Consider the following 364029-nt stretch of genomic DNA (forward strand, 5'->3'; position numbering starts at 1 on the left):
GATAAAGAGGGAATCTGCCCGTTTGGAAAAATATATTTGTTTATCCAAGGATCAGTACCTTTTTGGGGAACATCATTTCCAATCGTATGCAATAGGAATATTCCTTCATCTTTCATATTTTTAAATGCCGTTTGAAAATATTTATTGTAATTTTTTTCACCGACATGTTCAAACATCCCTATAGAGACAACTTTGTCGTATTTCTCTTGTATATTTCTATAATCCATCAATTTGACTTTTATAGGCAAATCTTTAAAATTTTCATCTATATATTTTTTTTGTTCGGAAGAGACGGTTATACCGTTTACTTTTACTTTATAGTTTTGTGAAGCAAATACTGCAAAACTTCCCCAGCCGCAACCTATTTCAAGAACACTTTCATTTGGTTTGAGTTGAAGTTTTTTGCAAATCAAATCAAGTTTTGCGATTTGTGCTTCATATAAACAAGAAGCATTTTTCCAATATCCGCAAGAGTAACTCATAGTTTTATCTAACATATTTTTATAAAGATCATTTCCTGCGTTATAGTGTTTCTCTCCTACTTGGAAAGAACGCCTTTTTGACTGAAGATTCACAAGTCTTGGAATAAGCCAATTTTTAAGAAAAGTGATATTACCTTTTACCTCCTCTTCCAATTTTGAAGTCAAGACTTTACAAATCATTTCATCAACTCTACAACAATCCCACCAACCCTCCATATAAGCTTCACCTAGACCTAAAGAGCCTTCTCTTATAACTCTTGAATATAGATTTTGATTGTGTATTTTGGGATCACTTTTAGAATCTCCGTCTAAAACTATACCTGCTTTTTCTAACTTTGTTTGCAGCCACAATTTGGCTTTGTTTTCTATTCTGCTGTTCAATTTTAAATCTCCTTTATAATTAAGGATAATATTTATCAACTAAAAAAAGATATTACAACTTAAATTAATTCAAACTTAAAAGACTTTATTTTGAAGCTTCGTATATTATATACCAATTTATAATAAAGTTTAATATTTTATTTATTATAATTACTAAAATTATAAAAGGCAAAGGATGTCCCAAACAGCTACTTTTAGAATAAAAGAGTTAAATTCAATGAAAAAATATCCCGAAAATATTTTTTTTAAAGGTAATTTGGAACTTCTAAAAAAAAGAAAAATTGCAATAGTAGGAAGCCGTCACCCAAATGCTTATGCAAAAAAAATTACCCATAAGATTGCTAATGAACTGGCAAAAAGAGAGATTGTTATCGTAAGCGGTGCAGCAATCGGTACAGACTCAATTGCCCATAAAGCGGCAACTCCTAAAAATACAATCGCCGTTATGGCAAATGGTCTTGATATAAAATACCCTGCTATAAATGCAAAATTGATTGAATCTATTGAAAAAGAGGGATTAACATTAAGTAGTTATAAAGACGGTCAAAAGCCGAGAAACTATACTTTCGTACAAAGAAACGAGATAGTAGTAAGTTTGGCTCAAACTCTTATAGTAACTTATGCCGATGAAAAAAGCGGAACACTTACTTCTATAGATTATGCTCTTAAAATGGGCAAAAAAGTATATACTATCCCTCATCATTTAGATGACAGTTTAGGAACTCAAAAACTTTTGGAAGAAGGTAAAATCCATTTAATTTATAATTTAGAAAAATTTTTAAACAGCTTTGGAGAGATAAAAACAAAAAACGATGATTTGTCCAACTATTTAAAAACTTTTCCTTCTTATGAAGAAGCCGTTAGAAAATATAAAAACCGAATTTTTCAATTAGAATTAGAAGGTGAGATTAAAATTGAAAACGGGTATATAAAACCCGTTTAAATATTACATCTTCTTTTTACTTTTACAAAACGCAAAATCAAATATCCTGCGATTCCTGAAATAAAAGAGCCTACCAAAATAGCTAATTTATCGCTGTAAAAAAAGATATTACTGTTTTCAAAAGCCAAACTGTCAATAAATAGACTCATAGTAAAGCCAATTCCCGTTAAAACCGATACCCCGTAAAGCTGTCCCCAGGAAGAACACTTAGGCAAGGTTGCTATTTTATATTTTATAGCCAAAAAACTAAAAAGGAAAACTCCTATTTGTTTTCCTAAAAAGAGTCCTAAAACTATCCCCGTACTTGTAGGGTTTACTACTTTTTCAAAAGAGATAGAACTTAAATCAACTCCGGCATTAACAAAAGCAAAAAGAGGAAGAATATAAAAAGCTACCCAATAATGAATATGGTGTTCAAGATGTTTTACGGGAGAAACCAGTTTTCTTTTTTCGTTTATTGCATGAAGAGGAATACAAAAAGCTACGATAATACCGGCAAGAGTTGCATGAACTCCCGATTTAAGTACAAAAATCCATAAAAGAGCCCCAACTATCCAATAATATCCAAGTCTAGTTACTTTAAATCTATTTAATAAAAACAGAATCAATATACAAAAACCTGCAAGAATAATTGCATGAAAAGATAAATCAGAAGTATAAAAAAATGCTATTATTAAAATAGCTCCCAAATCATCAAAAATTGCAAGTGCCATCAAAAATATTTTTAAAGAGTTTGAAATTCTTTTTCCAAGTAAAGAGAGGATTCCCAAAGCAAAAGCTATATCTGTTGCAGTAGGAATTGCCCAACCTTGCAAGGCATAATCATCTCCGTAATTGAAAATAAAAAATATTAAAGCAGGAACAATCATTCCTCCTATTGCAGCTATTGCAGGAAGTGCAATCTTTTTTGCACTTGAAAGATGCCCCAAAATCAGCTCTCTTTTTATTTCAAGTCCAATCAAAAGAAAAAATATTGCCATTAATCCGTCATTTATCCACAAAATCAAAGGTTTATCTATATCTAAAATCTGCCCTACTTTAAAAGTGATTTGTGTTTCAAGTACGGAGGTGTAATATTCTGAGAGAAAAGAGTTATTAAGAAGAAGAGCGAATATTGTAGCAATGATTAATAAAATTCCGGAGGTAGACTCTTTTTTTATATATCTTCTTACTAATAGATTCATTCTCTTCTCCTTATAAAAGTTGTATTTTATAAAGTATAAAATACAACTTAACAACTAAAAGAAGTATTAATTTTAAAAAATTATTTTTCTATTTAAAATTAGAAACTCTCCCATTCTTCATCATCTGCGGTATTGCTTTTTATCTCACCGTTAGATGCTTTTGCACTCTGTTTTTTCGGTTTTTCTTCGCTTCTTGATCTTCTTGATTCACTTTTAACGTGAGAGCTTCTTGCTTGTACACTATCTTTACCTATAAACTCTTTTGTTTGTGCATCCGCAACTATCTCTTTTGCAATTGAATCAGTTTGAATTGCAATATCATGTGTTTGTGTTGCAATTTGCGCATTTTGTTGTGTTTGTTGATCAAGTTGATTAACTGCATCGTTTATTTGAGTAATTCCTTGTTCTTGCTCTTTACTCGCATTTGTGATTTCAGTTATTTTCTCTATAGATTTAGTAATATCAACTAATAAATCATCATAACCTTTAATCATTTGAGTACTGATATCTTTCCCCTGGTCAGCTTTTGTTGTTGCATTTTCGACTAAACTTTTAATCTCTTTTGCAGCTTCCGCACTTCTTGCAGCTAGATTTCTAACTTCTTGTGCAACTACTGCAAAACCTTTTCCTGCTTCTCCTGCAGTTGCCGCTTCTACGGCTGCATTTAAAGATAGAATATTTGTTTGGAAAGCTATTTGATCTATAACAGTAATTGCTTCACTAATAGAGTTAACCTGATCCGTAATATCTTCCATTGCTTTTGATGTATTTTGAGCCAGTGTCTGACCTGTTTTTGCAGAAGAACTTACGTTACCTGCATAATCACTCATTAACTGTACATTTTCCGCATTATTAACAATAGTACTTGTAATCTCTTCTAATGCAGCTGCCGTCTCTTCAAGTGAAGCTGCAGCTTCTGTTGAACTTTTATTTAAAGTATCTACATTTGAAATTAACTGATCAGATGATTGATCTAAAGTTAATCCTATAGTATAAGACTGTTTTAACAGTTTTGAAATCTCTTCAGTTAAGAAGTTTACGCTATTGATAAGTGATGCTATATCCCCGTGAACATCCGTATTATCAATTTTACTTGTAAAATTGTAGTTGCTGAACTCTTTTAGAACTCTGTTTATCTCGTCAACTTTTGATTTTACACCGCTTAACATACTATTTAAAGCATTTGTAAGTTGAATTAACTGAGGATTACTTGCCTGGCTTTTTACTAATTCGTTAAGATATCCCTGATTTGCTTTTTCCACGATAGATAATGCTTCTTTTACCGTTTCGTTGTCTTTTGCAAGTCCTTCTTTAGTCTTAACAATGCTCTCATTTACAGCTTGTGCCATTAAAGCAAACTCATCTTTCCCATCAACTTCTAAAAGTTTGCTATCTTCGCTCTCTCTGTTAATATAAGCAAAAAATCCTGACAATCCTTCTTTAAATTTTTCAATAGATGAAACAATAATATTAGAAAGAATTATTGAGAAGATAACAAATAAGATAATTGAAACAATAACGATACCTATTAAAATATAGTTCATTGTAGTTTCAGCTTCATTTCTTAACTCAATTGCACTTTTATTTATCTCATTTAATTTATTTTCTAAATCAGTTCCTGTTTTTGCCATATCGGCAATTAGAGGTTTTAAATCCTCAGACTCTTTTAATATTCCATTTTTATACTCTTCAATTCTTTTTTGAGAAAATTTATCAAAATATTCAACATATTTAGAAGATTCGCTTAAGATCTCTTCACAAAGTTGAACATTCTTTCCTACACTTAATTGAGATTTAAAGAATGAAACATTTTCATCTAATTTTCCAAAATCTTTTATAACAACGTTTGCAGTGTCATTTGAAGGAGCTCTCAAAAATTGATAAACAGAGATTCTTCCTTTCAAAACTTGTTGAATAAAAACATCAGTTTGAGTTGCCGCATCAATTCTAAACTTTACAAGATTGTTATAATAAGAAAATATAATTGCGACAATTGTCACAATTATAACATACACGATTGGAACAAGCATTAATTTAGCTTTAGTACTAAAATTTTTTAGCATGGCCTTTCCCTTCCCTTTATTGACTTTATTATCAACAAATATAACATAAAAATGTTAAAATATAATAAATTATTGTTATAAATATCACATAAAAAACACATAAATTATTAAATTTGTAGAAAAGTAGAAAAAAGGCAATAAATAAATAACTAAAATAATATTTATTAGTTATTTATTAAAATTTACTTTCTTAATTGGTAAGTTATATCTCCTGCTCCGACACCTAAAATAATTCCTTCATCAAAACTGTAAAAAACTTTTTTATCTTTTATAAGTTCTACTTTCCCTTCTGATGTTTTTAAGCTGTCTGCAAAAATAGGATTATATAAAGCAAACTCTTTTTCAAAGTCTATATCAATAATTTGCTCTCCAGGAATTGTCCAAATAGGAAGAATTACAAGTTGGTCACATCTTCTAAAACATCTTTTAAACCCTTCAAGGTTGTCATGGGTTCTAGAGTATTTGTGCGGTTGCCAAATTACGACTCTTTTATTTATATTTGTCAAATTATCGTAAAGTTCAACCGATCTCATGGTTGCTTCAATTTCCGTTGGATGATGGGCATAATCATCTATCAAAGCAAAGTTATCCTTTTTTTGAAGAAGATCAAATCTCTTTTTGATTCCTTTATAATTTGAAAGATTTTTTCTAATAGTTTCAATATCCAACTCATTTAAAGCTGCTAATATTGCCAAAGAGGCATCAACTGCTATATGATAACCAAATCCCCAAACCTCAAAAGAGCCTAAATCTTTTAAATCAAATTTTGTGCAAGGCTCTCCTTTTTTTAAAAGATATGAAAGATTTTTTATATCATGGCTTGGATATAAAAATTCTGCTTCTTTTATACCTAGTTTTTTTATATGTTCATCTTCACCGTTTAAAACTCTTTTTGAAGCTAACTCTATAAACTTTTTATATGCTTCATAAAACTTATCATAATCATAATGATAATACTCCATATGTTCAGGTTCTGCATTTGTCACAATAGAACAGTATGGATTTGATAATAAAAATGAAGCGTCCGATTCATCTGCTTCAAAACTAAGAAGATTATTTACATATCTAAAATTTGAACCGAAATCTTTTGATATAGCTCCTATTAACGCCGAACTTTGTAAGATTGAAGCTAAAATTGCCGTTGTAGTTGATTTTCCGTGAGCTCCTGCTACACAGTAGTTTTTCTTATCACCTAAAACAATGGGCAATGCCTCTTTTCTTGAGAGTGTTCTTATTTGCTTTAATCTTGCTTCTATAAGTTCAGGATTTTCATCCGTAACCGCAGCAGAATAGATAACCAAATCAAAATCATCGCAAATATTTTTTGCATCTTGGGGACAAGATACTTTAATTCCCTCTTTTTCAAGCTCTTTTGTAATAGGTGAGCTTTTCATATCCGAACCGCTTACTTGGTGTCCGTCATAATTCAAAAATCTAGCTAAGGCAGAGAGTCCTATTCCGCCTATTCCAATAAAATGTACTTTCATCAATTTTCCAATAAATGTTTTAAATTTTTATACTCTTTTTCCAAAATATTCATATTGTTTTCTAAATATTTTTCCAAATCATAATTAAAGTTTGTAATAAAATAACCATATTTTTCATCACTGTTTGAACTGCTTAAATCAACCTCTTTTTGGTAAAACGTATCCAAATCAAGATTTTTTGAAAGAGCAATTAGATGAGATTTTAAAGCATTACAAAGAGTTTGATCTTCTATAATATTTGATAATACAAAAATCAGCTCTTTTGCTCCTTGTATATTTTCATAACTCCACTTTTCTATTGCATGTTCGTAAAAAGCTCTTATATAATATAAGTCATCCGTATCAAGTTTCAGTTTTCTTTTTGCAATAATCTCTTCTACGTTTTCAAAAGATATTTGCAAAATATTTTGATAAATATCATTGATTTTTTCTTCATCTAAATCCAAAATCAAAAAAGAGTCTAAAACTTCATATAGTGCTACTATATTTTTTGTATTTATGGCATCAACTCTTGTCTCCTCCAAGTATTTTAAAAAATCAGGGTTTGTTCTTGCATTATGAAGTTGCTCTTTATCCATCAAGAAAACCTTTTAATCTTTTTAAAACCTCTTGCGTTTTTTTCTCATTTTCAACCAAGGCAATTCTTACATAACCTTTTCCCATTCCTTCTCTTCCCAAAAAACTTCCCGGAAGAACTTTTATATTCTTCTCTTTATAAAGTTTTTTTGTAAATTCCAACTCATCGTCTACTTCAAGCCAGATATAAAAAGTTGCTTTAGGTGGATTAATTCCTAAAATCTCTTTTGCCAATTCAAAATTTCTTTTATATGTTTTTCTAAATTTTTCCACATGAGTCGATTCATTCCACGCTACTGTTGCGGCTTTTTGTAAAGGAAGAGGAGAAGCACATCCTATATATGTTCTATATTTCATATACTCTTTTAAAATCTCTTCATCTCCTGCTATAAAACCGCTTCTAAGTCCGGGCGCACTGCTTCTTTTTGAAATTGAGTTCATCACAAGTATATTTTTAAACTTTTCATTTCCTGCTTGGATACTTGCTTCAAGTAAAGAAGAGGGTCTATCTTTTTCATCAAAATATATTTCGGAATAACATTCATCATTTACTAAAATAAAATCAAATTCTAAAGCTTTTTTAACCCAAACTGCCAATTCTTCTTTTGTCATTTCAGCAGAAGTCGGATTGTTAGGATAGTTTAAAATCACTAAATCACATTTTTTTAGTTCTTCATCACTTAAAAAGGCTTTGAAATTATTCTCTTTTGTCAAATTTATATGTATAACTTCTGCCCTGCTTGCTATTGCGGCACCTTCATATATTTGGTAAAAAGGATTCGTAAAAGCAATTACGGGATCTTTTTTATCAAAAAGTGCAAATTGCGGAAAATTAAAAAGCACTTCTCTTGTTCCGAAAGTAGGAATAATTTGATTCATATTTAAAGGAACGTTAAATCTATTTACAACAAAATTTATCATTGCCTCTTTAAGTTCAGGCAATCCCGCACTTGCAGGATATTTTTGAAGTAGTGAAGTTGTTGAAGCTAATTGTCTTTGAATAAAGTCAGGTGTCTCAAATTTCGGTTCGCCGATTGTTAAAACACTTGCTTCAAAATCTTTATTGGGTTCTATATTTTCTAATAATTCATTTAATTTTTCAAAAGGGTATTTTTCAAAATTCATTTTTTTCCTTATTCTTCGATAACTGGTATTAATAGTTGATTAAATTTACTTAAATCAAAAGAGATTAAATCTGAGTTTGTATATAAAAATTTCCAAGATAATCTAGGTTTTAACATACTTTGTTTCAAAGGTAAAATTTGTAAGATATTTTCCTGTTTTTTCAACTCTCTAATAGGATTTTTATCTTCAGATACGATTTCAACTTTTTCATTAAATATTTTTGCTAAGTTTTCAAAATGATCTAAAAGATTAGATTTATCTTGATTCTCACCCAAAGGATCCATATTAAAAATTTTTGTTTTTGTTTTTAGCTGACTTGCCACATCAAAAACAACAGGAGAAATTTGTTCATAAGAGTTTACGTCATTAATCAGCACAACACTTCTTTTGACTCCTAATCCTACTGCTTTTTCACCTATTTTAAAAACAGGAATTCTTAAATCTAAAATATGTCTGATTTTTTTTCTGTTTTTAAACATCTCGGAAGTTAAAATAAGCATTCCTATATCAAAGGCTCTTATATCGCTTTTTAGCAATCTTTCCATTCCTAGATTATGGAAATCCATTTTAATCTCGACAGACTCATTTCCTGCAAAATTCTCTTTTATTGATTCTAAAATGCCAACTGTCGTAGGTCTGGTTATTCTTATAATAAGTTTTCCGTTTTTTAATCTTTTATGTAAAAATTTAACTTCATCAATTACATTTAAAATTCTTTGGTCATCTTGTAAATACATATCAAGATACAGATATAAATTATGACCAAAAGGCATCGGAAATTGTCCTTGAGATTTTCCTATGGCATTGTAAACCTGCATTAAAACGGAAGGTTTTCCTATTACCAAAATTACGTCATTTGGTTTTAAAATCAAAGAAGGTTTTATATTAATTAATCTTTCACCTCTATAAAGTCCAAAGATTTTCCACTCTTTTTGTTCTATTGATCCTATATATCTGTAAGCATAAGAGCTTCCGAAAGGAATCTTGATTTCCATAATTTCACCCTGCTTTAAACCGATATTTTGTGCCATTACAGGGATATTGGGTAATCTTTCTATCATACCGTTTGCTAAAACTTCAATCCCTTTGTAAACATCTACGTAAGGATCTTTCATATTTATTCCCCAATAATCTAAAATAGACATTGGAAGGTTCTTTTTTCTTTTTTTTATATTCTCTATTACATTTAACATCTCATCTTTTGAGTTTAATGCAATCATAACTTGGGTATGTACGTCTTTGTCTAAAACCATTGCGAGTTTTGATTCGGAAGTAGGATCAAATTTATAAAAAGTACAATTTGAAGCTTTTTGCTCAGGAATAATGGCATCATTCATGTAAACAACGTCATAGCTGTTATCTGCCGTATTTGTTTCAACAATTCTTTGCATCAACTTTTTTGCAACAATACCATCTAGAATAACTAATATTTTTTTCATACGGTATTATATCTAAAAGTGCTAAATTTTTTATATCTCTTAATGATTAAAATCGACTAAATATCTTTAAACTCATTATTAGATATAATTACGGTTTTTAAAACAAAGGAATATATTTTATGGAATTTAAAATTGACGGAAAATCTTATAATAAAGCAAGAGCCTGTACTATAAAAACTGCTCACAGTACGATACAAACTCCTGTTTTTATGCCTGTTGGAACACAAGCTACCGTAAAAGCATTAGATGCAAATGATTTATTGGATATGGGCGCAAAAATTATTTTAGGAAATACTTACCATTTATATTTAAGACCCGGAAGCAAACTTATCAAAAAATTCGGAGGACTTCATGGATTTTCAAAATTTCCAAACTCTTTTTTAACTGATAGCGGTGGATTTCAGGCTTTTTCTTTAAGCGACAACTCTAAACCAGATGAAAACGGTATTACTTTTAAATCTCACATAGACGGAAGCAAACACTATTTCACCCCTCAAAGTGTTCTTGATACGCAATATGAATTAGGAAGCGATATTATGATGATTTTGGATGATTTGGTTGCCCTACCAAATACACGTGAGAGAATTAAAAAATCTATTGAAAGGACTACAAAATGGGCAGAAGAAGCCATAAAATACCATAAAGAACAACAGAAAAAAGGTATCGGGGTAAATCAAAATATCTTTGCAATTATACAAGGGGGAACAGACAAAGAGTTTAGAAAACTAAGTGCTACGCAACTTTGTGCCCTTGAAGATTATGACGGATATGCAATCGGCGGATTAAGCGTCGGTGAACCAAATGAAGAGATGTATGAAACGGTTGAATGGACAACTGATTTTATGCCCCAAAATAAACCGAGATATTTAATGGGAGTAGGAACACCTGAAGATTTAATAGAGAATATAGAACGCGGTGTTGATATGTTTGATTGCGTTATGCCTACAAGAAATGCAAGAAACGGTACTCTTTTTACAAGTTTCGGAAGAGTGAATATTAAAAAAGCAACATTTAAAGAAGATCCTTTGCCTATAGATTCCGAATGTGACTGTTATACTTGTAGAAATTTTAGCAGAGCTTATCTAAATCATCTTTTCAGAGCCGGAGAAATCACCTATTACAGACTTAGTTCAATTCATAATATTCATTACTATCTAAATTTAATGAGACAAGCAAGAGAGGCTATTTTAGCAGATAACTGGCTAGAGTTTAAAAAAGAGTTTTACCAAAAAAGAGAGAATACGGGAAAGTAAGATTAACCTCTTTTTGGATATAATCATGCACAAAAGTAAAAAGAAGGAATTATATGACTGTTGATGATAAACTAATTGACAAATTAGCAAAACTTTCAAGCTTGGAAATAGATGATTCAAAAAAGGAAAATCTAAAAAAAGAGCTTGCAGATATTATTAACTTTGTTGAAAATTTAAATGAAATTGATGTATCAAATATTGAAGCAACATTTAATACGGTTGAAGGAGGAACTCCTTTAAGAGAAGATGTGGCAAAACAAGATTTAGAACTTTCAAATCATATCTTAAAACATGCTCCAAAATCGGAAAACGGTTATTTTATAGTTCCAAAAATAATAGAGTAAAAAATGCTTACGGTTTATGGAATTAAAAATTGTGATAGTGTAAAAAAAGCACTGAAATTTTTTAAAGAGCACAATATAGAAACAGAACTTTTCGATTTTAAAAAAGAGACTCCAAGTCCTGAAAAAATTGAAATGTGGGTAAAAAAAGCCGGTATTGACAAAGTTTTCAATAACAGAGGAACAACTTATAGAAATCTAAAATTAAAAGAGCTTAATCTTAACGAAGCTGGTAAAATACAATGGTTATGTAAAGAGTTAATGCTTATAAAAAGACCTGTAATAGAGTATAAAGATATGGTTATCGTAGGTTTTAATGAAGAGATTTATAAAAAGACTTTTTTATAAAAAATAATTAAAACTAAAGAGGAGAAGAACTCCTCTTTTTTATAAAACTACTTTAAGCTCTTGCTTCTTTTAAAGTATCTGCAATCATAAATGCCAGTTCTAAAGCTTGATCGGCATTTAATCTTGGATCACATTGAGTATGGTATCTGCTTGACAAACCTTCGGCTGTAATAGCTGCACTTTCACTTCCTGTACACTCTGTTACGTTTTGTCCCGTCATTTCAAGATGAATTCCACCTGCATAAGTACCTTCTGCTTTATGTATTTGGAAGAACTGTTTTACTTCAGATAAAATCGCTTCAAAATCTCTTGTTTTATATCCATTATCCGTTTTAGTCGTATTTCCGTGCATCGGATCACATGACCAAACAACCTTTTTCCCCTCTTGTTTTACTTTTCTTAAAAGTTTCGGGAAAATATCCGCAACTTTTTCATGTCCCATTCTAACTATCAGATTTAATCTTCCTGCTTCATTTTCGGGATTTAAAGCATCGATTAATTCAATTAATTCATCCTCTTTCATAGAAGGTCCTACTTTACAACCTATTGGATTATGAATTCCCCTGAAATATTCGATATGAGCATCGTTTAAACCTCTGGTTCTGTCCCCAATCCATAACATATGAGCTGAACAGTCATACCAGTCTCCGCTTAAAGAGTCTCTTCTTGTTAAAGCCTCTTCATAATTTAACAATAAAGCTTCATGGGAAGTGTATAAAACTGTTTCTCTTAATTTACTTGTATTTTCACTTGTAATACCGCATGACTCCATAAACTTAAGAGTTTCAGATATTTTATTAGCAAGTTGCTCATACATTTCACCTAAAGTATTATCTTTTACGAAATCCAAATTCCAAGCATGAACTTTATGTAAATCAGCCATTCCGCCTCTTGCAAAAGCTCTCAAAAGATTTAGTGTTGCCGCACTTTGATTATATGCTTTTAAAAGTTTTTTTGCTTTTGGAGTTCTGTCCTTTTGGGTAAAATCCATATTATTTATAATATCTCCTCTATATGAAGGAAGAGATACCCCTTTTATTTCTTCAAAATCAGAACTTCTTGGTTTTGCAAACTGTCCTGCAATTCTTCCCACTTTTACAACAGGACATCCACCTGAAAAAGTCAAAACAACTGCCATTTGCATCATCACTTTAAACAAATCTTTAATATTGTTTGCATTAAAAGCATTAAATGATTCAGCACAATCTCCGCCTTGAAGTAAAAAAGCATTTCCTTCTACTACTTGGGCTAATTGAGACTTTAATCTTCTAGCCTCTTCAGCAAATATTAAAGGAGGATAAGTAGCTAACTCTTTTTCTACTTTTTTAAGTTTTTCTAAATCATTATATGTTGGTTGTTGTTTTATTGGAAAATCTCTCCAACTACCAGGATTCCAATTATTCATAATCTAAGCCTTTAATATTTAAATAGTGCTAGATTTTATCTAAAATTGTCTTAAGTATTAAGGATGCAACTTAAAAAATTACTTTTAAGTTACATAAGTTTTATTAATCTTTTTGTAGTTTTTTAAGTAAATCTTTAAATGAGTTTTTAAAAGCTCCAAGCCCGTCATTTAACAGTTTTGTATAAACCGCTTGAACATCGACTTTACTCTCTTTTAATGTTTTAAAATATTTATCGCATTTCTCTTCACTTGGAATTTCACTCGGTTCTTTTTTTCCGTTTTCAAGCCATTGATCAATAGTTGCAAGAGGTGCCGTATTTATAGAGTTTGGATAAATTAAATTATCAACATAATAACTACCCTCTAAATCGTTACCTTTTACTCCCGTACTTGCAAAAAGAGTTCTTATATTTTTATTTCCTATTTTTTCAACTTCATGATAACATTTTGTAGCATTTATAATTCCTAATTTACCCTTTTTAAGACCTTTTGCAAAGAGTTCGGAATCACACATTCTATCAAGTCTTGAAACAAAAACCGATATAACCGCCTTTGTATCTTTATTAGATAATTTTATTCCCTCATTTAAAGCTTTTGCACACTCTATTGCTTGTTGGGGTGAAAAAATCAATGTTGCATTTACGTTTATTCCTTGTGAAGTCAACTCTTTCATTGCTTCATAACCCGCTTGCGTTGCAGGAACTTTAATCATTACATTTTCCGCACCGATTGTAGAGTTTAGTCTAATTCCCTCTTCAATAGTTCCTTTTGTATCATCACAAAGTTCAGGATCAACTTCAATTGATATAAATCCGTCATTTTGATTTTCTACATATAAATCATTTAAAAGCTCAGCTGCTCTTTTTATATCTGTTAAAGCCAACTCTTCATATATTGTTTTTGCTTCATTTGCCTGAAGCATTTGAAGCTGCTGTCCGTATGCAACAGAGTTTGAGATTGATGATTCAAAAATTGCAGGGTTTGAAGTAGCCCCGTGAATTATCTCATCGTTTATCAAATCTTTAAATCTATTTTCTAAAAAATCTCTTTCAATAAAATCACACCACAGTGAAAAGTTTATGTCCTCTTTTAAACTCATAATTAATCCCTTAAATATACTCTAATATTTTTGTCAAATCTTTTTCTTCAACAATAATATTAGCCTCTTTTTTTATGATATCTCTTCCGCAAAATGCAACTTTTTTTGCTGCATAAGGAAACATCGAAACATCATTTGCTCCGTCACCTGCAACAAGAGTATTCTCTTTTGAAACTCCTAAAAGAGATTGAACTCTTTGAATCATATCCCCTTTGGAGAATCCAAACATCATATCTCCACCCACTAGTCCTGTTAAAATGCCCTCTTTTTCATGTAAAATATTTGAAAAATCCGCATCAAGTCTTAATTTCTCTTTTGCAGGGGTCGTACCTATTCTAAACCCTCCTGAAAAACATACCACTTTATAGCCACTCTCTTTTAGTTTTGAAACTGTTTCAAAAGCTCCTGGCATAAGCGGTAAATCTTTACAAATTTCTACAGCCTTTGAATACTCTAATCCTTTTAATAATGATACTCTTTCGATTAATGATTCAAAAAAATCTAATTCTCCCGCCATTGCTTTTTCAGTAATAGCCGCAACTTTCTCTTCAAGCCCCAAAGGCTTAGCTAAGAAATCAATTGTTTCCCCGTCCATAAGGGTTGAATCAAAATCAAAAACTGCTAATTTCATACTCTATTTTCCTAGTTTTATTCTTTTAAGGCTATAATATTATCCAAATTTAACTAAAGGAAACTGATTGAAAATTGCTTCTCTTGATATTGGTCTTAAAAGAATAGGTATAGCAATATCTCTTCACAAGGAGATAGTAACCCCTCTTCCTGCCGTTCTAAGAAAAAATAGAAATCAAGCTTCAAATGATGTTTTAAAAGTTTTAAAAGAGTGGGAAATTGATAAATTAGTTATAGGGTTTCCAAGTGCAAGTGAAGATATGCAAAAAAGAGTTAAACACTTCACCTCTTTGCTAAATCTTGATATTCCTTATGAGTTTCAAGAAGAAAATATGAGTTCAATCGAAGCAGAAGAGCTTATAAAAGGTGAAATAAAATATAAAAGAGACGGAAGAGTCGACTCAATAGCCGCAAAAATTATTTTAGAAAGATATCTGAACAGATAACTTATTTTTTTATATTATAAACAACTGCTATAGCTAATCCGCTTTCATGAGTTATAGAGAGACAAGACTTTTTAATCTTAAACTTTTTTCTAATCTCTTTTGAATACTTGATTTTAGGGGCTCCTAATTTACTTTTTTTTATTTTTATATCATGAAAAGAGCACTCTTTCCCTATTCCCGTACCTAAAGCTTTGCTCGCCGCTTCTTTCGCCGCCCAAAATCCGGCTGCCGTTTCTGGACGTTTGATTAACTCAATTTCATCCTCGTTTAAAAACCTTTCATATGCCTTGTTTCCAAACTTTTCATACATTTTTTTAATTCTGTCGATTGAAGCTACATCTATACCTATCATTTTTAACCTATGTGCTAGTATAATACGCTCATGAAACTATTTATGAGCAAATTATTATATCTTATTATCATGCTTTTTATAATAAGCTTAATCTCTTTTTTGGCAATTCATTTAGCTCCCAATTCATTTTTTGCAAGCGGACAGCTAAATCCGAATATCACGCCTGAATCAATTGAGCAGTTAAAAGCTGTATATGGATTAGATAAACCTCTGTATATTCAATTTTTCTCATGGATTACTGCACTTTTGCATTTGGATTTCGGTATCTCTTTTGCAAGCGGGCAGATGGTAAAAAATGAGATTTTAAGCAGAGTTCCTATTACTCTTACAATAAATATTATATCAATGTTTTTGATCTTTGTCGTTTCCTTATATTTAGGAATCAAAGCAGCACTGCAAAAGGATTCAAAACTAGATAAAGCAGTAGGACAACTTTCACTTTTAAGTTTTTCGATGCCCTCTTTTTATTTAGCTCTTTTGTTAGTTTTGATTTTTTCGATATATTTTGAAATTCTACCTATTGCAGGACTTCATTCAATTCCAAATGACGGCAGTTTAAACTACTATTTGGATTTTGCATGGCATCTTGTTTTACCGATTTTTATTATAACTTTCAGTGGAATCGGAAGTCTAATTTTATATATTAGATCTTTGACAATTGAGATTTTAAAATCCGATTATATATTTTTTGCAAGAGCAAGAGGGTTAGATAAAAAAAAGATATTAAGATACTATATTTTGCCCAATTTATACCCTCCTGTGATAACTCTTTTAGGACTTTCATTGCCCGGAATTATTGGAGGAAGTGTAATTTTAGAAACAATCTTTTCCATTGATGGAATGGGTTTACTTTTTTATCAAAGTGCTTTAAGTCATGATTATCCCGTTATTATGGGAATTTTGATAATAGGTGCCTTTTTAACTCTGCTTGGAAATATGCTGGCAGATCTGATTTTACTTAAACTCAATCCAAACTATGACGAAAAGTAGTATATCGTAAAAGAGTAATTCGTTACTCTCTTTAGAGTTTGCTTCTTTAAATGAAATTTATTTTCATTGGTAAAAGAAGTTATAAAAGACAAAAGGAAAATTATTGAAAGTTTTAAAAACTATTGAAGAACTGCAAGAAGTTCGAAAAAACACTAAAGGAAGTGTCGGTTTCGTTCCTACAATGGGAGCATTGCATGACGGACATATCTCTTTAATAAAAAAAGCAAGAAGTGAAAACGATACTGTTTTCGTATCAATTTTTGTTAATCCGACACAATTTTTGCCGGGTGAAGATTTAGAAGCTTATCCTAGAAAAGAGCAAGCAGATATTAAAATTTGTGAAATGTGCAAAGCCGATTATCTTTTTATGCCGCAAGCTGATACTATGTATTCGCCTGAAGAGGTTTTAGTAAAAGCTCCAAATAAAAGCTATATACTAGAAGGTAAAACAAGACCGGGACATTTTGACGGAGTTTTACAAGTTGTTTTAAAACTATTTGGATTAACTCAACCTACAAATGCCTATTTCGGTAAAAAAGATGCCCAACAGTTATCTCTTATTCAACAAATGGTAAAAAACTTTTTCTTACCTATTAATATTGTTCCTTGCGATATCGTAAGAGAAAACGACGGTTTGGCAAAAAGTTCAAGAAATGTTTATTTAAGTACTACTCAAAGAAAAGATGCACTTTTAATTTCAAAATCTTTATATAAAGCTGCTTCTCTTGCCGCAAAAAAAGAGAAAGATGTAAAAGTTATAAAAGATAAAATGCTTGAAGTTATGCAAGGACTTGATGTAGAATATGTAGCTTTTGTAGACAGAGAGTTTAATGAAATCAAACAAATCCAATTAGGAAATACAATAATTTTAGTTGTGGCAAGATTTGATAAAACTAGACTTTTAGATAATATTTGGATATAAGTTTTACAATTTTTTTATAATATGATAAAATTCGCGAAAAATTAGAAGAAAGATAAAAATATATATGAAATTTACAGATAAGAAACCTTCAAAATCTTTACACTTAGTTAGTCTTGGCTGCACTAAAAACCTTGTTGACTCGGAAATTATGTTAGGTAGACTCAAAGATTATGAGATTACCGATGATTCCTCAAAAGCCGATGTGATTATTGTTAATACCTGTGGTTTTATCGATAGTGCAAAAGAAGAGAGTATAAATACCATACTAACTTTACATGATGAAAGAAAAAAAGATTCTGTTTTGGTTATGGCAGGATGTTTAAGTGAAAGATATAAAGAAGAACTTCAAAAAGAGTTACCTGAAATAGATATTTTCACGGGAGTTGGAGATTATGACAGAATCGACCGACTTGTAAATGAAAGAAGAAGCTCTTTTACGGAAGAAGTTTTTTTATTAAATGAAGAGAATGACAGAGTTATCACAGGTTCATCTTATCATGCTTATGTAAAATTAAGCGAAGGTTGTAACCAAAGCTGTTCTTTTTGTGCAATTCCGAGTTTCAAAGGGAAACTTCATTCAAGAACATTGGAATCTCTTGTAAAAGAGGTTAAAAATCTTGTAAAAAACGGTTATACCGATTTCTCTTTTGTTTCTCAGGATTCATCATCTTTTTTAAGAGACTTAAATATCAAAAACGGTTTAGAAAGATTAATTGATGAAGTAGAAAAAATAGAAGGAGTAAATAGTGCCAGAATTTTATACCTTTATCCTTCGACTACTACTTTAAGTCTGATTGAAAAAATTCAAAATTCAAAAGTATTTCAAAACTACTTTGATATGCCTCTTCAACATATCTCGTCATCAATGCTTAAAATTATGAAAAGAGGTAAAGGTGTTGAAAAGCTAAAAGAGTTGATGGATGCAATGAGAAAAGTTCCAAACAGCTTTGTAAGAACAACTTTTATTGTAGGACACCCGGGAGAGACTCAAGAAGATTTTGACAAATTATGTGAATATGTAAAAGAGTACGGTTTTGACAGAGCAAACGTATTTGCTTATTCTGATGAAGAGGGAACAGATGCCTATGCAAGAATGGATAAAGTTGAAGAGGATCTTATAAATGAAAGAGCCGAAATTTTAGGTGAAATTATTTCTGAAACTACTCAGCAATCTTTAGAAAAAGAGATAGGAAAAACTTTTGAAGTCTATATTGATTCAGAAAGCTTAGAACATGAATATCTTTTAAGTGCAAGAAAAACTACTTGGGCACCTGATATTGACGGAGAAATTTATATAAACGATAACGAATTATATGATGAAAACAATCCACAAAAACTTCAATTCGGAAAAATTTACAAAGTAAAAGTAACCCAACTTGTCGGAGACAAACTTTTAGCAACCGTAATTAAATAAAATGAAACTACAAATCAATACAATCAACACTTCAAGAAATCTTTTAGCTTTTTCAGGAGGTGTTGATTCTTCTGCTTTGTTTTTTATTCTATTAGAAAACAATATCCCTTTTGACTTGGCGATTGTAAATTATAATGTAAGAGAGCAATCCAAACAAGAAGTTGAATATGCAAAATTTTTGGCAAAAAAATATAATAAAAAAATCTATTTAAAAGATGTGAAATTTGAAGATAATTCAAATTTTGAAAAAAAAGCAAGAGACAGTAGATACTCTTTTTTTGAAAAAATTATAGAAGAGAACAGCTATGAAACTTTGATTACTGCACATCAGTTAAATGATAAATTGGAGTGGTTTTTTATGCAGTTAAGCCGTGGAGCGGGACTTATCGAACTAATCTCTTTTGAAGAGATTACAAAAAAAGAGACTTACCGAATTTACAGACCTCTTTTAAATATTACAAAAGAGGAATTAAAAACTTACCTAAAAGAAAACTCAATTAAATACTTTGTTGATGAAACAAATTTTGATGAGAGATATAGAAGAAACTATTTTAGAAAGAACTTTTCGGATAATTTTTTAAAAGAGTTTAAAGAGGGTGTAAAAAGAAGTTTTGAGTATCTAAAAGAAGATATAAACTCTTTAAATATTGAAGAGAAGGCATTATTAAAAGAAAAAGAGTTAGAAGTTTTTAAAAATCTAAATGATGATAATTTAAATATAAGAAATATAGATTTATCTTTAAAAAAAAGAGGTATACTTTTAACCAAAGCCCAAAGAGATGAGATTTTAAAGCAAAAAGAGTTGGTGATTTCTCATAAAATTTCTATAAATATTACTACAAAATATATTTTTATTTCACCTTATGAAAAAGAGATAATGCCAAAAGATTTTAAAGAGAAGTGTAGAGTTAATAAAATTCCCAAAAATATAAGAGCTTATATTTTCAAAGAAAAAATTAATAAAATATTCGATTTAATGTTTTAGAAACTTTCTTAGTTTTCTATTTTCAACCATATCTTTTCTGGTTTTTTCTTTATGCTCTTTTAAAAAATTAATATTTTTATAAAAGAGTTCGTAAAGCTTTTTGAAACCGTCTTGGTCTAATTCAAAATCGCTTATTTGATTTTCTGCAAGATATTTATTATTCCATCGTACAAGAGCATCAGCCCTTTCATAAGAATCTAAAGTATCAATATAAGTTAACTCTTTAAGAGCATTTATAGACCAGTTTCCTCTTTCCATGCTTCAATTAAACCTTGTACAACTTTCATAACTTGATTTACCGAATTAATATTATCATCTATTCCGGCACTAAATAAAGTTTCAATTTGATAAAGATATAATCCATCTAAATAGTATGAAACATCACCACCTTCAAAATCAAGTACATTTCTAAGCTCATCAAAGATTGAAACCGATTTATTAATGTATTTGAATTTAGCTTCTATATCACCACTTTCCATTGCAGCTTTTACAAAAGATAAATATTTCAGCAATCCTTCATATAGCTTTAGAATTAATAAATATGGATCATCAGACACTGCATTCTGTTGTTGGTATGCTTCTATTCCCATAAAATAACTCCATTAAATCAATATTGAATATAGAGTATATTATATGTATACTTAAAAAAAGTTATATTTAAAAATTTTAAATAAGAATCTTCTAATTATTTTTAACTAGTAATATAAAAAGTTATTTTACTAATTAAAAAGGCCAGAATAATTGGATAATTTTTAATCCCCAAGGTACATGCATAACATCTTGTTCCTCACCGTCTTTTTCATACAGAATTTTTAAATTTGCTATTTGAGAGGAGTCTACTGAATTATCCGAAGTTATATCATAAGGTCTAATAACACCCGTAAGAGTTAAAGACTGTTTTTGTCCGTCAATAAGTATCTCTTTTGTTCCGCTTATGTAGTAGTTTCCGTTTTGATAAGTCTCTTCAATTATTGCAGATACGCTTGTTGAGAACGTTTCATCTAATTTTGTTTTTACTTCACCATCATTTTCTACACTAGAGTTTGATTCAAATCCCAAGTTCGTAACAGGATTTAAACTTTTTGCTATTTTTGAAGCCAATCCGTTATTTTGTCCGGCAGTTACAACACCGCCGCCTAAAGAGCTATTCCTGTCATTTGATAATTCTCTTTTGTTATGGCTATTTGAATATAAAGACTCATCAATTTGAACTTGTATGATATCGCCTATTTGCAAATCTTTTTTATCCGCAAATAAAGATGAACCTTTTACGGCATATAAAGACCCTTTATTTCTTTTTACTATAGGTTGTTCTTTTGGAACTTGTATTTTAGGTTTTGTAAATTTAATTTCAGGATCTTGTCCGCATCCAACAAAAGAGAAGATTAGAAGAAAAGGCAGAAAATATTTAATTCGCATTATATTTACTCTCTATAACATATTTTAAATCAATAGCGATTTTAGTATCTTTTAAACCTTTTTTTATCAATGCCGCACTTCCGTATCTTACTTTCAAAGCATCAAGATTCGTATCAGGATCCACTACAATCAAAACTCTGTTTGAAATTAGTTTTACGTCAATTACTTTTCTTTGCCCTATTAGATCGACTGCCGTTTCAATCTCTCTATATATTATTCTTTCAAGTTTTTTACTTTTTTGTTTCTCTTCTTCAAGTTTTAACTGCTCAAGTTTTTCTTGACTTTCAAGTTTTTCTTGATTTGCATACTCATCGCTCATATGAAAATAATATGCAGTAAACATTACTATTACTGCCCCTATTGAAAGCAGTTTAATAAGAGCTCTTTTTTTACTGTTTGTTTTAACGGCTACTATCATCTTTTTATTTTATAACAAAAGAGGTAAACAATATTTGTTTAACGCAATCTTTTTGAATATCACTATTTGAAGTAACTTCATTTAAAATTGAGTTAATCTCATCTAATAACTCCTCTTTAAGAAGGGCTTTACCGCCGACAGTTAAAAGTTCTTCCGAACTTCTTGAGCTAACTTGGGCAATAACTGCATCTACAATTTCAGGTTTATACTCTTCAACGATTGACTCAATTGTAGGTTCCGTACTTTTTACGGAAAAAGATAGTTTCATAAGTTTTTCTCTACCTTTTGCATTTGTAATATTCAACACCAAATCATTTATGCTTGCTTTAAACATTTCACCCGGATTTGCTTTTTGGCTATCTTGTACTTGTTCTTGATTATTTTGTTGTTGTCCGCTTAATACTCCGCTTGAATACAACATATATCCACCCACTCCTACCGCAACTAATAGAAGTACTACGAGTACTACAAGTACTATTATTAAACCTTTTCCTCCGCCAGATTGATTTGCTTCTTGATTATCAGCCATATTTACCCTTCATTATTGTTATTTTCTTTATAGTCCTGTAACATTTGTGTTAGCATCGAGGCATTCATAGGACTTATATATTTCATTAAAGATGTTACTTTACTATCTTTTAATCTCAAAATTATATCAAAAACATCTTCAATTTTTCCCTCACTAATCATTTGATTGAAAATATTAGCTGCAATTTTCGGTTTCATTTTATTATATATTTTCGCCGTTTTATTTTCAACTTCACCTTTTATATTACTTAAAAGTTCTCTATTTTCATCTCTTAGAGATTGTATTTCATTCTTCTCTTTTTCAATTTTAGATAATAAAGTTTCAAGCTCTTTTTTTCTTGTTTGATACTCTTTCTCTTTTTTATTATAAAAATTATTTAAATCTTTTTTTAACTCTTTTATCTCTATTTTCTGTTTTATTAAAGTTGCACTACTTACTTCTTGTGCTTCTAAATTAAAAATAACAAAAAGAAGAATAATTAATAATCTCATAATTTCATCCTGTTATATATTTGCTTTGTATATATTCGTTTGAGGCCTCTTCTTCACTTAAAAGTATTTTTCTGAACTCCTCTTCTTTTTGCTCTTGTAAAATATATTTATACTGTTCACTCTGTTTTTGAAGTTCAATAATCTCTTTTACTAAAATATCCAACTCTTTATTTAATACGGCTTTTTGTTTTTCTAACTCTTGAATATGGTGAGCCATAGTATTTTTATGCATTTGTAAAATGGAAAAATCGGAAATTGCTCCGAATTTTTGTACACTTGTAGTGTTTATTTTATTTTCCGTAAACATTATTTCATCGTCGATATGTCCTATTTTAGAGACTATCTGACCTTTTTGCATTAATTTTTGATCAGTCTGCATTTTTTTGAGATTATAAAGCTTTTCTATCATATTACTGCCCAAAAGTTAAAATTATATCCCATAAATCTTTGGTATAAGTCTCAATATGATCACCGATCCAAGGTAAAGAGATAAGAACAAATACCGAAACAAATATAATCTTAGGAACAAAAGACAAAGATGCGTCAGAGACCTGAGTTACTGCTTGGAATATAGAAATAATAAGCCCTATTACCATACTTACGATTAATGAAGGTAATCCTAAAATTAGAATGATTTTAACTGTGTTTTCCGCAATACCTATTAAATCCATACTAATCTTTTACTTTTATAGTTATCTCCAATGTTTTATTATTGAGAAGTTGTGATATAAGTTTTGCGATATCATCAGCGCTAGAACTGCCCAAATCCAAATTTTGTTTTTCTTCACTCTTTTTTACCTCTTCAGTAGAGATAGTATTTGAAGCTTTAGTCTCCACAGGTTCACTGTCCGTCATATCTAACGCTGCTAATAAATCTGCTTCATTTAAAGAATCAAACTCTGAAAACTCATCTGCCATCGCTTCTCCTTGCTCACTGCCTTTTTGCTCTAAATTATTCTCATTTTTTTCTTCATTTGTTAAATCAATCTTACCTGAATCTTCTTCAAAACTCAAATCTTTTAATGCCTCTTGATCTTCTTGTAAATTCTCTTCATCCTCATCTACCATACTGCCAAGTTCATTTAATAAAGGATCATTCATCAAAGGATTCTCTTTTTCATCAGAAATAGGTTCAACCTCTTCTTCTAACATTGAAGAGATATCATCAATCTGTTCTACTTGCGCTTGAGGTTCTTCTTCATCTGTACTTCTATGAGAAAGAAGCTCTTTTAATTCATCGTCTAATTGAATATATTCTTTGTCATCATCGCTGTTTTCATATGCATCCTCAACGATTTCAACAATAGAATCCTGAATATTTTCGGATTCCTTTTTATCTACTATGGAATCAAGTTTATTTTTAATATGTTTAGAGAGTTCTTCAATAGAGTTTACCGAAATATCACCAATTCCGTGATCTAATAAAAAATCTTCCTCAATTCCGTCTTTAGGTTTTAAGAATTTAAATTTATCGTTTAATAAAGAATTTTTTTTGATTATTTTCGAGTCATCGATTAGATATATATTTTTAGGATTATCTTCAATAGCATTTTTCAAATCTTCTAGAGTAGAAAGATCTACTACTTCACCATTTTCATCCAATCTAAACTTTATATTAGAATGTTCCAATAGTTCATGTATATCTTTTCTAAAATCATCACTTCCGTAAACATAAATAATCAAAAGATATCCTAATATTATTTTTTTAAAGATTATACCTATATTTTATAAAATTTTAGATAAAATTTACTCAATTATGTCTAAGGTGCAAAATTGAGATTTCTAATACTAATTATTCTAATTGTCAATTCAGTTTTTGCTGTAACAATTAAGGATATATCAAATATTGTGGGAATTAGAGATAACCAACTTATTGGTTATGGTCTAGTAGTAGGTTTAGCAGGGACAGGAGACAAATCCCAGTTTACTATGCAAAGCCTTCAAAACCTGCTTAGAAATTCATATATAAAAATCCCTACCTCATCAATAAAGTCAAAGAATATTGCAGCTGTTATGGTAACGGCAGATTTACCGGCTTTTTCTAGGCAAGGGGATAAAATAAAAATAAAAATATCGGCAATAGGCGATGCAAAATCAATTGACCACGGAGAGCTTCTTCTTACTCAGCTAAAAGCCGTAGACGGACAAGTTTATGCTTTGGCTCAAGGAACTATCGTAGCTGATTCAAAAAACAGTACGACAGGTTTTATTTATGACGGAGCAACAATAGAAAATGAAGTAGAATACTCTTTAAGAGGAGAAGATTCCGTAACATTAAGTCTTCTAAAAAATGATGCCAAACAAGCTTATGAAGTCCAAAAAAGAATAAATGAAAAATTCGGTGAAAGACTTGCCGTAGCTACAGATACAAGAACTGTGGATGTAAGAAAACCTAAAGATATTTCAATTGTTAAATTTATTTCAGACATCCAAAGTATAGAATTGGATTCGGATTTTAAAAAGAAAATTATAATTGATATGCAAAGAGAGACTATTATAGCAGGAGCCGATATTGTTATAGATCCTGTAACTGTTGCAAAAGAGAACTTTACGATTAGAATTAAAAAATCACCTCTTGATGATACGCAGTGGGAGGACAAAGGTTTAAATCCGGGAAGAGATATAGGGGATGATGTAGTTTTAGATAATAAACCTACGGCTGTTAATATCGATAATACTTTGCTAAACAGTAAAAAACAGCCTACGGTTTCAGATTTAGTAAGAGCGATGAAAGTAATGAAAGTGCCGATGACTGACATTATAGAAACCATAAAAATGATAAGAGATCTCGGCGCATTAAACGTAGAAGTGGAGATAAGAGGATAATATGGCTGAGTTTTTAAGTCAAGATGAAATTGATGCCCTGTTAGATATTGCAGAAGCAGGAGAAGAGATTGATCCGGATTCTGAAGAACAGATTATATCTAAAGAGAAAAATTACTCAATTTATGATTTTAAAAAACCTAATAGAATTTCAAATGAGCAGTTTAAGGCCTTTTCTACACTGCATGATAAAATGTTACGGGATTTAATTACAGATCTCTCTGCAATGTTAAGAAAAGTTGTCGATATAAAACTTTATTCAATAGAGCAGATGACTTACGGAGAATTTATTCTTTCAATTCCTCAATTAACTTCATTAAATACTTTATCTATAAAACCTTTAGACGGAAGAATTGTTGTTGAATGTAATCCCGGAATTTCCCATAAAATTATTGCCGAACTTTTAGGTTCGGGGGCAGTTGCTGCTAATGATAATTTAGATAGAGAGTTAACGGAGATAGAAGTAAATATTTTTGAACACTTTTATAAAATGTTTGTTAAACATATGTATAGAGCTTGGGAAGAGGTTACGACTTTAAATTTTAAAATAGAATCAAGAGATACAAATGCAAATGCGATTCAAATTATTTCCGACCATGAAATCGTACTTTTGGTTGTACTTGAAATTACAATTGATGAAGAATCAGGCTTTTTGTCAATTTGCTATCCTATTGCATATATTGAACCCTTATTAAATAAAATCGTCGAAAAAATGTTTAATGAAGGTAAAAATAAAAAAGCAAGTAGAAAGCCTGATATTACCACACTTATTTCCGGTGCGAAAATGAAAGTTGAAGCTATTATGGCAGAGACTGAATTAACAGCAGGGGATCTTTTAAAACTAAAACCTGAAGATATAATAGTATTTAATAAAAATGCAACTTCATCTGCTTCTAAGATATATATAAACGGTACAGAAAAATTTTTAGGAGTATCCGGAATATCTAATAATAGAAAAGCTATTCAGATGCAGACAAATATAGATCATGAGAAACAAGAGACATTAGAAATTTTAAGAAATATGAGAGAAGAGAGAATAAAAAGATCAGAAGAGTCAAATGCAAATATAAAAAGACTTCTTAAAGAGAGAAATGAAGCCTCTTCGGCTAGATCTCACTCATAAAGACTATTCTTCAATACTCCAAGACAGGCTCTGCCCTGCAAACATCGGAACAACAATCTCTTCATTATATCTGTATGCATCAGGAACTATAAACTCTTTTTTTACCAATTTAATAGCTTTTTCTTTTGCTTTGAAGTTATATATTCTTTGAGCATTTAAACTAATAAAACTATTTAAATTTTCCAATTTATTGTTTTTATCAAAAAGTTCGGTTAAAACTTGCAAAGCAATAGGAGAGGTAAAAACTCCTGCAGCACAACCGCAGCACTCTTTTTTATGTTTAGGATGCGGAGCTGAATCACTACCGAACATAAGTTTTGGATGGGCATTTAAAGCAGCTTCCAATAAAGCACTTCTATCTTCAGGTCTTTTTGCAATGGGTTTGCAGAAAAGATGCGGCTTTAACATTCCTCCTGCTAAATCATCAAGTGTTATTAAAAGATGGTGTAAAGTTACAGTCGCGTAAAGATTTTCATATTTATCCAAAAGTTTTACGGCATCTTTTGTGGTAATATGCTCCATTATAATTTTCAAATCAGGAAAAGACGAAGCAATTGACTCATAAATAGGCATAAACTCTTTTTCTCTATCCATAACAAAACCGTTTGTCTCACCATGAATACAAAGAGGAATATTCAGTTTACTCATTGACTCTAACGTAGGTCTTAAACTCTCTACATCCATTGATGAAACACCTGTTTCGGAATTTGTCGTGATTCCTGCAGGATAAAGTTTAAGTGCAATTATTTCATCTTTTATATCTTTTAAAAACTCATAAGAGTAATCATTTTTAAAAAAAAGAGTCATTTTAGGCTCAAAATCATCTTTTTTACAAGCCTCTTTTATTCTTTCTTTATATCCTAAAAGTGCCTCTTTTGTAGTAACGGGAGGCACAAGATTAGGCATAATCAAAGCTGCTGCAAAAGTTTTTGAAGTCAAAGGAGCTACCAGCTTTAACATCTCTTCATCTCTTAAATGAAGATGCATATCCAAAGCTGAATTTATAGTAAATGTCTGCATACTATATTGCGTCCTCGTTCTCTTCTCCTGTTCTGATTCTTACTGTTTTTTCAATTGTCGATACAAATATTTTACCGTCACCTATTTTACCTGTTTTTGCAGAATTTATAATAATATCGATTGTAGAATCAACATCAGAATCTGCAACAACTAATTCAACTTTTATTTTAGGTAAAAAATCAACTACGTATTCAGCACCTCTATAAAGTTCCGAATGACCTTGTTGTCTACCGTATCCTTTTACGTCTGATACAGTCATACCTGTAATTCCAGCTTGTGTTAAGGCATCTTTTACATCTTCTAATTTAAATGGTTTAATTACTGCTTCGATTTTTTTCATAATAATCCTTTTTTTAATTGTTATATTTTAACTAAATAATTTTAAATTATCTTTTTATAACTGATAATTTAAAATTTTAGCAATATTATTGTTTAAAAAGCTCTCTTAAATTCAGGATAAGCTTCAAGTCCACACTCGTCAACATCAAGACCTTCCATCTCTTCATCTTTATTTGCTCTTAAAGGAATCACTTTATTAATTATATATAAAATAATATATGAAGTAACAAATACAAAAATCGCTACAATAATAACACCTTTTATCTGTCCTAATAAGGTTATATCTTCGCCATTGTTTGCAAATATTCCAACTGCAATCGTTCCCCAAATACCGTTTAATAAATGCACGGAAAGAGCACCTACAGGATCATCCAGTCTTAATTTATCAAAAAAACTTACACCAAAAACAACTAAAACTCCACCTATTGCACCGATTAATATAGGAGTATAAATATTATATAAATCAGGACCTGCGGTAATTGCGACTAATCCTCCTAAAGCTCCGTTTAGAATCATTGTAATATCAAATTTTTTATACATCAAATACATTAATATTGCAACAATTATTGCTCCTGATAATCCCGCCGTATTTGTATTTAATATAGTTAAAGCAACCGTATTTGCCGCTTCTTTTGAGGAAATTGTTCCCACAGAACCTCCGTTAAATCCAAACCATCCAATCCATAAAAGAAAAGCACCCAAAGTAACAAGAGGAATATTTGAAGCGGGAATTACTCGAATTCCTCCCTCTTTAGGGTATCTGCCTTTTCTTGCTCCTATTACTAATATTGCAGCAAGAAGTGCCCAACCGCCTGTACTGTGAATTACAGTTGAACCTGCAAGATCATACATAGTAATATCCAAAATAGTTCCTTCAAGCATATCATTTCCCCATGACCAATTAACTACGGTTGGATAAATCAAAGCTCCTATAATAACTGTAAAAACAGCCAATGGAATAATTTTTGCTCTCTCACTGACTCCACCTGACATAATATTAATTACTTTACCGACAAATGCCATTTGAAATAAAAATGCAGCCCACTTTGACATAGTTTCACTACCGAAGTCGCCAAAGGCAAGATGATATCCTATGAGTAAAAAGGCAAGCGATGCTACTGCATAAATCATCGTATTAACCATTAACACCGTTGAAACATTTTTTGTTCTGACAAGCCCTGCTTCTAACATAGCAAAACCCGGAACCATAAATATTATTAATGTCATTGTAAAGATTGTAAAAAAAGTATCAATAACATAATTTATTGATTGTAAATCCATATTTTAATCCTCGCTTAATATAATTGGCGAGCATTATATATTTTTTTGAAAGATTTAAAAAGTAGTATCCTGTATAATATATATACAAGTATATATTATTTATAGAAGTGGAGATAAAATCTCACACTTCCAATAGAAGTTATACAGCTTCAGAACCTCTTTGTTCTGTTCTGATTCTAACAACTTCTTCAACTGGAGTAACGAAGATTTTACCATCACCTATTTTTCCGGTTTTTGCAGCTTCTACAATTACATTAAGTGTAGCATCTACATCTTCATCATTTACGATTACTTCAATTTTAATTTTTGCTAAGAAATCAACTACATACTCAGCCCCTCTGTATAATTCAGAGTGACCTTGTTGTCTACCGTATCCTTTTACATCAGATACAGTCATACCTGCGATTCCGTTTTCTACCAATGCTTCTTTAACATCTTCAAGTTTAAAAGGTTTGATAATTGCTTCTATTTTTTTCATTTTTAATCCTACCTATTTATTAAGCTTTTTTGAACTCTGGGTAACACTCTAATCCAGTTTCGTGGATATCAAGTCCAGTAATTTCAGTCTCTTCATCTACTCTTAATCCCATAATTACATCTAAAATTTTCCATACGATAAAAGATGTGATGAATACAAATGCTCCGATTACAACAACACCTTTGATTTGAGCTAAAATCGTAACATCAGGGTTAAAAATACCAACGGCAATTGTTCCCCAGATTCCTGCTACTAAGTGAACAGATAAAGCACCAACTGGATCATCAATTCTTAATTTATCAAAGAAAGGAACAGCAAATACAACAATAGCACCACCTACTAAACCTTCAATAAATGCAACTAACATACCTAAATCAGGTCCCGCAGTACAAGATACAAGTCCTGCTAAAGCACCGTTTAAAACCATAGTTAAATCAACTTTTTTGTAAAGTAGTTGAGTTAATAAAGCTGCCATAACTGCACCTGCAGCTGCTGCCATATTTGTATCAGCAACTACTAAAGCAATACCTTCAATATCTGCTTTTGAACCTAATGCTAATTGTGAACCACCGTTAAATCCAAACCATCCCATCCATAAAATGAATGTACCAAGTGTAGCAAGTGTTAAGTTTGAACCAGGGATTGGTTTAACTTTACCGTCTTTTGTATATTTACCTTTTCTAGCTCCAAGGATAAGAACACCAGCTAATGCAGCCCATCCACCGACAGAGTGAACAAGTGTAGAACCGGCAAAATCAGAGAAACCTGCAATTAAACCGCCAAGTTCAGTTCCACCCCAAACCCAGTGACCTTGGATTGGATAAATAACACCACTTAAAACAACAACAAAGATTAAAAATGGCCATAATTTCATTCTTTCAGCAATTGATCCTGAAATAACAGATGCAGCAGTAGCTACGAACATAACTTGAAAGAAGAAGTCTGCAGGTACCGGATATGAAGCATCCGCACCAGTTTCCATACTAATAGTAGAGAAACTTCCCATAAAAGAAGAACCTTCTCCATACATTAAGTTGTAACCTATGAAGTAATACATAATACAAGAGATTGCAAACAATGCAATATTTTTAGTTAAAACCGTTGCATTATTTTTTGATCTTGTAAGACCAGACTCAAGCATTGCAAAACCTGCAGCCATCCACATTACTAAGACTCCCATTACAACAAATAAGAATCCGTCAAGAATATATTTTACATCAGCAAAATTTTCCATATTTTTCCTTTACAAAAATGTTATGACGAAATTCTATCAGATAAATAAGTTAATTTTTCATTTAATATGTATATTATTTATACAAAAAAATACCGTTTTTTTGACTTTTAAATAAAAGAAGTCCCTAAACGTCGAACTTTTACAAGTATTACATTTTTGTAGATTATTTGTTACATTTTTTTAATATATGAACAGATTCTTATTTTTTAGATAATTGTTTATATTTTATACATACAATTTATATACAGTATGATATAATATCAGATTAAACAAGGAGTCTTAAATGAAGGAATATTTAGAAGTATATTTCCAAAATCAAGATAAAATTGAAAACTTTTTACAAGAGAGTTTACTGAAACTTGGGGAGTTAAAGGCACTAAGAGAATCAAATTTTAAAGAAATTTTCTCTATGTTTCCCTCTTTAGAATTAGTATATATAATAAACAAAGATACTAAACTACAAATCTCACCAAACTATTTTAAAAACAGAATAGAAAAAAGTGCTCAAAATGTATCAAGAGAGTATTTGCTTTCTAAACTTCACTTCAAAGAACACTGTGTTGCATTTAGTACTCCTTATGTAAGCAATGCAACCAAAAACAGTTGTATTACTATGTCGGTTAAAGAGGGCAATTATATTCTGTTTTTTGATTTTCAAATAGAATCTCTTTTGGAGAGGTTGAGTTTAATTGAATTAAATAAACCTTTTCACACTATAACAAAAGCTTTTTATACTGTTGCGGGATACTCAATGTTTTTGCTCTCCTTGTTTATGGTTTTTTACTCTTTATATGAATTTGTCCACTCTTTTACGGTAAGAGGCATCTTCAATTTAGACACCATATTTAAACCTATTATTGCATTAACTTTGGGAGTTGCAATATTTGATTTGGCAAAAACTATTTTAGAACAGGAAGTATATTTTAAAAGCTACTCTAAAACTGCCAAAGTTGAAACTAAAATGATTACGAAATTTTTAATATCGATTATTATTGCCTTATCTATAGAGGCTTTGATGGTTGTATTTAAAATTGCGATAAATGATTATGATAAGATGATAAATGCACTATATTTAATCACAGGAATATCTCTTATCTTAATTGCGTTATCTATATTTATATATTTAACAAAGAAAAAATAAAGATTTAATATAATTAATTAAGAAGGTAAAAAATGGAAAACTATATAGCAATATCTAAAAACTCAAAAGAGATTTTAAATTCAGCTCATCTTTTACAAAGTGTACAGGTTAATGCTTTAATTTCGGGAGAACCGGGTGTCGGGAAAAAATCTCTTTCTCAATATATAGTGCCCAAAGCGCCTATATTTAAAGCAAAAAATCTGCAACAGGATATAAGTGATAATATAATCAATCTCCAAAATTGTTCTGTAATTATAGATAAAATTGAAAATATCACAAATGTTGATCTGTTTATAAACTGGGTAAACGAGAATGGAATTAGAGTTATTGCTACTACATTAAAAGATGAATTAAACAGTAAACTTTCAGAACTTTTTTCAATAACAATAGAACTTCCTCCTTTAAAAGAGAGAGAAGAGGATGTAAAAGCTTTAACGCAAAAGTTTTCAAAAGAGGCTAGTATTACGCTGGATTTGGATCAGATTATTCCTTCAAAATTGATGATTAATATCTCAAACAATGCCCATAGTCTTAGAAAATCTATCTACTTTTCATATCTGTTTGAAACAATCGGGGAAGATGAAATTTTAATGTTTATGGAAAACTATATGTACGCAAATATGCAAGGTGAGAATTCTTATAAAGATTTTTTATATCTTTTAGAAGTCCCTATTTTAAAAGCTGCAAACAAAAAATATAAATCTCAAGTTCAAATGGCAAAACATTTGGGACTTAATAGAATTACTCTTAGAAAAAAACTTGATATTCATAAGGAATATTTGAATGACTGAACTAAATCTTCAAATTGAAGAGTTGATTTCAAAAAATGCTAAAGATTTCGAAATTTCAAAAGTATTTAGAAATTATTACAAAAACTATTTAAATTCAATAGAAACCGCCTTTGAGACAACAGGCGGAAAAGATTTTTTTGTAAAACATACAAAACATACCGATAAGTTTTTAATCCAACTTTATAAATATATGCAAAGAAAATATTTCGGCAATTATCAACCTATGAGTTCTTCTATTCCCGTAATATTAGTAGCTTTGGGAAGTTACGGAAGAGAACAGCTCTGCGTCTATTCCGATGTTGATTTAATGATTCTTTACAAAGATATAAAAGGTTACAACATAAAACCTTTAATGGAAGAGTTAATTACTCTAGCTTGGGATTGCGGGCTTAAATTAGGTTCCAGAGTTCATGAAATAAAAGAGATTGAAGAGGGTGTAAAAGAGGATATTACGATAAAAACTTCAATCTTGGAATCCAGAATGATTTACGGTTCAAAACAGCTGTGGTTTGAATATCAAACCGTTTTAAGAAATATTAGAAAAACTGCTCAGAAAGAGTTTGTAGTGGAAAAACTTGAAGAACACAAACAAAGACTACTAAAAAATCCTCTAAAAATGGAACCGAATATAAAAGACGGTTACGGAGGAATGAGAGAATCCAATATGGTTTTTTGGATGGCTACTGTTATTTTCGGAGTTTCGGATGTAAAACAACTTATAGGAAAAGAGTTTTCGGAAGATGAATATAAAAAATATCGTTCGGCATTAGAGTATATCTTTCAAGTTAGAAATGCTTTACATAATATTGCAAAAAAGAAACTTGATATAGTAAATTTTGATCTTCTTCCGGAGCTTAGTTCCAAACTAGGGTTTGAACATACTCCAAGAATGACAAAAGAGAGACAATGTATGGCAAAAATTCTTGAATCTCTGCATCGAATACACTTTTTCTCAACAATAATGGTAAAAAAATTTACAAGAAGAGTTATCTTTGAAAAAGAGAATATCCATAAATTAAAAGAGTATAGATATATAAAAAATCTATATATAGTTGATAATAGATTATATACCTCTTTTAATGCAAAACCGAAAACTCTGATAGAACTTTTAAAAGAGTTGATTAATCTGCCAAATGATGTAAAAAGTTTTGATAGATCATATATATATTATGCCAGTAAAAGTATACTTCCAAATAAACAGACTTTAGAATTAAAAAAGATAATCAAACTCCTTTTACAAAAACCGAATCTTTATGCGCTTATGAAACTTATTTATAACAGCAGACTTTTTCAAACTGTGTTGCCTATTACAAAAAAAATAGTAAATCAGCCGCAATTTGACGGATATCACCAACATCCGGTTGATATTCACTCAATAAAAGCTTTAAAACAACTTGAAAATATAAAAGATTCTTATGTAAACTCTTTATATAAAAGTTTAGATGAAAAAGAGAAAGCTCTTGTTAGAATTGTTTCTTTGCTTCATGATGTAGGAAAAGGAAGAGTTACGGACCACCATATTTCAGGAGAAAAGCTTTTTAAGAATATGACAACAGCTTATGATTTTGAGCATGAATATATCCAATTAGGAGCCCTTCTGGTTCGATATCATAATATGATGAGCAAAGTTGCTACAAGTGAAGATATATATTCAGAAAAAGTTATTCTCTCTTTTACGGCATTAATAAAATCTAAAAGAGCTTTAAAAATGCTTTTTGTAGTAACTTATGCCGATATTTCTGCTGTAGGAGACAATATATATAAAAGTGCCACTGCTTCACTTTTAAAACAGCTTTATTTACAATCTTTACCTGCTTTTGAGAATAGTGCTCTTTTAAATGAAAGTGCAAGAAGAAATGCGAAACAAGAGAGAATTAAAAAATCTCAAAAATATAAAGAGCTTCCTAATATCTTGAAAAAGAAAATCTTTTATATCGCTTCAAATCATATTTTCTTAAAACTTAAAGCCGATGAGATAATCAATATTGCAATAAAAGCACAAAAAGTGGAGAGTTTTGATTATGAAATTTTAAACAATACTAATCTAATAATCAGAATTATTAGAAAAGTTCCTTTAAACTTGGGATTTTTATTAGGAAAATTAGAGTTTTTAAATATTTCTACAATGAATATCTTTAAACTATATGATGAAAAAAAATTCTTTGAAATAAGTTTCTCCGAAAAAGTCGATAATGAAGATTTGACCTATATTTCACAAATTATAGAAAGCTCTTTTGATATGAGCAAAAAAACAAAACTTCTTACTCCTATTATAAAAAAAGAGGGGATAGAGATAGATTCAAATCATACAACATATTTGGCTTCAATGAATGTAAGAGCAGAAGATCAAAAAGGACTTTTAGCCTATATAGCAAAAGTTTTTGATGATTACGGTATAGAGATTGAAACAGCCAAATTAAGTTCTATTAAAGGAAAGGCTCAAGATCTTTTTTTAATTGAAAAAAATGGGAATTTTTGTGCAAAACAAGATGAGATTATAAAAGATTTATGTGTAGATGAAAAATAAGTTTTCATCTACTACTTTTTCTTTTTATAAAGGAATCTAAAGAGAAGATAACAAGAGCTATCCAAATTAAAATAAAGGTAATAAGTCTATCTAAATTAAACTCCTCTTTATAAACAAAAACTGCCAATAAAAAAGATACCGTAGGAGCTATATATTGAAAAAATCCCAAAGTTGTAAGTTTTATTCTTGTTGCGGCACTGTTAAAAAAAAGAAGAGGAACAACAGTTACAAGTCCTGCTAAAATAAGCATAAAAGAAGTATATGAAGAACTGTTTTGTATAAAAGCCATATTCCCATTTAAGTATAAATAGATTAAATATCCCAAAGAGAAAGGAAATAGCAATAAAACCTCAACAAAAAGTCCAACTTGGGATCCCACATTTATCTTTTTTCTAAGAAGCCCGTAAATTCCAAAACTAAGAGCCAAAGAAAAAGCAATATAAGGTATATGTCCCAAAGTTACAAGTTGATATAAAACAGCAATAAAAGCTATAAAAATAGCAAGATACTGATATTTGGATACTCTTTCACTAAAAAATAAAAAACCTAAAACTACATTTACCAGAGGATTAATATAGTATCCAAGAGAAGTTTCCAGAATTTTGTTATTTCCTATTGCCCATATAAAAATAAGCCAGTTTAAAGAGACAAAAAAAGTTGAAGCAAAAAGATACTTAACTTTTCTAAAATCTCTTAAAATATAAAAAAGTAACTTAATCTCTTTTTTCAAAAAAAGAAAAGGAAGAAGTGTAAAAACAGAAAAAATAATTCTATACAAAAGAATTTCAAAAGCATCTACACCTGCAACCTCTTTAAAATAGACAGGGGATAAACCTCCCCAAAAAAGAAATGCTAAAGTCGCATAAATATGTCCTAAACGTTCCTCTTTCAAAACTCTACTTTTGGAAATAAGCTTTTATTTCATCCGGCGTTAAAACCTTACCTGTGGATTTAACTTCACCGTTTATAACAAGTCCGGGTGTACTCATAACACCGTATTGCATAATTTTAACCATATCTTCTACTTTTTCAACTTGTGCAAAAATTCCTGCATCGGCAACGGCTTTTTTCACGTTTTGTGTTAAAGCCTCACATTTTGAACAACCTGTCCCCAAAATCTCTATTTTCATCTTTATATCCTTAAAAAAATTCTATTTTATAATATTGTATTGAATATATATCCAATCAAAATTATACCACTTCCTACTATCAAAAAGAATGTAACAATCAATTTTGTATGCAATAATCTTTTTAATATCATAGCCTCAGGTAGGGAAAGTGCAGTAACTGCCATCATAAAAGATAAAGCACTTCCAAGCAGCATACCTTTAGAAGTAAGCACCTCAACCAAAGGCATAACTCCTGCCGCGCTTGCATACATAGGAATACCTAAAACTACAGCAAGAGGAACTGTATACCAAGCATCACCGCCTGTATAACGGGCAATAAAATCAGTAGGAATATAACCGTGGATAAACGCTCCTACGGCTACTCCTATAATTACATAAAGATATATTTTTTTGAATATATCAAAAGTATAATCCCAAGCCTCTTTTACTCTTTGTTTGTTGTTTAATGCAATATTTGGATTTTCACAACACCCTTCCATCGGTTTTACGTCAAGTAAAATATACTTCTGCATATTAAATTTACCTATTACAAATCCGCCTATTATAGCTACGATAAGTCCAAAACCTATATATATAGCAGTAATTTTCCAGCCAAAAAGTGAAAAAAGCATTGCTATTGCAATTTCATTATTAAGTGGAGCCGAGATTAAAAAAGAGAACGTTACTCCAAGAGGAATTCTTGCTTGTAAAAAACCTAAGAAAAGAGGAATTGCGCTACACGTACAAAAAGGTGTTATTATTCCGAAAATACTTGCTAAAACATTTCCAGTAAACTCTGATTTTCCTTGTAAGTAAGCTCTTACTTTTTCTACATTAAACCAAGTTCTAAGATAAGATACTAAAAAGATTATTACTATTAAAAGAATAAATATCTTAACTGTATCAAAAATAAAAAAGTGTAAAGCTTGAGTTAAATGAGACTGCTTATCTAAACCTAAAAGACTAAATACCAAAAAATCTACAAATTTTTCCCATGGCGTAAACATTCTATCCTCCTAATTTTTTTAACTTTTTACAATATTTTTTTCATCATCCAATGAAAAAAGCGCATTTGCTACTTTTGGAAGTAAAACTTCTTCTATCTCTTTATATATATTTTCAAAAGCCTTAAAATCTTTTCCGTCAGGATCTTCAAACCCCACATGAATCTTTTTTACAGGCTTTGGAAACATAGGACAAGTTTCATTTGCATGATCACAAACCGTTACGACTAAATCGTATTCATTGTTTAAAATCTTATCAATAGTTTTACTATGATACTGCTCTTTCCAAATTCCTTTTTGCTCTAAAAGTTTTTTTGCATTTGGATTAACTCTACCGCTGGCTTTTACTCCTGATGAATGGGCTAAAACTTCTTCTAATTTTGCATTTATAAGAGCTTCTGCAATAATACTTCTGCAAGAGTTTCCAGTACATAAAATCAAAACTTTTTTCACTTTTTTTCCTTTTTTAATTTTTTAAACTAATGACAGCAAGACTATAAATAGTACAGGTGGCGTTACCATAAGTCCAAATTTACTATATTGCCAAAAGCTGATTTTGACACCTTTTTTATTTAAAACGTGAAGCCAAAGAAGAGTTGCTAAACTTCCAAAAGGAGTCATTTTAGGTCCCAAATTACACCCTACTATATTTGCATAAGCCAAAGCTTCATTGGGTATATCTTTTAATGAAATATCCATTATCATGACTGTGGGCATATTATTCATAAGGGCACTTAAAAAAGCAGAAATAAACCCTGTTCCCAATACTGCTATAAGATTACTTTTTTGAGCCAACTCATTTAAAACAATACTTAGATAATCCGTAAGTCCAGCATTTTTTAATCCGTATACCACAATATAAAGACCGATACTAAACCATACAACCTGCCAAGGTGCTGTTTTAATTGTAAGCCAGAGCTTTGCACTTTTTGTATAACTTGCAATAATCAAAAAAATAATTGCTCCTCCAAGGGCAAATAAAGAGATTGGCAAATTAAAGATATCGCCTATAAAATATCCAAAGATAAGAAGAGCTAAAAAGAACCAAGAGAATTTAAAAAGTGCTCTGTTTTTTAAAACTTCATCTGCTTTTTTTAACAAAGAGACATCTACTTTTTTGGGAATATCTTTTCTTAAAAATATCCATAAAACAATAATTGAAACTACGGTACTAACAATATAAGGAACTATCATATTTGCCAAATATTGGGCAAAACCTATATTAAAATAGTTTGCCGTAACGATATTTGTTAAATTTGAAAAAACAAAAGGTAAAGAAGCACTGTCACTTATAAATCCACCTGCTAATAAAAATGCCAAAATTGTTTTTGTATTTAATTTTAATACTCTCATTTTTGCAAGCAAAATCGGTGTAAGAATCAAAGCCGCTCCGTCATTTGCAAAAAGTGCAGAGACTAAAGAACCTAAAAGAAGAGAATATATAAACATTTTATTTCCGCTTCCTTTAGAAACTCTTGCCATTTTTATAGCACACCACTCAAAAAAACCAATTTCATCTAATACCATTGAAAGAAGAATAATACCTATAAAAGCAAAAGTTGCATCCCAAACTATTGTTGTTACATCTATTACATCTTTAAAATTAACAACTCCAAATAATAAAGCAGCACTTGCACCTATAACGGCACTTGTTCCTATTTGCAGATTTTTTGGCTGCCATATAACAAAAATGAGTGTAACAATAAAAATTAAACTTGCTAAAAACATCTATTTCCTTTTATTTCAATACATCAAGATATATTGATATATTTTATAAAAAAAAGAGTAATCTTTGATTACTCTTCCAACATCTCTTCAACTTCAGGTTTTAAAGTATATACAAAAGTCTCTACTTCCAACTCATCGTATCTTTCTACTTTAATCGGTGTTCTTTCAAACTCTCTTCCTTCAAACTCATCTAAAAAATCCCAATGATTTATTAGATTACTTGAGTAAAAAAGAAAACCATGAACCGTATCCCCGTTTTCATCAAGTTTCATACCGGGATATCCCATACTGGCACTCCAGCCTGCATCAACTAATTTTCCCTTAACAGTAGCAGGAATAAACTTTCCTACAATATTTTCTAATACATAAGCATTTGGACAATTTGGCATTAGTGTCCCGTAAACAAATAGTGTTTCTCTCATTTTATTTCACAAACCTTTTTTAAATCCGGTAGAGTTACATCTAAAGTCATAATCTCTTTGATGCTTGCTTGTCTAAACTCATCAAGAGGAGTTCTAATAGAATAATAAGCCCATCTGCCTACTCTATCAACTCTTAAAAAGCCTGCCTCTTTTAATATCTTTAAATGTCTTGAAAGCCTTGATTGAATCATATCAAATGAGTTTTCCAAGTCACATACACAACATTTACCGTGAATATTTATAAATTTCAATATCTTTACTCTTGTTTCATCATTTAAAGAAGAGACTGTTTTTAAAAAAATATCCATGATAAACTCCTTAAAAAGTATTATAACAATTTTATATCAATATATCAAGATAAATTGATATATTTTTTTAAAAAAGAAAAAAAGGGGAAGACCTATCCCCTTCCTTCTATAACTCTTTTTTAATTTTTTCTACTAATATTTCAGGAGTAAATCCAAACTCGTTAAACAGTTCTGACGCAGGTCCTGAAGCTCCGAAAGTAACCATACCGTAAACTACGTCCGCAAACTTATAATACTCCAAGCCTCTTGCTGCCTCAACTGCAAAGACTTTTGTATTTGGATCTATAATCGTACTGATATACTCTTTATCTTGCTCCAAAAGAAGATCAAAACAAGGAACAGAAACAACATTTGCTTTAACTCCCTCTTCTTCTAACTTACAAGCAACTTGCAAACTTAAAAATACTTCACTACCGCTTGCCATTATCGTAACTGTAGCACCTTCTCTTTTTTTCAGCAAATAACCGCCGTTTTCAACATTTCCGTATGCTCTTTCGTTTTTCAATACTTGCAGACCTTGTCTTGAACAAACAAATGCCGTAGGTGATTTCATTTTTAAAGCAACTTTCCATGATTCAACATTTTCCGTAGCATCTGCCGGTCTAAATGTATAAAAATTCGGTAAAGCTCTAAATTGACTTAAGTGTTCTATAGGTTGGTGCGTAGGTCCGTCTTCTCCAACGCCGATTGAATCGTGAGTCCAAATAAAGTGTTGTGGAATACTTGCTAAAGCTGCAATTCTTGCACTTGGTTTTAAATAATCGGAAAATACAAAGAATGTTGCAGAAAATACCCTAAATAATCCATAAAGATTCATTGCATTTGTCATTGCTGCCATTGCATGTTCTTTAATTCCAAAGTGGATATTTCTTCCGTTTGGAAAATCACCCAGACCTTTTAATTCTGTTTTATTTGACGGAGCAAGATCGGCACTTCCACCTAAAAAGCCAGGGATTGCTTTTGCGATTGCATTTAAAATCTGATGGTTTGATGCTCTTGTCGCTACAGATGTACCTTCTTCAAATTCAGGATAAACAATAGAATCAAAATCCGGGTTTTGTAGTTTTTTGATTTTTTCTTTTGTTTCTTGGCTTAAAGACTCTTTCCAAGCATTTTCAGCTTCAACACCTTTGATTAATTTATCAAAAGCTCCTTTAATATCATAAGGAACTACAAATTTTTCATCAGGATTAAAACCGGCTTTAATTTTTGATTCTCTAATCTCTTCTTCGCCTAAAGGAGCTCCGTGAGTATGATGGCTTCCTTCCAATGTTGAAGCACCTTTACCTATTGAAGTAGTTGCTATGATAATTACAGGTTTATCACAAGATTTTGCAGTAACTATTGCTTTATCAATTTGATCAAAATTATGACCGTCTATTTCTAAAACTTCAAAATTGGCTGCTTGAAATCTTTTTTTAACATTTTCACTCCAAGAAATAGAAGTATCACCTTCAATAGTAATAGAGTTTGAATCATAAATTAATATTAGATTATCCAAACCTAAGTGCCCTGCCGTTGCACATGCTTCATATGAGATCCCTTCTTGTAAATCTCCATCTCCGCAAAGACAATATACTTTATGAGTGATTACATCTTTTCCTAAAAGGTTTTGTGCATATTTTGCTGCCATTGCAAAACCTACGGCATTTGCAATACCTTGACCTAAAGGTCCCGTTGTTATCTCTACACCGTGAGTATGACCGTATTCAGGGTGTCCGGGTGTTTTTGAGTTAAATTGTCTAAATTCTCTCATATCAGGCAGACTTACGTCAAATCCCCAAAGATGAAGTAATGAATATACTAAAGCCGAAGCATGCCCGCCGCTAAATACCAATCTATCTCTGTTTAACCATTTATCATTTGCGGGATTTAAATTTAAATGAGAGCTTAATACTGTTGCTATATCCGCCATTCCCATTGGTGCACCAGGATGTCCGGAGTTTGCTTTTTGAACCATATCAGCAGCTAAAAATCTTATTGTATCAGCTTGCTTTTGAAGTAGTTGTTTTGACATAATAATCCTATGTTTTGTGATTTGTAATTCTATAAATTTTTGCGATTATAGCTAAAAAGTGTTAAATAGTTTTTGAAGTGTTTAATTATACTAAAATAAATAAACACTTCATATAAATTAGGTTAAAAATCAAGTCCTTGATTAAATGTTTTCCCGACAATCTCTTTACCGTCTAAATCAATATAGGTATAAAGACCGTCTGTTTTTTGAACTTTTGCCAGACCGTTTGAGTAATCTTTTTCAAATTTATATTGGGGAGATACGACTACGTTACACTCATTATCCATAAATCCCCATAAGTTATCTTTTTTGATTCTCATTCTATCTTCGCTTGATAAAAAAATCATATCATAGTCCAAAGATGACACTTCTTCCATATTTTTATTTAAACATCCATATTTAGATTTACTATCTTTTGTATAGTTTTTAACAATAATTGTTCCGTTTAAAGGTGTTCTCACATCATCATAAATCGGTTTTAGCACAACCTCAAAATTTTCATTTATAAGTCCATATTTTTTATCGACTTCAATTTTTGCAAAACCGTTTATAAACTGACCGATTGAGTCATAAACAACTTTTAATTTTAGATTGCCCTCTTCATCAATAATTCCATATTTATTATCGATATTTTTTACAACTGCATATTTTTCACCTGATAAATGCAGCCAATGAAAGTTTAAATAATGAGGATATTTATACTCATTGTTTTCAACAGTCTTAAACTTTGATACTCTTTTATATGTAGGTTTTACTAAAACTTTACCCTCACTGTTTAATATCCCCTCTTTATCTCCCACAGACACAACAGTACTGTTTGTACCGCACCCACTTAATAATGCTATAAAAGCAGCTCCTGCTAAATACTTTTTCATGAAGGATCCTTTATTTTTTATTTATCTTAAACTCAACTCTTCTAGATAAAACTTTATCTTCTATGCCGTTTTCGTCATAAATCAAATTATCATATGACATCCCTTTAAAAGAGTAAACTTTATCTAACCAATCTTTACTGTTTTCAACTATTTTTTTATCAATATTAAAGGTGTAACTATATACTTCACTTGCTCTTTTTTCAGAAAGAATTTTATTTAATTTATATCTCTCTTCATCACTTCTTGCACTTCCGTATTCAGAAGAAGTATGCCCTTCAACTCTTATTTGCGCAATTTGATTTTTATATTTTTCAAGAACTTTCAAATATCTCGGGAAAAAATCATCCAAAATAGTTTTAAATTTTCTATTTATTTCACTGCTTCCTACTTTATATAAAACATTTGGATCTTTGAATCTGAAAATCAAACCGTTCTTATCTAGCTGCGCATTCCAAGGTTTAAAATCTTCGGCAAACTCACTTTCTAAAGCCTCATAAAGCCCTTTGATATACTCATTTTTTACCTCTTTTTTTATTTGTAACTCTTTTAAAGATGCTGTTGCAATAGCTCTATCTATACTATTTGTTCCTACTGCCGTTACTAAATAGTCTGACTCATCTTTTATATTGTTTAATGTTGCACAATATTCACTGCCTTCTATCTGTGCGTTAAAAGGACCTACAGGTTTCATTGAATCAATAGAATCTTTTGATAAGGTTATATCTATATTTGTTGCTACTCCAGTAGGAATTTCTCCGCAGATTTTTTTTGAGCCTTCATCATAACTTTTAAGATTGATTGTCAAATTCTCACACATCTTTGTAATATCATCACTTTGTAGCATCATTGCAATATACAAATCTCTGTTTTTTGAAGCATTATGTAAAGGAGTCATTTTAAATCTATCTTTTACACTCTTTTCTGCCTTATTACAAATTAAAAATCTCGACATTGCATTTGTACCGTTTCTTGTTGAGTCTAAAAGAGGTGTATCACCGTAAATATCCACACTATTTACGCCGGCATTATGTTCAAGCAGTTTTTTTGCAATATCTAATTGATTTAATCTCACGGCCAGATGCATCGGTGTATATCCGTATTTATCTCTTGCATTTACATCAGTTCCTTTTGAGATAAGCTCATCTGCCAGTGCTTTATCCTTTGCTCTAATAGCATCATGAAGAGGTAACTCATTTAAAATATCGCTTCCATTGTTAGTTATCTCTGTTTTTTGACTACACCCTATAAATGTAAATAACGTAATAATTGTAATAAATATAACATTTTTAAATTTTTTCACTTTTAATCCTTAATATGATTATCGTTCGTGTAACGAATTTTGTTTTATCTTAAGTATTGGTTTAAGAATAAAATCCATAATTGATTTTTCTCCCGTAACAATATCCACACTTGCTACCATACCGGGAATAATAGGCAGTTTTTCACCATCTTTTTCCAAATAGTTTTGTTTAGTTTTTACTACGACTTTATAATAACTTTTCCCATCTTTGCTATCTTTATCAATTATACTATCTGCCGAAATTTCAACAATCTGTCCTTCTAATCCGCCGTAAATAGAAAAATCATAAGCAGTAATTTTCACTATTGCTTTTTGTTTAGGATTAATAAAAGCAATATCCCTTGGATCGATTTTTGCCTCAACCAATAAAATTTCACTGTCAGGCACAATATCTATTAGTTCTTGTCCCGGTTGAACAACTCCTCCTATTGTATTTACATATATCTCTTTTATAATACCGTCAACAGGCGATTTCATTACTGTTTTTTGTACTTTATCGCTATCTGAAACTTTTCTGGCTTCTGCTTTATTTAACTCAACTAAAATTTTTTGATACTCTTTTGAAGCCTCTGTCCTAAAAGATCTAATTTTTTCAGATACCTTATTTTCTGCCTCACTTATAGCAAATCTAGATCTAGGAATCGATAATTCGGCAGACTTTAAATCCCCTTTTAATTCTTGATACTCTTTTTCTATATTTATTAAATCTACTTTTGATTTTGCACCTGATTGAACTAGATTTTTAATAGTTTTTCTTTGTAATTGAACTAATTTTAAATTTCTTTCTAATTGTGATTTTTGGGCTTTTATCTCTTCTAATTCTTGTTTTTTTTGATTTAATTGTGCTTTTAAAACTTGAACCGAACTTTTTAATTCTTGAACCCTGTTTTTAAAAAGGGTTGTCTCCGAAGCTATATAATCTCCTGCTATTTTTTTAACATCATCATTATATTTAAGTTCCGGAATAGGTTTGTCAACATCAATATTAGATTCAATTTTCAGCCGTTCTAACATTGCCATCCATTGACTGATTCCTTCTTGATTTTCTTCTAATGTTGCTTGAAATCTTGTTGTATCAATTTTGACCAAAGGCTGCCCTATTTTCACATGCTCACCGTTTTTTACCAAAATTTCTTCAATTTCTCCACCGTCATAAGATTGTATCGTTTGTATTTTATTTGTAGGAATAACTTTCCCTTGACCTCTTGTAAGTTCATCTATTTTTGCAAAATTTGCCCAAATAATTACAAATAGAAAAAATCCCACTATTGTAAAAAAGATTAAATCTATTTTAAATTTTGGTTTTTCATGGGCTTGTCCGTATAAAGAATGAACAAAATTTACATCATTTTCTTTTGTCATCTTATATTCCCGCCTTTTGCAAAAATTTCTTCTTTTTTCCCGTCGGCAATTACTTGACCGTTTTCTAAAACAATTACTCTGTCAACTAAAGATAAAATTGAGACTTTATGAGTAATAAGAATTAATGTTTTATCTTTTATTATTCTAGACATCTTATCAATAAATACTTTTTCCGTTTGTCTATCCATTGAATTAGTCGGTTCATCCAAAATCATTATATTTGGATTAGAGACTAAAGCTCTGGCTAATGCAACAGATTGAATCTCCCCACCGCTTAAACCTTCACCTCTTTCACCTACTATTAAATCATATCCCGATTCATGTTTTGATAAAAAATCATGAACTCCTGCAATCATTGAAGCCCTTAAAACTTCTTCATCCGTCGCAAAAGGTTCCCCTATGGTAATATTATCTTTAATACTACCCATAAAAAGAAAAGGTTCTTGAGGAACAACCCCTATTGCACGTCTTAAATCCACCGGGTCAATCTGTCTTACATCTGTTTGATCCACAAGCACGGAACCGCTTGTAGGGACATAAAGGTTTTGTAATAGTTTAATCAAAGTAGATTTTCCTGAGCCGATTTTTCCTAATATTGCAACTTTTTCACCCTCTTTTATCTTTAAATTAATTCCTTTTAAAGCATTAAAATTTTGTGTTTTATAAGAAAAAACAACATCTTTAAACTCTATATCACCTTTTAAATCAGGTCTGCTTAAATAAGTTTTATTCTCCCTTTCTACTTGCATATTCATAACTTCATCTATATTTCTAAGAGAAAGCATTGTTCTGTCAAATCTTATAATCATTCCTACAACATGTGAAATTGGGGCAATTACTCGTCCGTTTAGAATCATAGAAGCAATTATTCCACCCATTGTCATTTCACCTTCACTTGCCAAATATACTCCGCCTATTACTATAGCTATATTTGAAAACTGAGAAATAAAAGTGGTAAAATATGTGGCAATTTGAGATAGAAATTGAGATTTTTCATTATGATACACTGTTTGATTAATCGATTTATCCCAATGTGTTTTCATACGATTTTGACCTCGTACACTCTTTATAATATCTAAACCTGCAACCGTTTCATTTAAAGTTGTATGCTTTATTTGATCCTCTTTTGTTGAAGCTTCAACGGTTTTTTTAATAGGTTTTTTTATAAACCATGAAAAAATCAGAGTAATAAAAATAGAAGCAATACTAATCCAACCAAGAGCTCCTCCGATGTAAAAAATTATTGCTACAAAAATAAAAATAAAAGGAATATCCACTAAAGTTGTAATAGTGGCTGTAGCAAAAAAATCTCTTATTGATTCAAATGATTGTAAACGGTTTACAAACATTCCCGTTGAAGCAGGTCTCTCCTCAAGCCTTAAATTAAGTAATTGATCAAAAATTTTATTACTCATTACAACATCGGCACGTTTACTGGCTTTTCCAAGATAATAAGACCTAATAAGTTTTAATGCCAAATCAAAAAGCATAACAAAAAGTATACCTATAGCCAAAGCCCATAAGGTATCAATTGCATTATTAGGCAAAACTCTGTCATAAACATTCATTGTAAAAAGAGGAGTTGCTATTACGAACATATTAATAAAAATTGAAGCTAAGGCTGTTTTTAAGTATATATCTTTATTTCTTTTTATTGCATCCCAAAACCATTTTTGGGGTTTTGGAATAATAATACTGTTAGTAACTCTATTTTCAAAATTATATTCAGGTTTTATGATTATGGCTTTACCCACATATTGGTCTTCAAGCTCATCAATTTTCATATTTACCTGCCCTTCACTAAGTCCGGGAACCATAACGATTGCTTCATTTTTTTCTAAGTCATAATCAAGCAGTACCATAGATCTACTCTTATCGGTAATTAAAACTACGGGAAGAGCTAATTTTGAAATATCTTTTATCTTTTCTCTTGAAACAAATTTAGAGATTAGACCGATTTTTTTTGAAGATAAAATAAAAGTGTCTACATCCATTATGCTATTATGTAAAGCCATACCGTAAATCAAAGACTCTTTTGAAGTTGCCCTTTGATAAAACTTTGCTAGGAAAAGCAGACTCTCTAAAAGAGTATCTACTTTTCGTCTTTCTTGAAGAACCTCTACTTTTTCATCAAATTGATCAATCTCTGTATTGGACAAATAATTTCCTTATTTTAATTAATAGTTTTATTTTTTTCTATTAGCTTTCTATGTTTATCTAAATAATCAACATAAACATTTGATTTTATTCCTTTAGCACTTAAAGCTACCATCGCATTATTAGCATCTTTTAAGTTATTATAACTTCCATATAATAACTTTGTATCAGAACCAACATTATAGCTATATAAAGATTTATCGTCTTTTAAATTATATTTTTGTCTAAAACTATTAATATCCTCTTCTTTAGTATCTAAAGTAGCGACATTTATCGTATATTTTCCTTTAGGCAAGATATCTTTTTGGGCTTTTTTATCTGCAAGACTCTCTTTTGGAGGATTATTAATTAAATTATTTATCTCCAAATCTAAATTTGATTCTATTCCCAACTCTTTTAACACATCTTCATCTAAAGGCATATCTTTGTCATTCATATTCGTATCGGGTTTTTTCATCGGATTAACGTACTCTTTATGAACATATGCTTTACACGTTTGATCTTTTGATTTTAAAAGAGCTTCACTTAGAATTCCCATTTTTTCTAATAAATCAAAATATTTTGCATATACGTCCATCTCTTGACTTAAAGTATCAACTTGAGAATTATACAAATCCGATTCAGCATCCAAAATATCAATAAAAGTTCTAGTTCCGTCTTGAAGTTGTTTTAAATATACATCTCTTATATTTCTATTATCTACTACATATCTTCTTAAATTTGCCAATCTTTGTTTTGAGATTGTGTAAGCATTATAAGATGTAGTAATTTCCTCTTTTACTTCATTTACGACATTATCTAAAACTTTTTGCTGCTCTTTTAAGAAGAGTTTTTCTCTTTGAGTTGCGTGATAAGTTTTCCCTCCTTCAAAAATATTCCAATCTAAAAGAAGTCTTGCTCTATGAATATCTTGACTTCCATTCTCTTCATACTCCAAATCATCGTCCCATACGGACTGCCATTGAAACCGTAAGGTAGGTAAATATCTAGATTCTGCTTGTGCTATATTTTCCCTTTGTTCTTTTACTTTTTCAATCTGTTCTAGGATTTTAAAGTTTTTTATATTTGCCACTTCAACCGTTTTTTCCAATGTATTAGGGATCAAAGTTTGATTAATCTCAGGTCTACAAACCTTTCCGTCAGTCGGAGTTTGAGTAAATTTTATATATTTGTTTAGAGCTTCATCTTCTAATTGTTTTTGCTCTAAATATCTATCTGTTATATAATGTTTTTTAGAATTTACTTCATAACTTTCAAGTATCTCTCCACTAATTGACTCTTTCTCTTTTGCAATTACAAGATAATCATCATGTAATTTTAAATTATTCTCCGAAAGATTCATAAGTTCTTCATACATAACTAAATCCATATAACTGTCAATAGCACCTCTGATTATCTCTTCGACTCTTTGGGTACTTCTATACTTATTCCCGTAATATTGATACCTTGCTCCTGCAACTTCACTTGGAGTTCTTCCTCCGTCATAAAGTATCTGCTCTAAGGTTAAAGTGGCATTATATCCATCTTTATCCTGAGTGCTTGGATCATCAGGATAATTATCATCTCTATCAGACCTTGTTTTAGAATCTTCTAGATATCCTGAAAAATCAATTGTCGGATAATAATCACCCTTTTCTTCATCCACATATTTTTTATAGGCATCTTTATTGAACTTCTCTGATAAGATATCAGGGTTTGCTCCTATTGTTTGCTCTACAACATCTTTTACGCTTGTAGCATATAATGTAGAAGTTAAAATAGAAGATACGGCTATACTTATAATATACTTGTTCATAATAACCCTTCTTTTAAGAATATTTATAGATTTTACTTAAAAATTTATAAAAGTTACTTCAAAAAAAGTAGATTCTTTATTATTTTCTTATTTTTATTTAAATAAAATTATATTTATTAACAAAAAGGTATAATTTTATATGACTTCAACATTTTTTTTGAACTTTTTAAAATCGCTGAATATTTTATATATTGAAGATGAAGAAAAAATTCGTAAAAACGTATCAAATACATTAAATCTTATCTCAAATAAAGTTTTTGATCTGCCAAACTGTATTGAGGCACTCAATCTTTTTTCAAAAGAGCATATTGATATAATATTGAGTGATATAAGTATGCCTGAGATGAACGGTATTGAATTTGTAAAAAAAGTTCGTCAAAATAATAAAAGAATACCTATAATCTTGCTTACTGCCCACACTGATACTCCGTTTTTACTTGAAGCAACAAAATTGAAATTAGTAGATTATCTCGTTAAACCTTTGGATTTTAATCAGTTAAAAGAGGCTTTGATAAAAGCTTCTCAAGAAATTTATGAAAATGGAGATTATTGTATATATTTTCCTAACAATACTTGTTACAATATCACCGAAAAGAAACTTTATAAAGATTCAAAAGAGCAAAATATAACAACTAAAGAGATATCTCTGCTTGAACTGTTGTATAAAAATAAGACCCGTGTTGTTCCCACAACAGAGATAAAAAACAGCATTTGGGAAGATAGTTTTGAAGCAACTGATTCTGCACTAAAAGCTGTTTTAAGTAAACTAAGGAAAAAAATAGGGAAAGACTCTATTCGAAATGTTTCAGGAATAGGTTATCAGTTGCAAGATACTTAAAAACTTTTAGGAATAACAATAATAAATTTTGCTCCTTTTGAACTATTTTTTACCAACAATCTTCCATCCATATTATTTTCAACAATTAATTTTGACATAAAAAGTCCTACACCGGTACCGTTTGCCTTATCTTTTGTATAAAAAGGCTCAAAAACTTTATCTATAGGTTCTATTTTTATTCCACCGGCATTATCCTCTATTTCAACTATACTTTTACCCTCTTTTTCTCCTATTTTAAGAGTAATTTTTGGATCTTTTATCTTTCTATTTACAAGCTCATCTTTTGCATTTGATAAAATATTTATAAGAACTTGAGAATACTCATTTTTAAACCCTATAATTGAAGAATTTTTTATAACTATAATTTCAAGTTTTATATTATGTTGCTTTAAAGATGAATTTATCATATTGATTGCAGAACTGATTTGTTCGGTAATTTTAAATTGTACTCTTTTTTTATCTTTTGCAAAAAAGTTCCTAAAATCATCTATAGTTTGAGACATATATTGAATAATATCATTTGATTTTTCTATTGATTCTATTATCTCTTCATTTGTAACTTTTCCTAGAAGCTCAATTTTTGCTTGAAGTTCCATAGTCACAGAAGAGAGTTCCATCAAAGGCTGTCTCCACTGGTGGGCTATATTTCCAAGCATTTCTCCTAAAGATGCCATTTTACTTTGTTTAAAAAGTACTTTGTCATTTTTATGATTTTTCTCAATTTCTTGGGAAATTTCTCTTTTTAACTTTTTAATCTCTTCTTTTAAACGGTAATTCTCTTTTTCTAAATTTTCCAAATATTTACGCCTTTAAAGATATAAAAGAGGAAACCTCTTTTATACCTGAATTATAAATCAGTATTTATATCATCATCTACAAAAATAGAAATATTTGGGTTTGTTGTACTTGTGTACTCGGTAAAAGTACCGTCTTCACCCTCAATTTGTGTTTTATCTATTGCTTTATTCCAATTTTCTGAATCATTAAACTCAATTTCGTCACCGTTGTCTCCTCTGATAATTAATTCATTATCATCACTATCCACTATATCTTTTATATCATCTAAACTTAAATTCAATGTTTGACTACTATCATTTTCCAAATCAATAACTTTGATATTAGAAGCCGTAATATCGGATAAGTCAATAGTATCATTAGGTTCATCAAAAGAGAGAGTAGAAGCAGCACTATCATTAGGAGTTGTATCTACTTTAATAGTTACATCAAAAGATGTTGTATCTCCATCTTCATCTGAAGAGTTTACTTCAAATGATTTTATTGCATTTTCATCAAATTCCGATGATTTTGCACTGTATGAATAAGTTCCATCATCAAAATTAAATTTGAATGTTCCATCTCCGTCTAAAGAGATACCATCTTGAGGGAAATCATCTTTTGTATATGTAACATCATCCACAACAATATTATCAATAGTAATTTCACCGTCTCCACCTTGGATGTTATCTGAAACATCCCCTGTGATTGTTGTATTAACAGTATTTAAAAGTTCATCTCCTAAAGTTGAGTCATCATTTACCATAATAACTTCATCACCGTCTTGAACTTGCACAATTTTTAAATAATCTTCTTCTGCTCCGCTACCTACTCCAATTGCATATAGTTTATCTATATTATCTTCTACATAATCTTTCCAATCTTTTATTGTAGAATCTCTATCACTATTAACATAGTTTTCATGTTCGGTAGGCTCTCCGTCTGATAAGAAATAGGCAACAGTATTATCCGCATCATGACCGTTAAAATTAATTTCCATAGTTTCATCTAAAGCATCTTTATAATCTGTTCCTGAAGAGCTATCTAAATCATCTATATCTTGATTATTATATTGAATTAAATATCCTGATCTACCCCAACCGAAATCGGTATATTTGAAACTTAAATTACTTAAATAAGCTATTGCATCGTCAGCACTCATCCATCCGATATTTTTTGAAGTTGAGTTAAATAAAGTTAGATTAACTTCTGTTTCTCCATTGGTTTTATATGCTTCAATAGTAGATTTTATAGATTCTACAGCAATATCTAATCTAGTTGTCCAGTTACCGTTACTATCTCTTACACTATCATTCATAGAACCTGAAACGTCTAAAGTAAATAATAGATTTGTTGATGATTCACTTAAATTTATAGTATTTATCTCGTTATAAGAGTATGGAATTGCATCACTATTTGTTTCAACTGAAATATCACCGTTTCCTGCTTCTGTTGCTGTTGCTTTAATAGTTAAATTTACATCTTCTGTTCCTGCAGGTACAGTCATTTTAATATCTTGATAATCAATTGATCTTTCACCTTCTGAAATTGTCAATTCCCATACTCCGTTGCCTTTATCAACTAAAACATCTGTATTAAATGTAGCTCCATCCGGTACACCTTCTATTTGCACAGTTAAACTTTCACTACCGTCTAAATCATTTAAAGCAGCATTTAAATCAACATCATATACATCTTCTGTTGAAATTACTTGTTCAGGTTCTTTTCCAATATAACTACCATCACTAAAAACTATAGTTTCCATTTGATTATATTGAATAGTTCCTCCTCCTCTAATATCAGTTATAGATCCTTCTATCATTCCATTATTATTTGTTTGCCAATTAAAGTCATAATCAGATTGATTTCCATCTAAATAAAGGGTGTCTTTTCCATCTCCACCTAGAATATGTGTATTATTTGTAACTATATTATTTATTCTAATTACATCATCTCCACTACCCAAGTCAATGTTATTTGTTCCATTAATTTTTCCATTAATAATAACTTCATCATCACCTTCACCAAGATTAAGACTCACTTGATTAATATCTTTATTTAGAATTAAAGTATCATCTCCTTCTTTTAATTCAACTCTATCATTCATTACTAATTCTTTATTAATTTGAATTATATCATCCTCTGAAGTTCCGATATTATTTATAGAGTCTCCATTTTCAATTTCTACAGCAAAATCATTGTTTGAATCTGCTGTTCCCTCAGCTACCTTAGTTACATTTATACTAGCATCAGGAGTATCTGCCACAGGAGTTATCTCAATGGTTGTCGTATTGCTTTGAGCACTCCAATTTGTCCCATCACTTACTTTAAAATCAAAACTGCTATCTTCATCAGTATCTTCTGTAGGTTCAAATTTTAGTTTACCATCTTCAATATCTCTTATTGATATTTCAGCCGCACTAGAAATTGCTACTCCTGCTAAGAATAAAATTCCGTTTACAGGCAATGTTTCAATTCTAACTTTTGTTATATCATCACTTAAATTACCAAAATCATCTGTTGTCAAAGTATATGTTTGATCTTCATTTATGGTAATACTATCATCCTCAGATTCCGGCAATGCTACAGTTAATTGTAATGAAGCATCATCTAAGTTTACATCTTCAAAATTTCCGTTAACTTCTGTTACTGTTGCAGTTAAACTATCCTCTCCGTTAGAAGGAACTGTTAGTGTACCCGTACCATATTCATTTAATTTTACGGTATAAGTCGAAACATTACCGCTTCCATCTTCAACTTCCACAGTTGCTGTAGGGAAAGTATTTATATAATCATATTTAGAAGGATCCGGAACATTTGATGTTTGAATTGTAAAAGTAACCTCTTCCGTATCATCTGTAATTTCTGTCGAGTCAGATATTACCTCTTTATAGGCTATGTTATGAATTAAGTAATCATGATCTGTATAATTATCATTAATAGCTGCTGAGAATTCAATACTATCAAAAGGCTCACCGTTTGATGGTCTAAAAGTAAGAACATCATCTATTGTATCACTTCCTCCGTGATCATAAATTGTTTCTCCGACTTTTACTCCATCTTTATAAAAATTTATTACGGCTTTTTCGTTAGAATTTTTCCATGCAAAAGATATATCTATACTTAAAAGTTCTTTATCTCCAAAATCGACAACTAATTTTTCACTTTTCCATTCTCCGTGAGAATAAACTGAACCTAATTCACTATCAGCAGCTGATCCACCTTCATTAGATGTATTACTTGAAACACCAAATCCTGAATGGTTAGGATCATAATTTTTAGATACAGAAACTTCATTACCGTTTAAATCATAGGCTTTTATAGTATAACTTCCTTCTTCACCCACATTTGTTACATCAATTGTTGTTGTTTTTGTAATCGTAGCAGAAAGAGATACATCCGTTACATCAGCATCATCTTTTATAATCACTTCATTATTATCATTATTGTAAGAAACTGTTTCGTAATTTCCTCCATCATGATCTACTATTTCTGCTGATATAGTATCATTTTCTTCAAGATATGGATCATCTTCTCTTACATCAACATCAAATGTTGTAGATGTTTGACCATCCGGAATTGTAATATGTATTTCTTCTCCGTTTACCTCTACAGTTACATCTAAATCTCCTTGAGGAGGGTTACTTACTTCTAGAGTATAAGTAACTTTTGTTGAATTTTCATCTACATCGTCAGGAGCAATAAGAGTTAATGTTGTTGTATCTTTTGTATCACTTACTGTTACTGTTGCTGTATCACTTGTATCTAGATCCTCGAAGTTTCCTCCAGTTGTACTTGTTACACTTACATCATAACTCTCACCATCGTTATATACATCATCACCTTGGATATCAAACGCTGTTGATTCTACTACTGTTCCTGCTTCATAATCAGTTCCAAACGTTACTGTTGCTCCGTTTGAAAGTGTTACTGTTAACTCTGTTTCAGGTGTATAATTTAAGCTTGCTCCTATGGTTGCTGTTCCACTTCCTTCATCTACATTTACATCATTTAACGTTAATGTTGTTGTATCTTTTGTATCACTTACTGTTACTGTTGCTGTATCACTTGTATCTAGATCCTCGAAGTTTCCTCCAGTTGTACTTGTTACACTTACATCATAACTCTCACCATCGTTATATACATCATCACCTTGGATATCAAACGCTGTTGATTCTACTACTGTTCCTGCTTCATAATCAGTTCCAAACGTTACTGTTGCTCCGTTTGAAAGTGTTACTGTTAACTCTGTTTCAGGTGTATAATTTAAGCTTGCTCCTATGGTTGCTGTTCCACTTCCTTCATCTACATTTACATCATTTAACGTTAATGTTGTTGTATCTTTTGTATCACTTACTGTTACTGTTGCTGTATCACTTGTATCTAGATCCTCGAAGTTTCCTCCAGTTGTACTTGTTACACTTACATCATAACTCTCACCATCGTTATATACATCATCACCTTGGATATCAAACGCTGTTGATTCTACTACTGTTCCTGCTTCATAATCAGTTCCAAACGTTACTGTTGCTCCGTTTGAAAGTGTTACTGTTAACTCTGTTTCAGGTGTATAATTTAAGCTTGCTCCTATGGTTGCTGTTCCACTTCCTTCATCTACATTTACATCATTTAACGTTAATGTTGTTGTATCTTTTGTATCACTTACTGTTACTGTTGCTGTATCACTTGTATCTAGATCCTCGAAGTTTCCTCCAGTTGTACTTGTTACACTTACATCATAACTCTCACCATCGTTATATACATCATCACCTTGGATATCAAACGCTGTTGATTCTACTACTGTTCCTGCTTCATAATCAGTTCCAAACGTTACTGTTGCTCCGTTTGAAAGTGTTACTGTTAACTCTGTTTCAGGTGTATAATTTAAGCTTGCTCCTATGGTTGCTGTTCCACTTCCTTCATCTACATTTACATCATTTAACGTTAATGTTGTTGTATCTTTTGTATCACTTACTGTTACTGTTGCTGTATCACTTGTATCTAGATCCTCGAAGTTTCCTCCAGTTGTACTTGTTACACTTACATCATAACTCTCACCATCGTTATATACATCATCACCTTGGATATCAAACGCTGTTGATTCTACTACTGTTCCTGCTTCATAATCAGTTCCAAACGTTACTGTTGCTCCGTTTGAAAGTGTTACTGTTAACTCTGTTTCAGGTGTATAATTTAAGCTTGCTCCTATGGTTGCTGTTCCACTTCCTTCATCTACATTTACATCATTTAACGTTAATGTTGTTGTATCTTTTGTATCACTTACTGTTACTGTTGCTGTATCACTTGTATCTAGATCCTCGAAGTTTCCTCCAGTTGTACTTGTTACACTTACATCATAACTCTCACCATCGTTATATACATCATCACCTTGGATATCAAACGCTGTTGATTCTACTACTGTTCCTGCTTCATAATCAGTTCCAAACGTTACTGTTGCTCCGTTTGAAAGTGTTACTGTTAACTCTGTTTCAGGTGTATAATTTAAGCTTGCTCCTATGGTTGCTGTTCCACTTCCTTCATCTACATTTACATCATTTAACGTTAATGTTGTTGTATCTTTTGTATCACTTACTGTTACTGTTGCTGTATCACTTGTATCTAGATCCTCGAAGTTTCCTCCAGTTGTACTTGTTACACTTACATCATAACTCTCACCATCGTTATATACATCATCACCTTGGATATCAAACGCTGTTGATTCTACTACTGTTCCTGCTTCATAATCAGTTCCAAACGTTACTGTTGCTCCGTTTGAAAGTGTTACTGTTAACTCTGTTTCAGGTGTATAATTTAAGCTTGCTCCTATGGTTGCTGTTCCACTTCCTTCATCTACATTTACATCATTTAACGTTAATGTTGTTGTATCTTTTGTATCACTTACTGTTACTGTTGCTGTATCACTTGTATCTAGATCCTCGAAGTTTCCTCCAGTTGTACTTGTTACACTTACATCATAACTCTCACCATCGTTATATACATCATCACCTTGGATATCAAACGCTGTTGATTCTACTACTGTTCCTGCTTCATAATCAGTTCCAAACGTTACTGTTGCTCCGTTTGAAAGTGTTACTGTTAACTCTGTTTCAGGTGTATAATTTAAGCTTGCTCCTATGGTTGCTGTTCCACTTCCTTCATCTACATTTACATCATTTAACGTTAATGTTGTTGTATCTTTTGTATCACTTACTGTTACTGTTGCTGTATCACTTGTATCTAGATCCTCGAAGTTTCCTCCAGTTGTACTTGTTACACTTACATCATAACTCTCACCATCGTTATATACATCATCACCTTGGATATCAAACGCTGTTGATTCTACTACTGTTCCTGCTTCATAATCAGTTCCAAACGTTACTGTTGCTCCGTTTGAAAGTGTTACTGTTAACTCTGTTTCAGGTGTATAATTTAAGCTTGCTCCTATGGTTGCTGTTCCACTTCCTTCATCTACATTTACATCATTTAACGTTAATGTTGTTGTATCTTTTGTATCACTTACTGTTACTGTTGCTGTATCACTTGTATCTAGATCCTCGAAGTTTCCTCCAGTTGTACTTGTTACACTTACATCATAACTCTCACCATCGTTATATACATCATCACCTTGGATATCAAACGCTGTTGATTCTACTACTGTTCCTGCTTCATAATCAGTTCCAAACGTTACTGTTGCTCCGTTTGAAAGTGTTACTGTTAACTCTGTTTCAGGTGTATAATTTAAGCTTGCTCCTATGGTTGCTGTTCCACTTCCTTCATCTACATTTACATCATTTAACGTTAATGTTGTTGTATCTTTTGTATCACTTACTGTTACTGTTGCTGTATCACTTGTATCTAGATCCTCGAAGTTTCCTCCAGTTGTACTTGTTACACTTACATCATAACTCTCACCATCGTTATATACATCATCACCTTGGATATCAAACGCTGTTGATTCTACTACTGTTCCTGCTTCATAATCAGTTCCAAACGTTACTGTTGCTCCGTTTGAAAGTGTTACTGTTAACTCTGTTTCAGGTGTATAATTTAAGCTTGCTCCTATGGTTGCTGTTCCACTTCCTTCATCTACATTTACATCATTTAACGTTAATGTTGTTGTATCTTTTGTATCACTTACTGTTACTGTTGCTGTATCACTTGTATCTAGATCCTCGAAGTTTCCTCCAGTTGTACTTGTTACACTTACATCATAACTCTCACCATCGTTATATACATCATCACCTTGGATATCAAACGCTGTTGATTCTACTACTGTTCCTGCTTCATAATCAGTTCCAAACGTTACTGTTGCTCCGTTTGAAAGTGTTACTGTTAACTCTGTTTCAGGTGTATAATTTAAGCTTGCTCCTATGGTTGCTGTTCCACTTCCTTCATCTACATTTACATCATTTAACGTTAATGTTGTTGTATCTTTTGTATCACTTACTGTTACTGTTGCTGTATCACTTGTATCTAGATCCTCGAAGTTTCCTCCAGTTGTACTTGTTACACTTACATCATAACTCTCACCATCGTTATATACATCATCACCTTGGATATCAAACGCTGTTGATTCTACTACTGTTCCTGCTTCATAATCAGTTCCAAACGTTACTGTTGCTCCGTTTGAAAGTGTTACTGTTAACTCTGTTTCAGGTGTATAATTTAAGCTTGCTCCTATGGTTGCTGTTCCACTTCCTTCATCTACATTTACATCATTTAACGTTAATGTTGTTGTATCTTTTGTATCACTTACTGTTACTGTTGCTGTATCACTTGTATCTAGATCCTCGAAGTTTCCTCCAGTTGTACTTGTTACACTTACATCATAACTCTCACCATCGTTATATACATCATCACCTTGGATATCAAACGCTGTTGATTCTACTACTGTTCCTGCTTCATAATCAGTTCCAAACGTTACTGTTGCTCCGTTTGAAAGTGTTACTGTTAACTCTGTTTCAGGTGTATAATTTAAGCTTGCTCCTATGGTTGCTGTTCCACTTCCTTCATCTACATTTACATCATTTAACGTTAATGTTGTTGTATCTTTTGTATCACTTACTGTTACTGTTGCTGTATCACTTGTATCTAGATCCTCGAAGTTTCCTCCAGTTGTACTTGTTACACTTACATCATAACTCTCACCATCGTTATATACATCATCACCTTGGATATCAAACGCTGTTGATTCTACTACTGTTCCTGCTTCATAATCAGTTCCAAACGTTACTGTTGCTCCGTTTGAAAGTGTTACTGTTAACTCTGTTTCAGGTGTATAATTTAAGCTTGCTCCTATGGTTGCTGTTCCACTTCCTTCATCTACATTTACATCATTTAACGTTAATGTTGTTGTATCTTTTGTATCACTTACTGTTACTGTTGCTGTATCACTTGTATCTAGATCCTCGAAGTTTCCTCCAGTTGTACTTGTTACACTTACATCATAACTCTCACCATCGTTATATACATCATCACCTTGGATATCAAACGCTGTTGATTCTACTACTGTTCCTGCTTCATAATCAGTTCCAAACGTTACTGTTGCTCCGTTTGAAAGTGTTACTGTTAACTCTGTTTCAGGTGTATAATTTAAGCTTGCTCCTATGGTTGCTGTTCCACTTCCTTCATCTACATTTACATCATTTAACGTTAATGTTGTTGTATCTTTTGTATCACTTACTGTTACTGTTGCTGTATCACTTGTATCTAGATCCTCGAAGTTTCCTCCAGTTGTACTTGTTACACTTACATCATAACTCTCACCATCGTTATATACATCATCACCTTGGATATCAAACGCTGTTGATTCTACTACTGTTCCTGCTTCATAATCAGTTCCAAACGTTACTGTTGCTCCGTTTGAAAGTGTTACTGTTAACTCTGTTTCAGGTGTATAATTTAAGCTTGCTCCTATGGTTGCTGTTCCACTTCCTTCATCTACATTTACATCATTTAACGTTAATGTTGTTGTATCTTTTGTATCACTTACTGTTACTGTTGCTGTATCACTTGTATCTAGATCCTCGAAGTTTCCTCCAGTTGTACTTGTTACACTTACATCATAACTCTCACCATCGTTATATACATCATCACCTTGGATATCAAACGCTGTTGATTCTACTACTGTTCCTGCTTCATAATCAGTTCCAAACGTTACTGTTGCTCCGTTTGAAAGTGTTACTGTTAACTCTGTTTCAGGTGTATAATTTAAGCTTGCTCCTATGGTTGCTGTTCCACTTCCTTCATCTACATTTACATCATTTAACGTTAATGTTGTTGTATCTTTTGTATCACTTACTGTTACTGTTGCTGTATCACTTGTATCTAGATCCTCGAAGTTTCCTCCAGTTGTACTTGTTACACTTACATCATAACTCTCACCATCGTTATATACATCATCACCTTGGATATCAAACGCTGTTGATTCTACTACTGTTCCTGCTTCATAATCAGTTCCAAACGTTACTGTTGCTCCGTTTGAAAGTGTTACTGTTAACTCTGTTTCAGGTGTATAATTTAAGCTTGCTCCTATGGTTGCTGTTCCACTTCCTTCATCTACATTTACATCATTTAACGTTAATGTTGTTGTATCTTTTGTATCACTTACTGTTACTGTTGCTGTATCACTTGTATCTAGATCCTCGAAGTTTCCTCCAGTTGTACTTGTTACACTTACATCATAACTCTCACCATCGTTATATACATCATCACCTTGGATATCAAACGCTGTTGATTCTACTACTGTTCCTGCTTCATAATCAGTTCCAAACGTTACTGTTGCTCCGTTTGAAAGTGTTACTGTTAACTCTGTTTCAGGTGTATAATTTAAGCTTGCTCCTATGGTTGCTGTTCCACTTCCTTCATCTACATTTACATCATTTAACGTTAATGTTGTTGTATCTTTTGTATCACTTACTGTTACTGTTGCTGTATCACTTGTATCTAGATCCTCGAAGTTTCCTCCAGTTGTACTTGTTACACTTACATCATAACTCTCACCATCGTTATATACATCATCACCTTGGATATCAAACGCTGTTGATTCTACTACTGTTCCTGCTTCATAATCAGTTCCAAACGTTACTGTTGCTCCGTTTGAAAGTGTTACTGTTAACTCTGTTTCAGGTGTATAATTTAAGCTTGCTCCTATGGTTGCTGTTCCACTTCCTTCATCTACATTTACATCATTTAACGTTAATGTTGTTGTATCTTTTGTATCACTTACTGTTACTGTTGCTGTATCACTTGTATCTAGATCCTCGAAGTTTCCTCCAGTTGTACTTGTTACACTTACATCATAACTCTCACCATCGTTATATACATCATCACCTTGGATATCAAACGCTGTTGATTCTACTACTGTTCCTGCTTCATAATCAGTTCCAAACGTTACTGTTGCTCCGTTTGAAAGTGTTACTGTTAACTCTGTTTCAGGTGTATAATTTAAGCTTGCTCCTATGGTTGCTGTTCCACTTCCTTCATCTACATTTACATCATTTAACGTTAATGTTGTTGTATCTTTTGTATCACTTACTGTTACTGTTGCTGTATCACTTGTATCTAGATCCTCGAAGTTTCCTCCAGTTGTACTTGTTACACTTACATCATAACTCTCACCATCGTTATATACATCATCACCTTGGATATCAAACGCTGTTGATTCTACTACTGTTCCTGCTTCATAATCAGTTCCAAACGTTACTGTTGCTCCGTTTGAAAGTGTTACTGTTAACTCTGTTTCAGGTGTATAATTTAAGCTTGCTCCTATGGTTGCTGTTCCACTTCCTTCATCTACATTTACATCATTTAACGTTAATGTTGTTGTATCTTTTGTATCACTTACTGTTACTGTTGCTGTATCACTTGTATCTAGATCCTCGAAGTTTCCTCCAGTTGTACTTGTTACACTTACATCATAACTCTCACCATCGTTATATACATCATCACCTTGGATATCAAACGCTGTTGATTCTACTACTGTTCCTGCTTCATAATCAGTTCCAAACGTTACTGTTGCTCCGTTTGAAAGTGTTACTGTTAACTCTGTTTCAGGTGTATAATTTAAGCTTGCTCCTATGGTTGCTGTTCCACTTCCTTCATCTACATTTACATCATTTAACGTTAATGTTGTTGTATCTTTTGTATCACTTACTGTTACTGTTGCTGTATCACTTGTATCTAGATCCTCGAAGTTTCCTCCAGTTGTACTTGTTACACTTACATCATAACTCTCACCATCGTTATATACATCATCACCTTGGATATCAAACGCTGTTGATTCTACTACTGTTCCTGCTTCATAATCAGTTCCAAACGTTACTGTTGCTCCGTTTGAAAGTGTTACTGTTAACTCTGTTTCAGGTGTATAATTTAAGCTTGCTCCTATGGTTGCTGTTCCACTTCCTTCATCTACATTTACATCATTTAACGTTAATGTTGTTGTATCTTTTGTATCACTTACTGTTACTGTTGCTGTATCACTTGTATCTAGATCCTCGAAGTTTCCTCCAGTTGTACTTGTTACACTTACATCATAACTCTCACCATCGTTATATACATCATCACCTTGGATATCAAACGCTGTTGATTCTACTACTGTTCCTGCTTCATAATCAGTTCCAAACGTTACTGTTGCTCCGTTTGAAAGTGTTACTGTTAACTCTGTTTCAGGTGTATAATTTAAGCTTGCTCCTATGGTTGCTGTTCCACTTCCTTCATCTACATTTACATCATTTAACGTTAATGTTGTTGTATCTTTTGTATCACTTACTGTTACTGTTGCTGTATCACTTGTATCTAGATCCTCGAAGTTTCCTCCAGTTGTACTTGTTACACTTACATCATAACTCTCACCATCGTTATATACATCATCACCTTGGATATCAAACGCTGTTGATTCTACTACTGTTCCTGCTTCATAATCAGTTCCAAACGTTACTGTTGCTCCGTTTGAAAGTGTTACTGTTAACTCTGTTTCAGGTGTATAATTTAAGCTTGCTCCTATGGTTGCTGTTCCACTTCCTTCATCTACATTTACATCATTTAACGTTAATGTTGTTGTATCTTTTGTATCACTTACTGTTACTGTTGCTGTATCACTTGTATCTAGATCCTCGAAGTTTCCTCCAGTTGTACTTGTTACACTTACATCATAACTCTCACCATCGTTATATACATCATCACCTTGGATATCAAACGCTGTTGATTCTACTACTGTTCCTGCTTCATAATCAGTTCCAAACGTTACTGTTGCTCCGTTTGAAAGTGTTACTGTTAACTCTGTTTCAGGTGTATAATTTAAGCTTGCTCCTATGGTTGCTGTTCCACTTCCTTCATCTACATTTACATCATTTAACGTTAATGTTGTTGTATCTTTTGTATCACTTACTGTTACTGTTGCTGTATCACTTGTATCTAGATCCTCGAAGTTTCCTCCAGTTGTACTTGTTACACTTACATCATAACTCTCACCATCGTTATATACATCATCACCTTGGATATCAAACGCTGTTGATTCTACTACTGTTCCTGCTTCATAATCAGTTCCAAACGTTACTGTTGCTCCGTTTGAAAGTGTTACTGTTAACTCTGTTTCAGGTGTATAATTTAAGCTTGCTCCTATGGTTGCTGTTCCACTTCCTTCATCTACATTTACATCATTTAACGTTAATGTTGTTGTATCTTTTGTATCACTTACTGTTACTGTTGCTGTATCACTTGTATCTAGATCCTCGAAGTTTCCTCCAGTTGTACTTGTTACACTTACATCATAACTCTCACCATCGTTATATACATCATCACCTTGGATATCAAACGCTGTTGATTCTACTACTGTTCCTGCTTCATAATCAGTTCCAAACGTTACTGTTGCTCCGTTTGAAAGTGTTACTGTTAACTCTGTTTCAGGTGTATAATTTAAGCTTGCTCCTATGGTTGCTGTTCCACTTCCTTCATCTACATTTACATCATTTAACGTTAATGTTGTTGTATCTTTTGTATCACTTACTGTTACTGTTGCTGTATCACTTGTATCTAGATCCTCGAAGTTTCCTCCAGTTGTACTTGTTACACTTACATCATAACTCTCACCATCGTTATATACATCATCACCTTGGATATCAAACGCTGTTGATTCTACTACTGTTCCTGCTTCATAATCAGTTCCAAACGTTACTGTTGCTCCGTTTGAAAGTGTTACTGTTAACTCTGTTTCAGGTGTATAATTTAAGCTTGCTCCTATGGTTGCTGTTCCACTTCCTTCATCTACATTTACATCATTTAACGTTAATGTTGTTGTATCTTTTGTATCACTTACTGTTACTGTTGCTGTATCACTTGTATCTAGATCCTCGAAGTTTCCTCCAGTTGTACTTGTTACACTTACATCATAACTCTCACCATCGTTATATACATCATCACCTTGGATATCAAACGCTGTTGATTCTACTACTGTTCCTGCTTCATAATCAGTTCCAAACGTTACTGTTGCTCCGTTTGAAAGTGTTACTGTTAACTCTGTTTCAGGTGTATAATTTAAGCTTGCTCCTATGGTTGCTGTTCCACTTCCTTCATCTACATTTACATCATTTAACGTTAATGTTGTTGTATCTTTTGTATCACTTACTGTTACTGTTGCTGTATCACTTGTATCTAGATCCTCGAAGTTTCCTCCAGTTGTACTTGTTACACTTACATCATAACTCTCACCATCGTTATATACATCATCACCTTGGATATCAAACGCTGTTGATTCTACTACTGTTCCTGCTTCATAATCAGTTCCAAACGTTACTGTTGCTCCGTTTGAAAGTGTTACTGTTAACTCTGTTTCAGGTGTATAATTTAAGCTTGCTCCTATGGTTGCTGTTCCACTTCCTTCATCTACATTTACATCATTTAACGTTAATGTTGTTGTATCTTTTGTATCACTTACTGTTACTGTTGCTGTATCACTTGTATCTAGATCCTCGAAGTTTCCTCCAGTTGTACTTGTTACACTTACATCATAACTCTCACCATCGTTATATACATCATCACCTTGGATATCAAACGCTGTTGATTCTACTACTGTTCCTGCTTCATAATCAGTTCCAAACGTTACTGTTGCTCCGTTTGAAAGTGTTACTGTTAACTCTGTTTCAGGTGTATAATTTAAGCTTGCTCCTATGGTTGCTGTTCCACTTCCTTCATCTACATTTACATCATTTAACGTTAATGTTGTTGTATCTTTTGTATCACTTACTGTTACTGTTGCTGTATCACTTGTATCTAGATCCTCGAAGTTTCCTCCAGTTGTACTTGTTACACTTACATCATAACTCTCACCATCGTTATATACATCATCACCTTGGATATCAAACGCTGTTGATTCTACTACTGTTCCTGCTTCATAATCAGTTCCAAACGTTACTGTTGCTCCGTTTGAAAGTGTTACTGTTAACTCTGTTTCAGGTGTATAATTTAAGCTTGCTCCTATGGTTGCTGTTCCACTTCCTTCATCTACATTTACATCATTTAACGTTAATGTTGTTGTATCTTTTGTATCACTTACTGTTACTGTTGCTGTATCACTTGTATCTAGATCCTCGAAGTTTCCTCCAGTTGTACTTGTTACACTTACATCATAACTCTCACCATCGTTATATACATCATCACCTTGGATATCAAACGCTGTTGATTCTACTACTGTTCCTGCTTCATAATCAGTTCCAAACGTTACTGTTGCTCCGTTTGAAAGTGTTACTGTTAACTCTGTTTCAGGTGTATAATTTAAGCTTGCTCCTATGGTTGCTGTTCCACTTCCTTCATCTACATTTACATCATTTAACGTTAATGTTGTTGTATCTTTTGTATCACTTACTGTTACTGTTGCTGTATCACTTGTATCTAGATCCTCGAAGTTTCCTCCAGTTGTACTTGTTACACTTACATCATAACTCTCACCATCGTTATATACATCATCACCTTGGATATCAAACGCTGTTGATTCTACTACTGTTCCTGCTTCATAATCAGTTCCAAACGTTACTGTTGCTCCGTTTGAAAGTGTTACTGTTAACTCTGTTTCAGGTGTATAATTTAAGCTTGCTCCTATGGTTGCTGTTCCACTTCCTTCATCTACATTTACATCATTTAACGTTAATGTTGTTGTATCTTTTGTATCACTTACTGTTACTGTTGCTGTATCACTTGTATCTAGATCCTCGAAGTTTCCTCCAGTTGTACTTGTTACACTTACATCATAACTCTCACCATCGTTATATACATCATCACCTTGGATATCAAACGCTGTTGATTCTACTACTGTTCCTGCTTCATAATCAGTTCCAAACGTTACTGTTGCTCCGTTTGAAAGTGTTACTGTTAACTCTGTTTCAGGTGTATAATTTAAGCTTGCTCCTATGGTTGCTGTTCCACTTCCTTCATCTACATTTACATCATTTAACGTTAATGTTGTTGTATCTTTTGTATCACTTACTGTTACTGTTGCTGTATCACTTGTATCTAGATCCTCGAAGTTTCCTCCAGTTGTACTTGTTACACTTACATCATAACTCTCACCATCGTTATATACATCATCACCTTGGATATCAAACGCTGTTGATTCTACTACTGTTCCTGCTTCATAATCAGTTCCAAACGTTACTGTTGCTCCGTTTGAAAGTGTTACTGTTAACTCTGTTTCAGGTGTATAATTTAAGCTTGCTCCTATGGTTGCTGTTCCACTTCCTTCATCTACATTTACATCATTTAACGTTAATGTTGTTGTATCTTTTGTATCACTTACTGTTACTGTTGCTGTATCACTTGTATCTAGATCCTCGAAGTTTCCTCCAGTTGTACTTGTTACACTTACATCATAACTCTCACCATCGTTATATACATCATCACCTTGGATATCAAACGCTGTTGATTCTACTACTGTTCCTGCTTCATAATCAGTTCCAAACGTTACTGTTGCTCCGTTTGAAAGTGTTACTGTTAACTCTGTTTCAGGTGTATAATTTAAGCTTGCTCCTATGGTTGCTGTTCCACTTCCTTCATCTACATTTACATCATTTAACGTTAATGTTGTTGTATCTTTTGTATCACTTACTGTTACTGTTGCTGTATCACTTGTATCTAGATCCTCGAAGTTTCCTCCAGTTGTACTTGTTACACTTACATCATAACTCTCACCATCGTTATATACATCATCACCTTGGATATCAAACGCTGTTGATTCTACTACTGTTCCTGCTTCATAATCAGTTCCAAACGTTACTGTTGCTCCGTTTGAAAGTGTTACTGTTAACTCTGTTTCAGGTGTATAATTTAAGCTTGCTCCTATGGTTGCTGTTCCACTTCCTTCATCTACATTTACATCATTTAACGTTAATGTTGTTGTATCTTTTGTATCACTTACTGTTACTGTTGCTGTATCACTTGTATCTAGATCCTCGAAGTTTCCTCCAGTTGTACTTGTTACACTTACATCATAACTCTCACCATCGTTATATACATCATCACCTTGGATATCAAACGCTGTTGATTCTACTACTGTTCCTGCTTCATAATCAGTTCCAAACGTTACTGTTGCTCCGTTTGAAAGTGTTACTGTTAACTCTGTTTCAGGTGTATAATTTAAGCTTGCTCCTATGGTTGCTGTTCCACTTCCTTCATCTACATTTACATCATTTAACGTTAATGTTGTTGTATCTTTTGTATCACTTACTGTTACTGTTGCTGTATCACTTGTATCTAGATCCTCGAAGTTTCCTCCAGTTGTACTTGTTACACTTACATCATAACTCTCACCATCGTTATATACATCATCACCTTGGATATCAAACGCTGTTGATTCTACTACTGTTCCTGCTTCATAATCAGTTCCAAACGTTACTGTTGCTCCGTTTGAAAGTGTTACTGTTAACTCTGTTTCAGGTGTATAATTTAAGCTTGCTCCTATGGTTGCTGTTCCACTTCCTTCATCTACATTTACATCATTTAACGTTAATGTTGTTGTATCTTTTGTATCACTTACTGTTACTGTTGCTGTATCACTTGTATCTAGATCCTCGAAGTTTCCTCCAGTTGTACTTGTTACACTTACATCATAACTCTCACCATCGTTATATACATCATCACCTTGGATATCAAACGCTGTTGATTCTACTACTGTTCCTGCTTCATAATCAGTTCCAAACGTTACTGTTGCTCCGTTTGAAAGTGTTACTGTTAACTCTGTTTCAGGTGTATAATTTAAGCTTGCTCCTATGGTTGCTGTTCCACTTCCTTCATCTACATTTACATCATTTAACGTTAATGTTGTTGTATCTTTTGTATCACTTACTGTTACTGTTGCTGTATCACTTGTATCTAGATCCTCGAAGTTTCCTCCAGTTGTACTTGTTACACTTACATCATAACTCTCACCATCGTTATATACATCATCACCTTGGATATCAAACGCTGTTGATTCTACTACTGTTCCTGCTTCATAATCAGTTCCAAACGTTACTGTTGCTCCGTTTGAAAGTGTTACTGTTAACTCTGTTTCAGGTGTATAATTTAAGCTTGCTCCTATGGTTGCTGTTCCACTTCCTTCATCTACATTTACATCATTTAACGTTAATGTTGTTGTATCTTTTGTATCACTTACTGTTACTGTTGCTGTATCACTTGTATCTAGATCCTCGAAGTTTCCTCCAGTTGTACTTGTTACACTTACATCATAACTCTCACCATCGTTATATACATCATCACCTTGGATATCAAACGCTGTTGATTCTACTACTGTTCCTGCTTCATAATCAGTTCCAAACGTTACTGTTGCTCCGTTTGAAAGTGTTACTGTTAACTCTGTTTCAGGTGTATAATTTAAGCTTGCTCCTATGGTTGCTGTTCCACTTCCTTCATCTACATTTACATCATTTAACGTTAATGTTGTTGTATCTTTTGTATCACTTACTGTTACTGTTGCTGTATCACTTGTATCTAGATCCTCGAAGTTTCCTCCAGTTGTACTTGTTACACTTACATCATAACTCTCACCATCGTTATATACATCATCACCTTGGATATCAAACGCTGTTGATTCTACTACTGTTCCTGCTTCATAATCAGTTCCAAACGTTACTGTTGCTCCGTTTGAAAGTGTTACTGTTAACTCTGTTTCAGGTGTATAATTTAAGCTTGCTCCTATGGTTGCTGTTCCACTTCCTTCATCTACATTTACATCATTTAACGTTAATGTTGTTGTATCTTTTGTATCACTTACTGTTACTGTTGCTGTATCACTTGTATCTAGATTATTATACTCACCTCCACCTGTCATACTTGAAACTGATACATCATAAGATTCTGCATCTTTATATATATCATCTCCTTGTACAGGAAACGGTGTTGATGTTGATGTTGTTTCTCCTATATTAAATGTTATTGTTGAACCGTTGCTTAAAGTAAAAGTTACAGGACCATTGATTGGTGCGTCACTTAGGCTTGCCGTTATTGAAGCAGTTCCACTTCCTTCATAAACTGAAACACTATTTAAAGTTAACGATGCATTATTAATAACAATTTCCGGATTTGGATTTTCTTCAGGATCACTAAGATTAGGACCTGCATCAGTATCCAATCTTTCTCCTCTTGCAGTATCATCAGCAGGAGTTACATCTTGTTCTGAAGTTTCATCTATACTTAAACTTTGATTGCTTATTAGGTCATCACCGGCTGCTGCTGCTTCCATTAGATCTACCAATGCTCCAAAATTATCTATTATTGAACCATCATTATCGGCTAATGAACTTACAGACAGACTCTCTTTTAAAGCATTTATTATCTCTCCACTTTTAAAGTCAGGATTATTTACGGCATCTAATATCTCTTTTTCACCATCTGAAGTAGAAGAAACTCCCAATGCTGTGTTTAAAGCAAAGATATCATCAGGCTTATTATTTTTAATAAGTTCAGCCATATTGTCAAGAGTTATTTCAAATCGTTGTCCCTCTCCTTGTAAGAATAATCGGACAGTCTGCTGTGAATCTGCCAAAGAGAAAGTAAATTTATCTGCTCCTAAAAAGTAGTATTGTTCCCCTTCTTGCGGCTTAAATTCCATTTTATTGGTAACATCTATTTGTTCTAAATCCCCGTTAATGTGTCTGATAATAAGTTTCATAATCTTGCCTTTTTAAGTATAGATTTTTTTATAATTAACTATATAATAATTTAGTTTCTAAAAAGTTTCTTTAATTTTTTTTGATTATTTTTCAATAGATTTGATTATCAAGCTATCTTCTGCTTTGCCTCTTTGCCCCAAAGAGTTTATTGCCATTGCCCAAACGGTATAAGTTCCGTTTGCCAATTTATTTTTTGTTTGAGCGCACCATCTGTTTTTTTGTAATTGTGCTTCAATAACTGTTTTTCCTCTATCAAAAGTTATTTGTACCTGTCTTACATCTAAATCCAATATATTCCCGCATATTTTTGGAGTATTACTCTCTATAACATCATAATTATCCATTGTTATTAAATCATAAAACTCTTTTTTCTGTACTTTTTTTCCTGAGCATACAGCTTCAATATTATTTGATTTAAGAAGTTTTGCTACTGTTACGTCATTTACTTTTAGAGCATATTCAAATGCCGTTACTCCTTTTTTATCTGCTGTATTAACGTCTGCACCGTTACATACTAAAAGTTTAGACATATTTGTATACCCTTTTTTTGTTGAGTCTATCAAAGGTGAATCAAAAAAATTATCTTTTGTATTTACTAAAACATTATGAGATATAAGTTCTTTTGCAATTTTATAATGATTAAATTTTGCAGCAAGATGTAAAGGAGTATATCCGTACTTGTCTTTTTTATTTAAATCAGCTTTTTTTTGAATAAAGGTTTTAACTAAATTTAAGTCATTTACTCTTACTGCTTCGTGTAGAGTTGTCCCAACTGTTTTTTCATTATCGTCGGAAGTAGTAATCATAGATAAGTTTAGCTGCTTCTCATTTTTTGTGCATCCTGTAAAAACCGTTATTAAAAGTATTAAAACAAGAGTTAATATCTTTTTTTGCATTTAAACCCTTTAAATAAAATTTTAAATTATTATACTTTTTAGTAATTAATCTAAGATTAAGTTGAATCAGGATTTTATTATAGCTTTTGTGCTAAATTTACATAAAATTTTACAAAGGTTTGAAAATAAATAGATTAATTAAAATTGTTTTACTTCCTGTAATTCTAGCTTTAGCTCTTGTTACTGCAGCTTCAAATTATCTTCATTATAAGATGAAAGATGAAGTAATCCCTTATTATCTGTTAGTTGATGAATTAAACACTTTAAATGACACGTATGCCCTTTGTTCAGGCTTACTGCTAGCTAATCCAACGCAAATAAATATAAAAAACTGCAACTATATTAATAACAAACTTAATTTAAAACTTGAACAGATAAAAAGACATTGCCCACATATATATTTTTATACTAAATATATAAAATAATTAAATTATATCTTTTAATATAATAATATATTTACAAAAATAATTATTTTTGCTAAAATTAACTATTACCTTGCCAAAACTAGAGTGATTTAGTGACGGAAAGCCGCGAGTCTCAAGTAGATAGTCGGGTTGCATACTATTATTGCATATAAACTTTGAGATTCCAAGAATAGTCTTAGGAGTAGAAAATATGAAGTCTTTAATAAAATTTTTGGGTACTTACTTTTTTATATGGAGTTTGCCTTTTAGCACCATTATACTAAACATGATTTTTGATAGAGAGATATTTAACTTAAGTGTGTTAATAGCATTTATATTAGGGTTAATAATCAATCTTATCTGGGATTTTGCACTTATAAATATACAAAAAAAAGAGTACCATAAGAATTACTTATGATACTCTAATAGATATGCATGAAATTAATCAAGGTAATAATATCGGCATTTGTATAAAATTTGCCTTAATAATAGATAACTTTTACTTATAATATAAAAGTTTTTAAAAACTTAATTTTCCAATTTAAATAAAATCCTTTCATAAAATATACACAAGTAAGTAATATTTTTGAATATAATATAAAGATATAAAATATTTTTATAAAGGATCTATCTTGCTAGCAACTGTACCTAATGATTCCCGATATAAGATGGTTGAAAAAACCATGAAAAAGTTAAACTACGACAGAAGTGCATTGATTGAAACTTTGCATACTGCACAAGAGAGTTTCGGCTATTTGGAAAATGAGACTCTAAAATTCATTGCAAGAAGGTTAAAATTACCCTTTTCGAAAGTTTACGGTGTTGTTACGTTTTACCATTTTTTCAGACTAAAACCAAAAGGCAGACATACAATTGTAGTTTGTACGGGTACAGCTTGTTATATAAAAAATAGTAACAAAATACTTGAACAACTAGAAAAAAAATTCGGTATAAAAGTTGGAGAGACTACGAAAGACAATCTTCTTTCTCTTCTTAGTGCAAGATGTGTCGGTTCATGTTCTTTGGCTCCAATTGCCATTTATGATAATAAAACAGTGGGGCACTTAAGTTTAGAAGAATCGGTAAAAGAAGCACAGGAGTTGATAAAATGTTAGATTCACTGGAAGATTTAAAAAAACTGGCTCTTGAGAAAAGAGATTTAAAAAGAAACTCCCATGAAGAGTTAAGAGTTTGTATAGGTAGCAGTTGTGCTTCTTTAAACTCAGAAGAGTTTTTAAAAGATTTGAAAAAAGAGGTTTCAAACAATAATTTAGAGAAAAGATGTAAAGTCAAAGGTGTAGGATGCAATGGACTTTGCTCTGAAGCTATTATGGTTTCACATTATCACAAAAAAGGAAACAGAGAATCTTTTTACAGCAAAGTTTCCTCTTTAGATACTGCAAAATTTATTGAAACATTAAATAGTGATACTCCTATTGAAGAGAAAAAATGTGATGTTTCCCAACCTTTTTTTACCAGACAAAAAAAGATTGTTTTGGAAAATGCGGGGGTCATAGATCCAGATGATATAGATGATTATATTGCATATGACGGTTATTTGGCTTTATATACAGCTCTCGATGAGATGACGCCGCAAGATGTTTTAAATGAGATAAGCACAAGTGGCTTAAGAGGAAGAGGTGGAGGAGGTTATCCAACGGGGTTAAAATGGGAAGCTGTTTCAAAAGTTGAAGCTGAACAAAAGTATATCGTATGTAACGGAGATGAGGGAGATCCCGGTGCTTTTATGGATAGAGCCATTATGGAAGCAGACCCGCATAAAATAATTGAAGGGATGGCACTTGCAGGTTATGCCTGTGGCGCAACAAAAGGTTATATTTATGTAAGAGCCGAATATCCAATTGCTGTTCAAAAATTAAATAAAGCTATAAAACAGGCAAGATTAAAAGGTATTTTAGGAAATCAAATAGCCGACAGCGGATTTAGTTTTGATGTTGAAGTAAGACTTGGAGGAGGTGCTTTTGTTTGTGGAGAAGCTACAGCCTTAATAGCTTCAATAGAAGGAAACAGAGGAAATCCCCGACAAAAACCTCCTCATCTTAGTGATTATGGTTTATGGAAGTTTCCAACTGTTTTAAACAATGTAGAAACTTTTGCCAATATTGCTCCTATAATCAGAAACGGTGGGAAATGGTTTAAGAATATAGGGACAGAGAATTCCTCCGGAACCAAAGTATTTGCATTAAGCGGACATATAAAAAATACTGGGCTTGTTGAAGTTCCTATGGGGATAACATTAAGGGAACTTATTTTTGATATAGGTGGAGGATTAAGTAACAATGCAAAATTAAAAGCAATACAAACAGGTGGTCCAAGTGGTGGTTGTATTCCTGAAGAGTTACTTGATATCCCTGTTGATTATGAGTCTTTAAAATCTATTGGTTCTATTATGGGAAGCGGCGGTTTGATTGTTATGGATGAGAGTTCAAATATGGTTGAAGTTGCCAGATTTTTTATGGATTTTTGTCAAAGCGAATCTTGCGGGAGATGTGTTCCTTGCAGAGTAGGAACCGTTGAACTAACAGCTTTACTTGATAAATTTGTAAAAAAAGAGGCTTCAAAAAGTGATTTTGAACTTTTAAAACAGCTATGTGAAGTGGTAAAAAATAGCTCCCTTTGCGGCTTGGGACAAACTGCTCCAAATCCGGTATTAAGTACTATTAAATATTTTGAAAATGAGTATTTGGAAGGAATAAAAGATGCTTAAAGACAAAGTTAGAGTAAAAACCTTTAAAATTGATGATATTGATGTAACAGGGCGTTCAGATTCAACTATTTTGGAAGTTGCAAACGAACATGGAATAAAGATTCCAACTTTATGCTATTTAGAAGGATTAAGCAGTGTTGGTTCCTGTAGAATGTGTTTAGTTGAAATAAAAGGGAATAAAAATCTAATTCCGGCTTGTACTTCAAAAATAAAAGAGGGAATGGAAGTTATTACAAACTCTGAAAAACTAAAAACCCACAGAAAAATGGTTTTATCAATGATATTTGCAGAAAGAACTCACACTTGCAGCGTTTGTGTTTCAAACGGGCATTGTGAACTACAAAATCAGGCAATAGAACTCGAACTTGAACATAGTTTTGTTCCCCATATCCACAAACATTTTGAAGTTGATGCTTCCCATAAAGATTATATTTATGATCCAAACAGATGTATTCTTTGCAGCAGATGTGTAAGAGTCTGTGATGAAGTTGAAGGGGCTCACGCTTTGGATATAGCAGGAAGAGGAATTGATTCTAAAATTATTCATGATATGGATGAACCTTGGGCTTTGAGTGAAAGCTGTACAAGCTGTGGAAAATGTGTTCAAGTCTGTCCTACTGGTTCACTTTTTGAAAAAGGATTAAGTGCAACAGAAATGGTTAAAAAGAAAAATATTGTAACAAATCTAATCCAAGCAAGGAGAAACAAATGATAGATTCTCTTTCTAAAACAAAACTAAAAGTTGCAACAATCTGGTTGGACGGTTGTTCCGGATGCCATATGTCTTTTTTGGATATGGATGAAAGAATAATTGAACTTGCAAGATATATCGATATTGTATATAGTCCTTATGTTGATACAAAAGAGATTCCTCAAAATATTGATCTGTTTATAGTTGAGGGAGCAATAAGTACAGACCATGATTTAAAAATCATAAAAGAGATTAGAAAAAATTCTAAAAAAATTTTGGCTTTGGGGGATTGTGCTATTACAGGGAATATCTCTTCTTTAAAGAATCTTGCGGGAACTCAAGCTGTTTTAGAAAAAGGTTATTTTGATTTGGCAGATTTAAACAAAGGACAATATCCTGATAAAATAGTGCCTAAACTGCTTGATAAAGTTATTCCTTTAAATGAAGCTGTAGATATTGATTATTTTGTACCTGGATGTCCAACTCCGGCTGATGCAATTTTTGAAGTTATAAAAGGTTTGATTGAAGGGATTAAAGTTGATGTTAGCAAATATACAAGATTTGGGCTTTAAAAGGATTTTAAGATGAATGAAAAAATTATTATTAGTCCTGTTACAAGAATAGAAGGACATGCCAAGATAACTATTGATTTAAATGAAAAAAAAGAGGTTGAAGATGCAAGAATCCATGTAACCCAATACAGAGGTTTTGAAAAAATCTGCGAAGGCAGACCATACACGGAGATGCCAGCTCTTACAGCTAGAACTTGTGGAATTTGTCCTGTAAGTCATGCCATAGCTTCCTCAAAAGCTTGTGATAATCTCCTTGCAGTTCGTCCGCCAAAAGCAGCTAGAAATTTAAGAAGGATAATAAATCTAGCACAAATAGTTCAATCCCATGCTTTGAATTTTTACCATTTAAGCAGTCCGGATTTTGTATTTGGTTTTGATGCAAAACCCGAAGATAGAAATATTTTTAAACTAATGCAGACAAATCCACAAATGGCAAAAGATGGGATAGATTTAAGAGCTTTTGGGCAAAAGATAATTGAAACTTTAGGTGGCAAAAGGATACATCCAACGTGGATAGTACCTGGAGGGGTTAGCCATGAAATAACAAAAGAGACCAAAGATTCTATTTTAAAACAAATACCCCAAGCTCTTGAAATAGCCCAAAGTGCTTTAAACTTTTTTGTACAAAATCTTCATAAATTTGATAAAGAGATAAACTCTTTTGCAAATTTTCCCTCACTGTTTATGGCACTTGTGAGTAAAAAAGGAAAACTTGAACATTATGACGGTCTTTTAAGCTTTATTGACAGCCAAGGAAAAGTTCTAGAAGATAAAATTGAACCAAAAGATTATAAAAAATTTATCGGTGAAGCAGTTGAAGAGGACAGTTTCCTAAAATCTCCTTATTACAAACCTTTTGGATATAAAGAGGGGATGTATAGAGTAGGAGCCCTTGCAAGATTGAATGTGGCAAAAAAATGCGGAACTGCTTTAGCCGACAAAGAGTTTGAAAGGTTTAAAAATCTAAACAACGGGAAGCCTATACTTCACTCTTTTTACTATCATTATGCAAGACTTATTGAGATTATTTATGCAATTGAGAGAATAGAAGAACTTCTAAATGAAGAAGAGACGTTAAATCCTCAAATAAGAGCCCATGCCCAAATAAACAGAAATCAAGGTGTAGGATGTTCTGAAGCTCCAAGAGGCACTTTGTTTCATGATTACCAAGCAGATAATAACGGGATTATTACAGGGGTTAATCTTATAATTGCAACAGGAAACAATAATCTTGCAATGAACAAAGGGGTAAAACAAGTAGCCCAAGCTTTTATTGACGGGAAAAATATAAAAGATGGGGATTTAAACAGAGTTGAAGCAGTTATCAGATGTTTTGATCCTTGTCTAAGTTGCTCAACTCATGCTTTGGGAATTGTTTCCTCAATAATTGAAATAAGAGATGAAAAAAAAGAAGTAATAAAAGAGATAAAAAGGGGTTAAATTGCAAATAATCATAGGGTTTGGAAATGAATTAAGAGGTGAAGATAGTTTTGGAATTGAGGTTTTAAAAAAACTTCAAAATTCAAATCTTTCTAATACAAAATTTATTTCAACTTTGCAATTAACTCCTGAACTTTGTTTGGAATTAAAAGAAGCAGAGAACATAATTTTTATTGATGCTGCTTACTCTTTGGATGAATCATATACTCTCTCCTGTTCTTTAAAACAGACAAATTTTTCAAACTCTGTTTCTCATCATTTAAGTATAGAAGTGATTTTAACAATGCTTGAAAAACTGTATGATAAAAAAATAGCTTTTGAGATTTTTTCAATGCAAACGAAAAATTTTGATAAAATTGTAAATAAAAAAAGATATGAAGAAGCTGTTAAAAAGACTGTAAATTTTATAAAAACAGCCAACTTTTAAGTTAGCTGTTAAAAGAGTCTTCTACTGCCTGAATTTCCGTTTCAGAACCGAAATATATAGGCGTTTTTTGTTTTATATCTGTGCTTGTGATATCTAAAATTCGCCCTTTTTCACTTATTGCTCTACCACCTGCTTGCTCTATTATATAAGAGATAGGAAAAGCTTCAAAGATAGTTTCCAATTTACCTTCTGGAAACGATTTTGTTGCAGGAGAGCTGTATATTCCGCCTTTTTTAAATAATATTTGGTGAGTATCCAAAGATAAAGAGTCAGAAAATCTAAGTCTGTAGCCTTTGTTAAAAAAGCTGTCGACTAAAGCTCTGTGAGCATCACTCCATTCAGGAACCAATCCTGCTGTTGAGTTTATTTTTCCTTGTTTTTCCAAAGTTAAAGGATCTTGTTCTATAAACTCTCCGTTTTCAAAAGAGAAATAGATTACACCTTCTGTTTTTGAAGCAAATACTAATTGGAAAGTCGGACCATATGTAATATACATCGCAGCTTTTAAGTGAAAAGCATCCATTTGCCCCTCATAAATTCCAAAAATCGAACCAAGTGCAAAATTTACATCTAATAGATCTAAGTTATCTATTGCTACATAACCTATTTTATATTTTCCACCTTCATTTATAGTTGTATATTCTTTTTTGTATTTGCCTATAAATCCATGTACTGATTTAACTTTTTTAAACTCTCTTTGAATAACTTTAGAGCAGTATTCATGGATACTCTCTCTCATTTGTATATCAGTTAAACCACTCTCTAAAAAACTTTGACAATCATCAAATACATTTTTTTCTATATCTTCTGCTATATTTGTGATTGCATTAAAAACCGCTATCATAATAGTTTACCTTAACTTGTAATAAATATTCTAAAATCAATAAAATCAAAAATTGAGTTTTTATACTCTAAGTAATTTACTCTATCAAAATCGATGTTATTGTCGTTTATCATACCAAGTAATTCATTAAAATTCGATATATGCTCTTTTGTTCTATTTACACTGTATTCACTTGCAGTACCTGTTGTCATCAAAAATGCCCAGTCACTACTTTGTGCCAAAAGAAGCTCTCTTAGCATTTGAGTTAAAACTCTTGAGATATTTTTATCGTTTGTATGAAAATACTCTTTTGCTTTCTCTTCCATTACATCTGCCATTTGATGAAGGTGTCTGTAAATCCAATCATTTCCTGAATTTAACCAAACATCATAATAACCTTTATCCCCCCATGAAGAAGGATTTGGATTTACAACCTGATTTTTAGGATACATTCCTAAATACTCCATTGGAGTCACTGCTTTCATAACTTTATGTTTATCTATTTGTCTAAACATATTGCATAAAAATTCAGGACCTTCGAACCACCAATGTCCGAAAAGTTCTGCATCGTAAGGTGAAACTACCATTGGAATTCTATTCATTAAAGTGCCCAAATGATCGAACTGAAGCTCTCTGTGCCAATGAAAATTTTCGGCATGCTCTTTTGTTTTATTTTCCGCAATCCAAGGATCGTAAGCCTCTTTATAATCGCTTGTTCCCGTAATTTTATGATATTTAAATCCCGTAAATACTCTAATACCGTCCGGATTTATATAAGGTTTTATATAATCAAAATCCAAATCATAACCGATATCCCTATAAAAATCTCTATATTCAAAATCTCCGGGATACCCCTCTTTTGAACTCCAAACTTGTTTTGAAGACAAAGCATCTCTGGCAAAAGCGGCAACTCCTGTTGGAGTATAAGTAGGAGTATAAACACCGTTTAACGCAGTAGGTCTTCCGTAAGTTAAAGCATGAGAATCTACAATAAAAAATTTAATACCTTTTTCATTTAAAATTTTATCCAGACCGTCATAATAAGCACATTCAGGAAGCCAAATTCCGTTTGGTTTTTTGCCGAAATGTTTTTCATGAGCTTGAACGGCTATCTCTATTTGAGTTCTAACAGAGTGTTCATTTACGCTTAAAATAGGAAGATAACCGTGAGTTGCCCCGCAAGTAATAACTTCAAGACTTCCGTTATAATAAAAATGTTTATATCCGTTTAATACATTCCCTGCTAAAAAACCTTCAAAAAACTCTTTTGTCTGAACAAACAGATCTCTGTAAAAGTGAGCTAAAGGATGAAAATATTCATCACCTCTTGTTCTTTCTATCTCTTTATTTCCCAATTCAATATGAGTATCTAAATATTTTCTATATTTTTTCATAAGATGTTCATCTGATAACATCTCTGCAAGAGGTGGGGTAACAGAAGTTGTTAGTCTAAAATGAACATTCTCTTCTTCAAGTTTTTTCAGTCTTCTTAAAAGAGGAATATAGCACTCAGTAATTGCTTCAAAAAGCCAATGTTCTTCCAAAAAATTTTCATATTTCGGATGTTTTACAAAGGGTAAATGAGAATGCAGTATAGGTACCCAATACCCTTTAATCATTTTTTTTACCTTTCAAAAAAGATGATGAAGAAACCCCCGCTTTTTCTCCCTCTTGAATAAAGTTTCTTAATCTTTGAAGCTCTTCTATATATTTTGAAGAAGAACCAGCTTGATCAAAATGTTCAATTGTACTTCTTACGATTTCACTCCAGCTATAACCTTTTTTGATTAGAAGATCATATTCGTCTTGACTTGGAAAATTTATTTTTGAAGAGAAAGTATGCACCATATTTGAACTAAAAAGTTCTTTAAATTCTCCATCTTCAACAGTTCCTACTTTTACTACGATATCCATATCTTCAAATTTTGAATTTATATAATAATCCCCTAATGCAAATGATGAATCAAAACTATATAATTCATTTCCGTCAATATCATCAATTTTAAAATAGAGTTTCTCTTTTCCTAAATCAATACTCTTTTCAAAAAGCGTTTCATCACTTACTTCCCAATATACAAAATATTTTTCTGTATTTACAAGGATAATTCTTAGAGTATCTTTGTTATATCTGCTAGGGATTTCATATTCTGTCTCTAAAGGTTTAACTTCTGATGCAAAATTATCTATTGCATGTGAAGCACTAGAAAAATCATTTTCATTTTCCAAACTCTCTTTAATCAAATTTTCTGAATCTGTTTTCATAATTTTTCCTAATATAAATTTATCTTTTTATTATACTTAAAATATTGTTACAATTTTGTAATAAACTGTCTAAATATTGTTAAATATTCCTTTTGCAATCTCTAAAGCCTCTTTTTGAATCTGTTTTAGATGCTCTTCTCCTTTGAAACTCTCTGCATATATTTTATATATATCTTCAGTTCCCGATGGTCTGATTGCAAACCAGCCATTTTGTGTAACAACTTTTAAACCGCCTATTGAAGCACCGTTATCAGCCTTAGTCAAAATATTTTCTATTTTTTCTCCAGCCAAAATTTTTTGTTTGATATCTTCAGGTTTTAAATTTTTCAAAGCCTTTTTTTGTTCTACGTTTGCAGCCGCATCTAATCTTCCGTAAACAGGTTTTCCAAATTTTTCAACCAAAGCATCGTAATACTCACCCGGATCTTTTTTGGTTTTTGCCAAAATCTCAACAGCCAAAAGATTTAAAATAATTCCATCTTTGTCTGTACTCCAAACCTCACCGTTTTTTCTTAGAAAAGAAGCTCCCGCACTCTCCTCACCTCCAAAGAAAATTTTCTTTTCTATAAAAGGTTTTACAAACCATTTAAAACCGACAGGGGTTTCAAAAACCTCTTTTTGATTATCTTGAACAACTCTATTTATCATGGAACTACTAACAAGTGTTTTTCCTACACCTAGTCTACCGAAATCTCTATTTTTTGACAAATAATCAATAACAACAGAGAGATAATGATTAGGATTTAAAAGTCCTTTGCTTTTTGTCACTATACCGTGTCTGTCAAAATCGGTATCATTTCCAAAAGCTATATCAAACTTATCTTTTAGATCAATAAGTCCTGCCATAGCATAAGATGAAGAGCAGTCCATTCTTATCTTTCCGTCTTTATCGCAATGCATAAAAGAGAAAGTAAAATCAGCAGTAGCATTAAAAATTTCCATATTTAAATTATATTTTTTCTTTATAGCTTTGTAATAAGCCATTCCCGAACCACCCATGGCATCAGCACCTATTTTAAGATTGGCTTGTTTGATAATATCCATATCTATTACATTTGACAAATCTTCCACATAAGGAGTTATAAAATCATATTCAGATAAAAACCTACTTTTTAATGCCTCTTTAAAAGATAAAATTTTTACATCTTTTAAACCGTTTTTTAAAATTTCATTCGCTCTTTGTTCTATTATTTTCGTAATAGATTCATCTGCCGGTCCACCGTCACTGAAATTGTATTTAAATCCTCCGTCACTTGGTGGATTGTGTGAAGGTGTTATTACTATCCCGTCAGAATTTTCATGGGTTAAGATAGCATGAGATATAACAGGTGTCGGAGTATATTCAAAATCTTTTGCATAATAAGTCTCTATTTTATTTGCGGCTAATACTTCCAACGTAGTTCGATGAGCAGGAATCGACAAAGCATGAGTATCCATTCCCAAAAAAAGTTTTGATACTCCTTTTTGCAGATGAAATTCCGCTACTGCTTGAGCCATGGCTTTTATATGATTTTCATTAAAACTATTTTTTGAAGCACTTCCTCTATGTCCTGAGGTTCCAAAAGATACCATATGAGAAGGATTATTTATATCAGGAACTTTAAGATAATAATCACTTATCAAGTTTGGTATATTTTCTAAAATCTCTTTAGGTGCTTTTTTGCCTGCAAATTCACTAATGCCCATTTTTACTCCTATTTTAAAATTTATGCATTATACATCAAAGTATAATATTCATGAACCATTCTTCCTGAATCAAAAGCAGGAATTACATCTGAAATAGAATTTTTCTTAATATCTAACCACTCCTTTTTATTGTCGTAATATAGAGGTATAATTTTATTTTCCAAAATATCCATTAAGTTTTTATTATCTAATCTATCTTGCTCTTCTATAGAGAGTCCTCTTCCTTCTGTAGGTATGGTAAAAGAGTTTACTCCTTCTCTGCAAAATTCAGGATGCCAACCGTCGGCAATAGATAAATTAATTGCTCCGTTCATAGCTGCACTCATTCCGCTGGTTCCGCTGGCTTCTCTTGTAACTCTTGGAGTATTCAGCCAAATATCCGCTCCTTTTTTAAGCTTCATAGATAAATCCAATTCATACCCTACTAATACTGCTATATTTTTATGAGATCTTGCCATATGAGTTATCTCATTAAAAATATTAATAGCTTGAGAGTCAAAAGGGTAAGGTTTTCCTGCCCAGATAATCTGAATAGGATATTTTTGATTATTAATTAGATTCTCAAATCTTTGTAAATCATATTTTAAAAGTCCCGGTCTTTTGTATTCGGCAAATCTTCTTGCCCAGACTATTGTTAAGATTTCAGGATCAAACATTTTTCCCGTTTGATTTGCAACCTCATCAAAGAGCATTCTTTTTAAATGTTTTTTTCTGGCTGCTAATTCAAAATCTTCATGCTCGTCTAAAGCTCTTAAAAGTGATTTATCGACCCAATATCTTCTGTTTTGAGCATTTGTAATGGATATTATTTTACATCTGTTTTCTACTTCTTTCCACATATCGTTTGCAACATCCCCATGTATTTTAGATACACCGTTTGCAATTTTTGACATTTTTAATGCTCCTACGGTAAGTGAAAACTTCTCTTTTTTTATTCCCGTTATTTTTCGTACTTCTTCTAAAGGTGTTTGTCCAAAAAATCCCATTTTTGATAAAAAAGTAATTTTATGCTCTTCATTCCCTGCTTTTTCAGGTGTATGAGTTGTAAAAACTACTCTTTTTTTAACTTCATTTATATCTTTAAATTTTTGATAAAGTTCAAATGCCATAGGAAGAGAGTGCCCTTCATTCATATGATAAATTTCAGGATTAATTCCCAACTCCTCTAAAACTCTTGTTCCCCCTACTCCAAGAACAATCTCTTGGGCAACTCTTGTTTCACTGTTTGAATCATAAAGTTTATGAGTAATTGTTCTTGATAAATAGTCGTTTTCAGGAATATCCGTTGATAAAAGAATTAAAGGAGCACAATTAAAAAGTTCGCTAGGAACCAAATATGCTCTAACAAACACTTTTTTCCCGTTTATATCCACACTTACAGTTATATTTAAATCTTCTAAAAAATAGTATCTTTTTCTTCTAAATTCTATTTTTAAGTATCTATCTTCATCTCTACCTTGATCATAATACCCATAACTCCAAAGCATTCCCACACCTATTAGATTTTGTTTTAAGTCATAAGCACTTCTCATATGAGATCCTGCTAAAAATCCCAGTCCTCCTGAATATATTTTCAAAGCTTGATGAATAGCAAACTCCATTGAAAAATATGCAACACTTTTTGAATATAATTTATCAATCTCATATTTATGTAAAAGACTCATCTATTTCCTTTATGATTTATATAGATTTAAATACTCTTTTGCAGAGTTTTTCCATGAATTATCAACACCCATATTGTGTTTTGAAATTTTTTCAAATTTACTTTTGTTTGAATATAGAGCAAATGCTTTTGCAAGTGCATGGTTAAACCAAAAAACATTATACTCGTCAAAAGTTATTCCAAGTCCTAAAGAGCACTCTTCTATTTTGTCAATATCAGTAAAATCTATTACGGTATCTTTAAGTCCTCCTGTTTTTGAAACTATTGGAAGGACTCCGTATTTCATAGATATCATTTGATTTAAACCGCAAGGTTCAAAAATAGAAGGCATTAATAAAAAGTCGGCACTTGCATATAATCTTCTACTAAAAGCTTCATCATAACCTATTTTTATATGAATATTTTCATAAGCTCCTATTAATGTTCCAAAAGCGTGATTATATAGATCCTCTCCGCTTCCTAGAATAACAAAATTAGCTTCATAAGTTTTAAATAAATCAATAGCTTCTAAAAGAATATCTACTCCTTTTTGAGGAGTAAATCTTCCTATAAATATAAATAAAGGTCGTCCTTCCTCTTTGAAATTCAACTCTTTGCATAAAAGCGATTTATTTTCATTTTTTTTCTTATAAGTTTCCAAAGAGAAGTTTTTTTCAATGTACTTATCTTTTTTAGGATCGAAAATCTCTGTACTAATACCGTTTACGATACCTTTTAATTTATAACTATTTATTTGTAAAGTATCATCTAAACGTTCTCCGAATTTCGTAGTTTGAATCTCTTGTGCATAAGTTTTACTTACAGTTGTTACATGATCACTAAAAAATATTCCCGCTTTTAAAAAATTAACATTATCAAAATATTCCAAACCGTTAAATTTAAAACATTTTTCCCAATCTAATTCCAGCTCATTCATAACTTTTTTAGGGAAAATTCCTTGAAAAGCTAAATTATGAATAGTTAAAACGGTTTTTTGAGGCAAACTATATCTAGTTTTCATAAGTAAAGGTATTAATGATGTTTGCCAATCATTTACATGCACAACGTCGATTTTTAGTTTCATTCTTATCATAACTTCTAAAGCAGAATAACAAAATAATCCAAATCGTAAAGCATTATCTCCATAATCACCGAACTGATCATGATATAATCCCCATCTGTTACAAAGAATAGGATTAAAAACAAAAAGTTCATTTTTGTTATTTTCTTTATAAAAAACATCAAATTGATGTCTTACTCCGGCTAGCCAGTATTCAAAAGTCAAACCGCTGTAAATAATCTTGTGTTCATCTCTATCTACGTCATTGTATAAAGGCATAATCGTATATACCTTTTCACCCTCTTGCCTTAAAGCTTCAGGCAGAGCATATGAGACATCGGCTAAACCTCCTGTTTTTGCATATGGGAATATTTCACTTGAAACAAACAGTATATTCATCTATCTTCCTTATAAATTTTAGTAGCTGTTTCAGGTAAAATTACATTTATATTCATATTACTTCCTTGTTCAAATCCTGCTTGTTTAAATATTCTTGGTTTAATCTCTATATTAAATCTATAATAATCTCTTGTTTTATAATTATACTCTTTATACGGAGCATTATTTATAATCATATTAAAAGAAACCTCGCCTAAAGTTGTATAAAATTTTGAGAAATACTCTTTGGTTATATCACATAAAGCACTTAAATCACTTTTGTTAAACTCAATCAAAGAAGAGAGTCTTTTTTTAGAAACAATTTTAGCTTCAAAAGCAAATTGAGAGGCATAAGGACAATATAAAACAAACTCACTGTTTTGGGCAATTATATTTTTTTCATGATTTATCTCTTCATATACCAAATCATCTAAAAGGGCTCTTTGATGTTTTTCAAAATAACTCTTTTTATACTCTATTTCATCACTTATCTTTTTAGGTAAAAAAGGCAATGCCATTATTTGAGAATGGGAGTGAGACATTGACGCACCTGCTGCTTCTCCTTGATTTTTAAAAATCGAGAGATATTCAAGTCTATCATCTTTTTTCAAATTTATTGCTCTTTCTTGTAGAATTGTAAAATAGTTTATCAAATCATTATAGTCATATTCCCAAATCTGTTTATCATGGTTTGGTGTCTCTATTACAACTTCATGAGCTCCGAATCCACTGTGTTTTTCAAAATAACTATCTTTGTTTGAGACAGATGGAATATCTACGGACAAAGCATTATATAAATTAGGAACTACTCTACATTTCCACTTTCCGTCTTGTGAGACTCTTGTAATCTCATTTGGAGTGAACTCCTCTTTCCCCATATCAAAAGGACATTTTTCATGGATTATTTCTCCAAGATATTTCTCTCTTTTATTATCCAAATCTTTAGGTCTTTTCAATCGTTCAGGAGCAAAAAGTGTCCACTCTCTGGTTAACTTACAATATCTAAATTCTGACACGATAACTCCTGTTATATATACCAATTTTTTAAGAAAAGATTTTCAAAATCAAGAACTGCATCATCATATAAAGGGTATTTCTGGACTCTTTTATCCCCTTCATAAAGTTCAAACATAAGGTTTATCTTTTTATCTGTGCAATCATAAAGTTTCAACTCTATTCCTTTATCAAAAGCTATATCAAAATATACACCATTTTGTTCTATACTCTCTTTAGTTTTTCTTATATCAAATATGAATATTCTATTATTTAAAGTCAATTTTAATTCCAAAGAGTTTTTCTCTTCCAACTTTTTACCTTTGAAATATAGGAAAAAGTTTGACTTTCTATCAACTCCGTAATAGAGGTATTCCACAAGTAAAGAAGAAGAATCCATAGTACTGAACTCTTTTTTTATATCAAATCTTCCGCTGTTTAACCATTCAAAAAAGTTACTCATATTTCCGTCAACCGTAGGATAAACAAAATCCGTAGGTTTGATATTTATTAACTTACCTTTATCTTTTTGTACAATCGGTGTTCTTAGTTCACTAGGAATATCTTCTTTCATAAGCCTGTAAATATTCTTCAAATGAGCTCTAAACTGGTCATCAAAATGATGATTCAATTCCGTATAGTGGTCATCACCGTACCACCAAAACCAATCACTTCCTAAAGCTATTAAAAACTCTTTATCTATTTTTTGCAAAGCATATTCGTCTAAGGTCTCTTTTTTCTTATCAAAATCTGATTTTGTCATATCAAGAAGTTCCCATGCTCTGTTTTTTTGAGCACTTCCTATCCAAATATCAAAATTGCCGTTTATCCAACTACCGCTTTGCAATCTGTAAAGAGTGGTATTTTCTAAATCTTCAATCTTATCAACCTCATCAAAAAGCGTAAGCTGGCACCAAGGTTGTTGGCTTAGAAGAGAATATAACTCTTTGAAAAAATCTTTACCGTTATTTGGGTAAAATTCCCAAGCATTTTCCCCGTCTAAGATAACAGGTACAATAACCGATTCTTGTGCATTTAAGTAAATATTCTTTAAATGGGAAACAAAATCAGCAGCAGCCTCTTTTGCACACTTTCTACTATACTCAAAGCCAATTAAATCACTTAAATACTTATCTCTGAAAAAAAGATTTACTTTTCCGTTTTTTGTTGCAAAAGAGTAAGGTTTATATAAAGACTCTTTGTTACTACTGTGCAGAGTTTTAAAAAGAACTTCTTCATCTGAACAAGCCCATTTTACACCGTTTTGGGCTAAAAGTTCAATAGTCTTTTCACTAACACTTCCTTCACTTGGCCAAAAACCGTCCGGTCGTTTCCCGAAATGTTTTTCATAATACTCAACGGCACTGCTTACTTGTAAACTTGCATACTCTTTATAATCAGCACTTTGAGAAGTAGGTAAAACCACATTGGGTTTTGCTTCAATTGCACTGTTTCTATCTAATAATAGAGGCAAAATGGGATGATAAAAAGGTGTTGTTGAAATTGAGATCTGCCCTTTTTTCATCAACTTTTTATAATAAGGAATAATCTCTCTTAAAAAACTAAAAAGAGTCTCAATTAACTCTATTTTTTGATTTTGAGAATAAGAACTTTGCTGTTTTAATAAATTTTTTACAATAACATTGTTTTCTCTTAAATGGTTCCCGCACCAGCTAAGCAAAAAGAGAACTTCCGTCTCAATCAACTCTTGATCTGAAAAGTTTGTCAGAGTATTGTTATTTGCCCTAAACTTTAAAAGAAGTTCATAATATCTGTTTAAAGGTTTTATCATATGGTGTTCATTTGCTAAAAAAAGATACTCTTCTAAAAAAAGTCTCTCTTCGTTATTTAAAGTATAGGGCTCTTTTTTTAATAACTCTATAAATTTATCATTTGCTTCCGTGCTTATATACTCTTCTATCTGGGAAATCAAAGAAGGAACTAGATTAAAAGTTGCCTTAATTTCAGGAAACTCTTCTAAATACCAAGGAATATCATAATAATCTTTGGTTGCATGTAAGAATACCCAAGGCATCAATGTTGATTTTGAGTAATCATCCTTATAATACGGTTGATGCATATGCCATAAAAATGACAAATATAGTTTTTTATTCACTGATCCACTTCTCTATTTTATCTTGATATGAGTAAAAAATCTTTCCTGCACTTTTTTCATCTTCTGCTTGGACATAAAGATTTAAATACTCATTATGTTGGTCCGGAACCATCAAAATCCACTCATCATCGTTCATCCAAATTTTAACCCCGTCAACAGAAGATGTTTTTTTATCTTTTCCGTCTTCAAGGAATTTTCTCATCATTTTACCCTTTAAAGAGCTAGGACAAGGAATGTTCTCACCTTTATAATAAAATTCCGGAATACTTTTATGAAGTTTTGAAAGTTTTTTCCCTGATTTTTTCAGTAATTCCAAAATTTTAAAACTCGTAAAAACGGAATCTCTATTTAAACCAAACTCATTAAAAGCAAAATGACCGTCGCTGTCTGCAATCAGATCATACTCTTTTAACTGTTCTGCTTTAAAATTCGATAATTTTTCCCTTGAAACCTCTATATTATCATAATTTATAAAATCCGGTGCCCATGCAGGCAAAATTACTTTTAATTTTCTTGTCGTTGTAGTGTCTAATAAATCCAAAACTACAAGTAAAAGTTTATAATCATAGATAAGTTCACCTTTATCATCAATAACTTGAAGTTTGTGTCCGTTTGGATAAATCATAAAACCGCAGTCTAAATTCATAGCTCTTACGATATTTTCCATATTTTCTTGACTTTTTACAATATCGTTTGATTTAATCTTTTCACTTCTATAGGCATTTAAGATAATATTATCTATTCCTAATTCATTTGCAATAACGGGATATATATCGGAAATAGAGCCGTTCATAACATCTATTGCAACTTTTAGCTCACTATCCTTAAAGATATTATTATCAAATGAATTTTCAATTGTTTTAATATAAAGATTTCTTAGATTTTTATCTTCACTTATAGAACCTATATCATCATATTTAACTTTTCTGAAATTTTCTCTGAAAAATATTCGTTCAATAGATTGGGCTAATTTGTTATCTACAACCAATCCTTCATTTGTAAAAAAGATTATCTCTGTTTGTGCAGGATTAAATACAGATTGCCTTAAGTGTACTCCTGCTGCTATATCATCTTTTTTACTTAAAGAGTGTCTCATTACGTTTGAAGGAACATTGTTTGGATCGACAATATTTACTCCTGTGGATAAAATACCTGAAACAAAAGCTCTTTTTAGCATAAATGAAGATTTATGATAATCTCTTGAAACATATAATGAACTTCCCACAGGTAAAATTGAACCAAATGCCGCTGCTAGTTTTGTAGTCATTTCACAAGATAGTTCTATATTTGTTCTTCCAAGAACCGCTCCGTCTTCAAAAATCGAAGATTTATATTTATTTCCCCAAATTATATTTGAACTTACTACAGAAGAGCTTTCTAAAACTTTGTCCGGCCACATAATAATATCTTTTTCAAAAGATACTTTTTTGTTAACCAGACATTTCTCAGCCATAATAACTCCAAAAGTGGCTTTTGATTCATCTTTTATAATATTATCATTGCAAATTACCGAATTATTTAGTTTTACTTTAACACCTATTTTTACATTATTCCAAAGAACACTGTCTATTATTTCAGAGTGTTTACTAACTCTACAGTTATCTCCTATAACACAATCTTTTAAAGTAACTCCCTCATCTATAGATACATTTTTACCTAATACTACGGTACCCTCTACTCTTATTTTTTTAGAAAGTTTTACCCCTTTTTGAGCATATACCGTACCTTTGTCTATTTTGCTCTCTTCACCCTTATAAGGCAGTTTTATTTTGCCTGAAAAGATATCTTTATAAACTTCTCTGTAACTTTCAGGATTTCCTACATCTCTCCAATATCCTTTTTGAGAATACCCCCAAAGAGCAATATCTTGTTTCATCATTTTAGGGAAAAGATCTTTTGCAAAATCAAAATTCTCTTTATAAGGAATCAAATCTAAAACCTCAGGCTCAATCATATAAATACCCGTATTTATAGTATCGCTGAAAACTTCTCCCCAACTTGGTTTTTCTAAAAATCTTTCAATCCTGTCCTCTTCATTTGCAATAACAACACCAAACTGTAAAGGGTTTTCAACAGAAGTCAAGGTTATAGTTAACATTGACTCTTTTTTATTATGAAATCTTTTTATTTTTTTAAAATCAAAATCTGTTACCAAATCCCCGCTTACGATAATAAAAGTCTCATCTAAAAACTCTTTTGCAAAAGTAACGGCACCTGCTGTTCCATAATCATCATCCGGCAGAAAATATTGAATTTTTACACCTAAATCAGAACCGTCCTTGAAATAATCTTTTATAATATCAGGCTTAAAATATAGTAAAACTCCAATCTCCGTAATATCAAGTTCATCTCGAAGTTTTATAATAATATGCTCCATCATAGGTCTGTTTAATATTGGAAGCATAGGTTTAGGAACAGAGTTCGTCAAAGGTTGGATTCTTGTCCCGAATCCGCCGGCTAATACAATCGCTTTCATTTTTTTCCCTTCTGTTTTAGATTCTTTAGATTTTTATATTAATTAACCAATCTTTTGGCCAACTCCAATAAATCTTCTCTAATTTCATACTTTTGAGAATTTACATAATCTATTGTCACAAATTCAAATTTACTGTCATTATAGACAATAACACTTCCTCCTTCTTGATCGCTTAAAAGCTTATCTATTGAGTAAGTAACAAACTTTGATGCCATCAATCTATCAAATACGGTTGGATTTCCGCCTCTTTGAACATGTCCTAAAATTGTTGCTCTTGTCTCTATTTTAATATCATTTTCTAACCATTGGACAAGTTGATTTGTACTAGTGCATTTATCTTTATTACACCCTTCAGCAACAATACAAACAACATATTTTCTACCGTTTTTAATCTCCTCTTTAAGCCTTTTCCCAATAGATTCTAAATCATATTCAAGCTCGGGAATAATGCAGACTTCAGCTCCGCAAGTAATTGCAGAAACCAATGCCAGATATCCGCAATCTCTTCCCATAGTTTCAATTACACAAGCTCTTCTAAAAGAAGAAGAAGTATCCCGTACCGCATCGGTTGCACCTCTTATTATATTAAGTGCAGTATCAACACCTAAACAATAACTTGTTCCGAAAATATCATTGTCTATTGTTGCGGGAACTCCTACAAAGTGTACTCCAAAATCTTTGTAAAACTGATTTAATGCTCTAAAAGATCCATCTCCTCCTAAAATCAAAATTTTATCGATTTTATGTTTTTTCAAATTTTCAAAAGCCTGTTTTCTATACTCGTACTCAAAAAATCTTTTTGATCTTGAAGATCTTATTTTAGTTCCACCTTCATGCATAATACCTGCAACATCTTCATATGTTGCAGCTTTTATATTTCCGTCAATAAGCCCTTCTAAACCATCATAAATCAAATACGGCTGAACCTCTTTTGTGTAACAATAATCCACAAAATGTTTAATAGCAGGATTCATTCCTGCACAATCTCCTCCTGAAGTCATTATCGCTATTGCCATAAACAAACACCCTTTTTTTTATTAATATTGACCGACAAACAGCGTCATATCAACCAATCTGCTCGTATATCCCCATTCATTGTCATACCAAGCTAAAACTTTCACCGTTTTATCATCAACAACAGATGTCATATCAGGAACAAATGATGAAGAGTAAGAGCTTCCTATAAAATCACTAGATACTCTTTTATCATTGTCTATTTCAATTAATCCCTCAAAATTTGATTGACTTGCAAGAAGCATTGCTTTGTTTACATCCTCTTTAGTTACTGCTTTTTTTAAATTTACGGTTAAATCCACGATAGATACGTCAGCAGTCGGAACTCTCATTGCATATCCGTTTAATTTTCCTAAAAGATGAGGCATAACTTTACCTATAGCTTTAGCTGCTCCCGTTGTTGTAGGAATCATATTAAGAGCTGCGGCTCTTGCTCTTCTCATATCTTTTTTATGTTTTACGTCTAAAATATTTTGGTCATTTGTATATGAGTGAATTGTCGTCATTAAACCGTTTTCAATACCGAAATTATCATCTAAAACTTTACAAATAGGAGCCAAACAATTTGTTGTACAAGAAGCATTTGAAATAATTTGTTCACCTTTATAATCATCAGTATTTATATTTAAAACAAAAGTCGGCGTATCGTCTTTTGCAGGTGCACTCATTACTACTTTTTCTACACCGCCTTTTAAATATGCCTGACACTTTTCAGTTGTCAAAAATGCTCCCGTGCACTCAATCACAACCTTAGCACCGCAACCTCCGAAATCAATATTATTTGGATCTCTGTCGGAAAAAACTCTAATTTCACAACCGTTAACACTAATATGTTTTTCATCGATAATATGAGCTTCTATACCTAAATGAACGCTGTCATATTTAAGCAGATAAATTAACATTTCTAAATCAGTTGTAGTATTTATTGCAACTAATTCCATATCACTTCTTTGTGCAATAATTTTTGTTGCTATAAGACCAATTCTTCCGGTTCCGTTGATTGCTACTTTTAATGCCATAATTTTTCCTTTTATATTTTTTATATTATAATAGCAGATAAATACATTATAATATATGAAACGAATTACAATATAATTGCAAAAGTATATAATGTAATCAATTTGTAAATGATTGTTACTATTATATTTAAGTAAAATAAAATATTGCTATAAATTATTTGTAAATTATCTTAATTTATAAGGAAATTGATGAAAACAGATCTTCTTTTCGGTATTCACTGCCACCAACCTGTGGATAATTTTGATAAAGTTATTTATGAGATTATCAAAAAATCTTACAAACCTTTTTTTCAAACATTAAAACAGTATCCTCAGTTTAAATGTTCAGTACACTTTAGCGGTTGGCTTTTTCAATTTATAAAAGATAAAGAGCCTGAACTTTTCTCTTTAATAAAAGAGTTAAGCCCTCAAATAGAGTTTTTCACGGGAGGTTTTTACGAACCTATATTAGCCTCTATTCCAAGTTGCGACAGAATAAGTCAAATAAATATGCTCTCAAACTTTATAGAAGAGAACTTTAATCAAAAGCCCAAAGGCTTATGGCTTACGGAAAGAATTTGGGATGACTCGATTATCGATGATTTGAAAAAATGTGATATTGACTATGTTATTGTTGACGATTATCACCTAATAGCTTCAGGATTTAACAAATCAAAACTAAACGGATATTTTTTGACAGAAGATAGTAACAATAAAATTGCACTTTTCCCTATCAATAAAGATTTAAGATATATTATCCCCTTTGCAAGCATTGAAAACAGTATGAACAAATTAAGAGATTTTACAAACGAAGATGGTAAAAATGCCGCAATAATTTTTGATGACGGAGAGAAATTCGGAGTTTGGCCGAAAACTTACGAAAAAGTTTATGAAAAAAAATGGCTGGAAAACTTTTTTCAAAAGTGTATAGAAGATGAAAAGATAAACGTAACAACTTTTTCGGAATTTTATAATAAAAACAAAGCGATCTCTTTAGCTTATATTCCTACAGTCTCTTATCATGAAATGGGAGAGTGGTCAACCCTACCTAATATTTCAAAAGAGTATCTTGAATTAGTACACCAACATATGGATAAAGAGTATCTAATAAGAGGAGGAATCTGGAAAAACTTTTTTATCAAATATGATGAAAGCAACTGGATACACAAAAGAGCCCTTGAACTTTCAAAAACACCTAACCAAAGTGAAGAGTTCAAAGATTATCTTTTTAGAATTCAATGTAATGACGTTCTCTGGCATGGAGTTTTCGGTGGAATTTATCTTCCGAATTTAAGAGATAATGCCTACAAATATATAATCAAATGTGAAAATATTTTGGCAGTTGAAAACGGATATAAGAAATATGATATAAATATAGACTCTTATGATGAGTATAAGTTTTATACTCCTCTTCTTATAGTAATTATTGATCCTAAAACAGGTGGACAAATTGTTGAGTTTGATTTAAGAAAGTCACTTTTTAATTTGCAAAATACTCTTACTAGATACCATGAAAATTATCATGACAAAATAAAAAAAATAGAGAAAAAGGATAGTGATGATATCATTAAAACTTATGAAAAAGCAGATGATGAAATTGCTACAATCCATAATGACGACAATCTTTTATCAACAACGGAAGATATCGAACTTTTTAAAGATTGGTATATAAAAAAATCGGCAATTGATCATATAACAGATAAAAAGTTAAATAAAGAAAACTTTAAATCATGTACATTTAAAGAGTATGGAGATTTTGCAAATCAAGCTTTTGATGTACTTGATGTAACAGATAACAGCATTAAACTTAAAAGAGACGGAGGGATTTATAAAGAGGAGAAAAAGAACACAACTTTAACAAAATATTTCCAATTTGAAAATAGTAAAATCGAATCGGAAATAGAGATTAAAAGTGAAGAAAAATCTATAATGAACTATTTATTAGAGTTTAACTTACACTTTCAAGATTATGATGTATTAACAGTAAATGGACATAATATTGAGGATGCTTTACACTTTGAGAATTCACAACTTACAATTTTGGATCAATCAATAAATAAAACTATATCTTTCCATTTTGACCAATGTTTAGATATATATGTTTATCCGGTTAAGAGTGTAAGTCAAAGTGAATCCGGGGTTGATTATACAATTCAAGGTATAGCATTAGGTTTTGCTAAAGATTTTAGCTCTCAACTTAATTTAAAGTACTACATTGATATTCAATAAAGGAGAATAAGATGAAAATGTACGGGATTAAAACTTGCGCTAGTGTTAAAAAAGCAAAAGCTTTTTTTGATGAGAATAATATCTCTTATGAATTTATAGATTTAAATAAAACTCCTGTTAATAAAGACAAAATTGAGAAATGGCAGAACTTCACGCCTGCAGCTTCTATGTTAAATCCACGAAGCAAATCTTATAGGGATTTGGGACTAAAAGATAAAAAAGTTACAAATAAAAAAGCTGTCTCTTTAATAGAAAATGATAATGGGATTTTAAAAAGACCTGTTATTGAACATGGATTAAACGGTGAAGAAAAATTTACTATCGGTTTTAATGAAAAAGAGTATAACGATACATTTTTAAATTGACCATCTTACGAAGTAGTTTTTTAACTACTTCGATATCTTCTTATCTTCGTATTTTATAATATTATATTTTACTTAAAAAATTTATTTAGTTTAAAAGTTAACTGATAATTAACTAATAATTAACAGCTCATTGATACTATTTCAGACTTAGAACTTCCCATCTTATCATGTTTGGCAACGTAAAGATGAGAAGTTTGGCATATAGACACCGATATAATTATAGTTAATTCTTTCTTTACTATTGTTAACATCGGTGTCTTCTTTATTAGGGGAAGAAATGAAAAAAACAGTACTTTTATCGGCAACTTTGGCAACACTTATTTATGCAACGGAAGATTTGGGTGTAATTAGTATTAACTCTACGACTATTGATGATAAATTCAAATCATTGAACAATGAAGTATCTTCTGTTTCAATAATAGATGATAAAAAAATAGAGCAGATTAATCCACAAAATATAGTTGAAGTATTAAACTCAATTCCCGGTATTACTGCAATGCAAACAGAAGGTGATATAGTTAAACTTCATATTAGAGGAGTCGATAACCAGGTTTATATGGGTGAAAGACCCGGAGTTGCCGTAGTAATAGATGGAGTACCCGTTCAAGAAACTACAGGAAAAATAAATATTGATTTAGACAATATTGAAACAATTAAAGTAATAAAAGGTGCAGCTTCATATCTTTACGGAAATGATGCTCTCTCAGGAGCAGTAGTAATTACTACAAAACGACCCAGAGGAGAGAACTATAATAAAGTAGAAACAGAAACAGGAAGTTTCGGATATAGAAAATATTTAGCTTCGACAACTAAAAGTTTTGAAAACTCTGCACTTCAAATGCAAGCAAGTTATAGAAAAACCGACGGCTATTGGGATAGAGCTTTTAATAAAAACAAATCTTTCAGTGCAAAGTATAATTATTATATAGATGATTCAAGTGACGTAATATTAGGCTTTAGCTACAGTAGAATAAAAAGCGGTGACGGAAGCGGAGTTCATGGAGTAACAGCTGCAAAAGAAGATCCCGAAAGTAAAAGAGAGATTACTTATGCGTCAGATTATGATACAAAACTGACAAAAAGTTTTATCACTTATTCAAAAGACTTTGAAAATGATTCCAACCTAATGTTTAGTACCTATAGATATACCGATGACAAATCTTACGAATCAGCTTATGAAGATATTGACGGTGACGGATATGATGAAGCCCACGATTATAAAAATGATGAGCAATGGGAACAAAGCGGTTTAAAAACAGAATATAGATTCTCTTTTGACAAAGCTGCTTTAATGCTGGGACTAGATATTCAAAGAAACAATGAAAAAGCAAAAAGAACTCCTCTTCCTTGGGGAACGGCATCTTACGGTTCCCTTAGCAAGTCATCTATAGATACGGATGAGGATATAAATGCAGTTTATGCTGAATTTAAATATGAATTAACAGATAAATTAACTTCAACTTTAAATTTTAGATATGATGATATAAATTACGATTTAAAAGATAATTTAGATTCATCTCAAAACGTATCCCCTTCTTTTAATGAGAGTTCTTACAGAGCCGGTCTGAATTATGCTTTAAATCAAAATACCAATATCTATACGAATTTTTCGACGGCTTTTAGAGCCCCTACTGCAAGTCAAATCAGCAGTAACAGTGCTGATGGTTATACAACTAATATTGATCCTGAAAAAGTTTATAATTATGAAATCGGAATAAGAGGGAAAACCGATTATTTTAATTATGAAATGTCTGTATATCAACTTGTAAGAAAAGATTATATAGGTATGAGAGCGGGAAATTATATAAGAAGTTCCGATGAAGACAATTATTATGACAATGTAGCAGATATGAGAAGCAGAGGTTTCGAACTGGCACTTAACGGTAAAATCACAAAAAAACTATCTTTTAATTTAGCCTATACCTATTTAAATGCCGAGTTTACTAAAAATGATTATAAGCAATTGGTTTCAGATGCCGTATATGCTTATCCTATGGGAGTTAGAACGTTGGTAAGTCCGGCTGTTTTTCAAACTTTAGATCTTTCTAATAATCAAGTTCCAAGAACTCCTAGACATACTCTTCATCTAACACTAAACTATAAACCTATAGAAAGACTTACTCTTTCTCCTGAATTAATTGCAAAAAGTAAATATTTTGCCGATGAAACTAATGATTTTGAACAAGCAGGTTATGCTCTTGTTAATCTAAGAAGCTCCTATAAAATAAGTAAAAATCTAGAGCTTTTTGGAAGAGTCGATAATCTTTTAGACAAAGATTATTACCAATTTGTGCATTTAACAAATAGCAGAGCCGATTTGACAATGGAAGATGCGTCAATTATTGTGGGACCTTCCAGAGCCTATTATGCCGGTTTAAGATATAAATTCTAGGATTTTAAAATGATAAAATTAAAAAAAAGAGATAAAAACGATATTTACGGAATTCCTTTCCTTAGTATTTTTTTCAAAAATAGATTTGTTGTTAGAACAATACAGCTTTTGACTCTTATATTATTTGTTTACGGAGTATATTTGGGATTTAAAGAACCTGAAGCCGAAAATAGATTTACCCGTTATCTTTTCTGGGGACTTTTTTGGTCTCTTTTTATGGTTGTTACACTCTCTACTTTCGGAAGAATATTTTGCGGTATTTGTCCCCATGGCTTTTTAGGAAAATATATTACAAAATTCGGTTTGAAAAAAGAGCTTCCTAAATTTTTGCAAAATAGATATATCGGAATTATGATTTTAGTTGTAGGATGGTGGTTTGTATATTACACCTTTCCGGGGTTTTGGAAAAGCTCAGGAAATACGGCTATTATGTTTACACTTCTTACTATATTGGCGGTTTTAATTTTTTATTTTTACAAAGATATGTCTTATTGTAAATTTATCTGTCCGATTGGAACTTTAACAAGAGCTTTTAATAAAATCTCTTTTACTTTTTTAAGTACATATAAAGAAAATTGTAAAGAGTGCAAAACTTTTGATTGTGCAAAAGCCTGTTCTTACAATCTAAAACCTTTTACTTTTGAAAAGAAAAATTCTATGGAAGATTGCTCTTTATGTATGGATTGTTCTAGTGCGTGTGAAGCCGTAAATTTTAAAATAACAAAACCGTCAAGTTCACTTTTTAATAAATTTAAAACAAATAGCGCAGAAGTCTGGACATATATTTTAATAGTGGCTTGTATTCCTATTACAATGTCTTTTCACCACGGATTAAACAGAACAAATATTGCAGACCGATTTATTTGGAGTAAAACTGCAAACTTTTTTGAGCAAACTTTTAATCTTAGTTCAATAGATACAGTAGGTATGTTTTCATTTTTTTATGCTCTTGCTTTTTCTATAGGAATAGTATATTTTGGAATGTTTATTGCCTCAAAACTTTTAAACAGCGATCTAAATAAAACTCTTTATACTTTAGGTTATGCTTTTATTCCTATATTTATAATAGGAGGACTTGCTCATTTATTACACAGTTTTTTTACTCATATTTATGCCGATATTGTAAACGGATTTCTTTATGGATTTGGTATTCAGGATATTAAAGTTGCCAATCTTGCCTCAAGAAAAGAGACTTGGTTGAATATCTTTAATTTTTTTCCTTATCTTGCAGTAGTCTGGGGATATTTAATTTTGGCAAAAAGAGTAAACTTTTTTGATGTTTCAAAGGGTAAAAAAGTATTAGCTTTTATTTTTGCATCATCTTTAATTACATTCTATCTTGGTTTAAATCTATATAGAGTTTATGTATTTAAGACCTATGGAGTTAAACAAACTTCTCACAATCATATAAATAAAACATTAAAAAATAATCCTCAAAAATTTTAAATCTTCAAGTATAAGTAAAAGGGTAATCAGACTACTCTTTTACTTATCTCCTACATAAAAAAATCTAAAACTAAAATTTAATTTAAAATTCCATTTCAGTTTATTTATATAAAATAATTATATATCTATGGTATTATTATTTATAAGGAAATACTTAAAAACGTAAGGAATCTATTATGGATTATTCAATCTCAGCTAAAAAAAATGCCTATCTGTTTATTTTAACAGTCGGTATATTAAACACTATAATTGCACTGTTGATGTATACATATTTCAAAAGTACCCTAACCCAGTCTTTATATGAAAAGAATATTGAATTGGCAAAATTAGAGTTTGAAAAAACAGAAGATGAGATGCAAAGAGAGATAAACCATTATAAACTGATTTTACAAGTTATAAAAAAAAGTCCCCACTTTCAAAAATATATAAGAGATTACTCAAAAGAGAAAGAAGAACTTTTAATTCATGATTTTAAAAATTTTTCAAAAACAAATAAAAATATTTTTCAACTAAGATACTTGGATAAAAAAGGCGAAGAAAAAATAAGAGTAGATAAAATCAATGAAAACATAGTTTTAGCGCAAACTTTGCAAAATAAGAGTCAAAGATACTATTTTACAAAAACTGCTTCTTTAAAAAATAATCAGTTTTATATCTCTGATTTTGATTTAAATATTGAAAATAAAAAAATCGAAATTCCTTACAAACCTACAATCAGAGTATCCACACCAATTTATATAAACAACGATTTTGCAGGGGTTTTGATTATAAACTATAATGCTCAAGAGTTAATTGACTATATATCGAAAAAAAGAACATTTGATGTATATTATATGGATAAAAACGAAAATTTTCTGCTTCATCCAAATAAGAAAAAAAGTTGGAGTTCCCAACTAAATACAAACTATAAAGTTGAAGATGAGATAACAAATATTCATGAATTAATCAAAAATGAATTCAAAGATAAAAACTGGATCTATTATATTGATAAAGTTTCAGTTACAGATAATGATTTTTATATCATCTACTCCATAAAAAAAGAGATATATGAAAAAGAGTTGTCTTCACTGAAAAAAAATATTCTATTAGTTTTTCTCATCATTTTTTTAGTAACTTTACCTATTGTTCTTATAGGCTCTTATCTACAATCTTTTCAAATGAAAATTTTGGAAACTTTAATAGACGGATTGCCTTTCCCCATAGTTTTAAAAAACGGCTCGGGAAAATTTATTTTAGTAAATAAAGCTTTAGTAAAACTATTTGGTTTTTCAAAAAAAGGGGACGTCTTAGGAAAAAACTCTTACGATTTTAGTTCTATGTCTCTTCCTTATACAAACAAACAAAAAGATACGGAAGTTTTATCAAAAGAGCAGATGAAGTTTGAAGACAGTGTTATATTATCTGATAATAGAAAACTCTATTTTGATACAAGGTTAATCAAAATCTCTTTTTTAAATATTTTTAACAAAGATTTTATTTTGGGAATAGCAATTGATATAACAGAATTAAAAGAGTTAAACAATGAATTAGAAAAGAGAGTAAAACTAGAAGTTGAAAATAGAATGAAAGCTGAAAAGCAGCTAGTTCAAAAAGTCAAACTTGCAGAAATAGGAAATCTCATAGACAATATTATTTTACAGTGGGAGCAGCCTTTAAATATCATATCTTTAAGTGTTCAAGCTATTGAATTAGATAGCGAACACGGTAATTTTACAAAAGAGAACACCTTAGAAAGAATGGAGATAATAAAACAAAATACAAACTTTTTATTTAATACGACAGATGACTTTAAAACATTTTTATCTTTAGATAAAGGGATTGAGTTGTTTAATATAGATAAAGTTATTTCAAAAGTCGAAAGAATATTGATCGGTAGAATAAAAAATAACCATATACAACTTGACAAAAGAGTAGATAAAGAGCTAAATTTAAAAGGTTATAAAAATGAATTTTCACAAGTTATTTTAAATCTTATAAATAATGCTTTGGATGAATTTGAATCTCCTAACAAGAAATTTAAAGAAAAAAGTATCTTTATAGAGGCTTTAAAAAAAGAAAATCTTTGCATAATAAGAATAAAAGACAATGCAGGGGGAATTCCAAAAGAGTATCTTGAAAAAATATTTGATACAAAATTTTCTTTAAAACAAAAAGAGACATTGGGAATAGGATTGACCATTTGTAAAAATATTATCGAAAAAAGTTTTAAAGGAGAACTTCAAGCATATAATGAAAATGAAGGTGCTGTTTTAGAGATTAAGATTCCTCTTTAATCTCTAAAAAACACAAGCGTCACAATTTTTGTCACAAAACTTTACTTATTATAAAGAAAAACACTATATTAAACATCTATATTTATATAGATAAAAATTCTTCTTAAGTATAATTTGTACCATAAAACGGCAAGGTAGGCAATGAAAAAAATATTAGTTTTAATCTTCTTTCTTTTTACGACTTTAACTTACGCTTCTTTTATTTCTATAGATAAAAACAGTAAAAATATCGATATCTTATCAAAATCAGAAATCTTTATAGACAAAAGCAGAGAGTTGTCCATTAACGAAGTAAAAAACAAAAAATTTACGGCAAATAATAAAAAAAATCTAGCATTTGGATACTCCCCTGATTTTAATGTTTGGATAAAATTCACTTTATATAATAATTCAGAAGAGACCATAACCAAAATATTAGAGTATGACAATCCTCTTGCCACACATATATATTTTTATAATGAAAAAAACGGATATAAGAAGGAAGAAGGAGGTCTGCTTTCAAAAGCAGAAAAAAAAGTTTGTATAAATCAAATTTTTACTATAAAACTTAATCCAAAAGAGAAAACTATCTGCTATGTGAAAGCATCATCTTACATTACGGCATTGATAATAAAATTAAAACTTTGGGATATAGAGACTTTTTTTGATAAAGAGGTAAAACATCAAATTATATTATCTCTGTTTTTTGGAGCCATGTTAATACTTGGAGTATATAATCTTTTTATCTTTTTCTTTACAAAAGATATAAGCTATTTATATTATGTCCTTTATATTTTCGGTATTCTTTTTCATCAATTAGCTTATGTAGGCTTTGCAAAACTCTATATTTTTGATACGGAAAATATGATAAGAGTTATTAAAAGTGCATCTATTATTGTTGCGGCACCCGTTCTTGCATTAGGTCTATTTACAAAAAATTTTTTAAAAACAAAACAGTATAAAATCCATAATATTATATTAGATATATTTTTAGTTTTAATCCCTGTTTCAATTCTATTTTTTCTTTTAACTGAAAGCTTTGATAAATATAGAAACGTAATAACAATGCTATTTTTGGTATATCTAATGTATATTACTCTTTATGCTGCACTTAAAAAGAATAAACAAGCCTACTTTATACTCTTTGCCTGGACAATCTTTTTAACCACAGGAATGTTAATGTTTTTATCAAGTGCCGGAATATTTGATATTTTTGAACATATACCTTATTTAATAGAGATCTCTTTTGTCTCAGAAGCTCTTGTATTCTCCGTTGCATTGGCAAACAGAATAAACAGTCTTCAAGAAGAGAAAGAGATTGCAAATCAAAAACTTTTAATACAACAACAAAATGAGACACAAAGATTGGCAAAAAAAGTAGATGAGAGAACAAAAGATTTAACAAAAACATTAGAAGAAAAAAGTCTTCTCCTCAAAGAGTTAAATCATAGAGTAAAAAACAATATGCAGACAATCGTTTCATTAATAAGACTTCAAAATGATGAGATGCAAGATGATAAACTGCAAGATGTTTTAATTACAATTCAAAATAGAATTAATTCCATGAGTCATTTGCATGAACTTCTTTACAGAGATGAAGATATTTCTCATATAAATGCTTATGAATATTTTGAAATTTTAATAGAAGAGGTGAAATATAGTTATGAAAGAGATATAGATATACATTTAAACATAAAAACAAATTTAAAAATAGAACAGGCAATTTATTGTGGATTGATTTTAAATGAATTAATCACAAATTCATTTAAATATGCTTTTCCTGACGAGATTGGAAATATATATATAAATTTAGAAAAAAGAGGTAAAAACTATATTTTGGAAGTAAAAGATGATGGAGTCGGATATACTCAAAGTAATAGAGCTACCCACTCTTTAGGTCTAACTCTTGTTAGAACTTTGGCAGTAGAACAATTAGAGGGTAAAATCTCAATCGACTCAAAAAATGGAGTTGATGTTGTAATAAAATGGAAAGATCATGACAAAAGCTAAAATTTTAATTGTTGAAGATGAGAGTATTGTTGCTTTAGATATAAAACATGCTTTACAAACACTTGGGTTCAAAGTAACAGATTGTGTAAGAAATTACACCAGAGCAATAAAAAGCGTAAAAGAGGCAAGACCTGATATTATTTTAATGGATATAAATTTGGATAGAAGCAAAGACGGAATCGAGACAGCCAAAGAGATCCAAAAAATAGAGAATATCCCGATAATCTATTTGACTGCATTTTCCGATGAAAAAACTATACATAGAGCTATAAAAACAAACCCTATTAGTTATTTAATCAAACCTTTTAAACGAGATGAATTAAACTCTTCAATTCTTTTAGGTTTATATAAAATCAACAAATCAAATGAAAAAATAATAAGTTCAAAATGTGTAGAATTAGGTTTTAACTACTATTATGATTTGGAAGATGAAATACTTTTTTACGATAATGTACCTATTAAATTGAGTATAAATGAAAGAAAACTTTTAAGCCAATTAGTTAATGCCAAAGGTTCTATTATAACATTTAGAGAGCTTGAATACCTTATTTGGCCTGATTCACCGGTTTCAGACAGTGCATTAAGAACTCTGATTTATAGGCTAAGAAGCAAATTAGAGTATAGAATTATTGAAACCGTTCCTTCCTTAGGCTGTAAACTAACCCCTCTTTTTTAATTTTACAAATTTTATTTATTATTTTTTCTGTGACGTAAACTGTGACGCCGCTCTTGTAAAGTTGTCCTTAAAAAAGGACAAACAATGGCAAACATCAACAAAAACATATCTTTAAACCAAATGCAGGAGCTTCTACAAAGCAGTTTTCAAAGTAGAGAAGTTTATCATCTTCCCGAAAGTTTTTATGAAGAACAAAAAAGAGCAATAGAGATCTTTAATAAAAGAATTTTTTTAGAAAGCGTAATTGATGAGACTATCTCTTTTAATAAAAAATTAAACTGGGATTATGAAAAAAGCAATCTAAAATTAACAACCACCGCCGAAGAGTTAGTAGAAGTTTTTAAATTAAGAAGTGACGTCTTTTCTGAAATAAACTATCAACATGAATTTCCTGATACTATCGAAGGTTTAAACTTTGATAAATTTGATAAAACTTCTGCTGTTATTTATTATCAACAAAACAAAGAGGTAACTGCATCAATCAGATTAATTTTTGATTCAAAAAACGGACTTCCGTCTGAGGGGAAAGCCAAATTCGATGATATGAGAAAAAAACATAAAACAATCGGAGAGATTTCAAGAAATATAGTGAAATATAGAGGAAAAGGATTAAACCAAGAATTTAAATATCTAATGTGCGGGGTATATAATGTTTTTACCAATAATGATATAGATATGGCACTTTCGGGAATAAAAAAAGAACACCTAAAACTTTTTAAAAAACTTGGAGGAGTAGATATATATAAAGAGATGAATGCCTACGGTTCTTTGAAAGTACCCGTATTAATAATTTCATATAACCCTCAATATGCATCAAAATTTTTTAAAAAAGTCTTTTTAAATGAATAAAAAATTTTCTGCAACGCAAATTGTGACAAGAAGATGTTATGATGAAAAAAAGGATAAAGGTTAAGTATGACAAGATCAAAGATATTAATCGTTGAAGATGAAACTATTGTTGCTCTTGATATAAAAAAGACTTTGGAGAATTTAGATTTTGAAATAACAAATACGGTAACAAACTATAACAGCGCTCTAAACAGCGTAAGAGTCAATAAACCTGATTTAATCTTAATGGATATAAATCTGGGACAGAAATATGATGGGATAGATACTGTAAAAAAAATTCATGCAATAGAGAAGATTCCGGTAATATATGTTACGGCATTTACCGATGAACAAACTATAAAAAGGGCGATTCAGACAAATCCCGTAAGTTATTTGGTTAAACCTTTTAAAAGAGATGAGTTAAAGTCAAATATTCTTCTAGGTCTTTATAAAATTAGTAAAGAGAATAATGATTATAAAAATATAATAGATGTGGATATTGGATTAGGATATTATTATAATTATAAAGAGAACAGACTTCTTTATAAAGAGATGCCTATAAAATTAAGCAACAATGAAAACTTATTACTTAGAATTCTTATTGAAGCAAATAACAAAGTCGTAACTTTTGAGGAGTTAGAAGAGAGAATTTGGCCTAATAACGAGATATCTGATAGTACATTAAGAACACTTGTTTACAGACTAAGAAGTAAACTTGAACACAGATTAATTGAGACTGTGCAAAAAGTAGGATGTAGACTAAATAAAGACAACCCTATGCATGCAGCAAGCAGCTAGAATTTAAAACCTAGATTAAAATATCTTTTTTGGTTATAATAAAAAAGGTATGAAAATTTAATTTAGGTTTTAAATATGAGAAAAAAGCTGTTATATCTAATAATACTGATTTTAATCTCCACCATATTTAGTTATATCATTTTTTCTTTAATCGATAATAGAAAAAAAGAGGATTTAGAATCAGAAAAAGAGTTAATTAAAATAACATATAAAACTGTTATCAAAGCTTTTAAAATACACTCAAATTTAATCTACTTTAATAGAATCAATACTCCGCAGATAAAAAAACTCTTATTAAATATAAATGAAGCCTCTAAAGAGGAAAAAAATATTATTAAAGTTCAACTATATAATGAACTTATTGATATGTATAAAAACATGTCTGATTTCAAATTAAGACAATTGCACTTTCACCTAAAAAACAATGAAAGCTTCTTAAGATTTCACAAACCAGAAAAATTTGGAGACAGTTTAAAAGGTGTTAGATCTACCGTTGAGTATGTAAATAGATACAAAAAAGCTATTTACGGCTTTGAAGAGGGAAAAATATTTAACGGTTACAGATTTGTTTATCCTTTAGAGTATAAAAACAAATATTTAGGCAGTGTAGAAACTTCCGTATCAATGGACTCGATAATCAAGGAGATGAAAGAAGAGTTAAACAGTAACACCGATTTTATTATAAAAAAAGAGATAGTAGAAAAAAAGGTTTTAAAAGAGGAAAAAGCAAAATATATTCAATCTGCAGTTTTAACAGATTTTTATCATGAAAAAACTGTAAGCAACGGGGGCAACCCACTTATAAAAGAGCTTTTAAAAAAATATTTGACATCAAATACAATAGAAAAAAAACTTCAAAAAGGAGAGATATTCAACTTTTTCTGCTCTAATAAAGAACAAACATATATCTTAACTTTCTTCCCCGTAAAAAATGCTATTTCCAAACAAAGTGTTGCTTATATAATATTTGCAAATAAAAACCACGATTTTAAAGAGTATGAAAATCAATATATACTTTTTTTATCTATTCTAATTCTTTTGATAATTACCCTAATGTACTTTATTTATAAAATCGATGAAAAGAAAAACAAACTTATTAATAAAGATAAAATTCTAAAAAAAGTACAAGAGATTGGTAAATTAGGCTATTGGAAATTTGATTTAGTAAAAAATCAACTTATATGGAGTGATGAAGTTTACAATATATTTGAATTACGAAAACATGAGTTTGAGAAAACATACGAAAATTTCTTAAAGTATGTTCATCCTCATGATTTAGAAAAAGTAACTAAAGTATATGAAGAGTCCTTAAAAAACCGAACAAACTATCAAGTTGAACATAGAATTATTACACAAACAGGCAAAATTAAATATGTAGAAGAGGAGTGTCATCACACTTTTGACGAGAAAGGGAATATCGTCCAATCTTTGGGAACAGTACATGATATTACAAATATAAAAATTTACCAAGCGCAGATAGAGAAAGCAAAAAAGCAATTTGAATCCTTGGTTTCACATATTCCCGATATTGTATATCGTTGTGAAATTGATAAAAATTTAACAGTTCTATTTATAAACAATGCTATAGAAACTATTACGGGTTATAAAAAAGAGGAAATACAACAAAACAAGGGAATATCTTTTAGTTCAATTATCCATCCCGAAGATATAAAAAAATTAGACAAAGCTATAACATCACTTATAAAAAAAGATAAAGAGAGTATAGAAATAGAGCATAGAATCATTACAAAAAATAGAAAAATTATCTGGGTTGATAACTTTTTAAAAATGCTTGAGGAGAATAAACATCAATTTATAGAAGGAATAATAAACGATATAACTATTCAAAAAGAGAACTATATAAAACTTCAAAAATTTATTGATACACAAGATAATATCGTGATATTGACAGATTCCGAAAAATTAAACTTTGCAAACAAAAAATTTTTCAGTTTTCTAGGTTATGAAAATCTAGAAAATTTTAAAAAATTCTATAGTTGTATTTGCGAACTATTTATAGAAAATGACAGATTTTTTCACCTAGGAAAAATCAAAAAAGATGAAAATTGGATTGAAGAGATACAAAAAATTCCTTCTTCACAAAGGGTTGTTGCTTTGCTTGGTCAAGATTTTAGTATACACACTTTTTCCGTAACGGTAAATAAATTTGAAAATAATCTATTTATAGTAAGTTTTACTGATATAAGCGAAACTATGACAGAACAAATAGAGTTGGAAGAAAAAACCGTACACGACAAACTAACCTCAGCTTTCAACAGAGAATACTTTGATCTAAACTATAAAAAATTTATAAAAGAGTATACAAAAGAAAAGACACACTTAGCAATCTCTATTTTAGATATAGACTTTTTTAAAAAAGTAAATGATAACTTCGGTCATGATATAGGAGATTATGTCTTAAAAGAGCTGGTATCTGAAATAAACAGATTTTCAAGAAAAGATGATATTCTTATTAGATGGGGAGGAGAAGAGTTTATTTTGATACTAAAAGTTGAGTCAGAAAAAGGGTTATATAAAGCCTTGGAACATATAAGAAAAATCATAGAACTACACTATTTTGAAAAAGTAGAAAAGATAACTTGCAGTTTCGGAGCAAGTATTTATAAAAACAATGAATCTATAGAAACTACTATAAAAAGAGCCGATAATGCACTATATAAAGCCAAAGAAACAGGAAGAAATAGAGTTATAATAGAGTAGAGTTTATGATGATTTAAAAATTATAATAAAACATGCCCCTTTGTATTCTTTATTTTTATATTTAAAAATTTCATTATGAACAGAGATTGAAGCTTTATGTCTGTTTCTAATTATTTTATCAGCCATAGAGAGTCCAAGCCCTGTACCTTGAGACTGATGTTTTGTAGAGAAGTACGGTTCAAAAATTCTATCTATAATTGAATCGTCAATTCCTCCTCCACTATCCAAAATTTTTAATTCCAAACTATTTTCATCAAGTTTTTTTGTCTCTATAAAAAGTAATCTATCATCTTCATCTTTTACATTCTGTTTCAATACATCTTTACTATTGTTAATAATATTTATAAAACCTTCAGTTAGCTCATTTTTATTCCCGTTTATCTCTAAATCATCATTAATTCTTATAACTCTTTTTATATAATTATTATTTAAAGAAGCTTCTAAAAGAATCAAAGTATTTTCCAAGGTCTCTTTTATACTGATTCTTCTGTAAGATTTGTCACCTTTTATAAAATCTCTGAAATTATCTATTGTTTTTGATAAATAATTAGCCTGAGTTACGACACTGTCCGCACACTCGCTAATATCGTTTTTTTCCAAACAATCAAGTTCGGATTTTAGTTTTAATCCGCTTACGCTTGTAGTAATTACACTAAGAGGTTGTCTCCATTGATGAGCAATATTTCCAACCATTTCTCCCATTGATGCCAATCTTGCCTGCTCTTGCATAAGTTTTAAACTGCTAGTATCTTTTGCAACAATTAAAAATCTTTTTTTATCAGGAAGCAAAGAGATACTCATATTAACATAAATTCTTTTATTACTTTCCAGAAGATATGCTTTTTCAAAATTCCTAACAGACCCCTCTTTTAAAACTTCTTTTATAACGGCTAAAGTTCTCTCCTTATCTTCAGCGGCAGTTAAATCTAAAGAAGACTTTTTAAGTAATTCCTCTTTTGAAAATCCCGTCATATTTAAATAAGCTTCATTGAATTTTAAAAATTTTGTTTCTAAATCTAAAATTGCTATTCCGTCTTTAGAATAATTAAAAATCGTTTCAAACTCTTCTTTTTGTTCTTTAATTAATTTTTCACTCTCTTTTCTTTGAGTAATATCTCTAGCAGATGCATAAATAGCATCTTTATTATCAAAAGTGATTTTCACCGCAGAGACTTCCGCAATATATGTAGTCCCGTCTTTTCTTGTATGAATAGTTTCAAAGGTTACGGGGTTGTTTGAAAGTTTTTTCTTTAATATTTTATTTTCATAGGCTGTTAGTTTTTTGTCCCAATCAGTAGTTTTAAGAGTTTTCATCTCTTCTTTTGAATATCCAAGTTTTAAAGGAACCTGTTCACTGTATTCTAAAAGATTTTCATCAAAATCGGTAATAAAAATCATATCAGAAGAGAGATTCATCAGTTTTTGATATTTATTAGAAGTGTTTTGCAGTTTAATATTCAACTCTTCCAAATTTTTTCTTGATGTTCTTATCTCTTTAAGCATTATATTTATAGAGTTTGAGAGCAATGATACTTCTAAAGAGTTAAACTCTACTAAATCTTTAATAGGTATTGCATTTTTATCTTTATTTTTTATTGATCCTATAATATCCGATATTGGTTTTAAAACAAAAGTTCTTAGAATATAATATAGAGCAAGAATTAACAGTAAAGATATTAAAAGAGTTATTACAATACTGTGAACTACAATCTTCTCTAACTTCAAATTTACAAAATGGGTTGAAGAATATATATAGATTTTACCTATTTTTATACCTTTTGAATTTACAATATCCTGACTCTTTGAATAAAAAACCCTTTTAAAAGCTTTTTTGTTCTCTTCTGAAGGTTTGTAATTAATAACTTCCCAATCTTTATTTCTAATTTTTCCCGTAATAAAAAGAGCCTTGTTACCCGTAATTTCAGACATTTTATAATCTTCAATAATAATTGCGAAAATATCTTTATATCCCATATAACTGTTAATTATTTTTTCATATTCCGTAATAGAGTAAGATTCAATAAAAGGCGCTACTACGTTTTTTAATTGGAGGATTGCAGTATCACTATTATATTTTAACTCTTTTATTAGACTACTTTTCGTAACCGTATAATTATATACCGAGTAGATAAACATAATAACAACAATTACAAGAACAATCATAATTGATAATATTTTATAAAGTGAATTTTTTTTATTTATCATCTCAAACTCTATTCTTCAACTATTCCTAATACATTTTTTTTGATAACAGGTAGTTTTTCTTCTATATTATCTTTTGAAATTGCCAGAATCGGCAATTTTTCCTCTTTTTTGACTTCTTTACCCTTTAAATAATTATCTAAAGAGATAACAGCTTTTTGCCCCATTAAATAAGGTTGTTGCATTGCAGAACCCACTAAAATTCCTTTAGGAATCAAATCCAAAAAAATCGGTTCCGCATCAAAACATATAAGAAGAATTTCTCTTTCTTTTTCCATATCTCTTATGGCATCCAAAGCTCCTTTGTATCTATCCGATCCTTGTAGCCACAAAGCCCTTAAATTTGGATTTTTTTCAATAAGCTCTTTACTAAAATCATAAGTCTCTTCATAAGAGAAAGTCACCTGCTGCTTTATTCCCGCTGCTGAAATTTTTGCTTCATTTAATGCTTTTAGAAAACCTTTTGTACGAGCTTTTCCGTTCTCTCTTTTTTGAGGAATTGAAATAATTCCTACTGTTCCATTTTTATTCCAGCCAAGAGAAGCCATTTTTTCAGTCAATCCTTTCCCTATCTTATATGCGCCGTTTTCATTATCAGAAGAGATATAAGAGACATATTCTCCGCTATTTGTTCCTATATCCGATATTACCACAGGTATATTCGCATTTTTTGAAAGTTTTAAAAGAGTAACGGCAGTTGAAGAGTTTATGGGAGAAAGAATCACTCCGTCAACCTTTTTTGAAATTGCTTTTACTATATTTTCCAATTCTCTTTTTTTTAGATTATTTGCACTGTATATATCAATATCATAGCCTAAATCCGAAGCTTCATTTTTTATTCCCCGCGACATTATTTCCCAAAAAGGAATCCTAATATCAGATACTAAATAAGCTAATTTTTTTTCTTCTGCATTAAGAGATAAACAAAAAGCTAAAAATAAAAAAATAATATAATGAATCTTCACTGTTACTCATTCCAATTTTAAATAAATATACTAAATAATAAAATTATGTTACTTTAAAGAGTTTTATAAAAGGATTAAATCATAAAAATTATACTAATAAATTCAATGATTGTGGCAATTAAAACAACTTATTTAAAAAAACTTTTTAAATTATATAAAATAAATAATCTTATTTGTTTTATATAAGTTTCGTTTAATTTTTACTTATATATGATGTTAATTACTCTTAATCAATCCCAAAGGAGAGAAAGGCATGTTAAAAAATTTAAGTATAAAAATGAAACTTATTCTATCATTTTTAATAGTTTCAATATTAGTTGCCCTATTAGCTGCATACAATTTAATAGGCTTAAATAAATCATCCGACGGTTTCTCAAATTACAGAGGATTGGCAAAAGATAGTCTTTTAATAAGTACAGTCCAAGCAAATATGCTTATGATGAGAATAAATGTTTTAGATTATTTAAATAACCAGAATAATCAAAATATAACAGAGTTTAATAAATATCATAAAATTTCAACTGATACTTTAAAAACCGCTTTAGAAGAAATAACCGATTCAAAAAGAGTTACAAAAGTAAAAGAGATTGAAGATTTTCTAAATAAATACAAAGCTACTTTTCAAGATATTATATCTCTTATAAATAAAAGAAATGAAATAGTAGAAAATAATCTAAATATAAACGGAAAAGAGATTGAAAAAAAATTAAGTTCCATAATAGTAAATGAAAAAAATATTGCTGATAAAGATTTGGCAATATCAACCTCTCAATCCATAAGACTGCTTCTTTTAACAAGATTATATGTCGTAAAATTTTTAGACACAAATTTAAAAAACGATATAAACAGAGCCATTGAAGAGTTTTCCAAATTTGAAAATGATATAAGTAGTTTAAAAAATTTAAGTAAAAATGCACAAATAAAAAATGCCATAGATGAAGTATCTACTTTAAGTTCAGAATATAATAACGGACTTAGTGAATTAGTGGAGATAATTGAAAAAAGAAATGATCTGATAAAAAACAACTTAGCCGTATTAGGTTCAAATATTGCTAAACTTGCCCAAGAGGTAAAACTATCAATAAAAGAGGAACAAGACCTTATCGGTCCTATGGTTTCTAAACTTAATAAAAATCTTATTAATACTTCTTTATTGGTTGCCGCAATAATTATTATTGCCGTAATTATTTTTTCTATTACCATCCCACTTAATATTGCATCATCAATAAATAGATTAAATCAAGGAGTATTAAAACTTCTTAATAGCGGAGACGTAAAATCCAGAGTTGAAATCACGTCAAAAGATGAAATAGCAGTCGTATCCCAAAACTTTAATAAATATCTTCAAAATATTGAAGATGGAATACATACTGATTTATTAGTTATTGATGATGTAAAAAGAGTGGTTAATGAGGCTAAAAACGGTATTTTATACAAACAAGTTGAAGTAGATACGAAAAATCAATCTTTACATGAGTTAAGAAATATTTTCAATGAAATGCTTACTCTTATGGCAGATAAAGTTTGTGGAGATATGAATAAAGTTCAGTTAGGTTTAGAAAAGTTCCAAAAACTTGATTTTACACATAGAATCACAGGAACATCAGGAAAAACTTCACAAGGATTAAATTCACTTGCGGAGATTATAAATGATATGTTAAAAGAGAACAAAGCAAATGGTTTGACTTTGGAAAACAGTGCCGATATACTTTTAGAAAATGTAGATATTCTAAGTAACTCTACAAATGAAGCGGCAGCATCCTTAGAAGAGACAGCTGCCGCACTTGAACAAATAACCAGTAATATAGTACAAAATACGGAAAATGTCGTAAGAATGTCGAAATACGCAGAAGAGCTGACAACTTCGGCAAACGGTGGAGAAAAGTTAGCGGCAAAAACAACTTCGGCTATGGATGATATAAATAATCAAGTAAATGCAATAAATGAAGCAATTACGATAATAGACCAAATTGCATTTCAAACAAATATACTTTCACTAAATGCAGCAGTAGAAGCAGCAACGGCAGGTGAAGCAGGAAAAGGTTTTGCTGTAGTAGCCCAAGAAGTAAGAAATCTTGCAAGTAGAAGTGCAGAAGCGGCAAATGAGATAAAATCACTTGTAGAAACTGCAACATCAAAAGCAAATGACGGAAAAACAATATCAGATAAGATGATTCATGGTTATCACACTTTAAATGAGAATATAGCTAAAACAATTCAAATTATAAAAGATATTGAAATGTCTTCAAAAGAGCAGCAAACAGGAATTGAACAAATAAACGATGCGGTAACCGAATTAGATCAGCAAACCCAAGAAAACGCAAGTGTAGCTACACATACAAGAGAAGTTGCTCTTCAAACTCAACATATTGCAAAAACCATAGTAAAAAATGCCGATGAGAAAAAATTTCTAGGAAAAGATGAAGTAAAAGCAAAAGATTTGCACTCTTTAACTTTAGAAAAACCTACAAATGAAAATAAAAAAACAGTACCTAAAAAAGAGACCTTGGCAACTAAGCAAGAAGATGATCAATGGGAAAGTTTTTAGTTTTTATTTAAGATGAATTAAAAAGTGGAGGAGGTAGCCGGACTCGAACCGACGCATACAGGATTTGCAATCCCGGGCATTACCAACTTTGCTATACCTCCATTACAAATCATTTTAACAGTGAAACGAAAATGATTATTAAATGGCAGAGAGCAAGGGATTCGAACCCTCGGAGGCGTGAACCTCGCCGGTTTTCAAAACCGGTGCTTTCGACCAACTCAGCCAACTCTCTACAAGAAATATTAAGGATATCACCTTATAAAAGAGTAAAAACATTTTACTTTTTTATAAGGTTCTAATGGTGCGAATGGTGAGAATCGAACTCACACTCCGAAACCGGAATGGGATTTTAAGTCCCACGCGTCTACCTATTCCGCCACACTCGCACTTAAAGTAGTATTTAAAAAACTGTTTGTTTTTCAAATTGGAGTGGAATTATATTCTAAAAAAATTTATTTGTCAAGAGTTTTAACAATTTTTTTTAAAATTTTTGATATAATTCAAAAAATTAAAAAATTAGGGGTTCTATTATGAGAAGTGATGAAGTAAAAAAAGGTTTTGACAGAACACCGCACAGGTCGCTGTTTAGAGCAACTGGACTAAAAGACGAAGATTTCGATAAACCCTTTATCGGAGTGGCAAACTCTTTTATTGAATTAATTCCCGGACATTTTTTCTTAGATAAAGTAGCAAAAATTATAAAAGATGAGATAAAAGCAAACGGATGTGTACCTTTTGAATTTAATACTATCGGAGTAGATGACGGTATTGCAATGGGACACGACGGAATGTTATTCTCTCTTCCTAGCCGTGAGATAATTGCAAACTCAATTGAAACAGTAATGAATGCACATAAACTTGATGCAATGATTGCTATTCCAAACTGCGACAAAATCGTTCCGGGTATGATTATGGGAGCTTTAAGAGTAAATGTTCCTACTATTTTCGTATCAGGCGGACCAATGGCAAAAGGTCATACAAAAGACGGTAAACCTATTGATTTGGCAACTGCATTTGAAGCCGTAGGGAAACATGAAGCAGGAGAAATGAGTGATGCAGAGTTAAAAGACATTGAATGTAATGCCTGTCCAAGCGGAGGTTCTTGCTCTGGAATGTTTACTGCAAATTCAATGAATACATTAATGGAAGCTATGGGAATTGCATTACCTGGAAATGGAACAATCCTTGCTTTAACACCTCAAAGAGAGGAGTTGTATAGAAAAGCTGCAAGAAGAATTTGTGAAATTGCAAAAGACAAACAAAAAAGAGAAAAATTTAAATTAAGAAATATTTTAAATGAAAATGCAGTAAGAAATGCTTTTGCCGTTGATATGGCAATGGGTGGAAGTTCAAATACGGTTTTACATATGTTAGCTATTGCAAAAGAAGCAGAAGTTAATTTTAATCTTGAAGATATTAACTCTATTTCAAAAAAAGTTTCTCATATTGCAAAAATTTCTCCTTCTCTTTCTACTGTTCATATGGAAGATATAAATAAAGCAGGTGGAGTAAATGCAGTTATGAAAGAGATTACAAAAAGAGGTAATCATGTATTAACTGATAATTTAACAATCTCAGGAGAGACTCTATTTGAAAAAATTGCTGATGCAACTATAAAAGATACGAATATAATCCATACTATAGAAAATCCTTATTCAAAAGTGGGTGGATTAGCTATTCTTTACGGTAACTTGGCAGAACAAGGAGCCGTTATAAAAACAGCAGGTATAACAGGAGATAGAGTATTTACCGGTCGTGCCGTATGTTTTAACGGACAGCCTGAAGCAATAAAAGGAATCATCGGAGGAAAAGTAAAAGCCGGTGATGTTGTTGTTATTAGATATGAAGGACCAAAAGGAGGTCCGGGTATGCAAGAGATGTTATCTCCTACTTCTCTTATTATGGGGATGGGACTTGGAAGTTCTGTTGCACTAATTACAGACGGTAGATTCAGTGGAGCTACAAGAGGAGCCTCAATCGGTCATGTTTCACCTGAAGCGGCAGAAGGTGGAATGATCGGTTTATTAAAAGACGGTGATGAAATTCATATTGATGTTGATAAATATATTTTAAGTGTTAATCTAAGTGATGAAGAGATTGCAAAAAGAAAAGCAGAGTTTAAACCTCTTAAAAAACCTCTTACTTCAAAATGGCTAGGTCAATACAGAAGTTTAGTTACAAATGCAAGTTCAGGTGCAGTTTTAAAAACCGACCTTTAATAATATAGTATAGCTTTTAGGCTATACTATACTTGCATAAATTTTTCAAGAAACCACTTTTTATCAAAATTAGGACAAGTTTTAGAAGAAATTTCATAATGAAATAAAATATTTTCTAAACTCCAATTATACTTTTCCATTAACGATTTTAAAACTTTTGCTAACATTTCAAACTGTTTATTAGTAAAAGAATTAACACCTATCATACATATACCTAAATAGTCATTATAGCCTTTTGCATGGGCTCCTGCCATATCCCAGTCTCTTCCCATTTCAACTTCCCCGTCCATAAAATCTAAATAAGTATTGTTTTCAACTTGTCCATTTAATATAACCAAGTGGTATCCTATATCTTTCCAGCCCCTTTGTTTATGCCAATTTTCTATAATTTGGGCATTTCCAAAACTACTGTCACTACAATGAACTATTACTCCAGGATAATTATTTTTCATCAATAGATCCTCTTTTCTTTATACTTTCTATAAATCCTCCGCCAAAATAAAAAGAAACAATAGAGATCATAATTTCGCCAAGCCACATTTTATCAGCAAAAGTTCTCGCCTCTTGAACATGTTTCATATCAATCCAACCATACAAAGAACCTAAAACTCCATTTATCATAATAAACAAAAAAACAAGTGTAAACATAAAAGCCAAATATCTTTGGGCTATTTTAAAAGGAGCATAAGCAGATATCAAATCAATTTTTGCTTTTGCTTTTGCCTCTATTAGTTTCACTTCATTTTCTGTTTTTTCCTCATCACTGGTCCAAACCTCATCAATAAGGTCAAAACCTCTTTTTATAATATTGCCATTGCCAAAAATTGTTTTAAAAATATCAAACATCTTCTCCTCTTTTATTTTTTTTCAAGATAGGTTAAAACCTTTTCTATGGTTGATTCTAGAGTATCAAATCTTCTATCAATATGTTTTTCAAAAAGCTCAAACTCTTTTCTTCTTAGATAAACATCATCTGCTTTATCTATTGTCAAATATTGTTTCCTTTGGGTTTGAAGCTGGACAATATCTTCAGCATGTTCATCATACTTTTTAAAAAGAGTCTCAATCTGCTTTTTGAATTCTGCATTTTGATATTTGTTTACAGCAAATTGTGCAATAATTCCACATATTACAACAGCTGAAGATATATGCCAACTTTCCATAAAACTTCCTAGTATTTAATGCAATACATCATTGCGATATTTCTCGGTCTTGTTTAAAACCATCCATCAAACTCATAAACCTATTCTTTAAAAGCTTCGATTAGAGTATCTTTTTTATTTAAATACTCCCTAACTAAGCCATCAAAACTTTCATCTTTAGTTTCATAATGGAAAGTATAAGGAATCCATCCAAACTCAGGATGGTTAAGTTCTACATCAACTTGAGTCTCTTTTTTATTTGTAAATTTCGGTTTTTTTATTTCTATTTTCATTTTTTCTCCTTTATTATGCGATTCTTAAAAATAGTGAAAGAGAAGGTGAATATTTGGAATATCCCATTGCTCTCCAACTTCCAGATAAATTATCAGATGATAAATTATAGGATAATACAGTCGGTTTCATACTTCCAGCAAAATCATCACTAGAACCCCATATATATATCCCTGCATAATATAATATACTTCCAGAATAAATAGCTCCTGGATTCTTTATATTACTCTTGCAAGCTAAAAAGGCATAGGTTCCAACAGCTCCCACACTTGCAGCTGCAGTTGCACTCAAAACACTAGAAGTTGTTACGCTGTTACTATTAGCTTTGTTATAAGCACTGTTTGCTCTATCATATGCGGTTTTTACAGCTTTTGAACTTGCACTTGTACTAGAACTTGTACTTGATACGCTATCACTAACCGGTCTCCATGTATTTGTATCCGTATTGGCTTTATTATCCCAAGTATTTATTTGAAAATCTGTAACAAATCTATGAGTACTATCCGAAGTAATAATACTTGCAGGATGTGTAGTAGGATGTACATATCTATTTGCACCTGCTGAAATACCGTTTAACTTTTCAAGCAATGTACTTGTAAAATGTTTAAGAGTAGAAGTCTCAGCAATATTGCTTAAATCTAAATTTTGTAAATCTAATTTATTTTGCTTAATGTAATCAACAATTTCTTGTAACTCATCTAATGTTGTATCGTCACTTGTTAAAATAACTCTTAAAGATTCAATTGTCTCTTGTAAAAGAGCAATTTCTTCATTTAAAACTCTTCCTTGATTTGCACTAAGAGGTGCATCTACTAATGTAGAAGTTAAATTATCTACAATATCTGCAATATTTATTTTTAAATTTAAGGCTTCTTGCAATCCGTTAATTTGCTCCACCGATAGGTTTTCTATCTTTTCTCTGTTTTCTTTGATAAAATCAACTATCTCTTGTAATTGATCTAAAGTAGTATCGTCACTTGTTAGGATTACTCTTAAAGATTCAATTGCCTCTTGTAAAAGAGCAATTTCTTCATTTAAAACTCTTCCTTGATTTGCACTAAGAGGTGCATCTGCTAATGTAGAAGTTAAATTATCTACAATATCTGCAATATTTATTTTTAAATTTAAGGCTTCTTGCAATCCGTTAATTTGCTCCACCGATAGGTTTTCTATCTTTTCTCTGTTTTCTTTGATAAAATCAACTATCTCTTGTAATTGATCTAAAGTAGAATCGTCACTTGATAATAGATTTGTAAAAGATTCAAGTAGACTTTCAAAAGCTGTTTTTTCTGTATCCATAACTTTTCCTTTTATATATTTAAACTGTTAAAGCATTTTGCCCACCTTGTAAAACTCACCTTCTAGAACAGTTTGTTTTACTCGTTCAACAGTCAAATTATAAAAAGAATCTAGTGCATAAAATAGATACTTTTTTTCAAATTTTATTTATAGTTTTAAAAGTAACTCTTCCTCTTCTTCTTTTGTCGCTGCAGCGGTTTTAACCTTTTGAACCAATTTTTTATCTATATAAACTATCTGCTTAGCCAATTCTTTTATATCTCTTTTTTTTCTATTTTTTTTATTTTCTAAGCTCATCTTCCACCTCTTGTATTATTTTATAAATAACTCTTTTACTCAACTGCATCTCCGCACTAAAAAACTTTACAAATTTTGTTTTTCTGTCTTCTTCTTGCAAAAGTTTTAGATGTCTTTTCACTATCTCTTTTATCCTGTAAGTTTTATGGGCTTTTTTAGGTATTTTTAAATCAATACCTGCAAAAGTTTCACATACTTTAAAAGCAATCTCTTCCCCTAGTTCATGAACCAGAAGTTCATAAGTGTTTATTCTAATACACATTTTTAATCCTTTTTAGTTATTTAATTTCTATTTATTAACATATTAGTAATTTAATACCCAAATAAAATAGTAATATAATTTCTATCAAAGTAATCTTAAATAGTATTTTTGTTACTATATATTTTGGTAATATAATTACTAACAAAGGAGTTTTAATGCAGTTTAGTAATAATCTTAAATTTTATAGAAACCAAGCCGGTTTTTCTCAAGGAGTTTTAGCCCAAAAAGTTGAAACAATTACGGGGAAAAAAACAACTTATGAAAATATAAAATCTTGGGAGAATGGAACAAATGTAAAAATAAGCGATATCTATGCCCTTGCTGAAGCTTTAAATATTCCGGAGCAATTACTTTTTGATAATTCGGAAAGAACATTAAAAAAAATATCAAAATATCAAACGATACAAGCAAATAGTGAAGATTTTATATTTTCTAACTCTTTAGATGACGATAGTTATATATTGGAAGTATACAATGGAGCAGTAGGTGCAGGAAGTGAAGGTGTAATAGAAGAGAATAATACGAAAAAAATAAGAGTTAGTAAAGCTTTTGTCCTTGATGCGAATATAAAACCAGATAATCTTATGATGTTTAAAGTAGTGGGAGACAGTATGGAACCTACTATCAGCATGAATGACTGGGTTATTATCGATATGGCAAATGGAAGAGACTTTTATGAAGTTGACGGTATATATCTTGTGAATATTGATGATACAATCCAAATAAAAAGATTACATTTTAGAGGAACTAAAGGTATAGACATAATCTCTGATAATAAAGAGTTTCCAAAATTAAATAGCATAAACGATTGTGATAGAGTAACTGTAATAGGAAAATTATATACTCATATTAAAATCGGGTCGGGATTAGCATTAAAGTAAAGGTAAATGCTAAAAACCCCACAAAAATTCCACGTTGTATTAATTTTTTATTTACGCTTTATTCAAATATAGTTTACATTTTGATATTATAATTCTTTCTATACTCAAAAGAAAAATATAAAGGATTTATAATGAGAAAAAAACTGTTTTTTGTCGCTATAATATTAATAGCAACAAATCTTTTTGCAAATAGTATAGATTTTCAAATGGCGGAAAAAAGTCCTCAAAGAGTGACTCCTAATAACTCAAATCAAATACTCTCTTTTCATAGTACGATAAATAACGCAATGCAGTCTGTCGTAAATATTGCGGCTAAAAGAAGAGTGATTTCAAATGCGGCGAATATACCTTTTCAGATGTTTAATGACCCTTTCCTAAGAAGATTTTTCGGTGATCAATTCGGAGAACAATTCCAACAAAATAGAATCCAGAGATCATTGGGGTCAGGAGTTTTAATCTCAAAAGACGGATATATCGTTACAAATAACCATGTTATTGAAAATGCTGATGAAATCTCCGTTACAATAGGAGATAATCCAAAAGAGTACAGTGCTATTGTAATAGGTAAAGATTCAGATAGTGATTTAGCGGTAATAAAAATAGAAGGAAGCAATTTTCATGCGATTAAATTTGGATATGCAACAGATTTAAAAGTCGGTGATTTGATTTTTGCAATCGGTAATCCTTTTGGTATAGGAACAACAGTAACCCAAGGTATTATTTCTGCACTAAATAAAGATCACGTAGGTATTAACAGATATGAAAACTTTATTCAAACAGATGCTTCAATCAACCCAGGAAACTCAGGAGGTGCTCTTGTAGACAGCAGAGGTGCTTTGATCGGGATTAATAGTGCTATTATTTCCAAATCTGGAGGAAACAACGGTATCGGTTTTGCAATTCCTGTTTCAATGGTAAAAGATGTAGTTAAAAAACTAATTACAGACGGGAAAGTAACAAGAGGTTATTTAGGTGTCGTAATAGACGATCTTAAACCAAATGTTTTAAAACTCTATTCACACAAAAAAGGTGCTCTTATTTTAGACGTGGCAAATGATACTCCGGCATCAAAAGCAGGTCTTAGAAGAGGTGATTTAATCTATATGATTAACAATATTCCTATAAAAGACAGAAAAGCTCTTCAAAATGCTATAGCATCATTTAAACCAAATGAGACTATTTCAATAAAACTAGAAAGAGATAAAAAGAATTTACAGCTGAATATTACTTTGGGAAACAGAGCGGGACTTGTAACTTCTGCTGCAAATAACGGAAAATTTTTGGGTGGACTTCAATTATCGGAATTGAATGCAAACACAATAAAAAGATTTAGACTAAGTGCAAATATCCACGGTGTTCTTATTACATATGTTGAACCAAATTCTGAAGCGGAAAAAGTAGGATTTCAACCCGGTGATGTTATTATTCAAATAGAAGATATCGAAATAAAAAGTTTTGCGGATATACAACAAGCTATTAGAAAGTATAATAATAAAGTAAAAAGAGTTTATGTAAATAGATACGGTCAAACAATTCTGTTTGCATCAAAATAAAGGATTTGCCATAGTTCAAGTATTAATGATAGAAGATGATTTGGAATTAGCCCAAATCATTACTGATTATTTAGCTTCATACGATATTGAAGTAACCAATACGGACAGCCCATACAACGGGCTGTCTATGCTAAGTTTAAAAGACTATAAACTTCTTATTCTGGATTTGACTCTGCCTGAAATTGATGGATTAGAGTTAATACCCAAAATTAGAGCGAAATCCGATATTCCTATTATAATTTCAAGTGCCAGAGATGATATTTTGGACAAAGTTATGGGGCTTGAAAGAGGTGCAGACGATTATCTTCCAAAGCCGTATAATCCAAGAGAGCTGCAAGCTAGGATAAAAGCTATTTTAAAAAGAATTACTCCTAATTCAAAACCAGAAGAGAACGTAAAAAAGTCTAATTTCACACTAAAAGAGGATGATATGCAGATCTATTTTAAAGATCAGCTTTTAAACCTCACTCTTGCGGAATTTGATATTTTAAAACTTATGATTCAAAGAAACGGTGCTGTTATTGCAAGAGAAGATTTTATTTATGCAAGTGACCATATAGAAGATGACAGCAGTTTAAAAAATATTGATGTAATGGTTTCAAGAATCAGATCAAAAATCTCAAAAATCGATAACAGTAGAACTTATATAAAATCGGTTAGAGGAATCGGTTACCAGCTTATATGATACGAAATATTTCAATCTCCGCTTTTATCAATACGATTTTTATTCTAGCTTTAATTGCAATTTCACTTACCTTTGCAATTTTTATAAAGCTTGATAAACAGAGATTTAATATCAGTATGCAAAAAAAATATGAATTGGTTGCGGAAAATCTTTTAAAAACACTAGATACGACTCCTTCAAAAAGCGGAATAAAACTAATCTTAGACCAGTTTAGAATGAGTCGGATAGATGACGATGTTTTTATTCTTCAAATTTTAAATGAGGCAAATCCCGTTTTAATGAGACAAAGTTCTCACGGAATGTATAGAATCTTTAGTTTTGAGGATAATCTCTATACTTATGTGCAAAGAGACGGTTATAATCTGATGATTCAAGATTCACAAAATTACTCTTACAATTTATTGATTATTTCCCTTGCTATTGCACTCTCCTTGGGTACGATTTTCTCTTTATACTATATTTTAAAAAGAAAATTAAAGCCTTTAAGAGATTTAAATAATGAGATAAAAAAGTTTTCAGAAGGTAATTTAAACGTTAAAATAAAATCTTGTAGTTCCGATGAAATAGGAACTATTGCAAAAACTTTTGATGAAGCGCTTACCCATATAAACAACCAAACAAAATCAAAAGAACTCTTTATGCGAAATATGATGCATGAACTTAAAACGCCTATTACAAAAGCAATGTTTATTGCAGAGACTTTAGACGATGAGAAAAAAAGAGAGACCTTGCAAAGAGCCTTTAAAAGAATGGATGATATTATCAAAGAACTTGCAATGGTTGAAAAACTCACATCAAATAATACTTTGGTTTATAAAGAGCTGACATCATTCTTCAAAATTTATAAAAGAACTGTAGAAATTGCTCTTTTAAGTCCTGATAAAATATCTGCAAAAATAAATGATTTTAAACTAAATGCAGATACTGCAATGTTTTCAGTAGCACTTAAAAATTTAATAGACAATGCAATAAAATTTTCACCCAATAAACATGCTCTTATAAAAGCAAACAAACATAGAGTCGATATTATCTCAGAAGGTGAAAAACTAAAACATGATTTGGAGTATTATACTGAACCTTTTTCCCAAGAAGAGAAAAGAAGCGACGGATTCGGTCTTGGACTTTATATTGTAAAAACAATTGCAAATTTACACGGATACAAACTTATTTATACCCATAATGAAGATAAAAACATCTTCTCTATTTTGATAGATTAACCTTTTTCATAATCTCAAACCAATCCCTTTTAAAATGTTTTTTAATATAGTTCTCTTTATGGGGAACTATACAGCCCGAACAGTTTTGATGTATATAATCCTCTCCTTTGTATTGAGTTCCGTCTTTTGAATCAATACTGCAATAAGAGTAAAGAGTTTTGTTCTCTTGCTTTTTTATACCTTTATCGTCAAATCTAAAATTAGGACAGGCACACAAATAGCAGTTTAAATCTTCATATTCATGGCATTTTTTATTTTCTTTGTATAAAGGGCAGAAATCAGGCTCGTTTTTAACCATGTTATCAAATCTAAAATACTCTATAAGCTCATCATCTGAAAGATTTACTAACTTATTTATTATCTTTGCATGTTTATTTCCATGCTCTAAGAACCACTTTTTATATGTCATTTAAACCTCTATATATAAATCATCTTTTTGGTCATTCCACCGTCTATGACAAAATCACTTCCCGTAATAAACCCTCTGTTTTTTAAAAGAAATTTTACCGTATCGACTATATCTTGAGGAACTCCTACTCTTCCGCAAGGGTGTTGGAAATCATCTTGTGGAGTTGGAGTATAACTTTCATCCGTATTTATCCAGCCCGGACTTATTGAATTTACTTTTACTTTTGGCGCTAAAGAGATTGACAAAGCATGGGTTAAGGAACTAATTCCTCCTTTTGAAGCACTATAACTCTCTGTTCCCGCTTCACTCATCAAAGATCTTGTTGAAGAGATATTTATAATATGTCCGTGGGATTTTTTTAAAAGATGGCTAAACTCTTTTGATAAAATATAGGGTGCTTTTAAATTTACGTTTAAAACGCTCTCCCACTCTTCAATACTCTGCTCTTCCAAAGGTTTAAAAATACCAAATCCCGCATTGTTTATAAGTGCATATAAAGAGTCTGTTTCCTCTTTTATTTTTAAAATAGTATTTAGAAGTTCCTCTTTATCTCCTAAATCACATTTATAAAAAGTTATACCTTCAACACTATTCTCTTCTTTATCAATATTTATAATATTGTATTTTTTTCTTAAGCTTTGGGCTATTGCTTTTCCAATACCGTTTGAAGCCCCTGTTATAATTATATTTTTCATATTTAAATTTCCTGTTTCTATAAAATTGTTTAAACTACTTATATTCCAAACTATTTACTACTAACTTCTTATTTTGAAAAGGATCAATAAATGCTTTAATCTCATCAAAGCTGTATCTTAAAGGAAAGCCTATTTTTGAATTTTTTGCAGTACTTTCTAAAATATAAAACGGTCTTTTATTTATATAAAGTGCTTTTTTATTAGGCAAAATAAGATTTAGATGAACTACCACAAAAATATGTTTGGGAACTAATACAAAATAGGCTTCATAACCCCTTGCATGAAGAAGAGAAATCAAAAGATTACTCTTATCATCACAATCTCCGTAATTTTGTTTTATAACATTTTCTCCGCTTCTTGCAACTGAATTATTTATTTTATATGGAATATTTGTTACCAAGTCCAACATACTTTGTACTTCGCAAACTTTTGTATCACATCCGTTTACCAATCTTTTTGCCAGTTTTTGCGTGTAGTCATCACTTCTTACTTGATTTACATATGTTAGCCCGCCTACATCGATAAACTGATTTTTTACTATAAAAAAAGATTTATAAATCATTATAAGCATAAAGATAACTGCAATAACAGAGATAAAGATTGAAAAATAATATACAAATCTATTTTCAAATAACATATAAAACCTCTTCCAATCTCTTAATACTACTCTTCGAGCCTACATATATATTTATAAAACTATCATCTATAAAATCATATTTTAGACAATTATAGGTTTTTATACCTCTTTTTTCAAGTCTGTGTCTAAACTCTTTTGAACTTATATCTTTTAACTTTATCAAAAGTGAGTTGCAGCTACTGTGAAAAAGAAAATCAACAAATTTGCAAGAGGAAAATACTTTTTCAAGTTCTACTCTGTTTTTTATATTTACAGCATTTGAAATGAGTTTAAACTCTTTATCTTTTAAAGACTCTTCTAAATACTTCATATCATAAATTGAAAGCTTATCTTCAGGCTCATATTTTCTTAGAAGTTCAATATTCTCTTCTTTTGAAAATATTGAAGAGAGGTTAAGATTATCATTTGAATAGTAGTTAGAGAAATCTTTTAGGATATAAAGCTTTTCATACTCTTTTAAATAGTGCACTGCCGAAGATTCTTTACAAAAGTCTAAAAGCGTTTCATCAATAATTACGGTAGCATCTTTGCTTTGCCAATACTTAAAAAGATTTTGTAAATCATAATATGTTCCATCCAGATATGAAGGATTTGCAAAAATTACTACACTTCTCTCTTTTACGGGTAGAAAAAGATTTTCAAATCTATTTATCAATCTTACTTCATACTCCAAGTTTGAAGCAGCTTTTTTATACTCCAAACTGCAAGGAGAGTAGATAAAACAATATTTTAATTTCAGAAATTTTAATATTGAGTAGATTGCCGAACTATAACCGTTAAATAACTCTATATTTTTAGCACTTATTTCATATCTCTTTTTTAGAAGCTGCAAAACTTCAATATAATCGCTTTTTGATATATTGTTATAATCAATTTGAATATTCGGCTTTAAAAAGTTTACTCTAGTGCTAAAATCTATCATTTTAAATCACATATTCAAAAAGTTCTTAATACCGGTAAACATTGTTTGTGCAGATAAAGCCGCTAGAAAAAGTCCTGTTATTTTTGATACTACCAATAAACCCTGTTTTCCGACAACATTTCTTATAGTGTGTGAAAAATAGAGCATAAGACCTATTAAACTAACGGCACAAACCAAAGCAAAACTTCCTAAAAAAAGAGTTACGGCAGATTTAAATCCTGCTCCCATAACAAGTAATATACCGATAGTTCCAGGACCTATTGTTATTGGAATAGCCAAAGGAACAACTGCTAGATCCTGAATATTTTCAGCATCTACTTTTTGTCCGTCTTTACTGCCTCGAATCAAATCAACGGCAGTTAAAAAAAGTAAAGCTCCCGCACCTATTCTAAAAGCATCTAAAGTTATACCGAAAACTGCAAAGATGTGTTTTCCGAAAAATAGTAAAATTAAACTTATAATAATCACTGAAAGTGTTACTTTGACTGCTAAAGTCTTTTTCTCTTTTGTTGTAGCATCACTTGTCATTGTTAAAAAAACAGATAATACAAAAAAAGGTGTCATGATAAAGAACATTTTTAAAAATGTTGCAACGAAAAGTTCCATCTAAAACTTCCTAAAATAATATTTTAGGAAGTATACTAAATTATGAATAAATTATTAAAAGTGTTTATTTACAATTTCTAAAAATTGTTCAGGATTTTTATATCCTACTATTTGAGAGGCTTTTATTTCATTACTATTTTTATCCCAAAAAATAAGTGCAGGAGGTCCTACTACACCGAATCTTTTTTGCATAAGTTTATCTTCATCACTGTTTTTAGTAACATCAGCTCTAAGAAGAGTAAAACCTTTTAGTTTTTCTATTACTCTTGGATCTTTAAAAGTAATCTCTTCTAACTCTTTACAAGCAACACACCAAGAAGCTTGAAAATCAAGCATTACAGGTTTGTTTGAAGCATTAACCGCGGCATCAATCTCTTTATTACTTGTTACTAAATTCCAGTTTAACTCTTCACTTATCATTACTCCTGTTTTTGCCGAAGTAAATTTTTCAAGGGGATTTAAAGGATTTGTAGCCTGGCTAACAGCTCCTACAAAAAGTAAAACACCGTAAATCATTATAACTGTTGTTATAAGTTTTACTAAAATATGAGTATAAACTTTTAGATAAATTGCAGTTGCTATTAATAACAATGCCCATAAATACATTATTACAGTTGGATCTAAAACTCTATCTAACATCCAAATTGCAACACCTAACATTATAATACCGAAGATTTTGGTAATCGAATCCATCCAACCTCCAGGTTTAGGCATATATTTTCCTGCACCTAAGCCTATAAGAAGCAACGGAGCTCCCATTCCCAAACTCATTACAAAAAGAGCTGCTCCTCCAAGTAAAGCATCACCTGTTTGTCCTATATAAACTAAAGCTCCCGCTAAAGGCGGAGCCACGCAAGGTCCAACGATAAGTGCAGATAAAAATCCCATAATAGCAATTCCTACAACACCTTGTTTCTCCCTTCCGTCAGTTGTTTTATTTATTCTGTTTTGTAAACTTTGAGGAAGTTCTAACTTAAAGTATCCGAACATAGAAAAAGCCAAAGCAATGAAAATTGCGGCAAAAGCAACCAATACATAAGGATTTTGTAAAGCAACTTGCAGATTTGCTCCGAAAAGTCCGGCTAAAACTCCTGCTATGGTATAAGCAACTGCCATTGATAAAACATAAACCAAAGATAAGAAGAAACCTTTTGATGCTGTTAATTTTCCGCTGTCTCCCGCTTTCACAATTATTGATGAAAGAATAGGAATCATAGGGAAAACACAAGGAGTCAAAGATAATAAAAGACCAAAGCCGAAAAATGTTGCAAGAACTAAAAGTACATTCCCCTCTTTTAAACTTGAAGCTATAATATCTGTTTCATTTTGATTTTCTGCCCCGTTGTCAAGTGCTACAGCAGATTTTTCAATTTTTTGGATATTATCCTTTACTGTTTCCAAAGAGCTTAAGTCTACACTTGCCGTTTTACTCATTGGAGCATAACACAAGCCTTTTTTAGAGCAGCCTTGAAAATCTATTTGAACCTCAACTTTATCACTGTTTGCTCTTTGTTTTAATAAATCGTAAGGAATCTCTATATTTAAATCATGAGTGTGAATCTGCCAAACTTCATATGCTTTGGCTTTAGGAATTATTAAATCTTCTCTAATATCTATTTTCTGCGGTTTTGAAATAAAAAATTTCAATTTATCATCATAAAGATAAATATCTTTTCCCAGTTTTAGGTTGAAAACCAGTTTATCCTCTTTTTTTTCAAAACTTGTTTTAAATGCTTCTTCGGGTTCTAAAAAACTTTGCTCAATGGCAAAAGCATAAAATGAACACAAAAAAAGCAACAATAACTTTTTTATCATCTTTTATTATCCTTACTCGAAGTACTCGGAAGTACTATTTTTCAATTGCTGAATATTTTTCATTCCAATCTCTGTCATAATTAAATCGCCGTCTTCAAAATATGCCAAAGTAGGCAGAGCTCTAACTCCGTATTTCATCGCTAAATCTTTATACTCATCAATATTTACTTTATAAATCTCTACATTTTGAGGTTTTATTTTACCGTATTCAACCAAAGTTTGTGACAAAATCCTACATGGAGGACACCATGGAGCATAGAAATCAACTATAACATTTTTCCCTTTTATTTTTTCATCAAAATTACTTGGAGTTAAATGTTCAAAAGCAAATAAATTTCCCAAAGTTAAAAAAAGCAATGATATAAAAATCTTCTTCATTATATTCCTTCTATTTTTTTCTATTATATTAAAATATTGTAAAGTTATTGTTAACTTATAAGATATAACAAAGTTAGAATTATAATAAAATATTATAAAAAAATTAAACTTTATTTGATAAAATCTCTATTTCAGGTATTAAAGGTTACAAATGAATACATTAATTGATTTAGCTCCTAAGAGTGTAGAGTATATGATAAAAGACAATATTGTTATGATAGATATAAGAAGAGCTGAAGAGTGGGAAGCAACGGGAGTTATAAAAAATGCCCATAAACTGACTTTTTTTGATGCTTACGGAAATCACGATATTTTAACTTGGATGAAAGAGTTTGAAAAACTTGTTACTTCAAAAGATCAAACTTTTGTACTAATTTGCGCCCATGCAAATAGAACAAGAGTAGTAGGAGAGTTTTTAATTCAACAATACGGTTATAAAAACGTAGCTCATTTAAAAGGCGGAATGGCGTTATGGTTACAAGAGGGAAGAGAAGTCGTATTTGATTAAAAAAAAGAGAGAGTTTTTTACTCTTCCTCTTTTTTCTTTTTACTTGCTTCTTGAAGAATTGCTATCACATCATCCAAATTTTCATAAGGAATATGAGATTTCCATTCAATATCTTTCCCATTTAAAGAGATTCCTATACTAACTATATCCGGTGTACCTTTTCCGTAAGGTTCAGAAACATTAGAGATAGAAATTTTTCCTTTTTTTGTTCCACTTAATTGAAGTACTCCTAATTCAGTTATTGCCATAGTAAAATCCTTGTATTAAAATTTTATCTATTTTACAAAAAGTAAGCTTTGTTATCTTATATTTTGCTCTATTAAGTTTTCGGGTTTTCCCAAATAGTAACCTTGAAACTCATCTACTCCTAATTTTTTAACAATCTCATAAACCTCTTTTGAATGAATATACTCTGCAATAACTTTTATTCCCAAAGATTTTGAAAAACTAACTATAGCTTTAACCAATTCATAGGAGTTAAAATCCGTATCAATCTCTTTTATCAAAGAGCCGTCGATTTTTATATAATCAGGTTTGATTTTTAAAATATATGAGAAGTTTGAAAACCCTGTACCGAAATCATCAATTGCTATTCTAATACCTTTTTTTCTATACTCTTGTATAAATTGAGTCAATATTTCATAATCGGTAATATTTTCACTCTCTAAAATTTCAAAAACTATTTTTTTTCTGTTTTTTACATCTAAAGCATCTATTTTTTCTTTTATAAACTGAATAAACTCCATATTCATAATATCGTTAAAACTAATATTTATTGAGATATCTTTATCTATTTTATCTATATATTGAAAAGATTTTTTTATGATTCTTTTACTCAAAGAGAAATACTGTTTTATCTGCATTGCTATATAAAGAAATTGTGCGGGAGAAATATAATAAATTTCATCTTTATCTCTTTTTTCTATTCGCATAAGAACTTCATACTTTATTATCTTCTCTTCTTTATCAAAAATCGGTTGAAACACAGGGATTATTCTATCTTCTTTTAAAGCACTTTTTATTTCATCTTTCCAATAAATACTCTTTTCTATATTCTTTTTTGTATCTATTGTTTGATTATATATCGTAAATTTTTTACCTTTTTTCTTAGCCTCTTTTAAAGCTATATTTGCGCAAGCTAACTGTCTGTCTTGAGAAATTGATGTTCCTACCGTAATATCCGAAGCAATCTTAAGATTTAAAGATTTAATCTCAATCTCTTTTTTTAATAGAGCTTGAATTTCATTTATAATTTTGTCATAAACTATGAAATTCTCTAAATGCAGATCTAAAAGAGCAAAGGTATTAGAACCTGCTCTATATAAAAACAGATTTTTCTTATCCGCAAAGTTTTGTAAGAGCTTAGAAATTTCTACTAAAAGTTTATCTCCTACTTCAAAACCGTAAAGTTCATTTATATTGTCCAAGTCATCAATACTTATTAGATTTAAGGCACTAAATTCATAAGTTTTCAACTCTCTAAGCATAAGAAGTCTGTTCGGTAAACCTGTTAAACTGTCATGATAAAATTTATACTCGATTTCAGCGGTTCTCTCTTTTAGCTTTTTTTCCAAATCTTTTGTATTATTTTCAATGGAATCAAGCATGGTGTTAAACTGTTTTGCCAAAATTCCGAGTTCATCATTGGTCTCAATTTTATTTCTAACTTCTAGATTTCCCTCTCTTGCCGTTACTGCGTTTTTTGTTAAAACGGAAATAGGATCTAATAATCTTTTTAAGAAAATAATTGCTAATAATCCGATAACAAAAATGAATCCCAGAGATATATTTATAACAAAAGAATCAACCTCTTTTGCTCTTTTTTCCAAATCATCTATATATAAAGAAGAAGAGATATACCAGCCGAAAAAACTGTTATAATCTATCCATGCCGTTTTATCGTAAGTGAAATTTTCAAAATCTGCTTTTTTATCCCATTTGTAATTTAGGCTTTTTTTCTCTTTATAAGCCGTTTTCATCTTTTCAAAAAGATTTTGTCTTTTTATCTCATCTCTCATTTTTTTACTATAAATATTTAGATTCGGATGAATTACTAATTGGGCTTTTTTATCCATAATAAAAACATACCCCAACTCTTCTTTCGTAATTGATTGAATTAAAGGATTTAAATCTTTTATAGTCTGCTGTTTTTCCGCATTTAATTCACTCTCTAAGTCATTTGTGGAAATAGATGAAACTATTATCAAATCAAAAGGTTTATAATATAAAGAGTAAGCAATTTTATTAGATTTTTTATCTCCGTTTTCACCCCAGTCGTAATTAAAGAAAAACTCACCTTGTTTTATCGTATCTTCAATAAGTTTTTTAATAAAAAATTTTTCTTTTTTATCTTTTAAATCATATACGTTTTGAAAGAGATACTTTTCTTGCGGATGTAAAAGAACTTTCCCTTTTTTATCTAAGATATAAATATAATCATCTTCATATCCGTATTTAATATTTGAAACTGTAGAAAATGCTTTTTTTTCAGCCTCTTCTTTTGAAAGAAGTTTTTCTTCATAAAGTTTATAATAGCCGTCTAAAAGAACCGAAACGATTTTAGATATGTCTTTTAAACTATCTTTATGCTCAATCTGCTTTGCCGCTCTATAATTTTTTAGATACTCTTCTTTTGATTTTATTACGGCTTCAACTCTTTTTAACTGGGTTTTTGCCTGTTTTTTTTCTAAGTCGATTATATATTCGGAAAGATTTGGAGTTATAACGAAAATTAAAAAAGAGGCATAGACTATGATAAGAGTAAGTATAATCGCACATATTTTAAAAAATATTTTATTTTTCATAGTCTGCTTTTGTATTAGTTATTTAGTCTATTTTATATAAGCAACCCTCTGCCCATATTTAACACTTTGTCCCATTAACTCTTCTAACTGAACAAAATCTTTTTCCCAAACCATAACTACCGTTGATCCCATATGAAAACAACCTAAACACTCACCTTTTTTTATCTTTTTAGGTTCTAAGTATTCATAAACTTTAGCCTGTTTCAGATCTTTGTTTGTTTCAACTCTAGGTTCAAAAGTAAATTCCATTTCTCCTACGTTTAATGCCCCTACAAAAACCATATAAAAAAGTTTTTCTTGGTGGAAACATTCTAAAATTACTCTTTCGTTTTCCACAAACAAATCAATTTGTTTATTTAGATATTTTAAATTAACAGGATAGAGTTTTCCCGGAACATGAATTAATTTTCTTACCTCAAAATCTATAGAAGCATGATATCTGTGATAATCTTTAGGAGAGAGATAAAAATTCATATAATCCCCGTTGTTAACTTTTTCAAAATTGTCTGCACAATCATAAGTTAACATCTCTTCTAAAGAGTATTCCATCCCTTTTATCTGCAAAAGTAAATCTTCTTCTAGTTTTCCGCACTGCGTGACTAAGCTGTCCGTAGGAGAGATAAAAGTTTTTTCATCTTTATCTATTTGTCTTGGAATAGCCAACTCCCGTGTAAACAGATCGTTTAATGATTTATAAAATTTCGGATTTCTAAACTCACTCATATTTAATCCTAAAAATTTTACATAAGCACCGTTTATAACTCTTTGTATAAAAGATGGAAATTCAAATTTTGCAACTTTCCCGAAATATTGAGAAATAAGATTTGTTATATGCATATATACCCTTATAAAAAATAATTACTAATTTAGATTTTATCTAAAATTTTCTTCAATTTTAAAATAGTCACTTAAAGCAAATCTCTAAGAATTTTTAAAATCTATTTTGATAATCTTCCATTTACTATAACATAATAATTTATAAATAAAGAAGGACAGATAAATGCATAAAATTATTGTTGAAAATCAGTGTGGTTGTTTTAGAAGAAGCGAATTAGAAAGCGGAATTTCAATGGCTTCAAAAGATGATGCACTAAGTAAAGCAATACAAATGAAGAATCATATGAATGAAAAATTCTGTAAAAAACATGAATTTCAATTAATAGAAGATTCTGAAAACTTTATTATCTCATTTAGACCGCAACAAGCTTCATCATGCTGTGGAACAGGATGCTGTAGTTAATACTGTAGATTTTCTACAGTATTAAAGCTCTTTTTTCTTCTCTAAAAATCGGGAAATAGCTTCTTTTACAATTTTTTGAGTATCTTCATTTCCTTGTATTCTTTGTAAACACTTTTCAAAGTCTGCTGTGGGATCTATTTTTATAATCTCAAAAATAATATTTAAAAAAGCATGAAAAGGAACGGTATCTCCGCTTTTTGAAAAATGAATCGCTCTTTGCAAAGAGACAAAAGGATTTTGATTTATTCTTGTTATATCGTTATACCTTTTTTTCATATACTCAATAAAAGTCTCTCTTATATCGCTTTGAATAACTTCAACCCTTTTTGTGTTTGTATGAAGTCTGCACTTAAATCCTATTTTGGTTGAATAAAAATCAAAAATATCAATTACGTCTTTTAAATTTTTATTTAAAAACCTTTCTCTGTAAACGCATTGAAAAATATCATCTTCAAATATAAAAGTATGTGAATTATTTCTATATAAAAAATATTTTTCATCTATTCTATCGAGTGCTTTTTCTAACTCCTGCTTTGTTAAAAAGAAGATATCGATATCTCTAAAAGTATCTCTTTTTAAACAAGAACCTGCCAAATAAAAATCTATATACTCTTCATCAAAATGTTTGATAATAACATTTCTAAAAAAATTTTCAATTCTGTCAATAACATTTTTAAGTCTTTTATCCAGAAGAACTGCCAGTTCTTTGTCTATATAATTATATTCATTCCAAAATTTGTAATTCAAAAAATACCTCTTATAAAAAATTTATCTCAAACGTTATTTTATAATATAAAAGCTAATTATTAGGCACTAAAATAGTAAGTTTTCCACTCTCTTTCATTCCTCCGGCATAAAGTTCCGCTTTTTGTCCGTCTCCAAAGAAAAAATCTGCTCTGATTTCTCCTTTAATTGCTCCTCCCGTATCTGCTGCAACCATAAGTCTGTCAATATTTTCTTGCGTAACCGAATTTTTAGTATTTATAAAAACAGGAAGTCCTAAAGGAATATATCTTCTATCCACGGCTAAATTTCTTCCTCCCACAAGTTCACTTCCCAAAGCTCCCGTTGCTCCTTTTAGCTTTTCGGTAAAAAAGATATAACTTCTGTTTTTATATAAAACTTCATCCATTCTTTGGGGATTATCTTCTAAATATGCTTTGATTCCCTGCATTGAAGCACCGTAACCTTTTAATACTCCCTCTTTTAGTAGCATACCGCCGATGCCTTTATATTTATGTCCGTTTTGATTTGCATAACCGACATTGATTATTTCCCCTGTATCTAATTGAATTTTACCTGAACCTTGTATTTGTAAAAAGAAGAGTTCAATTCTATCATCAACAAAACATATAGGTTCTAAATCATCTCTTTGATTAAGCTCTTTTCTATCATCATAAGCAACTATTTTCCCGTCTACTAATTTTCCTCTTAATCTGTATTTTTTTAGTTCGGGGTAAGCATCGCTTAAATCAACAACAAGCATATCTTCAGGAGTTTTATAAACAGGATATTTATATACCGAACTTTCGGTTCTACTTCCCTTTAACAAAGGTTCATAATATCCTGTTATAACTCCTTTGTCTACTCCGCTGCTGCTATAAAGTTCATAAGGAGTAAAGTTTTCCGTAAAAAACTTTGAAGCATCTGTATAGCCTTCTGCTTTTTTACATACCTCTTTAAATAGTTCATATTTTTTTGATCTTCGGCAATCTTTTTTAAAAACTTCAAATGCCAAAGGAAGATTATCTTTATAAAAGCCTTGAATATCCGTAAAATTTATCTTTTTAACTTTGGCTTGTGAAATAGGCAAGGTTTGTAGATTGAGCGGTTCTTTTTGAGAACACCCGCTAAACAGTAAAATAAAAAATATTGTAACAGTAGATAAGATTTTCATTAGAAATTTTTTCCTTTTTAAAATTAAGGAATTTTATCATGTAAAGATTAATAAAAAGTTATATCCCGCAATTAGAAAATGAAGATTGGGAATAGACCTCTTTTAAACCGCACACTTTGCATCTATACTCTATATCATTGACACCTTGGCAGCCGTGATTTTTAAGTATTCTTTTAGAGATAACCTCTTTTTTAAATGTAGTATTTGTATTTTCATCATAAAAAATTTTTGTTTTTGAACCGCAAGAGGGACATTCTCCTGAGTTTAATTTATTTACGCGAGAGTGTCTGTTTTTATAAAAAAGTAAAACTGAGAATATTACTATTAAAAAAAGGAGTAATAAAAAGATTACAGTCTGCATGAAGTAGAGTTTATTACTCTACTTCTGCATCGATAACATCATCGTCATCTTTTTTTGCATTTTGATTTGGTTGAGCTCCGCCTTGTTGCGCTCCACCTTGCTCTTTTTTATACATAGCTTCAGCTAATTTATGAGATTTTTCAGTTAATGCTTTAACTTTTTCTTCAATTTGTTCTTTAGTAGCATTTTCATCTTTTAAAAGTGTTTCTAAATCAGCTGCTGCATCGATAATTGCTTTTTTCTCATCTTCGTTTACTGCACCTTCATTCTCTTCTAGTGTTTTTCTAGTTGAGTGTAACAATGCATCAGCTTGATTTCTTACTTCAATTACCTCTTTTCTTTTTTCATCAGCTTCTTTGTTAGCTTCTGCTTCATTTACCATTTTTTCAATCTCTTCATCACTTAATCCAGACGAACCTGAGATAGTAATTTTATTCTCTTTACCTGTACCTTTATCTTTTGCAGATACATTTAAAACACCGTTTGCATCAATATCAAATGTTACTTCAATTTGAGGAACACCTCTTGGAGCTGCAGGGATATCAGATAATTCAAACATACCTAAAGATTTATTATCTTTTGCAAACTCTCTTTCTCCTTGAACAACATGAATTGATACTGCCGGTTGATTATCTTCAGCAGTTGAGAATGTTTGAGATTTTTTAACAGGAATTGTTGTACCTTTTTCAATTAATTTTGTTGCAACTCCACCTAAAGTTTCAATTCCAAGAGATAAAGGTGTAACGTCAAGTAATAATACATCTTTTACATCACCTCTTAAAACACCTGCTTGAACAGCAGCACCTGCAGCAACAACTTCATCAGGATTTACACCTTTATTTAAATCTTTTCCGAAATACTCTTTTACAACGCTGTTTGCTTTTGGAAGTCTTGTAGACCCACCAACCATAATAATTTCGTTAATGTCACCTTTACTTAATCCTGCATCATCAAGAGCAGTTTTAATATGTTGTAGAGTTTCATTAATTAAATCTTCAGTCATTGACTCAAATTTTGCTCTTGTTAGAGATTTAACCAAGTGTAACGGTCCTGCATTTCCCATAGAGATAAAAGGTAGATTAATTTCTGTTGATTCTGCCGAACTTAACTCTTTTTTAGCATTTTCAGCTGCATCTTTAAGTCTTTGAAGAGCCATTTTGTCATTTTTAAGATCAAATCCGTTTTCGTCTTTGAACTCTTTTGCCAACCAGTCGATAATTCTGTTATCGAAATCATCTCCACCTAGGAATGCATTACCGTCAGTTGAAAGTACTTCAAATGTTCCGTCACCGATTTCAAGAACAGTAACGTCAAATGTACCACCACCTAAATCATATACAAGAACTTTTTCTTCACCTTTTTTATCAAGTCCGTAAGCAAGCGATGCTGCTGTAGGTTCGTTGATAATTCTTAGTACGTTAAGTCCTGCAATCGTACCTGCTTCTTGAGTTGCTTTTCTTTGTGCATCATTAAAGTATGCCGGAACAGTAATAACGGCATCTGTAACAGTATCACCTAAATACTCCTCTGCATCTGCTTTTAATTTTCCAAGAATTTTTGCAGAAATTTCTTGTGGAGTATAAACTTTATCTCCAATCTCAACGGCAGCAGCACCGTTTCTGTTTACGATTTTATATCCAACTTTAGATTGTGCCTCTTTAGCATTCTCTTCATCCATCATCAGACCCATAATTCTTTTAATAGAATAGATAGTCTTTTCAGGGTTTGTAATAGCTTGTCTTTTTGCAGGATCACCCACAAGAACTTCACCTTTATCCGTAAATGCTACAATAGACGGAGTTGTGTTTTTTCCCTCTTTGTTTGGAATAACTTTTGACTCACCGCCTTCGTAAACTGCCATACAAGAGTTTGTTGTACCTAAATCTATACCTAAAACTTTACTCATTTTATTATCCTTATCAATTATCAAATTTTATTTTCTTAAATCAAATAGTTTTATGACTTTGCGGTCAATGACGCTTTGCGTCAATGAAAAAATTTACTTTTTGCAGATTGAGACCATTGCCGGTCTTAATAATCTATCTTTAAATTTATACCCTTTTTGCATTACTTGAACTATTTGTCCGTCTTCATGATCGGCACTGTCAACTTGCATTACGGCATTGTGGTAATTTGGATCAAATTCACCATCTGTATCAACAATCGTAATATCATGTTTATCAAAAGCCGAATAGAAGTTTTTAATAGTTAGTTCTACTCCCTCTTTTAACTTTGACAATAACTCTTCAGAGGGAACCTCTTTTGAAGTCTCTTCTGCTGCTAAAGCCATTTCCAACGTATCAATCGGTGCTAAAAGATCTTTTGCAAACTTTTCACTTGCATAATCAATAGCTTGGTATTTCTCTTTTTCCAATCTTTTTTTAATATTTTCAAAATCTGCATGAACTCTAAAATATTTATCTTCACTCTCTTTTAATTTTGCTTCTAGTTCTGCAATTTTTTCATCAGCAGTCATTTCAGAAGACTCATTTTGTTCAACATTTGATTCTTTCTGAACCTCTTCGTTTTGTACTACTTCTTCATTATTTAATTCTTCTTGTTTATCACTCAAGGTAACTCTCCTAATTCATAGTTATCTTATTATAAAAATATTCATAATCTTTTGACAATTCACCCACGACTAACATTTTAACGTCTTTTTTTCCTACTTTGCAGTTATGACATATTCCTATGTAGCCTTTGGGAACTATATTATCAAAATATAGATCTTCATCAATAGAGTCTAAAATTCTACCTTTTAAAAAAGAGTTAATACTCTCTTCATCAAGGTTATATTTAAGTGCCAAAGAGAAAAATTCTTTCGTATTGTAAATATGAAAATTTTTATTTTGCATATATTGACTGACTTTTTCATAAATTTCATAAGCTCCGACTTGTTTAGAGATATTTACTATATGAATCAACTCCAAACCGACCATATCGCTTAAAAATCTGAATAATGCATCTGTAAATTTTACGGTAATTGAAAATGTTGAAAACTCCAAAATCATATATCTGTTTTCCACATTTAAAATATTTTTCAATATATCAGATTTTTGATCTTGAATAAAGACCGTTAATCCAATATCTTTTGAAAGATACGCAATTGCTTTTTCATCAACAAAATCAAGTTTAAAATTAAGTTTATCACTCCAATAATATTTTAAAGCTTCTGTTGTAGGAGTTCTTCCGCTACTTACATGTTCTTGAGCCAAGAAACCCTCTTCACCGAGCTTTTTAAAATAACCTCTAATTGTCGCCGGTGAATATGTAATATCATACATATTTTTAAGTTGTGTAGAACCAATAGGCTCTAAATGCTCAATATATGCTCTAATAATTGAATGTAATAAAAACTCTTTTTTGTCAATCATTCTATATTCACTTCCTCTTTTTAGCACTTAAATTCTTAAACTGCTAAAATAATTATACTATATGAGTGAGTAAATGTCAAGTTGTTTCTGGCAAAAGATAAACAAACCTGCTAAATTTTAAATAATTAATATTTTATATAGCTTTTTTTATCTTTTTTCAACTTTTTTCATTATAATAAAAAGAAAAAGAGCTTTTCAATGATAAAAACCATTTTTCTCCTATTTCTTTTAAATACTTTTCTTCTTAGTTCCGAGTTTATTACAATCGGTACGGGAAGCGTTACAGGAACTTATTATCCAACAGGCGGAGCTATTTGCAAGATTGTAAATAAATATAAAAAAGAGACGAAAATCAGATGTTCGGTAGAAGCAACGGATGCTTCCGTTTATAATATTAAAGCTATTGACGAAGGTGACTTGGATTTCGGTATTGCCCAATCAGATACGGTTTATCAGGCAGTTCACGGAATAAAAAAATTTAAAAACCATCCAATAAAAAAACTGCGGGCAGTAATGTCTATATACACGGAACTTTTCTCCCTTGTTACAAGAAACGATGCAAATATTAGAAGTATTGAAGATATAAAAGGAAAAAGAATAAATATCGGTAATGCAGGTTCGGGAAACGAGGCAACGACAATGACACTGCTAAACGAATTGGGAATTAAACTTTCGGACTTTTCATATGTAGGAAGATTAAAAGCGGGAGAAGCCCCCGATGCGCTAAAAAATAATTTAATAGACGGATATTTTTATATGGTAGGTCACCCAACTGCAAATATTAAAGATGCTTCAATTAATACGGATATTTATTTAACACCTTTAAAAGGTAAAGTTATAAATAACTTTATAAAAAGAAATCCCTATTATATAAAAGATATTATTCCCGGACATCTTTATAAAGGAGTAGATAAACCTGTTCCAACTTTTGGCGCAAAAGCTGTACTTATTACAAGTTCTGATGCAAGTTCAAAAGCTGTTTACACTTTGGTTAAGGCTATTTTGGAAGATTTTGAAGAGTTTAAAAAACTACATCCCGTATATAAATATATTACGAAAAAATCTCTGCTTGAAGGATTAAGCGCACCGCTTCATGAAGGGGCAGCTAAATACTTCAAAGAGAATAACTTTATAAAATAAATCTATTTTTTTAAAGGTTTTTCAATAATATAACCGTAACCTTTGTGAGAGATAATAAAATCATTGTCTTTAACTTTATCTTTTAATCTTTTCATAACTGTTCTAAAAGCAGAATCGTTTGTATTTATATCATTCCAAACAAGCTCTTTAAATTTAGGTACGGGAACTACATCCCCTAAATTATCTATTAATACTTTTAGAATATCCAGCTCTTTTTTTGAAAGTTTTACTATACTCTCTTCACTATAAAGTTTGTCATTTACTTTATCATAAGTATATTGTTTATTTAGCGTTATTAATTTGCTTTTTCCGTTATGACTGTTATCTGCTAAAACTTCCTCTTTGGCTTTTTTCAGCATTTCCATCATATTATCAATATTTAAAGGTTTAACAAAATATCCCAAAACTCTTAAGTTTATAAGTTTTAGCAAATCATCCTCATTTTTATGGGCACTTACAATTATAAATCTTTGATTAGGTACAAGTTCTCGCATATCATCAATCATTGAAATACCGTCTTTATTAGGCATTTTCAAATCTGTTAAAACTAAATCAAACCGTTTTTTCTGTTCAAAGTTTTTTTTGAAAATAGAAGCGCCTTCTTCTCCGTCTTTGGCAACGACAACTTCATCAAAAATCGTATTTAAATAAAAAGAGAGCGTTTTTCTTGCAACATCTTCATCTTCTACTAATAAAACTCTCGTAGAGTAGCTCTTCATAGACAAGTCCTAAAAATATTATTTGCGTTTATTATATCAAAAAATAATTTTAAATGGGTAAAACTATTGTAAAAACAACACCCTCTTTAATATTATGTACAAAAATCTTACCGTTCATATTTTTTTCGATAATTGTTTTCGCCATAAAAAGTCCTATTCCCGTACCTTGGTTTTCAAACTTCGTAGTAAAATAAGGTTCAAAGATTCTATCAATAATTTTTTTAGGTATTTCACCGCAGTTATTAGAGATAGTTATCTCTACTTCTTCTTTTTTCTTCTTTACTGAAATCCTAATCCAAGGAGAAAAATCTGTTTTATCTTTTTTTACGATAACAGCATCATTTGCATTATTTAAAATATTTAAAATAACCTGTTCAAACTCATTTTTATAGTTAAAGATAGAGATATTTTGAGCATCCATACTTATGGCAACGCCATATTTTTCAAATTGTGTTTCAACTATATTTAAACACTCGATTATCGCTTCTTTTATATCAAATTTGATTTTATCTTTATTTGGTTGATAAAAATTTCTAAAATCATCTATTGTTTGAGACATATACTCTATTTGAACATCGGCATCGTTTATCGTTTCATCTAACTCTTTTTTTGAAAGAGTTCCGTAACTGTCTTTTATATAATGAATTAGAAGATTTATATTATTTAAAGGTTGTCTCCATTGATGGGCAATATTCCCCAGCATTTCTCCCATTGCCGCAAGTTTACTTTGATGAACCAACATTCTGTCCATCTCTATATTTTTTGCTACTTCCTCTTTTACTTTTTGTTTTAATTGTTCTTGTGTCAATTTCATTCTGGTTATATCATTTATATATCCGTATAAATGTGTTACGTTTCCAAAATCATCTTTTAAAAAAATTGTTCTGTTAAATATCCATCTTATTTCTCTGTTTTTATCTCTTACTCTATAGATTTTGGTAAAAGATTTGTCATCTCTTTTTATAGCCTCAAAAAGACCTTTTTTTACCTTTTCAACATCATCTTCATGAACAAAATCAAAAAATTTAACCCTTTTGCTCTCAAAATCTTCAACGATATATCCATATGAACTTATTGATTTAGAGAGATATTCTATAGTTAAATTTTCATCATTTTTCCATTTAAAGATTACGATTCTTCCGTATTCAACCAATAAATCTACATATTTTAACTCTTTTGTAAGTTTTTTTCTCTGTTCAATATCCATAGACATCATAAGCATTCTTTTATGATGTTTATCTTCAAAAGCTTTACCTCTTACGAAAATCCATTTAAATCTGTTTTTTTTATCTTTAATTCTATATTCACAAATAAAGTGTTCACTCTGCCCTTTTAAATGAGTTTCAAGTTTTTGTCTAACTGTTGAGACATCATCTTTATGAATAAGATTAAACCACTCATCCAAAGTATTGATATCTCCGTCTTTATAACAAAACATATCTAACCATTTTTTAGAAAAATAGATATGATTGGTTTTTAAATCAATATCCCATAAACCGTCATTTGAAGCGATAATGGCAAGTTCATACCTCTCTTTCCACTTTTTATACATTATGTTTTTTGTCTCTAATCTTTTATTATATCTGTGAAAAATTTTATTGGTAAACTTTGCAAAAAGATAAGAAGCAATAATCAAAAAAAGCGAAATAAGCGAAATAATTGCAATAGAGATTGAAAGGTTAGAGTTATATTCATACTTTATTTTAGATATTTCCCGGGCTAAAAAATCACTTCTAATAGAGACTAGAAAATTGTATTTTCTAAAATTGTAAGTATCGCTACTTTTTGAATCTTCTATCTTTTTTGTATCTTTTTTTAGAATAATATTGGAACTATATAAAATATCTCTGTCTAAAATAGACTTTGCTTCTATTTTCTGCCCTCTGTTATAATAGTTAAAAACATACCCTTTATCATAATCATAAAACCAAAAATAGCTGTTTTTATAATATTTGCTCTTTTGTACAATAGAGTTTTGAATAACTTTTCTTGTACTGTCTTTCATATCATCGATTTTTGAAAAAGCCCCTAAATACAAACCTTTTTTATCTAAAAATTTAAAATAGCTTAATCTTATTTTTCTTTTTTGCTTATCAATCCAATAAATAAGACTGTCTACTCCTATATATGATATATTTCTTAACATATGGTGTCTGAAATTTTCTATTTCTAAACTTGAACCTGTGATTGTTTTTAGATAATCAATTATATTTTGTCCGTACAAAATTTCATTAGAGTCTTTGTTAAACAAAACAAAATCAAAACCGCTTCGTTGTTCTAACTCCTCTATCTTTTCTCTAATCTCTTCTACTTTTATATTTTCATCAAAAAAATTTATAAAACCGTATAAAGAGATTACAGCCTCTCTTAAAGAGATCTCTTCACTGTCAAAAGAGGCACTTGCATTAAATTTAATATCATCTATAAAAGTATTTAAAATCTTCTCTTTTTGAAACTTGTCTTCTTGAAGAACAAGGGAGATTTCATTGTTTTTTTTAAACTCTAAAATAAAAGTAGTAACAATTATAGATACTATTGCACTAATAAAAACAAAAATTAAGGGAGTAAAAACCAGATGTTTTTTTATATCCGAAAGATTATAAAATTTTCTTTTTTTAAACATCAGTAATATACCTTTGTCAGGTACAAACCGTAAGGTGATGCAGGAATTCTAAAAATATGTTTTTTCTTATTAAGTTGGGCTTCTAAATCTTCTATTAAAAGTTTGCCCTCTCCGACTTTTATTAAAAATCCGACCATAAGTCTGATTTGGGAACGTAAATATGAGTTGGCACAAAATTTAAAAACATATATATCCCTGTATTTATAAAATTCTGCTTCATAAACTTCTCTTACGGTATTATCTTTATCACTGCCTTTTTTATGGAAATATTCAAAATCATGAACCCCTTCAAAAAGTTTTATTGCTTTTTTTATCTTTTCTTCATCAAACTTTTTTATATGAGAGATATATTTTGAATTAAATACGGTTGTCTCTTTTTTTGAGACTAAATATCTGTATACCCTTTTTTTAGCATGAAACCTTGAGTGAAAATCGTTTTTAACTATTTTTATATCTTTTATTTTTATAGAGGAAGGAAGATGTCTGTTTAAAACATCTTTTAGCTTTTGTAAATTTTCCCAGTAAGAGGGTATTTTACAGTTAAAAACCTGCCCTGTTGCATGAACATCTTTATCTGTTCTTCCGCTTAAAGTGATTTTTGTATTAATATTTAACTGCTTAAAAACTTTTTGAATACTATCTTCTACACTTAAGCCGTTTGGCTGGGTTTGACTTCCTTGAAAACAAGTACCGTCATAACTGATAGTAAATTTTGCATTCATATTAATACTGCTTTTTAACACTTCTTGTATATAAAAAATAACTCCAGCTTATCCACAATACAGGTATTATATATAAAGAGTGAAGATAGACTTGTTTTGTCAAAAAGCTAATTAAAGAGTAGTAAATTACTATATAAAAAGCACACCATTGAACGGCTTTACTCTTTTCATAACGAGGATTATAATATCCGTAATTAACGGCAATAAGTAAAGATAGAAGAGGGAAAAGAGACAAAAGAATATAATATGCAAATTTTTGCGTTTCCGAGTCATCATCTAACAAATAGTGTTTCCAATAGTTATAAGAATCTATAAAAGTATAACCTGAGTGGTTGTTTCTAATATTATTGAAAATAGTCATATTCGAATAATCGATTTGATTAAACTCTTCATCTTGAATATGAAAAGATTTTCCTTCAAAGAGTTTAAAACTAAGTTCCCCTTCATCATTATTTAAAGTTGCATTTTTTGCAATAATAAACTGATCTTGATTATTTTGAGTTTTAAAAAGTTTAACATTGTGATAAAATTTTTCATCTTTTCTTTCAATAAAAATAAGCCACTTACCCAAGTTTTGACCAAATTCGGAGGCTTTTATATTAAAATTTGCTTCTGTCTGTTTCTTATCCATAAAAACTTCTCTTTCATACTTTGTTTTAGGAATAAGACCCAAAGATACAACCATCAAAGACAAAGAGATAAAAATTGTTATAGGCAGAAAAATTTTTAAGATTTTTAAAGGATTTAATCCAAAAGAAGTTACAACAATAAGTTCATACTCATTTGAAAGTTTTGACAAAGTAATAGCAACGGAAATAAAAAAAGATACGGGAAGCGTATAAAAGATTATTGAAGGCATCATAAAACCGTAAAGTTTGATTAACTCAAAAAAGTTAATAGTAATAACTGAAGTTAAAGATGCAATCTTAACTAAAAAAATAATTGATGTAATAAAATATAAGCCCAAAAAGATAGGGAAAAAAGTTAAAGCTAACTGGTTAAATAAATATTGTCTTAATTTCAATTAAAAACCTTTGATATATCTAAAAAATATTCAATAATAAATCCAATAACAAGATAAGGAATAAACGGTGTTTGAATATCTTTTTTCTTAAAATTATAATAAATAGAGGGTATTATAGCAAAAAGTGCCGCTAAAAATACAGCTGCTAATGCACCTTTTAAACCTAAAACCACTCCTATTGCAGCTAAAACGGGGATATCACCCTCACCTAAAGCTTCTTGTGTTTTTAAACTTTCATCTTTTAATATTTTGGATTTTATATTTTGAATATAAAAGCTTATTAAAAAGTTTAACAAAACAAAAGCTCCTGAAATAATAAAAGCATTGTTTAAAGACTCTATTAAAGAAAAGTCACTCACAAAAAAACTAAAAATCAAACTTAGCAATAAAAGATAATCGGGAACGGCTTTGTATTTAAAATCAATAAAAGATAATACAATTAAAAGATAAAAAAACAAAACTGCATATAAAAATTCTAAAGAGAGTGAAAATTTTAAATATAAAGCAAGAGTCAAAATTGCACTTAAAAGTTCTACGATAAAATATAAAATAGAGATTTTTTCATTGCAATAAGCACACTTTCCTCTTAAAAAAAGATATGAAAGAAGTGGAATATTGTAGTACCAAGCAATAATATGATTACAATTCATACAAGAACTTCTTGGAAAAACTACAGATTTTTTTTGGGGTAATCTTATTATTAATACATTTAAAAATGATCCGAAAACAGCCCCGAAGATAAAACTAAACAGCTCCAAATCTTCTCTCTCGTAAATTAAAATCACTAATTAAATCATCTAACTCATTTGTTGTAAACTCAGGCCAATAAGTTTCGGTAAAAAAGAGTTCTGCATAAGCATTCTGCCATAAAAGATAGTTTGATAATCGTATCTCTCCGCTTGTTCTGATAAGCATATCAACAGAAGGAATGTTTGCCGTATCCAAGCAGTTTTCAAAATTTTCTTTAGTAACTTCAAGATTTTTTTCATTCAGTTTTTTTATTGCTCTTAAAATCTCATCTTGAGAGCCGTAATTTAAAGCTAAAATTTGAGTAAGTCTTTTTCCTTTTGCCGTTTTTTCTTCAACCTCTTTTATAATATTTTGTAAAGATTTTGAAAATTTTGATAAATCTCCTATTGCTTTAAACTTTATACTGTTTTCTAAATATACGGGAAGCTCTTTTTTTAAATGCTTTTCCAAAAGTTTCATCAAAAAATCGACTTCAAGTTTAGGTCTGCTCCAATTTTCGGTGGAAAAAGCATATAACGTTAAATACTTAACCCCTATTTGAGCGCAATGTTCCGTAATCTCTCTTACGGTTTTAGCACCTCTTTCATGTCCTGCCGTTCTTTTTAAGCCTCTCTCTTTTGCCCATCTTCCGTTACCGTCCATAATTATGGCAATATGTTCGGGTATTTTATTATTATTCATTATAAAACAAACTCTTTTTCTAATCTTTGTAAAATATCTAAAGAGATATCAAGTTTTTCTCCACTGAAATTATATGAACTCTCATTTAATATAAGTTCGATAGAGTTTGTAGAACTTCCAAAGGAGTTTGAGTTTTCTAAAAGATTTAAACAGACTGCATCCACACCTTTTTTCTCTATCATAGATTTTGCATTTTCAAAAGCAACGGTATCATCAAGTTCCGCTTTAAAACCTATTGTATAAATTCCACTTTTATCTAAAGATGAAAGAATATCCGTATTTTGGGCTAAATCCAATTTCCAATTTGTGCCTAAAACCTCTTTTTTTAGTTTTCCCTCTTGAGGGAATTTAGGAGTATAATCACTAACTGCCGCAACCATAAAAAGATAAGGTTTTTTTTGAATTAAGCTTGGTTTAGAATCATCCATTAAAGTAGTTTTGCTCATTTTACCTTTTTTAGCAACTCTTATTGCATCAACTAAATATTCATACATCTCATCACTTGATTTTACACCTATTGTATGAATCTGTTTTGGAAGGTTTTCATATCCTCTTGTGCTTACTAAACATACGTCCGCACCTTTTAAAAATAGAGCTAAAGCCAAAGAAGAAGCCATTTTACCCGATGAAAAATTAGAAATATATCTTACCTCATCAATTTTTTCAATTGTTCCGCCGCCGCTTAAAACAACTTTTCTATTACTCCAATACTCCTCTTTTAAAAGTTCTCTTGCCGTTGCATAAAAAATCTCTTGAGGTTCAGCCATTGCTCCGTCACCTACATCTTTACACGCAAGCTCTTTTACAACAGAAGAGATTATCTCAAAATTGCAGAGTTTTAACATTTTTAAACTTGCATGGGTTATTGGGTTTTTAAGCATATTCGTATTTGCAGCAGGAGCTAAGAGTTTAACTCTTGGATAAGCCAAAGCTGTTTGGGTTAAAAGATTATCGGCAATCCCGTTTGAGAGTTTGTTTATCGTATTTGCAGTACAAGGAGCAAGAACAAAAATATCTGCCCATTTTCCCATATCAATATGGTTATAATCTTGATTTTTTTCCCAATTTTCCGTCTCTTCACATAAAACTCTGTTTTGAGAAATTGCTTCAAAAGTCAAAGGAGTAATAAACTTTTGTGAAGCTTTTGTCATAATAACTTTTACATTTGCTCCTGCTTTTACATATAGTCTTATCAACTCTAAACTTTTATATATAGCAATTGAACTTGTAACCCCTAAGAGTATGTTTTTATCTTTTAAAAGCATTATTTTTTTCCAAAAAATCTGTAATAGAAATCTTTAATAAATTTCATTGGAGCTCTGTTTATTGCCAAATTACCTTTTGAAATATCTTTTGTAACACAAGTTCCCGCAGCAATCATTACATCATCTTCTATTGTCACAGGTGCAACCATTTGACAATCAGAACCTATAAATACGTTTTTACCTATTATTGTTTTATGTTTATTTATTCCATCATAATTACAAGTGATACAGCCTGCTCCTACATTTGTACCTTCATCTATACTACAATCTCCCAAATATGAAAGATGCCCTGCTTTAACTCCCGTTAAAATCGCTTTTTTTGTTTCTACAAAATTTCCAAGATGGGTATTTTTCAAATTGCTTCCAGGTCTTACTCTTGCCATAGGACCGATATCGGAATCTTCTAAAACAGAATCCTCAACAACACAGTTTGTTTTTACATGAGAGTTTTTTATAACTGTATCTCCAAGTAAACTAACTCCGTTTTCAATTATAGATTCACCCTCAATTTGAACCCCCTCTTCTATATAAATAGTATCAGGCAATCTTAAAATAACACCCTCTTTTAAAAATTGGTTTTTTATTCTTTTTTGATGAATAACTTCGGCATCGGCTAATTCAACTTTTGAGTTTACCCCTTTAAAGTTCTCTTCACTTACGATAATCGGTTTTAAAACTTTTTTTTGTGTTATTGCCATTTCGACTAAATCTGTTATGTAATACTCTTTTTGAGCATTGTTATTGTTCAGTTTTGGCAGATTTTCAAGTAAAAATTGTGTATCAAACTGATAAACTCCCGCATTAGCCGTTGTTATTTTTAGTTCTTCTTCTGTGGCATCTTTTTGCTCAACTACTCTTTTTACATTTTCATTTTCAATTATAACTCTTCCGTAACCTTGTGCACTTTTTAAATTTAAAACAGACATTACAATTGTCCCCTCTAAATCAAATTTTTCTAACTCATTTGCTTGAATCAAAGGCATATCCGCATTTAAAACCAGAGTTTTGTCATATTTTGGAGATATTCCCATAACAGCGCCGCCTGTTCCCGGATAATTTTTATGATCTTGTATTACGAAATTTATCTCTTCTTTAAAAAATTGTTTTATCTCTTCTTTAATTTTTTGTGCTTGATGGTAAAGTACGACTGTTATATCATCACTGATTTTCAATGCCTCTTTTATTGAGTAGTATAACATTGGTTTACCTGATATTTTATGCAACACTTTAGGTAGAGACGATTTCATTCTTGTCCCTTGACCTGCTGCTAAAATAATAATTGATTTTTTATTCATATAATTTAATCCTCTAATGCTTCATCTATCTCTTTTTTAAGATTTTCTATAACCTCTTCTATAGCTCTTCTCATTTTTTCATCTGTTATATTTGCATTTAACAGTTTGTCCAAATTTTTTTCTCTCTCTTTAAAAAACTTTGCAACTGCTTTGCTTTTTTTACGATGGTTATACATTAACACCCCGGAGAGTATTAAAACGACAACCAGTTTGGTATGACCTAATATTGCGGCATAATTTAAAATTGTAAATCCTGCATAATCGGCATCATTGATATCAGCCCCTGCTGATATAATAAGTCTTGCAATTTTATAATTCCCTCTCCATTGAGTATGATGCAAAGCCGTTCTTCCTTGCTTGTCTTTAATATTTAAATCAACTTTTTTTGCCAAAAGTTTTTCTACAACATCTATATTATCGGCAAGAACTGCTTTATGCAGAATAGTTCTTCCCTCTTTATCTATAGTATTTACATCAACTCTATATTTTAAAATAAAAACTAATCTCTCTAAAAAATTATCTTTCTCTTTTTGATTTATTATCTCAAGACCTTTATCTATCATGTAAGATAAAGGAGTATTGCTCTCATTGTCGACTATGTTTAAATCAACTCCCGCATTTATCAAAACTTTTATAAGCTCCAAATTATTTTGTGTTATTACATCAAAAATAACCGTTCTTCCGTCTGCTTTTGGAACATTAAGTCTTGGTTTAAAAAGAAGCATTTTTTTAAGCATAGGAATATAGTTTTCATACTCATCAATATCAAAAAATCTTCTTGAACTAGGTTTTTTGTTATTTGCAGTAATTAATACTGCTTCACATAAATCATCAATTACGGTTCGTTCGTTATAATCTTTATGATCTACATTCGCACCGTGAGAAACAAGATAATCAATCATTGCCATATTTCTGGAACCTTTTAAAACAGCATCAAAAAGAACTGTTCTTCCTTCATTGTCTTGGGCGTTTATATTTGCTCCTGAAGCTATCAAAAACTCTATAGTATCAAAGTTATTTCTCTCTACCTCTTTGTAAAGAACTGTTTTCCCGTTTTCATCTACCCTGTCTATTGCAAGTCCCAAATCAATCAATATTCCCGTAAGTTTCAGATAGTTTCTTTCTTCATTAACTAATTTATATTTACCCTCAACTTTTTCACCTGGATCTTTTACAATTTCTAAAATTTTAAGTATTTCATCCAAAAGGGTTTTATCTGCATAATCTTTAATATTCAGTTTTGCACCCTTATCTAAAAGAAGCTCAATAGTATGAAGGTTTTGTGCCCCTAAAATAACTGCGTTAAAAAGGGCATTTTGTCTTTTTTTATCTAAAATATTTACATCAATTCCGTTTGTAATTAAAAACTTTGCAATTTCGGGATTCTCTTTTAAAACTGCATGAAAAAGTGCCGTTTGACCATTATTATCAACAACATTTATATCATCGGTATTATTTATGATTTCTCTTATAATCTCTAAGCTTCCGCCTTCAACGGCATCAAACAAAGCAGTTCTTCCATAATGATCGGTAATTGTTAAATCGGGATTTTGGGTCATTAAAATTTTAAAAACTTTTTCATTCTCTTCTAATGCCGTATCATGCATAATAGTTCTTCCCGAAGAGTTTACATAATTTACGGAAGCTCCATGCTCTATAAGGAATCTAATCATCATTCCATCTGCTCTGTCGGCAGCCTCTTCTAAAGCAGTTCTTCCGTAATCATCTTCGGCATTTATATCAATACCGTTTCTAATAAGAATTTTAATAGATTCTATTCTTCTTTTTGCGGCTAAATCAAACAGCATAGTTCTGCCTTTGGCATCTCTTCTATTTATATTTACACCGCTGTCAATTAGAGACTGTATTTTATCTTCATCAATATAATTTTTCATAAGCTCTTTTTGAAGAGCTTCAGCCCCGTCACTTTTAAACATGCTCAACATCAAAATCCCCTAAGACCGTAAATCATAAGATTATACCAAAAAAAAAGTTAATTAACCTCTTCTTCCAAATCTTCGTTTAGGCTTAAAAAAATCATTATTTTTTTTAGTTGGTCTTTCAAGTTTTAGATTCAATTTCAAAGAGTTTTCAATAAAAGAGTTAAAACTGTTTCTCAAAATAACGGCTTTTTCATAATCAGGAAAAATCTCCGGAAATTTATATGAAAGCCAAAGATATAAAGATATTTTTTTTACTTCATCTTCTACAAGCAGCAAATCTTTTTGGGTAACTGCTTTTTTTGGAAGAGTGATTGAAGGTTTATAGTGACAAACTCTTTTTTTAATAACTGCTGCAATATAGGCTTCAAAAGCTTGTAAAATAATAGTTGATTTGGTTGTAATAGGAGCTTGAGAGAGTAGATATTTCTCTTCTAAAGTAAGTTTGTCTCTTTTATCCACAATAGTCGAAGCTTCAATCATAGAAGAGATATTTGCAGCTTTAAAAGGACCGTCAAATTTCATATTTTTATTAAAAAATTTTAAAATTTTTGTTAAAGAGTTTGTTTTTATATGAGAAGCTAGATCTAATAACTGTTCATTATTTATTTTAACTCTGTAAGGGGGTTTTATGGTTTTTACAGGCTCTTCATACTCTTTTTTTATATATTCCAAAACATCTCTTCTAGTTGCACCTAAAAATCCGACTTCATGATGTCCATATCTTCCTGCGCGACCTGCTATTTGAACTATTTCATTTACTGTTAATTTTCTTCTGCTTTTTCCGTCAAATTTAGTATCTGTCGTAAAAAGCAGATTTTTAATAGGAAGATTAAGCCCCATAGCAATTGCATCCGTTGCAATTAAAATTTCACTCTTTTTTTCTCTAAATCTTTTTGCCTCGTCACGTCTTACTTCAGGAGATAAGTTCCCGTAAATAACCGAAACTTTATATTTTTTTTGAAGTCTTTGTTTTAATTTTAGAACATCGCTTCGTGAAAAAGCAATAAGTGCCGTTGCCGCTTCCAAATTATCCAAAGAGGTATATCTTGCCATAACTTTCAGCGGAGTTTTTCTCTGGTATTTTACGATTTCTAACTCTTCACCCAAATATTTTGTAATCTTTTTCACTGCATCCAAGGCATTTACACTTCCCGTCATAATAACCGTATTAGCAGGAACACCGATAATAGCATTTACCCAAGCCCAACCTCTGTCTTCATCTTCTAACATCTGAATTTCATCAATTACTGCTAAATCCACATCAAGATTAAAATCCAGCATTTCAATAGTAGAACAGACATGGGAAGCATCTTCGTTTATTATCTGCTCTTCCCCCGTTATCAAAGAGGCATCAATACTGTTTTGTTTTAAATCCTCATAACCTTCTAAAGCCAAAAGTCTTAAAGGAGCCAAATATAATCCACTGTTTGAAGCTTTTAGCTCTTGCATTGCATTATAAGTTTTTCCGGAATTTGTAGGACCTACAAAAAATTTCAATTTTCTTTTCATACTTCGTGCTAAAGGGAAAAGTGATTTTAAATCGCAGTTAAGCAAAGACTGCAGCTGTTGTTGGAAAGTTTCATTCATAAAGGTATTATAGTAAATAGAATATAATATTAGATTAAATTTAAGAACAAATAGGACTTTTTATGCAATGTGAACATTTTGGAAAATGTGGAAGCTGTACTTTATATGAAAAAAATTATGAAGAGCAATTAAATTTTAAAATAGCAAGAGAAAAAGAGAGATTTTCGGATTTTATAGATTTTGATTTTGAAATTATAAAAAGTAGAGAACAAAACTTTAGAAACAGAGCTGAATTTAGAATTTGGAAAGAGTTTGACGAAAATAAAAACCCGACTCTATCTTATGCAATGACAAGTTTTGATAAAAAAATATTGCCCATAAACAGCTGCCAGATAGTAACAAACCACATAAAAGAGATTATGCCCAAACTCTTAAAAGAGTTACAAGAAGATGAAACTTTAAGATTTAAGATATATGCGGTTGAATTTTTGAACTCAACATCAAATGATATGTTAGTAACCCTTATTTATCATAAAAAACTGGATGAAAACTGGATACAAAGAGCAAAAGAAATTGAGAAAAAACTTGCTGTAAAAATCATAGGAAGAAGTCGAGGACAAAAAATTATTTTAAGTGAAGAGTATATAAACGAAAACTTAGAAATAGCCGGGAAAAATTTTAAATTTTTATATCAAGAAGGTGGCTTCACCCAGCCAAACAGCGGCGTAAATATCAAAATGATAGAGTGGGTTTTAGAAAAACAAAAAAAAGAGAATAGAGATTTGTGCGAACTATATTGCGGCGGTGGAAATTTTACAATTCCTTTAAGTCAAAAATTCAGAAAAGTATTGGCAACGGAAATATCAAAAACATCTATAAAATCAGCCCTTGAGAATTGTAAATTAAACAATATAGAAAATATAGATTTTATAAGAATGAGTGCCGAAGATTTTGTTGAAGCATTGGAAAAAAAAAGAGAGTTTAGAAGATTAAAAGATATTAACCTAAAATCATATAATTTCAGTACCATTTTTGTTGATCCGCCAAGAGCAGGATTGGATGATACGACAAGAGACTTGGTCAAAAATTTTGAAAAAATTATTTATATCTCATGTAATCCCCAAACACTTCATCGAGACCTAAAAATTTTAACAAAAACACATAAAATAATGAATTTTGCACTTTTTGACCAGTTTGCATACACAGAACATATAGAATCCGGCGTTTTCTTAAACAAAATTTAAACTTCGCTTAGATAATATATAAAAATATTAAAAAAAAGGAACAAACATGAGAATTAATACTAATGTTTCTTCTCTTACTGCACAAGAAGCAGCTACGAATGTAAATAATGCTTTAAGTGCTTCATTAGAAAAGTTAAGTTCAGGTTTAAGAATCAATAAAGCAGCAGACGATGCTTCTGGTCTTGCAATTGCAGATAAATTAAGAACACAAGCAACTTCTATTAATCAGGCAGTTGACAACGGGAACTCGGCAGTCTCGCTTCTTCAAATTGCTGATAAATCAATGTCTGAACAATCAAATATTTTGGATACTGTTAAAGCTAAACTAATCCAAGCAAATACTGATACTACATCTGAAGAAGGTAGAGAATCTATTAGAAAAGATATTAATAGATTATTGGAACAATTAGATAATATCTCTATGTCAACAAATTATAACGGTACTCAATTAATTGGAGATACAAATGGAATAGGTTCTACAACATCATTAAGCTTTCAACTTGGAGAGAATGCTGATGCAGGTGGGACTATCAATCTTGGTTCAATCACTGCAAATACAACAGGCCTTTCGTTAACAGGTTTAAAAAATGCAACAACACTTACAAAAAGTCTTGCAAAATCAATGCAAACGACTATAAATACTGCAATCACTAAACTTAATACATTTAGAGCAGATATCGGTTCTACTCAAAATCAAATTGAAAGTGCCGTTAGAAACTTAATGACTCAAGCTACAAATATTACTGCTGCCGAATCTATTATTAGAGATGTTGATTATGCTCAAGAATCTGCAAACTTTAATAAACAAAATATTATTGCACAAGCTGGTTCGTACGCTATTTCTCAAGCTAATAATGTGCAACAAAATGTTCTTAAATTATTACAATAATTAAAAAATAAATACAATCGATATTATGATGAAGAGGAGTTCTTCCTCCTCTTTACTTTTTCCCTCATTTTTTGCTTCTCTTTAAATTTTATTCTCAATGTAATATTTATTTTCCATATTGGAGCATATTTAAACTAAATTTAAGAATTGGTGTGTCATACTTTTAACATAAATATAGGGATCAATGGATTCCGAGAAGTTTTAAACTTCATGCTTGATAAAACAAGAATGTTTTTAAGGCTGTAAATTTTAAAAAGATTTACAATGTGTCATAATATCAAAAGGATTTATTATGAGAATTAATACAAACGTATCGTCTCTTAATGCACAAGAGTCAACAACTGCTACAAACAATGCTTTAAGCAGTTCATTAGAAAAATTAAGTTCTGGTCTAAAAATTAACAAAGCAGCAGATGATGCATCTGGTCTTGCTATTGCAGATAAACTTAGAACACAGGTTACATCAATTAATCAAGCAGTTGACAATGGTAACTCAGCAGTATCACTACTTCAAATTGCTGATAAATCAATGGCTGAACAATCAAATATTCTTGATACAATCAAAGCGAAATTAATTCAAGCAAATACTGATACTACTTCAACTGATGGTAGAGACTCAATTGCAAAAGATATTGATAAATTGTTAGAACAATTAGATAATATTTCAAAATCTACAAACTACAATGGTACACAATTAATTGGAGATACTGCAGGTACTGGTTCTTCAACAACATTAACATTCCAAGTTGGTGAAGATGCAGATACTGGTGGAACAATTACATTAGGATCAATTACAGCAAATACTACAGGTCTTTCTTTAACTGGGTTATCTGGGTTAGGTGCAGGTGCACTTACAAAAACTCTTGCAAAATCTATGCAAGCAAAAGTTGATAGTGCTATCACTTCACTAAATGAATTTAGAGCAGATATCGGTTCTACTCAAAATCAAGTTGAAAGTGCCGTTACAAACTTAATGACACAATCAACTAACCTTTCATCAGCAGAGTCTGTAATTAGAGATGTTGATTATGCTAAAGAATCTGCAAACTTTAATAAACAAAACATTATTGCACAAGCAGGGTCTTATGCAATTTCTCAAGCAAATACAGTACAACAAAACGTACTTAAATTACTTCAATAAGTAATTGACAAAGAGTAGTAGCTTTATGCTACTACTCTTTGTATCTTCTAAAAGCATATTAAATATTTTTTACTATTTCAGTATATTTTAAATAATTTTTTATCAAATTATTTATCTGTTTTTCTAAGACCTCTAAAGTTTCATTAATCTTTTGATTCTCTTTTTTTATACTCTTATCATTTAAACAATAATCAATATATAATAAATGTGTATTTAAATAAGTAAGCAAAAATCCTTTTGATGCAACCATTTTGTATATATTTTCATTAAAATTATCATATAAACTATTTATATATTTTTCAAATTCTTTATAATCAAGTTTTTTCTTTTCACTATTATTTAAAAAATATAAAAAGTTTTTTAGATATTCAACTTCCATTTCCAAACTTTGTTTATTATCATCAGATAAAAATTTTGTTGATATTTTTATTAGATTCTTTTTCATCTTATCTATATTTTTATTTATATCTTTTAATTTTATATCATCACTTGTAGAAGGAATAGTGTTATTAATAAAAGCACCATTTTTTGATAAATTATAAACTTTTTGTTCATCTACTAATAACTTTTTAATAATGTTATTCATTTCAATTAAAGAGAGCATAAAAAGTCTTGTTGTTTTTACTTTTTTAAAAAAGTTACCTTTCACTTCTACGGTATCTTCACGAGTTGAAAAATTTCCCTTATCTACAAAAAAAGTATCGTCAGACAAAATTAATTTTTTTGAAGAAACATGTTCTGACATGTGAGTTTCTCCTGTTTTTTGATTTAAAGCAAGATCTACACCTAAAAGATAAATTTCTTTACAATTAAGAGATAAAAGCCAGCTTAATGTAATTTCCCCAATACTATACCCATTATGATAAATAGAATCTGTAAAAAAACTACTCATGACATCAAAAATAAAAACATTCTCTTTTTTAAAATTTGCCAATATATTGTAAGAAGTCATAGAAGAAGCAAATATTATTTTATCTTTTATATATTCTATATTATTATCTAAATCAAATTGATCTAAAACAACTTTTTCTCCACTATCCGCTGTTGCTATAATATCAGGAATTATCTTATTAGGAATTATCTTCTTTAATGCGGCTGCCATTGAAATAATTATGAATTTATTTTGATTTTTACTTATCCACTCAATTTCATCTTCCAAAGAGGGACCTGCACCAATAAAAAGGATAGGCTTATCTGTTAAGACACCTGTAGCAGCCTGAAGTTTTACTCTATTATACGTGCCAATAATTTTACTATTATTATTTAATAAATTATATAACAAAGAGATATAGTTATAATTAAAAGGATTATTAGAAGAAAAACTATTTGCAATATTATCAAATAAGCTTGATACATTATAGTCTGTTGTAAAAAACTTTAGACAATAATTTTTATACGGTTTATATAACATAAAAAGAGAACATTTTTTATCAAAAAGATTATCATCATCCATTATTGAAAAGATTATAGCTCCTCCATCTCTTACTAATTCTGTATAATCAAAAACAAATAAAGATAATCTAAAAATCTCTAAATTTGATTCACAAATAAAATATAATTCAGGATTAAATTTTTTATGTATATTTAATAAATGCCTACTAAGTAAAGTTCCTATAATAATAAATTTTTCAAAACTTTTAAATCGCTTATTTTCATAAGTTCCTATTTTATCGCTAAAAACGTCTACATAATCAGAAACATCATTTAAAATCATTCTAAATGAATTATCTAAAGAGATTGGCTCATTTAAATCAAAATTAATTTCTTCTCTTTCTCCAGAATAAAGACCTCTTTTTAAATCTGAGAAACTTCCTTTCGAAGTGAAATCTAAATTTTTAGCTTTGTTCTTTAATTTTTTAGGATTTTGGTCATAAACATATCTATTTTCTTTTTTATCATAAATATCAAATTCACCTTCTTTTTCTAAAAATTCTAAAAAAAATCTCTCTTCATAAATGCCCTCATCTATAGCTTGAGACAAATTATCAATCCTAAGATATAAATCTTTGTCATATTCACTCAAAAAGGCAAGATTTGCTAAAAATGTAGTTGTTAATGCATTTTGCAACTGAAGTTCTGCTTCTGTCATTACTTTTCCTTATTTATTATATTTTAAATTAAAAAAACTATGAAAATTTAATTTTATATCGTAATCTAAATAAAAAATTATCATTTCTTTTTTCTAATGTATCATCCAACTCTTGTAAACTAAAATATACTCTTGTTAAATAACCAAATTTATCTTTATTATTTTGTAACATTATAAAAGGATAAGAGATCTCTTGATTAACTTTTATTTTAAAAGAAAAATCATCATTTTCAAATTTCATAACTCCATTTGTACATCCAATTCCGGATATAGAACTTTGAGTTAAAGATTTAGGAATATGTTGATTTATTTCATTGTTTTTTAAATTTATTTTTTCATAATATTTATTACCATTTTTTACTTTTATACTTCCATTTTTTAAAGCGAATGTTTTATCAAGAGTGAGAATACCAACTCGGATACTTCCTCTTATAAAAATTGGACAATTTAAAACTAAATCAAAAATTATTGAGTTGTCTTTTTCATCTATAATCCATGATTTTAGCTCATTTATTCCACTTTTCATTTTAAGAGAAGACTCTATTATATATATATCTTTATCTAACTCATAATAATTTACATCTTCCACTTCTATTAAATCACTTATCTTTTTAGTTTCAGATGATTCAATAATAGTTGTTCCTGTAAAAAAATCAGCTCCATGTTTTATAAGATCCAATTCTCCATGCTTTATTGTACAAATAGGAAATTTTTTATTATCAATGAATATTGAATCTAATGTTAAGCCTTTCTTTTTATCAAATAAAATTTTCAAATTATTCTTTTCATAAATAATTGAATTATTCTTTTCATAAAAATTATGATTTGATTTTTTTAATATTTGCGTATTATTGCTTCCTGATATCGCCAAATTTTCTAAATCATTTATAGCTTTTTCCCATTTATCTTCCGTTATATGAGTACGATAATCACTACCCCAATATTTCAATAAAGTTTTCCATTGCGATATATCACCAATATTTTTAATTCTCTGAAAATATCTATAACATAGGGTATTAATATAATTTGCACCTCGTCCACAAGCAGCCCATCTACTCAACGAATATTTATCTTGTTTTTTTACTATTATTGGATTTAAAGATGTTGTCAAAGATATTTTTTTATTTTTATTTAAGCTCATTTCTAAAACTTTTGACGGCAACTGAAATTCACAAAATTGCTTTAAATTTTCAACTATTTCAGCTATTATTTTCCATTCATTATTTTTTATTAACTGTTCCGTTTCAAATCTTCCAGGACGAAAATTAAATATTTCCAAATCAGAACTATAAACAGGAGTAGCCTCATACTCTTTTGTATATTGTTTTAGAAAATTTATATAAAAGTTCATATCTCTTTCACCATGAACTGTTCTTTGAAACTTTTGAAAAAGTATTGAATCACTCCAAAGTAACGGCAACTCTTTATTAATACCCTTTACAATAATTGGTGAATATGCAAAATCTTTTTTTATTTTTTCATTTAAAGAATATGCATTATTCCATTCCATAATCAAAGCTTCATATCCAACTTTATAATATAGATCCACTAAAGATTTTGAGAAAGTTTGTTCATTGACAAAAGCTAATTTTGGAACAATTTCTAGAACATTCATATATGTTTCTAATCCAATTTTTTGATTTTGTAAATTTACTTTATAAGGGACTAAAGGACCAATAACTTGCATATATCCACATCCAATTAATTCAATTAAACCTTTTTTATAAATCTCTTTAAATTTTATTATCCAATGGGGTCTTACTTCTTCTATAATTTCTAAAGAGTATCCTGATATTTCTAACCCTATTTTTGTTTCCGTTTTTTCAACAAATTCTAATAATGAAAAATAACATTTATCTATAACCTCTTCTAATTTCTCTTCAGGAATAGCTGAAAAGGCAAGATTTGCATGATAAACTTTGTAACAGATTTTATTCAAACACTATCTCCAAATTTTGTAAATATTCATTAGCTTTATTTATAGCTTCATCTCTTGAACTGCCTCGTGTTATAACACTTGCTATTCTATTTGCATGATTCTCTGTTTTATTCGATTTTATCTCATCACCAATCTTAATAAATAATGAACTAGATATATTATTTACCTCAGGTAGATTTATATTTTTTATTTTCCCTTTTTTTATATCTTCCAAAAATTTATATCGTAAAGATATAAAATCATTTTTTTCTATCTTTAATTCGGTTTCATCTATTTTTAGATTCATATGTAATTTTATGGCTACTTGTAAAAAATCTACACCTGTAGATTCCGGAATTTCTATAGTTGACAAATTACCTCCGGACAATCTTAATGCTAATTCTATAATATATAATTCATCCTTATATATTATAATATCACCTTTTATAACTCCATTTCTTATATTTAATTCTTTTGAAATGATTTTTAAATACTTCTCTAATTGAAATTTATGCTTTTCTTTCATGTATATAGATGGCAAATCACCGCCATTTTCTATGATATTAGGCATAAACTTGTCCATATCTTCATAGTTTCTATCTGCGAAACCTATATTAAAAACTTTACTGTTTACAATAAAGGATTCCGTGCTTATTTGAAAACCATCTAAATATTTTTCAACCATTATTTGATTACAAGAGCTTTGAGAAATTGCATATTCATAATATTTATTTATATTTTCTAGATTATGAAGTAGACTTATTCCTCTTGAAGCTGAATTATCAACAGGTTTTAATACAAAAGGAAAACCATAAATATCCACAAATTTCTTTATGTCATCTACTGAATTTACAAGTGAATAAGCAGGAATATTTATATTGTATTTGTGCATAAACTCTTTAGAATAAAACTTGTTTTCACTTAACTTTGCAGATTGAAGGGGGATTGTATAATTTATTTTTAATCTATTAGCAACATAAGCAATAATATAAGGGATATCAACTCCAAAAGCGATTACTCCATCAATTTTTTTTGAATAATTATCCAAAAACTCATCAATTTGTTCAATATGTTTTATACTGACAGTATAAAACTCGTCAGAATATTTTTTACAATAAGCTTCACTATTTCCATCTAACACAATGGTATAAATACCCATCTCTTGTGCTTTTAAAACTCCAGGTAACTGATCTGCTCCTCCACCTAAGATTAGAAGTACTTTAGCCAAAATACATCCCTCCATTGATATTAACAGTTTGCCCAGTCATAGTAGTATTTTTTTCTGACAATAAAAATAAAACTAAGTTCGCTATCTCTTCTGGTTCTGTTATTTTCCCAACTGGAATAGTTTTTAATTTTTCTTTTCCAGCATCAGAATCAAGTTCTTTTTCAATCATTTTAGTGTTTACTAACCCTGGCGCTATACAATTAGTTAATACATTATACTTAGAATAAATTTTTGCCATTGATTTTGAAAAAGAGATTAATCCAGCTTTAGTTGTTGCATAATGAACAGCTAAGTTACCTCCAACTTGACCACCAATTGAAGATATATTTACTATCCTTCCAAAATTGTTTTTTTTCATATCTACAATAAGTTCTTGAACTATTTGAAAAACTCCAGTCAAATTAGTATTTAAAACTAAATCCCACTCCTCATCACTAATAGTCTCAAAATCCTTTTGAATTAAAATTGCAGCATTATTTACAAGGTAAGAGGGAAACTGACCAAATCGTTTTTCAATATCAAGTAACAATCTCTTTACATTATCTCTTTTCCCTAATGTAAATTGAAAAGCTTCAACCTCTTTATCACCGATTTCATCTAAAAAAGCTAAAGCTTCATCTTTGTTAGAATTATAAGTGAAAGCTACTTTGTAACCTGCATTTATAGCCTCTAAAACTATTGCTTTACCAATCCCTTGGCTTCCACCAGTTATTAATAATAATTTATCCTTCATATTGCCACATTTCATTTAGTTTTTGTCCACCTAAAAGCATCGGAGAGATAGGTGCATCATGTTTAACTTTTACATGTAATAAAGCTGCTTTTTCACTGTTTAACCATTGAGAGATGATAGTTTCATCATATTCTTTTATATAGTATGCTTCAAGTTTATACGCTTTTGCAATCTCCACAAAATCTGGATTCAAAAAATCACCTGTTGTTGGGTCTTTACCAAATGTAATATTTTGAAATTGAGAAACAATTCCTAGTCTACTGTTGTCCATTACCAATATTTTTAGATTTAGATTTAATTCATTAATAAGTGCTAATTCTTGAATATTTATTTGAAAGGAACCATCCCCATCAATACAAATTACTCTTGAGTCTCTTTCTAAATAATTTAAACCCAAAGCAGTAGGCAGACCAAACCCCATAGTTCCATGACCAGCAGAGGTAAAGATTTTTTTCATCTTATTATCAAAATTTATATATCTTGAAGTCCAATGTTGATGTGAACCAACACCAGTTGAAAATAGTGTCATTTTATCATTTGTATTTTTATCAATATATTTTAAGACATCAGAAGGGTTAACTCCATTGGCAACCCCGGCATCATCTTGCATCAAAGTTGAAAATTTGATTTCATCTACCCTACTTAACCACTCTAAGTTTGTAAACTTGTTTACCTTTGAATCAATTAGATTTAAATATTCAAGTATTGGTACATTTATTTTTATTGTATTTTTAACTCTACACTCTTTTAACTCATTACTATCAATATCAACATGGATAACTTTTTTTTCATCTAATGTTTTTGTTTCTGAACCAGTTTGCCTAACATCTAATCTACTACCTAAAACAAGTACACAATCAGCTTCAAATAATATTTTATTTGCCCATGGTGTCCCTGTATGACCTATCCATCCATAAGATTTTAAACCATTAAAGACCCCTAAACCTCTTAAACTTGAGATTACAGGAATATTAGTTTTTTCTAAAATTGTTCTAATATCTTGCCACTCTTCTTGTGCCCCTCCACCAATTAATACAAGTGGTTTTTGTGCATTATTTAAAACATCAATTGTTTTAGAAATTGTATTTTGATCTATTTCACCTTTTACTTTTTTTTCTACAGTTAAGGTATCTAATTTTAGTAAACTACCTAGCTTTTTATTATCTATCTCTTGTAGTTGAATATTCATTGGTAAGTCGATTAAAACAGGCCCTTTTCTTCCCTCATTTGAGATAATATATGCGTTATGGATAGCATCTGAAAGCTCTTCAATTGTTCTAGGTTGAAAAACCTCTTTAGTAATCTCTTTTACCATATTTACAATAGGTACTTCTTGAAAACCTCTTTGTCTAATCTCAGAACTTCTTTCTAAATCAGGAGTTCCAACTTGTCCAGTTATGGCAATTAAAGGGACACTATCATAATAAGCATCTGCCAAAGGTGTTATAATATTTGTTGCCCCAGGACCACTAGTTACAGCTGCAAAAGAGGGTTTATGATTAAGCTGTGCTTCTGCAATAGCCATATAACCTGCACCTTGTTCATTTTTAGAAACAACTAAATTAACACCAATATTCTTACACTCTTGTAACAAAGGAGCAATTGTTCCCCCTGGATAAAGGAATAGATTTCCACTAAATTCTTTTATAACTTTTGCTATTACTGCCGTTGAAAACATTAATTCTCCTATTTTATTACATACTATTTAAATATAATTTTTTATACTACTTTGATGAGAAAAAGTTTTATTAACTAAACTCTCTATCATTTTTATATCTGTTTCTTTTTTTATAATTACATAATCAAAGAGATCACTATCTATAATCTTTTTATCATACGTTCCTGCTAATAATATAACTTCTTTAAAATTTAAAAGATTTCCACCATTTTTATAATCAGCAAATCCTGACTTAATACAATACTTTGAGCAGAAACATTCTACATCCAATTTTAGTTTATTTTTAAATTTTTTTAAACTATCAGGAATATTATTTTCAATAATATTTGTTTTTAAATCATAAAATAAAACACTCATATATTTTAACATTCTATTATTTGATGTCATACCAGAAGAAATATTATATCCAATAAGCCTTTTTCTTATATATCCAATAGGGCCTAAACTATTCAACTTTAAAGTAAGATGCATATCAGAAGCAGGTCCAAACTTTGTACTAAGAAAACCCACTTCTTCTAGTTTTTTGAAATTAATTAATAATTGACAAGGTGCTGTGTGAAAACCTAAAATATTTAGTAAAAAAGCTTCATCTCTATCAACTAATTTTGTTTCATCTCTAAAAAACTCAATATCTATTCTTTTCCCATTTACAATATTATATCTATCTGAATATATGTAACTTAACGTTTCATTTGATTTTTTATATAAAGATATACATTCTTCAAAATACTCTTTCTCTAAAATATCATCAGCAGATAAAATATTTATGAAATCACAATTTTTAACAGATCTTAACAATTTATTCCAATTTTCTGCCATACTTAAATGATACTCATTTTTTAAAACAATTATATTTTTAAATTTTGAAGAATAATTATTAATTATATTCATGGAATTGTCAGTTGAACAATTATCTAAAATATAAATCTCTACATTTTTATAAGTTTGACCAAGGGCACTTAGAATTGTATTTTCTAGAGTCTCTTCCATATTATAATTTGGGATACATACTGCAACTTTATATTCATTCATGATAATACTCACCTATTTTTCTTTGAGTTAATTTATATACAGGTTCACACCAATCCTTATCATAACTTGAGTATCTAATTTTTTTCTCTTCCCTATTTTTATTTAAAATTTTTGCTCTTAACTCATTTGCAATATCAAACACCTCTTTAATATCATCAGCTCTATAATTTTCATATGAGATTGTTGAAAATTTAGCTCCATCAAACTTACCACTCTCTACAATCCATTTATTTTCTTTTGCAATTGAGTAAAATGGTGTGCCAGGCATAGGTGTATTAATCGAGACTTGAAACTCTTGAATATAATCATTATCATATAAAAGCTCTAACTGTTTTAATGAATCTAAATCTTTTTCTTTTGATGAACCAACAGCACCAATACTCATGGTAACATATATTTTAATATCTAATTCTTTTGCTATTTTTAATATATCCATCAATTTTTCATGATTTGATTTAATTTTTGTTTTTGTAATTAATGCACTTACATCCGAATCTAAAGATTCTATTCCAATCCTAACTTTATAATAACCAGCTTTCTTCATAAGATTTAAAAGATCTAAATCTAAAGTATCATAATTAGTCATGCAATTATATTTTATATCAGTTAAGCCCAATCTAATTATTTCCAAACAAAGTTCTCTTATAAAACTTTTATTAGATGTATGAGACTCTTCATTAAAAAATATACCTTCTAAATCAGGTATAGAACTTTTTAAGTATTTAATCTCCTCAATTACAGAACTTACTTTTCTTACTCTAAAAGATGGTTTACCGCCATAAACATTTGCAACAACGCAAAAGTTACACATATGAGGGCACCCTCTAGTTGAAAAAACTTCAACTTCATTATATTCAGAAGCATAATACCTACAATAATTTCTACGTTTAATATCTTCATCTTCTGGAAAAGGTAACATATCTAAATCAATCAATTCTTCTCTTTGATTTGGATATATTCCAAAAGTTTTTTCATCAAAACCACTTTTAATTAAATTCAATATTGATAATTCAAACTCTCCAATTGCAACATAACTTGCTCCTGAATCCAAAAAAATGTTAGGATTACTAGAAGGACTTGGTCCACACACTATTATTCGCAAAAGAGTATTGAACTCTTTTAAAATTTTAATTATTGCCAACATCTTTTTTTCAATTATTGAATCTATTTCTATAATTAAAATGTTTGGGTCATATTTTTTCACATAATCAACATATTCATCTGAATCAACACCATAATAATTGGCATCAAAAAATTTTATAGTATGTTTGGTTTTTAATTTTAAAAAAGTACTTAAATATGCTAGATTAAAAGGATAAAAAGTCGTACTTTTAAACATTCCTGTACTACCACTCCATCTTGAGGGGAAGTAGTCAATATACTCACCAGATGGACTCCTGCCTACAGGAGTCATAATCAAAATCTTTTCACGTCTCATAAGTTAACCTTTTAAATATGTTTTTTTTAGAGCCTCTACTAACTCATACTTTTGTTGCCAACCAGGAATAACATCATGGCATATCATAGGATTCATAACTTCCCTTACTCGATAAGGTTTAGCTCCCCATTTTATATTTAGTTTTTTATTAAGTGTAGTTTCATAAACCTTTGCAAGTTCTTTCAAACTCATTCTATTTTTAGAAGTAACTATATAAGTTTTACCATTTGTTGCACCTTCATTTGATAAATGCTCAATTAATAAATAATAGGCATTAACTACATCTTCAATATAATTCATATCTATAATCTGTTCTCCTCTTGACATCTCAAGAGTATCCCCACTTTTAGATATTTTATCCCAGTAATAAAGAATCTTTTTTCTTTTATCATTTGCTCCAAAGGTATCATTTAACTTAATTGTATTAAAAATAAATTCTGATGTTTCATAATAATATTTAGCTATTTTTTCAAACGCTTCTTTTGATGCAGCATATAAATTTGTGGGGTTATAATCACAACTTTCATAGTTTTGCCAAAAAGTTCCTGTATTTATGAACCATTTTATATTTGCTTTTTTAGAGGCTTCTAAAACTTCCGTACCAAAACTAATATTACTACTCAAAATATCTCCTATCTCCTCACTTTTATGTTCAGAAATAACCATTGATGCTAAATGAATTACACCCTCTATTTTATTTATATTAAAAAAGTTTATTAAATTTGATACATTTCCATCATAAACAAATATTTTAATATTTTTATTTAAAGTTGATAAATCGCTACTTTCTCTAACAATTGCTGTTAGATTAAAACCTTTTTCTATCAGAAAATTTGATAAATTATTTCCCAAAAAACCAGTTGCACCTGTGATTAAAATATTCATTTCAACACATTCTCTATTTTTTTGTTGCTTCTATTATTTTGTCAATCATATAATCTAACATCTCATTAGATAAACCAGGATAAACACCTACCCAAAATGTATTTTTCATTACTAAATCTGTGTTAGCAAGTATTTTTACATCCTCTTCAACTAATGTATTTGCAGCTTTAACTTCTCCTGATTCTATTTTTATTTTTACATCTGATTGAGTCAAAGCAGGCTGTCTTAAGATATTCCCAGCAAAAACAGTTCTCGTCTGAATATTACAAGATTCTAAAAACTCCACTATTTTATCTCTAGAATTTATTTTTTCATCTTTGATTGTTAAAGCAAATCCAAATGGTGAAGGAACAGCACTCTCTGAAACTATAGGAAGGATAAAGAAATCTTTTAATGTTTCTAATTTTTGATTTAAATATTTCCAATTAGCATACCTTTTTTCTGCAAAACCTTGAACTCTATCCATTTGGGCAACTCCAATTGCAGCTTGCATATCCGTGATTTTCAGATTATAACCAATATGACTATATGTATATTTATGATCATACCCTTTAGGCAATAACCCCAATTGCCATTTAAATCTACTTTTACAAGTATTATCTCTTCCTGGTGAGCACCAACAATCTCTTCCCCAATCTCTAAAAGATAAAGCTATTTTATAAATCTCTAAACTATCAGTATATACAGCTCCACCCTCTCCCATTGTAATTTGGTGAGCAGGATAGAAACTTGATGTACCGATATGCCCTATTGTTCCAGTTTTAGCAGTACCAGAAACTTTTTTATTATTTATTAAACTATACTCTCTCTTTAAACTATAAGTAGCTCCTAAAGCATCGCAGTTATCTTCAATAACCCATAAATTATATTTTTCTGCAATTTCTAGAATCTTATCTAAATCAAAGGGAATTCCTAATGTATGCGCAATCATTATAGCTTTTGTTTTAGAGGTAATACTTTTTTCAATTTTTGAAGTATCGATATTATAACTACCTAATTCGACATCTATAAAAACTGGTATTAACTTGTTTTGAATAATTGGAGAAATTGATGTAGGAAAACCAGCTGCAACACAAATTACCTCATCATTTTCTTTTAAACACAACTCTCCTAACTTAGGTGAAGTTAAACTTGAAATGGCAATAAGGTTGGCAGATGAACCTGAGTTTACAGTTAAAACATTTACTTTATTTATATTTTCACTTTGTAAATATTTAGATATTTTTTCACAAAAGATATTATCATATCTACCTGCTGTTAAATAAAATTCTAATGAAGAGTCTATTAATGTTTCAATCTCTTCAGACCCATAAACTCTTCCCGCATAATTAACTCTACTTTTTCCGGGGGAAAAAGGTTCATTATTTTTTACTTTATGAATTGCATTATAATAGCTCTTTGCATTAATCAGAACTCTTTTTTTCATGACTTTTTCAAAATATGTACTATTTACATTTCCTAAAACATCTAAAATTTGTTTTTCACTAACCAATAATTGTTCATTAAAATTAATATCAAAGCATTTATCTATAGACCCATTTTGAAGTGATAAGTTATCTAACTTAAAATTAGTTATCTTATCTTCTGATTCACATGGTCTTAAGTAAAGTGCTATAAAAACATCTTCTAACTTTTCCAATAATAGAACTATAAACTCTTTTTTTTCTTTATCTATTTTTACTATATTCCCACAATTAAACATTCAATTCCTCCAATTTTATGATTTTTCTAAAAAGTAACGAAAATCAAATAACTTTTTTTCAAATATCAACTCTTTTTTAATTTTAAATTCTTCCCATGCAGTTAATAAAATATTGCAATCTGTTTTAGAGATTAGCTCTTCTAAAGTATCCACATATAAGATAGAATACTTATATACTTTTTGAAACTGTTTATTAGATAATGGATCATAAGCAATAATATTTGAATACCCTTTTTCTAATAATAATTGAATTATATATTTTGCAGGAGTATCTCGCACATCATCTGAATTTGGTTTAAAGGATAAACCTAAAATCCCAATTGTCTTATTTACAGGAACCTCTTTCTCTACTGTATTTACTAAAAAACTTTTTATTTTTTCATTTATATTCAGTACATTTTTTAATCCAAGTGCTTCAAACCCTTTATTTTTAGACTCTTTATATAAAGCTTCTGTATCTTTAGGAAGACAATAACCTCCAAAACCACAACCTGGATAAACATAACTTGACATTTTAGCAGGTTGTCCTAACCATCTTTTATCTTCATGTAATATTGAAAAAGATTTTGAGATATCAATATTTCCTATAGTTTTAGCAATCATTGACATTTCATTTGAATAACTAATTAATGTTGATAATAAAGTGTTTGAAAGATACTTAATAAATTCACCTGTATTAAAAGAAACTATATGTATATCTGCATTAAATGGTTTATAATATTTTTCTAATGTTTGTGAAGATTTTTTGTCATTTACACCAATTACAATTCTATCTGGATTCATAAAATCATCCCAAGCAAAACCTTCTCTAAGAAATTCAGGATTGTTTGCAAGTCCAAGATTAGAACCAACTTTATAACCTTTTGATTCAATATAAGGAGAAATAATCTCTTCTGTTGTTGAAGGGGGTACAGTAGATTTTATTACAAGAACTTTATACTCACTAAATATTTGTGAAGATAGTGTTTCATCAATTGCATTATATAGATAAGTTAAATCAGCCCCACCACTTTCTTTAGTAGGTGTCCCTACACAATAAAATATAATTTCTGACTTAGATACTACTTCTAATAGCGATTCTTCTATAAAGAAATTTTTGTCTAAATTTTTATCAAGAACCTCTGGTAAACCTGGTTCATGAAAAGGAACTTTTTTCTTTTTTAAATGGTCAGTTTTCCCTCTATCAATATCGTATCCATATACTTTATAACCTTTTTCAGAAAAACCTAATGCAGTGGTTAGACCAACAAAACCTAAACCTATAACTCCAATCATAAAATTCCTTTATTATATTTTATAAATTTTAAAAATCTTTCTACTCCCTCTTCAACACTAATTTCAGGATTATAATTTAATAGCTTAACAGCTTTATTAATTTTAGGACATCTTCTATTAGGATTGTTAGTTAAATAATCTTTTTCAGGTGCAGGAGAAAATAACACTTTTACTTCTGTATCAAATATTTCTTTTGATTTATCAGCATAAATTTTTGCTAAATCAATCATACTAATTTCTGGACTATCTTGTCCAATATTAAAGTAATCAAATCTTGAATAAAGTAAAACTTTTAAATATCCAGCAATGGCATCGGTTATATAACAAAATGTACGAGTAGGAGTTCCATCTGAATAGATTTCTATATTTTTACCTTCAAATACTGCTTTTGCAAAATCTGCAGGAACCCTTTTATCTTCAAGACTCATACCTGGGCCAAAATTATTAAAGGGTCTTGCTATTCTAACTGGTATATTATATTGTTGAGAAAAGAGATAACACATAGTTTCTCCAAACCGTTTAGACTCGTCATAACATGCTCTAGGTCCAATACAAGATACATTTCCATTGTATTCTTCATCTGTTGGAATATTGTCTTTATCAGGGTCACCATAGATTTCACTACTCGAAAAGAATAAAAACCCTTTTAAATATTTGTCTTTATAAAAGTCAAATAATCTTCTCATCCCCCAAATGTTTGCATCTAGAGTTTCTATTGGATACTTTCTATAAAATGTAGGAGAGGCAATTGAAGCCATATGAATCACAATATCTACTTTATCAGAATCTAAAATTTCATTAATATCAGAAGTAATGATATCGAATTTATAAATCTCTAAGATTTTGCATTTATCTTCTAATTGTTTTAACCAAAGAGGTTCTCTAATCATAAAATTATCTAAGCCTATTATTCTTTTTAGTCCTAGTTCTTCCGCATAATTAACAAAGTAATGTAGAAAATAATAACCTAAAAACCCTGCACAACCAGTAATTAAAATAGTAGAGTTCTCTAGTTTTTTTATTTCACTTTCTGATAACTTTTTATGAATATACTCCATATCTTCTATTAATATTTTATTTTCATACATAATTAATCCCTCCAAACTTTCCATGGGGCACTATTACTTTCCCATATTTTATTAAGTTGTAACTTATCTCTTAATGTATCCATAGGTTTCCAAAACCCATTATGATTATAAGTAAACATCTCTCCATCTTTAGCTAAATTTATCAAAGGTTCTTGTTCAAAAACTATACTAGTATCTTCTGAAATATAATCAAAAACTTTTGGTTCACAAACAAAAAATCCTGCATTTATCCAATTGCCATCACCTTTTGGTTTTTCTTGAAACTTAAGTACCTTGTTATCTTCGCCAATATCCAATGCCCCAAACCTTCCATCAGGTTGTACAGATGTGATTGTGATTGATTTTCCATGGGACCTATGAAACGCTAAAAGTTCATTAATATTAATATCACTAACTCCATCTCCATAAGTTAGCATAAAAGGTTCATCCCCTATAAAATCTTGAGCTTTTTTTATTCTAGCCCCTGTCATACTATCAATACCTGTATCTAATAAAGTGACATTCCACGGTTCTGAATTATTGTTATGCACCTTCATATCTCCAGTTTTCATATTAAAAGTTATGTCACTTTGATGTAGATAATAATTTGCAAAATACTCTTTTATATAATACCCCTTGTACCCAAGCAATATCACAAAGTCATTAAAACCATAATAGGAATAAGTTTTCATAATATGCCATAAAATTGGTTTTCCTCCAATCTCTACCATAGGTTTTGGTCTTATACCTGTTTCTTCTGATAATCTTGTACCATATCCACCTGCTAATATTACAACTTTCATCAATATACCTTTAAATAATCATATAGTTTTATAACCTCAACATCATCTCTTTTATCTTTTATATATTTTTCTATCCTATATTGAGACCCGTAGCTTGATACAACGATAGAACTGTTTTTTTCTAACTCCTCTAAAAATTCAGGAGGGTAAATATGAATTCCTCGCCAAGTTTTATTATATTTATTTTTATCACTATCAATGATTATAAAGTCTTTATCTCTTTTAAACAGTGAAGTTGTTTGATACAAAAACTCTAAATGCATCCCTGCTCCCCAAATTACATATCTTTTCTTTTCAAGTTTTATGATTTTATTTTCTACATCTTCTAAAGATTTATACCAGTTAGACAAATATTTGTATAGATTGATTAATTCATTATCTGATTCGATATTGGCAAAATCTAATTTAAGCCCTTTTTGGGCCAAAACTCTGCAACCATTATAATCTTTTTGTTCTTGCCATTCTACAATCTCCCAGCCACTTAATTGCAGAATATTTTTAAAACTATTTCTACTAAAATGGGTTAAATGTTGTACACTAAAAAATCCATTAATATCATTTGTTAATCCATTTTCAATTATTGGCACTTCTATTAGTAACTTAGTATTTTCATTTGATAAATCATTCAATCTTATAAGCACTTCTTTTGGATTTGATAAATGTTCTAACACATGATACATTGTGATTAAATCTATATCTTCTTGATAATTTAAATCTTCAAAAGAGGAGCAAATAAACTCTATGTTTTCATATTTTTCTTTTGCTAAATCAATAGAGGTTTTATCAATGTCTACACCCACTTTTGCCACATCAAGAGGTAAACATGATAAAAAGTTTCCACTTCCACAACCTATATCTAAAACTCTTACTTCTTTATTTAATAGCTTACGATTTTTTAACCAAGTAACTTGTTCATTTGGTCTTCCTTCTGAAGAACCATAAGACATCCCTGCCTCTTCAAATAATATAGGAAAACCTTTTTTTGAATAACATGGATTCATAAATACAGCTAAACAGTTATCACATTGGACATTGTTTATATCAACTTGTTTACTAATATTTGAATCTGAAAAAAATTGAAAATTTTCTATTTTAAAAAAGGATTTGTAAGTTTTATTTCCACAAATAGGACATTTTCTAACTTCTACCAACTCCTGATTATTGTTTTTAACACTATCTATTTTTTTCCACTCAATTCCCATTATTCACCTCTTTTATTAACTCAAATATTTTACACTTAAACCTTAACTGAAAAAACAATATAAATAATTTGTCTATATTAATGTTTTCCATATCATTTACAATAGCATAATTGTTATTTATAAAATAGTTATGTGTAGTAGAAATCTCTTTTTCATGTTGAATATAAATTGAAGGAATATTTTTGATTAGATACTCATAAGCAACACTACCAAATAAACTTATTGCAAAATCAATCTTATTTAAAAAAGATGACATATCTTTTACTTCATTATAAACTTTAATTTGATGCTTTGATGTTTCAACAAATTTATTTAATTGGTTTATATCTTTGTGCTTGTCTGATAATATCACACTTATCTCAAATTTTTTATCATTTTTATCAATTTGTTTTATTATTGGAAGAGTTAGGTTAAAGGTATCTGTTCCACCCATCATTACTAAAATATTTGGTATATTGTTTTTCTTTTTTTCAAACTCTTTATAAAATTCAGGTCTTAGTATAACATACTCTAAACCTTTATAAACCTTACCTTTATATAAAGATTCATCAATATTTGCATGGGGAGGATAAAAACATAAAGCACACTCTTTAGCATATTCACTTGGTTCATCAATTGCTATTGTTAATATATTTTTATTTTTCATATATGTAATTAAATCTATTGGAAAACCATCTCTAATATCTCCAATAAATAAATTAATTTTTTTTTGTTCAACTATATTTTTTATCCAATTAAAATAGTCAAACTCTTTTTCATTTGCAAGTAAGATATCAAATTTTTGTTCTATAAGTTTTTCTTTTGCAATACCATAATCTTTTATAGCAAAAAATACTTTATAGCCTTCATCTCTAAAATGATTGGCCAAGACTAAACACCTTGTAATATGTCCAAGTCCTATATCTTTTGAAGCATCGCAACGAATTAAAACTTTTTTTTGCATTAAAACTCTTCTCTTACCTCTTTAAAAGGTCTTAATCCATCACTTGGATCAGCCCTCCATAATCTATCAGCTTTTTCACTTGGAGCTGGTACTTTTCCCCCTGTTCCATCAGCTAAAAGTCCATTTTTAATACCTTCAATAGTCTCTTTCATTTGATTTGGCAACCAGCAGTGTCCTGATTTATATTCAGCACCATTTTCATCCAAATCAAGATGAAACTCTATCATTGAAGCATCCCATTTATAAATTGCTCTAGTTATAACATCTTTTGATACACTGTGATCTGATAATCCAACATCTAAATTAAAATTATCTCTTAATGTTTTTATCGCTTTTAAATTTGCTTCATTCACAGGCGTTGGATAACCTGAAATTGCATGTAGTAATGTCAATTTTGAATTAGAGTGCATCTTAAATACTTCTACTGCATGTTCAATCTCATCAAGTGTTGCCATCCCTGTTGATAAAACTAAATCTTTTTTTGTTTTTGCACACTCTATTATTAAATCATCCCACAATAACTCATAAGAAGCAATTTTGTAAAAATCAACATATGGTTCAAGCTCTTTTACAGCTTTTAAATAAAAAGGTGTGCAAGAAAACTTCATATTTAATTTATGAGTGTAAGAAGAGAGTTCAGGCAAAAAATCTACAGGAAGTTCCCACTGCTTTCTATCTCTATGAGTCTTACTTTTAGCCAGTATTTCAGGGGAAAACAACTTATCAATTTTAAAAAGTTGGAATTTCACTGCTTGACATCCAATTAAAGAAGAGACTTTTATAAACTCTTTGGCTCTATTCAAATCTTGGGAATGATTACTTGACACTTCTGCCACAAAGATAGGAAAGTTATTATTCATTTTTTTTCCTTAAACATAATCTAAATAATACTATACTTTTCTTAAAATTAGTTTATAGATTGATATATTACCTCTGCTCTTTTCCAATCTTCAAGGGTATCAATATCGTGAACCAAGTATCTTGGAAGAATTATAGGAATAGAGTCTTTCCCAAAAGTTATCTCTTCTGATTCTATATTTAAATTTGTCCAATAAAACTGACCAGCATCTTGATAAGCTTCTTCTAAATCTTGACTTCTTTTCATAAAGTTTTCTGGCCAAAACATCTCACATCTTCCATTTGGTGTAATTTTAAAAGTTCTTTGGATTGGGAAAGGCATTGAAGTACAAGAAAATGCATGTTTTGCTTTTGAGTTTTTTAGTTGGTCAAAACCTTCTATTAGATATTTTTCTTGTAAAAATGGAGCTGTTGCATAGATTGTACAACAAAATTCATAACATTCTCCTCTTTGTTTTAAAAAGTTTAAAGCATGTTCTATAACTTGACCTGTTCCCGTATAATCATCACTTAACTCTTTAGGTCTTAAAAAAGGAACTTCTGCACCGTATTTTTTAGCTGTTTTAGCTATCTCTTCATCATCTGTACTTACGATAATTTTATCAAAGAGTTCACTTCTTAAAGCAGCTTCAATAGAGTATGCAATAAGCGGTTTCCCATGAAAAAGTTTAATATTTTTTCTAGGAACTCTTTTGCTCCCGCCACGTGCCGGAATTATTGCTACACATTTAGTCATTTAATACCTCAAATAAACTTTTTATAACATATTTTTGTTCTTTGTTTTTCAATCCGGGATACATAGGAATAGAAAAAACCTCTTTATAATATTTATCCGTATTTGGAGTATTTTCCTTTCTATAACCCAATTTTTTATAAAAAGGTTGTTTATTTATAGGAATATAATGTACTTGCAAACCTATACCTTTTTCTCTCATTTTCATAAAAAACTCTTCTTTAGAAATTTTCAATTTATCAAATTTTACTTTTACTACATAAAGATGATATGAAGATTCTTCATCAAAAGGGTATAAAGCAGTTACAAGAGTGTTTGTCTCCTTAAAAGCTTTATCATACTCTTTTGCGATTTTTCTTCTTTTTTTTAAAAATTTATCTAATCTTTTTATCTGATTTAAGCCCAAAGCACAAGAAATATCGGTAAGTCTATAATTAAAACCTAACTCTCTCATTTCATATTCCCAAGGTTTCATTGAAGAGTCTTTTACCATGCCATGGTTTCTTAATAGTAATAATTTTTCATAAAGTTTTTTACTATTTGTAGTAATAGCTCCACCCTCACCTGTTGTTATATGTTTAACAGGATGAAAAGAAAAAGTCGAGATATTACTGTAAGTACAGCTACCTGCTTTGATTCCTTTAAAACTAGCTCCTAAAGAGTGTGCACAATCCTCAACTATTTTTATATCGTATTTCTCTTTTAATTTTTTCAATTTTTTTTGATCTACAGACTTACCTGAAAAGTGAACAGCATATATTGCTTCAATAGTAGGATCTTTTTTTAACTCTTTTTCACAAAGATCTAAATCTATATTCCCGTCTTCACCGATATCTACAAAAATCGGTTTTGCACCTGCATAAAGTATTGAATTTGAAGTTGCCAAAAAAGAGTTTGGAGTAGTTAAAACTTTATCATTTTTATCTAAAAGTGCTAAAGAAGCCAAATGAAGTGCGGCTGTTCCGTTTGAAACTGCAACACAATATTTTGCACCCGTATATTCACACAGTTTATATTCAAACTCTTTTACTTTTGGTCCTGTTGTTAAAAAATCAGATTTTAAAGTTTTAATAACTGCTTTTATATCTTTTTTATTGATATTCTGTTTTCCGTAAGGAATAAAATCCATTAAATATCCTTAATAAACTTTAATAGCTCATCTTCTTTAAGCCATTGGGAATTATTTCCGGAATTATACTCAAACCCTTGATGAACTTTTTTACCTTTTTCTTTCAAATTGTTTAAACTATAATCCCTTTTTCTGGCAAAACTAATTGTGGGTTGAATTACAAAATGGTCTTCAAACTCCAATGTTAAATGAGAATCATCCGCAGGGCACATTATTTCATGAAGTTTTTCCCCGGGTCTTATACCGATAATCTCTCTTGAAAGATTTGGAGCCAAAGCATGGGCTAGATCAATAATTTTCATAGAAGGAATTTTAGGAACAAAAATCTCTCCTCCTTGCATCCTTTCAAAGTTTTTTAATACAAAATTAACACCTTGTTCAAGAGTAATTAAAAACCTTGTCATCTTTTCATCCGTAATAGGCAAAGACTCGACACCGTTTCTTATCAGCTTTTGAAAATAAGGAACTACGGAACCTCTACTTCCAATTACATTTCCGTATCTTACGACAGAAAACTCAATATCTTGATCACCTACTAAATTATTTGCAGCAACAAAAAGTTTATCAGAAGCTAATTTTGTAGCTCCATAGAGATTTACAGGATTTGCCGCTTTATCTGTTGATAAAGCGATTGTTTTTCTAACTCCGCACTCCAATGCCGCATCAATTACATTTTGAGCTCCGTTAATATTTGTTTTAATACACTCCATGGGATTATACTCTGCAATTGGAACATGCTTAAGTGCCGCTGCATGAATTACATAATCAATATCTTTCATAGCTTTTTTTAATCTTGAAGAGTCTCTAACATCACCTATAAAATACCTCATACACTTATCATTGTACTCTTGAGCCATTTCATACTGTTTAAGCTCATCCCTTGAGTAAATAATAATTTTTTTCGGTTTATACTTTTTTAGTAAAATCTTGGTATATTTTTTACCGAAACTTCCAGTTCCGCCAGTGATTAAAATATTTTTCCCATCAAACATTTGATGCCTTCTTAGTTAATTAAAAAATTTATAGATAATATAATATCTAATAATTTATTTAACTTTAATTTTAAGAGTATATATGTAATAATCTAAAACAAATATATTTAGTAGGTAAAGATGGCAGAAAATATTCCGGATAATATTATAAAAATACAAAAAAAGCTGGCAACTTTTGAAAAAGATTCCAGAAATTACAAAAAATATACTAAAATCCTTGCTAAACATATTAAAAGGTTTAATATGAAGAAAAGGGTAAATTCCCATATTAAAACTATTGAAAATATTGAAAAAATTCATAAAGAGAATGGTTCTGATAAAGATTCATAAAAAACTATTGCAAATTGCAATATAACTATTTACTTTAAAAAAAATTAGCTAAAATTCCAACATAATAAAAAAGACATTAGGAAAAAAGATGGATGATAATCAAAAAAAATCATTAGAGTTAGCGATCAAGCAAATTGATAAAACTTTCGGTAAGGGTACTCTTATCAGACTTGGAGATAAAGAGGTTATTCCTACAGAATCCATATCAACAGGATCTTTGGGTCTTGATTTGGCTTTAGGTGTAGGAGGTCTGCCAAAAGGAAGAGTTATCGAAATCTACGGACCTGAAAGTTCAGGGAAAACTACTCTTACTCTTCATGCTATTGCAGAGTGTCAGAAAGCAGGCGGTGTTTGTGCTTTTATTGATGCTGAACATGCTTTAGATACTATATATGCAAGAAATCTAGGTGTTGATATTGATAATTTACTTGTATCTCAACCTGATTACGGAGAGCAGGCATTAGAAATTTTGGAAACCGTTATTAGAAGCGGTGCCGTTGATTTAGTTGTTATCGACTCGGTTGCAGCTTTAACTCCTAAAGTTGAAATTGACGGAGATATGGATGATCAACAAGTGGGTGTGCAAGCAAGACTTATGAGTAAAGCTCTTAGAAAGATAACAGGTCTTTTAAATAAAATGAACTGTACCGTAATTTTCATCAACCAAATTAGAATGAAAATAGGTATGACAGGTTATGGAAGTCCTGAAACAACTACGGGAGGTAATGCACTTAAATTTTACTCTTCTGTTAGACTTGATATTAGAAGAATCGCAACTCTTAAACAAGGAGAAAACTCTATAGGAAACAGAGTAAAAGTTAAGGTCGTAAAAAACAAAGTTGCGCCTCCGTTTAAACAAGCTGAATTTGATATTATGTTTGGAGAAGGTATCTCTAAAACAGGAGAATTAATAGATTACGGAGTTAAACTTGATATTGTAGATAAAGCAGGTGCTTGGTTTAGTTACGGTGACAGTAAAATCGGTCAAGGTAAAGAAAATTCTAAAGTATTCTTAAAAGACAATCCTGAAATTGCAAAAGAGATAGAACATAAAATATTAGTTGCAATGGGTATAGATGACGAATTAATTCAAGGTGAACCTGAACCTGACCAAGAGTAACAAAGAAGAGAGTCTTTCTCTCTTCTGCTTCACACTCTTTCTTAAACTTTTTTTATATTTTTCCAAATTATTTCAAAAACTCTTGATAAAAGCAATTACCAATATTTTTTTATGTATAATAATAAGATTTAATCAAAAATAGGAGACCTGAGATGGTATTTATTGATAATATTTATGCGGATGAAGTTTTAGACTCAAGAGGTAATCCAACAGTTAGAGCAACTGTTATTTTAAGTGATGGTACAAAAGCAAGTGCTATAGTTCCAAGCGGAGCAAGTACCGGGAAAAGAGAAGCTTTAGAGTTAAGGGACGGTGATGATAGATTTTTAGGTAAAGGTGTTTTAAAAGCTGTTGAAAATGTGAATACGACTATTGCAGACGAGTTATTGGGACTAAGTCCTTATAATCAAGCTGAAATTGATGCAACAATGAAAGATATTGACGGTACGGACAACTACTCAAATCTTGGAGCAAATGCAGTTCTTGGTGTATCAATGGCAGTTGCACGAGCGGCAGCAGCTTCACTTGATATTCCTTTATATAGATATCTAGGCGGTGCAAACTCTATGACAATGCCTGTTCCGATGTTTAATATTATCAATGGTGGAGAGCATGCAAATAACTCTGTTGATTTTCAAGAGTATATGGTAATGCCCGTTGGATTTGACAACTTTAATGATGGATTAAGAGCTGTTTGCGAAATCTATCAAAATCTTAAAAAAATCATTGACTCTATGGGTGAATCTACAGCTGTAGGTGATGAAGGTGGATTTGCTCCAAACCTAGGTTCAAATGAGGAACCTATTCAAGTTATTTTAGAAGCAGTTGAAAAAGCAGGATATAAAGCAGGTGAACAAATTTGTATTGCTCTAGATGTTGCAGCATCGGAACTTGTAGACCAAAACGGTAATTATGCCCTAAAAGGTGAAGGAAGAAGTTTAACTGCTGATGAGATGGTTTCTTATTATGAAGAGTTATGTAACAAATATCCTATTATCTCTATTGAAGACGGGTTAAGCGAAGATGACTGGGACGGATGGAAAATCATGACCGAAAGACTTGGTTCAAAAATCCAATTAGTCGGAGACGACCTTTATGTAACAAATGCAAATATTTTGGCTCAAGGTATCCAAAAAGGTATTGCAAACTCGATTTTAATTAAACCGAATCAAATAGGAAGTGTTAGTGAAACAATGCTTACAATCAGACTTGCACAAAGAAATAACTATAACTGCGTAATGTCTCACAGATCAGGTGAATCTGAAGATTCATTTATTGCAGATTTTGCAGTTGCTTTAAATTGCGGTCAAATAAAAACAGGAAGTACGGCAAGAAGCGATAGAATCGCAAAATACAACAGACTTCTTGAAATTGGTGCAGAAATAGGTTATGCTGAATATTTAGGGAAACAACCTTTTTCTAAATAATTTATGAAAGAAAAAAAACATACGATTAAGAAATTTTCGTTAATAGCAATACTCTCCGTTGCTATTACGATTTTTCTTGGTTACCATGTTTCAAATATTCTTTTTGGAGATAACTCTTTAGAAGTTTACAACTCTTTAAAACATAAAAAAGAGTACCTTCAAGATGAAATAAAAAGATTGCAGAAAGATAATGCTTATCTACAAAAAGAGTATTTTGAACTTAAAAATTTGGAGCCTGAAGAATGAAAACACTATTTTTTACGTTACTACTTATCTTAACAACAAGTGCAGTTGCAAGAGAAAATCCTTTTGAAGCAACAAACGCTTATGAAGAAGAAAAAGCAAGAATAATTGAAATGAATGAAACTGAAGAGGATTATGCAGTAGAGTATCAACAAGAGCAGCAGTATGTAAACGAAATGTATGAAAAAATGAATAAACCTCAAAAAGAAGAACCTAAAAAGCCTAAAAAACCTGCTGTTACTGAAGAAAAAGTAAAAAAAATGATACAAAAAGCTCAAAAAGAAGTTGAGAAAAAAGCAAAAGATATTGCACAAGAAGTTGTAAAAAAACAACCCAAAGAGGTTGAACAGGTTGTATATGTAAAACCAAGGTTAGACGTAGTAAACGAAAAAGAGCTTCTTCCTTTTGTTAAAGTTGAATATGACAATGACAAAATTGATATTATCTCTAAATATAAAGTTAGTAAAAAGATAACTCTTCCCGGTGAGAAAAAAATGGTTCTTGATTTTAACGCAAATGAAAACTTTTATACAGTAAGACAGAGTTTAGATTCTACAAATTTCCCTAAAGTTACCGTAGGGAATCATAAAAAAGATAAATTTTTTAGAGTAGTTGTAGAACTTGCAAGTACACCTGATGATTATGAAGTTACATATGATGACCAAAAAGTTAGTATTGTAAAACTATATGAATAAACCCTTATAGATTATTGTCATTTAATTTTACAAAATATGACAATAATCTAATTGCCACCATAACTACTAAAACCTCAATAATAGAAGCTAAAATAAAAGCATAATAATAAAACTGCGTAATTGATTGATTATGATATGCCAAGGTAGCAACGGCGATTAACAAAGTTAAAGGCATAGAGTGAGAAAGTCCTATCATATAAAATCTATTCCATCCCATATCTTTTATAAATAGCGTTGAAGCTATGATTCTTATTAAAATCATAGCACTTGCAATTAAAACGGCATGAAGAACCAAACCGTCATGAAAGATTGAATCTAATTCAAAAGAAGAACCTACATAAATAAAAAAGATAGGAACTAACCATCCAAATCCAAAATGCTCCAATTTATGAGGCAGTTGTTTATTATGTTCTTCAAAAAACGTTGTAATAAAAGTTCCTGCTATAAAAGCACCTAAGGCAACTTCTAAATGAAGATACAGCATTACAGTAATCATTAAAAAGAATATAGTCATAGATACTCTAATATCCTGTTCTTGATTATCAACTTCGGGCATAAGTAACGCTTTTATCTCAGGATACCACCAAATAAGATTATGAAAAAGTTTATATACAAAAAGCATTGAGATTATAAAAATTGAAAATAGAATCATTGTTTTATAAAACTCAAAATTAAGCCCAAACTCTAAAGCTGCCGAAACCGTAGTAAGAGCAACGATTGATACGATTTCACCTATTAATCCGACCGTAATTGAAAGACGTATCCAATGAACATCTCCATACTCTTTTTTTAAAGCAGCCAAAAGTCCTATGGAAATAAGAGGCAGAACAACAATAAAAATTTTACTTAAATCAAAATATAGAGTTATTGCCGTTGCCAATGTAAAAAGTATTACATTATATAAAATAGCTTTTCTAAGCAGAGTTCCCGATATATTTACAAGCTTTTTTAAATCAACTTCAAGTCCGGCTAAAAACATCAGATAAAGAAATCCCAGCTCTGCAACAAGCTCTAAAATAGAGTGTTCTACAATAAAAGCAAAATAGGCTGCAAATGCTCCTAAAATAATCTCAACAGTAATCGTAGGCAGACGTAAAGCTCTTGAAAGCAACGGGGAGATAAATATGATTAATGAGATAGTGATTATTATTAAAATTTCTTCACCCATTGCCGTTCCTGTTTTTAAGCTCTCTCTCTTTTAATTTTAAAACCTAATTTTTCAAGTTCATCAATATCTTCTTGGGCAGATTTTCCTTCTGTTGTCAAATAATTCCCGATTACAAAAGCATTCGCTCCTTTATCGAAAATTTTATATTGTTCCTCACCGAACATCAGCTCTCTTCCTCCTGCAATCATAATTTTTTTTGCATTAGGAATCATTTTTCTTGCTAAAGTGATTAATTCAAAGGCTTCTTCTCTTTTAATCGTACTTGCTTCAATAGGCAAAGCTTTATTTGGAATAAAAAAGTTCAAAGGCACATTCATAGGTTCTAAAGAAGCAATCGATTCTAACATAGAGACTCTTTGTTCTTGAGTCTCACCCAAACCGAAAATTCCTCCGCATACAAGTCTTAAACCTACCTCTTTTACGTTTTTACAGGTTTGATATCTTTCATCCCAAGAGTGAGTCGTAACAATTTCAGGGTAAAAATCCCTTGAAGTCTCTAAATTGTGATTATAAGCATCAACTCCCGCCTCTTTTAGTTTTTCCAACTGCTCTACGCTAGCCGTACCGTTACAGGCAATTAAGATTAAGCCTAAATTCTCTTTTTTAACTGCCTTTGCTGCTTCACAGACAAAAGCAAGTCTTTTATCGGTTAGCCCTTTCCCTGCCGTTACAAGGCAAAAACCGTTGGCACTGTTTTTTCTTGCCATTTTTGCCTCTTCGACAATTTGTTCTATCTCTTTTTGTTTATATCTTTGAATATCTGCTTTATATTTTACACTTTGAGTACAAAACTTACAGTCTTCATTACAAGTACCACTCTCAATATTACAAATGGCACATAAAAATATATCTTTTGTTTGATTAATTTTTGCGTTCATATCTAATCTCTTTTTCTTTAAAATTTTTTTTATTTGTTTCTTTTGAGTAATAGCGGATTATATACTCATTTTCATTAATTTCTAACAATACCGATTCGATCAAAGGTTTCTCTCTTGCACACACTTCTCCGGGATTTATAAACAACGTTTTGTTTTTATACTCACTTTCAAAAATATGTGTATGCCCGAAAATTACCACATCAGTATCCCCTACTAAATAAAAAGGCAGATGCATAAGTTTAAAACTTATATCTTTTATTTTAAAATAGTAAGGCTCTTTTTTTATATTATACGTTGAAGAAAATCCTAACAAAGAGGAGTCGTTGTTTCCAAAAACACAAACATATGTAAGTTCTGACTCTTTTAAAAGTTTAAGATTCTCTTCACGGCATAAGTCCCCTGCATGAATCAAATATCGGGCACCTTTTTCTTTTAAAAGATTTATAACCTCTTTTGTATAGTCGATTTTATAATGACTATCTGATAAGATGCCTATTTTCATCTATTTCTTTGTGGTTTTTGAAGCTGTTTTCTTAGCTGTTGTTTTTTTAGCGGTACTTTTTTTCGTACTGCTTCTTTTTTTTGCCGTTGTTTTAGATTTCGGATCTTTTGCAATTATTTCCAAAGTCTCTTCAAGAGTTAAATTCTCGGCTTCTACACTTTTTGGTATTTTAAAGTTTTTTCTTCCTTGTTTTATATAAGGACCGTATTGTCCTATTAAAATTTGGATTTTTTCCTCGGGAAACTCTTTGATTCTAGCTTTTGCTTTTGCTTCATCAATCTGTTTTATAACCTCTAAAGCTCTTGGAAGTTCTATTGTATAAGGATCATCCTCTTTTAGTGAATAAAATTTTGTTTTAACTTGTAAATAGGGACCGAATCTTCCGATATTTGCTTTAATATCCTCTCCTGCTTCATTTTGTCCTACAACTCTTGGAAGAGTAAATAAAAACAGAGCCTCATCAAGAGTTATCGTATCCATATTCAAATGTTCGGGAATTGCCACGAATTTCGGTTTTTCTTCATCATCTTTTGTTCCTATTTGAATAAAAGGACCGAATCTTCCAACTCTTGCACTAACAGGTTTACCCGATTTTGGATCAATTCCAAGCTCTCTTACTTGCAGATAATCCTCTTTATTTACTGTTTTCTCTTTTTCATTAATACTTTTTTTGAAATCTCCGTAAAAGTGCTGCATTACTTTTTGCCATGCGATTTTCCCTTCTGCGATTTCATCAAAATCCTCTTCAACTTTTGCAGTAAATCCTAAATCAACGATTTCAGGGAAATGATCGACTAAAAAGCTGTTTACAATCTCTCCTGTCGGAGTGGGTGCTAGTTTTTTATCTTCTGTTTTTACCACATACTCTCTTTGTTGAATTGTTGAAATTGTAGGCGCATAAGTTGACGGTCTTCCTATACCTTCACTCTCTAATTTTTTAACTAAACTAGCTTCTGTGTATCTTGAAGGCGGTTTTGTAAAGTTTTGTTCTAAATCCAGTTTTTCTAAATTTAGAGTTGTTCCTACTTTTATAGTAGGAAGTATTTTTTCATTGCTGTCTAAAGCTGCTTCAGGATTATCGCTTCCTTCAGTATAGGCTTTCATAAAACCTGGGAATATTATTCTTTGACCTTTTGATTGAAACTCAAACTCTTCATTTTTCCCTGCACTTATTTTATATGTTGTATTTGCAATTTTAGCTGTTGCCATTTGTGTTGCAAGAGTTCTTTTCCAAATAAGACTGTAAAGTCTATATTGGGCATTTTCGACATAAGGTTTAATATCGCTTGGTTTTAAAGCCATATTAACGGGACGAATTGCTTCGTGAGCCTCTTGCGCACCTTTTGATTTTGCTTTGTAAACTCTTGGTTTGCTTAAAGAGTACTCTTTCCCGTACTCTCTTTCAATAACTTCTTTAGCGGCACTTGTAGCAACTTTTGAAAGATTTAAAGAGTCAGTTCTCATATAAGTTATCAAACCACCCGTATGGTTAGGGATACTTCCCACATTTCCTTCATAAAGCTGCTGTGCTATTACCATTGTCTGTTTTACGGATAAACCTATTTTTCTACTTGCTTCTTGTTGCAAGGTTGAAGTGGTAAAAGGTGCGGCAGGATTTCTAGTGCTTTGCTTCTCTTCAATATCAAAAAGTTTAAATACTCCTTGATTTATCGAAGCTTCTATGGCTTTTGCCTCTTCTTCATTTTTTATTTTTTTTGCTTTGCCCTCAATTTTTGCCAATTCCGCTTTTAATTCGGGATTTATAAAATTTGCTTTTATTTTCCAAAACTCTTCAGGAACAAAAGCTCTTATCTCATTTTCTCTGTCAACAATTATTCTAACGGCAACGCTTTGCACTCTTCCTGCGCTAAGACCGTATCTTACTTTTTTCCAAAGAAGAGGAGAGAGTTCATAACCTACGGCTCTATCTAAAATCCTTCTTGCTTGTTGAGCATCAACTAATTTTTGATTTACTTCTCTTGGGTTGTTTATTGCTTCTAAAATTGCATCTTTTGTAATTTCGTGAAAAACTATTCTTTTTATAGGGTTTTTTTCTATTTTTAGTGCAGGGATTAAGTGCCAGGCAATAGCTTCTCCCTCTCTATCCTCATCGGCTGCTAGGTATATAGTGGTATCTTTGCTTATCTCTTTTTTCAGATCGCTGATAACTCTTTTTTTATCGCTGGATATTAAATACTTAGGTTCAAAATTATTGTCCGGATCAAACCCTAATTTTGACTTTGGCAAATCTCTTACATGCCCCATTGAAGCCATAACTCTATAATCTTTGCCTAAAAACTTTGAAATTGTTTTTGCTTTTGCCGGTGACTCTACTATTACTAAATTTTTCACTAAACTAAACCCTTACTTTTTTAAATCTCGAATTCTATCATAAATAATTTAAAACTAAAAAATCATAATCTCTTCTTCTAATTCTATATTAAATTTATCTTTTACTCTTTTTTTTGCTTCATTTATAAGATATATTGCATCTTCATAAGTCCCTTTTCCCAGATTAACCAAAAAATTTGAGTGAACTTCACTAAATGCCATATCTCCTTTTCTAAAACCTTTTAATCCTACCTCTTCAATTAAACGTCCTGCAAAATCACCTTTTGGATTTTTAAAGCAGCTGCCCGCACTTGGTTTTTGAGGTTGATTATCTCTCATTTTATTAAAATCTTTTAACTTCTCTTTGCAAAAACCATACTCTATATCAAAAACAACTTCATAAACTATTGTATCGATTTTCGTATTTCTGTATTCGTAAGTTATATCCTCTTTTTTTATATATCCGTCTTTTGTTTTTATTTTATTTATATAATTAAAGATTTCCCAACTTTTTAAACCTGCATTCATTTTAACAAGTCCTCCCAAGTTTCCTGGGAGTTTGGCTAAAAACTCCAAATTTGCAATATTGTTTTTTCTACAAAAACTCAAAAGTTTTCCCGAACTTGTAGCGCAACCTACATAAAGTTTATTATCATTTTGCTTTATATAATCGAAAGTTTCACCTAAAATTGCAAATTTTGCAGGATTGTTAGAGATTAGAAGATTATTTGCTTTTCCTATTATTTGGCAATCTTTATACTCCCCTATTTCATTTATAACCAATATTTCAGCTATGGGACCTATATGAATAGAAGAGTATCTTGAAAAATCTACTTCTTTGAAATAATTTTTTGCTTCTTTTTCACTTTTATTAACTATTTCTTAACTCCTGATATTCAGATGGAATCAAAAAATCTTTTGAACGAATCAAATTTTCATAAAAGCCATGTTTATAACCCAACTCGTAAAGTTTGTCCAAAGCTTCATACTGAACTTCGCTTAACATAACGGAATTATCATTTGCATAAAGATCCAAATAATTGTCTAAAGTACCTGCATCAACTCGAATAAGACCTTTTTCAAGTAACATTGGAGCTAATACTTTTCTGTTTTTATTTGCAACATCTACAGCTTTTATTAAAGTATTTTCGTAATCAATCGCATTATGAAGAGGGATTGAACGTCTTAAACACATTCCTCCTAAAGGAAGAGGCAGATCACCTCCGCTTAGTTCAACCCAAATATCCCAAATCTCACGCTCAACTTCTAATTCATCACTATAATTTAATATTGACTCATGAATTAAAACTCCAGCGTCTACTTCACCTTTTAAAACAGCATTTTCAATATCTAAAAAATTCATATAAGTAATTCTGGCTTCAGGATATGCAATTCTAAAAAGAAGTGCATTTGTAGTATATTCTCCGCTTAATGCAACTTTGAAGTTTCTTTTTAATTTTGTTCCTTTTCTTTTTATAAGTTTAGGTCCATATCCTTCTCCGAAAGATACGGCAGTTTTTAATAAAGCATAATCATCTTTAACAAAAGGGTACAAAGCAAAAGAGATGGCACAAATATCATATTCTCCTTTTAATGTAGCTTGATTTAAAGTCTCTATATCATCGGCAATGTTTTCAAATACGGCGTCTGTAGGAGTAACCCAGCCGAATTTAATAGCATAATACATAAAGATATCATCGGCATCAGGAGAGTGTGCAACACTAATAGTTTTCAAAATATATCCTTAATTTTTTTTCTAGAAGGATTGTATCAAGAACTAAATTACTTTTTGATTTAATAAAGTTGAAAATAGACTCCCTTTTTATCAAATAAAATTCGATATAATAGAGCAAATATCTTGCGTCCAAAAGGAAAAATAATGAAAAACAAAACTGAATTAGAAGCTGAATTAAAAAAAACCAGATTAATAATAGATGCCCAACCTAATATCGTAATTGTAACAAACGGTGAAAAATTGGTTGATGCAAATCAAGCTTTTTTAGAATTTTTCGGTGTTGAAACAGTTGATGAGTTTTTAGAAAAAACAGATTGTATTTGTGATTTTTTTATGAATGACGGCTCAAATAAATATTTGCAGAAAGTTTACCCTGACGGAACAAGATGGGCAGATTTATTAATTCAAGAACCTGATGTTCTACATAAAGCTATGATTTTGAATACAAATGCGGAAAAGACTATTTTTGAGGTAAAAGCCAATAAACTTATATCAAAAGAGGGAATTGATTACGGTCAAGACGTAGTTGTATTTTCGGATATTACTACAATGGAAAACCAAGCAACTCTTATTGCAGAGATGGAAATACCTATTTTGGAGATAAATCAAAATACTACATTAATACCTCTAATAGGAATATTGGATTCCGTAAAATCTCAAACTCTAATGGAAAACATATTAATCTCAATTAAAGAAAAAACTACAAATGTAGCAATTGTAGATATTGAAGGTATTATTATAGTCGACAGTGCAGTTGCAGCACACTTAATAAAAATAACAAAAGCTACAAAACTGATGGGTTGTACGACTATTCTTTCAGGAATAGCTCCTGAAGTTGCACAAACAATAGTAAACTTAGGTATAAATTTAGATGGGATATACACAACATCCACATTAAAAGATGCAATTACTCTTTCAAAAACACTTGAAAATGAAAAGTAATTATTTAATAAGCAATAATATTGCCATCTTTACGCTAAATCCTGAGGATAAACATTTAGATGATATGGGCGTAAAAATTTTACAAACAGCAAAAAAAGAGTTTGTACATTCTACTATTTTTGATTTAGCTCTTTTTGATGTTATCTCAAGTGAAGACATTGCTTTTATAGAAAAGCTGGTTCAAATATTAAAACTTCATAATATAGAGGTAATTGTTTGTAATTTTAACGTATATAGTGCATCAATACTATTTCACTTTGTTGAGAATATCTCTTTTAAAACAGAACTTAATGTACAAAAGGCAATGGATGCTATTAAGAGTAACAAAAAAAAGTGATGTAGCAGTTTTATTAACAAATGTTCGGCAGTTTTTAAAAGAGCACGATATTTCAAACAAAGGTTTACTTTTGGAGATAAAAACAATAGTATCCGAGCTTATATACAATATTCAAAAATATACTCCAAAAGGCTCTGTTAATTTGGAATTTCAAGATAAACATAATTTAAAAATAGAAGCAATAGATCAAGGAAGCGGAATTGAAAACTTCAATTTGGCAATACAAGACGGATATAGTACAAGCGGAACTTTGGGATTGGGTTTTGCTTCAATTTTCAGACTTAGCGATGAAGTTGAAGTTCAAACAAGTGAACAAGGAACAATAATAAATATAAAAAAAAGAGTCTAACGTGTTGAAAATAAATGCTCAGATTAAACCATATACAACTCCAAATGAATGTGGAGATTTTTATGATTTTATTGAACTTGATAAATATTTTTTATTAGTTATAGGAGATATAGGAGGACACGGTAGTCCCAGAGTCTATAATATTGCAACAAAAATAAGAGAGTTAATAGAAAAAAACAAAAAAGAGAGCCTAAAAGAGTTATTAACCTTGATACACTCTCAAGATTATTTAAAAACCAACGGTATGGCCATTTTTTTGGCTCAAGTCTATAAAGAACTTCCAATAATGAGTTATTGTGCTATAGGAAATACAAAATCTTTTCTTTATAGAGAGAAAAACTTTATTCACCTTAAATCTCAAAGCGGAATTTTAGGTTATGATATACCAAGAACTATTAAAACAAATCTGATAAAGCTTTTAAAAAACGATACGCTTATAATATCTACAGACGGTGTAAGTTTGCATGATTCGCAAATAGAACCTCTTTTAAGAAGTGTAAAAGATATAAACATTCTTCCAAAAAAAATTGTAGCTAACTACGGGAAAAAAGATGATGACAGCCTTTGCTTTATAATAAAATTCGAAAATCTAAAAAATAAAAACTTTTCTGCAAAATTTCAAGAAGAGAACTTACAGATAAATAGTCTTAGAGGAAATAAAAGAGCTATAAAAAACTTTAATAAACACTCCCTTGACAAAACATATAAAAATGCAATTATAAAAGAGAAAAAAAGCAGTAATATCCATAATATAAAACTTTTAGACAATGATAACCTGATAGTTGAAAATCTTCAAAAAAAACTTCTGAATTTTAGTATTGACAAACTTGATTCAATAGTTAATTTCGGAGAAAAAAGTAAAGTAAAAATAAAAACATTTTTAACGGAAGCTTTAAATTATTCAAGCGTTGATATATATTTAGATGAAAACCTGCTTCAATTATATATACACAATATCAAACCCTTGGCAAAAACTTTAGACTTCTTATTTAACAATTTTTATATTTTCAAAGATAATAGCTGCATAATACATATAAGATTTAACGGGCATTTAAATAGTCAAAATATTGATATCCTCGTTTTAAAAGAGATGTTGGAACTTGGTTTAAATGATGAAGATTATCGTAAATTAAAACAAACTCAAGAGAACTTAGATAAACTGGCAAAACAGTCAAAACTGGCATCAATGGGAGAAATGATCGGTAATATTGCCCACCAATGGAGACAGCCTTTAAGTGTAATCTCAACAATTGCAACAGGAATAGAGGTAAAGAAAAAATTTGATACCCTTGATGATACGGATCTTGAAAAAGAGATGGACTCCATAATGAAACAGGTAAATTATCTATCTCATACTATAGATGATTTTAAAAACTTTATTAAAGGAGACAGAGAGTTTCTTCCTATTAGTATAAAACAGGTACTTGAAGACACTATTTCATTAGTAGAAGCTAGTCTTAAAAACAACTATATAACTCTTATAACCGATATATCCCATGATATTAAAATTGAAGGGAATAAAAACGAACTAGAGCAGGCTTTAATAAATATTATAAATAACTCAAAAGATGTGTTAAAAGAGTCTTCAAAAGAGGATAAGTATATTTTCATCTCTGCAAAAAAAATAGAAGATGACAATTTGGAAATTAAGATTTTAGATAACGGTGGAGGGATAGACGAAAACATAATAGGAAGAATTTTTGAACCCTATTTTACGACAAAACACCAATCTGTTGGAACAGGTTTAGGTCTTTCTATGGCAGAAAAAATTTTAAGAGAAAGATATAATGCCTCAATAGAAGCCAATAATGAAGAGTTTGTTTATAAAAAAGCTAAATACAAAGGAGCTTGTTTTACAATAATTTTTCCAGTAAATTCTTAATTTTTAGAAAATTATATATTTAATTTATAATTTTTACGATAAAATCCTTCTTTCTTTTAAAGACAGGTGCTTGAGCGGTCGAAAAGGTACGCCTGGAACGCGTATGTAGTGAAAACTACCGAGGGTTCGAATCCCTTCTTGTCTGCCAGAAAATTTAGCTACTAGGAAAATCCTAGTAACCTGAAATTTGTACGTAATACGAAATTATATTTAATAAAGGTTCTACAAAGAAAATTGAAAATATAGTTACGATTGCACAAAATCCTATCAAAGTCTTAACAGCAGTTGTACTATTTGCCATATATTCTATATTGTTGTTTTCTACTGGCTCTTTTAAAAACATATAAACTATCGGTTTTAAGTAATAGTATGCAGCAATTGCAGAGTTTATAGCCATAATCAAAGCTAAAATAATATATCCGGCATTTACGGCACTTCCGATTAAATACATTTTCCCCCAGAAAAGTGCAAAAGGAGGAACTCCTGCTAATGATAAGAAAAAAAGTCCCATCATTGAAGCTGTAAAAGGTGAGACTTTTATAAGACCTGAATATTTTTCCAAAGAGTGGTCACTGCTTAACTCCTTTGATTTATCTCTATTAAGCCAAAGCATTGTAAATGCCCCTAAATTTGTAATGAAAAACATAATCCAATACAAAAACAAAGAGTTCGTAGCTTGTGTAGTTCCTATTAAAACAGCCCCCATTGCAAAACCTGCATTAGAGATAGATGAATAAGCCAACATTCTTTTTATATCAGTTTGAAGAAGTGCTATAATATTAGGAATAGTCATTGTTAAAACAACTGTTGCATAAAGAATAATCTCTACATATATATCACCGCTTGCTAAAAAAATCTCAAAAAATCTTAAAGCTACCACAAATCCCGCTATTTTCGGAACAACTGATAAAAATCCCGCCAAAGTTGCAGTTGAGCCTTCATATACATCTGCAACCCAAGTGTGATAAGGAACTAAAGAAAGCTTAAATCCTATAGCACCTAAAAGAAACACCACTCCAAGTAAAATTACGGGGTAATTTTCGAAATTCGAATTTGTAAGTATTTCTGAAATTTGTCCAAGTTCAACTGTGCCCGTAACTGCATAAAAAAGAGTAGAACCAAAAGCAAAAAATGCTGTAGCTAAAGCTCCCATAGTAAAATATTTGATTGCAGCTTCTATTGCATTTTTTCTGTTATGCATAGCAATCAAGGTGTATAAAGCCATTGAAGCAGTCTCTAATCCCACAAAAATCAAAATCAAAGAATCAGAACTTACCATAAATTGAAATCCTGCAACTACAAATAAATAAAGAGCAAAATATTCAGGATATCTAAACTCTTGAAATCTTAATTTACTCATAGTTGTAAAAATAAACAATATTGAGGCAAATACCATAATAGCTTGAGAAAGTATTGAAATACCGTCAACCAGCATTAAATCAAAGAAACCTCTTACATCTCCTGAATATCCTATTAAAGTACCTAAATCTACTAATAAAAAAAGTATTGTCAGCATAATATATAAAGATTTATCAAGATTTCTATTTACCAAATCTACACATAAAATTACAAGGGCACCTATTATTGCCATAAGCATTGGTACGATTGTCGCAAAATTTAAACTAGCAAAATCAATTACTACAGATGGAATACTAGTCATTTTTCACCTCCCCAATGCTGTTTGACTCTAAGAGTCTGACCTTTGTTGATTGATTAACAGCTTTTATCTGCATAACTTCAACAAGTTGTGAGACTGATTTATCTACAGGCTTAAGTATAGGTTTCGGATAAACCCCCAAAATAATCACAACTGCAATAAGAGGAACCAAAGCTGCTATTTCACGTCCTTTTATATCTTGAAGTTTTCTATTCTCTTCATTTGTAATAGGACCGAAAAAAGATTTTTTATAAAGAACAAGCATATAAACTGCCCCTAAAATAATTGTAAGACCTGCAATAACAGTAAGTACAGGTGAGACTTTGAAAAATCCTATTAATGATAAGAACTCACCTACAAATCCGATAGTCAAAGGAAGTCCGATTGAAGCCATCAGCATAATTCCGAAAATAGTTGCATATTTAGGCATTACCAAAGCAAGTCCTCCAAAATCTTTCATCATCTTAGTATGACGTCTGTCATAAATAACACCGACTAACATAAACAATCCTCCCGATACTACCCCGTGAGAAATCATTAGAAAAATTGAACCGCCGATACCTTCAACATTTAGTGCAAAAATCCCTAAAATTATTACACCCATATGTGAAACCGATGAGTAAGCGATTACTTGTTTCATATCTTCTTGTGCATAAGCAACCATTGCCGTATAAATAATAGCAATCAAAGCTAAAATTGCCATCGGTATTGTAAAATAGACAGAAGCATCAGGAAAAAGAGGTAATGAAAATCTTACGAATCCGTAAGTACCCATTTTAAGTAAAACTGCCGCAAGTATTACAGAACCTATTGTTGGTGCCTGACCGTGTGCATAAGGAAGCCAGGTATGAAAAGGAAACATTGGAACTTTGATTGCAAAACCTGCAAAAAAAGCAACAAATAACCAAAGTTGCATATCAAAAGGAAGTACAAGCATATTCCAATCTAAAATACTAAAACTCCAGTTTCCTGTTGTCTGATAATAAACATATCCAAGATACAACATACCCACAAGCATTACTAAAGAACCAAAGAATGTATATAAGAAGAATTTAATTGCCGCATAAATTCTAAGCTGACCACCCCAAGCTCCTATGATATAAAGCATCGGTACAAGCGACAATTCCCAGAAAAGATAGAAAATAATAGCATCTAAAGCAACAAAAACTCCGACCATTGTCATTTCTAAAAACAGAATCGTAATAATAAGATGTTTTAGATTTCTTTTTTCGGTTAATCCTATTACAGATATCATTGTCATAAAAGTAGTCATAATAACCAAAAATAAAGAGATACCGTCAATTCCCACTAAATAGTTTATTCCGTATGACTCGATTATAGGAATTATTTCGGTAAACTGCATATCAGCTATACTGCTGTCAAAGTTTGTCCACATAAAAACTGTCAATACAAACTCAATTGCAGTTACCAAAATTGCATACATTCTAATAGAATCATTTTTTACTAAAAATCCTATCAAAGCTGCAAATGCTGGGAAAAATATTAAAATTGATAAAATATGTTCCATCTACTTAACCCCTTACTTCGCAATTCCAAGTGCTACAAGAAGGACTAATAACACTGTAATACCTAAAACCATCAATCTCAATGAAGTTGATAAATTACCACTTTGCATAACTCTACTTTTATCTCCGCTTTTATAAATAACTTTTGCAATACCGTCAACAATTGCATCAACAATCTTAAGATCAATTTTTTTCCATGAAAATCTAGAGAGTGCCAAATAAGGTCTGTTTATAACATATGCTATAAAATGCGGCATAAAATATTGATTTGCCAATATTTTATAACAAGGTCTGTTTTTAAGTTTTTCACTAAAAAAGGTTCCGTCTTTTTTAAACTTAAATACGGCAAAAGCAATACCGCTTAATGCAATTCCCAAAGTTACGACCAATAAAACCCAAAAAGTTCCGTTTGATACATGAATATGAAGTTCAGGAAGAAGTTTTGTCGCCATTTCAATAAACGGTTCTTTAAAAAATCCTGCAACAACCGCTAAAATAGCAAGAGGTGTCATTGCTGCAATTACATAAGATTGAGCCTCATGAGGATGATTGCCTTTTTCATGAAAATTCTCTTTTCCGTGAAATACATACATAATAAGTCTAAATGAATAAAAAGCAGTTAATCCGGCAGTTATCCAAAGAATAGCCCATAAAATATATGAATGGGTTCCAAAAGCAACTTCCAAAATCAAATCTTTTGAAAAGAATCCTGAAAAAGGAAAGATTCCCGCAAGTGCTATTGATGCAAGCGTCATAATAATAGAAGTTCCTTTCATATATTTATGAAGTCCACCCATCTTTTTAATATTTATTTCATCATTAAGTGCATGCATAACATTTCCTGCACCTAAGAAAAGAACTGATTTGAAAAAAGCGTGAGTAGCAAGATGAAAAAGTGCCACCCAGTAAGCACCCAAACCTGCTGCTACAAACATATACCCAAGTTGAGACAGGGTTGAAAAAGCAATGATTTTTTTAATATTTGTTGCAACTAATGCCATTAAAGCTGCTCCAATAGCAACAGCTGCTCCAAGGGTTGCTATAAAATATCCGACTTCAGGAACTATAGTATAAATCTCATTTGCCCTAATTACTAAATAAACTCCTGCCGTTACCATTGTTGCTGCGTGAATAAGTGCAGATACGGGAGTCGGTCCTTCCATTGCATTTGCAAGCCATTGATTAAGAGGAAATTGTGCAGATTTACCCATAGCACCTATAAAAAGGAAAATTCCTATGGCTACGATTACACTACTGTCAAGATTACTTATATTTGCAAAAACCTCATCATATTGTAAAGAGCCTAGATTCCAATAAATAAGAAAAATTCCAACTAACATTCCAAGGTCACCCACTCTGTTTGAAATAAATGCCTCATTTGCCGCATAAGCAGGAGAAATTGAAGAGAAAGGAGATAATGTTGAAAACGGTGAGTTATAGATATCTTTTGTTAAAGGTTTATCTTCTCTATGGTACCAAAATCCAATTAACAGCCAAGAACAAAGTCCAACACCTTCCCAACCTATAAATAATCCTGCAAAGTTATCAGACATAACCAATATCATCATTGAGAAAACAAATGCCGAAAGGTAAGAGAAATATCTGTTATATGAATTATCGTGAACCATATATCCCATAGAGTGAATATGAACCATTGTTGAAACAATAGTAACTACTACCATCATGGTAACGCTTACTTGGTCAACAACAAAACCAAAAGGAATACTCATATTACCGATTGCAATCCAATCTAAAAGTTTTACATGAACTATAGAGTCCGTCGTATAAATATATTGCAGCAATATCAAAGATGCCACCATTGATACGCCTAAAAGAAGTGAAGTAATAATTCCCGTGAAAACCATTTTAGGTCTCATTGCAAGACTTCCAGCAATCAAAGAACCTAAAAGAGGGGCAAAAAGTGCTATATATAAATATTTTTCCATTATTACCCTTTCATACTTTGTAGATTGTCAAGATCAATTGTTCCTCTTTTTTTATAAAGCAGAATCAATAAACCAAGTCCTACCGCAACTTCACTTGCAGCTATTGCAATTATAAAAAACGCAAACATCTGTCCTGTTAAATCTCCGTAAAATTTTGATATAGCGGCAAGAGCTACATTTACTGCATTTAACATTATTTCCGTAGAAAAGAAAAGCATAAGCAGATTTTTTCTTCTGATTACACCTACCATTCCCAATAAAAATAGAATTGCAGATAAAATTAAATAGGCATTTAAACTCATTTATTATCCTTTTTTAGAGTTTGTGACTCTAAGGCATCAATCTCTTCTTCAGTAAGTTCAGAATATGAAATATCCATTTTTTTCCCTGCTAAAATAATTCCACCTATCATAGCAACAAGTAACATTACTGCCGCAACTTCAAAAGGTATTAAATATTTAGTAAATAAAACAACTCCGACATCTTGTGCATTTCCCCATTCAGGATGAACAGGATATTGAGCCTCTATATTTGAGTTTACTATAGGAGCTACGAAAATCAATACAATAACAAGCGCAGAAATTCCGCTTAACAAAAACATAAGTTTCGGATTGTTTATTCTCTCTTTTACTACAGATAAAGCATCAAAAAACATCATACCAAAAGCATACAGTGCCATTACGGCTCCCGTATAAACTACTATCTGTACAGCTCCTAGAAAATCAGCATCAAGCAAAAAGAAGAAAGCTGAAATAAAGATCATTCCCGCGGCTAATGAACTTAAGGCATATAATGAATTATTAGTAAAGACTGTTATACCAAACATAACAATCGTCAAAATTGAAAATAGATAAAAAGCAACTATTTCAAACATCTCTTCTCCTTAATAAGATAATGGAGTTTTCTTGATTTTTTCATCTGCATCAGGCGATACAGCACCAAAACCAGGATACTCTTTTTGCTCTTTTAATTTATCAAGAGGAGTTAATAAATCCTCTTTTAATACAAAATGGGCTCTTTGTTCACTTGCATTTTCATATCTTCCTGCGTGAACAATCGCAAGTTCGGGACAAACTTCGGCACAATATCCGCAAAAAATACATCTTCCCAGATTTATTGAATACTCCATTACCTCTTTTCTAGAGTTTTCATCAATTTTTGTCTCCATTCGAATACAGTTTGAAATACAGATTTTTTCACATAAACCACAACCGATACATCTGTTTTCCCCTGATTCCAAAAGAGCTAAAAGTTTGTGAACTGCCCTATATCTAGGTCCTATTGGAAGTTTTTCGGCAGGATATTGCACAGTATGCATTTCACCTTTGAAAAGGGCTCCTGTCATCATATTCCACACAATTTTAAGACCTACGAAAAGTTCGCCTTTTACAGATCTTTTTACAATCTGTTTAAACTCTTCCCATCCGGTTTTAGGATATTCGTCTTCCAAAACATTAATATATTCCCCCATACTAATATTTCTATCTTTTAATTTGTCTAATCCCATTTATAACTCCTAAAACATCATTACAAAACCTGTAATCAAAATATTGATTACGGCTAAAGGCATTAAAATTTTCCAGCACAGCCACATAAGTTGGTCGGGTCTAATATGAGGCCAAGCAGCTCTAGTCCATAAAAAGAAGAAAATCAATACCATTACTTTTAATATAATTGCTAAACCGCCGGGGATAAACCATAAGTCATTGAAACCTCCAAGAAAGATTAGAGAGACTATAAAACTTATTGTAAAAAGGTTTGCATATTCACCTATAAAAAACATACCCCATCTCATACCTGAATATTCCGTTGCATAACCTGCAACGATTTCAGCTTCATGTTCAAGCAAATCAAAAGGTGTTCTGTTTGTTTCTGCAAAACCTGCAATCAGAAAAAGAACGAAAGCCAAAGGTTGAGACCAGATTAACCAATCTGAGAAACCTCCTGCTTGATAAGCATTTATATCAATTAACGATAAAGAACCTACTAACATAAGAGGTGCTAAAAGAGCAAGACCTGAAACTACTTCATAAGACAAAAGTTGAATAGCTGTTCTAGCCCCACCTAATAAAGACCATTTATTTGCACTACTCATACCTCCTAAAAGAGGTCCGTAAAGTCCAACCGAAGCAACTCCCATTACAAAAAGAATCCCTACGTTAATATCTGATAAAATAGGTCTTACGGTATACCCGAAAAGTTCAAATTCAGGAAAGAAAGGAACTGCCGACATTGCAATAAATGCAGTTGAAGCTGTAATCAAAGGTGCAATTTTAAATACAGGTCTAGCCGCATTTTGAGGGACAAAGTCCTCTTTCATAAAAAGTTTTATACCATCTGCTGCTATTTGTAAAACCCCTTGAGGACCTACATTCATAGGTCCGAGTCTTCTTTGCATAAATGCTAAAATTTTTCTCTCTATATATGTAGTAAATCCGGCAATTGCCGAAAATACCGCTAATATAACTATAGCTTTTATAATAGTCTCAATAATAAATCCTGTTTCCATTACTACGCCTTTTTAATTACAGCTTTTGAGAATCTGTACTCATCAAACAGTGCTTTTGTATCTAAATCTTTTTGGAAAGTTGAAATATATGCAACTTCCCCTGCAATTTGTTCGTCACAATACGCATTTAATTCCAACTCAAGCTCTTTTGAAAAAACTTTAACCTTATTGCCTTTTTCCAATCCGAGTTTTTCAAACAACTCTTTTGAAGCAAAAAGTCCCGACTCTAAATCTTTTGCAAATTCATGAGCTATTGCCGTAAATTCATTGAATTGATTAATAGGATTCGCTCTATAAATCAAAGTTTCATTTTCTAATAATTCAATTTTTTCTAAACTTGCAGGCTCAGCTTCTGTTATAACATCACTGCTTTTTGAAGAGAGATCATAACCTCTGTATTCAATCCTGTCATTTCCGAAATAGTTTGGTAATTTATCAAACTCTATCTCTTTAAAACCTGCATTTAAAGGAAGTTTTTCCGTATATTCTATTGTATACTCTATGTCATCTTCTAAAACGGCATTTGCAATATCGTTTAAAACATACCCTTTATATCCGATTGCCACATTTGTAGGGATTACTTTTTTATCTACATTTGTAAAAGTCCCTTCTTGCTGATTAAGTGCAGGCATATCCAAATCTCCGTCGCCTAAAGCACTAAGTTGGAAATCTGCTTTTTCATTGTAACCTACGCAAAAACCACTGTGTTCATCTGTTATATCGCAAATCAAACTTACACCTAAAGTATTTGTTTGAGAAGGGATAATCACAATATCAAAATCGGTATATTTATCAATCAAACCGCAAAGTTTTCCTAAATTTTCACTTTTTGGATGAGTATATAAATCTTCTCCTACCATTAAAGAGAATTTATCTTTTTTAGCTAATAAAGCTTCCAAAGTATCAAGAAGTTTTTCATCGGCACCTATTTCATCAAGAAGTTTTGTATATTCAAACTCTACTTCTTTAGGAACTTTTTTGCTGACTACTTTTTTAACCTCTTTTTCTTCTCCGCTCTCTTCATCTTTTACTGTTTCAACAACTGTCTCTTTTACTATTTCGGTTACTGTTTTTACTCTTGTCTCTTTTAACGAGTTTAAATACTCTTGAATATTTTCAGGCAAATCTTTTCCGAATTTATCCAAAATAAAATATAAAACATACTCTTCTTTCAAAGGTTCATACTGAATAAACTCTGTTGTTTTTCCTTTTTTCCCTATTTTTTCCATCACAGAATCAGAAATTGGATGGAAATATATTGCAGAACCTTTGTTTATTACTACTGAATTATTTAAAGCATATCTTGCATTGGGTAGATCTGATTTTAGATAACTTCCCACTGAAATTACAAAATTTGAATTATGCACCTCTTTCAAAGTTGAAGAGTAGAGGTTACTTCCCGATGTTAAACTATAGGCATTTAAAAATTTTTTATAATTGAAAGCATCTTTGTTTACAAGTTTTGCACCTGTTTTCTCTGAAATTTTTTGTAAAATAAGAGCCTCTTCATTTGTAATAAAAGAGTTAAATTTGATTGAATCTGCTTTTTTGAAAGCTTCAACTGCATTTTTAAAAGCCTCTTCATCTTTTCCTTGAACTCTGTTCTCAAAATCATATGCAAATCTTGCAGCACCGTTTAGGGTTGAATAATGAGCTTCATTTGTGACTCTGTAAATTTTAGGCTCAGCATTTTCAAGGGATTCATGTTTTGTTTCATAATACATAAAAGCACAATCTGCCGAGTGAGGATTAGCCGCAGGAACTCTATTTAGTTCCCAAGCATTTGATTTATATTGAAAATCTGTTGAAACCAAGGCACCAACAGGACAAACCGAAATACATTCACCGCAATCCGTACAAGCATCTTCGTCAAAACCTATAAGCGATTTATTAAGTTTGTTCCACATTGCATAAGCATCTTTAGGCATTGACGTTTTAAAAGTTTTATCTAAAGCATCGGCTCCTCTTTTTACCGTACTTAAAGCACTTGAACCAATCATATCTTTACATACTGTTACGCACTTTTCACATACAATACATAAACCAGGGTCGTATTTCATAACTCCCCAAACAGCCGCAGGTCTATGAACATCTTTTGTAGTATAACTTTGAGAATCAACTTTCATATACAAAGAGTAGTTTTGTAATTCACACTCTCCGCTTTGATCACAAACTCCACATTGTAAAGGGTGGTTTACATCATAAACCTCCATAATCGCACGTCTCTCTTTTGCAATATTAGGAGTATTTGTTGAAATTTCCATACCCTCTTTTGCTTTTGTATTACAAGAATAGACCTGCTTCCCGTCAGCTTCAACCAAACACAATCTACATGCAAGAGTAGGAGAACATCTTGTAAGATAGCAAACAGCAGGAATAAAGATATCGTTTGCACGAGCTACATTTAAAATATACTCTCCCTCTTTTGCCTGAACACTTTTCCCGTCAATCGTTAATGTAATTAAATCACTCATTATGCATCAACCTTTTCAATCTTTACTTGTTTATACCGATAACCTTGAGATAAACAGCTAGAATCATCTCTACTCATCGGACAAAGGGCAACTGTACCCATTAAATCTTTATCAATTTTAAATTTTCTTTCAATTTTTTGACCTTCACAGTTGATGAATATTTCGTCCAAGTTACTAATTTTTGCAACTCTTGCAAAAGATTCACTTCCTATTAAAGTAGAAGTGTCATCCTCTTCATAAACTCTATAAATAACAGTTCCGTTATAAGAGTGCAAATCGGCAATCTCTTCTAAATTGTCGTTTGCCGCTTCATCTAATATATTTTGAAATTTAGGTTCTAAAGAGATTATGTTTAGATCAGAGTATTTTTTAATAACTGAAAGAATTTTTGTTATATTTTCTACTCTTTCATGAGAAAAAATATCTCTTCCTATAATAAGAGTTTTCTCTTTTTTGTTTTCAGCTTTATGTAAAGCCTCTTCAAACTCCTCTTCCCCTGCTGAACTTTCAGCTGAGATATACCCTATATCCAAATCATTGATATAAGCTTGAATATTCTCATCCGATTGTTTTACAAAAGTCTCTAAAAGCAAAGAAGCAATACCCTCTTCACTTCCCACTTCATATTTAATAAACTGCGTGTAATACATCTTTAAATCAATATTATCAATAGGATGCATATAAACAAACTGCGCATCATTTTTAGCAATTGCCTGGATAATCGCTTCTTGAATCTCTACATTATCTCTTGCTAAAAAAGTACCGAATGTAACAATATAATCACTTTTTGCAATAACTTCTTTAATATCCATCTCTACTCTTCTTCACTTTGGGGTTCTTCTTTTGGTTCTGGTTTTACTTTTTTTACTACTATTGTCCAATCTACTTCATTGAACTTTAGAGAGTTCATTAAAGTATATCCTGCTTCATAAATTACATCGGCACTTTTTTGAATAGCGGAAAAATCTCCTATTTCAAAAAGGAAAATTGCATTTTCACCCTCTTTTATATCTTTTTGCATAAGTTCTAACATTCTGTCGTAGAAATTATCTTTTAAAGGTCTTAAATCAAATCTTTTCACAGCATTACCTCCATGGCTTCACTTCGTTCCGACCATTTCGGTTCCGAAGCTAAAAAATTAAAATTGTTTACTTTTTTCACGCTTCTCATCTGTCAATTTCACCGAATACTTCATTTAAACTACCGATGATGGTTACAACATCTGCTAATTGATGTCCAGGCAGTAAATCCTCGAAAATACCCGTATGCCAAAAAGACGGAGCTCTTAATTTCATTTTATATGCGTATGGACTTCCGTCACTTACAATCATAAATCCCAACTCACCTTTTGGAGATTCCGTTGCCACATAAACTTCTCCTTTAGGAGGTCTCATTCCTTGAGTTACTAAAACAAAGTGTTGCATTAAAGAGTAGTTTTGAGTCATAATATCTTCTTTTGATGCAGAGATATATTCAGGAGCATGAGCCATAAGTTGAGACTCACTTTCATGATACATAGGAATTAATTGTCTTAAAATTTTTGCACACTCTCTCATCTCTTGCATATAACAAAGATATCTTCCGTAGCTGTCTCCCGTTGAAGCAACAGGAACATCAAATTCTAATTCAGGATAAAGTCCGTAAGGCATCTCACGTCTAAGATCCCATTTTATCCCCGAGCCTCTTAAGGTAACTCCTGAGCACGCCCAAGATTTTGCCATTTCAGGAGATATTGTTCCTACATTTTCAAGTCTCATTCTCCAAATTCTATTTTGAGTTAAAAGACCTTCATATTTATCAACTTCAACATCTAAAATTTTTAAGAATTTTTCTAAATCTTCACACCAACCATCAGGTAAATCCAAAGGAACGCCGCCTATTCTTATGGTACTGTGGGTTAATCTTGCTCCGCAATAATCTTCAATAAGATCCATTGCGAACTCTCTTTCTCTAAAAGTATAAAGAAATACCGACATCGCTCCTACGTCTAAAGCATGGGTAGCCAGCCAGAAAAGGTGGGCAATAATCCTATTTAGCTCAATAAGCATTGTTCTTATTATCTCCGCCCGTCTTGGAACTTCAATACCTAAAAGTTTTTCTACAGCATGAGCATATCCGTAGTTGTTTGAAGCTGCTGCAATATAATCCATTCTGTCCGTTGTAGGTAAAAACTCGTTATAAATCATATTTTCACCCATTTTTTCCATACCTCTGTGAAGATATCCGACATCAGGTCTGGCTTTTACTATCTCTTCTCCTTGAAGTTCGAGTATAAGTCTCATTTGACCGTGAGAAGAGGGGTGTTGAGGACCAAAGTTGATAACCATAGTGTTATCCTCTTTTTCGAAATGAATATTTTCAAAAAAAGGTTTTAATCTATTTACTGATTGTTTCATATTCTACTTTCTCTCTTTTAGTGTAACGCTGTTTTCTTCATTTAGTTTTTTAATAAGCACAACTCCACCCTCTTCTTGATAACCAAGAGGTGTATGTTCTGGTTCTTTCCCATCAGTAATATCTGTTCCGAAAGGCACTTCATGTCCAAGTCTTGCAAATCTTTGAGTATCGTATCTATCAACATTTGCACCGTCTCTAATTTCAGGTCCTATCTCTTCTCTTGCTTCTTTTCCGAAGATTTTGTCTACTTCGTACCATTGGGCTGCTTCATCTCCGTGAAGAGGATAAGTTTTTCTTAAAGGATGACCGTACCAATCATCAGGCATAAGAATTCTTTTCATATTAGGGTGATTTGTAATTTTAACCCCGTACATATCATACATCTCTCTTTCTGCCCAGTTTGCCATTTTGAAAAGAGAATATACTGATTCTATAGACTCTTTTTCTTTAATAAAAGTCTTCACTCTTACTCTTTTTCTTTTTGTTAATGAAAGCATTTCATAAAAAATATCAAAACCACCCTTGTCGGCTATATAATCAATCGCGGAGAGTTCCATCAGCATCTCATATTCAAGTTCATCTCTTAAAAATTTTAAAACCGAAACATTATCTCTGCTGCTTATAAAAATCACAAGTTCATCAATCTCTATATAAGAGTTTGAAACTTCAAATTTTGAACTTAAGGCTTCAATATCCGCTGCATAAATTTCATCTTCGCTTGCAGGTTTTTTAGGAGTTTGAGGAGTTACGTAAAATCTATCACTGAAATATGATTTTTTTTGGACATCATTTTTTGCTTTGTATTCTCTCATTACACTAGCCTCTTTTTCTTTATTGATCTAAAAATAGACTCTCTTCTTATCTTTTTTTGTAGCATCATAAGAGCATATTGAAGAGTTTCAGGTCTTGGAGCACATCCAGGAAGGTAAATATCCACGGGAATTACTCTGTCTACACCTTGTACTGTTGCGTAGGTATTAAACATTCCTCCGGTATTTGCACAAGATCCCATAGATATAACCCATTTAGGTTCAGGCATTTGATCATACAATCTTCTCATAAACTCGGCATGCTTTTTTGTAAGAGTTCCTGCAACTATGATACAATCCGATTGTCTGGGACTTGCTCTAAAAATTGTACCGAATCTGTCAAAGTCATATCTTGAAGCTCCTGTTGCCATCATTTCAATAGCACAACAGGCAAGTCCGTAAGTCATAGGCCAAATTGAGTTTGATCTTCCCCAGTTTACCAATTTGTCTACAGTTGTAAGTGCAATAGGTGCACCGCCGTCTTGTAAATAGTTTACTTTATGTTGTGCCATTCAAGCGCTCCTTTTTTCCATGCGTAGATAAAACCGATTGTAAGTAAAAGGATAAAAAGAATCATTTCTACAAACCCGAACCATCCCAATACTTTGAAATCTATTGCCCAAGGAAACATAAAAATAATCTCTATATCAAAAAGAATAAATAAAAGTGCCATCAAATAAAACTGCACAGATACACTGCTTGGCTGTTTGGTAACTTCAGGTCCACACTCATAAAGCGTAGCTTTCAATTTTTCAGTATCAAGTCTAGCCACTTTACGGCTTAATAATCTAGCCAGATAAACCGTTGCGATAAAGGCACCAAATGTCAACAAAAACATAAAAAATGCACCAAAATACGGATGTGAAAACTCCATATGTGTCATCTTTAATCCTTCTTAAATTTTATCATTAATGTTAGATAATATCCAATCTCTTATAAAGCCAGTCTTATAAGAGCTTGTTATGTTCTAACTATTTCATTCTTTTATAACTAAAAGTATCAAACAAAAAAAATTATTAAGTAACTATTAATTTTTTTAAAGTGGTCTAACTAAAAAAACCTACTTTGTTTTCAGAATCAAAGTTACCTTTTTTCTCTTTTTGAATCTGCTCTTCAAAAGCTTTTACGGTAAAAAGAGGCTCATCATCAACTGCTATTTTAAATGCAGTATTTTTTATAACCATCTCTATTTGCCCACCTGTAAGTTCATGCTCTGCTAGTTTATTTATATCAAACCCCTCTTCCAAGGGAAGATTTTCAGGTAAAAGTTTATTCCATAATTGAACTCTTTGATTCAATGTCGGTTTTGTAAATTCAATTTTGTAATTGAATCTTCTAGAAAAGGCTTTGTCAAGTGATTCTAATAGATTTGTCGTTGCAATAAGTATTCCGTCGAACCTTTCAATCTGTTCTAAAAATATATTTTGCATCTGATTGTGCATTTTTTCACTACCGCTTGTACTTGTTGTAGTTCTTGCACTTAAAAATTGGTCTGCTTCATTTAAAAGAAGAACAGGCTCTGTTTTACTTCTATCTCTTATTTCATAATATTTATCGAAAATTGCTCTTACGTTTTTCTCACTCTCACCCACATACATCGATAAAATCTTAGAACAGTCAAAACTTAAAATCTGTTTTTTCAAAGATTTGGCAAAAGCAAGTGCAGTCAAAGTTTTACCTGTTCCAGCGACTCCATAGAAGATAATTCTTGCTTCTATTCCTCTTCTTTTATCTTTTATTCCCCACTCTTTTAAACGGTTAAATACCTCTTTATCCATTTGCTTTAAAAGTGAATTTAAAATATCTCTTGTTTTATCATTTAAGATTACGTCATCTAAAGATTTGTTTGTTGATACCAGTTCAAACATATCCTGATCTTTTATCAAGGTATCTAACTTTACTTTTCTGTTTGAACTTTTCTTTTTTGTAGGATGAGAGATCTTATATAAAATATCATCGGGAATATAAAAACTTCTGTTTATTCCTCCAAAAGGAGTTAAAACCTCATCATAATCAACCAAACCGTTTGAGATAAGAGTTGAGCCGTCTTCAAGCAGACTTCTGTTTTTTATCTTTTCATAATCATCGCTTGATATCAAATCAATTAAAGAGTTCATATCTCTAATTGTTCCGTCTCCTCCTGCATATTCCTCTTTTAGCAGAGCCAAAAAGAGCATTTGTTCATGTTCGTTTAGATTATTACTTTTAAAAAAATCTTCAAGCAAAATTTGACTGGTTGTCTCTTTCACTCTATCTTTTATTCTATTTTCCAAAAGCGTAAGTTTTGTTTTCAATCTATTTATATTTGGAGAATTTTCATCAAAATTTCTTTTTACTAGATTTAACTGTTGAGCCAAATCTATTTTAAAAAACTGATCTTGCAGATATTCCAAATGATCGCCGTAACTTTTTATCTCAGGCAATACAAAATCTAAAGAGCCTCTTTCTAAAAATTTTAAATATGCAGGAGATAGAGTTACGGGTGAATTTAAAAGTTCCAGTTGGGACATTTCACTTAATTTCATATGGTCAAATCCATTTTGAACAAGCCAACCAAGTCCTAAAAGGGACTTTATTTCATGAATGTGATTTAAATGTTCATAATTTTTCACATCATAAAACTCAGCTAAAATATCAATTACAATTAAAGTATCTCTTCCGCTTATATACTCTTTTGTAATATATTGTAAAATTTTTGCTTCCTCTTTTGAACATTTAAGATGTTTAAAAAAGTTTGTTTTTTCAACATTTTTAGACTTGATATAATCTATAATCTCATTCATTGATTTAATTTTTCCTTTAAATTTTTATAGAAGAGTTCTTTATTTTTTTTATCTTTAAACTCTATCTCATAATCATCATTTATAATAATTGTTAAAGCTCTGTCATCTATTTTTTTTATATCTTTTAATTTTATTACTTTTTTATCATCTTTCAAATTTACTTCAAAACCGTTGTCTATTTCCATAACTTGATCGTTGCAAATTCCTTTGTAACTTCCCTTTGAATAAACTATATTTTTACAGTTTTTATCTTTAAAATGGTTTTCAATTTTTTCTAGATTAGAATTATCAATCATATTTAAAGTTATTACGATAATGGCTACTATTGCTACTAAAACTAAAAAAATCATATAAGAGACTCCAAGGATTTAAAATATTAATATCTTACTACAATTATGTTAAAGGTAATCTATCAAAATATATAATCTATAACTAGTTTTCTAGTTAAGATATTGAAGGAAACCTAAAATAAATGATACGGTAAATAGTGAAAATAGTGTTTCAAAAGTAATAATTGATGCCATCAATTTTGTATCTCCGCCTAATTGTCTTGCTAAAATAAAAGATGAAGAGGCAGTAGGCATTGCCCCGAAAATAATTAAAATAGTCAATAGAAACGGTTCTAAAGAGAACAGTTTTCCTATAACAAACATAGTTAAAGGCATAATTACAAGTTTTAAAATTGATGATACTATTAATTCTGTTTTTGCCTCTTTTATAGAACTTAAATCAAGGGCAAAACCAATAGACAAAAGTCCTAAAGGAAGTGCAGAGGCACTTAATATTTCTATAAATTTAACTGCAATTATAGGAGTATAAATATCAAAATAGTTTATACTTCCTCCAAGTAAGCATGCCAAAATCAAAGGGTTTTTAATAATTGATTTAATCATTCCCAAAAAGGTTGCTTTTGTATCATTTACATAAAAAGCAAAAACCGTAATACATATTACATTTATTGCAGGAATCGCAAAAGTTATAAGTAAAGCTGCAAGAGCAATACCTTTGTCTCCCAAAATAGCAGATACAAGTCCTAAAAAAACATACGTATTAAATCTAATCGCCCCTTGAACGACAGAACTAAAAGGGGCTCCTTGAGTATTCATTTTAAATTTTAAAACAATAGATAAAATTAAAACAAAAACCAATGCCAAAAGTCCCGTTAATACGAAATCAAAGGCTTCAAGATTTTCTAAATTTGCTGTTGAAAGCTTATAAACAAGTAAAGAAGGCATTAATACAAAGTATGTCAGTTTATCTGCATTTTTCCAAAATTCGGCAGAGGGGAAGTCTATCTTTTTAAAAGAGAACCCTGTTAAAATAAGTAAAAAGATTGGAATAAGTGCAGTCAGGATATGTTCCATAGAACCTTCTATTTTTAATTGTAAATGATATTATATCTCATTTTTTGAAAAATCTATTGAAAACTTTCAAAGATTATATCTCTGAAAGTTTTCCAAGTTGAGAAATCATATTGTTTGCACTCTCTTCATTTAGAGGTTTGTCGTAACTTGTTAAAATTTCTCTTGCCAAAATATTCGCACCTAAGTGTTGAAACTGAATTCTCATTGCTTGAAGAACTTTTGTTCCTCCGCCGCCGCTGTGCGTTGCTAATCCTACAAACTTTTCGTTAAAAGCATCTCTCCAGTCTTCTGTTGCTCTTGATGTCCAAGCTATTGCATTGTTTAAGACAGAAGGCATAACTCCGTTGTATTCAGGAGCAATCACGATAAAAGCTTTTAAATCAACTATTTTTTTTGATAAATCTTTTGCCGCTTGAGGAATCCCGTTTTTTTCCTCTTCAATAGTATTATATAAAGGTAGATTCAAACTTACCAAATCAATAAGTTCAGTCTCTATGTTTTGCTCTTTTGCAAGCTCTACAAACTTTTTACCAAGCTTTAAATTATTGTTTGAGCTTGCAACTAAAATACCTATTTTTGCCATAAAAATATCCTTCATTTTAATTAATCGTGAGGCATTTTATAACTTTTACTTTATGTAAAAATTAAATTAATTTCATAACTACTTAATTCAAGGAATATAATTTGTATATAACATCAAAGCAAAGGAAAAAAAATGAAAAAAGAGAAAAAAGCATTTAATCCAGACGATTTTTTTACAACAACAACCGTAAAAGATATTGTTCCTAAATTTGAGCATCTGTATCAAATGAATTTTAAAGAAATAAGCCTAAATAATGAGCTTGTTAAGTTAAATTATGAAATTATCTCAAAAGAGTATAAAGATTTTATGTCAAGCTCTTTAGCTGATTATTATGATTTTGAAGTAGATGAAATAGTTTAATTTAAAAAAACTCTTTGATATCTACATCTAATGCTTTTGAAATCTTGTATAGCTGTTCAATATTATAGTGTTTATTCTCAAGTCCGGCTTCAATCTTGCCTAACATACTAACGGATTTGTGTCCAATTCGAAGTGCTAACTCTGTTTGAGAGATATTTTTTTCTTTTCTGATTCTTTTAATATTACAGGCAATTTTTTTATGAAAATTCTCTATTTCTTCATCGTCAATATCTAAATGAAGTAGCATATTATTCCCTATAGTGAAAGTTTTTTGTAAGTTTAATAGAGTTAGAATTTCTTTTTTATTCCCTATAGGGAATCAATAATATTTTTACAAATTTATGATTTTTTCTATCTCAAGGTCAAATATGAAACAACTTCTTACACTTCTTGAAAACCAAAACTTACCTTTAAATCGATGTTATAACAACTATGAAGTATATGATAATTTTATTCTAATTAGGAAGTCAAAAGAGCTAATTTCGTCTGCAATAGGAACAAAAGAGATGTTGCGGTTATATGAAGTATTTGCAGATTTAAAAAATGTTGAGTTTTTATTACTTGAAAATGAGGATATTAGTATTAAATTAAAAGAAGAATAAAATTATTTAAAAAATTCTGACATATCAACATCTAAAACATAAGCAATCTTTGCTAAATGTTCTAAATTAAAATGACACCCTTTATGAAAAATTTCTGCATTTGATATGATACTTACACTCTTGTGTCCTATTGCATGAGAAAGAGCTAATTGACTAAGACCTTTTTCTTTTCTGAGTCTCTTTACATTTTCACCTATTTTTTTATGAAATTGTTCTATATCAAACTTGTCTATATCCCTCACGCCTTACTTTACCTTGTTATAATAAGTTAAAATTAAATTTTATAACGATAAAATCTTTTAAACAACTTGTTATAACAAGGTAATTAAACTTTAGGAATAAAAATGGAATATTTAATTTCTTTATTAGAAAAAGAAAATTTACAATTTAATATATGTTATAAAGAATATAAAATTGAAAAAAATAAAATACTAATAAAAAAATCAAAAGCAATGTACTCTTCTTTTATAGAAACAAGAGAGCTTTTAAAACTATATAATATTTTTGGGCATTTAAAAAATGTTGAGTTTTTATTACTTGAAAACGAGGATATCAGTATTAAATTAAAAGAAGAAGATCACTAAAAAAACTTTTTACCTCTAAATAAAGATAAAAAAGCTTTTTTAAACGGGAGTGTTAAAAATTCTGTGTCAATCTGATAAAATAATATCAAGGATTGACAATGAAAAAAGAAACAGAGTTTGATTTTAATGAAGCAGTTCAACAACTTTTAGCTGGTAAAAAAATAAGTGGGAAAGATGGTGTACTTGCTCCCTTAGTAAAACAATTAGTGGAAGCTGCATTAGAAGCAGAAGTAGAATCTCATATAAAAGATGATGTATTATCAGGAAATAAGAATAGGAAAAATGGTAAAACATCTAAAACAATAAAATCAACAGATGGAACATTTGAACTAAATACACCAAGAGATAGAGCAGGATCTTTTGAACCACAACTAGTAAAGAAAAATCAAACAACAATTTCAAATGAAATAGAAGAAAGAATAATTTCAATGTATGGCTTAGGATTAAGCTATAGAGATATAATTAAACATATTGAAGAGATATATAGAGTAGAATTATCAACTGCAACAATAAGTGCAATTACGGATAAGATTATTGATAAAGTAAAAGCATGGCAAAGTAGACCATTAGAAACAATTTATCCTTTTGTATGGTTAGATGCAATCCATTATAAAATCAAGGATGGTGGTAAATATGTGTCAAAAGCAGTTTATACTGTTTTAGGACTTCGTTTAGATGGTAAAAAAGAGATACTTGGACTTTATCTAAGTGAGAGTGAAGGTGCAAACTTCTGGCTTAGTGTTTTAAGTGATTTAAACAACAGAGGATTGCAAGATATACTTATTGCAAGTGTAGATGGTTTAAAAGGCTTCCCTGAAGCAATAAAAACAATATTTCCAAAAACAGAAGTACAACTATGTATTATTCATCAAATTAGAAATTCAATGAAATATGTTGCTTCTAAAAACCATAAAGAATTTATGAAAGATTTAAAACCTGTTTATCAAGCAGTATCAAAAGAGATAGCAGAAGACGAACTTCTAAAACTTGATGAGAAATGGGGTAAAAAATATCCTATTGTACTTCAATCTTGGCATAATAAATGGGAAAATCTATCTGTTTATTTTAAGTATCCACCTGAAATTAGAAAAGTGATTTATACGACCAATATTATTGAGTCTGTTCATAGACAATTTAGGAAACTAACAAAAACAAAAGGAGCATTTCCAAATGAAAATTCTTTATTAAAATTATTATATATGGGGATACAAAATGCAAGTGAAAAATGGACAATGCCAGTTAGAAACTGGAATCTAACTCTCTCTCAGTTAGCAATATTTTTCGAGGGAAGGTTAGATGATTTTTTAGAGGTGTAACTTTAGTTACAATTAGTTACTTGACACAGATTTTTAAACAGTCTCTTTTAAACTAATTATTTTTCTACCAAATCATATAAGCCTTTAATTTCTTGTGCCCAAATTGTTTCATCAATAGTTTCTAAAATCAAAGGAATATCATCCATTCTTTCATCATTCATTATAAATTTAAAAGCATCCCAGCCTATTTTCCCTTTTCCTAAAGAGTCGTGTCTATCAACTTTACTTCCTAATTCAGGTTTTGAGTCATTTAAGTGCATTCCCATTAAATACTCTCTTCCTACTATTTCATCAAACTCTTTCCAAGTTTTATCGTAAGCTTCACGTGTTCTTATATCATATCCGGCTGTAAACATATGACAGGTATCTATACAAACGCCTACTCTGCTTTTATCTTCTATTTTATCTATAAGATAAGCTAAATGTTCAAATTTATATCCAAGGTTACTTCCCTGTCCTGCGGTATTTTCTATCACAAGTTTTACATCCTTTGTGGCGTCAATCGCCTGATTCATTGATAAAGCAATTCTGTCAAGGCACTGCTCTTCGCTTATTTTTCTTAAATGACTTCCTGGATGGAAGTTTAATCTATCTAATTTTAAAATTTCACAACGTTGTAATTCATGGATAAAGCCATCTAAAGATTTTTCTCTTTTCTCCTCTTCGGGATGTCCTAAATTTATCAGATAACTATCATGTGGCAAAATATGTTTAGCTTGAATTTTACTTTTTTCCAGTTCTTCAAACCATTTGTCTATAGTTTTACTGTCTAACTCTTTTGCTTTCCATTGTCTTTGATTTTTCGTAAACAAAGCAAAAGCTTTTGCTCCTATTGCTACAGCATTTATCGGGGCATTATAAACTCCACCGCTTGCGCTTACATGTGCTCCTACATATTTCATTATTTCTTTTCCTCATTTTTTTCGCTATTTTACTAAAAAAGTCTGTAGTTAATTTTAAACTTCCGTTAATGTGTTATTTATCTACACAAAATTTCTAAATGTGAAACAATTATACAATTTTGTCATTCACTATTTGGCAAAGGTATGTTATATGTAAATAAAAACTAATAAATTATAGATATGTAGAAGGATGTTACGATGGAAAAAGTCGTTATTATTGGTGGGGGCTATGCAGGTCTCTATGCTTTAAGAGAATTAGTTAAAAATAAAAACATAAAAATTACGTTAATAGATAAACACACTTTTCACAATTTACAACCCGAAGTTTATGATTTAATTGCAAACAAATCTACAATCGCTGATGTTACAGTCGATTTAACCACGCTTTGTTTGGGATTAAACCATCCATACTTAGAGTATAAGAATTTAAAAGTTCGGAAAATCGACCAACAAGAGAAAAAAATATACACAGAAGAGAAAGAGATAGTTGATTTTGATTATTTGATTCTAGCAGCAGGTACGAGAACATATTTCCCTTCTGCCATTGCGGGGCTTAATAATGCAGATGATATCAAAAAACTTCATAGAGCTATGTATTTTAAACAGAGTTTTGAAAATGAACTTTTCAAAAAAATAAAAGACGAAGCTAAGCAGTGTGAAGATACTCATATAGTAGTTGTAGGTGCAGGTCTTTCGGGAGTTGAAATTGCAGCAGAGATGGCATACAATTCAAGAAAATTTTTCAAAAGAGGCAATTTTAGCTGCGATAATATGAAAATTTCGATTATTAGCAGTCCCGATACTATTTTACCCGGATTATCTCCTGAGTTAATCAGAATTTCAAATAACAGATTAAAAGAGCTTGGAATTAACGTAATCACAAATACAAAACTTCAAAAATGCGAAGAGGGTTTTGCTTATCTTACAAACGGAACAAAAATAAAATACTCTTTTTTAATTTTTACAGGTGGAGTAGAAGCTTCAAAAATAACAGAAGAGCTTAATGTAGAAAAAAACAATAAAGGTCAGATTGTAGTAAACGAGTTTATGCAAACGGACAAATATGAAAATATTTTTGCTATAGGAGATATGGCAGAGATAAGAAACAGTGCAGGAGAAATTATGCCTCCTAATGTAACAATTGCAAGAATCAGCGGAACAAATGCAGGTAAAAATATTTTGAATCTTATCAAAAATAAAAAACTTATAACTTGCAAACCGAAACTTGAAGGGGTACTTATAGCTCTTGGAGGTAAATATGCAGCAGGAAATATATATAATTTATTTCATGTAAAAGGAAGATTGGCTTATGAAATTAAAAAATATGTATTTAAATCATATAGAGCGCCTCTTCTTAAACTTATTAAAGCAGGATATGCAAAACTAAAACAAAGAAAAATCTAGTCTCTTATAATTTTAATTAAGATTCTATTTTTTTCATCCCTAAAAAGAGTCTTCTTTTCTCTTTTTTCAAAAAGTTCTTTTATAAAAGTATCTTTATACTCACTACTTAAGAACTCTTTATTAAAAGAGCTGAAAGTCTGGCATTCAAAAGTATCTCTGCAAATTCTGTCTTTATACATTTTTAGTCTTAAAATTGTTGTTCCCGCACTTAAAATCTCTACTTGGGTATAGTTATTGTATATAGAGATAAAACCCCTGTCATAATATTTTAGATTTGGAGTTTTTATCAAAATAGTTGCACTGGATACAACTTTGGGTTGATTAAAAGAGCAAGCAGAAAAAGACAATAAAATAGTTATAAAAAAGAGTAATTTTTTTATCTCTTATCCTTTGTTTTAAAAAATTTCACTATAATACTGAAAAACGATAAAATATATAATTAAAGGTTATAATTGTTAGTTCATATCTGTTGCGCGGTAGATTCTCACTATTTTTTAATGAGGATTCAAGAAGAGTTTCCTAATGAAGAGATTGTAGGTTTCTTTTATGATCCCAATATTCATCCTTATAATGAATATAGACTAAGATACCATGATGTCGAATATTCATGTAAAAAACTTGGAATCAAATTATTAGAAGGTCCTTATAATCTTGAAGAGTGGCTAAAAAAAGTAAAAGGTTTGGAAAATGAACCTGAAAAAGGTGACAGATGTACGGTCTGTTTTGATGACAGATTAGAAACAAGTGTGAAAAAAGCAGTAGAGCTTGGTCATGACAAATTTACGTCAACACTATTAATCTCACCGAAAAAATCTCAGGATAAGTTAGAAAGAATAGGAAAAGAGTTAGAACAGAAATATAACTGTCAATTTATTTTTAGAGATTATAGAAGCGCAAACGGAACTCAAAAACAAGGAGAACTTGTAAAAGAGAACTCTTTATATAGACAAAATTATTGTGGTTGTCTTTTTGGATTAACTGCACAAAGGGAGCAACAAAAAAAGATTATGGATGAGATGTTTTCACCTATTTCAAATCAGATTCTGCCCGAATCAATAGAGAGTCGTTTGGAACTCTATAAAAAAAGAGATGAGTTAGAAGAAAAAGGTATACCTTTTAAAATCATAAAACAGAGATTTTTAAATTATAGACTTTTAAGCGGTACGACAAAAATCGATAAAAAAATCGTTCCTTCATATTTTTTATGTTATTCGACTTTGGCAAAAAAAAGAATGAACGGTAGAATAGTTTATGAAAAAGATGAAATTCACTATTTAAACAGAGATGAAGTAAAAATACTAAGTCTTAGCATTTTTAACGAGATAGGAAACAGCTCATACAAATGCGTGAAAGATTTAATCTTTCATCCGCCTACATTTGAATCTGAATTAAATATCAGAGACAATATTACAAAAAACCCTTACGGTCTTTCTACAATAGTCGTTGTAGACGAAGTAATAGACGGGAAATACGAAATAGAACTGGATTCTACCGTTTATGAGGATGTAAAAGAGGTTATTGTATGAAGCTTTTAGTCTGTGCTATGGAGACTTCATCTAATATACATCTAAAAGAGCTTATTAAACATTTAAATAAAGATATCCAATTAGTAGGTGTTTTTGACAAAGAATTGGGAACTCCTGCTTATGATCTTACGAAACTTGCGATTATGGGTTTTGTAGATGCACTAAAAAAACTGAGATTTTTCTTTCAATTAAGAGATGAGATGGTTAAACTTGCAAAAGAGTGCGACAAAGTTTTACTTATGGACAGTTCAGGTTTTAATCTTCCTTTGGCAAAAAAAATAAAAGAGACTTACCCTGAAAAAGAGATTATTTATTATATTTTACCCCAAGCTTGGGCATGGAAGAAAAAAAGAGTTTTAAAGTTGGAAAAGTATTGTGATAAGCTTTGTTCAATTTTGCCTTTTGAGAGTGAAATTTATAATGACAAAAATAAAATAACTTATGTAGGACATCCTTTATTAGATGAGATAAAAGAGTATAAAACAACTCTTGAAAAAAGCGACAAAATCGTTTATATGCCAGGAAGCAGAAAAACCGAAATAATAAACCATATGCCTGTTTTCAGGGAACTTAGCAAAAAAATCACTGATAAAAAACATATTCTTGTAGTTCCTTCAAAGTTTGAAGAAGAGTATATAAAAAAAATATACGGAGATATCTCTAACTTTGAAATTTCAAAAGATGCCCACAAAAGTTTAAAAGAGGCAGAATTCGGTTTTATCTGCTCAGGAACTGCCACTTTGGAAGCTGCAATTATAGGAACTCCTTTTGTATTAAGTTATATAGCAAAAAAACTTGATTATTTTATAGGAAGAAAATTTGTAAAATTGCCTTATATCGGATTAGCAAATATTTTCTTTGAAAAAATGGGTAAAAAAGCTATTCACAAAGAGTTTTTACAAGAAGATGTAACTGTAGAAAATCTTTTAACTGAGTATAATAATATGAACAGAGAAAACTATCTAAAAAATTCACAAATACTAAGAGAGTATTTAAAAAACGGCAGTTCCGAAAATGTAGCGGAAATAATCCAAAACTAATAAATTTTTAGATAAAATGTATGATTTTTAAAATATATAGAAGAATATAAAGATATAGGATACAAAGAATGTTAGATATAACGGAAATTCAAGAAATTTTACCCCATAGATACCCTTTCCTTTTGGTAGATAGAGTTACTGAAATGGAAAAAGGCAAAAATATTATCGGGTATAAAAATATTTCTATTAGTGAACCTGCATTTATGGGTCACTTTCCAGGTCATCCAATATATCCGGGAGTATTAATTTTAGAAGGTATGGCTCAAGCAGGAGGAGTATTAGCATTAAAAAGCAATGACCTTACAAATGAAGAGTTAAAACATAAAGTAATCTATTTTATGAGTATTGATAAAGCAAAATTTAGAAACCCCGTAAAACCAGGTGACAAATTAGAATATAGAATTGATGTAAAAAAATTAAGAGGAACACTTATTGTACTTGACGGTAAAGCTTACGTAGATGATTCATTAGTCGCAGAAGCAGAACTTAAAGCTATGATTGTTGATAAATAATATAGGTAAAAAATGAATAATATTCACAAAACAGCAATAATAGAAGATGGTGCAAAGCTAGGTGATAATATAACAATTGGTGCCTATACGGTAATAGGTAAAAACGTAAAGATAGGTAACGGTACGACAATCGGTTCTCATACTTTGATTGAAGGGAAAACAACTATCGGAGAAAAAAATGAAATTTTCTCACATGCTACAATAGGAAGTATCCCACAAGATTTAAAATTCAGTGGAGAAGATGTTGAACTGATTATAGGAAACAGCAATAAAATAAGAGAGTATACGCTTTTTAATCCAGGAACAAAAGGTGGCGGAAGTATCACTAAAATAGGAGACAACAACCTTTTTATGGGATATACCCATGTTGCCCATGACGTAATGGTAGGAAACAACTGTATATTTGCAAACGTTGCAACACTTGCAGGTCATGTGGAAATAGCAGATAATGTTGTAGTAGGCGGATTAACCCCTATACACCAATTTTGCAAAGTTGGTTCAAATGTTATGATTGCAGGAGGTTCCGTATTAACTCAGGATATTCCTCCTTTCTGCCTTGCAGAAGGTAACAGAGCAGTTTTAAGAGGACTAAACTTAACAGGACTTAGAAGAAGATTTAAAAACAGAGAAGATATAGATGAAATAAAAAGAGCTTATAAAGCAATTTTTGAATCCGGAAATGCAATAGCAGACGTAGCAAAAGAACTACTTGAGACAAACAACAATAAGTATGTTCATGAACTTGCAGATTTTGTTATTTCAACAAAAAGAGGAATACCTTTTAACAGAAAATAGGAGAATATATTTTTATGAGTCGACTTGAATGTGATTTTTGTGGAGCGCCAGACACTCCTGAGAACCCGATAATATCCGGGGACAATGCTTGTATTTGCAAAGCTTGCGTAAATGCTGCCCATGAGATAATGAGTGGAGCAAAAGAAGAGCAAGATAAAGAAGAAAACCAAGAAGTAAAAAAAGAGAAACCCTCTTTTGAGCTGAAAACTCCGGCTCAATTAAAAGAGATTTTAGATGATTACGTAATAGGACAAAACAGAGCTAAGAAAGTTCTTTCAGTTGCGGTTTATAACCATTATAAAAGAATTTTTAGAAAAGACGAATTAGAAGATGATATTGAAATTAACAAATCAAACGTACTTCTAATAGGACCTACAGGTTCAGGGAAAACTCTTTTAGCTCAAACAATTGCAAAATATCTTGATGTACCTTTAGCAATTGCCGATGCGACTTCACTTACTGAAGCAGGTTATGTGGGAGATGATGTAGAGAATGTAGTAACAAGACTTCTTCAAGCTGCAAACGGTGATGTGGAAAAAGCTCAATCGGGAATTATCTTTATCGATGAAGTAGATAAAGTAGCAAGAATGAGCGAAAACAGATCTATCACAAGAGATGTTTCAGGAGAAGGAGTACAACAAGCCTTGCTTAAAATTGTTGAAGGTTCTGTTGTAAACGTTCCTCCAAAAGGGGGAAGAAAACATCCGGGACAAGATGCGATTCAAGTAGATACTACAAATATTTTATTTATCTGCGGTGGAGCTTTTGACGGACTAGAAGAGATAATAAAAAAGAAAAAAGGCGGAAACGTTTTAGGTTTCAATCAAGAGAAAAAAAGTAAAAATGATGAGACCTTAATTTCTGACGTAGATGCACATGACTTAGTTAAATATGGACTTATTCCCGAACTTATAGGAAGACTTCATATGATAGCTACTTTAAATGAAATTAGTGAAGATGATATGGTTCATATACTAACTGAACCTAAAAATGCTCTTGTAAAACAGTATATTCAACTTTTCAAACTTGACGGTGTGGAATTAGAGTTTGAAAAAGCTGCTTTAAAAGAGATTGCAAAACTTGCTATTGAGAGAAAAACAGGAGCAAGAGGATTAAGATCGATTTTAGAAGATATTATGTTAGATATTATGTACGATTTACCTAAGTTCAAGAATAAAAAAGTGATTATTACAAAAGAAGTTGTAACTAAAGAGAAAGAGCCAAAAATAGCTTAAAGAAGGGATATAAATGTTATTAGACAAGTTAATTGGAATGTTTTCAAATGATATGGCAATAGACCTGGGAACTGCAAATACTGTTGTCTCAACAAGAGGGAAAGGGATTATTATAAATGAACCTTCTGTTGTGGCAGTACAAAACGATAGATATGGAAAAGATAAAATATTGGCTGTGGGACAAGAAGCCAAACAAATGATTGGTAAAACTCCGCTAAATATTACGGCTGTAAGACCGATGAAAGACGGAGTTATAGCAGACTTTGAAATGACAGAGAGAATGATTCGATATTTTATTGAAAAAGCTCACTCTAGAAAATCTTTTATAAGACCGAGAATCATCATCTGTATTCCTTACGGAATTACACAAGTTGAGAAAAAAGCGGTAAAAGAGTCGGCTCTAAGTGCAGGAGCTAGAGAAGTATTTCTTGTAGAAGAACCTATGGCTGCGGCAATCGGAGCAGGTATTCCTGTTTCAGATCCGTCAGGATATGTTGTTGTTGATATAGGTGGAGGTACTACAGAAATCGGAGTTACCTCTTTGGGAGGACTTGTTTTATGTCGATCAATAAAAGTTGCGGGTGATAGATTCGATAAAGCTATTATGGAATATGTAAGACAAAACTATAATCTTTATATCGGTGAAAGAACTGCAGAAAATATCAAAATAGAGATTGGTTCTGCAATTAAACAAGAACAAGAACTTAAAATCAAAGTAAAAGGTAGAGACAACTCAGGTCTTCTTTCAACTATCGAATTAGGTAGTGAAGGTGTTAGAACTGCTATAAAAGAGCCTTTAAGAGAGATTGTATCTGCCGTAAGAGCGGTACTTGAAGAGATGCCGCCTGATTTGGCAAGTGATATTGTAGATAACGGTGTAATTTTAACAGGTGGAGGAGCTTTAATCAGAGGTTTAGACAAATATTTAGCAGATATTATCAAACTTCCCGTAAGTGTTGCCGATGAACCTTTATTAGCAGTTGCTTACGGTACAAGCAATGTATTAGATCAGGATGCATTATTAAAATTAATTTCTAATGAATAAATTTATATTCTTCATTCTTTTCTTGGCAATCTCTCTTGGATACCTCTTTGAGGTAGATGAGATGATTGCAAGAACTTTCAATCCTTTTGACAAAATCAAAAAAACATATATAAATATAATTGTTTCTCTGCAAGAGACTACTGAAAAATATTTTAAACAAGTTACGACAATACAAGAGTTACAAGAAGAGAATAAAGAGTTAAGACCGTATAAAATTCTTTATGAATCAACAAGTAATGAACTTGATTCAATTCTAAAAACAGTAAATAATCCAAACTCTACGACAGACCAAGTAAAATTTGTAAAGGTTTTATCATATATTGATTTTGATAATTTTACAAAAGTTTGGCTAGATATGAAAAAAGAGGACGACTCTATTTTAGGTCTTATTTCACAAGGATACGCGGCGGGTATCGTAGTAAATCAAAAAGGAAGAGCAAAAGCACTTTTAAACGGAAATGAAAAGTGCAATTATGCAATTTTTATAGGAGATAAAAAGGCTCCCGGAATAATTCATCCCTCAAAAAACGGACATAAACTAATAGCAAAATATGTTCCAATTTGGTTTGATATAAAAAAAGGGGATGAAGTAATAACTTCAGGTATGGATAATATATTTTTTGAAGGTTTAAAAGTAGGGAAAGTCGAATCAATCAAAAAAATCCAAGATATTCAAGAAGCTACAATTATTCCTTATGCAAATGTATTAAAACAGAAATCTTTTTTTGTATATAAACAAGTAAAAGAGCCTAAAGAAGAAAAAAGCCCTAAAAAATGAATAAATTAGAAGAGCTTCTAAAAGAACAAGCTGTTTTAATCGTAGACGGGGCACTTGGAACAAGACTTCAAACAAAAGGCTTAAATATAAATGATTCTCTCTGGTCTGCAAAACTTTTAGATGAAAACCCAAATGCAATAAAAGCCGTACATAAAGAGTATTTAGACTCAGGAGCAGATTTAATAATAACTTCAAGCTATCAAGCAAGCATAGAAGGTTTTGAGAAAAAAGGCTTTAGCAGACAAAAAGCCAAAGAACTTATCTGTCTCTCTATAGAACTTGCAAGAAAGGCAAGAGATGAATTTTGGGAAGAAAAGAAAAATAAAAAAAAGAGAATAAAACCTTTAGTTGCAGCTTCAATCGGTCCTTACGGTGCTTTTTTAGCAAATGGAGCCGAATATACGGGAAAATATAATATCTCAAAAGAACAATTAAAAAATTTTCATAAAAGAAGAGTTGAAATAATAGCTTCAACAAATCCCGATATTTTTGCAATAGAGACAATCCCATCTTTTGAAGAAGCAAAAATATTAGCCGAAATTTTAAAAGAGTATAAAAATATCCCTTCATGGATCTGTTTTAGTGCAAAAGATAATCTTCATATAAATGACGGAACAAAAATAAAAGAGTGTGCAAAATATTTAGATACAAAAGAGCAAATAAGTGCAATAGGAATAAACTGTACTTCACCTAAATATATCTCTTCTTTGATCAAAGAGATAAAAAGCGTAAGCAATAAACCTATAGTAGTCTATCCAAACGGCGGTTTTAAATATAATCCTCTAACAAAAAATTGGGAAGATGCAAAAACAGATGAAAAAGAGTTTGCAAAAATGGCACATCTTTGGAAAACGCAAGGTGCAAAACTTATAGGCGGCTGCTGTCAAACCGAACCAAAAGAGATAGAAGAGCTTAGAAGAGTTTTATTATCTTAATATGTAGCCATTATCCTGTCAACTTTATCCCAAGTTAAGTCCTCTTTTGAATCTGAGGGTTTAAACATATTATAAATATATCTTGCAAACATATCAGTCTCCAAATTTACTTTTGAACCTATTTTATAGCTTTCAAAAAGCGTATTTTTTATAGTATGGGGAATAATTGTTAATCTAAAAGCATCTTTTAAAACCTCATTTACAGTCAAAGAGACACCGTCTATTGTTATACTTCCTTTGGGAATAATATATTTTGAATATTCACTTGGAAGAGAAATTATAAAATCTGTTGAATTTCCGTTTTTATTTATACTCTTAATCGTACCTAAACAATCCACATGACCTTGGACGATATGACCTTCAAATCTATCACCCATCATCATAGCAGGTTCAATATGAACTCTGTTTCTGTAGTTTTCCATTGCTAAAATACTTTGTGTCTCAGGAGATAACTCAACAGCAAAAGTATCGCTTGAAACTCTAACAACCGTAAGACATGCTCCGTTTACTGCAATAGAATCACCAATCTTTGCTTTATATTTTGCTTTTAGTGTTAAAAAACTGTTTTTTAAGCTGATAACCTCAGCCATTTCACGAATTAAACCTGTAAACAAAAAAAATCCTTCAAAATAGTTTGGAAAATCTAAAATATTTGGTATAATACCGAAAAATTATTGAGAAGCCAATTTTTACACTTTCTAACAAAAAATCAAACTAAACTTTTCAATATTAAATAAAGACTAAAGAGTAGTTTAATATTTTAGTGATATAAAACAAAATATAAATTAATAGAAAATAAAAAAGTTTTATAGTAAATGACACCCACCTTTGCAATATTATAAATACAATAATCATTTACAGAAAAACTTTTCCTAAGGAAAAATATGGAATATGACGTAATAGTAGTAGGAGGAGGTCATGCAGGTATTGAAGCCTCTTTGGTAGCTGCTAGAATGGGTAAAAAAACTCTGCTTATTACAATGCTTGTTGAACAAATAGGAGCTGCCAGCTGTAATCCCGCAATCGGCGGACTGGCAAAAGGACATTTAGTAAGAGAACTGGATGCTATTGGTGGAGAGATGGGACTTTGTACCGATAATGCAGGTATTCAGTTTAGAATTTTGAATGCTTCAAAAGGTGCTGCAGTACAAGGAAGCAGAGCCCAAATAGATATGGACAAATATAGAACATATATGAGAAAAGTTTGTCACAATACACCTAATCTTGAAGTCTACCAAGATGAAGTAACGCAGCTTTTAGTAAAAGACAACAACGTTTACGGAGTAAAAACAAAACTAACAGAAGAGTTCAAAGCAAAAAAAGTAATCCTTACAACAGGAACTTTTATGAGAGGACTTATTCACATAGGTGAGAACAAATATGAAGCAGGAAGAGCTTGGGAACTTCCATCTTCAACTCTGTCAATACAATTAAAAGAGTTAGGATTAAAAGTAGGAAGACTAAAAACAGGAACACCTTCAAGAGTAGATGCAAACTCTATAAACTTTGATGAAATGCAAAAACACGGAGGAGATGAAAAACCGACACCTTTTTCATTTAGAACAGATAAAAAAAGTTTTAACCCTACTCAACTTCCGTGTTATATCACATATACAAATTTAAGTACCCACGATACCATAACAAGTAATTTTCACAGAGCTCCTCTTTTTACCGGTCAAATTGAGGGATTAGGACCTAGATACTGTCCAAGTATAGAAGACAAAGTAAACAGATTTAGCGAAAGAGAGAGACATCAACTATTTTTAGAGCCTCAAACTGAAATGCGTACGGAATACTATATAAACGGTCTTTCAAGTTCTCTTCCAATAGATGTTCAAAAAGAGATGATTCACTCAATCAAAGGGCTTGAAAATGCAAGAATCATCAGATACGGATATGCTATTGAGTATGATTATGTAGATCCAACCGAGTTAAAACATACCCTTGAAACGAAAAAGATAAATAACCTTTACCATGCAGGACAAATAAATGCAACCACAGGTTATGAAGAAGCAGCTTCTCAAGGACTTATGGCAGGAATCAACGCAGCACTTGCTATTGATAATAAAGAGCCTTTTATACTTAGACGTGATGAAGCATATATCGGTGTTTTAATTGATGATTTAGTTACAAAAGGGACAAATGAACCTTATAGAATGTTTACAAGCCGAGCCGAATACAGACTTCTTTTAAGAGAAGAGAGTGCTGATTTAAGACTTTCTCAATACGGATATAACTTTGGCTTAATCTCAGACGAGCAGATGGAAAAAGTAGAACATAAAAGAAAAACTATAAATGATGCCGTTGAATTTATGTCAAATGAATGGTTCACTTCAAAAAAAGAGAATCTTGAACTGCTTGAAAGTTTAGGAGAAGAGAGAATCAAAGATAGAGCTCTTCTAATAGATATTGTAGGAAGAAACACTATTGACTCTGCAAAATTTGATAAATTGGTTCGAAGTTTAGCAGACGTTGAAGATTATTTAAAAGAACAAATAATCATAGAAGCAAAATATTACAGATACGTAGCAAAACAGAAAAAACAGATAGAAAAAATGAAAAAAATGCTTCAAATGACGATACCTGAAGAGTTTGACTATAAAACAATCCCCGGATTATCAAATGAAGTAGTTGAAAAACTTATCAAGTTTAATCCACCTACATTGTTCAATGCAAGTAATATTTCAGGAGTTACACCAGCTGCTATTGATATTTTACATATGTATATAAATGTGAGATGTCAGAAGCAATAAAAAATGATAATAGGAAATAAAAAGTGATAATATGTAAAATAAACTTTGATAATGGAAGTTTAATTTAATATGTCTAAAGGTAAAAGTATCATTCCAGATTTTATGTCAGATAATCCAGATGATACTTTTAAATTTTTATTTCCTTTAAAACTAATACTTGATGAAGATAAGTTTGGGAACAGTCATTATGAAGTTGTAGTAAAAAACATGTCTAAAAGTGAAGTTTTCACTTATCAAGTATCTCCAGAACTTTTATTTACCCATTTTCCTCTTTATAAATCTTTTAAAAATGGTGAAAAAACAGAATCTAATCCAAGTAAAGAAATCTTTGAAAAGATTTTTACCATTGATTCCTCTTTAATAAATAATTCAATAGAAAAAAAACTCAATGAGTTATTAGATAAAAAAACTATTGGAACTTTATTAGGATGGAATTACAAATACTTAGATACTGCAAGGTTTATTAACTGTTATTTAATTGAACAAGATAATATAAAAATCATCATTCCTCACTATGCCATAGGAATTTATTATTATTTTAGATTCTCTGAAATGAGAGAGGCTGCTTTAGATTGTAATATTGAAAGTTTATATGTTATGTGTAATGATAATAGAGCTGATGCAAAAATTGTTTTACCAACTCCAAGAACAGATGAAGATGCAGCGTTTATTCATAGATATGCCTGTCAACCAATGGCACAGAATGAATTTGAGAATATAAGTAAATATATTCATCACTATTTAAAGTATATGAGAGAGCATGATTTAGATGAAGAAATTGATGGAGTTCATTTAAAAATAAATTTTCCTGTAAAAGAGAAGTTTAAAATAGAGACAAGAGTAAGCCTTGTTACTAATAAAGAAACAAAGGAAGAGTACTATTTTATACATGAAATCACTAATGATAATTCTGATATAGGATTTGATAAATTCACAAAAATAGTTGAACAAAATAAAATAATAACAGACCTTGAGGATTTAGAAAACTTATCAAAAGTTGATAGAGAAATTCCAGAAGAAACGACAGAGATACTAAAAGTAAAAGATGCAAATAAAAAACACACTAGTACACAGCATCGAAAAGATAGAAAAAAAAGCTGTGGAAGTTTACTAAATATTGAAATAGAACATGAAACACAAACAAAAGATATTATAAAAGATTTACTAAAGATATACCAAGAGCAAGATAACAATGATAAGGTAGATCAAAGTCTTACTGAATCTTCTTCAAAAGGAGACAAGGCTACTAGACGAGTTATAATCTCAAGTGAATTTGACAAGGAAGAAAATAGACCTTTAAATGAGATAGATAATTTTGTTGTATTTAGACAATATATGGAATTTTTAAAACAACAATCTACTATTAAAAACTTTACGTTAAGTGAAGTAAAAAACTTACCTGAATTTTTAATCGAAAAGGCTGGAGAGAAAAAAATAAATCCTAAATGTAAAATGAACAAAAGAACTAGACAATATTTAACTGCAACATTTAAGTATGAGAAGTTTTATGTCGGATTATTAGAATTAGAAAATTACCCCTCTTCAGCTGCCTCTTCTTGGGTAATAATCTCTGATTCAGTTATTACAAATAATACCTTTGACTTTTTTATAAATTTATATTTTAAAGATAATAACTCTATCCCAGATATTGTAATGAATTATAAAAAAGCTAATCCAAAATTTACTAAAAAAAATCATGAAAGGAATGAAAACTTAGATGAGATCCAACTAGCTAAATGGTATGCTGGATTATTAGGAAAGATTAATCTGTAGACTTCTATTTCAATTAACATATTCTCTCATAAAATATTTATCGATTTTATTCCTTTATCTAACTTTAAAATCTATAAAATTTATAGATAGAAATATCTATATAAATGATATCTGTTAAAAAAATAGATACATATATCTATAAATTTCACAGATTAATATCTTTGTTTTTTTGGCAAAATATTATTTATTGTGTATTTTTTATAAATTTTTACAAAACCTTTATGAATTGAAAAATGGCATCCAACTATTTCTGCAACACTAATTTGATTGACAACATTACCTTGATTCTTAAGATATTTAATAGCCCCTAATACTTCACTTTCACTTATTTCTCTTCCAATTTTATTTTGCATAGGTATAAGCTCATCTATCATCTCTTTATACCAAAAAGGTATATTTCTAAAGCCATGAAAAAACTCCCTATGTGTCAAATGATTATCTCTTGAAAAAGCCACAAGGTTTTTAGGATAGTTTTGAAAAAGATAATAAACCATAGAGGTTAAAATAAACTCTTTTTTTATAGATAAAGTTTTTTTTGAATTGTATCTATCAAGTTTTTTACAAATAGTTTTATACTCTTCTAATAAAGGGAATTTTTCTAAATTTAACTTTTCTTTGCTATCAAGTAAAAATCTAAGATAAGTTAAACTTTCAAAAACAAATACTGATTTTATTTTTTGTTTATTTATCACAAAAAAACCTCTACTCAATCCTTTTTCAAACCACTTGATAGCTTTCAATCCATATTCATAATTTGAATGAATAGGCATAGTAACACTTTCTCTTAAATCCTTTTCACAGTTGTAACAAATACAAAGTTCTTTTTTATGTTTTATTTTTGGCAAACTAATTTTATTATAACATCGCCAACATCTATCTGTTAAAAATATTTTATGTTTTGGGCAAGCATTATAAAAGTTATATCTCCATTTTTTTCTAAAATAAGGTATTTTATCTTCTGCCAGACATTTAGGACAATACATTAACCCATTGTGAGTTCTTTTGTCTGTTAGTTTTCTAATTTGCAAAGGTGGATATAAAGTATTTTCATCACATAAAAATAAATGACCTTCTTCACTATGTAAGGAAAGACTAAATATTTCTTTTTTCGAGAGCTGACTTTTTTGAGCTAAGTGATTAAATAGCTTTTCATCATATAAAAAATCTAAATCTGTCCTTGATATAGCACTGCCCTCATGCCGAATAAATAAAGAAATAAATTCAGATAAACTTCTTCTATGATCTATTGCCATACGTGTCAACCAAGAACTAAGTAATTCATCTTTTAATGGTCTTGGTATAATTAAAAAGAAATAGTCTTGAACCCAGTCTCTATTTCTTTTTTGTTTTTTCATTTTATAACTTTGGTAAGTAACCTATATCTTCAACCTTTATATATTCACGCTTAGATTTAATAGCTTTTACAGCAGCTTTTTTCAGCAGATTTACTGTCATACCTATAAGTCCTTCAGACTGATGAAAAAGTGCATTCATAATTTCTGGATTATCTGCCATATTTGAAGCTTCTTTTAAAGGTAAACATCTCTCATATGTTGCCACAAAAGAACGATATTTTCTATCATTGTTCCATCTAGGAAGTTCAATTGATGGAAATCTTGTGGCTGTTTCTTCTCCTATAGATAAAGCAGAATGCGCAGTTCTTGTACCTGCTAAAACAATGGTTAAGGACAAACTATTACTTAGTTGTTTTAAATCATCTATGAAAGTACGTTGTTTGTTTAAATTTCCTGTTAAAGCACTATGTATTTCATCGACTAAAATCATTTTTGTTCCTAGTTTTTTCAAATAATGCTTTGCAAGTTTTTCTTTTACTGCAACTTTATCAACTGCTTTATGAGGAACACATAATTCATTTAAAATACGAGTGTATAACTTACTCTCATCGGGAGTTGTAGGGGCTTGAAAATAAATAATAGGGATATCATAAGTAATTCCATTTTCATTCTCAATAGGTTCCAAGGTACTTTTATGTAAATCATACATTTTTTTTAAAATTGCTGTTTTACCATTTATAGAATCACCATAAATTAAGACTCCCTCATGTCTTATTTGTGGTGGGTCTTCAAACTTATCTTCTAAAAATTCAAGAAGCTTAACCGCTGCACCATATCCAATCCATTTATCTTTTTTACAGTATAAGATTCTCTCTTCATCACTTTTATCTAAGTAGTTAAAGGCTTCTTGTGTTAAGTTACGTTCATTCATTTGTTAACCTATTGGATAAATATCATAACCATCATCATCTTCCTCTTTAACAGAAGAATCTAAATGTATGGGTTGAGTTTGTGTTTCTTTATAATCTATTTGCTCTTTTTCCATTTTTAAAGTTTTCTCTTGATGTCTTTTTGAACTTTTTTTACGTCTTACAGATTTTTTCTCTCTTTTTGCTGCTTCAACTTTTTGTCTAAGTCTCTCTTTTGCTTCAAAAATATCATGTGGTTCAAGTTCTCTTCCGGTAACCTGTCTTTTTGCTTCAGATATTGCTTCTCTTAATTCTGATAAATTCATTTGAGGTTTTCTTATATCTGCATATGGAATAGTTATGTATTCATTAATATCTTCATCATATACATATATTTTACTAATATCTCTTGGGTCACGTCTGCAGATAACCTCATTTTTTAGCTCGGGTTTTAATTTTTTATATTGAGAAGGGATAATCCACTTTCTAAGTGATTCTGAAAAGTAAGTAATGTAATCAATTGTAATACCATTTTTCTGAACGGTACGTTTTATTTGAGGTAGTAATGCCATTCTAAGTTTTAAAGTATTTGTTGGAACTGTTGGTAAAAATGGGATTGATTTTTCTTTACCCACCCCATATAAACCTTGATAAAATTTTTCTTCAGGTGTCATGAATATTGAGCTATGTTCAGTTTTATGATAAACATTTATTACAAAATCTAAATACCATTCTTCAAGTTCATCTATAGTCATGGCAGCTTCTGCTTCAGAATCATAACTTCCTTTTTTAAAGATATTAGATCTAGTAGTACCTGGTAAGACATGCATTTTTTTCATATATGTACCCAAAACTCTTTCAACTGCACCACCAAACTCTGGTCTAGCAACTGGACGATACCTATCTTCTATTCTAAATTCTTGACAAAAATTACGTAAACTAATCGATGTAAAGTCCTTACCATTGTCCATATGAACCTTTCTAGGTAATCCATAAACAGGGTATTCTCCCTCAACTTTATATTTTGCTAATAATTCATCCTTTGGTAAAATTGCATTTAATAAACATTGCCCTACACTAAAATAACTAGGTGCTTCTAAAGAGATATAAAAGCCATACATCATCCTACTATATACATCAATTGCAACAGTAATAAAAGGTCTTCCAATGGGTTCTCTATTTTCTTCATCAACTAAGATAACATCAACTTTAGTATGATCAATTTGAATAATATCCAAAGGCATTTTCACATCTGGGAATTTATTTGGCATTCCTCTAGTTTCATTTACTCTTATTCCATTTCTATATTTTGCAATAATTTTTGGATGTAGAGCATTTATTCTATTTCTTATAGTATTTTTTGCGGGTGCTTTTAGTTCTATATTCTGACATTTATAGACAATTTGCTCATAAATATCTTGTAAAGGATATTGTTGTTTATGTAGATACATCTCTTCAATTACACTATTGATTATTGTATTAACAGATTCATCTAATCTACTTTTTCCTTTTCCTCCACAAAATTCTCTTCTAGAGGCTAGTGAACTTATTGTCTTATATTGTTCATAAGTATTAAGCCATCTATATATTGTAGCAATGCCTTTTTTATTTTTCTTAGCAACTTTTTGAACATCATTCGCTGTTCTATTTTCAATGTCTAATAAGGGTTCAATAATTTTAAATCGTTCACTTGCCTTATTTAATTCCTTTTGTTCAGTATCAACTAATTCTTTTGTTCTTTTTTTTATATTTTTAGGGTCACTAATTAAATCATTAACTTTAACAATTTTTTCATTATATGGTTTATTTAATTTCTTGAGAAGCACCTCACTTAAAGAAGGATAACCTTTTATAACATACTCTACATCTTGGTAAAAAATTTTACTATCAATATCAAAGGAAATTACATTAGCCATTGTTCAACTCCACTAAAGACTCCATTGTAAGTTCATCACTAAATAAATCTGATTTTAATTTACCATTTGAAACCAATGACCAAATATTATTAGAAACTATTGCATACTCTTTTGGATTAGATGTAATTTTTTGCACTAAATCAAATGCAGCTAGTTTTATTGTCTCTTTAAGAACATCTAATATTTCTTTTTCATATTTATGTTCAATTGGATTTTCTTTATACCTATATAAAAAGTCTAAATTTTCTATATATTCTTTACTATATGAAAGTTCAGTAAATACATCAAATTCTAAATCATTTTCTTTAGCAAACACTTTTGTAGCTTCAAATTTTTCTGCAAAGTATTCTTTATTTTTTTCAAGTTCATTTGAATATTTTACTTCAACAATCGTATCTTTTAAACCTGTTTCTTTGGCCCTTTGAATGTAACAATCTAAACTATATGTCAAATGTCTATTTCTAAAATCAATTTCAATTTGAGGCTGTTCATAATACGCAAAAACACTTTCATCAAATTCTAATGATAAATAGCAGGCTCTTTCTAATAAGGATTCATAAATAATTGATTTACCATTTTTTATGCTAGGGAAATGCCCAATGACGGAACGATAGCTCTTTTTTATTTTACGTTGTGGAAATTTAATATAATCTTCTAGCATAATTATTTTCCATTAAATTTAGTTATTTTTAAATTGTATAGCAAAGAAGCTTTAATCTATATTTAGAAATTATTCTGCGTATTATCATTTAATAAATATTTATTGTATTCTATGATAACTTTAATAAAAATTCTTCTACAATAATCAAAAATAAAAGTTGATAAAATGCATTATAATAAATATGAACTAACCGAACTTGCAATTGACCTAGAAAAGAAGCTAAAACTTTATGAGAACAAAGATCTAGTTTCACAAGAGGAATATATATTTAAAGACTCAAAAAATCTTGATTTTGTTAATATTTTATTAAATTTAACCTCCGATAATATAAAACATAAAATTGAAAACTTTAATAAAAAATATATTACAGAACAAGAATACTATGGCATTTCTATTAAAAATGAAAAGTTAATCTATCCAGCTTATGAAATCACAGAAATTTCTAGTGAATTATTTGATAATTTATTTCATTCTAATAGGGACACTTCTTTTAAGGAATTTGCTAATATCTTAATAAATAAAACTGCTCAGTCTGACAATAAACAACATTGGTTTGGGATATCATTTAAAAATGAAAATATAAAAGATTATTTTCTAAATGAAGCAACAAAATACATTATAGAAAATCAATCTAACCATCAAAAAGTTTTTCAGGAACTTACAAATATAAATACTAAAGAAGATACTATGTTCCCCCAATTTATATCTTTGGACAAAAAAAAGATTCCTGAAAAGTTTAATGATATATTTGAAATGTATCAATGGCTTACTATAGAAGAAGCAAATAATTATTTACATAATTTTGGTTCAAATTTTACTAAAAGTCTACTTCATATTATTATTGAAAATGAAAAATTCAACTTAAACAAAGAGCATTCTCCCAATAGAATTATTGAAATCTTAGAAAAATGTCAAAACGATTCTATTATAATAAATGAGCTTTTAAATAATTTTAATATTAAATTAAATGTTTATTTATTAACCCATCCTATATATTCTCAATTTGGTTTATTGAACTTAATTGAGAAAAATATAAAGTCAAATACTAATCTTAATAAACATAACTATATCCAAAAATGTCAAGAATCAATTATAAAACAAATTATTGATTTATATTTTAGCCACTATAATCATACTAGTTTTGAAAAAGAATCTATTTTTAATATTTTAAATTATTTGGCTTTTTATGCATTTAAATATGAATCAGAAAACCAATACATATTAGTATTAGAGTATATATTAAGTAAACTTGAATTTTTTTATATTCAATGGCAATATGAGCAAGAATTTTATTTTGATAAAGTAATTGGTAACTTAATTCATAAACAAGAGTCACTACTTAAATCAAGCGATACTCTGATCATTAAAGATTATTTTTTAATGTCTTGGTATTTAGAGAAATTGGTTCTAAAAGAAAAAATATTTGATAAAAAGTACAATGATTTAATTTCAATAGTAACAAGTGCAGTAGAATTGAATTTAAAAAGACATTTTACTAATTGCTTAAATGAAAAAAGTTTTTATTTAAAAGATGTATATCTATCAAAAATAAACTTTTCTCTATTCTATCATCTAAGTAATTCTAAATCAATTTGGTTAAATTTACTTAATATCAAAGAGATTCAATCCATGATTAATAAAGACACAAGGAGTCATATACTTAAAGTAGTCGAATATTATTTCACCATTCTTTTAAATATATATCTGCAAAATGTGAATGATAAGTACTTACAGGAATATATTATCAACTTATCAATATCCTTTGGAATAAAAGAAAAATACGGTATTTTTCATTCTTTTCACAATAATACTCTACAATCTCAATTTTTCAGAAGTTTAAATTTTATTCAGGATGGGTTATTTGATAAATTTATAAATACTTTTTTTAATTGCTCAGAAATAAAACAAATTTTACAACTTTATACTTATACATTTATTGAAACTAGAAAACATAAAATTTATGATAGATTTAAACCTTTACTAAATAATCGGCATAGTTTTTTTTGGCTACCAGATATTGAAGAAACGATACTTTTAGCTTTTAATCATAATTTAGATTCATTTGCTCATCAATTAATTGAAACATATGAAGAATACCTATCTACAAAAAATGAAAAGAATAAAAACCAAGCAGGATTGAAATATGTCAAATGCAAGAAAAATCTTTTAGCAATATATCGAAATCAAAAACTATCCCAACAAAAAAAATTGACAGAAATAAATAAATTAGAGACTCAAAAAATTTTTAATACAGACTATTATGAAGAACGTTCAAAACTTCAACAATTTCGAGAATATACAATGTTTATTAAAGCATTAGTTTTTTTTGAGCAGGAACCAATCAAAACATATAAACTTTTAAGAACTTTATTTACGAATACCAACAATCCTCTATATCTCTTTAATATGTTAAGTTCCTATTTTAAAGCATATGAACAAGATCAATATAAAGTTGAAAAATTCACTTATATCTTAAATGATTTTCAGAGAGAAATTGATAAATTCATACAACAAGAGATAGATATATTTCATTATCAAGTCTTATTCTATGGTTACAATCAAATACATTATTATTCTAAAGTAGATGAATTATTTTCTATCATACCAAATTATTATAAAGAGACATTAAAAAAAGAATTACCAAGTACACTTACTTTATTTGACAAACCAGTATATTTAAGGAATAAACTTTTGATTTGTGTAGAAGGAAGAACGGATATAAGTTTTTTAAAAAACATCAATAAAAATATACCTGAACTAAAAAATATTATTGATATAGAAAGAAGCCCAAATATAGATTTTATTGATTTGGTTGGAGGTAACTTAATTAAATTTGTAGAGGAACATAATCTATCTGGGACTAATATTGTTGAACTACATATATATGACAGTGATAAAGGTTCAGGAAAAGACGAAAACAAGTATCTAAAACAATGTCAACAAGTTAAAAGTCGAGATGATAAATCATTTTGTTTTATGACACAAAAAAGAGAATTAGAAAATTATGTTCATAAAGATCTCATAGAACATGAATTTAATATAGATATTTCTAATATAAAGGATAAAGAATGGGATACATTAGACATTGCTAATTTAATTAAAAATAAAATTGAAAATATAAAAGATGAAAAAGCAATAAAAAGTATTTTGAGTGGAAAAATATCTAAAAAAATATCAAAACAACATTTAGATGAATTAAATGCTTTTAATGAAATAAAACAGTGGTTTGAAAAGATAAAAGAACTCTCAAGTTTTTAAAGAAATATTTAACATCTATAAATAATAGTTTTAACTTTTATAATTTGCTATAAAAAGTTTTATGAATTATAAATTTCATATAATTCTTCTTCAGTAATAGGAATTTTATACTTTTGTAAAAAATCTTTTCTCTTATTAAAAAGGTGTAGAAGTATCTTCTTTTTCTCGTTAAAAGAAGCAAAATGAATTAACCTATGACAATTAGGACATAAAGAAACTATATTAGCAGGGACATCTAGACTATAAAGAAAATCATCTTGAAACTTTAAAGGTATAAAATGATGAGCTTCTACATACTGTTTTTGTGAAGAGTTTGAAATAAAACTTTTGTGATCTTGATTAATTTCACATTTATAGGCAGCCCTTTCTATAGCTGCTTTTGCGTATCCTAAGTTTCTTGGGAAGATTCTTCTACCATTTTGTTCTATGGGGTTTTTAGCAAATATTGGTTTAGTAGAAGGAATTGCAACAATATCATTTAAAGTATGTTGGAACCTCTCATCTGCTCCAATATCATCTAGATAAACTTCTTGTTCTACTAAATTAATATATTTAAATATTCTATCACTTTTTTCTTTTTCTAACAGCTCATAGTGTCTAAATATACCTTGTTTATGTTCTGAATATTCAATTATTTTATCGTATTCAATATAATCAACTAATCGCAAATCATAATAATAATCAAGTGGATACTCATCATCGTCACTTACTGCAAGCTTTGTAATCAACCCTTTGGCAAAAACTTTTTTATCTTTTGTAAATAAAACTGTAGAATGTAATGACTGTAACCATTTTTTTTGATATTCTCTACTTTCTGCCCATCGTTCAGAATTATTAGTGATGAAACCTTTAATAGTATTAGTTTTCCCAATTGGTTGAACTATTATATACTTATGAATAGTGTCCATATCAATATAATATTCATAAGGTTGCTTACTTTTATCTAGTTTAATATTTTTATGTAAACTATTTCTAACTATTTCAGCATTAATAGTACCTCTTATTTTAGACTTAGAAGAGGTCTTTGTTTTAGTATAAGCTTCATCATAATCAGGAAACATCTCAATATACTTATCTACAATATTACCTTCAGAGGCTCTTCCACCTAACTCCTGTAAAATCAAATATACTTTTTCATAAACTTTCATTCTAAGCCCTATTTAAATCTAGCTATTTCACCATTTTTTTGAAGCACCTTGACATACTCTAGAAATTTATCTTTATCATAGTCAACCATTTCATAGAGATGCGAATATTCAACAAATATATTATTATTAAAAATACCTGGGTCGTCACTTGCTAATGTAATAAGAGGCATATTATGTTTTTTATCTAACCATTTTCTTATATGATGTTGTTTATATTTATCATAGAAACAAATTCTTACATTGCTCGATATCATTGATTCAATAATTACATCTTTATGCGCCATTTCTCTTAAAATCATTTTTTGTAAACTAGAAATATATTGATCAAACTTTTCTTCTAATGTAACGTCTATATATTTATCATAAGTATTATACGTCTCATACAAATACATATAATAAATTTTTAAAGCCTTTGCCTTCTTATCTTTATCAATTTTGAGTACAACTTCATTGTTTTTAATTTCTACATATCTATATTTTCTAAAAGAATATGCTAAAAATCCAATCTCTAATATTTCTTCAATTTTAAAATTAGAAAAATCAGAATATACGTTTTCCCAAAGTTCTTTTATTTTCTTTAGAACAATGTCATCTGTAGTTTTCGTTTTTACTGCAAAAAATATTAAGTTATCTAACCATTCACCTTGTTTCATTCTTATTCTATTATTTAACTTTTTTCTCCATACTTTAGAGTCTAAGCCCAATGCATTAGCATGACCTACCCTATCTCCAGGTTCATAATCTAGAAACTCATATACTTCATAGATATATCGAATACCAGAAATTAAATGTACAAAGTCTTCTCCTGCATGAAAAGTGATACCAATTTTTTTATTATATTCCTCTAATCTATTTCGGAATAATCTAAAATAATAAGCAAATGCTTCAGGAGGTGCATACATCTCATTACCTGCTGCATCAATTCCTACAAAATATTTTGAAAAATCATATTCTAATTCGACAGTTGTATTTAATAAAGATGTTACTTCACCTAAAAGTTGTAGCATATTTTTTTCTGTAAAAGCTTTTGTTTTAGCATATCTTTCAATATTTACATAGGTCTCTTTTTTATAATATGCATCTTCTTCTAATTTTATAAAATGACAAACTACAGATACTTTAAAGTTATCTTTATTAATTTCAGCAATTTCAGAATCTGTGGGAGTAGTTAATTGGTTATAAGCATTTATGATTGACTCAAATTTTTTACTAAACCCTTTAGGGGTAATTCTTATTTCTAAATTAATTCTTTTTCCATCATTGAAATGCTTTAATTGTCTAAACCTATCTTTATATCCTTCATCTTCATAGCTATCCCTTATATTATTATCGCTGATATATAGAAATTGTCTAAATCCATTTTGTTTTGTTTGTTGAATTAAGATTCTTTCAAATTGAGATTGTGCAAGTAAATAAAAATGCAGTAGTCTTTTAAATTCACCTGTTACATATTTTTCATCTATATTAAAAATTTCAAACCACATGATTAATTCATTATAATAACCCTTATTATTAATATCATCATCACTTATTAAGTGTTTATTTTTATAAATGGATTCCTTAAAATTATTAAATTCTATATTTATTTCTTTCAAGTTATTTTTTAAAATATATTTAATAAGACCTCTAACATACTTCGATAACTCTAACATGATAAAAAATTCATCTATACTTACATTATCTTGCAACAAAAGTTTTTCTAAACTGTTATTTCTTTTAGTGGTATAAGAATCAATGAACTGCTTAGGATTTGATAAAGCTTTTTCCCAACTATAGAAACTCTCTGATGTACCATTAATATGTATATGTAAGTCTACAATATTTGATAAGTTTTCAATACATTTATCATCAATGACTTGAGAGATAGGTAATATAGAATAAATATTAATTAGTTTTGAATTATCAAAGGATTCTTTATTGTTAAAGTATATTTTTGCAACAAAAGGAATTGCACTACACATACTAATAAAAGCTTGCCACTCTTCCATCATATCCTTCTTTACTACTACTTTCTGGTTAAGAGTATCAAAGTCTAAAAAATTCTCCGAAATCTTTTTAATAATAATTGAAAGACTACTTTCATCTTTGAAACTATGCAAATAAGGTTCATATACATACTCTGGTAAAAAAGAAAAACATTCCCGCACACTATTTATAAAGTCCTTGTTTTCTTCATCAAAATACTCATTATATATATAGTTTTGCCAAAACCGATTATAAGATATATACTTAATATGAGGAATAAGATTTCTATTCTTCAGTATCTTGAACATTTTGATTTTCTATTTTTGAAAATTTTTGAATTGCATTTTTTAATTCTTCCAATTTTTTACCTCTAAAACTTATGGTACTACTATAATAGTTCCTTATTATAGATTTATATTGATTTAAATATTCATCACTTATTTCATCAGAATCAACAGTATATTTTTTAAGTTTTTCTTCATTCTCTAATATTAATTTTAAATAAGTCTCTGAATCATGTTCTAATGATTTATTAAAGTTACTATTCTCTTCAGTATTTAAAATTATATCTTCATCAGGATCTGTATTAGATTGTTTTATTTTATGTGCTTTTAATCCTTTTAATAATTCTAAAAATTTATTATCTACTTCTTGATATATTACTTCTTCTTTATCATCTTCATCATCTTCTTCCATAAGAGCAAAAAGACTTTGAGAAGTAATTCCTTGATTTCTTGTAGGTTTTTGTTCTACTTCTTTATTATAAAATCTACTATTAGAATGTAATTTTATTAAAAACTCCCATATAGGACAAATATAAAAAAATTCAAATAAACTTAAATTTTCTAAATCAAATTTAAGTTTATATTTATTTATATTATCATCTAAAATTCTTTTAGCTGAATCTACTTTATTTATTCTTTTTACAACAGTACTTTTCATATTATACTTTTGCATATTTTTTACTTCTGCATTTAGCAAAGAATTCAAAAAATAAAATATTTGAAGAGTAATATAATCTCCAAAATTTTCAACTACATCCATTTTATCATCTTGATAAAAGAATTCTTTCATAGTATTATTTAGTGTCTCTATTGGAAATGATTTTACAATATCTAATTTAGATAACCATGCCTCTAAAGAATTAACTAATTGAGATTTTTCTAATCCATTTTCAAAAGGATAATTTGCATCAATTATATCATGAATATTATTATCCGCATAAGGTCTAATCATACTCAATCCTATTTGATTTTTTAAAGTATCTTTAACACTTTTATGTAGCTTTGTACCCTTAATTAATTCTCCTATAAAAGCAATTATAAAATAGATACTCCCATATAAATCTGATTGAGAGTTTCTTTTTAAATTTATACTGTTAAACATTATAGAAGATAGTATTAAATAACTATCTTTATCTTCTAATTCACTAACTTTGCCTAAAAAATATTGATAACTTTTTTCTTTCTTTTTACTTTTATCTTTATAAACCTTAATGAAGCCAGGAACATAATCTACTCTATTGTCCTTTTTCTCTAAGTCTTGATAATTTAAAAATCCATTTAGTCTTATCATAAATTCATATAAATTTGTTTGTACACCATGTCCTAAATAGTTTAAATTATCCATGATATAATCTTTTTTCTTTTTCAATGGTTTATTAAATTCATAGAATTCTTCATCTGCATTTCTAACTAGATTAAAAAGCTCTACTTTAAACATCCATTCTAAGGCTATATCGATTCTTTTATTTATTAATATGCTGATAAAACTTCTTAAAATAAAAAATAATATATTTCTATCAGTATCTTCTATAGGTTTTAAATTTGAAAGATTAAAAAAAAGATTTATATCAAGTTCAGGATTATTTGAAACTATTTCTAATGATTTTTTAATATAATAATATACAGCTGTGTCTTCTTTAAATTCCCAGAAATCACTAAACGTTACATCATATCTTGATAATTGTGTTAAATATTGTTTTCCTACTTCATCAACAAATTCATCATTTATATTTTCTGTTTTTTCTTTTGATTTAAAATAAGTAAATAGTAATTGAATATTAGATCTTAATGGTAATGTTAGAAATAGCTTTATAAAATTATCAGATATATCTGTTTTCTCTGTTTTTAATAATTCTTTAATCATATCTTTGTATATATTTATTAATAAACTATTATTTTTTAATTCTTTTTGATTTAAAGAGTTTTTGTCTTCAATAACATAAATATTTGTATTTCTACATATAGAATCTAATCCTTGTAACATTATCCTATTTTCTGGTTTTAATATTTTTGTTAAATATTGTTCTTCCAAAATTTCTATTGTTTTTAAGTATTTTTGTTTATCTTCAATTTTATTAATCCCATTTAAGTTTTTGAATTGTTTAACTCTAACTAATGTACTAAATAAATTCCAGTCACCAGATACTACAACTTGTAATCTAAGAGATGTGAGATATTTTCTTATCACTTCTAATACTGGCCATCCTTTTTCTATATTTGTATCTATATCATCAAAAATTAATACAATCATTTCTTTTTTAATATATTTTAATGTCATTTCAATAAATTCTTTAAAATCTTCCTCAAATTCTATTCCACTTTTTGATGATTTAATACCCTTATTAAAATTAATTCTTGAATCTTCCCATATTGATTTATGACTTACCTCAGAATCAACGCCATCAAGTAAATGAATACCTTCAGCTAGATTATTTAATGAATTTTTATAATTATCAAATAAAGCTTCTTCTACCTCTTTTTTTTCTTTTAGTTCTTCTACTTTTTTAATGATAATAGAAATAATTGTGAGTAAAACATGCTGTTTTGATTCAAATAATGTAGGATCAAGTATTTTTAGAAAAGAAGTTTTATCTGATATTTTTTTATCCAAATAATTTTCTAAATTTAATAGAAAACTTGTTTTACCACTTCCTCTTGCTCCTAAAACAGTTATAGATTCATGAAATCTTTCTTTGCAAGTATAGTCATTTTTTTCTAATGTGTTCAAACTTCTTTCTATTAAGTGCTCAATTTTAATATAAGACTTTTTTTGAATTAAGTTATTTTTTTCAAAACTACTATTAGCATTAGTTGAATCATATATGGGAATTATTATCTTATTATTGAATTCTTCACTTGACATTATTATATACTCCTAAATATACTTAGTACATATATTCTAAAATTATATAACTTAAAGTCAAGTAATATATTAGTAAATTATTTATTTAAATAATCAATTATATTGTAATCTTTTATATCTTTTTTTATTGTCTTTAGTTTTTTCCACTCTTTTCTTATATGCTTTTCTATATCTTTCGTAGGGAAAAATTTATTAGTTATTTTTTCTTTATTTATAATATGTTGAATAGCAAATCTTTTTAGTGTAAGTATTGCAAAAATATCTCTTAATTCTTTTTTATTTAAATAATTATTATAAAATTCTAATGCACTTCTTCTATTTTTTAAAAGTTCTTTTTTCATTGAATGAGTTATATCAAATCCAAATTTTCTTGCAAGTTTAAATGCCTTTAATTCTAAATCTCCTTCATATAACCATCTTTCTTGAATTAATTTTATTTCATTTAATGTAATTATTTCATATGACAATTTTGCATTTAATTTTAATAATTCTTCAAAAAACCTCATACGAATTTTAAGCATTACACCTTTTGGTTTCGTCATTCCAACTCTTTCAGGCTTATCTTCAAAAAACTCACGTTGTTGAGTTCTATGAGAATATACATCCCTTGTGTTTTCCCAACCTTTTTGAGAAAAATTCCAATAAAGTTCTCTATAATCTTTATATAAATCCATATCAGAATAACCACTTTTAAGTAATCCATCTAAACTTTTGTCATTATCTCTAACAACATAGCATTGCCAACAACCAAACCTAGACTGCCCACAACCTATTTTACCTTCATCTATATGCTTCCCTCCAGCACCAACGAAAGAACACTCATGTGCATTTTTACTACTTGCATCACTATATAATGACCATAAAAAATTTGTATCAATAATTTCACTATCTTGATCTAAAATATATTCCCAAATATTTTTTGTATTCCAAAACTCTATAGGGTATAAATTATCTGCATTTGTAAATCTATCATTAATTTTAAGATGAGAATTTACTTTTGATTGTCTAATAATCCTTTTTTTTCTATCTGAACTTTCATCTCTTCTTGAACCTACAACTGAAATGAATTTACCATCAGGGAAAAGCTCTTTAAGTTTTTTTTCAATTGGCCAAACTTTTAATTTTGTAGTACACCATCTAAAGTTCATTGAGGGAGGAGGCATTCCTACTCCAAGTAACTGTACATTTAATGTATGTTTATCTTCAGGGACTACTTCATGTACTTTAATATTTAAATTTTTAGTATTTGCATATGTTTGAATCGATTTTAATGAGGTTTCTAAATGTTCTAACAAAGGTGGCAACTCTGCTAGTGTATTTGAATTTACTATATGAGTCGTCTTCTCTAATTTATTTTCTTTTTGTAACTCTAATAAAAGACTTATCATAAGAAAGACCAACGCTGTACTATCCTTACCTCCACTAAATGCCACACATAAAGGTCGTGAGTCATTTATATAATATTCTCTTAGAATAGATTTTGTATCTTCAATTTTAGTTTTTAAGTCTACATTTTGATATGCACTATCATATATAAAGTTTGAAATTTTGTTCATTTTATCCTCTTTGGGTATTATACTAAATTAATTTTAAAGCAAGAAAATTTTTAATAAACTATTTTCTTAATTTAATAAACCTAAATCTCATTATCATTTTTTATTTACTATATTTAATTAATTAAAAAAATCAAATTATGAACTATCATATACTATATGGGGATTTAAATGTAGTTTTGTTATTATCATTTTTTTTTGATTATGACATGAGATGTAAAACACACTAATTAATGAGAATATACATTAGTTAGTGAGAATTTAAATGCCTACTTCAACTAGAAATTTGACCCTTGATTTTATGCAAACTTTAAAAGGTCAATTTTCTAGTTTTAAATTAAATGCTATTCTTAGATTAAGATACAATGTTAAATTTTAATTGCTATATTTTCAATAGATTTGGAAAAGTAAAACACTTTACTATTACTGATAAAAATATTCAAAACTATTTTGATTAATTGTTTTTGTTGCTTTAGCATACTCAAAAAACAATATATCACTCCATCCTTTATTCCACTCTGCTTCCCCGCCATAATAAATAGAATACTCATTCTCTTTTCTAGAGCCACAAGTTAAATTTATAAATTCTATCACATTATGTTTTTCTGATGACATAGAATCGAGATATTTAGTTAAAAAATCTGAAAATTTCAGATTTTTTAAATTATTAATATGCTCACAATTTTTTATAGATATTTTACTACTACTTAGTTCTATTAGTTTTTTTATTATGACTCTTTTATCTCAACGTGAGATATAAGTAATAAAAAAATTCACACTCAAGAGTATTAATAATAGAAATAGTATCAACAACCAAAAAGGTATTGTAAAATCGAACTTTTGGGTTAAAATACTTATAATCGCTCCAAGAGATAAAAAGCCTCCCATAACAAATAAAACATTGACAATTGTCTTTAAAAGTTTTGTAACTATAGGTAATGTATAAAAATATCCATCTATATTGATTTTCTCTTTGAAAGTTAAAGCTAATGTATACTTTATTTTTTCATTCATTGATTTTTTCTTTTACTTCAACTAATGGCGAGAAATAAACAATTAAAAAATTAATTAACAATGCAATAAAAATAGTTAAGGGAACAACTATCCATAAGTTTGGTTTTATATTTAAAGATTGAAAAAACATACTAATTGAACCACCAACCATTAAAAATCCCCCCATTCCATAAATAAAGTTTAATAATTCTTTAGGGATTTTTATATAATAAGGTAGCCTATATTTTTTATTATCGATAATAATATATCTTTGAAAAATTAAAGCAAGTGTATTTTTAAATGTTTTTTTTTCATTTTTATTTCCCCAATATAATATTTCTTGCAAATTGATCAATCTCTTTTGCTGAAAAAGTAATTTGACCAACAATTGATGTATAAGGTATTATTCTTGTACCAGTTAATTTGGTAATTCCATAACCAGTTAAAAATCTACTAGTAACATATTCTGGATTTTTTTCGATATATTTTTTAACAGATTTAGCAAATATTTCAAAAGAATCATTCTCATTAGAAAGGATATACTTTATAAGTTTTAAAGTATATTTTGTTTCATCTGTAGCAATGTCTTGTTCTATGTCGTCAATATTATCTAATTGCCAATCTCTAAAACCTGAAATTCTAGCTGCCCAATCTCCAAATCCATATAATCCAGCAAAGATTGAACCTGATCCTTGAATCATTGGATGTTGATTTTGTAAAGCTCTAGTTATAGGATTCCTTTTTTGTATTTTATATTTTTTTATATCTTTTTCTGTAAGAAGGTGAATTTTTTGTAAGTCATCTCTAATAATTAAACCAACAAATTTATCATCTACTTTTACCGTTTCCTTCTTAGTTTCTTTTTCTACAATTGGTTCATAAATTTCTTCAACTACTTTTTTAATCTGAACTCTTGGCACAGGAGCTGTAGTAGGTCTAAGTGATTGAATAAGCCATTCTAAACTTCTATTAAAAAAATGATTATTTGAACGAATAATCTTATAACCATCATTTGTATAAGTTAAGGCTGGATGTCTAGTATTATATTTAAGAATAAATATATTTCCATATTCATATTCTTTTAGCCAATATTCTTTAGTGTAATGACTATTTTCATTTAATTTATATGATACTTCTTCAGATGAATGAATATTTAAAAAATATTCTAAATCACTTTTACCAAAAATTGAGATACTATATTTTCTAAATCATTATAGCTGATATCACTTGCTTTTTTTATTTTAAAATCTTCAAACATTTAAATCCACTTTTAGATTATTTCTTTAAAATATAATACCAATAATATACTTAATTATTATTTTAATGAGTTAGAGATAAAATAATAATCTCAAAAATATAAAACATCCTCATTAACTAATGTATCTTATAACAGTCCAAACGGTACCTCTAAACTTTCAATTAAATTCACCCCTTTTTTATTAAACATATATTATTATTTCTTATATCATGTAAATTATTCTCTAAAAAAAAGGTGAGTTTTGATTGCAAATAGCTTAATTATATATATTGTTTTATCTTCTTTAATACTTTTTACACTATTTAATTTAATATTAAAAATAGTCTATAAAAGTGAAAAAGCTATTAACTTTTTTCTGTATTTTTGTATCTGTTATTTTATAGGCTTAGCCTTGACAACTTTAAGAAATGAGATTTCAGATTTTTTATCAATTGTTATAGGAGTTACGATTCTTGTTTTAGGGTATATATTTTTATATATTGGAGCGCGTGCTCTTTTAGGATTAAGCTGCAAATGGAGGAATCGTTATTTAATCCCTATTTTTCTGGTTCTTTTCGGTTTCTATATATTCAGTTATATCTATTATGATTTACAAATGAGAATAATAATTTTCTCTCTATTTTCAATATCTTATTCTATTGCTTTAAGCTATATTTTTTGGATAGATAGTTTAAAAAAACTTAAAACTATCAATACGATTGCATCCATCTATTTTATAATAGTCTCTATAGTTTTTTTACTAAGGGCATTAAATGCTTCAACAATGGCTTATGCAATTGAGTTTTTATATTCTACGAAATTTATGGTTTTATCTCCTTATATAGCCCTCTTTTGCACTCTTTTTATATTTATGTTTATAATATCTGCCCATCTTAGGTATAAAAGACAAAATTAAATGAGAGTTCTATTTTTAGTTTTATTCTTTTATATATACGGTTTTTCAAATAATTTAAATCTCACTCTATCAAAAGATGAGTCAAAGTACCTCAGCTCTTTAAATAAAATAAAAGTGTGTGTTAGTTCCCAATGGATTAAAGATAAAGAAATAAAAAGTATGACAAAAGAGTATCTAAATCTTTTTTTTAAAAAAATAGATTTGCCTTTTAGCATAATAAAAATAGATACCAAAAAAGAGATCTACGATAGTATAAAAAACAAAAGATGTGATATAGTGGCTTTTATTCAAAGAAGTGTTGAGTCCGAACAATTTTTAAAACATACTTCTCCTTACTTATCTGAATCTTTAGTTCTTTTACAAAAAGCTTCTAACAAGGAAAATCCTTTGGATATTTTCTCTATTAATAAACCCTTTGCCATTATTAAAAATCATTTTACGGAAGATGTCTTACAAGAGAATATCGCAAAGCTAAATATCACGAAACTTGACTCTATCTCCGAAGCTTTTGATAGAATCAATAAAAATGAGATATTTGGATTAATAGATACCCAAAGTATTATTTCACATAATGTAAAAAAAAGAAACTTCCAATACCTAAGTACAAGTAAAGAGCTTCCTTTTAAAATTAAGTATTCCCTTGGGGTAGATAAAAACAATGAAATACTGTTTTCTATCATTCAAAAAGTTATTTTATCTATCAGTCCAAAAGACATTGAAAATATTTACAATAAATATAATACTAAAAAGAGTAATAAAGATTATAAACTTCTAATTCAATTTTTATTTTTCTCTCTTGCTTTAGTTGCTATTTTTTTCTATTTTAATCTATATTTAAAAGAGGAAAATAAAAAGAGATTAAAAAAGCAAGTTTTATTATTACGTCAAAATCGTTTTGCCCAAATGGGAGAGATGATTGAAAATATTGCCCATCAATGGAAACAGCCCTTGGCACAAATTAACTCAAGCGTTTTAATGATTGATATTCGATGTACCCAATTAGATATTGATGATGAAAATATAGCTAATAAACTTAATGAAATAGAGACTATGACAACTTATATGGGAAATGTAATTAATGATTTTCAAAACTTTTTCAATCCCAAAAAAGAGAGAGTGATAATAGATATAAATGAAGTTGTTATCCAATCTTTCAACATCGTAAAAAGTCACTTTATTTTACATAAAATTGAATTCAACCATAAAATAAAATCTGATCTGATGATTGAAACTTTTGTAAGAGAATTAGAGCATGTTATTGTGATTATTTTAAATAATGCAAAAGATGCACTTATTAAAAATAGTATAAAAAATCCCGGCGTAAAAATAGAAATAATAGAAAAAGAGCAAACCGTTCTTTTAAATATATGTGACAATGCCTTGGGAATTGATCCAAAATTGACAGAAACTATTTTTGAGCCCTATTTTACTACAAAAGATAAATCACAAGGTGTTGGATTAGGCTTATATATGGCAAAATCTATAACCGAAGAAGTTTTAAATGGAAAACTAAGAGCTTTTAATCATAAAGATGGAGCTACTTTTCAGATTGAACTGCCCAAAGGAAATAAAGATGGATCAAAATAAATACCCTTATACTATTTTATTTATTGATGATGAAGATATAATAAGAGAGAACTATTTATCATATTTGAAACTTTTATTTAAAGAGGTATATTCGGCAAAAGACTCTTATGAAGGATATAAAATTTATAATGATAAGAAACCCGATATTATGATTGTAGATATAAAACTACCTCATATAAGCGGCTTAGAATTAGTTAAAAAAATCAGAGAAAAAGATTTCCAAACAAAAGTTATTATGCTTACTGCCCATAGTGATAAAAACTATTTGTTGGAAGCTACTGAACTAAAACTATCTCAATATTTAATCAAACCCGTTACAAGAGCACAACTGCAAAAAACACTACAAAAAACAATAGATGAACTACTGCTTTATTCTGTGGAACCCCTTAAAATAATCGATTTATCAAATAACTATTATTGGGATATAAAAAAAGAGAAACTAATGTATTTTAGTACAGAAGTCTATCTTACAACAAAAGAAAAAGAGTTTATCTCTTTATTATCATCCTCTTTAGACAGAGTTTTTACTTATGATGAAATTATAGAAAATATTTGGAGTTGCGATGAAAATGTTTCCATAGAAAGTATTAAAACTTTAGTAAAAAAAATCAGAAAGAAACTGCCCTTTGAAGCCATTGAAAATGTATTCTCGCAAGGTTATAAATTAAAACAAAGAAATTAGAGGTTCACTACTTAGTCACTAGTTTATATTATTATTTTAGGCAATTTATTTTTTAAGGCTAAAGTAATGGTAAAATTGAATTTTAATGCAAAGAAAAAGATATCTCTTAAAACAACCGTTCTCTCCATTTTCTTTTTAATTACAATTATTATGGGGATTATCTTTATTATCCAGATTTTATATTTTGCAAAAAAACTCTCTTATGAAAGTATTAATATAAAACTTGAAGGTCTAAGCAGTGATATAAATAGATCTATAAAAAGTATGGATAAAATCAATGAAAATATAATACTTTTACTAAATAATATAAGTGAACCTAGTTTAAAACTTTATAAAGATATTTTAGAGAATAACTCAAATTTATATGCAGTATATTCAGGTTTTAAAAATAACGGTTTTTATGAATTGATTAATTTAGATATACATAATACCCTAAGAGATCTCTATAATGCAAAAGTCACTGATAAATGGCTTTTTATAAGAATTGATTCTAAAGACTCTGCCTTAAAAAAAATTGTTCTGCTTAACAAAGATTTAGAAGAGACAAAAAGTTATTTTGAAAAAACAGATTATAAATCAAATACTAGACCTTGGTATAAAAAAGCACTGGTAAGTAACAATATTATCAAAACTGATCCCTATAAATTCTCTAATATTCCATCAAAGGGGATAACTTATGCAAAAAGAGTTGCAAAGAGCAGTACAGTTGTAGGAATAGATGTACTTATCTATGATATACGCAAGCTTTTTGAAAAACATATTAAAAACAGTTACAGCAATGCATTTTTACTTGATAAGAATATGAACATCATATCTTCTTTAAAAAAAAGTGAAAAATTAGAAAAGTTTTTATCAGAAATTGAAAACAAAGAGAGTCTTTTTAAGCCTACAACTGTAAATATAGACGGGATAAAATATGTAGTTCAAATAAATACTGTTAACAAAAATGAATATTTAGCTTTCTTTTCCCAATATGAGCAGTTAATCTCTTTTTATAAAAAACAGACATATGAAATAATGATAATTTTTTTATTAAGTATTCTCTTCTTAATTCCTTTGGTAATCTACTCATCAAGAATTATTGTTAAACCTATTGATATTCTTACAAAACAAAGTAGAAAAGTAGAGAAAAGAGAGTTTAAAGATATAAAAATAGTCGAAACATCGGTACTGGAAGTAGCAGAGCTCTCAAATTCAATGTATGAAATGTCCCAAGCTATACACTCTTACCAACACTCGCTAGAAAAGAAAGTAATAGAGAGAACAAAACAGTTAAAGAAAAAAAATGAAGAACTTTTAAAACTTTCAATTACCGATAAATTAACAAGCTTATATAATAGAGTTAAAATAGATAAGGTTTTAAAAGAGCAATATGAATTGGCAAAAAGGTACAATACGCCTTTTTCTCTAATTTTAATGGATATTGATTTTTTTAAAAAAGTAAATGATAACTATGGACATAAAATCGGCGATGATGTTTTAATTGAAACTTCAAAAGTTTTAAAAAAGACTATAAGAAAGACTGATATTTTAGGAAGATGGGGAGGAGAAGAGTTTATGGTAATAACTCCCCATACAACTCAAGACGGTGCTGTATCATTAGCAAAAGAGTTAAATAAAGCAGTAGCAAACCATCAATACAGCACTTATGAAAAAAGAGTTACTATTAGTTTGGGTGTTTGCAGTTTCGAAGAAAAATTTGATATAGATAAAATGACCATCAAAGCAGATGAAGCACTCTATAGGGCAAAAGAAAACGGAAGAAATAGAGTGGAAGTTTATAGTTAAGAGACTGTTTAAAAATCTGTGTCAAGTAACTAATTGTAACTAAAGTTACACCTCTAAAAAATCATCTAACCTTCCCTCGAAAAATATTGCTAACTGAGAGAGAGTTAGATTCCAGTTTCTAACTGGCATTGTCCATTTTTCACTTGCATTTTGTATCCCCATATATAATAATTTTAATAAAGAATTTTCATTTGGAAATGCTCCTTTTGTTTTTGTTAGTTTCCTAAATTGTCTATGAACAGACTCAATAATATTGGTCGTATAAATCACTTTTCTAATTTCAGGTGGATACTTAAAATAAACAGATAGATTTTCCCATTTATTATGCCAAGATTGAAGTACAATAGGATATTTTTTACCCCATTTCTCATCAAGTTTTAGAAGTTCGTCTTCTGCTATCTCTTTTGATACTGCTTGATAAACAGGTTTTAAATCTTTCATAAATTCTTTATGGTTTTTAGAAGCAACATATTTCATTGAATTTCTAATTTGATGAATAATACATAGTTGTACTTCTGTTTTTGGAAATATTGTTTTTATTGCTTCAGGGAAGCCTTTTAAACCATCTACACTTGCAATAAGTATATCTTGCAATCCTCTGTTGTTTAAATCACTTAAAACACTAAGCCAGAAGTTTGCACCTTCACTCTCACTTAGATAAAGTCCAAGTATCTCTTTTTTACCATCTAAACGAAGTCCTAAAACAGTATAAACTGCTTTTGACACATATTTACCACCATCCTTGATTTTATAATGGATTGCATCTAACCATACAAAAGGATAAATTGTTTCTAATGGTCTACTTTGCCATGCTTTTACTTTATCAATAATCTTATCCGTAATTGCACTTATTGTTGCAGTTGATAATTCTACTCTATATATCTCTTCAATATGTTTAATTATATCTCTATAGCTTAATCCTAAGCCATACATTGAAATTATTCTTTCTTCTATTTCATTTGAAATTGTTGTTTGATTTTTCTTTACTAGTTGTGGTTCAAAAGATCCTGCTCTATCTCTTGGTGTATTTAGTTCAAATGTTCCATCTGTTGATTTTATTGTTTTAGATGTTTTACCATTTTTCCTATTCTTATTTCCTGATAATACATCATCTTTTATATGAGATTCTACTTCTGCTTCTAATGCAGCTTCCACTAATTGTTTTACTAAGGGAGCAAGTACACCATCTTTCCCACTTATTTTTTTACCAGCTAAAAGTTGTTGAACTGCTTCATTAAAATCAAACTCTGTTTCTTTTTTCATTGTCAATCCTTGATATTATTTTATCAGATTGACACAGAATTTTTAACACTCCCTAATAACTTACTCAATATTCCTTTGAGTAAAAACTTTCATACTAGGAAACTCCAAAGCACATAATCTTGGATTAGGGATTTTATCTTTGTTATAACATCCTAAATCTATATCGGCATAATAATCCGCAATATCAGGCTCTGAGACTATTGTATGACCATATACGTTAAATATATCTTTATTATCAAAATTCATATATCTGCTCCATAACACATGATTCTCAAAAGCTTCTATTTCCTCTTTATTTTTGCTATCTCTAAGCTTCCAAACTTTTCCCACGCAAGAGTGAGAAACAACCAAGTATCTTCCATCTTGGGTTTTTATATCCTTATACTCTTTATACAGAGGCAGACTTTTAATAAACTCAAGTTGAGAATAAAACTCTTCTTCGTTTTTATACGATTTTATAGTTTCTTCTCCGCCATTTTTAAACAACCATTGGGCTAGAGCTCTATTTTGTCTATCATTTTTTAATAAAGGAGCATATTTTAGAAACATCAATTCATGATTTCCCAAAACACAATCTAAATTGTTATCCATAATATATTTTATAACCAAGAAGGAGTCACTGCCTCTATCAACTAAATCTCCCACAAAACATATTTTAGAGTTCTCTTTATCAGGCAGTTTATCTATTAAAGCTAATAGAGTTTTATAACTTCCGTGAACATCGCTGATTATGTAAATACTTTTCATCTTTTTCCTCTATTTTATAGTTATATTATTTTAATAGAGTTTTCATAATATTTTATAAAAAATAAGTTTTATATCATAAAGCTAAAAGAGTATCTCTTTTAGCTTTGCTGTTTAAAAGGTTTTTTTGTTAAATCCCTTAATTTATTTTTACTGTAAGGATCCCCAATATATACGGAATATTGATAGAAATTTTTATTGATTATACTTTTTGAAGCATCAAAATCATCAAAATAGATTCCCGCCAAATCTGAAAAAGTATAAATCAGATTTGAAGAAGAGTATAATCTATGGTTTGCATTTTTAGCTATATTATTTCCGATTGTACTTTTCCACTTTTCATTTTGGTATACCATAAAAGGAATTGTATACATTGCTTTTGTAGGATTATTTTCATTTCTTCCCAACCTTTTTTCAAAAACATTATCAAAAACCTCTTCTCCGTGGTCAGATAAATATAGCATTGCTATATTACTTTCATTGTGATTTTTAATTGTTTCTATCAGTTTTGAAACTACATAATCATTATAATAAACTGCATTGTCATACTCATTATAAAGGGTTTTCTGTTCAGAATTTAAGCCTTCTAACCCACCTTTATTATCAAAAATAGCAAACTCTTTGGGGTATCTATATTTATATCTATTATGAGTTCCTAAAAGATGAACTACAATAAATCTTTTTTTATGCATATCATTATTTAATACATCTTCAAAAGGTTTTAAAACAGCACCGTCATATGCCGCACTGTTTTGTTTTCTATTATTGTTAAGATAAACTTGATGATCGCACATTTGAGAAAAAGTAGTAAGCATAGTATTTCTTTTTGTCTGTGTTTGCTGATTTGTTATCCAAAAAGTTTCGTAACCTGCTTGTTTCATTATATTAATCAAATTCGGTTTATCTAAGTACAAATCGGGATTTTCTTCATCTGCAAACGTTAAAGCCTGTTGCAAAACTTCGATTGTATAAGGTCTTGGAGAGTATACGTTATCAAAAAGAACTAAATCTTTTTTTAACTTTTGTAATTGAGGAGTGGTATCCCTTTTATATCCGTAAAGACTCATTCTATTTCTGTTTGTAGATTCTCCTATAACTAAAACCAGTGTTGTATCTTCATCTTTATATTTATCTTTTAAATTCTTTAAAGGTTTTAAATTTGTATTTGCATGTATAAGTCTTTCCATATTTGCCAAATCAATTCTATATGTAACGTAACTAAAAGCTATATTCCAAGGTGTTGCCGTTTCCATTCTTTTCATTTGAATATAACTTGAATCAGTTAAAGACTTATTTCCGACTATATAATTATCTATAAATTTATGAAAAGGTATAGCAGTAAAAAGAAGTACGAAAATTAATTTTTTATAAATCTTTATATCTAACCCATCATCTAACTTTTTCCACAAATAAAAAGCAATAAAAGAGTAAATAAGCACCATAGGAATAAGCCACCATACAAAATAAGTTTCTAAGAACTCACTGCTTTCCGTAAGATTTGATTCAAAGATTATAAAAATAACACTTTGAGAAAACTCTTGTCCGTAAAGAGCAAAATACCCCAAACTAAACAAAGAACCAAGCCATAAAACAATACCTATAAAAGCGGCTACTTTTTTTGCTTTATTATTAAAAAGCAGAACCAAAGTCATCCAAAGAAAACTCATATAAAAACTCTCTCTTAAACCTACCGTACCCGTTATCTTAAAGATTATACATAAAAGATGATAAACCGCAGAAAAGTAGAAGAAAAAGAGGAAATATTTAAAAAAAGAGACAAATCTTTTTAAAGAAAAATCAACCATACAAACTCCTGAAAATTTTAAGAAGTTTACAAAGGATAAATGAACTTCATATGAATGGAATATGAAAAAAAATTCATCAATATATTTTAGATTTATTCATAAATCCAAACTTTAATCTAGTTTATTATAAAATTCGCGAAATTGGATAATCAAAATAAAATTTAAGTTTAGGGAAAATAGTTAATGAAAGTATATCTTTATGCAAAAAGCGGACATGCAATAGGTTTAGATGCAACAAGAAGATGCGCGGCAATAGCAAAACTTCTTCAAGAAAAAGATTGTGATCCAATCCTTTGTACCTGTGATTTTAGAGCAGGAGTTTATGCAAAAGAAGAACTTGGTATTAAAAAATATGTGTCAGTGGATGTTTTATCAAATCTTCCAAATATCATGCAAAGAGGAGATATCTTAATCTACGATACGGATGAAGCAAGCGATTTTATGCAAACACATATGAAAGATTTTTGTACACTTTTATACAAAATTCCTGAAGATATTCCATATACTATTACCCATAACGATTTTTTTAAAAAGCAGGAAAAACATACTATTGAAAAACTGTTTTTCTTTGGTGATGACGATTATGACAATAGACTTCTTAAATTATGTGAAAATTCTGAAAAACAAAATATTTCTTTATTATGGGGGCACTATTTTTTCTTGGGTAATGAAGAAAAATTAGTTCAATATTTTAATGAAATTTTAAATGAAGAGAGTTATATTGACTCTATAAGAAGTACGAAATACCTCCTTTCAGGATCGTTAAATGCCTGTATAGAATCAATCAAATGCGGAGGTAGTCCCGTATTATTAAGAAGAGACGACAAAGAGTATGATGAGAACTTAATTAAAAAATTAAAATTACCGACAGTAAAAGCCGATTCTTTTGAAGATATGATTAAAAAGTTTGAAACAATCATTGAAGAGTATCCAAAAATCAACTTCATCGATAACTTTGATATAAACCTCATCATAAATGAAATTTTTGTAAAACTTGAAGCTTATAAAAAGCTAACAAATAATATATAATTCATTCTTATAATAATTTATGTTAATTATAAGTTAGATTTATATACAATTAAGAAAAACTTTAGGATAAAAAGATGGAAGGAAAAACAGCAACTTTAAAAAAAACCCCTTATCGGATAAAAAGATATTACGGTTATGCTATTGCAACAATAGTATCATTGGCAATACCTTTTATTACGATTAACGGGAATCATATTTTTTTATTATCATTTGATAAAAAACAACTTCACTTGTTAGGTGTTGCATTTGATATGCAAGAACTTTATTTAATGCCATTTTTATTAATGCTCTTATTTTTAGGGATTTTTGCAATTACTGCAATAGGAGGGAGAGCTTGGTGTGGATGGTCATGTCCCCAAACAATTTTTAGGGTTATATACAGAGATTTAATCGAAACTAAACTTTTAGGTTTAAGAAGAATTAAAAACAAACAAAAAGAGCCTGACTGGAAAAAACCGGAAAATGCTTCAAAAAGAGTTATAGCTATTATTATTTGGTCACTTCTTGCAATAATTGCGGCAGCTGACTTTATGTGGTATTTTGTTCCTCCGGAAGATTTTTTCGCATATTTACAAAATCCTGCTGAACACTGGTTTTTAATCGGTTTTGTTTTAATTATTGCGGCGTTTTTAGTATATGACGTAATCTTTATGAAAGAGAACTTCTGTGTTTATGTTTGCCCTTATTCAAGAGTTCAATCAGTTCTTTATGATAACGACACATATCAAGCAATCTACTCTACAAAAAGAGGAGGTCATATATATGACGACCATAAAGAAAAAATTATCTTCAAACAAAAAGATTTACCTGATCCTACAAACGAATGTACTGCATGTGAATCATGTGTAACAGTTTGTCCTACACATATCGATATCAGAAAAGGTATGCAACTTGAGTGTATTAACTGTTTAGAGTGTGTTGATGCATGTACTACGGTTATGGGAAAATTAGGAAAAGAGTCTTTAGTTCAATGGACAAGTACAAGATCTATAGAAAAAGATGAACCTACAAAAGTATTCAGAAAATCAACTATTATGTATACTGTTGCACTTGTAGTTGTTTTAGCACTTCTTTTTGTAATGGGTGGAGAAAAAGAGCATATGTTGTTAAACGTAAATAAAACAACGCAGCTTTATAAAATAAAAGAGGGAAATGTAGTTACAAACAACTTCTTATTCCTTTTCCAAAATACAGACTCTAAAACACACACTTATGCCTTAGAGATTGTAGATCATCCTGATATTAAAATCAAAAGATTTAAACCGTTTAAATTAGACCCTAAAAAAATGTCTAAAAAAGTGGTAATTTTACAAACAGATAAAATTCTTGTAAATGATGTTACAAAAGATACACCAATAACAGTTACTATTAGAGCTTATGCTATAGACGAACCTCAAAAAGTATCTGTTTTAAGAAAAGCGGTGTTTATCTACCCAAGAGCAGATAAACTAAAAAAATAGAGTAAGAAGGAGTTTATAAATACTCCTTTTACTTTAACTCAATATTTACTTCTAATAAGTTATAATCGCGAAATATTTTTACAATTTTTAATCAATTTTTACGGAGTTCCATATAATGACTAAATTCATATTTGTTACAGGTGGGGTATTAAGCTCACTAGGGAAAGGTATAACTTCAGCTTCTATTGCAACTATTTTAAAACAATCAGGTTTTAAAGTATCAATGCTGAAAATTGACCCTTATTTAAATGTTGACCCGGGGACAATGAGCCCTTTAGAACACGGTGAAGTTTTTGTTACGGCAGACGGAGCTGAAACAGATTTGGATTTAGGAAACTATGAACGATTTATTGATACAACACTTACTGCTAAAAACTCTTTTACTACAGGACAAGTTTACCAAAGCGTAATTAGAAGAGAGAGAAAAGGCGGTTATTTAGGAAAAACTATTCAAGTAATCCCTCATGTTGTAGATGAAATCAAAGATAGAATCTATGCAGCAGCAGATGATAAAGATTTCTTAATTGTTGAATTAGGTGGTACGGTAGGAGATATAGAAGGTCTGCCTTTTATGGAAGCAATAAGAGCAATGAGACATGAACTCCCAAAAACAAATATTATGAATATTCATGTAAGTTTAGTTCCTTACGTAAAAGCTGCGGGAGAACTAAAAACAAAACCGACACAACACTCAGTTCAAGAGTTAAGAAGAATAGGTATAACTCCGCATATGCTTGTATGCAGAACAGAAAAACCTCTTCCTAAAAATTTAAAAGATAAACTAGCATTTTCATGTGATATTGAAAGAAATGCCGTTATAGAAGCAGATGATGCACAATCTATTTACCAAGTTCCTCTTCATTTTATAAAAGAGGGAATTTTAACCCCTCTTTCAGAACACTTCTGTATAAAATTAAAACCGAATATGGAAAAATGGGATACTTTGGTAAAAAATATTCTTATTCCCCAAGATGAAGTTACAATCGCATTTGTAGGTAAATATCTTGATTTAAAAGAGTCTTACAAATCTTTGATTGAAGCTTTGATTCATGCAGGAGCTCATCTAAATACAAAAATCAATATCCACTGGTGTGATTCACAAAGAATTGAAGATGAAGGAGCCTATGAAGTAATAGGAAATTCAGACGGAATTTTAGTTGCAGGCGGTTTTGGACCAAGAGGGGTTGACGGTAAACTTGCTGCAATAAAATATGCAAGAGAAAATAAAATTCCTTTCCTTGGAATCTGTCTTGGTATGCAATTAGCTATCGTAGAATACGCAAGAAACGTATTAGGAATCGAAAATGCAAACTCTGTAGAGTTTGATCCTGAAACAAAAGAACCTGTAATATACCTAATTGATGAATTTATCGACCAAAGCGGAAATAAACAAGTAAGAACAAAAAAATCTCCAATGGGCGGAACAATGAGATTGGGAGAATATCCGTTTGAACCCCTAAAAGGAAGTAACCTTCAAAAAGCTTATGGAAAAGAAGAAGTCTATTATGAAAGACATAGACACAGATATGAAGCAAATCCTGCATATAAAGAGAAACTGGAAAATGCAGGTATGATAATTTCAGGACAATCAAACGGTTTAATTGAAGCAGTTGAAATCAAAGATCACCCTTGGTTTGTAGGTGTTCAATTCCACCCTGAATTTACTTCTCACTTAGAAACACCAAACCCGATTATTTTAGAGTTTGTAAAACAGGCTAATGCCGCTAATTAATGCTAAAGATTACGAAAAAAGAACTTTTTAATATACTAAAAGCAAGACATGAGAATGACAAATATTCTCGTCTTGCTCAAATGCCAAAACCCGACAGTTTTAAAGATATTCAAAAAGCAACAACAAGAATCAAAGATGCCGTTTTAAAAAATGAAAAAATCACAATAGTCGGAGATTATGATGTTGACGGAGTTGTTTCTACAACTATAGTAGTGGATTTTTTTCAAAAAATCGGTATTCAAGTAGATTATATTATCCCTAATAGATTTGAACACGGATACGGACTTTCACCGAAAATTGTCGATATGATTGATGAAGGTTTGGTTATAACAGTAGACAACGGAATTTCAGCAAATCAAGCCGCAAAAAAATTAAAAGAAAAAGCTATTGATTTAATTATTACGGATCATCACACCGTAGGAGAGGAACTTCCCGAGGCTTTTGCCATAATAAATCCGAAACAAAAAGAGTGTAATTTCCCTTTTAAAGAGATTTGCGGAGCCCAAGTAGCATGGTATCTTTGTGCTGCAATAAAACAAGAACTAAAAAAAGAGGTAAATCTACAAGACTTTTTCGACCTTTTATGTATTGCAATAATTGCAGATATAATGCCAATGACAAGTCTAAACTATATTATGGTCAAACATGGACTTAAATCTATAAAAAATTCAAAAAGACCCGCTTTTATAAAATTAAATGAAGTAATGCAAAAACAGCTTTTTGTCTCTGATGATGTAGGTTTTACTATAGCTCCTAAAATAAACAGTGCTGGAAGAATGGATGATGCGTCCATTGCCTTGTCTTTTCTTCTATCTCAAAATCTTTATGAAGCAAATGATTCACTTCAAATGTTAGAAGAGCTAAACTGTTATAGAAAAACCTTACAAGAAGAGATTTCAAAAAAAGCAGTGCAAGCAATGAGCAATCAAGATAATGCCGTAATAGTCTGGGGAGAAGATTGGCATGAAGGAGTTATCGGAATTGTTGCGTCAAAACTCTCAAATGCCTATAAAAAACCTGCTTTTATATTTTCTATTAAAAACGGAATAGCAAAAGGTAGTGCAAGAGCAAATGCAAATATAAATCTACACACAATTATTTCCGAAACTTCAGACCTTCTTCTTGGTTTTGGAGGTCATAAAAATGCTGCCGGGTTATCAATGGAAGCAAAAAATCTAGAAGAGTTTAAAAAAAGAATAAATGAACTTTTAAATATAGAAGCAAAAGATTTATATATAGAACATGATGTATTAGGAGAACTTGACGTATCTTCCGTGGATATTGAATTTTTGGATATTATTGAAAAGTTTGAGCCTTACGGTTTAAATAATCATCGCCCTATTTTTAAAATATCAAATTCAAAAATTATAAAAACCCAACTATTTGGAAAAGATAAAAATCATTTAAAACTAACCTTAAACAACAACGGTTATGTTTTTGAAGCTTTACAATTTCATGCAGAAAACAGAGATTTGGAAGATTCTATAAATTTAGTAGTTTCAATAAATAAAAATGAGTTTAGAGGAGAGATAAGTCCTCAATTTCTAATCCAAGATATACTATAAAACCATAGGGGCTCTAATATTAGGTTGAATAGTATTTCTTTCTAAATCGAATATCTCATCATCAACCAAAGTTTCACTAGAAGCTGAGCTTAAAATATTTCCTGTCGAAAGATCGACAAGTTTTGTAAAAATAATCAAACTCTCTGTAGTAACGCTATATGTTCCAACAAAAGCATATCTAGTGCTTAACTCTTTATTTTTGATATCTTTTTGTATTCTAGTTAAAACATTAAAGCCATGTACTCCTAATTGGAAATCTCTGCTTAATTCTACGGCTTTTACTATAACTCCTTTATTTAACAAAGAGTTTTTTAGCTGTTCAGAGAGTAGAAATCCAAGTTTTGAACGATTTCTTAATCTATCGACATTTACGAAATCAGGAACTAAAACCGCTTCTTGGGAATCAATATACTCTTTGATTTTTGGTTCCTGTTTTTCAACCAACTCTTCGACTAAAGAGTCAAAGTTAGTTGAACCGGTTAAATACTTGTGATTTGTAGGGGATTTACTAGCAACTGTTTTTGCTATATTTGTTGAACATGAAGTAAAAAAAAGTATTAAAAATATTGAAGCTGAAAAATAGTTCAATATTTTTATAATATTTTTGTTCATTTAAACTATTTTTCTTCTATTATTTTTATTGTTCTTGCAGGTTTACAATCTTTAAATAAAATACAGTCATTTCTTTTATTATGTTGATAAGTAGCTCTTGCACTTGAAATTATTTTACCTGTTATATTATCCATAACTCTTGCATTTAACATAACTTTCCCGTACTGTCTAGAGTAAGTTCCTACCACAACATAGGTATTTGGTATTTTTTCTTTTAGTTTATGAGGATTTCTGCTAATAAAATATTCACCTTTTTCATTTATAGAAACAGCCATTTGCCCTCTATATTCTATAATATTAAAACCTCTGTTTGACATCTCGTTTATTAAACTTTCACTTACAATTCTACCAAATTCCGTAGTCTTTTTAAAATTGCTTAAACTAACAAAAGATGTTATAAGAAGCGGTTTGCTGGTACTCATTTTTTGATTCTGCATCATTTGTGTAGCAAGCGAGTTTATAGTATCTTCTATAGTATATTGAGTTGTTACGTTTTTTTGTCTGTCATTGGCAACTTGAATATGCTGTTTTGTAATCTGAACTTTTTTGTCTTCTTTCTCTACTGAACTATCTTTATAACTTACAAAAGGACTATTTGCAGTACATCCCGAAAATAGAGATACCGCTGTTACAAGCAAGCAAGATTTAGTGAAAATTTTAAACATAAATTCCCCTTATATTAATTGCTTAGATTTTATTTAAAAATAGCTTATAAATTCTTGAAAACTTTATCTTTAAAAACAGTTTAAAACCCCTTTTCTTCATAATTCTGTGATAAAATAAAAATAAAATTTTATACAGGAGTTTATCATGTCTAAAGTATTAGTTATTCTTTCCACAGGATTTGAAGAAGTTGAAGCAGTCTCAATTATAGATATTTTAAGAAGAGCCCAAGTTGACGTAACAATTTCGACAATAAATGAAAAAACAACAAAAGGAGCTCATAATATATTAATTGAAGCAGATGAAAAATTAGAAGATATTTCAAATCTTGAAGATTTTGATATGGTAGTTTTACCAGGAGGTGCAGAAAACACCTTTAATCTTGCAAAATCGGAATTAGTAAAAAAAACTCTACAAAAAATGAAATCTTCAAATAAATACGTAGCGGCAATATGCGCAGCACCTTATGCTTTACATGAAGCAAAAGTTTTAAATAAAAGATATACTTGTTATCCAAGCTTTGAAGAAAAAATCGATCCAGCAACATATATTTCAGATGAAAAAGTCGTAACAGACGGAAAAGTTATAACTTCTCAAGGACCTGCAACGGCAATGCAGTTCGCTTTGGAACTTGTTAAAACAATAAAAGGTGAAGAAGTTTATAAGGAAGTGAAAAACGGACTTTTAGTATCAAGCTTTTAATCTTGAGAGAATCTCTTCATTCTTCTGCCAAAAATCCAAAAAACTGTGAGAGATAGACTTATCTCTCATATATTCATAAGCTTTTTTACTTTTTTGATAATATTTTTCATCCTTTTTTGACAACTCTTCTAATGCCTTTTTTACCTCATCAAAACTATTTATATCTAAAATATATCCGAATTTTTCAGTTACAAAAGTTTTTGGTCCCCCTTTGTTTGTAACTATTGCAGGCAAGCCCGAGCTTAATGCTTCCATTACTACTTGTCCCAAAGTATCGGTAGTCGAAGGGAAAATAAAACAATCGCTTGAAGCATATATTTTAGATAACTCTTCACCTCTTCTTTTTCCCAAATAGGTAATTGTAGGATCTGATATCTGCTCTTTTAACTCTTTGTCTCCTACTAAAATCAGTTGAGAATTTTTAAGTTCCGCTTTTTGCCAAAAAGCCAATAGTTTATGTACGTTTTTTTCCAAAGAGACTCTTCCTACATATAAAACCTTAAATCTGCTTTTATCTACTTTATATTTTTCCCAGATTGAATTATCTTTAAAAGAGCTGTCAAAACTTTTTATATCAATTCCCGCTTTTAAAAGATATAACTCTTCATCTTCAAAATTCAACTGCTCTTTTAATGTTTTAAAATACTCTTCGGAACGGCAAAACAAAGCTTTATATGGACTATAAAAAAATTTTAGAAATTTTATTGTTCCTTTTTTTACAAAACTCTTTTTCGTATTTTTATAAAGATAAGCGGGAAAATCCGTATGATAAATTCCTACAACAGGAATTTTTAAAAGTTTGGCACAAATTAAAGCGGACAAGCCGACGGTTCCCGGAGTTGAAATATGCAGTAAATCGGGATTTAATCTTTTTATCTCCTCTTTGATTTTAAAAAAATTGGGAAAAACCAAATCCAAAGATTTATAAAAAGGCATTTTCATTCTAAAAATCGGATTTATATTAATTATATTTTCAAACTCTTCTTCTGGCACTTTTTTAGTAGAAGTTAAAACTACAAAATCTTTTTCAAATTTTAAAGCCTGCTTTGAAAAGTCTTGAATAAATCGCGATACACCGTTTATATCAAAAACCGTATCACTTACCAAACATATTTTTATATTTTTCATTTAAAAATTTTATTACAGCTAAATTACAAAAGTATTACATGTTATTAAGTTGTAACCATCGTGTAATAGAATCCCAAAATGAAATATAAAAGCATATTTATATCAGATGTTCATCTTGGAACAAAATTTTCAAACACAAAACAATTGTTGGATTTTTTCAAACAAAATGAGTGTGAGAACCTATTTTTAGTGGGGGATATAATAGACGGCTGGTCAATAAAAAGGAAATTTATTTGGCCTCAATCACACTCTGACGTAATACAAAAAATCTTAAAAAGAGCAAGAAAAGGCTGCAATGTTACTTTTATAACAGGTAACCATGATGAATTTTTACGCCCCTTTGTTCCTCTTATTTTAGGTCACTCTTTAGAAGTAAAAAATGAGACTGAATATATTGCTTTAAACGGCAAAAAATATTTAATCACTCACGGAGATTTTTTTGATTCTATTACAATGACGAAAAAATGGCTTGCGGTTTTGGGAGATTACGGTTATGATCTTCTTTTAAACGTAAATCAAATATTAAATATAATAAGAACAAGAGTCGGTATAAAATCAAGATGGTCTTTGTCAAAATACGTTAAAGACAATGTAAAATCTTCTGTCTCTTTTATAACAGACTTTGAGGCTACATTGGCAGAACATGCAAAATATAAAGGATATAATGGCATAATATGCGGACATATCCACAAAGCCGAAACAAAAATGATTGATTCAATAGAGTATTTAAACTGTGGAGATTGGGTAGAGTCTTGTACAGCTGTTGTAGAAACCTTTGAAGGGGAATTTAAAATTATAAACTGGTTACATAAATGAGTGATAAAAAATTTGCCGTTGCTTTAGGTGGAGGTGCCGCAAAAGGCGCTTTTCATTTAGGAATTTTACATTTTATGGAAGAGAGTCGCATAGAAATAGATGCCTACAGCGGAAGTTCAATCGGAGCTATTATTTCAGCTTCCCATGCAAGCGGAGTAAAAGCAAAAGAACAGCTAAAAATATTCTCTTCACAAGAACTCAAAGATATTTTGAAATTTAACTATTTTAGAAACGGTTTAATACGAATACAAAGAGAAGCCAAACTTTTAGATCATCTTCTACCTATTAAACAATTAGAAAAAATCCCTAAAAAAGTCTATGTATGTGCATATGATTTAAAAAAAAGGAAATTACACTATTTTGATAAAGGTGATACTCAAATTTTATGTATGGCATCAAGTGCCTTAGTTCCGCTTTTTGAACCTGTAAACTATAAAAATATGTATTTAATAGACGGCGGACTTTTTGACTCTGTTCCTATAAAACCTCTAAACAAAGAGATTTACGAAATACTGGCTATCGATCTTTTTCCAAGCAGCAATATTTTGGATAAAAAAAAGATGAACCCTTTTAAAATATTAAAGAAAAAGTTTTTCACTCAGCTTTACGAAAATCATATCTTTACCATTAAAAATACGGATCAATACCTAACTACGCTAAAATTAAAAGATTTTTCAATGTTTACTTTCAAACAATTAGACGAATGTTTTAACCTTGGATATAAAGAGGCAAAAAAGCACTTTTTAAAAGCCTCATAAACTTATTCTTAAATATAAAATTACCTCTTATACTTCCTAAAGTTTTTTATCTGCTATTGGATATAATTGCCTTCAATAAAAAAGAAAGAATAGAAGAAAAAAATCATGTCACAAACTCCTGAATTTACACATTTACATCTACATACCGAATACTCTTTGCTTGATGGAGCAAATAAGATTACACCTTTGGCAAAAAAGGTGAAAGAATTAGGAATGAAAAGTGTTGCTATGACAGACCATGGAAACATGTTTGGAGCAATCTATTTCTATAATGCCATGAGAAAAGAGGGAATAAAGCCGATTATAGGAATGGAAGCCTATATCCACAACTCGGAAGAAATATCCGATAAAACTACAAGGCAAAGATTCCACCTCTGTCTTTATGCAAAAAACGACACAGGATATAAAAACTTAATGTATCTAAGCTCACAAGCATATATGCACGGTTTTTATTATTATCCAAGAATCAACAAAAAAATATTAAGAGAAAATTCCGAAGGTTTGGTTTGCAGTGCTGCCTGCCTTCAAGGAGAAGTAAACTGGCACCTAAATACAAATAATGAAAGAAACGTAAAATTTGGGGCAAAAGGTTATGAAAGAGCAAAAGAGATAGCCTTAGAGTATAAAGAAATTTTCGGAGATGATTTTTATTTGGAAATAATGAGACACGGTATTGCCGACCAACTCTTTATTGATGATATGATTTTAAAAATTTCAAAAGAGACGGGGATAAAAGTAGTTGCCACAAACGACACCCACTATTTGGAGCAAAAAGATGCCCTAGCACATGAAGCTTTTATGTGTATTGCAATGAATAAACTTTATGATGATCCAAACAGATTAAGACACAGTGTTCATGAATTTTATCTAAAATCTCCGGAACAAATAGCAAAACTCTATGCAGATATTCCTGAAGCAATTGCAACAACGCAAGAGATTGCAGATAAATGTAACTTAGAGATAAAATTAGGAAATCCTACACCGCCGAATTTTAAATTTACAAGACAAAAACTTACGGAACTAGGACTTGAAATACCTGAACCTGAAGAAGAGTATTCACTAGAAAACGATACCGCTTTATTTGTACACGTATCAAGAGAAGGTTTGGAAAAAAGACTTAAAATAGTTCCAAAAGAGAAACATGAGGAATATAGACAAAGGCTTCAAAAAGAGATAGATATCATAACAGGTATGAAATTCCCGGGATATATGCTTATCGTTTGGGATTTCGTAAGAGCTGCAAAAGAGATGAAAATCCCTGTTGGTCCGGGAAGAGGAAGTGCCGCAGGAAGTTTGGTTGCTTTTAGTATGGAAATTACCGATATCGATCCTATGCCTTACGGACTTCTTTTTGAGAGATTTCTAAATCCTGAAAGGGTATCAATGCCGGATATCGATATGGACTTCTGCCAAAGTAGAAGGGGTGAAATTATTGATTATGTTGTAAAACAGTACGGTAGAAACAATGTTGCCCAGATTATCACGTTCGGTAAACTTCTTGCAAAAGGGGTTATAAGAGATGTTGCAAGAGTTCTTGATATGCCTTATTCAAAAGCAGATGCTATGGCAAAACTTATTCCCGATGAACTTGGGATTGATTTAAAATCTTCTTGGGAAAAAGAACCGAAAATAAAAGAGCTGTATGACAGTGATCCTCAAGCAAAAAGAGTATGGGATTTTGCTTTAGCTTTAGAAGGTTTAAATAGAAATGCAGGTACGCATGCAGCAGGTGTTGTTATCTCAAATGATCCTTTATGGAAAAAAACACCTTTGTTTAAACCCTCTGGAATGGAAACAATAGCAACCCAATATAACGGTAAATTCGTCGAAGATGTCGACTTAATTAAATTCGACTTCTTGGGACTTAAAACTTTAACAGTAATTGATGAGGCAAATAAACTTGTTGAAAAAAGACACGGCAAAAAAATTGATTTTATCCAAATAGATGTAAATGACAAGGGAGTCTACGACTTAGTTCAATCAGGAGATACAATCGGATTATTCCAGATAGAATCGGCAGGAATGCAAGATTTGTGTAAAAGATTAAAACCTTCAAGCTTTGAGGACCTTGTCGCGATACTTGCTTTGTATAGACCGGGACCTATGGAGTCAGGAATGCTTGATGACTTTATTGACAGAAAACACGGACGTGCAAAAATTGACTACTTCCATGATGAACTCGAACCTGCACTAAAACCTATTTTGGAAAATACTTACGGGGTAATTGTTTACCAAGAACAGGTTATGCAGATTGTACAAAGCGTCGGTGGCTTTTCACTTGGAGGTGCAGACTTAGTTAGACGGGCAATGGGTAAAAAAATTAAAGCTGAAATGGACAGACTAAAAGGTGAATTTGCAGACGGAGCAGAGAAAAAAGGTTTTACAAGAGCTTATGCTGAAGAGCTTTTCGACCTTATTGTAAAATTTGCCGGTTATGGATTTAATAAATCCCACTCGGCTGCTTATGCTCTGGTTACTTTTTATACTTGTTATTTAAAATGCTACTATCCAACTGAATTTATGGCAGCTTTACTTACTTTGGAAAAAGATAATACGGACAAAGTTGTTAAATATGTAGATGAAGTAAAAAGATTGGATATTGAGTTATTTCCGCCTGATATAAATAAATCCGATCTTGTTTTCTCTGCAACAAAAATTGATGATAAAGAAGTAGTAATGTTTGGTATGGGTGCCATTAAAGGTGCCGGTGATGTGGCTATTAACTCAATTTTAAAAGAGAGAAATAAAAACGGCATTTTCAAAGATTTAGCAGATTTTGTTTCAAGAATCGACGGGTCTAAAGTAAATAAAAGAGTAATCGAATCTTTGGCAAAAGCAGGTGCTTTGGATTGTTTTGAGTATTCAAGAAGAGCATTACTTGAACAAATAGAACTAATAGGTGAAGCCGTAGGAAAAGCAATGCAGCTGAAAAAACAGACTACATCTTCACTTTTCGGGGATGATAAAGAGATGTTAACAGTAGATATAGATCTTGAACATCTTCCTGAATTTGACCAAAAAGAGATATTAGAGTTTGAAAAAGCCTCTTTAGGATTTTACGTATCCGGTCACCCTCTTGATTCTTATAGAGAAGAGCTAGATAAAATCTCATACACATTAAGTTCGGAGCTTGATGAAGTTGCAGACGGTTCCCAAGCTCTTATTATAGGAAAAATTGAAGAGATAACCGAAAAAATCTCTAAAAAAGGTAATAAATTCGGTATTGCAAATATTCTTGACCTTCACGGAAATATCGAAGTAATGCTCTTTGAAAACAGATTAAAAGAGATAAGAGAAGAGTTTGATATCAATGAACCTATTGCCTTTAAAGTAAAAGTTTCAAGAGACGGAGATTTTACAAGACTTAGTATTCTTAAAATTGAAAGCCTGAAAGATGCACAAAAAGAGAAAGTAAAAACAAAACATAAAGAGAAAGAAGAGCCGCCTCTTACCGTTGCTGTTCCTTATATAGAAAAAGAGGACACTATGTATAAACTTTTTGATTTGATTGCTCATAATCAAGGAAGAAGAGAATTAAAAGTTATTATAAAAACAAAACTTGCAGATATAGAACTTGAAACGGATTTTAGGGTAACTTCAAATATGGAAGAGTATATAAAACAGATTGAAGGAGCACATGTAGTAGCATGAGACAAATACTTTTAACCAATGATGACGGTTTTGATGCAATTGGATTAAAAGCTTTAATTGAAGCTTTAGCACCTTTAGCAAAAATTTTGGTTGTAGCTCCTGTAAAAAACAAATCTGCGTGCGGACACTCATTAACGCTGGACAAACCTTTAAAAATGGATAATGTAAGTGATGATTACTACAGAATAGATGACGGAACGCCTACAGATTGTGTATTTATTTCATTAAATAATCTTTTCAAAGAGGGTTTTAAACCTGATTTAGTAATAAGCGGAATAAATGTGGGGGCAAATATGGGTGAAGATATAACCTACAGCGGAACAGCAGCAGGAGCAATGGAAGCAGTGCTGCAAGGAGTTCCCGCAATATCTATTTCACAAGTTTGTAAAGATAGATGTCAAGAGATAAAAGAGGCTTCTTGGGATTTTGCATTGGCTAAAAAAACAATTGCAGATATTGTAAAAAAAATATTTGAAAATAAATTCCCTTTAGAACAAAGAAGATTTCTAAATATAAATATTCCCCCAATTTCAGTTGAAGAGTGCAAAGGAATCAAAATTACAAAAGCAGGATATAGAGAGTATGGAAATGATACTCACAGACACTATAACCCAAGAGGGGAAGAATTTTATTGGATTGGACTTCATCCTCTAATCTGGCAGGAAAGCATTGATAAAAGTTGTGATTTTGAAGCAATAAAAGCAAACTATGTATCAATAACACCCGTAAAATTAGACTTAACATCATATGAAGATATTGATAAATTAAATATTTGGATAAATAAAGGAGAAAAATAATTGAATTTTACAAAATCACTACAATTTAATATCGACAAATTAGTAGGTACGCTAAAAGAAGAAGAGGAACTAAAAGAGGTTCTAAAAAGAAAATTCACGAAAAAAGAGTTTAAAGTATTTGTTTCAAAAGAAGAAGGTAAAAAAGAAGAAGAGATTGCAGAACAAATAAACGATACTCAAGAGAGAGTTTGCGAATTATATAAATCTGCTTGTAAAAAACTAAATCAAGAAAAAATAAAAAAAGAGCTTGTAAACTTATAAAAAACTACAAACTTAATGTAGTTTTTTTAAGTTTTTTAAGAGCTACGGCATCTGTAGCTCTTTTAGCTTTACTTTTGTCAAAATTTACCAAAATCATACCCGCAAATTTTTTCCCTTTGTAAAACTCTATTCTATATAAATTCCCTTTTTTATCTATTGAAAATCTTTTTATAAATTTATCTTTATTCACCGAAATTCCACTTTCATTTTCAACTCCGTTTTTTACAAAACCGATTACATTTACCCTTACACCCTCTAAAGGTTCAACTTGAAAACTTGTATCAACATCTATAATAGAACCCATTTTTAGATTTTTTCTTTCTCCGTCGATTAGCATACTAACACTTTTGATTGAATTATCAATCTCTCTGTATTCAGGTTTTAAGTTTGCTAATTTTCTATTTCCGTAATGAATAACAAACTGTCCGTTTTTTTTGATTACGGTTAAAAGAGGATTTGAGGGAGTAAATTCTAAAGTACCGTCTTTTCTTATGGGAAAATATCTTAAAATAGTTCTTATTTGACTTAAAGGAAGCTGGATTCTATCATCATAAAAAGAGATATAAATATCATCATCTATTACATCTTTAACGCTTTTTGAATCTAAATCAAATTCTCTTTCAAACTCTATTCCCATAATATTCATATATTTTTCAAGTGCCAAAAGATGATAATATGTTCTTTCATGAAGAGGTAAATTTTTACTAGCTTCATTTCCAAAAGCAGCCTTACCGTTATTTATTGCATAATAAGTAAGGCTTTTTTCCATCTCTTTGTCACCTTGTCTAGTGTGAGTATTTTTTGTATGATATAAATCCCTTTGTCTAAGTAGATTTTCATTTACATGTTCACACACTCTTTTTGAAATTTCTTCTAAATTTCCATAAGATCGTACACTTAAATTTGACTGATCTATAATTGAACTTTGTCCCCATCTATTTGGAGAAAAATTCCAGTCTTTATGCTCTTCTCTGTAAAACCCGCTACCGTCATGAAGATTTAAAACAACTCTTACTTCAGGGGAAGTTATATACTCTTTGATTCTTTGTACCGTATTATAATCAGGATCAGTAGGTGAAATATGTGCAAATTTTCTATTCATATCACCGTAAGGTCCCCTCGATCTTTTAATTATCGAATAAAAATTTAAATTAGGAACAACCCAAACAGAACCTTTTTTTATTTTATAATGAGTCGTAATAATTGAGGCAGCCATGAATGCACCGGGTTCATCCCCTTGAATTCCACCGATTATTAAAAGAGTATTGTCATCTTGTTGACCTTTTTTAATAAAATCAAAATCTATATTTTTTATATCTGTACTTGCAGACACATTTTGTATAAAAAAAGTTATTAATAAAAGACTAAATAACTTTAACATGCCAAGGTTCATATCTAACTCCATCCTTATTATTAATTGTATATCTCATATCTATATATTTTAATCTTCTCATTTTAAAAAACTCTTGGGTAAGAGCAAATCTCGGAGAAAAGTTTGCATGACCGAAGCCTTTTTTACCTACATCAAAATCTGCGACAGAATGATAAGTAAAAGCAGGAGGAGCCAAAGACTTCGAAGCTGTTGTAATATTTCCGTCAACACTATATATTTTGTCCAAAAATAGTTTTGTCTGCTTTACGATACTTCTTACACCGGAAGTTAAAATTAAACTATCCCCTACATCTTTCAACATTCTAAAATAGACACTATAAGGTTCACCCTTAAAAAGATAATGTCCTGTTCCTGAAATCTTAACAACATCAGATTTATTAATTTTATCGGTAATTTTATTAGAAACTTTTTCACCGAAAAAACCATGAATTCTTGGATCATAATAAAAAATACTCTCTAAAAAATCTAACTCTTTTTGGGAAAAAGAATTAATACTTTCAACTCTTTTCGCAATTTTTAACATTTCATCAAAACTGATAATATTAAAATTTCCATATCCTACATAGTTTTGTATTTGTCGTAATTTCTTTCTTACACTAACAAACTCTTTTTCATACTCTTGATCAACATATAAACTCTTTTTCACTTCTGTTTTTTTATTATTCTCAATAGTTGAAATATCCGATTTTAAATTATCTTCAAAAAGTTTTTGAGTATCAATACTATGAAAGTAGTTTGGCAAAAAAGAAGCTAAATCTTTTTTACCGCTTCCAAAAAGATTTGATGTTGAAAAAGCTAAAGGAAGTGCCGCAGCTTTAAAGAAATCACGTCTTAACATCTATATTTACTAAAGTACCATTTTGATATCTTTATGGGCACCTAAAAGTCTATGTAATTCATTTCTGTCATCATCATTATGAACAATAAGTTCAATAGTATAACTTTTAAATTTTCCTTTTTTGCTTACATTCGACTCTTTCACATCATGTTCTCTGCCTGAAAATATATCTTTAGAAATATTTTTTACATTTATGCTTTCTAACATCACAATTTTATATTTCCAAGAGCATGGATAAGTTAATTCAAGTTTATGTTTACTTAGATCTACCATAAAAACCTCTCTATTTTTCCCCTCTTATAAAATTACCGCTTTTGCCGCCGCTTTTACTCTCTAGTTGTATTTGAGAAAGCACCATAGATTTATCTATAGCTTTAACCATATCATATATAGTTAACAAACCTACAGAGACTCCAGTTAGAGCTTCCATTTCAACTCCTGTTTGTCCGCAAAGTTTGGCAGTAACATACAGTTTAAATCCGGGAAGTTCAGGTAACTCTTCTATATCGCAATTAATTGAGCTTAAAAGCAAAGGATGACACATAGGTATTAACTCACTTGTTTTTTTCGTACCCATAATAGCTGCAACAACAGCTGTTTGTAATACGGGACCTTTTTTAGTGTTGTTATTTACAATTGCATCAAAAGCACTTTGACTCATAGAAATTTTTCCTGATGCAACAGCAACTCTAGTTGTATCTTTTTTTTCAGAAACATCAACCATTTTAGGTCTGTTTTTTTCATCTAAATGTGTTAAGCTCAAAATAGTTACCTTTTTTAAAAATACTAAATTATATCTTTTCTTTAGTTAAATTGAAATTAAGTTAATTTTAAATATAATGTTTCCTCAAAATTTAAAAGAAAGAGGGTGATTTTAGTGCCAGGCATTAAAGTTAAAGATAGCGAATCTTTTGACGAAGCATACAGAAGGTTTAAGAAACAATGTGATAGAAATCTAATTGTTACTGAAACTAGAGCTAGAAGATTTTTTGAACCAATGACTGAAAAAAGAAAAAAACAAAAAATTAACGCTAGAAAAAAAATGCTTAAAAGATTATACATGCTTAGAAGATACGAATCTAGGCTGTAATTAAAGATTTGTTCAAGGTGGGGTTCCTCCCACCTTTTTTTATTCCCAAATTTATCTCCTTACATACCTTTAGAAATATAACTCTACATACATTTTCCATCCATAAAAGACTAAGCTAATAGGGATATTATATTCAAATAAGATTATAGGACAGAGAAGGGCAAAGAAAGAGGGATATAAAAGCTCTAAGCTGTTAAAAACTAAGATAAAACAATAATAAGCAAGAAGATTAAAAGAGAAAGACTAAAAAGGCATTGGAGGGAGAAAAAAAGGCTAAAAAAAAAGCCTTGTCTTAGACAACTAAAAAAAGTTGAGAAAGATAAGGCTTAAAAATAAACTCAAGAGCTGGCAGCGGCTTACGTTTCCACTCCCGTAGGGAGCAGTATTATCAGCGCAGAGGTGCTTGACTTCCGGGTTCGGAATGGAGCCGGGTATTTCCACCTCGCTAAAACCACCAGCAATATGAGTAAAGAAACTATTTTTAATAATATATCTCTTTACTCACATCTTCTGAGTTCTTTAAATTAATGTTAAGTCTTTTGACACTCTTTTGAGTTTAACTCAATAAGATAGTAAACCAAGAAATTTATAAAAAAAGCCAAACGATCTATTAGTACTGGTCAGCTAAATGAATTACTTCACTTACACATCCAGCCTATCAACCAGCTAGTCTTGCTGGGATCTTCAGGGAAAGTTCATCTTAGAGTTGGCTTCGTGCTTAGATGCTTTCAGCGCTTATCTCATCCGTACGTAGCTACCCAACGATGCCCTTGGCAGAACAATTGGTACACTAGTGGTACGTTCATCCCGGTCCTCTCGTACTAGGGACAAATCTCTTCAACTTTCCTACGCCCACGGAAGATAGGGACCGAACTGTCTCACGACGTTCTGAACCCAGCTCGCGTACCGCTTTAAATGGCGAACAGCCATACCCTTGGGACCTGCTCCAGCCCCAGGATGCGATGAGCCGACATCGAGGTGCCAAACCTCCCCGTCGATGTGAGCTCTTGGGGGAGATCAGCCTGTTATCCCCGGCGTACCTTTTATCCTTTGAGCGATGGCCCTTCCACACAGAACCACCGGATCACTATGACCGACTTTCGTCTCTGTTCGACTTGTATGTCTCACAGTCAAGCTAGTTTTTGCCATTATACTCAACTGGCGATTTCCATCCGCCATGAACTAACCTTTGTAAGCCTCCGTTACTTTTTAGGAGGCGACCGCCCCAGTCAAACTACCCACCAGACATTGTCCTGAAGAAGGTTAACTTCTCGCAGTTAGTAACTCAAATATTCAGGGGTGGTATCTCAAGGTTGGCTCCACGTCTACTGGCGTCTACGTTTCTAAGCCTCCCACCTATCCTGCACATGAATATCCAAGCTACAGTGTCAAGCTGTAGTAAAGGTGCACGGGGTCTTTCCGTCTTTCCGCGGGTAGGAGGAATTTTCACCTCCACTACAATTTCACTGGATCCCTGGTTGAGACAGCTCCCATCTCGTTACGCCATTCATGCAGGTCGGTATTTAACCGACAAGGAATTTCGCTACCTTAGGACCGTTATAGTTACGGCCGCCGTTTACTCGGGCTTCAATCAAACGCTTCGCTAATGCTAACGTCATCAGTTAACCTTCGAGCACCGGGCAGGCGTCACACCTTATACATCCACTTACGTGTTAGCAAAGTGCTGTGTTTTTGGTAAACAGTCGGGAGGGACTCTTTGTTGCAACCTCTTTAGCTTTCGAGAGTAAATCTCTATACCAAAGTAGGCACACCTTATACCGAAGATACGGTGCTAGTTTGCAGAGTTCCTTAACCAGGGTTCTTCCACGCGCCTTAGAATACTCATCCCACCCACCTGTGTCGGTTTACGGTACGGGCAATATATAATATACTTAGTGGCTTTTCTTGGCACGACAGTATCATCGATTCTGAATCTCCTCCGAAGAGTGTCATCAGCCTGTAAGATCTCGGTCTATCGTAATCCGGATTTTCCTAAATTACAACCTACTTCCTTCGAGCCACTATTCCATCAGTGACCTCGACTAACTCTATGCGTCCCCACATCGCGCTTATATATTGGTATTGGAATATTAACCAATTTCCCATCGTCTACCCCTCTCGGACTCGACTTAGGACCCGACTAACCCTACGATGACGAGCATCGCGTAGGAAACCTTGGGTTTTCGGCGTTAAGGATTCTCACCTTAATTCTCGCTACTCATGCCTGCATGCTCACTTCTATCCGCTCCACCACTCCTTACCGGTATGGCTTCAACGCTGAATAGAACGCTCTCCTACCACTCGTGAAAAATCACGAATCTAAAGCTTCGGTGTACATCTTAGCCCCGTTATATTTTCCGCGCAGAATCACTAGACCAGTGAGCTGTTACGCTTTCTTTAAAGGGTGGCTGCTTCTAAGCCAACCTCCTGGTTGTCACAGTAACTCCACATCGTTTTCCACTTAGATGTAACTTTGGGACCTTAGCTGTTAGTCTGGGTTGTTCCCCTCTCGACGGTGGATTTTATCACCCATCGCCTGACTCCTATGATTACGCATATAGTATTCGAAGTTTGATAGGGTTTGGTACCGCGGTAAGCAGCCCTAGCCCATTCAGTGCTCTACCCCTATATGTTACTACATAAGGCTATACCTAAATATATTTCGGAGAGAACCAGCTATCACGAAGTTTGATTGGCCTTTCACCCCTATCCACAAGTCATCCGAAGACTTTTCAACGCCTACCGGTTCGGTCCTCCACTAGCTCTTACACCAGCTTCAACCTGCTCATGGATAGATCACTTCGTTTCGGGTCTGCAGCATCTGACTAATTCGCCCTATTAAGACTCGCTTTCGCTACGGCTTCACACTTGGCTTAACCTTGCCAGATACCACAACTCGCAGGCTCATTATGCAAAAGGCAGTCCGTCACCCTGATAAATCATAGGGCTCCGAATGATTGTAAGCTAATGGTTTCAGGTTCTATTTCACTCCCCTCACTGGGGTACTTTTCACCTTTCCCTCACGGTACTTGTTCACTATCGATCTGTAAGTAGTATTTAGGGTTGGAGGGTGGTCCCCCCATCTTCAGTCAAAATATCACGTGTTCCGACCTACTCGTTCCTTAGTCTAGTACCACATTCAAGATTTCGTATACAGGAGTTTCACCTTCTATGCTATATCTTTCCAGATATTTCTACTATCTTAAATATTATCACTAAGTGCCCTAATCCCATTTCGCTCGCCGCTACTTTGGGAATCTCATTTGATTTCTCTTCCTCTGGCTACTGAGATGTTTCACTTCACCAGGTTCGCTTCCTTTAAAAGGATAGTATGCATAACATACTGGGTTGTCCCATTCGGAAATCACTGGATCAATGCCTCTTGACGGCTCCCCAATGCTTATCGCAGTCTAGTACGTCCTTCATCGCCTCTTACAGTCTAGGCATCCACCATTAGCCCTTTATAGCTTTTTAATCTCCTTTAAAAATTTTCATTTTTAAAGGGACCAATTTGAGAATAAAATAACTTTCGTTATTCTACCTTTTTTGAATAATTATTCCTTGGCTACTATCTTATTGAATTAACTTCAATAATATAGTTGTGTCTATCATGTTTTTACTATTTCTAGTAAATTTTAGATATGAAATTTTTTTGTTTTTTAAATCATCTTTATACGAAAGATATTGATTTAAACGAAAAAATTAAAGACTTTAACATTATGTTTTTAAATATCACTTTGACTTTAAAAGTCAAATATAAATTCAACTTTTTTATTGAACTTATATTTGATTTTTATTTCAAAACTCTTTTTCTTGATTTGTTATAGATGGTGGAGATAAGCGGGATCGAACCGCTGACCTCCTGCGTGCAAGGCAGGCGCTCTCCCAGCTGAGCTATATCCCCATCTACTGGATAATCCTTCTATCAGATTATTTAATAATGGTGGGCCTACCAGGACTTGAACCTGGGACCTCACGATTATCAGTCGAGCGCTCTAGCCAGCTGAGCTATAGGCCCATTCTCACCTATTTGTCTTAAATAACCTTTATAAACCGAATATGATAATTAATGCAATCTTTGATTGCTTTGGAGACTTAAAACGAATTAAGTCTCTCTTCTCTGAAAGGAGGTGATCCAACCGCAGGTTCTCCTACGGTTACCTTGTTACGACTTCACCCCAGTCGCTGAATCCACTGTGGAGGGTAGCTAGTTTAGCATCCCCGCTTCGAATGAGTTCAACTCCCATGGTGTGACGGGCGGTGAGTACAAGACCCGGGAACGTATTCACCGTAGCATTGCTGATCTACGATTACTAGCGATTCCAACTTCAAGTAGTCGAGTTGCAGACTACTATCCGAACTGGGAAGTATTTTTAAGATTTGCTCCACCTCACGGTATTGCTGCTCTTTGTATACTCCATTGTAGCACGTGTGTAGCCCTGGACGTAAGGGCCATGATGACTTGACGTCGTCCACACCTTCCTCCTACTTGCGTAGGCAGTCTCATTAGAGTTCTCACCCGAAGTGTTAGCAACTAATGACGTGGGTTGCGCTCGTTGCGGGACTTAACCCAACATCTCACGACACGAGCTGACGACAGCCGTGCAGCACCTGTATATAAGTTTCTGCAAGCAGACACCCATCTATCTCTAAATGGTTCTTACTATGTCAAGTCCAGGTAAGGTTCTTCGCGTATCGTCGAATTAAACCACATGCTCCACCGCTTGTGCGGGTCCCCGTCTATTCCTTTGAGTTTTAATCTTGCGACCGTACTCCCCAGGCGGTGCACTTAATGTGTTTACTGCATTACTGCAATGTCTAGCATCGCAACAACTAGTGCACATCGTTTAGGGCGTGGACTACCAGGGTATCTAATCCTGTTTGCTCCCCACGCTTTCGCGTCTCAGCGTCAGTAATGTTCCAGTAGATCGCCTTCGCAATCGGTATTCCTTCTGATCTCTACGGATTTTACCCCTACACCAGAAATTCCATCTACCTCTCCCATACTCTAGATAGACAGTTTCAAAAGCAGTTCAATAGTTGAGCTATTGGATTTCACTTCTGACTTATCTATCCGCCTACACGCTCTTTACGCCCAGTGATTCCGAGTAACGCTTGCACCCTCCGTATTACCGCGGCTGCTGGCACGGAGTTAGCCGGTGCTTATTCATATAGTACCGTCATTATCTTCCTATATAAAAGGAGTTTACGCTCCGAAAAGTGTCATCCTCCACGCGGCGTTGCTGCATCAGAGTTTCCTCCATTGTGCAATATTCCCCACTGCTGCCTCCCGTAGGAGTCTGGACCGTGTCTCAGTTCCAGTGTGACTGATCATCCTCTCAAACCAGTTATGCGTCATTGTCTTGGTGAGCCATTACCTCACCAACTAACTGATACAATACAGTCCCATCCTAGAGCTATAAATATTTCCCTTGCAAACTTTTGTTTTAAAGGCATATGAGGTCTTAGCAGACGTTTCCATCTGTTATCCCTCTCTCTAGGGCAGGTTAACTATACATTACTCACCCGTGCGCCACTTAGCTGACAATTAAAGCAAGCTTTAATCCGTTCTCGTTCGACTTGCATGTGTTAGGCACGCCGCCAGCGTTCACTCTGAGCCAGGATCAAACTCTCCATAAAAAAAGTTTAATCTGACTTTGATTTATAATATCTTTCAATTACAAATTAAATCTCATTGTGTTATAGACAAGGATATATGTTTTACATTTATCCTGTTTCTTTATTCTTGTTTATCATATTCGGTTTATAAAGATTACTTTCCTCTTAACAAACCTTCGTTTTTAAAGATCTTAATCTCTTTAGAACTTTGTGTCGTTCCTCTGAAATTGGACGGGAATTATAATAGATTTTTTCCCCCTTGTCAAGAACTTTTCCTAAAATCTCGCTTAAATTTTTAAAATTGTCGCATTTGGGCTACTTAAATAGTCCAAAAGTCCATAAAATAGACTTTTTCTTATTTAGATTAATACTTTAATTTCCAAGTTTAATGTTGTTTTCATCTAATTGAAAGTTTAATATATATACAAATAAGTTAAATATTGTAATTAAAGGGACTTAAATATTAGTTATATTCAACAAATCATAATTTTAAACTCATATATTGTTTTGAACATCCCCAAAGAAAATCAGAACTCAAGAAACTACTTTATATTGTAAAAATTATAACCACTATTTGTAAGCATCAAATCATTGTTATGTTGTACAAAATCTTTTCTTATATTTCTATGTATAGAGTCATCTGATCGTTGAATAAGATTTTGTTCTAATAGTAAGTTCCAATGGAATAAAAATTCATCAAAAATTTTTTCTATCAAAGGATTAAATACTTGAGTATTAAGAAAATATGTTTCATCCTCCACAAATTTAGCCAAGATTTCTTTTAGATAATCAGTTTTGATTGTTGCCATTGTATCTCCTTACATACCTTTAGAAATATAACTCTACATACATTTTCCATCCATAAAAGACTAAGCTAATAGGGATATTATATTCAAATAAGATTATAGGACAGAGAAGGGCAAAGAAAGAGGGATATAAAAGCTCTAAGCTGTTAAAAACTAAGATAAAACAATAATAAGCAAGAAGATTAAAAGAGAAAGACTAAAAAGGCATTGGAGGGAGAAAAAAAGGCTAAAAAAAAAGCCTTGTCTTAGACAACTAAAAAAAGTTGAGAAAGATAAGGCTTAAAAATAAACTCAAGAGCTGGCAGCGGCTTACGTTTCCACTCCCGTAGGGAGCAGTATTATCAGCGCAGAGGTGCTTGACTTCCGGGTTCGGAATGGAGCCGGGTATTTCCACCTCGCTAAAACCACCAGCAATATGAGTAAAGAAACTATTTTTAATAATATATCTCTTTACTCACATCTTCTGAGTTCTTTAAATTAATGTTAAGTCTTTTGACACTCTTTTGAGTTTAACTCAATAAGATAGTAAACCAAGAAATTTATAAAAAAAGCCAAACGATCTATTAGTACTGGTCAGCTAAATGAATTACTTCACTTACACATCCAGCCTATCAACCAGCTAGTCTTGCTGGGATCTTCAGGGAAAGTTCATCTTAGAGTTGGCTTCGTGCTTAGATGCTTTCAGCGCTTATCTCATCCGTACGTAGCTACCCAACGATGCCCTTGGCAGAACAATTGGTACACTAGTGGTACGTTCATCCCGGTCCTCTCGTACTAGGGACAAATCTCTTCAACTTTCCTACGCCCACGGAAGATAGGGACCGAACTGTCTCACGACGTTCTGAACCCAGCTCGCGTACCGCTTTAAATGGCGAACAGCCATACCCTTGGGACCTGCTCCAGCCCCAGGATGCGATGAGCCGACATCGAGGTGCCAAACCTCCCCGTCGATGTGAGCTCTTGGGGGAGATCAGCCTGTTATCCCCGGCGTACCTTTTATCCTTTGAGCGATGGCCCTTCCACACAGAACCACCGGATCACTATGACCGACTTTCGTCTCTGTTCGACTTGTATGTCTCACAGTCAAGCTAGTTTTTGCCATTATACTCAACTGGCGATTTCCATCCGCCATGAACTAACCTTTGTAAGCCTCCGTTACTTTTTAGGAGGCGACCGCCCCAGTCAAACTACCCACCAGACATTGTCCTGAAGAAGGTTAACTTCTCGCAGTTAGTAACTCAAATATTCAGGGGTGGTATCTCAAGGTTGGCTCCACGTCTACTGGCGTCTACGTTTCTAAGCCTCCCACCTATCCTGCACATGAATATCCAAGCTACAGTGTCAAGCTGTAGTAAAGGTGCACGGGGTCTTTCCGTCTTTCCGCGGGTAGGAGGAATTTTCACCTCCACTACAATTTCACTGGATCCCTGGTTGAGACAGCTCCCATCTCGTTACGCCATTCATGCAGGTCGGTATTTAACCGACAAGGAATTTCGCTACCTTAGGACCGTTATAGTTACGGCCGCCGTTTACTCGGGCTTCAATCAAACGCTTCGCTAATGCTAACGTCATCAGTTAACCTTCGAGCACCGGGCAGGCGTCACACCTTATACATCCACTTACGTGTTAGCAAAGTGCTGTGTTTTTGGTAAACAGTCGGGAGGGACTCTTTGTTGCAACCTCTTTAGCTTTCGAGAGTAAATCTCTATACCAAAGTAGGCACACCTTATACCGAAGATACGGTGCTAGTTTGCAGAGTTCCTTAACCAGGGTTCTTCCACGCGCCTTAGAATACTCATCCCACCCACCTGTGTCGGTTTACGGTACGGGCAATATATAATATACTTAGTGGCTTTTCTTGGCACGACAGTATCATCGATTCTGAATCTCCTCCGAAGAGTGTCATCAGCCTGTAAGATCTCGGTCTATCGTAATCCGGATTTTCCTAAATTACAACCTACTTCCTTCGAGCCACTATTCCATCAGTGACCTCGACTAACTCTATGCGTCCCCACATCGCGCTTATATATTGGTATTGGAATATTAACCAATTTCCCATCGTCTACCCCTCTCGGACTCGACTTAGGACCCGACTAACCCTACGATGACGAGCATCGCGTAGGAAACCTTGGGTTTTCGGCGTTAAGGATTCTCACCTTAATTCTCGCTACTCATGCCTGCATGCTCACTTCTATCCGCTCCACCACTCCTTACCGGTATGGCTTCAACGCTGAATAGAACGCTCTCCTACCACTCGTGAAAAATCACGAATCTAAAGCTTCGGTGTACATCTTAGCCCCGTTATATTTTCCGCGCAGAATCACTAGACCAGTGAGCTGTTACGCTTTCTTTAAAGGGTGGCTGCTTCTAAGCCAACCTCCTGGTTGTCACAGTAACTCCACATCGTTTTCCACTTAGATGTAACTTTGGGACCTTAGCTGTTAGTCTGGGTTGTTCCCCTCTCGACGGTGGATTTTATCACCCATCGCCTGACTCCTATGATTACGCATATAGTATTCGAAGTTTGATAGGGTTTGGTACCGCGGTAAGCAGCCCTAGCCCATTCAGTGCTCTACCCCTATATGTTACTACATAAGGCTATACCTAAATATATTTCGGAGAGAACCAGCTATCACGAAGTTTGATTGGCCTTTCACCCCTATCCACAAGTCATCCGAAGACTTTTCAACGCCTACCGGTTCGGTCCTCCACTAGCTCTTACACCAGCTTCAACCTGCTCATGGATAGATCACTTCGTTTCGGGTCTGCAGCATCTGACTAATTCGCCCTATTAAGACTCGCTTTCGCTACGGCTTCACACTTGGCTTAACCTTGCCAGATACCACAACTCGCAGGCTCATTATGCAAAAGGCAGTCCGTCACCCTGATAAATCATAGGGCTCCGAATGATTGTAAGCTAATGGTTTCAGGTTCTATTTCACTCCCCTCACTGGGGTACTTTTCACCTTTCCCTCACGGTACTTGTTCACTATCGATCTGTAAGTAGTATTTAGGGTTGGAGGGTGGTCCCCCCATCTTCAGTCAAAATATCACGTGTTCCGACCTACTCGTTCCTTAGTCTAGTACCACATTCAAGATTTCGTATACAGGAGTTTCACCTTCTATGCTATATCTTTCCAGATATTTCTACTATCTTAAATATTATCACTAAGTGCCCTAATCCCATTTCGCTCGCCGCTACTTTGGGAATCTCATTTGATTTCTCTTCCTCTGGCTACTGAGATGTTTCACTTCACCAGGTTCGCTTCCTTTAAAAGGATAGTATGCATAACATACTGGGTTGTCCCATTCGGAAATCACTGGATCAATGCCTCTTGACGGCTCCCCAATGCTTATCGCAGTCTAGTACGTCCTTCATCGCCTCTTACAGTCTAGGCATCCACCATTAGCCCTTTATAGCTTTTTAATCTCCTTTAAAAATTTTCATTTTTAAAGGGACCAATTTGAGAATAAAATAACTTTCGTTATTCTACCTTTTTTGAATAATTATTCCTTGGCTACTATCTTATTGAATTAACTTCAATAATATAGTTGTGTCTATCATGTTTTTACTATTTCTAGTAAATTTTAGATATGAAATTTTTTTGTTTTTTAAATCATCTTTATACGAAAGATATTGATTTAAACGAAAAAATTAAAGACTTTAACATTATGTTTTTAAATATCACTTTGACTTTAAAAGTCAAATATAAATTCAACTTTTTTATTGAACTTATATTTGATTTTTATTTCAAAACTCTTTTTCTTGATTTGTTATAGATGGTGGAGATAAGCGGGATCGAACCGCTGACCTCCTGCGTGCAAGGCAGGCGCTCTCCCAGCTGAGCTATATCCCCATCTACTGGATAATCCTTCTATCAGATTATTTAATAATGGTGGGCCTACCAGGACTTGAACCTGGGACCTCACGATTATCAGTCGAGCGCTCTAGCCAGCTGAGCTATAGGCCCATTCTCACCTATTTGTCTTAAATAACCTTTATAAACCGAATATGATAATTAATGCAATCTTTGATTGCTTTGGAGACTTAAAACGAATTAAGTCTCTCTTCTCTGAAAGGAGGTGATCCAACCGCAGGTTCTCCTACGGTTACCTTGTTACGACTTCACCCCAGTCGCTGAATCCACTGTGGAGGGTAGCTAGTTTAGCATCCCCGCTTCGAATGAGTTCAACTCCCATGGTGTGACGGGCGGTGAGTACAAGACCCGGGAACGTATTCACCGTAGCATTGCTGATCTACGATTACTAGCGATTCCAACTTCAAGTAGTCGAGTTGCAGACTACTATCCGAACTGGGAAGTATTTTTAAGATTTGCTCCACCTCACGGTATTGCTGCTCTTTGTATACTCCATTGTAGCACGTGTGTAGCCCTGGACGTAAGGGCCATGATGACTTGACGTCGTCCACACCTTCCTCCTACTTGCGTAGGCAGTCTCATTAGAGTTCTCACCCGAAGTGTTAGCAACTAATGACGTGGGTTGCGCTCGTTGCGGGACTTAACCCAACATCTCACGACACGAGCTGACGACAGCCGTGCAGCACCTGTATATAAGTTTCTGCAAGCAGACACCCATCTATCTCTAAATGGTTCTTACTATGTCAAGTCCAGGTAAGGTTCTTCGCGTATCGTCGAATTAAACCACATGCTCCACCGCTTGTGCGGGTCCCCGTCTATTCCTTTGAGTTTTAATCTTGCGACCGTACTCCCCAGGCGGTGCACTTAATGTGTTTACTGCATTACTGCAATGTCTAGCATCGCAACAACTAGTGCACATCGTTTAGGGCGTGGACTACCAGGGTATCTAATCCTGTTTGCTCCCCACGCTTTCGCGTCTCAGCGTCAGTAATGTTCCAGTAGATCGCCTTCGCAATCGGTATTCCTTCTGATCTCTACGGATTTTACCCCTACACCAGAAATTCCATCTACCTCTCCCATACTCTAGATAGACAGTTTCAAAAGCAGTTCAATAGTTGAGCTATTGGATTTCACTTCTGACTTATCTATCCGCCTACACGCTCTTTACGCCCAGTGATTCCGAGTAACGCTTGCACCCTCCGTATTACCGCGGCTGCTGGCACGGAGTTAGCCGGTGCTTATTCATATAGTACCGTCATTATCTTCCTATATAAAAGGAGTTTACGCTCCGAAAAGTGTCATCCTCCACGCGGCGTTGCTGCATCAGAGTTTCCTCCATTGTGCAATATTCCCCACTGCTGCCTCCCGTAGGAGTCTGGACCGTGTCTCAGTTCCAGTGTGACTGATCATCCTCTCAAACCAGTTATGCGTCATTGTCTTGGTGAGCCATTACCTCACCAACTAACTGATACAATACAGTCCCATCCTAGAGCTATAAATATTTCCCTTGCAAACTTTTGTTTTAAAGGCATATGAGGTCTTAGCAGACGTTTCCATCTGTTATCCCTCTCTCTAGGGCAGGTTAACTATACATTACTCACCCGTGCGCCACTTAGCTGACAATTAAAGCAAGCTTTAATCCGTTCTCGTTCGACTTGCATGTGTTAGGCACGCCGCCAGCGTTCACTCTGAGCCAGGATCAAACTCTCCATAAAAAAAGTTTAATCTGACTTTGATTTATAATATCTTTCAATTACAAATTAAATCTCATTGTGTTATAGACAAGGATATATGTTTTACATTTATCCTGTTTCTTTATTCTTGTTTATCATATTCGGTTTATAAAGATTACTTTCCTCTTAACAAACCTTCGTTTTTAAAGATCTTAATCTCTTTAGAACTTTGTGTCGTTCCTCTGAAATTGGACGGGAATTATAATAGATTTTTTCCCCCTTGTCAAGAACTTTTCCTAAAATCTCGCTTAAATTTTTAAATTCTTTCGGCTCCCTCTTATATTCTTCTTTTTATAAGGGTTTTCTTATTTTTAACAATATTATTATACTCTAGTATTTAATCTATAATCTAATTTATAATTTTAAAGTAAATATTAAGAGTAACATAATAAAATGTTACAAAAATTTGAAAGGATTAAAATGTATAACAGAGATTATCTTTCGCAAGAAACATCTCAATACAAAACTTCTGTTGACTCTTCAAGATCTGAGTTAATGAGCTTTTTAAAAGCGACTTATCAATTGTTTGCAGGCTCATTATTGGCTGCAACAGCTGGGGCTTATATTGGTCTTGATATGGTTTCAACTATTGCAAGTTGGTATTGGGGATTAGTAATATTGGAGTTTGTTCTATTATTTGCATTATACGCAGTAAAAAACAAACCTGGAATTAATTTAGCTGTATTATTTGGATTTACATTCCTTACAGGATTAACAATTACTCCACTTTTAAGCACTATATTAGCAATGCCGGCAGGTGCTTCAATCGTAGCTCAAGCATTTCTAATGACTTCTGTTGCTTTTGGTGGTATCTCAATGTTTGCAATGACAACAAAAAAAGATTTTTCTGCAATGGGTAAAATGCTATTTATTGCGCTTATCATTTTAATTGTCGGTTCTATTTCAAACATTTTCTTCCAATCACCTCTTTTACAACTAGCGATTGCAGGTGTTGGAGCATTGTTATTCTCTGCATTTATACTTTATGATACACAACAAATTATAAGAGGTGGATTTCAAACTCCAATTGAAGCGGCTATTGCTTTATATTTGGATTTCTTTAACCTTTTTGTATCATTATTACAAATTTTCGGTATTCTAAATAGCGATGAATAAAATAGCTTCCTTTGGGAAGCTATTTAACTAACAAAAATGACTGATAAAAAAAATCTTAGAATTATTGATGCAAATTTAAATCGATTAAGAGAAGGTATCCGTGTAGTCGAAGATATTTTCAGATACGTTTATGATGATAAACCTATAGCATCAAAATTAAAATCTCTCAGACACTTAGCAAGAATCGATGAATATACGACAATTCTCAGTACAAGAGATGTAGAAAATGATGTATTAAGAGAATCTATTAAAAGTGAACAAAATAGAACTGATTTATTCTCTATTTTGATTGCAAATTTTAAAAGAGCACAGGAAAGTGCGAGAGTTTTGGAAGAGTTGTCTAAATTAATATCTATAAAAGCAAGTGAAAATTTTAAATATATTAGATATGAACTTTACAGCTTAGAAACTGCATTAACAAAAATCACTTCAAACTCTAAATAGTTTAATTTATACTCTTTATAAAGTTTTTTTGCATTTTTAAAATCCAAACTAGCTTTATTACCGCTAACACCTGATTTTTTTATGTAGTCAAAAAGATCTTTTTTATTATCAAACTCTAAATTATAGTTATGTACTTCAAAATCACATTTAAAGTATTTATTAAAGGCTTCTTTAATCTCTTCACTACAAAGAATCGGGGATTTTGTTCCAGTAATATTTTGAATTGATTTAAAAGTATTTGATGTAAAAAGTACAGCATCAATTTTTTTTGTAGTTTTACTTAGATTTTCTAAAAGTTTAGGAAGATCTTTTGACCATTGCATTGCAGATGAGGAAAAGATATTATCAAAATGTTTTCCCTCTAAAAAACTAAAAAACTCTTCAGAATCAAAATCAAAACAATAAACTTCCAGATTTTGATTTTTTGGATGTAAGTTACACATATTAGAAGAAAAATCTACGGCAATATATTTTTCAAAGTGCCAATTTACATATTTAAAAACCTGCCCTGAACCACAACCAATTTCAAGTATTGTTTGAGGAGTGTTTTTAACATCCCTTACTAAGGCTTTTGCCGCTAATTGTTGAATAATATTAAAATTGTTATAATCTTTCGCATATTGTGAAAATTGGTTTTCTACAGACATAAAGTAGATTTTAACTTTATTTTAATAAATTTTAGATAAACTATGTACCATTTTTTAAAAGGAAAATTAAGATGACATCAACGCTATTGATAGTACAATTTGTTTTAGCAATTATAATTACAATTACTGTTTTATTACAAAAGAGTTCAAGCATCGGACTTGGTGCATATAGTGGAAGCAATGACTCTTTGTTTGGAGCAAAAGGACCGGGTAACTTTTTAACAAAAGCAACTATGGTTTTAGGACTTCTATTTGTTATAAATACAATTACATTGGGATATATTTACAATCAAAACAAATTAGAGAGTGCTGTTGACAAAGTAAAAACAGAAACACTAATTCCAACAACACCTAAAGAAGAAACCGCACCGGCAGCTCCTGTTGCACCTGCTGCACCGGCAATTCCTGCTGAACAGAGCAAATAACGCTTTGAATTTATATGAAGTATTTACAAATACTTCTTATACTAAATTTTATTTATGGTATGCAAAAAATGTTTACCGTAAATAAAACTCTATTTTTTTCAATAAAAAAATTTTTCATAAATGTTTATAATGGTATAATTTTTTTCAATTTAAAAGCTACAAAACTTAATACAAGGAGAATACATGTTAAATGAAATCTATTCAGAAACAAAAGAGAATATGGATAAATCTCTAGAATCATTAAAAAGAGATTATAAAACATTAAGAACAGGAAAAGTAAGTACAACTATTTTAGACGGTATAAAAGTTGATTATTACGGAACACCGACTGATTTGAATCAAGTTGGTTCGGTATTAGCTTCAGATGCAACGACTATTGTTGTTAATCCTTGGGAAAAAAATCTTTTAAGTGATATAGAACAAGCTATTAATGCGGCAAATATAGGAGTTAATCCAAATAACGACGGAGAAACGATAAAACTATTTTTCCCTCCTATGACTGTAGAGCAAAGACAAGAGAGTGCAAAACATGCAAAAGGGATGACTGATAATGCTAAAGTTGCAATCAGAAACGTAAGAAAACATTCAAATGACAGAGTAAAAACTTTACATAAAGATAAAGAGATTACTGATGATGAAAATAAAAAAGCTTTAGATGAAATTCAAAAAATCACAGACTCATATGTTGCAAAAGCTGATGAGATTTTAAAAGCTAAAGAGAAAGAGATATTAACGGTATAATCATGAATATAGAACAAATATACAAAGATGCAGATGCTTTATTAGAGGGGCATTTTAAATTAAGTTCAGGTAATCACTCTAGATTTTATTTACAATCGGCAAAAGTTTTGGAAGATCCGAAAACTGCAAAACTTTTGGCTGAAGAATTAGCAAAACAGATTAAAGCATCAGGATTAAAAGTTGATGCTGTATGTTCCCCTGCATTAGGTGGTCTTATTGCTGGTTTTGCTTTGGCAACAGCATTAGATGTAAGATTTATTTTTGCAGAAAGAGTTGAAGGAGAAATGACTATTAGAAGAGGTTTTGAAGTTCAAGAAAAAGAAAACTATATTATCTGTGAAGATATTATTACAACAGGCGGTTCTGCTCTTGAAGCTGCAAAACAAGTTGAAAAGGCAGGTGGGAATATTGTTGCTTATGCTGCACTGGCAAATAGAGGTTTTTGTAGTAGAGAGGGAAGCGACATTAAAGCAAAACCCAATTGTAAACTTCCATTTGATAAACCGCTTTTTGCATTAGAAGATTTTACTTTTGAAATGTATTCTCCCGAAGATTGTCCTATGTGCAAAGAAGGAAGTGTAGCTTATAAACCGGGAAGTAGAGGTAACTAAACCCTAATGAGCAGATGGAGAGAGATAAAACAAGGGCATCTTAAAGAAAAAAAAACTCTTAAGGAAGAGCTTGATAAAAACTCTTTAAAATCTGCTCCCATTGTTCCTAGAATCAAAGCTTTTATTGTAGATATGTTTATGATTATGATGCCCATAATGTATGTAACTACATATCTTATAATGGATGGGAAAGAAGATTTTCAAGGAAGCAGTGATGCAAGGTGGCTTACCGCTTTGGCATTTGGATTAATTATCATCTTTTTTTGGATTGTAAAAGCCCAAACCCCGGGATACAAAGCTTATAGTCTGAAACTTTTAGATAATAAAACAAAAAACAAAATCTCTTTATCAAAAGCAGTTTTTAGATATCTTATTTTTTTGATATCTGCAACAACAATAGTTCTGGCATTTATTCCATTTTTTAGAAAAGATAGAAAAACTTTACAAGATATTTTAAGCTCTAGCACCGTTATAGAAGAAAAATAATGCTTTTTTTCAAACTCTCGGCTTTCTATTTTTTCTATTTTGCCGCAGTTGGAGTATATGTAATTTTTTTACCCAAGGTTCTTCATGATATAGGGTATGATGCCGTCCAGATAGGTTTTATCTTTGCTCTTGCTCCTTTAATGAGATTTCTAACTCCTTTTCTTTTTTTAAAACATATTAAACTTAATCAAGAAGTATTTAAAAGTGCCCTGTTTTTATCGGTTGTTTGTTCTTTGTGTTTTTATCTTACTATAAACAACTTTTATGCTTTTATGATTAATAATGCAATTTTGGGAGCTTCTTTATCTCTTATTTTACCGTATTTGGAAGTTACTGCTATAAAAATATTAGGAAAAGGTAAATACGGGAAATCAAGACTCTTCGGTTCTATCGGGTTTACTCTTATTTCATTGATATTAGGACAATTTTTAACAAATCCTTATGTTGCACTACACTACTATTTAGCAGTAAATGTTTTAACGGTATTTTTTGCTCTACTGCTTTTAAAATATGATGATATAAAACATGATGACAGTGTATCTGATGAGCCTTTCTCTTTTTTTAAATATTGGCCTTTTTGGATTAGTATTTTCTTTATGCAGTTAAGTTTCGGAGGCTTTTACAACTTTTTCACCATTTATGAGACTCAACACGGAGTATCATTGGAAGTGACTTCATATATGTGGTCTTTTGGAGTTATCTGTGAGATTCTGCTTTTTTATTTTCAAGCTCCTTTGTTAAAGAAGAATCTTCTTATTATTATCAAATTTTCTTTGGCAATGACTATTCTTAGGTGGTTTTTGCTTTTTGCCTTCCCTGATAATGTCACTATTGCATTTTTAACCCAAAGTATTCACGCCTTTTCTTTTGGTTTATATCACAGTGCGACAATTATGTTTTTATATACTCTTTATTCAAATAAAAAACTAGCACAACAGTTTATGTATGGGGTTGCCTACGGTCTTGGAGGTTTTATGGGAGCTTTGATTGCAGGTTGGACTTACGGTGATTATCTCTTTTTATACAGTGCCCTGTTCTCTTTTTTCGCACTTATATTTTTATTTAATAAAAAATTACCTAATGAGGCAAAAGAGTAAAATTTAATTTTACTCTTTTAATGTATCTTCTAAGATTTCTGAAAACCTTCTCCATGAACTTTTATCTGCACTCTCATAATATTTTTTTGTACCAAATACAGTAAAAGCATGAGGAGCACCGCTGTAAGATGTCATTTCATGTTTTATTCCAGCTTTTTCAAGTTCTTGTGCCAAAGTTGCAAACTCTTGCATACTTACGACTTTGTCTGCACTTCCATGAAATACGACGATATCTCCTTTTGTTTTTGAATAGTCTTCACCTTTTGGAGTCTTAAGTCCCCCGTGAAAAGAAACAAACTTTTTAAGCTCAGCTCCTGCTCTTGCAAACTCTAAAATTGCAGCACCTCCGAAGCAGTAACCTATTCCTAAAGAGTTTTTCACGTTTAATCCTTGATCTTTTGCCTCATTTAAACCGGCAAAAAGCAAAGTTTTCATCTTCTCCCTGTCTTTATATAGCTGCGTTGTTAATCTTTTTTTATCTTCAAGTTTTTCAGGTCTAACGCCTTTTCCGTATAAATCTACGGCAAAAGTTGCATATCCCATTTTATTTAACATCTTTGCTCTTTTAACTTCATAATCGGTTAAACCGTCCCAATCATGCACTAAAAAAACAAGAGGGGCATTTTTTGAAGGAGAACTAATATAAGCTTCGTACTCTTTTGCATCAACCTTATAAGTTACAAAACCTTCTTTTGAAAACAAAACCGAAGAAAAAAAAACTAAAGAGAGTAAAATCTTTTTCATAAAGTCTCCTTTAAAGATAATATTTTAATAGATAAATATTATCTTTATAAGCTTAGAAATCTCTAATTCTAATAAACTAGTTTATTCAATTTCCATAATAAGAAGTTTTATATTTTTTTTCTCTTGAATTTCATTTAATCTAAGATTAGGAAGGGGCATAGCCATAAATTCGCTAAGATTTGATATTTTATTTTTTGCTATTTCTTGAAGAAGTTTTCCTCTGTAAAACTTTGCCCAGTGACTTACTACTTTTCCCTCTTTTATAAATTTAAACGTCAAAGTATTTGCTTTTTTGACTTTATAAAACTTTTCATAAAATCCTGCTCTTAAATCAATCACTTCATCTTCCACAAACTCATCCAAGCTTTTGGTAAAATTATCCATATAAAATTTTTCAACACTAATATCAGGCAATTTAGCACCTTGTTTATACTTATATTCAGGGATTTTATCTTTTGCAAGCAAAGGACCGAAAAGATTTGAAAAAAGAATTACATTCTCATCAATATATTTTTGTACATCTTTATTTAAACTGTTGTAATCAAGTGCATCAAAAGCAACACCGTTATATCTTTGTATAGCTTTCATCGTAGGTTTATTTATTAAACTCTCTTTATATTTTTCAACTTCATCAAGTTTTTTTAATCCAAACCATTTTGATAACTCTTCTAAAGTAGAACTTTTCACAAAATCTTCATAACGATTAAAAATTTCTTCTCTTTTTTCAAACAAATTATCAAAAGAGAAATTCTCTTTACAAAAAGCTTTTCCTTCTCCGCCACTGTTTTTTGTCTCAGCAGGAGCCAAAAGTATTTTCATATTAACCTCTTTTTCTATATCTAAAAATCAATGCAACAATTACTATTACAAAAACAAGTATCCAAATAAATCGAATATCAAACATTGCTAGGAAATCAACAATTTCTTGTAAAAACATACCCCAAATGGTAATAGAGATTATAGTTGCACAAAAAACAATAAATATAACAGTAAAATGTTTAATTCCAATTAAAAATCCGATTATTGAACCTACAACAGGTCCTGTCATCCAAAAAGGAATAAAAACAAAAATAAAGAGTCCAAAACGCCCGTATTTTACAAAAACCTTTTCATGTTTCTCTTTTCTTTTTGAAACTTTATTAAAAAAGTTTTCCAACTGTTTTATTTTTACTACTCCTTTATAACTAAAAACAAAAAGTGAATAAATAAGAGTAACTAAAATCATTTCAGCCAGAATATTAAATGAAATAACCGTAAAATGGGATAAGTTGGAAGCATATCCGAAAGACAGAGCAGGAACTCTACCTATAAAAACATTTGTGAAAATCATAGTTGCCACTTTACTTGAAAAATTAGAATCAAAAAAATAGTATATGATTAAAAATATCCCTGTTGCCAAGATAAGAAGTAAAGAGAGAAGAAAGATTAATCCCTCTTGAGTACTGAAAATTTTTTTTACAAATTCTTTATTCAATAATTTCACCGCTGTGGTAAAGCCAAAGATCATGAACTTTTACAAACTTACTTTTCTCTGTAAAAGAGACATCAATTGCTCCTTGAAAAAGTGAGGCTTTAAAAGTCACATAAGCTGTATCTTCTCCCTCTTCAAAATTTAAAATCTCTAAACCTTTAAATTCGGTATGACCTACAAAATCATGAATCGACTCTTTCCACTTTTGCTCATCGGAAGTATAATCTTTGTTATCTCTGTGTGTAGTTTTAATTATATAATCTGAATCATTGGCAGCATATGCACTATATCTTGATTTCATCAGTTCAAGAGCATTACCCGGATTTTCTCCGTAGTGAAAAACTCTACAACATTTTTTAAATTTTTTTTGGCTCCCACAGGGGCAAAATGAATTACCGGATATTTTCATAACAAGACCCTAATATAGTAGTTTTATTTTATTATAGCAAAAAATTTGCAGAAAATGATGTTTAGTTTTATTTTCTAAACATCATTTAAGTTTTATTTAGATTTTATCTGAGAATTTTTGATTTTTGAGATTAAGTTTTGACCGAAACCTTTTATAGGAAGGAGATCCTCCACACTGTTTATTTTATTGGATTTTCTATACTCAATAATTGCATCGGCTTTTTTTGCCCCTATTCCTTTGAGTTCCATAAGTTCCTCTTTGGATGCTTTGTTAAAATTAATTGCACCAAACATAAATGTCATAAACATCAACATCACACCAACATATTTTCTAATCATATCAACTCCTTTTAAAATAATGTTTTAAATTATACTAAAATAATCTTTAGATATATTTATACTATATAATTTTTTTGTTATTTAATTCTAATATCTTTTATTATAGAATTTATAAAATCTATCAAAAGGCAGAATATGCAAAATATAGCAGTCCTAGCTGAACTTGTTTCTAATATGTTTTCTATTTTGATTTTATTAGCAATTTTTTATAAATATTATTTATATAAAAAAAGACTTGATGTTATAAAAGGTTTAAATGATTTAAAAAATAAAAACCGTTTAACCCTAGAAGATAAAGAGTTTATCGATAAAAATTATAAAGAGTATAAACTCTATTTAGAAAAAGATGAAGAAAAAATAAAGTTAATATATCCTGTTTTTATTCTAATTGCCGGAATTCTTCTCTTCTTTTTTCCTTTTACGGATGCCTTGATTTATCTAAACGTAATTATTGTTGCATATATTTATCTTCAAATAAATAAAATACACAACAAAAATTTTGTCGGTTTTTTAAAAGAGTTAAAAGATTAAATAATTTGATTTAATCTTTTGCCTTTATCATCTTTAATAATTTCAAAATCACATTTATACAAATTATTTGATTTTAAAAAATCTATGGAGTCATATACCGTTTGTTCGGGATCTTTACAGTAAAGATAAAACTGCATTGTACCTTCACATATATCAACTGCCAAAAGAGCAACCTTATTCTCCTCTTCCAAACTCTCTAAATGGTTATTTTCAAAAGCTGTAAAAAAAGCTATACAAGCAGGATCCGGGAACATAATATCATCAGCAACATGATATTCACATTTTATTAATACCAAATGAGGAAATTCCTTTATGGTTTGAGGAAGATCTATATCGTCTCTAACTCTTAAAATCTGATTTAAATTTCCCGTGTTTTCTAAATACCACTTCTCTTCCATCTTTTCTCCTACCAGTTAATGGGTTCTTTACCTATATTTTTTAATATCTCATTTGCTTTTATAAAATGATTACACCCGAAAAATCCTCTGTATGCAGATAAAGGACTTGGGTGGGGAGCAGTTAAAATATAGTGTTTTGATTTGTCAATTAATTTACTTTTTGCAATAGCGGGACTTCCCCACAAAAGGAAAATTATTCCTTCACAATTCTCGGAAATATATTTGATTATATTGTCCGTAAAGATTTCCCAACCTAAATTGTGATGTGATTTTGCTTTTCCCTCTTCTACCGTTAAAATGGCATTTATCAAAAGAACTCCTTGTTTTGCCCAAGGTGTTAAATCCCCGTCCACACAAAGTGAAGGTTTTTTAAACTCTTCATAAATCTCTTTTAAAATATTCTGCATTGAGGGAGGATTTTTTATCTCTTTTGGAGTAGAAAAAGCCAAACCTTGTGCTTGTCCTCTTCCGTGGTAAGGGTCTTGTCCCAAAATAACAACTTTTAAATTCTCTAACGATGTTTTTGAAAAAGCATTGTAAATTTTATTTTTAGGAGGGAATACGGTCGTTGTTTCGTATCTTCTGTCAATTTCACTTTTTAAATTTTTATAATACTCTTTGCTTTTCTCAATATTGATTACATTTTCCCAAGAACTCATTATACTCCTTAAAAACAGTATTCATTATTTATTAATTAAAATTTCAATACTATACCATAAATCAAAAAAACAAAGGTTTAAGATGAGAGCATTTCTTATAGGTATCGGTATAATTATTTTAGCTTTTTTAGCTCTTGTAACGGCAAATATAAACAATGTCCCAAAACTTGATGAAAATGTAAAAGCCTCTTGGTCACAAGTCCAAAACCAATATAAAAGAAGAGCAGATTTAATCCCTAATTTAGTATCTACTGTTAAAGGTTATGCAGAACATGAAAAATCGACTTTGGAAGAGGTCACCAAAGCAAGAGCAAGTGTGGGTAAAATAAATTTAACTCCCCAAATGTTGACAAACAAAACACTGTTTCAGCAGTTTCAAAAAGCACAAGATGCTTTGAGTTCAGCACTTTCAAGATTGATGGTAGTAGTAGAAAAATATCCTGATTTAAAAGCAAATAAAAACTTTTTGGCTTTACAATCACAATTAGAAGGAACTGAAAACAGAATCTCTGTTGCAAGAAGAGATTATATCCAAGCAGTAAAACTTTACAATACTGAGTTAAGAACTTATCCGGGAAGAATAATTGCCGCAATTTTCTACCCCGAAGCCAAAGTAAAAGAGAGTTTTACGGCAACACCTAAAGAGCAAGAGGCTCCAAAAGTTCAATTCTAAAATGAAAAAGTTCCTGTATATATTTTTAAGCCTTTTTCTTTTTCAAAATATTCTATTTGCACAGCCAAGCTTTCCTGAACTAACAGGAAGAGTGGTTGACAAAGCGGAACTATTTTCCCAAAATCAAAAAAATGAACTAAACTCTTTATTAGAAAATCATGAAAAACAGACTTCAAATCAAATTGTTATCGTAACTTTGAACTCTTTAAAGGGTTATGATATAGCAGATTACGGTTATCAGTTAGGAAGATATTGGAAAATCGGGCAAGAGAAAAAGAACAACGGCGTATTATTAATCGTCTCAAAGAAAGAGAGAAAAATACGAATAGAAGTTGGTTATGGTTTAGAAGGGGCTTTAACCGATAAAATTTCCCATGAGATTATTGAATATATAATCAAACCCAAATTTAGACAAGCAGACTATTATCAAGGTATTTATCAAGGAGCAAAGGCTGTTATTGATACCATAAAAGGGGAATACAAACCTGAAAATTATAATATTCCCAAAGAAGAGACCATGAACTGGTTTTTCTTATATTTTGTAATAATATTTTTATCCCCTGTTTTAGCCTCATTCGGAAAAGCTTTTAAAAGTAATACTCTCTTTAAAATTTTTCATTCAAGTATGTTAGGGGGATTTGCAGGGGCTTTTGCAATAGCTTTTTTTAATAGTTTTATTCTTTCTGCATTGGCATTTTTTATTATATCAATTATAATTTTCTTTACTACAAAAAAAGTCTCTTATGATTCATATACAAGTTCACACTCAACACATACAGGTGGTTTCGGTGGTTTTTCAGGAAGAAGTTCAGGCGGTTTTTCAGGTGGATTCGGAGGCTTCAGCGGCGGTGGCGGAAGTTTTGGCGGAGGTGGAGCCAGTGGAGGTTGGTAATGTATTTAAATAAAGAACAAAAAGAGATAATCTCAAAAGAGATTGAAGAGTTTGAAAAAAGAAGTTCGGCAGAGTTAGTTGCCGTAATTACACAAATATCATCCTCTTATAGGTTTGAAATTTTAGTATTATCTTTACTTTTAAGCGCTGTGGTATCGATTATTTCTTTATATTTTAGTATAGATGCGGTTAAACTTTTTGAAATAGAGGTTTTATCTTTTCTCTTTTTTTATCTTCTGATAAATAGATTTAAAAAAATTGTTTTACTCTTTTTGCCCAAAGCATACAAATATGAAAAAGCCTCTTTTAATGCAAAACAAGAGTTTTCCAATCTTGGATTAAGACAGACCGAAAATAGACAAGCTATTATGTTTTTTGTTTCAATTGATGAAAAATATGTAGAAATAATCACAGATAAAGAGATAAAAGAAAAAATAGATAATAGTTTCTGGCAAAATATCGTTAAAGAGTTTATAAAAGATGTAAAAAACAAAAAATTTACTCAAGGATATCTAAAAGCAATTAGAGCTTGCAGTGAAGTTTTAATAAAAAACTTCCCTATACAAAAAGATGATAAAAATGAATTAAGCAATGAGGTAATAGAGTTATGATAAATGAAAAAGCAGTTATATTTGATATGGATGGAACTTTACTTAATTCACTAAAAGATATAGCTATTTGTTCAAATATAGTTTTGGATGAATTTAATCTTCCAGTACACCAACTAGAAGATTATAAAAATTTTGTGGGTGGAGGGATTCAGGTTTTAATAGAAAATTGCACTCCTAAAGATATTTCAGAAGAACTCTTTTTTAAAATTCTTGAAAGATTTAAAGAGGTTTATGAAATGGGTGTACAAAATGAAACTAAACCCTATGAAGGTATATACGACCTTCTCAAACAGTTACATGAAAAAGAGATAAAAATGGGGATTTTATCAAATAAAATCCATGAATTTACCGTTAAATATTATGAAAAATTTTTCCATGATATAAATATGCAGGAAGTTCACGGTCAAAAAAAGAATATTCCTAAAAAACCCGATCCCACAGCAGCGAAACTAATTGCAAAAAATTTTGACATTTCTTGCGACAATATTCTGTTTGTAGGAGACAGCGATGTGGATATTAAAACCGCAAAAAATGCAGGAATGATCGCAGTTGGCGTTTCATGGGGATTTAGAGGAACAAAAGAACTTATAGAAAATGGTGCCGATTATATTGTAAAAACACCTCAAGATATACTAAAGCTTTTGGAGTAAGTTTTACCTTACTCCTATTTTTTATAACCTAATTTTATCATTACATCCATCGGACTTAAATCATATTTTTCAGTTACACTCCTAAACTTTTCATCTGCTTTTGCTTCTATTCCCAAACTTTTCAGCTGATTTATAAATTGCTCCGTAGAGATTTTCAAAGTGTTTGCAACTTCTTGAACCGTTTTTCTTCCAAGTCCTGTTAATTCAATGGTTGCACTTCCCTCTTTTTGAAAATTTTTCTTTAAAAGTTGATATATAAATTGAGGACTGACTCCATTTGAGTCTGCAATTTGAGTCAAACTTTGAGATGTTTTGTATTTTAGATTATTCTGTTTTAAAATCTCTTCACTTTTTTGCAAGTCATAACCTAATCTTCTTGAAAACATTTTAAGAGAAGAGAGTTCTGCATGGGAATAAGGAGCAGTTCCGTACTCTTTCTCCCATGAATTTTTAACTCCGTCTCCAAGATTTAAAAAATTTGAAAAGGGAGAAAGGTTAAAAAGAGTTCCAAGAAGAAAAACCAAAGTCAATACAAGTGCTACAATCATATCTTTTGTAAAAAAGACAAACTCTCTTGCTTTGTTTTTCATATAACTTGTTATTGGTTTGAAATTATAAAAAATATGAAAAAGAGTCATAAAAATAAAAAGAGCCATAAATGTACTGTGAATATTTGCATATTCATCTTTTGTTAAGCCGAAAATCTCCCAATTTGACCAATGCGCAATCCTTCCGGGAGGAGCAATAAATAAAACTATTCCCGTATATGTCATCACTAACATTACGAAAAACATCGTTAAAGAAGTAATTTTCTTAAAATTCATAACACAGCCTTTATTAGAATATATTTCCCTAATTCTAGCCTTTTTTCATATAAAAGAAGAAATCATAAAAAGAAGTAAAAATAAAAAAGTGAACTATTAAACCTCTAATTCAAAAAATTCTTCATTGATTTTTTGATATTCTGCTACAGAACAAGTTATTTTAACGGCATTATCATAATCTTTAAAATATTCCAAAAAGAGCTTTTTCAACTCATTTACATTTGCCGTTCTAAAAATAAAATAGCCTAAAATACTTTTGTTTCTTGAACCTGATTTTTCTATACCGAAACTGTCAAACTTCCACTCTACACCTCTTGAGTAGAAGAAAACCTCCTCTATTCTATGTAAAAGTTCATCTCTAACACTATTGTTATACTCTTTTAAATGAACATAAAAAGCAACATTTACATTGTATTTTTCTTGAACAAGTTTTTTTTCAAATTTTGATTTTGGTTCTTCTATTATACTATTCATTGAAATTCCTATAAAAGTTTGATTTCGTAATTATATAAAATCTCTTTGAAGTAGAGATAAAAATGCTCTTTGAATCTAAAAAAAATTTGATATATATCTCTTATTATATAACTTAAACTTATATTTTATATAGTCAAATTATAAGATATTCTTAAGTTTCTACTAATAAGCTTTGATTATAATAAATTCGACAATTTATGAAGGAGACTATATGAAGATTAAGGCTATTGGCTTAGGAATTTTATTAGCAGCAGCAACTTCACTTTTGGCTAGTGATTTTGTTGATTATCATGCTTTGACTAAAAACCTAAAAGCAGAAAATAAAAAAGCGGGAAATTACGCAACTACAAAAGAGGTGAAAGATGCTCTTAAATCAAAAGATTGGATTGTTGCAGATGTTAGAACAATGGAAGAGTGGTCAGGGGCACATATAAAAGGAAGTGTAAGAGTCGGAAGACAAGCACCTGAAAAAGCCCTTGCATTATATGCTTTAGACGATGATGAGAATTTTGTAAAACAAAATCTAATCGTAATTTGTAACTCTGCTGCAAGAGCTTCAATTGAAGCACAAACTTTTAGACAAATGGGATTTAAAAAAGTAAAAGTTTATGATTTATACTCATGGATTGACGAGTGTAATCCTGTTGTTACAAAATATACCGTTAAAAAAGATAAAGAAGGAACCGGGCTTAAATTCGGTAACTTTTACGCAGAACATTGTAAAAAATAGTTCTTTCGTATAAAAAGGAAAAGAAGGGTTTCCTTTTTATACTTTTAATTTTTGGGCACGATGTTTTAACATTTTTGCTCTGGCAACTTCTCTCATATTTACATTTGAATCCAACTCATCAACTATTTCAATTCCAAGAAGTGTTTCAACGGCATCTTCCAAAGTTACAACACCTTCAGTTTGCCCGTAATTGTCTGAAACAATAAAAAGATGTTCTTTTTTTGCCAAAAACATATCAATAAGTTTTGAGACAGGAACATTTTCATTTACACTGCTAACGGGTTTTATAATCTTCTCTTTATGCTCCAATTTGTTTTCAATCATTTCATGAAAAAGCTCTTTAGAGATAACTATTCCTCTTATATCATCAATATTATCTCCATAAACGGGAACTCTTGAATACTCTTTAAACTTTTCCATTTTTAAAAGATTTTCTCCTTTGAAACTTTGAAGAAGGTCATCTTTTTTCACACAAAACATTACACTTCTAGGTGTTAAAATATCTTTTACTCTTATACTATGAAGTTTTAACAGATTTTCTATAATCGAACTCTCGGTTTCTCTTAAAATCCCTTTCTCTTCAGCTATATTTGCAGTTGCTATTATCTCCTCTTTTGTAATGCTCTCTTTTTCCTGGGGAGCTATCAAAATAGTAATTTTATTCATAACTACCAATAAAGGATAAGTAATTACCGTTAAAAATTTAATAACTCTTGTGGAAAAACCTGCAAGTTTTTTCCAATAAAAAGCTCCTAATGTTTTTGGAATTATTTCTGAAAATACTAAAATCAAAATAGTAAGAAGAGCGGAGATATAAAACATATACTCTTCTCCAAAAAGTTTTGCAGCTTCGGCACCGACTCCTGCCGCACCTAAGGTATGGGCAAAAGTATTTAAAGTCAAAATTGCTGCTATTGAAAAATCTATATTATTCTTCTGAGATTCCATCAAAAGTCCCAGCCTTTTATTATTCTCCTTTACAATCTCTATGTGAGAAGCAGTAATAGATAAAAGTACGGCTTCAAGAATTGAACATAAAAAAGAGATCCCCACTGCAATAAAAAAATACAATAACATTAACATCTTCTATCCTGTAAAAATATTTAGCTATATTATAATAGTTAATTTTCAAATATACTTAAAATTTTTCAGCTTTGTTCTAAAAATACATAAGTTGCCACTTTTTTTATTTCCGTCTTAAATGATTATTATTACTATTAGAGACAAAATTAAACACTCACCTATAAGGAAACATTATGAATAAGTATATTTGTACTATTTTACTATCTAATAGTTTACTTCTTTGTTCAGAACTAGCACCCGTTACTATTACAGGAACTGCCATAGATTCTTTGACTATGCAAGATATAGACCCTTTAAAAGAAAAAAACGAAATAAGCAGCAAAGGTATAGAACTATTTGGAGATAAATCAAAAAGTTCGGTTTATAAAACTTTGGACATAGACCCTTCACTTGTTATTGAATCTCAAGATGCCTATGGTTTGGCTCCGACAAAAGCAAGAAGCAGGGGTGTAGACAGCAACTTTATGGCAATGACTTTAGAGGGAGTGCCTAACTACTCTATTAGACCAATAGGACCTAGACAAAATATTTATGACCTTGAAAATCTTGAAACTATAGAATACTATACGGGAGCTCTTACTCCAAATACGGGAAACAGTGTAGGAAGTAAAGCGGGACTTATAAATCTAATTTTTAAAAGACCTACAAATATACCTCAAGGAACAATATCCCTAACTACGGGAGAAGATGATTTTTACAAAGCCTTCGTAAGAGCCGACAGCGGTTTAATAAACAAATATTATAAGTTTTTTATCTCAATGAGTAGAGCAGATGCTCAAAAATGGAAAGGAAAAGGGGATTTAGGACCAAAGAAAAACTTTGTTTTGGGAGTAACTTCTTCAAACGAGAATTTCCCTTTTGAAATTTTTTATACTCATAATGAACAAAAAAGACACGATTTTAAAGGGCTCACTTATGAGCAAACAAAAGATTTGGATAAATACTACAATGAAGATTATCAAAGTAGCGATCCAAATTCAAAAGACTATTATGACTATTGGAAAGATGACTCAGAATACAATGATCTGCAATTTTCTCTAAGAAAAGGCTGTTTTAGTGCCGATTGTCTACTAAAACTCTACGGTTCTAAATATGAAGAGACAAGTGAAGAAGGTGACGGGATAGGAGAAGTAGATGCAAAAAGAGTAGGAATACTATTTTCAACAAACTATAAAATAGATAAACTAAATATCGAAAACGGTATCTGGATGGAGAGAGGCTGGCTTGAAAAACATGTAGAAAAAGTCAGTACGACAAAACAAAGAGATCATTTAGGTTGGAAATGGCTTAATGAAAATCACGGTCCTTCAGAAATGGTATCACCTTATCTTATGGCAAAAACTAATTTCGGGGATTTAAAAGTCGAAGCAGGTTTAAAATATTTTTACTATAAAGAGGCTGCAAATGACACATATTTAGGCAATAATAGTTATTCGAACTATGATGATGCCGTTTCAAACGGAACAATAGCTCCCGGAGGAGAAATAGGAGAGAATAGGTACAGAGCATGGTTGCCTACGTTAGGATTAAAATATAAAATCAATGATACCTTAGAAGCTTTTGCAAAATGGGGAAAAGGTTATCAAAGACCTTACAGATACTCTTTTGCGGCACAATATGCGGCAAATAAAAACGGATTAAGAGATAAACTTTTAGCACAAGGAAAATCTTTAAAATCTGTTGTTGAGTCTTGGGAAATGGAGACATCTAATATGTTTGATATAGGTATTAGAAAATATTTTGATAATGCAGAAGTAACTACAAGCTTTTTTTACAATATCCATGATAATCTTTTAAGTTCGGCATATGATCCCCAACTAGGAGTGGATTATCTACAAAATATAGGAAAAGCAGTTATCTACGGTATGCAAATTCAAAGTAATATTGAACCCACAGAAAACTTATCTCTTTTTATAAATCCGGCAATTACATACAGCGAAGTAAAAGAGGATATTAATTATTCAGATACAAAATATAGTTTAAAAGGCAACGAAGTTCCTGAAACACCTAGATTTACTCTAAAAATGGGTGCGGCATATCAACTAAACAAACATATCTTTTCAGTAAAAGGAAGATATATAGGTGAAAGATATGCAGATATAGAAAATGAAGAGAAAATAGACGATTATACTACTGTTGATTTAACATATGGATATAATTTCAAAAATGTACTGTTTGCAAAAGAGTTATCGTTTCAACTCTCATTTTTAAATATTTTTGATGAAAAATATATCTCTAGTATAGGAAGTGTCGATATTCTTGAAGATACTACAAGTTATTATGTAGGAGCCCCAAGAAGTATCACTTTTAATATAAAAGGAGTTTTTTAAAAATAGATTTTTTTAAATCTATTTTTACTTCTTATCTATATAACTTCTGCAATCTATGCAATATTTTGCATAAGGTTTAACTCTTAATCTTTTCATCCCGATTTCAGAATCACACATTTCACAAAGTCCGGTGTATGTACCTTTTTCGATTTTTGACAAAGCATGGTCTATAAGCGCTAACTCTTCAACTTGCTGTTTCTTAATATGAATATCATTGTTATAGTCTCTGCTAGCTGCTGCAAAGTCACCGTCATCATTTAAGTCCATATTACTTAAATCGTTATGAGAATCAGATATTGTATTCAATGTAGATTCTATATTTTTTTTACTTTCCAATAATAAATTGTGAATCTCTTCAACTTGTTTTTGATTTAACTCTCTAGGCATAATCTTTTCCTGAATTTTTTTGGATGAAATATTAGCATACCGCAACTTAGTCGCGTTTTAATTTTGAGATTTTTTCTTAATTTTATGTTAGAAATTCTTAAAAATAATGATTTTTATCTGGATTAATTATTATATAAATACTCTAAAGAGGTAAAATAAAACCTCTTTAGAATGATTGTTTAAACTTTATGCTATATTCTGATGATAAAGTTTATCTTTTATAAATAATCCTAAACTATAAAGTAGTATTGCACTTGCAACTAAAAAGAGAATACCCTCTACACTATATACCATTCCTATAGAAGCCCCTGTTAATAAACTTACTGCCGTAAAAATGCCGTAAAGAGCAAACAGGCCTATAAGTCCTATATTAATAGCCTTTTGTGCAATTGATAACTCAACTCTTTTTTTATAATGAGTTGCAAAAAACCCTATAGCTAAACTAATTAATAAAAAGATTACTCCACCTAATAGCATATTATTTGAACTCAAAATACTTTGAACAGCTTGATATCCTAAAGTACCAAGAAAAAGTATCAAAGTAAGATATACACCATTTCTCATGACTTATCCTTTCATTTAATTTAGAATTCTATTTATTCTCTTAAGTAATTTTAATACCAATTATTAAAATTATAAATAAGCCCTGACTTTATACAGAAGAATTAAGTTTAGATTTAGTTTGACAAAAATTTCTACTTAGAAAATCTATTTTTGAGAAAGTGCTTTACCCGCCAAAAATCCGCTTGCCCAAGCAAATTGAAGATTATATCCTCCGCGATTTCCTACAATATCCAGAATCTCTCCTGCAAAATACAAGCCTTCACATTTTTTACTTTCAAAAGTTTTATTATCTACTTCTTCTGTTCTAATACCCCCGCCGCTGGCTTCTGCATGTTTAAACCCTTGAGTATCGGTAATTTTAAATCTCCAGTTTATAAGGGTATTTAAAATTGCTCTAATTTGTTTGGCATTTATATCTTCTGCTTTACTTTGTTTATCTATTTTACAGATTTCAAATATTACAGGAGCTAGTTTATTTGAGATTATTCCCGTTAAAAGCTGCATTGCATTTTGTTTGGGCAGAGTTTTAAAAAGAGATTCAACCATTCCTAAAACCTCATTTCTACTAAAGTTTGGAAAAAGATTTATTGCTATTTGTACATTTTGATATAAACTTAAAGGATATGCAGCATATTGAGAGATATCAAGAATTGCAAAGCCCGATACTCCGTATTTTGTAAAAAGCAGATCTCCTTTTATCTCTTTTTCTTTCTGCCCGTCTATAAAAAGTGTTACCAAAGACTCTTTTTTAACTCCTTGGATTTTGCTTTTTTGTTCAAAATCGGTGTGAAGTCCGACTAAAGAAGGGTAAGTCGGATTAAAAGTATGCCCCAAAACAGAGCCTAAAGTTAATCCCTCTTCTGTAGCATTTAATTGAGGTGCAGCTTTTAGCCCTGAGCTTATTAAAACTTTATCATACTGCTTAAACTCTCTATTTTCTGCTTTTAAATTAAACTTTTTATTCTCTTTTTCTATTCCTGTTATTTTTGTTTCCAAAATCAGATTTATATGCAAATCTTCCAAAGAGTTTTGAAGCAGATTTACAACTGATTTTGCTTCATTTGACAAAGGATAAACTTTACCGTCTTTTTTTATATCAAGCAGCAAACCTATACTTTTGCAAAATTTTTTAAAAGAGTTAAAATCAAACTGTTTTAAAGCAAATTCTGTGAAATTTGGATCTTCTCCGATATAATTTTCAACCTTACAATCTATATTTGAGATATTACATCTTCCGTTTCCGCTTGCAAGAATTTTTTTACCTATTGCATTGTTTATGTCAAAAAGATCTATTTTTAAAGAGTTATTCTCTCTTTTTGCTATTATACTTGCAATTATTCCGGCAGCTCCGGCTCCAATTATCGCTATTTTCATTTCACCTCATTTTTTATAAAAGTGAATTTTAGCCAATTTGGTATGCTTTTTGCAAATAAAAAACAAATCAAAAAAAGGCTAATAATGAATCCTCAAAGCGCAAAAAGAGCAATAGATCATCTAACAAAAAGAAAAGTTCCAATCTTTTTATGGGGACCTCCGGGTATTGGAAAATCCTCTATTGTTTCGCAAATAGCAAAAGAACAAGGTATTGAGTGTATAGATTTAAGACTCTCGCTTTTAGATCCAACCGATTTAAGAGGAATCCCTTTTTTTAATCAAGATGATAACAGTGCCGTTTGGGCTCCAGCTTCTTTTCTTCCTGACGGTTCAAAGAAAAAAGGAATTCTTTTTTTAGATGAGTTAAATACGGCAGCTCCCATGGTTCAAGCCTCGGCTTATCAGCTTATTTTAGATAGAAAAATAGGAGAATATACCCTGCCCGAAGATTGGGCAATTGTTGCAGCAGGAAATAGAGAGAGTGACAGAGGTGTAGTTTTTCGTATGGCTTCTCCTTTGGCAAACAGATTTGTTCACTTAGAGATGGAACCAAATGTAGAGGACTGGAAAATTTGGGCTAAAAGTGCAAATATTGAGACCTCTATAATAGCTTTTATCTCATATAGACCCGATGCTCTGTTTGCTTTTAATACAAATGATGATAACAAATCTTTTGCCACCCCTAGAACTTGGGAATATGTTGATGAAATCTTAAAATCAAAACCTGATGAAGATTTACTTCTAACCATGATTAGCGGAGCCATAGGTGAAGAGCTGGCAGCTTCATTCTTAGGCTTTAAAGAGGTTGAAAGCAAACTGCCGAATATGGATGAAATTTTAAGAGGTTCAGTAAAACAAGAAGTACCGCAGGAGACTTCAGCTTTACATATTTTATGTACTTCGCTTACAATGCGAGTCGATGATGAAAGTTCAAGCGAAACGTTAGATAATCTATTAAAATATACTCTGAATCTTCCCGGAGAGTTCGCCGTTATGATAGTTCAGGATTTAAGAGAAAGAGAGATTAGTCTTGATTATCTAAAGAGTTGGCCTTTATGGATTAAAAACTTCAATTCTCTTTTACACTGATTATGATTGATGCAAACAGACTTTTAATAAAAGCAAAAAGCCAACTAACTTCAAAACATCCATATTTTGGGATGTTGGCTTCAAGGCTTAGACATGAAGAGGATAAAGATATCAGCTTCTATGCAAGTAACGGAAAAAGGTTTAAATATAACCCTGAGTTTATACAAAACTGTTCAAAAGATGAACTTATTTTTATTCTTACTAACTGCGTTATGCACCATATTTTATCCCATCAGCAAAGAAAGTTAAACAGAAAAGGAAATCTTTGGCAGCTTGCAACGGATTTTGCAATAAACTCTATGCTTAAAAAAAATGGACTGAAAATTCCCAAAGGTGCAAACTATAATAAAGAGTTTAAAAATATGTATGCAGAAGAGATTTATAAAGTTTTGTTAGAACAAAACAATTTTGAAGGAACAAACGCTTTTGATGATAAAACTGATAAATCAAACAACACTTTAGTTGATACTAAAGAGGAAACAAGAGAATCAATCTTTGCAAATATTGATAATATCCAAGAGATAGATGATGAAAAAGATGAAGAGCAATGGGAGTATGCGGCAACTTTGGCAAAAGAAGTAGCTCAAAGAAAATCTTTAATGCCAAGCGGTTTTGAGAGATTTGCAAAAAAAATGAAAGCAAAAAATATTGATTGGAGATTTGAACTTTATAATGCGATAAATCGCCATATGAGAAACAATTATGCTTTTATGCCCCCAAATAAAAAACATATCTACAGAGGAATTGCTCTTCCGAGTTTGGCAAGTGATACATTAAGTCTTGTTGTGGCAATCGATACTTCAGGAAGTATAAAAGATGAACTTTTAGGAGCATTCATAGAAGAGTTTAAATCTATTATGCAGAACTTTCCTTCTGTTGCAATAGAGCTTATAATTGCCGATGCAAAAGTTCAAGGTCACTACTCTTTTCAAGGAGGAGATGAATTAAAGTTTTCACTAAAAGGAGGTGGAGGGACTGATTACAGACCTGTATTTGAGTATATAGAAGCAAATCTTCCTATGAGTTCTATGCTTCTGTATTTTACGGACGGAGAAGGAATTTTTCCTAAAATTCCTCCTCCTTACGAAGTTTTATGGGCTTTGTCAAATAAAAAAAACAAAATCCCTTTTGGACGCTCTTTGGTTATATTTTAATTGAGTCCTAAAACCTCAAATTGAAAATACCAAATAGCTATTGATACACAATAACCAAGTAAAATCGTCCAAGCATATTTCATATGAGAACTAAAAGTATAAATTCCTTTTAGTTTTCCCATTACTCCAACACCTGCGGCACTACCAAAAGAGATTAAAGAACCTCCGATACCTGCTGTTAGAGTTACTAACATCCAGTTTGAAAGATCCATATCCGGATTTGCTTTTAAAATTGCAGACATAACAGGAACGTTATCTACAACAGCGGATAAAAATCCAACAGCTATATTAGACATTGTAGGTCCTAAATGCTGCGGTTCGTAAACTATTGAAGCAAGTGTTAGCCAACCTACAAAATATAAAGCCCCAACGGCAGCTAGGATACCGAAGAAAAACATTAAAGTATTGTTTTCTATTTTTGCCATTGAAGCAAAAACATTAAAGTGATCTTTACCGAACTTTTTACTAAGTTTAAATGAATGCACTTTAAGAAGTACGAGCCCAAACATCATACCCCACATTGCAGGGAAATCTAAAACTTGATGAGATAAAACGGCACAAGCAATTGTAACAACACCTAAAACTATTACTTCTTTTGCTCCCTCTTTCATTTTTGGTTTTAACTCTTTTTTAGCATCAAATTCAGGTTTGCTTCTTGGAACAAATCTTGATAATAAAAAGGCTGTTACAAGATACCCTAAAATTGAAGAAGGGAAAAGAAATAGGAAATCAACAAAATGTCCTTTTCCTGCTGTCCAAGCCATAAGTGTAGTAATATCTCCAAAAGGTGACCAAGCCCCGCCTGCATTTGCTGCAACAACAATATTTATTGCCCCCGGAACTAAAAACTCTTTTTTATTTTTATCAATTGTGATTAAAACTGTTGATAAAATAAGAGCCGTAGTTAAGTTATCTGCAATAGGTGAGATAAAAAATGCCAGAAATCCCGTTGCCCAGAAAAGTTTTCTATAAGTATAACCTTTTGAAATAAGACTATATTTTAAACTGTCGAAAACTCCCATATCAATTAAGGATTCAATATAAGTCATAGCAACAAAAAGGAAAAAGAAAATTTCTGCAATTTCTAAGATAACTCTTTCCGCTTCATTGTGTACCAAATGAATATCTAAATCATTCAAACCGTAATAAACGGCAATCATTAAAAAAGTAAAAATACCTATAAAAAGTGCAGGTACTGATTTGTCAATATGATATTTCTCTTCATTTGCAATAAAATAATACCCTACAACGAATATTAACAAGGTAGCCAGACCAACCCAAGAAGTAGTTAAATCCGGATTCTCAAACTCATTGGCAAAACAGGCAGTGCCTAGTAATCCCAAAAAAGATAAAATTTTGATCATAAATTCTCCTATTATTTATAAGTTCTTATAATTAAAAAAGCAATTATTGAAATAAGTGTTATACTAACTCCTATTGCTAAAAAAGAGTTAGAGTGAAAAACAAGTGCAATTGAAGATATAATTGCCCCTAAACCAAACTGTAAAACTCCCACTACTCCCGAAGCTACTCCCGCATTTTGGGAGAAGTGTTCAAGAGCAAGTGCCATACAGTTACCGAAAACAAAAGCCATCATACTCATGTAAGTTGCCATTAAAATCATTATTATCGTTAATGAAGGCTCATTATAATTTATTATCCATACAACTCCTGTAATAATTTGAATAAGAAGACTATACTTAACCAAATCGATTGGATTAAATTTTTTTAAAAACTCTATATTTACTTTTATCATTCCTATTAAAATTATAAAATTAAATCCAAAAAACAAAGGAAAATAATCAGTCGAGATTTTAAAATATTCTATATATATAAAAGAGGATTTTGCAATAAAAATAAAGAACCCCGAAAAGCCCAAAGCCAAAGTTAACATAGCTTTCATTGCCGTTTTATGGGTTAATACCATTTTATATGATTGATAAATACTCTGCTTTACGTAAGTATAACTCTCATCTAAATCTTTATATATTAAAAATGCCGTAAACAAAGCATATAAAGTAAGATATAAAAATACAGCCTGCCATGAAAAAAAGTGTATTATTAAAGAGCCTATTGCAGGAGCTATAAGAGGAGCAATACTTCTAATAGTTCCAATCAAAGAGAATACTTTGGCTGCTTCCGTTCCGTGAAATTTGTCCCTTACTACTGCCATTGCATTTACGACTACAATTCCGCCGAAGATTGCTTCAAAAAATCTATATAACCACAACTCATAAATAGTTGAACTAAAAATCATTATAAAACTAAAAAAAGCAAAACCCATAAGTCCGAAAAGTGAGCTTTTTCTTCTTCCTATTCTGTCTGAAATGGGACCGCCGAATATTTGTCCTATTGAAAATCCAATTAAAAATATAGATAAAGTTAATTCAATTTTTTCAATAGTTACATTAAAATCACTTGCTATTTCGGGAATTGAGGGTATGTAAGTATCTGTTGCAATGGGTGCAACCGAAGAGAGAATCGATAATAATACTATAAGATAAATATGATTTACTGCTTTTTTCATCTACTCTTCTTTTAATGAACTTAAAAGCTTGTTTAAGAGTTTAAAGAGTTGTTCTTCTTCCTCTTTAGAGAGTTTAGAAGACAAACTCTCTCTAAAAGATTTTACGGTATAAGAACTCTTTTCTAAAACTTCTTCTCCCAAAGCTGTTAATTTTATCAAATTTGTTCTTTTATCCAGGCTTTTTTCATCTCTTTTTATATAACCTTTTGATTCTAAAGCTCTAAGAGTTCTACTTATTGTTGTTTTATCTTTTGCCAAAACTTTTGCTATTTTTGTCTGATTTACGCTTTTTCTGTTTTTTATAAATTCTAAAGTGATTCTTTGTTCGATTGCAATATCAAAGGGTTGTAAAACTTGATTAAAAGAACTATTTAATAAATTTGCTGTTTGATTTACTTTAAATAAAATTGATTTATCTAACTCTGCTCTCATTCATTCCCTTTATTGTATATACAACTATTGCATACACAACCTTATTTTTTCATAAATATTTTATACTAAAAAGTCGATTTTTCATATTTTTTACCCTACAAAACTAATCTAAAGTATTTTACTATAGATTATATATAGCCCTTATAATAAGGCTTTTTATAAAATATTATTAAACTACTTGACATTATAAGAAAATTAGTATACAATTTCACTCAATTAGATATATGAAATTAATCAAAAGGAAAAATTTATGCAAAAAGAGACTATTGCAGTACATGGAGGATATAACAATAAAGAGGGATGGGGGACAATGAATGTTCCTATTGCTCAAACTACTGCATTTGCATTTAGAGATGCTGAACATGCTGCAAATCTATTTGCTCTAAAAGAGTTGGGGTCTATTTATTCAAGATTAACAAACCCGACAACAGATATTTTAGAACAAAGATTTGCCCAATTAGAAGGCGGTGCCGGAGCACTTTGCGTAGCAAGCGGTCAAGCGGCAATTTTTTATGCGATTGCAAATGTGGCTCAAGCAGGAGATAATGTCTTAATTTCCGATAAACTTTACGGCGGAGCAGTTACACTTTTAACTCACTCTTTAAAAAGATTTGGAATAAGTGCAAAAATATTTAAAAGCGAAGATGCTTCTAATTTGGAGGAGCAAATTGATGAAAATACAAAAGCAATCTTTTTTGAATCTTTATCAAATCCGCAAATAGCTGTAGCAGATGTGGAAAAAATTGTAGAGATTGCAAAAAGAAACGGTGTTTTAACAATTTGTGACAATACAGTTGCAAGTGCTTGGCTTTTTAATCCTATTAAATGGGGAGTTGATATTGTTGTTCACTCAACTTCAAAATATACAAACGGTCAAGGAAGTGCAATCGGGGGAGTTATTATAGAAAGAGACGGCTTGGCTGATTTTTTCAAACAAAACAGCAAAAGATACCCTCATTTTAATGAACCTGATGAGTCATACCACGGTCTGGTTTATACGGAAGTTCCTCTTCCAAACTTTACTTTAAGAGCAAGACTTGCTTTATTAAGAGATTTTGGAGCAGCACAATCTCCACATAATTCATGGTTACTCTTGCAAACAATCGAGACATTGGATATTAGAATGGATAAACATTCAAACTCTGCTTTAGAAGTTGCTAAATTTTTAGAAACACACCCTAAAGTAAAATCGGTAAATTATCCGGGATTAGAATCAAGTGTTTACCATGAAAAAGCACAAAAATATTTCAAAGACGGAAAAGCTTCAGGGTTAATCTCTTTTGAAGTAGAAGATTTTGATGCAGCAAAAAAAGTTATTGACAGTGCAAAACTGTTTAGTGTAGTCGTAAATATAGGAGACAGTAAGTCTTTAATAGTACACCCTGCTTCTACAACCCATTCTCAAATGAATGAAAAAGAGTTAAAAGAAGCAGGAATAAATCCTACAACAATCAGACTCTCAATAGGTTTGGAAAATCCTATTGATTTGGTTGAGGATTTAAAACAAGCTTTAGAATAAGGAGTAAAATGCCGTTAATTTCCACAAAAGGTGCATACGGTTTAACAGCCATGTATGAGTTAAGTAAGCATAAAGAGGATACTCCTTTACAAATAAAAGAGATATCTTCAAATGCAAATATTCCTCAAAACTACCTAGAACAGCTTCTAAGTAAACTTAGACGTGCAGGTTTGGTAGAGAGTATTAGAGGAGCAAAAGGCGGATATATCTTAGCTAGAAAACCTGAAGAGATCATAGTAAAAGATATATTAATTGCCCTGGAAGGGGATTTGAAAATCTTAGACAAAAGGACAGATAACCCTGTTTTAAATATGTTCTTTCTAGAGGCAAAAGAGAATATGAAAAAATTATTTGAGATAAGTCTTGCTCAGTTAAACGAGTATCAAGACAAATACAACCAAGTATTACATTATAATATATAAATTAAAGGAGATATGATGAAATTTGCACAAAACGTTACAGAGTTAATAGGAAATACACCCTTAGTTAGATTACAAAAAGCAAGCGAGAAAACAAACGCTACAATTTTGGGGAAATGTGAATTTATGAACCCGACACATTCTGTAAAAGACAGAATCGGAACAAATATGATAAAAACTGCACTTGAAAAAGGTTTAATCAATGAAGATACTACAATTATTGAACCTACAAGCGGGAATACCGGAATTGCATTAGCTTCTGTTTGTGCGGGACTTGGAATAAAACTTGTTCTTACAATGCCAAGTTCAATGAGTATCGAAAGAAGAAAACTTCTTAAAGCTTTTGGGGCACAACTTGTATTAACTGAACCTGAAAAAGGGATGAAAGGAGCTATTGATAAAGCTAATGAATTAGCTGAAGATACACCGAACTCTTTTATACCTCAGCAGTTTGCAAATGAAGCAAATCCCGATATTCACAGAAAAACAACTGCAAAAGAGATTTTAAAAGATACAGACGGAAAAGTTGATATTTTTATTGCAGCTGTGGGAACAGGTGGGTCACTTACAGGAACAGGTGAAATTTTAAAAGAGCAAAATCCTAATATTGAGATTATAGCTGTAGAACCTGATGCTTCTCCTGTTTTAAGCGGAGGAAAACCTGGACCTCATAAAATTCAAGGTATTGGTGCGGGATTTGTTCCTGATGTTTTAAATACAAAACTTTACAATGAAGTAATAACAGTAAAAAATGAAGATGCAATAAAAACATCTAAAGAGTTGGCAAGAAATGAAGGTTTATTAGTAGGTATTAGTGCAGGAGCTAACGTTTATGCAGCAGAACTTGTTGCTTCAAGACCTGAAAATAAAGGTAAAACAATAGTTACTCTACTTTGCGATACAGGAGAGAGATATCTAAGTTCAGGATTATTTGACGATGAGTAAAAAACTCATCCTCTTATAATCTTTATTAAAAAGAGGAAATATGGCAGAAAAGGCTTACAGATCTGTAGTCAAAACTGTCTCATGGCGAACTGTCGGAACTCTTGATACTATGATAATCTCCTATTTTATTACCGGTAATTTAACAATGGCTGCCTCAATAGGTTCAATAGAAGTATTCACGAAAATGGTACTTTACTATCTGCATGAAAGAGCTTGGAACAAAGTTCCTTTAGGCAAAGTAAAAGAGCCTGATTACCAAATTTAAAAAGATGATATGCATGGAAATTAAGAAATTAAACGAAAAGTTTGCCAATAAAAAGGCAGATGAGATTTTAGAATACTTTTTAAAAGAGTATGGAAGAGAAGCTGCAATATCAAGCAGTTTAGGTGCAGAAGATCAAGTATTGACGGATATAGCTTTGAAAATTGACAAAAAAGCAAATATCTTTACCCTTGATACGGGAAGATTACATCCTCAAACCTATGATGTAATGGATGCAACAAATTTAAAATACGGAATAAAAATAAAGATTTTTTTCCCAAAAAACGAAGAGATAGAAAAACTCTATCAAACACAAGGTGTAAACGGACACTTTGAAAGTATTGAAAATAGAAAAAGATGTTGTAACATAAGAAAGATGGAACCTCTTAAAAGAGCTTTAAAGCCTTTGAAAGTCTGGATTACGGGACTAAGAGCAGCTCAGAGTGTTACAAGAGCCGATATGCCGATTATTGAGTGGGATGAAAACTTTGAAGTTATAAAAGTAAATCCTCTTATAAATTGGAGTGAAGATGATGTTTGGAACTATATAAAAACAAACAATGTTCCATATAACAAACTTCATGATGAAGGATACCCAAGCATTGGATGTGCCCCTTGTACAAGAGCTATTAAAAAAGGCGAAGATATAAGAGCAGGAAGATGGTGGTGGGAAAACCCCAAACATAAGGAGTGTGGACTACACGTAAAATAGAAAAATTACTGATGAAATCAAACTTTTAATTTGAAGGATTCAATTTAAAAAAATAGAAGAAGTCAAACTTTTAATTTGAAATATTCTAAAAAAATAAATTAATGGAATGATAAATGATTACTACAGAAAGATTAACGCATTTAAAACAGCTTGAAGCTGAATCTATACATATATTAAGAGAGGTAGTTGCTGAGTTTGACAACCCGGCTATGCTTTACTCGGTAGGAAAAGACTCTGCGGTGATGTTGCACCTTGCAGTAAAAGCTTTTCACCCCGCAAAACTTCCATTTCCCCTACTTCATGTGGATACAACCTGGAAATTCAAAGAGATGATTGAGTTTAGAGACCAAAGGGCAAAAGAGCTAGGTTTTGAACTTCTTGTTCATATAAACGAAGAGGGAGTAAAACAAGGAATCGGTCCTTTTACACACGGTAGTGCAGTTCACACAGATGTTATGAAAACCCAAGGACTAAAACAAGCTTTAAACAAATACAAATTTGATGCAGTTTTTGGAGGAGCTAGAAGGGATGAAGAGAAGAGTCGTGCAAAAGAGAGAATCTACTCATTTAGAGATGAGAAGCATAGATGGGACCCTAAAAATCAAAGACCTGAACTTTGGAATATCTATAACTCTAAAATAAAAAAAGGTGAATCAATTAGAGTATTCCCTTTATCAAACTGGACGGAGCTTGATATTTGGCAATATATCTATTTGGAGCAGATACCTATTGTTCCTCTATACTTTGCAAAACAAAGACCCGTTGTAGTAAGAGACGGAGTAAAAATTCTTGTTGATGATGACAGATTGCCGCTAAATGAGGGAGAGACTCCTTCTTTAGAGTGGGTTAGATTTAGAACCCTAGGATGTTATCCTTTAACGGGAGCAGTAGAAAGTCAAGCGCAAAGTTTAACAGATATTATTCAAGAGATGCTTTTAACAAAAACAAGTGAAAGACAAGGAAGAGTAATAGACAACGACAGTGCAGGTTCAATGGAGAAAAAGAAGATAGAGGGGTATTTTTAAGATGTCACACAAAAGCGATAAAATAGCACAAAATATAGAAGAGTATTTAAAAGAGCACGAGAATAAACAACTTTTGAGATTTATTACTTGTGGAAGTGTGGATGACGGTAAATCAACACTTATAGGAAGATTGTTGCATGATTCGAAAATGATTTTTGAAGATCAATTAGCGGCAATAAAAAACGACTCTAAAAAAAGCGGTACCACAGACAATGAGTTTGATTTGGCTCTTCTTGTTGACGGACTGCAAAGTGAGAGAGAACAAGGTATCACTATTGATGTGGCATATAGATATTTTTCAACGGATAAAAGAAAATTTATCATAGCAGATACTCCGGGACACGAGCAATATACAAGAAATATGGCAACGGGAGCATCAACCGCAGATTTAGCAATTATCTTAATAGATGCGAGATACGGGGTGCAAACCCAAACTAGAAGACACTCTTTTATTACAAAATTATTAGGGATAAAACACCTAATAATAGCCGTAAATAAGATGGATTTATTGGATTTTAGCGAAGAGAGATTTGAAAAGATAAAAAAAGATTATCTAAATTTTGCAAAAGAGATTGGATTAACACAAGATATAACTTTAATTCCGATTTCTGCACTAAACGGGGACAATGTAGTAAACAGAAGTGAACAATCACCTTGGTTTAAAGGTGATACTTTGATGAATACTTTGGAAAATATCGAGATTTCAAGCGACAGGGATTTGGAACACTTTAGAATGCCTGTTCAATATGTAAATAGACCGAATCTTGATTTTAGAGGATTTTGCGGAACCGTTTCAAGCGGAGTTATTAAAAAAGGTGATTCAATTACCGTTTTACCCTCAGGTAAAAGTTCAACCGTAAAAGAGATAATAACCTATGACGGGAATTTAGAGTATGCCTATGCACAACAGGCAATAACACTTACTCTAAATGATGAGATTGATATTAGTCGTGGGGATATTTTGGTAAAAACAGAGGAACAACCTGATATAAGCGATACTTTTGATGTAAATATTGTTTGGATGAGCGAAGAACCTTTGGAAAAAGAGAAATCATATTTTATAAAAAGAGCTTCAACTTTTACAACAGGAACAGTTGATTCTTTTTATTATAAAAGAGATGTAAATACTTTAGAAAAAGAACAAACAAACAGTTTGCAGTTAAATGAAATAGCAAAAGCAAAACTCAGTTTAAATCAAAGTATTGCTTATGAAGCTTATGAAAAAAACAAAGCAATGGGCTCTTTTATTATAATTGACAGAATTACCAATAATACAGTTGGAGCTGGAATGATTCTTCAAAAAAGTGAAAAAAAGCTTAAAGAAGAGAAGCCTTACAGTGAATTTGAGATTGAATTAAATGCTCTGATTAGAAAACATTTCCCACATTGGGAAGCAAAAGATATTTTAGGATAAGTTATGGCAAAAGAGAGTAAAGCACAAAGAGTTGAAAGAATTAAAAAAGAGAAAGACGGTCTTGATGTACTTCAAGACATCTACCTTTATGCCATAACAGGTGAAAATGTAGATCCTGAAGATATTGACAGATTAAAATGGTACGGACTTTATACCCAAAACAGAAATCTGCAAAATGAAGATGATCCGACTTTATACTTTATGTTAAGAGTAAAGCTGGTTGCAGGACAATTAAGTTTAGGACAGTTAAAAGTAATTGCCCATATTTCGGAAAAATATGCAAGAGGAACGGCTGATTTTACGACAAGACAGGATTTGCAGTTTCATTATATAAGAATCGTAGATTTACCGGAGATTTTTAGATTACTTGATTCTGTAAAATTACATACTATTTTTGCAGCGGGAGATGTTCCTAGAAATGTTGTTTCTTGTCCCATAAACGGAATAGACCATAATGAAATTGCAGATGTAAGAGATCTTGTAGAAAAAATAAATGAAGAGTTAAAAGGAAACAGAGCCTTTTCAAATCTTCCAAGAAAATTTAAAATAGGTGTCAACGGTTGTTCTAAAAACTGTATTCACCATGAAATGCAAGATCTAAGTTTTAACGCGGTAAAACAAAAAAACGGAAGAGTTCACTTTGCAGTAAGTGTAGGAGGAGGTTTAGCCTCAAATAGAAGAATTGCCGATCATATAGGATATGTTTCTCCTTCTCAAGTGATTCCTTTAACAAAAGCCGTAATAAAAATATATAGAGACAACGGAAACAGAGAGAATAGAAGAAAAGCAAGACTTGGACATATTATAGAAGAATGGGGAATTGAAAAATTCAGAGAAACGCTACAAGATTCATTAAGTTTTAAAATAAAAGAACCAAATGAGATAGAGTATACCCATTCTAGATATAGAGAACATTTTGGAATAAATAAAAGTAAACAAAAAGATAAAAGTTTTATCGGTTGTGCTTTAAATTCAGGGCATATAGGAATAGATGGATTAAATAAGCTAATAAAACTGTTTGAAAAATATAAAGCAGATAATCTAAAAGCAACTGTTACGCAAAATATTATAATAACAGATGTTCCTGCAAAAAATGCGGAAGCTATGGCAAAAGAGTTGGAAGATGTCGGAATTTCTCCTTTTCCTTCCAATTTTAAAGCAAGAATTCAAGCTTGTACGGGACTAAATTTTTGTAAATTTGCAATTAGTGAAACTAAAGGTGTAGCAAAAGAGCTTGTTGATTATTTAGAAGAGAGTTTTCCTGATTTTGAAGAGAGAGTCGCAATTTCGGTAAACGGTTGCCCTAACTCTTGTGCCCATCCGCATATTTCGGATATCGGACTTATAGGAACAAAAGTAAAAAAAGATGGAAAACCTGTTGTAGGATTTGAGATGTTTGTAGCAGGATTTTTACATGGAAAAGATTCACAGTACGCAAAAAAAACGGGAATAAAATTTGCCGTAGAAGATACGAAACAGAGTATTAAAAATCTGATTCTAGAGTATCAAAGCTCCAACTTCGAAACTTTTAGAGACTACCTGCTTTCAAAAGCTTCATAAAAAAAGAAGTAGATTCCTCTCTTCTTCTTTTATATATTAATAAAACATATAATAAAAATAAGCTAAAATTATGCCATGAAAAAAGATATCTATAAACCCTTCTTTGACAAGAATACAAATACATTAGATTTTATCAGATATAACACTATAGGCAAAAATAAAAAAGAGTATTTTGATTATACTGCTTCAGGGCTTGCTTTCAGACAAGTAGAAAACAGAATAAGAGATGTTCTTGAAACTTACGGCAATACCCACTCAAAAGAGTCCTCAAATGCCGATATTACAAGTCAATACTATGAAGAAGCAATTAACTCTTTAAAAAAAAGTTTGGCAGTTGATGAAAGTTTTGCGATTATACCGACAGGATGCGGTTCAACGGCTGCAATAAAAAAATTCCAGGAACTTTTAGGGGTTTATATCCCGCCTGCAACAAAAAAAAGGTATAAAATTTCAATACCTAAAGAGAAACTGCCTTTAGTTATTGTAGGACCTTATGAACATCACTCAAATGAAATAAGTTATAGAGAAGCTTTATGTGAAGTAAAAAGAGTAGGTCTTACAAAAGACGGCTTAATAGATTTAGAAGAGTTAGAAAATATTTTAAAACAGAATTTTCACAGAGAGATTATAGGAAGTTTTTGCATTGCTTCAAATGTTACGGGAATCATTACTTGCTATAAAGATATCTCTGCTCTTTTAAGAAAATATAAGGCTACTGTATGTTTTGACAGCGCAGCTAGTTCTCCATATATGAATGTTGATTGTAACTATTATGATGCTCTGTTTTTATCTCCTCACAAACTTCTTGGAGGTCCTGGAAGCTGCGGTTTACTTATAATAAAAAAAGAGTTAGTAGATACCTCTTTATCTCCTACTTTTGCGGGAGGAGGAACAGTCTCTTACGTAAATTCTAAAATACAAGAGTATGAAAAAGATATAAGTATTAGAGAAACAGCGGGAACTCCGGGGATACTTCAATTTATAAAAAGCGCTTTAGCTTACCAGCTTAGAAATGAAATAGGTTTTGAATTTATACAAAAACAAAAAGAGATGCTTTTATCTTACCTTTTAAAAGAGCTTGAAAAAATTCCCAATATCACCATATATGGAAATAAAATTTCTAAAAATATAGGAATAATCTCTTTTAATATAAAAGATATAAACCCTTATGAGATATGCCGTAAGTTATCTTCAAAAGCAAATATTCAAACAAGAGCGGGCTGCTCTTGTGCAGGTCCTTACGGACATGATTTATTAGGCTTTACTTCCAAAGAACAGATTCAACAAAAACCGGGCTGGCTTAGAATTTCCGTTCATTATTCACAAACAATTGAAGATATCGACAATCTAATTAATTCTTTAAAAGAGTCTATTTAAAGCATTTTTGCCATATAAATAAACTAAAAATATTAATTTTCGGTTAAATATCAAAGGGTATAATCTTCCCATGAGATTTTTAATATTTGCAACAATATTTTTAACTGTTATGACTCTTTTAACTCTTTATATATCAAGAAGATTCATAAAAAAACTGCACTTTTCAAAAAAAATACAGTTTTTTATTAATCTTTTTTTAGTAGTCAACCTTTTAGGCGTGCTTGGATATATGCTTGCAAGATATAATCCGGCAATTCCAAACTGGGCATACTTTTTACTTTCTATTCCAATAGGTCTGATTTTTCTTCTTTTTATTGCAACTTTATTTTATGAAATTTTCTCTTTACTTATAAATAAAACACCTATGAATGACAAAAGAAGAGGCTTCTTTAAAAAATCTCTTGATATAACGGCTCTCTCTTTGGCAACGGCTGTAAATGCAAAAGCAATGTACAATGCAAAAACGGTTGAATTAGAAAAAGTAGATATAAAAATAAAAAATCTAAAAAAGCCTTATAAAATAGTGCAATTAAGTGATATTCATATAGGTGGACTTATCGATAAAAAATTTATATCTTCAATCGTAAAAAGAGTTAATAATCTAAATCCCGATATTGTCGTAATAACAGGTGATTTAGTAGATACAAATATAAAATATGCAAAAAAAGCCTTAGATGAATTAAAAAATATTAAATCAAAATACGGAAACTATTTTATAGTAGGAAACCATGAATATTTTCACGGTGTTAAATCAATAATTGATTATGTAAATACTTTAGGTTTCAAAACATTAGAGAATGAAAATATCTATATAGGAGAAGAGGAAAAAGGTTTTTATCTTGCGGGAGTTTATGATATTATGGGATATAGAGTAGATGATTTCAAACCCGATATTAAAAAAGCTTTGAAAAATACGCAGGATTTTCCTCTTATTCTTCTTGCCCATCAACCAAAGTTTATTGAAGAGGTTAAAACTGCAGATTTAGTTTTAAGCGGGCATACTCACGGGGGACAAATTTTTCCTTTTAACTATTTAGTAAAACTTCAGCAACCTTATATAAAAGGTTTGCATAAACACAATGAAAAAACCCAAATATATGTAAATAAAGGAACGGGATTTTGGGGACCGCCTATGAGATTAGGAGCAAGCAGTGAGATTACTTTGATAAATCTCTCTTAAATAAACTCTTGAAGTAACTTTTCATGATTTACGATTTTGATATTTCGCTTCTCTTTTTTAATAATACCTTTTTTTACCAAAGCTGAAATTTTTCTAGAAAGAGTCTCTTCTCTTATATTTAAAATCTCCGCTATTTTCAGCTGTTTTATAGAATCCAAACTCTTTTCATTGTCATAAATAAATTTTGCAACTTTTGCCGCTACATCGACACTTACACTGCTGTTTATAAATTTTTCCAAATAAATGATTTTTTGACTGAGCGATTTGATAAAAAGCATTGCAATCTCTTTTTTATATAAGAACTCCTCTTTAAACTTCTCATAATCTATAAATATAACTTCCCCTTCCGTTTCAAAAGCGCAATTTGCAGGAAAAGGTATCTCTTCGTAATTTGCTATTTCTGCAATAAAAGAGATAGCATTTATATGATGTATTACTATTTCATTATCTTTAAAATCATGTTTATAGACTTTTACCACCCCTTTTGATAGAAGATGTAGATACTTAGATTTTTCATCTTTATAAAAAAGGATATCGCCTTTTGAAAATTTTTTTGAAAAAGATATCTCTTTTAATTTCTTTAACTCTTTATCATTTAAAGAAGAGAAGAAGTAATAATCCTTCAAATCATTCATAATCCGACCCTTTTGACTAATCTATTTCCAAAATAAAAAATTTTAACTAAGAAAATAAATTTTTATCGCTAATTGATTTAAAAGGGTACTCTTTTTTTTGTTAAAGTAAAATTATTAATTTTTGTGAGTTTACAGTTAAGACTATTGCATAGAGGAGTTTGAACTCCTCTATAAATTATTTTATCGATATACTTTTTTTAGTTTTTGTTTCTTCGATTTTTGGAATAATAACTTCCAAAACACCGTCTTCACTTCTAGCTTCAATATTTTCAATATCAACATTTTCAGGAATCGTAAAGCTTCTTGAGAATTTTCCAAAAGAGGTCTCAATCTTATAATAATCTTCTTCTTTTACTTCATCTTTTGTTTTTCTCTCTCCTGCAATTGTTAATACATTTTTATCAACATCAACAGAGATATCCTCTTTTTTTACTCCGGGTAAATCAACATCAATATGATAGGCACTTTCACCTTCTCTTGTATTTACCACAGGAACAAAACCGTTTACCCCCTCATTTGTAGGGTAATTATAGAAACTTTTTTCCATCTCTTTTAATTGTTTAAAGGGATCAAATTTTGTCAATAGCATTTCATTCTCCTTAAATCTATATTCTTGACCTATTACCCAATCAAGTGACGAAATTATACCATTTATTTTTAGCACTTGTCAATATAAAGTGCTATTATTAAAATATTTTTTATTTTTTTTATTTTTAAATCCTATTTTTAGGTATTTATAAGTAGAGTTTATTTTAGCACTATTTATATATAAGTGCTAAAAAGTAGATATTTTTAGATTTTATATATAATATTATTACTGATTTAATACACGTTAATAGCTTTTCTGAATTTTTTAATTATTTAAAAGTCATAAAATATATAATATTTTAACCAAATAGATTTAATATTTTTGTATAATCATTAAAATAATTAGACTATCAGGAATCAAAAATGGCTTTAAAAGTTGTAATCTCACATAAAACTGAATATATCTATGATAGAAATGTATCAATGTCTCCTCATATAATAAGACTTAGACCTGCTCCTCACAGCAGAACACCCATTGAAGCTTACTCTCTTAAAATCAAGCCTGAAAACCATTTTATAAATTGGCAGCAAGACCCTTTCGGAAATTATCAAGCAAGAGTAGTTTTTCCCGAAAAGACAAAAGAGTTTAGCGTAGACGTAGAGATTATTGCAGATATGATTACAATAAATCCTTTTGATTTTTTTGTCGAAGATGGTGCAAAAAACTACCCTTTTAGTTATAAAAAAGATTTAAAAAAAGAGTTGTCTCCTTATTTGGAAATAGAAGAGAACAGCAAAGAGCTAGAGGATTTTGTTAAAACAATTGATAAAAGCAAAAAACCTATAATCGACTTTTTAGTAGAAGTAAATCAAAAAATCAACGATACTTTAAACTATACCGTAAGATTAGAAGTGGGAGTTCAAACTCCAAAAGAGACTTTAGAGAAAAAACTTGGAAGCTGTAGAGATTTTGCCTGGCTCTTTGTACAAGTTTTAAGACACCTTGGACTTGCCAGCCGTTTCGTATCGGGATATTTGGTTCAATTAACAGCAGATGTAAAATCTTTAGACGGTCCAAGCGGTCCAAAAGAAGATTTTACGGACTTACATGCCTGGACGGAAGTTTATATCCCGGGAGCAGGTTGGGTTGGACTAGATAGTACAAGCGGACTTTTTGCAGGAGAAGGGCATATCCCTCTTGCCTGCACGCCTCATTATAACAGTGCCCATGCTATTGAGGGGATGATGGATACTTGTAAAACAGAGTTTCATTATGAAAACAAAGTTACCAGAATTTTTGAATCTCCAAGAGTTACAAAACCTTATAAAGAGTCTCAATGGGAAGAGATTTACAATTTAGGTTTTAAAGTCGATGAAGATTTGGAAGCAACGGATGTAAGACTTACTATGGGAGGAGAACCTACTTTTGTATCTATTGATGATATGGAATCAGATCAATGGAATACCAAAGCCGACGGTGAACATAAAAGAGAACTTGCAAACAACCTTTCAAGAAGAATTCTATGCTCAACTACAAACGGCGGACTCTTACATTATGCCCAAGGGAAATGGTATCCGGGAGAACCCCTTCCTAGATGGCAAACAACTATTTATTGGCGTAAAGATAAAAAACCTGTTTGGACAAATCCTGAACTTCTTGCTGATATGAATAAAAATTATCCTTATACAACAGCCGATGCAAAAAAGTTTCTCTCAACACTAGCTTTGGTTTTAGGAGTAAGCGATAAAAATATAATTCCTGCTTTTGAAGATCCTGTTTATTATATTATGAAAGAGTTTGAACTTCCTCTTGATATCGACCCTATGAAATATGATTTAAAAGATCCTTTAGAAAGACGAACAATAGCCCAAAAACTTCAACAAGGATTAAACAGTGAAGTAGGTTACGTTCTTCCCGTGAATTTCGGAAGGACAAAATGGATTACTTCAAAATGGGAGTTTAGAAGAGGAAATCTATTCTTAAGTGCAGGTAACTCTCCTCTTGGACTTAGACTGCCTTTGGACTCCTTAATCGTAAAACCTCAAATTGAGCTTGAAAAAAGTTTTGAGCCTGATCTGTTTGCTTCATATCCCGCCTTAGGAGATTATATTGAAGAAGTTGAAAAAAGAGCTAAAAATATAGACTCTAAAACAAAAGAACAAAATAGTAGCAATACTTTTGTAAGAACCGCCATTTCTGTAGAAATAAGAGATAAAAAGCTTTGTATTTTTCTTCCTCCAATAGAAGAGACGGAGGCTTTTTTAGATATGATAGCTTCTATTGAACAAGCAGCAAAAATATTGGATATGGCAGTTATAATTGAAGGGTATGAACCTCCCCAAGATAATAGAACCGATAGAATAAAAGTAACTCCCGATCCAGGAGTCATAGAGGTTAATATCCAACCTGCATCCTCTTGGAAAGAGTTAAGTGATAACTTACTCAAACTTTATGAAGATGCAAGAATTTGCAGACTAGGAACCGAAAAATTTATGATAGACGGGCGACATACGGGAACAGGCGGAGGTAACCACGTTACAATAGGTGCGGCAACACCTAGTGATTCCCCTATTCTTAGAAATCCAAACCTGCTTAGAAGTCTTATCACTTTTTGGCAGCACCATCCGGGACTTTCATATCTGTTTAGCGGAGCCTTTATAGGACCTACAAGTCAAGCTCCAAGAGTAGATGAAGGAAGATTGGAAAATCTATATGAACTTGAAATTGCTTTTTCACAAATTCCTGAAAACGGTGATGTTCCTTTTTGGTTAACAGACAGACTCTTTAGGCATATGCTAACGGATATCACAGGAAATACCCATAGAAGTGAATTTTGTATAGATAAGCTTTATTCTCCCGACAGCAGTTCAGGAAGACTTGGAATTTTGGAACTTAGAGCTTTTGATATGCCGCCGCACTCCCAAATGGCTCTTTTACAAATGTTACTTGTACGTGCTTTGGTTGCTTGCTTTTGGAGAAATCCTTATAAACATAAACTTGTACGATGGGGAACTAGGCTGCATGATAAATTTTTGCTTGAATATTATGTAAAAGAGGACCTTAAAGAGGTTGTACAATATTTAAACGACAACGGTTATAATTTTAAAATTGATTGGTTTGATCCCTTCTTTGAGTTTAGATTTCCTCTATACGGAATGAGTGTTATCGAAAATATGCCTGTTGAAATAAGAGCGGCAATTGAACCTTGGAATGTTTTGGGTGAAGAGTCAAGTTCCCAAGGAACAGCCAGATACGTAGACTCATCCGTTGAAAGACTGCAAATAAAGATTGAAAATTTTAACGAAGAGAGATATACTTTAGCTTGCAACGGTATTCAAATTCCTTTAAGCAGAACAAATATACAAGGAGAGTTTGTAAGCGGTGTTAGATATAAAGCATGGCAGCCTTGGTCGGCACTGCATCCTACAATAGGAGTCGATACTCCATTAACTTTTGATATTGTCGATAAATGGAATAATAGATCAATAGGAGGATTTAACTATTTTGTTTCCCATCCTGGAGGAAGAAGTTATGATACTTTCCCTGTTAATTCTTACGAAGCGGAATCAAGAAGAATAAACAGATATTGGGATTTTAATCATTCACAAGGAGAAATTGTGGATTTTGATCCGATTGTTTTATCTTCAAAAAATGCAATTTTTGCAAATGGAGCTAAAAGAGCCCTTGTAGATAAAAAAGGACTGGAAAAATTCTATTTTCATAAGATGCCTAAAAACAAAGAGTTCCCTCATATTTTAGACTTAAGACAAAGGTGGACAAAAAACTAAATGGATATTTTTGACAGTTGTAAGTTAGATTCTTCATTTAATGAAATGTTTGATGAAAAGAACAATGTAAAAGAGCATTGGATAGATATTAAAACTGCAATAGAAAATGCAAATATTGAAAAACTTGAACAAAAACAGACTGAAATAGATTGGAGATTAGAAGATAACGGGGTTACTTATAATGTGTATAATGATCCCACAGGAAGTAACAGAAGATGGAATTTAGATCCCATTCCTTTTGTTTTAAAAGAGCAAGAGTGGGAAGATGTAAGCAAAGGTTTACAACAAAGAGCGAAACTTTTGAACCTGATTTTCAAAGATTTATATACCGAACAAAGATTGATAAAAGAGGGGATTATCCCTGCTGAAATTATATTTGCCCATAAAAGTTTTTTACCTGAAGTTTTCAACTTTGAAAACAGTGAATACTATACTATGAAATTTTATGCAGCTGATATAAGCAGAGGTCCTGACGGAAAATTCTGGGTTATCAATGATAGAACTCAATCGCCTTCAGGATTAGGTTATGCAATAGAAAATCGTCTTACAATGAACTCTATTTTATCTGATCTCTATCCTGATATAAAGATTAAAAAAATTGCAAGTTTTATTGAAAATTATAAAAATATGCTTTCAACTCTTTCAAATAAAAACGAAGATTCTTTAATTGTCCTTTTAACCCCGGGACCTCACAATGAGACCTATTTTGAACATTCATATTTAAGTTCTTTTTTAAACCTTACATTAGTTCAAGGTGAAGATTTACTTACAAAAAACAATCAGCTTTGGCTAAAAACATTAAGCGGATTAAAAAAAGTCGATACTATGATTAGAAGAGTAGATTCTAAGTTCTGCGATCCTTTGGAACTTCAAAACAGTTCTAAACTAGGAGTTGCGGGTTTAACAAATGTATTAAGAAATGACAACTTATCTATGATAAATCCAATCGGTATCGGAATTTTGGAAAATGTAGGCTTAAACCCTTTTATGAAGAATATTGCAAAATTTTTTCTAAATGAAGATTTAATTTTGCCCCAAATCGCAACTTGGTGGTGCGGACAAAAAAAAGAGCTTGATTTTGTTATTTCAAATATAGATAATCTTCTTATAAAAAAAATAGACAGAACAGAAAAAATTGAAGTCTATTTCGGAAACCAGCTAAACAATGAAGAGAAAAACAGCTTGATAGAGAAAATTATTGCAGCTCCTATTTATTATGTAGGACAAGAGATAATTGATTTTTCAACCGTTCCTTCATATGTAGGAAATAAGATAGAGCCAAGAAACGCAGTTATCCGCTCTTTTGCTTATAAAGAAGATGACAATTATAAAATTATGCCAAGCGGTTTAGTAAGAGTTTCAAATCAAAAAGACTCCCTTGTAGTATCAAATCAAAGAGGAGGTACAAGCAAAGATTTATGGATTTTAGGAGAAGATGAAGAGAATAAAATCAGCAGAATCACAAGAAGCAGAAACTTTTTGGATACAAGATTGGAAAATATTTCGACAAAAAGAGCAGAAAATCTTTTCTGGCTGGGAAGATATTTAAACAGAGCAATTATTACAACAAGAATGTTAAGATTCAATCTAAAAAGTATGTTGAATCTAAACAGATATGAAGATAGAAATTTATCGAAAAAAAGTACGGATATATTAAATATCTGTTTAACCCATCTTACTATGACCTACCCCGGATTTTTAGAAGAAGAAAAAGAGATAAAACCTTTTAATGAAGTAATATCTCTTATTCAAGACAACTCTAGAGTAGGAAGTTTATCTTTTACTTTATCAATGCTTAGCAATATAAATGCAAATATTAAAAATCTTCTTACCATTGATGCGTGGAGAGTTTATGATAAAATGCAAAAAGGATGGTACGACTACAACAGAAGGAAAGTTCTTTCAAATAGAGAACATATAGATGCCTTGGATAAACTTTTGATTTATCTAATAGCCTACAAAGAACTTATTGACGAAAGTATTTCAGATGACCAAGGTTTGATTCTTTATGATATCGGTTGTAAATTAGAGACCTCTTTACTTCTTATTTCAAAAATGAGATCACTTCTTACTACAAAACTTCAAAGTCATCTTGAATATGATATTTTAGACTCTATGCTAAACTCTTATGAGAGTTATAATGCTTACAGAGCCTATTATAAATCAACCTTAAAAATGGAAAATATACTTGAACTTTTACTTTTTACTCCCAAATATCCCAAATCTTTAATTCACATAATAGATGAATTGTTAAAGAGTTTAAAAGAGTTGCCCAATACCTCTTCATCTCCTTATTTAGACTCTTTCGAAGAGCCCGTTTTTAAAGTATTTTCTATGTTGAAATTAACAAATGCAAAAAAACTGTTAAAAACAGAAGAGAAAGAGTTTGTATATTTGGAACTAGACAAGTTTTTATCCAAAATTTCCGATTTGTTGGCTCAAACTTCAGAAGAGTTGACAAAAACATATTTTTCACACTATAACGAGTAATAAATGATATATGAAATATTTCACGAAACAAAATTCAACTATCCTTCAGTAGTAACTTTTAGCCACAATATAGCAAGACTTACTCCAAAAGATTGTCATAGACAAAAGTTATTGGAACATAAATTGGAAATAACACCGAAACCATATGAATCAAATGAGTTTATGGATTATTTTAAAAATAAAAATACCTATATGCTTATAAGAGAACCCCATAAAACCCTGACTGTAACTTCAAGTTCAAAAGTTGAACTTTTGGAAGATAAAATAGATTTTTATATACAAAAAGCAAAACAGACAACAATCACATATAAACAGATGCTTGATAGATTGGCAAGCCATAAAAATACAGATGCTTTGGCTTTTCAATATCTTTTTGAAACAGACTCTATTCCTATGCCTTCAAAAGAGATAAAAAAATATATCTTGGAATCTTTTGATGAAAACAGAACTTTGTTTGATGCAACAAATGAGTTTATGCAAAGAATTTTTAATGACTTTAAATTTGTTTCAGGCTTTACAGATGTTACAACTCCTATTGAAGAGGTGTTTAAAGAGAAAAAAGGGGTTTGCCAAGATTTTGCCCAATTTGCAATTTCTGCACTTAGAAGTATTGGAATACCCACACGTTATATGAGTGGATATATTCAGACTTATCCTAAAGAAGGTGAAAAAAAACTTTTCGGTTCAGATGCCTCACACGCCTGGTTTTCCATATATATTCCCGATTTTGGCTGGGTTGATTTTGACCCTACTAACAATAAACTACCTAATGAAGAGTATATTCTTTTAGGATACGGAAGAGACTATTTGGATATCTCTCCTCTTAAAGGCGTAGTAAAAAGCAGCGGAGAGAGTAAACTAAGCGTTAAAGTAAATGTACAAAGAGTAGAAAAAATCTAACCGATTTTTGCTATTCTAAAAGCTACCGCATTTTCATAAATTAGTGAATTATTATAAAAGCAGGTAATCATTCCGTCATAAGGGGCTAAAAATTCGGAAATAACTTCTCCTTCCAAAGAGTCGATTATCTCTCCCATTGACTGGTTTTTTGTAACATAGGTGCCTGATTCTACTTTTGCCACAAAAATACCGCTTTTTGAACTTTTTATTACGCCTATTTCATTATCTTCTATAAGGGTTGAATCATAAGCGTTAAAAATTGAAAAATCAATAATCTTATTTTTATTCATAAATCGTAAAATTGCCTGATTTATACGGTCTGAAACTCTTTTATTTACTCTATTTGTAGTAGGACACATAATAGAAAAAGCTTTAGTTCCCCAAAGCTGCCAGTTATATTGTAAACCTACTGTATCAATTGATTTCATCTTTTTATGATGGATAAATTTAAAACCGAACTTTTTTGCGCTTTTTATATCTTCAAACTCATTTTGAAAAACTTTTATATAAGGAATACAATTAACAGGGTCATCTCTTTTTTCTAAAATAACCCCATAATCATAACCTTCTAATACATCGAAAACTTTTTTTGCTATTCTTTGGGTAGTCTCTCCTAAATCATAACCAGGAAACATCATATCGATATTCGTATTATCCAAAGGCCAAAATCTTTTTGAACTGTTAAAAGCATAATGATTTATAGAAGGTATTATTAAAATATCACCTTTTATCTTTTTTTTGTCTATTTTGTTTTTAAAAAAATCAACCAACTTACTTGCACAATAAAGAGGCAAAATTCCTTGGGCTTCCATTGGTCCCACAATTGCAATTTTAGGAGCTTTTTTATTTTTTCCTTTAAATAAAAAACCTTCTACGATAAGAGGTTCTCTACTTAATGACTCAATCTTCAAAACTTCAATTTTTTTCACTTTTTTCTCCAAAAATTCTAGCTAATAAAGAGCCTTCATATACGACAGGATACTCTCTTAATGTGAAAAGAATTCCTCCGTTTGGAGCAAAGAGTTCGCTTAAAACTTCTCCGCTTAAAGGACTTACTATTTCACCTATTTTCTCATTTTTTTTAATTATTTCACAATGATCCAAAGAGGGAACGAAAAGTCCGCTTTTGGGTGCATTTATATAAAAGACATCCCCTATTTGGGATGAGAAAGGAGTTCTAACCTCAAATTTTTCATCCGTAACTATCATATTCTGTTTTTGCATTAAATTTAAAATACCCGTAAGCAACTGTTTTGAATACTCTTTTGTAAGTCTCATTCCCACACCCATCTCTACAACCAAAGTTTTTGTTCCAAGAGAGTTTAAAGTATGAGAAAAAGTAGCTTCTAAAACCGTTACGGCATCATGTATCCAAATAAAATCACAATTTAACTCTTTTGCCAAAGGCAGAGTCTCTTTTGAAAATAGTTTATTTATTCTTATTTGGGGGATTTCTCTTAAAAAAATATTGCTTGAGTGAATATCAATAGCAATATCGCTGCCTTTTATATCTTCTGTTAATGCATGAACTACCTGACCGGGTAAAAATTCATCTTCTCCGCCCGGGAAAGCCCTGTTTAAATCTATATCATAATTAGGAAAACTTCTTGTAATGGTATCTATTCCCAAAGGATTAACAGCAGGATAAATATCAACTATGGCATTTAATTTGTCAATATTTTCATTCAACCATTTTGCCAATGAATATATTACAAGCTGTCCTTCAAGTTCATCTCCGTGAATTCCGCTTACAATAGAGATTCTTTTTAATTTCTTCTCTTTTTTTTCTTTAGGTTTGAACCTTGTTCTTTTTATTGTCAGTTTTTCCCCCACGGGAAGTCGTGAGGTAAAAATTTCAGTTGTTTTTTTCATTGTTGTGTAACTATTATTTTATCTATTTTTGAATTTATTGAATTTAGTATTGTATCATAAGATTCTCTCTCTCCGTGAACAACAAATTGCGCTTCGGGATTAAGTCTTGAAACTATAATATCTATTTCATCCATAATTACAAGAGAAAAGCTCTTATCTCTTTTTAATCTTAAATGAAAATCCACTTTTTCGACAAGCTTTCCAAGCCTTATAAAGTAGTCACTCGTATTTCTCTCTTGTTTTCTTGTCAGTTCTCCCCAGATTTCACTAACCCTTGAAGACATTTTTTCAACAAAAGAGCAATCTATAACAAAGTTATCGTTATTTGCTTGTTTCAATGTTTCCGAAAACTCGATTATAGAACCAAAAGCATTTAAATCTAAATAGGCTCTACAGATAATGGCATTTTCTCTTATATAACTTATCAAAGTATAGATATTTGCTTCATGATCTCCAAAAACCGCCTGAGATAAAAAGTCATTTGCATTTTTATATTTAATATCAATATCCAATCTTTTAAAAAGTTTTTTACCTGAGGTTTTATCCACATCAATAATATCATCAAAAGTAATTATAATTTCATTTAAGGTTGATTCGATTCTTTCTAAATATCTACCTAGCCAATAAAGACCGTTTGCAACATTTGCCGTTAATAATTGTTCCATTTTATGCCTCCACTACCCAAGTATCTTTAAATCCGCCGCCTTGTGATGAATTTACCAAATAATTGCCTGCTTCAATTGCATAACGTGTTAGTCCGCAACTCCAAACTTTAGGTTCTTCATCCATTATTACATAAGCTCTAAAGTCTGCTTTTCTTTGAACTATTTCATCATTTATATAACAATCTTCATCGTAAAATTCTATTAACTCTTGGGCTATAAATCTTCTGGGATTTGCTTCAATAATTGTTTTTAAATCCTGAATTTGGATTTCCGACATTGAGTGTCCGAACATAACGCCGTATCCTCCGGCTTCGGCAACATCTTTTATTACAAGTTTTTCCATATTTTCAAAAATATATTTTTTATCTTTCTCAAAATAGGGCAAATATGTAGGAGCATTTTGTAAAATAGGCTCTTCATTTAGATAATATTTAATCATTTTAGGAACAAAATAATAAATACCTTTGTCATCGGCAACACCGTTTCCAGGAGCATTCATAATAGCCACATTGCCTGCTAAATAAACTTCCATAATACCAGGAACTCCTATTAAACTCTCTTCATTAAAAAATTTAGGGTCTAAAAACTCATCGTCAAGTCTTCTGTAAACAGCTCCCACTTTTACTTTTTTACCGTTATAATTTTTAAAATAAAGAGTCTTGTTTTCTACAAGTAATTCATTGTTTCTAACAAGTTTTGAACCCGTAATATCGGCTAAATAAGCGTGTTCATAATAGGCTGAATTAAATCTTCCCGGGGTTAAAACAACATTTATTCCCCCACAATTTACATAATCCATTGCCTGTTTTAAAGTATCGGCATAATCTTTAATAGGTTTTATTTTCATTTTTTCAAAGAAATCGGGATAAATTTTTCTAAAAGTATTTCTAATAGATAAAGGATAACTAGCTCCGCTTGGAACTCTTAAGTTGTCTTCTAATATAACCCATTCGTTTGAAACCGTATCTTTTACCAAATCAATACCGTTTATATGTGTTCTGATTTTTTTTGAAGGGGAAAACCCTTGAAGCTCTTTTAAATAACCTTTAGCTTGATAAATAAACTCTTCGGGAATTATTTTTTGTTTTACTATTTTTTTTTCCGTATATATATCTTCCAAAAAAAGATTTAGTGCTTTGATTCTTTGGCTTAAGCCTTTTTGGATTTTTTCAAACTCTTTTGCCGTCATTAATCGAGGAATTACATCAAAAGGCAATGCTCTTTCTATAAAATTTCCGTCTTTATACAGATTAAAGTTGATTGCAAACTTATCCATATATTTTTTAAACTCTTTTACTTTTTGTCTATCTTGATTTGAAAGTATATCCCAAAAAGTTTCGGTTACCATCTTTCTATCTTCACTCAATGTACACCTCCAGGACAATATCTATCCATTTTAATATGATTTAAATAAAAGCAGAATAAATATTATTTAACTTCTTGTTTATATTTTATACAATGAAAATCGTTAAATATCCCATATTTATAGGTTTTTGTATATATTTTTTAATCATAAAAGAGTGTTTAAAGAGTTGCAAAACACTCAAAATTGAGTGTTTGCTCAAGAAATTGCTATAAAAGTTGTTGCTATTGTTATAAAATATATTACGATTACTATTAAATAATCTTTTTTATTTGTATTAAAATTTGTTTCGAAATCTTCAGTTTCCATTTTTTTCTCCTTGGAAGAGCAGGAGAAAAAAATGTTTTCCCCTACTCTAGTTTAATAAATTAAAATTCACGTTTTTTAACATCTTTAATCCTTCTTAAAGACCTAAGAAATGTGAAAAAAACTCCTTCTTTTTTTTATGCTCAAAATCTTGAGACTTTTTATAAAATATCTGTAAACAGGCTTGATTTGCACAGACATCTAAAATTTCGACCGGGTTTGGCATCGGCATCCTGTTCCTAAACATTCGCATATATAGATCTAATTGCCACGAGGAAGCACTCCAACTTATAAGATCAATAGACTTGGTCTGCTTTATACCTTCGGTTTTCTTTAGAATAGAATCTTTTAACATTTTTAAATCTCCTAGTTTTGGGGTTTTATTTTCATTTTTTCTTCTAATTTTAATACTCATAATATTTCCTTTTAAAAAATTTGCATAAAAAAAGGGGGAAAGCCCGAAAGCTCTCCCCCTTTGCTTGTTTTGCCGAAAGTTTGCTAGTTAAGCAAATTTTGCCTTCTTAGCAGCTCTCTTTCTTGCAGTAGGGTCAAGCTCTCTTTTTCTTATCCTAATGGTCTTTGGCGTTACCTCGACCAACTCATCTTCCTCAATCCACTCTAAAGCGTTTTCCAGGGACATCACTCTTGGCGGAACCAGCTTAATTGCATCATCAGAACCCGAGGCTCTAACGTTTGTAAGCTGTTTTCCCTTAATCGGGTTAACATCAAGATCGTTTGACTTTGCGTGTTCACCGATTACCATTCCACCGTAAACCTTGTCTTGAGGTTTAATATACATAATACCTCTATCTTGAAGGTTAAAAATCGAATATCCAAGTGCTTCTCCGTTTTCCATAGATACTAAAGCACCGTTTTTTCTACTTTCAACTGTTCCAGAATATGGTCTAAACTCTAAAAATGAGTGATTCATAATCCCTTCACCTTTAGTATCTGTTAAGAACTCTGTTCTAATACCGATAAGTCCACGTGCCGGAATTTCAAACTCTAATCTTGTAAATCCTGCTCCCATAGGAACCATATTTGTCATATTAGCTTTTCTTTTTCCCAGTTTTTCAATAATAGTTCCCGAATACTCGTCCGGAGTATCAATTACAAGATGTTCAAACGGTTCTAAAGTTACACCGTTTTCTTCTTTTGTAATAACTTCAGGTCTTCCTATACTAAATTCAAAACCTTCTCTTCTCATATTTTCAGCTAAAATCGTAATTTGAAGTTCACCTCTTCCGTTAACTTTAAATTTACCCTCACCGATTTGCTCATAATTCATAGCAATATTAGTGTTCATTTCAGCCGCAAGTCTTTCATCAATTTTATTTGAAGTTACGTATTTACCCTCTGTTCCGGCTAAAGGTGAATCATTTACCGCAAAAGTAACAGAAAGAGTAGGTTCTTCAATGTGCATTGGATCAAGAGGCATTGGATTTACAGGATCGCATAAAGAGTCTCCGACATCAATTGTCTCAAATCCCGCAACCGCAACAATATCACCGGCACAGGCCTCTTTTACTTCAATTCTGTCAAGACCTTTAAATCCTATAAGTTTTGTAACTCTACCTTTAGTTTGTTCTCCGTTTGCTTTGCAAAGCATTACGGTTTCACCTTGAGAGATTTTTCCATTAAAAATTCTTGCAATACCGATTTTCCCAATGAAATTATCATAATCAAGAGTAAATACTTGAAGTTGCAGACCAACTTCTTCACTTCCGTTTGGTTTTGGAACTTCTGTTAAAATTGTTTCAAAAAGAGGCTGTAAATCTTTTTTCTCATCTTCTAGATTATGCATTGCATATCCGTCTCTTGCCGCTGCATAAATAACAGGAAATTCCAGTTGCTCTTCTGTTGCACCCATTTGATCAAAAAGGTCAAAAACTTCATCTACAACTCTATCAGGTTCTGCTGCCGGTTTATCAATTTTATTTACGACAACAATAGGTCTGTGTCCTAAAGATAGCGCTTTTTTAACAACAAATTTTGTTTGAGGCATAACTCCCTCTTGTGCGTCAACAAGAAGAAGAACAGAATCAACCATTTTTAAAACCCTTTCAACCTCTCCACCAAAGTCAGCATGGCCCGGAGTGTCGATAATGTTGATTCTAACTCCCTCATAATCAATTGCAGTGTTTTTTGAAAGAATAGTAATCCCTCTCTCTTTTTCAATATCATTACTATCCATTACTCTTTCGTCAACTTGCGTATGAGCTGCAAAAGTCCCTGATTGCTTTAATAACTCATCAACCAATGTAGTTTTTCCGTGGTCAACGTGTGCTATTACTGCAATATTTCTAATATCTCTCATTTATACTCTTTATGATAATTTCTATTAATTGCGCGCATTATAGCTAAATTTTATAAAATTATGGTTTATAAAATTAATTTAATCTTTAAAAAACCTAAAAATAAGCTAAATATGAATTTTTTTTCATATTTCATTCATTATTAATTCATAAAAAACAGATAAATTTTCAAAAAATAAAAAAAAGGAATTTTTTGTTAAGTCTATCTTTGAAAGCTTTAAAAGCCAACAGATTAAAAACAATACTTATATTTATAAGCTTGATTTTCTCTATTACTTCCATATTTTTGATTAGTTCTATTTCAAACGGAGTTATTTCAATGTATTCAAATATGTTAAAAAGTGACGGAGATATTATTATTACCCAAGCAAAGATTTCCGATACTTTTTTTTCAAACGTAGATGCGACATTGATAAAAAAGATAGAAAAGTTTAAAGAAGTAAAAAAAGTTTCAGCTTTGATTGTAGGCGCAAGTCCTGTTGAAAAACTTCCAATAGTTGCAGTCTACGGGGTTAGCCAAAATCGCTTTGAAAACTATAAAATAAAACAAGGGCTTTATCCAAAAAAAGGTGAGGTTTTAGTCGGAAACTCTATTTATGAATCTTTGAAAAACAAAAAAAATATTCAAATTGCGGATAAAAACTTCTTGGTTTCGGGAGTTTATAAAAGTGACATAGGGTTTGAAAACGGAGGTGTTGTTTTAAATCTTAGCGATGCAAGTCTTATTTTTAACAAAAGTGCTTCAATGCTTATGGTAAACAGTTCTATAAGTGCAAATATAAAACAGCTTATAAAAAAAATAGAGAGTTTAAGCAAAGATATTGAGGCAAAATCGACTCAAAATTTTGTAGATAACTATAATCAGTTTAAAATTATAAAAACCTCATCGAATCTTATCGGTTTTATCTCTTTTTGTATGGGACTTCTTGGAATTGTAAGTATTATGAGTATAACCGTAAACCAAAGAAAAACAGAGTTTGGAATCAAAAGAGCTATAGGAGTATCTACAAAAAAAATAGTTGCCCAAATCGTATGCGAAAGTTCAATACTAGGCATTTTAAGTTTCATAACTTCTCTTTTTATTTCCTCTTTCACACTCTATTTTATAAAAAACTCTTCACTTTTTCACGGGTATGTAAACGGCGAAATAAGTTTTACTTTGGCTTTTTATCTTTTTATCTGCTCTTTGTCTATGGCAGTTTTAGGTTCAATAATTCCTGCAATAAATGCTTCAAAAATTGATCCGATTATTTTAATGCAAGGAGATAAAATATGATAATCAAAGCTTTAAATATTTCTCACAACTATGATAAAGACACAGCTTTGGATAATGTCTGTTTAGAGATAGAAAAAGGTGATTTTATCTGCTTAATAGGAGAAAGCGGCAGCGGAAAAACAACTCTGTTGTCTATTTTATCAACTCTTTTAAAACCAAAAAAAGGAAATCTTTTTTTTGAAGATTTAGAGTATAAAAATATAAAAAACATAGATGAATTCAGACAAAAAAATATAGGTTTTATCTTTCAATTTCATTATCTAATAAATTATCTAAATCTTTTTGAAAACGTAAAACTTGCAAATCAAAAAGCCCAAGACAAAGATATTTTAAAAATATTTTCACTTCTTGATATAGAAAACTTAAAAGACAAATTTCCAACTGAAATCTCAGGAGGGCAAAGACAAAGAGCCGCTATTGCAAGAGCTTTGATAAACAAACCTAAAGTTTTATTTGCAGATGAACCCACTGGAAATTTGGACTCTAAAAATGCAAAAACAGTATTTGAACTTTTTAAAAAACTTTCAAATGAAGGAATGACGATTATCGTCGCAACACATAATAAAGAATTGGCACAAACAGCTAATAAAATTTACGAGGTAAAAGATGGAAAAATCAAATAGTTTTGAACTTTTTATAAACAAACATTTTAAAATATCACTAATATTCCTTTTTCTAGGAATGGTATTCGGGATAATATATTCAACTAATCTTTTGGGATTTTATATAGATTCACAAACTCTAAATCCTGCTGATATGAGATCTCTTCATATTAGTTTGATGCTTTACGGATTTGTTCCTTTAATGCTTTCTTATCTTCCTTTTTTATTAATAAATAAAGAGGGTGTAAAAAGCAGTTCGGGATTATACTATTTAAACTTGTATACTGTTTTTTGGTATATCTTTTTGGTTTTTATGATAAGTTCACTTCTTTTTGGAAACACTAGAGGTTTAGCTTTTTACGATTTTCCTTATGAACTTAATTTTATTCTGGCTATTTCCAGTCTTTTTTATATTATTGCTTTGATTAAATATATAAAGGCTTATGAAAAAATTCCTTTATGGATAAAAGTTTGTCTTAGAGTAACTATTATTGCTCCTTTTGCTCTTTTGATTTTGATGAATCCTGTTATAGGACAAGTTGAAAGCACTATTTCAGGACCTCACGGAGATAATACTTTAGGAATGAGTCTGGCTTTGATTCCTATTTATTATCTGATAATCAAACTATTAAACAATACTCCTTTTAAAGCTAGATGGAATATTTTATGGATTATTCCTACTTTGTTTTATGCAACTTCTGTTTTATATAGAAGTTTTATAGGACATTTGACTTATGAATTAGAGTGGTTCTTACAATGGCTTACTTTTCTTTATATTCCTCTTTTATATAGATGGTACAAAGATTCTAATATAACAAAAGAATCAAAAAGAGCTCTTCTTATCTCAATCTTAGCTTTTTTATTTGTTGATATCGAAGGAAATATTCTGTTTATTCCGGAGTTTAGATGGATTTTTCACAGAAATGATTTAATAATTGCACATGCTCACGTAGCAATGGGTATAGGTGTATTTTTTATGGTAATTGCTATGTTCACCCAATATATAAAAGAGCTTAAAAAAACCATTTTTTATAGCTTTTATTTAAGCGGTTTACTTGGAATATTTACTGTTTTAAGTATTTCAGGATTTATTCAAGCAGAAGTGTTTAAAGGGGATATCTACTATTTATGGATGTTTAGAACTTTTTTTGGAGTAGTAACTCTATTGTCATTATACAGTTTTATAAGTTTTAAACTTAATTTTACGGCTCTTCAAAAATATAATCTTTTTGGAGTTTTAGCAGACGGTTTGGGAGGTATTTTCTTAATACTTTTTGCAAGTTTTCTTTATCCTCTTTTGGGATTTGGTTTTAAAGGAAGTTATGAATATATAGTTTTTGCTTTTGTTAGCATAACGGGGGTAATTCACTTCTTTGCTCTTACAAACAAAGAGTATGAAAAAATCTTAACAAAACTTACAGTTATTACAAGAGTATTTATAAGTTCAATATTTTTTGCTCTGTATTACAACCACACTTTAGGGTTTGAAGCCTTATTGATATCGTTGTTTGATATCATCTTTGCTTCTGCTTACCTTATATTTTTTTATAAAAAGGATATTTTATGTTCTCAAAAATAGCACTTATATTTTTTATAGCTTTTGAGCTTTGTTACTATCTTTTGATTGCACAAACAGGAATTGTGGAATATTTTGCATCAGATGTTTATCAAATTGCGCCTTTACCTGTCGGAGGAATTATAGGTTCTCTTTTAAGTTATAAACTTTCGATAAAAACTCAAAGCAAAATAAAACTTTTTTTAATAGTTCAATTAATTTTGACTTTTTTCTATCCCGATTATTGGGCAATTATGCTTTTTATTTTAGGAATAAGCGTCGGTGCTTTAGCTCCACTTCTTATAAATGAACTGAAAAAAGCCTCAATGTTTGAATTAGGGCTTGCTCTTAGTCTCTCTTACAGCGTAGGAACTTTTCTTTTTAATTATGAACCCGCAAACAGAGAGTATATTGCAATATTTTTTACTCTTATAGTATTTGTTTCATCATATTTTTTACCTTTAGAAGAGCAAAAAAGAGAGAGTGATTCTTTCCCTTCATATCCTCTTTTGATAATGGTTTTATGGATTTTTCTAGATTCGGCACTTTTTGAAACCTTATCAAGAGATACGGATATTTCAATATGGAGAAACGGCTTTACTTTTGAAATAATTGTCTTTCATATTATAGGTGTAATTGCCGCTCTTAAACTAAATATTCAAAGAATGGAAAACGAACTTTTCATAATTATACTATTCGCTTTTAGTTATCTGTTCTATTTTTTACAAGAGCCTCTTTTATTATCGATAGTTTATCCTTTCGTAATTTCATATTACAACGTAAATATTTTAAGATCTTTAATAAAAAAACCACTTAAAAAAATATCACTTTATATGATATTCATAGGTTGGATAGCTTCAGGGGCAGGACTTTTCGTTGCTTTGGAAAACCTGACGCTTTTTGTTCCAATCTCATTTTTAATTGTATTAATCCCGATTTTTAATTCGCAGAAAAAAATTCAAACAAAGGAGAAAAAATGTATAAATTAGTTTTAGTATTGTTATTTGCAGTTTTTGCAAATGCAGCAAGTTTAGATTTAGTAGAGGGCAAAATCCAAGCCCACACTGAAATTTTCGGAGATAGCGAGATAAATCCCCAAACTCGAAAAATAGAGACCATATTGAAAAAAGACAGCTCTATTGAGTCTATTTCAGGGAAATTTGAAATTAATGCCATATCTTTGGTAAGTGATAATGAAGATAGAGATCAACATATGTATGAAGTTTTAAATGTGGCAAAATCACCTAAAATTTCATTTGTTATTTCAAGAATAACAAAAGTCGACGACAAATATAAAATTGACGGTCTTCTAACAATGAATAAAATAAATAAAAAAATTTCATCTTTGGCTTCAATAACACAAAATGCCCAAGATTTGACAATGAACGGTGATTTTTCAATTAAACTTACCGATTTCGGTTTAGAACCGCCTTCAATGTTTTTTATAACAGTAAGAGATCAAATTGATATTAAATACAGTTTTGATTTAAAAGAAGAGTTATGATGAAAAAGATTATACTTATATCTCTTCTTACTGTCGCTTCTCTTTTTTCAAGCAGCTTTAAAGTAGGAGACAATATAGGAGTATTCTCTCTTCCTAATCAATTTGATAAAAAAAGAAGTGTTGATCCGTCTGTACAGACAATTATTGTCTCTTTTGAAAAAGATACGGGAGCAAATGTAAATAATTTTTTAGATTCAAAAAATGTAGATTTTCTGCAAAAACACCATGCTGTCTTTATTGCGGATATTTCAGGAATGCCTTCAATAATTACAAAACTTTTTGCTCTGCCTAAAATGAGAGATTATAAACACTCTATACTTTTAATTTATAATGAAAATGATGAAAGATTTATAAAAGAAGAGGGAAAATCGACTCTATACAGATTACAAAACGGTGTAATAAAATCAATTTCGTTTATTACAAAAGATGATTTAGAAGAGGTTTTCAAATAAAAATGAAGCTTCCGAAAATAGATGAAGTGATTATTAAAACTTTAAAGATAAAGGATTTAAAAATCCTTCATCTAAGTGATTTACATATAAATAAAAAAACCTCATCTCTTGTTATTAAAGAGCTTGTATCTAAATGCAACCGTACCCAATGTGATTTTATAGTAATCACGGGAGATATAATTGATTGTAAAGTTAAATTTATAAAAGAGAAATTGCAGCTTTTAAATGATTTAAAGCAAAAAACCTATTATATAAGCGGGAATCATGATCTTTTTTATGGATTTAAAGAGTTAAAAGAGGTTTTGACAAACCTTATCTGCCTTGATAACAGTTATGAGATATTGAAAATAAAAAATCAAAATATTGCAATCGCAGGATTAAGTGACAGATTCTCAAAATTTTTTAAAATAAAAAGAGAAGAGAAAAAAGTCGTAGAGTTTTTAAAAAGCTGTGAAAACTCTATTTTACTGGCACATCAGCCAAAAGATTATACTTTTGCCCTTAGATGCAATGCCAAACTCTTTTTATGCGGACATACGCACGGAGGACAAATTTTTCCGTTTCATTATGTGGTAAAACTCTTTCAACCCTTTTTAAATGGTATAATTTATAAAAATCAAACCGCAATTTACGTAAACAGAGGTTTAGGTTGTTGGGGCGTAGATTTTAGGTATAAAGCAGATAGTGAGATTAGTTTGTTAAAATTAATTCCAAAAGAGGTAAAATAATTTTATGAAAATATTAATTATTGAAGATGATGAAAAAATTATTGATTTTTTAAAAAGAGGATTAGAAGAGGAATCTTACAGCGTGGACTTTTCTAAGAACGGTGAAGAGGGACTTTATCTTGCCAGCGTAAATGATTATGATCTTATTTTATTAGATATTATGCTGCCTTTAATTGACGGAATTGAAGTATGTAAAAAATTAAGACAAGCAAATATAAACACTCCTATAATAATGCTTACGGCAAAAGACAGTGTAGAAGATACCATTAGAGGACTTGATATAGGAGCAAACGATTATTTGCCTAAACCTTTCTCTTTTTCCGAACTGCTTGCAAGAATAAGAGTTCAGCTAAGAACAAACAACCACCAGCAGACAAAACTCAAAATTGCCGACTTGGAACTTGATCTGCTTTCAAAAAGCGCAAAACGAGCAGGTAATATTATAAATCTTACGGCTAAAGAGTTTGCTCTTTTAGAGTATTTAATCAAAAACAAAAACAGAGTTCTATCCGAAACCGTTTTAAGTTCAATGCTTAACAATATGGATGAAGTAAATATCAGTAATGTGGTAAACGTGTATATTTACAGACTTAGAAATAAAATAGACAAACCTTATGATAAAAAATTAATTAAAACAGTCAGAGGAATGGGGTTTAGGATAAGCGATGAGTAAACTAAGTATAAAAAGAAAACTTCTTGTATATAATATTTTAATTCAAACTTTTATTTTAATCATTTTATCCCTTTCCATATACAAAACCCTTCATATTTCAACTTTAGATAAAATGGAAACCTCTTTAAAAGTCATTGTTTTGGATATTGTAGATGATCTTATTAAACATCAAGATGAATTTTTAAGCGTAGATTTTGATGAAGAGAAAGAGTATAAATTTAAACCTCTTTATATCAGATTGATTAACGATAAAGAGGAAATAGAAAAATCTACAAAATTTCCAAAAGATCTGCCCATATCTTTCCATGAAATCGAAAAAGATGCAATCCATTTTGAAAAATTTGAGAGCTTTATTGTAGGTGAAATAAAATTTTCTATGCTAAACAAAGATTTTGTACTTCAAGTTGCAACAGATTATAAAATCTTAAATGAAACTATGCAGAATCTTTTCTATATTTTAATCTTTATAATCCCTATTATTTTAATCTTTTCAATTTCGGGAGGATACTTTCTTGTTTATAAATCTTTTAAACCTGTAGAAGATATTTTAACGAATTTAAAAGAGATAAACTCTTCAACTCTTTCAAGAAGATTATCTCCTGCCCAAAGTTTAGATGAAATAGGTATGTTAACAAAAGAGATAAACTCTCTTCTTCAAAGACTTGAAATATCTTTTGAAAAAATCAATCAGTTTAGTTCCGATGCTTCCCATGAATTAAAAACTCCTCTTACTATAATAAGAGGTGAAATCGAAATAGCCCTTAGAAAAGACAGAACTTCGCAAGAATATAAAAAGAGTCTTCAAAGTTGTTTGGATGAAGTTATGATTATACAGCAAACAATAGATGACCTACTGTTTTTGGCAAAAAATGAGGATTTGGCAAATAATTTAGAAGATGTATATATTGATGAAGTAACTTTTGAAGCGGTAAAAGAGTTAAAACCTTTTGCAAAAATAAGAGAGATTGAAATAAAAAGTCAAATTGACGATGTTTTTCAAATAAAAGGTTTTAGCAAACTTCTGAAAATTGCCGTAAAAAATATACTTAAAAACGCAATTACTTATAGCTATAAAAACTCATCGGTTTTAATAAAAAATTATATCGAAAACAAAAATTACATAATCAGTATAGAAGACAAAGGTATAGGTATCTCAAAAAAAGAGCAAAAAAAGATTTTTGAAAAATTCTATAGAACAGATAAAAGCAGGAACAAAGAATCAGGCGGTACGGGTCTTGGAATGGCAATCGTAGAAAAAATAATAAAACTTCACAATGCAAAAATAGAACTTATAAGCGAAGAGAAAAAAGGTACCACCGTAAAATTTATTTTTAAAAGGAAGATAAATGAATAAAAATTATATTTGGAGTCTACCCACCAGAGTATTTCACTGGAGTTTTGTTCTTCTTATTGTTATTTGTTATTTAACGGGTGATGATAAAACTATTTTAATCCATGCAATCTCAGGTTATCTTTTAGTTGTTGCCCTGCTTTTTAGATTTGGCTGGGGATATGTAGGTCCTAAATACTCAAAATTCAAAGATTTTTCTTTAAGTTTTAAAAAACTAAAAGAGTTTGCATTAAATATATTCAAACGTAAAACAGAAGACTCCTTAGGACATAATCCCATGGCATCTTACGTAATGGTAGGAATATTGCTTGTAGTAACTCTTATAATAATCACGGGTTGCGTTACTTACGGTTCTTATGAAGCCAAAGGGTTTTTCGGCTTTTTGCAAAAAGATAAATTATATAAACATATACATGAGTTTTTTGCAAATTTCTTATATTTCCTTATCTTTTTACACCTTTGCGGTATTGCCGTAGATACTCTTTTTCACAGAAAAACAAAAACACTAAAATCAATTTTCAACGGTTTTAAACAAAGCAATAAAGAGGAAAATATAAAACTCAATATTTTTCAAAAATTTTATGCTTTGATTTTTTTACTTGGATTTATAGGCTTTTTTCTATATCTGTTAATAGATAAAACCAACCCTTTTCTTTATTGATTTATTTAGATTTTGTTAAAAAATAAAGACCCCCTAGGGTTAAAAAAAGTCCAATCCAACCTGTAGTGTTAGGGAAAACTGCACCTAAAAATAAGACTTCGGCAAATAGTGCAAAAAAGACTTCTCCTGCCTGTGCCGCATCTACAAGAATAATTTTGCTTGTACTATTTGCATGACTTCTTGCATAAAGAAAAATCGATGTAGCTATGACTCCTGAAAGAAGAGAAACAAAAGCAACATTTATATATTGTCCGCTGCTTGGCATTCCGGGGTTTGTAATAAAAAAAAGAATTATCCATAAAGGAAAACTTCCCAAAGTTAAAAGATAAACTTTTATAAAAGCATTTTTAAAAATCTTTGTATCTTGATTTTTTTCTTCTCTTTTTTTCTTCTGCTCCCAAACCATTTGATTTCCGATAGGATATGAAAAAGCAGCTACTAATACGGGGAAAAATCCTAAAAACAGAGCCTCTAAATTATTCGTGTCAATATGACTGAAATTTACTAAACTAACTCCTAAAAAAATTATAAAAGTGAAAAACCAAACTTTTTTTGCTAACTTTTTACCAAACATAGCTAAAACAAAAAGTGAAGCCAATATCGTCATCTGCCAAGTGGTTGCCACTACCCAGCCAGGAGAAAAGTCCGCTGCATAACATAAAAATGAGTAAAAAAAACCAAAACCTATAGTTCCTGCAATAGTCCAGAATTTAAAGTTTTGAAAATACTCTTTTAAAATATCTTTAAAATAATCAAAACCCCTAAAAAAAATAAAACCTAAACTTAAAAAAAGAACCGTGAAAAAAAATCTTAAAGAAGCAGTCCAATACCAATGCCCTCCATCAAGAGAAATTGCTCTGTTTACTACAAAAGTTGCCGAAAAAAAAGCGGCAGAAAGAAGTCCCATTACAAGCAGATAAGCAGGGGTACTTTGAAATTTATTTAGTCTATATTTTAATCTGTCCAAAATTAATACCTCTAAAAATAAAAGGCGATTATACAATAAAATCTGATTAAACAAAGATTTAATGATATTAAAATTTAACCAAAGTGATTTTTTAATTGTCAAGAAATTGTCAAAAAAGTTAACAAAACAAATTGAAGTTCTTTTTTTATAATTTCAATATAAAAAGAAGGAGAAGAGATGAAAATATTACTTATACCTGCATTGCTTGCAAGTTTATCTTTTGGCAGCGTAGTAGAAGAGTATCTTTTAAATTTAAAAAACGAGGTACAAAAAAGCGAGCCTGATTTTAAAGGTTTTGATATAAAAAGGGGTGAAGAGATTTTTACTTCCACTCACTTAGGTAAAAAAGGAAAAGAGATCTCATGCAGTTCATGCCACGGTATAGATTTAACAAAATCTCATGAAAACTTTTTTACGGCAAAAACTATTGAACCCCTTTCACCCAAAGCAAACCCAAAAAGGCTTACAAAAGTTAAAAAAATAGAGAAATGGCTGAAAAGAAATTTTAACGATGTTTATAAAAGAGAAGGTACACCAAAAGAGAAAGGTGATGTAATAACTTACATCATAAGTAAATAAGGAGATAAAAATGAGAATAGTGATTTTATTTGCAATCTTACTATCTGCTTTATTTGCAGATGAGCATAAATACAGCAATAAAAAACAAGGCGTGGCACCTGTTAATAATCAACTTTATATAAATGAGTGTGCAGCCTGTCACTTTGCATACCAACCGGGACTTTTACCTGGCAATTCTTGGGAAAAAATGATGGGAAACCTAGAAAATCATTTTGGAGTGGATGCTACACTATTAGATGAAGAGTTTAAGGCAATTTCAAAATATTTAAATGAAAACAGTGCAGAAAAAGCAATGGAGTATAAAAGAAGTAAAAAAATTGCAAGAAGTATGAGAAATGACGGAACTATTATAGCTGTAAGTAAGACCCCCTATTTTATAAAAAAGCATAGAGAGATTCTTTCAAAATATATAAATCAAAAAGAGGTAAAGGGTTTGTTTAACTGTACCGCCTGTCATACAACGGCACAAAAAGGAATCTACTCCCAAAGAGATATAATAATCCCAAACTACGGTAGATGGGATGATTAAGGAGTTAAAATGAAATCGTATATTTGGAGTCTGCCCACTAGAGTTTTTCACTGGCTTTTAGCCTCTTTTATTCTTTTGGCATTTTTAACTGATGAGGATAATCTTTTGACTTATCATGCAATAATCGGTTATTGCATTTTTATTATTTTGACTTTTAGAATTTTTTGGGGAATTTTAGGTCCTAAATACTCTAAATTCAGTGATTTTCCTTTTGGTTTGAAAAGAGTAAAAGAGTTTTTATCAAATATTTTGGGTTCAAAACAAGAGTATGTAGGACACAATCCTGCTGCTTCATATGTAATGATTGCTATGATTATAGTAAGTTTTTTAGTTGTTATAAGCGGTGTTTTAACTTTTGGAATACAAGAGGGTAAAGGTCTGTTATCTTTTTTAAATGATTCATATTTTAAAGATATGAAACTTTTTAAAGAGATTCATGAAGCCTTGTCGACACTGCTTATTGTACTGATTGTAATTCATCTAGGAGGTGTTTTAAGTGACAAATTATTGCACCCTAAACATGAAACTTTAAAATCAATTTTTACGGGTTATAAAAAGTTTGAAGAGAATAAAAGTATAAAGTTAAATATTTTTCAAAAAGCTTTTGCTTTGATTTTTTTAATACTCTTTTTAAGCTTTTTATTATTTAGTTTTACAAATCAAGGAAATTTACTTTTAGTTTCAAAGTATCAACCTGTTGATTATGAAAAGCAAAATGAGCTTTTCGTAAGTGAGTGTGCATCGTGCCACACTCTGTATCCCTCCGGATATTTTGCCTAAAAAGTCATGGAAAACTTTGATGTCCAATCTTGAAAATCATTTTGGAGATGATGCCTCTTTAAAAGAAAAAGAGACTCAAAATATTTTAGGTTTTCTTTTAAAAAACAGTGCCCAAAACAGTACAAAAGAGTATAGTGTAAAGGTTTTGAACTCTATTGGAAATAAAGATATAATAGCAATAACCCAAACCTCTTTTTGGAAAAAAGAGCATAAAAATATTCCAAAAGAACTCTTTGAGAACAGAAAAATAAAAAGTAAGGCAAATTGCAAAGCTTGTCATACGGATATAGAAAAAGGTTTGATTGAAGATGATAAAATTAAAGATATTAGCTCTTTTATGTAGTCTGTTTCTTTTAAATTCTTTATACGCAGAGGATTATAAATTTAACAATCATGAGTATAAAAAAAATCATATACATAAAAATCTGGATTATCTTAATCTAGATAAAAAGCAACTTGAAAAAATAAAAGATATATTAATCAAATATAGAAAAAAATATGATAAATATTCAAAGAAAAAAGCTTTAAAAGAGCAAAAACTAAAAGAGCTTATAAAACAAGAAAATTTTGATAAAGAGGAGTATGAAGAGATTTTGGAAGATATCTATGAAGATGCGGCAGAATTGGAAGCCAAAGTCATAAAAAGAATACACTCCGTTTTAACCGTTGAGCAAAGGAAAAAATTCTCTTATTATTTAAAGGAGTGGAGAGTTGAATAAAAATGTTTTACTAATCGAAGATGATTTACAAATGCAAAATTTTATTGCAGAGTATTTAAAAGATTACAACTTTGACTGTAAAGCTTTTTCAAACCCCAAAGAGGTAATAAAAGAGTTTAAAAAAAATTATCAAAATTACAATATTATAATTTTGGATTTGATGCTTCCAAACATGGACGGCTTTGATCTGTTTAAAAAGTTAAAACAGATCAAAGACATCCCCGTTATAATCTCTTCTGCAAGGGGAGATATAGGAAATAAAATACACGGTTTTGAACTTGGAGCAGATGATTATTTGGCAAAACCTTATGAACCTAGAGAGTTGGTTCTTAGAATAAACTCTATTCTAAGAAAAGCAAACCCTTTTAGGCTAAAAATCGGTGATTTTGAAATAGATAAACAAAACCATGAGATAAAACTTGAGGGTTACCCTATTGAATTTACCAAAATTGAGTTTGAGATATTTATGTTTTTAATTGAAAATCTTAATAAAGTCTCTTCAAGGGAGCAGATTCTTCATGCAACATCATTGGACGAAAATACGAAAAACAGAACCATAGATATGCATATTTCAAATATTAGATATAAAATAGGCGATGATTCCAAAGAACCAAAATATATAAAATCCGTTTGGGGAATCGGATACAAATTCGTAGGTTAAAATGAGTATTAGAAGAAAAGTTTCGATTCTTTTTGTTACAAGCCTTATATTAATGATTGTAATTGGTTTATGGATGGATAATATAAACTCCCAAAGAATCAAAGATTTAGTAAAAGACAAATATCTAAAAGTATCTAATGAGATTCTTCAAAATATCGATAATAAAGAGAATATAAAGGCTATAATAAAAAATCATGACTTAAAAGTGCTTTTAAAAAGACCAAAAAAAAGTGAAGCTATTTACTACAAACCTCACACTTTCGGTTCTATTACGATTTTACAGATACCTTTTGAAGATGAGTTTATTATTCATATAAAATATCTAAATGATGAGTATATACTTCAAAGTAAAGATGAAACGGATTTAAATGAAAAACTAACTCTTAATATCTTGGTTTTTTTGGATATTTTCGTCCTTGTTATAATATTTTTATATATTCTAAAACTTCTATCTCCGTTAAAAAAGATTACAAAAGATATGGAGGATTTTTCAAAAGGAAACTTTTCAAGCAGAGTAGATATCAAATCCAATGACGAAATAGGTTCTTTGTCCAAAACCTTTAACTCTATGGCGGATAATCTAGAAGAACTTATAAAAACAAGAGAAGAACTTTTAAGGGATATAGGTCATGAACTTAGAACTCCCATTGCAAAGGGTAAATTTGTAATAGAAAAATTTGAAGAGTCTTCAAATAAAGAGTTATTGAAAAAGATTTTTTTGGATTTGGAACGTTTGACAAATGAGTTAATCCAATTAGAAAAATTAAACTCCTCTAAACTCGACTACTCTACATTTAGTGCCGAAACTTTAATAGTAGAATCTTTAAGCAGACTCTATATGGATGATGAATCAAAAATTGATTTAAAAATTTTTCAAGATTTTAAAATTTATGCAGATTTGGAATATTTAAGTATGGCACTTAAAAACCTAATAGACAACGCTTTAAAATATACTTCAAGACTGCCTATAAAGATTGAAGTAAAAGAGAATGAAATTAAAGTAATAAACAAAGGCAAAAGACTCTCAAAAGAACTTGAATACTATTTAAAACCCTTTACCCAAGAGTTATCTCAAAGAGACGGCTTTGGTTTGGGCTTAAGTATAGTAAACAAAGTAGTATCAAAACACAAATTCAAACTTATATACTCTTATGAAAAGGGTTTAAATATATTTACTCTAATTACTCACTAATTTACTTTAAAAATTAAGAGGTATTTATATAGGAATAAAGTATAATCACAATAAAAATTAAGGCTTGAAAATGACTGTAACTCTTATGCAACATAGCTCCCTGGAAGTTTGTGCCCATGCAATTAGAACTTGTTGGCAATCTTACGATAAAAGTGACTGCGGAGGTCCAAAAGATTTGGAGTTGATTGATAGAGTCGGAAATAAATTCAAACATGCTTCAACACTCGAACATCTCTCATATACCTTTTTTATAGACGGAATCAGTAGAGCTTTACTTCAAGAATTAGCAAGACACAGAATGGCAAGTCTATCGGTAAAATCTACAAGATATACGCTAAAAGAGTTAAAAGACGAAGAAGCTTTTAACGTAGAAGATAAACAAAGAGCCGAAAAATATCTTGTAATGACAAGCAGTGATTTGGTAAATGAAATGTCTATTAAAGCTTTAGAAAATCTAAGAGAAGTTTTGCAAACAAAAATCGGAAACGATGTGGCAAAATATTGTCTTCCCGAAAGTTATAAAACCTCTCTTACTTGGACGATAAACGCAAGAAGTCTACAAAATTTTATTTCACTTAGAACATCAAAATCAGCTCTTTGGGAGATTAGAGATTTGGCAAATGCAATTTTTGAAGCATTACCGCAGGATCATAAATATCTTTTTGAATCTTGTGTTTATACCCAAGAAGACAATTTAGAAAACTAAAAAAATATGAGCGCATTAGAGATTGCTGATATTATAGGAATTATCTCCTTCGCAGTTAGCGGTTTTCTAATTGCAGTACATATGAAGCTTGATATTTTAGGTATCTTTATATCTGCTTTTTTAACTGCCTTTGGAGGGGGTTTAATAAGAGATATAATAGCAAACCAAAAACCTTTTATTTTTACGGATACCCTGCCTTTTACTTTAGTGATTATAACCGTTATATTGTCAATAATATTCAAGCTTCATAAAATAACCGATTTAGAAGGTAAAAAAGCTTTTGTTTTAACAGATACCATAGGTTTAGTCTCTTTTTCCATATCAGGAGCTATGATTGCCCATGACGTAGGTTTTAACGTAGTAGGAGTAGTGCTTTTAGCTCTGCTTACCGCTGTTGGAGGAGGTACCTTAAGAGATATAGTAATAAACAGAATTCCAGCAGTTTTAGTAAGTGATTTTTACGGTGCCGTAGCAATTATAATCGGACTTATAATTTATATTTTAGATTGCCTTGAATGGATAAATTATATAAACCTTCTAATAACTTTTGCTTTTGGAATAGCTCTAAGACTTCATGCTTATTATGAAAAATGGCATCTGCCTAAACTCTCATAGTTTAGGCTAAAGCTTCAAGAGTTAACTCGCTAAGTGTGGGATGGGCAAATATCATTTTAGATAAATCATCTAAAGTAAGTTTTGCATTTATTGCAACTAAAAACTGATGAATCAATTCCGTTGCCTCATTTCCTATTATTGCAGCTGCTAAAACAGCTTGAGTCTCTTCATCATATATGATTTTTATAAATCCGCTGTCATCACCTTTTATTTTTGCTTTTGCACTTGATTTAAAAAAGACTTTTTTTGTTTTAAATTTTATACCTTGTTCTTTTAAAGAGTTTTCACTCTCTCCTATAGAAGCTACTTGAGGAGAACAAAAGGTAACCGAAGGGAAAATTGCTTTTTGAGGTAAAGCTTCACGACTTAATATCTTATTTGCAACTCTTTTAGCCTCATAATATGCCACATGGGCAAGTGCGGGTGATTTTATAACATCTCCTATAGCATATACTTTTTTATTGCTAATTGATTGTAAATTTCTGTCAACTTCTATAAAACCCTTGTTACTTTTTATATTTGCTTTTTCAAGATTCAATTTAGAACTATTTGGAACTCTCCCAATTGAGATTAAAACTTTTTCAAACTCTAAAAGCTGCTCTTTTTTACCCAAGTCAAGAGTTACTTTAACACTCTTTTCCGAAATCTCATATTTAGTAATATTTGCTTTTAAATCAACTTTTATACCAGCTTTTTCAAACTCTCTTTTTACAGTTCGTCCTATATCATCATCTTCAATAGGAAGAAGTTTAGAGGTAAACTCGGCTATATGTGTTTTTGCTCCAAGAGAATTGAAAAATGTTGCAAACTCACACCCGATAGCTCCGCCTCCTACAATAAGTATTGATTTTGGAATTTTTTCCAATGAAAAGACCTCTTTTGAAGAGATAATTTTATCTTTATCTATTTTCATAAGAGGATGTTCTTTATGATTTGAACCGCTTGCAATTATAAATTCAGAAGCTTCTATAATCTCATCATTTACTTTGATTAGGTTTTCATCTACAAAAGATGCCGTGCCGTATTTTATCTCTACTTTGGCTTTTTTTAATTTTTTAAATATTCCCGTTTTTGTATCACAAATTAGTCTGCAAGTATTATTTTCAAGCTTTTTTATATCAAAAGCGTTAAAAGCAAAATCTACTCCGCACTCTTTAAAGTATGCGCCTTTTTTTACATATATTGCACTTTCCAAAAAGTTTTTTGCAGGAATACATCCCCAGTTTAAACAAGTTCCCCCTAAATGTTCCTCATCTTTTTCTATCAAACATACGGATTTTTTACCTTCACCTAAAAGTGAAGCTATCTCATATCCCGCTGGTCCTGCTCCAATTACAACTACATCATACATCTTACGCTCCTATTTTCCTACATATTCATGGGCTAAATATGAACTTCTTGTATATGGACTTGAATGTACATATTCAAAACCCAAATCTAAAGCTATTTGTTTATACTTTTCAAATTGTGAAGGTCTAACATACTCGACAACTTTTTGAAACTCATTTGAAGGTGCCAAATATTGACCGATACTTAGATAATCACACCCTACTTCTCTTAAATCTTTGAAAACTTTTATCATCTCTCTTTCAGTCTCTCCAAGACCTGCCATAATTGCACTTTTTGTTTTTGCATTATTAGAAGCCAAAGTTTTTAGTTTTTTTAAAACTTGTAAAGATCTTTTATAGTTTGCGGCTTTTCTTATTTTATAAAGACTTGGAACCATTTCCATATTATGCCCAAGTACTATGGCACCGCTGTTTGCCACAAGTTTTAAAGAGTCCAAACTTCCTTGAAAATCAGGAATCAGAAGTTCGACTTTTGTATTAGGCAGCTCTTTTAATATATTTTGAGTAACCTCATAAAACTGTTTTGCTCCTCCGTCTTTTAAATCATCTCTTGCCGGACTTGTTATTACCACATATTTTAAACCCAAAAGTCTAACCGATTTTGTTACTTGTTCTATCTCTTCTTTGTTTACTTCAAAAGGTTTTCCTGTAGCAACATTACAATAACTGCATCTTCTTGTACAGATATTTCCCAAAATTAGAAAAGTTGCATTCTTTTTAGAGAAACATTCACTGATATTAGGGCACTTTGCCTCTTGGCAGATTGTATGAATACCAACATTGTTTAAAAGTTGATCCATCTCTTTTTGAGCACCGAAGTGAAGCTTTTTTCTAAGCCATTGAGGTTTTCTTCCCTTATCGCTGTTTTTTATAGTCTCACGCATTGTCATCTCTAATCCTTTTAATTCTCATTTAATAAGAGCAACAAATATCAAGCTCTTTAATAGCTCTTGTATCATCAGGTCTGCAAACTCCGAGTGTTTTTGGATACTCTTTAAATGCAGCTGCATCTTTACGGGCAAGTTTAACAGCTTCAATCATTGTGTCACAAAATTTATCTATAGTCTGTTTATTTTCCGTCTCCGTGGGTTCTATCATAATTGCTTCTTTTACAATCAAAGGGAAATAGACTGTTGGAGAATGGAAACCGAAATCAAGAAGATATTTTGCTATATCCATAGCCGTGACTTTATACTCTTTTGCCAATGTTTTGGCAGAAAAAACACACTCATGCATACACAAAGTATCATAAGGCATATCAAAATAATCTTTTAGTCTCACTCTTATATAGTTTGCATTTAACACAGCTTTAGAGCTGGCATTTTTCATCCCGTTTCCCCCTAGAATTGTCATATAAACAATAGCTCGAAGTGAAATTGCATAATTTCCGAAAAACGGTGAGATTTTTCCTATTGTATTTGTTCCGCCGTTTGAGAACTCATATTTTCCCTTAACTTTTTTTACTCCAAGATCGGGTAAAAAAGGTTTTAATTTTTCATTTACTCCAACAGGTCCCGAACCTGGACCCCCTCCTCCGTGTGGTGTGGCAAAAGTTTTATGAAGATTTATATGCATAACATCAAAACCTATATCTCCTGGTCTTGCAACTCCCATAATTGCATTCATATTAGCCCCGTCATAATACATCATAGCACCGTTTTCATGTGCCAAAGTACAAATCTCTTTTATCTTTTTATTATAAATACCCAAAGTATTTGGAACCGTAAGCATAACAGCTGCTACTTCATCAGAGATTTTTTCTTTAAAACTTTCAAAATCCATAGCACCGTTTTCATCTGATTTAATAGTAATAACTTCATATCCTACCATTGCTGCCGTTGCAGGGTTAGTTCCATGTGAAGAGTCAGGAACAATTACATATTTTCTTTTGTCTCCTTTGCTTTCATGGTATTTATGAATCATCATAATTCCAAGCATTTCACCGTGGGCTCCTGCTTGGGGAGTTGTCGTAAAAGCACTCATTCCTGTAATTTTGCAAAGTTTCTGCTCCAGCATATCTATAACTTCAAGGGCTCCTTGTACCTCTTCACTCATCATATTTGTAACTAAATGGGGATGAATATTTGTAAACCCTTCCAAGTTAGCTACTTTTTCGGCTATTTTCGGATTATATTTCATGGTACAAGAACCAAGAGGATAGAAGTTTTTATCAATTGCAAAGTTTTTAGTAGACAAATTCGTAAAATGTCTAACCACATCAAACTCGCTAAGCTGTGGAAGTTCCGCTTTTTTTTCTCTTTTAAACTCTTTTTTGATTTCACTTTTAGGAACATCTAATTTAGGCAAAAGAATACCTTTTCTTCCTTCTTGGCTCTTTTCAAATATTGTTAATACTTTACTCATAATTGCTCTCCTAAAATTTGCTCTAAAGTTTCTACAAAAGAATCCATCTCTTCTTTTGTTCTTTTTTCCGTTACACTTACTAAAATTGCGTTTTCAAAAGTTTCAAAAAATTTACCCAGATTTATACCTGCATAAAAACCTTTCTTACTCATCTCTTCTAAAAGTTTAGTTGCACTAAGTGGTGTTTTAATAACAAACTCATTAAAGGTTTCACCTTTATTAAAAATCTCCACATCTTTTAAAGAAGCTAACTTCTTTTTTAGATATTCGCTTTTACTGTGACAAAGAGAGGCAAGCTCTTCAAAACCCTCTTTACCTAAAAGAGATAAAAAAATCGTACTTCTTAAAGCCAATAGATTTTGGTTTGAACAGATATTTGAAGTTGCTCTGTGTCTTCTAATATGCTGCTCTCTTGCTTGCATAGTTAATACAAAAATCTCTTTATCGTCTTTATCTAAAGTTTTACCGATAATTCTTCCGGGTAGATCCCTAATAAAGCTTTGTTTGGTAGCAAGAAGTCCAAAAGAGGGACCGCCGAAACTAAGATAGTTTCCCAAACACTGCCCCTCTGCCGTTACAATATCTACACCCATAGAAGACGGATCTTTTAAAACACCTAAAGATACTGCATAAACCGACATTACTGCTATTGCTTTGTTTTCATGCACCTTTTCTATTATCTTTTCATAAGAGTTTAGGGAACCTAAGAAATTTGGATTTTGAAATAAAAAACCGCCCACGCTTTCATCAATTTTTGATTCAATGGTTTCAAAATCACTACAGTCACCTCTTAAAGGTATAATCTCAACGTTGATATCTCTAAAACTTAAATAGGTTTGAACAACTTTGATATAAGTTGGATTCACACCGCCGTCAATTAAAATTTTGTTTTTTTTAGAGATTCTAACTGCCATTAATGCAGCTTCTGCCAAGGCTGTTGCACCATCGTACATAGAAGCATTTGAAACATCCATTCCCGTTAGTTTGCATACTAAACTTTGATATTCATATAATACTTGCAAAGTTCCTTGAGATGCTTCTGCTTGATATGGAGTATAAGCCGTGTAAAACTCTGCTCTGCCGCTTAGGGCATCAACTGCACTTGGAACAATATGGTCATAATAACCGCCGCCTAAAAAAATTGTTTTATCAGTCACATTTTTTGAAGCAAGGGTTTTAAACTTTTCAAAAGTAGTAAACTCATCTAAACCGTTTTCTATATCAAGTGAGTCTATTTTAAGACTGCTTGGAACAGAATCAAAAAGTTGTTCCTCTTTTTCTAAACCGATAACTTCGAGCATCTGTTTTATTTCTGTTTGTGTATGGGGAGTATAAGGCATCTTCGCTCCTATAATGATTCAGTATATTCGTTGTAAATCTTTTCATCCATAAGAGTCTCTAGTTCACTCTCATCTGAAATTATCATTTTATAAATCCAGTTTTCATTTGCATCTTGATTTAAAAGTTCGGGAGTACCGAGTAAAGCCTCATTTACTTCTATAACTCTTCCTGAAACAGGAGTATAAATATCGCTTGCAGCTTTAACCGATTCAACAAAAGCAACACTATCTTCGGCACTAACCTCACTGTCGATTTCAGGCAATTCTAAAAATGTAATATCACCTAATTGTTCGATTGCATAAGAAGATATACCAACAACACCCTCTTCACCGTTAACTTCAATCCATTCATGCTCTTGGCTAAATTTTTTCATATCTATTCTCCTATATTTTATTTTTTACTTTTTTATAAAAGGCAATGAAGCTTTGTTTGCCTCTATTGATCCTCTGTTTTTATTTGATTTATCTCTTAATTCAAAACTTCTATTTTCATCAAAAGTTTCAAAATCAACCATAAGCAAACCTATACCCACATTTAAAGTAGGAGAGAATGCAGCAGAGCTTACAAAACCGATTTTTTTATCATCTTGAAAGGCTTCAAAATCTTTTCTTGCACTTCTTCTTGAAGTTGTTTTAAAAGGAATTAAAACTCTTTTTAAGCCCTCTTCTTTCTGTTTTTTCAAAGCTTGGCAACCTACAAACTCTCTATTTAAATTTACAAACATAGAAAGATTTGCTTCAAGGGGTGTTATCTCTTCATTTAAATCATTTCCGTAAAGGCTGTAACCCATTTCCAATCTTAAAGCATCTCTTGCTCCAAGTCCTGCCGGTTTAACACCCTCTTTTAATAAAGCATTCCAGATTTTAACGGCAGTTTTTCCGTCAATATATAATTCAAATCCAAGTTCACCCGTATAACCCGTACGACTTAATAAACAATTTTCACCAAAAATTTTTGTTTTTATAAAAGAGAAAAAACCTAAATCATCTAAATTTACATTTTCATCAAGAAAATATTTCTGCAAGATTTTTTTTGAGTTTGGACCTTGAAGATCAAGTTTGGAAACCTCTTTTGATCTATCATCCAAACTTCCGCTTTTTAATCTGCTTGTGATAGTTTTAAAATCAACTGCAGCTCTTGAGGCATTAACTACAATCATAAGTTCATCAATACTAAGTCTATAAATAATAAGGTCGTCAATAACTCCTCCTTTTTCATTTAATAAAAAACCGTATTTGCATTTACCTGTTTTAAGGGTATCTATGTTTATTGAAGTTGCTTCGTTTATACCCGAAGTTTTAATATTGCCTTTGAAGAAAAACTCTCCCATATGTGAAGTATCGAAAAGTGCCGCATCATTTCTACAAAAACCGTGTTCGGCAATAATACCGTCAAACTGTATAGGCATTTCCCATCCCGCAAAGGAAACCATCTTGCATTTTATATTCATCTGTTCTTCATAAAGTGCTGTTCTTTGCAAATTTTCCATATCCATCCTTTAAATTGTTTCCTCAATTTTAAAATAAGGTCAAAAAATTTCTATACAAATATTTTAAAAAACAAAAGGGGCAAAAAAGTATCAAAAAAAATCTCTTTTAAAATTTAGCTGTTTATCATATATACAGCCTTTAAGAACTGAAGTTTTATATGAAATTCATTTTATTATAATAACTATTTATAGAAGTTTTATAAGTAAAAATAATAAATTTTTAAGTTTAGACTAAGAATATAGAATGTATACTTTCAAAACTTAAAGGAAAAAAATTATCCTTTGATAGTTTTTATAAGGAGTTAAAAAGATGGCATGCGACACAGGAGCAAAAGCAATAGAAGAGACAAAAGTTTCAAATGAAGAGAATAAAAAAAATATAGAAAAAAAGGAAGAAAAAATGAGTTCAAGTTTAGTATTAAGAAAAGTACCTGAGTTTAAAATGGATGCGTATGATGCAAAAACAGGTCATTATACAGAAGTTAGCAGTGAAGATTATAAAGGTAAATGGCATGTAGTTTGTTTTTATCCGGCAGATTTTACCTTTGTTTGTCCAACAGAGATTGCGGCAATGAATGCAAAATATGATGAGTTTCAAGAGTTAGGAGTAGAGATTTTAGCAGTATCAACAGATACAAAATTTTCTCACAAAAGATTTGTAGAGACTGAGCCATTATTAAAAGATTTAAAACTAACAATAGGTGCAGACGGTACAGGAGAAGTAAGTAGAGCATTTGGAGTAATGATAGAAGAAGAAGGGCAAGCACTAAGAGGAAGATTTTTAATAAATCCAGACGGTGTAGTTGTAGCACAAGAGGTACAAGCTCCAATGGTAGGAAGAAACGTAAAAGAGTTTTTAAGACAAGTAAAAGCTTGGCAGCATGCAAGTAAAACAGGAGAGGTTTGTCCTGCTGGATGGACTCCTGGTAAAAAAACACTTCCAGTTAATACTGACGTTGAGCAAATGACTGGTAGAGTCGGTGACTACATTACTATTGATGAAATTATGGCTTAATAAAAGGGTTAGTAATATACTAACCTCTTTTAAATAGGAGAAAATATGAAAATTTTAATATCAATATTTTTATTTGTAAATTTTATCTTTGCCTCAACTATAAAAGTAGGTGATGATTTATCTACTTTAAAAGTAAGCGATCAATTTGATAAAGTACTGCAAGTAAATGAAAATATAAAAAAACTGATTGTTGTTTTTTCTAAAGATAAAGGAAATGAAATAAAAAGTTTTTTTGAAACAAATCCAAACTATTTAAAATCAAATAATGCAATATATTTAGCAGACGTAAGCGCTGCACCGGGATTTGTCACAAATATGTTTATGGTTCCGAAATTTAAAAAATACAATTACTCTATCGGACTTATAAGAGATGAAAAACTAGCTAATAGTTTCCCTAAAAAAGATGAAGAGAGTATAACAATTATAGAATTAGATAAAAACAAAGTTTCCTCTATCAAATATGAAAGAAGTCTAAAATAGGCTTCTTTTTTTAATCATTAAATCAAAATTAATCTATAAAATTTTATACCCTGCACCGTAAATATTTTTAATTGTATCTTTTGGAAGTTTTTTTCTTAGACGTTTTATTATATCTTTTAGTTTTGAGCTGTTTTCAAAATCTATAATATCATCCCAAAGATAGAGTGCTATTTCATCACTTGAAAAAATTTTCTCTTTTTTTGAAGTAAGAAGTTCAAAAAGAAGTATTTCATGTTTTGTAAGTTTTATTTCGTTTTTATTTTCAAAAAGTTTTTTTGCACTTTTATCCCAAAATAATCCATTTTCTAAAACTATTTTTTCACTTTTGCTGTTCAACTCTTTATATTGTTTGGCGGCTTCGTTTAATGCCTCTTTTAATTTCCCTCTGGAGATTGGTTTTGGAAGATATTTTGTCAAATTTAATTCAGCTGCAAAAAGAAGTTTATCTTGTTCTAAATGTGCCGTTAGGATTATTATTCTTGTGAGTTTATCTTCTTCTCTTATCTGTTTTGTTAGTTCCAAACCGTTTAAACAAGGCATATTTATATCAAGAAGCATAATATCGGGTTTATATTTTTTATAGATTTCAATTGCCTCTTTTCCGTTTGAGACTAGGTAAATCTCTTTAAAATACCTTTTTAAATATCTTCCGTAATTCTCTCTGGTTTCAATCTCATCTTCTGCATATAAAAGAGTTAAATCATCCATTATCTTCCTTTGATAATTCTATAGAAAATTTTGCACCAAAAAGTTCGTTTTTTACTTTTAGTTTGCCGTGCATACTTTTTTCAACAATCATTTTTGCCATACAAAGTCCATGACCTGTTCCTTGAGAGTGGGGTTTTGTAGTAAAATAGGGATCAAATATCTTTTCAAAATACTCTTGTGGTATTCCTCCGCCGTTATCGCTTATTTCCAAACAGACTCTATTCTCTTCTCTTCCTATATAGATATTTATTTTGGGTTTTTCGATTTTATTATCTACTAATACATCTTTTGCATTGTTTAATATCACTAATATTGCTTGAACAAACTCTTTTTTTACTCCAAGAACTTGGGAATCCTCTTTTATCTCAAATTTGCACTCAATCTGTTTTGACTCAAAAAGTTTATAAACCAAAGCAAAAGCATTATCAAAAGCCTCTTTTATAGAAAAAACCTCTTTTTCGTCATTTGGCTGCAAATAGTTGTTAAAACTCTCAATTGTATCAGACATATAAAAAGTTAGTTTTTCAATCTCGTTTAGATGCTCTTCAAGTCTTTTGCTATTTAGTTTTTTATCTTCAAAATCTGCTTCGATATTTGCCACAACCGAATTTATTTGGGATAAAGGTTGTTTCCACTGATGAGCTATATGAGCCAATGTTTCACCTACTGCCGCAAGTTTTGACTGGGCTATTAGAAGTTTGTCTTTTTGTCTTAATTCATTTAATTGTTTGTTTACCTCTTTTTCCAGTTTTTTATTATAACTGCTTTTAGAGATTACGAAAAAGAGCAGACTTAGTGCAATAAGTAAAAAAATAAATACGAAATGTTGATTTTGAAGAATAGATTCAAACATATTTTTTCACAATTAATAATTTTTCCAAATTGGAATGTTAAGAGTCTATCCTATTAATTATTAGGTACCAATAAGCTTAAGAGTTATTTACCACTTTTTTCAAAGCTTCGACTATAGTAGTTGCTTCCAATGATTTTATTTTATTTTCCAAAGATTCCACGCTTTCATTTTCATCTAAAAGAAAGGATTTTTGCAGTATATATTCACCCTCGTCATAATTTTCGTTTACATAATGAACAGTACAGCCAGAACTTTTCTCTTTTGCTTTAATAACCGCTTTGTGGACATTTGTTCCATACATTCCTTTACCGCCGAATTTGGGCAAAAGTGCAGGATGTGAGTTTATAATTCTGTTTTTAAAACTCTTTATTAAATTTTTCTCCAGCTTTTTCATAAAACCTGACAAAAAGATATAATCGACTCTAAATTCACACATTAAATTCGTAATTTTTTCATCTAAATTTTCATCGGGATATTTTTTTGCATTTACAATAAAATTCGGAATATTCTTATTTGCGGCTTTTTGCAATACTTTTGCATCTGTATTATTTGAAATCACAAGAACAACTTGCGCATTTAATATTTTTTGTTCACATGCTTTTTGTATAGCTTCAAATCCGCTTCCGTTGTGCGAAGCCAATATTCCTATTCTTTTCATCTTTTTCCCTATATTTTTTCTGATCGAATTATAACCAACTTATACTTTTCTTTTATTGATTAAAAATACGCCTAAAAATATCAGACACATAGCTATTAAATCACTAAATTTTATATCCTCTTTTACAATAAAAAAACCTATAAAAAGTGCAACTACAGGCGGCAGATAAGTAATAGAAGAGGCTTTTAAAGCTCCTAATTTATCAATTATATAATAGTATATAATATAAGCCGCTCCCGTACCTAAAACTCCCAACCCTATTATTAAGCCAAGTGCCGTATGAGTATCGCTAAAAATATTATTTATACCGTTAAAATCCGTAATAAAAAGAAGTACTAATAATCCAAATCCCAACTGATAAGTAGTAAGTGCCGCAGCATTTATATTTAAAGGAATAATAAATTTTTTTGCATAAATAAAAGAAGACCCCACGCTTAATGAACCTAAAATTATAGAAACGGCACCTTCATAGTTTATATGTGTAATATCTTGAGAAAATATACCGCTTATCATCACTACACCTAAAAAACCTATAAAGACTCCTAAAACTGCAAGTTTCGTAATCTTCTCTTCTTTTAAAAAAATCGCCGCAATCAAAAAAGAGAATAAAGGAATAGAACCGCTTAAAACTCCTGCAACGCCTGAAAGTAACAGTGCGCATCCTTTTACATATCCAAAATAATAGACCACAGCTGCTAACAAAGACATAATGAAAAAATGAAAAGAATATTTTAAATGTTCCCATTTCAAAGCTTTTAAATACCAAGCATATATAAAAACAGGTATAAATCCAAACAAAACTCTATAAAAAACTACTTGCACGGCATCAATATATTCAGTTGCCAATTTCATATAAATAAAATTGCTTCCCCATATCAATGCCAAAAATATTATTAATGACAAATTTTTCATTTTAATCTCTGGCTGTGAGTCAATGCAATCGCAATTGCATCGGTTATATCAAGGGGTTTTATCTCTTTTTTTATTCCTAGTAATCTTTTTACCATAAAAGCAACTTGCTCTTTTTGAGCTTTACCGTTTCCAGTAACTGCCTGTTTTACCTGCAAAGGCGTATATTCGGCAAAATTTCCAAACTCTTGCAAAACTTTTAGTGAGATAGCTCCTCTAAATTGAGCTAATTTAATAACCGTTTTTGGATTAAAAGCATAAAACATATCTTCAATGGCAACTTCATCCAGTTTATACTTATTAAAAATCATATCAAGACCTTCTGTCATCTCTACAATCTGCTCTTGAAGTATTTTTGTTCTTATTTTAATTAGACCCGCTTCAACTAATTTCACATGATTTCCCGTCTTTTCAATAACTGCATATCCGCAATTTCTTGTTCCCGGGTCTATTCCTAATATTTTCAACTTTTCACATTCCCTGTAATCTTAACTTTTCACATAATGAAAGTACTGAATAATGGTAAAAGTTTCATAAATATTCACTTAAGAGCAAAAAGTTTTTCACCTATTAGAAAATTTTTATTCACCTGTGAAAAACTTTTAATGTTAATTTAGATATAATCTATCAATTTATATATAAAGAGTGCGTATTTA

The 364029-nt window shown here is 30.7% G+C and carries 328 protein-coding genes, 8 tRNA genes, 6 rRNA genes and 1 riboswitch (1 of these 343 cut by a window edge); of the genes, 135 read left to right on the top strand and 207 right to left on the bottom strand.

The genetic code is table 11. The annotated features are described in order from the left end of the window. Window positions 1–863 carry the 5' portion of a cyclopropane fatty acyl phospholipid synthase gene (gene cfa, locus AANAER_RS13210; protein ID WP_206732544.1) on the bottom strand. Its footprint begins 271 nt before the window's first position, so only the first 863 of its 1134 coding nucleotides appear in the window; its start codon is at window positions 861–863; its stop codon lies beyond the left edge, outside the window. Window positions 864–1038: 175 nt separating this feature from the next. Between cfa and AANAER_RS13215 the strand changes: the two genes are divergently transcribed. Then, window positions 1039–1806 (top strand): DNA-processing protein DprA, encoded by a 768-nt coding sequence (locus tag AANAER_RS13215; protein ID WP_129082022.1) that lies wholly within the window; start codon window positions 1039–1041, stop codon window positions 1804–1806. Here AANAER_RS13215 and nhaA read toward each other — a convergent pair. The 6 genes from nhaA to AANAER_RS13245 all read right to left on the bottom strand — a co-directional run bounded on the left by nhaA (window position 1803) and on the right by AANAER_RS13245 (window position 9680). After that, on the bottom strand, window positions 1803–2990 hold the full coding sequence (gene nhaA, locus AANAER_RS13220; RefSeq protein WP_044417094.1) for a Na+/H+ antiporter NhaA: 1188 nt from the start codon (window positions 2988–2990) through the stop codon (window positions 1803–1805). The genes AANAER_RS13215 and nhaA overlap by 4 nt on opposite strands. 98 nt (window positions 2991–3088) lie before the next feature. Continuing rightward, entirely contained in the window at window positions 3089–5053 is a 1965-nt protein-coding gene (locus tag AANAER_RS13225; RefSeq protein WP_044417092.1) for a methyl-accepting chemotaxis protein, read from the bottom strand. A gap of 182 nt (window positions 5054–5235) precedes the next feature. Continuing rightward, window positions 5236–6540, bottom strand: a complete 1305-nt coding sequence (gene murC / locus AANAER_RS13230) for a UDP-N-acetylmuramate--L-alanine ligase (RefSeq protein ID WP_044417090.1) — start codon at window positions 6538–6540, stop codon at window positions 5236–5238. After that, complete coding sequence (locus AANAER_RS13235; protein WP_129082023.1) at window positions 6540–7118, bottom strand: hypothetical protein; 579 nt, start codon at window positions 7116–7118, stop codon at window positions 6540–6542. Before AANAER_RS13235 ends, murC begins: the two co-directional genes overlap by 1 nt. Beyond that, a complete protein-coding gene (locus tag AANAER_RS13240; RefSeq protein ID WP_044417087.1) occupies window positions 7111–8241 on the bottom strand; it encodes a succinyldiaminopimelate transaminase in 1131 nt (376 codons plus the stop codon). The genes AANAER_RS13235 and AANAER_RS13240 overlap by 8 nt, the downstream gene beginning before the upstream one ends. A gap of 8 nt (window positions 8242–8249) precedes the next feature. After that, on the bottom strand, window positions 8250–9680 hold the full coding sequence (locus tag AANAER_RS13245) for a COG3400 family protein (protein ID WP_129082024.1): 1431 nt from the start codon (window positions 9678–9680) through the stop codon (window positions 8250–8252). A 119-nt stretch (window positions 9681–9799) separates the two neighbouring features. Here AANAER_RS13245 and tgt point away from each other — a divergent pair, with 119 nt between their 5' ends. Genes tgt through AANAER_RS13260 form a run of 3 tightly spaced genes read left to right on the top strand, consistent with a single transcriptional unit; the run spans window position 9800 to window position 11622 of the window. Further along, on the top strand, window positions 9800–10933 hold the full coding sequence (gene tgt / locus AANAER_RS13250; protein WP_129082025.1) for a tRNA guanosine(34) transglycosylase Tgt: 1134 nt from the start codon (window positions 9800–9802) through the stop codon (window positions 10931–10933). Window positions 10934–10986: 53 nt separating this feature from the next. After that, complete coding sequence (gene gatC / locus AANAER_RS13255) at window positions 10987–11277, top strand: Asp-tRNA(Asn)/Glu-tRNA(Gln) amidotransferase subunit GatC (protein ID WP_044417084.1); 291 nt, start codon at window positions 10987–10989, stop codon at window positions 11275–11277. 3 nt (window positions 11278–11280) lie between these two features. After that, window positions 11281–11622 carry an arsenate reductase family protein gene (locus AANAER_RS13260; protein WP_129082026.1) on the top strand — a complete coding sequence of 114 codons (342 nt, stop codon included), beginning with the start codon at window positions 11281–11283 and terminating at the stop codon, window positions 11620–11622. Window positions 11623–11674: 52 nt separating this feature from the next. Here the strand turns inward: AANAER_RS13260 and AANAER_RS13265 are convergent, their stop codons facing one another. From AANAER_RS13265 to serB, 3 genes are all read right to left on the bottom strand, one after another. Beyond that, window positions 11675–13027 (bottom strand): class II 3-deoxy-7-phosphoheptulonate synthase, encoded by a 1353-nt coding sequence (locus tag AANAER_RS13265; RefSeq protein ID WP_129082027.1) that lies wholly within the window; start codon window positions 13025–13027, stop codon window positions 11675–11677. A gap of 103 nt (window positions 13028–13130) precedes the next feature. After that, window positions 13131–14126 carry a transaldolase gene (locus AANAER_RS13270; RefSeq protein WP_129082028.1) on the bottom strand — a complete coding sequence of 332 codons (996 nt, stop codon included), beginning with the start codon at window positions 14124–14126 and terminating at the stop codon, window positions 13131–13133. A 10-nt stretch (window positions 14127–14136) separates the two neighbouring features. After that, the gene (gene serB / locus AANAER_RS13275; protein ID WP_044417076.1) at window positions 14137–14757 is read right to left on the bottom strand and encodes a phosphoserine phosphatase SerB; all 621 of its coding nucleotides are present in this window, start codon (window positions 14755–14757) and stop codon (window positions 14137–14139) included. A gap of 67 nt (window positions 14758–14824) precedes the next feature. Here serB and ruvX point away from each other — a divergent pair, with 67 nt between their 5' ends. Beyond that, window positions 14825–15202 (top strand): Holliday junction resolvase RuvX, encoded by a 378-nt coding sequence (gene ruvX, locus AANAER_RS13280; protein ID WP_129082029.1) that lies wholly within the window; start codon window positions 14825–14827, stop codon window positions 15200–15202. A 1-nt stretch (window position 15203) separates the two neighbouring features. On the opposite strand, the gene acpS is transcribed toward ruvX, so the two are convergent. Then, window positions 15204–15554 (bottom strand): holo-ACP synthase, encoded by a 351-nt coding sequence (gene acpS / locus AANAER_RS13285; protein ID WP_044417073.1) that lies wholly within the window; start codon window positions 15552–15554, stop codon window positions 15204–15206. A 30-nt stretch (window positions 15555–15584) separates the two neighbouring features. Here acpS and AANAER_RS13290 point away from each other — a divergent pair, with 30 nt between their 5' ends. The 4 genes from AANAER_RS13290 to tilS all read left to right on the top strand — a co-directional run bounded on the left by AANAER_RS13290 (window position 15585) and on the right by tilS (window position 19865). Beyond that, complete coding sequence (locus AANAER_RS13290; RefSeq protein ID WP_129082030.1) at window positions 15585–16544, top strand: ABC transporter permease; 960 nt, start codon at window positions 15585–15587, stop codon at window positions 16542–16544. A gap of 103 nt (window positions 16545–16647) precedes the next feature. Beyond that, on the top strand, window positions 16648–17466 hold the full coding sequence (gene panC, locus AANAER_RS13295; RefSeq protein WP_044417070.1) for a pantoate--beta-alanine ligase: 819 nt from the start codon (window positions 16648–16650) through the stop codon (window positions 17464–17466). 64 nt (window positions 17467–17530) lie between these two features. Beyond that, window positions 17531–18880, top strand: a complete 1350-nt coding sequence (gene rimO, locus AANAER_RS13300; RefSeq protein WP_129082031.1) for a 30S ribosomal protein S12 methylthiotransferase RimO — start codon at window positions 17531–17533, stop codon at window positions 18878–18880. Between the two features lies 1 nt (window position 18881). Continuing rightward, complete coding sequence (tilS, locus tag AANAER_RS13305; protein ID WP_129082032.1) at window positions 18882–19865, top strand: tRNA lysidine(34) synthetase TilS; 984 nt, start codon at window positions 18882–18884, stop codon at window positions 19863–19865. On the opposite strand, the gene AANAER_RS13310 is transcribed toward tilS, so the two are convergent. From AANAER_RS13310 to AANAER_RS13350, 9 genes are all read right to left on the bottom strand, one after another. Beyond that, window positions 19854–20123, bottom strand: coding sequence for a hypothetical protein (locus AANAER_RS13310; RefSeq protein WP_044417066.1), 270 nt, complete (start codon window positions 20121–20123; stop codon window positions 19854–19856). The two genes, tilS and AANAER_RS13310, sit on opposite strands and share 12 nt — an antisense overlap. Further along, complete coding sequence (gene fliS / locus AANAER_RS13315; RefSeq protein ID WP_233736949.1) at window positions 20099–20422, bottom strand: flagellar export chaperone FliS; 324 nt, start codon at window positions 20420–20422, stop codon at window positions 20099–20101. Before fliS ends, AANAER_RS13310 begins: the two co-directional genes overlap by 25 nt. Before the next feature lie 166 nt (window positions 20423–20588). After that, the gene (locus AANAER_RS13320) at window positions 20589–21284 is read right to left on the bottom strand and encodes a flagellar basal body L-ring protein FlgH (RefSeq protein WP_044417062.1); all 696 of its coding nucleotides are present in this window, start codon (window positions 21282–21284) and stop codon (window positions 20589–20591) included. Then, window positions 21274–21702 (bottom strand): hypothetical protein, encoded by a 429-nt coding sequence (locus AANAER_RS13325; protein ID WP_129082033.1) that lies wholly within the window; start codon window positions 21700–21702, stop codon window positions 21274–21276. The genes AANAER_RS13320 and AANAER_RS13325 overlap by 11 nt, the downstream gene beginning before the upstream one ends. A 4-nt stretch (window positions 21703–21706) precedes the next feature. Then, complete coding sequence (locus tag AANAER_RS13330) at window positions 21707–22231, bottom strand: flagellar basal body-associated FliL family protein (protein ID WP_044417057.1); 525 nt, start codon at window positions 22229–22231, stop codon at window positions 21707–21709. 2 nt (window positions 22232–22233) lie between these two features. Continuing rightward, the gene (locus AANAER_RS13335; RefSeq protein WP_044417055.1) at window positions 22234–22722 is read right to left on the bottom strand and encodes a MotE family protein; all 489 of its coding nucleotides are present in this window, start codon (window positions 22720–22722) and stop codon (window positions 22234–22236) included. 4 nt (window positions 22723–22726) lie between these two features. Continuing rightward, window positions 22727–23101, bottom strand: coding sequence for a hypothetical protein (locus AANAER_RS13340; protein WP_228711153.1), 375 nt, complete (start codon window positions 23099–23101; stop codon window positions 22727–22729). 31 nt (window positions 23102–23132) lie between these two features. Continuing rightward, complete coding sequence (locus AANAER_RS13345) at window positions 23133–23393, bottom strand: flagellar biosynthetic protein FliQ (protein ID WP_044417052.1); 261 nt, start codon at window positions 23391–23393, stop codon at window positions 23133–23135. A 1-nt stretch (window position 23394) separates the two neighbouring features. After that, window positions 23395–24405: a hypothetical protein gene (locus AANAER_RS13350; protein WP_129082035.1), complete on the bottom strand. Its 1011-nt coding sequence runs from the start codon at window positions 24403–24405 to the stop codon at window positions 23395–23397. Between the two features lie 90 nt (window positions 24406–24495). On the opposite strand from AANAER_RS13350, the gene AANAER_RS13355 reads away from it, so the two are divergent. Together AANAER_RS13355 and fliM are read left to right on the top strand one after the other, a co-directional pair. After that, window positions 24496–25548, top strand: coding sequence for a flagellar basal body P-ring protein FlgI (locus tag AANAER_RS13355; RefSeq protein WP_129082036.1), 1053 nt, complete (start codon window positions 24496–24498; stop codon window positions 25546–25548). Between the two features lies 1 nt (window position 25549). Then, window positions 25550–26668: a flagellar motor switch protein FliM gene (gene fliM, locus AANAER_RS13360; protein WP_044417045.1), complete on the top strand. Its 1119-nt coding sequence runs from the start codon at window positions 25550–25552 to the stop codon at window positions 26666–26668. A gap of 3 nt (window positions 26669–26671) precedes the next feature. On the opposite strand, the gene pyrC is transcribed toward fliM, so the two are convergent. From pyrC to amt, 5 genes are all read right to left on the bottom strand, one after another. Next, window positions 26672–27688 (bottom strand): dihydroorotase, encoded by a 1017-nt coding sequence (gene pyrC / locus AANAER_RS13365; RefSeq protein ID WP_129082037.1) that lies wholly within the window; start codon window positions 27686–27688, stop codon window positions 26672–26674. Between the two features lies 1 nt (window position 27689). Continuing rightward, window positions 27690–28028 (bottom strand): P-II family nitrogen regulator, encoded by a 339-nt coding sequence (locus tag AANAER_RS13370; RefSeq protein WP_129082038.1) that lies wholly within the window; start codon window positions 28026–28028, stop codon window positions 27690–27692. Window positions 28029–28120: 92 nt separating this feature from the next. Then, window positions 28121–29308, bottom strand: a complete 1188-nt coding sequence (locus AANAER_RS13375) for an ammonium transporter family protein (RefSeq protein ID WP_129082039.1) — start codon at window positions 29306–29308, stop codon at window positions 28121–28123. Between the two features lie 139 nt (window positions 29309–29447). Continuing rightward, window positions 29448–29786, bottom strand: coding sequence for a P-II family nitrogen regulator (locus AANAER_RS13380; RefSeq protein ID WP_129082040.1), 339 nt, complete (start codon window positions 29784–29786; stop codon window positions 29448–29450). A gap of 19 nt (window positions 29787–29805) precedes the next feature. Then, entirely contained in the window at window positions 29806–31020 is a 1215-nt protein-coding gene (gene amt / locus AANAER_RS13385) for an ammonium transporter (RefSeq protein ID WP_044417037.1), read from the bottom strand. A gap of 283 nt (window positions 31021–31303) precedes the next feature. On the opposite strand from amt, the gene AANAER_RS13390 reads away from it, so the two are divergent. From AANAER_RS13390 to AANAER_RS13400, 3 genes are read left to right on the top strand one after another with little or no spacing between them, the layout of a single operon-like run. Further along, on the top strand, window positions 31304–32161 hold the full coding sequence (locus AANAER_RS13390; protein WP_129082041.1) for a hypothetical protein: 858 nt from the start codon (window positions 31304–31306) through the stop codon (window positions 32159–32161). Between the two features lie 32 nt (window positions 32162–32193). Continuing rightward, window positions 32194–32952: a transcriptional regulator gene (locus tag AANAER_RS13395; protein WP_044417032.1), complete on the top strand. Its 759-nt coding sequence runs from the start codon at window positions 32194–32196 to the stop codon at window positions 32950–32952. Further along, window positions 32945–35479: a [protein-PII] uridylyltransferase family protein gene (locus AANAER_RS13400; RefSeq protein ID WP_129082042.1), complete on the top strand. Its 2535-nt coding sequence runs from the start codon at window positions 32945–32947 to the stop codon at window positions 35477–35479. Before AANAER_RS13395 ends, AANAER_RS13400 begins: the two co-directional genes overlap by 8 nt. 4 nt (window positions 35480–35483) lie before the next feature. Here AANAER_RS13400 and rarD read toward each other — a convergent pair whose 3' ends face one another. From rarD to AANAER_RS13465, 13 genes are all read right to left on the bottom strand, one after another. Further along, the gene (rarD, locus tag AANAER_RS13405; RefSeq protein WP_129082043.1) at window positions 35484–36371 is read right to left on the bottom strand and encodes an EamA family transporter RarD; all 888 of its coding nucleotides are present in this window, start codon (window positions 36369–36371) and stop codon (window positions 35484–35486) included. 4 nt (window positions 36372–36375) lie between these two features. Next, window positions 36376–36609 (bottom strand): thioredoxin family protein, encoded by a 234-nt coding sequence (locus AANAER_RS13410; RefSeq protein ID WP_129082044.1) that lies wholly within the window; start codon window positions 36607–36609, stop codon window positions 36376–36378. Window positions 36610–36635: 26 nt separating this feature from the next. Beyond that, entirely contained in the window at window positions 36636–37595 is a 960-nt protein-coding gene (locus AANAER_RS13415) for a permease (protein WP_044417026.1), read from the bottom strand. An 18-nt stretch (window positions 37596–37613) separates the two neighbouring features. Then, window positions 37614–38045 (bottom strand): arsenate reductase ArsC, encoded by a 432-nt coding sequence (locus tag AANAER_RS13420; RefSeq protein ID WP_129082045.1) that lies wholly within the window; start codon window positions 38043–38045, stop codon window positions 37614–37616. Window positions 38046–38066: 21 nt separating this feature from the next. After that, on the bottom strand, window positions 38067–39320 hold the full coding sequence (locus tag AANAER_RS13425; RefSeq protein ID WP_129082046.1) for an arsenic transporter: 1254 nt from the start codon (window positions 39318–39320) through the stop codon (window positions 38067–38069). A 68-nt stretch (window positions 39321–39388) separates the two neighbouring features. After that, window positions 39389–39742: a gamma-glutamylcyclotransferase family protein gene (locus AANAER_RS13430; RefSeq protein ID WP_044417021.1), complete on the bottom strand. Its 354-nt coding sequence runs from the start codon at window positions 39740–39742 to the stop codon at window positions 39389–39391. Further along, window positions 39739–40050: an ArsR/SmtB family transcription factor gene (locus tag AANAER_RS13435; RefSeq protein ID WP_044417019.1), complete on the bottom strand. Its 312-nt coding sequence runs from the start codon at window positions 40048–40050 to the stop codon at window positions 39739–39741. The genes AANAER_RS13430 and AANAER_RS13435 overlap by 4 nt, the downstream gene beginning before the upstream one ends. A gap of 106 nt (window positions 40051–40156) precedes the next feature. Next, window positions 40157–42067 (bottom strand): transketolase, encoded by a 1911-nt coding sequence (tkt, locus tag AANAER_RS13440; RefSeq protein WP_044417017.1) that lies wholly within the window; start codon window positions 42065–42067, stop codon window positions 40157–40159. Between the two features lie 122 nt (window positions 42068–42189). After that, window positions 42190–42942 carry a WG repeat-containing protein gene (locus AANAER_RS13445; RefSeq protein ID WP_129082047.1) on the bottom strand — a complete coding sequence of 251 codons (753 nt, stop codon included), beginning with the start codon at window positions 42940–42942 and terminating at the stop codon, window positions 42190–42192. Window positions 42943–42952: 10 nt separating this feature from the next. Further along, window positions 42953–44242 (bottom strand): ankyrin repeat domain-containing protein, encoded by a 1290-nt coding sequence (locus AANAER_RS13450; RefSeq protein ID WP_129082048.1) that lies wholly within the window; start codon window positions 44240–44242, stop codon window positions 42953–42955. Window positions 44243–44260: 18 nt separating this feature from the next. After that, window positions 44261–45604, bottom strand: coding sequence for an HlyD family type I secretion periplasmic adaptor subunit (locus tag AANAER_RS13455; RefSeq protein ID WP_129082049.1), 1344 nt, complete (start codon window positions 45602–45604; stop codon window positions 44261–44263). After that, entirely contained in the window at window positions 45601–47763 is a 2163-nt protein-coding gene (locus AANAER_RS13460; protein WP_228711154.1) for a type I secretion system permease/ATPase, read from the bottom strand. Before AANAER_RS13460 ends, AANAER_RS13455 begins: the two co-directional genes overlap by 4 nt. A 14-nt stretch (window positions 47764–47777) precedes the next feature. Continuing rightward, on the bottom strand, window positions 47778–49556 hold the full coding sequence (locus AANAER_RS13465; protein WP_129082050.1) for a TolC family protein: 1779 nt from the start codon (window positions 49554–49556) through the stop codon (window positions 47778–47780). A gap of 139 nt (window positions 49557–49695) precedes the next feature. On the opposite strand from AANAER_RS13465, the gene AANAER_RS13470 reads away from it, so the two are divergent. Continuing rightward, window positions 49696–50394, top strand: coding sequence for a response regulator transcription factor (locus AANAER_RS13470; protein WP_129082051.1), 699 nt, complete (start codon window positions 49696–49698; stop codon window positions 50392–50394). Here AANAER_RS13470 and AANAER_RS13475 read toward each other — a convergent pair. The 3 genes from AANAER_RS13475 to AANAER_RS13485 all read right to left on the bottom strand — a co-directional run bounded on the left by AANAER_RS13475 (window position 50391) and on the right by AANAER_RS13485 (window position 71224). Continuing rightward, window positions 50391–51191, bottom strand: coding sequence for a sensor histidine kinase (locus tag AANAER_RS13475; protein ID WP_129082052.1), 801 nt, complete (start codon window positions 51189–51191; stop codon window positions 50391–50393). The two genes, AANAER_RS13470 and AANAER_RS13475, sit on opposite strands and share 4 nt — an antisense overlap. Window positions 51192–51241: 50 nt before the next feature. Then, window positions 51242–70327, bottom strand: a complete 19086-nt coding sequence (locus AANAER_RS13480) for a vWA domain-containing protein (protein WP_140544116.1) — start codon at window positions 70325–70327, stop codon at window positions 51242–51244. Between the two features lie 84 nt (window positions 70328–70411). Then, window positions 70412–71224 (bottom strand): ankyrin repeat domain-containing protein, encoded by an 813-nt coding sequence (locus tag AANAER_RS13485; protein WP_129082510.1) that lies wholly within the window; start codon window positions 71222–71224, stop codon window positions 70412–70414. Between the two features lie 119 nt (window positions 71225–71343). On the opposite strand from AANAER_RS13485, the gene AANAER_RS13490 reads away from it, so the two are divergent. The 7 genes from AANAER_RS13490 (at window position 71344) to AANAER_RS13520 (ending at window position 77486) form a co-directional block, all read left to right on the top strand. Further along, a complete protein-coding gene (locus AANAER_RS13490) occupies window positions 71344–71649 on the top strand; it encodes a hypothetical protein (protein ID WP_129082509.1) in 306 nt (101 codons plus the stop codon). A gap of 62 nt (window positions 71650–71711) precedes the next feature. Continuing rightward, window positions 71712–71786: riboswitch (cyclic di-GMP riboswitch) on the top strand. A gap of 474 nt (window positions 71787–72260) precedes the next feature. Further along, window positions 72261–72743: a bidirectional hydrogenase complex protein HoxE gene (gene hoxE, locus AANAER_RS13495; RefSeq protein WP_206732548.1), complete on the top strand. Its 483-nt coding sequence runs from the start codon at window positions 72261–72263 to the stop codon at window positions 72741–72743. Continuing rightward, window positions 72737–74356: a (2Fe-2S) ferredoxin domain-containing protein gene (locus tag AANAER_RS13500; protein WP_129082508.1), complete on the top strand. Its 1620-nt coding sequence runs from the start codon at window positions 72737–72739 to the stop codon at window positions 74354–74356. The genes hoxE and AANAER_RS13500 overlap by 7 nt, the downstream gene beginning before the upstream one ends. After that, the gene (hoxU, locus tag AANAER_RS13505) at window positions 74349–75068 is read left to right on the top strand and encodes a bidirectional hydrogenase complex protein HoxU (RefSeq protein ID WP_129082507.1); all 720 of its coding nucleotides are present in this window, start codon (window positions 74349–74351) and stop codon (window positions 75066–75068) included. The genes AANAER_RS13500 and hoxU overlap by 8 nt, the downstream gene beginning before the upstream one ends. Then, entirely contained in the window at window positions 75065–75619 is a 555-nt protein-coding gene (locus AANAER_RS13510) for an NADH-quinone oxidoreductase subunit B family protein (protein ID WP_129082506.1), read from the top strand. Before hoxU ends, AANAER_RS13510 begins: the two co-directional genes overlap by 4 nt. 12 nt (window positions 75620–75631) lie before the next feature. After that, window positions 75632–77059, top strand: a complete 1428-nt coding sequence (locus AANAER_RS13515; protein ID WP_129082505.1) for a Ni/Fe hydrogenase subunit alpha — start codon at window positions 75632–75634, stop codon at window positions 77057–77059. Between the two features lies 1 nt (window position 77060). Beyond that, on the top strand, window positions 77061–77486 hold the full coding sequence (locus tag AANAER_RS13520; RefSeq protein WP_129082504.1) for a hydrogenase maturation protease: 426 nt from the start codon (window positions 77061–77063) through the stop codon (window positions 77484–77486). 1 nt (window position 77487) lies between these two features. On the opposite strand, the gene AANAER_RS13525 is transcribed toward AANAER_RS13520, so the two are convergent. The 11 genes from AANAER_RS13525 to gap all read right to left on the bottom strand — a co-directional run bounded on the left by AANAER_RS13525 (window position 77488) and on the right by gap (window position 92955). Then, window positions 77488–78330, bottom strand: coding sequence for an FIG domain-containing protein (locus AANAER_RS13525; protein ID WP_129082503.1), 843 nt, complete (start codon window positions 78328–78330; stop codon window positions 77488–77490). Window positions 78331–78341: 11 nt separating this feature from the next. Further along, complete coding sequence (locus AANAER_RS13530) at window positions 78342–79928, bottom strand: glycoside hydrolase family 57 protein (RefSeq protein WP_164969359.1); 1587 nt, start codon at window positions 79926–79928, stop codon at window positions 78342–78344. Continuing rightward, window positions 79921–80571: a DUF4912 domain-containing protein gene (locus AANAER_RS13535; RefSeq protein WP_129082502.1), complete on the bottom strand. Its 651-nt coding sequence runs from the start codon at window positions 80569–80571 to the stop codon at window positions 79921–79923. Before AANAER_RS13535 ends, AANAER_RS13530 begins: the two co-directional genes overlap by 8 nt. A gap of 69 nt (window positions 80572–80640) precedes the next feature. Beyond that, window positions 80641–82257 carry a phosphohexomutase domain-containing protein gene (locus AANAER_RS13540; protein ID WP_129082501.1) on the bottom strand — a complete coding sequence of 539 codons (1617 nt, stop codon included), beginning with the start codon at window positions 82255–82257 and terminating at the stop codon, window positions 80641–80643. Window positions 82258–82277: 20 nt separating this feature from the next. After that, window positions 82278–83921, bottom strand: coding sequence for an alpha-glucan family phosphorylase (gene glgP, locus AANAER_RS13545; RefSeq protein ID WP_129082500.1), 1644 nt, complete (start codon window positions 83919–83921; stop codon window positions 82278–82280). Between the two features lie 9 nt (window positions 83922–83930). Further along, window positions 83931–85358 carry a glycogen synthase gene (locus AANAER_RS13550; RefSeq protein WP_129082499.1) on the bottom strand — a complete coding sequence of 476 codons (1428 nt, stop codon included), beginning with the start codon at window positions 85356–85358 and terminating at the stop codon, window positions 83931–83933. After that, complete coding sequence (galT, locus tag AANAER_RS13555; protein ID WP_164969358.1) at window positions 85355–86353, bottom strand: galactose-1-phosphate uridylyltransferase; 999 nt, start codon at window positions 86351–86353, stop codon at window positions 85355–85357. Before galT ends, AANAER_RS13550 begins: the two co-directional genes overlap by 4 nt. An 11-nt stretch (window positions 86354–86364) precedes the next feature. Beyond that, window positions 86365–88446 carry a glycoside hydrolase family 57 protein gene (locus AANAER_RS13560; protein ID WP_129082497.1) on the bottom strand — a complete coding sequence of 694 codons (2082 nt, stop codon included), beginning with the start codon at window positions 88444–88446 and terminating at the stop codon, window positions 86365–86367. Beyond that, window positions 88439–90922, bottom strand: a complete 2484-nt coding sequence (locus AANAER_RS13565; RefSeq protein ID WP_129082496.1) for a sugar phosphate nucleotidyltransferase — start codon at window positions 90920–90922, stop codon at window positions 88439–88441. Before AANAER_RS13565 ends, AANAER_RS13560 begins: the two co-directional genes overlap by 8 nt. A 38-nt stretch (window positions 90923–90960) precedes the next feature. Continuing rightward, window positions 90961–91938, bottom strand: coding sequence for a 6-phosphofructokinase (locus tag AANAER_RS13570; protein WP_129082495.1), 978 nt, complete (start codon window positions 91936–91938; stop codon window positions 90961–90963). 21 nt (window positions 91939–91959) lie between these two features. Continuing rightward, window positions 91960–92955 carry a type I glyceraldehyde-3-phosphate dehydrogenase gene (gene gap, locus AANAER_RS13575; RefSeq protein ID WP_044419476.1) on the bottom strand — a complete coding sequence of 332 codons (996 nt, stop codon included), beginning with the start codon at window positions 92953–92955 and terminating at the stop codon, window positions 91960–91962. Between the two features lie 189 nt (window positions 92956–93144). Between gap and AANAER_RS13580 the strand changes: the two genes are divergently transcribed. The 10 genes from AANAER_RS13580 to AANAER_RS13625 all read left to right on the top strand — a co-directional run bounded on the left by AANAER_RS13580 (window position 93145) and on the right by AANAER_RS13625 (window position 108651). Next, entirely contained in the window at window positions 93145–95163 is a 2019-nt protein-coding gene (locus AANAER_RS13580) for an alpha-amylase/4-alpha-glucanotransferase domain-containing protein (RefSeq protein ID WP_044419475.1), read from the top strand. A gap of 11 nt (window positions 95164–95174) precedes the next feature. Further along, window positions 95175–95528, top strand: coding sequence for an arsenate reductase family protein (locus AANAER_RS13585; protein ID WP_129082494.1), 354 nt, complete (start codon window positions 95175–95177; stop codon window positions 95526–95528). A 277-nt stretch (window positions 95529–95805) separates the two neighbouring features. After that, window positions 95806–97920 (top strand): TonB-dependent receptor, encoded by a 2115-nt coding sequence (locus AANAER_RS13590; protein WP_129082493.1) that lies wholly within the window; start codon window positions 95806–95808, stop codon window positions 97918–97920. Between the two features lie 9 nt (window positions 97921–97929). Further along, complete coding sequence (locus tag AANAER_RS13595; protein ID WP_129082492.1) at window positions 97930–99366, top strand: 4Fe-4S binding protein; 1437 nt, start codon at window positions 97930–97932, stop codon at window positions 99364–99366. Between the two features lie 176 nt (window positions 99367–99542). Further along, on the top strand, window positions 99543–101639 hold the full coding sequence (locus AANAER_RS13600) for an ATP-binding protein (protein ID WP_129082491.1): 2097 nt from the start codon (window positions 99543–99545) through the stop codon (window positions 101637–101639). A gap of 141 nt (window positions 101640–101780) precedes the next feature. Further along, entirely contained in the window at window positions 101781–103628 is a 1848-nt protein-coding gene (locus tag AANAER_RS13605; protein ID WP_129082490.1) for a 7TM diverse intracellular signaling domain-containing protein, read from the top strand. Next, window positions 103615–104304: a response regulator gene (locus tag AANAER_RS13610; RefSeq protein ID WP_129082489.1), complete on the top strand. Its 690-nt coding sequence runs from the start codon at window positions 103615–103617 to the stop codon at window positions 104302–104304. The genes AANAER_RS13605 and AANAER_RS13610 overlap by 14 nt, the downstream gene beginning before the upstream one ends. An 84-nt stretch (window positions 104305–104388) precedes the next feature. Beyond that, window positions 104389–105153 (top strand): N-acyl amino acid synthase FeeM domain-containing protein, encoded by a 765-nt coding sequence (locus AANAER_RS13615; RefSeq protein WP_129082488.1) that lies wholly within the window; start codon window positions 104389–104391, stop codon window positions 105151–105153. Window positions 105154–105219: 66 nt separating this feature from the next. Continuing rightward, a complete protein-coding gene (locus AANAER_RS13620; RefSeq protein ID WP_044419442.1) occupies window positions 105220–105930 on the top strand; it encodes a response regulator in 711 nt (236 codons plus the stop codon). Between the two features lie 75 nt (window positions 105931–106005). Beyond that, window positions 106006–108651 carry a sensor domain-containing diguanylate cyclase gene (locus AANAER_RS13625; protein ID WP_129082487.1) on the top strand — a complete coding sequence of 882 codons (2646 nt, stop codon included), beginning with the start codon at window positions 106006–106008 and terminating at the stop codon, window positions 108649–108651. 3 nt (window positions 108652–108654) lie between these two features. Here AANAER_RS13625 and AANAER_RS13630 read toward each other — a convergent pair whose 3' ends face one another. Together AANAER_RS13630 and AANAER_RS13635 are read right to left on the bottom strand one after the other, a co-directional pair. Next, on the bottom strand, window positions 108655–110856 hold the full coding sequence (locus AANAER_RS13630; protein WP_129082486.1) for a sensor histidine kinase: 2202 nt from the start codon (window positions 110854–110856) through the stop codon (window positions 108655–108657). An 8-nt stretch (window positions 110857–110864) separates the two neighbouring features. Next, entirely contained in the window at window positions 110865–111818 is a 954-nt protein-coding gene (locus AANAER_RS13635; RefSeq protein ID WP_206732547.1) for a substrate-binding domain-containing protein, read from the bottom strand. 253 nt (window positions 111819–112071) lie between these two features. Here AANAER_RS13635 and AANAER_RS13640 point away from each other — a divergent pair, with 253 nt between their 5' ends. Further along, window positions 112072–114366 (top strand): HAMP domain-containing methyl-accepting chemotaxis protein, encoded by a 2295-nt coding sequence (locus AANAER_RS13640; RefSeq protein ID WP_129082485.1) that lies wholly within the window; start codon window positions 112072–112074, stop codon window positions 114364–114366. Window positions 114367–114391: 25 nt separating this feature from the next. On the opposite strand, the gene AANAER_RS13645 is transcribed toward AANAER_RS13640, so the two are convergent. From AANAER_RS13645 to AANAER_RS13655, 3 genes are all read right to left on the bottom strand, one after another. Beyond that, window positions 114392–114467: transfer RNA gene (locus tag AANAER_RS13645), tRNA-Cys, on the bottom strand. Between the two features lie 42 nt (window positions 114468–114509). Further along, window positions 114510–114598, bottom strand: a tRNA-Ser gene (locus tag AANAER_RS13650). 67 nt (window positions 114599–114665) lie between these two features. Then, window positions 114666–114752, bottom strand: a tRNA-Leu gene (locus tag AANAER_RS13655). A gap of 144 nt (window positions 114753–114896) precedes the next feature. Here AANAER_RS13655 and ilvD point away from each other — a divergent pair. Beyond that, complete coding sequence (gene ilvD, locus AANAER_RS13660; RefSeq protein WP_044419440.1) at window positions 114897–116585, top strand: dihydroxy-acid dehydratase; 1689 nt, start codon at window positions 114897–114899, stop codon at window positions 116583–116585. Between the two features lie 26 nt (window positions 116586–116611). Here ilvD and AANAER_RS13665 read toward each other — a convergent pair whose 3' ends face one another. The 7 genes from AANAER_RS13665 to AANAER_RS13690 form a co-directional block, all read right to left on the bottom strand. Beyond that, complete coding sequence (locus tag AANAER_RS13665; RefSeq protein ID WP_129082484.1) at window positions 116612–117037, bottom strand: N-acetylmuramoyl-L-alanine amidase; 426 nt, start codon at window positions 117035–117037, stop codon at window positions 116612–116614. Further along, entirely contained in the window at window positions 117027–117431 is a 405-nt protein-coding gene (locus AANAER_RS13670; protein ID WP_129082483.1) for a hypothetical protein, read from the bottom strand. Before AANAER_RS13670 ends, AANAER_RS13665 begins: the two co-directional genes overlap by 11 nt. An 11-nt stretch (window positions 117432–117442) precedes the next feature. Next, window positions 117443–117748: a hypothetical protein gene (locus AANAER_RS13675; RefSeq protein ID WP_129082482.1), complete on the bottom strand. Its 306-nt coding sequence runs from the start codon at window positions 117746–117748 to the stop codon at window positions 117443–117445. An 80-nt stretch (window positions 117749–117828) separates the two neighbouring features. Next, complete coding sequence (locus AANAER_RS13680) at window positions 117829–118020, bottom strand: hypothetical protein (RefSeq protein ID WP_129082481.1); 192 nt, start codon at window positions 118018–118020, stop codon at window positions 117829–117831. 13 nt (window positions 118021–118033) lie between these two features. Further along, window positions 118034–119317 (bottom strand): tail fiber protein, encoded by a 1284-nt coding sequence (locus AANAER_RS13685; RefSeq protein ID WP_129082480.1) that lies wholly within the window; start codon window positions 119315–119317, stop codon window positions 118034–118036. A 147-nt stretch (window positions 119318–119464) separates the two neighbouring features. After that, a complete protein-coding gene (locus AANAER_RS15025) occupies window positions 119465–119614 on the bottom strand; it encodes a hypothetical protein (protein WP_164969357.1) in 150 nt (49 codons plus the stop codon). Then, window positions 119598–119876 (bottom strand): hypothetical protein, encoded by a 279-nt coding sequence (locus AANAER_RS13690; protein WP_129082479.1) that lies wholly within the window; start codon window positions 119874–119876, stop codon window positions 119598–119600. Before AANAER_RS13690 ends, AANAER_RS15025 begins: the two co-directional genes overlap by 17 nt. Before the next feature lie 155 nt (window positions 119877–120031). Here AANAER_RS13690 and AANAER_RS13695 point away from each other — a divergent pair, with 155 nt between their 5' ends. From AANAER_RS13695 to AANAER_RS13710, 4 genes are all read left to right on the top strand, one after another. Continuing rightward, on the top strand, window positions 120032–120757 hold the full coding sequence (locus AANAER_RS13695) for a S24 family peptidase (protein WP_129082478.1): 726 nt from the start codon (window positions 120032–120034) through the stop codon (window positions 120755–120757). Window positions 120758–120888: 131 nt separating this feature from the next. Beyond that, complete coding sequence (locus AANAER_RS13700) at window positions 120889–122310, top strand: Do family serine endopeptidase (protein ID WP_129082477.1); 1422 nt, start codon at window positions 120889–120891, stop codon at window positions 122308–122310. Between the two features lie 10 nt (window positions 122311–122320). Beyond that, entirely contained in the window at window positions 122321–122995 is a 675-nt protein-coding gene (locus tag AANAER_RS13705; protein ID WP_179951822.1) for a response regulator transcription factor, read from the top strand. Continuing rightward, window positions 122992–124212, top strand: coding sequence for an ArsS family sensor histidine kinase (locus tag AANAER_RS13710; protein ID WP_044419438.1), 1221 nt, complete (start codon window positions 122992–122994; stop codon window positions 124210–124212). Before AANAER_RS13705 ends, AANAER_RS13710 begins: the two co-directional genes overlap by 4 nt. Here the strand turns inward: AANAER_RS13710 and AANAER_RS13715 are convergent. The 7 genes from AANAER_RS13715 to AANAER_RS13745 are packed head-to-tail and all read right to left on the bottom strand — an operon-like array spanning window position 124196 to window position 129674. Further along, window positions 124196–124621 (bottom strand): hypothetical protein, encoded by a 426-nt coding sequence (locus AANAER_RS13715; protein WP_044419437.1) that lies wholly within the window; start codon window positions 124619–124621, stop codon window positions 124196–124198. The genes AANAER_RS13710 and AANAER_RS13715 overlap by 17 nt on opposite strands. A gap of 8 nt (window positions 124622–124629) precedes the next feature. Further along, entirely contained in the window at window positions 124630–125316 is a 687-nt protein-coding gene (locus AANAER_RS13720) for an SDR family oxidoreductase (RefSeq protein ID WP_129082476.1), read from the bottom strand. A gap of 34 nt (window positions 125317–125350) precedes the next feature. Continuing rightward, window positions 125351–125953, bottom strand: coding sequence for a transglutaminase domain-containing protein (locus AANAER_RS13725; RefSeq protein WP_129082475.1), 603 nt, complete (start codon window positions 125951–125953; stop codon window positions 125351–125353). Further along, window positions 125943–126875, bottom strand: a complete 933-nt coding sequence (locus AANAER_RS13730) for a PLP-dependent aminotransferase family protein (protein ID WP_129082474.1) — start codon at window positions 126873–126875, stop codon at window positions 125943–125945. The genes AANAER_RS13725 and AANAER_RS13730 overlap by 11 nt, the downstream gene beginning before the upstream one ends. 6 nt (window positions 126876–126881) lie before the next feature. Next, window positions 126882–127481, bottom strand: a complete 600-nt coding sequence (locus AANAER_RS13735) for a MarC family protein (protein WP_044419434.1) — start codon at window positions 127479–127481, stop codon at window positions 126882–126884. Window positions 127482–127535: 54 nt separating this feature from the next. Continuing rightward, entirely contained in the window at window positions 127536–129296 is a 1761-nt protein-coding gene (gene dsbD, locus AANAER_RS13740; RefSeq protein ID WP_325050999.1) for a protein-disulfide reductase DsbD, read from the bottom strand. A 12-nt stretch (window positions 129297–129308) separates the two neighbouring features. After that, window positions 129309–129674 carry a thioredoxin family protein gene (locus AANAER_RS13745; protein WP_052502791.1) on the bottom strand — a complete coding sequence of 122 codons (366 nt, stop codon included), beginning with the start codon at window positions 129672–129674 and terminating at the stop codon, window positions 129309–129311. Between the two features lie 151 nt (window positions 129675–129825). On the opposite strand from AANAER_RS13745, the gene AANAER_RS13750 reads away from it, so the two are divergent. Further along, window positions 129826–130182: a rhodanese-like domain-containing protein gene (locus AANAER_RS13750; RefSeq protein WP_129082473.1), complete on the top strand. Its 357-nt coding sequence runs from the start codon at window positions 129826–129828 to the stop codon at window positions 130180–130182. 17 nt (window positions 130183–130199) lie between these two features. Here AANAER_RS13750 and AANAER_RS13755 read toward each other — a convergent pair whose 3' ends face one another. Genes AANAER_RS13755 through AANAER_RS13765 form a run of 3 tightly spaced genes read right to left on the bottom strand, consistent with a single transcriptional unit; the run spans window position 130200 to window position 133823 of the window. Next, window positions 130200–130430, bottom strand: a complete 231-nt coding sequence (locus AANAER_RS13755; RefSeq protein WP_044419432.1) for a hypothetical protein — start codon at window positions 130428–130430, stop codon at window positions 130200–130202. Window positions 130431–130481: 51 nt separating this feature from the next. Continuing rightward, complete coding sequence (locus AANAER_RS13760) at window positions 130482–132986, bottom strand: EAL domain-containing protein (RefSeq protein WP_129082472.1); 2505 nt, start codon at window positions 132984–132986, stop codon at window positions 130482–130484. Window positions 132987–133013: 27 nt separating this feature from the next. Further along, window positions 133014–133823, bottom strand: coding sequence for a phosphatidylserine decarboxylase (locus AANAER_RS13765; RefSeq protein ID WP_129082471.1), 810 nt, complete (start codon window positions 133821–133823; stop codon window positions 133014–133016). Window positions 133824–133986: 163 nt separating this feature from the next. Between AANAER_RS13765 and AANAER_RS13770 the strand changes: the two genes are divergently transcribed. Beyond that, window positions 133987–134226, top strand: coding sequence for a hypothetical protein (locus tag AANAER_RS13770; RefSeq protein WP_044419429.1), 240 nt, complete (start codon window positions 133987–133989; stop codon window positions 134224–134226). Between the two features lie 21 nt (window positions 134227–134247). On the opposite strand, the gene AANAER_RS13775 is transcribed toward AANAER_RS13770, so the two are convergent. From AANAER_RS13775 to AANAER_RS13800, 6 genes are all read right to left on the bottom strand, one after another. Continuing rightward, entirely contained in the window at window positions 134248–134973 is a 726-nt protein-coding gene (locus AANAER_RS13775) for a hypothetical protein (protein ID WP_129082470.1), read from the bottom strand. A gap of 52 nt (window positions 134974–135025) precedes the next feature. After that, window positions 135026–136123, bottom strand: coding sequence for a murein transglycosylase A (gene mltA / locus AANAER_RS13780; RefSeq protein ID WP_129082469.1), 1098 nt, complete (start codon window positions 136121–136123; stop codon window positions 135026–135028). A 58-nt stretch (window positions 136124–136181) separates the two neighbouring features. Further along, window positions 136182–136484: a hypothetical protein gene (locus AANAER_RS13785; RefSeq protein WP_044419426.1), complete on the bottom strand. Its 303-nt coding sequence runs from the start codon at window positions 136482–136484 to the stop codon at window positions 136182–136184. Window positions 136485–136497: 13 nt separating this feature from the next. Continuing rightward, a complete protein-coding gene (gene dnaK / locus AANAER_RS13790) occupies window positions 136498–138390 on the bottom strand; it encodes a molecular chaperone DnaK (RefSeq protein WP_129082468.1) in 1893 nt (630 codons plus the stop codon). A gap of 93 nt (window positions 138391–138483) precedes the next feature. Next, on the bottom strand, window positions 138484–139056 hold the full coding sequence (grpE, locus tag AANAER_RS13795) for a nucleotide exchange factor GrpE (protein WP_129082467.1): 573 nt from the start codon (window positions 139054–139056) through the stop codon (window positions 138484–138486). Between the two features lie 10 nt (window positions 139057–139066). Further along, the gene (locus AANAER_RS13800) at window positions 139067–139858 is read right to left on the bottom strand and encodes a heat-shock protein (protein WP_129082513.1); all 792 of its coding nucleotides are present in this window, start codon (window positions 139856–139858) and stop codon (window positions 139067–139069) included. A 198-nt stretch (window positions 139859–140056) separates the two neighbouring features. On the opposite strand from AANAER_RS13800, the gene AANAER_RS13805 reads away from it, so the two are divergent. Then, the gene (locus tag AANAER_RS13805) at window positions 140057–140998 is read left to right on the top strand and encodes a TAXI family TRAP transporter solute-binding subunit (RefSeq protein ID WP_129082466.1); all 942 of its coding nucleotides are present in this window, start codon (window positions 140057–140059) and stop codon (window positions 140996–140998) included. Between the two features lie 2 nt (window positions 140999–141000). Here AANAER_RS13805 and AANAER_RS13810 read toward each other — a convergent pair whose 3' ends face one another. From AANAER_RS13810 to AANAER_RS13855, 10 genes are read right to left on the bottom strand one after another with little or no spacing between them, the layout of a single operon-like run. Then, the gene (locus AANAER_RS13810) at window positions 141001–141717 is read right to left on the bottom strand and encodes a response regulator transcription factor (protein WP_129082465.1); all 717 of its coding nucleotides are present in this window, start codon (window positions 141715–141717) and stop codon (window positions 141001–141003) included. Between the two features lie 49 nt (window positions 141718–141766). After that, window positions 141767–144340, bottom strand: coding sequence for a PAS domain-containing protein (locus AANAER_RS13815; RefSeq protein ID WP_129082464.1), 2574 nt, complete (start codon window positions 144338–144340; stop codon window positions 141767–141769). After that, window positions 144340–145062, bottom strand: a complete 723-nt coding sequence (gene truA / locus AANAER_RS13820) for a tRNA pseudouridine(38-40) synthase TruA (protein ID WP_129082463.1) — start codon at window positions 145060–145062, stop codon at window positions 144340–144342. Before truA ends, AANAER_RS13815 begins: the two co-directional genes overlap by 1 nt. A gap of 1 nt (window position 145063) precedes the next feature. After that, window positions 145064–146086, bottom strand: coding sequence for an LptF/LptG family permease (locus AANAER_RS13825; RefSeq protein WP_129082462.1), 1023 nt, complete (start codon window positions 146084–146086; stop codon window positions 145064–145066). After that, on the bottom strand, window positions 146083–146871 hold the full coding sequence (locus tag AANAER_RS13830) for a prepilin peptidase (RefSeq protein WP_228711167.1): 789 nt from the start codon (window positions 146869–146871) through the stop codon (window positions 146083–146085). The genes AANAER_RS13825 and AANAER_RS13830 overlap by 4 nt, the downstream gene beginning before the upstream one ends. After that, complete coding sequence (locus tag AANAER_RS13835) at window positions 146831–147517, bottom strand: di-trans,poly-cis-decaprenylcistransferase (protein ID WP_129082461.1); 687 nt, start codon at window positions 147515–147517, stop codon at window positions 146831–146833. Before AANAER_RS13835 ends, AANAER_RS13830 begins: the two co-directional genes overlap by 41 nt. Continuing rightward, window positions 147517–148782 (bottom strand): bifunctional phosphopantothenoylcysteine decarboxylase/phosphopantothenate--cysteine ligase CoaBC, encoded by a 1266-nt coding sequence (gene coaBC / locus AANAER_RS13840; protein ID WP_129082460.1) that lies wholly within the window; start codon window positions 148780–148782, stop codon window positions 147517–147519. The genes AANAER_RS13835 and coaBC overlap by 1 nt, the downstream gene beginning before the upstream one ends. After that, entirely contained in the window at window positions 148782–150077 is a 1296-nt protein-coding gene (glmU, locus tag AANAER_RS13845; RefSeq protein WP_129082459.1) for a bifunctional UDP-N-acetylglucosamine diphosphorylase/glucosamine-1-phosphate N-acetyltransferase GlmU, read from the bottom strand. The genes coaBC and glmU overlap by 1 nt, the downstream gene beginning before the upstream one ends. A 5-nt stretch (window positions 150078–150082) precedes the next feature. Beyond that, window positions 150083–152023 (bottom strand): ankyrin repeat domain-containing protein, encoded by a 1941-nt coding sequence (locus AANAER_RS13850; protein WP_129082458.1) that lies wholly within the window; start codon window positions 152021–152023, stop codon window positions 150083–150085. 51 nt (window positions 152024–152074) lie between these two features. Further along, window positions 152075–153607 carry a helicase-related protein gene (locus AANAER_RS13855; protein ID WP_129082457.1) on the bottom strand — a complete coding sequence of 511 codons (1533 nt, stop codon included), beginning with the start codon at window positions 153605–153607 and terminating at the stop codon, window positions 152075–152077. A 62-nt stretch (window positions 153608–153669) separates the two neighbouring features. On the opposite strand from AANAER_RS13855, the gene trmA reads away from it, so the two are divergent. From trmA to AANAER_RS13870, 3 genes are all read left to right on the top strand, one after another. Beyond that, entirely contained in the window at window positions 153670–154791 is a 1122-nt protein-coding gene (trmA, locus tag AANAER_RS13860) for a tRNA (uridine(54)-C5)-methyltransferase TrmA (protein WP_129082456.1), read from the top strand. Between the two features lie 46 nt (window positions 154792–154837). Further along, on the top strand, window positions 154838–155680 hold the full coding sequence (locus AANAER_RS13865; protein WP_129082455.1) for a flagellin N-terminal helical domain-containing protein: 843 nt from the start codon (window positions 154838–154840) through the stop codon (window positions 155678–155680). A 292-nt stretch (window positions 155681–155972) separates the two neighbouring features. Beyond that, complete coding sequence (locus tag AANAER_RS13870) at window positions 155973–156821, top strand: flagellin (RefSeq protein ID WP_129082454.1); 849 nt, start codon at window positions 155973–155975, stop codon at window positions 156819–156821. A 58-nt stretch (window positions 156822–156879) separates the two neighbouring features. On the opposite strand, the gene AANAER_RS13875 is transcribed toward AANAER_RS13870, so the two are convergent. The 18 genes from AANAER_RS13875 to pseB are packed head-to-tail and all read right to left on the bottom strand — an operon-like array spanning window position 156880 to window position 178526. Next, window positions 156880–158910 carry a 6-hydroxymethylpterin diphosphokinase MptE-like protein gene (locus AANAER_RS13875; protein ID WP_129082453.1) on the bottom strand — a complete coding sequence of 677 codons (2031 nt, stop codon included), beginning with the start codon at window positions 158908–158910 and terminating at the stop codon, window positions 156880–156882. 37 nt (window positions 158911–158947) lie between these two features. After that, window positions 158948–160849: a hypothetical protein gene (locus AANAER_RS13880; RefSeq protein WP_129082452.1), complete on the bottom strand. Its 1902-nt coding sequence runs from the start codon at window positions 160847–160849 to the stop codon at window positions 158948–158950. After that, window positions 160842–162056: an ATP-binding protein gene (locus AANAER_RS13885; RefSeq protein ID WP_164969356.1), complete on the bottom strand. Its 1215-nt coding sequence runs from the start codon at window positions 162054–162056 to the stop codon at window positions 160842–160844. The genes AANAER_RS13880 and AANAER_RS13885 overlap by 8 nt, the downstream gene beginning before the upstream one ends. Further along, the gene (locus AANAER_RS13890) at window positions 162049–162789 is read right to left on the bottom strand and encodes an SDR family NAD(P)-dependent oxidoreductase (protein ID WP_129082450.1); all 741 of its coding nucleotides are present in this window, start codon (window positions 162787–162789) and stop codon (window positions 162049–162051) included. Before AANAER_RS13890 ends, AANAER_RS13885 begins: the two co-directional genes overlap by 8 nt. Then, the gene (locus AANAER_RS13895; protein ID WP_129082449.1) at window positions 162779–164467 is read right to left on the bottom strand and encodes a thiamine pyrophosphate-binding protein; all 1689 of its coding nucleotides are present in this window, start codon (window positions 164465–164467) and stop codon (window positions 162779–162781) included. Before AANAER_RS13895 ends, AANAER_RS13890 begins: the two co-directional genes overlap by 11 nt. Before the next feature lie 27 nt (window positions 164468–164494). Next, window positions 164495–165499 (bottom strand): glycosyltransferase family 2 protein, encoded by a 1005-nt coding sequence (locus tag AANAER_RS13900; protein ID WP_129082448.1) that lies wholly within the window; start codon window positions 165497–165499, stop codon window positions 164495–164497. Next, window positions 165492–166937 (bottom strand): B12-binding domain-containing radical SAM protein, encoded by a 1446-nt coding sequence (locus AANAER_RS13905; RefSeq protein WP_129082447.1) that lies wholly within the window; start codon window positions 166935–166937, stop codon window positions 165492–165494. Before AANAER_RS13905 ends, AANAER_RS13900 begins: the two co-directional genes overlap by 8 nt. Before the next feature lie 3 nt (window positions 166938–166940). After that, complete coding sequence (locus tag AANAER_RS13910; RefSeq protein ID WP_129082446.1) at window positions 166941–167822, bottom strand: NAD-dependent epimerase/dehydratase family protein; 882 nt, start codon at window positions 167820–167822, stop codon at window positions 166941–166943. Between the two features lie 13 nt (window positions 167823–167835). Further along, window positions 167836–169524 carry a lipopolysaccharide biosynthesis protein RfbH gene (gene rfbH, locus AANAER_RS13915; protein WP_228711166.1) on the bottom strand — a complete coding sequence of 563 codons (1689 nt, stop codon included), beginning with the start codon at window positions 169522–169524 and terminating at the stop codon, window positions 167836–167838. 15 nt (window positions 169525–169539) lie between these two features. Beyond that, window positions 169540–170799: a UDP-glucose dehydrogenase family protein gene (locus AANAER_RS13920; RefSeq protein WP_129082445.1), complete on the bottom strand. Its 1260-nt coding sequence runs from the start codon at window positions 170797–170799 to the stop codon at window positions 169540–169542. After that, a complete protein-coding gene (locus AANAER_RS13925; RefSeq protein WP_129082444.1) occupies window positions 170796–171887 on the bottom strand; it encodes an NAD-dependent epimerase/dehydratase family protein in 1092 nt (363 codons plus the stop codon). The genes AANAER_RS13920 and AANAER_RS13925 overlap by 4 nt, the downstream gene beginning before the upstream one ends. A gap of 2 nt (window positions 171888–171889) precedes the next feature. Next, window positions 171890–172669, bottom strand: coding sequence for a glucose-1-phosphate cytidylyltransferase (gene rfbF, locus AANAER_RS13930; protein ID WP_129082443.1), 780 nt, complete (start codon window positions 172667–172669; stop codon window positions 171890–171892). Further along, window positions 172669–173871: a class I SAM-dependent methyltransferase gene (locus tag AANAER_RS13935; RefSeq protein ID WP_129082442.1), complete on the bottom strand. Its 1203-nt coding sequence runs from the start codon at window positions 173869–173871 to the stop codon at window positions 172669–172671. Before AANAER_RS13935 ends, rfbF begins: the two co-directional genes overlap by 1 nt. Next, window positions 173861–174814, bottom strand: a complete 954-nt coding sequence (locus AANAER_RS13940) for a hypothetical protein (RefSeq protein ID WP_129082441.1) — start codon at window positions 174812–174814, stop codon at window positions 173861–173863. The genes AANAER_RS13935 and AANAER_RS13940 overlap by 11 nt, the downstream gene beginning before the upstream one ends. Next, window positions 174814–175674, bottom strand: a complete 861-nt coding sequence (locus AANAER_RS13945; protein WP_129082440.1) for an N-acetylneuraminate synthase family protein — start codon at window positions 175672–175674, stop codon at window positions 174814–174816. Before AANAER_RS13945 ends, AANAER_RS13940 begins: the two co-directional genes overlap by 1 nt. 47 nt (window positions 175675–175721) lie before the next feature. Next, window positions 175722–176408 (bottom strand): pseudaminic acid cytidylyltransferase, encoded by a 687-nt coding sequence (pseF, locus tag AANAER_RS13950; protein WP_129082439.1) that lies wholly within the window; start codon window positions 176406–176408, stop codon window positions 175722–175724. Continuing rightward, window positions 176401–177534, bottom strand: coding sequence for a UDP-4-amino-4,6-dideoxy-N-acetyl-beta-L-altrosamine transaminase (gene pseC, locus AANAER_RS13955; protein WP_129082438.1), 1134 nt, complete (start codon window positions 177532–177534; stop codon window positions 176401–176403). Before pseC ends, pseF begins: the two co-directional genes overlap by 8 nt. Next, window positions 177534–178526, bottom strand: coding sequence for a UDP-N-acetylglucosamine 4,6-dehydratase (inverting) (gene pseB, locus AANAER_RS13960; protein WP_129082437.1), 993 nt, complete (start codon window positions 178524–178526; stop codon window positions 177534–177536). Before pseB ends, pseC begins: the two co-directional genes overlap by 1 nt. A gap of 120 nt (window positions 178527–178646) precedes the next feature. On the opposite strand from pseB, the gene AANAER_RS13965 reads away from it, so the two are divergent. The 5 genes from AANAER_RS13965 (at window position 178647) to AANAER_RS13985 (ending at window position 182341) form a co-directional block, all read left to right on the top strand. Beyond that, entirely contained in the window at window positions 178647–178856 is a 210-nt protein-coding gene (locus tag AANAER_RS13965; protein ID WP_129082436.1) for a hypothetical protein, read from the top strand. 88 nt (window positions 178857–178944) lie between these two features. Continuing rightward, window positions 178945–179976 carry a recombinase RecA gene (recA, locus tag AANAER_RS13970; protein ID WP_129082435.1) on the top strand — a complete coding sequence of 344 codons (1032 nt, stop codon included), beginning with the start codon at window positions 178945–178947 and terminating at the stop codon, window positions 179974–179976. A 152-nt stretch (window positions 179977–180128) separates the two neighbouring features. Beyond that, window positions 180129–181403 carry a phosphopyruvate hydratase gene (gene eno / locus AANAER_RS13975; RefSeq protein ID WP_044419388.1) on the top strand — a complete coding sequence of 425 codons (1275 nt, stop codon included), beginning with the start codon at window positions 180129–180131 and terminating at the stop codon, window positions 181401–181403. Between the two features lie 3 nt (window positions 181404–181406). Continuing rightward, window positions 181407–181649, top strand: a complete 243-nt coding sequence (locus tag AANAER_RS13980) for an FtsB family cell division protein (RefSeq protein ID WP_129082434.1) — start codon at window positions 181407–181409, stop codon at window positions 181647–181649. Further along, on the top strand, window positions 181646–182341 hold the full coding sequence (locus tag AANAER_RS13985) for an AMIN domain-containing protein (protein ID WP_129082433.1): 696 nt from the start codon (window positions 181646–181648) through the stop codon (window positions 182339–182341). The genes AANAER_RS13980 and AANAER_RS13985 overlap by 4 nt, the downstream gene beginning before the upstream one ends. A 4-nt stretch (window positions 182342–182345) precedes the next feature. On the opposite strand, the gene AANAER_RS13990 is transcribed toward AANAER_RS13985, so the two are convergent. From AANAER_RS13990 to AANAER_RS14015, 6 genes are read right to left on the bottom strand one after another with little or no spacing between them, the layout of a single operon-like run. Further along, the gene (locus tag AANAER_RS13990; protein ID WP_129082432.1) at window positions 182346–183509 is read right to left on the bottom strand and encodes a cation:proton antiporter; all 1164 of its coding nucleotides are present in this window, start codon (window positions 183507–183509) and stop codon (window positions 182346–182348) included. Between the two features lie 14 nt (window positions 183510–183523). Then, window positions 183524–184387, bottom strand: a complete 864-nt coding sequence (locus AANAER_RS13995) for a biotin synthase (RefSeq protein ID WP_129082431.1) — start codon at window positions 184385–184387, stop codon at window positions 183524–183526. Next, window positions 184371–184889 carry a metallophosphoesterase family protein gene (locus AANAER_RS14000; protein WP_129082430.1) on the bottom strand — a complete coding sequence of 173 codons (519 nt, stop codon included), beginning with the start codon at window positions 184887–184889 and terminating at the stop codon, window positions 184371–184373. Before AANAER_RS14000 ends, AANAER_RS13995 begins: the two co-directional genes overlap by 17 nt. Then, window positions 184890–187241, bottom strand: a complete 2352-nt coding sequence (gene topA, locus AANAER_RS14005; RefSeq protein ID WP_129082429.1) for a type I DNA topoisomerase — start codon at window positions 187239–187241, stop codon at window positions 184890–184892. A 54-nt stretch (window positions 187242–187295) separates the two neighbouring features. Then, on the bottom strand, window positions 187296–188099 hold the full coding sequence (locus AANAER_RS14010; protein WP_129082428.1) for a UDP-N-acetylmuramate dehydrogenase: 804 nt from the start codon (window positions 188097–188099) through the stop codon (window positions 187296–187298). Beyond that, entirely contained in the window at window positions 188092–188958 is an 867-nt protein-coding gene (locus tag AANAER_RS14015) for a menaquinone biosynthesis family protein (RefSeq protein WP_129082427.1), read from the bottom strand. The genes AANAER_RS14010 and AANAER_RS14015 overlap by 8 nt, the downstream gene beginning before the upstream one ends. Window positions 188959–189099: 141 nt before the next feature. Between AANAER_RS14015 and AANAER_RS14020 the strand changes: the two genes are divergently transcribed. From AANAER_RS14020 to AANAER_RS14040, 5 genes are all read left to right on the top strand, one after another. Continuing rightward, window positions 189100–189897 carry an STAS domain-containing protein gene (locus tag AANAER_RS14020; protein WP_052502785.1) on the top strand — a complete coding sequence of 266 codons (798 nt, stop codon included), beginning with the start codon at window positions 189100–189102 and terminating at the stop codon, window positions 189895–189897. Next, window positions 189887–190234 carry a hypothetical protein gene (locus AANAER_RS14025; RefSeq protein WP_044419381.1) on the top strand — a complete coding sequence of 116 codons (348 nt, stop codon included), beginning with the start codon at window positions 189887–189889 and terminating at the stop codon, window positions 190232–190234. Before AANAER_RS14020 ends, AANAER_RS14025 begins: the two co-directional genes overlap by 11 nt. Beyond that, on the top strand, window positions 190206–190583 hold the full coding sequence (locus AANAER_RS14030; RefSeq protein ID WP_052502784.1) for an ATP-binding protein: 378 nt from the start codon (window positions 190206–190208) through the stop codon (window positions 190581–190583). The genes AANAER_RS14025 and AANAER_RS14030 overlap by 29 nt, the downstream gene beginning before the upstream one ends. 4 nt (window positions 190584–190587) lie before the next feature. Then, window positions 190588–192465 (top strand): ATP-binding protein, encoded by a 1878-nt coding sequence (locus AANAER_RS14035; RefSeq protein ID WP_164969355.1) that lies wholly within the window; start codon window positions 190588–190590, stop codon window positions 192463–192465. Between the two features lie 60 nt (window positions 192466–192525). Further along, window positions 192526–192613 (top strand) — tRNA-Ser (locus AANAER_RS14040). Between the two features lie 24 nt (window positions 192614–192637). Here the strand turns inward: AANAER_RS14040 and nuoN are convergent. The 18 genes from nuoN to AANAER_RS14130 form a co-directional block, all read right to left on the bottom strand. Beyond that, window positions 192638–194125 (bottom strand): NADH-quinone oxidoreductase subunit NuoN, encoded by a 1488-nt coding sequence (gene nuoN, locus AANAER_RS14045; RefSeq protein ID WP_044419380.1) that lies wholly within the window; start codon window positions 194123–194125, stop codon window positions 192638–192640. Then, window positions 194118–195650: an NADH-quinone oxidoreductase subunit M gene (locus AANAER_RS14050; RefSeq protein WP_044419379.1), complete on the bottom strand. Its 1533-nt coding sequence runs from the start codon at window positions 195648–195650 to the stop codon at window positions 194118–194120. The genes nuoN and AANAER_RS14050 overlap by 8 nt, the downstream gene beginning before the upstream one ends. Before the next feature lie 12 nt (window positions 195651–195662). Further along, window positions 195663–197594: an NADH-quinone oxidoreductase subunit L gene (gene nuoL / locus AANAER_RS14055; RefSeq protein ID WP_044419378.1), complete on the bottom strand. Its 1932-nt coding sequence runs from the start codon at window positions 197592–197594 to the stop codon at window positions 195663–195665. A gap of 2 nt (window positions 197595–197596) precedes the next feature. Continuing rightward, window positions 197597–197896, bottom strand: a complete 300-nt coding sequence (nuoK, locus tag AANAER_RS14060; RefSeq protein ID WP_044419377.1) for an NADH-quinone oxidoreductase subunit NuoK — start codon at window positions 197894–197896, stop codon at window positions 197597–197599. Then, on the bottom strand, window positions 197893–198468 hold the full coding sequence (locus AANAER_RS14065; protein WP_044419376.1) for an NADH-quinone oxidoreductase subunit J: 576 nt from the start codon (window positions 198466–198468) through the stop codon (window positions 197893–197895). Before AANAER_RS14065 ends, nuoK begins: the two co-directional genes overlap by 4 nt. A gap of 9 nt (window positions 198469–198477) precedes the next feature. After that, entirely contained in the window at window positions 198478–199101 is a 624-nt protein-coding gene (nuoI, locus tag AANAER_RS14070; RefSeq protein ID WP_044419375.1) for an NADH-quinone oxidoreductase subunit NuoI, read from the bottom strand. 9 nt (window positions 199102–199110) lie between these two features. Beyond that, a complete protein-coding gene (gene nuoH / locus AANAER_RS14075; RefSeq protein WP_044419374.1) occupies window positions 199111–200103 on the bottom strand; it encodes an NADH-quinone oxidoreductase subunit NuoH in 993 nt (330 codons plus the stop codon). Between the two features lie 2 nt (window positions 200104–200105). Then, on the bottom strand, window positions 200106–202577 hold the full coding sequence (locus AANAER_RS14080) for an NADH-quinone oxidoreductase subunit G (protein WP_129082425.1): 2472 nt from the start codon (window positions 202575–202577) through the stop codon (window positions 200106–200108). Further along, window positions 202577–203389, bottom strand: a complete 813-nt coding sequence (locus AANAER_RS14085) for a hypothetical protein (RefSeq protein WP_129082424.1) — start codon at window positions 203387–203389, stop codon at window positions 202577–202579. Before AANAER_RS14085 ends, AANAER_RS14080 begins: the two co-directional genes overlap by 1 nt. Window positions 203390–203391: 2 nt before the next feature. Continuing rightward, window positions 203392–203658: an NADH-ubiquinone oxidoreductase subunit E family protein gene (locus AANAER_RS14090; protein WP_044419371.1), complete on the bottom strand. Its 267-nt coding sequence runs from the start codon at window positions 203656–203658 to the stop codon at window positions 203392–203394. Between the two features lie 85 nt (window positions 203659–203743). Beyond that, window positions 203744–204973 (bottom strand): NADH dehydrogenase (quinone) subunit D, encoded by a 1230-nt coding sequence (gene nuoD, locus AANAER_RS14095; RefSeq protein WP_129082423.1) that lies wholly within the window; start codon window positions 204971–204973, stop codon window positions 203744–203746. A gap of 3 nt (window positions 204974–204976) precedes the next feature. Next, window positions 204977–205786 (bottom strand): NADH-quinone oxidoreductase subunit C, encoded by an 810-nt coding sequence (locus tag AANAER_RS14100; protein ID WP_129082422.1) that lies wholly within the window; start codon window positions 205784–205786, stop codon window positions 204977–204979. Next, window positions 205786–206295 carry a NuoB/complex I 20 kDa subunit family protein gene (locus AANAER_RS14105; protein WP_044419368.1) on the bottom strand — a complete coding sequence of 170 codons (510 nt, stop codon included), beginning with the start codon at window positions 206293–206295 and terminating at the stop codon, window positions 205786–205788. The genes AANAER_RS14100 and AANAER_RS14105 overlap by 1 nt, the downstream gene beginning before the upstream one ends. Then, window positions 206277–206666, bottom strand: coding sequence for an NAD(P)H-quinone oxidoreductase subunit 3 (locus AANAER_RS14110; RefSeq protein WP_044419367.1), 390 nt, complete (start codon window positions 206664–206666; stop codon window positions 206277–206279). The genes AANAER_RS14105 and AANAER_RS14110 overlap by 19 nt, the downstream gene beginning before the upstream one ends. 163 nt (window positions 206667–206829) lie before the next feature. After that, window positions 206830–208566: an ATP-binding protein gene (locus tag AANAER_RS14115; protein WP_129082421.1), complete on the bottom strand. Its 1737-nt coding sequence runs from the start codon at window positions 208564–208566 to the stop codon at window positions 206830–206832. Beyond that, window positions 208563–208916: a hypothetical protein gene (locus AANAER_RS14120; RefSeq protein ID WP_129082420.1), complete on the bottom strand. Its 354-nt coding sequence runs from the start codon at window positions 208914–208916 to the stop codon at window positions 208563–208565. The genes AANAER_RS14115 and AANAER_RS14120 overlap by 4 nt, the downstream gene beginning before the upstream one ends. 90 nt (window positions 208917–209006) lie before the next feature. Then, window positions 209007–209930: an AEC family transporter gene (locus tag AANAER_RS14125; protein WP_129082419.1), complete on the bottom strand. Its 924-nt coding sequence runs from the start codon at window positions 209928–209930 to the stop codon at window positions 209007–209009. Window positions 209931–210003: 73 nt separating this feature from the next. Continuing rightward, a complete protein-coding gene (locus tag AANAER_RS14130; RefSeq protein WP_044419363.1) occupies window positions 210004–210513 on the bottom strand; it encodes an NADPH-dependent FMN reductase in 510 nt (169 codons plus the stop codon). A gap of 132 nt (window positions 210514–210645) precedes the next feature. Here AANAER_RS14130 and AANAER_RS14135 point away from each other — a divergent pair, with 132 nt between their 5' ends. Then, entirely contained in the window at window positions 210646–210873 is a 228-nt protein-coding gene (locus AANAER_RS14135) for a hypothetical protein (protein WP_044419362.1), read from the top strand. Between the two features lies 1 nt (window position 210874). On the opposite strand, the gene AANAER_RS14140 is transcribed toward AANAER_RS14135, so the two are convergent. Beyond that, a complete protein-coding gene (locus tag AANAER_RS14140) occupies window positions 210875–211120 on the bottom strand; it encodes a helix-turn-helix domain-containing protein (protein WP_044419361.1) in 246 nt (81 codons plus the stop codon). Window positions 211121–211241: 121 nt separating this feature from the next. Between AANAER_RS14140 and AANAER_RS14145 the strand changes: the two genes are divergently transcribed. Continuing rightward, a complete protein-coding gene (locus AANAER_RS14145; RefSeq protein ID WP_044419360.1) occupies window positions 211242–211475 on the top strand; it encodes a hypothetical protein in 234 nt (77 codons plus the stop codon). A gap of 2 nt (window positions 211476–211477) precedes the next feature. On the opposite strand, the gene AANAER_RS14150 is transcribed toward AANAER_RS14145, so the two are convergent. Next, the gene (locus AANAER_RS14150; RefSeq protein WP_044419359.1) at window positions 211478–211717 is read right to left on the bottom strand and encodes a helix-turn-helix domain-containing protein; all 240 of its coding nucleotides are present in this window, start codon (window positions 211715–211717) and stop codon (window positions 211478–211480) included. Window positions 211718–211819: 102 nt separating this feature from the next. On the opposite strand from AANAER_RS14150, the gene AANAER_RS14155 reads away from it, so the two are divergent. Then, on the top strand, window positions 211820–212059 hold the full coding sequence (locus AANAER_RS14155) for a hypothetical protein (protein ID WP_129082418.1): 240 nt from the start codon (window positions 211820–211822) through the stop codon (window positions 212057–212059). 98 nt (window positions 212060–212157) lie between these two features. Next, on the top strand, window positions 212158–213375 hold the full coding sequence (locus AANAER_RS14160; protein ID WP_129083082.1) for an IS256 family transposase: 1218 nt from the start codon (window positions 212158–212160) through the stop codon (window positions 213373–213375). A gap of 56 nt (window positions 213376–213431) precedes the next feature. Here AANAER_RS14160 and nfo read toward each other — a convergent pair whose 3' ends face one another. Next, window positions 213432–214277, bottom strand: coding sequence for a deoxyribonuclease IV (gene nfo / locus AANAER_RS14165; RefSeq protein ID WP_129083035.1), 846 nt, complete (start codon window positions 214275–214277; stop codon window positions 213432–213434). A 198-nt stretch (window positions 214278–214475) separates the two neighbouring features. Between nfo and AANAER_RS14170 the strand changes: the two genes are divergently transcribed. Beyond that, window positions 214476–215681 carry an NAD(P)/FAD-dependent oxidoreductase gene (locus tag AANAER_RS14170; protein ID WP_129083034.1) on the top strand — a complete coding sequence of 402 codons (1206 nt, stop codon included), beginning with the start codon at window positions 214476–214478 and terminating at the stop codon, window positions 215679–215681. On the opposite strand, the gene AANAER_RS14175 is transcribed toward AANAER_RS14170, so the two are convergent. Continuing rightward, window positions 215678–216028, bottom strand: coding sequence for a hypothetical protein (locus AANAER_RS14175; protein WP_228711185.1), 351 nt, complete (start codon window positions 216026–216028; stop codon window positions 215678–215680). The two genes, AANAER_RS14170 and AANAER_RS14175, sit on opposite strands and share 4 nt — an antisense overlap. A gap of 105 nt (window positions 216029–216133) precedes the next feature. Between AANAER_RS14175 and AANAER_RS14180 the strand changes: the two genes are divergently transcribed. From AANAER_RS14180 to mmuM, 8 genes are all read left to right on the top strand, one after another. Beyond that, a complete protein-coding gene (locus AANAER_RS14180; RefSeq protein ID WP_129083033.1) occupies window positions 216134–217207 on the top strand; it encodes an epoxyqueuosine reductase QueH in 1074 nt (357 codons plus the stop codon). Further along, window positions 217204–218247 (top strand): lipid-A-disaccharide synthase, encoded by a 1044-nt coding sequence (lpxB, locus tag AANAER_RS14185; RefSeq protein ID WP_129083032.1) that lies wholly within the window; start codon window positions 217204–217206, stop codon window positions 218245–218247. The genes AANAER_RS14180 and lpxB overlap by 4 nt, the downstream gene beginning before the upstream one ends. Before the next feature lie 68 nt (window positions 218248–218315). Further along, window positions 218316–218759, top strand: a complete 444-nt coding sequence (gene fabZ, locus AANAER_RS14190) for a 3-hydroxyacyl-ACP dehydratase FabZ (RefSeq protein WP_129083031.1) — start codon at window positions 218316–218318, stop codon at window positions 218757–218759. Between the two features lie 12 nt (window positions 218760–218771). Further along, window positions 218772–219554 (top strand): acyl-ACP--UDP-N-acetylglucosamine O-acyltransferase, encoded by a 783-nt coding sequence (gene lpxA / locus AANAER_RS14195; RefSeq protein WP_129083030.1) that lies wholly within the window; start codon window positions 218772–218774, stop codon window positions 219552–219554. Window positions 219555–219568: 14 nt separating this feature from the next. Beyond that, a complete protein-coding gene (gene clpX / locus AANAER_RS14200) occupies window positions 219569–220789 on the top strand; it encodes an ATP-dependent protease ATP-binding subunit ClpX (RefSeq protein WP_044419352.1) in 1221 nt (406 codons plus the stop codon). Between the two features lie 13 nt (window positions 220790–220802). After that, window positions 220803–221834, top strand: a complete 1032-nt coding sequence (locus AANAER_RS14205) for a rod shape-determining protein (protein ID WP_044419351.1) — start codon at window positions 220803–220805, stop codon at window positions 221832–221834. Further along, window positions 221827–222612, top strand: coding sequence for a rod shape-determining protein MreC (gene mreC / locus AANAER_RS14210; RefSeq protein WP_129083029.1), 786 nt, complete (start codon window positions 221827–221829; stop codon window positions 222610–222612). The genes AANAER_RS14205 and mreC overlap by 8 nt, the downstream gene beginning before the upstream one ends. Beyond that, window positions 222609–223547, top strand: coding sequence for a homocysteine S-methyltransferase (mmuM, locus tag AANAER_RS14215; protein WP_129083028.1), 939 nt, complete (start codon window positions 222609–222611; stop codon window positions 223545–223547). Before mreC ends, mmuM begins: the two co-directional genes overlap by 4 nt. Here mmuM and AANAER_RS14220 read toward each other — a convergent pair. Further along, window positions 223544–224161: a riboflavin synthase gene (locus tag AANAER_RS14220; RefSeq protein WP_129083027.1), complete on the bottom strand. Its 618-nt coding sequence runs from the start codon at window positions 224159–224161 to the stop codon at window positions 223544–223546. The genes mmuM and AANAER_RS14220 overlap by 4 nt on opposite strands. Before the next feature lie 270 nt (window positions 224162–224431). Here AANAER_RS14220 and mnmG point away from each other — a divergent pair, with 270 nt between their 5' ends. Then, complete coding sequence (gene mnmG / locus AANAER_RS14225) at window positions 224432–226300, top strand: tRNA uridine-5-carboxymethylaminomethyl(34) synthesis enzyme MnmG (protein WP_129083026.1); 1869 nt, start codon at window positions 224432–224434, stop codon at window positions 226298–226300. A gap of 102 nt (window positions 226301–226402) precedes the next feature. Next, complete coding sequence (locus tag AANAER_RS14230) at window positions 226403–228073, top strand: hypothetical protein (RefSeq protein WP_140544122.1); 1671 nt, start codon at window positions 226403–226405, stop codon at window positions 228071–228073. 152 nt (window positions 228074–228225) lie between these two features. On the opposite strand, the gene AANAER_RS14235 is transcribed toward AANAER_RS14230, so the two are convergent. Genes AANAER_RS14235 through AANAER_RS14250 form a run of 4 tightly spaced genes read right to left on the bottom strand, consistent with a single transcriptional unit; the run spans window position 228226 to window position 232853 of the window. Next, window positions 228226–229428 carry a TniQ family protein gene (locus tag AANAER_RS14235; RefSeq protein WP_129083024.1) on the bottom strand — a complete coding sequence of 401 codons (1203 nt, stop codon included), beginning with the start codon at window positions 229426–229428 and terminating at the stop codon, window positions 228226–228228. Between the two features lies 1 nt (window position 229429). Further along, the gene (locus AANAER_RS14240; protein ID WP_129083023.1) at window positions 229430–230299 is read right to left on the bottom strand and encodes a TniB family NTP-binding protein; all 870 of its coding nucleotides are present in this window, start codon (window positions 230297–230299) and stop codon (window positions 229430–229432) included. A gap of 3 nt (window positions 230300–230302) precedes the next feature. Then, window positions 230303–232192, bottom strand: a complete 1890-nt coding sequence (locus AANAER_RS14245) for a Mu transposase C-terminal domain-containing protein (protein WP_129083022.1) — start codon at window positions 232190–232192, stop codon at window positions 230303–230305. Further along, on the bottom strand, window positions 232185–232853 hold the full coding sequence (locus AANAER_RS14250) for a TnsA endonuclease N-terminal domain-containing protein (protein WP_129083021.1): 669 nt from the start codon (window positions 232851–232853) through the stop codon (window positions 232185–232187). Before AANAER_RS14250 ends, AANAER_RS14245 begins: the two co-directional genes overlap by 8 nt. A 165-nt stretch (window positions 232854–233018) precedes the next feature. Here AANAER_RS14250 and AANAER_RS14255 point away from each other — a divergent pair, with 165 nt between their 5' ends. After that, window positions 233019–236111 (top strand): hypothetical protein, encoded by a 3093-nt coding sequence (locus AANAER_RS14255; RefSeq protein WP_129083020.1) that lies wholly within the window; start codon window positions 233019–233021, stop codon window positions 236109–236111. A gap of 59 nt (window positions 236112–236170) precedes the next feature. Here the strand turns inward: AANAER_RS14255 and AANAER_RS14260 are convergent, their stop codons facing one another. The 8 genes from AANAER_RS14260 to AANAER_RS14295 all read right to left on the bottom strand — a co-directional run bounded on the left by AANAER_RS14260 (window position 236171) and on the right by AANAER_RS14295 (window position 245837). Then, window positions 236171–237259: an HNH endonuclease gene (locus AANAER_RS14260; protein ID WP_129083019.1), complete on the bottom strand. Its 1089-nt coding sequence runs from the start codon at window positions 237257–237259 to the stop codon at window positions 236171–236173. Window positions 237260–237267: 8 nt separating this feature from the next. Then, window positions 237268–239532 (bottom strand): amidohydrolase family protein, encoded by a 2265-nt coding sequence (locus AANAER_RS14265; RefSeq protein ID WP_129083018.1) that lies wholly within the window; start codon window positions 239530–239532, stop codon window positions 237268–237270. Then, window positions 239510–242236 carry a hypothetical protein gene (locus tag AANAER_RS14270; RefSeq protein WP_164969378.1) on the bottom strand — a complete coding sequence of 909 codons (2727 nt, stop codon included), beginning with the start codon at window positions 242234–242236 and terminating at the stop codon, window positions 239510–239512. The genes AANAER_RS14265 and AANAER_RS14270 overlap by 23 nt, the downstream gene beginning before the upstream one ends. 212 nt (window positions 242237–242448) lie before the next feature. Beyond that, window positions 242449–243927, bottom strand: coding sequence for a phosphoadenosine phosphosulfate reductase domain-containing protein (locus AANAER_RS14275; protein WP_129083016.1), 1479 nt, complete (start codon window positions 243925–243927; stop codon window positions 242449–242451). Between the two features lie 420 nt (window positions 243928–244347). After that, window positions 244348–244539, bottom strand: a complete 192-nt coding sequence (locus AANAER_RS14280; protein WP_140544126.1) for a hypothetical protein — start codon at window positions 244537–244539, stop codon at window positions 244348–244350. A 129-nt stretch (window positions 244540–244668) separates the two neighbouring features. After that, a complete protein-coding gene (locus tag AANAER_RS14285; RefSeq protein ID WP_140544130.1) occupies window positions 244669–244938 on the bottom strand; it encodes a hypothetical protein in 270 nt (89 codons plus the stop codon). Beyond that, window positions 244931–245263, bottom strand: a complete 333-nt coding sequence (locus AANAER_RS14290) for a hypothetical protein (protein WP_129083015.1) — start codon at window positions 245261–245263, stop codon at window positions 244931–244933. Before AANAER_RS14290 ends, AANAER_RS14285 begins: the two co-directional genes overlap by 8 nt. Beyond that, window positions 245235–245837: a hypothetical protein gene (locus AANAER_RS14295; RefSeq protein ID WP_129083014.1), complete on the bottom strand. Its 603-nt coding sequence runs from the start codon at window positions 245835–245837 to the stop codon at window positions 245235–245237. Before AANAER_RS14295 ends, AANAER_RS14290 begins: the two co-directional genes overlap by 29 nt. Before the next feature lie 579 nt (window positions 245838–246416). Here AANAER_RS14295 and AANAER_RS14300 point away from each other — a divergent pair. The 4 genes from AANAER_RS14300 to AANAER_RS14315 all read left to right on the top strand — a co-directional run bounded on the left by AANAER_RS14300 (window position 246417) and on the right by AANAER_RS14315 (window position 251127). Continuing rightward, window positions 246417–247070 carry a hypothetical protein gene (locus AANAER_RS14300; RefSeq protein ID WP_129083013.1) on the top strand — a complete coding sequence of 218 codons (654 nt, stop codon included), beginning with the start codon at window positions 246417–246419 and terminating at the stop codon, window positions 247068–247070. Further along, window positions 247071–248657, top strand: coding sequence for an ATP-binding protein (locus AANAER_RS14305; protein ID WP_129083012.1), 1587 nt, complete (start codon window positions 247071–247073; stop codon window positions 248655–248657). Next, window positions 248644–249339, top strand: a complete 696-nt coding sequence (locus AANAER_RS14310) for a response regulator transcription factor (protein WP_129083011.1) — start codon at window positions 248644–248646, stop codon at window positions 249337–249339. Before AANAER_RS14305 ends, AANAER_RS14310 begins: the two co-directional genes overlap by 14 nt. A 66-nt stretch (window positions 249340–249405) precedes the next feature. Then, entirely contained in the window at window positions 249406–251127 is a 1722-nt protein-coding gene (locus AANAER_RS14315) for a sensor domain-containing diguanylate cyclase (RefSeq protein ID WP_129083010.1), read from the top strand. A gap of 45 nt (window positions 251128–251172) precedes the next feature. Here AANAER_RS14315 and AANAER_RS14320 read toward each other — a convergent pair whose 3' ends face one another. The 3 genes from AANAER_RS14320 to cptA all read right to left on the bottom strand — a co-directional run bounded on the left by AANAER_RS14320 (window position 251173) and on the right by cptA (window position 254939). Continuing rightward, a complete protein-coding gene (locus AANAER_RS14320) occupies window positions 251173–252390 on the bottom strand; it encodes an IS256 family transposase (protein WP_129083082.1) in 1218 nt (405 codons plus the stop codon). Window positions 252391–252450: 60 nt separating this feature from the next. Continuing rightward, window positions 252451–253137, bottom strand: coding sequence for a metallophosphoesterase (locus tag AANAER_RS14325; protein ID WP_129083037.1), 687 nt, complete (start codon window positions 253135–253137; stop codon window positions 252451–252453). A gap of 98 nt (window positions 253138–253235) precedes the next feature. Beyond that, window positions 253236–254939: a phosphoethanolamine transferase CptA gene (gene cptA, locus AANAER_RS14330; protein WP_129083038.1), complete on the bottom strand. Its 1704-nt coding sequence runs from the start codon at window positions 254937–254939 to the stop codon at window positions 253236–253238. Between the two features lie 183 nt (window positions 254940–255122). On the opposite strand from cptA, the gene AANAER_RS14335 reads away from it, so the two are divergent. From AANAER_RS14335 to recJ, 4 genes are all read left to right on the top strand, one after another. Further along, window positions 255123–255968, top strand: coding sequence for a hypothetical protein (locus tag AANAER_RS14335; protein ID WP_129083039.1), 846 nt, complete (start codon window positions 255123–255125; stop codon window positions 255966–255968). Window positions 255969–256042: 74 nt separating this feature from the next. After that, on the top strand, window positions 256043–257428 hold the full coding sequence (gene ccoG / locus AANAER_RS14340; protein WP_129083040.1) for a cytochrome c oxidase accessory protein CcoG: 1386 nt from the start codon (window positions 256043–256045) through the stop codon (window positions 257426–257428). A 115-nt stretch (window positions 257429–257543) separates the two neighbouring features. Continuing rightward, on the top strand, window positions 257544–259160 hold the full coding sequence (locus tag AANAER_RS14345; protein WP_044419342.1) for a CTP synthase: 1617 nt from the start codon (window positions 257544–257546) through the stop codon (window positions 259158–259160). Next, window positions 259160–260725 (top strand): single-stranded-DNA-specific exonuclease RecJ, encoded by a 1566-nt coding sequence (gene recJ / locus AANAER_RS14350; RefSeq protein ID WP_129083041.1) that lies wholly within the window; start codon window positions 259160–259162, stop codon window positions 260723–260725. The genes AANAER_RS14345 and recJ overlap by 1 nt, the downstream gene beginning before the upstream one ends. Here recJ and AANAER_RS14355 read toward each other — a convergent pair. Both AANAER_RS14355 and AANAER_RS14360 read right to left on the bottom strand, forming a co-directional pair. Beyond that, window positions 260720–261337, bottom strand: a complete 618-nt coding sequence (locus AANAER_RS14355; RefSeq protein WP_164969379.1) for a FlgO family outer membrane protein — start codon at window positions 261335–261337, stop codon at window positions 260720–260722. The genes recJ and AANAER_RS14355 overlap by 6 nt on opposite strands. A gap of 5 nt (window positions 261338–261342) precedes the next feature. Continuing rightward, the gene (locus AANAER_RS14360; RefSeq protein WP_157840881.1) at window positions 261343–262002 is read right to left on the bottom strand and encodes a FlgO family outer membrane protein; all 660 of its coding nucleotides are present in this window, start codon (window positions 262000–262002) and stop codon (window positions 261343–261345) included. A gap of 145 nt (window positions 262003–262147) precedes the next feature. Here AANAER_RS14360 and AANAER_RS14365 point away from each other — a divergent pair, with 145 nt between their 5' ends. Continuing rightward, entirely contained in the window at window positions 262148–262702 is a 555-nt protein-coding gene (locus tag AANAER_RS14365) for a DJ-1 family glyoxalase III (RefSeq protein ID WP_129083042.1), read from the top strand. Here AANAER_RS14365 and AANAER_RS14370 read toward each other — a convergent pair. Further along, window positions 262691–263830, bottom strand: coding sequence for a glycosyltransferase (locus AANAER_RS14370; protein ID WP_129083043.1), 1140 nt, complete (start codon window positions 263828–263830; stop codon window positions 262691–262693). The genes AANAER_RS14365 and AANAER_RS14370 overlap by 12 nt on opposite strands. Window positions 263831–263908: 78 nt before the next feature. On the opposite strand from AANAER_RS14370, the gene AANAER_RS14375 reads away from it, so the two are divergent. The 5 genes from AANAER_RS14375 to AANAER_RS14395 all read left to right on the top strand — a co-directional run bounded on the left by AANAER_RS14375 (window position 263909) and on the right by AANAER_RS14395 (window position 270113). Continuing rightward, window positions 263909–264646 carry a UDP-2,3-diacylglucosamine diphosphatase gene (locus AANAER_RS14375; protein WP_129083044.1) on the top strand — a complete coding sequence of 246 codons (738 nt, stop codon included), beginning with the start codon at window positions 263909–263911 and terminating at the stop codon, window positions 264644–264646. Continuing rightward, complete coding sequence (locus tag AANAER_RS14380; protein WP_129083045.1) at window positions 264643–265404, top strand: patatin-like phospholipase family protein; 762 nt, start codon at window positions 264643–264645, stop codon at window positions 265402–265404. Before AANAER_RS14375 ends, AANAER_RS14380 begins: the two co-directional genes overlap by 4 nt. 105 nt (window positions 265405–265509) lie before the next feature. After that, window positions 265510–269055, top strand: a complete 3546-nt coding sequence (gene dnaE / locus AANAER_RS14385; protein ID WP_129083046.1) for a DNA polymerase III subunit alpha — start codon at window positions 265510–265512, stop codon at window positions 269053–269055. After that, a complete protein-coding gene (gene surE / locus AANAER_RS14390) occupies window positions 269052–269852 on the top strand; it encodes a 5'/3'-nucleotidase SurE (RefSeq protein ID WP_129083047.1) in 801 nt (266 codons plus the stop codon). Before dnaE ends, surE begins: the two co-directional genes overlap by 4 nt. Next, window positions 269853–270113, top strand: coding sequence for a hypothetical protein (locus AANAER_RS14395; RefSeq protein ID WP_044419337.1), 261 nt, complete (start codon window positions 269853–269855; stop codon window positions 270111–270113). Window positions 270114–270117: 4 nt separating this feature from the next. On the opposite strand, the gene AANAER_RS14400 is transcribed toward AANAER_RS14395, so the two are convergent. Genes AANAER_RS14400 through moaC form a run of 4 tightly spaced genes read right to left on the bottom strand, consistent with a single transcriptional unit; the run spans window position 270118 to window position 273107 of the window. Continuing rightward, entirely contained in the window at window positions 270118–271446 is a 1329-nt protein-coding gene (locus AANAER_RS14400) for a M14 family metallopeptidase (RefSeq protein WP_228711186.1), read from the bottom strand. Between the two features lie 31 nt (window positions 271447–271477). Then, the gene (locus AANAER_RS14405) at window positions 271478–272344 is read right to left on the bottom strand and encodes a D-alanyl-D-alanine carboxypeptidase family protein (RefSeq protein WP_129083049.1); all 867 of its coding nucleotides are present in this window, start codon (window positions 272342–272344) and stop codon (window positions 271478–271480) included. Between the two features lie 9 nt (window positions 272345–272353). Continuing rightward, window positions 272354–272617, bottom strand: coding sequence for an HP0495 family protein (locus AANAER_RS14410; protein ID WP_044419336.1), 264 nt, complete (start codon window positions 272615–272617; stop codon window positions 272354–272356). A 10-nt stretch (window positions 272618–272627) separates the two neighbouring features. Then, a complete protein-coding gene (gene moaC, locus AANAER_RS14415; protein ID WP_129083050.1) occupies window positions 272628–273107 on the bottom strand; it encodes a cyclic pyranopterin monophosphate synthase MoaC in 480 nt (159 codons plus the stop codon). A 114-nt stretch (window positions 273108–273221) separates the two neighbouring features. Between moaC and rpsU the strand changes: the two genes are divergently transcribed. Then, window positions 273222–273434 (top strand): 30S ribosomal protein S21, encoded by a 213-nt coding sequence (rpsU, locus tag AANAER_RS14420; RefSeq protein ID WP_129083051.1) that lies wholly within the window; start codon window positions 273222–273224, stop codon window positions 273432–273434. Between the two features lie 343 nt (window positions 273435–273777). Here the strand turns inward: rpsU and rrf (AANAER_RS14425) are convergent. The 11 genes from rrf (AANAER_RS14425) to AANAER_RS14475 all read right to left on the bottom strand — a co-directional run bounded on the left by rrf (AANAER_RS14425) (window position 273778) and on the right by AANAER_RS14475 (window position 285452). Further along, window positions 273778–273893: ribosomal RNA gene (rrf, locus tag AANAER_RS14425) — 5S ribosomal RNA — on the bottom strand. A gap of 130 nt (window positions 273894–274023) precedes the next feature. Further along, window positions 274024–276908: ribosomal RNA gene (locus tag AANAER_RS14430) — 23S ribosomal RNA — on the bottom strand. 354 nt (window positions 276909–277262) lie between these two features. Continuing rightward, window positions 277263–277338 (bottom strand) — tRNA-Ala (locus AANAER_RS14435). Window positions 277339–277375: 37 nt separating this feature from the next. Further along, window positions 277376–277452: transfer RNA gene (locus tag AANAER_RS14440), tRNA-Ile, on the bottom strand. Between the two features lie 105 nt (window positions 277453–277557). Continuing rightward, window positions 277558–279074 (bottom strand): 16S ribosomal RNA (locus tag AANAER_RS14445). Window positions 279075–279595: 521 nt separating this feature from the next. After that, a complete protein-coding gene (locus AANAER_RS14450) occupies window positions 279596–279862 on the bottom strand; it encodes a hypothetical protein (protein ID WP_129083084.1) in 267 nt (88 codons plus the stop codon). Window positions 279863–280155: 293 nt separating this feature from the next. Beyond that, window positions 280156–280271 (bottom strand): 5S ribosomal RNA (gene rrf, locus AANAER_RS14455). 130 nt (window positions 280272–280401) lie between these two features. Next, window positions 280402–283286 (bottom strand): 23S ribosomal RNA (locus AANAER_RS14460). Between the two features lie 354 nt (window positions 283287–283640). Then, window positions 283641–283716: transfer RNA gene (locus tag AANAER_RS14465), tRNA-Ala, on the bottom strand. A 37-nt stretch (window positions 283717–283753) separates the two neighbouring features. Beyond that, window positions 283754–283830, bottom strand: a tRNA-Ile gene (locus tag AANAER_RS14470). A gap of 105 nt (window positions 283831–283935) precedes the next feature. Next, window positions 283936–285452, bottom strand: a 16S ribosomal RNA gene (locus tag AANAER_RS14475). Together the 16S, 23S and 5S rRNA genes with 4 tRNA genes alongside form the textbook arrangement of a ribosomal RNA operon. Before the next feature lie 438 nt (window positions 285453–285890). Here AANAER_RS14475 and AANAER_RS14480 point away from each other — a divergent pair. Together AANAER_RS14480 and AANAER_RS14485 are read left to right on the top strand one after the other, a co-directional pair. Continuing rightward, the gene (locus tag AANAER_RS14480) at window positions 285891–286586 is read left to right on the top strand and encodes a Bax inhibitor-1/YccA family protein (protein ID WP_084593317.1); all 696 of its coding nucleotides are present in this window, start codon (window positions 285891–285893) and stop codon (window positions 286584–286586) included. 36 nt (window positions 286587–286622) lie between these two features. Continuing rightward, window positions 286623–287030: a thiamine-phosphate pyrophosphorylase gene (locus tag AANAER_RS14485; protein WP_129082859.1), complete on the top strand. Its 408-nt coding sequence runs from the start codon at window positions 286623–286625 to the stop codon at window positions 287028–287030. Here AANAER_RS14485 and AANAER_RS14490 read toward each other — a convergent pair. After that, entirely contained in the window at window positions 286982–287677 is a 696-nt protein-coding gene (locus AANAER_RS14490; RefSeq protein WP_129082858.1) for a methyltransferase, read from the bottom strand. The two genes, AANAER_RS14485 and AANAER_RS14490, sit on opposite strands and share 49 nt — an antisense overlap. A gap of 71 nt (window positions 287678–287748) precedes the next feature. Between AANAER_RS14490 and secG the strand changes: the two genes are divergently transcribed. The 5 genes from secG to AANAER_RS14515 all read left to right on the top strand — a co-directional run bounded on the left by secG (window position 287749) and on the right by AANAER_RS14515 (window position 291037). After that, window positions 287749–288102, top strand: coding sequence for a preprotein translocase subunit SecG (gene secG, locus AANAER_RS14495; RefSeq protein ID WP_044419333.1), 354 nt, complete (start codon window positions 287749–287751; stop codon window positions 288100–288102). Window positions 288103–288285: 183 nt separating this feature from the next. Then, window positions 288286–288843: a ribosome recycling factor gene (gene frr / locus AANAER_RS14500; RefSeq protein WP_044419331.1), complete on the top strand. Its 558-nt coding sequence runs from the start codon at window positions 288286–288288 to the stop codon at window positions 288841–288843. Between the two features lie 2 nt (window positions 288844–288845). Next, window positions 288846–289454, top strand: a complete 609-nt coding sequence (gene pyrE, locus AANAER_RS14505; RefSeq protein WP_129082857.1) for an orotate phosphoribosyltransferase — start codon at window positions 288846–288848, stop codon at window positions 289452–289454. A 6-nt stretch (window positions 289455–289460) separates the two neighbouring features. Further along, window positions 289461–289940 (top strand): RDD family protein, encoded by a 480-nt coding sequence (locus tag AANAER_RS14510; protein ID WP_129082856.1) that lies wholly within the window; start codon window positions 289461–289463, stop codon window positions 289938–289940. Beyond that, a complete protein-coding gene (locus AANAER_RS14515; RefSeq protein ID WP_129082855.1) occupies window positions 289940–291037 on the top strand; it encodes an MFS transporter in 1098 nt (365 codons plus the stop codon). Before AANAER_RS14510 ends, AANAER_RS14515 begins: the two co-directional genes overlap by 1 nt. Before the next feature lie 9 nt (window positions 291038–291046). Here the strand turns inward: AANAER_RS14515 and AANAER_RS14520 are convergent, their stop codons facing one another. The 5 genes from AANAER_RS14520 to AANAER_RS14540 form a co-directional block, all read right to left on the bottom strand. After that, window positions 291047–291781 (bottom strand): dienelactone hydrolase family protein, encoded by a 735-nt coding sequence (locus AANAER_RS14520; protein ID WP_129082854.1) that lies wholly within the window; start codon window positions 291779–291781, stop codon window positions 291047–291049. An 81-nt stretch (window positions 291782–291862) separates the two neighbouring features. After that, the gene (locus AANAER_RS14525) at window positions 291863–292600 is read right to left on the bottom strand and encodes a YaaA family protein (protein ID WP_129082853.1); all 738 of its coding nucleotides are present in this window, start codon (window positions 292598–292600) and stop codon (window positions 291863–291865) included. A 1-nt stretch (window position 292601) separates the two neighbouring features. Beyond that, window positions 292602–293255 carry a small multi-drug export protein gene (locus AANAER_RS14530; protein ID WP_164969369.1) on the bottom strand — a complete coding sequence of 218 codons (654 nt, stop codon included), beginning with the start codon at window positions 293253–293255 and terminating at the stop codon, window positions 292602–292604. Then, complete coding sequence (locus tag AANAER_RS14535; RefSeq protein WP_129082851.1) at window positions 293248–293661, bottom strand: YchJ family protein; 414 nt, start codon at window positions 293659–293661, stop codon at window positions 293248–293250. The genes AANAER_RS14530 and AANAER_RS14535 overlap by 8 nt, the downstream gene beginning before the upstream one ends. A gap of 92 nt (window positions 293662–293753) precedes the next feature. Then, window positions 293754–293999 carry a ComEA family DNA-binding protein gene (locus tag AANAER_RS14540; protein ID WP_228135666.1) on the bottom strand — a complete coding sequence of 82 codons (246 nt, stop codon included), beginning with the start codon at window positions 293997–293999 and terminating at the stop codon, window positions 293754–293756. A gap of 135 nt (window positions 294000–294134) precedes the next feature. Here AANAER_RS14540 and AANAER_RS14545 point away from each other — a divergent pair, with 135 nt between their 5' ends. After that, window positions 294135–294530, top strand: coding sequence for a hypothetical protein (locus AANAER_RS14545; protein ID WP_129082850.1), 396 nt, complete (start codon window positions 294135–294137; stop codon window positions 294528–294530). Here the strand turns inward: AANAER_RS14545 and AANAER_RS14550 are convergent. Both AANAER_RS14550 and ung read right to left on the bottom strand, forming a co-directional pair. Beyond that, window positions 294527–294928, bottom strand: a complete 402-nt coding sequence (locus tag AANAER_RS14550) for a DUF695 domain-containing protein (RefSeq protein WP_129082849.1) — start codon at window positions 294926–294928, stop codon at window positions 294527–294529. The two genes, AANAER_RS14545 and AANAER_RS14550, sit on opposite strands and share 4 nt — an antisense overlap. A gap of 8 nt (window positions 294929–294936) precedes the next feature. Continuing rightward, window positions 294937–295587 carry a uracil-DNA glycosylase gene (gene ung / locus AANAER_RS14555; RefSeq protein WP_129082848.1) on the bottom strand — a complete coding sequence of 217 codons (651 nt, stop codon included), beginning with the start codon at window positions 295585–295587 and terminating at the stop codon, window positions 294937–294939. An 82-nt stretch (window positions 295588–295669) separates the two neighbouring features. Between ung and AANAER_RS14560 the strand changes: the two genes are divergently transcribed. From AANAER_RS14560 to AANAER_RS14580, 4 genes are read left to right on the top strand one after another with little or no spacing between them, the layout of a single operon-like run. Next, window positions 295670–296260 (top strand): LemA family protein, encoded by a 591-nt coding sequence (locus AANAER_RS14560; protein WP_052502778.1) that lies wholly within the window; start codon window positions 295670–295672, stop codon window positions 296258–296260. Between the two features lies 1 nt (window position 296261). Continuing rightward, window positions 296262–297152, top strand: a complete 891-nt coding sequence (locus AANAER_RS15045) for a TPM domain-containing protein (RefSeq protein ID WP_044419321.1) — start codon at window positions 296262–296264, stop codon at window positions 297150–297152. Beyond that, complete coding sequence (locus AANAER_RS14575; protein WP_044419320.1) at window positions 297152–297763, top strand: TPM domain-containing protein; 612 nt, start codon at window positions 297152–297154, stop codon at window positions 297761–297763. The genes AANAER_RS15045 and AANAER_RS14575 overlap by 1 nt, the downstream gene beginning before the upstream one ends. Next, the gene (locus tag AANAER_RS14580; protein ID WP_052502777.1) at window positions 297760–298413 is read left to right on the top strand and encodes an HAD family hydrolase; all 654 of its coding nucleotides are present in this window, start codon (window positions 297760–297762) and stop codon (window positions 298411–298413) included. Before AANAER_RS14575 ends, AANAER_RS14580 begins: the two co-directional genes overlap by 4 nt. A gap of 14 nt (window positions 298414–298427) precedes the next feature. Here AANAER_RS14580 and AANAER_RS14585 read toward each other — a convergent pair whose 3' ends face one another. Then, a complete protein-coding gene (locus AANAER_RS14585; protein WP_044419318.1) occupies window positions 298428–299237 on the bottom strand; it encodes a DUF4405 domain-containing protein in 810 nt (269 codons plus the stop codon). 96 nt (window positions 299238–299333) lie between these two features. Next, on the bottom strand, window positions 299334–299711 hold the full coding sequence (locus tag AANAER_RS14590) for a hypothetical protein (RefSeq protein WP_044419317.1): 378 nt from the start codon (window positions 299709–299711) through the stop codon (window positions 299334–299336). Window positions 299712–299922: 211 nt separating this feature from the next. Here AANAER_RS14590 and AANAER_RS14595 point away from each other — a divergent pair, with 211 nt between their 5' ends. Then, window positions 299923–300441, top strand: coding sequence for a rhodanese-like domain-containing protein (locus AANAER_RS14595; protein WP_044419316.1), 519 nt, complete (start codon window positions 299923–299925; stop codon window positions 300439–300441). A gap of 36 nt (window positions 300442–300477) precedes the next feature. On the opposite strand, the gene AANAER_RS14600 is transcribed toward AANAER_RS14595, so the two are convergent. Further along, window positions 300478–301524, bottom strand: a complete 1047-nt coding sequence (locus tag AANAER_RS14600; RefSeq protein ID WP_044419315.1) for a CNNM domain-containing protein — start codon at window positions 301522–301524, stop codon at window positions 300478–300480. Window positions 301525–301697: 173 nt separating this feature from the next. On the opposite strand from AANAER_RS14600, the gene AANAER_RS14605 reads away from it, so the two are divergent. Further along, window positions 301698–303854 carry a TonB-dependent receptor gene (locus tag AANAER_RS14605; protein ID WP_044419314.1) on the top strand — a complete coding sequence of 719 codons (2157 nt, stop codon included), beginning with the start codon at window positions 301698–301700 and terminating at the stop codon, window positions 303852–303854. A 24-nt stretch (window positions 303855–303878) separates the two neighbouring features. Here the strand turns inward: AANAER_RS14605 and dksA are convergent, their stop codons facing one another. From dksA to AANAER_RS14620, 3 genes are all read right to left on the bottom strand, one after another. Then, window positions 303879–304241: an RNA polymerase-binding protein DksA gene (gene dksA, locus AANAER_RS14610; protein WP_044419313.1), complete on the bottom strand. Its 363-nt coding sequence runs from the start codon at window positions 304239–304241 to the stop codon at window positions 303879–303881. Window positions 304242–304427: 186 nt separating this feature from the next. Then, the gene (locus AANAER_RS14615) at window positions 304428–304805 is read right to left on the bottom strand and encodes a hypothetical protein (protein WP_044419312.1); all 378 of its coding nucleotides are present in this window, start codon (window positions 304803–304805) and stop codon (window positions 304428–304430) included. A 144-nt stretch (window positions 304806–304949) separates the two neighbouring features. Beyond that, window positions 304950–306179, bottom strand: a complete 1230-nt coding sequence (locus AANAER_RS14620; protein ID WP_044419311.1) for a BaiN/RdsA family NAD(P)/FAD-dependent oxidoreductase — start codon at window positions 306177–306179, stop codon at window positions 304950–304952. A gap of 84 nt (window positions 306180–306263) precedes the next feature. Here AANAER_RS14620 and AANAER_RS14625 point away from each other — a divergent pair, with 84 nt between their 5' ends. Continuing rightward, window positions 306264–307268 carry an ATP-binding protein gene (locus tag AANAER_RS14625; protein WP_044419521.1) on the top strand — a complete coding sequence of 335 codons (1005 nt, stop codon included), beginning with the start codon at window positions 306264–306266 and terminating at the stop codon, window positions 307266–307268. 2 nt (window positions 307269–307270) lie between these two features. Next, on the top strand, window positions 307271–308422 hold the full coding sequence (locus AANAER_RS14630) for a vWA domain-containing protein (protein WP_228135665.1): 1152 nt from the start codon (window positions 307271–307273) through the stop codon (window positions 308420–308422). Here the strand turns inward: AANAER_RS14630 and nhaD are convergent. The 3 genes from nhaD to AANAER_RS14645 are packed head-to-tail and all read right to left on the bottom strand — an operon-like array spanning window position 308419 to window position 311381. Continuing rightward, complete coding sequence (gene nhaD / locus AANAER_RS14635; RefSeq protein WP_407646610.1) at window positions 308419–309783, bottom strand: sodium:proton antiporter NhaD; 1365 nt, start codon at window positions 309781–309783, stop codon at window positions 308419–308421. The genes AANAER_RS14630 and nhaD overlap by 4 nt on opposite strands. Before the next feature lie 14 nt (window positions 309784–309797). Next, the gene (locus tag AANAER_RS14640; RefSeq protein WP_084593316.1) at window positions 309798–310949 is read right to left on the bottom strand and encodes a multidrug effflux MFS transporter; all 1152 of its coding nucleotides are present in this window, start codon (window positions 310947–310949) and stop codon (window positions 309798–309800) included. Beyond that, complete coding sequence (locus AANAER_RS14645; protein WP_044419309.1) at window positions 310950–311381, bottom strand: MarR family winged helix-turn-helix transcriptional regulator; 432 nt, start codon at window positions 311379–311381, stop codon at window positions 310950–310952. It lies immediately after the preceding gene. Window positions 311382–311631: 250 nt separating this feature from the next. Here AANAER_RS14645 and AANAER_RS14650 point away from each other — a divergent pair, with 250 nt between their 5' ends. From AANAER_RS14650 to AANAER_RS14695, 10 genes are all read left to right on the top strand, one after another. Beyond that, complete coding sequence (locus AANAER_RS14650) at window positions 311632–312900, top strand: O-acetylhomoserine aminocarboxypropyltransferase/cysteine synthase family protein (protein WP_129082846.1); 1269 nt, start codon at window positions 311632–311634, stop codon at window positions 312898–312900. Window positions 312901–312908: 8 nt separating this feature from the next. Beyond that, window positions 312909–313322 carry an RrF2 family transcriptional regulator gene (locus tag AANAER_RS14655; RefSeq protein WP_044419307.1) on the top strand — a complete coding sequence of 138 codons (414 nt, stop codon included), beginning with the start codon at window positions 312909–312911 and terminating at the stop codon, window positions 313320–313322. 15 nt (window positions 313323–313337) lie between these two features. Then, window positions 313338–314264: a cysteine synthase A gene (gene cysK, locus AANAER_RS14660; protein ID WP_129082845.1), complete on the top strand. Its 927-nt coding sequence runs from the start codon at window positions 313338–313340 to the stop codon at window positions 314262–314264. Between the two features lie 40 nt (window positions 314265–314304). Then, window positions 314305–314529 (top strand): DUF2061 domain-containing protein, encoded by a 225-nt coding sequence (locus tag AANAER_RS14665; RefSeq protein ID WP_044419305.1) that lies wholly within the window; start codon window positions 314305–314307, stop codon window positions 314527–314529. Between the two features lie 13 nt (window positions 314530–314542). Then, window positions 314543–315238: a phosphoadenylyl-sulfate reductase gene (locus tag AANAER_RS14670; RefSeq protein ID WP_129082844.1), complete on the top strand. Its 696-nt coding sequence runs from the start codon at window positions 314543–314545 to the stop codon at window positions 315236–315238. A gap of 113 nt (window positions 315239–315351) precedes the next feature. Continuing rightward, the gene (cysD, locus tag AANAER_RS14675) at window positions 315352–316263 is read left to right on the top strand and encodes a sulfate adenylyltransferase subunit CysD (RefSeq protein WP_179951805.1); all 912 of its coding nucleotides are present in this window, start codon (window positions 315352–315354) and stop codon (window positions 316261–316263) included. A 1-nt stretch (window position 316264) separates the two neighbouring features. Then, window positions 316265–317677 (top strand): sulfate adenylyltransferase subunit CysN, encoded by a 1413-nt coding sequence (gene cysN / locus AANAER_RS14680; protein ID WP_129082843.1) that lies wholly within the window; start codon window positions 316265–316267, stop codon window positions 317675–317677. Window positions 317678–317680: 3 nt separating this feature from the next. Continuing rightward, a complete protein-coding gene (locus AANAER_RS14685; RefSeq protein WP_129082842.1) occupies window positions 317681–319237 on the top strand; it encodes a nitrite/sulfite reductase in 1557 nt (518 codons plus the stop codon). Window positions 319238–319312: 75 nt separating this feature from the next. Beyond that, the gene (locus tag AANAER_RS14690) at window positions 319313–320614 is read left to right on the top strand and encodes an aminotransferase class V-fold PLP-dependent enzyme (RefSeq protein WP_129082841.1); all 1302 of its coding nucleotides are present in this window, start codon (window positions 319313–319315) and stop codon (window positions 320612–320614) included. A 70-nt stretch (window positions 320615–320684) separates the two neighbouring features. Next, a complete protein-coding gene (locus tag AANAER_RS14695) occupies window positions 320685–321794 on the top strand; it encodes a metallophosphoesterase (protein ID WP_129082840.1) in 1110 nt (369 codons plus the stop codon). On the opposite strand, the gene AANAER_RS14700 is transcribed toward AANAER_RS14695, so the two are convergent. Both AANAER_RS14700 and AANAER_RS14705 read right to left on the bottom strand, forming a co-directional pair. Continuing rightward, window positions 321791–322429, bottom strand: coding sequence for a Crp/Fnr family transcriptional regulator (locus AANAER_RS14700; RefSeq protein WP_129082839.1), 639 nt, complete (start codon window positions 322427–322429; stop codon window positions 321791–321793). The genes AANAER_RS14695 and AANAER_RS14700 overlap by 4 nt on opposite strands. Before the next feature lie 175 nt (window positions 322430–322604). Then, window positions 322605–323018: an Hsp20/alpha crystallin family protein gene (locus AANAER_RS14705; protein ID WP_044419301.1), complete on the bottom strand. Its 414-nt coding sequence runs from the start codon at window positions 323016–323018 to the stop codon at window positions 322605–322607. A 362-nt stretch (window positions 323019–323380) separates the two neighbouring features. Here AANAER_RS14705 and AANAER_RS14710 point away from each other — a divergent pair, with 362 nt between their 5' ends. The 3 genes from AANAER_RS14710 to AANAER_RS14720 are packed head-to-tail and all read left to right on the top strand — an operon-like array spanning window position 323381 to window position 330136. Then, window positions 323381–326746 carry a transglutaminase family protein gene (locus AANAER_RS14710; protein ID WP_129082838.1) on the top strand — a complete coding sequence of 1122 codons (3366 nt, stop codon included), beginning with the start codon at window positions 323381–323383 and terminating at the stop codon, window positions 326744–326746. After that, window positions 326747–329236, top strand: a complete 2490-nt coding sequence (locus tag AANAER_RS14715; RefSeq protein ID WP_129082837.1) for a circularly permuted type 2 ATP-grasp protein — start codon at window positions 326747–326749, stop codon at window positions 329234–329236. Between the two features lie 3 nt (window positions 329237–329239). Further along, on the top strand, window positions 329240–330136 hold the full coding sequence (locus tag AANAER_RS14720) for a transglutaminase family protein (RefSeq protein WP_129082836.1): 897 nt from the start codon (window positions 329240–329242) through the stop codon (window positions 330134–330136). Here the strand turns inward: AANAER_RS14720 and AANAER_RS14725 are convergent. The 6 genes from AANAER_RS14725 to typA form a co-directional block, all read right to left on the bottom strand. Continuing rightward, entirely contained in the window at window positions 330133–331065 is a 933-nt protein-coding gene (locus tag AANAER_RS14725) for a M14 family metallopeptidase (protein ID WP_129082835.1), read from the bottom strand. The genes AANAER_RS14720 and AANAER_RS14725 overlap by 4 nt on opposite strands. Then, complete coding sequence (locus AANAER_RS14730; protein ID WP_129082834.1) at window positions 331052–332008, bottom strand: M14 family metallopeptidase; 957 nt, start codon at window positions 332006–332008, stop codon at window positions 331052–331054. Before AANAER_RS14730 ends, AANAER_RS14725 begins: the two co-directional genes overlap by 14 nt. Next, the gene (locus AANAER_RS14735) at window positions 332005–332673 is read right to left on the bottom strand and encodes an alpha-E domain-containing protein (protein WP_129082833.1); all 669 of its coding nucleotides are present in this window, start codon (window positions 332671–332673) and stop codon (window positions 332005–332007) included. Before AANAER_RS14735 ends, AANAER_RS14730 begins: the two co-directional genes overlap by 4 nt. A gap of 1 nt (window position 332674) precedes the next feature. After that, window positions 332675–334039: a circularly permuted type 2 ATP-grasp protein gene (locus AANAER_RS14740; RefSeq protein ID WP_228711180.1), complete on the bottom strand. Its 1365-nt coding sequence runs from the start codon at window positions 334037–334039 to the stop codon at window positions 332675–332677. Window positions 334040–334439: 400 nt separating this feature from the next. Then, complete coding sequence (locus AANAER_RS14745; RefSeq protein WP_129082832.1) at window positions 334440–334757, bottom strand: hypothetical protein; 318 nt, start codon at window positions 334755–334757, stop codon at window positions 334440–334442. An 87-nt stretch (window positions 334758–334844) separates the two neighbouring features. Beyond that, window positions 334845–336659, bottom strand: a complete 1815-nt coding sequence (typA, locus tag AANAER_RS14750; protein ID WP_044419293.1) for a translational GTPase TypA — start codon at window positions 336657–336659, stop codon at window positions 334845–334847. A 191-nt stretch (window positions 336660–336850) separates the two neighbouring features. Between typA and AANAER_RS14755 the strand changes: the two genes are divergently transcribed. Genes AANAER_RS14755 through AANAER_RS14800 form a run of 10 tightly spaced genes read left to right on the top strand, consistent with a single transcriptional unit; the run spans window position 336851 to window position 345459 of the window. Further along, complete coding sequence (locus tag AANAER_RS14755) at window positions 336851–337933, top strand: ABC transporter permease (protein WP_129082831.1); 1083 nt, start codon at window positions 336851–336853, stop codon at window positions 337931–337933. Next, complete coding sequence (locus AANAER_RS14760) at window positions 337930–338556, top strand: ABC transporter ATP-binding protein (protein WP_228711179.1); 627 nt, start codon at window positions 337930–337932, stop codon at window positions 338554–338556. The genes AANAER_RS14755 and AANAER_RS14760 overlap by 4 nt, the downstream gene beginning before the upstream one ends. Further along, window positions 338540–340114: a hypothetical protein gene (locus tag AANAER_RS14765; protein ID WP_129082830.1), complete on the top strand. Its 1575-nt coding sequence runs from the start codon at window positions 338540–338542 to the stop codon at window positions 340112–340114. Before AANAER_RS14760 ends, AANAER_RS14765 begins: the two co-directional genes overlap by 17 nt. Next, window positions 340099–341079 (top strand): hypothetical protein, encoded by a 981-nt coding sequence (locus tag AANAER_RS14770; RefSeq protein ID WP_129082829.1) that lies wholly within the window; start codon window positions 340099–340101, stop codon window positions 341077–341079. The genes AANAER_RS14765 and AANAER_RS14770 overlap by 16 nt, the downstream gene beginning before the upstream one ends. Continuing rightward, a complete protein-coding gene (locus AANAER_RS14775) occupies window positions 341067–341594 on the top strand; it encodes a YceI family protein (protein WP_129082828.1) in 528 nt (175 codons plus the stop codon). The genes AANAER_RS14770 and AANAER_RS14775 overlap by 13 nt, the downstream gene beginning before the upstream one ends. Beyond that, a complete protein-coding gene (locus tag AANAER_RS14780; protein ID WP_170218443.1) occupies window positions 341594–342046 on the top strand; it encodes a hypothetical protein in 453 nt (150 codons plus the stop codon). The genes AANAER_RS14775 and AANAER_RS14780 overlap by 1 nt, the downstream gene beginning before the upstream one ends. Before the next feature lie 2 nt (window positions 342047–342048). Further along, window positions 342049–342774, top strand: a complete 726-nt coding sequence (locus tag AANAER_RS14785; protein ID WP_129082826.1) for a metallophosphoesterase — start codon at window positions 342049–342051, stop codon at window positions 342772–342774. 4 nt (window positions 342775–342778) lie between these two features. Further along, window positions 342779–343447, top strand: a complete 669-nt coding sequence (locus tag AANAER_RS14790; protein WP_129082825.1) for a response regulator — start codon at window positions 342779–342781, stop codon at window positions 343445–343447. Next, the gene (locus AANAER_RS14795) at window positions 343440–344801 is read left to right on the top strand and encodes a sensor histidine kinase (protein ID WP_129082824.1); all 1362 of its coding nucleotides are present in this window, start codon (window positions 343440–343442) and stop codon (window positions 344799–344801) included. The genes AANAER_RS14790 and AANAER_RS14795 overlap by 8 nt, the downstream gene beginning before the upstream one ends. After that, complete coding sequence (locus tag AANAER_RS14800; protein ID WP_129082823.1) at window positions 344794–345459, top strand: cytochrome b/b6 domain-containing protein; 666 nt, start codon at window positions 344794–344796, stop codon at window positions 345457–345459. Before AANAER_RS14795 ends, AANAER_RS14800 begins: the two co-directional genes overlap by 8 nt. 1 nt (window position 345460) lies before the next feature. Here the strand turns inward: AANAER_RS14800 and AANAER_RS14805 are convergent, their stop codons facing one another. Then, window positions 345461–346426, bottom strand: coding sequence for a DMT family transporter (locus AANAER_RS14805; RefSeq protein ID WP_228711178.1), 966 nt, complete (start codon window positions 346424–346426; stop codon window positions 345461–345463). A 177-nt stretch (window positions 346427–346603) separates the two neighbouring features. Between AANAER_RS14805 and AANAER_RS14810 the strand changes: the two genes are divergently transcribed. The 9 genes from AANAER_RS14810 to AANAER_RS14850 all read left to right on the top strand — a co-directional run bounded on the left by AANAER_RS14810 (window position 346604) and on the right by AANAER_RS14850 (window position 352207). Then, complete coding sequence (locus tag AANAER_RS14810; RefSeq protein ID WP_129082822.1) at window positions 346604–347005, top strand: DUF1924 domain-containing protein; 402 nt, start codon at window positions 346604–346606, stop codon at window positions 347003–347005. Window positions 347006–347015: 10 nt separating this feature from the next. Next, complete coding sequence (locus AANAER_RS14815; RefSeq protein WP_129082821.1) at window positions 347016–347534, top strand: diheme cytochrome c; 519 nt, start codon at window positions 347016–347018, stop codon at window positions 347532–347534. 9 nt (window positions 347535–347543) lie between these two features. After that, window positions 347544–348314, top strand: coding sequence for a cytochrome b/b6 domain-containing protein (locus AANAER_RS14820; RefSeq protein ID WP_129082820.1), 771 nt, complete (start codon window positions 347544–347546; stop codon window positions 348312–348314). 19 nt (window positions 348315–348333) lie between these two features. After that, on the top strand, window positions 348334–348657 hold the full coding sequence (locus tag AANAER_RS14825) for a diheme cytochrome c (RefSeq protein ID WP_233736950.1): 324 nt from the start codon (window positions 348334–348336) through the stop codon (window positions 348655–348657). After that, window positions 348623–349033: a Spy/CpxP family protein refolding chaperone gene (locus tag AANAER_RS14830; protein ID WP_129082819.1), complete on the top strand. Its 411-nt coding sequence runs from the start codon at window positions 348623–348625 to the stop codon at window positions 349031–349033. The genes AANAER_RS14825 and AANAER_RS14830 overlap by 35 nt, the downstream gene beginning before the upstream one ends. Further along, window positions 349026–349694, top strand: coding sequence for a response regulator transcription factor (locus AANAER_RS14835; protein ID WP_129082818.1), 669 nt, complete (start codon window positions 349026–349028; stop codon window positions 349692–349694). The genes AANAER_RS14830 and AANAER_RS14835 overlap by 8 nt, the downstream gene beginning before the upstream one ends. 1 nt (window position 349695) lies before the next feature. Then, window positions 349696–350886 carry an ArsS family sensor histidine kinase gene (locus tag AANAER_RS14840; protein WP_129082817.1) on the top strand — a complete coding sequence of 397 codons (1191 nt, stop codon included), beginning with the start codon at window positions 349696–349698 and terminating at the stop codon, window positions 350884–350886. Window positions 350887–350956: 70 nt separating this feature from the next. Further along, a complete protein-coding gene (thyX, locus tag AANAER_RS14845) occupies window positions 350957–351592 on the top strand; it encodes an FAD-dependent thymidylate synthase (RefSeq protein ID WP_129082816.1) in 636 nt (211 codons plus the stop codon). 6 nt (window positions 351593–351598) lie between these two features. Then, window positions 351599–352207: a trimeric intracellular cation channel family protein gene (locus AANAER_RS14850; RefSeq protein WP_129082815.1), complete on the top strand. Its 609-nt coding sequence runs from the start codon at window positions 351599–351601 to the stop codon at window positions 352205–352207. A gap of 1 nt (window position 352208) precedes the next feature. Here the strand turns inward: AANAER_RS14850 and lpdA are convergent, their stop codons facing one another. The 6 genes from lpdA to gcvT are packed head-to-tail and all read right to left on the bottom strand — an operon-like array spanning window position 352209 to window position 358750. Beyond that, window positions 352209–353558, bottom strand: a complete 1350-nt coding sequence (gene lpdA, locus AANAER_RS14855) for a dihydrolipoyl dehydrogenase (RefSeq protein WP_129082814.1) — start codon at window positions 353556–353558, stop codon at window positions 352209–352211. Between the two features lie 9 nt (window positions 353559–353567). Continuing rightward, window positions 353568–354446: a lipoyl synthase gene (gene lipA / locus AANAER_RS14860; RefSeq protein WP_228711177.1), complete on the bottom strand. Its 879-nt coding sequence runs from the start codon at window positions 354444–354446 to the stop codon at window positions 353568–353570. Window positions 354447–354468: 22 nt separating this feature from the next. Further along, the gene (gcvPB, locus tag AANAER_RS14865; protein WP_129082813.1) at window positions 354469–355920 is read right to left on the bottom strand and encodes an aminomethyl-transferring glycine dehydrogenase subunit GcvPB; all 1452 of its coding nucleotides are present in this window, start codon (window positions 355918–355920) and stop codon (window positions 354469–354471) included. Then, window positions 355917–357260, bottom strand: a complete 1344-nt coding sequence (gene gcvPA, locus AANAER_RS14870; RefSeq protein WP_129082812.1) for an aminomethyl-transferring glycine dehydrogenase subunit GcvPA — start codon at window positions 357258–357260, stop codon at window positions 355917–355919. The genes gcvPB and gcvPA overlap by 4 nt, the downstream gene beginning before the upstream one ends. 8 nt (window positions 357261–357268) lie before the next feature. Next, window positions 357269–357634, bottom strand: coding sequence for a glycine cleavage system protein GcvH (gene gcvH, locus AANAER_RS14875; protein WP_129082811.1), 366 nt, complete (start codon window positions 357632–357634; stop codon window positions 357269–357271). A 24-nt stretch (window positions 357635–357658) separates the two neighbouring features. Then, window positions 357659–358750 (bottom strand): glycine cleavage system aminomethyltransferase GcvT, encoded by a 1092-nt coding sequence (gcvT, locus tag AANAER_RS14880; protein WP_164969366.1) that lies wholly within the window; start codon window positions 358748–358750, stop codon window positions 357659–357661. A 442-nt stretch (window positions 358751–359192) separates the two neighbouring features. On the opposite strand from gcvT, the gene AANAER_RS14885 reads away from it, so the two are divergent. Together AANAER_RS14885 and AANAER_RS14890 are read left to right on the top strand one after the other, a co-directional pair. After that, the gene (locus AANAER_RS14885) at window positions 359193–359765 is read left to right on the top strand and encodes a peroxiredoxin (RefSeq protein WP_407646604.1); all 573 of its coding nucleotides are present in this window, start codon (window positions 359193–359195) and stop codon (window positions 359763–359765) included. Between the two features lie 45 nt (window positions 359766–359810). Next, on the top strand, window positions 359811–360245 hold the full coding sequence (locus AANAER_RS14890; protein WP_129081235.1) for a hypothetical protein: 435 nt from the start codon (window positions 359811–359813) through the stop codon (window positions 360243–360245). A 33-nt stretch (window positions 360246–360278) separates the two neighbouring features. Here AANAER_RS14890 and AANAER_RS14895 read toward each other — a convergent pair whose 3' ends face one another. The 5 genes from AANAER_RS14895 to ruvC form a co-directional block, all read right to left on the bottom strand. After that, complete coding sequence (locus tag AANAER_RS14895) at window positions 360279–360953, bottom strand: response regulator transcription factor (protein WP_129081236.1); 675 nt, start codon at window positions 360951–360953, stop codon at window positions 360279–360281. After that, window positions 360946–361806 (bottom strand): sensor histidine kinase, encoded by an 861-nt coding sequence (locus tag AANAER_RS14900; RefSeq protein ID WP_129081237.1) that lies wholly within the window; start codon window positions 361804–361806, stop codon window positions 360946–360948. Before AANAER_RS14900 ends, AANAER_RS14895 begins: the two co-directional genes overlap by 8 nt. Before the next feature lie 76 nt (window positions 361807–361882). Then, complete coding sequence (gene purN, locus AANAER_RS14905) at window positions 361883–362464, bottom strand: phosphoribosylglycinamide formyltransferase (RefSeq protein ID WP_129081238.1); 582 nt, start codon at window positions 362462–362464, stop codon at window positions 361883–361885. 39 nt (window positions 362465–362503) lie between these two features. After that, window positions 362504–363376, bottom strand: coding sequence for a DMT family transporter (locus AANAER_RS14910; RefSeq protein ID WP_129081239.1), 873 nt, complete (start codon window positions 363374–363376; stop codon window positions 362504–362506). Then, window positions 363373–363840: a crossover junction endodeoxyribonuclease RuvC gene (gene ruvC / locus AANAER_RS14915; RefSeq protein ID WP_129081240.1), complete on the bottom strand. Its 468-nt coding sequence runs from the start codon at window positions 363838–363840 to the stop codon at window positions 363373–363375. Before ruvC ends, AANAER_RS14910 begins: the two co-directional genes overlap by 4 nt. Between the last annotated feature and the right edge of the window lie 189 nt (window positions 363841–364029).

The organism is Halarcobacter anaerophilus, assembly GCF_006459125.1.
GTDB lineage: Bacteria > Campylobacterota > Campylobacteria > Campylobacterales > Arcobacteraceae > Halarcobacter > Halarcobacter anaerophilus.

Excerpts from the sequence above, each read along its gene's own strand:
- AANAER_RS13215 (WP_129082022.1), top strand. The coding sequence starts at position 1,039 with ATGTCCCAAACAGCTACTTTTAGAATAAAAGAGTTAAATTCAATGAAA.
- nhaA (WP_044417094.1), bottom strand. The coding sequence starts at position 2,990 with ATGAATCTATTAGTAAGAAGATATATAAAAAAAGAGTCTACCTCCGGA.
- AANAER_RS13225 (WP_044417092.1), bottom strand. The coding sequence starts at position 5,053 with ATGCTAAAAAATTTTAGTACTAAAGCTAAATTAATGCTTGTTCCAATC.
- murC (WP_044417090.1), bottom strand. The coding sequence starts at position 6,540 with ATGAAAGTACATTTTATTGGAATAGGCGGAATAGGACTCTCTGCCTTA.
- AANAER_RS13235 (WP_129082023.1), bottom strand. The coding sequence starts at position 7,118 with ATGGATAAAGAGCAACTTCATAATGCAAGAACAAACCCTGATTTTTTA.
- AANAER_RS13240 (WP_044417087.1), bottom strand. The coding sequence starts at position 8,241 with ATGAATTTTGAAAAATACCCTTTTGAAAAATTAAATGAATTATTAGAA.
- AANAER_RS13245 (WP_129082024.1), bottom strand. The coding sequence starts at position 9,680 with ATGAAAAAAATATTAGTTATTCTAGATGGTATTGTTGCAAAAAAGTTG.
- tgt (WP_129082025.1), top strand. The coding sequence starts at position 9,800 with ATGGAATTTAAAATTGACGGAAAATCTTATAATAAAGCAAGAGCCTGT.
- gatC (WP_044417084.1), top strand. The coding sequence starts at position 10,987 with ATGACTGTTGATGATAAACTAATTGACAAATTAGCAAAACTTTCAAGC.
- AANAER_RS13260 (WP_129082026.1), top strand. The coding sequence starts at position 11,281 with ATGCTTACGGTTTATGGAATTAAAAATTGTGATAGTGTAAAAAAAGCA.
- AANAER_RS13265 (WP_129082027.1), bottom strand. The coding sequence starts at position 13,027 with ATGAATAATTGGAATCCTGGTAGTTGGAGAGATTTTCCAATAAAACAA.
- AANAER_RS13270 (WP_129082028.1), bottom strand. The coding sequence starts at position 14,126 with ATGAGTTTAAAAGAGGACATAAACTTTTCACTGTGGTGTGATTTTATT.
- serB (WP_044417076.1), bottom strand. The coding sequence starts at position 14,757 with ATGAAATTAGCAGTTTTTGATTTTGATTCAACCCTTATGGACGGGGAA.
- acpS (WP_044417073.1), bottom strand. The coding sequence starts at position 15,554 with ATGATAGGTATAGATGTAGCTTCAATCGACAGAATTAAAAAAATGTAT.
- AANAER_RS13290 (WP_129082030.1), top strand. The coding sequence starts at position 15,585 with ATGAAACTATTTATGAGCAAATTATTATATCTTATTATCATGCTTTTT.
- rimO (WP_129082031.1), top strand. The coding sequence starts at position 17,531 with ATGAAATTTACAGATAAGAAACCTTCAAAATCTTTACACTTAGTTAGT.
- tilS (WP_129082032.1), top strand. The coding sequence starts at position 18,882 with ATGAAACTACAAATCAATACAATCAACACTTCAAGAAATCTTTTAGCT.
- AANAER_RS13310 (WP_044417066.1), bottom strand. The coding sequence starts at position 20,123 with ATGGAAAGAGGAAACTGGTCTATAAATGCTCTTAAAGAGTTAACTTAT.
- AANAER_RS13320 (WP_044417062.1), bottom strand. The coding sequence starts at position 21,284 with ATGCGAATTAAATATTTTCTGCCTTTTCTTCTAATCTTCTCTTTTGTT.
- AANAER_RS13325 (WP_129082033.1), bottom strand. The coding sequence starts at position 21,702 with ATGATAGTAGCCGTTAAAACAAACAGTAAAAAAAGAGCTCTTATTAAA.
- AANAER_RS13330 (WP_044417057.1), bottom strand. The coding sequence starts at position 22,231 with ATGGCTGATAATCAAGAAGCAAATCAATCTGGCGGAGGAAAAGGTTTA.
- AANAER_RS13335 (WP_044417055.1), bottom strand. The coding sequence starts at position 22,722 with ATGAGATTATTAATTATTCTTCTTTTTGTTATTTTTAATTTAGAAGCA.
- AANAER_RS13340 (WP_228711153.1), bottom strand. The coding sequence starts at position 23,101 with ATGCAGACTGATCAAAAATTAATGCAAAAAGGTCAGATAGTCTCTAAA.
- AANAER_RS13345 (WP_044417052.1), bottom strand. The coding sequence starts at position 23,393 with ATGGATTTAATAGGTATTGCGGAAAACACAGTTAAAATCATTCTAATT.
- fliM (WP_044417045.1), top strand. The coding sequence starts at position 25,550 with ATGGCTGAGTTTTTAAGTCAAGATGAAATTGATGCCCTGTTAGATATT.
- pyrC (WP_129082037.1), bottom strand. The coding sequence starts at position 27,688 with ATGCAGACATTTACTATAAATTCAGCTTTGGATATGCATCTTCATTTA.
- AANAER_RS13370 (WP_129082038.1), bottom strand. The coding sequence starts at position 28,028 with ATGAAAAAAATCGAAGCAGTAATTAAACCATTTAAATTAGAAGATGTA.
- AANAER_RS13375 (WP_129082039.1), bottom strand. The coding sequence starts at position 29,308 with ATGGATTTACAATCAATAAATTATGTTATTGATACTTTTTTTACAATC.
- AANAER_RS13380 (WP_129082040.1), bottom strand. The coding sequence starts at position 29,786 with ATGAAAAAAATAGAAGCAATTATCAAACCTTTTAAACTTGAAGATGTT.
- amt (WP_044417037.1), bottom strand. The coding sequence starts at position 31,020 with ATGGAAAATTTTGCTGATGTAAAATATATTCTTGACGGATTCTTATTT.
- AANAER_RS13390 (WP_129082041.1), top strand. The coding sequence starts at position 31,304 with ATGAAGGAATATTTAGAAGTATATTTCCAAAATCAAGATAAAATTGAA.
- AANAER_RS13395 (WP_044417032.1), top strand. The coding sequence starts at position 32,194 with ATGGAAAACTATATAGCAATATCTAAAAACTCAAAAGAGATTTTAAAT.
- AANAER_RS13400 (WP_129082042.1), top strand. The coding sequence starts at position 32,945 with ATGACTGAACTAAATCTTCAAATTGAAGAGTTGATTTCAAAAAATGCT.
- AANAER_RS13410 (WP_129082044.1), bottom strand. The coding sequence starts at position 36,609 with ATGAAAATAGAGATTTTGGGGACAGGTTGTTCAAAATGTGAGGCTTTA.
- AANAER_RS13415 (WP_044417026.1), bottom strand. The coding sequence starts at position 37,595 with ATGTTTACGCCATGGGAAAAATTTGTAGATTTTTTGGTATTTAGTCTT.
- AANAER_RS13425 (WP_129082046.1), bottom strand. The coding sequence starts at position 39,320 with ATGTTTTTAGCAAGTTTAATTTTTATTGTTACACTCATTTTTGTTATA.
- AANAER_RS13430 (WP_044417021.1), bottom strand. The coding sequence starts at position 39,742 with ATGAGAGAAACACTATTTGTTTACGGGACACTAATGCCAAATTGTCCA.
- AANAER_RS13435 (WP_044417019.1), bottom strand. The coding sequence starts at position 40,050 with ATGGATATTTTTTTAAAAACAGTCTCTTCTTTAAATGATGAAACAAGA.
- tkt (WP_044417017.1), bottom strand. The coding sequence starts at position 42,067 with ATGTCAAAACAACTACTTCAAAAGCAAGCTGATACAATAAGATTTTTA.
- AANAER_RS13445 (WP_129082047.1), bottom strand. The coding sequence starts at position 42,942 with ATGAAAAAGTATTTAGCAGGAGCTGCTTTTATAGCATTATTAAGTGGG.
- AANAER_RS13455 (WP_129082049.1), bottom strand. The coding sequence starts at position 45,604 with ATGACAAAAGAAAATGATGTAAATTTTGTTCATTCTTTATACGGACAA.
- AANAER_RS13465 (WP_129082050.1), bottom strand. The coding sequence starts at position 49,556 with ATGAACAAGTATATTATAAGTATAGCCGTATCTTCTATTTTAACTTCT.
- AANAER_RS13470 (WP_129082051.1), top strand. The coding sequence starts at position 49,696 with ATGACTTCAACATTTTTTTTGAACTTTTTAAAATCGCTGAATATTTTA.
- AANAER_RS13480 (WP_140544116.1), bottom strand. The coding sequence starts at position 70,327 with ATGAAACTTATTATCAGACACATTAACGGGGATTTAGAACAAATAGAT.
- AANAER_RS13485 (WP_129082510.1), bottom strand. The coding sequence starts at position 71,224 with ATGCAAAAAAAGATATTAACTCTTGTTTTAATACTTTTAATAACGGTT.
- AANAER_RS13500 (WP_129082508.1), top strand. The coding sequence starts at position 72,737 with ATGTTAGATTCACTGGAAGATTTAAAAAAACTGGCTCTTGAGAAAAGA.
- hoxU (WP_129082507.1), top strand. The coding sequence starts at position 74,349 with ATGCTTAAAGACAAAGTTAGAGTAAAAACCTTTAAAATTGATGATATT.
- AANAER_RS13510 (WP_129082506.1), top strand. The coding sequence starts at position 75,065 with ATGATAGATTCTCTTTCTAAAACAAAACTAAAAGTTGCAACAATCTGG.
- AANAER_RS13515 (WP_129082505.1), top strand. The coding sequence starts at position 75,632 with ATGAATGAAAAAATTATTATTAGTCCTGTTACAAGAATAGAAGGACAT.
- AANAER_RS13525 (WP_129082503.1), bottom strand. The coding sequence starts at position 78,330 with ATGATAGCGGTTTTTAATGCAATCACAAATATAGCAGAAGATATAGAA.
- AANAER_RS13530 (WP_164969359.1), bottom strand. The coding sequence starts at position 79,928 with ATGATTAAAGGGTATTGGGTACCTATACTGCATTCTCATTTACCCTTT.
- AANAER_RS13535 (WP_129082502.1), bottom strand. The coding sequence starts at position 80,571 with ATGAAAACAGATTCAGAAAATTTGATTAAAGAGAGTTTGGAAAATGAA.
- AANAER_RS13540 (WP_129082501.1), bottom strand. The coding sequence starts at position 82,257 with ATGGGCATTAGTGAATTTGCAGGCAAAAAAGCACCTAAAGAGATTTTA.
- glgP (WP_129082500.1), bottom strand. The coding sequence starts at position 83,921 with ATGAGTCTTTTACATAAATATGAGATTGATAAATTATATTCAAAAAGT.
- AANAER_RS13550 (WP_129082499.1), bottom strand. The coding sequence starts at position 85,358 with ATGAATATACTGTTTGTTTCAAGTGAAATATTCCCATATGCAAAAACA.
- AANAER_RS13565 (WP_129082496.1), bottom strand. The coding sequence starts at position 90,922 with ATGAAAGCGATTGTATTAGCCGGCGGATTCGGGACAAGAATCCAACCT.
- AANAER_RS13570 (WP_129082495.1), bottom strand. The coding sequence starts at position 91,938 with ATGGCAATAGCGATAATGACTTCAGGAGGAGATTGTGCAGGAATGAAT.
- gap (WP_044419476.1), bottom strand. The coding sequence starts at position 92,955 with ATGGCATTAAAAGTAGCAATCAACGGAACCGGAAGAATTGGTCTTATA.
- AANAER_RS13580 (WP_044419475.1), top strand. The coding sequence starts at position 93,145 with ATGAAAACAGATCTTCTTTTCGGTATTCACTGCCACCAACCTGTGGAT.
- AANAER_RS13585 (WP_129082494.1), top strand. The coding sequence starts at position 95,175 with ATGAAAATGTACGGGATTAAAACTTGCGCTAGTGTTAAAAAAGCAAAA.
- AANAER_RS13590 (WP_129082493.1), top strand. The coding sequence starts at position 95,806 with ATGAAAAAAACAGTACTTTTATCGGCAACTTTGGCAACACTTATTTAT.
- AANAER_RS13595 (WP_129082492.1), top strand. The coding sequence starts at position 97,930 with ATGATAAAATTAAAAAAAAGAGATAAAAACGATATTTACGGAATTCCT.
- AANAER_RS13600 (WP_129082491.1), top strand. The coding sequence starts at position 99,543 with ATGGATTATTCAATCTCAGCTAAAAAAAATGCCTATCTGTTTATTTTA.
- AANAER_RS13605 (WP_129082490.1), top strand. The coding sequence starts at position 101,781 with ATGAAAAAAATATTAGTTTTAATCTTCTTTCTTTTTACGACTTTAACT.
- AANAER_RS13610 (WP_129082489.1), top strand. The coding sequence starts at position 103,615 with ATGACAAAAGCTAAAATTTTAATTGTTGAAGATGAGAGTATTGTTGCT.
- AANAER_RS13615 (WP_129082488.1), top strand. The coding sequence starts at position 104,389 with ATGGCAAACATCAACAAAAACATATCTTTAAACCAAATGCAGGAGCTT.
- AANAER_RS13620 (WP_044419442.1), top strand. The coding sequence starts at position 105,220 with ATGACAAGATCAAAGATATTAATCGTTGAAGATGAAACTATTGTTGCT.
- AANAER_RS13625 (WP_129082487.1), top strand. The coding sequence starts at position 106,006 with ATGAGAAAAAAGCTGTTATATCTAATAATACTGATTTTAATCTCCACC.
- AANAER_RS13630 (WP_129082486.1), bottom strand. The coding sequence starts at position 110,856 with ATGATAAATAAAAAAAATTCACTTTATAAAATATTATCAATTATGATT.
- AANAER_RS13640 (WP_129082485.1), top strand. The coding sequence starts at position 112,072 with ATGTTAAAAAATTTAAGTATAAAAATGAAACTTATTCTATCATTTTTA.
- ilvD (WP_044419440.1), top strand. The coding sequence starts at position 114,897 with ATGAGAAGTGATGAAGTAAAAAAAGGTTTTGACAGAACACCGCACAGG.
- AANAER_RS13665 (WP_129082484.1), bottom strand. The coding sequence starts at position 117,037 with ATGAAAAATAATTATCCTGGAGTAATAGTTCATTGTAGTGACAGTAGT.
- AANAER_RS13670 (WP_129082483.1), bottom strand. The coding sequence starts at position 117,431 with ATGTTTGATATTTTTAAAACAATTTTTGGCAATGGCAATATTATAAAA.
- AANAER_RS13675 (WP_129082482.1), bottom strand. The coding sequence starts at position 117,748 with ATGGAAAGTTGGCATATATCTTCAGCTGTTGTAATATGTGGAATTATT.
- AANAER_RS13680 (WP_129082481.1), bottom strand. The coding sequence starts at position 118,020 with ATGAAAATAGAAATAAAAAAACCGAAATTTACAAATAAAAAAGAGACT.
- AANAER_RS13685 (WP_129082480.1), bottom strand. The coding sequence starts at position 119,317 with ATGGATACAGAAAAAACAGCTTTTGAAAGTCTACTTGAATCTTTTACA.
- AANAER_RS15025 (WP_164969357.1), bottom strand. The coding sequence starts at position 119,614 with ATGAGCTTAGAAAATAAAAAAAATAGAAAAAAAAGAGATATAAAAGAA.
- AANAER_RS13690 (WP_129082479.1), bottom strand. The coding sequence starts at position 119,876 with ATGTGTATTAGAATAAACACTTATGAACTTCTGGTTCATGAACTAGGG.
- AANAER_RS13695 (WP_129082478.1), top strand. The coding sequence starts at position 120,032 with ATGCAGTTTAGTAATAATCTTAAATTTTATAGAAACCAAGCCGGTTTT.
- AANAER_RS13700 (WP_129082477.1), top strand. The coding sequence starts at position 120,889 with ATGAGAAAAAAACTGTTTTTTGTCGCTATAATATTAATAGCAACAAAT.
- AANAER_RS13710 (WP_044419438.1), top strand. The coding sequence starts at position 122,992 with ATGATACGAAATATTTCAATCTCCGCTTTTATCAATACGATTTTTATT.
- AANAER_RS13715 (WP_044419437.1), bottom strand. The coding sequence starts at position 124,621 with ATGACATATAAAAAGTGGTTCTTAGAGCATGGAAATAAACATGCAAAG.
- AANAER_RS13720 (WP_129082476.1), bottom strand. The coding sequence starts at position 125,316 with ATGAAAAATATAATTATAACAGGGGCTTCAAACGGTATTGGAAAAGCA.
- AANAER_RS13725 (WP_129082475.1), bottom strand. The coding sequence starts at position 125,953 with ATGTTATTTGAAAATAGATTTGTATATTATTTTTCAATCTTTATCTCT.
- AANAER_RS13730 (WP_129082474.1), bottom strand. The coding sequence starts at position 126,875 with ATGATAGATTTTAGCACTAGAGTAAACTTTTTAAAGCCGAATATTCAA.
- AANAER_RS13735 (WP_044419434.1), bottom strand. The coding sequence starts at position 127,481 with ATGGAACTTTTCGTTGCAACATTTTTAAAAATGTTCTTTATCATGACA.
- dsbD (WP_325050999.1), bottom strand. The coding sequence starts at position 129,296 with ATGATAAAAAAGTTATTGTTGCTTTTTTTGTGTTCATTTTATGCTTTT.
- AANAER_RS13745 (WP_052502791.1), bottom strand. The coding sequence starts at position 129,674 with ATGAAGAAGATTTTTATATCATTGCTTTTTTTAACTTTGGGAAATTTA.
- AANAER_RS13750 (WP_129082473.1), top strand. The coding sequence starts at position 129,826 with ATGAATACATTAATTGATTTAGCTCCTAAGAGTGTAGAGTATATGATA.
- AANAER_RS13755 (WP_044419432.1), bottom strand. The coding sequence starts at position 130,430 with ATGGCAATAACTGAATTAGGAGTACTTCAATTAAGTGGAACAAAAAAA.
- AANAER_RS13760 (WP_129082472.1), bottom strand. The coding sequence starts at position 132,986 with ATGAAAAATAAAATATTTTTTAAAATATGTGCGATTATACTTACTCTT.
- AANAER_RS13765 (WP_129082471.1), bottom strand. The coding sequence starts at position 133,823 with ATGCATATAACAAATCTTATTTCTCAATATTTCGGGAAAGTTGCAAAA.
- AANAER_RS13770 (WP_044419429.1), top strand. The coding sequence starts at position 133,987 with ATGCATAAAATTATTGTTGAAAATCAGTGTGGTTGTTTTAGAAGAAGC.
- mltA (WP_129082469.1), bottom strand. The coding sequence starts at position 136,123 with ATGAAAATCTTATCTACTGTTACAATATTTTTTATTTTACTGTTTAGC.
- AANAER_RS13785 (WP_044419426.1), bottom strand. The coding sequence starts at position 136,484 with ATGCAGACTGTAATCTTTTTATTACTCCTTTTTTTAATAGTAATATTC.
- dnaK (WP_129082468.1), bottom strand. The coding sequence starts at position 138,390 with ATGAGTAAAGTTTTAGGTATAGATTTAGGTACAACAAACTCTTGTATG.
- AANAER_RS13800 (WP_129082513.1), bottom strand. The coding sequence starts at position 139,858 with ATGATTGACAAAAAAGAGTTTTTATTACATTCAATTATTAGAGCATAT.
- AANAER_RS13805 (WP_129082466.1), top strand. The coding sequence starts at position 140,057 with ATGATAAAAACCATTTTTCTCCTATTTCTTTTAAATACTTTTCTTCTT.
- AANAER_RS13810 (WP_129082465.1), bottom strand. The coding sequence starts at position 141,717 with ATGAAGAGCTACTCTACGAGAGTTTTATTAGTAGAAGATGAAGATGTT.
- AANAER_RS13815 (WP_129082464.1), bottom strand. The coding sequence starts at position 144,340 with ATGTTTAAAAAAAGAAAATTTTATAATCTTTCGGATATAAAAAAACAT.
- truA (WP_129082463.1), bottom strand. The coding sequence starts at position 145,062 with ATGAATGCAAAATTTACTATCAGTTATGACGGTACTTGTTTTCAAGGA.
- AANAER_RS13835 (WP_129082461.1), bottom strand. The coding sequence starts at position 147,517 with ATGAATAATAATAAAATACCCGAACATATTGCCATAATTATGGACGGT.
- coaBC (WP_129082460.1), bottom strand. The coding sequence starts at position 148,782 with ATGCTTTTAAAAGATAAAAACATACTCTTAGGGGTTACAAGTTCAATT.
- glmU (WP_129082459.1), bottom strand. The coding sequence starts at position 150,077 with ATGAATAAAAAATCAATTATTATTTTAGCAGCAGGTCAAGGGACAAGA.
- AANAER_RS13850 (WP_129082458.1), bottom strand. The coding sequence starts at position 152,023 with ATGTTGAGCATGTTTAAAAGTGACGGGGCTGAAGCTCTTCAAAAAGAG.
- AANAER_RS13855 (WP_129082457.1), bottom strand. The coding sequence starts at position 153,607 with ATGAATGAAACTTTCCAACAACAGCTGCAGTCTTTGCTTAACTGCGAT.
- trmA (WP_129082456.1), top strand. The coding sequence starts at position 153,670 with ATGCAATGTGAACATTTTGGAAAATGTGGAAGCTGTACTTTATATGAA.
- AANAER_RS13865 (WP_129082455.1), top strand. The coding sequence starts at position 154,838 with ATGAGAATTAATACTAATGTTTCTTCTCTTACTGCACAAGAAGCAGCT.
- AANAER_RS13870 (WP_129082454.1), top strand. The coding sequence starts at position 155,973 with ATGAGAATTAATACAAACGTATCGTCTCTTAATGCACAAGAGTCAACA.
- AANAER_RS13875 (WP_129082453.1), bottom strand. The coding sequence starts at position 158,910 with ATGACAGAAGCAGAACTTCAGTTGCAAAATGCATTAACAACTACATTT.
- AANAER_RS13890 (WP_129082450.1), bottom strand. The coding sequence starts at position 162,789 with ATGAAGGATAAATTATTATTAATAACTGGTGGAAGCCAAGGGATTGGT.
- AANAER_RS13895 (WP_129082449.1), bottom strand. The coding sequence starts at position 164,467 with ATGTTTTCAACGGCAGTAATAGCAAAAGTTATAAAAGAATTTAGTGGA.
- AANAER_RS13900 (WP_129082448.1), bottom strand. The coding sequence starts at position 165,499 with ATGAATGAATATAAAGTTGCAGTATGTATCCCAAATTATAATATGGAA.
- AANAER_RS13905 (WP_129082447.1), bottom strand. The coding sequence starts at position 166,937 with ATGAGACGTGAAAAGATTTTGATTATGACTCCTGTAGGCAGGAGTCCA.
- AANAER_RS13910 (WP_129082446.1), bottom strand. The coding sequence starts at position 167,822 with ATGAATATTTTAATCACAGGTGCAACTGGTTTTTTGGGAAATAATTTA.
- rfbH (WP_228711166.1), bottom strand. The coding sequence starts at position 169,524 with ATGTTTAATTGTGGGAATATAGTAAAAATAGATAAAGAAAAAAAAGAG.
- AANAER_RS13920 (WP_129082445.1), bottom strand. The coding sequence starts at position 170,799 with ATGATTGGAGTTATAGGTTTAGGTTTTGTTGGTCTAACCACTGCATTA.
- AANAER_RS13925 (WP_129082444.1), bottom strand. The coding sequence starts at position 171,887 with ATGTATGAAAATAAAATATTAATAGAAGATATGGAGTATATTCATAAA.
- rfbF (WP_129082443.1), bottom strand. The coding sequence starts at position 172,669 with ATGAAAGTTGTAATATTAGCAGGTGGATATGGTACAAGATTATCAGAA.
- AANAER_RS13935 (WP_129082442.1), bottom strand. The coding sequence starts at position 173,871 with ATGGGAATTGAGTGGAAAAAAATAGATAGTGTTAAAAACAATAATCAG.
- AANAER_RS13940 (WP_129082441.1), bottom strand. The coding sequence starts at position 174,814 with ATGCAAAAAAAAGTTTTAATTCGTTGCGATGCTTCAAAAGATATAGGA.
- AANAER_RS13945 (WP_129082440.1), bottom strand. The coding sequence starts at position 175,674 with ATGAATAATAACTTTCCTATCTTTGTGGCAGAAGTGTCAAGTAATCAT.
- pseF (WP_129082439.1), bottom strand. The coding sequence starts at position 176,408 with ATGACTAAATGTGTAGCAATAATTCCGGCACGTGGCGGGAGCAAAAGA.
- pseC (WP_129082438.1), bottom strand. The coding sequence starts at position 177,534 with ATGGATTTTATTCCTTACGGAAAACAGAATATCAATAAAAAAGATATA.
- pseB (WP_129082437.1), bottom strand. The coding sequence starts at position 178,526 with ATGTTTGATGGGAAAAATATTTTAATCACTGGCGGAACTGGAAGTTTC.
- AANAER_RS13965 (WP_129082436.1), top strand. The coding sequence starts at position 178,647 with ATGGCAGAAAATATTCCGGATAATATTATAAAAATACAAAAAAAGCTG.
- recA (WP_129082435.1), top strand. The coding sequence starts at position 178,945 with ATGGATGATAATCAAAAAAAATCATTAGAGTTAGCGATCAAGCAAATT.
- eno (WP_044419388.1), top strand. The coding sequence starts at position 180,129 with ATGGTATTTATTGATAATATTTATGCGGATGAAGTTTTAGACTCAAGA.
- AANAER_RS13980 (WP_129082434.1), top strand. The coding sequence starts at position 181,407 with ATGAAAGAAAAAAAACATACGATTAAGAAATTTTCGTTAATAGCAATA.
- AANAER_RS13985 (WP_129082433.1), top strand. The coding sequence starts at position 181,646 with ATGAAAACACTATTTTTTACGTTACTACTTATCTTAACAACAAGTGCA.
- AANAER_RS13990 (WP_129082432.1), bottom strand. The coding sequence starts at position 183,509 with ATGGGTGAAGAAATTTTAATAATAATCACTATCTCATTAATCATATTT.
- AANAER_RS13995 (WP_129082431.1), bottom strand. The coding sequence starts at position 184,387 with ATGAACGCAAAAATTAATCAAACAAAAGATATATTTTTATGTGCCATT.
- AANAER_RS14000 (WP_129082430.1), bottom strand. The coding sequence starts at position 184,889 with ATGAAAATAGGCATCTTATCAGATAGTCATTATAAAATCGACTATACA.
- AANAER_RS14020 (WP_052502785.1), top strand. The coding sequence starts at position 189,100 with ATGAAAAACAAAACTGAATTAGAAGCTGAATTAAAAAAAACCAGATTA.
- AANAER_RS14025 (WP_044419381.1), top strand. The coding sequence starts at position 189,887 with ATGAAAAGTAATTATTTAATAAGCAATAATATTGCCATCTTTACGCTA.
- AANAER_RS14030 (WP_052502784.1), top strand. The coding sequence starts at position 190,206 with ATGCTATTAAGAGTAACAAAAAAAAGTGATGTAGCAGTTTTATTAACA.
- nuoN (WP_044419380.1), bottom strand. The coding sequence starts at position 194,125 with ATGACTAGTATTCCATCTGTAGTAATTGATTTTGCTAGTTTAAATTTT.
- AANAER_RS14050 (WP_044419379.1), bottom strand. The coding sequence starts at position 195,650 with ATGGAACATATTTTATCAATTTTAATATTTTTCCCAGCATTTGCAGCT.
- nuoL (WP_044419378.1), bottom strand. The coding sequence starts at position 197,594 with ATGGAAAAATATTTATATATAGCACTTTTTGCCCCTCTTTTAGGTTCT.
- nuoK (WP_044419377.1), bottom strand. The coding sequence starts at position 197,896 with ATGAGTTTAAATGCCTATTTAATTTTATCTGCAATTCTATTTTTATTG.
- AANAER_RS14065 (WP_044419376.1), bottom strand. The coding sequence starts at position 198,468 with ATGTTTGAAATAGTTGCTTTTTATCTATTTTCAATTTTGACGATTGTT.
- nuoI (WP_044419375.1), bottom strand. The coding sequence starts at position 199,101 with ATGGGATTAGACAAATTAAAAGATAGAAATATTAGTATGGGGGAATAT.
- nuoH (WP_044419374.1), bottom strand. The coding sequence starts at position 200,103 with ATGGAAACAGGATTTATTATTGAGACTATTATAAAAGCTATAGTTATA.
- AANAER_RS14080 (WP_129082425.1), bottom strand. The coding sequence starts at position 202,577 with ATGAGTGATTTAATTACATTAACGATTGACGGGAAAAGTGTTCAGGCA.
- AANAER_RS14085 (WP_129082424.1), bottom strand. The coding sequence starts at position 203,389 with ATGGATATTAAAGAAGTTATTGCAAAAAGTGATTATATTGTTACATTC.
- nuoD (WP_129082423.1), bottom strand. The coding sequence starts at position 204,973 with ATGAAACAATCAGTAAATAGATTAAAACCTTTTTTTGAAAATATTCAT.
- AANAER_RS14100 (WP_129082422.1), bottom strand. The coding sequence starts at position 205,786 with ATGAGAGAATACAAAGCAAAAAATGATGTCCAAAAAAAATCATATTTC.
- AANAER_RS14105 (WP_044419368.1), bottom strand. The coding sequence starts at position 206,295 with ATGGCACAACATAAAGTAAACTATTTACAAGACGGCGGTGCACCTATT.
- AANAER_RS14110 (WP_044419367.1), bottom strand. The coding sequence starts at position 206,666 with ATGACACATATGGAGTTTTCACATCCGTATTTTGGTGCATTTTTTATG.
- AANAER_RS14115 (WP_129082421.1), bottom strand. The coding sequence starts at position 208,566 with ATGAATGAGATTATAGATTATATCAAGTCTAAAAATGTTGAAAAAACA.
- AANAER_RS14120 (WP_129082420.1), bottom strand. The coding sequence starts at position 208,916 with ATGATTTTTTTAGTTTTAGTAGCAATAGTAGCCATTATCGTAATAACT.
- AANAER_RS14125 (WP_129082419.1), bottom strand. The coding sequence starts at position 209,930 with ATGGAACATATCCTGACTGCACTTATTCCAATCTTTTTACTTATTTTA.
- AANAER_RS14130 (WP_044419363.1), bottom strand. The coding sequence starts at position 210,513 with ATGGCAAAAATAGGTATTTTAGTTGCAAGCTCAAACAATAATTTAAAG.
- AANAER_RS14135 (WP_044419362.1), top strand. The coding sequence starts at position 210,646 with ATGAAAAAAGAGAAAAAAGCATTTAATCCAGACGATTTTTTTACAACA.
- AANAER_RS14140 (WP_044419361.1), bottom strand. The coding sequence starts at position 211,120 with ATGCTACTTCATTTAGATATTGACGATGAAGAAATAGAGAATTTTCAT.
- AANAER_RS14145 (WP_044419360.1), top strand. The coding sequence starts at position 211,242 with ATGAAACAACTTCTTACACTTCTTGAAAACCAAAACTTACCTTTAAAT.
- AANAER_RS14155 (WP_129082418.1), top strand. The coding sequence starts at position 211,820 with ATGGAATATTTAATTTCTTTATTAGAAAAAGAAAATTTACAATTTAAT.
- AANAER_RS14160 (WP_129083082.1), top strand. The coding sequence starts at position 212,158 with ATGAAAAAAGAAACAGAGTTTGATTTTAATGAAGCAGTTCAACAACTT.
- nfo (WP_129083035.1), bottom strand. The coding sequence starts at position 214,277 with ATGAAATATGTAGGAGCACATGTAAGCGCAAGCGGTGGAGTTTATAAT.
- AANAER_RS14170 (WP_129083034.1), top strand. The coding sequence starts at position 214,476 with ATGGAAAAAGTCGTTATTATTGGTGGGGGCTATGCAGGTCTCTATGCT.
- lpxB (WP_129083032.1), top strand. The coding sequence starts at position 217,204 with ATGAAGCTTTTAGTCTGTGCTATGGAGACTTCATCTAATATACATCTA.
- fabZ (WP_129083031.1), top strand. The coding sequence starts at position 218,316 with ATGTTAGATATAACGGAAATTCAAGAAATTTTACCCCATAGATACCCT.
- lpxA (WP_129083030.1), top strand. The coding sequence starts at position 218,772 with ATGAATAATATTCACAAAACAGCAATAATAGAAGATGGTGCAAAGCTA.
- clpX (WP_044419352.1), top strand. The coding sequence starts at position 219,569 with ATGAGTCGACTTGAATGTGATTTTTGTGGAGCGCCAGACACTCCTGAG.
- AANAER_RS14205 (WP_044419351.1), top strand. The coding sequence starts at position 220,803 with ATGTTATTAGACAAGTTAATTGGAATGTTTTCAAATGATATGGCAATA.
- mreC (WP_129083029.1), top strand. The coding sequence starts at position 221,827 with ATGAATAAATTTATATTCTTCATTCTTTTCTTGGCAATCTCTCTTGGA.
- mmuM (WP_129083028.1), top strand. The coding sequence starts at position 222,609 with ATGAATAAATTAGAAGAGCTTCTAAAAGAACAAGCTGTTTTAATCGTA.
- mnmG (WP_129083026.1), top strand. The coding sequence starts at position 224,432 with ATGGAATATGACGTAATAGTAGTAGGAGGAGGTCATGCAGGTATTGAA.
- AANAER_RS14230 (WP_140544122.1), top strand. The coding sequence starts at position 226,403 with ATGTCAGATAATCCAGATGATACTTTTAAATTTTTATTTCCTTTAAAA.
- AANAER_RS14235 (WP_129083024.1), bottom strand. The coding sequence starts at position 229,428 with ATGAAAAAACAAAAAAGAAATAGAGACTGGGTTCAAGACTATTTCTTT.
- AANAER_RS14240 (WP_129083023.1), bottom strand. The coding sequence starts at position 230,299 with ATGAATGAACGTAACTTAACACAAGAAGCCTTTAACTACTTAGATAAA.
- AANAER_RS14245 (WP_129083022.1), bottom strand. The coding sequence starts at position 232,192 with ATGGCTAATGTAATTTCCTTTGATATTGATAGTAAAATTTTTTACCAA.
- AANAER_RS14250 (WP_129083021.1), bottom strand. The coding sequence starts at position 232,853 with ATGCTAGAAGATTATATTAAATTTCCACAACGTAAAATAAAAAAGAGC.
- AANAER_RS14255 (WP_129083020.1), top strand. The coding sequence starts at position 233,019 with ATGCATTATAATAAATATGAACTAACCGAACTTGCAATTGACCTAGAA.
- AANAER_RS14260 (WP_129083019.1), bottom strand. The coding sequence starts at position 237,259 with ATGAAAGTTTATGAAAAAGTATATTTGATTTTACAGGAGTTAGGTGGA.
- AANAER_RS14265 (WP_129083018.1), bottom strand. The coding sequence starts at position 239,532 with ATGTTCAAGATACTGAAGAATAGAAATCTTATTCCTCATATTAAGTAT.
- AANAER_RS14275 (WP_129083016.1), bottom strand. The coding sequence starts at position 243,927 with ATGAACAAAATTTCAAACTTTATATATGATAGTGCATATCAAAATGTA.
- AANAER_RS14280 (WP_140544126.1), bottom strand. The coding sequence starts at position 244,539 with ATGTCATCAGAAAAACATAATGTGATAGAATTTATAAATTTAACTTGT.
- AANAER_RS14285 (WP_140544130.1), bottom strand. The coding sequence starts at position 244,938 with ATGAATGAAAAAATAAAGTATACATTAGCTTTAACTTTCAAAGAGAAA.
- AANAER_RS14305 (WP_129083012.1), top strand. The coding sequence starts at position 247,071 with ATGAGAGTTCTATTTTTAGTTTTATTCTTTTATATATACGGTTTTTCA.
- AANAER_RS14310 (WP_129083011.1), top strand. The coding sequence starts at position 248,644 with ATGGATCAAAATAAATACCCTTATACTATTTTATTTATTGATGATGAA.
- AANAER_RS14315 (WP_129083010.1), top strand. The coding sequence starts at position 249,406 with ATGGTAAAATTGAATTTTAATGCAAAGAAAAAGATATCTCTTAAAACA.
- AANAER_RS14320 (WP_129083082.1), bottom strand. The coding sequence starts at position 252,390 with ATGAAAAAAGAAACAGAGTTTGATTTTAATGAAGCAGTTCAACAACTT.
- AANAER_RS14325 (WP_129083037.1), bottom strand. The coding sequence starts at position 253,137 with ATGAAAAGTATTTACATAATCAGCGATGTTCACGGAAGTTATAAAACT.
- cptA (WP_129083038.1), bottom strand. The coding sequence starts at position 254,939 with ATGGTTGATTTTTCTTTAAAAAGATTTGTCTCTTTTTTTAAATATTTC.
- AANAER_RS14335 (WP_129083039.1), top strand. The coding sequence starts at position 255,123 with ATGAAAGTATATCTTTATGCAAAAAGCGGACATGCAATAGGTTTAGAT.
- ccoG (WP_129083040.1), top strand. The coding sequence starts at position 256,043 with ATGGAAGGAAAAACAGCAACTTTAAAAAAAACCCCTTATCGGATAAAA.
- AANAER_RS14345 (WP_044419342.1), top strand. The coding sequence starts at position 257,544 with ATGACTAAATTCATATTTGTTACAGGTGGGGTATTAAGCTCACTAGGG.
- recJ (WP_129083041.1), top strand. The coding sequence starts at position 259,160 with ATGCTAAAGATTACGAAAAAAGAACTTTTTAATATACTAAAAGCAAGA.
- AANAER_RS14355 (WP_164969379.1), bottom strand. The coding sequence starts at position 261,337 with ATGAACAAAAATATTATAAAAATATTGAACTATTTTTCAGCTTCAATA.
- AANAER_RS14360 (WP_157840881.1), bottom strand. The coding sequence starts at position 262,002 with ATGTTTAAAATTTTCACTAAATCTTGCTTGCTTGTAACAGCGGTATCT.
- AANAER_RS14365 (WP_129083042.1), top strand. The coding sequence starts at position 262,148 with ATGTCTAAAGTATTAGTTATTCTTTCCACAGGATTTGAAGAAGTTGAA.
- AANAER_RS14370 (WP_129083043.1), bottom strand. The coding sequence starts at position 263,830 with ATGAAAAATATAAAAATATGTTTGGTAAGTGATACGGTTTTTGATATA.
- AANAER_RS14375 (WP_129083044.1), top strand. The coding sequence starts at position 263,909 with ATGAAATATAAAAGCATATTTATATCAGATGTTCATCTTGGAACAAAA.
- AANAER_RS14380 (WP_129083045.1), top strand. The coding sequence starts at position 264,643 with ATGAGTGATAAAAAATTTGCCGTTGCTTTAGGTGGAGGTGCCGCAAAA.
- dnaE (WP_129083046.1), top strand. The coding sequence starts at position 265,510 with ATGTCACAAACTCCTGAATTTACACATTTACATCTACATACCGAATAC.
- surE (WP_129083047.1), top strand. The coding sequence starts at position 269,052 with ATGAGACAAATACTTTTAACCAATGATGACGGTTTTGATGCAATTGGA.
- AANAER_RS14405 (WP_129083049.1), bottom strand. The coding sequence starts at position 272,344 with ATGTTAAGACGTGATTTCTTTAAAGCTGCGGCACTTCCTTTAGCTTTT.
- AANAER_RS14410 (WP_044419336.1), bottom strand. The coding sequence starts at position 272,617 with ATGGTAGATCTAAGTAAACATAAACTTGAATTAACTTATCCATGCTCT.
- AANAER_RS14450 (WP_129083084.1), bottom strand. The coding sequence starts at position 279,862 with ATGGCAACAATCAAAACTGATTATCTAAAAGAAATCTTGGCTAAATTT.
- AANAER_RS14480 (WP_084593317.1), top strand. The coding sequence starts at position 285,891 with ATGTATAACAGAGATTATCTTTCGCAAGAAACATCTCAATACAAAACT.
- AANAER_RS14485 (WP_129082859.1), top strand. The coding sequence starts at position 286,623 with ATGACTGATAAAAAAAATCTTAGAATTATTGATGCAAATTTAAATCGA.
- AANAER_RS14490 (WP_129082858.1), bottom strand. The coding sequence starts at position 287,677 with ATGTCTGTAGAAAACCAATTTTCACAATATGCGAAAGATTATAACAAT.
- secG (WP_044419333.1), top strand. The coding sequence starts at position 287,749 with ATGACATCAACGCTATTGATAGTACAATTTGTTTTAGCAATTATAATT.
- frr (WP_044419331.1), top strand. The coding sequence starts at position 288,286 with ATGTTAAATGAAATCTATTCAGAAACAAAAGAGAATATGGATAAATCT.
- pyrE (WP_129082857.1), top strand. The coding sequence starts at position 288,846 with ATGAATATAGAACAAATATACAAAGATGCAGATGCTTTATTAGAGGGG.
- AANAER_RS14510 (WP_129082856.1), top strand. The coding sequence starts at position 289,461 with ATGAGCAGATGGAGAGAGATAAAACAAGGGCATCTTAAAGAAAAAAAA.
- AANAER_RS14515 (WP_129082855.1), top strand. The coding sequence starts at position 289,940 with ATGCTTTTTTTCAAACTCTCGGCTTTCTATTTTTTCTATTTTGCCGCA.
- AANAER_RS14520 (WP_129082854.1), bottom strand. The coding sequence starts at position 291,781 with ATGAAAAAGATTTTACTCTCTTTAGTTTTTTTTTCTTCGGTTTTGTTT.
- AANAER_RS14525 (WP_129082853.1), bottom strand. The coding sequence starts at position 292,600 with ATGAAAATACTTTTGGCTCCTGCTGAGACAAAAAACAGTGGCGGAGAA.
- AANAER_RS14535 (WP_129082851.1), bottom strand. The coding sequence starts at position 293,661 with ATGAAAATATCCGGTAATTCATTTTGCCCCTGTGGGAGCCAAAAAAAA.
- AANAER_RS14540 (WP_228135666.1), bottom strand. The coding sequence starts at position 293,999 with ATGATTAGAAAATATGTTGGTGTGATGTTGATGTTTATGACATTTATG.
- AANAER_RS14545 (WP_129082850.1), top strand. The coding sequence starts at position 294,135 with ATGCAAAATATAGCAGTCCTAGCTGAACTTGTTTCTAATATGTTTTCT.
- AANAER_RS14550 (WP_129082849.1), bottom strand. The coding sequence starts at position 294,928 with ATGGAAGAGAAGTGGTATTTAGAAAACACGGGAAATTTAAATCAGATT.
- ung (WP_129082848.1), bottom strand. The coding sequence starts at position 295,587 with ATGAGTTCTTGGGAAAATGTAATCAATATTGAGAAAAGCAAAGAGTAT.
- AANAER_RS14560 (WP_052502778.1), top strand. The coding sequence starts at position 295,670 with ATGAGAGCATTTCTTATAGGTATCGGTATAATTATTTTAGCTTTTTTA.
- AANAER_RS15045 (WP_044419321.1), top strand. The coding sequence starts at position 296,262 with ATGAAAAAGTTCCTGTATATATTTTTAAGCCTTTTTCTTTTTCAAAAT.
- AANAER_RS14575 (WP_044419320.1), top strand. The coding sequence starts at position 297,152 with ATGTATTTAAATAAAGAACAAAAAGAGATAATCTCAAAAGAGATTGAA.
- AANAER_RS14580 (WP_052502777.1), top strand. The coding sequence starts at position 297,760 with ATGATAAATGAAAAAGCAGTTATATTTGATATGGATGGAACTTTACTT.
- AANAER_RS14585 (WP_044419318.1), bottom strand. The coding sequence starts at position 299,237 with ATGAATTTTAAGAAAATTACTTCTTTAACGATGTTTTTCGTAATGTTA.
- AANAER_RS14590 (WP_044419317.1), bottom strand. The coding sequence starts at position 299,711 with ATGAATAGTATAATAGAAGAACCAAAATCAAAATTTGAAAAAAAACTT.
- AANAER_RS14595 (WP_044419316.1), top strand. The coding sequence starts at position 299,923 with ATGAAGATTAAGGCTATTGGCTTAGGAATTTTATTAGCAGCAGCAACT.
- AANAER_RS14600 (WP_044419315.1), bottom strand. The coding sequence starts at position 301,524 with ATGTTAATGTTATTGTATTTTTTTATTGCAGTGGGGATCTCTTTTTTA.
- AANAER_RS14605 (WP_044419314.1), top strand. The coding sequence starts at position 301,698 with ATGAATAAGTATATTTGTACTATTTTACTATCTAATAGTTTACTTCTT.
- dksA (WP_044419313.1), bottom strand. The coding sequence starts at position 304,241 with ATGCCTAGAGAGTTAAATCAAAAACAAGTTGAAGAGATTCACAATTTA.
- AANAER_RS14615 (WP_044419312.1), bottom strand. The coding sequence starts at position 304,805 with ATGAGAAATGGTGTATATCTTACTTTGATACTTTTTCTTGGTACTTTA.
- AANAER_RS14620 (WP_044419311.1), bottom strand. The coding sequence starts at position 306,179 with ATGAAAATAGCGATAATTGGAGCCGGAGCTGCCGGAATAATTGCAAGT.
- AANAER_RS14625 (WP_044419521.1), top strand. The coding sequence starts at position 306,264 with ATGAATCCTCAAAGCGCAAAAAGAGCAATAGATCATCTAACAAAAAGA.
- AANAER_RS14630 (WP_228135665.1), top strand. The coding sequence starts at position 307,271 with ATGATTGATGCAAACAGACTTTTAATAAAAGCAAAAAGCCAACTAACT.
- AANAER_RS14640 (WP_084593316.1), bottom strand. The coding sequence starts at position 310,949 with ATGAAAAAAGCAGTAAATCATATTTATCTTATAGTATTATTATCGATT.
- AANAER_RS14645 (WP_044419309.1), bottom strand. The coding sequence starts at position 311,381 with ATGAGAGCAGAGTTAGATAAATCAATTTTATTTAAAGTAAATCAAACA.
- AANAER_RS14650 (WP_129082846.1), top strand. The coding sequence starts at position 311,632 with ATGCAAAAAGAGACTATTGCAGTACATGGAGGATATAACAATAAAGAG.
- AANAER_RS14655 (WP_044419307.1), top strand. The coding sequence starts at position 312,909 with ATGCCGTTAATTTCCACAAAAGGTGCATACGGTTTAACAGCCATGTAT.
- cysK (WP_129082845.1), top strand. The coding sequence starts at position 313,338 with ATGAAATTTGCACAAAACGTTACAGAGTTAATAGGAAATACACCCTTA.
- AANAER_RS14665 (WP_044419305.1), top strand. The coding sequence starts at position 314,305 with ATGGCAGAAAAGGCTTACAGATCTGTAGTCAAAACTGTCTCATGGCGA.
- AANAER_RS14670 (WP_129082844.1), top strand. The coding sequence starts at position 314,543 with ATGGAAATTAAGAAATTAAACGAAAAGTTTGCCAATAAAAAGGCAGAT.
- cysD (WP_179951805.1), top strand. The coding sequence starts at position 315,352 with ATGATTACTACAGAAAGATTAACGCATTTAAAACAGCTTGAAGCTGAA.
- cysN (WP_129082843.1), top strand. The coding sequence starts at position 316,265 with ATGTCACACAAAAGCGATAAAATAGCACAAAATATAGAAGAGTATTTA.
- AANAER_RS14685 (WP_129082842.1), top strand. The coding sequence starts at position 317,681 with ATGGCAAAAGAGAGTAAAGCACAAAGAGTTGAAAGAATTAAAAAAGAG.
- AANAER_RS14690 (WP_129082841.1), top strand. The coding sequence starts at position 319,313 with ATGAAAAAAGATATCTATAAACCCTTCTTTGACAAGAATACAAATACA.
- AANAER_RS14695 (WP_129082840.1), top strand. The coding sequence starts at position 320,685 with ATGAGATTTTTAATATTTGCAACAATATTTTTAACTGTTATGACTCTT.
- AANAER_RS14700 (WP_129082839.1), bottom strand. The coding sequence starts at position 322,429 with ATGAATGATTTGAAGGATTATTACTTCTTCTCTTCTTTAAATGATAAA.
- AANAER_RS14705 (WP_044419301.1), bottom strand. The coding sequence starts at position 323,018 with ATGCTATTGACAAAATTTGATCCCTTTAAACAATTAAAAGAGATGGAA.
- AANAER_RS14710 (WP_129082838.1), top strand. The coding sequence starts at position 323,381 with ATGGCTTTAAAAGTTGTAATCTCACATAAAACTGAATATATCTATGAT.
- AANAER_RS14715 (WP_129082837.1), top strand. The coding sequence starts at position 326,747 with ATGGATATTTTTGACAGTTGTAAGTTAGATTCTTCATTTAATGAAATG.
- AANAER_RS14720 (WP_129082836.1), top strand. The coding sequence starts at position 329,240 with ATGATATATGAAATATTTCACGAAACAAAATTCAACTATCCTTCAGTA.
- AANAER_RS14730 (WP_129082834.1), bottom strand. The coding sequence starts at position 332,008 with ATGAAAAAAACAACTGAAATTTTTACCTCACGACTTCCCGTGGGGGAA.
- AANAER_RS14735 (WP_129082833.1), bottom strand. The coding sequence starts at position 332,673 with ATGGAACAATTATTAACGGCAAATGTTGCAAACGGTCTTTATTGGCTA.
- AANAER_RS14745 (WP_129082832.1), bottom strand. The coding sequence starts at position 334,757 with ATGAGTATTAAAATTAGAAGAAAAAATGAAAATAAAACCCCAAAACTA.
- typA (WP_044419293.1), bottom strand. The coding sequence starts at position 336,659 with ATGAGAGATATTAGAAATATTGCAGTAATAGCACACGTTGACCACGGA.
- AANAER_RS14760 (WP_228711179.1), top strand. The coding sequence starts at position 337,930 with ATGATAATCAAAGCTTTAAATATTTCTCACAACTATGATAAAGACACA.
- AANAER_RS14765 (WP_129082830.1), top strand. The coding sequence starts at position 338,540 with ATGGAAAAATCAAATAGTTTTGAACTTTTTATAAACAAACATTTTAAA.
- AANAER_RS14770 (WP_129082829.1), top strand. The coding sequence starts at position 340,099 with ATGTTCTCAAAAATAGCACTTATATTTTTTATAGCTTTTGAGCTTTGT.
- AANAER_RS14775 (WP_129082828.1), top strand. The coding sequence starts at position 341,067 with ATGTATAAATTAGTTTTAGTATTGTTATTTGCAGTTTTTGCAAATGCA.
- AANAER_RS14780 (WP_170218443.1), top strand. The coding sequence starts at position 341,594 with ATGAAAAAGATTATACTTATATCTCTTCTTACTGTCGCTTCTCTTTTT.
- AANAER_RS14785 (WP_129082826.1), top strand. The coding sequence starts at position 342,049 with ATGAAGCTTCCGAAAATAGATGAAGTGATTATTAAAACTTTAAAGATA.
- AANAER_RS14790 (WP_129082825.1), top strand. The coding sequence starts at position 342,779 with ATGAAAATATTAATTATTGAAGATGATGAAAAAATTATTGATTTTTTA.
- AANAER_RS14795 (WP_129082824.1), top strand. The coding sequence starts at position 343,440 with ATGAGTAAACTAAGTATAAAAAGAAAACTTCTTGTATATAATATTTTA.
- AANAER_RS14800 (WP_129082823.1), top strand. The coding sequence starts at position 344,794 with ATGAATAAAAATTATATTTGGAGTCTACCCACCAGAGTATTTCACTGG.
- AANAER_RS14810 (WP_129082822.1), top strand. The coding sequence starts at position 346,604 with ATGAAAATATTACTTATACCTGCATTGCTTGCAAGTTTATCTTTTGGC.
- AANAER_RS14815 (WP_129082821.1), top strand. The coding sequence starts at position 347,016 with ATGAGAATAGTGATTTTATTTGCAATCTTACTATCTGCTTTATTTGCA.
- AANAER_RS14820 (WP_129082820.1), top strand. The coding sequence starts at position 347,544 with ATGAAATCGTATATTTGGAGTCTGCCCACTAGAGTTTTTCACTGGCTT.
- AANAER_RS14825 (WP_233736950.1), top strand. The coding sequence starts at position 348,334 with ATGTCCAATCTTGAAAATCATTTTGGAGATGATGCCTCTTTAAAAGAA.
- AANAER_RS14830 (WP_129082819.1), top strand. The coding sequence starts at position 348,623 with ATGATAAAATTAAAGATATTAGCTCTTTTATGTAGTCTGTTTCTTTTA.
- AANAER_RS14840 (WP_129082817.1), top strand. The coding sequence starts at position 349,696 with ATGAGTATTAGAAGAAAAGTTTCGATTCTTTTTGTTACAAGCCTTATA.
- thyX (WP_129082816.1), top strand. The coding sequence starts at position 350,957 with ATGACTGTAACTCTTATGCAACATAGCTCCCTGGAAGTTTGTGCCCAT.
- AANAER_RS14850 (WP_129082815.1), top strand. The coding sequence starts at position 351,599 with ATGAGCGCATTAGAGATTGCTGATATTATAGGAATTATCTCCTTCGCA.
- lpdA (WP_129082814.1), bottom strand. The coding sequence starts at position 353,558 with ATGTATGATGTAGTTGTAATTGGAGCAGGACCAGCGGGATATGAGATA.
- lipA (WP_228711177.1), bottom strand. The coding sequence starts at position 354,446 with ATGACAATGCGTGAGACTATAAAAAACAGCGATAAGGGAAGAAAACCT.
- gcvPB (WP_129082813.1), bottom strand. The coding sequence starts at position 355,920 with ATGAGTAAAGTATTAACAATATTTGAAAAGAGCCAAGAAGGAAGAAAA.
- gcvPA (WP_129082812.1), bottom strand. The coding sequence starts at position 357,260 with ATGCCTTATACTCCCCATACACAAACAGAAATAAAACAGATGCTCGAA.
- gcvH (WP_129082811.1), bottom strand. The coding sequence starts at position 357,634 with ATGAAAAAATTTAGCCAAGAGCATGAATGGATTGAAGTTAACGGTGAA.
- gcvT (WP_164969366.1), bottom strand. The coding sequence starts at position 358,750 with ATGGAAAATTTGCAAAGAACAGCACTTTATGAAGAACAGATGAATATA.
- AANAER_RS14885 (WP_407646604.1), top strand. The coding sequence starts at position 359,193 with ATGGATGCGTATGATGCAAAAACAGGTCATTATACAGAAGTTAGCAGT.
- AANAER_RS14890 (WP_129081235.1), top strand. The coding sequence starts at position 359,811 with ATGAAAATTTTAATATCAATATTTTTATTTGTAAATTTTATCTTTGCC.
- AANAER_RS14895 (WP_129081236.1), bottom strand. The coding sequence starts at position 360,953 with ATGGATGATTTAACTCTTTTATATGCAGAAGATGAGATTGAAACCAGA.
- AANAER_RS14900 (WP_129081237.1), bottom strand. The coding sequence starts at position 361,806 with ATGTTTGAATCTATTCTTCAAAATCAACATTTCGTATTTATTTTTTTA.
- purN (WP_129081238.1), bottom strand. The coding sequence starts at position 362,464 with ATGAAAAGAATAGGAATATTGGCTTCGCACAACGGAAGCGGATTTGAA.
- AANAER_RS14910 (WP_129081239.1), bottom strand. The coding sequence starts at position 363,376 with ATGAAAAATTTGTCATTAATAATATTTTTGGCATTGATATGGGGAAGC.